Origin of the sequence: Myxococcus hansupus, assembly GCF_000280925.3 — a bacterium.
Taxonomy (GTDB): domain Bacteria; phylum Myxococcota; class Myxococcia; order Myxococcales; family Myxococcaceae; genus Myxococcus; species Myxococcus hansupus.
In genome coordinates, this window is record NZ_CP012109.1 from 6,376,887 (window position 1) to 6,838,259 (window position 461,373).

Annotated in this window: 355 protein-coding genes and 15 pseudogenes (1 of these 370 cut by a window edge); 198 read left to right on the plus strand and 172 right to left on the minus strand. The window is 68.0% G+C overall.

The features are described 5' to 3' along the window. The first annotated feature begins 748 nt into the window (after window positions 1-748). A complete protein-coding gene (locus A176_RS40175; RefSeq protein WP_226993980.1) occupies window positions 749-1,168 on the plus strand; it encodes a hypothetical protein in 420 nt (139 codons plus the stop codon). 693 nt (window positions 1,169-1,861) lie between these two features. Here the strand turns inward: A176_RS40175 and A176_RS24785 are convergent. The 8 genes from A176_RS24785 to A176_RS24820 form a co-directional block, all read right to left on the minus strand. Next, window positions 1,862-2,389 (minus strand): integrase core domain-containing protein, encoded by a 528-nt coding sequence (locus A176_RS24785; protein WP_044891135.1) that lies wholly within the window; start codon window positions 2,387-2,389, stop codon window positions 1,862-1,864. An 821-nt stretch (window positions 2,390-3,210) separates the two neighbouring features. Next, on the minus strand, window positions 3,211-3,981 hold the full coding sequence (locus A176_RS24790; protein WP_044891136.1) for an HNH endonuclease: 771 nt from the start codon (window positions 3,979-3,981) through the stop codon (window positions 3,211-3,213). Next, on the minus strand, window positions 3,978-4,694 hold the full coding sequence (locus A176_RS24795) for an HNH endonuclease family protein (protein ID WP_144429601.1): 717 nt from the start codon (window positions 4,692-4,694) through the stop codon (window positions 3,978-3,980). Before A176_RS24795 ends, A176_RS24790 begins: the two co-directional genes overlap by 4 nt. Window positions 4,695-4,697: 3 nt before the next feature. Further along, entirely contained in the window at window positions 4,698-5,933 is a 1,236-nt protein-coding gene (locus tag A176_RS24800; RefSeq protein ID WP_002634543.1) for an AAA family ATPase, read from the minus strand. Beyond that, a complete protein-coding gene (locus tag A176_RS24805) occupies window positions 5,933-9,871 on the minus strand; it encodes an Eco57I restriction-modification methylase domain-containing protein (protein WP_002634542.1) in 3,939 nt (1,312 codons plus the stop codon). The genes A176_RS24800 and A176_RS24805 overlap by 1 nt, the downstream gene beginning before the upstream one ends. A 3-nt stretch (window positions 9,872-9,874) precedes the next feature. Further along, window positions 9,875-12,685, minus strand: a complete 2,811-nt coding sequence (locus A176_RS24810; protein ID WP_002634541.1) for a helicase-related protein — start codon at window positions 12,683-12,685, stop codon at window positions 9,875-9,877. Continuing rightward, entirely contained in the window at window positions 12,682-17,976 is a 5,295-nt protein-coding gene (locus A176_RS24815) for a DEAD/DEAH box helicase (RefSeq protein ID WP_002634540.1), read from the minus strand. The genes A176_RS24810 and A176_RS24815 overlap by 4 nt, the downstream gene beginning before the upstream one ends. Next, a complete protein-coding gene (locus A176_RS24820) occupies window positions 17,973-18,179 on the minus strand; it encodes a helix-turn-helix domain-containing protein (protein WP_002634539.1) in 207 nt (68 codons plus the stop codon). The genes A176_RS24815 and A176_RS24820 overlap by 4 nt, the downstream gene beginning before the upstream one ends. 1,470 nt (window positions 18,180-19,649) lie before the next feature. On the opposite strand from A176_RS24820, the gene A176_RS38805 reads away from it, so the two are divergent. Then, complete coding sequence (locus A176_RS38805; protein ID WP_144429602.1) at window positions 19,650-20,294, plus strand: hypothetical protein; 645 nt, start codon at window positions 19,650-19,652, stop codon at window positions 20,292-20,294. A gap of 337 nt (window positions 20,295-20,631) precedes the next feature. On the opposite strand, the gene A176_RS40180 is transcribed toward A176_RS38805, so the two are convergent. After that, a complete protein-coding gene (locus A176_RS40180; RefSeq protein WP_226993981.1) occupies window positions 20,632-20,850 on the minus strand; it encodes a hypothetical protein in 219 nt (72 codons plus the stop codon). Between the two features lie 66 nt (window positions 20,851-20,916). On the opposite strand from A176_RS40180, the gene A176_RS40185 reads away from it, so the two are divergent. Continuing rightward, window positions 20,917-22,617 carry a hypothetical protein gene (locus A176_RS40185; RefSeq protein ID WP_226993982.1) on the plus strand — a complete coding sequence of 567 codons (1,701 nt, stop codon included), beginning with the start codon at window positions 20,917-20,919 and terminating at the stop codon, window positions 22,615-22,617. A 350-nt stretch (window positions 22,618-22,967) separates the two neighbouring features. On the opposite strand, the pseudogene A176_RS24835 reads toward A176_RS40185, so the two are convergent. The 3 genes and pseudogenes from A176_RS24835 to A176_RS24845 all read right to left on the minus strand — a co-directional run. Then, window positions 22,968-23,177 (minus strand): annotated as a pseudogene (locus tag A176_RS24835) (hypothetical protein); the annotation flags it as partial. Between the two features lie 356 nt (window positions 23,178-23,533). Continuing rightward, complete coding sequence (locus A176_RS24840) at window positions 23,534-25,021, minus strand: RES family NAD+ phosphorylase (RefSeq protein ID WP_044891140.1); 1,488 nt, start codon at window positions 25,019-25,021, stop codon at window positions 23,534-23,536. A 290-nt stretch (window positions 25,022-25,311) separates the two neighbouring features. Further along, window positions 25,312-25,932, minus strand: a pseudogene (locus A176_RS24845) (hypothetical protein); the annotation flags it as partial. A 115-nt stretch (window positions 25,933-26,047) separates the two neighbouring features. Between A176_RS24845 and A176_RS24850 the strand changes: the two are divergent. After that, window positions 26,048-26,707, plus strand: a complete 660-nt coding sequence (locus A176_RS24850; protein WP_021781643.1) for a hypothetical protein — start codon at window positions 26,048-26,050, stop codon at window positions 26,705-26,707. Between the two features lie 355 nt (window positions 26,708-27,062). On the opposite strand, the gene A176_RS24855 is transcribed toward A176_RS24850, so the two are convergent. After that, complete coding sequence (locus A176_RS24855; protein ID WP_044891142.1) at window positions 27,063-27,647, minus strand: hypothetical protein; 585 nt, start codon at window positions 27,645-27,647, stop codon at window positions 27,063-27,065. A gap of 132 nt (window positions 27,648-27,779) precedes the next feature. On the opposite strand from A176_RS24855, the gene A176_RS24860 reads away from it, so the two are divergent. Further along, complete coding sequence (locus A176_RS24860) at window positions 27,780-28,196, plus strand: hypothetical protein (RefSeq protein WP_275472525.1); 417 nt, start codon at window positions 27,780-27,782, stop codon at window positions 28,194-28,196. A gap of 328 nt (window positions 28,197-28,524) precedes the next feature. On the opposite strand, the gene pru (A176_RS24865) is transcribed toward A176_RS24860, so the two are convergent. Next, window positions 28,525-29,064, minus strand: a complete 540-nt coding sequence (gene pru, locus A176_RS24865) for a fruiting body development fimbrial-like coat protein PRU (protein ID WP_002634531.1) — start codon at window positions 29,062-29,064, stop codon at window positions 28,525-28,527. Between the two features lie 567 nt (window positions 29,065-29,631). Between pru (A176_RS24865) and A176_RS24870 the strand changes: the two genes are divergently transcribed. Beyond that, window positions 29,632-30,135, plus strand: coding sequence for a hypothetical protein (locus tag A176_RS24870; RefSeq protein ID WP_002634530.1), 504 nt, complete (start codon window positions 29,632-29,634; stop codon window positions 30,133-30,135). Between the two features lie 110 nt (window positions 30,136-30,245). Here A176_RS24870 and A176_RS24875 read toward each other — a convergent pair whose 3' ends face one another. Together A176_RS24875 and A176_RS24880 are read right to left on the minus strand one after the other, a co-directional pair. Further along, complete coding sequence (locus A176_RS24875) at window positions 30,246-30,527, minus strand: hypothetical protein (RefSeq protein ID WP_144429603.1); 282 nt, start codon at window positions 30,525-30,527, stop codon at window positions 30,246-30,248. Window positions 30,528-31,670: 1,143 nt separating this feature from the next. After that, window positions 31,671-32,276, minus strand: a complete 606-nt coding sequence (locus A176_RS24880; RefSeq protein ID WP_002634529.1) for a tyrosine-type recombinase/integrase — start codon at window positions 32,274-32,276, stop codon at window positions 31,671-31,673. Window positions 32,277-32,356: 80 nt separating this feature from the next. Here A176_RS24880 and A176_RS40805 point away from each other — a divergent pair, with 80 nt between their 5' ends. Beyond that, a complete protein-coding gene (locus A176_RS40805; RefSeq protein ID WP_002634528.1) occupies window positions 32,357-32,491 on the plus strand; it encodes a hypothetical protein in 135 nt (44 codons plus the stop codon). A gap of 324 nt (window positions 32,492-32,815) precedes the next feature. Here A176_RS40805 and A176_RS24885 read toward each other — a convergent pair whose 3' ends face one another. Further along, entirely contained in the window at window positions 32,816-33,721 is a 906-nt protein-coding gene (locus A176_RS24885; RefSeq protein ID WP_002634527.1) for a LysR family transcriptional regulator, read from the minus strand. A 139-nt stretch (window positions 33,722-33,860) separates the two neighbouring features. On the opposite strand from A176_RS24885, the gene A176_RS24890 reads away from it, so the two are divergent. The 7 genes and pseudogenes from A176_RS24890 to A176_RS38240 all read left to right on the plus strand — a co-directional run. Further along, on the plus strand, window positions 33,861-34,514 hold the full coding sequence (locus tag A176_RS24890) for a hydrolase (RefSeq protein WP_002634526.1): 654 nt from the start codon (window positions 33,861-33,863) through the stop codon (window positions 34,512-34,514). Window positions 34,515-35,033: 519 nt separating this feature from the next. Then, window positions 35,034-35,585, plus strand: a complete 552-nt coding sequence (locus A176_RS39235) for a hypothetical protein (protein ID WP_002634525.1) — start codon at window positions 35,034-35,036, stop codon at window positions 35,583-35,585. Between the two features lie 343 nt (window positions 35,586-35,928). Further along, entirely contained in the window at window positions 35,929-38,313 is a 2,385-nt protein-coding gene (locus A176_RS24900; protein WP_158513104.1) for an RCC1 domain-containing protein, read from the plus strand. 381 nt (window positions 38,314-38,694) lie between these two features. Next, window positions 38,695-39,561, plus strand: coding sequence for a hypothetical protein (locus tag A176_RS24905; protein WP_144429605.1), 867 nt, complete (start codon window positions 38,695-38,697; stop codon window positions 39,559-39,561). Between the two features lie 26 nt (window positions 39,562-39,587). Beyond that, window positions 39,588-39,854: pseudogene (locus A176_RS24910) on the plus strand (phage portal protein); the annotation flags it as partial. Window positions 39,855-39,905: 51 nt separating this feature from the next. Continuing rightward, window positions 39,906-41,095 (plus strand): IS3 family transposase gene (locus A176_RS24920; RefSeq protein ID WP_226993910.1). Its coding sequence is split into 2 segments (ribosomal slippage): window positions 39,906-40,188 and window positions 40,188-41,095, totalling 1,191 coding nucleotides; the frame shifts between segments, so codons are not numbered across the junction. After that, window positions 41,062-41,939 (plus strand): annotated as a pseudogene (locus A176_RS38240) (phage portal protein); the annotation flags it as partial. The gene A176_RS24920 and the pseudogene A176_RS38240, both read left to right, overlap by 34 nt. Before the next feature lie 1,940 nt (window positions 41,940-43,879). Here the strand turns inward: A176_RS38240 and A176_RS24935 are convergent. After that, window positions 43,880-44,545, minus strand: a complete 666-nt coding sequence (locus tag A176_RS24935) for a DMP19 family protein (protein ID WP_044890993.1) — start codon at window positions 44,543-44,545, stop codon at window positions 43,880-43,882. 419 nt (window positions 44,546-44,964) lie between these two features. Between A176_RS24935 and A176_RS41275 the strand changes: the two are divergent. From A176_RS41275 to A176_RS40190, 3 genes and pseudogenes are all read left to right on the plus strand, one after another. Next, window positions 44,965-45,060: pseudogene (locus A176_RS41275) on the plus strand (hypothetical protein); the annotation flags it as partial. Between the two features lie 3 nt (window positions 45,061-45,063). After that, window positions 45,064-46,350 (plus strand): WD40 repeat domain-containing protein, encoded by a 1,287-nt coding sequence (locus tag A176_RS24940; RefSeq protein ID WP_237076892.1) that lies wholly within the window; start codon window positions 45,064-45,066, stop codon window positions 46,348-46,350. A 167-nt stretch (window positions 46,351-46,517) separates the two neighbouring features. Continuing rightward, window positions 46,518-46,664, plus strand: a pseudogene (locus A176_RS40190) (IS3 family transposase); the annotation flags it as partial. Window positions 46,665-46,784: 120 nt separating this feature from the next. Here A176_RS40190 and A176_RS24950 read toward each other — a convergent pair. From A176_RS24950 to A176_RS24955, 3 genes and pseudogenes are all read right to left on the minus strand, one after another. After that, a pseudogene (locus tag A176_RS24950) lies at window positions 46,785-46,976 on the minus strand (hypothetical protein); the annotation flags it as partial. Window positions 46,977-47,248: 272 nt separating this feature from the next. Beyond that, window positions 47,249-48,121 (minus strand): IS630 family transposase, encoded by an 873-nt coding sequence (locus tag A176_RS38245; RefSeq protein ID WP_144429606.1) that lies wholly within the window; start codon window positions 48,119-48,121, stop codon window positions 47,249-47,251. Window positions 48,122-48,298: 177 nt separating this feature from the next. After that, window positions 48,299-48,496: a helix-turn-helix domain-containing protein gene (locus A176_RS24955; RefSeq protein WP_002640648.1), complete on the minus strand. Its 198-nt coding sequence runs from the start codon at window positions 48,494-48,496 to the stop codon at window positions 48,299-48,301. 259 nt (window positions 48,497-48,755) lie between these two features. Here A176_RS24955 and A176_RS24960 point away from each other — a divergent pair, with 259 nt between their 5' ends. Together A176_RS24960 and A176_RS40195 are read left to right on the plus strand one after the other, a co-directional pair. Then, window positions 48,756-49,349, plus strand: a complete 594-nt coding sequence (locus A176_RS24960) for a hypothetical protein (protein ID WP_002640649.1) — start codon at window positions 48,756-48,758, stop codon at window positions 49,347-49,349. 29 nt (window positions 49,350-49,378) lie between these two features. Beyond that, window positions 49,379-49,812 (plus strand): annotated as a pseudogene (locus tag A176_RS40195) (Mu transposase domain-containing protein); the annotation flags it as partial. A gap of 115 nt (window positions 49,813-49,927) precedes the next feature. On the opposite strand, the gene A176_RS24970 reads toward A176_RS40195, so the two are convergent. Then, entirely contained in the window at window positions 49,928-50,956 is a 1,029-nt protein-coding gene (locus A176_RS24970) for a recombinase family protein (RefSeq protein ID WP_002640650.1), read from the minus strand. Window positions 50,957-51,102: 146 nt separating this feature from the next. Between A176_RS24970 and A176_RS24975 the strand changes: the two genes are divergently transcribed. Further along, entirely contained in the window at window positions 51,103-51,540 is a 438-nt protein-coding gene (locus tag A176_RS24975; RefSeq protein WP_226993983.1) for a hypothetical protein, read from the plus strand. A gap of 487 nt (window positions 51,541-52,027) precedes the next feature. Here A176_RS24975 and A176_RS24980 read toward each other — a convergent pair whose 3' ends face one another. Together A176_RS24980 and A176_RS24985 are read right to left on the minus strand one after the other, a co-directional pair. Next, complete coding sequence (locus A176_RS24980) at window positions 52,028-52,558, minus strand: SMI1/KNR4 family protein (protein ID WP_044890991.1); 531 nt, start codon at window positions 52,556-52,558, stop codon at window positions 52,028-52,030. Window positions 52,559-52,896: 338 nt separating this feature from the next. After that, window positions 52,897-54,816, minus strand: coding sequence for a bifunctional metallophosphatase/5'-nucleotidase (locus A176_RS24985; protein WP_002640654.1), 1,920 nt, complete (start codon window positions 54,814-54,816; stop codon window positions 52,897-52,899). Between the two features lie 977 nt (window positions 54,817-55,793). Between A176_RS24985 and A176_RS41280 the strand changes: the two genes are divergently transcribed. The 4 genes and pseudogenes from A176_RS41280 (at window position 55,794) to A176_RS25005 (ending at window position 60,071) form a co-directional block, all read left to right on the plus strand. After that, complete coding sequence (locus A176_RS41280; RefSeq protein ID WP_002640656.1) at window positions 55,794-55,940, plus strand: helix-turn-helix domain-containing protein; 147 nt, start codon at window positions 55,794-55,796, stop codon at window positions 55,938-55,940. 204 nt (window positions 55,941-56,144) lie between these two features. After that, a pseudogene (locus tag A176_RS24995) lies at window positions 56,145-56,906 on the plus strand (threonine aldolase family protein). An 869-nt stretch (window positions 56,907-57,775) separates the two neighbouring features. Then, entirely contained in the window at window positions 57,776-58,882 is a 1,107-nt protein-coding gene (locus tag A176_RS25000; protein ID WP_226993984.1) for a serine hydrolase domain-containing protein, read from the plus strand. A gap of 223 nt (window positions 58,883-59,105) precedes the next feature. After that, the gene (locus A176_RS25005) at window positions 59,106-60,071 is read left to right on the plus strand and encodes an IS630 family transposase (protein ID WP_002640924.1); all 966 of its coding nucleotides are present in this window, start codon (window positions 59,106-59,108) and stop codon (window positions 60,069-60,071) included. A 27-nt stretch (window positions 60,072-60,098) separates the two neighbouring features. Here the strand turns inward: A176_RS25005 and A176_RS25010 are convergent, their stop codons facing one another. Further along, entirely contained in the window at window positions 60,099-60,446 is a 348-nt protein-coding gene (locus A176_RS25010) for an antibiotic biosynthesis monooxygenase (RefSeq protein WP_044890990.1), read from the minus strand. Window positions 60,447-60,577: 131 nt separating this feature from the next. Here A176_RS25010 and A176_RS38265 point away from each other — a divergent pair, with 131 nt between their 5' ends. Next, window positions 60,578-61,471: a LysR family transcriptional regulator gene (locus A176_RS38265; RefSeq protein ID WP_226993985.1), complete on the plus strand. Its 894-nt coding sequence runs from the start codon at window positions 60,578-60,580 to the stop codon at window positions 61,469-61,471. Window positions 61,472-61,888: 417 nt separating this feature from the next. On the opposite strand, the pseudogene A176_RS41285 reads toward A176_RS38265, so the two are convergent. The 3 genes and pseudogenes from A176_RS41285 to A176_RS25020 all read right to left on the minus strand — a co-directional run. After that, window positions 61,889-62,305: pseudogene (locus A176_RS41285) on the minus strand (PspA); the annotation flags it as partial. 213 nt (window positions 62,306-62,518) lie between these two features. After that, the gene (locus A176_RS25015; protein ID WP_044890989.1) at window positions 62,519-62,809 is read right to left on the minus strand and encodes a hypothetical protein; all 291 of its coding nucleotides are present in this window, start codon (window positions 62,807-62,809) and stop codon (window positions 62,519-62,521) included. A gap of 100 nt (window positions 62,810-62,909) precedes the next feature. Next, entirely contained in the window at window positions 62,910-63,464 is a 555-nt protein-coding gene (locus A176_RS25020; protein WP_044891007.1) for a dihydrofolate reductase family protein, read from the minus strand. Between the two features lie 1,191 nt (window positions 63,465-64,655). Between A176_RS25020 and A176_RS40200 the strand changes: the two genes are divergently transcribed. Beyond that, on the plus strand, window positions 64,656-64,820 hold the full coding sequence (locus tag A176_RS40200; protein ID WP_002633041.1) for an RNA polymerase sigma factor: 165 nt from the start codon (window positions 64,656-64,658) through the stop codon (window positions 64,818-64,820). Between the two features lie 864 nt (window positions 64,821-65,684). Here the strand turns inward: A176_RS40200 and A176_RS25025 are convergent. Next, window positions 65,685-66,002 (minus strand): hypothetical protein, encoded by a 318-nt coding sequence (locus A176_RS25025; protein ID WP_144429607.1) that lies wholly within the window; start codon window positions 66,000-66,002, stop codon window positions 65,685-65,687. Between the two features lie 582 nt (window positions 66,003-66,584). Between A176_RS25025 and A176_RS25030 the strand changes: the two genes are divergently transcribed. The 5 genes from A176_RS25030 (at window position 66,585) to A176_RS25050 (ending at window position 74,602) form a co-directional block, all read left to right on the plus strand. Beyond that, window positions 66,585-67,787 (plus strand): hypothetical protein, encoded by a 1,203-nt coding sequence (locus A176_RS25030; protein ID WP_002633042.1) that lies wholly within the window; start codon window positions 66,585-66,587, stop codon window positions 67,785-67,787. 248 nt (window positions 67,788-68,035) lie between these two features. Next, a complete protein-coding gene (locus A176_RS25035; RefSeq protein WP_002633043.1) occupies window positions 68,036-69,427 on the plus strand; it encodes a hypothetical protein in 1,392 nt (463 codons plus the stop codon). Between the two features lie 239 nt (window positions 69,428-69,666). After that, window positions 69,667-71,382, plus strand: coding sequence for a DUF1592 domain-containing protein (locus A176_RS25040; RefSeq protein WP_226993986.1), 1,716 nt, complete (start codon window positions 69,667-69,669; stop codon window positions 71,380-71,382). Then, a complete protein-coding gene (locus A176_RS25045; RefSeq protein ID WP_002633045.1) occupies window positions 71,379-72,803 on the plus strand; it encodes a DUF1552 domain-containing protein in 1,425 nt (474 codons plus the stop codon). Before A176_RS25040 ends, A176_RS25045 begins: the two co-directional genes overlap by 4 nt. 1,082 nt (window positions 72,804-73,885) lie before the next feature. After that, window positions 73,886-74,602 (plus strand): NADPH-dependent F420 reductase, encoded by a 717-nt coding sequence (locus tag A176_RS25050; RefSeq protein ID WP_226994419.1) that lies wholly within the window; start codon window positions 73,886-73,888, stop codon window positions 74,600-74,602. Window positions 74,603-75,040: 438 nt separating this feature from the next. Here A176_RS25050 and A176_RS25055 read toward each other — a convergent pair whose 3' ends face one another. The 3 genes from A176_RS25055 to A176_RS25065 all read right to left on the minus strand — a co-directional run bounded on the left by A176_RS25055 (window position 75,041) and on the right by A176_RS25065 (window position 80,364). Beyond that, on the minus strand, window positions 75,041-77,704 hold the full coding sequence (locus A176_RS25055) for a N,N-dimethylformamidase beta subunit family domain-containing protein (protein ID WP_082282826.1): 2,664 nt from the start codon (window positions 77,702-77,704) through the stop codon (window positions 75,041-75,043). Between the two features lie 449 nt (window positions 77,705-78,153). Continuing rightward, window positions 78,154-79,353: an MFS transporter gene (locus A176_RS25060; protein ID WP_044891005.1), complete on the minus strand. Its 1,200-nt coding sequence runs from the start codon at window positions 79,351-79,353 to the stop codon at window positions 78,154-78,156. A 162-nt stretch (window positions 79,354-79,515) separates the two neighbouring features. Continuing rightward, window positions 79,516-80,364 carry a hypothetical protein gene (locus tag A176_RS25065; RefSeq protein ID WP_002633049.1) on the minus strand — a complete coding sequence of 283 codons (849 nt, stop codon included), beginning with the start codon at window positions 80,362-80,364 and terminating at the stop codon, window positions 79,516-79,518. Window positions 80,365-80,703: 339 nt separating this feature from the next. On the opposite strand from A176_RS25065, the gene A176_RS25070 reads away from it, so the two are divergent. Together A176_RS25070 and A176_RS25075 are read left to right on the plus strand one after the other, a co-directional pair. Further along, the gene (locus tag A176_RS25070; RefSeq protein ID WP_144429609.1) at window positions 80,704-80,946 is read left to right on the plus strand and encodes a hypothetical protein; all 243 of its coding nucleotides are present in this window, start codon (window positions 80,704-80,706) and stop codon (window positions 80,944-80,946) included. A 255-nt stretch (window positions 80,947-81,201) separates the two neighbouring features. Continuing rightward, window positions 81,202-81,609: a hypothetical protein gene (locus A176_RS25075; protein ID WP_002633051.1), complete on the plus strand. Its 408-nt coding sequence runs from the start codon at window positions 81,202-81,204 to the stop codon at window positions 81,607-81,609. Between the two features lie 81 nt (window positions 81,610-81,690). Here A176_RS25075 and A176_RS25080 read toward each other — a convergent pair whose 3' ends face one another. After that, window positions 81,691-82,878, minus strand: a complete 1,188-nt coding sequence (locus A176_RS25080) for an MFS transporter (protein WP_002633052.1) — start codon at window positions 82,876-82,878, stop codon at window positions 81,691-81,693. Window positions 82,879-82,998: 120 nt separating this feature from the next. Here A176_RS25080 and A176_RS25085 point away from each other — a divergent pair, with 120 nt between their 5' ends. The 4 genes from A176_RS25085 to A176_RS25100 all read left to right on the plus strand — a co-directional run bounded on the left by A176_RS25085 (window position 82,999) and on the right by A176_RS25100 (window position 87,212). Continuing rightward, a complete protein-coding gene (locus A176_RS25085) occupies window positions 82,999-83,907 on the plus strand; it encodes a LysR family transcriptional regulator (RefSeq protein ID WP_002633053.1) in 909 nt (302 codons plus the stop codon). Window positions 83,908-84,019: 112 nt separating this feature from the next. Further along, window positions 84,020-84,532, plus strand: a complete 513-nt coding sequence (locus A176_RS25090; RefSeq protein ID WP_144429610.1) for a hypothetical protein — start codon at window positions 84,020-84,022, stop codon at window positions 84,530-84,532. Between the two features lie 486 nt (window positions 84,533-85,018). After that, window positions 85,019-86,068 (plus strand): GlxA family transcriptional regulator, encoded by a 1,050-nt coding sequence (locus A176_RS25095; protein ID WP_002633055.1) that lies wholly within the window; start codon window positions 85,019-85,021, stop codon window positions 86,066-86,068. A 13-nt stretch (window positions 86,069-86,081) separates the two neighbouring features. After that, complete coding sequence (locus A176_RS25100; RefSeq protein WP_021781593.1) at window positions 86,082-87,212, plus strand: DJ-1/PfpI family protein; 1,131 nt, start codon at window positions 86,082-86,084, stop codon at window positions 87,210-87,212. Window positions 87,213-87,264: 52 nt separating this feature from the next. On the opposite strand, the gene A176_RS25105 is transcribed toward A176_RS25100, so the two are convergent. After that, window positions 87,265-88,374 carry a serine hydrolase domain-containing protein gene (locus A176_RS25105; protein ID WP_044890985.1) on the minus strand — a complete coding sequence of 370 codons (1,110 nt, stop codon included), beginning with the start codon at window positions 88,372-88,374 and terminating at the stop codon, window positions 87,265-87,267. Between the two features lie 268 nt (window positions 88,375-88,642). Continuing rightward, window positions 88,643-89,005 carry a winged helix-turn-helix transcriptional regulator gene (locus A176_RS25110; protein ID WP_021781592.1) on the minus strand — a complete coding sequence of 121 codons (363 nt, stop codon included), beginning with the start codon at window positions 89,003-89,005 and terminating at the stop codon, window positions 88,643-88,645. A 64-nt stretch (window positions 89,006-89,069) separates the two neighbouring features. On the opposite strand from A176_RS25110, the gene A176_RS25115 reads away from it, so the two are divergent. From A176_RS25115 to A176_RS25125, 3 genes are all read left to right on the plus strand, one after another. Then, window positions 89,070-89,414, plus strand: a complete 345-nt coding sequence (locus A176_RS25115) for a nuclear transport factor 2 family protein (RefSeq protein WP_044891002.1) — start codon at window positions 89,070-89,072, stop codon at window positions 89,412-89,414. After that, on the plus strand, window positions 89,411-90,190 hold the full coding sequence (locus A176_RS25120; RefSeq protein ID WP_002633061.1) for an SDR family oxidoreductase: 780 nt from the start codon (window positions 89,411-89,413) through the stop codon (window positions 90,188-90,190). The genes A176_RS25115 and A176_RS25120 overlap by 4 nt, the downstream gene beginning before the upstream one ends. Before the next feature lie 109 nt (window positions 90,191-90,299). Then, window positions 90,300-97,493 carry an RHS repeat-associated core domain-containing protein gene (locus A176_RS25125; protein WP_002633062.1) on the plus strand — a complete coding sequence of 2,398 codons (7,194 nt, stop codon included), beginning with the start codon at window positions 90,300-90,302 and terminating at the stop codon, window positions 97,491-97,493. 64 nt (window positions 97,494-97,557) lie between these two features. Here A176_RS25125 and A176_RS25130 read toward each other — a convergent pair whose 3' ends face one another. The 6 genes from A176_RS25130 to A176_RS25155 form a co-directional block, all read right to left on the minus strand. Then, on the minus strand, window positions 97,558-98,547 hold the full coding sequence (locus tag A176_RS25130) for a hypothetical protein (RefSeq protein ID WP_002633063.1): 990 nt from the start codon (window positions 98,545-98,547) through the stop codon (window positions 97,558-97,560). 156 nt (window positions 98,548-98,703) lie between these two features. Continuing rightward, complete coding sequence (locus A176_RS25135) at window positions 98,704-100,299, minus strand: caspase family protein (RefSeq protein WP_002633064.1); 1,596 nt, start codon at window positions 100,297-100,299, stop codon at window positions 98,704-98,706. Next, the gene (locus tag A176_RS25140) at window positions 100,296-101,066 is read right to left on the minus strand and encodes a hypothetical protein (RefSeq protein WP_002633065.1); all 771 of its coding nucleotides are present in this window, start codon (window positions 101,064-101,066) and stop codon (window positions 100,296-100,298) included. The genes A176_RS25135 and A176_RS25140 overlap by 4 nt, the downstream gene beginning before the upstream one ends. Then, window positions 101,063-101,614, minus strand: coding sequence for an RNA polymerase sigma factor (locus A176_RS25145; RefSeq protein ID WP_002633066.1), 552 nt, complete (start codon window positions 101,612-101,614; stop codon window positions 101,063-101,065). The genes A176_RS25140 and A176_RS25145 overlap by 4 nt, the downstream gene beginning before the upstream one ends. A 273-nt stretch (window positions 101,615-101,887) precedes the next feature. After that, window positions 101,888-102,904, minus strand: coding sequence for an alcohol dehydrogenase (locus A176_RS25150; protein ID WP_002633067.1), 1,017 nt, complete (start codon window positions 102,902-102,904; stop codon window positions 101,888-101,890). 145 nt (window positions 102,905-103,049) lie between these two features. After that, the gene (locus A176_RS25155; RefSeq protein ID WP_044890982.1) at window positions 103,050-103,877 is read right to left on the minus strand and encodes an NAD-dependent epimerase/dehydratase family protein; all 828 of its coding nucleotides are present in this window, start codon (window positions 103,875-103,877) and stop codon (window positions 103,050-103,052) included. Between the two features lie 160 nt (window positions 103,878-104,037). On the opposite strand from A176_RS25155, the gene A176_RS25160 reads away from it, so the two are divergent. Beyond that, window positions 104,038-104,760 carry a helix-turn-helix domain-containing protein gene (locus A176_RS25160; protein WP_021781589.1) on the plus strand — a complete coding sequence of 241 codons (723 nt, stop codon included), beginning with the start codon at window positions 104,038-104,040 and terminating at the stop codon, window positions 104,758-104,760. 119 nt (window positions 104,761-104,879) lie between these two features. Continuing rightward, window positions 104,880-105,791 carry a hypothetical protein gene (locus A176_RS25165; protein WP_002633070.1) on the plus strand — a complete coding sequence of 304 codons (912 nt, stop codon included), beginning with the start codon at window positions 104,880-104,882 and terminating at the stop codon, window positions 105,789-105,791. An 82-nt stretch (window positions 105,792-105,873) separates the two neighbouring features. Here A176_RS25165 and A176_RS25170 read toward each other — a convergent pair whose 3' ends face one another. From A176_RS25170 to A176_RS25195, 6 genes are all read right to left on the minus strand, one after another. After that, complete coding sequence (locus A176_RS25170) at window positions 105,874-106,944, minus strand: cytochrome-c peroxidase (protein ID WP_002633071.1); 1,071 nt, start codon at window positions 106,942-106,944, stop codon at window positions 105,874-105,876. Beyond that, window positions 106,941-107,390 carry a hypothetical protein gene (locus A176_RS39140; protein WP_158513106.1) on the minus strand — a complete coding sequence of 150 codons (450 nt, stop codon included), beginning with the start codon at window positions 107,388-107,390 and terminating at the stop codon, window positions 106,941-106,943. The genes A176_RS25170 and A176_RS39140 overlap by 4 nt, the downstream gene beginning before the upstream one ends. Window positions 107,391-107,725: 335 nt before the next feature. Further along, window positions 107,726-108,199: a DUF3592 domain-containing protein gene (locus tag A176_RS25180; RefSeq protein WP_002633073.1), complete on the minus strand. Its 474-nt coding sequence runs from the start codon at window positions 108,197-108,199 to the stop codon at window positions 107,726-107,728. Window positions 108,200-108,374: 175 nt separating this feature from the next. Beyond that, complete coding sequence (locus tag A176_RS25185) at window positions 108,375-108,959, minus strand: tudor domain-containing protein (protein ID WP_044890980.1); 585 nt, start codon at window positions 108,957-108,959, stop codon at window positions 108,375-108,377. A gap of 318 nt (window positions 108,960-109,277) precedes the next feature. Further along, window positions 109,278-109,817, minus strand: a complete 540-nt coding sequence (gene pru / locus A176_RS25190; protein ID WP_002633075.1) for a fruiting body development fimbrial-like coat protein PRU — start codon at window positions 109,815-109,817, stop codon at window positions 109,278-109,280. Between the two features lie 546 nt (window positions 109,818-110,363). Then, window positions 110,364-111,806, minus strand: a complete 1,443-nt coding sequence (locus tag A176_RS25195) for an Ig-like domain-containing protein (protein WP_002633076.1) — start codon at window positions 111,804-111,806, stop codon at window positions 110,364-110,366. A gap of 371 nt (window positions 111,807-112,177) precedes the next feature. Here A176_RS25195 and A176_RS25200 point away from each other — a divergent pair, with 371 nt between their 5' ends. Both A176_RS25200 and A176_RS25205 read left to right on the plus strand, forming a co-directional pair. After that, entirely contained in the window at window positions 112,178-112,573 is a 396-nt protein-coding gene (locus A176_RS25200; RefSeq protein WP_044890979.1) for a hypothetical protein, read from the plus strand. 152 nt (window positions 112,574-112,725) lie between these two features. After that, on the plus strand, window positions 112,726-113,151 hold the full coding sequence (locus A176_RS25205; RefSeq protein ID WP_021781587.1) for a hypothetical protein: 426 nt from the start codon (window positions 112,726-112,728) through the stop codon (window positions 113,149-113,151). A 109-nt stretch (window positions 113,152-113,260) separates the two neighbouring features. On the opposite strand, the gene A176_RS25210 is transcribed toward A176_RS25205, so the two are convergent. The 3 genes from A176_RS25210 to A176_RS25220 all read right to left on the minus strand — a co-directional run bounded on the left by A176_RS25210 (window position 113,261) and on the right by A176_RS25220 (window position 116,725). Then, complete coding sequence (locus A176_RS25210) at window positions 113,261-114,139, minus strand: hypothetical protein (protein ID WP_226993987.1); 879 nt, start codon at window positions 114,137-114,139, stop codon at window positions 113,261-113,263. Window positions 114,140-114,429: 290 nt separating this feature from the next. Then, entirely contained in the window at window positions 114,430-115,593 is a 1,164-nt protein-coding gene (locus A176_RS25215) for a methyltransferase domain-containing protein (RefSeq protein WP_002633080.1), read from the minus strand. Between the two features lie 232 nt (window positions 115,594-115,825). Next, entirely contained in the window at window positions 115,826-116,725 is a 900-nt protein-coding gene (locus tag A176_RS25220; RefSeq protein ID WP_002633081.1) for a LysR family transcriptional regulator, read from the minus strand. A 74-nt stretch (window positions 116,726-116,799) separates the two neighbouring features. Here A176_RS25220 and A176_RS25225 point away from each other — a divergent pair, with 74 nt between their 5' ends. The 6 genes from A176_RS25225 (at window position 116,800) to A176_RS39145 (ending at window position 121,265) form a co-directional block, all read left to right on the plus strand. Further along, on the plus strand, window positions 116,800-117,711 hold the full coding sequence (locus tag A176_RS25225; RefSeq protein WP_002633082.1) for an SDR family oxidoreductase: 912 nt from the start codon (window positions 116,800-116,802) through the stop codon (window positions 117,709-117,711). Window positions 117,712-117,716: 5 nt separating this feature from the next. Further along, window positions 117,717-118,082 (plus strand): hypothetical protein, encoded by a 366-nt coding sequence (locus tag A176_RS25230; RefSeq protein ID WP_002633083.1) that lies wholly within the window; start codon window positions 117,717-117,719, stop codon window positions 118,080-118,082. Between the two features lie 129 nt (window positions 118,083-118,211). Next, window positions 118,212-118,745 carry a hypothetical protein gene (locus A176_RS25235; protein WP_002633084.1) on the plus strand — a complete coding sequence of 178 codons (534 nt, stop codon included), beginning with the start codon at window positions 118,212-118,214 and terminating at the stop codon, window positions 118,743-118,745. 9 nt (window positions 118,746-118,754) lie between these two features. Further along, window positions 118,755-119,771: a hypothetical protein gene (locus A176_RS25240; protein WP_002633085.1), complete on the plus strand. Its 1,017-nt coding sequence runs from the start codon at window positions 118,755-118,757 to the stop codon at window positions 119,769-119,771. 1 nt (window position 119,772) lies between these two features. After that, the gene (locus A176_RS25245) at window positions 119,773-121,086 is read left to right on the plus strand and encodes a Dyp-type peroxidase (RefSeq protein ID WP_002633086.1); all 1,314 of its coding nucleotides are present in this window, start codon (window positions 119,773-119,775) and stop codon (window positions 121,084-121,086) included. 2 nt (window positions 121,087-121,088) lie between these two features. Continuing rightward, complete coding sequence (locus tag A176_RS39145) at window positions 121,089-121,265, plus strand: hypothetical protein (protein ID WP_158513107.1); 177 nt, start codon at window positions 121,089-121,091, stop codon at window positions 121,263-121,265. Between the two features lie 62 nt (window positions 121,266-121,327). Here A176_RS39145 and A176_RS25250 read toward each other — a convergent pair whose 3' ends face one another. Continuing rightward, window positions 121,328-122,200, minus strand: a complete 873-nt coding sequence (locus A176_RS25250) for an aldo/keto reductase family oxidoreductase (RefSeq protein WP_002633088.1) — start codon at window positions 122,198-122,200, stop codon at window positions 121,328-121,330. A 104-nt stretch (window positions 122,201-122,304) separates the two neighbouring features. Between A176_RS25250 and A176_RS25255 the strand changes: the two genes are divergently transcribed. Continuing rightward, window positions 122,305-123,252: a LysR family transcriptional regulator gene (locus A176_RS25255; RefSeq protein ID WP_002633089.1), complete on the plus strand. Its 948-nt coding sequence runs from the start codon at window positions 122,305-122,307 to the stop codon at window positions 123,250-123,252. A gap of 52 nt (window positions 123,253-123,304) precedes the next feature. On the opposite strand, the gene A176_RS25260 is transcribed toward A176_RS25255, so the two are convergent. After that, window positions 123,305-123,847 carry a hypothetical protein gene (locus tag A176_RS25260; RefSeq protein ID WP_002633090.1) on the minus strand — a complete coding sequence of 181 codons (543 nt, stop codon included), beginning with the start codon at window positions 123,845-123,847 and terminating at the stop codon, window positions 123,305-123,307. A 171-nt stretch (window positions 123,848-124,018) separates the two neighbouring features. Between A176_RS25260 and A176_RS25265 the strand changes: the two genes are divergently transcribed. Both A176_RS25265 and A176_RS25270 read left to right on the plus strand, forming a co-directional pair. Next, entirely contained in the window at window positions 124,019-126,880 is a 2,862-nt protein-coding gene (locus A176_RS25265; RefSeq protein WP_002633091.1) for a glycoside hydrolase family 38 N-terminal domain-containing protein, read from the plus strand. Between the two features lie 89 nt (window positions 126,881-126,969). Next, entirely contained in the window at window positions 126,970-128,013 is a 1,044-nt protein-coding gene (locus tag A176_RS25270; RefSeq protein ID WP_002633092.1) for a DUF3592 domain-containing protein, read from the plus strand. 12 nt (window positions 128,014-128,025) lie between these two features. Here A176_RS25270 and A176_RS25275 read toward each other — a convergent pair whose 3' ends face one another. After that, complete coding sequence (locus A176_RS25275) at window positions 128,026-128,493, minus strand: GNAT family N-acetyltransferase (protein ID WP_002633093.1); 468 nt, start codon at window positions 128,491-128,493, stop codon at window positions 128,026-128,028. A 170-nt stretch (window positions 128,494-128,663) separates the two neighbouring features. On the opposite strand from A176_RS25275, the gene A176_RS25280 reads away from it, so the two are divergent. Together A176_RS25280 and A176_RS25285 are read left to right on the plus strand one after the other, a co-directional pair. Next, entirely contained in the window at window positions 128,664-129,245 is a 582-nt protein-coding gene (locus A176_RS25280; protein WP_002633094.1) for a TetR/AcrR family transcriptional regulator, read from the plus strand. An 83-nt stretch (window positions 129,246-129,328) separates the two neighbouring features. Then, window positions 129,329-130,180 carry an alpha/beta fold hydrolase gene (locus A176_RS25285; RefSeq protein ID WP_002633095.1) on the plus strand — a complete coding sequence of 284 codons (852 nt, stop codon included), beginning with the start codon at window positions 129,329-129,331 and terminating at the stop codon, window positions 130,178-130,180. On the opposite strand, the gene A176_RS25290 is transcribed toward A176_RS25285, so the two are convergent. Then, window positions 130,170-130,775 (minus strand): class I SAM-dependent methyltransferase, encoded by a 606-nt coding sequence (locus A176_RS25290; protein ID WP_002633096.1) that lies wholly within the window; start codon window positions 130,773-130,775, stop codon window positions 130,170-130,172. The two genes, A176_RS25285 and A176_RS25290, sit on opposite strands and share 11 nt — an antisense overlap. Window positions 130,776-131,015: 240 nt before the next feature. On the opposite strand from A176_RS25290, the gene A176_RS25295 reads away from it, so the two are divergent. Then, on the plus strand, window positions 131,016-132,482 hold the full coding sequence (locus A176_RS25295) for an NADase-type glycan-binding domain-containing protein (RefSeq protein WP_002633097.1): 1,467 nt from the start codon (window positions 131,016-131,018) through the stop codon (window positions 132,480-132,482). A 521-nt stretch (window positions 132,483-133,003) separates the two neighbouring features. On the opposite strand, the gene roxB is transcribed toward A176_RS25295, so the two are convergent. Next, window positions 133,004-135,067, minus strand: a complete 2,064-nt coding sequence (gene roxB, locus A176_RS25300; protein WP_044890996.1) for a rubber dioxygenase RoxB — start codon at window positions 135,065-135,067, stop codon at window positions 133,004-133,006. Between the two features lie 461 nt (window positions 135,068-135,528). Beyond that, window positions 135,529-136,434, minus strand: coding sequence for a helix-turn-helix domain-containing protein (locus tag A176_RS25305; protein WP_021781586.1), 906 nt, complete (start codon window positions 136,432-136,434; stop codon window positions 135,529-135,531). A 456-nt stretch (window positions 136,435-136,890) separates the two neighbouring features. Here A176_RS25305 and A176_RS25310 point away from each other — a divergent pair, with 456 nt between their 5' ends. Next, window positions 136,891-138,525, plus strand: a complete 1,635-nt coding sequence (locus A176_RS25310) for an acyl-CoA synthetase (RefSeq protein ID WP_002633102.1) — start codon at window positions 136,891-136,893, stop codon at window positions 138,523-138,525. 30 nt (window positions 138,526-138,555) lie between these two features. Then, a complete protein-coding gene (locus A176_RS25315; protein WP_002633103.1) occupies window positions 138,556-139,335 on the plus strand; it encodes an enoyl-CoA hydratase/isomerase family protein in 780 nt (259 codons plus the stop codon). Between the two features lie 408 nt (window positions 139,336-139,743). Here the strand turns inward: A176_RS25315 and A176_RS25325 are convergent, their stop codons facing one another. After that, a complete protein-coding gene (locus tag A176_RS25325; protein ID WP_002633105.1) occupies window positions 139,744-140,484 on the minus strand; it encodes a helix-turn-helix domain-containing protein in 741 nt (246 codons plus the stop codon). A 109-nt stretch (window positions 140,485-140,593) separates the two neighbouring features. Between A176_RS25325 and A176_RS25330 the strand changes: the two genes are divergently transcribed. The 4 genes from A176_RS25330 to A176_RS25345 all read left to right on the plus strand — a co-directional run bounded on the left by A176_RS25330 (window position 140,594) and on the right by A176_RS25345 (window position 147,573). After that, a complete protein-coding gene (locus tag A176_RS25330; RefSeq protein ID WP_002633106.1) occupies window positions 140,594-142,450 on the plus strand; it encodes an AMP-dependent synthetase/ligase in 1,857 nt (618 codons plus the stop codon). Window positions 142,451-142,803: 353 nt separating this feature from the next. Then, window positions 142,804-144,339, plus strand: coding sequence for a carboxypeptidase regulatory-like domain-containing protein (locus A176_RS25335; protein ID WP_144429614.1), 1,536 nt, complete (start codon window positions 142,804-142,806; stop codon window positions 144,337-144,339). A gap of 188 nt (window positions 144,340-144,527) precedes the next feature. Beyond that, on the plus strand, window positions 144,528-145,040 hold the full coding sequence (locus A176_RS25340) for a hypothetical protein (protein WP_144429615.1): 513 nt from the start codon (window positions 144,528-144,530) through the stop codon (window positions 145,038-145,040). A 73-nt stretch (window positions 145,041-145,113) separates the two neighbouring features. After that, on the plus strand, window positions 145,114-147,573 hold the full coding sequence (locus A176_RS25345; protein WP_044890976.1) for an ABC transporter permease: 2,460 nt from the start codon (window positions 145,114-145,116) through the stop codon (window positions 147,571-147,573). 14 nt (window positions 147,574-147,587) lie between these two features. Here A176_RS25345 and A176_RS25350 read toward each other — a convergent pair whose 3' ends face one another. From A176_RS25350 to A176_RS25370, 5 genes are all read right to left on the minus strand, one after another. Continuing rightward, complete coding sequence (locus A176_RS25350) at window positions 147,588-148,049, minus strand: hypothetical protein (RefSeq protein ID WP_044890975.1); 462 nt, start codon at window positions 148,047-148,049, stop codon at window positions 147,588-147,590. Window positions 148,050-148,552: 503 nt separating this feature from the next. Further along, window positions 148,553-149,527, minus strand: a complete 975-nt coding sequence (locus A176_RS25355; protein ID WP_002633111.1) for a DUF6624 domain-containing protein — start codon at window positions 149,525-149,527, stop codon at window positions 148,553-148,555. A gap of 179 nt (window positions 149,528-149,706) precedes the next feature. After that, window positions 149,707-150,861, minus strand: a complete 1,155-nt coding sequence (locus A176_RS25360; protein ID WP_002633112.1) for an alkaline phosphatase PhoX — start codon at window positions 150,859-150,861, stop codon at window positions 149,707-149,709. A gap of 32 nt (window positions 150,862-150,893) precedes the next feature. Continuing rightward, window positions 150,894-151,289 (minus strand): GlcG/HbpS family heme-binding protein, encoded by a 396-nt coding sequence (locus A176_RS25365; protein ID WP_002633113.1) that lies wholly within the window; start codon window positions 151,287-151,289, stop codon window positions 150,894-150,896. A 192-nt stretch (window positions 151,290-151,481) separates the two neighbouring features. Further along, a complete protein-coding gene (locus tag A176_RS25370) occupies window positions 151,482-152,276 on the minus strand; it encodes an MBL fold metallo-hydrolase (protein WP_002633114.1) in 795 nt (264 codons plus the stop codon). A gap of 142 nt (window positions 152,277-152,418) precedes the next feature. On the opposite strand from A176_RS25370, the gene A176_RS25375 reads away from it, so the two are divergent. The 7 genes from A176_RS25375 to A176_RS25405 all read left to right on the plus strand — a co-directional run bounded on the left by A176_RS25375 (window position 152,419) and on the right by A176_RS25405 (window position 160,817). Next, entirely contained in the window at window positions 152,419-153,480 is a 1,062-nt protein-coding gene (locus A176_RS25375) for a helix-turn-helix domain-containing protein (RefSeq protein WP_002633115.1), read from the plus strand. Window positions 153,481-153,830: 350 nt separating this feature from the next. Continuing rightward, a complete protein-coding gene (locus A176_RS25380; RefSeq protein ID WP_044890974.1) occupies window positions 153,831-155,096 on the plus strand; it encodes a hypothetical protein in 1,266 nt (421 codons plus the stop codon). Between the two features lie 97 nt (window positions 155,097-155,193). Then, window positions 155,194-156,051, plus strand: a complete 858-nt coding sequence (locus tag A176_RS25385) for a hypothetical protein (protein WP_002633117.1) — start codon at window positions 155,194-155,196, stop codon at window positions 156,049-156,051. A 49-nt stretch (window positions 156,052-156,100) separates the two neighbouring features. Next, complete coding sequence (locus tag A176_RS25390; RefSeq protein WP_144429616.1) at window positions 156,101-156,385, plus strand: hypothetical protein; 285 nt, start codon at window positions 156,101-156,103, stop codon at window positions 156,383-156,385. After that, on the plus strand, window positions 156,382-157,536 hold the full coding sequence (locus A176_RS25395; RefSeq protein ID WP_002633119.1) for a cytochrome c3 family protein: 1,155 nt from the start codon (window positions 156,382-156,384) through the stop codon (window positions 157,534-157,536). The genes A176_RS25390 and A176_RS25395 overlap by 4 nt, the downstream gene beginning before the upstream one ends. Window positions 157,537-157,563: 27 nt before the next feature. Further along, on the plus strand, window positions 157,564-159,807 hold the full coding sequence (locus tag A176_RS25400; RefSeq protein ID WP_002633120.1) for an RCC1 domain-containing protein: 2,244 nt from the start codon (window positions 157,564-157,566) through the stop codon (window positions 159,805-159,807). Between the two features lie 62 nt (window positions 159,808-159,869). After that, on the plus strand, window positions 159,870-160,817 hold the full coding sequence (locus A176_RS25405) for a dockerin type I domain-containing protein (RefSeq protein ID WP_002633121.1): 948 nt from the start codon (window positions 159,870-159,872) through the stop codon (window positions 160,815-160,817). A gap of 57 nt (window positions 160,818-160,874) precedes the next feature. On the opposite strand, the gene A176_RS25410 is transcribed toward A176_RS25405, so the two are convergent. Next, complete coding sequence (locus tag A176_RS25410) at window positions 160,875-161,828, minus strand: VWA domain-containing protein (protein ID WP_002633122.1); 954 nt, start codon at window positions 161,826-161,828, stop codon at window positions 160,875-160,877. 221 nt (window positions 161,829-162,049) lie between these two features. Then, window positions 162,050-162,955 carry a LysR family transcriptional regulator gene (locus tag A176_RS25415; protein WP_002633123.1) on the minus strand — a complete coding sequence of 302 codons (906 nt, stop codon included), beginning with the start codon at window positions 162,953-162,955 and terminating at the stop codon, window positions 162,050-162,052. Window positions 162,956-163,032: 77 nt separating this feature from the next. Between A176_RS25415 and A176_RS25420 the strand changes: the two genes are divergently transcribed. Then, entirely contained in the window at window positions 163,033-165,267 is a 2,235-nt protein-coding gene (locus A176_RS25420; RefSeq protein ID WP_049872383.1) for a S9 family peptidase, read from the plus strand. Window positions 165,268-165,289: 22 nt separating this feature from the next. Here the strand turns inward: A176_RS25420 and A176_RS25425 are convergent, their stop codons facing one another. Next, on the minus strand, window positions 165,290-165,952 hold the full coding sequence (locus A176_RS25425; protein WP_002633125.1) for a glutathione S-transferase family protein: 663 nt from the start codon (window positions 165,950-165,952) through the stop codon (window positions 165,290-165,292). Between the two features lie 62 nt (window positions 165,953-166,014). Beyond that, complete coding sequence (locus A176_RS25430) at window positions 166,015-166,797, minus strand: alpha/beta hydrolase (RefSeq protein ID WP_002633126.1); 783 nt, start codon at window positions 166,795-166,797, stop codon at window positions 166,015-166,017. Between the two features lie 111 nt (window positions 166,798-166,908). Here A176_RS25430 and A176_RS25435 point away from each other — a divergent pair, with 111 nt between their 5' ends. The 18 genes from A176_RS25435 to A176_RS25520 all read left to right on the plus strand — a co-directional run bounded on the left by A176_RS25435 (window position 166,909) and on the right by A176_RS25520 (window position 195,498). After that, window positions 166,909-167,583, plus strand: a complete 675-nt coding sequence (locus tag A176_RS25435) for a response regulator transcription factor (protein ID WP_002633127.1) — start codon at window positions 166,909-166,911, stop codon at window positions 167,581-167,583. Between the two features lie 28 nt (window positions 167,584-167,611). Further along, the gene (locus A176_RS25440; RefSeq protein WP_002633128.1) at window positions 167,612-168,796 is read left to right on the plus strand and encodes a sensor histidine kinase; all 1,185 of its coding nucleotides are present in this window, start codon (window positions 167,612-167,614) and stop codon (window positions 168,794-168,796) included. Further along, entirely contained in the window at window positions 168,796-169,638 is an 843-nt protein-coding gene (locus A176_RS25445; protein WP_002633129.1) for a helix-turn-helix domain-containing protein, read from the plus strand. The genes A176_RS25440 and A176_RS25445 overlap by 1 nt, the downstream gene beginning before the upstream one ends. A gap of 9 nt (window positions 169,639-169,647) precedes the next feature. Next, window positions 169,648-170,046: an SRPBCC family protein gene (locus A176_RS25450; protein ID WP_002633130.1), complete on the plus strand. Its 399-nt coding sequence runs from the start codon at window positions 169,648-169,650 to the stop codon at window positions 170,044-170,046. A 67-nt stretch (window positions 170,047-170,113) separates the two neighbouring features. Further along, window positions 170,114-170,575 carry a helix-turn-helix transcriptional regulator gene (locus tag A176_RS25455; protein WP_002633131.1) on the plus strand — a complete coding sequence of 154 codons (462 nt, stop codon included), beginning with the start codon at window positions 170,114-170,116 and terminating at the stop codon, window positions 170,573-170,575. Beyond that, complete coding sequence (locus tag A176_RS25460) at window positions 170,572-170,973, plus strand: VOC family protein (RefSeq protein ID WP_002633132.1); 402 nt, start codon at window positions 170,572-170,574, stop codon at window positions 170,971-170,973. Before A176_RS25455 ends, A176_RS25460 begins: the two co-directional genes overlap by 4 nt. 153 nt (window positions 170,974-171,126) lie before the next feature. Then, window positions 171,127-171,342, plus strand: a complete 216-nt coding sequence (locus tag A176_RS25465) for a hypothetical protein (protein WP_002633133.1) — start codon at window positions 171,127-171,129, stop codon at window positions 171,340-171,342. A 24-nt stretch (window positions 171,343-171,366) separates the two neighbouring features. Next, on the plus strand, window positions 171,367-171,780 hold the full coding sequence (locus A176_RS25470) for a DUF1801 domain-containing protein (RefSeq protein WP_002633134.1): 414 nt from the start codon (window positions 171,367-171,369) through the stop codon (window positions 171,778-171,780). 106 nt (window positions 171,781-171,886) lie between these two features. Continuing rightward, entirely contained in the window at window positions 171,887-172,435 is a 549-nt protein-coding gene (locus A176_RS25475) for a DUF1801 domain-containing protein (RefSeq protein WP_002633135.1), read from the plus strand. A 513-nt stretch (window positions 172,436-172,948) separates the two neighbouring features. Further along, on the plus strand, window positions 172,949-173,593 hold the full coding sequence (locus A176_RS25480; RefSeq protein WP_002633137.1) for a hypothetical protein: 645 nt from the start codon (window positions 172,949-172,951) through the stop codon (window positions 173,591-173,593). A gap of 128 nt (window positions 173,594-173,721) precedes the next feature. Continuing rightward, the gene (locus A176_RS25485) at window positions 173,722-174,342 is read left to right on the plus strand and encodes a hypothetical protein (protein ID WP_002633138.1); all 621 of its coding nucleotides are present in this window, start codon (window positions 173,722-173,724) and stop codon (window positions 174,340-174,342) included. A 19-nt stretch (window positions 174,343-174,361) separates the two neighbouring features. Continuing rightward, window positions 174,362-175,090, plus strand: coding sequence for a hypothetical protein (locus tag A176_RS25490; RefSeq protein WP_002633139.1), 729 nt, complete (start codon window positions 174,362-174,364; stop codon window positions 175,088-175,090). A 32-nt stretch (window positions 175,091-175,122) separates the two neighbouring features. After that, complete coding sequence (locus tag A176_RS25495) at window positions 175,123-176,313, plus strand: hypothetical protein (RefSeq protein WP_002633140.1); 1,191 nt, start codon at window positions 175,123-175,125, stop codon at window positions 176,311-176,313. Continuing rightward, entirely contained in the window at window positions 176,310-179,936 is a 3,627-nt protein-coding gene (locus tag A176_RS25500) for a hypothetical protein (protein WP_002633141.1), read from the plus strand. Before A176_RS25495 ends, A176_RS25500 begins: the two co-directional genes overlap by 4 nt. Before the next feature lie 19 nt (window positions 179,937-179,955). Beyond that, complete coding sequence (locus A176_RS25505) at window positions 179,956-181,374, plus strand: hypothetical protein (protein ID WP_002633142.1); 1,419 nt, start codon at window positions 179,956-179,958, stop codon at window positions 181,372-181,374. Between the two features lie 170 nt (window positions 181,375-181,544). Next, the gene (locus A176_RS25510) at window positions 181,545-193,238 is read left to right on the plus strand and encodes a LysM peptidoglycan-binding domain-containing protein (protein WP_049872384.1); all 11,694 of its coding nucleotides are present in this window, start codon (window positions 181,545-181,547) and stop codon (window positions 193,236-193,238) included. A gap of 100 nt (window positions 193,239-193,338) precedes the next feature. Then, complete coding sequence (locus A176_RS37645) at window positions 193,339-195,192, plus strand: M57 family metalloprotease (protein WP_021781583.1); 1,854 nt, start codon at window positions 193,339-193,341, stop codon at window positions 195,190-195,192. 114 nt (window positions 195,193-195,306) lie between these two features. After that, window positions 195,307-195,498 (plus strand): hypothetical protein, encoded by a 192-nt coding sequence (locus A176_RS25520; protein ID WP_002633145.1) that lies wholly within the window; start codon window positions 195,307-195,309, stop codon window positions 195,496-195,498. A gap of 223 nt (window positions 195,499-195,721) precedes the next feature. Here A176_RS25520 and A176_RS25525 read toward each other — a convergent pair. Continuing rightward, window positions 195,722-196,528, minus strand: a pseudogene (locus tag A176_RS25525) (IS3 family transposase); the annotation flags it as partial. A gap of 60 nt (window positions 196,529-196,588) precedes the next feature. On the opposite strand from A176_RS25525, the gene A176_RS25535 reads away from it, so the two are divergent. Then, a protein-coding gene (locus A176_RS25535; protein WP_226993910.1) for an IS3 family transposase occupies window positions 196,589-197,778 on the plus strand; the annotation gives its coding sequence in 2 pieces (ribosomal slippage) (window positions 196,589-196,871 and window positions 196,871-197,778; 1,191 coding nt in all). Between the two features lie 32 nt (window positions 197,779-197,810). On the opposite strand, the pseudogene A176_RS25540 reads toward A176_RS25535, so the two are convergent. Continuing rightward, a pseudogene (locus A176_RS25540) lies at window positions 197,811-198,187 on the minus strand (transposase); the annotation flags it as partial. 461 nt (window positions 198,188-198,648) lie between these two features. Between A176_RS25540 and A176_RS25550 the strand changes: the two are divergent. The 7 genes from A176_RS25550 (at window position 198,649) to A176_RS38285 (ending at window position 207,737) form a co-directional block, all read left to right on the plus strand. Beyond that, on the plus strand, window positions 198,649-200,418 hold the full coding sequence (locus A176_RS25550) for a DUF262 domain-containing protein (protein ID WP_002639223.1): 1,770 nt from the start codon (window positions 198,649-198,651) through the stop codon (window positions 200,416-200,418). Window positions 200,419-200,569: 151 nt separating this feature from the next. Continuing rightward, the gene (locus A176_RS25555) at window positions 200,570-202,948 is read left to right on the plus strand and encodes an ATP-binding protein (protein WP_049872387.1); all 2,379 of its coding nucleotides are present in this window, start codon (window positions 200,570-200,572) and stop codon (window positions 202,946-202,948) included. Further along, window positions 202,948-204,633 carry a DEAD/DEAH box helicase family protein gene (locus A176_RS25560; RefSeq protein WP_002639226.1) on the plus strand — a complete coding sequence of 562 codons (1,686 nt, stop codon included), beginning with the start codon at window positions 202,948-202,950 and terminating at the stop codon, window positions 204,631-204,633. Before A176_RS25555 ends, A176_RS25560 begins: the two co-directional genes overlap by 1 nt. Further along, window positions 204,630-205,160 carry a hypothetical protein gene (locus A176_RS25565; protein ID WP_002639227.1) on the plus strand — a complete coding sequence of 177 codons (531 nt, stop codon included), beginning with the start codon at window positions 204,630-204,632 and terminating at the stop codon, window positions 205,158-205,160. Before A176_RS25560 ends, A176_RS25565 begins: the two co-directional genes overlap by 4 nt. 117 nt (window positions 205,161-205,277) lie before the next feature. Beyond that, window positions 205,278-205,691, plus strand: a complete 414-nt coding sequence (locus A176_RS40810; protein ID WP_044889431.1) for a very short patch repair endonuclease — start codon at window positions 205,278-205,280, stop codon at window positions 205,689-205,691. Beyond that, window positions 205,688-206,938, plus strand: coding sequence for a DNA cytosine methyltransferase (locus tag A176_RS25575; RefSeq protein ID WP_002639229.1), 1,251 nt, complete (start codon window positions 205,688-205,690; stop codon window positions 206,936-206,938). The genes A176_RS40810 and A176_RS25575 overlap by 4 nt, the downstream gene beginning before the upstream one ends. 244 nt (window positions 206,939-207,182) lie before the next feature. Beyond that, complete coding sequence (locus A176_RS38285; RefSeq protein ID WP_226994421.1) at window positions 207,183-207,737, plus strand: winged helix-turn-helix domain-containing protein; 555 nt, start codon at window positions 207,183-207,185, stop codon at window positions 207,735-207,737. Window positions 207,738-207,877: 140 nt separating this feature from the next. On the opposite strand, the pseudogene A176_RS25580 reads toward A176_RS38285, so the two are convergent. Further along, window positions 207,878-208,484: pseudogene (locus tag A176_RS25580) on the minus strand (IS3 family transposase); the annotation flags it as partial. On the opposite strand from A176_RS25580, the gene A176_RS38290 reads away from it, so the two are divergent. After that, window positions 208,438-208,731, plus strand: coding sequence for a LysR substrate-binding domain-containing protein (locus tag A176_RS38290; RefSeq protein WP_002639231.1), 294 nt, complete (start codon window positions 208,438-208,440; stop codon window positions 208,729-208,731). The pseudogene A176_RS25580 and the gene A176_RS38290 overlap by 47 nt on opposite strands. A gap of 62 nt (window positions 208,732-208,793) precedes the next feature. Here A176_RS38290 and A176_RS25590 read toward each other — a convergent pair whose 3' ends face one another. Together A176_RS25590 and A176_RS25595 are read right to left on the minus strand one after the other, a co-directional pair. Continuing rightward, window positions 208,794-209,816: a deoxyhypusine synthase family protein gene (locus tag A176_RS25590; RefSeq protein ID WP_002639232.1), complete on the minus strand. Its 1,023-nt coding sequence runs from the start codon at window positions 209,814-209,816 to the stop codon at window positions 208,794-208,796. 181 nt (window positions 209,817-209,997) lie between these two features. Next, a complete protein-coding gene (locus A176_RS25595; RefSeq protein WP_002639233.1) occupies window positions 209,998-210,522 on the minus strand; it encodes a TetR/AcrR family transcriptional regulator in 525 nt (174 codons plus the stop codon). 141 nt (window positions 210,523-210,663) lie between these two features. On the opposite strand from A176_RS25595, the gene A176_RS25600 reads away from it, so the two are divergent. From A176_RS25600 to A176_RS25625, 6 genes are all read left to right on the plus strand, one after another. Continuing rightward, window positions 210,664-212,559: an FAD-binding oxidoreductase gene (locus A176_RS25600; protein WP_002639234.1), complete on the plus strand. Its 1,896-nt coding sequence runs from the start codon at window positions 210,664-210,666 to the stop codon at window positions 212,557-212,559. Then, window positions 212,559-215,165 (plus strand): SDR family oxidoreductase, encoded by a 2,607-nt coding sequence (locus A176_RS25605; protein WP_002639235.1) that lies wholly within the window; start codon window positions 212,559-212,561, stop codon window positions 215,163-215,165. The genes A176_RS25600 and A176_RS25605 overlap by 1 nt, the downstream gene beginning before the upstream one ends. Then, the gene (locus A176_RS25610; RefSeq protein ID WP_002639236.1) at window positions 215,162-216,112 is read left to right on the plus strand and encodes an NAD-dependent epimerase/dehydratase family protein; all 951 of its coding nucleotides are present in this window, start codon (window positions 215,162-215,164) and stop codon (window positions 216,110-216,112) included. Before A176_RS25605 ends, A176_RS25610 begins: the two co-directional genes overlap by 4 nt. A 102-nt stretch (window positions 216,113-216,214) precedes the next feature. Further along, window positions 216,215-217,324 (plus strand): MbnP family protein, encoded by a 1,110-nt coding sequence (locus A176_RS25615; protein ID WP_002639237.1) that lies wholly within the window; start codon window positions 216,215-216,217, stop codon window positions 217,322-217,324. Continuing rightward, window positions 217,321-218,415: a cytochrome-c peroxidase gene (locus tag A176_RS25620; protein WP_002639238.1), complete on the plus strand. Its 1,095-nt coding sequence runs from the start codon at window positions 217,321-217,323 to the stop codon at window positions 218,413-218,415. The genes A176_RS25615 and A176_RS25620 overlap by 4 nt, the downstream gene beginning before the upstream one ends. Before the next feature lie 39 nt (window positions 218,416-218,454). Further along, entirely contained in the window at window positions 218,455-219,990 is a 1,536-nt protein-coding gene (locus A176_RS25625; RefSeq protein WP_002639239.1) for a hypothetical protein, read from the plus strand. Here the strand turns inward: A176_RS25625 and A176_RS25630 are convergent. The 3 genes from A176_RS25630 to A176_RS25640 all read right to left on the minus strand — a co-directional run bounded on the left by A176_RS25630 (window position 219,987) and on the right by A176_RS25640 (window position 221,464). Next, complete coding sequence (locus tag A176_RS25630; RefSeq protein ID WP_002639240.1) at window positions 219,987-220,475, minus strand: SRPBCC family protein; 489 nt, start codon at window positions 220,473-220,475, stop codon at window positions 219,987-219,989. The genes A176_RS25625 and A176_RS25630 overlap by 4 nt on opposite strands. Continuing rightward, entirely contained in the window at window positions 220,472-220,825 is a 354-nt protein-coding gene (locus A176_RS25635) for an ArsR/SmtB family transcription factor (RefSeq protein WP_002639241.1), read from the minus strand. The genes A176_RS25630 and A176_RS25635 overlap by 4 nt, the downstream gene beginning before the upstream one ends. Before the next feature lie 93 nt (window positions 220,826-220,918). Then, window positions 220,919-221,464, minus strand: coding sequence for an ester cyclase (locus A176_RS25640; RefSeq protein WP_002639242.1), 546 nt, complete (start codon window positions 221,462-221,464; stop codon window positions 220,919-220,921). 209 nt (window positions 221,465-221,673) lie between these two features. On the opposite strand from A176_RS25640, the gene A176_RS25645 reads away from it, so the two are divergent. After that, window positions 221,674-222,054, plus strand: coding sequence for a hypothetical protein (locus A176_RS25645; RefSeq protein WP_002639243.1), 381 nt, complete (start codon window positions 221,674-221,676; stop codon window positions 222,052-222,054). Window positions 222,055-222,067: 13 nt separating this feature from the next. On the opposite strand, the gene A176_RS25650 is transcribed toward A176_RS25645, so the two are convergent. Next, window positions 222,068-223,444: a carotenoid oxygenase family protein gene (locus tag A176_RS25650; RefSeq protein WP_002639244.1), complete on the minus strand. Its 1,377-nt coding sequence runs from the start codon at window positions 223,442-223,444 to the stop codon at window positions 222,068-222,070. 103 nt (window positions 223,445-223,547) lie between these two features. Between A176_RS25650 and A176_RS25655 the strand changes: the two genes are divergently transcribed. Next, window positions 223,548-224,201 (plus strand): TetR/AcrR family transcriptional regulator, encoded by a 654-nt coding sequence (locus A176_RS25655; RefSeq protein ID WP_002639245.1) that lies wholly within the window; start codon window positions 223,548-223,550, stop codon window positions 224,199-224,201. A 333-nt stretch (window positions 224,202-224,534) separates the two neighbouring features. Here the strand turns inward: A176_RS25655 and A176_RS25660 are convergent, their stop codons facing one another. Then, window positions 224,535-226,214: a serine hydrolase domain-containing protein gene (locus A176_RS25660; protein WP_002639246.1), complete on the minus strand. Its 1,680-nt coding sequence runs from the start codon at window positions 226,212-226,214 to the stop codon at window positions 224,535-224,537. Window positions 226,215-226,379: 165 nt separating this feature from the next. Then, complete coding sequence (locus A176_RS25665; protein ID WP_002639247.1) at window positions 226,380-227,642, minus strand: MFS transporter; 1,263 nt, start codon at window positions 227,640-227,642, stop codon at window positions 226,380-226,382. Window positions 227,643-227,750: 108 nt separating this feature from the next. On the opposite strand from A176_RS25665, the gene A176_RS25670 reads away from it, so the two are divergent. The 8 genes from A176_RS25670 to A176_RS25705 all read left to right on the plus strand — a co-directional run bounded on the left by A176_RS25670 (window position 227,751) and on the right by A176_RS25705 (window position 238,829). After that, complete coding sequence (locus A176_RS25670) at window positions 227,751-228,770, plus strand: LysR family transcriptional regulator (protein ID WP_082282832.1); 1,020 nt, start codon at window positions 227,751-227,753, stop codon at window positions 228,768-228,770. Further along, on the plus strand, window positions 228,770-229,396 hold the full coding sequence (locus A176_RS25675; RefSeq protein WP_002639249.1) for a DUF1877 family protein: 627 nt from the start codon (window positions 228,770-228,772) through the stop codon (window positions 229,394-229,396). The genes A176_RS25670 and A176_RS25675 overlap by 1 nt, the downstream gene beginning before the upstream one ends. 642 nt (window positions 229,397-230,038) lie before the next feature. Then, on the plus strand, window positions 230,039-231,604 hold the full coding sequence (locus A176_RS25680; RefSeq protein ID WP_002639250.1) for a pyridoxal phosphate-dependent decarboxylase family protein: 1,566 nt from the start codon (window positions 230,039-230,041) through the stop codon (window positions 231,602-231,604). Further along, window positions 231,601-233,385 (plus strand): IucA/IucC family protein, encoded by a 1,785-nt coding sequence (locus tag A176_RS25685; protein WP_002639251.1) that lies wholly within the window; start codon window positions 231,601-231,603, stop codon window positions 233,383-233,385. Before A176_RS25680 ends, A176_RS25685 begins: the two co-directional genes overlap by 4 nt. Next, window positions 233,382-233,969, plus strand: coding sequence for a GNAT family N-acetyltransferase (locus A176_RS25690; RefSeq protein WP_002639252.1), 588 nt, complete (start codon window positions 233,382-233,384; stop codon window positions 233,967-233,969). Before A176_RS25685 ends, A176_RS25690 begins: the two co-directional genes overlap by 4 nt. After that, on the plus strand, window positions 233,966-235,402 hold the full coding sequence (locus A176_RS25695; protein ID WP_002639253.1) for a lysine N(6)-hydroxylase/L-ornithine N(5)-oxygenase family protein: 1,437 nt from the start codon (window positions 233,966-233,968) through the stop codon (window positions 235,400-235,402). Before A176_RS25690 ends, A176_RS25695 begins: the two co-directional genes overlap by 4 nt. Beyond that, entirely contained in the window at window positions 235,399-236,952 is a 1,554-nt protein-coding gene (locus A176_RS25700; RefSeq protein WP_021781052.1) for an MFS transporter, read from the plus strand. Before A176_RS25695 ends, A176_RS25700 begins: the two co-directional genes overlap by 4 nt. After that, window positions 236,949-238,829 carry an IucA/IucC family protein gene (locus tag A176_RS25705; RefSeq protein ID WP_002639255.1) on the plus strand — a complete coding sequence of 627 codons (1,881 nt, stop codon included), beginning with the start codon at window positions 236,949-236,951 and terminating at the stop codon, window positions 238,827-238,829. Before A176_RS25700 ends, A176_RS25705 begins: the two co-directional genes overlap by 4 nt. A 54-nt stretch (window positions 238,830-238,883) precedes the next feature. On the opposite strand, the gene mxcH is transcribed toward A176_RS25705, so the two are convergent. The 10 genes and pseudogenes from mxcH to A176_RS25755 all read right to left on the minus strand — a co-directional run bounded on the left by mxcH (window position 238,884) and on the right by A176_RS25755 (window position 249,730). Continuing rightward, window positions 238,884-241,241, minus strand: coding sequence for a TonB-dependent siderophore myxochelin receptor MxcH (mxcH, locus tag A176_RS25710; RefSeq protein WP_002639256.1), 2,358 nt, complete (start codon window positions 241,239-241,241; stop codon window positions 238,884-238,886). 155 nt (window positions 241,242-241,396) lie between these two features. After that, window positions 241,397-242,862: pseudogene (locus tag A176_RS25715) on the minus strand (PepSY-associated TM helix domain-containing protein). Window positions 242,863-242,942: 80 nt separating this feature from the next. Continuing rightward, window positions 242,943-243,218, minus strand: coding sequence for a hypothetical protein (locus A176_RS25720; RefSeq protein WP_144429620.1), 276 nt, complete (start codon window positions 243,216-243,218; stop codon window positions 242,943-242,945). Beyond that, window positions 243,215-243,544, minus strand: coding sequence for a hypothetical protein (locus A176_RS25725; RefSeq protein ID WP_002639260.1), 330 nt, complete (start codon window positions 243,542-243,544; stop codon window positions 243,215-243,217). The genes A176_RS25720 and A176_RS25725 overlap by 4 nt, the downstream gene beginning before the upstream one ends. A 72-nt stretch (window positions 243,545-243,616) precedes the next feature. Next, a complete protein-coding gene (locus A176_RS25730) occupies window positions 243,617-244,852 on the minus strand; it encodes a hypothetical protein (protein WP_002639261.1) in 1,236 nt (411 codons plus the stop codon). Window positions 244,853-245,111: 259 nt separating this feature from the next. Further along, window positions 245,112-245,522: a hypothetical protein gene (locus A176_RS25735; RefSeq protein WP_044889428.1), complete on the minus strand. Its 411-nt coding sequence runs from the start codon at window positions 245,520-245,522 to the stop codon at window positions 245,112-245,114. Between the two features lie 69 nt (window positions 245,523-245,591). Continuing rightward, window positions 245,592-247,022 (minus strand): DHA2 family efflux MFS transporter permease subunit, encoded by a 1,431-nt coding sequence (locus A176_RS25740; RefSeq protein ID WP_002639263.1) that lies wholly within the window; start codon window positions 247,020-247,022, stop codon window positions 245,592-245,594. 89 nt (window positions 247,023-247,111) lie between these two features. Next, on the minus strand, window positions 247,112-247,909 hold the full coding sequence (locus A176_RS25745; RefSeq protein WP_002639264.1) for a hypothetical protein: 798 nt from the start codon (window positions 247,907-247,909) through the stop codon (window positions 247,112-247,114). Window positions 247,910-248,105: 196 nt separating this feature from the next. After that, the gene (locus A176_RS25750) at window positions 248,106-248,942 is read right to left on the minus strand and encodes an alpha/beta fold hydrolase (protein WP_002639265.1); all 837 of its coding nucleotides are present in this window, start codon (window positions 248,940-248,942) and stop codon (window positions 248,106-248,108) included. Between the two features lie 35 nt (window positions 248,943-248,977). Further along, a complete protein-coding gene (locus A176_RS25755; protein WP_021781051.1) occupies window positions 248,978-249,730 on the minus strand; it encodes a GntR family transcriptional regulator in 753 nt (250 codons plus the stop codon). A 150-nt stretch (window positions 249,731-249,880) separates the two neighbouring features. Here A176_RS25755 and A176_RS25760 point away from each other — a divergent pair, with 150 nt between their 5' ends. The 4 genes from A176_RS25760 to A176_RS25775 all read left to right on the plus strand — a co-directional run bounded on the left by A176_RS25760 (window position 249,881) and on the right by A176_RS25775 (window position 252,492). Then, on the plus strand, window positions 249,881-250,750 hold the full coding sequence (locus A176_RS25760) for a fumarylacetoacetate hydrolase family protein (RefSeq protein ID WP_002639267.1): 870 nt from the start codon (window positions 249,881-249,883) through the stop codon (window positions 250,748-250,750). A 36-nt stretch (window positions 250,751-250,786) separates the two neighbouring features. Beyond that, window positions 250,787-251,329 carry a VOC family protein gene (locus A176_RS25765; protein WP_044889426.1) on the plus strand — a complete coding sequence of 181 codons (543 nt, stop codon included), beginning with the start codon at window positions 250,787-250,789 and terminating at the stop codon, window positions 251,327-251,329. Further along, complete coding sequence (locus A176_RS25770) at window positions 251,326-251,973, plus strand: polysaccharide deacetylase family protein (protein ID WP_002639269.1); 648 nt, start codon at window positions 251,326-251,328, stop codon at window positions 251,971-251,973. Before A176_RS25765 ends, A176_RS25770 begins: the two co-directional genes overlap by 4 nt. A gap of 129 nt (window positions 251,974-252,102) precedes the next feature. Then, the gene (locus A176_RS25775; protein WP_002639270.1) at window positions 252,103-252,492 is read left to right on the plus strand and encodes a hypothetical protein; all 390 of its coding nucleotides are present in this window, start codon (window positions 252,103-252,105) and stop codon (window positions 252,490-252,492) included. A gap of 36 nt (window positions 252,493-252,528) precedes the next feature. Here the strand turns inward: A176_RS25775 and A176_RS40210 are convergent, their stop codons facing one another. The 3 genes from A176_RS40210 to A176_RS25790 are packed head-to-tail and all read right to left on the minus strand — an operon-like array spanning window position 252,529 to window position 255,133. Continuing rightward, the gene (locus tag A176_RS40210) at window positions 252,529-252,918 is read right to left on the minus strand and encodes a hypothetical protein (protein ID WP_021781050.1); all 390 of its coding nucleotides are present in this window, start codon (window positions 252,916-252,918) and stop codon (window positions 252,529-252,531) included. Then, on the minus strand, window positions 252,915-254,705 hold the full coding sequence (locus A176_RS25785; protein WP_082282833.1) for a serine hydrolase domain-containing protein: 1,791 nt from the start codon (window positions 254,703-254,705) through the stop codon (window positions 252,915-252,917). The genes A176_RS40210 and A176_RS25785 overlap by 4 nt, the downstream gene beginning before the upstream one ends. A gap of 32 nt (window positions 254,706-254,737) precedes the next feature. Next, the gene (locus tag A176_RS25790) at window positions 254,738-255,133 is read right to left on the minus strand and encodes a type II toxin-antitoxin system PemK/MazF family toxin (protein ID WP_044889425.1); all 396 of its coding nucleotides are present in this window, start codon (window positions 255,131-255,133) and stop codon (window positions 254,738-254,740) included. 155 nt (window positions 255,134-255,288) lie between these two features. On the opposite strand from A176_RS25790, the gene A176_RS25795 reads away from it, so the two are divergent. From A176_RS25795 to A176_RS25805, 3 genes are all read left to right on the plus strand, one after another. Next, window positions 255,289-255,873: a hypothetical protein gene (locus A176_RS25795; RefSeq protein ID WP_044889424.1), complete on the plus strand. Its 585-nt coding sequence runs from the start codon at window positions 255,289-255,291 to the stop codon at window positions 255,871-255,873. 2 nt (window positions 255,874-255,875) lie between these two features. After that, window positions 255,876-256,790 (plus strand): nucleotidyl transferase AbiEii/AbiGii toxin family protein, encoded by a 915-nt coding sequence (locus A176_RS25800; protein WP_002639276.1) that lies wholly within the window; start codon window positions 255,876-255,878, stop codon window positions 256,788-256,790. Between the two features lie 128 nt (window positions 256,791-256,918). Beyond that, a complete protein-coding gene (locus tag A176_RS25805) occupies window positions 256,919-259,357 on the plus strand; it encodes a WD40 repeat domain-containing protein (RefSeq protein WP_002639277.1) in 2,439 nt (812 codons plus the stop codon). On the opposite strand, the gene A176_RS25810 is transcribed toward A176_RS25805, so the two are convergent. From A176_RS25810 to A176_RS25825, 3 genes are all read right to left on the minus strand, one after another. Beyond that, window positions 259,354-259,680, minus strand: a complete 327-nt coding sequence (locus A176_RS25810) for a hypothetical protein (protein ID WP_002639278.1) — start codon at window positions 259,678-259,680, stop codon at window positions 259,354-259,356. The two genes, A176_RS25805 and A176_RS25810, sit on opposite strands and share 4 nt — an antisense overlap. 30 nt (window positions 259,681-259,710) lie before the next feature. After that, window positions 259,711-260,007 carry a hypothetical protein gene (locus tag A176_RS25815; RefSeq protein ID WP_002639279.1) on the minus strand — a complete coding sequence of 99 codons (297 nt, stop codon included), beginning with the start codon at window positions 260,005-260,007 and terminating at the stop codon, window positions 259,711-259,713. 970 nt (window positions 260,008-260,977) lie between these two features. Then, window positions 260,978-261,367 carry a DUF1801 domain-containing protein gene (locus A176_RS25825; protein WP_002639281.1) on the minus strand — a complete coding sequence of 130 codons (390 nt, stop codon included), beginning with the start codon at window positions 261,365-261,367 and terminating at the stop codon, window positions 260,978-260,980. Between the two features lie 69 nt (window positions 261,368-261,436). Here A176_RS25825 and A176_RS25830 point away from each other — a divergent pair, with 69 nt between their 5' ends. Continuing rightward, the gene (locus tag A176_RS25830; protein WP_002639282.1) at window positions 261,437-262,219 is read left to right on the plus strand and encodes an AAC(3) family N-acetyltransferase; all 783 of its coding nucleotides are present in this window, start codon (window positions 261,437-261,439) and stop codon (window positions 262,217-262,219) included. Here the strand turns inward: A176_RS25830 and A176_RS25835 are convergent. Next, window positions 262,216-262,917 carry a hypothetical protein gene (locus tag A176_RS25835; RefSeq protein ID WP_226993988.1) on the minus strand — a complete coding sequence of 234 codons (702 nt, stop codon included), beginning with the start codon at window positions 262,915-262,917 and terminating at the stop codon, window positions 262,216-262,218. The two genes, A176_RS25830 and A176_RS25835, sit on opposite strands and share 4 nt — an antisense overlap. 128 nt (window positions 262,918-263,045) lie before the next feature. Further along, the gene (locus A176_RS25840) at window positions 263,046-263,945 is read right to left on the minus strand and encodes a hypothetical protein (RefSeq protein ID WP_002639284.1); all 900 of its coding nucleotides are present in this window, start codon (window positions 263,943-263,945) and stop codon (window positions 263,046-263,048) included. Between the two features lie 123 nt (window positions 263,946-264,068). Between A176_RS25840 and A176_RS25845 the strand changes: the two genes are divergently transcribed. Then, on the plus strand, window positions 264,069-265,094 hold the full coding sequence (locus A176_RS25845; protein ID WP_002639285.1) for a hypothetical protein: 1,026 nt from the start codon (window positions 264,069-264,071) through the stop codon (window positions 265,092-265,094). An 86-nt stretch (window positions 265,095-265,180) separates the two neighbouring features. On the opposite strand, the gene A176_RS25850 is transcribed toward A176_RS25845, so the two are convergent. The 3 genes from A176_RS25850 to A176_RS25860 form a co-directional block, all read right to left on the minus strand. Next, window positions 265,181-266,338: a trypsin-like serine protease gene (locus A176_RS25850; RefSeq protein WP_021781047.1), complete on the minus strand. Its 1,158-nt coding sequence runs from the start codon at window positions 266,336-266,338 to the stop codon at window positions 265,181-265,183. Between the two features lie 469 nt (window positions 266,339-266,807). Further along, the gene (locus tag A176_RS25855; RefSeq protein ID WP_002639287.1) at window positions 266,808-267,551 is read right to left on the minus strand and encodes a LytR/AlgR family response regulator transcription factor; all 744 of its coding nucleotides are present in this window, start codon (window positions 267,549-267,551) and stop codon (window positions 266,808-266,810) included. Further along, the gene (locus A176_RS25860; RefSeq protein ID WP_002639288.1) at window positions 267,517-268,638 is read right to left on the minus strand and encodes a sensor histidine kinase; all 1,122 of its coding nucleotides are present in this window, start codon (window positions 268,636-268,638) and stop codon (window positions 267,517-267,519) included. The genes A176_RS25855 and A176_RS25860 overlap by 35 nt, the downstream gene beginning before the upstream one ends. A gap of 167 nt (window positions 268,639-268,805) precedes the next feature. On the opposite strand from A176_RS25860, the gene A176_RS25865 reads away from it, so the two are divergent. Next, the gene (locus A176_RS25865) at window positions 268,806-269,531 is read left to right on the plus strand and encodes a DUF2652 domain-containing protein (protein ID WP_002639289.1); all 726 of its coding nucleotides are present in this window, start codon (window positions 268,806-268,808) and stop codon (window positions 269,529-269,531) included. Between the two features lie 14 nt (window positions 269,532-269,545). On the opposite strand, the gene A176_RS25870 is transcribed toward A176_RS25865, so the two are convergent. From A176_RS25870 to A176_RS25910, 9 genes are all read right to left on the minus strand, one after another. Further along, window positions 269,546-270,082, minus strand: coding sequence for a DUF4334 domain-containing protein (locus A176_RS25870; RefSeq protein ID WP_002639290.1), 537 nt, complete (start codon window positions 270,080-270,082; stop codon window positions 269,546-269,548). Beyond that, the gene (locus tag A176_RS25875) at window positions 270,079-271,200 is read right to left on the minus strand and encodes an NAD(P)-dependent alcohol dehydrogenase (RefSeq protein ID WP_002639291.1); all 1,122 of its coding nucleotides are present in this window, start codon (window positions 271,198-271,200) and stop codon (window positions 270,079-270,081) included. Before A176_RS25875 ends, A176_RS25870 begins: the two co-directional genes overlap by 4 nt. A 69-nt stretch (window positions 271,201-271,269) precedes the next feature. Beyond that, the gene (locus tag A176_RS25880; protein WP_044889420.1) at window positions 271,270-271,809 is read right to left on the minus strand and encodes a DinB family protein; all 540 of its coding nucleotides are present in this window, start codon (window positions 271,807-271,809) and stop codon (window positions 271,270-271,272) included. A 121-nt stretch (window positions 271,810-271,930) separates the two neighbouring features. Further along, entirely contained in the window at window positions 271,931-272,212 is a 282-nt protein-coding gene (locus A176_RS25885) for a hypothetical protein (protein WP_002639293.1), read from the minus strand. Window positions 272,213-272,314: 102 nt separating this feature from the next. Next, complete coding sequence (locus A176_RS25890; protein WP_049872469.1) at window positions 272,315-273,013, minus strand: lysoplasmalogenase; 699 nt, start codon at window positions 273,011-273,013, stop codon at window positions 272,315-272,317. Between the two features lie 26 nt (window positions 273,014-273,039). Beyond that, window positions 273,040-273,501, minus strand: a complete 462-nt coding sequence (locus A176_RS40215) for a GFA family protein (protein ID WP_002639295.1) — start codon at window positions 273,499-273,501, stop codon at window positions 273,040-273,042. Window positions 273,502-273,592: 91 nt separating this feature from the next. After that, window positions 273,593-274,549 carry an alpha/beta fold hydrolase gene (locus tag A176_RS25900; protein WP_002639296.1) on the minus strand — a complete coding sequence of 319 codons (957 nt, stop codon included), beginning with the start codon at window positions 274,547-274,549 and terminating at the stop codon, window positions 273,593-273,595. Window positions 274,550-274,825: 276 nt separating this feature from the next. Beyond that, window positions 274,826-275,371, minus strand: a complete 546-nt coding sequence (locus A176_RS25905; RefSeq protein ID WP_044889418.1) for a hypothetical protein — start codon at window positions 275,369-275,371, stop codon at window positions 274,826-274,828. A 42-nt stretch (window positions 275,372-275,413) separates the two neighbouring features. Further along, window positions 275,414-276,361 (minus strand): hypothetical protein, encoded by a 948-nt coding sequence (locus A176_RS25910; RefSeq protein ID WP_002639298.1) that lies wholly within the window; start codon window positions 276,359-276,361, stop codon window positions 275,414-275,416. 370 nt (window positions 276,362-276,731) lie between these two features. Here A176_RS25910 and A176_RS25915 point away from each other — a divergent pair, with 370 nt between their 5' ends. Then, on the plus strand, window positions 276,732-278,453 hold the full coding sequence (locus A176_RS25915; RefSeq protein ID WP_002639300.1) for a HEAT repeat domain-containing protein: 1,722 nt from the start codon (window positions 276,732-276,734) through the stop codon (window positions 278,451-278,453). A gap of 123 nt (window positions 278,454-278,576) precedes the next feature. Continuing rightward, window positions 278,577-280,475 (plus strand): APC family permease, encoded by a 1,899-nt coding sequence (locus A176_RS25920; protein WP_002639301.1) that lies wholly within the window; start codon window positions 278,577-278,579, stop codon window positions 280,473-280,475. A 27-nt stretch (window positions 280,476-280,502) separates the two neighbouring features. On the opposite strand, the gene A176_RS39150 is transcribed toward A176_RS25920, so the two are convergent. Beyond that, window positions 280,503-281,552 carry a glycoside hydrolase 64/thaumatin family protein gene (locus tag A176_RS39150; RefSeq protein ID WP_002639302.1) on the minus strand — a complete coding sequence of 350 codons (1,050 nt, stop codon included), beginning with the start codon at window positions 281,550-281,552 and terminating at the stop codon, window positions 280,503-280,505. Between the two features lie 282 nt (window positions 281,553-281,834). On the opposite strand from A176_RS39150, the gene A176_RS25930 reads away from it, so the two are divergent. Next, window positions 281,835-282,065, plus strand: a complete 231-nt coding sequence (locus A176_RS25930) for a hypothetical protein (protein ID WP_002639303.1) — start codon at window positions 281,835-281,837, stop codon at window positions 282,063-282,065. Between the two features lie 9 nt (window positions 282,066-282,074). Here the strand turns inward: A176_RS25930 and A176_RS25935 are convergent, their stop codons facing one another. Together A176_RS25935 and A176_RS37650 are read right to left on the minus strand one after the other, a co-directional pair. Beyond that, window positions 282,075-282,704, minus strand: a complete 630-nt coding sequence (locus A176_RS25935) for a GNAT family N-acetyltransferase (RefSeq protein ID WP_044889497.1) — start codon at window positions 282,702-282,704, stop codon at window positions 282,075-282,077. 163 nt (window positions 282,705-282,867) lie between these two features. Next, a complete protein-coding gene (locus A176_RS37650; protein WP_002639305.1) occupies window positions 282,868-283,605 on the minus strand; it encodes a DUF1428 domain-containing protein in 738 nt (245 codons plus the stop codon). A gap of 68 nt (window positions 283,606-283,673) precedes the next feature. Here A176_RS37650 and A176_RS25950 point away from each other — a divergent pair, with 68 nt between their 5' ends. After that, window positions 283,674-284,114 (plus strand): MarR family winged helix-turn-helix transcriptional regulator, encoded by a 441-nt coding sequence (locus tag A176_RS25950; protein WP_002639306.1) that lies wholly within the window; start codon window positions 283,674-283,676, stop codon window positions 284,112-284,114. 35 nt (window positions 284,115-284,149) lie between these two features. Here A176_RS25950 and A176_RS25955 read toward each other — a convergent pair whose 3' ends face one another. Beyond that, entirely contained in the window at window positions 284,150-285,904 is a 1,755-nt protein-coding gene (locus tag A176_RS25955; RefSeq protein WP_044889417.1) for a M14 family metallopeptidase, read from the minus strand. Window positions 285,905-286,181: 277 nt separating this feature from the next. Beyond that, window positions 286,182-288,788 carry a right-handed parallel beta-helix repeat-containing protein gene (locus tag A176_RS25960; RefSeq protein ID WP_002639309.1) on the minus strand — a complete coding sequence of 869 codons (2,607 nt, stop codon included), beginning with the start codon at window positions 288,786-288,788 and terminating at the stop codon, window positions 286,182-286,184. A 277-nt stretch (window positions 288,789-289,065) separates the two neighbouring features. Here A176_RS25960 and A176_RS25965 point away from each other — a divergent pair, with 277 nt between their 5' ends. The 4 genes from A176_RS25965 to A176_RS25980 all read left to right on the plus strand — a co-directional run bounded on the left by A176_RS25965 (window position 289,066) and on the right by A176_RS25980 (window position 295,717). Beyond that, window positions 289,066-290,481, plus strand: a complete 1,416-nt coding sequence (locus A176_RS25965) for a right-handed parallel beta-helix repeat-containing protein (RefSeq protein WP_002639310.1) — start codon at window positions 289,066-289,068, stop codon at window positions 290,479-290,481. 440 nt (window positions 290,482-290,921) lie between these two features. Then, complete coding sequence (locus tag A176_RS25970) at window positions 290,922-292,802, plus strand: glycosyl hydrolase family 18 protein (RefSeq protein WP_002639311.1); 1,881 nt, start codon at window positions 290,922-290,924, stop codon at window positions 292,800-292,802. A gap of 303 nt (window positions 292,803-293,105) precedes the next feature. Continuing rightward, complete coding sequence (locus A176_RS25975) at window positions 293,106-295,067, plus strand: hypothetical protein (RefSeq protein ID WP_044889416.1); 1,962 nt, start codon at window positions 293,106-293,108, stop codon at window positions 295,065-295,067. 155 nt (window positions 295,068-295,222) lie between these two features. Then, the gene (locus A176_RS25980; RefSeq protein WP_002639313.1) at window positions 295,223-295,717 is read left to right on the plus strand and encodes a hypothetical protein; all 495 of its coding nucleotides are present in this window, start codon (window positions 295,223-295,225) and stop codon (window positions 295,715-295,717) included. A gap of 69 nt (window positions 295,718-295,786) precedes the next feature. Here the strand turns inward: A176_RS25980 and A176_RS25985 are convergent, their stop codons facing one another. The 4 genes from A176_RS25985 to A176_RS26000 all read right to left on the minus strand — a co-directional run bounded on the left by A176_RS25985 (window position 295,787) and on the right by A176_RS26000 (window position 300,025). Continuing rightward, window positions 295,787-296,335, minus strand: coding sequence for an SMI1/KNR4 family protein (locus tag A176_RS25985; protein WP_002639314.1), 549 nt, complete (start codon window positions 296,333-296,335; stop codon window positions 295,787-295,789). Between the two features lie 75 nt (window positions 296,336-296,410). Beyond that, on the minus strand, window positions 296,411-297,019 hold the full coding sequence (locus tag A176_RS25990) for a hypothetical protein (protein WP_002639315.1): 609 nt from the start codon (window positions 297,017-297,019) through the stop codon (window positions 296,411-296,413). Window positions 297,020-297,150: 131 nt separating this feature from the next. Next, window positions 297,151-298,572 carry a M16 family metallopeptidase gene (locus tag A176_RS25995; RefSeq protein ID WP_002639316.1) on the minus strand — a complete coding sequence of 474 codons (1,422 nt, stop codon included), beginning with the start codon at window positions 298,570-298,572 and terminating at the stop codon, window positions 297,151-297,153. A gap of 13 nt (window positions 298,573-298,585) precedes the next feature. Beyond that, complete coding sequence (locus A176_RS26000; RefSeq protein WP_002639317.1) at window positions 298,586-300,025, minus strand: M16 family metallopeptidase; 1,440 nt, start codon at window positions 300,023-300,025, stop codon at window positions 298,586-298,588. A gap of 301 nt (window positions 300,026-300,326) precedes the next feature. On the opposite strand from A176_RS26000, the gene A176_RS26005 reads away from it, so the two are divergent. Together A176_RS26005 and A176_RS26010 are read left to right on the plus strand one after the other, a co-directional pair. After that, window positions 300,327-300,545: a hypothetical protein gene (locus tag A176_RS26005; protein ID WP_002639318.1), complete on the plus strand. Its 219-nt coding sequence runs from the start codon at window positions 300,327-300,329 to the stop codon at window positions 300,543-300,545. Then, window positions 300,542-301,438 (plus strand): hypothetical protein, encoded by an 897-nt coding sequence (locus tag A176_RS26010; RefSeq protein WP_002639319.1) that lies wholly within the window; start codon window positions 300,542-300,544, stop codon window positions 301,436-301,438. The genes A176_RS26005 and A176_RS26010 overlap by 4 nt, the downstream gene beginning before the upstream one ends. Window positions 301,439-301,490: 52 nt before the next feature. Here the strand turns inward: A176_RS26010 and A176_RS26015 are convergent, their stop codons facing one another. After that, window positions 301,491-303,884 (minus strand): ribonuclease H-like domain-containing protein, encoded by a 2,394-nt coding sequence (locus A176_RS26015; protein WP_002639320.1) that lies wholly within the window; start codon window positions 303,882-303,884, stop codon window positions 301,491-301,493. A gap of 138 nt (window positions 303,885-304,022) precedes the next feature. On the opposite strand from A176_RS26015, the gene A176_RS26020 reads away from it, so the two are divergent. Continuing rightward, window positions 304,023-304,667: a helix-turn-helix transcriptional regulator gene (locus A176_RS26020; protein WP_044889495.1), complete on the plus strand. Its 645-nt coding sequence runs from the start codon at window positions 304,023-304,025 to the stop codon at window positions 304,665-304,667. 179 nt (window positions 304,668-304,846) lie between these two features. On the opposite strand, the gene A176_RS26025 is transcribed toward A176_RS26020, so the two are convergent. The 4 genes from A176_RS26025 to A176_RS26040 form a co-directional block, all read right to left on the minus strand. Further along, complete coding sequence (locus tag A176_RS26025; protein ID WP_002639322.1) at window positions 304,847-305,029, minus strand: hypothetical protein; 183 nt, start codon at window positions 305,027-305,029, stop codon at window positions 304,847-304,849. Window positions 305,030-305,112: 83 nt separating this feature from the next. Next, window positions 305,113-305,319 (minus strand): cold-shock protein, encoded by a 207-nt coding sequence (locus tag A176_RS26030; RefSeq protein ID WP_002639323.1) that lies wholly within the window; start codon window positions 305,317-305,319, stop codon window positions 305,113-305,115. A gap of 337 nt (window positions 305,320-305,656) precedes the next feature. Further along, on the minus strand, window positions 305,657-306,301 hold the full coding sequence (locus tag A176_RS26035; RefSeq protein ID WP_002639324.1) for a hypothetical protein: 645 nt from the start codon (window positions 306,299-306,301) through the stop codon (window positions 305,657-305,659). Between the two features lie 169 nt (window positions 306,302-306,470). Further along, entirely contained in the window at window positions 306,471-307,841 is a 1,371-nt protein-coding gene (locus A176_RS26040; RefSeq protein ID WP_002639325.1) for a metallopeptidase TldD-related protein, read from the minus strand. Between the two features lie 187 nt (window positions 307,842-308,028). Between A176_RS26040 and A176_RS26045 the strand changes: the two genes are divergently transcribed. Both A176_RS26045 and A176_RS26050 read left to right on the plus strand, forming a co-directional pair. Then, window positions 308,029-308,214 (plus strand): hypothetical protein, encoded by a 186-nt coding sequence (locus A176_RS26045; RefSeq protein WP_044889415.1) that lies wholly within the window; start codon window positions 308,029-308,031, stop codon window positions 308,212-308,214. Between the two features lie 383 nt (window positions 308,215-308,597). Next, a complete protein-coding gene (locus A176_RS26050) occupies window positions 308,598-309,875 on the plus strand; it encodes a TldD/PmbA family protein (protein WP_002639328.1) in 1,278 nt (425 codons plus the stop codon). Window positions 309,876-309,882: 7 nt separating this feature from the next. On the opposite strand, the gene A176_RS26055 is transcribed toward A176_RS26050, so the two are convergent. From A176_RS26055 to A176_RS38840, 5 genes are all read right to left on the minus strand, one after another. Then, on the minus strand, window positions 309,883-310,989 hold the full coding sequence (locus tag A176_RS26055) for a hypothetical protein (protein WP_144429622.1): 1,107 nt from the start codon (window positions 310,987-310,989) through the stop codon (window positions 309,883-309,885). Window positions 310,990-310,994: 5 nt separating this feature from the next. After that, window positions 310,995-312,896, minus strand: a complete 1,902-nt coding sequence (locus A176_RS26060) for a hypothetical protein (RefSeq protein WP_002639330.1) — start codon at window positions 312,894-312,896, stop codon at window positions 310,995-310,997. Between the two features lie 106 nt (window positions 312,897-313,002). Beyond that, window positions 313,003-313,965, minus strand: coding sequence for a c-type cytochrome (locus A176_RS26065; RefSeq protein WP_002639331.1), 963 nt, complete (start codon window positions 313,963-313,965; stop codon window positions 313,003-313,005). A gap of 10 nt (window positions 313,966-313,975) precedes the next feature. After that, window positions 313,976-314,983, minus strand: a complete 1,008-nt coding sequence (locus A176_RS26070) for an aromatic ring-hydroxylating oxygenase subunit alpha (RefSeq protein ID WP_021781045.1) — start codon at window positions 314,981-314,983, stop codon at window positions 313,976-313,978. A 2-nt stretch (window positions 314,984-314,985) separates the two neighbouring features. Then, entirely contained in the window at window positions 314,986-315,150 is a 165-nt protein-coding gene (locus A176_RS38840) for a Xan family putative trans-acting RiPP leader peptide (RefSeq protein ID WP_002639333.1), read from the minus strand. Window positions 315,151-315,351: 201 nt separating this feature from the next. Between A176_RS38840 and A176_RS26075 the strand changes: the two genes are divergently transcribed. Both A176_RS26075 and A176_RS26080 read left to right on the plus strand, forming a co-directional pair. Continuing rightward, window positions 315,352-317,307 carry a hypothetical protein gene (locus tag A176_RS26075; protein ID WP_002639334.1) on the plus strand — a complete coding sequence of 652 codons (1,956 nt, stop codon included), beginning with the start codon at window positions 315,352-315,354 and terminating at the stop codon, window positions 317,305-317,307. A gap of 32 nt (window positions 317,308-317,339) precedes the next feature. Then, window positions 317,340-335,783, plus strand: coding sequence for a non-ribosomal peptide synthetase (locus A176_RS26080; RefSeq protein WP_021781044.1), 18,444 nt, complete (start codon window positions 317,340-317,342; stop codon window positions 335,781-335,783). 24 nt (window positions 335,784-335,807) lie between these two features. Here the strand turns inward: A176_RS26080 and A176_RS26085 are convergent, their stop codons facing one another. From A176_RS26085 to A176_RS26095, 3 genes are read right to left on the minus strand one after another with little or no spacing between them, the layout of a single operon-like run. Further along, window positions 335,808-336,620: an outer membrane lipoprotein-sorting protein gene (locus A176_RS26085; RefSeq protein WP_002638228.1), complete on the minus strand. Its 813-nt coding sequence runs from the start codon at window positions 336,618-336,620 to the stop codon at window positions 335,808-335,810. After that, window positions 336,617-337,927 (minus strand): ABC transporter permease, encoded by a 1,311-nt coding sequence (locus A176_RS26090; RefSeq protein WP_002638229.1) that lies wholly within the window; start codon window positions 337,925-337,927, stop codon window positions 336,617-336,619. The genes A176_RS26085 and A176_RS26090 overlap by 4 nt, the downstream gene beginning before the upstream one ends. Window positions 337,928-337,931: 4 nt before the next feature. Continuing rightward, window positions 337,932-339,998, minus strand: a complete 2,067-nt coding sequence (locus A176_RS26095; protein WP_002638230.1) for an FtsX-like permease family protein — start codon at window positions 339,996-339,998, stop codon at window positions 337,932-337,934. Between the two features lie 163 nt (window positions 339,999-340,161). Here A176_RS26095 and A176_RS26100 point away from each other — a divergent pair, with 163 nt between their 5' ends. Continuing rightward, entirely contained in the window at window positions 340,162-341,694 is a 1,533-nt protein-coding gene (locus tag A176_RS26100; RefSeq protein WP_002638231.1) for a class I SAM-dependent methyltransferase, read from the plus strand. 165 nt (window positions 341,695-341,859) lie between these two features. On the opposite strand, the gene A176_RS26105 is transcribed toward A176_RS26100, so the two are convergent. From A176_RS26105 to A176_RS26115, 3 genes are read right to left on the minus strand one after another with little or no spacing between them, the layout of a single operon-like run. Next, complete coding sequence (locus A176_RS26105; RefSeq protein WP_002638232.1) at window positions 341,860-343,359, minus strand: class I SAM-dependent methyltransferase; 1,500 nt, start codon at window positions 343,357-343,359, stop codon at window positions 341,860-341,862. Between the two features lie 14 nt (window positions 343,360-343,373). Beyond that, a complete protein-coding gene (locus tag A176_RS26110) occupies window positions 343,374-344,396 on the minus strand; it encodes an ABC transporter permease (protein ID WP_002638233.1) in 1,023 nt (340 codons plus the stop codon). Next, window positions 344,396-345,346: an ABC transporter ATP-binding protein gene (locus A176_RS26115; RefSeq protein WP_002638234.1), complete on the minus strand. Its 951-nt coding sequence runs from the start codon at window positions 345,344-345,346 to the stop codon at window positions 344,396-344,398. Before A176_RS26115 ends, A176_RS26110 begins: the two co-directional genes overlap by 1 nt. Window positions 345,347-345,460: 114 nt before the next feature. Between A176_RS26115 and A176_RS26120 the strand changes: the two genes are divergently transcribed. The 10 genes and pseudogenes from A176_RS26120 (at window position 345,461) to A176_RS26160 (ending at window position 359,132) form a co-directional block, all read left to right on the plus strand. Beyond that, window positions 345,461-346,282, plus strand: coding sequence for a lysophospholipid acyltransferase family protein (locus tag A176_RS26120; protein ID WP_044889491.1), 822 nt, complete (start codon window positions 345,461-345,463; stop codon window positions 346,280-346,282). Further along, the gene (locus tag A176_RS26125; protein ID WP_002638236.1) at window positions 346,279-347,226 is read left to right on the plus strand and encodes an NAD-dependent epimerase/dehydratase family protein; all 948 of its coding nucleotides are present in this window, start codon (window positions 346,279-346,281) and stop codon (window positions 347,224-347,226) included. Before A176_RS26120 ends, A176_RS26125 begins: the two co-directional genes overlap by 4 nt. Window positions 347,227-347,263: 37 nt before the next feature. Further along, window positions 347,264-348,847, plus strand: a complete 1,584-nt coding sequence (locus A176_RS26130) for a bifunctional 3-(3-hydroxy-phenyl)propionate/3-hydroxycinnamic acid hydroxylase (protein ID WP_002638237.1) — start codon at window positions 347,264-347,266, stop codon at window positions 348,845-348,847. Between the two features lie 362 nt (window positions 348,848-349,209). Further along, entirely contained in the window at window positions 349,210-350,265 is a 1,056-nt protein-coding gene (locus A176_RS26135) for an endonuclease domain-containing protein (RefSeq protein WP_002638238.1), read from the plus strand. A 34-nt stretch (window positions 350,266-350,299) separates the two neighbouring features. After that, a complete protein-coding gene (locus tag A176_RS40220) occupies window positions 350,300-351,490 on the plus strand; it encodes a hypothetical protein (RefSeq protein WP_226993990.1) in 1,191 nt (396 codons plus the stop codon). A gap of 21 nt (window positions 351,491-351,511) precedes the next feature. After that, entirely contained in the window at window positions 351,512-355,309 is a 3,798-nt protein-coding gene (locus tag A176_RS40225) for a helicase HerA domain-containing protein (protein WP_002638240.1), read from the plus strand. A gap of 92 nt (window positions 355,310-355,401) precedes the next feature. Further along, window positions 355,402-355,560, plus strand: a pseudogene (locus tag A176_RS40630) (helix-turn-helix domain-containing protein); the annotation flags it as partial. Between the two features lie 709 nt (window positions 355,561-356,269). Beyond that, window positions 356,270-357,724 (plus strand): anthranilate synthase component I family protein, encoded by a 1,455-nt coding sequence (locus tag A176_RS26150; protein WP_044889414.1) that lies wholly within the window; start codon window positions 356,270-356,272, stop codon window positions 357,722-357,724. Continuing rightward, entirely contained in the window at window positions 357,721-358,290 is a 570-nt protein-coding gene (locus tag A176_RS26155) for an anthranilate synthase component II (RefSeq protein WP_002638243.1), read from the plus strand. The genes A176_RS26150 and A176_RS26155 overlap by 4 nt, the downstream gene beginning before the upstream one ends. Before the next feature lie 17 nt (window positions 358,291-358,307). After that, the gene (locus A176_RS26160; protein ID WP_002638244.1) at window positions 358,308-359,132 is read left to right on the plus strand and encodes an aminotransferase class IV; all 825 of its coding nucleotides are present in this window, start codon (window positions 358,308-358,310) and stop codon (window positions 359,130-359,132) included. A gap of 136 nt (window positions 359,133-359,268) precedes the next feature. Here the strand turns inward: A176_RS26160 and A176_RS26165 are convergent, their stop codons facing one another. Next, window positions 359,269-360,072 (minus strand): pseudouridine synthase, encoded by an 804-nt coding sequence (locus A176_RS26165; RefSeq protein ID WP_021781042.1) that lies wholly within the window; start codon window positions 360,070-360,072, stop codon window positions 359,269-359,271. A 177-nt stretch (window positions 360,073-360,249) separates the two neighbouring features. On the opposite strand from A176_RS26165, the gene A176_RS26170 reads away from it, so the two are divergent. Continuing rightward, a complete protein-coding gene (locus A176_RS26170; protein WP_002638246.1) occupies window positions 360,250-360,690 on the plus strand; it encodes a hypothetical protein in 441 nt (146 codons plus the stop codon). 110 nt (window positions 360,691-360,800) lie between these two features. After that, window positions 360,801-362,060, plus strand: coding sequence for a threonine/serine exporter family protein (locus A176_RS26175; RefSeq protein WP_002638247.1), 1,260 nt, complete (start codon window positions 360,801-360,803; stop codon window positions 362,058-362,060). 3 nt (window positions 362,061-362,063) lie between these two features. On the opposite strand, the gene A176_RS26180 is transcribed toward A176_RS26175, so the two are convergent. Further along, window positions 362,064-362,480 carry a hypothetical protein gene (locus A176_RS26180; RefSeq protein ID WP_002638248.1) on the minus strand — a complete coding sequence of 139 codons (417 nt, stop codon included), beginning with the start codon at window positions 362,478-362,480 and terminating at the stop codon, window positions 362,064-362,066. Window positions 362,481-362,601: 121 nt separating this feature from the next. Between A176_RS26180 and A176_RS26185 the strand changes: the two genes are divergently transcribed. After that, window positions 362,602-363,795, plus strand: coding sequence for an AI-2E family transporter (locus tag A176_RS26185; RefSeq protein WP_044889489.1), 1,194 nt, complete (start codon window positions 362,602-362,604; stop codon window positions 363,793-363,795). A 78-nt stretch (window positions 363,796-363,873) separates the two neighbouring features. Here the strand turns inward: A176_RS26185 and A176_RS26190 are convergent, their stop codons facing one another. After that, the gene (locus A176_RS26190) at window positions 363,874-365,601 is read right to left on the minus strand and encodes a lamin tail domain-containing protein (RefSeq protein WP_002638250.1); all 1,728 of its coding nucleotides are present in this window, start codon (window positions 365,599-365,601) and stop codon (window positions 363,874-363,876) included. Between the two features lie 158 nt (window positions 365,602-365,759). Further along, window positions 365,760-366,230, minus strand: coding sequence for a YqaA family protein (locus tag A176_RS26195; protein WP_044889488.1), 471 nt, complete (start codon window positions 366,228-366,230; stop codon window positions 365,760-365,762). Window positions 366,231-366,453: 223 nt separating this feature from the next. On the opposite strand from A176_RS26195, the gene A176_RS26200 reads away from it, so the two are divergent. Both A176_RS26200 and A176_RS26205 read left to right on the plus strand, forming a co-directional pair. After that, window positions 366,454-367,611 (plus strand): MBL fold hydrolase, encoded by a 1,158-nt coding sequence (locus A176_RS26200; RefSeq protein WP_002638252.1) that lies wholly within the window; start codon window positions 366,454-366,456, stop codon window positions 367,609-367,611. A gap of 37 nt (window positions 367,612-367,648) precedes the next feature. Continuing rightward, complete coding sequence (locus tag A176_RS26205) at window positions 367,649-368,818, plus strand: serine/threonine-protein kinase (protein WP_002638253.1); 1,170 nt, start codon at window positions 367,649-367,651, stop codon at window positions 368,816-368,818. Window positions 368,819-369,236: 418 nt separating this feature from the next. Here the strand turns inward: A176_RS26205 and A176_RS26210 are convergent, their stop codons facing one another. Next, window positions 369,237-370,607: an MFS transporter gene (locus A176_RS26210; RefSeq protein ID WP_002638254.1), complete on the minus strand. Its 1,371-nt coding sequence runs from the start codon at window positions 370,605-370,607 to the stop codon at window positions 369,237-369,239. Between the two features lie 70 nt (window positions 370,608-370,677). Between A176_RS26210 and A176_RS26215 the strand changes: the two genes are divergently transcribed. Further along, the gene (locus A176_RS26215) at window positions 370,678-371,613 is read left to right on the plus strand and encodes a LysR family transcriptional regulator (protein ID WP_002638255.1); all 936 of its coding nucleotides are present in this window, start codon (window positions 370,678-370,680) and stop codon (window positions 371,611-371,613) included. Between the two features lie 58 nt (window positions 371,614-371,671). Next, entirely contained in the window at window positions 371,672-372,592 is a 921-nt protein-coding gene (locus A176_RS40235; RefSeq protein ID WP_002638256.1) for a TfoX/Sxy family protein, read from the plus strand. On the opposite strand, the gene A176_RS26225 is transcribed toward A176_RS40235, so the two are convergent. Continuing rightward, window positions 372,579-374,228 (minus strand): AMP-binding protein, encoded by a 1,650-nt coding sequence (locus A176_RS26225; RefSeq protein ID WP_002638257.1) that lies wholly within the window; start codon window positions 374,226-374,228, stop codon window positions 372,579-372,581. The genes A176_RS40235 and A176_RS26225 overlap by 14 nt on opposite strands. Window positions 374,229-374,439: 211 nt before the next feature. On the opposite strand from A176_RS26225, the gene epsC reads away from it, so the two are divergent. Both epsC and cysK read left to right on the plus strand, forming a co-directional pair. Continuing rightward, window positions 374,440-375,285, plus strand: a complete 846-nt coding sequence (gene epsC / locus A176_RS26230; RefSeq protein ID WP_002638258.1) for a serine O-acetyltransferase EpsC — start codon at window positions 374,440-374,442, stop codon at window positions 375,283-375,285. A 22-nt stretch (window positions 375,286-375,307) separates the two neighbouring features. Continuing rightward, on the plus strand, window positions 375,308-376,228 hold the full coding sequence (gene cysK, locus A176_RS26235) for a cysteine synthase A (RefSeq protein WP_002638259.1): 921 nt from the start codon (window positions 375,308-375,310) through the stop codon (window positions 376,226-376,228). A gap of 8 nt (window positions 376,229-376,236) precedes the next feature. Here cysK and A176_RS26240 read toward each other — a convergent pair whose 3' ends face one another. After that, window positions 376,237-377,373, minus strand: a complete 1,137-nt coding sequence (locus A176_RS26240; protein ID WP_021781039.1) for an aminotransferase class V-fold PLP-dependent enzyme — start codon at window positions 377,371-377,373, stop codon at window positions 376,237-376,239. A 125-nt stretch (window positions 377,374-377,498) separates the two neighbouring features. Here A176_RS26240 and A176_RS26245 point away from each other — a divergent pair, with 125 nt between their 5' ends. The 3 genes from A176_RS26245 to A176_RS26255 all read left to right on the plus strand — a co-directional run bounded on the left by A176_RS26245 (window position 377,499) and on the right by A176_RS26255 (window position 381,558). After that, window positions 377,499-379,145, plus strand: a complete 1,647-nt coding sequence (locus tag A176_RS26245) for a c-type cytochrome (RefSeq protein ID WP_002638261.1) — start codon at window positions 377,499-377,501, stop codon at window positions 379,143-379,145. Window positions 379,146-379,384: 239 nt separating this feature from the next. Continuing rightward, window positions 379,385-380,674, plus strand: a complete 1,290-nt coding sequence (locus tag A176_RS26250) for a LamB/YcsF family protein (protein ID WP_002638262.1) — start codon at window positions 379,385-379,387, stop codon at window positions 380,672-380,674. Next, on the plus strand, window positions 380,671-381,558 hold the full coding sequence (locus tag A176_RS26255; protein WP_002638263.1) for a 5-oxoprolinase subunit C family protein: 888 nt from the start codon (window positions 380,671-380,673) through the stop codon (window positions 381,556-381,558). The genes A176_RS26250 and A176_RS26255 overlap by 4 nt, the downstream gene beginning before the upstream one ends. Here the strand turns inward: A176_RS26255 and A176_RS26260 are convergent. Further along, the gene (locus A176_RS26260) at window positions 381,546-382,154 is read right to left on the minus strand and encodes a Uma2 family endonuclease (RefSeq protein WP_044889486.1); all 609 of its coding nucleotides are present in this window, start codon (window positions 382,152-382,154) and stop codon (window positions 381,546-381,548) included. The genes A176_RS26255 and A176_RS26260 overlap by 13 nt on opposite strands. Window positions 382,155-382,508: 354 nt before the next feature. Between A176_RS26260 and A176_RS26265 the strand changes: the two genes are divergently transcribed. From A176_RS26265 to A176_RS26275, 3 genes are all read left to right on the plus strand, one after another. Beyond that, entirely contained in the window at window positions 382,509-383,663 is a 1,155-nt protein-coding gene (locus A176_RS26265; RefSeq protein WP_226993991.1) for a hypothetical protein, read from the plus strand. A 72-nt stretch (window positions 383,664-383,735) separates the two neighbouring features. Next, window positions 383,736-384,806, plus strand: coding sequence for a hypothetical protein (locus tag A176_RS26270; protein WP_002638266.1), 1,071 nt, complete (start codon window positions 383,736-383,738; stop codon window positions 384,804-384,806). Between the two features lie 86 nt (window positions 384,807-384,892). Further along, complete coding sequence (locus A176_RS26275; RefSeq protein ID WP_044889413.1) at window positions 384,893-386,260, plus strand: hypothetical protein; 1,368 nt, start codon at window positions 384,893-384,895, stop codon at window positions 386,258-386,260. A 15-nt stretch (window positions 386,261-386,275) separates the two neighbouring features. Here A176_RS26275 and A176_RS26280 read toward each other — a convergent pair whose 3' ends face one another. Both A176_RS26280 and A176_RS26285 read right to left on the minus strand, forming a co-directional pair. Then, on the minus strand, window positions 386,276-387,880 hold the full coding sequence (locus tag A176_RS26280; protein ID WP_002638268.1) for a sigma 54-interacting transcriptional regulator: 1,605 nt from the start codon (window positions 387,878-387,880) through the stop codon (window positions 386,276-386,278). A 193-nt stretch (window positions 387,881-388,073) separates the two neighbouring features. Further along, complete coding sequence (locus A176_RS26285; RefSeq protein ID WP_044889412.1) at window positions 388,074-389,558, minus strand: FG-GAP repeat domain-containing protein; 1,485 nt, start codon at window positions 389,556-389,558, stop codon at window positions 388,074-388,076. A 192-nt stretch (window positions 389,559-389,750) separates the two neighbouring features. Here A176_RS26285 and A176_RS41090 point away from each other — a divergent pair, with 192 nt between their 5' ends. The 5 genes from A176_RS41090 to A176_RS26310 all read left to right on the plus strand — a co-directional run bounded on the left by A176_RS41090 (window position 389,751) and on the right by A176_RS26310 (window position 393,810). Next, window positions 389,751-390,479 carry a CocE/NonD family hydrolase gene (locus A176_RS41090; RefSeq protein ID WP_338042791.1) on the plus strand — a complete coding sequence of 243 codons (729 nt, stop codon included), beginning with the start codon at window positions 389,751-389,753 and terminating at the stop codon, window positions 390,477-390,479. 153 nt (window positions 390,480-390,632) lie between these two features. Then, the gene (locus tag A176_RS26295) at window positions 390,633-391,187 is read left to right on the plus strand and encodes a peroxiredoxin (protein ID WP_002638271.1); all 555 of its coding nucleotides are present in this window, start codon (window positions 390,633-390,635) and stop codon (window positions 391,185-391,187) included. Window positions 391,188-391,193: 6 nt separating this feature from the next. Next, window positions 391,194-391,718 (plus strand): carboxymuconolactone decarboxylase family protein, encoded by a 525-nt coding sequence (locus tag A176_RS26300; protein WP_002638272.1) that lies wholly within the window; start codon window positions 391,194-391,196, stop codon window positions 391,716-391,718. Window positions 391,719-391,847: 129 nt separating this feature from the next. Next, on the plus strand, window positions 391,848-392,324 hold the full coding sequence (gene dps, locus A176_RS26305) for a DNA starvation/stationary phase protection protein Dps (protein WP_002638273.1): 477 nt from the start codon (window positions 391,848-391,850) through the stop codon (window positions 392,322-392,324). Window positions 392,325-392,520: 196 nt separating this feature from the next. Next, window positions 392,521-393,810, plus strand: coding sequence for a pyridoxal phosphate-dependent aminotransferase (locus A176_RS26310; protein ID WP_044889485.1), 1,290 nt, complete (start codon window positions 392,521-392,523; stop codon window positions 393,808-393,810). 64 nt (window positions 393,811-393,874) lie between these two features. On the opposite strand, the gene A176_RS26315 is transcribed toward A176_RS26310, so the two are convergent. After that, window positions 393,875-394,477 carry an SAM-dependent methyltransferase gene (locus A176_RS26315; RefSeq protein ID WP_002638275.1) on the minus strand — a complete coding sequence of 201 codons (603 nt, stop codon included), beginning with the start codon at window positions 394,475-394,477 and terminating at the stop codon, window positions 393,875-393,877. Further along, window positions 394,474-395,910: an APC family permease gene (locus tag A176_RS26320; protein WP_002638276.1), complete on the minus strand. Its 1,437-nt coding sequence runs from the start codon at window positions 395,908-395,910 to the stop codon at window positions 394,474-394,476. Before A176_RS26320 ends, A176_RS26315 begins: the two co-directional genes overlap by 4 nt. A gap of 210 nt (window positions 395,911-396,120) precedes the next feature. Here A176_RS26320 and A176_RS26325 point away from each other — a divergent pair, with 210 nt between their 5' ends. Beyond that, window positions 396,121-397,386, plus strand: a complete 1,266-nt coding sequence (locus A176_RS26325) for an MFS transporter (protein ID WP_002638277.1) — start codon at window positions 396,121-396,123, stop codon at window positions 397,384-397,386. Between the two features lie 10 nt (window positions 397,387-397,396). On the opposite strand, the gene A176_RS26330 is transcribed toward A176_RS26325, so the two are convergent. The 3 genes from A176_RS26330 to A176_RS26340 form a co-directional block, all read right to left on the minus strand. Beyond that, the gene (locus A176_RS26330) at window positions 397,397-398,059 is read right to left on the minus strand and encodes a DNA-3-methyladenine glycosylase family protein (protein WP_044889484.1); all 663 of its coding nucleotides are present in this window, start codon (window positions 398,057-398,059) and stop codon (window positions 397,397-397,399) included. Window positions 398,060-398,124: 65 nt separating this feature from the next. Continuing rightward, window positions 398,125-398,613 (minus strand): hemerythrin domain-containing protein, encoded by a 489-nt coding sequence (locus A176_RS26335; RefSeq protein WP_002638279.1) that lies wholly within the window; start codon window positions 398,611-398,613, stop codon window positions 398,125-398,127. A 56-nt stretch (window positions 398,614-398,669) separates the two neighbouring features. After that, window positions 398,670-400,184 (minus strand): FAD-dependent oxidoreductase, encoded by a 1,515-nt coding sequence (locus A176_RS26340; RefSeq protein WP_002638280.1) that lies wholly within the window; start codon window positions 400,182-400,184, stop codon window positions 398,670-398,672. 217 nt (window positions 400,185-400,401) lie between these two features. Between A176_RS26340 and A176_RS26345 the strand changes: the two genes are divergently transcribed. Genes A176_RS26345 through A176_RS26360 form a run of 4 tightly spaced genes read left to right on the plus strand, consistent with a single transcriptional unit; the run spans window position 400,402 to window position 403,961 of the window. Continuing rightward, window positions 400,402-400,593: a hypothetical protein gene (locus A176_RS26345; RefSeq protein ID WP_002638281.1), complete on the plus strand. Its 192-nt coding sequence runs from the start codon at window positions 400,402-400,404 to the stop codon at window positions 400,591-400,593. A 4-nt stretch (window positions 400,594-400,597) separates the two neighbouring features. Then, window positions 400,598-402,703, plus strand: a complete 2,106-nt coding sequence (locus A176_RS26350; protein WP_002638282.1) for a PAS domain-containing sensor histidine kinase — start codon at window positions 400,598-400,600, stop codon at window positions 402,701-402,703. Next, entirely contained in the window at window positions 402,700-403,110 is a 411-nt protein-coding gene (locus A176_RS26355) for a response regulator (protein WP_044889409.1), read from the plus strand. The genes A176_RS26350 and A176_RS26355 overlap by 4 nt, the downstream gene beginning before the upstream one ends. A gap of 8 nt (window positions 403,111-403,118) precedes the next feature. Continuing rightward, window positions 403,119-403,961 (plus strand): GvpL/GvpF family gas vesicle protein, encoded by an 843-nt coding sequence (locus A176_RS26360; protein WP_002638284.1) that lies wholly within the window; start codon window positions 403,119-403,121, stop codon window positions 403,959-403,961. A gap of 2 nt (window positions 403,962-403,963) precedes the next feature. On the opposite strand, the gene A176_RS26365 is transcribed toward A176_RS26360, so the two are convergent. The 5 genes from A176_RS26365 to A176_RS26385 all read right to left on the minus strand — a co-directional run bounded on the left by A176_RS26365 (window position 403,964) and on the right by A176_RS26385 (window position 410,005). After that, window positions 403,964-405,001, minus strand: a complete 1,038-nt coding sequence (locus A176_RS26365) for a DUF4340 domain-containing protein (protein ID WP_002638285.1) — start codon at window positions 404,999-405,001, stop codon at window positions 403,964-403,966. Then, window positions 404,998-406,866, minus strand: coding sequence for a motility-associated ABC transporter substrate-binding family protein (locus A176_RS26370; RefSeq protein WP_044889408.1), 1,869 nt, complete (start codon window positions 406,864-406,866; stop codon window positions 404,998-405,000). The genes A176_RS26365 and A176_RS26370 overlap by 4 nt, the downstream gene beginning before the upstream one ends. After that, window positions 406,863-407,585: an ABC transporter permease gene (locus A176_RS26375; protein ID WP_002638287.1), complete on the minus strand. Its 723-nt coding sequence runs from the start codon at window positions 407,583-407,585 to the stop codon at window positions 406,863-406,865. The genes A176_RS26370 and A176_RS26375 overlap by 4 nt, the downstream gene beginning before the upstream one ends. After that, the gene (locus tag A176_RS26380; protein WP_002638288.1) at window positions 407,582-408,511 is read right to left on the minus strand and encodes an ABC transporter ATP-binding protein; all 930 of its coding nucleotides are present in this window, start codon (window positions 408,509-408,511) and stop codon (window positions 407,582-407,584) included. The genes A176_RS26375 and A176_RS26380 overlap by 4 nt, the downstream gene beginning before the upstream one ends. Window positions 408,512-408,583: 72 nt before the next feature. Then, complete coding sequence (locus A176_RS26385; protein WP_002638289.1) at window positions 408,584-410,005, minus strand: TIGR01777 family oxidoreductase; 1,422 nt, start codon at window positions 410,003-410,005, stop codon at window positions 408,584-408,586. Window positions 410,006-410,036: 31 nt separating this feature from the next. Between A176_RS26385 and A176_RS26390 the strand changes: the two genes are divergently transcribed. From A176_RS26390 to A176_RS26415, 7 genes are all read left to right on the plus strand, one after another. Beyond that, window positions 410,037-410,999 carry an L-threonylcarbamoyladenylate synthase gene (locus tag A176_RS26390; RefSeq protein ID WP_044889483.1) on the plus strand — a complete coding sequence of 321 codons (963 nt, stop codon included), beginning with the start codon at window positions 410,037-410,039 and terminating at the stop codon, window positions 410,997-410,999. Window positions 411,000-411,047: 48 nt separating this feature from the next. Beyond that, window positions 411,048-411,764 (plus strand): SitI6 family double-CXXCG motif immunity protein, encoded by a 717-nt coding sequence (gene sitI6, locus A176_RS26395; protein ID WP_044889407.1) that lies wholly within the window; start codon window positions 411,048-411,050, stop codon window positions 411,762-411,764. A 69-nt stretch (window positions 411,765-411,833) separates the two neighbouring features. Then, window positions 411,834-411,980, plus strand: a complete 147-nt coding sequence (locus A176_RS40240; protein WP_002638291.1) for a hypothetical protein — start codon at window positions 411,834-411,836, stop codon at window positions 411,978-411,980. 76 nt (window positions 411,981-412,056) lie between these two features. Then, window positions 412,057-412,506: an SDR family oxidoreductase gene (locus A176_RS38310; protein ID WP_237076896.1), complete on the plus strand. Its 450-nt coding sequence runs from the start codon at window positions 412,057-412,059 to the stop codon at window positions 412,504-412,506. 56 nt (window positions 412,507-412,562) lie between these two features. After that, on the plus strand, window positions 412,563-413,141 hold the full coding sequence (locus A176_RS26405) for a hypothetical protein (protein WP_144429623.1): 579 nt from the start codon (window positions 412,563-412,565) through the stop codon (window positions 413,139-413,141). 43 nt (window positions 413,142-413,184) lie between these two features. Beyond that, a complete protein-coding gene (locus tag A176_RS26410; protein ID WP_226993993.1) occupies window positions 413,185-413,739 on the plus strand; it encodes a HEAT repeat domain-containing protein in 555 nt (184 codons plus the stop codon). A gap of 232 nt (window positions 413,740-413,971) precedes the next feature. After that, on the plus strand, window positions 413,972-414,382 hold the full coding sequence (locus A176_RS26415; protein ID WP_144429624.1) for a hypothetical protein: 411 nt from the start codon (window positions 413,972-413,974) through the stop codon (window positions 414,380-414,382). A 10-nt stretch (window positions 414,383-414,392) separates the two neighbouring features. Here A176_RS26415 and A176_RS26420 read toward each other — a convergent pair whose 3' ends face one another. Beyond that, window positions 414,393-417,938: a DEAD/DEAH box helicase gene (locus A176_RS26420; protein ID WP_002638293.1), complete on the minus strand. Its 3,546-nt coding sequence runs from the start codon at window positions 417,936-417,938 to the stop codon at window positions 414,393-414,395. Between the two features lie 250 nt (window positions 417,939-418,188). On the opposite strand from A176_RS26420, the gene A176_RS26425 reads away from it, so the two are divergent. Beyond that, window positions 418,189-419,217: a hypothetical protein gene (locus tag A176_RS26425; RefSeq protein WP_002638295.1), complete on the plus strand. Its 1,029-nt coding sequence runs from the start codon at window positions 418,189-418,191 to the stop codon at window positions 419,215-419,217. Here A176_RS26425 and hemH read toward each other — a convergent pair. The 6 genes from hemH to A176_RS26455 form a co-directional block, all read right to left on the minus strand. Continuing rightward, window positions 419,189-420,256: a ferrochelatase gene (hemH, locus tag A176_RS26430; RefSeq protein ID WP_002638296.1), complete on the minus strand. Its 1,068-nt coding sequence runs from the start codon at window positions 420,254-420,256 to the stop codon at window positions 419,189-419,191. The two genes, A176_RS26425 and hemH, sit on opposite strands and share 29 nt — an antisense overlap. Further along, window positions 420,256-420,642, minus strand: a complete 387-nt coding sequence (gene apaG / locus A176_RS26435) for a Co2+/Mg2+ efflux protein ApaG (protein ID WP_044889403.1) — start codon at window positions 420,640-420,642, stop codon at window positions 420,256-420,258. The genes hemH and apaG overlap by 1 nt, the downstream gene beginning before the upstream one ends. Window positions 420,643-420,717: 75 nt before the next feature. Further along, complete coding sequence (locus A176_RS26440; protein ID WP_002638298.1) at window positions 420,718-421,668, minus strand: TerC family protein; 951 nt, start codon at window positions 421,666-421,668, stop codon at window positions 420,718-420,720. A gap of 84 nt (window positions 421,669-421,752) precedes the next feature. Continuing rightward, window positions 421,753-423,894, minus strand: a complete 2,142-nt coding sequence (gene glgX / locus A176_RS26445) for a glycogen debranching protein GlgX (RefSeq protein ID WP_044889402.1) — start codon at window positions 423,892-423,894, stop codon at window positions 421,753-421,755. Beyond that, a complete protein-coding gene (gene treY / locus A176_RS26450; protein ID WP_002638300.1) occupies window positions 423,891-426,992 on the minus strand; it encodes a malto-oligosyltrehalose synthase in 3,102 nt (1,033 codons plus the stop codon). Before treY ends, glgX begins: the two co-directional genes overlap by 4 nt. A 164-nt stretch (window positions 426,993-427,156) precedes the next feature. Next, window positions 427,157-427,474, minus strand: a complete 318-nt coding sequence (locus tag A176_RS26455; RefSeq protein WP_002638301.1) for an SWIB/MDM2 domain-containing protein — start codon at window positions 427,472-427,474, stop codon at window positions 427,157-427,159. Between the two features lie 347 nt (window positions 427,475-427,821). Here A176_RS26455 and A176_RS26460 point away from each other — a divergent pair, with 347 nt between their 5' ends. From A176_RS26460 to A176_RS26480, 5 genes are all read left to right on the plus strand, one after another. Beyond that, entirely contained in the window at window positions 427,822-428,802 is a 981-nt protein-coding gene (locus tag A176_RS26460) for an NAD-dependent epimerase/dehydratase family protein (protein WP_002638302.1), read from the plus strand. 89 nt (window positions 428,803-428,891) lie between these two features. Next, window positions 428,892-429,557 (plus strand): HAD family hydrolase, encoded by a 666-nt coding sequence (locus tag A176_RS26465; RefSeq protein ID WP_002638303.1) that lies wholly within the window; start codon window positions 428,892-428,894, stop codon window positions 429,555-429,557. Window positions 429,558-429,569: 12 nt separating this feature from the next. Then, window positions 429,570-431,180: an NPN-dependent hydroxyacid isomerase, LarAH14/15/16 family gene (gene larAH / locus A176_RS26470; protein ID WP_002638304.1), complete on the plus strand. Its 1,611-nt coding sequence runs from the start codon at window positions 429,570-429,572 to the stop codon at window positions 431,178-431,180. 8 nt (window positions 431,181-431,188) lie between these two features. Continuing rightward, window positions 431,189-435,601 carry an AMP-binding protein gene (locus tag A176_RS26475; protein WP_002638305.1) on the plus strand — a complete coding sequence of 1,471 codons (4,413 nt, stop codon included), beginning with the start codon at window positions 431,189-431,191 and terminating at the stop codon, window positions 435,599-435,601. Further along, window positions 435,598-436,626 carry an NAD-dependent epimerase/dehydratase family protein gene (locus A176_RS26480; RefSeq protein ID WP_002638306.1) on the plus strand — a complete coding sequence of 343 codons (1,029 nt, stop codon included), beginning with the start codon at window positions 435,598-435,600 and terminating at the stop codon, window positions 436,624-436,626. The genes A176_RS26475 and A176_RS26480 overlap by 4 nt, the downstream gene beginning before the upstream one ends. A 39-nt stretch (window positions 436,627-436,665) precedes the next feature. Here the strand turns inward: A176_RS26480 and A176_RS39380 are convergent, their stop codons facing one another. Beyond that, the gene (locus A176_RS39380) at window positions 436,666-436,836 is read right to left on the minus strand and encodes a hypothetical protein (protein WP_002638307.1); all 171 of its coding nucleotides are present in this window, start codon (window positions 436,834-436,836) and stop codon (window positions 436,666-436,668) included. A gap of 2 nt (window positions 436,837-436,838) precedes the next feature. Beyond that, window positions 436,839-437,720, minus strand: a complete 882-nt coding sequence (locus A176_RS26485; protein WP_002638308.1) for a diguanylate cyclase — start codon at window positions 437,718-437,720, stop codon at window positions 436,839-436,841. Window positions 437,721-437,980: 260 nt separating this feature from the next. Between A176_RS26485 and glgC the strand changes: the two genes are divergently transcribed. Both glgC and A176_RS26495 read left to right on the plus strand, forming a co-directional pair. Continuing rightward, window positions 437,981-439,210 (plus strand): glucose-1-phosphate adenylyltransferase, encoded by a 1,230-nt coding sequence (gene glgC / locus A176_RS26490; protein ID WP_002638309.1) that lies wholly within the window; start codon window positions 437,981-437,983, stop codon window positions 439,208-439,210. 7 nt (window positions 439,211-439,217) lie between these two features. Beyond that, window positions 439,218-439,742 (plus strand): GNAT family N-acetyltransferase, encoded by a 525-nt coding sequence (locus A176_RS26495; protein WP_002638310.1) that lies wholly within the window; start codon window positions 439,218-439,220, stop codon window positions 439,740-439,742. On the opposite strand, the gene A176_RS26500 is transcribed toward A176_RS26495, so the two are convergent. The 4 genes from A176_RS26500 to add form a co-directional block, all read right to left on the minus strand. Next, entirely contained in the window at window positions 439,735-440,163 is a 429-nt protein-coding gene (locus tag A176_RS26500; protein ID WP_226993994.1) for a hypothetical protein, read from the minus strand. The two genes, A176_RS26495 and A176_RS26500, sit on opposite strands and share 8 nt — an antisense overlap. A gap of 145 nt (window positions 440,164-440,308) precedes the next feature. Continuing rightward, a complete protein-coding gene (locus A176_RS26505; protein ID WP_002638312.1) occupies window positions 440,309-441,733 on the minus strand; it encodes an RtcB family protein in 1,425 nt (474 codons plus the stop codon). A 157-nt stretch (window positions 441,734-441,890) separates the two neighbouring features. Further along, window positions 441,891-442,670: an SDR family oxidoreductase gene (locus A176_RS26510; RefSeq protein WP_002638313.1), complete on the minus strand. Its 780-nt coding sequence runs from the start codon at window positions 442,668-442,670 to the stop codon at window positions 441,891-441,893. An 81-nt stretch (window positions 442,671-442,751) separates the two neighbouring features. Beyond that, window positions 442,752-443,912: an adenosine deaminase gene (gene add / locus A176_RS26515; protein WP_002638314.1), complete on the minus strand. Its 1,161-nt coding sequence runs from the start codon at window positions 443,910-443,912 to the stop codon at window positions 442,752-442,754. Window positions 443,913-444,013: 101 nt separating this feature from the next. Here add and A176_RS26520 point away from each other — a divergent pair, with 101 nt between their 5' ends. After that, complete coding sequence (locus A176_RS26520) at window positions 444,014-445,039, plus strand: outer membrane protein assembly factor BamB family protein (protein WP_002638315.1); 1,026 nt, start codon at window positions 444,014-444,016, stop codon at window positions 445,037-445,039. 22 nt (window positions 445,040-445,061) lie between these two features. Here the strand turns inward: A176_RS26520 and A176_RS26525 are convergent, their stop codons facing one another. Both A176_RS26525 and A176_RS26530 read right to left on the minus strand, forming a co-directional pair. After that, window positions 445,062-445,523: a hypothetical protein gene (locus A176_RS26525; protein ID WP_044889400.1), complete on the minus strand. Its 462-nt coding sequence runs from the start codon at window positions 445,521-445,523 to the stop codon at window positions 445,062-445,064. Between the two features lie 75 nt (window positions 445,524-445,598). Beyond that, a complete protein-coding gene (locus A176_RS26530; RefSeq protein ID WP_002638317.1) occupies window positions 445,599-447,947 on the minus strand; it encodes an ATP-dependent helicase in 2,349 nt (782 codons plus the stop codon). 118 nt (window positions 447,948-448,065) lie between these two features. Between A176_RS26530 and A176_RS26535 the strand changes: the two genes are divergently transcribed. The 4 genes from A176_RS26535 (at window position 448,066) to A176_RS26550 (ending at window position 451,038) form a co-directional block, all read left to right on the plus strand. Beyond that, window positions 448,066-448,551 (plus strand): PaaI family thioesterase, encoded by a 486-nt coding sequence (locus A176_RS26535; protein ID WP_002638318.1) that lies wholly within the window; start codon window positions 448,066-448,068, stop codon window positions 448,549-448,551. Window positions 448,552-448,686: 135 nt separating this feature from the next. After that, window positions 448,687-449,322, plus strand: a complete 636-nt coding sequence (locus A176_RS26540; RefSeq protein WP_002638319.1) for an RNA polymerase sigma factor — start codon at window positions 448,687-448,689, stop codon at window positions 449,320-449,322. Next, entirely contained in the window at window positions 449,315-449,857 is a 543-nt protein-coding gene (locus tag A176_RS26545; protein ID WP_002638320.1) for a zf-HC2 domain-containing protein, read from the plus strand. The genes A176_RS26540 and A176_RS26545 overlap by 8 nt, the downstream gene beginning before the upstream one ends. A gap of 11 nt (window positions 449,858-449,868) precedes the next feature. Then, complete coding sequence (locus tag A176_RS26550; RefSeq protein ID WP_002638321.1) at window positions 449,869-451,038, plus strand: hypothetical protein; 1,170 nt, start codon at window positions 449,869-449,871, stop codon at window positions 451,036-451,038. Window positions 451,039-451,088: 50 nt separating this feature from the next. Here the strand turns inward: A176_RS26550 and A176_RS26555 are convergent, their stop codons facing one another. Together A176_RS26555 and A176_RS26560 are read right to left on the minus strand one after the other, a co-directional pair. Further along, window positions 451,089-452,273 carry a hypothetical protein gene (locus tag A176_RS26555; protein ID WP_002638322.1) on the minus strand — a complete coding sequence of 395 codons (1,185 nt, stop codon included), beginning with the start codon at window positions 452,271-452,273 and terminating at the stop codon, window positions 451,089-451,091. 48 nt (window positions 452,274-452,321) lie between these two features. Further along, window positions 452,322-452,990 carry an RNA polymerase sigma factor gene (locus A176_RS26560; protein WP_002638323.1) on the minus strand — a complete coding sequence of 223 codons (669 nt, stop codon included), beginning with the start codon at window positions 452,988-452,990 and terminating at the stop codon, window positions 452,322-452,324. A 432-nt stretch (window positions 452,991-453,422) separates the two neighbouring features. Here A176_RS26560 and A176_RS26565 point away from each other — a divergent pair, with 432 nt between their 5' ends. The 4 genes from A176_RS26565 to A176_RS26580 all read left to right on the plus strand — a co-directional run bounded on the left by A176_RS26565 (window position 453,423) and on the right by A176_RS26580 (window position 457,591). Next, window positions 453,423-454,130, plus strand: coding sequence for a metallophosphoesterase (locus tag A176_RS26565; RefSeq protein ID WP_002638324.1), 708 nt, complete (start codon window positions 453,423-453,425; stop codon window positions 454,128-454,130). A 289-nt stretch (window positions 454,131-454,419) separates the two neighbouring features. Continuing rightward, entirely contained in the window at window positions 454,420-456,189 is a 1,770-nt protein-coding gene (locus A176_RS26570; protein WP_002638325.1) for a vWA domain-containing protein, read from the plus strand. A gap of 30 nt (window positions 456,190-456,219) precedes the next feature. Further along, the gene (locus A176_RS26575; RefSeq protein WP_002638326.1) at window positions 456,220-457,209 is read left to right on the plus strand and encodes a hypothetical protein; all 990 of its coding nucleotides are present in this window, start codon (window positions 456,220-456,222) and stop codon (window positions 457,207-457,209) included. A gap of 10 nt (window positions 457,210-457,219) precedes the next feature. Next, window positions 457,220-457,591: a Mov34/MPN/PAD-1 family protein gene (locus tag A176_RS26580; protein WP_002638327.1), complete on the plus strand. Its 372-nt coding sequence runs from the start codon at window positions 457,220-457,222 to the stop codon at window positions 457,589-457,591. A 5-nt stretch (window positions 457,592-457,596) separates the two neighbouring features. Here A176_RS26580 and A176_RS26585 read toward each other — a convergent pair whose 3' ends face one another. The 3 genes from A176_RS26585 to A176_RS26595 all read right to left on the minus strand — a co-directional run. Continuing rightward, window positions 457,597-458,103: a DUF2267 domain-containing protein gene (locus tag A176_RS26585; protein WP_002638328.1), complete on the minus strand. Its 507-nt coding sequence runs from the start codon at window positions 458,101-458,103 to the stop codon at window positions 457,597-457,599. 107 nt (window positions 458,104-458,210) lie between these two features. Further along, window positions 458,211-460,556, minus strand: a complete 2,346-nt coding sequence (locus A176_RS26590; RefSeq protein ID WP_002638329.1) for a GMC oxidoreductase — start codon at window positions 460,554-460,556, stop codon at window positions 458,211-458,213. Between the two features lie 197 nt (window positions 460,557-460,753). After that, window positions 460,754-461,373, minus strand: partial view of an endonuclease V gene (locus A176_RS26595; protein ID WP_002638330.1) — the 3' portion only. It continues 82 nt past the right edge of the window; only the last 620 of its 702 coding nucleotides appear in the window; its start codon lies off the right edge, out of view; the stop codon is at window positions 460,754-460,756.

Genomic DNA, 461,373 nt, shown 5'->3' on the forward strand with positions numbered 1-461,373 from the left:
GCCGTGCCGCTGTCCTGTGAATTGAGATCCGCCGCCCCACACAGCCACCGCACGCACCACTCAGCGCCCGCTGGCGGGAGCGCGGCGAAGCCGTCCCGCCGCGTGTGGACGAATACCTCCACCGCCAGTTCCCGCCAGCCGTCGTCGTTCTGCTCCACGCCCCGCCGCATCCACATCCGCCTGGGTGGCCGACGCCGTCAGCAGTAGGCGTCGGGGTGCGGCCAGTTCGACACCGCCAGCGGAGGATTGTTGCGTCCATCCATCGTCCGCACTACGTTTGCTTTGGGCGGTCGCCTACCGCCTGACCCGCACTGGTCTCCCCCCACGGGACCTGAGAGCGAGGCAAAGGGGCCACCAGACCTCGGGCGGTTGTCGCGATTCCTAGCCAACAGGCTCAGGTGGGGGATGAGACCGCGTTGGCGTGGAGTCTGCGATGACCGACGAGAAGAAGTTCAAGGCCCGCGTGCGTGCGCGCATGGATCGAACGCGCGAGCGATTCATGACAGCGAAGCGCAATCTGGAGGCCGAAGACGCTGCACGTGGAGCAGGAGCAGATACCCATCCCCGTGGCGAAGTACCACTCGCCTACGTCGACCGGAAGCCAGAGGCTGTAGACGTTGAGGGGCAGCAACCTTCCCTGGGAGCCGCGGCCAGCGAGAAGTTGGAAGCCGCAGGCACCGCAGGTCAGGAACCTTCAGCGGCAGCGCCTACGTTGATGTCGGAAGCGCCCATCAGTCCGGAGGCCGGGGTGAGCTGGCTGTCAGAGTCCATCCGCGCCGAGAGGGAGTCGTTGGCGCGCATCATGGACCCAGAGTCCATCCGCGCCGAGAGGGAGTCGTTGGCGCGCATCATGGACCCAGAATCCATCCACGCCGAGAAGGAGTCGTTGGCGCGCAGCCTGGAGCCGGGGGCCATTCGAGCCACGAGGGAGCTGATGGAGCGCTTCCGGGACCCAGGTGGTGTTCGAGCCATGAAGGAGCTGGTGGAGAACGTCCGCGACCCGGGCGGCGTGCGCGCCGCGAAGGAGCTGGTGGAGAACGTCCGCGACCCGGGCGGCGTGCGCGCCGCAAAGGAGCTGATGGAGAACATCCGCGACCCGGGCGGCATGCGCGCCATGCGGGAGCTGATGAGGAGCATTCGCGCCCCCCTGGGAAAGCGCCGCTATTGATCGATCTCCGGTAGGGCAAACGGGGGAGACCAGTACCGATGTCTCCCCTGTGCCTGCCCGAGATTCGGGCGCCGAGTCATGCGGGGCGTCAAGGCCACGTTCGACAGTGCATCAAGGCGAGTGCGCGCGACGCGTACGGGACCGAGGCCATCGAGCGCCTGTAGCGGCGAAGGGAGAGGTGGAGCGCCGGGGGCGGCAGCGGGGCGTACCAATTTGCTGCTGCGCGCGGCCTGGCTCGACCCGGCCTGCGAAGGCCTGCCCTCGCAGGCCGTGGACCACTGCCGGGTGGGTCGCGATTGACCACGGGAGCTCGAGGCCGAGGCCCTCGCACATCCCAGGTCCCGCGCGCGCCTCGACGCGTAGCCCACGCGCGCCGCCCTGCACCCGATGTGAAGGAGGACGCCGAGAGGAGCAGAACCATGGACGAGAGGCCCCCCTGTGCCTACCCAAAATTCGGTCGCTGCGTCATGAGTGCGTCAAAGCTGCGTCAAAACGCGCGTCATGACGTGAGCGATGCGCATGACGAGCCGCTCGGTCCTCTCTTCCATTTCATGGAGGTCGGAATTACGCCCGGCTCAGACGCCTCAACACCTCTCTGCCCGCGTGTGGACACTCCCCTGCCGTCCAGCGAACGCAGGTGGGCTGATGCAGCATGCGCGGATCTGCGAGGGTGTTGGTAGAAGGACCGAGACGCTACGCAGCGCGGCGCTCGTACCGGTGGTGGAGCCCGAAGACTTCCCGTAGCTCTATCACCTTGGCTCCGTGATCCGGGCCCTGCACCTCACGCGTCTCGGGCGCATCTTTCCCGAGCGACAGGTGCGTCCGGCTCGCATTGTAGTAGCGCTGGTACTCACGCAGCAGGCACCGAGCGTGGGCTTCGTTCAGGACGACGACATGGTCCAGCAGCTCCCTACGTATCGAGCCGATGACTCTCTCCGCATAGGGATTCTGCCACGGACACCGTGCTGCACTCGGCACCTCGCGAATCCCCAAATGGGTAAGCGTGGCGCGAACGCCCTCGGAGTAGAGCTTGTCCCTATCTCGGTGCAAGTATCTCGGAGCACTGGTCCAGGGAAAGGCCTCTCGCAACTGCTGCTTCGTCCATTCTTCCGTCGGATGCGCTGTCACATTGAGGTTGAGGATTCGCCTGTCTCGGTGACGCACAACCACAAATCCCAACAGCACTCCAAACGTCGCAGTCGGAATGACAAAGAAGTCCATCCCCGCGGATTCCGCCAGATGCAAGCGCAAGAAGTTCCGCCATGTTGGTGACGATTTCGGCGCTCCCCTTCCCGGTCTGGGCATGTACCGAGCGACCGTTGTCTGACCAACCTCCATCCCCAGCTTTAGTAACTCCCCGTGAATGCGCGGGGCACCCCATGTCGGATTGGCTTCGGCCATGCGCCGAATCAACGCGCGCACCTCTGGAGTTGCCCGAGGCCGCCCCACCTGACTCCGGGACTTCCATCGCCAGAAGAGTCGAAAGCCCATCCGATGCCACTTCACCACTGTCGCAGGCTGCACCAAGCACAGTGGCCTCCGCCAGCCCTGCCAGAGGCGTTGGAGAAACACCCAGAAGAGGCGGTCGCCCCGCGCAAGCCGCGGTGATGCGCGCTTCTCACGAAAGACTGCGAGTTGCTGGCGAAGAGCCAAGTTCTCCAGCGCCAGCTCCGAACGGCTCGGAAGGGCCAAGCGTATCGTCTCGACCAGCGCCTTCACGAAGACCCGCATCTTGCCATTCTTGCCGACTGTAGTCGGCAGGCCAGAATTCTGCCATGCCCTGTCACGCGCCGCTTGGTGCCACAAAGGCAGCCACGCGCGCTCACCCACTTCCACCTATTCTGCCCCCAGCACACATTGGGGTCCTGCACTCTTCAGAACCCATTCGAAGTACCGTGCATGAAATAACGCGTTCGCTGACGCACGCGTAGCGTTGGACCCGAATTTCCGGTAGCCCCAGCAGAGTGTCTCGCCAGCGCGCTTCAGCGTGAGCGTCTCGGACTCGCCCTGGACGATGCGCGAATGGAGGGCAGCTACGGTGCTCATGGCCCAGATCCCAGAAAGACCCTCTGCCGGTGCCACGGCAGGTAGCTGCGATGCCCGTCCGCGAGGCCGTGTACCCCAAGCGGATGCTCGAGACCGAGGATCACGCGCGCTCTCTCATCGAGCGCAGCGCTAACGATTATCGCGCCGTCGTCCTGCACCGTGATGAAGCCTCGGTCGAACGCAGCGTCGAGGTGCGGTGCGAGGAGGAAGCCATTGTAGACGTCAAGTCGCTCGGCGTCGGACTCGCAGTCGGCCCACGGCTTGATGTGGCTCGCGCGCAGGAGCGAGTGGACCGCGAGGCCGGTGACGGCGCAGCAGCCCTCCCACAGGTTCAGGAGGCCGTCGCGGAACAGGCTCTGCCCGACACGCTGGACTACGAGACGTTCGGCCTCCGTCGTCTTCGGCAGCGCGGCGACCTGCTTCTCAAACGTGTGAAGGAGCTCGTTAGGCAGAGCCTTCGAGAACTGGAACGCTCGCCGCAGGAGCCGATGCAGCGCGGGCACGTCGGGCACGGTGCGCCCACCAGCGGCGCCCTTCGGCATAGGCGCGACCATCGGAGTGCCGTACTCGCCGAGGGCGCGAGAGACGTTGTGCTGTGAGAACGCGGAGAGAAAGACGGCGTCGCCGAAAGCATCAAGCCACACACGCAGCGAGCACTGAGTGCTGGCGAACACGAGCCAGCCGCCCTCCTGCGGAAGCTGCCGGTCGAAGCCGTTGTCCATCGCAGCCTTCTCGAGGCGGGTCTGCGTCAGCGGCGAGAGGGTCATCGACCAACCCCGAGTTGACCGTTCAAGTAGGCCAGCCTCGCGCTGATGAAATCGTCGCGGCGTGGCTGCGCGAGCAAGGCGGCGACGCGCTGCTGCTGCTGCGCCGGAGTAGTCGGTGGCACGCCCTCTTCAGCCTCGATGGCGGCAGCGCGGGCCTCGCGGAGCGCGGGTTGGTTGAGGTTCAAGGTGCTTCGAGCGACGGGCGGCCCGGGCTGATCCTCGAGGGCGAGTTCGAGCGCCTGCCGGAGCTGCGGTGGCACGGCCACATCGGCACGCACGTACATGCGACCGCCGCTCGTAAAGCCCAGGACGTCCTCATACTGGAAGCTCACTGGCCACGGCAGTTTCAGCTCGACGCTCTTCTTCCGATCGTCACAGGTGTCGACGGTCCGACATGAGAGGTGGAGATTGTTCCAGTCGAATACTTGGTGAAGGAACAGGCTGAGTGGGTTCCAGTGATCGATGGGTGGCGGCGGTTGGACCTCATCGATCGCCCTCTCGCAGTAGACGCAAAGGTAGCGCTGCTCCACGAAGAGCAGGTCGCGCAGATACCGCTTGTGCATGTCGTCAAATTTCGATCGCGCATGCTTGCTGGGGTCGGCTGCGGTGGCGGCGCTAACTTGGTACGCAGCGCCCCACACGGCGAGCGAAGCCTGCTGTTGACTGGGTGGTGAGACGTTCGTGGGCGGCGGCCCCTTGGTCAATCTGCGCATTGCTCACATCCGGTCTACGCGCGCCTTGCGACGAATGAGGTCGGGGTCGAGCGTGCCCCACAGCGTGAGCAACTCGGCGAACTGCCGCTTGGCTTCCTCGGCATTGCCTGCGTCGATCACGTCATCGAGTGAGGCTAGCTTCTTGGCACCTTCCTCGTCACGAGCATCGGTGTCGAAGTACTCGCGCATGATCGAGTTGCTGTCGCGCCCCTCGACGTGGATCGTGCCGGGCCATAGCTTCCCGTTGTGGATCAGCCGTACCTGCCGGTTGAGCGCGCTGCTCAGCACCTGCGGCGAGTGCGTGGTCACGACGAACTGAAGCCGCGGGAAGATCCTGCGGAGGCCGTCGAGCACGACGCGCTGCCAACGCGGGTGCAGGTGCAGGTCGATCTCGTCGATCAGCACCACGCCCTCGACGACGCTCGGCGCGTCGCTCCCATCTTGCTCGTTGAGCATCACCGCGCGGCGGGCGAGGTCGGTGACGAGCGAAAGGTAGACGTGGAAGCCGTCTGACAGCTCCTTCCACGTCGCAACTTCGCCCGTCTCGAAGCGCATGACGGGGCTGCGCTCCTTGGGATCATACCAAGCGCGCGTCACGCCGGGCGTCGCCTTGGCGACGGTGTCCATCACAGCGGTGGCCAAGAAGCGCTCGGGCTCGTTGTTCTGGCGGCGCACGGTGTCGGCGAGGATCTCCTCGAGGAGCCAGGTCAGGAGCGCCGAGTCGTCCTGCGCCGGGTCGAGCGCGGAGGAGTAGCCCTCCCAGCGATCGGGGCGCGTCGGCGCGGGCTTGGTCGAGGCCTTGCTTCGCCCCATTCGGTCCACGCCGTAGAACGCGAAGAGCGGCCAGCGCGCGCCAGGCACGCGCACCTTCTCGATGGCCTCGAGCACGGCGGCGTGATCGGAGGTCTTGCGGTTCGAGGCGGGGTTTGCGCTATTCGACCACTTGGCGGCCTCGTCGCCAACCTTCGCGGTCCATGCGAGGGTGCAAGGGCCTGCGGCCTCGCGACGACCACGCTCGTCGAGCGTGACCTTGCGCGCGTCGCGCTGGGCATCGAGCTTCAGTAGACGCGGTGAGCCCGCCTGAAACGATGTCAGCCCTGCGGCGAGCGCGTGCAGGATGGCCGTCTTGCCGCCACCGTTCTCGGCGAAGAGCAGAGTGAGGTCGTCTTCGAGCGCCAGCTCTAGGTGTTCGAAGCAGCGGAACTGGTCGAGAGTAAGCTGCTGAAAACGAAAGGTCATTAGGCCCTCCTCGGTGGGCCGAGCGGTGAGACGTATGGCTTGCCACTGGCCGCAGAAGCAGCGAGCGCGTCGTAGCGTTCAAGCACGACGCGCTTGGTACGGAACTCGCCGTAGGCCTTCTCGTCGTTCTTCTTCACAACCGGGAAAGTGCCCATGATGTAGTCCACGTCGTCGCGTGAGAGCCCGTAGAGGTGGAAGAAGGCGGCGTCGAGTTCGGCGCGCAGCAGGAAGCGACGTTCGGGGTCCCACACGTACGGCGGGCCTCCGTCGCCGACATCGAGAGCGAATGGCTCAAGATCCCAGGCGGTATAGGTGAGCTCGATGACGCGCGGGGTGATCCAGTCACGGATCGGCATCCAATCCCATGGAGCGTTGCGCAGGAAGAAATCGGGCGAGGGAACGGGAAACTGGCGCATATAGCCATGCGTAAGGTTGGTGCCGCCCACCTTCTGTCTCGCGGCGTAGTCGACGACGAACGAGACCAGCGTCGCGTACAGAACTGCTAGTTCCAGCGGCGGCCGGGACGCGGTCATGAGATGCATGGAATGAGCGACACCGACTGCGGGAAAGAGCGACATCAGCACAGTCCTTTGATCTGTGCTCCGACAGATGTTGCGCCAGCCAAGCAACCATCCTCGAGACCAGCGCTCCGCCAAACGGTCCCGAACATCAGACGAAGGAACCCAGTAATTCGGGAGCGTCAGCCGATTGGGATCAGCGTGCGCCGCATCGTCGAATTCCGGCAGCTTACCTTGATTGGCTTGCGCTTCCGACTGCCCTTCATACGTGCCGTAGCGATGGTCGAAATGGTGCACCATCTTCGCCTCGATGAGCGGCAGTGCGCGCTGGGGGTTGAGCACGAAGCAGTTGCCGTCGAGCTTCCAACCGGCCGCCTCAAGCTCGGTGCGCGTGCGGAACAGACCCGAGTCGTTGGCCATGTGGAGCATGGCCATGAAGCGCACGCCCCACGGGTTGCCGTCGGGGTCATCCTCGCGCCACAGAACGCCGACACGGCGATACATCGCGAGGTTGATGTCGGCGTCACGGCGCGAGCGAAACGTCGGGCAGGTTCGTGTGTTCGGGTTGAGCGCCTCGAAGTCGGCCGGCGTGAGCGAGAAGTGGCGCTCGGGGTCGTCCAGGGCTGTGACCTGTCGAGCGAAGAAGACGAGGTCGGCAGCAGCCTTGGTCTGCGCACGCGTGACCGTCAGGAGCGCGAAGCGAAAGGCGTGATGGACGCCAGGGAAGACGAACTCCTCGTTCTCGAAGCTGTAGAAGGTTGCTAGCTCGCGTCCAGTGACGAGCGTGCCGAAGTACTCCTTCGTTGTGTCGTCCGTCGCGATGCCCGTCGGCACGATGAAGCCAGCGCGGCCGCAAGGCCCAAGCACGCTGCGGTTGTGCTCGGCGAAGATGGCATAGGTATTCACGTCGCCCTTGCCGCACAGCGGATAGCGCCCTGACTGCCGGATCGTGTGGCTCTCGCCCTCGGCCCTGCGGCTCGCGGTGGTCCACTCCTCCCATAGCGCCGGGTTCGTCGCGGGCAGCCGCGCGATGAGCTTCTTGCGGGCCGACGCATTGGGCGCGTTCGCGATCTCTTCGTCGCGTGGCGCGAAGAACTCCTGCTCTTGCAGCTTCACGCGCTCCCACGGCGGATTGCCGAGCACGACATCGAAGCCACCCTTGGCGAACACCTGGGGGAACTGCAGGTGCCAATGGAAGAAGCGGTACTGCTCGGCAAGCTCGCTCGTTGTCGTCGTGGTGGTCTGCGACGCCGTGCCCACGTCGCGCAGCCTGTGCCACACACCGTTCGTGGGCGCTGCCTCGGCGAAGGGGCCGGGATGCTTCGGCCAGACGAAAGCGGAGCACCAGGCATCAGCGACCAGCTTCTGATGCCGGTACGCATCCGACGAGAGGATGCCGGTCCAGTGCTGCTCCTTGCCTTTGAGGCTCGCCGCATCCGTATCGCTCTCGGCGTCGAGGTCCGCCACGGCCTGCGTGACGGCCTTAGCTTCATCGACCGCGCGCGAGCTGAGGTTGAGGGTGCTCTGCTTGGCCTCGACCTTGTTCTTCTTCCTGAGCGCGCTCGCGGTCTTCTTGTCGTCGCCCTCGATCGGGTCCCACGCGGCGTCGGGGACGCCATTCGCCATGAGCGCGGGCGTGGTTCCGATCAGCGCGTTGCCGTGCTGGATGTGCGAGTCGAGAAAGGTGAGCGGCAAGCCAGGATCGACCGCCTCCATCCACAGGCTGACCTTGCAAAGCTCTATGGCCATCGGGTTCAGATCGACGCCGAAGATGCACTTGGCCACCACCTGCCGCAGCGCGCGCTGGTACTCCTCGGCGGATGGCGTGCCGCTCGCCGAGACGCGGGCTACGTGGGTGGCGAGCCTGCGCGCAGCGACCAACAAGAAGTGCCCCGAGCCACAAGCAGGATCGACGATCGCCAGATCGAGCAACGCCTTCGCCGTCGACGTCGGATGCTTGGCGATCGTGTCGGCGATGACGGGCTCGAGCGCGCTGTCGAGCAGCACCGAGACGAGGCTTTCAGGCGTGTAGTAGCTCCCTGAGGTCTTGCGATCGTTGCCGCGGTGGTCAACCAGCGAGAACGTCCTGCCGTCTTGGGTGATGTGCGGGTCGAGTTCGAGCAGCCCCTCGTAGACGTACCCCAGCTCGTCGGCGCCCATGTCGCGCCAGTTTACGCGCGAGAGGCCACTCGACTCACGCAGCCAGCAGAGCTTGAAGACCGCGCCGAGCAGCGCGCGGTTGTCGAGGCTCGCCCCGTCGAGGTTCGGGCACTGCGTAGGCGCGAACAGACCGCCGAGCGCGGGCAGGCCGAGCGCGGCTTCGCCGTTCGAGAGCCCACGGAAGACGACCTTCAACGCCTCCCAGAAGTCGCCGTGCCGGTCCTGCGCCGCGCGTCGCGAGGAGCGGTCGCGCAGGCGCTTCATGCTGTAGCCAAGGGCGTAGCGCGCCTTGGCGTCGTTCGTCGCGTTCTTGGGGTGCAGCAGCTCGCGCTCTTCGATGGCGAGCAAGAAGATGAGCCGGTACACGAGGCGCAGCAGCTCGCCGAAGTAGGCCTTCTTCGTCAGCGAGCCGTCGTGCAGTGCCTTGCGAAGCGCCTGATTCGACGGGTGCGAGAGGAAGCCCTGGCCGAGTGCCAGGATCGCATCTTCGAAGCCACCGCGCAGGCGCTCCCGGGCTCGGGTTCCCTCCGAACGCGCTGATGAGTGCCACGCTTCGAGCGCGCAGCTCGCGGGATCTCGGTCTGCGCGCCCGAAGCGCGAGCGGTGGAGCACCAACCACGCGGCGGCGAAGTCGGGATACAGGCGCTCGGTGAAGATGCGCGCGAGGTCGATCTCGATCCAAGCGGGGCGCGTGAGGCTCGCGTTGTCGCGGACAATCCGCAGCGTGAGCCCGTCGGAAGCGAGGCCCCACAGGGCGTCCTTCGAGAAGTTCAAGAACTCCTGGATCAGGCCAAAGGCGCTGCGCTTGCGGTGCTCGTCGCCGAGGCAGCGATGCGGAGTGTCGAGCCCACTCCCTGCGGGTGCGCACACCAGAGGGACGCGCCCTGTGCCATCGATGGAGGTGAGCGGCCAGCCTCGCCCGTCGAGCTCGAGCGATTGTTGTTGCTCCGCAAGGTCGCCATAGCCCAGCGCTTCACGGAGGAGCGAGAGGGTGAAGCGACGAGACAAGGCGTCGGGCTCTGCCTTGGCTTTGCGACCGGCCTCGAAGTCGGCCCAGTGTGCCTGGGCGATGCGCCAGGACCGCCCGATCTCGTCACGCAGCTCAATGCCCTTGGGAACGCCGTAGTCGGCCGGGTCTTGGAGGGGCGCCTTGAGCTGGGCGGCGCGCGACAACCAGTCCGCCGCGAGCAGGCCGCCCTCAATGGAGATGGCGTTGAAGGCAAGCTCCGCAGCCCGAGTAGTGGAGAGACGTCGTGCCATCGGTCAGCCAACCTTCGGGAGCAGGACGAAGACGCCGATCACGTCGGGTCTGGGCAGGGCCTCGACCTGCGCGCTACGCGCGCGGGTCTCAGCCTTTTCGTCATGGTAGGCGGCGGCGCGAACGCGCAGGTGGTCGTCCAAAAGGGCGTTAGCGCGCTCCTTCGCGAAGGCCTCCAGTTCGTTCGCCCGTTCACCGAGCAGCGCGAGCGCCTTTGCGGCCTCGCGCTCGCGCACATGAGGCGGAACGTCGGCCAACGGCGGCGCATTGAGCAGAGCCATGACCTCGGATCCCCGAAGAAGCTGACCGGACTGCCCCGCCCACGCGAGTCCAGTGGCCTCTTCGACGAGCAGCGTGCTGTCTCGGCGACCTCGGCGGATGACGAGCTGGTGGCGCAGCCGCAGCAGTGCCAGCGTCGTGCGCTTGGTCACCGCGTCCGACACCCAGCAGCCGACGCGACCGAGCACCGAGGGGGAGTTGGGGTCCGCAACGCTGTTCAAGCTGCGCTCGAGGAGCGTCTCGGCGAGCACCGCGACCAGCGGATGGCTCCGCTGCACCGCACGACACGGCGGCGGCGCTGGATACCGGAAGTCGATCCGCAAGGTCCCCGTCAGGCCCTCGGCATCGAGGCGCTCGCGTACCTCTTCCGGGAGCGACGCGGTGGGTGCCTTGAAGCCGTGCCGCATATCTTCGAGCCCGGCGCCGAAGCGCGTGAGCGCGCGGTCGGTGAAGCGCTTGACGGCGTCGCGCCCACCGATCGCAGCGAGGCTTTTGTTCCATTCAGGCAGGACGTCTTCGGGCCTCAGTCGGCGCTGCGCAAAGATGGTGCGGTTCGCCTTGGCCTTCTCTTCGGCCGTCGCCCAGCCCTCCTCGAAGAGCGCGAGCTGCTTCGTCGGCATGGGCGTTTGCGCATCCTTACGCCGCAGCAGCACGCCTTTGAGCAGCGCCTGTGTGAGCGAGTGGCCCTCGTCGGGAATTGGAACAGGCACGCCGAGCTCTTTGCGGATGCGCTCGGCCTTGCGAAGGATCACCTCGAGCACGGCACCGTCGACCGGGTTATTGCTGCCGTACATCAAGGTCGCGCGCACCGTGGGGCTGGTCTGACCAAAGCGATCGACGCGGCCTTCGCGCTGTTCGTGGCGCGTGGGGTTCCACGACAAGTCGTAGTGGATAACCGCATCGAAGTGGTCTTGCAGGTTGATCCCTTCAGACAAGCAGTCGGTGGCGACGAGCACGCGGTGCCCCTCGACATCGCCGAGCTTCGCGACACGCGCTTCTCGCTCCTCTGCCGGAAGCTCGCCCGTGATCACCTCGACGGTGGCATCAGGGAGGCGCCTTTTGAGGTGTTTGCCTAGGTAGTGCGCGGTCGTGATGTAGCGACAAAAGATGACGGGGTGGTAGGCGTGATCCTTATCGTTCAGTAGCTCGACGACGTGATCGGATACGACCTTGAGCTTCGGATCGCCCGCTTGACCGGCAAGCTTCTCCGCTTGCGCCGCGAGCGCTGTGAGCGCGGGATCATCGGTCGCGGCCGGCGGCTCGACGTCATCTTCGACCAGGCTGTCGGCGTCGCCATCGAAGAGGCGGTCGAGCAGCTCCCCTCGCTCGTCAGGCGACAGCTCCTCGCCCGCACGGGTACGGAGCGCGAGCACGGCGGCCATTGGGCTCGACGCCGCGCAGCGGAGGAGCGCGAGCGTGCCCCAGAAGTTCAGGCGCTGCGCGGCCGCGTTGTTCTCGTCGCCCGCGACGATCTCGGCGCAGTAGTCGAGCACGGCGTTGAAGAACGCCTCCCACTCACCCGTGAACTTGTAGGTGAGCTCGCGGGTCTCGCGCTTGGGGAAGAGTCCCGACTCCTGCCACTCGGCGATGTCGACGCGGCGCCGCTGCACGAAGTGGCTGCCGAGGCGCTCGCGCAGCCGTTCGCGTTCCTTCTTGTTCTCGGTCGCGGCTTGCAGTCCCTCGAAGCTGCGGTCGAGGAGGCCAAGCAGGCGGTAGAAGGCCGTGTCGTCACCGCTGTGCGGAGTGGCAGTGAGCAACACCAAGTGACGGTCGGCGTCGTCCGCGAGCCCGCGGAGCAGGTTGTACCGTTGATGGTGTCCCTGCCCATTGCCAACGCAGGCGTGCGCCTCATCAACGATCACAAAGTCCGGGCAATGGTGGAGGAAGTTCGCGCGTCGCTCTTGGCTCTTGATGTAGTCAAGGCTGACGACGGTGTGTGGGTGGACCTGGAAGAGGCTGACGCCGGGAGGAATGGCGCGCTCCAGCCGCTTGGCGCTCGAAGCGGTGACCGCGACGGCTTGCAGGTTGAAGTGCCCCTCGAGCTCGGTGACCCACTGCTCGACGAGGTGGGGCGGACACAAGACGACGCTGCGCTCGATGTCGCCGCGATCTAGCATCTCGCGGAGGATGAGCGCGGCCTCGATGGTCTTGCCGACGCCCACATCGTCGGCGATGAGCAGGCGTACCGGCTCCAGCTTAAGCGCCATCAACAGCGGCACGAGCTGATAGGCGCGCGGCTCGACGGAGATCTGACCGAAGCTGCGGAAGGGGCCAGCGCCTCGGCGCATCGAGAGGAGGAGTGCGTCGCGGAGCAGGAGTGCGGCATCGTGGCCACCAAGGTGGCGCTGGTCCGGCAAGGGGAAGCGCGCCTCGCGTACACCCTGCGGCTCGAGCGGCAAGTAGATGAGAGTCTGGTCCTCCTCGGAACCCGAGATCGGTCGCACGCGCAGGGTGTCGGCGGTGCTCCCCGCGAGCACCATCCACTCGCGGCCTCGAGCCGTTACGAGGGTTCCGGGGCTGAAGGCAACGTCGGTCATGCGGTTCTCCTTAGGACACTCACTAGACGTTCGAACGCCCCCGACCAGGTTGAGCGCGCGTCAAAGCGGATGACCTCGAAACCCAGGTCATCGAGCCGCGCGACCAAGTCGGGAGAGACCTCGCCGTGGAGAGCAACGACGTAGTGGCGACGCCAAACGAGCGGGAGCTTCACCCCACCGACAACGAGAGGCTCAGCGTCTGCGGGCGGCACGCCACACGCCGCTGCTTCGGTCGCCCAATCTCCGGTGGCGCCAGGCGAAGCGAACGAAGGAGGAGGTATCGTCGGCGCACTCTGAGCACGCGCCTTTGCCAGACGAAGCAGCAGCGCACGCGCGCCCTCGTCGCGCCGGTCGATCCTCTCGTGGTCCGGCTGGTTGTAGTAGGACATCAGGCAGCGGTAGCAGGCTGCGACGCACGCGGTCTCGGGCTGGTCGACGAGCTGCTCAGCATCACTGGGCAGCACGCCCTCATCGGGAACGTCGAAGTGCATCACCTGCAGCGCCCTGCGCGCGACTGTCGCTAAGCTTTCGGGCTCTGCGACGAGGCGAGCGAGGACGCCGGCACCGCCCTCGGTTGCCTCGTAGCAGAGGAAGGCGTTGCGCACGTCGCGCGTGGGCATGGGCTCAGCGAGGATCTCGCCCACTTCGAGCTGGAAGACGGCCTCGATGCCACGGAGCAGCGCGTGCTGCAGCGTGGCGATGCTCGTCTCATTCAGCGACGTGTCGAGTGGCGTGAAGAGCAGCGCGTTCTTGTGATCTTGCACGCTGGGCACAATCCATTGCCTCGGTGATGCGGTCGGGTCTTGGTTGTCGTCTTCGTCCTCGTTTTTCGCCCAGTAGCCCGAGACCGGATCAATCTTGAAGCCGAGAACTTCCTTGTCAGCGCGGCGGCGAAGTCCCTTGTTCAAACGCGTGATGGTCGCACCAGGCCCATAGGCAAGACGAGCTACATCGCCGCTCGCATCGACGACCGTCGCGTTGCGTACATCGAGCTCGTGATCGCGCTGCGCCCACTTGAAGGTGGTCTGGAGCTCGAAGCCTTGCCGCTGACGCTCCTCGTCGTTCGCCGTGATGCGCTCTGCCGGTTGGGTCGCGACGTTCTCGATGCGGTAAACGTGGTTCACGATGTCCGCGCTGCCGAGCGACGTTCCGCAGGCGTGGCACATCGATGCCTGGTCATCGAAGTGCCCCGCACCGCAGTGGGCGCAGATTCGAACCGACTTTGTCGGCAGCTGCGCGTCGGGCGTGGAGGCGTCACGCTGGCCGAGCGACAGCAAGGCGCGGACGACGCGGTAGGCGCGCCCCTCGTGGTAGACGAGGCTGCGCGGGCCGAACTCGGAGAGCGCGAGAAAGCGCGGGCGTTGGAGATAAGTCTGCTTGCCGCGCCCGTCTGTCGTCGCGGGTACGTAGGCCATCAGCGGCAGTCGCGGGAAGTTGTAGCCGGGTAAGAACCCTTCGGTGGCGAGGTAGCGGTAGGTGTAAAAGTCGCTCGACAGGCTGCGCGTCCCGCGCTGCAGCAGGTTGAGCTGATCGATGGCCTGCGCATGCCGTACCTGCGCGGCACGCTTCTCCTGATAGGGCGCTGCGTAGTCGTCCATCGTGCGTCGCGCGGCGTCGCGCTGCTCTTCGGCCGCCGCGAAGAGGTCGCGCCAACGGCCAAAGGCTTTGCTGAAGCGATCGACGGCGGTCGCCGTGATCGACGCAGCGTAGGACTCGCGGCCCGTGTACCAAGGGGCCATCTCGGGCGTGAGATCCTCGGCGACGAGGTCGAGCACACGCTCGATGCTCTCGACAGCGCGGACACGAACGCGATCTTCACGCATCGCGGCCAAGAGGTCGTCCCGCAGGGGCCTCTGCGGCTCCGCGAGCACGAGCAACTCGGCGATGCTCGCGTCGAGCGGCGCCTCGACGCACGAGAGCCAGACGGCCTGCAGGTGGCTGTCGACGAGGTCGCGGTTGGCGAGGTCGAGGAGCGGCGCCTTCACCGCGCCATGCACCATGGCCCGCGGGTCGCGGAAGAAATACTGGTCGTGCGGGCTCTGCGACGACGCGTAGGTCAACACCAGCGCAGCCTGCCCGCTTCGGCCCGCCCGACCGCTCCGCTGCGCGTAGTTGGCGGGCGTCGGCGGCACGTTGCGCATGTGCACGACGTTAAGCGCCGAGATATCGACGCCCAGCTCCATCGTAGGTGAGCAGAAGAGCACCGGGAGAAAGCGGTTCGCCTCCCCCAGTTCGTACAAGCGCGCCTCTTCTGCGTTGAGTTCTTCTCGTTCCTTCTCTCCATAGCGGAAGCGCTTCTCGCGCACCGCGCGCCGCTCACCATCAACCTGCGCCGTGTGCTCGCGCGCCTCGAAGCCAAAGAGCGGGTGCATCCGCGCGCTGAGCATCTCCGCGAGGTTGCCGTAGAGGTCGCGAAAGAAGGCGTTCTCCGTCGAAAAGCGCGGGCCGATATTGGGCTCGCCAAGGCGGAACAGCACCGCGGCGTCGTTCAGCCGCCAACCCGGCTGATCGAAGGGCGTATTCTCCTCGGACACCAGTCCGTGAGCAGAGGCCGCGCGAAGCAGATCGCTGATCAGCGCGTCGAGTTCCTTCGACTTGAGGTTGCGCGCCGCGCCGTTGCCGTTCCACAGCCGACTCTCGCGCAGCGTCCTGCCGAGCGCGCTCCGCGAGCCGCCACGAACGATGAGGTCCATGTCGCGCAGCGAGTTCTCTTTGCGCTTCGGGGCGGCGATCATCAGCCAACGCGCGCCCCGAGGCTTCTCGTCAGCGCCGAAGCCCCACGGAGTTCGAATGCGGCTGTGCGCCCGAGCGACCATCTGCTCGAGGACGGTCGCGTCGAGCACCTGGCTCTTGATCGCCATCCACTTCCGTAGGTGGTCGAGCAGCTCGCGATAAAGGTTGGCGCGCACGTCTGCCGTCGCGCTCTTCAGCAGCGGATGGGCGTTCGCGAACTCGTCTTGGTCGGCCGCGAGCGCGTCGAGGCCCTGGTACTCGACCCGCACAAGCCCGAGCTGCTCGAGGTTCGGGTTGGTGTATCGCCAACCTCGACGCTGATCGTACCAGACGCGGTAGGCGAGGACCTGCCGAAGCGTGCTCTCTGCTTCTTGGAGGTTGAAGCCCTTGAGTACGGGCTCCTGAAGCCACTCGGCGCGGACGTCTTGCGCCGTGCGATCGAAGCCAAGGGCGCGCTGCTGAGCTGCACCGACTTCATCGCTTCGCAGACCGCTGTTTCCTGCTGCACGGAGCGCCCCCAAGAAGCCCGCGCGAATCAGGCTGACGAAGAGGAAGTCGTTGAAGTGCCCGGCTTGAAGGGCGGCGTCTTGGCGGTTGTCGGTGAAGCCGAGAAGCTTGCGCGTGAAGACCTCGAGCCCGGACTGTGCGCCGTGCATCCACCGCAGGACGCTGGCGACGAGTACCGTAGTCGCCGAGCTGCGGCCTTCGGCAGAGAGAGAAGCGAGGCGCGTGCGATCTCGGGCGGCACCTCCCTGCGTGAACCCGCAGCGCAGGCAGAAGCGGAACTTGCCGGGGATGAACCAGACACGCGTGCCCGAGCCGATGCGACCATCGGGAGCCACGTGGAGCGTCGCGGGTCGCGCGCCGCGATAGTAGGGTTTGAGCCGCGCGTTGCCGCCCGCGTCGTACTCGATCCAGGTCTCGGGGAAGTCCTCGTCGCGGTCGTTGAACGCGAAGTCCGCGTCACCAAGCGGGTGAATCGTGATGAAGCCAAACTGCTCGACGTCGTCGCCACCGCCATCGGACGAGGGTGCGTCATCGCCTGCGCTCACCGGGGCGTCGTCGATGCTGCGCGGAAGTGATGTGCGCTGACCATTGTCATCGACAAGACGAACGGGGTGGTATTCGTGCCCGCATTCGCGGCAGAAGTGGATGGGGTAGAGCCGCTTCTCCGGCTGACTCGGTAAGAACTGCTGTCCGTCGACCGTAACCGTGCGCTGGCCTGCGGCTTCGAGCGTGGCATAGGCGTGACCTGCCCCGGAGATAAACTGGTGCAGCTTGAAGGCGAAGAAGCTGCGTGCACTCGACTGGTCGTCGCGGGTGCGGTCCTTCTCCGGCACGCTTGAGACGAGGAGCAGATCTCGAAGGGCCGCCCGACACGCGGCTTCGGCTCGACCAGACGCGGCGGCCAAAGAGGTGACCGCTTCGGTGACCGTCATCGGGCGCGCGCGAACCCATCGTTGATCGACGTCTGAGAACGTGACACCGAGCCGAGTCTCGACCCAGATCGAGAGAGGGTGCTTCGCCAGCTCGGCGTTGGTGATCGCAGGTGAGATGCCTGCGTCGATGACCGCGGCAAGGCCGGGCACCACGGAGTCCCCGCTCGCCGACGGGTCGGTAATGCGCTCGAGAGTCTCGACGATCACGTTGCTCTCGGAGATCGCAGCGGCGAACAGCTTCGACGCCACGCGGGCAACGACGCGGCTCTTGTCTTCGATTGAGCCTTCGCTTGCCATCGTCGCTGACGTCCCGATGCACTGGAGTTGCTCGGGGCGCAGTCGCTCTCGCACGCGGCGCACGAGCAACGCGACATCGGCACCTTGGCGACCGCGGTAGGTGTGAAGCTCATCGAGGACGAGGAAGCGCAGCCCGACGCAGTTGTCGATGACGCGACGATCGACCTCCTCCTGCCTCGTCATCAACAGCTCAAGCATCATGAAGTTGGTCAGCAGGATGTCGGGCGGGTTATCGGCGATTCGCTTGCGCTCCTCCGCGTCTTCCTGTCCCGTGTAGCGGGCGAATGTGATCGGAGGCGCTCCCGCGACATTGCCCACGAACTTGCCCAACTCCTCAAGCTGCGAGTTCGCGAGCGCGTTCATCGGGTAGATGATGATCGCGCGCGTCCGCGCCTGGCCGCGCTTTTTCTTCTCGGTGAGCACCCGATGCACGATCGGGATGAAGAAGCAGAGCGACTTGCCCGAGCCGGTGCCTGTGGTGACGACGTAGCTCTCTCCAGCCTCGGCGAGCGCCACGGCCTGCTCTTGGTGCTTGTAGAGCGAGAGGGGCGTGCCCTTGGTTTGGAAGATCTCCGCGCACACCGGATCGAGTGCGCCTTGTGCTACGAGGCTGCGGATGTCAATCGAACGCTTGTAGCTCGGGTTGATCTGGATCAGCGGCTCGGGCCAGTAGCGCTCCTGGGCGTAGATCGCTTCGACCTGCGCCTTGATGTCGGGCGCATGGATCGTCGTGAACGAAGTAGCGAAGTGCTTGTACTCGGCGATGACGAAGTCCCGCAACGCGAAGATGTCGAGGACCGGTCCCGTGGGCACGTTGCTCATCGGTCACTGCCTTCGGCGTCCTCGGACTCGGCGCCGCCCTCCTCGACCCATGCGTCGACCTGGGAGAGCTTGAACTTCCAGAGGCGGCCGATCTTGTGGGCTGGCAGCCCGCGGGACTCGATCCAGCGGTATACGGAGTCCCGCGCGACCCCGAGGTGCTTCGCGACGTCTTCGACCGACACCCAGGGTTCGGTGGTTGTCATCAGCAATACTCCGCTCGGCATGCGTGGTTCCTGCGCACGCGAGCAGGATGCACCAGGCGGACTGCACCTACAAGAGTCGAAGAGAGTCGGATACCGCCGAGTAGCCGCCCCGTCAGACCGAGGGGGCGGGGAGCCCGGCGTGCCTACCCAAAAGTTAGATCGCTGCGTCACGAGCGGCTCAAGGCGAGTGAGCATGGTGAGCACGAGGCCGGCGAGTTCCCGTAGCGGCGAAGCGGGTCGGACTCGCCGAGGCACCGCCCACGCCATCTCGCGCGCCCAAGAGGCTGCGCGCGCGTGACGAGGGGAGCGCCAAGTTGGGCCCGACGACCGCAAACCGCTCGGAGACGACCGCAGGCCCAGTCGGCCAGCATCGCGGTACTTTCAGCCAGCGGTTCGCCCTTCGCACTGCGCGCGCCCCGAAACTTTGCGCCCCTCACCCACATCCGCATCTATAAGGAGGAAGTTGACAACGACCTTCGCCATGACATCCGGGTACACACCAAGTGAAGTTTGCGGAGATTCACTCGGACCCCGATTGAAAAGCTCGCCCAGCCCCGTCTTTGAACCGCTGGATATTACTCGTTTTTCGGCCACTCAGCGAGTTTGAGTCCTCTGAGAGATAAGCCGAGAACGAGTTCGCGCAGGGCTTCAATCGGGGAGCTACTTAAAGGGCCCTACCAACCGGTAGGGCCCTTTTTGTTTAACAAGGGCCTCGCGATGACATCGCGGGGCCTTCGTGCTTAAGCCGCTGAATCCCAAGGGACTCTGGCTCGCGGTGATGAAGAGGGCGCTCTCGGCCCTCTACCCCGCAGAGCGAGATGCCCCCTCTTCTCCCCCACCGATTGAGCTCTCTGGACCGCTCTTTCACCCGTTTTGGGGAGAGAGAGGCCGAGAGCAGTTAACAGTTTTGTTAACCACTTCGGGCGACCGGTTCTGACAATCCAGGGCTTTCGATGTCGTACCTTCCAGAGTTACTTCGCTTCCCTGTCTCCAAGGCGGCTCGGAGCCATTCGGCGACGGATTGGCCCGTCGTGGCTGTTAACCGAGAGAGCGAAACGCGGCGGAGGCTTACCGGGTACTCTCGATTTCGTCGCGCGGCGCAGACTCTCCGAGACGACTCTCAGAACCTCTTGGCCAAGTCCTCGCCCCCTACCGCGCCTCGCGGCTCTTGCCCGCGCGCGTACTGGGCAAGTAGGGACGGCGCGGGAATACGCCCACGTATGCCCGCGGCTGTGATGAGCCGTCCAGGGGCCCACGCAAGTGTCCGCCCACGACGGCTGCGTTGATCCGCTGTGGCGAAGCTGCGCTTCCGCCCGCGAGGAGCCGCGCCTGAACGAGCATCAGCCGACTGGGTGGGCTCAGCGTGTGAGGGGCGCGCGTCCACTGCTGGTAGCGATCACGCGACGGTATACGTTCGCCTTTTCCATCCGCGGCACCTTGTCAGCCGCCCAACCAGACCGAAGACCCACGATGAACCTTACTGCTCCAGCCACCATCACCCCAGCCATTCTTTCCTTTTCAAAGGATCTCACCGGCAGGAACACTCAACCCGTCTACGTGCCCATCGTCCCGCCGGTGGATGCCAAGGAACTCGACTGCTATGTCAACGCAAAGAACGTGGCGGAGAAGTGTGGCGGGCAAGTTGTCTACGGTTGGCGGATATGGGAGTGGCCGGGAATCCTCCTGGAAGCCCAGGCTCATGCGGTCGTGCAGAAGCCTGATGGCTCATTGGTGGATGTCACTCCTCCGCATGACGGAAGCGACCAAGACCTCTTCTTGCCCGACCCGCGAATTGTCTACAACGGCAAACGAATCCCCACGCGACAGAAGGCCCTGGCCGCAAGCCGAACCGTGGACAAGTACATCGAAGCAGTCGCAGTAGTGGGTAAGCTTGAGGCCGCGAACTACGTCGACAACGGCGACGATGAGGCTGGGGTCTACCTCGATGAGCGAGCAGCACGAGAGCATCACAAGCTCACGGAGAAACGCATCGAGGCACTGATGCGCCTGGAAGGATTCAGCCAGCGCCGGCCTGCTCAAGTACCTGAAACTGGCCGATGCACTTGTGGGAGCGGCGACAAGGTCGAGGACTGTCACGGCCCCCGGCCGTTGTAGACGCCTAAGACAAGGTCAGGACAGAGGGCTGGCACGAAGAGGCGCTCCTCTTCGTGCCGAGGTTACATTCCTCTCCTACTCCTCCACGTGGACGACCTGCCCCCTGAATGAAGAAGTACCCCGTGGTGGTTGAGGACCTTCCCTCCGAAGGCATTCTTTCCTCGGAAGGAGCTCTTCACAATCCAGTAGGCATCGCGGGCAACAGGAGCCGACGTCGAGACATGCACGTAGGAGTCAGGGTCATTCATCGCCTTCTTGAGGTATCGCTCCACCTCCGGCACCGGGCCATCCCACGGTAGATCGTAGGCTTCGCCCCGCCCATCTCCACCATCAGCTTCTAGGCCTCGCGCCGGAGCTGCCCCAGCCCGGGCTGGATGCGCTTGCGTTGATGAGCGGCCTGGCCCGACAGGGTGCTCCACTCCTTCGACTTGGCGACCTTGAAACCCTCGAATGCCTTCAGGGTGGCGTCAGCAGCGTTCAGCTCCGTCTCCGCCTCTTCCCATTCCTTCGCCTTCGCATGGGTCAACGCCTGCGCCAACCCAGCGGGAACTTCCAAATCCCCCCATATTGCTCCAAATGCTGGGCTTCCAGACGAGTGCCGCGTGCTCTAGACTCCAGACATATGAACAAGCCCCCAAGCAAGCAGGACGACATCCTAGCGCTGACACAGAAAATAAACAACCTTGAGCATCTCCACCAAAAAGGCAGGCTCCACCCCTCAAACCACACAACCAACATCCAGCGAGACCTCCAGAACATCCGGCGTGATGGCAATGGATTGGTGATTCCAGAGTCCGTCTCGCCCGCGCTTAAAGCGACGGCGATTGCGGCGTCTTACGCGGAAGGCGTCGAGCCAGGAGCCCCCACCAAGCTAGCCGATCCAATCAAATCCCAACGCGAACTCTTTTCGATTTTTCAAGATCTTTTCGCATCCATCACAGGCAGAGACCACTCCCACTACTCATCCACAACACAAATAAACGATGACATCCTAAAACAACTCAAATCCAACTACAAAAAACTAGCCAAGAATTTCAACCACACCATTGAGCGCCTCGTAAAATTCTACAACACCGAAAAATCACACCTTCTCAGGGAAGCACAACAAATTGCAGGCCTAAAAATCGTACTAGGGGGACAGTCCCAGTTCCTTGGCAGTCAGCTAAGCGGCGTGCGCCAGATGATGCTCTATGCGGACACGATTCTAATTGCCGACCCCGTCTACCATTTCATTGAAGCAGACATCAGGGATGTGGCAATACCCACCCGCATTGCAACTACCCTCTTTCACTTACTAGCACTAAAGCCACTAGTAGACGCAGAACTTGCATATCCTGCGATCTTCGTCTTTCCGAGCTTCGAACGTGCATTGGAAGCCCGAGATGTCGTAACACAACAGGGAATATTCCAACTAGCCATAAAGCTCATACGCAATGCTACTGGCCTAGAAATCCACTCCATGCAGGAAGTGGCTGACTTTGCCGTCGAACGCGAAGCGGAGTTCATGACGGCAATAACGCGGAGCCAAATCTTCCTCCCTCCTGGATACACGCCACCTGAACCTATCGATGCATACAAAGCCTGCGGGATCTATCTTGACGAGATCGCAGGGACACGCCCAGAGCCTGCTATCGCGCTCATGAAATCATTGCCACCCGGCCATCTTGCGCTCCAGGGGATCCTTGAACGCGTCGGACCCCAATATCACTTACAAGAAAACGCCGAAGTGCTTTCAGCACAACCCATGGTTGTCCTTCCGGTCCACTGGCACTATATGGAGCGAATCTCGGAAGCTTCGGCCAACGAACTTGAGCGTAAAGGCATCCTACCCAAAGGCAGTCTTGGCACCTTCCGAGGACTCCAGGACCCTTCATTAACATGGCTCGGAAATGTCCCGATTGATGCACTAGTAAACCTCCGGCGAGACGAAGCGAACAAGGAATTTCGGAAGCGCATGGCCGAGCTCTCAAAGGAACTTGACTCGGCATCCATCCTGGATGCCCAAAAGGTCGCTCGTGAGGTTGCTCATGGACTCGCATCCCTCATAAATTCGCATCAAAAGGAAATTCGAGAACTCGAAGCAAAGTGGTTCCCGAAATACGCCAAAACATTCATGTTGAGCGGAGGAGCCGGACTGCTGACACTTGCAGCTCCATACCTACCTATCTTGGGTTCCATCGGTGCAGCGGGCTCCGCCATGGCCGCCGTGGGTGGAATTACAGCAGCCTACGCAAGAGACAAGATTGACGAGCGAGCCGAAAGGAAAAGGCTCAGCCGATCTCTAATAGGAGTCCTCGCATCCGCCAGACAATCCTCAAAGTAGTGCATGACAGGTGTTCTCTCCTCCCCAGGACTGATTGAAAACCTTGACCATGCATAGCATCCCTGCGCCCCTCTCAAATTCGGTCGCTGCGTCATCGGCGAGTCTGTCTATCTAAAACTCGAACACTGCGTCGTCGATGTACGTTGAGCCTCCACTGGACAGCTCTTCAGGGAAAGTGAGCAATGAGCCTCAGCTTCTATCACCACATCGTTGCAGGGCATGAGGACACTGTGGGCAGGAGAAGAATACAATAGCGGGTCGGGTCTACGCGTCATGGGAGCTCCCGCCGGCCCTCCTGAACTGCGCGCCAGCTTTCCGCAGCCTGGCGCGCGAGAAACTTTAGCCCCACGTCAGGGCCGGTACCGCTCCGCCTCCTTGAAGAACTGTGTGAGCGAGTACGCCAAGAGCGACTCGCGCGACTGCATGTACCGACGTGCGCGAAGGAAGGGCAGCCAGACGCGCGTTCCAACGCGCACCTGGGACTCCTCCATCTCCTGTCGCAGCACCCACGGACCTCCCAGTCGCCGCACCAGCACCGCTTCCAGGTAGGCTCCAGTGGCCCAGGGTAGGAGGAGTGCGGCGCGTTTGAAGGCACCACCGAGCCTCCTGGTCCATACCACTCAGGGGTTAGGCCCGGGCGGCCGGCAGCTCCTCGACGCCCCAGCGATGGCTCGCTACTGTCCCTCACGATGAGCGGCAGCGCCTTCATGCCGCGCAGGGAACGCCCAATGCCCAAGAGGGTCCAGAGCGAATTGAACGGCAGGGTGTTCGAGGCCTCCGACTTCCGCTGGGCACTGCTAACCCTCGGCCGAGCGCGGGTGCTGTCGCTGACGCCGCCAGCCTCGCGGACCTAGTAGGTGTCCGCACTACAGGTCGATGGCGACCGAAGTGGACGGGTTGTGTTAGGCAAGCCCCTTCAGAACGGGTCATTCGGCTCGTCGCCGCCAGCAGGGGAGATGGAATCCTGCCGTGGTGGGAGGACGAGACGCCTGACGGGATAAGCCTCAGAAGTAACCTGAATCGCCGTGATCCGGTGGACCTCCAAAGTAGCCGTGTCTAGGAGAAGTGCAGGTACGCGTTCGTCGGCCGGCATTCGGTCAGGTGGCCAGATTTCCCAGATGGACTCGAAGACCGACGGCTGCGTGGGGGGGGTCTTCGGTGGAGTCACGAGGATGACGTAGTCCGGTTCTGGCCCATCCTCCGAATGCCCCTGGAGCGACACATCGACCTCAGTGCCCTTTTGCAACTCCGAAGCCTGCACCCGTGCGGCTTTGTGAAACAGGACCATGTTGAGTTGCCCTGAGCTCGCTTGCGCCGACGGATAGATGATCCCGTCGATGGCAGGAGCATCCATGGAGGCAAGATAGTCCGCAATGACCTGCGTTGGCAGGTATTCGATAGCTTCGTCGTCAGGCATGATTGGCATCGAGATACGCTGACTCAGATGCTCCAGGAACATGGCGTGCTTGCGCTTGCCGATGAACTCGGGATCGAAGTAACTGCCCGTGACGTAGATGTCGCGAAGGACGGTCAAATCCAATAGCCGAAGGGGCCGAAGCAGAGAGAACCTACCGACAACAACTTGACTGCCTACCGGAGGCCGAACCTCGGCCAACGCGGTTTCCGGCGTGTTCGTCCCGTAGAACACAGAGATCCCCCGGGAGTTCATTCGCAAACCTGGTGCGATAGCGGATGGCGGAGGGCCCAGGTCCTTCTCTGGCTGGCGGAGGGCAGCCTCAAGCTTTTCGTCGGACTGGAAGACCCGCGCTCGAAAGAGCGCATCAATGGGTTTGCCAGGCCCAATTTCTACCAGGGCGGAACGTTCGCTGCGGTCGCGCAGCCCATCGATACCGTGGAACGTAGCCGCCAGGATTTTTTCGGCCGAACGGCTGAAGTACCGGGCCTCGGTCTTCAGACTCCTCTCGAAGTCGTCCCATTCCTCCTGGAGTTCTGCAGCGCTCAAGCGGGCGAGTTCGTAGTGTGCCTCGGAGTCGAACGGAGATTCCTCCCACCCTTCGTCCGAATCATGACTTGAGGTCCGTTCATTGAGAATGGCACGAACATCCTCGGCCGGCTCCGCCCCAATTCCCGCCACCTCCGCGATAACGTCCACCACGCGCTCCCCATGCCGGAACCATTCGTACTTGGATTCAGGGGCCCGCATCATCAGGTCTTCAAAGTCGTCCGGTTCTGTCGATGTGCGGCGAAAGTGACTCTCGAACGCCAAAGCGACGCGGTCGGCTAAACCTTCAATCGCCTCTGTGAGCCCTTCACGCTCACAGAAGGAGCAGGTCGCCATCTCCGCCCGGGCCTCGATGGCGGCATTGAGATACGACTCGCCAATGCAGTCCGAGCAGATGCGCTTCGTTCCTACGCTGTCGTCAGGTGTCTTGCCGTGGGTCATATTTTTTGGACCGAAAGCACCTTAGTGTGCCATGAACACTATGTCAAGAGAACCGTACCGCCCCCGGCCTCGACCTGAGTCTCCATCAGGCGACGTCAGGAAGTAACCTGACCCAGAGAGCCTCTGGTGACGGCCCATAGGTTCTGGTGCGGTCTGCCGTCGAACGACGCCATAACCTGCCGCATCCCGCATACCCTGCGAGTTCACCGGCCCCCCCTGACATGACGACTGCGGCGGTAGCGATCAGCATCACCTAGCAACCGCTGCAGTCGTGCATGCCTGCACCCCAGTCAGGGCCGGTATCGCTCCGCCTCCCTGAAAAACTGGGTGAGCGAGTACTCCAACAGCGACTCGCGCGACTGCATGTACCGGCGGGCGCGGAGGAAGGGCAGCCAGACGCGCTTGCCGACACGCACCTGGGACTCTTCCATCTTCTGCCGCAGCACCCACGTTCCTCCCAACCGCCGCACCAGCACGACCCCCAGATAGGCTCCAAGTGCCGGTATCGTGTGTCCGTCGAGGACGTCGCGCGTGTAGCGCTCGGGGAAGTGGGTCTTCCAGAAGTGGAAGTCGAGGTCCGTCAGCGACTCAGGCGTCTCCTTCATGATGGAGGGCACATCCGTGTGAAGCACAGCCACGAGGCCTTCGGACAAGTCTCCGTAGGATTCGAGGACGCGCTCCGGATTTGCCACGTCCGAAGGATGAGCGACAGGGAGCCACTCCTCCGGCACCGGCGGCCGGAAGGCGTTGAGTTCGGCAATCTTCCTTTGTCGCTCGCTGATGGCGAACTCGTCCGGCATCCTCATGAGGAACGGCGCCACGTCCGGGTGGAACCGCGGCTCAACGGGCACGAGCGCGGCGCTGCGCTCCCGCAGCGTGCTCAGCACCGTGTCGAAGTTGAGGTCCGGCCGTTGGACGACCAGAAGTACTCGTCCACCCTTGGCCCTCGTGCTGTGATGCATCACCATGGGCGATTGGGCGGTGACAACGCACTGGGCACGTATTCGGCCACGAATGCCTGAAGCCATGGACTTTCCGGACCACCGCTGGGCAGCCCGCCTTGGCCAGGTGGCTCCCGGGCTCTGGCAGTTGGAAACGCTCCAGAAGTACGGCTACTACCGTGCCCCCGAAGGGACCGCCGCCGTCGGGGGCCAAGCTCCCGACGGCTATCTGGTGGAATACGGAGGCGGCCCCTTCTCCGCGGCCTGGAACTACCTCGTCACCACAGAGCGCTCCGGCGCAAGCCGCTTCGCGCAAGCCGCGGGGCTGCTGGGTGAAGACGCATCCCTCCCGCCTGCGACTCAACACGCGGTGCTGTGCCTGCGCACCCCCATCCGTTTCGAGCGCCCTCTCGCGTCCTGGAATCTGAGCGAAAGCCATCTGGACTCAGCCCCCGCCGCCCGCGTCGCTGAGGCGCTCCTCACCGGAGCCCCCCCTCCTCGCCGGGGACGGACGGAATGCGTGGTGGGACTCTTCACTTTCGAGTTCGGCTGGGTCCACACAGGCGCCCTCACACTGTTCATCGACAATTCGATGGAACAAAGTTGGGCCGAACTCGAAATGACAGGCCGATTCAACGCACTCTCCGGGACAAAGGAGGTCGGACCGTTCGCGCACTCCATGTACATGGAGCGTCCCACCCCCGTCCCAACGCCCCTCGTCGCCTGGCCCTTCCCAACGAAGTAAGGGCTCGCGCAAGAAGAACCGTTCTTTCCCGAAGGAGAGATGGGGGGTGAACAGTCCAGCAGAAACCGGCGGGGCGGCGTGTACCGGCGGGTGAGGAAGGAGCCGCCAGGCGCGCTTGGCGACACGCGTCCTGGCGCCTTCAACGCCTGCCTCCGTTCCCTGCCCCGCCCAATCGCCGCACGAGCACGTCTCCCAGGTAGGCGCCGAGCGGAGGTGCGGTGTGTTCGTCGATGAGATCCCGCGTGTAGCTCTCGGGTAGTTCTCCCTTCAGAACAATAAGTGCACGACGAATTAGCTCTCGTGGGCATTGCCGAGTAGCGCCCTCACGCAACGCACTCCTGCAGTGAGGAGCGCGTCACCAATCCGACTCGGTCCGAGGCCGTGCGCCGCAGGAGACCAGAACGTCATACGTTTGGTCGACCAGCTCAAAACTATTTGTCCCCGCCATCAGCATGAGCCAAGGAGGCTCCGGAATCAGCGTGACCCCCTGGAGAACAGGAAGTGGGGCAACAAGCTCGAACCATGGTTCGTAAGGGGTCGGCAACCCGCCATCGCCACCTCCCAAGCTTCGAATCTGCTCATGCACCTCCAATGAACTGGGCGCGCCCTTTTGAAACTCGAAGCGATGCTTGAATCTGTTCCACTCCAGTAACTCAGGGGGGCCTGCAGTCCCCCCCAATGCCACCAGGGCACGGCACAAAAGCATGTAGTTCGGGTTCTGCTCGAGCGGTTTCGAAAGATCGAGCGAGTGCGTTTCGACCTCAAGGGCGTGCGCGCTCGGCACAAGGCGGATGGGCCACTTCTCCCTCACCTCGATGTGGAAACCCGCTGGATGCTGGATGAGCTCCACTCGAAGTTTCAGCCTCTCGCTCACCATGTCCCGCACGAGTTCCATTGGCGGCAAGCCGTCAAGGGAGACGTATTCGATGCATAAGCCCATTGACTAATCTCCATTTGTCGCGCCTAGGAACTACGATAGCGCGACAAACGCCAGGAGCGGCACACAGACACCAGTGGAGAGAAGGGCAATCATCCCACTCTTCGAGTGAGGGAGGAGATTGACGGCTACCTCATGGGCTTCGAGGAGGCGTTGGCCGAGGGGCGCGTGCGCGTCGACAACCCCACCGACTTCAACACCATGGTCCGCTTGAAGGAGTTCGTCCAAGGCGGCGCCGACTCCCGCCAGGAACTGCACGCCAGCTTCTCCCTGGAGGGCCTTCAGGCCCGGCACGCCCAGGCCCTGCGAGCTGCGCGCGAGACGACGACCGCCGTGCGCGGCGAGGTGGACGCGGAGGTGGTGACCAGTAGCGACGACGAGGTCCTCGACACGGCCTCCTCCGAGAGCCCCAACGACGACACCCTCGTGGACCCTCCCATTGCCGTCACGCCCCCCGCCGACCCGCTTGAGACACCTCTACAGGACTCACTTGGCGACGGCGAGCACCGTCTGACTGTGGAAGTTCACCGTCCAGTGGAGCCGAGGAGCTGACCACCCGGATGGGGCGGGACTCCTCGGGCCCCAGCGTCAACATGGACGGACAGAAAAACAGGTCCTGCGGCGGCGCGAGCGACATGCGCCCTTCTTCGTCCTGGACCTAGGAATGGACAGAGGCTTGGAAGCGTGTGGTTTCACTGCCCTTGTTCCTCACGTTCATCACCGCTCCACGAGCGCCGGAATCCAGTTCAAGCCGGCTCGGGCTGACATCGAGTTCGGCGTCGCTCGCGTTCCCCAGGACAATCCATTTCAAGGCAGCCGAAAACATCAGGCCACCAGCCCAAGACATAAGATGGTCACGAATGTTCTGTCGCCCTTCAAATCAGAACGTGATGGTGGCAACGACGATGTCGTTGTAGGTGCCAGAAGGGACGTTCTGACCGCGCGGAACCGTGCCATACACCAGCACGGGGACGGGCAGGCCCGTGCCGAGGAACGGGAGGCCCGTACCTGCGGTGTTGCCCCAAGCGACGATACGGGTGACGTCCTGGTACAGGCTGTACGCGAGGAAGTCTAAAGAGGCCGTGTTGCGCATCCGGCGCAGCGGCGCCGCGTCGGTCGAGCCGGCGGCCGGGTACACACCCTGGCCAAGGGTGATGACCGCGGGGCGGAGCAGGGTGCACTGCACGCTCAACGAGCCCGTGCCGAACAGGTCGATGCCCAGCGCGGAGTTGACGATGACGGGGTCGTACGTGCCGAAGTTCAACGTGCCTCCGCCAATGCCGGAGCCAATGCTGCAACCGCCATCGACGTTGGCGGTGACGTTCAGGTTGGCGGTGGCGGTGGCGGCCTCAGCGGGCGAGAAGGCGACGAGGGATGCGGCGGCGGTGACGGCGGCAATGGCAGTCTTGACAGCGTTCATTGACAGTTCTCAGTCCAGCGGCCGGTTGATTCCGGCGGCAGCGGCGCATTGCAACACGCTCGCCAGCCCTCGCTCAGTGATGCGCCCTCTCCCTTCGGCGCATGTCGTACGCATGCCTGCCGTGTGTTCCCAGGCAACGCGCGAAAGCGACTGCTTGCTTGTTTTTGGGGCGAAACGCACACATGTCCCTGAAGGGAGCCCTTCAGTGAGGGACGGACAGGCTCTGGGGGCCACGCGAATCCATTGGCACGCGGCTTCCAGGGGCGGCGCCTGCCCATCTGGGAGAATTCCGTTTCACTGACGAGGGAGAAGAATGCCCGCCGAGGGTCCCCTCGAGGGACCATGCGCAGCGGCGTCCAGCCGATGACACCGGTATGCCTTCGCTGGACGAACGTGCGCCGCCGAGCAGATTCCGGGCTGCGGGCCAGCGACCTCCCGAGACGCGGGGGGCCGACCGAGACGCCACCATCTTCACAACCTCCGAAATGCAAGACGGGCCGTCCTCGCAAGTCCGAGGAGCCCGCTCTCCCACGCCAGGAGCTCGACAAGGCCCTCGTCTTCGATGACGTGAAGACGCTGCCCGACGGCTCCACCATGACGAGCGATGCCCCGTACCGCGAGCTGGCCGAGCGATTTGGTGTCGCCACCTCCCTCGTCGCCAACTACTCGAAGGAGCACAACTGCCTGCGCCGCCGCGAAGAGGCCAAGACGCGCATCGCCACCAACGCGGACCAGAAGCGCATCGAACTGCGCGCCAACGCCATCGCCGTCTCGAAGGACGACGCGCTGGAGATGATTGACGGCTACCTCCTTGGCTTCGAGGAAACGCGGTCCGAAGGCCGTGTGCGCGTCGACAACCCCACCGACTTCAACCCCATGGTGAGGCTCAAGGATTTCGTGATGGGCGGCGCCGACTCCCGCCAAGCGCTTCACGCCACGCTCTCGGTGGATGGCCTCCGGGCTCGGCACACCCAGGCCCTGCGCGCTGCTCGTGAGACGACGCCCGCCGAGCGCGGCGAGGTGGACGCTGAGATGGTAAGCCGAGATAGGCGTAGAAAACAGCGGGCCTAACACCAGGCGAGCACGTCAATGCTGCTTCGCCAAGACGAAGCGCCTCCAACGCCTCAAGTCTCCCGTCCCTTGTGTCCTGCTTGCCCAGGGGAATCGGAAGAGGAGGAGCGTCATTCCATCCGCTTCTGAAGCGGATAGTTACACTCAACCCAGCGCAGCACGTCGAAACCAGCCATGTCTCCTGGAAGAGTCAGGTCGAGTCCTCCTCCCCAAATGCGCCAGTAATCGGGCACCTCCCGGCACTCATTCGGCAAGAGGCGACGCTGGAGGGCAACGAGTACACCGTCCTCGCGCATGAATCCCTGAGAGCCGCGCAGCCAGTGGCCGATCCCGGCTACATCGGACTCCAGGCAGTGCCCCCACTCAACCAACTTTTGCAGTGCGAATGGCATGGACTGGAGTTCCCGTAGCACATGTCGGCAGTCTGGATTCGCCTCATGCCAACCCAAGGCGGCTCGTACGACTCGGAGAGCGATGCATCCCCGCCGACCCCGCTTGAGACGAGCGCTCTGAAAGTGAACGCGGATACTTTCGCGATCATTTTCGCCGTTCACTTTCACCGCGCCAGGCCGCGCCTGGCCACTTTCCCCATGGAGCTCCACTTGGCGCGCGGAAGCACACGCTTGGCGCCACAGCCCCGTAGTTTCGCCAAGTTAGTGCGGCCAGCCACCAGGTCCTCGAGCACCGCGGTACGAGTTCGGGCCAGAACTCCTGCCTGGAAGCACACTCCGTCCAGCAGGCCGGACTCCTGCGCGCCGTTCACTTCCTCGGCCCGATGGCCCCCTCCCCACCGAAGCCCCGCTGGCCGCCACGTGGCCCACCTGGCGCAAGGCCCCGGTCCAGGCCCCGCGCGCCAATGCATCGGCTGCGTGGCGCCCCATTCGTGCGCGTGTCCCCCAGTTCTTCGGGCCGCAGGCCTTTGTCCTCCTCGTGAGCCCCACGACTCCGAGCCAAGCCCTCCGCGTCTCCACACTCCGCCCCGCGCGCACCTGGGCGCGCGTGCCGTTACCAGGGCCGAGCCGAATGGCCGAAAATGGGCAAGAGCGGCCATTCGGCGTCACGGCCCAACGCTGTTTTCGCGCGCTTACGAGGCCTCGTGAGGGGCCGAAGTGCCGAAGCCCATGGCCGCTTTCCGCAGGTTGGCGCCACCTGCCGCCCGTCACGCGGCCCAGCGCCTCCCCGCTCACCTTCCCTGCCTGTCCCCGCCGGGCGCAACCATGCCTACCGATGACGCCAGCACGCATACCCCGCCTACCCTTGACACCAGGGTGGGGGGTGCGTTTTTTCGTGCGGGCAGCGCCCCCAGGGCGTGTACCTGGGGCCCTTTTCGAGAGACTCAGGCCCGAAAAAGTGAACACCTCCCCCTGATCATTTGCACCCGGTAAGTGAACGCCTCGCGCTGTTCACTTTCGCCGGCTGCGCCTGGGGCGGCGCGCGCGGGCGCCGCGCACAAGCCCCACCTCCCCGCCTCCGCGCGGCCCCCCGGCCCCGCCAGGGGCGCTCGCGGGTGCTCAGCGCGGAGGCGGCATGCCCCATCAGCAGGGCAACTCTTGCGTCACGCTCACCAGCTCGTCGTCCGAGGCATGCGTGTAGATGACCGTGGAGTTGAGGCTGCGCTGGCGCGCGAAGGGCTGGGTGAGGCGGATGTCCTTCGTCCGCCGGGACGCCCCGGTGCATGCGGTGTGGCGGGTGCAGTGGAAATTCAGGTGCCGCTCCAGCCCCGCACGCTCCTGCCACACCGTGAAGCCGTGGCACACCTGCCGCGTGGCCAGGCGCATGCCCTTGCGACTCAGGAAGAGCGGCGCCGGGGGCCCCACGTCGTGTCCCTGCGCACGCTTCAGCCGAAGCAGCTTCGCGCGCACCGTGTCCGAGAGGACGCCTTCCTGGGGGGCCGGGTGCCGGCGGCTGCCCTTGAAGACAGTCAATGTCACGTGCCGGCGCGCGCGCCCACGCTCATTGAAGATGTCGCCGATGTTGAGGGCGACCAGCTCGTGCTCGCGCAGGCCCGACGCCAGCGCGAGGCCGTACAGGCAGTGGTCTCGGAATCCGTCCCGGTGTTGCCCCGTGACGCGCAGAAGGAGGTTCACCTCCTTCTCCGTGAGGGTACGCGGTGGGCGGGCGACAGCGGCATAGGCAGACATGGCGGCTCCTTCGTGAAGTGGACGCGGCCATACGCGCTCTGGTGCCGAGAGAAAGCAACGGAACATGCAGGGAGGAAGGCGTGACATTCGGCATCGTCAAGCGCACCGAGGACGACCTCACCCAGCGGCTGGCCACCGAGTCGGTCTTCATCAGCGGCCTCCGCCAGAGGTCGGGGAAGGGACTCGCGGGCCTCACCATCGAGGACTGCCCATGAACAAGCGTTGCAGCATTGATTGCGATGCGCGCCGCGAGTGCGCTCGCGAGCTTCGAGCCGCTGGGGTCTCGACGGTGCTCCTGCCCCGCGCCGACCGCCTCCGCTGCGCCCGGCGAGAGTTCGTGCAGACCGAGGAGAATCGCGAGGCCACGCGGCACCTGGTGCTCGCTCCCTTCTGGGACGCGAGGCGGCGCGCGCCGGTGCGGCCCCTTACGAGCGCGGGGACGAGCGTCCAGGAGGTGCTGGCTCAGCACCCGACGGCAAGGACGGCCGTGGGCGGCGCGCCCGTACCGATGCACGTGATGACGGCCTGGCGCACACTGGCTACGGGTGGGGGATTGGCGACCACGGCGACTGTTTCATCCGCTGGAGATAGTCGAGCAGTGCCTTCACCTTCGGCGAGAGATGACGACCGCTTGGATAGACGGCCTGGATGGGTACGGCCGGCACCTCCCAATCGGGAAGGACTTGCTCGAGGCGTCCGGCGCGGAGGTCGTCGACACAGAGGTGCGCGGGGAGCATCGCGACCCCGAGGCCACCTATGACTCCATCGTGGAGCATGTCCAGGTCGTTCACCGAAAGAGCCGACGTGACGTTGACCTCGCGCGTCTCGTCCCCCTGCGTGAGACGCCAGACCCTGGGGTGCGGCCCGACACGGAAAATCAGACAGTTGTGCTTCGCGAGACCGTCAGGTGAGCGCGGATGGCCGCGCTTCTTCAGGTACCGAGGGCTCGCGACCAGGAGGAACCGGATCATGCCCAGGTTGCGCGCGATGAGCGTCGAGTCAGAGAGGGCACCGGCGCGAATCGCGACGTCGAAGGACTCCTCAACCAGGTCGACGAACCGGTCGGTGCACACCACGTCGAGCTGGACTCCCCCGTGCCGTCCCAGAAAGTCCGCGAGGACTGGGCCAAGAAACTGCGAGCTCGCCGGCACCGTCACGCGCAGCAAGCCACGAGGCGTTTCCTGCAAGTCCGTGACTGCACGGTCGGCATCTTCGACATCCGCGAAGATGCGGACACACCGTTCGTAATAGAGGCGACCCGCGTCAGTGAGGCTCAGCGTCCTCGTCGTACGCTGAAGCAGCCGAATACCAAGACGCTTCTCAAGCTCGGACACTCGCTGACTGACAGTCGACTTTGGCATCTCGAGCACTCGAGCAGCGCCCGTGAAGCTGCCTGATTGAACCACCTTCGCGAACACATGCAGCGCGTTGAAATCTGGCGACATGCGGCGATTGTACGTCTACACGGACAATCCTTCCAGAAAGGCGGCCTAGTCCTGGTGACGTGGCGGGTGCACATACGCCCGTAGGTAGCGCTTAGCGCCACCGCCAAAGCATCAGCTCGCTCCCAACAGAAAGACCACCATGACCACCACGGCAGCCAAGACCGGTCTCGAGGCACTCCTGTCCCCCGAGAAGAGCGTCGTCGTACTCATCGACCACCAGCCGTATCAGTTCGCGAACCTGCACAGCCACGACCCGGCGCAGGTCGTCAACAACGTCGTGGGCCTCGCGAAGGCCGCGAAGGTGTTCAACGTGCCCACCATCCTCACCACAGTCATCGAGGAGCGGGGCGGGTACCTCATCAAAGGCCTGCAGGATGTCTTCCCGGACCAGAAGCCTATCAACCGCACCTTCATCAACACGTGGGAGGACCAACGCGTCGTCGACGCCGTGAAGAAGACCGGCCGAAAGCAGCTCGTCATCGCCGCGCTCTGGTCGGAGATTTGCTTGGCCATGCCGGTCATCCAGGCGCTCGGCGAGGGGTACGACGTTTTCGCGGTGACCGACGCCTCCGGCGGAGTGACCCTTGAGGCTCACGAGATGGCCGTTCGAAGGATGGTACAGGCAGGCGCGGTTCCCATCACGTGGATGGCTGTCCTGGGCGAGTGGCAGCGAGACTGGGCGCGCGAGAAGACGCTCGCTGGCGTGTCGGACGTCGTCAGCGAGCACGGCGGAGGCTCAGCTATCGCCCTCGCGTGGGAGATGCAGTTGCTGAGCACCGGTCGCCATAAGTAACGCCCCTTCGTCCGTGCGTCGTCGCAGCAACTTGCACTTCACCGCTTGTTGCTGCGCCGACGTCTTCGGCCAACCACGACACCAACTCTCGATGGCATGCGAGGTCATCACCGGTAATAACATCCTGGACGCTCACCATGAGAGCGCCGAGGCTATTCCCCTCAGCCACCATGGACATGCCGCCTGCGAGATGCACTGGCGGCCCGAGGCGCGCGGAGTCCTGGATGATGTCAGTCGCGCCCCCGCGACTTCTGTCGGCCTCGGCCAAAGGAAAACACCGTGACACTCGGCATCGTCAGGCGCATCGAGGACGACACGTGAGGCGCGCCGCAATGGAGGCCCCCCTCATGTCCACCGAGGAGCGCGTCGCTCGATTCGGGCGCCCCGCCCTCGTGGAGCAGTTCGACTCCCTGCCCCTGGAGGACTTCCAGCAGAAGCTCGAATGCCTTTTACGTCGACGAGTCCTACAGCGTCCTCCCCTACGAGCTCATCCTCCCGTGCACCACGGACGAGCTGTCCTTGGCGCAAGACGCGTCCGACGTGGCCGTGCCCCACGGGCGCTTGGTGGCGGGCTTCGATGTGGGCCTCACCCGAGACCGCTCCGAGCTGGCCGTCTTCGAAGAGGCGGAGGGCTGCTTCACTTGCCGCATGCTGCGCAGCTTTGAAGGCGTACCCTTCGCGGAGCAGGAGGCGCACCTCCGTCGTCTGCTGTCCGTGCTTCCCGTGGCTCGCCTCAGCGTCGACCGCAGCGGCATCGGCATGAACCTCGCCCGCGACTTCCCCCAGGTGGCGGAGGAGAACTTCACCAACGAGGCCAAGGAGCGCTGGGCGACTGACTTCAAGATTCTCCTCCAGCGCCGCGACGTCCCCCTGCCGCGCCAGCGTGAGCCTGTCGGGCAGATTCACTCCATCAAGCGCCGCGTGCTGCCCTCGGGGAAGGTGTCCTTCGACGCCGAGCGCACCAACCGCGGGCACGCGGACAAGTTCTGGGCCGTGGCGCTGGCGTGCCAGCGTGAGCGGGGACCGGAGCGACGAGGCACCGGGGAGATTGGGGTACGGGTGATTGGTTGACCGTTTGTGTGAGCGTCGCGTGGCGGAGCACTGTCGGTGGCCCGCCACGAAGTCATTCGTGGCGGCCCAGCCGACCGAACATCGCATTCACCGTCGGTAGGTAGCTCCGACATGTCATATCTTGCACCCGCCGCTGTGCGGGCATCCTCGACGGCTTGCCAGAGTCAATCCGCAAGAATGGAATGTCCGTCATCGACAAGCAAGGGAGGCAACAATGCGCCGTAAAGCAGGCCAGTGGCTCCGCTGTCTGGCGTTGTGTCTTGGGGTCGGACTGGCCGGATGCTCTTCCGAAGACCCCATCAAGCCGCCACCATCGCCACCACCACCACCGCCACCACCTGGGGTGGAGCTCCGACTGGAGGAGTCCTCACAATCCGCGCTGGAGATTCCCCCGGACGGGGCCGTCACCTTCCGGGTGAAGGTCTTCGCCGCCACGGAGCGCACGCAGACGTTCACCTGGGAGACCAGCGTCGGCACGCTTGAGGTGAGCACGCAAGGCACAGTGAGCGAAGCCGTCTGGGTCGGGCCCGAGTGCCTTCCTTCAGAAACGTTGCCCACCGTGAGGGTGACCATCGCCGACGACGTGGGCAACTCCATTTTCGAGTCCTTCCAGCCCCTGTTGGGAGGCCTGACGTGTGGCACACGGGGGCTCGTAATCGCGGCAGGGGTGGGGCGCCATGCGCTGGTGGTGACGGAGCAGCAGAAGGTCCAGGCATGGGGCAATAACGAATCGACCCAGCTCGGCAGAGGTGAACCCCAGTATCGCACGGTGAGCGGCCTCACGGGGGTGACCGCCGTGAAGTCGCGCCTCGCCCACGTCGCCGCGCTGAAGGAGGATGGCTCCATCTGGACCTGGGGCAGCAACGCCGCTAGCCAGCTCGGGGCCGATATATCGGCCGGCTCACGCGTCACGCCCATGCAGGTACCGGGGCTCACGGGCGCGACCGCCATTGCTGTGGGGGACTCCCACACCGTCGCGCTTCTGAAGGACGGTAGCGTCTGGACCTGGGGTGATAACCGCTCCGGCCAGTTGGGAGATGCTGGCCGGGAGTCGCAGAATCACATCCCCGCGCAGGTGCCGGGGCTCGCCAGCGTGGTCGCCATCGCTGCTGGAGGGAGCCGCACCGTGGCGGTGCGGCAGGACGGCACCGTGTGGACATGGGGAACCAAGCAGTCGAACCGGCAAGACTTCAACCCGACGCCCGTCCAGGTACCGGGCCTTACGGACGTCATCGCCGCGGACGCGAGCGACAACCACGTCGTGGTGTTGCGGACGGACGGCACCGTCTGGGGGTGGGGACGCGCCAATCTCCTGGGAGGTTCCACGCAGGACTGGCTCACGATGCCCGTGCAGGTGCCGGACCTCGCGGACTGCAAGGCCCTTTCCGCTGGCGATGAACACACCGTCGCACTTCGGGCGGACGGCACCGTCTGGGTGTGGGGCACCGACGACTTCGGCCAACTCGGAAATGGTGGAGTACCGTCGGACGCGAAGCCCGTGCAGGCACAGGGACTCATGGCCGTGAAGGCCGTGGCCGCGGGCAATGATTGGACCGTGGCGATAGGGGAGGATGGTTCCGTATGGGCCTGGGGCTCGAACTACTATGGCCAGTTGGGGGACGGGTCGCGGAGGAGTCGCAGCACGCCCGTGCGGTTGGCTGGCCTCACGGAGGGAAAGACGGTGTCCGTGGGCTCCTGGCACGCGGTGTTGCTGCGACAGGACGGCTCCCTCCGAACCTGGGGCTCCGGTTACTCTGACGTGCTTGGAGATGGCACGACGTATTCAAAGGATGCAGCGCCGGTGCAGGCGCCGGAGCTGAGTGGAGTAAAGGCCGTGGCGGCAGCGTACGAGCACTCCGTGGCCGTGCGAGGCGACGGCACCGTTTGGAGCTGGGGCCTCAATCAAGATGACCAGTTGGGCGATGGAACGTTTCGACCCAGCTCGGTGCCCGTGCAGGTGCTGGGAATCACGGGTGCGACCGCCGTTGCCGCGGGAGGTGACACCCTCCTAGCCTTCACAGTGGCATTGAGGGAGGACGGCACCGTCTGGAGCTGGGGCAACAACTATTTCGGAATGCTTGGGCACCCGGCGTGGCCAAGTACGACCCAGGGGGCCGTCCAAGTGCCGGGGCTCATGGACGTGACAGCTATCGCTGCCGGGAACCTACACGCCGTGGCGCTGCGCAAGAACGGCAGCGTCTGGAGCTGGGGCAGGAACTCCGCCGGACAGCTCGGGGACGGCACGAACATCCAGCGGGATTCCCCCGTTCCTCTGCGGGAGCTTGCGAACGTGAAAGCCATTACCGCGGGGAGAGATTTCGCCGTGGCGCTGCATGATGATGGCACCGTGTGGGCCTGGGGCGCCAACGACAGCGGGCAGCTCGGGGATGGAACATTCGCTACGCGACCACTCCCTCAGCAGGTGCAGGGCCTCACAGGCGTAGTCGCCGTGGATGCTGGCGACGACCACACGCTGGCGTTGCGGAATGACGGCACCGTCTGGGCCTGGGGCAACAACGACTTAGGTCAGCTCGGGGATGGCACTCGCACGACTCAACCTACGCCCGTGCAGATGCAGGGATTCCGCAAGGTCTCTGCAGTGGCAGCGGGCTTCATAAGCTCCGTGGTGCTGCTGGAGAACGGCACTGTTTGGGGCTGGGGCGCTTACGGCACCAGCGGTGTAGACCTAATTCCGAGGCCTCGGCAGGTGAGAGTCTCCAGCCACTGAGGTACGCATGAACGCGTCTTCCCTCTGGCTGTGGATCAACGAGAGGGAAGACGCGCATTCTAGAGCATCTGTCACGACTCCAGCAGCTTGCGCAGAGGACTGCGGGGTAGATCCGGTGCCGCGAGGCCGCGACACTCGGCGTATCCTTCGACGCCGAGCGCACCAACCGCGGGCACGCGGACAAGTTCTGGGCAGTCGCCCTTGCGTGCCAGCGCGAGCGGCGGCCCGAGCGACGAGGCAGCGGGGAAATTGGCGTGCGCGTCATCGGATAGTTCCTTCCCGAGACGACGTAGAAAATCGATAAGCGTTCACGGAATCAGGTGGCAGAAAGCATGAGCAGCAACTGCACTGGAGCAGCCTCCTGGCATCCCTTGACACCCCATGTTCAACGCATTCGCGGACGCGGGAACTATCCCAAGGTGCTATATTTTGAGGAGGAAAGGCGCCTCCGTCAGGCGTCCGGGGGCAATGAGAGTGCTTCAGCTTCAACGGTGCGCGGTACTGGTCTTCGTCTTCTTCGCGACGGTGGTGCAGGCGGAGGACGCGAAGGTGAAGCCCGTCCCAACGCCATTGGAGGTGGCAGCGCTCAAGCTGCTCGTCCCCGAGCCTGCACAGGGAAGCCCTACGCCACTCCAGCCCCTCTCCGCACATCAGCTCAAGTCCTGGGCCGTCCTCCCCGGCGCCTCCGTAGTCCTCCTTCGTTTCAGTCGCACGGAGGCGGCTGAAGCCCGGCTCGATGTGGCCCTGGTGCAGGGGCGTCCCGAAGACCTCAAAGTTCTCGCCAGAAACCGGGACATGGTGGCCTCGGCGCGGGACCTTCCGGTGCTGGACGACGGCCTCAGAGTTTTGCAGCCCTCGTCGGAGGCGCAGCTCGATTTGGCACCGTATCGAATCTCTCCAACCGAAACAGCGGTTGGCGTCCGTCTCACGACCACCAGTTCGTGCGCTGGGAGTTGCCCCGTGTGCTCCGAGACGCAGTGGCTCATCCTCCTCCGGATGGTAGGCGAGCGACTCACCCCCATCATGCTTGCCCCTATGCGTGACGTCTACGACACGCATAGTTGTGGAGAGCGCGACAGCCACAGCGACTCCGTCGAGCGGAGCTTGGACATCTCCCGCACTTCGACAGGCGGATTCCGCGACCTGCTCCTACGCTCAAGCCCCGTCCACCCCAAGCGGCCTCAGCTTCGCTTCCGCTGGACTGGAACGACCTACGTGCCGGACGAGCTGCGCCCTGATTTCCGGTAGCGCGTTCGGGAGCCCCGACAGCTTGCGGTGGCGAGGAGTCCGTGGCCTTCAGCGATGCGGGCGCCCTCCAGCCCCCATATGAGCCGGAAGCCCTCTGCCTCCTCGTCGAGCACTCCAACTCGCTGCGCCAGAACGTCGACGCCTGTGCGACGAACATCGACGGCTTCGGCTTCCGCTTCGAGCCCTCGATTGACTTCGACGCGGACGGGGCCCGGGAGAAGGTGGCCGACGCCATGGCTCCGGAGCGCCTGACCGCGCGCGACGTCGGCACGCTGCCTTCGGGTACGACCCTTGGGAGTAGCCCGGTTCCGTGGACACCCGAGATGTGATGGAAGGAGCACGGGATGTCCGCGACTGACGAGAAGCAGAGGAAGCCCCGTAGGCCACGCCGGGAGTTCACGGCGGAGTTCAAGGCCGGGGCGGTGAGGCTGGTGCTGGAGGAGGGGAAAACGATTCCCCAGGCCGCCCGAGACTTGGACCTGACGGAGTCAGCGCTGCGGCTGTGGGTCGAGCAGACGAAGACGGACCGGGGCGGGGGCAGGCCTGGAGCGCTGACGACGGTGGAGCGCGAGGAACTCTCTCGGCTGCGCAAGGAGAACCGGGAGCTGCGGATGGAGCGGGAGATACTAAAAAACGCGGCGGCCTTCTTCGCGAAGGAGATGAAGTGAAGTTCTCCTTCATCCACGCGAAGAAGGCCCTCTTTCCCGTCGCTGTCCTCTGTCGTCACCTGGGCGTCTCACGCAGTGGCTACTACGCCTGGGCGGCGCGGCCCGAGTGCGAGCGGAAGCAACGCGACCGGGCGCTTCATCTCGAAGTGGCAGCCGTCCACCAGGAGAGCCGGGGCACGTACGGCGCTCCGCGGGTGCATGCGGAACTCAAAGCGAGAGGCCAGCGGGTGGCGCGGAAGCGAGTGGCTCGCCTGATGCGCCAGGCGGGCCTGCGTGGCCGTGCACGGCGTCGCTTCGTACGGACCACCGACTCGGCCCACCACCACCCCGTGGCGCCGAACACCCTGGAGAGGAACTTCCAACCCGGTCAGCTCCACCGTACGTGGGTGGGTGACATCACCTATGTCTGGACCGACGAGGGCTGGCTGTACCTGGCGGTGCTGCTGGACCTCTTCAGCCGCAAGGTGGTGGGCTGGGCGATGGGCGAGAGAATCGACCGCGGCCTGGTGCTGCGCGCACTCGACATGGCGTTGCTCAGCCGTCCCGCCCCGCAACTTCACCACTCGGATAGGGGCAGCCAATACGCAAGCGAGGACTACCGCCGGCTGCTGGAGGAGCACGGCATCGGATGCAGCATGTCGCGCAAGGGTAACTGCTGGGACAACGCCGTGGCGGAAAGCTTCTTCTCCACCCTGAAGTTGGAGCTCGTCTACGTCACCCGCTTCAAGACGCGTGAGGCGGCGAAGCAGTCGCTGTTCGAGTACATTGAGGTGTTCTACAACCGGAAGCGGCGCCACTCAGCCCTGGGCTACGTCTGCCCTGCGGAGTACGAGCGGATGGCCGAAACCAAGAGGCTGGCAGCATAGTCAACCTGTCCACCGAACCGGAGCAGGCCCACCTGCGTCCCACGGACGAGGACGTCGTTGCGCACGAGGAGGAGGTGCGCCAGCACGCCCGAGTGGAGAAGGCCCGCCTGGAGTCCTTCTTCGACTTCTGCTGCTTCGACTCCAGTTTCGTCGAACTGCGACGCCGCGCCCGCCACGACCTCGAGGTGACGGGCAACGCGTACTGCGAGGTGCTGCGCGACGGTACGGCCGGCATCGCCCGCTTCGTCTACGTCCCCTCCTACACCGTGCGTCTCCTGCCCCTGGACAAGGAGGCCGTCGAGGTGCGCGAACGCGTGCGCATCTCCGCCGTCAGCTTCGACAGCGTCACCACCCGTCGGCGCCTTCGCCGGTACATCCAGGTGCAGAGCACCGAGCGGGTGTACTTCAAGTCCTTCGGGGACTCGCGCGTCATCTCCCGCCTCACCGGCCGCGCCTTCCCGGACGTCGCCGCCCTCAAGGCCGCCGACTCCTCGGATGGCCCCGCCACGGAGTCAACCGCAAGGTGCTCGCGGAAATGGGCGTGCGCTTCTGGCGCTTCCGCAGCCAGACGACGGCCACGAGAGGCCCGGAGCGCATGACGGAGATGGTCGAGCGACTGGTCCGCGTGGGCGTGCTGACGCCCGAGGAGGGCCGCCACCTGGCCGGCGACATCTTCCACCGGGAGTTCCGGAAGATTTCGGACGACTGGGTGAAGCGCCCCATCACCCTCACGCTGGCGGGCATCCAGACGGGCGTCGAAGACCTGAAGCCTCGGACGGACAAGGACTCGCTGGTCGTGGGTGAAACGAAGCGCCTCTTGGGGCTGAGTGAAGAGCTACGAGCGAGTACATCGACTGGGTGGTAGCCAATGCCCAGCGATTCGAGTCTGTCGCGCTGCGAGTGCAGGGCGAAACCGACGAGGCGAAGGCCGCCTCGCTCGTGGACGAGATGGTCCGCGAGGGCTTGGCGACACGGAAGTGAGCAGGGCGGGCACGGCATGCCATGCGGCTTGAGCCCCTTGGCCCGCCGGAGTCCTCTCTTCTGTCATGTTGTTTCACGCATGTTCGAGGGAGGCGACTCCCTCACGCGCGCTGGCCGTCATCGCGGAGCGACACTCCCCTCGCGCCGCGAGCAACCCACTCCCGCAGTCCTTCCTGCGCCGGGGCGTGAGCGCACGGCGAGTCATTCGCCGCCACCAGCCTCGGCGCCCAGCGCGTGCAGCGCCGCGGCTTCCACCCCTCGGTACTCCGCCTTCGCCCGGGCCAGCCGCGTCCGCGCATCGAAACTTCCGTCCAACCTCGCGTGCGCCCGCTGCAACTCCACCACAGCTTGTTTAGTTTGCGAGGTGTGCACCCCACCATGCCGGGCCGAATCTCTACTCGTAGAACCTCTCCAACTCACGCCCATCCCGATAAGACACAGCATCCAGCGACGAAGCCACGAAAGCGCAACATCACTGCCAACGCTCACACATCACGACAGGAACACACCCGTACCACTCCGACATTCGCAATCGTGTCTTGATTAACACATGTCGTTCCATGAGACTGAGGTGCGATGCCCACGTCCAACGCTGCGCCACTGCGTCGCTTTCACAGCTCTCTTGTCATCCTGCTGTTGTCCCCGGTTTCTGTCTCCGCGACGCCCACCGACTCGCCGGAGGTCCCCAGGGAGTCACTGGCAAGCCGGGCGAGCGGCCAAGTGAAGCCAAGTATCTCCGACTTCATTACGAAGCCAGTCCTTATCACGCCTGGGAACGAAGCCCTCCTTCCTAATGGCCTCATCACGTTCGAGTGGGAGCCCTCCGTAGATCCAAGGGGCTACTCCATCTTCTATTACTTACGAATTTTCCAGCATGGCTCGCTATTTCGCGCGCACCAGACAAACCAAACCGTCTTCTCTTTAAACGAAAGTGATGCGTTGGCACCGGGCGTCTACTCCTGGGGAGTCGGAGCCATGACTGGTGGGGGCATTTCCAACTCCGACGAGTCCCATTTCACCGTCGCAGGTGAATCCGCTGCCGATGGAGGCGTCACGGACGCTGGTGTCGACGAGGATGGTGGCTCAATTGGCGAAGAACCGTCAGATGCCGGCAGCCCAGATGCAGGCAGGCCAGTGATTGTCGGCCCGCGCCCCCCTCAATCCGGAGAGCGACCGGAGTCCTCCGGGTGCGCCTCCAGTCCCACCGCACGGACAAATTCTGGCGCGCCGCTGCTCCTCGCAGTCCTCGGACTCATTCTCGGAGGAGCCAATCGCCGCCACAGGACCACTTCATGTGTAACCCCCAAGACTCAGTCGCTCCGCCAATGAGAGAGCGAGGCACGCACGAGACTGTCGAACTCCCTGGCCGGCGCAACTGAGGGCAAATCCCCTCCGTCAGCGGGCCGCGGTTAACTCCGTCCGGCTGTAGGTGCCCGCCGGCTATCGTTTGGCCAGGGCGCAAACACGCGCCTGAAGCCCCCCACCCGCGCCAAGGGCCCTCCTACCCCAGGAGGGCACCCTTCCCCGCGCTGTGGCGTCAGGGTTGGCCCTTCGGTTCGACGGGGGCTAAACGACGAACCGTGATTCTCGAACATGGCCAGCGCCGCCACCTGCAACTGCGCCTGTCGAGCGTCTCGCGGGCCCGACTTCGCGCAGCCCAGCTTGGAGGCGCGGGCCTCCTCGCGGTGGCCTGCAGCGCGAAGTCTGTCTCAGAGACATTTACCAGGAAGGGCGTGACACTCCCGCCGGCAGGGGCGCGAGCTTGGCATCGGCACTTCCATCAGACAGGGGATAGCGGGCTCCCTAATCCACGCGGCTCAAACGCCCCGTCACGCGTGGCGTGTAATGCCTCACGACGAGCTTGCCGAGTGGTTCAGGATATTTCCAGAAGGCCTGATCCAACGCATACAGCCGGTCCCGCTCAGCGTCGGTCAGCATGGCCGGCAGGTCGGACAGTGAAACCATCTCTTCGGTCTCACCGTAGTGAGCGACGACGCCCAGCATGTCTTTCAGGCATTGCTGCACGCCATGGGCACCCACCCTGCCCAGCGCCTCGATGGCCAGCTCGCAAATCTCTTCGCCCCAGTTGCAGAAGAACTGCATGAAGCCGCCGTTGTTGATGTCGGCTTCCATGCGCCACAGCGCGACCAGGTCGCGCTCATCATCGGGCACGGCCGAAAAATCCCGGTGGGCCTGCTGCAACCGCGCCAGGGCATGCGCGTAGAGCGCGTCCTGTTCGATGGCCCAGACGCTGAGCATGCCATCGGTGGAGGGGGCCCATAGCTCCGGCCAGTTCACGCCACGACCGTCCTCGGTGAGGACCCAGCCGCGCCGCTGCTCGGGCGTGGCTTTGTCGACACGGATGTAGCCGCTGCTCGGCGTGGCCAGCACGTGGCCATCCGCCATGTGCAGAAGGATGTGCTTCTCGTCGAACCCCACGTCGACGATACGGTTGTCGTCCGGAGTCATGGGGTCATGGCCCAAGGTGGCGCTCCCTCCAGACAGGAGCCAACCAGATTTCCCCTCGGTGCGCATGTCCCATCGTCACCCAAAGCGGTCACAGCGACGTGCCCCTCGAGGACGTCGTCATCCAGGGTGCCGAGGTCGTCTGACGCGGAGACGAAACCTACCGGCTGGGAAGCCGCAGGTAGCGTCCCAACGCCAGCGACAGAATCCGGAAGCGTCCACTACGGGTCAATCGCTCCGCCGCCTCAGGGCCGGTACCGCTCCGCCTCCTTGAAGAACTGCGTGAGCGAGTACTCCACCAGCGACTCGCGTGATTGCGTGTACCGACGCGCGCGGGCTTCCAGTTTCGATCGCGCTGAGGTGACGGCGAGGGTAAAGGCAGGCGCACCATGAAGCAGGACAGGCACCTTCACAGGCCGAGCATGAAGCTCAAGGGCCACTCCACGCCCATCCTCGCCGCGGACTGGCTCGAGGACTCGTCCCGGCTTGTCTCGGGGGCGGCGAAGGACTCCACGGTCCGCGTGTGGGACGTCGCGGCCGAGCGGACCGCGTCGACGCTCACGGTTGCCGAGGGGCTCAACAAGGTCCGGCTATTCCCGGCGGGGGATCTGCTGGCCGCGACATTCGAGGACAAGGTCGCCCGGGTGTACGCGCTGGACTCCGGCAGGGTGGTGGAGAGCGCCCCCCTGACAGCGCGTCCCAGGGCGCTGGTGGTCTCTCCGGAGGGCGCCGTGTATTGGGCGGGATATGCCGCCAATGGCGACGTGGTCTGGTCGTGGACGCCGGGCTCGGCTCCGAAGCCGCTCCTGAAGGACATCCACACCTTCGAGCCCACCTGTGGCCTGTCGCTCTCCGACGACGGGACGAAGCTGTGGTGCTTCTTCGAGTGGGACCTCGTGGTGTTCGATACGCGGACAGGACAAGAGCTCTCGCGGTTCAAGGGAGAGCGGGACGTCGCCATCGGGCCGAGCTTCGTGCTGCCGACCGGGCCTCGCGTGGTGGGCGTGAAGTCACACCTCAACCGGGATGACGACCCGGTCCGGCCGCGCCTCTACAGGTGGGACCACGAAACCGGCGGGGCGGACTGGAATTCGGAGATCCTGGGGCTTGGCCACGGTCAAGAAACGTTGCTGGCGATGGCCCGGAGCACGCGCTGGCTCGCGGCCGTCGGCTCGGAGGGCGTGACACTCGTTTCGAGTCGTAGCGGGCGGGTGCTCGGGGTGCTGCCATGCGAGGTGCCCCCATGGGACGTCTCCTGCCTGAGCGTGTCTCCGAATGACCGCTTCGTCGCGGTGGGCACTTCGAGGGGCGACCTGGTTGTCTACGATCTCGGCGGCGCGGACCTCGAACGTGACCTGGCGGTGCCGGGCATTCCCAAGCGCTCACGCGGAGGCAGTCCGCTCCTGCTGCGGCTGCAGAAGCGGCCGGGATTGTGGCTCCGGGTGCATGCGAATGGCGATCTCGAGAAGGCCGAAGGCGATGCCCGCACCGACTCGGTCAACATGACCCCGGTCGCCCACGGAGGAAAGGCGGCCGTCCACCCTTCCTTCCTCGCCTGGGAGCTTCGCGGGCGCCTCTGGTCGTACGACCTCACGCAGCCTTTGCCTCCAAAGGGGGCCCGTGCCGTGCAGGTCTTCATCGGAACCGACCTGGTTGTCGAGGGCTGTATCGGCATCGAGGGCCCCGAGAACGTCCTCGGCTTCGACAGCGACCCCGACAGTATCGAGGAGCGGGTCGAAGGAGCGCTCAGCGCGCGGAAAATCCTCGATGGCATCAAGGACCTGCTGTCGTCGCTGCCGGGCGACTGACCTCTCCCCCTCCATGCGCAGGAAGGCGGCGCGTCGGTGAACGCGCTGCCCTTCCCTGGCTGTGAGCGCATCGACACCTTTCCGCCCAGCACCGTCACCATGGGCTTGCTCCGCGTCAGTGGACACCAACGAAGAGGCAGGGCCGGTGTCCGACATGGCGGAAGTGAAAAAGGTGCGGCGGCCTTCTTCGAGAAGGAGATGAAGTGAAGTTCCGCTTCATCCATGCGGAGAAGTCCTCCATGCCGGTGGCCTTCATGTGCCGCCAACTGGGCGTCTCGCGCTCTGGCGACTACGCCTGGGCGAACCGTCCAGCACGACCAGCGGGTGGCGTGTGCTAACGGGTGAGGCAGGCGCCGCATGGCGCAACCGCAGGCACCCATCCTTGCGCCTCCTGTCGCTACCTCAATACCCACAGCCCCACCCGGCCGAAGCAGTCAGGGCCGGTATCGCTCCGCCTCCTTGAAGAACTGCGTGAGCGAGTAGTCCAGCAGCGACTGGCGGGGCTGCATGTACCGACGCGCGCGGAGGCAGGGCAGCCAGATGCGATTGCCCACCCGCACCTGAGACTCCTCCACCTTCTGCCGCGGCACCCATGTCCCGCCCAACCGCCGCACCAGCATGTTCCCAGATAGGTGTCCCACCCCAAACCCGGTCGCTGCGTCATACGTGCGTCAAAGCCACATTCGGCAACTGCTTCAAGGCAAGTGAGCGAGGTGCACACAGGACCGGCAAGTTCCTGTGCCGCGCGTATGGAGACTACACATTGAGATTCAAACCCTCTCCCAAGGTGGATTGGGAATGAATGCCTTCGTCAGCGCATCCATGGCTACCCGAATCTTCGGAGCCAGGTCCCGGGTCGTAGGCCAGAGCGTATGGATAGGGAGATCATCGACTGCCCCTAATCCTTTGACCAGGAGAAGTTTGGTGGGTCGTATCCGAATTTCGCCCGAGCCTTTGGAATGGTGAACCGCCAGCAGATTCGGAGTCGCTGGTGGTTGGCCCACTGCCCCCACGCGTCTGTTTCCTGGTCGAGCCTGTCGAGGGTTGGGACGCGCCGTTTGCCCAGGCACTGACGGGAGAGCAGGGAAATCTCTATCTCAGCTTGATTGCGCCAACTGCCGTGCACGGGCGTGAAATGCACAGTGAAGCGCCGCCAGAGTCGACGACCTGCTCGTACCCCGAATCGTACCTCCAAGGCTCGGCAGGAATGAGTGCTGAGGTTGTCGAGCGCAAGGTGAATGGCTTCTGCGCTCGGGTAGTGATTGGCAACGTCCCGCAGCGCTTCAGCGAACGCCTCGCTCTTTTTGCTGGAATTAGCCTTCACGAAATGCCAGCCCTCCTTGGGCTCCACTGCACAGAAGAGATTGGCGGTGCCGCAACGAAAGCAGGTGTAGTCTTGGCGAGCTTCCCGTCCAGGGCAGGCAGGTGCAGCAGGACGCACCCACTCCAGCAGTTGCACAGGCCTCTCATCAAAGCAGACGACAGGTTGCGCCGGGCATAGCGGCCGCGCGTACAGCTCCAGTACGTCCTCCATGCGCTCGATGTACTGGGCGTCCAGCTTTGGCACGCACCACATTTTTTCCCGCCAAGGCTTCAAATCATGACGCAGGAGCAGTTCGCGCACGGTCTCCCGCCCTACCTTCGCAACGAAGCCCCTGCGCACCGCCTCCTCGGCAATGAGGCGTACCGTCCAGCGGGCACGGCCCTCCCGCGCGGGTAAAGCCCAACTGGCCCGCGACGTCCGCCGCGCTCGCCACCAGCCCTCGCGCAATGGCGGATTCCACGTGGTGCGCCAGCGCCAGCATGCGCGCGACGTGAGCTGGCCGGCGCACCACCTCTCGCTGTGAGGGGCGCGCCCCCTCCCGGAAGCGCACCTTCGCCCGACGCACGCGGTGGAACTGCGCGCTGACGAGGCCAGCCTCCGCCGGCCGAGACTCGGGGCTCGTGCTCACGCCGCCACCTCCTCGCGCTCCTCCACGCTCAAACGCAAAGTAGAGCGCACGCGCGGCGGCCGCCGGATGCCTCCCGCCCGGCGCAACAGGCGCTGCAGCGTGCGCTCATTCACCCCGACTGCCTGCGCTGCCGCCTCCTGCGTCTGCCCTGCGGCCACCGCGCGCTGCACCTCCAGCCAGTCCTCTCCACTCATCCTGCCAAGCTTGCCTCGACTCTCCACCGGGCCCCCCCTCTCGGGTGCGCCCTCCTTCCACGCACCCTGACTGGTGCGTTCACCGATTGAGACCGCCCAGCGATTCCGCGCCTTTCTCCACTGCGTTCCAATTGTTACAGTGCAGTAGCAGCGCGCTACGGGCGAAAGCCTTCCGATCGATACTCATGTTTCCGTGTTCTGGTGATCGCAAACATGCGCCTCTTGCGGTGCCTTCTCCGTGCTCCCTAGACTGCCGCGCATGACCTACATTTCATCCGGGCAGCTCCGCGCCGACGTCGAGCAGCTCCTAGGAGTAGCACTTGTTCGTGAACCAGACGCGGACGAAGAGGACTCGGAGGACGACGAAGCAGAGGAGGATGACGATGCGTTCACGCTCGACGGCTTCACTCCGGAGCTTCGCGCAGAGTTGGAAGCACTGAGCGACTTGGCCGAGAACTGGTCCCTGCCCCAGCTCTGCGTGCTGCAATGGGGCGATTTCTGTCCGAGCCCTTGGCAGAACGGCGCGGATCGCGACGAGGTACTGGAAGAGTGGCTCGACGGCGACGAGGCCGCGACCGACTTCGTCATGCGTGCGGTGAGCGTCGTCCACGGCGGCGGCGGGTTCTACGTCCTGGTGAACGAGGACGGGCGCATGGGCATCTTGTGCGAGGATCCGCACTCTTTCGATCGGCTCGACTGCACGCTCCCGCAGTTCCTGAAGACGCTCGTGTCCGCACATCACATGGTCAGCACGCGGGGGCTGGAGGCCGCGAAAGCCGAGCTAAGCAAGGTCGTCGGAACCCGCGCCACCCTTCTGCTGACTTTCGCGGGCCGGTTGGCGCCGAAAGGCTGATGATGTGCGGCGCGGGGGCGATGGGCTCGCGCGCCGCGAAATCGGCGTCGGCGGTGGGCCACGCGTAGCGCACGCCGCTGAAGGGCCTGCGCTTCGAGTCGCTGGAGGCCGCCCAGGCCTACCTCGACGCGTGGGAGGCGAAGTGGGCGGATACCCGAATCCACGGCACCACCAAGCGCCAGGTGGTCGCCATTTTCGGCGAGGAGTGCCATGGCTGCTGGCCCTGCTCGTGGAGCCATTCCGTGACGACGCCTACGGTGAGCGAGTGGTGCACCTGGACGGGCGCGTCGAGGTGGACGGCGCGTACTACTCGGTGCCCCCGGGACACATCGGCCGCAAGCTGAACCTGCAGTGGGACAGCCTCCACGTCCGCCCGCTGCGGGCCCTCTGGCGGCGCACGCTCCCGCCAGCTACCGATGTTCTCCTGTGGATTCAGTGGCGACGGCACCATCAAGCCTTCGCCATGCGCTGCCACTACCGAGCCTGCGGCGCCAGACACAAACTGCAACTGTATGACCAAGGGGGCCAGACATTTGGACTCCCATCTCCGAATGAAGCCTTCACGTCGGGACTCGCGCTCACGGCGCCACCTCCTCGCGCAGGGGCGTCGCGGATTCACCTGCATGGGCAAGGTGCACGTCCACGCTGTCCGTCTCCTCGTCCACCACGACTCGGCCGACGAGGGCCTGCAGCAGGCGCCCCCGGTTGGCGGCCGTGAGGGCGTCCCACACCGCGTCGAAGTCCGCCAAGGCCTGGGCCACCCACGCCGCCTCCAGCTTCTCCCCCTCCATGGCGTCCAGCGCGCGCTCCACCTCCGCCAGCCGCTTCTTCATGCCGGCGGACTCTTCTTCCGCAGCCGTCCGCTTCTGTTCCAGGAGGCGCCGGGAGGGGCCCTCCAGCTTCGAGAGGGAATCCACCCACTTCGCGGACTCCCCGGCGCTCCTGGCCAAGTCCTTCGGGAGCCGCACGCGCTCCGCGCGCAGGGCCTTGTGCTTCTCCTCCAGCCGCGACGTGAGGCGGGCATGCACCTGCGTTGCGAAGCCCCCACCCACCGAGACTTCCCGCAGCCGGGCGACGACGAAGTCCTCCAGGGCGGCAGCCGAAAGAGGCGAGGCCTGGCACCCTTCCTTCCCCTGCGTGTCCCGGGTGACGCAGCGGTAGTAGCGGTACTCGCGCGTACCCTTACGCGTGGAGCCGGGCGTCATGGCCTCGCCGCACATGCCGCAGCGCAGGAGGCCTCGCAGCACGTAGTCCGGGTTGCGCCAGTGGTACTGGATGCCCGGGCCGCGGCCCTCCAGGACGTCCTGCACCTGATGGAAGGTGGCCCTGTCTACAATCGCCGGGTGCTCGCCCGGGCGCATCTCGTCGCCATACGGCACGAAGCCCGCGTACAGGGAGCTGCGCAAGAGGCGCAGCACATCCTGCGTCGTCCATTTCCGGGCCGCGCGCGTGGCACCACGCTGGGCCTCGTACCGCTTCGTCTTCCGCCCCGTCTCGTTGAGGAGGCGCGACACCACCGAGGCCTGCTGGTGCTGGAGGTACAACTTGAAGGCCTCCCGCACCACCACCGCCTCGTACTCACTCACCACGAGGCGCTTGTCCTTCACCTCGTAACCCAGCGGCGCCCACCCTCCCCCTGCCTGGCGGCGCCACCCTGCAGCACCACCAACTCCTGCAGGCCATCCAGCCGGCGCTCGCGCCCCTCGCGCCCCTCTTCGACATCATCGGCGCGGTGCTGGCCCTCGTCGAAGTCGTGAAGGCCCTACCCGACGCGCTGGGGTCGCCGCCGGACCCAACAGCCATCGCCGCGGCCTTGCCGAATCTGGCCGAGAAGGTGTCCAAGCTGCTCCGCCTCGTCCCCCAGCGCTCGGTGCCACTCGCGGTGGTGGGCGTCATCGACATCGCCCTGGGCGAGTTGGGCCACACCCGTGGCCAGCTCCTCCACCTGCAACTGCGCCTGCCGAGCCACTCTCGGGCCCAACTTCGCGCAGCCCAGCTTGGAGACACGGGCCTCCTCGCGGTGGTCGGCTGCGCGGAGGCCAACGTCGCGCGGGAGGCCGCCAACGTCGGCAAGGCCCTGGCCGCCCTCTCCCAGCGCATGGCCCTCCTCAACGTCCTCCTGGGCCTGGGGGCGGCCCCCGGGTGCCGGACTTCTCCAGCCTTGCGGGGAGCCCGCTGGAAGAGGCCCTAGCTCCCCTCGACGCCATCGTCCGCGCGCTGCAGCAGGTGCGCGCGGCCATTCCCATTCCGCAGGGAGGACATCATGAGTCGAGTGCTCCAGAATCTCCTCGTTCCCTTCCGCAGGGACAGGAAGCGGGACTTCGCCTCCAGGACCGAAGCCGAGCTGCTCGCCTCGAAGGTGCGGCAGGTGCTGCTCACGGAGGGCGCCCCCCCTCTCCACCGACGAGCGACCCTGGCACACCAGCTTCGGCGCGGGCCACTCGCGCCTGCGCCACCAGCGCAACGACACCGTGCTGGCAGAGCTGGCACGAGTGAGCGTCCGCGGCGCCCTCGCACGCTGGCTGCCTGGCGTCCAACGGGTGCAGGTCCGCGTCGAGCAGGACGCCGCCACACTGACGCTTCGAGTGCGCGTGCACGAGGGTGACTCGGCAGCGGACGTGGAGGTGCCCCTTCGTGGCTGAGTGGCGGACCAGTCCCCCCACATGGGCAGACTTCGTTCAGGGCGAGGACTCCTTCGAATGTTGGATTGCGTATGCGAGCGCGTAACCCAAGAAAGAGTCGAGCCAATCGGTCACATTGTCGGCAACCTGTTCAAACTGGTATTCGTCGCGCCAGAAGAACCAAAACGCACTGTTTTCACGGCGTGTCTTGTTCGCAATAACGAATGAATACCCCACCGACGCCGCATCCGTCGTGCCCACGATGACGGCGACAGCATCGCCCGAGTGAAGGGGGGCCAGGAACGGGTATTTCTGCGGGCGGAACCTCGGCGACGACGTGAGCGTTCGCGTCAGCGATTTCGATTCGGCAACCAATGAGTGGAGGTCGAACGTAGCGGCGACGCCCCACGCATCGACGCGGCCGAAGCGAGACAAGAAATCGAAGAGTTCGCTGGGAAGCAAGGCGCCAAGGCTCGCTTCAATGGCCTCGATCTCATTCACGCCGAACGCAGGCCCCACCGTGAGAGGAGAAAGCCCCTTGCCGGAAGCGAGTTGATTAATGGCCTCTACCACATCAAGGATTCTCATTCGGCCAGACTACCATGCAGACATCGAGGCGAGCCTCGATTCACGCCAGTGCCTGGGACACCGGCGAGTCGCCCCGGTGGAGAACCTGTGCCTACCCAAAATTCGGTCGCTGCGTCATCAGTGCGTCAAAGAGCGCGTCATGACGTGCGCGATGCGCATGACGAGCCGCTGGGCCCTCTCTTCCATTTGGTGGAGGTCGGAATCACGCGCGGCTCAGACGCCTCAACACCTCTCTGCCCGTGTGTGGACACGCCCCTCCCCTCCTGCGAACGCAGGTAGGCCCGTGCAGCCTGCTCGGAGCTGCGAGGGGCAGGTAGACAGCATGGATGTCCGAGGGCTCAGGGCAGCCTGGTGATGCGATTGAGCGCGGGGGCGGGCAAGGGGCTCGCCTGGCTGCTGTGTGCCTTCAGGTATGCCTCCAGCGCGTCGCTGTCCACGGCGCCACCCAGCCGGTTCGTCCCCTCGACAAGCACCTGGACGCCATCCCCTCCATTCGCGAGGTAGCTGTTCGCGGTGACGCGGTAGTTCGCCGCCGGGTCCACCATCACGCCGTTGATCCGGATGGACGCCGGGTCGACGCGGTTTCCGACGGGCGCCGACGCGCTGAACGAATAGGTGAAGCCCGCCGACGGAATCAGCATGAGGGTGGCTCCCGACGGCCGCCACTGCTGCTCCAGCAGTTGCTCGATTTGCGCGCCCGTCAGAGTCAGGGTGACCAGGCTGTTGCCGAACGGCTGCGCGGTGAAGGCCTGGCCGTAGGTGACCTCGCCCTGGGCGAGGTCCGCGCGCACTCCGCCCGGGTTCATGAAGGCCACCTGCGCCCCACCCAGGTTCGCGGGCTTCGTCGCCTCCAGATGCGAGTCCGCGATGACGGAGCCCAGGGTGGACTGGCCCGCGGAGTTCGACTGGGTCCTGAGCGCCTGCGCCACCCAGCCGATGACCCGGTTGGCCATCGGCGCGGCGAGCCCCTGGTACTTCGCCACCAGCTCCTTCACCGCGCCGACCTCCGGCACGTCGCGAGTGACGATGACGTTGTTCGCGCGCGCCTCCACGACGTCGCCCGTCGCCTTGCTCAACGTCAGGTCGATGTCCGTGACGAGCTGCCCCATCGACGAGGCGCTCGTGACGACCTTGCCAGCGATGACGCAGTTGTAGGCCTGATGCGTGTGGCCGCTGACGATGACGTCCACCGCGTTATCGAGTCCCTTGGCCATGCCCACGATGGCGCCTGAGATGTGCCCGTCCGCCCCCGCGCCCTTGCAATCGTTCACCAGCGAGCCCGGGGTCGGAATTCCGCCCTGGTGCACCACCACGATGATGGCTTCGATGCCCTGCCGCCGCAGCTCCGGCACCAGCGCGTTCACCGTCTGCACTTCGTCCTTGAAGGTGAGCCCCGCCACGCCCGTGGGCGTGACGGCTTCCGGCGTGGCCTCCAACGTCATGCCGATGAAGGCCACCTTCACGCCCTCGAACTCGCGCACGTCGTAGCGGGGGAACAGCGTGCGGTCCACGCCCGTGGCCACGTTGGCCGCCAGGAACTTGAACTTCGCGCCCGGGAAGCCATCCCCGTCCTGGCAGCCATCCACCGGGTGGCAGCCGCCCGACTGCATGCGCAACAGCTCCGTGCTGCCCTCGTCGAACTCGTGGTTGCCCACCGCGACCAGGTCCAGGCCAATCAGGTTCATCGCCTCGACGGTGGGCTCGTCGTGGAAGAGCCCCGACAGCAACGGGGAGGCGCCAATGAGGTCTCCCGCCGCTACCACCACCGTGTTCGGATTGGTGGCCCGCAGGGCCGCGATGTGCCGGGCGAAGTACGTCACGCCGCCCGCGTTCACCCGCACCGGCCCACCGTCGGAGGCCACGCCCGCCAGAATCTGGCCCGCGGGCGCCTCGAGCTGCCCGTGGAAGTCATTGAACGCGAGCACCTGCACGCTCACCGTGGTGGGGCCCGAGTCGGGCGCCCCCGAGTCGGGAGTCCCCGAGTCAGGCGTCCCCGAGTCGGGCGTCCCCGCGTCCGTGCCGGAGTCCGGGGGCGGCACCTCGACAGAATGCTGCTCACAGCGATTGTCCTCGCAGACCCACTCCGTGTTCGAAGCCGGCGGTCCCTTGGCTTCACGGCAGTCGGCGGTGTCCTGGCACTCGTCACCTCCGCAGCCGCCCTGGGCGAAGAGGAACATGCCGGTGACGAACGCTCCGGCGAGCAGGAAGACGCTGGGACGCGCTTCCAGCGGTGACGAGCGCGGTGTGGCTTGTGGCATCGAAGGAACTCCAACGAACAGGGAGGGAGAACCTACTCGGGTTCGTCGACGATGGCGCGACTTCATGGCGGCACGGTGAAGCTCGCGCCCCGACTTCGTCTCGGCACGGGTCTGCGACTGCCGCCCGTACTCATGGCGCGGATGGCGGCGCCTCGTTGCCACACAGCAGCGACTCCGCGGGACATCCGGTGCGCCCCATCAGGACGGCCACCTGACCGTGCGCGCGACCGAAGCGCTCCGCCACTCCGCGCCAGGTGAAGCCAGCCTCGGGCGACCTCGCCGGGACAGACACGGGCCGAGCAGGGAGACGGTGCGCGCCGGCAAGTCCACATGGGCGTCGCGTCGACGCGCTTCTCCGATCAGGAGAGGAGAGCCCTCAGCCCCAGAGAGAAGGCCGAAGACGACGCGCGCCGCCTCCTGCGCCCCGGCAGCGTACGGTGGCGGGTGGCTCTCGCCAGATTGCAGCACCTCCAGCAGTTGAGGGAGGGCGCCTGTGGCTACCCGCAGCACGGGCGCAAAGGCTGGGGCACACCTACTCGGCAATGTCGGCCCGTCACGTCGCGGTCCAATCGGATGGCGCTTCGATGAAGGAGCACAGGGCACGGGTGACGCTGCAGCCCGAGCACAGTTGGGACGGGAAGCCCCTCGGCATAGCGGCTCCTCGGCGAGCCCCAAATGAGCGGGCGCCGATTCGAACGCCCCGGTACTTACGCGGTGTCGCAAGCGGGATAGCAGCCTGGAGTGGCGGCAGGGCGTTGCCGCGAATACTCCCTGAGTGAAATTCAGTATTCTCGACTCCTGAAATCCGGGTGGAGCATGTACCGCACAGAACGGAGGGAACTACCAGCAATGCGTCCTCTGTGGGCCACAGCGCGAGCGTGACTCCCGTGATGCAAGAATCCTCGGAAGTGAGGTTTCAATGACGTCCGCGGGCTCGCACGTGAGTCGGGTGGAGTTCTGGACGGACTCCGCTCTGGATGCAGTCGACGTACTTCATCCGCCTCGGCACGCCGCTGGTGGAGGTGGCAGCTCTCACTGGCTTCTCGGATCAAAGTCATCTCACGAGACACTTCAAGCGCATCACCAGCATCACACCAGGCGCATTCGCACAGAAGGTGCGCTGAACGGCTGGGCACCATCAAGGCCATCTTGCGGGCCCCGTCAGAACCCCATTTCACATTTTCCGACTGGCGGCGCGAGCACTCGCCCGCTCGCCCAGTTGCGCCCGCGAGACGTCGCGCGGCCATTCACAGGCAAGGTTCGTTCAAGACAATTTCTTCGTGGGACGGCAACTTCGACGCGTCACCTCAATGAGAGGGCCGTTGAACATGTCATCCCTCTCACGCCTTATCCCGCTCTCCAGTGATACCGAGAGCCAACCGACCGCGGCCATGCGCCAAGCCATCGCGAGTGCCGAGGTTGGAGATGAACAACATGGAAAAGACCCGACGGTGAACCTGATTCAGGAGCGCGTCGCCGAGCTTCTGGGCAAGGAGGCGGCTCTTTGACTCCCTACGGGGACGATGTGCAACTTCGTGGCCATCAAGCTCCACACGCATCCAGCGGATGTCGTCATCGCGGACAGCATGGCTCACATCATCCGCGCGGAGTCTGGTGGAGTCTCCTTGAGCTCCGGCCCGATGGTTGAAGGAGTCCCGACCGCGCGAGGCATCTTCACTGCCGACGAGCTGCGCCAAGCCTTGGCGCGATTGAAGACAGTTCCGCCGCCTTACGGCCCGAGTCCAAAGCTGGTGTGCATCGAACAGACACACAACTTTGGAGGCGGCACAGTCTGGTCGCTCGCAGCGTTGGCGGATGTCGCAGAGGTGGCACGAACTGAGGGCATCCGCCTGACGACACCTCCCCCTGAGACCAACATGGTGTTCTTCGATACGACGGGAGTCGGTCTGTCGAATGAGCAGTTCGCGAAGGCGCTCGCCGACCGCGGGGTTCATGTGGGCCTCATGCGAGGACAGATTCGCGCGGTGACGCACATCGACGTAAGCCCCGACGACATCGACATGACTCTCGAAGTAGCGGCCGTCATTGCAAACGCTTCGTATCGCGGCATGCCCTCAGCCGACACATAATCGCCGGGCCGCTCACGTGTCCAAGGAGCCCTTCTGGCTTGCCCATCCACCGTGGCCAATACGGAGGCAAGCAGGCTGAGCATGCGCCGACAATGGAAGCAGCAGAACGACTGCGGCATACAGCCCCATCCACGCCGAATCGTGTCGGTTCATCGATTACCCTCGCGCCTCGCCAAGTGAACTCCTGGCGAACCGGAGAAGCTCCGGCCGAGGGCGCTCCAAGGCGCCAGGCACAAACGCGCAATCTCACCCGCCCCAAGCAGCCATAAACCATCACGACGAGAACAAGAGATTTCTCACGATGGAACTGATGAGAGCCCTGCCCTCGCCCAACGTGCGCAGCCCTCTGTTGCCCGCGGCGCAGAGTGCAACCTCCTGGTCCAGACCTCTCAAGGGTGATACCGGGCGACCCGTAGCGCCTCGACGTCCCATGGAGGGCTGGCTGCTGTCCCCTGAGTGAGCGGCAGCACATCCATGCCGCGCGGGGAATGCCCAATGCCCCAAACGGTCCAGAGCGAGCTGAATGGGCCGGTGTTCGAGGCCACCGACTTCCGGTGGGCGCCGCTCATCCTCAGTCGGGAGCGGATGCTGACCGGAGCTGAAATGGCGGCACCCCGCACCAGGAGCAAGAGCAGGACGGTCTGGCCGCGTGGGCAGGAACCGAGGAGGGCTGGGGTAGATGCCCCCTTGAGCAATCGTCGGAAATCAAGTCGAGGTGACATCGAGAACTTCTCGTGTTCCAGGCTATGCGCATGAGCCGTGCTACCGCGAGGGGGGCCTCGCGTGTCTGGCTCCGGCCTGAGGGGCGTGCGAGAGTGCCCATCCCCTCTATGCGACTGATGAACAAACGCTCCGTAGCCCTTGCTGGAATGATGCTGGTGCTGGCCGCTTGCAAGACGACGGGCCCTGCACCCGCCCGCGATATCCCCACGGCAATGAACCAAGTCGCGACGACCCTGCTGCAGTCACGACTGCTGCACGCAACGTCGATCGCCGTGGTCTATCGCGGCGAGGAGTTCATCCTGCATCGGGGTGAGCTGGAGACCGGCAAGTCCAATCCGCCCGATGATTCGACCCTCTATGAGATAGGGTCGGTCAGCAAGACCTTCGCCGGCCTGCTGTTGGCCAACGCTGTCCTCGAAGGCAAGGCGAGCCTCGACGACCCGATACAAAAGTATCTGCCGTCCGCCTATCCGAACCTTCAGTCAGACGGCGGGCCGATCCGTCTGCGCCATCTGGTCACCCACACCAGCGGCATGCCGGGGATATTGCCACTGCAAGTGAATGAGGTGTTGAGGGACTTCACTGCGCATGCCACCCCGGCAAAGCTCAATGCCGCCTATGCGGACTACGGGCAGCCGCAGTTCTGGCAGGACCTGCACACCGTCAGCATCAAGGGCCCGCTCGGCAAGGACTACGCTTATTCGAGCGCCGGTACCGAGTTGGTCGCGCACACCCTCGAGAAGCTCCACGGGGCGCCCTACGATTCGTTGCTCGCGGAGTTCCTGGCGCGGGAAGCCGGTATGCACGACACGTGGCTGCGCCTGCGTGCCCAGGACGCCAACCGCTTGGCTCCCGGCTACCACAGCGACAACCCGGTCGGCACCACGCCGATGCCACTCCTGCCCTGGGGCGCGGCGGGAGCCTTGAAGGCGACGATGCCGGAGATGGTGAAGTACTTGCGCTTGCAGTTGAGCAACCATCCCGCGGTGACAGAGTCACACAAGCCGCTGGTGCGCTTCGCGGAGGACTTCAGCATTGGCTATTTCTGGAACATCGGCCAGAGCAGCCAGTTGGGCACCCACTACGTGCATCACGGCGGCGTGCCTCGCGCGCAATGCTATCTCTACCTCGTGCCGAAGTATCAGTTGGGGGTGTTCATCATCACCAACCAGAGCGGCGATGCGACCGCCAACGCCATGGAACGCGCGCTGGCACCCCTCTTTGACAGGGTCGAATCCATGCAGGGTCGCTAAACCACCGCTCGTGATTCTCGATCGCGGTTGGTGAGCGGGCGGGCGCGCGGGGCGCGAGGAAGAGGCAGGGGCGCATCCCGTTCGGCTCTGTGTGCGCAGAAGACCAGGAATCGGAAAGGCCCCGCCCAGGGATAAAGGTAGGCTGCGTCTGTCGCGGCTGCAGCGCCGCTCCCTCATTCGCTGGGGAGAAAGGAGCGGCTGCCCGCTCACCCTGCGACGGTGCATGGCGGTGGTGGGAGTGTCGCGCGGCAAATCGTGCAGCGAGGTCGCACGTGCGCTGGCGTGCGCCACCTCCACCGTCGTCTCCGCGGTCAATCGTTACCGGACGGGACGGCGTAAATCCCTGGTGGACCGCAGGGCAGCCAATGGCGAGGCGAAGGTGGATGAGCGCTTCCTCGCCATTCTCTCGCGTGTGCTGGCAGGTACTCCCGAAGAGGTGGGCTGGTGCCGCCCGACGTGGACGCGGGAGTTGCTCGCGCTGGAGATGGAGCGCCGGGGCTTGGCGCGGGTGTCGGTTGCCACCATGGGCCGTGCGCTTGCCACCCTCGGTGCGAGCCTGAAGGCGGCCAAACCCGTCGTGGGCTGCCCTTGGCCGGGCTGGAAGCGGCGCCGGCGCCTCTTCGAACTGCGGTGCCTGGAAGCCTATGCCCAGTGCGACGAGCCGGTCCTCTACGTGGACGAGGTGGACATCCACCTCAATCCGAAGGTGGGACGCGACTGGTGTCTGCCCGGCCAGCGCCGGGTGGTGCTCACGCCAGGCAACAACAAGAAGCGATACTTGGCTGGCGCCCTGGACTCGAAGACGGGCCGCCTCACCTGGGTGGAAGGCAAGTCGAAGGCCAGCTCCCTCTTCATCCAACTCCTTTGGCGCATCTGCGGTGAGTACCGTGGCGCGCCACGAATCCACCTCATCCTGGACAACGCCTCCATCCACAGCAGCAAGAAGACGAGGAAGGCGCTCGAGCAACTCGACGGTAGGATTGTCCTCCACTTCCTGCCGCCTTACTGCCCGGACGCCAATCGCATTGAGCGCGTCTGGCTGGACCTCCACTCCAACGTCACCCGCAACCATCACTGCCGCACCCTCCAGAAGCTGATGCGACGCGTCCAGGCATACCTGCTCGCTCGCAACGCCCAGCGGCGTGCCAGTCCTATCCTCCGCAAGGTCCATCTACGGCGCGCCGCCTGAACGCGTGCGAGATTCGTGATCGGCCGTTTAGGTGCGAGGAAGAATGAGGTCGCGCGCTCGGTAAACGTGGAACTCGTACCGCCCCACCTGTTCAAGACGCCGGAACTTCTCCGCGAAGGCGATGTCGGCGAAGAAGGATTCGACATCCCCGGGGCCAGAGATGGCCTCCACGTTCACCACCGTCTCGCCATCAATGCTGGTGGCGAGAGTGCTCCAAAGGAACTCCTTTCGCCGCGCGGCGACGTACTGGACGATGTCCCGAATGATTTCAAGCGCTTCCTCCTGCTTGCCTGCATGGGCATGGATGACGTTCACGACGAAGACAGTTCCCTCAGCGAGCGGGTGCAGCGAGCTGGGTGTAGATGCGGTGGACATGGGTGGCTCCTGTTCGAACGACGCCAAATGCGTCGCATCCCCTTGTGTAGCGGGCGTGAACCACGAGAGAACGGACATCAATTCGAAGGAGAATGGAAAACTTGTCCGCAATACACTCCAAGGCGAGGAACGTGACCGATGGCTTCGGCGGGCTGAGAGCCTTCGTCCAGGCCGCCGAGACGCTCAGTTTCGTTGAAGCGGGACGCAGACTCGGACTCTCTGCGTCAGCCATCGGCAAGAGCATCGCTCGCCTCGAAGAACAGTTCGACGTCCGCCTGTTCCACCGAACGACCCGCAGCGTTTCACTCACGGAGGACGGCGCGCGCTTCCTTTCACGGTGCACGCGGATTCTCGCCGAAGTCGAAGCGATGTCGCTCGACTTCTCACGCACGGACGCAGCCTTGCGCGGCCATCTGCGCGTTGCTCTCCCAACAGCAATCACGTTCTTTACTGCTCACCTGGCAGAGTTCTCGCGCCTTCATCCTCAGATTGAGTTGGACGTCGAGTTCGACGATCGACTTGTCAACCTTGTTGAGGACAGATTTGATGTAGCCATTCGTACCGGTGAGCCGGAAGACTCTCAGTTCCCGTCACGCCGTCTCGCGAGCTTTCGACATGTCATCGTGGGGGCACCTTCGTATCTCTCGAGTCGTCCGCCTCTTACCAATCCAGCGGCACTGAACGAACATCGACTCCTTCTCTACAAAAAGCCCCGCACCGGCAAAATCGAAGCGTGGCCAGTGGAGCGTGAACTTTCGCCGAAGCGAATTGGCCCTGCAGGAGGTGCAGTCGCCAACAGTATTGACGCACTGATCATCATGGCCCGTGAGGGGCGCGGCCTTGCTTGCGTCCCGGACTACTTCATTCCTCAAGAACTCCGGGACGGAATGCTCTCCGTCGTGCTTGAGTCCGCAGCAAGTCGAGACAACTCCTTTCACATCTTTTGGCCCTCGAAAGCCCAGCGCATGCCTCGGGTGCGAACCTTTATCGACTTCATGTCTCGCCGTATGCCTCGCGAACGATGAGTGTGCCCCATCTGATCCATCACCCATTGCAGTGCATCCACCGACCATCGCGACTTTTGATTGCACTTCCGTGAAACCAAGGCAGGAAAATCTCTCACCGCCCATTGTCGCCACGCATTTAGCGACTCGACGCAAGGCTCAGTCAGCCGGGAGTCCCCCCCCAGGGGGGTGCCCGGATGTCATCTCGGCGAGCTCGACCACCTTGCGCTTGAGGACCAGGCTTGATGCTGAGTTCCAGCATGAGCCAAGTGAAAGACTTGGGCGACGAGTGCGCTTGCGCTCCCCAGCATCCGTGCAGTGGCGGAGCAATTGGCAACGAAAGCCATCACCCAAGCGCCACCTGCAGACTGCCCCCTCGATGTGCTCGCCGACACGGCCCCCTCCGGAGAGGGCGCTTCGCGGCCCAACCTGAGGCTGGGTCACCTTGTCGAAAGGGCGCACCACCTTCGCGCCGTCGGAGACACGCGCCAACGTCAACGCCTTCGCTTTCTCGTCGACGGCCTTCACCTTCGCAGAGAAAGTGCCCCACCCCTGCTTGTAGCGCACCTCTTGCCCCTCCGCGTATGAGACAGGCAAATCTGGGCTGGGGCCTGCGGCGGCCGACACTGTGCATCCCGCCGCGCGCGGACGCCTGCGGATCTTCTGGGACGAGGGCCCGGCCCGCGTGGGCTTCAGCGCGGCCTCCCACCGTGCCCACTTCCGAACGGGCACCGAGGCCGTGCGCTCCGACGCGGGCGTGGGTGTGCGCTTCGGCGCAGACGCAGCAGGAGCGCGGCCAGGCTCAACGCCCAGGAACTGAGCAATCTTCTCCAACAGCTCCACCCGCCAGCCCATCGCATTCCCTACGCTCAGCGACGCCACCCCGCTGCTCGTGGACGAAGACCTCCACCGACAGCGCTCACCCGCCGTCGTCCTCCAGCTCCACATCCCGCGTCAGCCGCATCCGCAGGCCGTGCTCATCCACCAGCAGTAGGCGTCGCGAGCGCGTCCGGCGGCAATCCCCCAAGGGGGAGAGGTCAGAAGCAGGAGGCTCCATCCGGGATGGTTCTACGCCATGTACCGCCGCCACAGAACGCTCAGCGACTCCACGGGAGGGTCGACCTCTCGGCCTTGTTCATTCCTGATGACGTAGAAAATCTCTCCGTCGGGGCTGACCGTCTTGATCGCCCGTTTCCCCTTCATGACCCACATGCAGACCGCGCACAGGCCAGGCGCCGAGGCGGCCTGCCCAGCACCTGGTGAAGGGATGACTTCTTCCTTGAAGCCGAGCGCCCTTTCCTCCTCCGACGCTGTCGTCGGGTGGAGGCTGTCCGTCTCTGCCTCATCGTCGCGATGCATGTGTCCTCTCGCCCCAAGAGCGCCGAACTGTAACGGAAGGGAACCTCCTCGACTTCATCTCACAGGCAGCCGCCGGTGAAGCACTCGGGTCCTTCCAGGCTCATCCCGGTTTGCGACGGAAGTGGAGCGCCTGCACGCCGGACTTGAACCGCTGCGTCGAGAGGAACTCGAGATGCCGCGCACTCGACAGGCCATGAAACAACGTCGGCCCGCGGCCACTGATGATGGGATGAAGGACGATGCGGTACTCGTCGATGAGTCCCATCTCCTCGAGCGAAGCCGCGAGCTTGGGCGCTCCGACAAGGACACCCCGCTCGGTCTTCGCCTTCAGCGCAGAGATCGCCTCGCGGAGGTCCCCCTCCACTTTGATCGTGTTCTGCCACGGAAAGTCGCTCCGCGAGCTCGACACGACGTACTTCGCCTTCGCCTCGAGGTGCTGTGCCCACTCGCGCATCGCGCGCGGCGCCTTTTCGTCGCGTGCCACCGCGGGCCAGGCGCCCTCCATCAGTTCGTAGGTGTTGCGCCCGAAGAGCATCGCCCCGCTCTGGTCCATGAGCTGCCTCCAATAGTCGTGCAGCTCATCGTCCACGATTCCTTGGGTGTGATCGATGCACCCGTCCAAAGTGACATTGAGACCGAAAGTGAGGAGGCCCATGGCGTGGGATACTACGAACAGCGCGCCCAGCGCGCAGCAACCCGAACCATCGACGCGATGCGCCATCCCCGGTGGGTATCGGCGCGCAGAAACTCGCCGGCATCCAATCCAGCACCGGGCTGCTGCGCACTGCGCGCGGAAACCAGACCTGCACCCTCGCCCCTCCGTCCGGCCGCGGTGGACTCGACAGTGGCGGACGAAGCCAAACCGCCCGGCGATCAGGCACGACTGGCCCAACGGCCACCTGCGATCGTGGACGCGGTCCAGGCCCGCCGCCATGGACCACGAAGCCGCATGGGTAGAGCTTCATCCGTGCACCTGCGCGCGCATCGAAGAATGCGACACTCACCCACTTCAGCGTGTCGCCCGCGAGCCCACGCGCGTCGCCGCCCCGCACGCTGTGAAGCGGGTACCGAAAGGAGCAGCACCATGGACGGGAGGCCCCACCATGTCGTTTGCGAACCTTCAGTCGGTCCCCGATTGAAGGGGCCGGGCCCCCAAAGCCAGCACCAGAAGTGAAGGCGCCTTCAGCGACCTCGGCGCAACCGCCTCCTCCGCCGTTTCACTGGCGCGCCCTCGCCACACAAGGGCGGCCGGCGATCCCGGACAGAGCCCTCCGAGAATCCTCAAGAGCGCCAAGCCCCCGAAGAGTGCCCGTCCCCGCTCGACATCGTTGAACTGCAGCGGTCCGCTGGCGCGTAGCGCCGCCAACGCCTCTCAGGCGCAAGGAGCCCCGCGCCAAGCCACCACGAAGGATGGGCCTCCACCGAGAAGCCTCGCGCCCACAGGAGAGGGTGGACCGGCGCGAGCCACCGCACGGCGTTCGAGCGAAGCACCGCCTGCCACCTCCGCCGTTCTCGCAGCACGAGGAGAGGACATCCATCGCTTACGGCCGCTTGCTGAACCTCCTCACCTGCAGCGACGTCCGCCGACATGGGGCAGCACAACCAATCCAGAGAGCGCGAACTGCGCATTCAGCGCCTGTTGAACTGGAGCGCCGTGCGAGGCGGCGCGGTATGAGGCCAGCATCGCCATGGGGACGCGTGTGCCGCTTCGGTACAGAAAAGAGTCCCTTCGCAGCTCCAGGACCGCGACATGCAGCCCGTATCTTTTTTGCCCGGAATGTGTCCCTCGAGCATGAGAACTGAGTCACCAGGTCCACTGGGAGCGGCCGTCAGGGCATCCTGGCGCGTGTTTCTCGATACCTACGAGCCACTCCGCCCGGACCTCTACCGGTACTGCAGCCAACTGACACGCAGCCCCTGGGACGCAGAGGACATGACCCAGGAGACCATGGCGCGGGCGTTCGCGAGTCTCGGCATCATGGCCGAGCCACCGCGCAGCCTGCGTGCGTGACTCTTTCGGGTCGCGAGCAACCTGTGGCTCAACCGGATGCGGCAGACGCGCGAGGTCCCGGCTCCCGACAGTATCGAGGTCCCTGAGCCGGTCACGCCCACCGAGCCTCGCGCAACGCGTGAGGCCGCAGGAACGCTGCTCACGCTTGAGTCAAAGCGCCCAGGCTCTCGCCCCCACTTCCGCATCCCGGATTCTCAACTGGGCGAGGTGACACGGCTGCTCGATGCCGCGCCCGACAATACGCCCCATGAAATCGCAGATGCATACGTCAAGAAAGCAGGCGTATGCGCAAATCGAGCCGCCATGGAACGTGATTTCCATCGGCTGCGCTATACGCGAAAAAATCGCTCCTCGCCCCTGAGCGGCGGCTGGCGAACAATCGCCGATACTGCGGGCGGCATTTGGCTACGGCAGCCCAACCGAAGCCTGCGCGTCTCCATTTCATCGACGAGACTGCCGCGACCCTCACAATGACACGACGGATTTTGAAGGAGCCACCAACAGCGACCGCTTCGAAACCTACGTTCGCGAGGGACTTCTGCCCCTCCTCAAGTCGCACGGCCTGGCGGCCATGGACAACCTCAGCGTCCATCATCGGCCAGTGGTCGAAAACTCCTTCGCAGCCGCAAGGCGAGACTTCTCTTCCTGCATCCCAACAGCCCTGAACTCAACCCCATCGAGTCGTTCTGACTGAAAGTAAAGACGCGCATGAGAGCCCTCGGAGCCCGCACACAAGTAGCCCTCCATGCCGCGATGCGAGAGGCACTCGCAACCGAACGGAAACAGGACGCAGCGACTTGGCTCACCTACTGCGGTGCGGCCATCGTCCTCAACCGCCGTGATCACCGTTGTAGCGCCGCGAGTTCAAGCTGACCTGCGAGTGACGAAGTCCACCGACACGGTTCGAGGCTCCTCGTCCCCGTAGGAAATCGTGACGACAAGCTCACAGGGGCACTTTGGGTTCGTCCAGTCGCCACACCAGACCTGGAAATCAGTGGCCTCGTCGAAACTCACGAGGTCGTGACCGAGTGCCCTCAGCTCCGCGACCATTCGATAGCCCTCTGCATCGGGAGTTGCAGATGACTTGAGCCGCGCTGCCAGCACCTGCTCCAACTCGCGAGAAAGTCGCTTCTGGTCGCGCGCCTGAACAAAGCTCTCGTAGGAAAAACAGGGATCAAGCATGTAAAGACTCCAGCCAAACATTTCACGCGCGGATGTATCAGAGAAGTTGTCTCCTCGGCGGACAGGCCGAGATGACGACGCCGGCGAGCATTGGCAAGCCTCGGTATCGTACACAGATGCATTCAAGGCGCAGTTGGCGAAGCGGTTGCTGGGCCCGGACGCGAGAAGAGGCTCGACGAGCGCTGCTCGATGACATCGAGGTGTTCTACAACCGAAAGCGTCATCACTCATCTCTCTGCGACATCAGCCCTGTGGAATACGAACGGCTGAGGCGCGAAAGCAGGCAGCATCGTCAACCTGTCCACCGAAGAGGGTAAGGCGCAGTCGTCAGCTCGGCCTGTCCGCCGAGGCGACATCTTCCCGGATGCTGGGGGCGTATTCTCCGTCCTCGGCTGCTGCGTCATACGATTCCTCTGTCTCCATCTTCGCATCTGATAGAGGCCTCTACCGCCAGACGTCTGACTGCGGCGGCCTTCATGCAGGTGCAAGAGGCGGGATGTCCAATTCAGGCGGGACGGGGTAACCTGTCTCCCGGTCGTTTTTCAGAGCGCCCCGCCCCGTGGACACTCCGAGAAAGCATCCATGAACCGACATGCGTGGACCCGCCTGCTGTGGCTCTCCCTGCTGCTCTCCTCCAGCACCGCCTTCGCCGCCCTGCCGACCTACCAGACGCTGAACCTCGAGGGCTGGACGGTGAAGGTCGACACCCGCCTGTTGAACAACAACGGGGCGGCAACGGAGAGGGCCATCACCCTGCTGACGGCTCAATTGAAAGACGTCGTCCGGCGGGTTCCCGCGGGCCCCCTCGAGCAACTGCGCAAGGTGACACTGTGGATGTCCCCCCAGTACGCCGGCTTTCCCCCGAAGGCCGAATTCCACTACCACGCAGCGTGGTTGCGGAAACATGGCCGCAATCCAGCCATGGCGGAGAGCGTCGAGTTCACCAACATCCTCGCGTTCGAGGCGCAGACGCAGCAGAGTCCCCTGTTGATATTGCATGAGCTCGCCCACGCCTATCACCACCGTGTCCTCGGGGGTGGCAATACGGACATCCACGCGGCCTTCGTGCGGGCCACCGAGAGCAAGACCTATGAGCGTGTCGAGCGCCTCCACCGCCACGGCCATCCCACCTCCTTCGAGCGCGCCTATGCCCTGGAAAACGCGCACGAGTTCTTCGCCGAGATGACCGAGGCCTTCTTCGGGCGCAATGACCACTACCCCTTCACCGGCGAGGACCTGGCCCGGCACGACCCGGACACACTGGCCTTGCTCCAGAAGCTCTGGCAGAGCCCCCAGACGCCGGCGCCGCTGCCACAGCCCGTGCCCAAGGCGCCCGAGCCGGTGAGCTTCGACAGCCGCTGCTACTACCGGCTGACCACCCAGTGGCGAGGTGATGGCCTGTCCCTGGACATCATCAACGACGGAAAGAACGACACCCCCATCCTCGCCAAGACGGCCATGGTGCCGGGGCAGCGATGGAAACTCCTCCCAGAGGCCAACGGCGCGCATCGGCTGGTGACGCAGTGGCGCGGCAATGGGATGTCCCTGGCCAGCACCGCCGGCAACCAGCCGTTGCTCGTCGCCACGGCCGCCGCTCCGGAGCAACTGTGGCGGGTCACACCGGAGCTCGACGGCACCCTGCGACTGACGAGCCTGGCGCAGGACGCGGGAATGTCACTGGACATCCTCTACGACGGCAAGGCCAACGTCACCCCCATCCTCGCCCCACCCCGGCCCGTCGATGGACAATTCTGGAATGTAACGCTTGTGCCTCCCTGTCCTTAGCGTCCAACAAGAGCACCCGGGGAACGTCGCGCATGGGGTTCGCCCCCGGCGGCGGCATCCACGACATCATCATCTGGTTCCACACGCGCGGACCGCGATAAACTCCGGGCTGTTGGCCCCTCAATTGCCATAGGCTGAGGCCCCCCCCGCCTCGACACTGGAAGCCGAGCCCCCATGCGTTCCCGCCCCTTCGTCTCTGTCCTCCTGGCCGCTTCCACCGTGTCGATCCGTTCCAAGGAGGTGGCCCTGTGAGCCGCGTCGCGGGATGGGTGGTGCTGGTGCTGGCGCTGGTCGTGTCGTACCGCCCGGCCGAGGCCGCGCAGGCCAAGAAAGCGCAGGCGCAAAAGGCCCAGGTGCAGCAGACCCAAGTGGCCGTGCTGCGCCCCGAGGGCCGCCAGGCGGATGCGCTGCGCAGGGTGCTGACGCAGGAGCTGGGCAAGAAGGGACGCGGACGCGAGGTGCTGCCCGCGAAGAAGGTGGATGCCGAAGTGAAGCGCATCCGCGGCGGTCCGAAGACGGATGCGCAGCGGCAGGCGCTGGCGAAGAAGCTCGGCGCGGACGTGCTGATTGTCGCCTCGGTGAAGGGGACGAAGCGCTGGGACGTGGAGGTCCGCGCCTACTCCGGCAAGGACGGCACCCTGCTCGCCGAGGAGCGTTGGGACGTCCGCACCAATCGCGCCTTCCCCGACGTGCGGCGCGAGCTCGAGCCCAAGCTGGGCGCGGCCCTGAATGAGGGCTCGGAGCAGCGCCTCCCGCCTGCCGCCGTCACGCCTCCGACGCCCGTCTCCGAGCCAGAGGTCGCGCCCCCGGCCCCCATCGCGGAGGCACCACGCCCGGCGGCGGTGAAGCCTCAGCCTTCCAAGCCCACCGCGAAGAAGGAGGAGCCGCCGGTGAAGTCCGAACCGAAGGCAGCCAGCCTTCGCGACCTGGACGGCCCCATCCTGGAGGCGGTGCTGTCCGGACAGGCGCTGTTCCGCCGCTTCAACTTCACGGGCAACAACGCCGACACGCTGCCCGACTACAACCTCAACAGCGCCGCGGCGGCGAGCCTCTCGGTCGTCTACTTCCCGCTCTCCCACTTCACGGATGGGATGGTGCACAACCTGGGCATCGTGGCGCGGGGCTCACGCGCCATCGGGCTGTCCACGCGGCTCCCGAATGGCGACACGTACGGCACCACCGCGCAGCTCCTGGAGGGCGGTCTGCGCTTCCGCCTGCCGCTGCGGTGGATGGAGGTCTCGGTGGGCGCGCTGTACGGCACCCACACCTTCGCGGTGGACCTCCCGCCGGAGAGCACCTTCGCCCTGCCCGACGTGGACTACCGCTTCGCGCACGTGGAGCTCGGCCTGCGCAAGGCACTCACCGAGCGATGGGCCATCGCCGCGCGCGTGGGCTACCAGCACGTGATGAGCGCCGGCGAGCTGTCCTCGGACGACTACCTCCCCGAGCTGAGCGGCTTCGGACTCGATGGCGAACTCGCCGTGGAGTTCGCCCTGACGCGCATGCTGGGTCTGCGGCTGGGCGGAGAGATGCGGCGCTACGCCTTCACCGCTGACGCCGCGCAGGGAGCCCCGGTCTTCGCCGACGGCGCCAAGGACCTGTACTTCAGCGGCCAGCTCGGCGTGTTTCTGAGGCTGTAGCACCGGCATATCGAGGGGGGATGTCCCCCACGCCTGTGGCGCCTCCTCCACACTTTCCGCGAGGCCCGCTCGAAAAGTCGGGTCTGTTGAAACACGTATGCACGCGTGACAGGAGTTTTTCAGTATCCGTGTCATCGGGCCATTTGACCGATGCGCGTGCGCTTCGCGGTTACATTGACAGGAACGCGCAATCCATTCGATTGATATGTCTCCCAATGATGGAGGCGCTCGTGCCGAGGATGCGGTCACAACGGTTGTCACGAGAGCCAGCGGCGCGGGGACGGTGGTGGCGCCCGGTGGTGCTCGGGCTGGTCTTGAGCGGGGCTGCTGGCTGCGAAGGAATCATCTCCAACCCGGAGGGCCCCGGTGGAGGGCCCGGCCCCGGCACGCCCCCGCCCGGCGTCATCGAGAAGCCAGCCCCATCCGTGCGGATGGCGCGCCTGACGCACGTGCAGTGGACCCACAGCGTGCAGGAGCTGCTCAGGCTGGACGCGCCGCCCACCACGCAGGCGGGCACCTTCCGCGCGGACCCCGCCCTGGGCGGCTTTCTCTTCGACAACAATGCGCGCGCCCTCTCCGTCGACGAGGCCCTCTGGGGCGCCTACCAGCGCGCCGCCGCCGAGCTCGCCGGCCAGGTGACGACGGACGCGACGAAGCTCTCGCGCCTGCTGCCTCCATCGGCCGCCACCAGCGAGGAGCGCGCCCGCGCCTTCGTGGAGTCCTTCGGCCTGCGCGCGCACCGGCGCCCGCTGACGACCGATGAGGTGGAGGGCTACCTCGAGCTGTACCGCAAGGGCCCCCAGGCCTACGCGGACATGTCGGCCTTCGAGGGTGGCATCCGGCTGGTGATCGAAGCCTTCCTCCAGTCGCCCCACTTCCTCTACCGCGTGGAGCGCAGCACGGTGGCCGTGCAGGACCGGGTCCCGCTCGACGACTACGAGGTGGCTTCGCGGCTGAGCTACGGCCTCTGGAGCACCATGCCGGACGACGCCCTGTTCGCCGCTGCGGACGAGGGCGCCCTGCACTCCCGCGAGGGCGTCGCCACCCAGGCGCGGCGCATGCTCCAGGACGCGCGCTCGAACAAGGTGGTGGAGGCCTTCCACCGCACCCTCTTCGACGTGCCCCGCTATGCCGCCATCCGGCCCTCCCTCACACGCTACCCTCAGGTGTCCGAGCGCCTCGGGGAGTACGCGGCCCGGGAGACGACCCTCTTCGTCCAGGACATCGTCTTCTCCCGCAAGGGCGGCTACCGCGACCTGCTCACCTCGCCGACCACCTTCGTCAACGACGAGCTGGCGCGCGTCTACGGGCTGAGTGGCGCGTTCACCGCCGACTTCGTCCCCGTGACGCTGGACTCGCGCGAGCGCAAGGGCGTGCTCACCCAGGTGGGCTTCCTGGCCTCACACGCGACGTCGGTGGACCCGGACCCCATCCACCGCGGCGTCTTCGTGTCCGAGCGCATCATCTGCCGGAAGATTGGCGCGCCGCCGGCCAACATCCCACCGCTTCCCGCCCCCCAGGGCCGCACCAATCGCGAGGTCGTCGCCTCGCACACCGAAGCGCCAGGGACCGCGTGCGCCAGTTGCCACACGAACCTCATCAACCCGCTCGGCTTCCCCTTCGAGAACTACGACGCCATCGGCGGCTACCGCACCACGGACAACGGGCATCCGGTGGACTCCAGCGCGTCTCCCAACATCTTCGGACAGACGGTGCAGGTGCGCGATGCGCTCGACCTGGCGGACGCACTCGCGGCCCAGGAGGTCGTGCATACGTGCTACGCGCAGCACTGGGTGGAGTACCTCCATGGGCGCCCGTTCGCCCACGAGGACATGCCGCTGGTGGAGCGGCTCGGGAAGCTGTCGCAGGCGGGCAACCTGTCCATCGTCGACCTCGTCGTGGAAGTCGTCACCAGTGAAGGCTTCGTGAATCGCCACCCGGAGGAGCTGCCATGAAGCTGAGTCGCCGGATGGTGTTGAAGGGCCTGGGCGGGACGATGCTGAGCCTGCCGTTTCTCGAGGGGCTGATGCCGAGGACCGCCCGCGCGGCGGACTCGGGGGCGCGGCCGTACGCCATCTTCTTCCGGCAGGCCAACGGCGTCGCCTCGGCCCAGACGACGTCGGAGCTCGGCGCGGAGCCGGAGCGCTTCTGGCCGCGCAGCCTGGGTGCGCTCACCGCGGAGAGCATCGCCGGGCGGGCCGTGGGCGTGCTCAATGACCACCGCGCGCACCTGCTGGTGGTGCGCAACATCAACATGCGGGACTACAACTACGGGGACGGCCACGCCCGCGGCGCCATGCAGGGGCTGACCGCGCGGGGCCCCGTGGTGGAGGGCGCAGGCGGCGGCTCCGAGTCCGGAGGCGAGTCCATCGACCACCGCATCGGCCGCGAGCTCAATCCGCAGCAACGGGACTCGCTCGTCTTCTACGCGGGCCGGCGTGGCGGCTGGCTTGGAGGGCCCTGCCTCTCCTACCGGAGCAGCAACGTGCGCCGGGCCGCGCTGCATGACCCGTGGAATGCGTACCAGACGATGATTGGCGGCCCGGGCGGCCTGACGCCCGAGGCTCGCGAGCAGCTCCTCGTCCGGCAGCGCAGCGTGAACGACCTGGTGAAGGCCCAGCTCCAGGCGCTCCAGCGGCGGCCCGAGCTGAGCACGTCCGACCACGAGCGCCTGGACCTGCACCTGTCCAACGTCCGGGACCTGGAGGTCGCCCTGAGTTGCCGCATGCGCGCGGACCAGGAGCGCATCCTCCAGCAGGAGGCGCCCGGCTATGACAGCACGGACGGCACCGAGGTGCTCGCCACCGCCAGGCTGCACATGGACATCGCCGTGATGGCGATGGCGTGCGGCACCAACCGCGCGGCCGTCATCCAGGTGGGCAACGGCAACGATGGTGACACGCGCTACCGCCACCCGGACACGGGGCAGTTGATGGAGAACTTCCATTACGTGTCCCACCGCCGCTCGTCGCACGACTCCAGCGGCGGCATCATCACCGGTTCGGACCTGCTGCACCACCACGTGGACGCGCAGTTCGCGAGCGCCTTCAAGCACCTCCTGGACCGGCTGGTGGCCTACCAGATGCCGGACGGGAAGCGCCTCATCGAGCACGGCGTGGCGGTCTGGTACAACGACCTGGGCAACGGCCCGGCCCACTCGGCGCGCAATGTGCCCTTCGTCCTGGCGGGGAGCTGCAATGGCTTCCTCAAGCAGGGCGTCTACGTCGAGGCGGCGGGCGGCGGCAATCCCAACCACAACCGGATGCTGAACACGATTGGCACCGCCGTGGGGCTGAGGAACGCGGCCGGCGGGAACCTGGACGACTTCGGCGACCCGTCGCTGCCCCGGGGCGTGCTCTCCGAGCTCATCGCCTGAGTGGACGGTTGCGACTTGCTCCAGTGTTCAGCACTGGAGCAGGTCGTTCAGGCAGCGTGACCACCCTGCCCGTGGAGCGAAGGACTCTCACGCCTGATCAGGCGAGCGTGTGACCGAACACTGCTGACACGCCCTGTCAGCACACGTCGGGCACAACCTTGGGATGCACAAACCCAGGCGACGCACGATGAGCCCCTTCACCATTTCCGATTCCGAGCTCGCCGGCCCTCGGGCGCGGCTGAAGGCAACGCGCTTCCCCGCGGCGGTCGAAGGCGTCAGGGGAGGGGTCGGCGGGGCGGGGCGTGGATGTGCCGCGATGCGCGCGAAAGGTCGTCACGGGAGCGACAGCGCGAAGAGACAGCACGACGCAGCGGACGCGGAGGTGCATCTCACTCAGGCGAACACAGCCAGTCCGCGACCGCGCATCATTGGTCCCAGGCAAGACATGAATTGGGACTGGTGACATTGACACAGCCATGTTCATCCACTTGCCTGATGGCGGGCGGCGCCATATCAGCCACGTGGGGGCAGCGCGATGCGTCGTCGACGGGAATCCACCCTCCCACCGCGACGCTATGACACGAAGGGGTGCCAGCAAGTGGCGGACAGCAGAACCCTTCCCCATCTGGAGAAACAGGCAGTCCGGACCCGCCATCCCAATCGCGCCCCGCATCTGCAATGCCAGCATCCTCCCAGCCTCCATCAGCGTTGGACTCCGACACGGATGCACAGGACTGAAGAAGCAGCAGCGCTGAACCAGGCAGCAAGTAACGCAACATCGGCATCCCCCCTGTCGGGCAACGCCAGTCCGGCCGAATCGAAGGCAATGGACTGAACCCCCTCGAAACAGAGCACGCTCTTCACATCCGGGCCACTCAGACCTTGAACCAGGTCACCTCGGATGCCGAAGCGCAAGCGTCCCACATCCGACTGGTTGCCCACGACCCGACACGCCACCCCACAGGGCGGTTGCGGGGTGCCCCACCCTGCCCGCGGCTCCAGCCGACTCGCGACAGGTATCCGACCGGCGCTGCGAAACGCCAGAAAAGGTCGGACATCCGACTGGCGCACGAAGGTGGGCCCTGGCACGGGAGGATGTGGACATGAAGATTGGAATCATTGGCGCGGGTCTGATTGGGGGGACCCTGACGCGTAGGTGGACCAAGCTCGGGCACGAGGTGTTCATCGCGAACTCACGGGGCCCGGAGACGTTGCGCGAGTTGGAGAAGGAGACGGGCGCGAAGGCCGTCACCGCGAAGGAGGCCGCGCGGGCCGGAGAGGTCGTCGTCGTCACCATCACGCAGAAGGCGATCCCCGACCTGCCGAAGGACCTCTTCGCGGGTGTGCCCAAAGACGTCGTCGTCATCGACACGGGTAATTACTATCCCGTGCGTGACGGCAACATCGCAGCGCTCGAGAAGGGGCAGATTGAGAGCGAATGGGTGGCGGAGCATCTTGGACGCCCCGTCATCAAGGCCTTCAACAACATCTACTTCCAGAGCCTTCTGGATAAGGGCGTCCCCAAGGGAACTGCGGGACGCATCGCACTGCCGATCGCCGGCGAGCCCGACGCGAAGGCGAAGGTGCTCAAGCTCGTTGAAGAACTGGGCTTCGACGCCATCGACGCAGGGAGTCTCGCGGATTCCTGGCGCCAGCAACCGGGCACCCCCGTCTATACCCACGACTTCGACGCATCCGGCGTGAAGAAGGCGCTCGCGGAGGCAGACCGCGCGAGCCTGCCGAAATACCGCGATGCCGCGAACACCTGGCTGAAGAACTTTCTGGCGTCCCAGGGCTGAGCGCTCAGACCAGCCACTCGAACGCATCGGAATCGAACACGGCGCCGCGAGCGGCCTCAGCCACTCGCGTCCGTGGTTCTGAGCCGAAAGGGCGCGGGCGCCATAGGTTCTGCCCCTGAAGCCTTCTTGCGCTTCGCAGCGGACCTGCCAGAAGCGGCCGTCGCGCGCCCGCTGGCACAACAGGACACAGGCCCCGGGTCACCGCGTCGAACGAAGCTCACCTCGGCCTCAAATTCGTTCGGACGAGGTGCATCGATGACCACGGCCTTGAAGGAGCCCCACGGCGGTGTGCGCCGTGCCCAGCCAGTCGCACGATGGAACCGTGTCATGCCGACCTCCGAGGGCTGCTGTGGCGCTTGCGATGTCTCCAGCCGGGTGTGTCGCCCCCGTGAAGAAGCGGAGGGGGCGCATGTCCGTTCTTCGCGGGTGACGTTTCATTCACGGGGTGACGACGCGGATGACCTGGTTGAAGGCGTCGCTGACGTAGAGGAGTCCCCCCGCGTCGAAGGCAAGCCCTACGGGGGCGCTGAGGTCCGCCGCGTCCGCACGGCCCAGCGCCGTGCCGACACGGCCCGAGCCCGCAAAGGTGAAAACCCGCGTGGCCGCCGCGTTCTCGCCTGGAATGATCTTGCGCAACCGCAGGTTCGCCGTATCCGCGAGCAACAGCTCGCCCTGCGGGCCCATCACCATGCCGAGCTGGGCCCGGAAGCGGGCGTCGCTGCCCGGACCATCCTGGAAGCCGAACGGCGTGCCCGCGCCCGTGCCCGCGAGCGTCACCACGGCACGCGATCCCTGCAGCGACACACGGCGCAAGCGCTGACTCACCGTGTCCAGCACGTAGAGCGTCCCCACACCGCCGAGCGCGAGCGCGGATGGCGCCGCGAAGCTGGCATCTCGCCCCCGCACCGCGTCCGCCGTGCCCAGGGTGCCCGTGCCCGCGAGCGTGACGACCTCGCGCGTGCCCGCGCGCACCATGCGGATCCGGTGGTTGTCCTGGTCCGCCACGTAGACATTCCCCGCCGCGTCCACTGCGAGCGCCATGGGGCGGCTGAAACGCGCCCGCGCCGGGCCTCCATCCGCGAACCCCGCGACAAAGCCCTGTCCGGCCCAGGTACGCACCTGCCACCCCTCCTCGCCCCGGTCGAGCCGGCGGATGACGTGGTTGCCCGAGTCCGCCACGTAGAGCTCTCCGGTCGGTCCCGCCACGACCGCCGTTGGGCTGCGAAGCAGCGCCTGACTGCCCGCGCCATCGCGGTGGCCGAGCTCCCCGCTACCCGCAATCGTGCTCACCGTTCGACCCGCGCCCTCCTGCTGGATGAGGCGGATGCGGTTGTTGCGTGTGTCCGCCACCACCACCTCCCCCGCGTGCGTCACCGCCAACCCGGTGGGTGACTGGAACATCGCGGTGTCCGCCGGTCCGTCCTGCCAACCCGACGCGCCCACCCGCCCCGCATAGGCCTCCACCGAGGCCGCCCACTGCCCCACCGGCGCGGGCTGCGTGGGCACGGGCCCCTCGAGCGGCGCGGCCTCGTCCCGCGGAGGCCGGTTCATCAAGGCGCGATCCAGTACGTTGCGCGTCATACGCTCCACGCGCGCGTCCCTCTCGCCCGGCGCCTTGTCCGTCAGCCCCAGCGCCCACCAGATGGTGCCCGCGGTGAACACCAGCCGGCCCGACGGCAGCGTCCGGTCGACAGCCGTAGAATAGGAAGGGAGCCCCTCCCCGCTCACCACGGGGCTCTTGAAGCTGACGCGGCTGCCTTGCGGATACCCAGGCTCATCCGGAAACGCGCGGTCATACTCGAAGCCCACGAGGCCCGGCAGGACATCGCCCTGCTTCATCCCCGTCCCGTTGAAGAGCCAGTGCGAGTCGTCACTCACGGCCAGCGGGTAGCCGAAGAACATCCAGCCCTCGTACATGGAGCCGAAAAGATTGTTCTCCGTGCGCGCATCGGGAGGATCCCGGTAACGGGTCGTCGAGTAGGGGATGGGGTCCTTTTCGGGCTCGCTCTTGTAGCAGGCGATGGTACGCAGCGCGGCGCCCTGCGACTCTGGCAGTACGCGGATGCGCCAGTAGGAGCCATTGGCGCCGAAGTAGACGAGGCTCAGGCGGCCCTGGGCCAGCGCGGCGTCCACCTGGTCGCGCTCCTGGATGGGCCAGTACTCATCCTGCCCACCGTGCACGAAGACGGTGACGTCCTTCAGCAGGTCGGGAAAGCGCACGAAGTCGAGCTGGGTGGCGTACGTGACGTCGTAACCGTGGCGCTCCATGAAGCGCACGAGAGGCTGGTCCAGGTAGAATGTCTTCCCCGTGCCATCCATCGCCGCGTAGGGTCGGTTGAAGGACACCTCCCAGGCGCGGCCGCTCGGCATCCGCCGCGAGTCGTCGGAATAAAGGCTCTCACCCCCATAAGTGTTGTACGCCTGATATGTCGTGAAGTTCGGCGTGAAGAGGAAGTCGGCCTTGCGCCGGTCCCTCACCACGAAAGGTGTGAAGCGCATGCGCTTGTCCTGGCGCCACACCTTCACCACATACAGGCCCGACAGCCACGAGCCGTCCGTGGGGATGGGGACGGTGAAGGCGTCCTGCCAGTTGCACTCGACGCGCGAGGTGACGGCGTCGCGAGCGCACGCCGGCTGGCGGCGCACCTGCCAGGGCCCGCCGCTCCACACCTTGCGCGCGCCCGCGCCGCCGTACTCGCCCATGCGGAAGACCTCCGCGGTGATGGGGGCGCGGTCGAGGTTGGTGGAGACCTTCACCTTGAGCACCTCTCCCGCAGCCAGGGACTCGGGGCTGGCATAGACCTCCAGTTCGCCGTTCGCTGACTTCCCGCCGGATTCCCAGTCCGGGTCCCCCTGCCGCTGGTTCTCCAGGGTGATGGGGTTCGGAGAAGCGGGGGGCGCGACATCCGGGCCAGGGACTTCCGGCCCGGCGTCCCCCAGAGAGGGAGGGGGCGCGTTGGGCCCGTCGGGGTTCTGGACGACGCTGCCCGCGTCTCGCCCGGCGCCCGACGGTGCTCCCTTGTCTCGGCAACCCGTCAGGACGGCGAGCATGCCCAGGGTAAGCGCCCGGTGGCTCCACTGAAGCCTGAACCCACGTGCCATCGCCCCCCCAGTAAGGGCCGTGTACTGGTGCGCCCCTCGGACATCAATCGGCTTGGGATGCAGCGCCCCGGCGATGGAGGCAACCGTCGCTCGAAGCCGGGCAGCGGGCCCTCCGGCCTTGACGGGGCACCCCGTCTGTCCAGTTCATGGAAGAGGATGGCGCGGGGGCAGGCCGTACCAGCGTTGCCGCCCCTCGGCAGGGCGACGGACAACGTCCACCTCCCACGCCTGACTGCTGCCAGCGATAGAAGCGGCCGGTGAGCGTCTTCCAACGACCCAAATGCTCCCTCGATGTGCCTAACCCCCCGCTCCTTGAACCTGTCCCCACCCCAGCGGTCCTCCTCTCGCTTACCAGGCGGGTGCGTGCCTCGCTTCCAGCGGTGTTCTGCGTGGCCCTGCTCCTGCTAGCGGCTCCGGCATCGGCAGACACGGTTGACGGCCCTGCCGCGCTACCGAGCCTGGAGGGACTTGGACGATTCACCCGACGGCGCGCGGGGCTGGAAACGGGTGGCGCACCAGAAGAGCGCTGCACCGGCGATGCTGAGCGCCACCGCGACCCACGCCGGCGCGAGGTAGCCGTACCCCGCCGAGAGCACCACGCTTCCCAGCCACGCTCCGGCGGCGTTGGCCATGTTCAACGCGGAGTGCGACATCGACGCGGCCAGCGAGGGCGCGTCCGGCGACGCCTCCATCAGCCGCACCTGCACGGCGGGCCCCAAGAGTGACGCCGTGAACCCGATGAGGAACACCAACGGCACCGCCGCCCACAGCGACGTCGCCAGCAGCGCGAACAGGAGCATCACCAGCGTCACGCCGCCAAACCCGCTCCACATCGCGAGCGTCACCGAACGGTCCGTGAGCTTTCCGCCCCAGAGCGTGCCCACCGTCATGCCCGTGCCGAACAGCGCGAGGACCAGCGGCAGCGCGGATTCGGGCAGGCCCGCCACGCGCGTCATCGTGGGCGCGATGTAGCTGTAGACCGCGAAGAGCCCACCAAACCCCACCGCGCCCACCACCACCGTCCACCACACCTGGGGCCGCTTCAGGGCGCCCAGTTCCTGGCGCACGCTGGAGCCGCCCAACGACGCCACGTGCGGCACCCAGCGCCAGAGGGCGATGAGCGTCGCCACGCCGATGGCGCCCACCAGCAAGTACGTGCTGCGCCAGCCCAGTTGCTGGCCCAGGAAGGTGGCCACCGGAACGCCGATGATGTTCGCCACGGTGAGCCCCGCCATGAGCAGCGCCACCGCGCGCCCCTTCCTCCCCGGGCCCAAGAGCGCGGCGCCCACCACGGAGCCCACGCCGAAGTACGCGCCGTGCGGCAGCCCCGCGATGAACCGAGCCAGGATGAGCGTGTCGATGGTGGGCGCGAGCGCGGACGCCGCGTTGCCCACGGTGAATGCCACCATCAAGAGCAGCAGAAGCGCCCGGCGGGACATGCGCGCGGTCGCGATCGCCACCAGGGGCGCCCCCACCACGACGCCCAGCGCGTAGGCAGCGATGACGTAACCGGCCTTGGGAATCGTCGTATTCAGCCCGCTGGCAATGAGCGGGAGGATGCCCATGGAGGCGAACTCGGTCGTACCGATGCCAAAGCCGCCCATGGACAGGGCCAGGAGGGCCCACGCGGCTGCGTCCTGATTCTTCACGGTGTCTCCGCTCGAAGGGATGCCGACCGTGTCTTCATCCCAGCGCCCCTGCACGAGCCGGCACATGTCTAACGAGAACGTCTGATTCGGCAACATGAACTGCCGAATCAGGAGTGACCGCCTGGAGCTTCGCCCACTGGAGACGCCCGCATCCCGAAGAACTCAGAAGAGGCTGATTTTCTTGTACAGACTGTAGCCCGTGGCTCGTTTCATCCACATGAACCGGCGGCCCTCAGTGACCGCGTCCGCGGTGAACTGGAGCGTGTGGTCCGTCCCCTTCTCCAGGCACTCGACCAACCAACCGTCTCCGTAGACTTTGCAGTCCAGCGCCTCGACCGACGGGCTTCGGACCGCCCAGTCACTGGCCTGCGCCAGCTCTTCCCACTCCATGCTCTCCCTGCGAGCCAGCAGCTCCGCATCGCCGATTCCCGCCAGCCGGACGGTCTCCTGAATGGAGGGCTTCAGGTGCGCCGTGAAATCCTTGAACTTCTTCGCCTGGAGCAACTGCTGCAACTCGACGATCTTTGCGTGGACCAACGGCTTCTCCGCGTCGCTCCAGACAATCTTCTGGCCTGTCCGCCAGAGGGGCGGTTTCAGGCCCTTGGGCGCATTGAAGACAAGCGGGGTGTTCGCCTGGATGTTCCCTACGGCGGAGTAGGTCTCGTTCATCATCAGGTCCTTCCCCACCTTCACCGTGAGCTTTTCCAACTTGCCCAGGACCGTCCCTGCCTCGCCGTCGACTTCCATCCGGAGGGTGTTCTTCCCAGGCACCACGAAGTGCTGGATGGGGAAGCCTCGCTGAACTTCGGACTCCATCTCCTCATCTGGGCTGCTCTCCGGATGACGGAAGACGAGGACGTCATTCACGAACAACCTGGGTCGAGCTTGCGGTTTGTAGGCGAGGTCCACGACGTACTGTTCAGGAATCTTGCCCGCGGGCTTTGACTTGAGCCTCACGCTGACCTGCGCATGCGCCGACTCCACGAATGCGAGACTCAGCATCAGAAGCATGTAGCTCGAATTCCTCAATAGCCACTGACCTGCACTCACGAACAACCTCCACGACCACTCCAACCACTGGAGTCGAAGGGTCCGACGATAGCAGGCTCAAGCCGGGCCAGAGACCTATTCCCTCCGTGCCGCTCCACCCTTCGGTCGCTGCGTCGTAGGCGTGCCCGTGCCTGTCGGAGTCGACACTGAGCCACCTGCGACACGGCACGCAATCGACAACCTCCCGAGCATCGTCCGAGCTACGCTGGCACGATGGGCTGCACCCACCTCGCTTGTTACGCTCCGATTCCGCGCGGGCATCGTGTCCGGCTCATCGACTTGGAACGTGCGGGCGGCTTCTTGCGCGCCGCCGTTCGCGTCACAGTCGCGATCGACCTCACCACCGGCACGTACTACGTCCCCTATGCGCTGGTTCCCGACCTCCGAGATTGCGCCTCGCCAGACATGATCGACGCGGTGATCAACTCGGGAAAATGGCGCATCACCTCCACCTACGAAGGGGAAGTGGTCGCCTCAGCGGTGTCCCTCAAGGAGTCGGGCGAGTTCAACGACGCCTGGACCCGGTTGTTTGTCACCCCCTGAGCTGAACCAAGGGCCCTCCTCTCGGGAAGAGCCCATTTTTCACGGGCCTCGCGATGAAACTCGCGAGGCCTTCGTGCTTCAAGCGGACACGGACACAGCCAGCCTGCATCTGGGACGAACTCGCGAACCAATCTCGCAACGCCAGTCCGTGATACGGCAGCAAGACGGCGCCAATCACAGGCAGCGCGATATCGCGGACGAGTACACGTCGATACATGTCCCCCGTCCGAGGAGCGCGCCCGCCACGACCAGCAGTTGGAGCGTCTCATCCGACCGAGCCGCATCCGCGAGTGGCTCGGCCTCGCGCTCGTCGCGCTCATCGGCTTGCTCCTGAGCTACGCCCTCTACCGCGATCATCAAGTGGCACGCGCCGCGGAAGAAGGCACCCCGACGACAGCCCAGGTGGAGCGGATGGAGCCGGGGCGCTGCCTCGTCGGTACGAAGACCGAGCGCTGCTTGACGTTGACGCTCAAGCTCTATCCCGCCGTGGGGGCGCCGTACTCGGCGTCGCTCACCCAGAGCATCCCGCTCGAATGGATGTCACGGGTGCAGCCGGGTTCGTGGCTCACGGTGGCGGTGGCGCCCACAGCGCCGCAGCAGGCGACGTTCGACGTGCGCACCATGTACGTCGCGCCACCTGCGCCGCCCGCTTCGGCGCAGTGAGGGACACCTGTCTCTCAGGAAACCGACGCGGGTTCGCGCGGTGCGGTTGGCCCTCGCGTGAAGGGTGCCGGGGATGAAGCGTCAACAACGCGCTGGGAGTGTCGAGACCACACGGGCCTCGCGGCGCACCAGCAACAAGACCAGGATGAGACCCGCTCCAGCCATCGCCGCTCCGGACAAAGCCACGGCCGGATAGCTGAAGTTGAGACCGATGACGGCCCCACCGAGGGCCGCACCAACCGCGTTGCCCAGATTGAAGGCCCCGATGTTCATGGCCGAAGCCAGGTTCGGCGCGTCGCTGGCGGCGGTCATCACCCGCATCTGCAGCGGCGGCACCAGGGCGAAGCTCGCCACGCCCCAAAGGAAAACCACCACGGCGACGGGCGCCTGCCACGGCATGACCACGGCGAACAGGACCAGCAGTGTGGCGAGAGCGGCCAGGGTGACAATCAAGGTGCGGTCCACCGACTTGTCGGCGAAGCGCCCCCCCAGCCAGTTGCCGAGGGTCAGCCCCAATCCATAGGTCACCAGCATGGCGGTGACGAAGCCGGTCGAGGCCAAGGTCTGCTCCTTCAGAATCGGAGCGATGTAGGTGAAGACGGTGAACATGGCGCTGGAGCCAATGACGGTCAGCGCCAGGGCGGCCAGGACGGGGCCGCGTCTCAGCACCGCCAACTCGGCCTTCATGGCGCCGCTGTCCGCGGAGGGCGCGACCCGGCCGTGTGGCAAGGTCATGCGAAGCGCGACCATCGCCACGGCTCCCAGCCCCGCGATGCCCCAGAAGGAAGCGCGCCAGCCGAGACGCTCGCCCGCCCAGGAGGCCAGGGGAACGCCGGTGATGTTGGCGACCGTCAGCCCCATGAACATGGCCGCGACAGCGCCCGCCCGCCTGTTCGGCGCGACCACGCTGGCCGCGACGATGGCGCCCACGCCGAAGAAGGCACCGTGGTTGAACGACGTCACCACCCGGGCCGCCATCAAGGTCCAATACTCCGGCGCGAGCGCCGACAGCAGATTGCCCAAGGTGAAAATACCCATCAGGCCGACCAGCAGGGTCCGGCGCGGCACACGGCCAGTCGCCAGGGTCATCACTGGTGCACCGACCAACACCCCGAAGGCATAGGCGCTGACCAGCAGTCCCGCCGCCGGGATGGAGACGCCGAGGTCGCTGGCGATTACAGGCAGCAAGCCCATGGGCGCAAACTCCGTGACGCCGATGCCGAAGGCGCCGACCGCCAGGGCGAGCAGAGGAGGGTTGGGCTTCATCATCAGGAACCTTTCTCGGCCCCCGCGGCGACTGTGCGCGACGGGGTGCGTTGTTCTGAGCGCGCAAAGATGGCTGGGCGGTCGCGTGGGCGTTAGAGCCCTCCAAAGCCAAGGATTCTTGAGATGAACGCAAAGGTGCAGCCGGGCGGCGCGGACCGGGCGAGGGAGATGGCCGTCTTTTCGGCCGTGGCGGCGACCGGCAGCTTCTCCGCGGCCGGTCGTGACCTGGACCTGACCCCCTCGGCCGTCAGCCGGACCATCGACCGCATCGAGGCGCGCCTGGGGGTACGACTGATGCTGCGCACGACCCGGGCCCTCACCCTGACGCCCGAGGGGCAAGCCTATCTGGGCGCGGCGCGGCGAATCCTGGCGGAGCTGGACGACGCGGAGCAGGCCATCGCCGATCGCGGCGCGCCGCGCGGACGGCTGAGGGTGAGCGCCGCCCTCTCGCATGGGCGCCTCTGCGTGGTCCCCCTGCTGGGCGACTTCACGGCGCGATACCCTCACATCCTGGTCGACATCAATCTGACCGACAGGGTGGTCGACATCGCAGCGGGTGAGGCGGACGTCGGTATTCGCTTCGGCCCGCTGCCTGACAGCGGTTTGACGGCGCGCAAGATTGGCGAGATGCCGCGAATGATTGTGGCTTCGCCTGACTATCTGGCCCGGCGAGGGACACCTAGGGTTCCCGAGGACCTGCACCACCACAACTGCTTGAACTTCAATTTTCGCCGGGCCGCACCGGTGTGGCCCTTCGTGCGCGACGGGCGCGAATACAGTTTGTCGGTGAAGGGCTGCATCGAAGCCAATAACGGAGAGACCCTGGGCCAGTTGGCCGCGGCCGGCGTGGGGGTGACGCGGGTCGGCGCATTCAGCGTCGAGGAAGAGCTGCGCTCGGGCCGGCTGGTTCCTCTGCTGGAGCGATACAATCCAGGCGACGTGGAGAACGTTCACGCCGTCTTTGTCGGTGGCGCGTCCCTGCCCGCGCGGGTCAGGGTGTTCGTCGACTATCTGGCCGACGCCTTGCAATGAGGCACAGCCCTGGCCCCTTCCTCATGCGTCCCCCGCGGAAGCGAAGGCGCTGACGGACCCGCGGGACGGCTCCGGCGGTTCGTTGGGACTTCGAGGTAGTGTCGACGGGAACATGACGCCCACTCCCTCCAGCACGCCCCCTGCCCCCACCGCTGCGCCTCCGTGGACGCGAGGCAAAGCCGTGGTCGCGTCGGGGGTCCTCTTCGCCGTCTCCTGCGCGCTGCCCGCCGTCGTCGCGTACAACACCGGGACCCGAGAGCTGGAGTCGATGTGGGGCCTGTCCATGCTCACCGACGGCTGGATGGGCCCGGTCGCGAATCTGTGGGGATGGTTCGCCAATCCCCTGTTGCTGTTGAGCCTGCCGCTGCTCGCGAAGGGCCGCTACCGGTGGGCCTTCTGGTTGGGAATCGCGGCGGTCATCGTCGGGCTGTCCACCTTCTCCTGGTACACGAACCCCATCCCCGTGAACGAAGGCGGGAGCCGCAGCCGCCGACTCGAGCTGTCCTACCCCACCCTCGGCTTCTTCTGCTGGATGGGCAGCCTGGTGATGGTTCCCGCGAGCGCCGCCCTCCTCGCGAGGAAGGACGCGAAAGTGAAGGCCGCCGCCGCGTCCGTGGTCACCTGACCGGCTTTCGAGGGAAGCAGGTCACCACATGAGCAGCAGTTCGTGAACGCCGAGCAGGTTCTCATCCGGATGCCCTCCCCGGCGCGGATGCGCTGACCGCCCACGCTGACGTCCACCGTGGAGACGCGCTGCCGGGCGGCCTTGACGAGGCGCAGAAGCCAGTACAGCGCGAGGAACACAGAGGCCGCGTCCGAAGGACTCAGCCGTCCCGTCGCCACCTGCTCCGTGTGGAGTAGCACCATTCCTCACGGGGAGATTGGTTTGCGCGCAGTCATTGACTGCCATGGATTGCCCGCCCCAGCGAGCGCCAGATTCACGGGCCAACGCACTCCACGGTCCGGAGCGCCACGGAGCCGAGGCGGTGACGCCTCTCCGACCAACCCGTCACGCGCGAATGGGGGCTCACCTGCCCAGGCTCTCGACGTTGGCAGAAATCGTGGGCCCGGTGTCATTGTCTCCAACGCCGCGAGGTCGCATGGTGTCACCATGTCCACGCGCCCCTTGCGGCCCAAGGCCGCGCGCACCACCGCGCTGCCACCGAAGACCCGTCGGGTGGCCATGCTGGCCTACCCGGACGTCCAGATGCTGGACGTCATGGGGCCCCTGGAGGTCTTCTCGCGCGCGTCGCGCTGGCTCAAGGACAGCGGCCTGCGCGACGACCATGCCTACCAGGTCGAGATCATCGGGCTGAAGCGCGGAGCTTTCCCCGCGTCCTCGGGGCTGAGGCTGCACGCGGACCGTCGCTTCGACGAAGTGCGCCGCGGCATCGACACCCTGCTCATCGCGGGAGGACGGGGCGCGGAGCGCTACTGCGCGCATCCACCGCTCCTACGGTGGATCCGCCGGCAGGCGGGGTTCGTGCGACGGCTCGCTTCCATCTGCACCGGGACCTTCTTCCTCGCCGAAGCGGGGCTGCTCGAGGGCCGCCGCGCCACCACCCACTGGGCCTCGTGCGACGCGCTCGCCCGCAGGCACCCCGGCATCCAGGTGGAAGCCGACCGCATCTTCGTCCAGGACGGAGGGCTCTACACCTCCGCGGGCGTCACCGCGGGCATGGACCTGGCCCTCGCGCTCGTGGAGGAGGACCACGGCCGCGAGGCGGCGCTGGAGACGGCCCGGGCCCTGGTGATGTTCCTGCGCCGCCCCGGGGGCCAGGCCCAGTTCAGCGCGCAGCTCTCCGTGCAGCTCGCGAAGCAGGAGCCGCTGCGTGAGCTACAGGCGTACATCCAGGACCACCCGCGTGCGGACCTCTCGGTGCCCACCCTCGCCCGGCGCGTGGCGATGAGCCCGCGCAACTTCGCCCGGGTCTTCACGCGCGAGGTGGGGATGACCCCGGCGCGCTTCGTGACCTCCACCCGCGTGGAGACCGCGCGCCGTCTGCTCGAGGAGTCCTCGGAGGACCTTGAGACCGTGTGCGCGATGAGCGGGCTCGGCACTCCGGAGGCCATGCGCCGCGCCTTCCTTCACAAGGTGGGCATCCCACCCGGCCAGTACCGCGAGCGCTTCACCCGTCACGCCATTGCCGCAACCTCCTGAAATGGAGCCTCGAATGAAACCGAACCGTCGCTTCCACCGCGCTGCCCTCCTCCTGCTCGCCCTTCTCCTGAACGCAGGCGCGGCCTCCGCCGTGGAGCCCGCGAAGCACTACGTCTGCCCGCCCTGTGCGCAGCCCTGTGACGCGCAGGTGCACGACAAGCCGGGCACGTGCCCGCACTGCGGAATGAAGCTGGTCGAGCAGCAGAAGGCGACGGCGCCCGCCCTGCCGCGCAGGAAGGTCGCCATCCTCATCTACAACGGCGTGGAGATCATCGACTACACAGGCCCCTACGAGATGTTCGGCGGTGCGAGCTACGACGTGTTCACCGTCGCAGAGACGCTCGCGCCGGTGACCACCGCGATGGGGATGACCGTCGTCCCCAAGCATGCGTTCGCCGATGCCCCCCAGGCCGACATCGTCGTGGTGCCCGGAGGCGGGGTGACCGAGGCGCAGCACAGCAAGCCGACGCTCACGTGGGTGAAGCAGCAGAGCACCCGCGTGCAGCAACTGATGTCCGTCTGCAACGGCGCCTTCATCCTGGCGAATGCGGGCCTGCTCGACGGGCTGAACGCGACGACCACCTACATCAACCTCGAGAAGCTCCAGGCCGCCTTCCCGAAGGTCAAGGTCGTGGACGACCAGCGCGTCGTGGACAACGGGCGCATCATCACCACCGCGGGGCTCGCCGCGGGCATCGACGGAGCGTTGCATGTGATTGCCAAGCTGGATGGCCAGGGGCTCGCGCAGCAGGTGGCGCTCGCGGGCGAGTATGACTGGCGTCCCCGAGCGAGCTTCGTGCGCGCAGCGCTCGCCGACCGGCTCATCCCCAAGATCGACCTGAGCGCGCTCGGCGACTGGGACATGGCGAACACCGAGGGGAGCACTGACCGCTGGGAGCAGGTCATCACGGGACGCTCCACCCTCGACGCAGCGAGGTTGATGGCGCAACTGGACCAGGGGCTCGTGGCAGGAAAGTGGATGCGCCTCGCGCCTGCCCCCGCGAGCGCGGCCTCGCCGCTGCGCAGCGATTGGCGCTTCAACGGGCGCAAGGGCGAGCCCTGGACCGGCGTGCTGACGATTCACCCGCAGCCGGGCGCCGCGGGCCAGTACACGGTGAAGCTGCTCATCGCGCGCGCAAGGTAGGCGCTCGACCGAGGACGCGGGGATGTTCCCCGCGCCGCGGGCCGCCGCATCGTCATTCGCCTGTCGCGGGCCGCTCGAACCCGAGCACCGCAGGCAGCACATACCGCCCGAACATCTCCAGCGGCAGCGCCGAACCCGCGCCGTTGTAGTGGCTGGCCGTGAAGGCCGCGGTGAGGCCCAGCGAGGGCGCGACGAAGACGTACTGGCCCCCGTTCCCCCGCGCGAAGGTCACCTCCACCGGCGTGCCCTGGATGACGAAGCGGGTGCTCCACCAGAGCAGGCCGTAGCCCGCGTCACCGAGCGGCCCCAGCGGCTCGACGGACTCGGACACCCACGCCTCGGAAACGAGGCGTTCGCCTTGCCAGGCCCCACCGTCGAGGATGACTTGCCCCAGCTTGAGGAAGTCGCGCGGACGCAGGTGCAGGTGCCCGCCTGTGTCCGTGCCCTTCCGGCCCGCGGGCTTCCAGGTGAAGTCCTGGACCTTCATCGGCGCGAACAACCACTCGCGGGAGAGGTCCGTGATGGATTGGCCGCTGACGTGCTCCAAGACCGCACCCAGCAGCACCACGCCGCCCGTGCAGTAGCGCGTCACCATGCCCGGCTCATCGCGCATGGGAACATCCACGATGAAGCGGGCCCAGTCGCGGGTGTCATACATCCGCTCTTCGTTCCCGGGAGAACCCCCGTCCCAGTCGTCACACGAAAGCCCGGAGCGCATCTGGAGCAGGTGCCGCAGGGTGATGCGCTCCTTGCGCGGCTCCGCGTTCCGGACCGGAGCCAGGTGCGGCAGGAGCGACAGCACGGGCGCATCCAGGTCCGGCAGCAATCCTCGCTCATGCGCCATGCCCACCAGCAGTGACGTGACGCTCTTGGTGGCGGACCGCAGGTCGTGCGCGTCCCCTCGCTTGAAGCCATTCCAGTACCGCTCGTAGAGAAGCCTTCCGTCCCGTGCGACGAGCACGGCGTCTGGCAACGCCATGGTGCCCTGCTCCACGTCGCGCTCAAGCGCGTCGAACCAGGGGCGCTGGACACCCGCGTCCTCGAAGGAGGCCACGGCCCAGCCATCGTCGAGCAAATCCGGAGGTGAGCCCGGGCCCGTGGGCAACCGATTCCCTCCACACCCCGCCAGACACAGCCACAACAACACCACTCGATAAAACATACTGAACCGCCATCGAACCGGCCCTGGAAGCTCGGCACCCTATACCGATGCGACGAGCGGGGCGAGACGACGCTGCCGCACTGCGCGGCATGCTCACAGGAACGGGGACTCGGTGTTCCGGAGGGCCACGAGGCGCACGGCCCATTCCGCATGGCCCGACGGCGCCTTCCGCTCCGCCTCCAGCCGCTTCGCACAGTCAGCGTCCCCCCGGGCTCGCTGGACACGTCTCCGCCAGACTGATTCAGGACGATGGCAACCAAGCTCGACGTCACGCGCCTGTCGGCCGTCGCTGGCGCTTCGGCGTTGGCCGCTTCTCCGCCCACGTCAGGAGTTCATCGAGCGCCGGGCAAAGCGACTGCCCCCACTCGGTCAGGTGGTACTCGACCTTGGGCGGTACCTGCGCGTGAACGATGCGCGCGACGATGCCGTCTTGCTCGAGCTGCCGAAGCTGCTGGATGAGCATCTTCTGCGAGACGGATGGAATCAGACGCTCCAGCTCGGAGAATCGGAGCAGCTTCCCACCGAACAGGTGGAAGAGGATGACCAGCTTCCAGCGGCCCTCCAGCATCTGGATGGCCTCCTCGATGCCGCTGGCCGCCGTCGCTGGCGTATGGTGGTCATGCTTACCCAAAAGTATGTACCCCACTTTTCTGTGTGTTCTTGCGGGGCAAAACCGTACTCACTACATGGTGGGCATGCAAACAACGCCCACCCCGCTCCCCGGACTGCCCGCGCCCATCGCGGGCTACTTCGAACACCAGACAACCAGCCCCGCTGCCGTGGCGCGGTGTTTCACAGACGACGCCCTCGTCGTGGATGAGCGCCAGGCGCATCGCGGACGCGCCGCCATCGAAGTGTGGAACGCAGCCACGAGCAGCACGTACAAGCTCTCGACGGAGCTGCTCGCGGCGGAGGTCGACGGACCTCGCACCACGGTGCGAGCGAAGGTGACGGGCAGCTTCCCAGGCAGCCCCATTGAACTCCGCTTCCGCTTCACCCTCACGGAGGGACTCATCACCCGGCTGGAGATTGCACCATGAGTTTCGATCTCGACCTGAATCACCGCCGCGCGCTCGTCACAGGAGGCACGAAGGGGGTCGGCGCCGCGGTCGTCACGGCCCTCGTCGAGGCCGGCGTCAAGGTTGTCACAACTGCACGCACCGTCCCCAGCGACACGCCTGGCGTGCACTACGTCGCAGCCGACGTCACGACCGTTGAAGGCTGCGCGCAGGTGGCGCGCGACGCGCTCGCGCATCTCGGCGGCATCGACATTCTCGTGCATGTGCTCGGCGGCTCGACGGCCCCCGGAGGTGGCTTCGCCGCACTCGACGAAGACGCGTGGCAAAAGGAACTCAACCTGAACCTGATGCCCGCGGTTCGGCTCGACCGAGCGCTCGTGCCGTCGATGCTGGCGCAACGCACGGGCGTCATCGTGCACGTCACGTCCATCCAGCGCGAGTTGCCCCTGCCAGAATCAACGACGGCGTATGCCGCGGCCAAGGCGGCGCTGTCGACCTACAGCAAGGCTTTGTCAAAAGAGGTTGCGCCCAAGGGCGTGCGAGTCGTCCGCGTCTCGCCCGGCTGGGTGGAAACAGAAGCCTCGGTGCACCTGGCCGAGCGCATCGCCAAGCAGGCTGGCACCGACTACGAAGGTGGCAAACAGCTCATCATGAATTCGCTGGGCGGCATCCCGCTCGGCCGCCCCGCCAAGCCTCGCGAAGTCGCCGACCTCATCGCGTTCGTCGTGTCTCCGAGGGCGGGCTCCATCACTGGCACGGAGTACGTCATCGATGGCGGCACAGTGCCAACGGTGTGAGGGCAGCGCCCACGGGGACTTCAATTTAATCAGATTTTACTGTATTCAGCCCTCTTGGGGTCGCCGGTCCACGGCGAACAAGCAGTACGGTACCTGAGGGGGTACACACATGAAGCCGATGTCCTCGAGCCCTTGGCTGGGATTGGCCATGGGGCTGGTCCTGGGACTGTGGTCGAGTCCGGGCGTGGCGCAGTTGGCGCCCACCGGTGGCCACTATGGAGGTCGCGCCTCCGACACGGGCACCTCGCCCGGTGCGGTCAACGCCTCCGGCGGCTACTCCGCCTCCATTCCGCTGGAGTTGCCAACCTCACGAGGCGGACTGCCCGTGCCCATCTCCATCAACTCCGGCACGCGGGGCGTGGGCGCGGTGGGCCTGGGCTGGGACATCCCGCTCTCCTACATCCGCCGGGACATGACGTTCGCCCACCGCAAGCCACAGGTGGGCAGCAGCACCAACATCGCCCCCGCCGGGCGTGAGCAGGTCACCCTCTTCCTCCAGGGCCAGGTGATGGACCTGGTGCCCCGGCAGGTGTCCGCGGGGTCGCCGCAAGCCGTGCACTGGGTGCCGCGCTACAACGCACCCGACCTCCTCCTCCAGGAACAGGGCGGCACCTGGGTGATGCACGACGGCGACGGGCGGACCTGGACCTTCACCGCGATGAGCGGGCTCGAGGGGACGAACCTCTGGCTGCTGACGTCCATCACCGGCCCGGACAACACCGCCGTCAACCTCACCTACGACATCTCCCACACGCCCGTTCCTGGTGGGAGCCTGGGGTTGACCATCGACCTGCGGCAGCTCCTCTACAACAAGCACCCGTCCGCCCCCTGCTTCAAGAACGAGGTCACCCTCCACTACGGCCCCCTGGGGCCCCCCTTGTCGCTGTCCCTCTTGGGCGACCACGTGCTGACGCGCGCGAGGACCCTGAACACCCTGGACGTCTCCAGCCGCGCCACCTGCGCCAGCGCCACCGAGACGCTGCGCACCTATGCCTTCACGTATGGGATTGACGCGGACACACAGCAGCCCCGCCTGAGCTCCGTGACGATGCGGGGACGCCAGGGCACGCCGGAGCAGGCCATCCCGCTGCCCATCGCGTCGTACACCTATGGCAGCGCCACCACGGGCGGCCGGCTCACCTACGCGAAGACGGCCTCCATCCCCATGCCCACCAGCGCGGATGCCACCCGGCTCTCCAGCACGGGGCGCGATGACACCTTCAGCCCGCCTGGCTCGGAAATCGGAGCCACCACCCGGCAGAGCCTCACCGACGTCACGGGAGATGGCCTGCCCGACCTCGTCAACACCCAGGGCGGCAAGCTCTGGGTCTCCCTCAACCGACCCAACGCCACGGGCGCCACCACCCTGGGCACCCTCAACGCCCAACTCCAGGACAGCACCTTCACCTCCGGCCCCTTCGAAAGCCGCGCCGCCACCGCGGTGCGGTTCCCCAACGACATCGGCACCACCAGCAAGGACCGCGTGTGGCGCCAGGCCATGGACGTCAACGGCGACGGCCGCATCGACCTGGTCGACGCCGCGGAGACCCCGGGCCGGTGGGTCATCTACCTCAACACGCCGGGCACGGGCCCCTCGGGCGTGAAGTGGGTGCGCCGCTCATACTCCACCGCGGCGGTGAGCACCCTGCTCACCCACCTGGGACACACCCTGCCCGGCGGCCGGCTGCCCCTGTCCAGCCGCTTCAGTGGCCGCGACCGCACGGTGCGCCAGTGCTGGAGGTGGAATGACCAGACGCTCCAGTGGTCCCCCCACACGGGCTCCTCCTGCGGTCCGGTCCCTCTGGGCACGGTGATGTCCGCGGACCCCGAGAAGACGTTCACCGAGTGGGAGGTGACGGACATCAACGGGGACGGCTTCCCGGACCTCGTCCTCAACTCCTCGCCCGTGGAGACCGTGGTGCCCGTGCCGGAATACGCGGGCAGCTTCGGCGGCCAGGTCGTCTACGGCGACGTCGCCTTCAGGGTGCGCCCTCGTGACGACAGCGGAAACGAGGTGCTGGCCGTCTACAACCTCCGGGGCCTGTTCATCGACGAAGGGACCGACCCCTTCTCCTCCCCCGTCACCCTCAAGAAGAGCGCCTGCGGCGTCGCACTGTGGGCCACGAACAACGACTCGCAGCGGGTGCTCTGCGACCTGAAGGACGTCAACGGCGATGGCCTGCTCGACAGGGTGGAGGGCGCCACGGTGACGCTGGGCACCGGCAGCGGTTTCTCCAGTGCCACGCTGACCCTGCCCGCTCCGGGCTACCTCTCCGTCCAGGAGAATGCCCAGGCGCGAACCTGTCGCGAGCCGAACCCGGCGCCTCCGTCCACCACCCCCTACGCGTCTCGGATGAGCACCGGGCTCCGCGACCTGACTGGCGACGGCATCCCGGACTACGTCTCGAATGCCACCGCGCCCTGGACCGTGGCGGTGGGCACCGGCGTGGGCTTCGCCCCCCCTGTCTCCATCGAGGTGGCGGGCTCCAGCTTCACGCTCTCCAGCCAGACGGAGCGCTGCGACGGGTTGACGTCCCTCACCGTGGGAGGGCTGTACGACCTCAACGGCGACGGCAAACCGGAGGTGGTGCGACTCAACGGCGCGCAGTTGGACGTCTACGAGCTCTCCGGCGGGACGCGCCCCGGAAAGCCCGAGGCCGGGCGCATCATCCAGGTGGACAACGGCTACGGCGCGCTCACCACCGTGGGCTACCGCTCCGCCAAGGAGGACGGCACCACGAAGCACCAGGTGCCCTTCCCGGAGATTGTCGTCGCCTCCGTGATGACGGTGGGCAGCCAGGGACTGGGCGGCACGCTGGCGGAGACGCGCTACGCCTACGGCGGCGCCGAGCTCGTCTACGACTCCTCGCTCCACGCCTTCACCCTGCCCGGCTACCAGCGCTCGGTGGCCATGAGCACCGTCACCGTCCACGGCAAGAGCGAGGGCCACGCCACCATCACCGACACGTACCCGCTGCCCGCCTTCGACAACACGTCCAAGCCCGTGCGCTTCGCGCGATACCTCCAGTCGGGCCGGGTGCGCGACGTCACCACCGTCACCAGCCCGGGCGTGGACCCCTGGGCGCTCCTGGCCACCGACCTCACCACTTATGCCCGCCGCCTGAAGGCGACGCGCACGGAGTGGGGGACCAAGCTCTTCGAGGAGCTCGCGCCCACCGGCACCACCAACACGACCCTGGACTGCGTGGAGATGGCCTTCCCGCACGACTTCGCGGCCTCGTTCCTCCAGTCCGCCGGGTCCAATTCCGCCTATGACACCTGCCGCGCGCGGGGCTTCCAGTACACGCGCCGCATCGACGCCTGGCGCGGCACCCCGCCGCCGTCCACCGCCCACGTGGCCACGCGCTCGGAGGTGACGTCCGTGGACGACCTGGGCCGGGTCCTCAACGTCAAGCACGCCAATGACATCCACCGCGCGGACGACGACCTCTGTGAAGAGACGCTGTACGCCACTCCCACGGGCACGGGCATGGTCGCCCGGGTGCTGCTGGCACCCATGAGCCGGCGCGTCTGGACGTGCGACAAGGCGCCCTTCGTGACCTATGCCTCGGAGTCCTGGACGTATGACGGGCTGGCGGCGGGCAGCGTCTCCGTGGGCCGCGCCACCACGCACCGCAGGGATCGGCGTGACGCCTCGGGCACGGTCCTCGGGACGGTGCTCGAGTTCACCGCCGGCTACGACTCCGCCGGAAACCTCGCCTCCGTCCACCGCGTGCGCCAGGACGGCGCCGCGCGCACCGTGAAGCTCTTCTATGACGACTTCGGCATGGGGCTGACGGAGCTGCGCGTGGAATCCCCCGGCCTGCCGACGCTCTCCACCACCTATGAGCGCGATCCGCTCACCTCCGAGACGATGGCCGTGACGGACCCCAACCAGACGCGCCACGACGTCGAGGTGGACGGCTACGGGCGCCCGGTGCGCGACCTGATGACGATTCCGGGCGAGCCGCAAGGCGTGCTGTCCACCCGGGCCTACCTGGGCTTCACCGGCGAGGACCCGCTGGGCCGCCGCGTGGTGGAGAAGCACCTGAGCGACCCCGTCAAACCGGGCCTGGAGGTCGAAGTCGCCGGCAGCGTGCAGACCACGTTCCTGGATGAGCTGGCGCGTCCGCGCCGCACCGAATCCCCGCTGGGCAGCGACTACGGCACCGAGGTGATGATTTCCGGCGCGCGGACCTACGATGGCCTGGGGCGCGTGGTGTTCGAGGCGGACCCCTACCCCGCCTCCCAGAACGCGAGCACCGCCTACGGCACCAGCTACTTCTTCAACCAGGACGGCACCCCGTCGTGCTCCATCCGGGGCAACGGCCCCCAGGCCTACACCACCGTCCCGGACGCCGCCACCGAGCGCCTCCCCCACTGCTACTCGCGCACCTTCGCGAACCACCAGGAGCAGGTGAGCTTCCGCGACGCGGACTCCTACTCCACCACGTCCCCCCATCTGAACGTGGTGCGCACCGCCACCATGACGGGCGCGGGTCGCCTGCTGTCGCGCACCACGACTCAGTCCGGCACCCCGCTGGAGCACGCCACCTTCACCTTCGACAAGCTGGGGCACATGACGGGCATGACCCGCTTCCAGGACCCGGTGAACCTCACCGGGCCGGTGACGTGGTCGTGGACCTACGACTCCTTCGGCCAGCAGCTCACGTGGCAGGAGCCCGACACCTCCGTCAGGACGTTGAACTACAGCACCTGGGGTGAGCTGACGGAGGTCGCCTGGACCGAGTCCGTGGTGTCTCCCTCGGGCCCGCGCAGCCGGGTGACGCGGTACGACGCGCTGGGCCGGGTCACCCACACCGAGGACCGCATCCTGGGGGTGGCGGTGCCGGACACCGTCTACGACTACTTCCACGACGTCGGCACCAGTCCCACGCCGCTCGTCACCCCGACGAACGTGTTGGGCCGGCTGGCGCGCACGCAGTCCTCGCTGGGCCAGGTCTTCTACAGCTACGACGCCCTCGGCCGTCCGAACGCGTATGTCTACACGGACGCAGCGGGCACGCCCTACGTGGAGCGGACCACCCTGCGCGCCGACGGCGCATTGGACACGCTCACGCGCTACCTGCCGGACACCGACTACGCCGAGGAGAAGGTCTGGTACGCCTACGACACGGCCCAGCGCCTCACGTACGTCAAATACGAGGACGCCAAGAACAGCAAGGAGCTCTACCTCGCCACGTCCATCAATGCCTTCGGCCAGGTCCTCGGGGCCATCCACGGGGGCGTGGCGGAGTTCGTGGGCGACTACGCCAACAAGGGCCGCCGGCTGTCGCGCGGCACGACGGTCGCCACCAGCCTCGGCTCCCGCGCGCACCACATCACCCAGCGCGACCTGACAGGCCGGGAGCAGGGACGCACGGAGGTCATCAACGGCACCCCGAACGAAGTGAGGACGACGCTCACCTACGACGCGCTGGGCCGGCTCGCGACCTCCAAGGCGCGGCTGCCGAACACCACGCCCCTGACGGACTGGAGCTACACCTACGACGCCCTGGGCAACCTGCTCACGCAGACCGACGCGCTGGGCACCGCTGACGCCGCGATGAGCTACGCCACCGGGGACCGGGACCGGCTCTGCCGCGTCGGCTATGGCAACGGGGGCCTGGGCGGCACCGCGTGCAACGTCACCCATGACAGCCTTGGCAACATCCACCGCCAGCCCACGCGCACGGGGATACGGCGGCTCGACTATTTCCCTTCGGGCAACGTGCGCACCGTCACCGACACGAACGTGTCGGCCCACTTCCGCTACGGAGCCCTGAACGTGCTGCGGGAGCTGGACCTGCGCACGCCCGACAAGGACGCCCGGCGCACCTGGGGGTTCGGCGACCTGCTGGAGCTCAAGGAGCAGGCCGTCAACGGCACGCCCACCCAAGTCCTCACGCGCCACATCCCCGGGCCCGGTGGCGTCATCGCCACCCGCCGCGGACCGAAGGAAGATTGGGTCTTCCCCTTCGGGGAGCTCCGCGGCGCGCGCTACACCGTGGACGCCAAGGGGAGGTTCCTCCAGGACGTGGAGTACGCGCCCTTCGGTGAGGCGAAGTCCAGCGGCTCCCAGGGGTATCCAGGAACGAGGAACTACTCCAGCGACCAATGGAACAGCGGCGAGTCGCTGGAGGGGCTGGGCCTGGTCCACCTGGGCGCGCGCCTCTATGACCCCGCCATCGGCCGGTTCCTCAGCCGCGACCCGCTCGTCATCCCGCGCACCGCGGCCACCACGAACCCCTACGGGTTCGCGATGAACGACCCGGTGAACAGGTCGGATCCCTCAGGCCTGGACTCGGGGTGCCTCGGCGGCGAATGCCAGGGACCCGGGGGCGGCTTCCCCGGCCAGCCCGGCGGCGGGGGCGGCCCCAGCGCCATCAACGACCCGAGCCTGTACTTCCCGAACACGGGCGCCTCCGGCGGCTCCGCGACCCCCGCGGCGTCCATCCGCGCCGTCTCCTCCGTCGCGTCCTTCACCCAGGCGCCCACGGGCCCCCAGACGCAGGCCGGGGGATTCCTGAAGGTGTCCACCCAGCTCGTCACGGGCATCTGGATGGGCTCCTCGTTCGACTTCGACTCGCTCGCGGCGCGCGGGTTCACGGTCGCGCAGGTGGCGGACCAGCTCAGCAACTCGACGGAGGGCGCCGTGCAGGTCTCCGCCATGGAGAACGCGAACTACGACCGCTGGTCGAGCTTCTGGCAGGGGTTCGGCGATTCCATCATCTTCTGGTGCCCGGGCTGCACGCAGCAGATGCGCAAGTCCTGGAACATCACCTCCGGCGGCGACAGCTACTACTACGCGGTGGGCTCCCTCACCGGCATCGTCGGGATGATCGTCGCCCCGCAGCCGACCTCCATCGTCGGGCCGCCCAAGGCCGACATCGTCGCGGATTTCAACCAGTACATGCGCATCAAGGGCGCCGACAAGGTCAACCCGTTGAACTGCCCGTCGAACTGCAGGCAAACGGCGGCCGCGGTCGACCACACCGTCGCGGGAAACCCAACCATCGCGGGCTGGTCCAAGTCGGGGTCGCTCACGGTCCTCGAGGCGGAGTTTGGCAGCGCCTTCGAAAGCATCGCGGGGAGAAAGGCCATCCAGCAGCAGTTGGAGAGCTGGGGCAGGGGCAGTCGCGGAATCGTGGTCGGGAGGTTCAAGGGCACCGAGGGAGAAGGGCATGCCTTCAATGTCATCAACTTCCAGGGCAGGGCCTTCTTCTTCGACGGCCGGACTCCTTTTCGAATGGATATGGGTTGGAAGCGCTTCGACTACTTCTTTCTGATGCGAACGAATTGAGCGCGGGGAGCCGCCCGGGTTTCGTGACCGGGCGGCTCTGTCTGCCCTTCTCGCGGCCATTACATCAGGGGGCGGTCACCGGGCAGGGCCACCAGGAGGGCGGCGCGCCCCGGTCATCCCAGGTGCCGTCCCAGTAGTCACGCAACGTATACGCCACCGTGTTCGCGGTGGAGCAGAAGCGCTCCGGATGCGGATTCACATACAGCACCTGCTCGAGGCGCGACACGGAATACACATACGTGCCGCAGCGCTGGGTGCTCCCCGGCGGAGGCGGGCCCTGGGTCGAGGCGCGCACCGTGTCCATGAGCGCCGGGAAGTTGGGCTGCGAACAAGCGAGTTCCTGGAGGAAGCCGCGCGACTCCAGGATGATGTTCAGGTCCACCTTGCGCGTCGTCAGGAAGCACTCCTCGGAGGTCTCCGTGTAGCGCACCGTCAGCACGGAGTACCCCTGGGGAATCTCCGGGCAGTTCGGGAACATCTTGTTGAAGATCGGGTGGAGCGCGCCCTCGCGATACATGATGCTGGAGTTCTCCGTCGCGTCTTCGGCGTAGCCCTCCTGAAACCCGACGACGATGTCCGTGCTGGAAATGTCCTCGTTCGAGACCCGGTCGAACTTCTTGTTGCCGTTGCCATCCACGTAGGCCAGCACCTGGGCGACACCCAGCCAGGAGCCCTCCTCCCCCATCAGGGCCCCAGGCTCCGGCAGGCGACGGAGGGGCATGCTGAAGGTGTTGGGGAAGCGGCCATTCACCTGGACCTCCACGCCAGGGTGGTGGAACGACGACTTGGGACTCAGCCGCTGGCAATTGGCGAGGCCTCCCGGGGACGTTCCCGCGAGGAGGCAGTCCACGACGACCTTGGGCCAGGTGGTCCAGAGGAGCGCGGCTCGCAGCCGGTCGGCATTGCCCTGCTCGAATGAAGCGGTATGTTGGAGCGTGCCCTCGAGCGTGAGCATGGGCTCGTCCTCGGCTTCATCCCCCAGGACCCCGCCACACCCCGCCAGCGCCAACGTCAGCAGTCCCCACTTCCAGAAACCACGTCCCATCGTCGTCATGTCGGCTCTCCTCTCGGTCCACGGGAGCAATCCCATGTCACGTGACAGGCATCAGCCGGGAGACACGCACGCCTCGCTTCGGAAGCGCGCGGGCCGCTTGGTCGATGCGAGCAAGGAGACGCGCGACCCGCGCGCCGTGGGACACGCCTTCAGACGTCACAGTCCCCAGGTGCAACCCAACATCAACTGTGGTGCGAATTGCGTCCTGAGCTTTTCGTCCTCGCGCATCAACGCGACATGGCCGCCCAGCCGGGCGAAGAGGCCCGTGCTCGCGCTCACCGGCACCTCGGCGGAGAGCGTGGCGAGGAGGGCGGCTCCGGCGCCCGTGCGTGTCCGCGACGCGGGCAAACCCAGCTCGCGGCGCCGCTCCGCATCCGGGCTCGTCGCGCGCTGGGCCAGCCCCAACACGCCAACGCCCGCGTGGGCGCCCATCCAGACGCGCCCCACCGAGCCTGCCAGGCCCAGGCCACTCCACAGCCCCAGCTCCACTTGCGAAAGCTTCTGCGCGGGCGTGGCGCCCCGGGTGGCGCCCAACGTGAGGCCCCCGAGGAAGGACACCCCCAATCCTCCGGTGCCCTCGCGCACGAGCAGCACGCCCACTTGCGGTCCCCAGCCCCCCAGTTGTGTCGAGGAGCGCCCCGCTCCCAGCGCTGCTTGAAGGCGCCAGGTGCTGGCCTCCAGGAGCGCGCCCTTCTGCTGGTGCAGGGCCAACGTGCGCACCTCCAGCGACTCGGGCTTCAAGCGCTGCGTCTCGCCCCAGGGCAGGTACACCTTGCCATAGAGAACCTGGGAGCCGCGCCGCACCTGCACGCGGTAGCGTCCCGAGGGGAGCGCGACGCTCACCGGGTCCTCGGCCCGAGGCGCCACCTCCGCCATCACCTGTAGCGTGCGCTCGTCCACGAGCACCACGCTGTCTCCCACCGCGGCGGGGAGCTCGAGCCGCGCATGGGACCGCGAAAGCGTGGTGAGGAACAGGTCCCCTTCTCCCGCGAGCTGACTGGACAGCTCCGGGTGCTGCACCGCCGCCGTGGAGGCATGCGAGCCCGCGAGCGTGCGGTGATAGACGTGGGCATACGCCTCCGTGAGCGAGACGCGGCCATCACCGTCCACATCCGCCGCGCCCCGCAGGCCCGAAATCAGGTGGTGCGTGAAGAACGAGCTCCGGAGGCTGTCCGACTCCTGCGCCACCTCGTGCGCCCCCGCGGAGGCGATGAACACGCGGCCCTCTGGCCCCACCTGCCGGAGGAACGAGACATCGAAGGCGGGCGCGGACTTGAACCCCTTGGACCGGCCACGCACGAGCGCGCCGCTGTGACAGGCATCCAGCATGGCGACGGTGACGGTGGCCGGGACTTCGGCCAGCAGCCGCCGCAGCTCCGCCAGCGGGAGTGCCTCGCCCCCCACGCGCAGCGAGGCCTCGTCTCCGTGCCCCGAGAAGAAGAAGAACAGCAACGTGCGCTCTCCGGCGCGCCGGGCCTCCTCGATGCGGCCTCGCATCCGCGCCAGGCCCAGCCGGAGATTCGAAACCGACTCGCCGCGCAGGAGCAGGCGGCGGTCCTCGGGCACGCCGCCAAGCTGGCCGAAGACCGCGTCCATGCGCTCGGCATCCTGCTGGGCCCAGCGCAGGGGCTCATCCGAGTCCAGGCCCAGGTTGTGTCCCACGCTGATGGAGAAACGGCTCTCCGCGCTCGCGACCGAGACGGAGAGCAGGACGAGCAGCGCGCCGAGCACGCGCGCGTCTCGAGCGCTCACGGCAGCTCCTTGGGCAGCGCACGCAAGGCATGGCGGGTGCCGGGCAGCGGCGTGAGTGTCGGTGGGAAGTCCCCCTCCCGCGCCGCCTGCTCCAGCCAGCGTTGGATGGCCTCGGGCGAAGGTGCCTCGCCGGCGTCGTCCGCGAGCACCATCACCAGCGCCTCCTGCTCGGGCGCATCGTCCAGCTCCAGACTCCCGGGCAACACCCACCGCCCCGGCCCCAGGGTCAGCGCCCCGCCCGTGGAGGGAAAACCCTGGAGTGGCGTGACGCGGCCGCGCTCACTCAGCGCCAGTACGTAGAGCACGCCGCCCTTCGCGTCCTCCACCTCCACACGGACGCGGTCGCCGGAGCGCAGCACCACGCCAGGTCCCTGCTCGAAGACGACCTCGCCTCGCTTGACGAGCACCCGCGCGGTGAGGCCACCGCGCACACGCACCGTCTCCACCGTCTCGAACGTGATGAACCGTGGCAGCACCACCGCGAGCACCACGCCCAACAGCAGCACGGGCTGGCTCCAACGCCAGAGCCCGCGCCAGCGGCTCGGAGGGGGAGTCTCCAGCCGCGCCCGCAGCGGACCGAAGGGACGCACCAGGGTGAATGCGGCCTTCTCGGCGCGTCGCTCGCGGAGGTACGCCGCCAGCGCGGGCGAAACACGGACCGCCTCCTCTACGCGCTCGGCTTCTTCCGCGGAGAGGTCGTCGCACAGGTAGCGCTCCAACAGAAGGTCCGGCACGCCCGGGAAGCGAGGAATGGAGGAGGGGCTCATGCGGAGGCCGTTCCCTTTCGCGGCGCGGGACGGGGGGCGACGTCCAGGAGCCGCCGCGCGGTGTCGAAGAAGGTCTGCAACTTGCGCTGCACCGTCTTGCGGGAGACGTCGAGCAGCGTGGCGATCTGCTCCTGCTCCAGCTCATCGATGAAGCGGTGGGCCACGACGCGCTGGACGTCCTCCGGGCAATGAGCGAGGACGCGCCTCACCAGGTCCGCCTCCACCAGCAACCGCTCCAGCGCGGCCTCTGGGGAAGCGCTGGCCTCCGGAGGCGGCGCCAGTCGCGTCAGCGCGAAGGTGGCCTCGGTGCGCCGACGGCGCAGCACCGAGAAGCACTGTCGGTCCGTCACGGTGAGCAGCCATGACAGCGGTGAGCCCGCGGCGCGAAGCGGCTTCAGATTCGCGTGGACGCGCAGGAACACCTCCTGCGTCGAATCCCAGGCCAGCGCCTCGTCGCCGAGCAGCCGCAGACAACGCCGATGCACGGCCTCGCCGTAGCGACGGTAGTAGCCCTCGGTCTGCTCGACCTCGCTCTCCGGCTTGCTCACGGACGGACCTCACCCCTGGGTCGATACCCGCCCCATCGCCAGTCTCGCCCGGTACGGGCGACGGGGGAGGCTCGCTCCCCGAAGCGAGACGCATGACCCTCATTCCGTGGGACATTTCCCGGGCCCTTTACTCAAGGCTTGACGGGAAGCCGTCGAAGCGTTCCCGGCATCCGAGCAGGCCAGGGGCACCAGCCTGAGGGCTACCTTCCGGGCACATACCGCATCGCCACCGCCCCCGAGCCGAACTGCAGCCGGCGCACCTGCGTGTAGGGCTCATCGCATCTTGAGCACCACCCGGAAACGGGCGTGGTTGCCCATCATTCGCTCGAAGGCCTCGCCAGCGCGCGCCAGGGGAAACACCTCGTTCTGCGAGCGCACCCCCGTGAGCACGCTGAAGTCCAGGGTGTCCTGCGAGTCCTGGGGAATGCCGCTGGGCCACCCCTGGATGCGCTGACGCTTCATGATGAGCTGCAGGCTGGTGACGGGAATCGGCTCCGTACCCGCGCCCAGCAAGAGCAGAACGCCGTCGCGACCCAGGCCGCCAATCATGGCCGCCGCCAGGCTGCTGCTCGACGCGGTCATCATGATGACGCGCGCCCCACCCAGCGCTTGGAGCGCCTTGCCCACGTCGCCCTTCTCCGTGTCGATGTACTCATGGGCGCCCAACTCCTCCGCCAGCTTCCGCTTGTCTGCCCCACGCGAAATGGCCACGGTGCGGTAGCCCAGCTTGCGCGCGAACTGAATGGCCAGATGCCCCAGGCCGCCAATGCCTTGCACCGCGACCAGCGAGCCCGGCTTCGCGCCCATGTTCCGCAGCGAGTTGAACGTCGTCACGCCCGCGCACAAGAGCGGCGCGGCGTCCTCGGACTTCATCCCGTCCGGGACGCGGGCCAGGGCCTCCTGGGGCGCGAGCATGTACTCGGCGTAGCCCCCGTCGTAGCTGATGCCGCAGATCTGCTGGAAGTCGCAGGTCACGAAGTCACCCACGCGGCACGCGGGGCACTGGCCGCAGTGGCCCCCGTGCCAACCCACGCCCACGTGCTGGCCCGCCTTCCACGCCGTCACCCCGGGCCCCGCCTTGTCGATGCGGCCCACCACTTCATGGCCGGGCACCCGCGGGTACTGCACGGGCATCCACCCCTCCTTCGTAATCGCATCACTGTGGCAGACGCCGCACGCGTCCACCGCGATGAGCACCTGTCCAGGGCCAGGCTCGGGGACGTCGCGCTCCACGACTTCGAGAGGGCCCTTCGCCTGCTTCACCTGCACCGCTTTCATCTTCCTGGCCATCGTGCATTCCCCCGTGGGTGTGACGAACGCGGGTGAATATGGGCAGGCCCCGAAGTGAAGACGACAGGGCAACCCGCGTTGAGGAGGCGGCCGTACGGGCGGCTGCCTCCATGTCGGTGCCAGGATTCCGCGAGCCAGGTCTCTTCTATGCGCCCGCCGCGAGCGCGTCGGCGAGGCGGGGGAACTTGGGCTTGAAGCCGAGGTCTTCCCGGATGCGGCGGCCATCCAGGAGCGCGTCGAAAGCGCGGGCGAACTCAGCGTTCGAGCCATCAGGCGGCTGCGCGCCCACCGACGCGAAGAGCGTGGCGAGGTCGGGAGCCTCGTCGTCGACGACGTTGTAGATGCGATGCGCGGGCGAAGGTGCCTCGAGCAGACGCGTGACGGCCTGAGCGACGTCGGCGTGGTGGCCAATCGACATGCGGTGGGCCGCCGGAAAGCCTCGCATCATCGGGACCACCTCTGGGATGTGAGGGTCGCCGTCGCCGTACACGAACGGCAGGCGAAGCACGCGCACGTCGAGGTCTTCGACGCCAAGGAGGAAGCGCTCGGCGGCAAGCTTGCTCACCGGATATGCCGCCGTCGGCGCGCAGGGGGCATCCTCGCTGGCGAGGCGGCCACCATTCGAGCCGTAGACCAAGCCGGTGCTCGTGAAGATGAAGCGTTTCACGGAAGCAGCACGCGCGGCGCTCGCGAGGTGCTGCGTGCCGACGTCATTGACCGCGTGCGCTTGCTCGGGGGTCGCGCCGCGGAAGAATGCGGCGCAGTGGACCACGGCATCGACGCCGCGCACCGCGGACGAAAGCGAGTCCACATCGAGCAGATCGCCCTGGGCGAGCTCGACCCGGGCTTCGTCGAGGGCGGTAGCCCGAGTCAGGTCGCGCACGAGGGCACGTATTTGATGGCCACTTTCGGCGAGTCGCCTGGTGAGTCGGCTTCCCACTTTTCCGGTCGCTCCGGTGACAAGGATTTTCATGTGCGGACCGTAACCATCCGTGACGTGTCGAAGATTGGAGAAAACGGACACGTGTGCACCGGCGCTTGCGCCACCGCCGCGCGCGCGCCAAAGTCAGCTCATGCATTCGGGTCCCGTTCACCACAGGCACATTGCGCCGAGCGCATCGGTCGCGTCCGCCGTGGCCGCGCTGTTCGTGGACGAGCGCGACCACGACCTGCCCGGCGTTTTGATTCCGCGCCCGGAAGTCCATCTCGTCGTTCGGTTCGGGCCGTCGGCACGACGGGGGCTGGACGCACACGCCTTCGGTGGAAGGCAGCGGGTGCATCGAAAGCTCATTCGCAGCGGGCAACGGACCGTGACGGCACGCCTTCACCTGGGTTCGCATGAGGCGGTGCTCGGCGTGCCGGTCTCCGAGATTGCCGGGGGCCCCGTCGCGCTCGGGGAGCTGTGGGGCGATGCCGCGACCCAGCGGCTCTTCGATCGACTCGGCGACACCCGCGACACGGCCGATGCGGCTGCAATCCTGGAGAGCGCGATCGCTGAGCGCCTCGCACTCGCGGACGGACGCCGCTCCCCCGCGCAACTCGCCCTCGTCGCAGCGGCGAGGCTGACGAGCGCCCATGTGAACGCCGTCGCTGTCGACATCGGCGTGAGCGAGCGCCATCTCCGTCGCGTGTTCCGGGAAACCATCGGAGTGAGCCCAAAGGCCTTCGCCAGGCTTGCCCGCTTCCATCACGCGCTACGCGCCGCGACGGAGGACGAACACGCCCCCTGGGCGAGCATCGCCGCCGAAGCCGGCTACTACGACCAGGCGCATCTGATCTCCGAGTTCCGCGCGTTCACCGGAATGACGCCGCAGGGATTTCTCGGCGAGCTCCGCGCGGCGCCGCTGCTCGGCTGACGCCGGGCTCGCCAGCCCCTCCGCGCCGGGGCCTCCCATCCGGCGCCCAAGCCCGAGGCCATGTCTCTGGATGACGACGAGGCGCCCATCCCGCGCGGCCGTTGAGTTATAGCGGCCGCATGACGTCCTCTCCTCCCCCGCCCCCGGGTGCGGTCGCCTTCGTGGACCGCTGGCGCGAGCTGTTCGATGCATGTGACTGGTCCGGTCTGCGGGCACACGAGCATCCCGACTTTCCCGAGGACGGCCCTCCCCGTCAGAACGACAGCTTCATCCGAGGACTCGGAACGAACGGTTTTCAGGTCAAGAGCGCGACGCTGAAGCCCTTCGTGCAGCCCCGGTGGTCCATCTTCCGCACGCAGCGACTGCACCCGCAGCCGACGTATTGGTGTGACCTGGTGCTGAAAGACGCGAAGGGCCACGAGACCGAGGCCTTCATCGCCCTGGCGCCCTGGGAGGGCACCGAGGGGACCTTCCGCGCCTCGTACTACGTCCAGCTTCCCCCGAAGAAGAAGATTGCCCCGCTGGACCTGGGCAAGGAGCGCCAGCGCGTCGCGAAGTTCCTCGCCAAGGCCGTGAAGGACTTCGCCCGGGTCCAGGATGAACGGCCGCTCCAGTGGCTGGAGCTCCAGTACTCCACCGACAACGGGACGCTGAACGTGAGCTTCGACCTCGACCCGGCGGCCGAGCCGGGACGAGGCAACGCGATGACCCATTTCGGCTTCGCGGAGCTCCTCGTCCCACGCTGGGCCGACGTGAAGGAGCACAGGCCGTCCCTGGTGAGCTTCGATGGCGCGAAACTCGCGGCCCGCGAGGATGGAACCTGGGGCACGCCCGAGGCGCACGCGCGCCTCGAGGAGCACTTGGGGAAGATGCTCGTCGCGACGCTGCTCGACATGCGGGACAGCGGCCAGTTCATGGCCCTGCGCGCCTCGCCCACCGCGGAGCTGGGGGTCGAGGAGTACGAAGGCCACTTCGGCTGGCCCGACTACGAGGAGCGCGGGCGAGAGAACAGGATTGCGTCGTCCCCATAGCGCCGCGCATGGAGACACGGCGTGGCCCAGGCGGGCTGGGCCACGCCCCCTTCCATGCGTCGAATTCACGGAGGCGCCAACGTCACCTTCCGCCAGGCGGCAGCCCGCTTGGAACACGTTCCGGGACCGTTCGGTCGAAGGTGCCGTCGGAGAGTGCCTCGAAGAATGCGCGCAGGTCGTCCCCACCTCCGAGCGGTGGCTCGACGTCCCCTTCGAGGAGCGGGTCGGTGACTTCAAGGTTGTGATAGAAGTCGATCGACGCATCGAGCGTCTTCACGGAACCGTTGTGCATATACGGCGCGGTGAGCGTAATCATGCGCAACGTTGGCGTCCGGAACTCCCTCGTTCCCGGTCCGAGGTCCGGCTCGTCGGACACAACCGGCAGTCGGTGCAGCTTGAAGTCCGACAGCATCGGCCCCGAATGGCAGCGCGCGCAGCCTTGCGCGACAAAGCCATGCATGCCACGAATCTGGGCGGGGGTCATCGCCTTGTCATCACCCGCCAGATAGCGATCGAACGAGGTGGGGGTCGGAACCAGCGTTCGCTCGAATGCTGCAATCGCCTTGGCGAGCGTCGTGTCGCTGATGCCTTGATTGCCGAACGCCGCGTCGAACAGCTCGACGTACTCCGGAATCTCCGAGAGTCGCCTCACGAGTTCGTCGAGGATTTTGTCTTCGGCGAAAGCCGAGCCCCGCATCTCAAGCGCGTTCTTGAGCGGTCCGAGTGCCTGCGATTCGAGCGAAACCGTCCGGTGATCCCAGAACATCGGCGCCGCTTCGGGCGCGACCATTCCTTCCGTGGTCAGTCCGTTGAAGGCGGTGAAGAGCACCGACAGCGAATTGCGGCCAACGCGCGCGCCGGGCCCTTCAGCGCGGGCTGGCCCTACACCCCGACCGCCCACGCCGACCGAAACAGCGAGCCCGTCGCTGTATCCAAAATCAGGATGGTGACAGGTCGCGCATGCGACGTCGCGATTGCCCGAGAGAATCGGGTCCCAGAACAAGGCCCTCCCGAGCTCGACAGCCTCCGGGCGGGTCGGATTGTCGGCGGGGGCGGGGACGAGAGTTGGGAGCGAAGAGAGCGTCTCGTTCTGCGCGGGCGTCAAGGTGCAGCCGACGAGCAGCGCGGCGAACAACGCAGGTCGAAACGTCATAGCTTCACCCCGAGCCATGCGGTCGCATACCCTCGATTGGGGAGGGACTCCGAGCCGGTGTAGACCTTGTAGAACGATGCTGGCAGGACGATGTGGTCCCAGCCCACGCCGACATCCAGACGGTGACTGATTCGAACTCCAATGGCGATGTCGGCGGTCAGCTCCGCGCCGAAATCGGTGGCGCTCACCGTTCGTTGGGGCAACACGAGACTGACGCGCTCGACGTGCCCCGTCGCTCCACCCCCGAGCTGAAGCCATGGGGACACCGGTGAGTTCGGCCATGGCGAGGCACGAATTCCTCCGCCGACCTTCGTGAGATATCGCTGCGCGCCATCGAAGAAGACCGCGCCGACCTCTCCCTGGGCGACCAGTTGGAAATGGCGTCCGAGTTGCCATCCCACCGTGACGCCCACGAGCGGTCCGGGGATTTCGTAGATCAGGAACATCGGGAAGACGACCCCGCCACGCAACGTCACCTCGGGGGAGCGCTTCCCATCATCGGTGGGTCCAGGCGCTGCGTGCGCGCGACCGGCCCCCAAGAGGACCATTCCCACCGTGACGGCCACGAGGAACCCACCAAGCTTCGTCTTGTACGCAAACGCCATGAGCCATGGGCTCTCATGCGGCGCGGCGCATGGCCATCCATCTCCGACCAACCGTTCTCCGCTTCGAACGAGCGGGGGGCGCGTTCGGACGAACCGTCGGCCGTGCCACCCCGCGGTTCGCCAGGCTCGGACGGAGCGAGCCTTCGCGAGGGGCTCCAACGCCCCCGGGGCCGGCCTCAGGATGACGAGGGAGACGCCCCAGAGTCATCCTGAGACGCTTCCGGCGCCGCCTTCGCGAAGAGCACCAGCCCTCCGAGGAGGATGTGGAAGAGCGCGATGGCGCTGATGAACAGGGCCAGTCCCGGTGTCGTCACGCCCTGCCCCTCCGGGAAGCTGCGGCGCGGGTCGCTGTGGCCATGGACCACCTGGATGCGGTCCCCCACGCGCAACTGTTTCCACAGCGTCGAGGAGATGTTCCGCCGGTGTTCCAGCCGCTGGGTGCCGTCCACGGGGGTGAAGGCGTAGATGAGCACGTACTCGCTGTCATCCGTGCCCGCGAGGAACATCTTCTTCACCACCGTGCCTTCCGCGACCCGCCCCTCACGGACGATGCGCACGTCCCGCTGGTAGCTCCCCCAGACCGCCACGGTCATGAAGACCCCCACCACCACGAACACCCCACCCAAGACACGTGCCGCGATGTGGGACATGCCGTGCAGCCTCCCGTGCCACACGCTCTAAGCAGGGGGAGGCCGACCCGAAACAGCGTTTGCGTGAAGTGGGGCGGCCGTCACCGAATATCGCCGGGACATCGTCGCGCAACCCCGTGCAAGCACTGGAAGCCAGCGCCCGCGGGATGAAGCCGGCGATGCCGTGAAATGAGGTTCAGTCGCAGGCGCGGCGGCACTCGCCCACACACTTCGCCTTGTTCTTGGCGCCCTTGCAGTTGCTGTTGCACGCGCGCTTGCATTGGGTGACCGCTTCGGAAACTCCGCTCTCGGAGCCACCACCTTCGTCGCTGTCAGACTCCGTCATCGGCTTCAGGTCGGCGCAGACCGCCCAGTCCACGTCTTTGTCGTCGAACTGGATGTGGGCGAGCTTGCCGTACACCTCATCGACCGTGCCATTCGTGAACGTGCGGGCGGTGCTCCATCGGGCCTGAACGCGGTCCCCCACGGCGGCGGAACAGGTATCGTCCTTGGGCGGGTGGGACACAGCGCCCTGCGGCTCGACGTCCTTGAGCAGCGCCCAGCCGATGTTGGTGTCGGCGAAGCGCAGTTTGGCCAGCTTGCCGTAGACCTCGAGCACCGTGGCCTTCTGCTTCTTGCGCTTGCCCAGCGGCGCCTTCACCTTCGCGCCTTCGGAAAACTTCTCGCCCGCGAGGTCCTCAGCCGTGAGCTCGGGCTGACCCTTCGAGCACGAGAGGAGAGACAGCAGACACAACGCCACCATGGATTTGAAGAGATTCACGAAAACGAACCCTACGTCAGCCTTTCAATGTCTCGCCACACATTCGTAGGGTGGGTCAAGACTCGGCTGCGGCATGGCGCCAAGGGCTGCCCTCTTCACGCCGATTCGCATCGGCGTCGCGCGGGTCTGGTGGGTTCGGTGTCCTATGGAGCCGAGGAGCTGACCACCCGAGCGGGATGGAACTCCCCGGACTCCATCGTCAACAGGGACGGGAAGAAGACCAGGTTCTGCGTCGCTGCGAGCCACATTCGCCCATCGCCGGGGCCTGGAAGCCAGTCCAGAACTCAAGACGGAGACGAATGCGCTATCACATCCAAATCAGAACGTGATGGTGGCGACCACCGTGTCGTTGTAGGTGCCGGAGGGGACGTTCTGGCCACGCGGAACCGTGCCGTAGACCAGCACGGGGACGGGAAGACCCGTGCCGAGGAACGGGAGGCCCGTGCCCGCAGTGTTGCCCCACACGATGAGGCGGGTCACGTCCTGGTACAGGTTGTAGGAGAGGAAGTCCGCCGACGCCGTGTTGCGCATCCGGCGCAGCGGCGCCGCCGCGGTCGAGCCCGTGGCCGGGAACAGGCCCTGGCCCAGGGTGATGACCGCAGTGCCGAGCAGGGTGCACTGCACGCTCAGCGTGCCCGTGCCGAACAGGTCGATGCCCAGCGCGGAGTTCACGATGATGGGGTCGTACGTGCCGAAGTTCAGCGTGCCGCCGCCAATGCCGGAGCCAATGCTGCAGGAGCCACCGACGTTGGCGGTGACGTTCAGGTTGGCCGTGGCGGTGGCGGCCTCGGCGGGCGAGAAGGCGACGAGGGAAGCGGCGGCGGTGACAGCGGCAACGGCGGTCTTGATTGCGTTCATTGCTAATTCTCAGTCGAGCGGCCGGTTGATTCCGGCTGCGGCAGGGCATTGCAACGCGCTCGCCAGCCCCGGAGCAGCCCTTCCCGTCCCTCCCCGTGGTGCATGTCGCACGCAGGCCTGCCGCACAACTCCAGGCAGCACGCGCAAGAAAACCACTGCCTATTTCATGGAAAAAACATGCACACACCCCCTGAAGGGGGACGCGAACAGGCACCAGAGGCGACACAAATCCGTTGGCACGCCAATTCCAAGGGCGGCGCCTGCCCACCAAGGAGAACTCCCCTTCCGTGACGTGGGAGAAGAATTCCCAGTGAGGGTATTCCTCGCGATTCCACGCACAGCGACATCGAACCGATAACACATACATGCCCCAAGGGATGAACGCGGACCGCCAGGGTGTCGATGTGTCTCGGAACAGGAACCAGGGCACGGCGGACGCAATCCACGCGGAGGCGTCCGGCGTGTCCGGACGTTGTGCAGCAGCAGCTCAGCCCAGGCGACGCCATGGGCGAGCTGCTGCTTCCAGAAAGCGCCTCCTGCCGCGGGTTACGGCGCAGGCATCCAGGTCAACCCCAGGTTCCTGGCGCTGCCCGCGTTCACGACCTGGATATCCCCGCCGTCGGCCAGATTGGCGCTCCGGACCGCGGTCCCCAGCCAGTCCGCCCAGTACAGCCGCCCAGCCGTGACATCGATGGCAATTCCATGCACCGTGTTCTGGTTGGACACCAAGGGAATGATGTTGGAGCCGTCCAGATTGCCCACATAGATGCTGTTGCCCCGGGTCGAGTAGTACAGCTTCCCGCCGCTCGAATCGACCGCCAGCCCCACGCCCAGCCCACCCAGGTTTGAAGCGACGGTCTCCGACTCGGAGCCGTCCAGATTGAACCGCACCAGTCGGGTGTTGTTATAGGTGATGACGTAGACCTTTCCGTTCGGCACATCGACGGCGAGGGCAGACGGGCTGTTGATGCCGCCCACAACCTGCGTGGGATTGCCGCCATCCAGCTCGACGCGCATGACCCGGCTTCCGTTGAAGTCGGACCAGTACAGCATGCGGTTCGTCGAATCGATCGTCAGCCCGCTGGGGAAGCCCCCGTTCGCCACGATGGTGACCGGGTTCGCCCCATCACTGTCCGCTCGAACAATCGCGCTGTCGCGCGAGTAGAAGAGGGTACGGGTCACCGGGTCGGCCGCGATAGAAGACGCCCCGCTGATGCCGGTCGCGAGCTCAATGGCGTTCGTGCCAATCACGTCGGCCCGCCACAGCGAGCCGGAGGCCGTCATCCAGTAGAGGCTCGCAGGAGCGGTGACGTCGACCCTGAAGGTGGTGGAGGTGGTGTCGGAGCCGTCACTCACCGAAAGGGTGATGGTGGCGGAGCCGCTGGCGCTCGCCACGGGGACGACAGCGAGGGTGCGGCTGGAGCCGGAGCCGCCCAGGACGAGATGACCGGGGTCGTTGGGCACCAGGTCGGTGTTCGAGGACGTGGCGCTGACCGAGAGGCTGTCGGCGTCGGTCTCCACGTCGCCCACGGTGAAGGCCAGGTCGCCCGTCTTGCCGCCCGCGGGGAGGGTCTGGTCGGCCACCGGAGAAATGGTGGGAACGTCGTTCACCGAGGTGACGGTGATGGTCACCGTGGCTTGGGCGCGCTGCCCCCGGCTGTCCGTGGCGCGAAAGATGAACGCATCTGCACCATGGTAGTTGGCGCTGGGGGTGTAGGTGATGGCGCCATCGGCGCCGAGCTCACTCAACGTGCCGTGGTCCGGTGCGTCCACGATGGTGAAGGTGAGCGCCCCGTTGCCACTGGCCTGCAGGCGTACCTCGACGGGCGTGTCTTCCGCCGTCTCGACCGCGACGTCGCGGGCGACCGGCGGAACGCTGGGGGGCGGAGGCGGGTCGTTGTCGCCACAGGCGCCCAGGGTGCTGGCGACCAGCACCATCACCAACGCGGCGGCTGGCGCGGTGAGCCATCGTGAAAGCAAGTATGACATGAACCTTCCTCGCGGGTAGCCCGACATGGGCACTCTCGACATGGAGCGCCAGTTCGTGGGCTCGGCGCAACCGTCAAAATGAAAGAAGGAGCACCTCCAAACCAAGCAGGTCACTTCAGGCGCCCCATCTCCCAATCGAAGTACACGAGGCGCTTGTCGTCATCAGCGACCCAGGTGTTTTTTTTGCCGCCCTCTTCCAGCGATACATCGCTCTCGATGTCGAGGTTCCGTAACGAAGGGACGGCGCATCAGGCCGCAAGCTTTATTTCTGGTTTTATATGGTTGATCAGATACTTCCTGTTGATCTAGATTTTCTCGGCCGGCATTGCCGTTTCACTTTACTGCCGGCTCAGAAAACAAGAGGGGACAGCATGAGGAAGTTCGTGAAGCCGGTTGCGCTTGTGTGCTCAGTCTTGGGGTTGATTGGTACCGCGCACGCCGGAGCCAAGTTCAGTTTCGATGTCTCGGTCAACACGGCAAGCCGAATGGCTACCGGTAACATGGGGGATGCTCGCAACAGTGCGGACGTTCTCCAATTCATTGGATGTTACACGTTTGCACGCCGCGCGAGCGCGACCTACATGGTCTGTGAGGCGCGGGACCCCTGGGGGACCCATGGGACCTGCTCGACCATGGATGCCAACCTGATTGCAGCGGTCCAAGGTATTGGCCCGGCCTCCAATATCCTCTTCAAGTGGGATGCGACAGGGGAGTGCACGGACGTCGAGGTGCGCAACGCATCCCTCTACACGCCCATGATGCCCTAGTCGTTGGTGCTTTCTTCAGCAGAGCGGTCCTCCTCACGGCAGGCCGCTCTGTCTGTTGATGTGTATTCGGAGCCCCCCCGGTGGCAACGCCCTCTCGAAACCGTTTCCTCATTCCTTTACTGACCGGAATGCTCGGTTATGGCGTGGCATGGATGATGGTGAGGCCCCACCCAGGGAACGATGCGCTCACAGAGGCTTTCGCTCGTCAGGAGTCGAAGCTGGAGGCGCTCACGGGGCAGCTCGCGCGTGTCGAGGCGATGATGGCGGAAATCCAGACCCGAGCTCCGGGTCCGAATCCGGCCCCGACTTCGGCCGTGCACGCACCTGACCTCAGTCCAGGCATCGCGCTGAAGGACCCTGCCCCCGAATCCGCGAGCGGAGCGGCGTTGGCGCAGGGGCAACGGCTCATCCGAGATGCGGCCGCCGCTCGCCGCTGGGGGCCTCACGAAGTGGCGGAGCTTCGACGGTTGATGCGGGAAATGACGGGCCAGCAGCAGTTCGAAGTCATGAGGCAACTGTCCGTCGCGATCAACAGCGGCGCCATTCAGACCTCCGCGTCAGCCATCCTCCGCGAATAGCCGCGCCGCCCTTCCTCGAATCCCTGTCCACGTGGTCGGCGACGCGCTCGCGTTCGTCGGAGTCCTCTTGCTGAAGCCAGGGGTCGCCCGACTCTCGGACGAACACCCACTACAGGAACTCGTCCCCTCCCCCAGCCTCCGGCGCCTGTGCGGAGAGGAGAACATCCCCGGGCCGCTGCTCCACGCGGAGGCCCAGGCCCAGGGCCGTCAACGCCTCGAGCGCGGAGAGAGCGTCCATGACGGGCTGGACATCGGCGACCCGGGCAGGCACGGCGATGCGCTCGAGACCTGAGCCCACCCGCTCCATCAACGTGTGCGGGGGAAGCGCCTCGATGTATCGGCCGTAGAGATAGGCGGGCGCAATCAGGTCGGTGACATCCGCGGGCGAGGCGGCGGCGACCAATGCATCGAAGCGAGCCCCCACCTCCTCCGATGAAGCGTCCTGACGCCACAGCCCGAGCAGGGCGCGCAGGAAGTCCAGCAACGGTTGCGCCCGAGACGCCCCCAGTCGAGCCGCGGCGACCTCCAGCGCCTGCCCGGCGCGTACGGGGTCCGGCTCGACGAAGAACAGCGGCAGCACCTCCTCGATGCCTGGAGTGTAGAGAGGCTCGGCGAGTCGCTCCGGCGCTCCCGCGAAGGCACGCAACGCCTCGGGTTCAAGCGGCTCGCCCGCGAGCCAGCGGCACCACAGCGCCTCGAGCGAGCCCGCGGCAAGCGACGCGCGGCGAAGCAGATGGGTTCGCACCTGCTCCACGCCTCCGAACAACAGGACGGTCACCAGGTCCTCGGCGGAAGGCCCCTCGGGGAACTCGAGCGCATCCGCCCCCGACCAGCGAGCGTACCGCTTGCGCTGCAGGTCGCGCTGAACCTCTCGGGCCACCTCGCTCCATGCGGACCAGGGCACGCCGAGCGCCGCGTAGTCCGCCCGGAGGCCCTCATCCGCCGGGGCTGAGACCTCGTTGGGTCGCTTCTTGAAGTCGGCCCGCACGCGCTTGAGCTCCTTCGCCAGCGCGGGCAGCTCCTCCGCCGGACAGCCGCCTCTCAGGAGCCGAAGGCGGGAGACGGGAACACCGGGCAACTTGAGCAGCCAGGCTTTGAACGCCGACCAGGCGGGGGTGGAGAGGTGTCGGGATTCCAGGGTCTGTCCTCGCTCAGGCGCCAGGTTTGCTCCGTCATGATAGCCGCAGCTCGAGCCAGAGCGGCCCGGCGAAGCGCGGAAAGAGCGCCGACACTTCCCGAGGCGAGCCCCCGGGCCGCGCCTGGTTGGCCAGGAAGGCGCTAGGGTCGAGCGTCCGGGCGCCGAGCCCGAACCACCAGCATTGGACTTCCCACCGTGAAGGGGCGGCCATCCAGGTCGCCCCACACGTCGGCCACCCGCAGTCCCGCCTGTTCAATCAGCCCGAGCAGTTCGTGCGCGGAGAACAGGCGGTAGTTGATGTGCTGTTCGTAAAGCGTCCCCGTCCGTGAATTCCGCCCCCAGTAGCTGCGGTGGTTGCGGCTGGTTCGCGGCTCGAAGACGTTCTCCTCCCACCAGAGGAGGGATTCCGTCTCGCCCCATTGGCGGGGCGGCTGGTGGATGGCGTGGTCCCGGTTGTCGGCCTCGATGAGGAGTTGGCCGCCGGGCGCCAAGGCGTCGTGAATCGAGCGCAGCGCCGTCAGGTGCTCCGCGTCGCTCTCCAGGACGCCGAAGGACGTGTAGAGGACCATGACGGCATCTTGCTGCGGGGCCGAGATTGAACGCATGTCCGCGTTCAACCAGGTAACGGCAACGCCCGCTCGGGCAGCGCGCTCACGGGCCATTCCCAGGCGTTCAGAGGACAGGTCCAAGCCGGTGACCTGAAAACCAAGCCGAGCCAGCTCGATTGAATGGCGCCCATGGCCACAGCACACATCGAGGATGCTCGCACCTGGCTTCAGGTCAAGCAGCCGCAAGGTGCGTTCGACCTCCTCCGACGCAACCGCATCGAGCGGCTGGTACCAGACATCATCGGTGATGGAAAAAGCGTCGCGGTACCACGGAGCGGGTTCAGGAGCCCCCCTCACATGGTCTCGAATGTGCGGCAGCAGCTCCCCTCTCAACGCGTCACGCTGGGCGGCGGAGAGGTAACGCGCGCCCCGCACCCAACCGACACACGTCGTCGCACCGCAACGGCAATGGAAAGGAGTCGCCAACTCCCATTCCGAGGTCAAATAATTGAAGGTGACCTCCTGACCGGGCTCCAAATCGAAACGTGCGATGAGCTGGAGTTGCTCCGCGTGGGTCCCAGGAGCGAGCAGCGCGGTCGGTGCACAGGCGTGGTTGATGAAACGCCAGTCTGCGTCCGGCGCCGACAGGTGTTGTTCCCTGCCCACCTGAAGCGTCATCTGGCTGGGGGTGCGAACGAGGGCCCCTTCGACGACGAGCAGCACTTCTCCCGCGGCGACGGCGCGCGTCGTTACCATGCAGGCGCCAGAGTGGCCGGACGCGGGGGTGAGTAGCGGAATCACAGAAGTCTGGGTTGAGGACATGGAAAGGGCAGTCGCCTCGCGGAATGCGTCCCTCAGGCCTACCCTAAACTCGGTCGCGACGTCCCAGGTGCGCCAAAGCAAACTCACGGCACAGAGGGCGGCAGGCGCTCACATGGCGGATGCCACCTCCACGTACCTCAGAGCCCTTTTGGGCAGATGCGCCTTCTCACCGAGGCACGAGCTCACCGACAGTGGGCGCGAGCACTCCCATCAACCAGTTCATCACCACCCGCACGCGGCGCGGGACCGAGCGCCCGTGCGTGTGCAGGAGCGCGATGGGCGCGGGCCGCGCGACAAACTCCGGGAGAATCTCGACCAGCTTGTTGTCATGTCGCTCGAGGCCATGACGGGGAACCTGCACGATGCCCAGCCCCGCGATGCAGGCCGCCTCATACGCCTCGAAGTTGTCGACGGTGACCATGCTCCGCATCGGCAGCTCCCGATAGGTCTCTCCATCGAGGTACTCGAAGTTGGGGACGGGGTCCGCCGCGTAGTGGACGACCACGTGGGAGCTCAGCTCTTCCAGCGTTCGCGGCGTCCCGTACTGGCGCAGGTAGGACGGGCTCGCGCAGTTCATCATCTTGGATTCGCCGATGCGCCGGCCAACAAGGCCCGTCTCGGAGACAGCGCCGATGCGCAGCACCAGGTCGAAACCTTCACGCAGCGCCGCGGCGATTCGGTCGCTCGCGCAGATCTCCACCTGGAGCTGTGGGTGCCGGGCCAGCAGCTCAGGCAGCCGGGGGATGACGAACTTGAGCGCGACGACCACCGGCAGCTCCATGCGCACCCGTCCGCGCAGCACGCGGCTGGCATGAAAGAGCGCCCCGATTTCGTCGGCCTCCGCGAGGAACCCGGGGGCGCGCTTGAGCAGCACCTCCCCCTCGGGCGTGAGCCGCACGACGCGGGTCGAGCGCTGGAGAAGCTGTGTTCCCAGTTCGGCCTCCAGACTCTGGACTCTCGCCGACGCACGCGCTTTGGGAATGCCCAACTGACGTGCCGCCTCGGTGAAGCTCCGCAGCTCGGCAACGCGGGCGAAGACCTTCAGTGAGTCGAGGTCGATGCTCATTGTCACAATCTTCCAGACAGTGTGTCTGGACGCACGTCCTTTTTCGCTCACGGGGTGGGCGCTACATACCAGACATGCACTGGAAGACCTCCGACATCCCCTCTCAGCAAGGCCGCCTCGCTGTCGTCACCGGTACCGGAGGGCTCGGGCTCGAAGACGCGCTCGCCCTGGCACGAGCCGGTGGCGAGGTCATCATCGCCGGACGCAACCCGCGGAAGGGTACCGACGCCGTCGCCCAGGTGCTCGCCGAGGTGCCGACCGCGAGCGTGAGGTTCGAGCAGGTCGACCTCGCGAGCCTCGCATCGGTGGAGGACTTCGCCACGCGGCTACGGAGCCAGACGGACAAGGTCGACCTACTCATCAACAACGCCGCGGTGATGACGCCGCCGAAGCGCGAGCAAACGTCCGATGGCTTCGAGTTGCAGTTCGGAACGAACTACCTTGGCCACTTCGCGCTGACGGCGCGCCTGCTGCCGCTGCTGCGCAAGAGCCGTCATGCGCGCGTCGTCTCCTTGTCGAGCGTCGCCGCGCGCGATGGAAAAATGGACTTCGACGACCTGCAGTCGCAGCGCGGCTACACGCCGATGAAGGCCTACGGCCAGTCGAAGCTCGCGTGCCTGTTGTTCGCCTTCGAGCTGCAGCGCCGCGCCGAAGCGAATCAGTGGGGAATCACCAGCATCGCAGCCCACCCAGGCATCTCGCGCACCGACCTTCTGCACAACGCCCCGGGCCGCTGGAGTGCCGCTGGCATCTCGCGCTCGCTCTTCTGGTTTCTGTTCCAACCCGCTTCGCAGGGCGCACTGCCGACGCTCTACGCCGCGACGTCTCCCGACGCGAAGGGCGGCGGCTACTATGGGCCCGACACGCTGAATGAGATGCGTGGCTTCCCAGCGCCCTCGAAGGTTCCTCCCCGCGCCAGGGAGGAGGCAGCCGCCCAACGTCTGTGGCGTGAGTCGGAACAGCTCACGCGCGTCTCCTTCGGGTAGAATCCATGCACAAGCACCTCATCTACGCCGCATTCGGATGGTTGACCTTCGCCGGCACGATGCACTTCTTCGTCGACGTCGTGTCTCAACATCTGCGTGGCGTCCGAGCCCCCAGCACAGCGACGACGCTGTACTACGGGCTGCACTCCAGCTTCGCGCTGGGCCAGGTGGTGCTGGGAGCGCTCGGTCTCTTCCTGGCACGCCATGCGCCGGAACTCCTGCGCGAAGCTCCGGCCATCGCCATCTCCGTCACGGCGAGCATCGCCTGGTTGGTCGTCGCGGTGCTCTTCATCGAATACTGGCAGCCCAAGGCGAACGCGGCGCTCATTCTCGTCCTGATGCTGGCCGTCGCCTTCACCCGGAAGGCTTGAAAAGCAGCGGCGCCGCGCCTCCCTGCATCCAGGGACGGGGCAGCGGGGGCTCGTCCGCCGGCGCCTCCGTGATTGCAACAACGGGCCCCCACGCCAAGCTTGAAGTGAGCGGAGACAAGGAGTTCAGCGATGGAAATCAAGCCCCAGGCCACGGCCATTCCCAAGTCGACTGAGCACCTCGAGCGAGGGAAGTACGGACCGATATTCCCGAAGACGCCCGCCTGTTACGGCTTCACGATTGTCGCCAACATCAAGCAAGGACACTCGGACGCCATGCGCGCCTATGGCCCGAGGATCGCGGAAGCGCTCAAGACGAACCCCGGCCTTCTCGCGCCGCTCAAGCTCCACTACCTCCGCTGGGTGCTCTTCGACGACGACACCCGCTTCATGTATCAGGGCATCTTCGACACCGATTTCGACAAGTACACCGAAGACGCGGTCGTTCTCTTCACCCAGTCCGGAATCAACACCGCCTTCGAGCACCTGGAGGGGTTTCCCATGGACTGGAAGACGAACACGCCCGCGTTCATCAAGTTCATCCGAGACCACCAGTGCAACAGCTTTCTCGAGTACGGCGAGTACCCGTACTTCACGGGCGATGAAATCAAGAAGGCGCTGAAGATCAAGGCCGCGCTCGCCGAGATGCTCGAGCAGATGCAGTAGAGGCGCGTCATGAGCAACCCGTCCGGGCGAACGTACAACCAGCGCCACGCGCCGAGGCGATACACGCGGGGGCACCGGCGGGTCAGCGTCTACACGTCCTGGAGCTATCCGGGCGAAGTCAATCGCAACCCCGCCGAGCTGGACAATCGGTTTTCGACGATGACCGAGGTTCGCCGCGTCCTCTGGCCCGACTATGAAACCCCGCAGTGGGCAGACCCGCTGAGGTTCCAGCAAGGCGTCGCGGGCTCGATGGAACTCTTCTTCTGGGCGTGGGTGAAGTTCCAGCAGGTCATCGAGGAGGTCACCGGGCACCAGGTCCCCATGTTCCAGCGGGTCGACCAGGCGGGTTTCTCCCTGCCGCTCGACGAGCGGGTCCTCTCCGATGTGGATACGCTGCTCGTCTTCGGCCTGGACCACAACGTCACGGGACAGGTCGCATCGCCGGAGGAGATAGAAGCCGTCCGCGCCTTCCTGGAGCGTGAAGGCACCTGCCTGGTGATAGGCCCACACCATGACGTGGGGCACTCGCCAGACCTGGCGGAGCGCGCCCTTGAGTACGTCCACCATGGCGACGCGCTGGTGCCTCGTCAGCAACGCTTCGGCGGCTACACGCGCTCGTTGATGAAGGGACTGGGAATCCCGGTCGAGAACCGGTGGGGACTCCGCCCGGCCGTCGTCGAAGGGACGAACCGAAGCGCACCGTTGACGGTGATGGAAGACCTGGATACGCGCGGCTGGCTCTCCGGGGTGCGGAACTTCAACTTCCACATGCACCTGCCGCACTATGCGGTCACGCCAGAGGACTCCCCGTCGGCGCGTGTCCTGGCGAAGCAGCCCATTGACCTGGCCCGGCCCCATCCCTTCACGAACGCGGGGAACACCGAGTTCAACGCGCTGGTCTGGATGCCGCCGCATGGCGGCAGGGCCGGCGATGTGCTGGTCGCTGACTCCACCATCTTCAGCACGCTGTTCGGAGCAGATGAGAGCCTCCTGCGCTTCTGGAAGAACCTCGCCACGGTCCACTGAGATGCTCGAACTGGATGACATCCAAAGCGGCGTGCTGCGGCCCCGCCCTTCTCCGTACGTCGCGACCTACATCCTCCTCCGCATCGACGACGCGAGGGCGGGACGGGAGTTGATGAGGCGCCTCTGCTCGGCGGTGAACACGACCGCCCAGCCGGACAATCCGGACGCGGACTGCTGGCTCAGCGTCGCGCTCACCTACTCCGGACTCGAGGCGCTGGGCGTGCCGCGAGACTCCCTGGCCAGCTTCGCGTGGGAGTTTCAGCAAGGAATGGTCGCTCGGGCCAAGGCGCTGGGAGATGACGGAGAGAGCAGTCCCGAACACTGGGAAGCTCCGCTGGGAACGCGCGATGTCCATGTCGTGCTGACAGCGCTGTCGCCGGGGCAGGCCCAACTCGAGGCCGCGCTGGAGCGCGCGCGACAGGCACTGCACGAGCTTGGCGGTGTCACGGCGATCTGGCGCCAGGACTGCCACGCCCTGAGCACCGGCAAGGAGCCGTTTGGATTCAAGGACGGCATCAGTCATCCGGCCGTCGAAGGGAGCGGCATTCCCGGAAGCAATCCTCACGAGGCGCCGCTCAAGGCCGGTGAGTTCGTTCTCGGCTACCCCGATGAGACGGGCAGCCTCCCTCCGATGCCCTGGCCTGACGCCCTGGGGCGAAATGGAACGTACATCGCCTTCCGCAAGCTTCATCAGCGGGTGGCCGCGTTCAGGCAGTACTTGAAGGCCACCGCGACCTCCCAGACGGACGAGGAGCTCCTGGCGGCCAAGATGATGGGGCGGTGGCGAAGCGGCGCGCCGCTGGCGCTGTGCCCCCACCACGATGCTCCGGACCTGGGTGCCGACTCGGCGCGGAACAACGCCTTCCTCTATTCAGATGACCCGACGGGCTACAAGACGCCTCCCGCGTCGCATGTCCGGCGAGCGAACCCTCGGGACGCTGCCGTCGCGGGCGTGGTCAGACTCCACCGGATGATTCGGCGCGGAACGGCCTATGGGCCCGAGCTGCCCGAGGGCGCCCTCGAGGATGACGGTGCCGAGCGAGGGCTGATGTTCGCCTTCATCGGCACGCACCTGGGACGGCAGTTCGAGTTCGTGCAGTCCGAATGGGTCAACGGAGGTGACTTCCTCGGGCTGGGCGATGCGAAGGACCCGCTGGCCGGCGCGAACGACGGAAAGGGCGTGTTCTCCATCCCGAAGCGGCCCATCCCCAGGCGCCTGAAAGGCCTCCCGCGGTTCGTGGTCACCCGTGGCGGCGAGTACGGCTTCATGCCCGGGCTCAGGGCCCTGCGGTGGCTCGCGGACCTGCGGACCTGAGCATGGAACGCTTCGAAGAGGCCCCCGGCGGTGTGTGGAGGGTCTACGCCCGAAACGGATTGGGCGACCGCGACGAAGCCGCGCGCATCAACGGCTCGGTGGGCTGGACGGCCGCCATCGCCGCCCGCCCGCTTCAAGTCGACATGGACCGGGTTCGCATCGCGGAGTGGCTGTGCTGATGGGCGTTCATGAGCACGCCACACTGCGGACGAGCGCTGGCCTGGACGAAAGACGGCGGCTTTCAGGCTCGCTCGGCAAGCCCGTTCAGCGTGGCCAAATCCTCAGTGCTCAAGACGATTGAGGCGCTCGCGAGATTCTCCCGGAGGTGCGCGATGGAGGACGTGCCAGGAATCAGCAGCACATTGGGAGAGCGCCGCAAGAGCCACGCGAGCGCCACCTGCATCGGCGTAGCGCCAAGCCGGGCGGCCACCGTGTCGAGCGCGCTGGACTGGAGCGGTGAGAACCCGCCGAGCGGGAAGAACGGCACATACGCGATGCGGAGCGCGGCGAGCTGGTCGATGATGGCGTCGTCGCCGCGGTGTGCCAAGTTGTACTGGTTCTGCACGCAGACAATCTCCGTGAGCTTGCGTCCCTCGGCTATCTGCGCGGCCGTGACGTTGCTCAGGCCGATGTGCCGGACCAGCCCGCGGCGCTGAAGCTCGACGAGCGCGGTCAGCGGCGCTTCAATGGAGCCCTCGGCGGGCCCCGCCGCGCTGAACATCGCGCGAAGGTTCACGACGTCGAGCACGTCCAGGCCGAGGTTGCGCAGGTTGTCGTGAACCGCGCGCTCGATGTCGGCGGCGGAGAAAGCGGGCTCCCAGGACCCCGACGGGCCGCGCACGGCGCCGACCTTCGTGGCGATGACCAGCCCCTCGCGATACGGATGCAGCGCCTCGCGGATGATTTCGTTCGTGACATGAGGACCGTAGATGTCGCTGGTGTCCACATGGTTGACGCCCTGAGCGACGGCCTCTCGCAGCACCGCGACCGCGGCCTTGCGATCCTTGGGAGGGCCGAAGACGCCGGGGCCCGCGAGCTGCATGGCGCCGTAGCCAAGACGGCGAACGGAGTGAGCGCCGAGACGGTAGCTGTCTGCGATGTGGGAATCGGTCATGACGTGCTCCTTGAGCAGTGAACTTCGTCACGAACCCTACGAAAAACCCACTGAGCGACAGCTCACGATAATCTGCACGGGCTGTGCGGTAATCTGCACAGCCCATGGATGACCTCGCAGACCTCACCGCCTTCTTGACGGTCGCCCGTGAAGGCGGCTTTCGCAGGGCCGCCCGTGTGGCGGGGACCAGCGCGTCGCGGATGGGCGACGCGGTTCGTCGACTGGAAGCCCGACTTGGCGTTCGGCTGCTCCATCGCACCACCCGCAGCGTCACGCCCACCGATGCGGGAGCACGCCTGCTCGAGCGCATCACCCCGGCGCTCGGTGAAGTGCGCGCCGCGCTGGACGTGGTCAATGACTTCCGCGACCGCCCCGCGGGCAGGCTGAGACTCAACGTGCCAACCGCCGCTGCACGGCTCGTCCTTCCGCACATCGTGCCGCCCTTCCTCGCGAAGTACCCCGACATCTGCCTCGAGGTGACCGCCGAGGAGCGCATCGTCGACGTGGTCGCCGAAGGCTTCGACGCTGGCGTCCGCTATGAGGAATGGCTCGAAAAGGACATGGTGGCGGTGCCCATCGGCCCGCGCGTGCAGCGATTCGCCGCGGCCGCGGCCCCCGAATATCTTTCACGCCGTGGCCGTCCCACACATCCCCATGAACTGCTCGAACACGCGTGCTTGCGATGGCGCTTCTCGAACGGGCCGCTGCTCCCATGGGAGTTCGCACGAAACGGAAAGACCGTCAAAGTCGAGCCGAAGGGCCCGCTGGTCGCAGGCTTCGGCGGCACCACGGAGCTCGCGGTGGATGCCGCCGTGGCCGGATGCGGCATCATCTATCTGTTCGAGGACTGGCTGCGCCCCCACATCGACCGGGGAGCCTTGGTTCCCGTGCTCCAACCGTGGTGGCTGAGCTTTTCCGGACCCTTCCTCTACTACCCCAGCCGTCGACACCTGCCGGCGCCGCTGCGGGCCTTCGTGGACTTCGTGAAGTCAGCGCCCCCAGCTACGACGACCACCGCACCAGGGCCCAGCAGAACACGGCCAGGTTCATGACGCTCAACGCGCCGCAGAGAAGCCTCTCGCGTCGCTCTGCGCGGGTCCGTCACTATCGTGAAGAAGACCTGTGCGGCACCTCGGCGGGCGGCGCATCCAGGGGAGCGTCGTTGCAGAGGATGCAGCCGAGCGCGTGCAAATAGACCTGATGCACCTCGCAGCGCCCGCACGCCGGAGGGTCTTCTGGAATCCAGGCGCTCTCCTCCACACAGATGTCCTGCCGGGGAAGGGACGCCACCCGTTCCCTGAACTGCGTCAACACGGGAAAGAGCGAGGACTCCAGCGGCTGGAAGGGCAGCCGTTCCCAACCTTCTCGCGCGAGAGCCGCGTCGATGAGTTGGAGCAGAAAGTTCCGCTGCGCCTCGAAGGACTCCAGCGTCCACCCGAGCTCCGAGACATCGAAGCCCACGACGCCAAGGCCAGAGCGCTCCGCGTCGTGCTCCACCAACCACTGGGCGAGCCGTAGCTCCCACGGCGTCCTCGCGTGGCGGCTCGCCGCGAGGGAGAGCACGTCGAAGAACACTGCGGTGAGCCCGTTGCTCATCCGCAGGTCCGGTGCCCCGGGTTCGAGCCGGCTCGTGACGACGTTGCCCATCACGCCATCATAGCGTCCGGAAGGACGCGCGCGCGTCCTGGCGGGACGCCACGCTCCTCCCAGGGGCCTCGCCCGCGGGAAACCCTCCAAGACGTGAAGCCCTGGCGCTGGCGTTGCAGGGCCCCTGGCCGCGCCACGACTCACATTCCCACGCAGCACACCGGAGCCCCTGTGAACAGTGAGCAGACCCTGGCCCAATCGCTGGGCATTCCCGAAGAAGCCACGCAAGTCGTCGTCTGTGAAATGGCCGGTCACTTCGACTGGGATTGGCAGGTCCCCTTCCTCAATTACTACCAGACTGGCGGCGGCAACCACCCGCCGGTGCAGAACAGCCTGGAGTCCGCGCTCAACTACATGCAGGACAACAGCCCGGCCTATCGCTACAGCATCTGCGAGATGTCCTATCTGGAGAAGTTCGTCTCGGGGGACTCGAGCCGGCTCGCGCAACTCAAGGCACAGGGCGACCAGCTCTCGTTCTCCGGTGCCGGCATCACCTCGGCAGAGAACCTGGTGACCCACGGTGAGGCCTTCATCCGGAACTACCTGTTGGGCCGGCGCTTCGTGGAGCAGACCTTCGGCCCGAGGAAGATCCAGCACCTGTGGATTCCCGACGACTTCGGCAGCGACTCGCAGCTTCCCATCGCCGTCAAGGCCATGGGCTACGACGGTGCCGCGTTCTGGCGCATTCCCGGGGACGGCGCCAAAATCCCCAGCAAGGACGCCAACGAGCTCGCCCCGGCCTCGCTGCTGCACAAGCAGTCCGTTGACTTCACCTGGACCGCGCGCGACGGCTCGGCCATGACCGCGCATTGGCTCTATGCGGGCTACTGCCAGGGCAACAGCAAAGACGGGGCGCCCGTCACCCAGTCGACGCTGAACGGCTACGCCAACGGGCCCACTGCGGGCAAGGGCCGTCCTTTCGAGTTTCCAACCCGCTACCAGTTCGTCCCCATTGATTGCGACTTCGAGGCGCCCTACCCAAACCTCAGCAGCGCCATCCAGACCTGGAACGAAAAGAACCGCGCGAGCGGCAAATGGATGCTCCAGGCGAGCTATCAGACCTACGTCGCCCTGCGCGACGAGGCCTTGAAGCGCAACGGCCAGCGCCTGACCGAGCACAAGCGCTTCGTGCCCAACCCCTATTGGACCGGGTGTTATGCCAGCCACCCCGGGCTCAAGCAGGGGCACTTCAGCGCCACCCGCGCGCTCCTGGCCGCCGAGCCGCTCGTCCTCATCCTCGGAAAGCTCCAGGCCACCGTGGGGCGGGAGGCCTTGACGAATGGACAGACCAGCGACACGGCGCCCTACGCCCAGGGCGGCCTCGGCTTCTGGGAGGGCGTGGCCAGCACCCTGCGCCGGCGCCTCGATGAGGCCTGGCGGCTGCTGACCTGTTCGACCCACCACGACTTCGTTCCGGGGACCGCGCCGGACCCCGTGTACCGCTCCGAGCAACGCCCCCAGCTCGCCATCGCCCAGGCGGCCGCGCGCGAGGTCCTCGACTCCTCGCTGCGCTCGGTCGCGCAAGCCATCGCCACCCGACCCCAGGAAGGTGAGCAGGCCTTCTGCGTCTACAATCCCGTCGCGCTCCAGCGCAGCGCCCCCGTCGAGCTCGAGCTCGCCCCCTGGCTGACCCTGACCGCCGCCCGCACGTCCTCGCAGTCGGGACTGGCGTTCCAGCGTGTCGACGCGACGCACTGGCTCGTGCAGGTCCCCGACGCGCCCAGCCTCGGCTACACCAGCCTCTACGTCACGACCGCCCCGTTCGAGCCGTCAAAGGACTTGCTGCCAGACCTGTCCCCGTGGACGACAGGGCAGGATGTGGTCCTCTCCACCCGTCAGGTCAGGGTGACCCTCAACGGAGAGACCGGTGACATCAAGTCCCTCCATGACCTGGGGACGCGTCCGACGACGAACCTGTTGCCCAACGCCGGCAACCAGCTCGTCTTCTATAACGACCAGGGCGGTCTCTATGTCTTCGGCATGGAGGCCTACGGCGCTGACAGCATCGGACTCACCTTCGCACCCCTCGAGCCCACCAGCACCTCCACCCGCCTCCAGGTGCTGGAGCAGGGAGCCCTGCGCCAGCGCGTGCGCGCCATCACCACCTACGCGCTTCCGCTCGGCAGCGGCTCCACCGCCGTCACCGTGGTGCGCGAGTACGAGCTGCTCGAAGGGGAGCCGGTGCTGCGCATGCGCACCATCGGCGCGGCCCCGAGCTTCACCTCCGTCATGGCGCGTTTCGGGCTGGGCGAGGCCATCCAGTCACTCGAGCACGGCACCGCGCTCTACTGGGATGACAATCGCCCGAGGCTCTACTTCAAGGCGTCCAAGTACAACCCGGCCTCCACCCAGATGACCTTCGAGGCCACCCATGGCTTCGTCCAGGCCCGCGGCCACGACGGCGGCAGGGCGCTCGGCTTCCTCCACGCGGCCACCCCCGCCTGGGCCATCGAGAACCCGGCCTCCATGCTCGGAGGAGACGCCCAGCCCGCGGGCAACGACTCCACCCACGTCGTCGCATGCCTGATGCGCAACACCCCGGCAACGGGCGGCAATGGCGCGTCGGGCAGTGACGCGGCCTCCCATTGCGTCGAGTATGCCGTGGTCGTTCCCAGTGGCCTGACGGCCCCCTCCACCGGTGGCCCCCAGCGCAACGCCGCGCTCTACAACGGGCCCCTTATCGCCCAGGCCGTGCCCGTGGACCCCGCGGGGACCTCGCCGGAGAGCCTGAGCCTCGTGTCCACCGAGGGGAGCATCCTGGTCACCGCCGTCAAGCCCGGAACGAACGCCCCGGAGCAGGCGGTCCTGCGCGTCCTTCAACTGGGCGCTCCCGACAACGGCACCTTGCCCCAGGTCCAGGTCACCCTGGGCTCCGAGCTGGCTTCGGCCTACCAGCAAGGTGGCCCGGTCGTGGCGGGGCTCCAATCCGCGCTGGAGAAGGAGCTTGATACGCCGCCCACCGTCACGGTCGACGGAGCGACAGTGAGCTGGACGCCGGACTGCGCCGTGTCGACCCTGGTCCTGTCGACCTAGGGTTCGGATTTGTCAAACAAGGCGGCTTCATTCATGCCGGAGCCGCCTTGTAGACTGAGGCCATGTCTTCTCGCGTGGTATCGACCGCCATGTGGCTCCTGGTCCTGTTGCCGATTACAGGCGGCACGTTGGCCGGGGACTTCCTCGCCGTTTCCACCGTGTTCCTTCAGGCGGGGTCAGCGACCTGGCCGACCGTGCAGGGCACCATCACCCGAAGCGAAGTGGAAACAGTCCGCTCGAACAAGAGCATCAGCTATCGCCCGCTGGTGGCCTACACCTATTCCGTCGATGGGCAGACCTATGAGGGGAACAAGCACCGCATCTCCTCTTGGAGCGGCGGGGAGCTCGAGGCCGCGGAGGCGATGGTGGCCCGCTACCCCATCGGGGCCAGCATCCCCGTGTACTACCGCCCCAGCCAGCCCTCCACGGCGACGTTGCTGCCGGGCCTGGGGAACGCAGAGCTGTTCCTGCTCATGATTCTGCTGCCCTTCAATCTGGCGGCGCTCGCGTTGTGCGTCATCGTGGCGCGAATCTGGCAACCGGAGCGGCCACTCGTGGCCCCCTTCTTCCGGGAGGACGGCAGCGAGTGCGTGACGCTTGATGTCCTGGGAACCGATGCCTGGGTGGCCATGGCCTTGGGGGGCGCCGCCTTCTTGGGCCCCGTGGTGGGAGGACTCAGCGGGGCCTACAACGCACCGCTGTTCGTGGGCGTGGGCGCATGGGCGGTCGTCATCGCCTGCGGCGTGCTCGCCGGCAGGCTGGCGAACTCACGGCTGAAGTCCGGGCACCACGACTTGCGCATCGACCATCCGTCGCGAAGTCTCTCCCTTCCGCCCATCGCCGGGCGGAGACGCCGGTTCGACGTACGGTGGAGCGACGTGCGGTCGCTCCGCGTCGGAGAGCCGGTTCGCGGGAACCAGCGGGGAAGCGAAACCCACTACCCACTCATGCTCGAATACATCACCGCCGACGGTGAACCGCACGAGGAGACCATCGCCAGGTGCACCCGCCAGGGACAAGCAGAAGCGATGGAACAGTGGCTGCGAACGCGCCTCAAGCTGGGTGAGGAGACGCCAGAGGCACGACGCCCCGCTCGCGCCCCTGCCAAGACGACTGGCAGCTCACGCGCTTGACGCGCACCGGCGTCACGGATTCGCGTCCTGCGTCGCCTCCAGCCGCATGAGGACCTCCGCAACGCCATCCGGGTGCTGCGGCTCCTCTTTGAGCATCGTTCGGAAGCCACACTTCTCGAGGACCCGGATCGACGCGAGGTTGTGAAGAGCGACCCACGCATGAAGCGGCCGGACGGGTTCGAGCGCGAGAAACGCGGAGAGGGCCCGAGTGGCGATGCCTTGGCCCCAATGCTCACGCCCTATCCAGTAGCCGACGAGGCGCATGGACTCCTGTTCCCAACTGCCGATGTTCCCGACGACGACACCGTTCATCACGATGGTCCGGCTGACGTTTTCGGGGCGGAGCACCGTGGTGCGCCAGTGCGTCATGAACGCGTCGCGCTCCCGCGATGAGAACGCGGCCATGCGCAGCGCTTCAGGGTCGCGCTGGTGTTCGAAGAAGATGGGCAAGTCCTCTTCGGTGACGTTGCGGAGAATCATTCAGAGTGTGTCCTCATCGAAGAGGCCCGCAAGCGGACCGTCGATGCCGCGCATCATGGGTGCGTCTCGGCGGACTGAACAGCCCCCGACACCGGACAGCCGGCCCAACGCCCGGTGAGCGCCGTGCTGGACGCGTCCCGCTTCACCGAGACGTGATAGGTACGGTGGCCGTGCCCCGGCCCAAGCTGCACAGCGACGAAGCCATCCTCGACGCCGCCATGGGCGTGCTGCTGCGGAGCGGTCCGGCGGGCTTCACCCTGAACGACGTGGCCGTCGCGCTGGGGATGTCCCGCGCCGCGCTCATCCAGCGATTCAAGAACAAGGACACCCTGTACCTCCGCCTGATGGAGCGCTCCGGCGTGCAGCGGCGTGACTACCTCGCGACCTTCCCCGTGGAGGTCGGCCCGCGAGGCGTCTGGCGCTTCATCACGGACATCGTCGCGGGAATGGGCACGGGCGAAGGGCTCGAGAGCTACCTGCTCCTCGCCTGGGAGGACCTGCGGGATGTCGCGTTGAGGCAGATGGCGCTCGAGCGGAACCTCATGGTCCGGGACGCCATCACCGCGAGGTTGCCTCGCGACCTGGCCTCTCGGGAGGAAGTGGCCGCCGTCCTCCAGGACGTCATCGCCGGTGCGACGATGCAGTGGCTGGTGGAGCGGAAGCCCTCACTCACCCGCTACGTGCTGGAGCGCGTGCGCAGGGTGCTCGGCCTCCTGTTCCCCCAGGAGCCCTTCGAGCTTCCGAAGTCCTGAGCCCGCGCCTCTCGCGGCCACGGAGCCTTCTCGGGGTTGTTTATAACCAACGCGTTGGTTATATATTTCCTCAAGGAGTTCCCATGACCGAGCGCATGATTGAAACCCGCGGCATCCGGCTGTGCACCGAGTCCTTCGGTTCTCCGAACGACCCGCCCCTCCTCCTCGTCATGGGGGCCGTCTCGTCGATGAAGTGGTGGCCCGACCCGCTGGTCGAGCGGCTCGTCGGCGCGGGGCGGTTCGTCATCCGCTACGACCACCGGGATACCGGGCGCTCGACGACGCAGCCACCGGGGCCGCCTCGCTACACCGTGGATGACCTGGCGGACGACCTCATCGCCGTGATGGACGGCTACGACCTGCCGCGGGCCCATGTAGTGGGGATGTCGTTGGGCGGCATGTTGTCGCAGATTGTCGCGCTGAAGGCGCCGGAGCGGGTGCGCTCACTCACACTCATCGCGGCGCAGTTCCTCGGTGACATGGGCTTCGAGCCTCCACCGCTCTCCCCGGCGCTGCTCGCGCACTTCGCGACGATGGCCACTCTGGACTGGAGCCACGAAGCGGCGGTGCTCGACTTCATGGTGGAGGCGGGGCGGCTCAACTCCAGCGAGCGCAGACCCTATGACGCGGCCCTCGCGCGCCGCGTGGCGGCGGGGGAGTTCAAACGCTCGCTCGACATCCAGAGCATGATGAACCACTCGTCCCTCACGGGAGGAGAGCGCTGGTACAACCGCACCCACGAGCTTCGGGCGCCCCTGCTCGTCATCCACGGGGCGTTGGACCCCGTCGTGCCCCATGTTCACGGCGAAGCCCTGAGTCGGGCCGTGGCGGGTGCGCGGCTGGTGACGCTCGAGAACGCTGGGCACGAATTGCACGGGGCGGACTGGCCCGTCATCGCCGAGGCCATCGTCGCCCATACGCGGCTCACACGCTGAGCGGGGAGCGCGCGCCACTTCCGCCCAGCTTGCGCGACAAGAAGTAGACGCTCCCCCCTGGGTCCGTGTGCGTCGTTTCCAGCGTGAGCCCGTTCGCGCGCAGCAGGGCGCGATACCCGTCGACACTGTACGAGTGATAACGGAATGGCACGCCATCCATCGGCGCGCCGTCGATGGAGCCGTGAACGTCCCCCGAGGTGAAGAGGAACGCCGCGCCAGGTTTCAACGCCCTCGCGATGTTGGCGATCGCCTGTTCCTGTTCTTCGTGGCGCAGGTGGAACAGGACGCCCCAGGCAAGCGCGGCGTCGAACGCCTCGGCCTGAAGCTCACACGACTGGATGGGCGCACAGCGCACCGGCACGTGAGGGAAGTTCGCTTGAAATCGCGCCAGCAACACACGGGAGCTGTCCACGCCGAGCACGTGGCAGCCGTGCTCCAGCAGCACCCGCGTCAGCGGCAGCCCCGTGCCGCAGCCCACGTCCAGCACCTGGGCGCCGGCCGGAAGCGAGGTCGCGAGCGCGCTCACCTCAGGAACACCCATGGGGCCTGTGCGCTGGGACGCATACCAGTCCGCGATCACATCGTACTCGTGCATTCACCACCTCCATCACTCCGACGTGACGAGCACCCCACGCGTCATGGACGATGCCCATTCGAGGGGCGTGGGCCCATCGGCTTTTGACTTACCAGACTCCATCAAGACCTCCTGCACCGTACGCGCTCGGTGAGAGCCCACCTGGGAGGGGCACGGAGCAGCACTCGCGGGACCTTCCCGGCTGGCGCGGCAGGCCGCTCTGCTGCCATCCTTCGCAGCCTCCTCGAAGGGACGCACTCCATGATGCTGCTGTCGCTGCTGCTCGCCGCCGCGCCTCCCCTGCTCCTCGAGCCCGACGCAGGGACCGCGAACAGGCTGCACCCTCGCCGCGTCACAGCGTCCTCATTCCTGGAGAACGGCTGGAACACGCACGAGCAGAACTACCTGCCCCTCTACATCGCGGACGAGGACCCGGCCACCGCCTGGGTGGAGGGCGTGAAGGGGCGAGGAGAAGGCGAGTCGCTGGAGTGGTGGGGCCCCACGCTGACGAAGGCGAAGCGCTACCGCCTCTTCCTGCGCAACGGCTACCAGAAGTCCGCGAAGCTCTTCCGAGCCAACGCGCGCCCGCGAAAGGTCCGGTTCGAACCGATGGTGCAGGGCGAGACGGGCGCCCAGACGACGGGCACGCCGCTGGAGGTGGAGTTGAAGGACGTGCAGGGCTGGCAGGAGGTGCGGCTCCCCGTCCCCGCGAAGGTCGAGGGCGTGCGGCTCACACTCGTGACGACGTACCCCGGCTCCAAATACGAGGACACGTGCCTGAGCGACCTGCGCGTCTACGTGGAGGGAGACGACCCGTACCGGCCGGAAGCAGAGGCCGCCGCCTTCGAGAAGGTCCGCGCCTTCGCGTTCGAGCGCAAGCAAGCCGCCGCGCGCACGGACACCGGGTCGAAGGTGGCCTGGGCGCCACGCTTCGAGGAGGAGTTCCTGTGGTCGCAGAGCCGCGACTGGGCACGGGAGACGCCGGTGCAGGTGTTCGCCAGATTCCCAGATGAAGAGACCCACCGTGCGGCGCTCGCCGTGGCACGGGAGACGGCGGCCTTGTTCCACAAGGTGGACCTCCAGGCGGACGCGTCCGAGGCCCGAAAGTCGTGGACACGGGTGTCCTCCATCGATGACGGAGCCCAACAGGCCCTGGCAAGGACCGCGCTCTCCACCGTGAACGACGAGGGCCTCATCGAGGCCGCCGGGCTGTTCCATCTGGGCGACGCCAGCTTCACGGAAGATGACAGCGCCCAGGAGCGGATGCAGGAGTCGCTCGAGGAGGCACGCGCGAACGAAGCGCACGCCACCAGGTCCTGCATCGAGGCGTGTGCGAAGCGCAATGACGGCGAAGCCTACGGCTGTCAGAGCGAGTGCGAGTACGACCCCAGCGTCACCGCGACACAGAAAGCCGTCGCGGAGTCCCAACAGCAGTTCAAGAGCGGAGAGTTCGTCCAAGGCTCCACGACGGAGCCCACGGCCGTGCTGCGAGGACTGACGCGGGAGTCCGGCAATCGCGAAGTCCATCGCACCTTCCGGCAGTCCCTGGTCCGCTACACGGGCAAGAAAGCGAGCGCCGTGCTCGTGTCCGAGGACGGTGGCGGCATTCTGAGCGTCCACGTGCTCGAATGGGCGAAGGTGGGCGGCAAGGAGCGCATCGCGTCCATCACCTCCTTCCGCGTCGTTCTCGGCTCGCTGCGGGTGGTGCGCTACCGCCCCGCGGCCTAACGCGTGAGCTTCGCCCCTTCCCTGGCCCCATGCGAAGGGGTTCATCTCCCCAGGCGGTCCGATGCGTTCTCAGCGGCGCCTCCCTGGGGACATGTCTTCTGGCGCTACGGCAGATAGCTCAGGACCTTCCCCCCTGCCGCACCGAGGACACATCCCACGCGCCCACCGTGGTGTCCCCATTGGTGCCCTGCTGCGGATGGGTGCAGGTCGAGGGCGTGTCCGGCCGGTTCTGCCCGTGGGCGAAGCCCAGGGCATGACCGAACTCGTGCACGGCGAGGGAACGGATGCAGTCATCTCGCTTGGACTGGCAGGAGGGACTCCAGTTGGGAAGGTGAAGTTGAGAACCATGCCCCCCGACCGACCGCGCAACTGCGTGCCCAGCCCCCGGGTGTGAGGGCCCTCGTCGTAGACGCGGATGCGGATTCGACACGAAGCGCTTCGCGCATATCAGACAGGCTTCACACCCAGGGGCACCCTTCCGGTCGCGTCCCTCCACCTGAGCCGAGGCCCCACCGGCCTGCTCAGAGTGTCTTGAGGTACTCGATGATGGCCAGACGCTCCGGGTCGGTGAGCACGGCGTTGAACTCGTGTCCGCCGTTGTCCTGGCCGAAGGCGTTGCTGTTGAAGATCTTCCGGTCCTCGATTTGCTGCCGCGTGCGGGTGGGCGGGAAGAGGATGTTCCAGGACACAATCAGGTTGCTGAAAAGCACGTTCATCAGCTCCTGCGCCAGCGGGGTACGGAACTCGTCACCTGGCTGGCAGTTGATGTACGGCGACACCGTGGGATTCAACGGCGTGCGCCACCGGCAGGGGATGGTGTCGTACTTCCACCCGAGCTTCGTGGCGTCATAAGCGCGCTGCAGGTCCGTATCGAACCCCATCACGACCAGCGGCTGGTCCCACCGCGGCGGCGTGGAGACGCGACGCCAGATGGGCTTGCGGTCCGACGGCTTGAGCACCTCCCACACGTTGGGAACCGAGCCATTGTGGAGGTACGGCGCGGTGGCCCAGACCCCGTACAGCGGCGGCGCCAGATAGCCGAGCTCGCGGTCGCCGCGAATGTGCGGCTGGTTCTGCGGACCGCAGTCCTGGTCCGTCCCCGCCGTCGTCGGATAGCCGAAGAAGTTCTTGGCGCCCGCGGACTGCACCGCGGCGTTGTTGGTGTTCACCCGGACCGGATCGGTGCCGATGATGCGCAACGGGACGATGTAGCTCGCCATGCCCTCCAAGGCCGGGGTCGCGAGGAAGGAAGGGTCCCGGACGTAGCGGGCCGAGTAGGCCCCATGGCAGCTCGCGCACGAGCCATTCCCCTGCGGCCGAGGCACGACGTTGTTGCGCTCCGGCGCCCACATGTCGAGCGAGTGGAAGAGCACCGCTCCCTGCTCGGCCAGCGTCCGATTGATGGGCAGCGGATAGGGCGGCGACTTGAGGGTCTCGACCCAGGTGTTGAGCGGCGGGCCATTCTCACGCATCCAGTCCTGCCCCGCCTCGCTCAACGGCCCACCCGCACTTCCAAACAGACCAATGAACGGCGTGTAGAACACCATGTCCACACGCGGCGCATCCATCGGGAAGACGCCGTCGACGAACTTCACCGGCCGGTGCCCCATGTTCCACCAGGCGGGCGTGTCCATGCCGGCGGTCGACCCGGAGTTGATGAGGCCAATCACCTCGGAAGGCGTCAGCAGGTTCTCGTCCGGGAACAAGAAGGCCAGGTTGATGTCGCTGGCGTTGTTGGTGCCTCGGGTGCGGTTGAGGTTCAGGAACGTGGCCAACGACGCCGGGTAGCCCAGAGGCAACAAGTCACTCAGGAACAGGTCCAGGTCCGCCAGGCTGCTTCCCCCGCCCACCTGCACCCCGAGCCCCGGGCCATCCGAGGGCTTCCCCACCACGCCACTGTGGCAGGCGTGGCACGTAACACCGATGCGGCCACTCCAGCTTCCATCTGGATTGCGCAACTGCGTGAGCATCTCCGGAAGCTGTCCGCTTCCGCCGTTGGAGAAGTTCGGAAACTGTCCGGGCAACGGATACGGATTGCGCGCCGGACTCAATCCCGAGCCATAGCGCTGGGCCACCAGCGTGTCGAAGTTGTCGGGACGAAAGGGAAAGCCCCAGACGCGCCACAGTTCGTTGTATTGCGCCGCGGAGAAGGTGGCGATGCCAAACGCCGCCTCGGGCACCGTGTAGTCCGTGCCGGTGAACAGCGCGCCCGCGCCAGGATGGCCGTTGGTCAGCAGCCCCTCGCCGTGCGTGTAGCGCGCACGCAGCTCGCCACACGTCTTCGCGGCGCCGACCTCCTTCACCGCCACCGGGTCGACATGGCAGTTCTTCCAATACGCGTTGAAGTGTACCGCCTTGCCATTGCTGATGCCGGGTTGCACCAGGGTCCGTGGGTCCACGGGCAAGACAGCGCTGTCTGGCTTGCCATAACAGAAGTCCCACTGCACCGAGCCACCCCGGCTGCTCCCCAGCAAATCATTCGCGGCACCGACACCGGGCACCGCCAGCATCGCCATCACCGACACCCCGCGAACCAGTCGCATGGGGGCCCTGCGTCCTACGAACGACATTCTCTCGACGGACATGAGCTCCTCCTGCTTCGCGGCGTGCTCCCGCTTCGCCACCACGGCGGCGGAACCCGCTGCGAGCTTCTTGGACGGCGAGGCGGAAGGGCGCGCGGAGGGTTCATCGTCGAGCGCCTCGCAGAGCGCGTCCGCAAAGCCATCCCCGGTGCCAAGGTCGCAGGACCTGGCCCGGTGGAACACGAGACTGGCCGCCCCACGCGAAGACGGGACGGGCGGGACGCTCGGTCATGGGTGTGGCTTTGCGGCGCATCATTGTCGAAACGATGGGCCACTATTGGCACTCCGTCAATAAGGGATAACCGGAGCCTCCGGGAACCCCATGGCCAGGGTCGCGCCACTGAACAGACCTGGGCCATGCCGCATCGCGACACCCGCCACCCAACGCACATGGCGCGACAGACGGCTGTCTTCAGCCGAGCGGCCGCCGTGACAGCCAACCTCGCCTCGTTCGAGCGCCGCCGTCAGGTCGGCCGGTGGCGGCCGCCACGCAACGCTGCCGGGGTCGTGCCGTAGCGCGCACCGAAGCAGCGGGTGAGATGGCTCTGGTCCGCGAAGCCCGTGGCCATCGCGATGCTCAAGATGGAGCCGTCGGTGGACACCAGGAGCTCGCGGGCACGCTCCAGGCGCCGCTCTCGCAGCCAGGCATGCGGAGCAAGGCCGAAGGTCGCCCGGAAGGTGCGCGAGAAATGGTGCTCACCCAAGCGCACCAGCGCCGCGAGGTGCTCGACGCGCACCGGCCGGTCGAGCCGCGCCTCGACGTAATCCAGCAGCGCCCGCCGCTCCTCGGGACTGAAGGTCCGGTCGTGTCCGGTGCGCTCGACGTCGACATAGTTGCGCAGCAGGTGGAGCGCGATGCGCTCGCCGGCGGCCCGGGCCCCCCGCTGTGCCCCGAGCAGGTCGGGCGTGGCGACCTCGCGGTGCAAATCGCATCCCAGTTGGACCAACGAGGGGTCGGGCGCATACGGAACGGCGCGCGGACGAAGGCGCACCAGGCCCCCCATCGATTCACGGACGACGTCCTCGAGGTAGCCGGGGTGCACCGCGATGTTGAGCACCTCGACCGCCCCTGACCAGCTCCAGCGCAGCGACATCGCCATCGGGTTGACCAGCACGTCGCCAGGGCCCAGGTCCATCACCTCGACCGAGTCGTTCATGATTCGACGAATCGACGCATGCCCGTCCAGGCAGAGGAGGATGTGAAAGGTGTCGAGCACCACGCCGGTCATCTGGTGGTGGGCGTCGAACCGGAAGCCGTGCACGCCAACCTGCGTCGCGGTCGCGGAGGTGCCCTCCAGCCACGCGGAGTAGTTGGCCGTGCTCCGCACCAGGTCATCGAGTCGAACGCTCGTGTGCGCTGCGGGGGCCATGTAACGAAGGCTAGCGCCGAAGCGCATCGCGGGAAACCGCAACCGTGCACCGAGGCATGCTTGCTCGAAGGGACTGCCGCGCAGCGGACGATGGGCTGTATCGAAACACGCATCTTGGGAGCCGCGCTCCTCGGATGTCTCGGGTTAGCCCGCGTGCATTGAAGAAGCCGACAGCCAAAGCCCCTCCACCGGGTGCGCCCCTCTGAAGCGCCTCACCTTTCGGCGCGCCCCGTGGCCTTGCTTTCGCGGAATTCCCCCGCGAGGCCTGAGACATTCTCTGTTTCAACCTCGCCGGTGGCCGCCGTCCCACAGGCGCCTGAGTGAACCCGTGGCGCTGCCGCGACGCGTCGTCCGAATCATTCCATTCGCGCCTCCGAGGCATTCAAGACCACCCCGGCTCGCGCCGGTACGGTGCTCAGCAGTTCGGCACTGGCCTCTGACTTCCATCGCAAGCCCATGGCATCCATCTACGACCTTGGCCTCGAGAAGAACGACGCGAACTTCGTCCAGTTGACGCCGATGACGTTCCTGGCGCGCGCGGCAACCGTGCACCCCGAGCGCGTGGCCATCATCCACGGCGCGCTTCGGCAGACCTGGCGCGAGACGTACGCGCGCTGTCGGCGGTTGGCGAGCGCGCTGCGGAAGCGAGGCATCGGCCGGGGCGACACCGTGGCGGCGCTCATGCCCAACGTGCCGGCGCTCATCGAGGCGCACTTCGGCGTGCCGATGAGCGGCGCGGTGCTGAACGCCCTCAACACCCGCTTCGACGCCCAGAGCATCGCCTTCATGCTGGCGCATGGCGAAGCCAAGGCGCTGCTCGTCGACCGCGAGCTGGCCGCGGTGGCGAGCGCGGCCGTCGACCGGCTCGGACGCGACATCCTCGTCATCGACGTGGACGCGCCCGAGCTCGACCTGCCCCCCGCGCCGGGGCTCGGATACGAGACCCTCCTCGCCGAGGGCGACCCCGCGTTCGTCTACGCCGGCCCGGACGACGAGTGGGACGCCATCTGCCTCAACTACACCTCGGGCACGACGGGCGACCCGAAGGGCGTCGTCTACCACCACCGGGGCGCGTTCCTGAACGCCACCTCCAACATCCTCGAGTGGGACCTGCCCAAGCACCCCGTGTACTTGTGGACGCTGCCGCTCTTCCACTGCAACGGGTGGTGCTTCGCGTGGACCGTCGCCGCGCGCGCGGGGACCAACGTGTGCCTGCGCAAGGTCGACGCGCCCACGTGTTTCGACCTCATCCGCGAACACCGCGTCACCCACTACTGCGGCGCGCCCATCGTGCACTCGATGCTCATCGCCGCCGCCGCCGCGCACGGCCAGGGCGTCTCCCACCGGGTGTCCGGCATGGTCGCGGGCGCCGCGCCGCCCGCCGCGATGATTGAAGCCATGGAGCAGCTCGGCATCGACCTCACGCACGTCTACGGCCTCACCGAGGTCTACGGCCCGGCGGCGGTCTGCGAGAAGCATGAAAGTTGGGACGCGTTGCCAATCTCCGAGCGGGCGCGCCTCAACGCCCGACAAGGCGCGCGCTACCACCTCCAGGAAGCCATCACCGTGCTCGACCCGGCCACGATGCAGCCGGTGCCCGCCGACGGAGAGACGATGGGCGAGGTGATGTTCCGCGGAAACATCACCATGAAGGGCTACCTCAAGAACCCCACGGCCACCCGCGCGGCATTCTCGGGCGGCTGGTTCCACACCGGCGACCTCGGCGTGCTGTCGCCGGATGGGTACGTGAAAATCAAGGACCGGAGCAAGGACATCATCATCTCCGGCGGCGAGAACATCTCGAGCATCGAAGTCGAAGACGTCCTCTACCGGCACCCCGCCGTCGTCGGCGCCGCGGTGGTCGCGCAGCCCGACCCGAAGTGGGGCGAGACGCCCTGCGCGTTCATCGAGCTTCGCCCCGGAGCCCAGGCCACCGCCGAGGACATCATCGCCTTCTGCAAGGAACGGCTGTCCGGATTCAAGGTGCCGCGCGCGGTCGTCTTCGGCCCGCTGCCCCGGACCTCGACCGGGAAGATTCAGAAGTTCGAGCTGCGCGCCCGCGCAGGCTCGTCACGCGCCATCGACGGCTGAAGCCAGCACAACCCAGGGAAGGAGCACCGCATGTCGGAGTTTGGCCTTATCGAAATCACCGAGAAGGACGATGTCTTCACCATTGAAATCGCGGGCCTCAACGGAAAGACCCATGCCGGCCTTGCCCGGGTCTTCCGCCGGGCACACGAATCCGATGCCCGGGTCGTGGTCGTCACCGGAAAGGACAAGTCCTTCCTCGCGCCCGAGAAGTACGAGTTCGAGTGGGTGAAGAAGCTCGGCATCTACAAGGACATGCTGCAAATCTTCAAGGAGGCCGAGGACATCGTCCGCGATCAGATCAACTGCGAGAAGGTCACCATCGCCAAGGTGTACGCGCCGGGCGCGCACAGCATGGGCGCGTCCATCGCGCTGGCCTGTGACTTCGTCTACGCGAGCGAGGACGCCACCTTCAGCGACCCGCACCTCTCCGGCTTCGGCGTCCCCCCGGGCGACGGCGGCGCGCTGCTGTGGCCCACCCGGATTGGTCTGAGCCGGGCCCGTGAGTTTCTGATGACTGACCGCGCCTGCACGGCGAAGGAGGCCTACGAAATCGGCCTCATCAACAAGGTCGCGCCCGTGGACCAGCTCGACGCCGAGGTCGACGCGCTCATCAAGAAACTCCTGTCGTACGACCCGCTCGGTCTGAAGATGACGAAGAAGTGGCTCAACCAGTACCTGCAGCAGAACATGAACATCGTCGGCATGGGCTCGCTCTTCGCCGAAGGCATGGTGCTCGCGAGCGGCAACTTCGCGCAGAAGACCGAGGCTTACGGCAAGCAGCTCGAGGCTGAAGGCAAGCGCAAGGGTTGAGCACCGACGAGGGCTGAAGTCGACAGTTCGAGCGACGCCCTTCCCCTCAGGCGAGCCAACTCAATTCCCGTTTTCTCCGTGCTAGGGTGCTCTGGCGTTACAGACACCCCTCGGAGGAAACATGAAGCTGGCGCACATGAAGAAGTTGGCTCCAGGACTCGCACTGCTCGTCGGCATCATGGCGGGCTCGGCCTTGTCCATGGTTCCGGGCTCCACGGCGGAGGCTCCTGACGCGCAGGTAGACCAGGCCAGGATGATCTGTTCGCGCAGTTGCAAGCCGTGCTCCACCCAGTTCGACTGTGGTGACAGAGAAGGCTCCTGCGGAGTCTGGCGCTGTATGCAGTAGCCGAGAACGCCAGAAGGACGCCTCAACGGAGCCTCCGAGTCGAAGCACTCGGAGGCTTCTTGTTATCGACTCACCTCGGCGCCTCGCGATTCGAAGACGGCGCCCGTGAGGCCCTGGGTGAAGACCTTCGAGGGCGGCATGCCGAACATTCCTCGAAACAGCCGGGAGAAATGCGCCGAATCGTAGAAGCCCGCGGCGTGCGCGACCTCGGTGAGGCTTCGGCCCTTGAGCGCGAGCGAGGTGGCCGCTTCCATCCGATACCAGGCGCGAAACGCACCGATCGGGACACCGACCTGCTCCTTGAACCGGTGTTCGACCAGGGACGTGGAGGCCCCCACCTGTTGTGACAGCGTCACCGCATCCGCGGGCGCGGCGTCAGGCGTGGAGAGCAGCTCGGCGACGCGTGCGATGCGTGCGTCGACCGACAGTGGACTGGGGCCTAGATTCAACGCGTTCTGGAACAGCTCGGACCAGGGCTCCGGCTTTCGCGCGGCCAGGGCGGTTTCGACGGCGGCGCGCAACACGCTGGCGTCGACCTGGTGGCGAAGCCCCGCGCCCGGCTCCAGGAACAGCATCGCGGCGCGCCCGCCACGGAAGTCGAGCGAGTGCCACTGCCACCCACGCACGAAGGTGGCCTCATGGTGCTCGACGCGGCCGTCGTCGTCGATGAGGTCGAACGCATCATCCAGCCCCACGAGCACGGCGTTGGCGGCGAACCGGTGCCGCGGCAACTCGTGGAAGCTGCCGACGTACAGCGCTCTTCCCCCGCCCAGCAACAGGTGGCTCTGCATCTGCAGAATCATACAAGCGTCGTCGTGGTGCCGCACGTAGCTTGCTGCGTTGAGCCTCGCCGCTCCCCTGCTCCCTGCCCCGCCCGTACCGATGACGCTCACTTCGAACAGAGGAGGCCTCATGGCCGATGACCCTTCGTCCCTGCCCCAGATGATTCTCGACCGGGCGCGCACGTCGCCGCAGCGCGTCGCATTCCGCGTGCGACGAGACGCGGCCTATGTCGACATTCCCTGGTCCGAGGCGCTCCCGCGGATTCAAGCCATTGCGGCGGGGCTGTTGAGCGCCGGCCCGGTGGATGATGGCGCGTGCATCACCATCGTCGGCAACACCACGATGGCGTCGTGTCTCGTCGACTTCGCGGCCCTGAGCGTCGGACTCAAGACGGTCCCCGTCTACGCGAGCCTGCTGCCGGAAGAAGTCGGCTACATGCACGTGGACACGGCGGCACAGCTCGTCGTCGTGGATGACGCGAGTCAACTCGACAAGGTGCGGGCCTTTCGAAAGGGCTTCACGTTCTTCGACCGGCCATATTCCCCCGCCGAGCTCAGCGCCCGAGCGAAGGTGGTGGTCATCCACCCAGCGGGACTGGCTCCCGCGGACGATTGGGAGAGCCTGGAGAGCGTCGAGGCCAGGGGCCGCGCCCAACAAGCGACACTGGAGAGCGAGGTGCGCCGGCGGGTCTCCCTGATTCGGCGCGAGCACGTCGCGACCTTCACCTACACCTCCGGCACCACCGGCGCACCGAAGGCGGTGATTCAAACCCACGACAACATGCTGGCGATGCTCGAGGACGTCGCCGACGCGGGGCTGATGGATGACGCCGTGCTCGAACACGGCTTGTTTCTCTTCCTGCCCGCCGCGCACTCCTTCGGACGCATGGTGGAGTTCGCCGGGCCGTTCTTCGGCGCGCCCCTGGTCATGTCCTCGGTGCCCACGCTGGCGGCGGACCTCCTCGTCGCGCGGCCAGGGTTCTTCCCGGCGGCGCCGCGTGTCTTCGAGAAGATGATGGCGAAAATCACCAGCGCCATCGAAAACGAACACGGGCTGAAACGGTGGCTGCTGGACTGGGCCCTGGGTGTGGGCCGACAAGTCGCGGCCCGTGGCGCTGCCGGCGAGTCACTGCCGCTGTTGCTGGCGGCTCAGCGTGGACTGGCGGACCGCCTCGTGCTGGCGAAGCTGCGCTCACGACTCGGCCTGGACAACGCATCGGTGCTCCTTTCGGGAGCCGCTGCGCTCCGTGAAGATGTCCAGATGTTCTTCCTCGCCTTGGGGCTGACCGTACTGGAAGCCTACGGACTGACGGAGACGTGCCCAGGGTTGACGGTCAACCGCAGGGACAACGTGCGGACCGGGACGGTGGGCAGACCGTTCAAGCGATGCGAGCTCAAGTTGGGACCCGACGGTGAACTGCTCGCTCGCGGGCCGAACATCACCCAGGGCTACCTGAATCGCCCAGAGGCCACGGCGGAGGCATTCGATGCGGACGGCTGGTTCCGAACGGGGGATCTCGCCTCCATTGATTCGGAGGGGTTCGTTCGGATTGCCGGGCGGAAGAAGGAGCTGCTCAAGACGAGCGGTGGAAAGTACATCGCGCCGCTGAAGATCGAGGCACAGCTCAAGCGACACCCGCTCGTCCAGGAAGCCGTCGTCGTTGGCGAGGGACGGAACTACTGCACGGCCTTGTTCGCGCTCGATGCGGAGATACTCGTCGAGGTGGCACGGCGCGAGGGCATTCCGGCGGACCCAGCCCACCCGCGAATCAACACGGTCCTGCAGACGCTGGTCGCGGAGACGAATACGGGTCTGGCGTCCTTCGAGCGCATCAAGACGTTTCGGGTGTCGCCCGGTCCCTTCACCGTGGATGGGGGCGAGCTCACGGCGTCACTGAAGGTCAAGCGCCACGCGGTCGTTCGGAAGCATGCGGCGTTGATCGAGTCGATGTATGAGGCCGTGGATTCGCCGTCCTTGAACGGCTGAACGCCCACGTCGCACGAGGTCCATTGCATTCGAGTCGAGGCGATGGCCACCTGGGTGTCCATTGCCCCTCGGATGCCCCCGAGTGAGCACCAGCACCGCCGAAAAACAAACAGTCTGGCACCCGCATGCCTCGCGGCACGAAAAGGCATACACGAGGATTCCCCTTACACAAACCCCGCACATTGACGCCCGACAAACGGACAATCCATACTACCAGTCAAATCCATCAACACGGCCGACCCTGAACCCGTTGCAGGTGTCTGCCCTCGGACTGGTACCCAAGCACTCTCGCAGTCCTCGTCCGATGTCGAAGCACCGCGAGGCACCCCCGCCTCGCGGCCTTGGAGGCGTGTATGCAAATGCTGTCACTGAAGGCAGTTTTCAGGAAACTCCCTGCCCTGGTCTTCGCCCTGTGCATGGGCCTGGGCTCGACCGTCGCGGCGCAGACCTACGAGCGCTTCGCGGGGCGGCTGTCCGACAAGGCCACCGGCGCGGCGCTGGTGAGCACGGTCACCGTCAATGGTTACAGGAAGGCCACGGCGACGAACGGTTCGTTCGAAATCTATGTCCCCACCGCCTCACGCTACGTGTTCGACGTGAGCATGAACGGCTACGTCCCCACGTCCATCATCCACCACAGGTCTCCACCCGCCGACCTGGACGTGAAGCTGACGCGGGCGGAAGTCCACACCATCAACCCCACGCAGAACATCGACGTCACCGACAACCGGGGGACCCGCATCACCATCCCCGCGGGCTCGCTCGTGGACTCCGCCGGCCGCCCCGCTCCGTCCTCGGTCCAGCTCCAGCTCTACACCTATGACCTGCGCAACGAGCAGATGGTGGGCGACATGAGCGCGATCGATGTGAATGGGCGGCCCGTCGCCTTGATCAGCCTGGGCGCATTCTCCGCGGAGTTCCGCGACACCAATGGGACGCTCTACAACCTGGCCAACGGCCGCGCCGCCACCATCCGCATGAACACGGACCCGGCCAGCACGTTCAGCGGCGCCATTCCCCTGTGGTGGTATGACCAGAGCCGGGGACTGTGGGTCGAAGAAGGAATGGGCTACGTGGAGAATGGCGTGGCCACGGGTCAGGTGCGCCACTTCACGGTGTGGAACTTCGACCTCAAGATGGACACTCCCGCCTGCGTCAAGTTGGAGTTCAATCCCCTCTACTTCTACACCACGTTGGCAGGCAAAGCCTCGGTTCGCCTGGATGTCGTCAGCCAGGGCGTGAGCAGCAGCAACGTGAGCGTCGACAACCCCGGGCCGCACGCGATCTACAACCTGCCGCCCAACACCAATGTCGGAGTCGTGGTCAACAACGTCCCGCACGGCATCGTGAACACAGGTGCTCCGTGGGGTGGAATTGGCATTCCCCCGCATCCCTATGACGTCTGCAACGGCAAGCTGCTCAACATCACCGGACCGACGGCGCAGTTCGGCATGTTGAAAGGACGGGTGCTGCGTCAGCACCGCACGAACCACGGTGGCGTCGCGGTGACGGTCAACCGGGGGAACACCCCCTTGGGGTCGGCGGTGACGGACGCCGGAGGCTTCTTCTCGGTGCAGGTGCCCGCGGGCAGCGGGACGACCATCACCGCGGCCAGGCTGGGATACCTCTCCGCCCAGCGCGCCAACTTCAACGTCGCCGCGGGCGGAACGTTGGAGCTGCCTGACGTGACGCTCCCCGCCGGCAACACGGACGGGGACAACGACATTGACTGGAATGACATCAACGCCATCGGCTCCGCCGTGACGACGCCCCCCACCGCGGTGGGCCCCAACGACCCGCGTGACGTCAACGGCAATGGCGTCATCGACTGGGACGACTCCGCCAAGGCCACCGCCAACGGTGGGATGGTGGGCCCGCGCCCCTGGTAGTCGCCGCGCTCGGCAGTTCACGCGTGGCCAGAGCCGCCAGCTCTGGCCACGCCGTCCTGGAATCATCAGCCATTGAGGGAACGATGCCGCTATCTCGCACGGGAGCACGAAGATACCTGGGAGTGTGGAGTGCATTGTGGTTGCTGGCCTGTGGTCGTCCCGAGGCCCAAGAGGACGCAACGCTCGATTTGGCTGCGCTGGTTCAGGGCGCGTTTGGCGGCGACCTGGGACAGGTGGTGGGCATGCCCGTCGCGACAGGCAGGACGTGTGGGAAGACCAGCGACTACCAACCGAGCTGCGCCGTTGGCCCCGCCGCCCCGGATGTCGCCTACCTCTGGCGAGCGCCCAGCTCCGACCGGTACACCTTCTCCACCGTCAACTCCAACTTCGACACGGTGCTCGAGGTTCGCCCCTACAACAACACCACGCAGTCGCTGGGCTGCAACGACGACATCGGCCCCGGCCAACAGCAATCCTCGTTGGAGATCGACCTCACCAGCGGGCAGGTGGTGCAGGTCATCGTGGACAGCTACGGGAGCAAGTGCGGCGACTATCAGCTCAACATCTTCAATAGCGGCGGCAACTGCCCCGTGTGCCACACCGGCCTGACAGGTGATCCCGCCAACGCCGGGAAAGCACCGGGCGCCTCGCCACGCTCGGGGAGCTGCCCCCGCGAGGCCCCAGCGATGCCGCGTCGCTGACCGCCACGCAATCGTCCGCGAACTCGCACGTAGCCGTCCTGGAAGCCGTGGACCGGCACCGGGAGACAGCGTGATGGAGACCGTTCTGGGCGGATTGCGTCAGAGCCTGCGTTCACTGGGCCGCAGTCCCGGCTTCACCTTGGCGTGCGTGCTGATGCTGGCGGTGGGCATCGGCGCGAGCACGGCGCTCTTCAGCGTGGTGGAGGGCGTCTTGCTGCGCCCCTTGCCCTATCCGAGCTCCGAGCGCCTCGTGGAGCTCTCCCAGCGCGCGGCGGACGGGCATCCCATGCGGTTCTCGGATCCCAACTTCGAGGATGTGCGGACGCGCGCGCGCACCGTCACGGCGCTGGCCCAGGTGTCGGGAGCGGCGAGCGTCGCCGTCACCGGTGCCGACGAGCCGGCCTTCGCCACGCTGGCGCTCGCCTCGCGCGACTTCTTCCCCGCCTTCGCGGTGCAGCCCGTCCAAGGCCGCCTCTTCGCCCCAGAGGAACAGCAGGCGGGAGGGGTTCCCGTGGTGGTGGTGAGCCACGCCTTCTGGCAGCGCTACCTGGGCGCACGGCCGCTGCCCCTGCCGGACACCCTCACCTTCGAGGGTCGCGTCTACACCGTGGTGGGCGTGATGCCCGCGTCCTTCGACTACCCGGTGGGCACGCAGTTGTGGACTCCGCGAGAGCTGGAGGCCCCCCTGCCCAGCCGCACCGCGCACAACTGGCGGGTGGTGGGGAGGCTCGTGGACGGCGTCGACCTCCAGGCCGCGCGAGCGGAACTGACCCACATCGCCCGTGAACTCGAGGCCCAGTACGGCCAGGACACGCGGATGCATGACATCGCCGTGGAATCCCTGCAGGAGAGCCTGGTCGGCCGGGTGCGGCCCACGCTCTACCTGCTGTCGGGGGCCGCGGCGTTCCTGCTGCTGGTGGCCGGCGCCAACGTCACGAACCTGCTGCTCGCCCGCGCGGCCACCCGGGCCCGGGAGCTCGCCATCCATGTGGCGCTGGGCGCGGGCCCCGGCGCCTTGATACGGCGATTCCTCCAGGAGTCGCTCCTGCTGTCACTGATGGGAGGCGCGCTGGGGGCCGTGCTCGCCACCTGGGGCGTGGGCGCGCTGCTCGCGGCCGAGCCGGGCCACCTGCCACGCGTCGACGAGGTGGGGGTGAACGCCGCGGTGCTCCTCTTCACCCTCGGACTCTCGCTGCTGCTCGCGCTGGGACTGGGGTTGCTGACGGCGCTGCGAGCGGCACGGCAGCCTCCAGGGGTCGTGCTGGCGCGCGCTGGGAGCACGAGCAGCGGAGGCGGGGGCGCCGAGCGCACGCGCCGGGCCCTCGTCGTGGGCCAGCTCGCGCTCGCGCTGGTCCTCCTGGTGGGCGCGGCGCTGCTCGGGCGCAGCCTGATGGGACTGCTCTCGCTGGACCCGGGGTATCGCACCGAGAATGTCGCGGTGCTCAGCATCGTGCTCCCGCCCGCCGAGGACGCGGAGCAGGGGCAGCGCAACGTGGGATTGCAAGAGCAGCTCCTGTCGCGACTGGTGGCGCTGCCCGGCGTGCGCGCCGCGGGTGCCGTGAGCAGCTTCCCACTGGAGGGCAGCCCCGCCGGAGACGGCACCTTCATCGTGCTCAACCGCCCCGACGAGGTGGGTGACTTCGAGGACTTCGGGAGGCTGGTGCGCGAGCCCGAGCGCACCGGCTCCGCCGAGTACCGCGTGGCCAGCGAGGGGTACTTCGCGGCGCTCGGCATCCCGCTCCTGCGCGGCCGGCTGTTCGACGCGCGTGACACCGTGGACGCGCCGCACGTGGCCGTCATCAGCGAGTCGCTCGCGAAGGCCCGCTGGCCCCACGAAGAGCCGTTGGGCAAGCTCATCCAGTTCGGAAACATGGACGGGGATTTGCGGCCCTTCACCATTGTCGGCGTGGTGGGGGACGTGCGGGAGCAAGGGCTGGATGACGCGCCCAGGCCCATGTTCTATGGCGGCTCCCGCCAGCGTCCGCGGGCCGCCTCCCGCCTGCACCTCGCCGTGCACGGCCCCATGGGCTCGGCGGCCCTGGTCACCGCGGCGCGGCCCGTGCTGCGAGAGCTGGCCCCCGAGCTGCCCTCGCGACTGTCCACGGTGGAGGCGCTGCTCGCGGGTTCACTCGCCCCCAGGCGCTTCAGCCTCCTGCTGCTGGGCGCGTTTGGCGCGATGGCGCTGCTGCTCTCGGTGGCGGGCCTCGCGGCCGTCGTGTCCTACGCGGTGGCGCAGCGCACGCGGGAGTTCGGCATCCGCTTCGCGCTGGGCGCGACGTCGGAAGACGTGCTGGGGTTGGTACTGAAGCAGGCGGCACGGCTCGCGGGATTGGGAATCGCGCTCGGCGTGCTCGGGGCCGTGGGGCTCAGCCAGGTGCTCACGGGGCTTGTGTATGGCGTGAGCACCACGGACCCACTCGTCTTCGCCGCCGTGGCGCTCCTCCTGCTGGGCGTGGCGCTGCTCGCGAGCTGGCTGCCGGCCCGGCGCGCCTCACGCGTGGACCCGATGACGGTCCTTCGTTCGGAGGCATGAGGCACCGCACGGGCTCACGGCGATACGTCGCCTCCATTCTCAGCGTCCGGGTCCACTCCGCACCCGACGCTCTCGAACGAGAGGATGCGCTCGTCCATGACCACCGGTGGCCCTCCATCGGTCCCGCAGTACGCCACCCGCGACACGAGATGCGTGTAGGTCCACAAAGGCATACTCCCGTGAATCGTAATGTCGCCACAGGGCACGGGTCCGCTGCATTCCTTCGTGAACTCGCTCAAGTCCACCAGCGGCCCGCCCTCGCGTCGCTGTGCCAGAAGGGTGCACTGATAGCATCCCCCCAGCACGGTTTGACACCGCGTCCGGAAGTTGAAGTAGGCGGGGTTCTCTTCACAGTTGGCCGAGAGCTCCGCCACTTGGGGCGTGTCCGGCCCGATGACACCGACGCCGAGGCCACTGTCAGGCTCTGGCTCGTGTTCAGCGCCCACACCGGCATCGTCAATGTCAGTGCCTGGCACCCCATCGGCTTCCACCACCTCTGTACCGCCGCAAGCCGAGAGAAGGAAAAACAGCGAACAGAGTGTGCGAGACAATGCTTGCATGGTCGAGTGCCGTGACGCGGGAACACCGGAGGGGAGTCCCCGGTGCCGAACATCCGGAAGCGCACGCTGCACCACCCCCGACGCTTTGCCGGTCCGGATATTCAAAAGGATTTACGCCCGAGGCAGCCCTGCCCGCCCTCCAAGGTTGACGCGCCCCCAAGCGGGTGCTGGCGGCGCGAGGCGAAACGCTGGAAGCCCCCCCATGACACCGTGCGGCCTCTCCGTTCTGGCGGGTGACGCCGGCCGTGCGGCGCCGTCACGAAGCCGTGGGCGAAGGACGAGACGTCGTCGTCGTGCATGGCGGCCCAGGACGCCCCGGGCACGGCGGATGGCACGTCCTGGATGACAGAGTTCGCGCTGGCGTGGGAAGCCCGTGGGGTGTGACAACGGGTCGACAACACCCCATCAGGCGCCCTGACTCAGGGCTGCGGCCGGGCGGCCCGCATCTGCTCCACGACCGCGAGGTACTCTTCCAGGGAATCGAGTCCCACGGCCGCGCGCCGCGCGTTCACCTTCTCAGGGTCCTCCAGCGCCTTGGGGACCATCTTTCCATCCACCTCCTCCAACTGCGTGGCGTAGCGCTGCGGCTTGCCGGTGTTCACCAGCACCCGGTCGGTGAGGTACGCGAGCTCCTTCGCCGAGCCCTCTCCTCGCGCCACGGCCTGCTCCAGCATCGGCAGGACGCCGAGCTGGAAGGCGACGTCCTGGTCCGCGTGCTGCACCAACAGCCACGCGGCGAAGGTCGCGCGCTTGCCCACCAAGTCACGTCCCGGCCAGCCCTGCTTCGCGATGACCTCCTTGAGCCAGGAGGTGTTGCGCGCGTCGATTTCCGCCATCCGTGCCTTGGCGGCCTCATCCGTGAAGTTCGAGGCGACGAGGGCCCTGCGCACTTCCTGGTCCTCTTCCATGCGCTTGAGCAGCTCGTCGCGCAGCGCGGGGTCCGCCGCCTCGTACTGCTTCGCCTCGGCCGCGACGACGCGCTGCTCCAGCGCCGCGTAGCCCGGCAGGCTCCGGACGCTGGCCAGGTCCTCGTCCTGCTGGAGGTGCTTCGTGTCGAAGAAGCCCTCGTCCACGGCGCGATCCAACCAAGTCAGCGCCTCTTCGTTCTCAGCCACCAGGGCCGCCGCGCAGGCCGCGTTGTAGGCCATGTTCTGACCCCGCACCCCGCCGGCCCAGGCGCTCCGGTACAGGGGAAGGGCGCCCGCGTTGTCCCCCTTCATGCTCAGCCCGTACGCCTCGGCGGCGGCCTTCTTGGCCTCGGGCGTCGCGACGGGCTTGGACGACTCGGGCTTCGCGGCCGTGGCACCCCGAGGAGCAGCGGGCTCCGGGGCGCCACCACCGTGGGCACATGCAACCAGGTTCAGCGCGGCGAGGAGGACGACGATGCGACGCATGATGCTCCAGGGGTGTGGGGATGATTGCGGGCGCTCCCAGCACATCCTGGGAGGTCCTGAGAACGCAGTGTAGGCAATTCTCGAATCCCAGGTCGCCCTGGAGTAGCGGGAGAGGCGGCGCCCCAGGGGGCAGCGCGCTTGCTCCGCGCCCACGCCGGCCTCACAGGACGCGGCCGGCGTCAACGGAACGGGCCACGCACCTCGAAGGTGACGCCATTGCCGTCCGCCCCGCGCTGCGAGCTGAAGTACAGCCGCCGGCCGTCTGGACTGAAGGCGGGGCCGGTGAGCTCCGAGCCCGCGTGTCCCTCCAGTTGGAGAAACGCCGCGACGGTGCGCTCGCGCCCCGGGGCGATGAGACACACCTGGAGGTCATTGCCGTCCTCGGCCACGTAGAGGTCGCCCGAACGGGATACGGTGACGTTGTCCACGCCGCGCAGCGGTGCGTCCGGGTAGAGGGCATGGTCGTAGATGATTTCCACCCGGCCGGTGGCGGGGGTGTGCGCCCAGACGCGATTGTCGCCCTTCGTCGTGAAGTAGATGACGCCGCCGTCGTACCAGCAGCCCTCGCCGCCATCGAACGCGGTGGTCAGAAAACGGGCGAGCTGCAGGTACACGGGGAGCGAGGCGGAGACCCGCACCCAACTGAAAGTCGCGGAGCCCCCCAGCGCGTCGCCGTTCAGCTTCGCGGCCTCCAGGGTGCCCGATGCCAACGAAGGCCATTGCGCGGGCGTGAAGCGATAGAGCCGTCCCTGGGGCCGGTCCTCCGTCAGGTACAGGCGCTGGCCCACCGGGTCCACGGCGACGGCCTCGTGGGCGAAGGTGCCCAGCGCCGCGCGCCGCTGACCTTGTGAGGGGCGCAGGGGATTGCATTCCCAGACGGTGCCCCCGTCCCACTCCTCACACGACAGCCAGGAGCCCCAGGGCGTGGGCCCTCCGGCGCAGTTGACCTGGGTGCCCTCGAGGATGCGGTAGGCGCTCGTCACGGTCCCGCCTCCGTCGAAGCGAATCGAGGAGGCGCCTCCCACCAGCGGCAGCTCGCAGTTGGAGGTGTAGACCCAGCCGCCATCGTCGGTGGGAAAGCAGACGCCGCCATCTGGCGCGGCATGCCACGTGTAGTGAGTGCCAGCAACGCGCTGTCCGGAGCGAGCGATGATGCGCGAGCTGAAGCCCGCGGGCAGCCGAAGCCCCTGCGCATCCGGAGCGCCGGAGATGGCACCGTAGGGCCCCGGCCCTGGCCGCGCGGGAGCGGCATACGCCGAACGCCAGAAACCCGACCCCAGGGCCAGCACGCCGCTGCCCATCGCCGTGAGTCGAAGGAAACGCCTGCGCTGCATGGGCATGCCTCCGTTCGCCAGAAGACCCGGAATCAGAAAGCGGACGCCCCCGCGACGGCGACACCATGGTCCTGGTCACCGGAGCCCCCGCTGACGCCGACAGCGCCCACGACCTTGCCGTTCTTCCGCAGCGGGACGCCTCCCGCGAAAATCATCACCTTGCCCTCGTTGGATGCGTGAATGCCATAGAACGGGCCCCCCGGCTGGGCACTCTTCGCCAGGTCCTGCGTGGTGATGTCGAAAGCGCGAGCGGTGAAGGCCTTCTTGATGGAGATGTCGACGCTGCCCAACCACGCCCCATCCATGCGCACGTGCGCAACCAGGTTTCCGCCCTCGTCGGCGACGGCGATGTTCATGGGCTGGCCCAACTCCTGGGCCTTCTTCTCGGCTGCGGCGATGATGCGACGCGCGTCTTCCAAACGGACCATGGGCGACTCCTGCGGGGGTTGGCGGCGCGCACAACGCCCCCGCGGACAAAGGAAGACAAGGCCGGGCTCGCCCGCGCCTTTGCGAATGTCCTGGAGACAATGAGGCGGTGGACGATTGTTCCGCCGGGCAACGGTTGTCCCGGCCCCCGTGCCGACCCAAACCTGGACACTCCGTCAGGACACGTGCCTGCGTCAGCCGCCGTGAGGACAGGTGTAGCGCTCGCCATCCTCAGGGACGAGCAGCTTGTGCTCCAACCCGGCCTGTCGCGCCGCCGCGCGGAGGCTCTTCCGGGTGCAGGGACAGTGGTCCAACGCCTCCAGGTGATTGGCGAGGACGCGGCCCGTCGTGAGGCGGGCCAGCTCCAGGGCGTCGTCTCCGTCCATCAGGATGTCCCCGCCCGCGTCGAAGCGCGCGCCCCCCGCGGGCACGATGGCGATGTCCGGGCGCCGCTCCGTGATGCAGGCGCGGACCGCATCGGTGAGCAGCGTATCGCCCGCGAGGTAGACGCTGGGTTCACCGGGCAGCTCGATGAAGTAGCCCACGCCATGCTCCATCAAGCCCCCGACCCATCCCCGGCCATGAACACAAGGGATGGCGGAGATGTGCCCATGAAAGAAGGGGGCGCGCTCCAGCGAGCTCACGGGTTGAGCACGCATGCCGCGCTCGCGCAGATACGACGCGTCATGCGGCGTGCAGAACACAGGGATGTCGCGCTCACGCAGGAAGCGCGCTCCAGCACGGTCCAGGTGGTCGAAGTGGCCCCGCTGGCAATGGGTGATGAGGGCATGTGTCACCGAGGCCAGCACCTCGCTGCTCCTCGGCGGCAGGTCCACGAGCGGATTGCGACGCCGCGTCCGGGTGAACCACTTCAGCGTGGGCAGCGCCGCGCGCGCAGCCAGCATGGGGTCGACGAGCAGACTCACGGGGCGACCGCCGCTTTCGAAGTCGAGCACCACGGTGGCGTTGCGCAACTGAGTGACATGCATGGGTGTCCTCTCCTCTCCAGGTGGAGTTGCCATGCACTTGTGCGCCAGGCGGCCGGCGGCCACAATGGCAGGAAGTGACAATGAACTTGCACTTCCAGCCAGGCGCGTCCACGGGCCTTCCCACGCATGAAGGGGCCTGGCCGTGAAGCGTCCTTCCCGTCCAGGGTCGCTGCGGTTGGGACTGCTGCTCTACCCGGGGTGCATGCCCGCCGGGCTGCTCGCCACCGCGGACCTGGTACGGGCCGTGAATCGACGCGCGGGTCGCGCGGTGTTCGAGCTCGCCTGGCTCGGGCTGAACCGCAAACCCATCGTCACCGAAGACGGGCTGACGCTGCGCCCACGCCACGTCCTGGGAGAGTTCCCCTGTGACGTGTGCCTCCTGCCCGGGTTCTGGGCCGAAAAGGAGGCGGACGTCGAGACCATGCTCGGGCGCCAGGCAGAGCTCATCGAAGCGCTGCGTCAGGCGCCGACGGGGCAGGCGCTTTGGAGCTACTGCGTCGGGGTCGCGCTCGCCGCCGCGGCCGGCGCGCTGGACGGGAAGGCCGCCACCGGAACCTGGTGGTTCCAGCACCTCCTCCAGCGCCGCTTCGCCCGTGTTCGCTGGCGATTCCCGGAGCCGCTGGTGGCGGACCGAGGGGCGGTGACCGCCTCGGGCGCCCAGGGGTACCTGCCCCTCATGACGCAGCAACTGGGACAGTGGGTCAGTCCCGAAGTGATGCGCGACGTCGAGCAGGTGTTGATGCTCCCGCGTCCTCCAACGGCACATCCCGCGTTTCGTCCGGTGGAGCTGATGGAGCTGCACTCCACGGCCTTGCGCCGGCTGCTCGTCTACGCCCAGTCCGTTCCCGCCTCCGAATTGAGCCTGACCCGCGCCGCCGAGCACTGCGCCGTGTCGCCACGCACGCTGTGCCGTCAAATCGAAGCCCACACCGGGCGCTCAGCGGGCGCATGGCTGCGTCTGGTCAAACTGCGCCAGGTGAGCGACGCCTTGACGACCTCGCTGGCGCCCTTGAAGGTCATCGGCGAACAACTGGGCTATCTCAACGAGAGCAGCCTGCACCGCGCGTTCAAGCAGACCACGGGCATGACACCCGTTCACTACCGGCAAGCCTTCGGGAACGTGAAGTCACCGCAACCACCGCGGCGCCCCGTTCATCCACTGCGCAACAAACACGTCTCGGTTTCGACAACCGAAACGCCGTAGTGGCAATCCCTGACACGGACTGCCTGCCCTTCCGTGACAGCGAACTTTTCTCGGACAGAACAACACTCAGGGTGAACCTTGACATCCCGTTGGTGACTGCCGCTTAATGCGCGCCGACCCGAACCTCAGTCATTTCTGGGCTGGCTCAGTTCACATGAATGACAGATTTGCGGCCACCATCGCGCCTCCTGGCGCCGGTGTACGCGTCGTCAACATGGGCCGCTGGGGATTGGGGCGCTTCAACGCCTACGGCAACACACGTACCGATAGGCCTTGCCATTGCCGCACCCCGTAACGGCTGTCGCAGTCCAGGCTCACATCCCCACTGACGGAAGAAGGAAGGCAAATCCATGCAGAATTCAAAGCTGTCGACCTGTGCCATGCTCGCACTGCTCACGGGCACCGTGAATCAGGCGGTCGCCGCACCCATGCACCCGACAGCGGTGGCACCGCCGGGTAGCTATTCGGCGCAGGTCCTGAACGACTTCGCGCTGCTGGCGGACTCGGACAATCCGAACCTCGTCTACTTCGTGCCGAAGCTCGGCAACCTGGCGGTGCAGTCTCCCCAGAGCCCGGCGCCCATTCCGCGCTTCCAGATCAACTCCTACTACCCGCCGAGCGGCGTGCTCCAGGGCATGGAGCTGACGAACCTGGGTGGCACCCTCTCGCCCACGGCGGACCTCGCCGCCCTGCAGCGTCTCCAGACGGAGGCGGCGCGGCAGGGCCTGCAGATCGCCCCCGCCCCGGTGAAGAGCGCTCGCACCACGTTCAACCTCTTCGCCCAACAGTCGTTGACCGGCCGCGTCGATACCCAGTGCGAGGTCGAGGAGTTCATCATCACCTTCCCCAACGGCAATCAGGTCACCCAGCGGGTCCCCAAGTGCAGGGTCCGTGACCTGGAGGGGAACTTCGTCGACTCGAACGTCGTGTACAAGTTCACGAGCAACCCCGCGCCCGCCAACAGCACGGCCAACCAGAACGTCTCCTTCCAGGCCATGCTGCTGCCGGATTGGACCCAGTCGCTCAAGGACACCATGCTGTTTGGTGACAACTTTGACGCCTCGCTGTCCGCCACCACGGAGTGGTTGATCTCCGCCAACACCCTCACCCGCCAGGCGCGTCTGACCATCAACTGGCAGTCCCTCTTCGAGCAGGCGAGCGCCTACACCGCGTTCCACCTCAACTCGTGTGTCGAAATTGAAATCAGCGCCTTCTTCGAGCGGATCGCCACGTGCCAGGGCGGCACGACGCCTTGTGGCATCTTCATCGAGTACCGGCAGACCAACGGCACCTGGACCGACCGGGCGCCGTCGGACGCGAACTTCAACGCCATCGTGGAGGCCCTGAAGGACTCGCTGCAGGAGGAGCTGTTCACGAAGATCCAGGCCGTCAATGGCCCGGTCTCCACCCAGCCGGCGGCCATCTTCACCCTGCGCGCCAACTACGAGAAGATCGTGACGACGCGCAACGAGGTCATGTCCATCGCGTACAACCAGGGCCCCGCCCCCTTCAATGCCAACACGACGCTGAACATCGACTGCGTCACGGGCGGCTTCGGGTACCCCGTCGTGTACGACATGAACAACCCGGCCTGCCGCGCGCGCGTGGGCCAGTGACACGCTGAGCGTCTGACTGGTTCCGCAGGGGAGGCGCCGCGGCACGGGCGCCTCCCCTCACGCCGTCCCCTACCCTGCCCACGAGTCCCTCTCTCTTATGTCCGCCTATCGAATCCTTGCCTCGGTCATGGTGTGTCTCTGCTTCGTCGTTGCGTTCGCCTCGCAGCCGGCGTCCGCAGCCACCCCCGGGCTCACGCTGGACTACGCACGCACCCTCGAGGAATCGGGCATGGTGTTCGTGCCCTATGAAGGGCAGAACCGGGGCCCGGTCTATTACACCCAGTACACGCAGGTTCCGACGGGAACGTCGACCGTTGGCACCCTGCGGCGCATCATCGTCAACCTGCGGCCCTCGGCCCACCTCCAGGGCCTCTACATCCCCTTCGTGAACCAGCACGGCATCATCGACGTCAGCGCGAGCCCCCTCCCCGCGCATGGCGAATGCCAAGCGTCCCAGGGCATCAAGGACCTCCTGTCCTTCATGCCAGCCAACTACAAACCCACCATCCTCACCGCGGGATACCCGGTGGTGTGCGCCCTGAGCCTCTACTTCACCGCCGACTATGAAACGACCGTGAGGGACTTCATTTCCACGCGGCCGGTCATGACCTTGGACGCCACGGTTCCGCTGTGTGAGCCCACCAGCCCTCGGATGAGTGTGAATGCCATCAACGAGGCGCTTCGGACCGCGGGCGTGCTCCAGGTCTCCCAGGCGGGCGTCTGGACGGGCAACTACTGGGACCTCCTCTTCGAGTCCGTCATGCTCACGCAGACCCAGCCGCAGCTCTTCGCCACCCAGGACCCTCGGGAAGGCTGGCAACTCTACATGCAGCTCTTCCAGTTGGATGGCGCGGCGGAGACCGCGACGATGAGCGCCGCCAACGCCCAGCAGAGCCTCTTCGTGTGCATCCCCAAGCCCCTGCACATCCGGTTCGGCCAGGTTGCGGTGCCTTGAGCGCGGGCACTCCGGAATGATTCACTGGACCCGAGGGTGGCCTCTCATCGTGGCGCTTGTCATGGCGGGCTGCCAGGACGCGCGGCCCCCGGACGACACGCGGGCGAAGGCGCTGCGAACCTGCGTCCTGGCCGAGCTGCCACCGCCGTCCACACCCGATGCGGCGTGGACGGTGACGGGGCATGCCCTCGTGGAAGCCTACCAACGCTGTCTGAAGGCCCCGGACGCCGCGAGCGCCGAGGCCTTCCACGCGCTGTGCCGAGACCTGGCGCGGCCCATGGGCGACGACCCGTCGCGGGTCCTCATCACCGATGCTCCGGGAGGCGAGCCTTGAAGCACGTCGTGCTCACGCTGCTGCTGCTCCTGGGACTGCCGGCCCATGCCCTGGGCGAGAAGGCCGAGGAGTGCACGGGCTGCCACACCTCGAAGCGCACCGTGGCGCAGCAGCGCTTCGGCAACGGGCTGGGCCGTTGGACCGACGCGCAGTGCTTCGGCTGTCACGCGGAGCTGAACGACGTCGCGGTGAAGCGGCACCAGCGCATCCAGGACCCGCGCTACGTCGCCGTTCCGGTGCGCGAGGAGCGGCTGAAGAGCATGGCGACGGTGTCGCCCCTGTCGTACATGAGCGCGCCGGAGAGCGTGGAGCCGGAGGGCGCGGTGCCGCGCATCTCGCTGGAACGGCTGGGCGACTTCCTCAAGCGCCCGAGCACCCTCTCCGTCGTCGAGGGCGGCCGGGCCCCCCGGATGATGGCGTATCCCGACCTGCGGCCCCGCGAGCTCGCGGAGATTGCCCGCATGCTGGGCGTCAAGACGGTGGCCCGGGCCGCGAAGGCCGTGCCCCTGAACACCGCGGAGCGCCAGCAGGCGGACGCGCTGTGGGCGTCGCGTTGCAAGAGCTGCCACGCCGGGGAGCAGCGGCTCTCCGGGCGAAGCGCCGTGACGCTCGGGCTCTTCACCCCCGAATGGATTCACGCGTACGCGAACAACCGGGTCACCTCGCCTCGGCCGGAAACGCGCACCATGCCCGAGGTGCCGCTCAACCTCGACGAGGCCCGGCTGCTGCACCGCCTGTTCGGAGCGATGCGCACCGAGGAGCAGAAGTCACTGGATGCGCGCGTCGCGGCGCTGGAGCTCGAGGCCACGCCGATGCCCGCCCAGTTGCCGCCTGGCTTCGTGAACTTCCTCTGGGGGCCCTTCTTCCGGACCGCCACCTGCGTGCACTGCCACGCCACCAGTCCCCGCGCCGCCCGGGCCTTCACCGCCAACGAGGCCGGCATGAAGCAGTACCTGCGCGACCGCTCGGGGCGTGAGCTCTGGATGCGACTGGCGACGCGCCACGAGGAGGACCGTCACGGGCTCGTCGCGGCACTCCCGGGCATGCCCATGGCGGGCGCGCCGATTCCCCAGGAGACGCTGGGGCTCATCGGGCGATGGGTCCTGGAGCGCTGTCCGGACCCGCAGGGAAAGACGTGGTGCCGGCCGTAACAACCCACCTTCGGAAGGAGCTTCACGATGGGCCCGAGCAGCGATGGTGCGAGGAGATGGTCCTGGCTGGGCGGCCTGCTGGCCCTGGTGAGCGTCACCACCGCCTGCGGCGTGGACGCGGTCCAGGAGCGCGACTCCGCAACGGAGACGGTGCGACAGCGCGCTGGAGCGCGCCTGCCTCCCGTGCGGCTGGCGGTCGGGCAGTATCACTCCCTGGCGGTGCATTCGGAGGGGACCGTCTTCGCCTGGGGCTTCAACCGCCTGGGCCAGTTGGGTGACGGCACCACCCAGGACAAGGCCGCGCCCGTCCAGGTGGCCGGGGTGGCGTCGGCGGTGTCCGTGGCGGCCGGAGACCAGTACTCGCTGGCCCTGGACGAGAATGGCGACGTCTGGGCCTGGGGCGACAACGCGAGCGGCCAGCTCGGCGATGGAACGCTCACGCCCCGCGCCCAGCCCCGGCGCGTGAGCGGGCTGACGCAGGGCGTGTCCCTGGCCTCGGGGTTCGCGCACGCCGTCGCGCTGCGCGCGGATGGCACCGTCTGGGCCTGGGGCGACAACCGCAGCAACCAGCTTGGCAGCGCGACGCTCACCCGCAGCCCCGTCCCCATTCCCGTGCCCGGTCTCTCCGACATCGTCGCGGTCGTCGCCGGTGGCTCCTCGTCGCTGGCGCTGCGCGCGGACGGCACCGTCTGGGCCTGGGGCGACAACCGGTACGGGCAGCTCGGGGACGGCACCACGGTGCGCCGGGCCGCGCCGGTGCGGGTCGCAAACCTGGATGCGGTCACCCACATTTCCGCGGGCGCGTACCACGCGCTGGCGCTGCGCGCGGACGGAACGGCGTGGGCCTGGGGCTACAACGCCTTCGGGCAGCTCGGCGATGGGACGACCGTCCAGCGGACGTTGCCCGTCCTCATTGGCCTCACCGAGACGCGAACCGTCGTCGCGGGCAACTATCACTCGCTGGCCGTGCGCACCGACGGCGCGGTATGGGCGTGGGGAGACAACCGCTACCGGCAACTCGGCACGGGCAACCTCACCAGCAGCGCGGTGCCGCTCCACGCGGGGATGACAGGCGGCGTCACCCTGGTGGCCGGCTTCCGCCACTCGGTGGCGCTGGGTGCGGACGGAACGGCCTGGTCCTGGGGAGACAACGTCTTCGGCCAGTTGGGTGACACCACCTTCCAGCCGAGGATGGCGCCCGTGCAGGTCACCGGGCTCGCCCTGGGCCGCGCGGACGCGACGTCCGGCCAGCTCCACACCGTCATGCTGGGGGCGAATGGACGGCTGTGGGCGTGGGGCGACAACAACCAGGGCCAGTTGGGCAACGGCACCCAGCAGAACAGCTCCCTGCCGCTCCCGGTGAACCTGACGGGCATCACCTCCGTGTCCTCGGGGCACCGGCACACCGCGGCGCTCCGCCTGGACGGCACCGTGTGGTCCTGGGGAACGAACCAGTATGGCCAGTTGGGCGACGGCACGCGCACCGACCGCTCCACGCCCGTCCAGGTGCCAGGCCTCACTGGCGTCACCTCCATCGCCACGGGGGACTACCACTCCCTCGCGCTGCGCTCGAACGGCACCGTCTGGGGCTGGGGCTTCAACCGCTACGGACAACTTGGGGACGGGACGACGGTAGACCGGACGCAGCCCGTCCAGGTGTCGGGGCTCACCAACATCGTGTCCATCGCCGCGGGAGGCGGCCACTCGCTCGCGCTGCGTTCGGACGGGACGGTCTGGGCCTTCGGCTACAACTTCGACGGCCAGTTGGGGAACGGAACGCGGACGTGGACCATCCTCCCCGTCCAGGCCGTGGGCCTGGGGAACGTGGTCTCCCTGGCCGCGGGGAAGATGTATTCGCTGGCGCTGCGCGCGGACGGCACCGTCTGGGCCTGGGGCTACAACGCATCGGGGCAGTTGGGCGTCGGCACGACGCAGGGCAGCGCGGTTCCGCTCCAGGTCTCGGGGTTGAGCGCCATCACCTCCATCACCGCGGGCACCTACCACTCGCTGGCGCTGCGCTCGGACGGCTGGGTCTGGGCCTGGGGCTTCAACTTCGAAGGACAACTGGGCAATGGCACCAGCGACAATCGCCTCACCCCTGGCCTGGTCGTCAGCATGTCCAACGCGACGGCCATCTTCGCGGGAGACCTGCACTCGCTCGCGGTGAGAGCGGACGGCACGCTCTGGGCCTGGGGACTCAACAGCCACGGCCAACTGGGAACGGGTGACACCGTCGAGGCCTGGTTCCCGGTCCAGGTCCAGGGTCTGTAGCCCCGCGCCCACTTCGCGCCCTGGCACCCGCGGGGCCTTCACTTCCGACAAGGAGCGTCACCATGTTGCAAAGCTTCGCCTCCAAGCTGGGCCCTCGCGCGCTCGCGAAGACGGGCCTCGCGTTGACACTGCTGTCCGGCACCGCGGCACGGGCCTTCACGGAAGAGCACGTCATCGTGCTCATCGACCGAAGCGCCACCATGCTGACGACGCGCGTCTCGGGACTGACGCGCTTCGAGGAGGCGGTGTCCCTCGCGGCCAACTATGTGCGCCTGCCCAATGCCCTTCCTCGCAAGTACGCCGTCTGGACCTTCGAGGGCACGGGCTACATCCAGGAGCAGGGGTTCGATGACGAGGATGCGACGCGCCTGACCTTGAGCCGGCTGACGGTGGGGCGCGGCGCGACCCCGCTGGCGCACGCCGTCTGTGATGCCGCCGACGAGCTGCTCCGGTTCGAGCCCGGCGTCGACGCGCGCAAGGTCGTCTATCTCATCTCGGATGGCGAGGAGAACAGCTCGCCCACGACGTCCCTCTGCTACGGGCCGCGCAGCACCACGCGCTACCCGCAGCTCGAGGAAGACTCTTGGCAGTGGAAGGTCCGGAACATGCTCAAGACGGGGGACCCGCTGCGCGACAGCCAGACGGACTACCAGCTCGTGCTCGACGCGAACGTCTTCTACAACTACCTGACGCTGGCCCCTCAGAAGTCGACGCCGCCCCTGCCGCCCTTCCTGGCATTGTTGCAAGGGCTGTCCCGGGAGTCGGGCGGTGTCTACACCGTCGTCGACGACAGCCGCCCCGTTCCCTACCCGGGCGACACCAACCAGAATGGCTGTGTCGACATGACCGACTTCTACTTCGTCGTGGGGTACTACGGCATGAGCGTCCCGCCCGCGCCGCCCCAGGCGGACATCAACCAGGACGGCCGGGTGGACATCACCGACTACAACATCGTCCTGAACAACCTTGGTAGCGGGTGCGGTCCCGTGGGCAAGCTCGACAAGGAGTGACGGACACGACGGCCCGGCGCGAATGCTTGCACCGGGCCGGGCGTTTTCAGAACAGCGTTACTCGTCCCCGAGCGTCGCGGTGCACCGGCCACCCATGCCCCAGTTGGCCATGAGGACGGAGTAGTCGGAGTAGTCCACCACCTGGTCACGGTTCACGTCGGCCCTCGGGTCCCCGGGAGGCACCCGCAGACCAAAGTTCACGAGGAGGATGTCGTAATCCCTCATGTCAACACACCCATCCCCGTTGACGTCTCCATGAACGGGCCGGGGTGCGCTGTCGCCCACCACGCGCATCCGGCCGCCAGACTCCACCGCGAGCATTCGAAGGTACGCGACGAAAGGGTCCTCCGGAGGGAGCGCGTGACCGGCCGGAACCAGGGACCTCCCGTTCTCGGAGACCTCATGGATGAGGGAGTCCGACGCTTCGCTCGCCGAGAGCCCCGTCACGAAGCTGCCGAAGAAGGTGACGTCTGAGACAATCGTGAATGGAACCGGGTTGGGGTTCTGGGCATTGCCAGTCCGAAGCTTGTTGCGGACCTTCCACTGCCAGGACTGGGCCGCCATCGTGGCGCTGTCGGGTCCCTGGCACTGCGTCCCCGGGGGGCTGCTGTTCTCCATGCCATCCGAGCTGAGCTGAATCCGCTTCCTCGCCAGGACATGGGTGCGGAAGCCAATCAACGTATCCACGGCGTCACATGCCGCGTAGGCCAACGGCGTGACGCCGATTCCCACCTGGATGGAATTGAGGGCATTCAACACCTGCTGGGTGTCGACCGTGAAGTCGAGGTGCTTGCGATAGGTGGTCCCCTCGAAAGACCAGACAGAGGTGTACCGAGTCACGGAGGGGCTGGCGAACTCCACGTCATCCCTCGCCATGAGGAGCCCCGCCTGGAAGCGGGTGCTTCCATCCGTCCGCGTCCCAGCCATGGAGCCACTGCGGTCAATGAGGATGATGACATGCTCCTCCATGAAGACAGGCTGGGCCTTCGCGGCCTCGGGAAAAAACAGCATGACCAGACCCACTGCCGCGAACAGACGCACCCATCCGCTACACGTCATCATGTGTCCACCCTTTCAAAATCGCGCTTTGCTGGATGCCCGCCTTCCCCGGCGCGTAAACGCCTCCGTCCGGAGAACGCAACCACCCCCGGGCATCGACAAACATGCTATCACTTTCCTCATCAACGCGTAATAGACGGCACCCCGCAAACGTTGACGTGCTACAGCGCCGCTCAGTCAGCGGCGCTTCTACCCGAGCGCGAGACGGCGTCGTGCGCGAGGACCCGGAAGTGCTGCGCCGCGGGTGACGGGCGCGGTCCGGGAAAGGCCACCACCAGCTCCGCGTGACCGGGCGCGCCGCTCAGCGGGCGGAACACGACGCCCTTGGGGCACAGTGCCTGGGAAGACGCAGGCGCAATGGTGAGGCCCAGCCCCGCCTCCACCATGCCAACGACAGAAGGCCATGAGCTGGCTTCCTGGAGGATGTTCGGGGAGAACCCCGCCGCCAGACACATGCTCGTCACGAGGTCATGCAGGCCCGGCGCGGAGTGGCGAGGAAAGAGCACAAAGGGTTCGCTCGCCAGCGAGGACAGCGCGACGACCTGCTGACGGGCACGCGGGTGCCGTGCTGGCAAGGCGAGCACGAAGCGCTCCCGGAGCAGCCGTTCGACGATGAGCCCTTCGTGGCGAAACGGCGCCCGGACAATGGCGATGTCCAGCTCGCCAGCGGAGAGCGCGGCGCCCACATTCAACGTTTCGCTGTCATCCAGCTCCAGCTTCACCTTTGGAAACTTCGTGCGGAAACGCAGCACGATGTCCGGCAGGACGCCGAACGCGGATGACGCGGAGAAGCCGACTCGCAGGCTGCCCGTCTCCCCACTCGCCGCCTGCTGCACCGCATGGATGACGTCCGCGCGCCGGGCCAGCAAGGCGCGCGCCTCCTCCAGCAACCGTGCTCCCGCGGCGGTAAGGGCGACGCGGCGGCTCGTGCGGGTGAGCAGCTCGACGCCCAGCTCGGACTCCAGCCGGCGAATCTGCTGGCTGAAGGGCGGCTGAGCCATGCCGATGCGCGCGGCGGCGCGCCCGAAGTGCAGCTCCTCCGCCACCGCGATGAAGAGCTGGAGCTGACGGAATTCCATATTGAGACGATATCCGTCTCGATGCGCCTCGAAAGATATATTGGTGGTGAAGGATGCGGCTTCCTACCATCCGGTGCATGCGACTCCGATTCGTCCCCCTTGGACTGGTGCTCACAGCGCTTTCGGGGGCTCCGGCCCTGGCGCTCGAAGACGCCCCACCCGCCTCGGGAGCCACACCTGATGCCGGCACTCAAGCGAAGCTGGACCTGGCGCACCGGTTCACCCGGCGGGTGGAGCTGCTGCGGGACAGCCTCGTCACGCCCAAGTGGATGCGAGCAGGCGACCGGCTGGTCTTCTGGTCCCGCGAGGGCAAGGACGGCGGAACCTGGGTGCTGGCGCACGCGAAGACCAGCGAGCTGAAGCCGCTCCTCTCCGGCGAGCACCTGCGGCAGCAGCTCTCGTCGTTGATGGGCAAGCCCGTCACGGCGCCCCGGTTCTTCGACGTCGCGTTCACTCCCGATGAACAGGGCATTGTGTTCCAACTGGAGGGCAAGACGTTCGGACTGGGCCTCACCGGTGGCCGCGTCACGTTGCTCCCGCCGGAGGACCGAACCGCGCTCACGCTGTCCCCGGCTCACTTCTTCGCACCGCGAGGAGGCGCGCTCGCCCTCCAGCGACCGGGGGGCTTCGCGGTGCAGGATGCGGCGGGGGCGACCGTGGTCGAGCGCACGGGCGAGCAGCACCTCGACTGGCGGATTCCAGAGCGCCCCTGGTCACCGGACGGCCGCTTCCTGACGGTGTGGCGGGAAGACTCGCGCGCCGTCCACCAGGTGCCCGTCGTGGACTACACCAGCGCACTGGAGAAGGTGACGATGATGCCGTACGCGAAGGCGGGGACGCCGCTGCCGCGTTCGGAGCTTCACGTCGTGGAGGTCGCGACGGGCCGCGTGACACGCATTCCTCCCGTCGAAGGCGAGACGTATGACTGGTTCGCCGGCTGGAACCCCGAGGGCACCGAGGCGCTGTGCCTCCACCTCTCCCGCAACGCCAAGCGGCTGGACCTGACGGCCGTGGACCCCACGTCTGGCAAACGCCGGCACGTGCTGCGCGAGGAGCGTCCGGAGACCTTCGTCACCGGCCTCGACTTCGCGGTGGGCGGCTGGGCGAAACAGGTGACGGCGCTGCCAGAAGGGCGCGGCTACCTCTGGATGTCCGAGCGCGACGGCTGGCGCCACGTGTATGCCTATGACCGGTCGGGGAAGCACGTGCGGCAGCTCACGCGAGGTGCCTTTCCCGTGCATGAAGTGGTGGGAATCGCCCCCACGGGCGACGCGCTCTATGTGCTGGCCTCCGCCGACAGCGGCGCGCCGTACGAGCACCTCTTCTACCGAGGCAGCCTGAAGGGCGGCGCCTTGACGCGGCTGTCGTCAGGCTCGGGAATGCACCGCATCACGCCGTCCCCCTCGGGCCGGTACTACGTGGACACCTGGTCCTCGCGGACACAACCGCGGCTGCGGGAGCTGGTGCCCGTGACGGGGGGCCCACGCGTGCGACTCACCACCTCGGACGCGAGTGAAGTCGAGTCGCTGGGTGACACACGGCCAGAGGCACTCCTCGTCAAGGCGGCGGATGGCACCACGCCCCTCCACGGCGTGCTCTACAAGCCACGCGACTTCGACGCCGCGAAGCGCTACCCCGTGCTCGCCTATATCTACGCGGGCCCCTTCACCACCATGGTTCCCTGGAGCTACGTCGGGAATCACATGTCGTTGACCGCCAGCGGACTGGCGCAGCTCGGCTTCGTCGTGGTGATGCTGGACCCTCGAGGAACGACAGGGCGGAGCAAGGCTTTCCAGGACGCGAACTACGGCCGCGTGGGACAGACGGAGATTCCCGACTACGTCGCGGCGCTGAAGCAGGCCGCCGCCACGCGCCCGTGGATGGACCTGGAGCGGGTCGGCATTCACGGGGCCTCCTGGGGCGGATACTTCGCGCTGCGCGGCATGCTGACGGCGCCGGACTTCTTCAAGGCGGGATATGCCGTGGCCTCGGGCGCACTGGAGGAGGAGGCCATCATCAACGAGCCCTATCTCGACCTCCCCAGCGCGAATCCCCAAGGCTACGCGGTGGGCGACAACCTCGCGCTCGCCGGCAAGCTGAAGGGGCACCTGAAGCTGATGCACGGCACGAGCGACGTGAATGCCACGCTCTCCGTGACGATGCGGATGGCGGATGCGCTCATCCGGGCCAACAAGCGCTTCGAGCTGCTCATCATGCCCGGACAGCCCCACTCCCCTATGGGCCCCGCCAGCCGCTACTTCCAGGACGACGTGGGCCTGTTCTTCCTCCGGACCCTGGGCTCACCCCAGTGAGGACCGCTCCCGGCCCGGTGACTCAATCCCGGTCCGGAGCGCCCAACGGGAAGAGCGGCCGGAACTGCCGCGCTTCATCCACCGCTCGGGCGAAGGACGGACGCGCGAGCAATCGCGTGCGGTAGGCGCGCAGGACGGGGTAGGACTCGGAGATTCGGTGCGTCCAGTCCGCGTAGAACAGCGAGGGCGCGGCCGCGCAGTCCGCCAGTGAGAAGTCCGCGCCAGCGGCGGCCCACGTCCTTCCCGCGAGCTGCCCTTCCAGCCAGGCGTAGGCCACCTCCAGCTTCTTCTCGGCCAGCGCCTTTCCTTCCTGGCGCTTCACCGCATCACCCGTCAGCGCGCCGTCCACCGCGTGCTGCGCCGCATTCATGACATGCAGGTCGAAGAAGCGGTCGAGGAAGCGCACGTCCAACGCGGCCATCGGGTCCTCCGGAAGCAGGCGCACCGGGCCGGGATGCACGAGCTGCAGGTACTCGATGATGATGCTCGTCTCCGCGATGTCGCGCTCGCCATCCACCAGCAGCGGGAACTTGCGCAGCGGCCAACGCCGCATCCACTCGGCCGCGTGCAGTGGTGTGTCCGGCCCGATGCAGCGGAACTCAAAGGGCGTGGCATTCTCATACAACGCGATGAGCACCTTCTGCGTGTATGAAGAGAAGGGATGACCGTAGACCACGAGCGGCATCGGCTGACTCCTGGCGGATTGCGACGGGCCTGAACCCTACCCTACTCCTCGCCCCCGGAAGGTCATCTCGCATTGGCGGCACGTGGGAGCCACCGGCGCACCTCGTCCAGATACGCTTGAGGGAGCGCGTGCCCGCTGTCGAACGTCTGGTGACGCTTCCGACGAGACGGCGCTGCATCGAACAGCGCACGGCTGTCCGCGACAGGCGCGAAGTCATCCCGGTTCGCCGTCAGGAGCAACCAATCCTGGTGAATCCGCCCCATGTGCCGGGAGGGGGCCACCTCCTCCATCGACGGATCGATGTGCGGCGGAACCATCGTGACGAGGTGCGTGATGCGCGGCTCACGGGCCGCCAGCAGGAGTCCCACCTGCGCGCCCATGCTGTACCCGGCGACGAGCACCCGGGGTGGCGTGCCTTTCGCGAGCACGGCCTCCAGCAGCGCCTGGGCATCCCGCACGGTGTCCGCGATCATCGCCACGTAGCGCGCGGGCTCGCCTTGATGGGCCCGCTTCGCGAGTGCGCCCGGCCGCGCCTCGGGCGTCGCCCGCTCTCCGTGACGGCGAGCATCGAGGAGATAGACGCGATAACCGGCCCGCAGCAGCTCGTCCTTCAGGATTCCACCGTGCGTCGGCCCCGCGTCAGACAGCCAGTCCTCCTTGCGGCGCGTGAGCCCGTGCAGCAAAAGGGCGACGGGTGGATTGGCGATGCGCCCCTCCGGCTCCAGCACGCGCGTGGGGATGCGCTCTCCATCCGCGCCGCGTACGTCCAAGGAACTCGCGGTGTCGTCGGCACGGGCAAGGGAAGTCGACAGGAGCAGCAGGCACAGCGGCAGCAAACGGGTCATCACGGTCCTCCCAGCAGTGAAAACCCCTTCACCCTGCCGGCGCCCGCGTCAGCCACGCGTCAACCCGCGCTTGACCTTGGATTGACGTAGCGGCTGCTAACCTGCCGCCCCATGCGAGTGCTCGTCGTCGAGGACAACCTGGACCTCCAGGCCAACATCGCGCGGTTCCTGGGGACGGACTTCCAACTCGACTTCGCGGCCACCGGCCCCCAGGGACTCACGCTCGCCCTGGGGCAGGAGTACGACGTCATCGTGTTGGACGTGATGCTGCCGGGCATGAGCGGCATCGAGGTGTGTCAGCGCTACCGGCAGCTCGCGCCCCGACTTGTACCCATCCTCATGCTGACCGCGCGGGATACGCTCGACGACAAGGAAGAGGGCTTTCGCGCGGGCGCGGATGACTACCTCGTCAAGCCGTTCTCCTTGAGGGAGTTGCGGCTGCGGCTCGAGGCCCTGTCGCGGCGCCCCGTCCCTCCCAGCGGACAGCGGCTGAAGGCAGGGACGCTCACGCTGGAGCCCGGCACGGGCCAGGTCCGGCGTGGCGAGCGCGCCGTCCGACTCAACAAGACCGAGGCAATCCTCCTCAGACTGCTGATGGAGGCCGCGCCCGAGCCCGTCTCGGCGGCCACAATGGCCCACCACCTCTGGGGCGATGACGCGCCGGAGTCCAGCGCCTTGCGCACCCACGTCTATGCCCTGCGCGGAGCACTCGCCTCGTTGGGAATGGGCGACGCCATCACCACCCACCGCAACAAGGGATACAGCCTGGATGCACGCGAGGAATAGGTCGATCCGAGGACTCCTCCTGGGCGCCATGTCGGCGTCCGCGGCGCTCGCGCTCGTCCTGATGGGAGCGTTCTTCACCCTCTTCAGCTACGACCTGGAGGACACCCTCTTCGCCCGGCTCGTCGCCACCGCCGCGGACGGGCGTAGCGCCGCGCTGGAAACGACGGCGTACGAGGGACACGCGAACCTGCCGCCCTGGCTCGGCAATGCGCTGCCCATCGACACGCCTCGTGGCGAATACGAAGTCTTCACCCAGGGCCACGGCCACTTTCACGTCGCGGTGCGGCCGGACGCGGCAGCGGGCGCCACGCGATACGTGGTCCTCGACGCGACGGCGCTGACGAGCACCAGCCGCCATCTGCGCCGAACGTCCGGACTGCTGCTCGCGAGCGCGCTGCTCGCCCTGCTGGGCGCCGCGGGGCTGTCCCTCGTCGTCGCCAGAAGGCTGAGCCGTCCCCTGGAGCAGCTCGTGGGACGAGTCCAGTCGGGCACTCCGCCCCAGGCAGACAACCTGGAGGTCACCGAGGTGCGAGCGCTGGCCGAGGCCCTGCGAGTCCGGGATGCCCGCATCCACGACCTGCTGGAACGGGAGCGAGCCTTCAACCGGGACGCGAGCCATGAGCTGCGCACGCCCCTGGCCGTGGCGCAGGGCGCGGTGGAGATACTGGAGTTGGACCCACCGGCGGACGCGGAGACCTTTGGCCGTCTGCGACAGGCCGTGCATCACATGGGGCTGCTGACGGAGGGCATCCTCTGGCTGGCCCGGCCCGGCAACGCCGACGAGTCGTGCGAGCTGGTGGGCATCTCCCGGGAAATGGCCGCGCTGTCCATGCGCCATGACGCCCACCGAGAGGTGGCGTTCGTCATCGAGGCGAAGCAAGAGGTCCTCGTGCCCCTTCCCGGATCCGTGGCGCGGGTGATGTTGGGTAACCTCATCAAGAACGCGCTCGCCTACACGCCACGGGGACGCATCGTCGTCCACGTCTCGCCCGAGGCGTGGAGCATCTCCGACACCGGCGTGGGCTTCGGCCAGGCCGAGCCCGGGACCACCGGCCTGGGTATCGGGTTGTCGCTCGTGGAGAGACTGGCGCACCGGTTCCACTGGGACGTGAGCATCAGCGCGGTGGAGCCCCATGGGACGCAGGTGCGGCTGACGCCCCGTGGCGCAAGATTCTCCAAGTCTTCGGTCCCCACGCCTGCTAGCCAGACTTGATGCGCACCACCCTCCTGCATCGTTCGCGCGCCGTCTCCGTCCTGGACTACCGGTGCGACGCGAAGCCGGGCGAAAGCGCATTCGAGGAGCGGCACGGGGTCTCCTCGGTGTCGTATGTCCGGCGGGGGAGCTTCGGGTACCACGCTCGTGGCGCTTCGTATGAGCTCGTAGCGGGAGCGACCCTGGTCGGCCATGCGGGAGATGAATTCCACTGCACGCACGAGCACCATCTGGCGGGTGATGAGTGCCTGTCGCTCCAGTTCTCCGAAGCGCTCGTGGAGGAACTGGGCGGCGGATTGAACACGTGGCGAGTGGGGGCCCTGCCACCGCTCCCGTCCCTGATGATGCTCGGTGAGCTCGCACAACAGACGGCCGAGGGCCACACCCAGCTTGGCCTGGATGAAGTGGCGCTGGCGTTCGCGGCGCGGTTCGTCCGCACCGTCTCGGGTCGACGTGAGGCACCGTTGCGAATGACCACGCGGAATCGACGACAGGCCGTTGAAGCCGCGCTCTTCCTGGAGGAACGCGCGGACGCGCCGCTGTCGCTCGAGGAGCTCGCGGCGATGACGGGCCTGAGCCCGTTCCACTTCCTCCGTGTCTTCCGCCGCGTGCTGGGTGTCACGCCTCACCAGTACCTGGTTCACTTGCGCCTGCGACGGGCCGCGCGCCTGCTATCGACGGATGCGCCCATCACGCGCATCGCGTACGACGTGGGCTTTGGGGACCTCTCCAACTTCGTGCGCACGTTCCGCCGCGCGGCGGGCGTCTCGCCTCGCGCGTTCCGGAAGGCCTCGCGCGGAGACCGCAAGATTCTCCAAGAGAAGATGGTGCACACGGCCTAGGAAGTCGTCATGTCATCCCTCTGCAAGGACATCACGACGCGCGCCACACCCGAAGCGGTGTGGGACGCAATCCGAGACATTGGCGCCCTCCACACCCGGTTGGTTCCGGGCTTCGTCGTCGACACCCGACTCGAAGCCGGAGCCCGCGTCGTCACTTTTGGCAACGGGATGGTCGTCCGCGAGCCCATCGTCACGGTCGACGACGAACGACGGCGCCTCGTGTGGGGAGCGGAAGGCGGGCCGCTGACGCACTACAACGGCGCGGTCCAGGTCTTCGCGGAGGGCACGGGGAGCCGCGTCGTCTGGACCGCCGATTTCCTGCCCCACGACGCCAGCGCCATCGTCGGGCCCATGATTGAAGCGGGCATGGTGGCCATGAAGAAGGCGCTCGACGCAGCGGCGGCCTGAGCCGACGCCCCTCGGGCTCGCTGGTTTGTGCTTCGCGTTCATGGGGGGCCGGCATACCCTGCCCCTCATGTCTCCCTCAGAGGCCCTGGCGCGAGAACTCGCCGAGCTTGCGAGCCTGCGGCGCGCCCGTGACCTGATGGACCGCGAGTTCGAGAGCAACCTCGACGTCGAGGCGATTGCCCGCGCGGCCTTCATGTCACCCGCTCACTTCTCGCGGCGATTTCGCCAGGAGTATGGGGAGAGCCCGTACTCGTACTTGATGACACGTCGTGTCGAGCGGGCGATGGCCCTGCTGCGCCGTGGCGACATGAACGTCACCGAGGTGTGCATGGCCGTGGGCTGGTCCTCGCTGGGCTCGTTCAGCGCGAGCTTCACCCGGCTGGTGGGCGTGCCTCCCTCCACCTACCGCACCCTGGACCACACGGAGGACCGTGTGCTGCCCGCTTGCATCCAGAAGGAGCGGACCCGCCCTCATCGAGCAGGATTGGAGAAGCAATCCCCAGCGCGGAGCGCCACAGTGAAGCCATGACACTCAAGCTCTCTGTCGCGCACCTCACCGTGGACAACCCCGAACTCGCCCTGACCTTCTACCGGGACGCCCTGGGCCTGAACCTCGTGGGCGATGTCTCCAACGGCCCCTTCCGCTGGCTCACGCTCGTCTCCCCCGACCAGCCGGAGGTCCAGATTGTCCTCAGCCAGCCCCATGCCGGCCGGACGCAGGAGGACGGCGACACGGTGGCACGCCTGCTGGCCAAGGGGTCGCTGGGCGGCGCCATCTTCAGCAGCAGCGACCTCAATGCGACCTTCGAGAAGCTGCGCGCCGCCCGTGCGGACATCGTGCAGGAGCCCACCGACCAGCCGTGGGGTGTCCGCGACTGCGCCGTGCGTGATCCCGCCGGCAACATGATTCGCATCAGCCAGGCGTGACCGGGCGCCCGCCTGCGCGGGCCCGTCACCAAGCCGGTCCAATCCCCCCAAGCACCCGACCGCTCGATGCCCGCTCCGTGTCAACGGACGCGGGCCCCGCGACGCGTGTGCCCTGAAGCGCACCCACTTGTCTGTCTTTAACGGAGATCGCAATTGAACTGGACCAACGGGATTCGGCAGTTCCACCGCTGGGTGTCCATCGTCTTCACCCTCACCGTCATCGCCAACTTCGTCGCGATGGCTCAGCCGGAACCTCCCACCTGGGTGGCCTTCCTGCCGCTGCTCCCGCTCGCGCTGCTGCTGTTCACCGGCCTGTACTTGTTCGCGCTACCTTATACCGCCAAGTGGCGCGGCGCGCGGCGTAGCTGACACCTCCCATCGAAAGGCAGGAAGATGAAGGCCCCCTCTGAAGAAACCGGCAAGCCGGCCTCCGAGCTCATCGACGAGAGAATCGCCGAGCTGGGCGACTGGCGCGGCAAGACGCTCGCCAGGATGCGCGCCCTCATCAAGGAGGCGGTCCCCGACGTCGTGGAGGAGTGGAAGTGGCGGGGGACCCCGGTGTGGTCCAAGGACGGGGGCATCTGCACGGGCGAGTCCTACAAGTCAGCCGTGAAGCTGACCTTCCACAAGGGCGCATCCTTGAAGGACCCCACCCAGCTCTTCAACTCGAGCCTCGAGGGAAACGTGCGGCGCGCCATCGACATTCACGAAGGCGAGGAGATTGACGCGAAGGCATTCAAGGCGCTCGTGCGCGAGGCGGTCGCGCTCAACTCCCCGAGTGGAAAGAAGGCCACGAAGCGCAAGTGAGCGCGGAGACCGTGAAGGTTGCGCTCGGCGGATCAGGGTGGGCCGATTATCCTTGAGCCGCTGGGCCCCTCGGGGTCGAGGTCACCGCAATCCTGGAGTGAACGCAATGGCCGGCAAGACAGCCAAGAAGTCCGCGACCGTGGCCAAGAAGACCGTGGCCAAGAAGACCACGACGGCGAAGAAGGCCGTGGCGGCCAAGAAGACCGTGGCCAAGAAGACCACGACGGCGAAGAAGGCCACCGCGAAGAATGCGCCGCCGAAGCTTCTCTCCGGCGGCAATCCGCAAATCGCGAAGGGCTACGGCGACGCCCCCATCCAGGCCTACATCGCGGCCATGCCGGGTTGGAAGCGCGCCGTCGGGAGTCGGCTCGACGCGATCATTGAACGCACCGTCCCTGGCGTGGTCAAGGCCGTCAAATGGAACTCGCCCATGTATGGCGTCGAGGGACAGGGGTGGTTCCTCGGCATCCATTGCTTCGCGAAGTACATCAAGGTGGCGTTCTTCCGCGGCAAACAATTGAAGCCGCTCCCGCCCAGTGACTCCAAGTCCCAGGACACGCGCTACCTCGACATCCGCGAGGACGAGACTTTCGACGAGGCGCAGTTCGTCGACTGGGTGAAGCAAGCGAGCAAGTTGCCCGGCGAGCGGATGTAGCAGCAAAGCCCCACACTGCGAGTGACAATGCTTTTTCACTGCGCAGTCAGTCATTCGCAAGGCCACGGACCTGACACCTCCAGGCCCCCCGTGGGGGAAGTGAGCCGCCACTTCAGTCACGCCTCCCTGCTGGTCGATTCGAGCATCCGGACGCCTCGAAATCGTCTGTTGCAAGGTGCTCCCATCGCAGCAGGTCATGACGCGCGCTGGCGACCGCGACGAAATCCCAGACGGGCGCACGACGTATTGGGTTGTCATTGAGCAGTCAGAATCCTGTCTGACTGTTCAAATCCTCTCTGGCGCCATCGTGCGTCACGTCCGGACGCGCCTGCGTGGCACGTGGACGCATCCACCCCCTTTCTTCTAGCGTCCTCACACGGGGCGTGGCCGAAAGGGATTGTGGCGCGGTGCTTGCTCCAGGTCCGTTCCAACAACGCAGCCCGGGTTGCACCCACGGATAGCGCGGCCCCTATCCGCTCACCTGAGCTGCGTTCTCGCCTTGAAAGGAAGCCCATGCTCGCCAAGCCCAAACTTGTCATTGATGTGAAGTCCAGCATCACCATCAACGCCGCGCCGGTGAACATCTCCACCAACGAGAGCACGGGCATCAACCAGACGCTCGACGGCTACATGATCCTCACCATCCAGAACCTGTCGTCCAGCAAGGCGACGGTCCTGTACTCGTCGGGTGGGAGCACGCCGCAGCAGGTCGAAATCGAGGGGGGCGACAACGCGCCGCAAATCATCATCAACAACTGGGGCGCGAACAACCTGAGCGTCACCAACCTGAGCAACCGCGACGAGACGGAGGTCGCCGTGGGTCTCTATGGGTTGGGCACTCCCACCGAGTCGCTGCCCGCCGGGGAGTCCGTCGAACTGAAGCAGTACACGTCCGCGGGAGCGAAGACGCCGGCGAAGTTCGCCGCCCTGCAGCTCGCCGCCGGAGCCTCGTCGGAGACGACGCTCTTCTTCGTCTTCTCCGTGGGCAAACCCGTCGCCTACGCCCTCAACGTCAACGACCCGGACTACTTCCCCGGCTACATCACCAGCGCCAGCAACCAGACGCGCATCACCAACAACTGGCAGGGCCGGGACCTCTTCGTCATCAACGTCTCCACGCACGTCGAACCGGGCCGCGTCCGCTTCGATCCCCTCTGAGTCGCTTGTCCCGGCAGGTCCCCGGCCGCGGCGCGCCTCCCAGCCGCCGCGGACGGCACGGGTCTGCCTTTCCCATCCCATGGCCCGCGCCTCACCCGCGCCGGGCCCGAGTGAAGCGGAGGCACCGCGTGGCCACCATCCCCCTGACCATCAACGACCCGCCGGTCACCGTTGACGTCAACGGCAGCGCCTTCATCAACCAGACGCTGTCGGGCTACATGATTCTCACGGTGCAGAACCTGTCCCCCAGCAGGGCGCAGGTGCTGTACTCGTCCGGCGGTTCGACGCCGCAGCCCATCGACATCCCAGGCGGCGAGAACGCGCCCTACATCGTCATCCAGGATTGGAGGGCCGACAACCTCACCGTCATCAACGTCAGCCCCCAGGACGGGACGCAGGTGAAGGTGGGCATCTACGGGCTGGGCACGCCCACCACCGAGCTGTACCCGGGCGTCACCACCACGCTCGACCAATACCAATCCGCGGGCACGAAGACGCAGAGCCAGTTCATGGCGTTGCAGCTCGCCGCCCCGGGCTCCAGCCAGACCGCGCTCTTCTTCGTCTTCTCCGTGGGCAAACCCGTCGCCTACGCCCTCAACGTCAACGACCCGAGCGGCTTCCCTCCGGGCTACATCACCACGCCCAACAACCAGACGCGCATCGTCAACAACTGGCAGGGACGCAACCTCTTCGTCATCAACACGTCGACGGACACCGGGCCTCGAGAGGTTCGGCTCGACTCGCTGTAGTCCCACGGAGGCTTCCCGGATGGACTACGGCCGCGCGTACGTCTACAACCTGCTCACCTTCCCGCTCGAGCTCACGCTCAACGGCGGCGCCAGGCGCGTCATCCCTCCCCTGTCGGATGGAGAGCCCTTCACGCCCCGCCTCCTCACCGCGCCGCGCTCCTTCGAGCCGAGCCAGCCCGCGGACCTCTTCGGCCGGCAGAACGTGCTGCGGTACGGCCCCGTGGGGGGCGCCGCCGCCTCCGTCACCCTCACGGTGGACCCGGAGGTTTGGCCGGTGAACGAGCCCGTGCAGGTGTACCTGCTGGCCAACCTGACCGTGCTCCGCGTGGGCATGGACGGCCAGCGCGCCACGCCCACCCCCGCGTTCTCCGAGGGCACCGCGACGACGAAGACGCAGCGGGCCTTCTTCTTCAACATGACGGGCCAGAGCCTGCGCCTCGTGCTCAACGACGGCACGCCGGTGACGCTGCCCGCCATCTCAGGCGCAGAGCCCTTCACCCCGCCGCTGACGCCCTTCCCTCGCGTCGACGTCACCCAGCCCTCGCAGCAGGCGGTCTTCGGCGTCACCAACTCCGTCCAGTACTGGCTCGCGGGCTCCTCGCTCGCGGCGGCGAAGCGCAGGGTGACGCTCCAGGTGAAGACGTCCGACTGGGCGCTCGCCAATGACGTGCAGGTTTACCTCTTCCAGCGCTCGGCCGTGGTGCGGCTGGGCGGCAAGGCCACCTACGCGACCACCACCGTGGGCTGAGCCGCTTCCACTCCCCCAGGGAAAGCACGGACATGCCCTACTATTTCTCCGACAACGCGCAGAACGTGGAGCCGTTCGTCTACTTCGCGAACCAGCCCACGGCCACGCCGTTCGCGTTCGAAGTGCTGCTGCCCCAGGTCTTCGTGACGCCCCCCACCGGGCCCATCACCGAAGGCCCATTCACGCTGGAGGCGCGCACGCCCGCGTCCATCCCGCTGCCGTTCCGGGTGGCCTTCGCCTCCACCAGCGCGGTGTGGACCTTCAACGACAAGGCGGCCCGCGCGGGGCTCCAGCAGTCCTTCATCGCCTTCCTCATCAAGCTGGAGGCGGCGGGGCTGGTGCCTGGTGGACTGCAGACGGTGCGGCTCGCCCTGGCGCAGCGGCTGCCGCTCACCTTCACCGAGACGCTCTTCTACCGCTACGGCTTCGACGGCGCGGCGGGATACGCGGACCTGACGCCCGGCATGCGGCTGCGCGCGGACTTCCAGGGCTACCAGCTCGCGGACCCCACGGGCGCTGGCACCAACCAGTACCTCAACGGCTACACCGGCAGCGAGTCCGTGACGTTCGACCTGGTGGGCCTCCCGGACGCGCAGGGCTTCGCCACGGTGGTGCTGGACGCCTTCCTCGGCCGCATCGGCACCACGGTGGTGGCGCCGAACCAGGGCGGTGGCGGCGGAATGATTGACCTCCAGACGGGCTTCCGGCGCCGCTACCTGCGCGCCCTGTACCCCACGACGATGGAGTCCGCGGACAAGAAGGGCTTCGTCGGCACGCAGAAGAACGTGACGCTGGTGGCCGCGGACTCGCTCGCCGTCATCGAGGCCGCGACGCGGAGCTACCGCGAGACCAACGGCAACACCGGCGGCAACGGCGTCTCCACCTACCTGCGCGGCCGCACCGTGCTGGTGCCGCAAGTGCAGGTCTACGTGAGAGGCGCGCCCACGTACGTGCCGCTGGGCACCACGCTGCGCCACCTGTTGGACACGTCCACCTTCATCCCGCCGCTGGCCCAGCAGGTGCCCAACCTGAACTGCCAGCGCTGGCTGATGGACTACAACCCCTATTCGGACACGGCGCTCCAGCTCGTCTTCCCCGGCTTCACGCCGCTGAACGTGTGGGGGTCGAACTACCGCGTCTACTGGAACGGCGCGGACGTGCTCGACCTGCCGCTGGCCAAGGGCGACGCGCTCACCTTCTCCGTCCCGGACATCCTCTCATGAGCGCGCCCACCTTCCTCGCGGTGCAGGCGGGCTCACCGCTGTATTTCCTGGAGGTGGGCCCCGCGCTCGGGGACTACCGCATCGGCTACGTCGCGGACGTGGACGTCACCCCGCCGGAGACGGTGACGCTCGCCGAGACGTGGAAGGAGTACCCCGGCGTCTACCTGCTGCTGGGCGCCGCGCCCACGGACACCGCGCGGTTCATCGCGGACCTGCGCGGGCTGCTCGCCACGCAGCCCCTGGCGCTCACCCGACTGCTCCTGCTCGATGACCCCAACGCGCCGCCCAACCAGTGGCGCTTCGACCGGCTCGCCGTGCGTCAGACGGGCGCGGAGGCTGAAACAGCCGCACTCGCGCCCTTCCCGCTGCGCAACCTGTCCCTCTTCATCCAGGCGGGTCTGCCCTTCGGCCTGAACGATGCCGAGGATGGCCTGCGCGTGGACAATGCCGCGGGCCAGTGCTTCTTCACCACCGACGACGGCCAGCAAACGCTGACAGGCGTTGGCGCCACGGTGGAGCTGCCCTTCACGGGCCCCAGCGCGGGCTGCTTCCGCTTCACGCTCACGCTGCGGGACACCACGGGGCTGGACGCACTGGACGCGGGCCTGCGCTTCTTCACCGACGCCGCCTTTCCCGGGCTGCTCCAGTCACTGCGCTACCCGCTGTTCGCCGTGGGCGCGGGTGGGCTCGCGCTGGACACGTCGGTGGACCCACTGCATCCCCTGCTGCCGGAACGCACGTCCTTTGGCCTGCTGTCGCCGGGCACGGAGACGGGCCCTGCCCTGGAGTCGTACTTCCGCACCCACCTGGGCCACCCCATCGCGCTCAAGCCGACGCGCGCGGCGGGTGCCTCGGCCGACCCGCGCTTCGTCCTGGGCGTGCGCAAACAGTCCGCCGAGCCGCAACAGTCCGACCCGTACTACCTGACACCGCTCGGTGCCTTCGAGGTGGTGCTCCCCACGGGCGCCAACGCCGAGCGCGGCGCCTCGGGAGAAACGGCGGGACGGATGATGTGCGGCACCGCGGGCGTGGAGTACCTCGGACTGCCCGCGACCGCCGGCAGCCTGCTGCACTTCTTCCCCGACCACCCCGCGTACATGCCGCCGGACGCGGCGGCGGCCGTGACCACGCAGGCCCAGGCGAATACGCGTCGAGCGCGGCCCCGCTCCGCGCTGGCCTCGGCCCGGGAGGCGCCACTGACGACCGTGGCGACCACGTCGTGGGCGTACGTGACGCCGCCGCCCGGCGGGGGTCAGGTGGGCTACTTCGCACAGCCCGGCGACGCGAGCCTCTTCCAGCCCGACCCCGCCCTCTACCTCGGGTACATGGAGGTCCCCGCCGGCACGCTGCCCCCCATCGCGACAACGCCGCCCCCGCGAAGCGCACGGCCCACGTTCCGCCAGAAAGTCGCGGGCGACGCACCCGTGCCCACCGCCTTCCCGCTGGCGCCCTACGCGGGAGTCATCACGGAGGACCTCGCGCCCTTCCGGCTCATGGAGAATGGCGCCATCAGCCCCGCGCGCCGTGACGCGGTGCTGCGCCTCACGCTGCCCGCGCAGGAGACGCGCCGCGCGCAGCGGGCCTTCGCCCTGGCGGACGACGACAAGCTCGGGACGACGCCGCAGGGCCTGCTCGCCCGCTTCGACAGCACCCTCCAGGACTGGAAGGCGCTGACGCTGGCGCAGACGGATGGGGGCACCCAGCAGCTCCAGTGGACGCAGCTCACGGGACCGCTGCGCGCGGCGCTCCAGACGAACCAGCTCTTTCTCGTCATCAGCGACGCGTACGGCTTTCTCTCCAGCGGCTCCATCAACTACGAGCTGACGCCCACCTCCTTCGTCCGGCTGGGCACCGAGGGCATGGTGCCCCCGGACGTGCTCGCGAAGGTGAAGCCGCTGGAGGGCCGGCGGCTCCCCGACCTCACCTCCTACGAGGCCGCGCTCCAGGCGGTGCTCTCCCCCACGGAGTACACGCAGTACCGTGACGTCTTCCTGCGCTTCGGTGCCTTCTCGCAACTGCGCATCCGCGAGTGGACCTTCGACCTGTCCCCCTATGAGTGGGCGTCGCGCCAGACGCTGGTCGTCTTCAAGTTCTTCGGCGAGAAGCTCAGCACCCTCGCCGCGGACCCCGCGCGCTGGACGGCCGCCGCGGACTTCAACCGGGACGTGAACACCACGCGGGAGCAGCTCGTCACCTTCCTCGCGGACGCCGCGTCCCGAGACGACCCGGACTTCGAGTCCTTCAACCGGCTGGCGGAGGACCCGAGCTGGAACGGCATCCTCTTCCTCAACGTCCGCGTGCCGCTGGCCAGCCTTCCGCCGCAGCTCGTCGGGCTCGCCGCCGGCATCGACCCGGAGGCCTTCAACGCCCACCACGTGGGCATCAACGTCAACCCGCTGGCGAAGGACCTGTCGAACCTCGCCATCCAGGACAGCTCGCTCTTCGGCCTCATCGCCTACGAGAGCCCGGGTGACTTGTTCTTCGAGGACCGGCCCTACGAATACAAGGTCTCCTCGCTGAAGACGCTGTTCCGCAACTCGCTCATCCAGCGCTTCTCCAGTCAGGTGCTGCTGATGGTGAACCAGCTCTTCGGAGAGCCGGGCACCCTGGTGGGCAGCACGCACGGCAACAACCTGCTGCTCGACGGCACCTACCAGCGACAGGGCGAACAGGACTCGTATGTCTTCCTGCGCCAGGGTGAAGACATCTTCACGATGAAGAGCGGTGTCTTCGACAACATCGAGGTCCAGCAAACACAGTTCGTCACCGTCAACCCGCCCACGAACGGCGCCGCCATCGCGCCCATCCAGGCGCGCTTCCAGCTCTGGGGCACGCTGCGCTTCAAGGCCCTGGCCGGCTTCGACGCGTTCTCCTTCGGGCCCACGCGCGGCGTCGACGGCGAGCTGCTCGTGGACGGGGGCCTGCGCTTCGCCAACCTCGCGCTGGACCTCACCTTCAATCCGCAGGTGCTCACCGACAAGGTGTTCACCTTCAACGCGGGGCAGCTCTCCTTCGACCTGTCGCGCAGCCGCGCGCGGGAGACGAGCCTCTTCCAGCGCTTCCCCGTCACCCTGGCGGGCCTCATCCAGGCGGCCGAGGGCACCACGCCGCAGTCACTCGGCTTCACCTCGGTGGACGCGCCGCTCGGTCAATCCGCGGTGAAGTACCCCTGGTTCGGCCTCCAGTTCCTCATCGACCTGGGCACGCCGGGTGCGCTCGCGGCCCGCATGGACTTCCGCGCCATGCTGCTCGTCGCGTGGGCCCCCAACCCGCGCGGCCTGAGCTTCTTCCTGGGGCTTTCCCTGCCAGGCATGACGGGCGGCAAGCGGGAAATCACGCTCCAGGGCGCGCTGAAGGTCGCCGTGGGCGGCTTCGAGTTCACCGTCTCACCCGAGTCGGAGTTCATGCTCCGCTTCAACAACATCGCCCTGAAGTTCTTCCTCCTGCGTTTTCCGCCCTCGGGGCAGACGACCGCCTACCTCTTCGGCAATCCCAACCGGGAGAACACCGACAAGGCCTTGGGCTGGTACGCCGCGTACGCCAAGCCCGGCTTCACCCCGCCCCGTCCCACCAACCCGCCGCCGCCGGCCCTGCCGCCTTCCACGCGGGAAGGCGCGGAGTGATTTCACCGGGAGCCCCTGCATGCCCACGCTGACCATCACCGTCTGGAACATCCAGGACTACGGCGTCTTCAGATACACGACGCGGGGCAGCTATACCGCCGTCCACAACTTCATCGCCTGGGTGCTGCTGCGACAACAGGCAGACATCTTCATGATGGTGGAGATGCAGCAAACGGGCACGCTGCGGCTGCCCAATCTGCGCGCCGCCCTCGCCACGCGGATGCCCGGCGCCAACTGGTTCTACGACTGGGTGAAGGGCGCCATCGACCCAGCCACGGCGCCCGGCCCCAACACGGGCGTCACCACCTTCGGCCAGCTCGGCTTCACGCAAAGCGCCAAGCGCGAGGGCTACGCGCTCTTCTTTCGCAACAACCCCGCCAAGTTCAGCATGACGCAGGCGGCCCCCGTGGGCGCGGCGGGCATCGCCAACACCTTGTCCGCCGGCGTCCAGCCCGCGCCCGTGCCGCTCGGCGTCCCCACGTACGCGCTCTCCGTGGTGCTGGAGGGCCGTCCTCCCGCGGCGATGCCGACGAGCCCCTGGGCCTACACCGCCCCGAACTTCAACCCGGCCGTCGCGCCGCCCGTGGCGTGGAACAACCTCAACTTCCCCACGCCCGTCTCCCCCAATCTCATCCGCGCATCGTCACGCCGCCCCGCATACTGCGTCATCCGGCTCAACATCGGCGGCGGCGCCGGCCCCGCGGCCACGCTCATGCCGCTGATGGTCTACCACGCGCCCAGCAACGGCACGACAGACAACGCGCCGCCCGCTGGCACTCAGGCCGCGAGCTTCGCCCGTGCGCTCTACCAGGTGAGAGACCCCGCCGCGGGTTGGGCCTGGGTGAACAACACCCACGCGCTGGCGTGTGGCGACTTCAACGTGAACGGTAATTCCGCGGGCCTGCCCTTCGCCCGCCAGCTCAGCTACACCTCGTACCTGTCGCCCTTCGCCAACTCGGGCGCGGGAATGACCCAGAGCGCCATTCCCATGGGCCAGGGTGCGCTCGCCAACAACACCGCGCTCTCCTTGACGCAATGGATTGGCGGTCCGCCCAAACCCAACGGCGCGTCCTGGACGTACGCCACCGCCGAGTTCGACAACATCTTCACGCGAGGCATCCCCGGCGCAGACATCCGAGTGCCTCCGCGCGGCGTCATCTACGACCTCATCACCGCCGTGCGTCCGGGTGGAAGCCTCACCGGCGTGCCCGTCACCAACTTCCTGCCGCTGGTGAACGCGCGCATCGCCAACAAAGCCATGGTGAATGGCCGCCCCGTGTACCTCACGGGCGCGCCCGTGTACCCGCAGATCACCAACTGGGCCAACTTCTACAACGGGCTCACCGCGGGTCAGTTCCCCAACAACCGGTCCGCCGCCGAGTTCATCACGCTCTTCGTCAGCGACCACCTGCCCGTCACCTTCCGCTTCGACTACTGACCGCCGCGCCGCTCGCGGCGACGTGCCCTGGTGTCTCCCATGGACCTGAAGCGCCTGGAAGAAATCCTCGCAGCGCACACCACCGGTGGCGTGCTGACGCTGCCCCCGACGCCCTGGAGTCCTCCGACGTCCAGACGCTGCTGGAGCAGGACTACGCGGGCCAGGACCTCGTGCTCGCCATCGCCGAGCAGACCGCGCAGGGTGATGTCATCCAGATGAAGGGGACGCTGCCCGCGGGCACCTTCCCGCTCTTCGTCGACCCCACCGTCGCGGTGGACGCCACCGCGTACTTCTATCTCGTGGGCGGCGTGGCGCAGCTCCTCCTGGAGGCGGTGCTGCCCGCGAACTACCGCTTCTCCCAGAGCTTCCCCGCGGTGGCGGACACCGTCGTGGACGCGCTGGAGGTGTCCTCCGCGTCGCTGCGGCTGCGCTCGCGGGCGCCCACCGTGGAGGGGCTCGCGCCCGACGTGCCACGAGGACTGAGCTTCGCGGGCACGCTCTTGAAGACGGGCCCCCTGGAGCCCGTGCTGCCGCTCCTGGGCACGTCCACGGTGCTGCCGCTGTCCGGCGGAATCACGCTCCTGGACACCGGCCTCCTGGGGACGGTGCCCCTGTTCGCGCTCACGGCGCCCACGTCGGGTGGGACGCTGCTCGGCCCCTATCCCATCGACCCACGTGTCGCCGTCACCACGCGCTACAACGACGACCCGAACTCCCCCGAGTCCGTGACGCCCTTCGCTGGGAGCGTGATGCTCACCGCGGAGCTGACCTCGGACGAGCTGAGCGTCCCGCTCGACATGGTGCTGTTCAAGGAGTCCGCGGGCCTCTACGAGTTCAACCTCGCCGGCGAGAAGGTGCTGCTGCCCGACGGACTGTCGGACCTGACGCAGCTCGTGGGCGGCGTGGACCTGGACGCGCTCATCCCCGCCGGATACCCGCTGGGCGACGCCTTCTATCTCACCCGGCTCAACTTCGTGGTGGAGGCGGACACCACCACGCTGAGCACCTTCGGCATCGGCGTCCAGTTGGAGACGGACTGGACCCTCATTCCCGGCGCGGTGTCGGTGGACGCAGTGGCGCTGGACTACACGGTGCTCAAGCCCCTGGCCCCCTCACTGGCCAACATGCACCTGACGGTCAGCGGCGTGTTCGGCGTCGGCGGCGTCGACCTCCAGGTCTCCCTGGCCATCCCCGAACTCGACTTCACGGCGTCCCTGGATGAGGAGACGCCCATCGACGCCAACGCCGTCCTCCAGAAGTTCCTCGGACCCAGCGTCTCGCTGCCCGAGGGCGTGGACCTCCAGGTGTACGTGATGGACGTCCAGGCCAATCCTCGCTCGCAGGAGTACAGCGTCAGCGCGAGGGTGGGCGAGACGGAAATCTGGAGCGTGGACCTGGGCGTCACCACCCTGACGCTCAAGAGCATCTCCCTGCAGGTTCAGTACGCGCCCAATGGACTGGAAGGGCGCGTGGTGGGCGTCATCGCCCTCTTCGAGAAGTCCTTCGAGGTCTCCGCCGCCAAGCTCACGCCGCCCGCGGGCTGGGAGTTCGCCGCGCGGCTCCAGGCCGGGCAGTCGCTCAGCCTCACCGAGCTCATCAGCACTTTCCTTCCCCAAGGCGTGGAGCTGCCCGACGACGTCCCCGACCTCGCGGTGGGTGACATCGCCCTTACGTACGCGACAGTCCCCCCCACCTTCTCGCTGCAGGGTGGCACGGCGGAGCCGTGGGTGTTGGAGCTGGGCGGCAACACCTACGCGCTGACCGCCTTCGCGAGCTTCAAGCGCAGCGAGCCCTCCAGCGGCCCCACCTACGCGGGGTCGCTGTCCGGCACGTTGCAGGTCAACAACCTCACGCTGGGCGTCACCTACGACTTCACGCCCACCAACAAGACGCTCACCTTCCGCATGGCCTACCGCCAGGCCACGCTCACCGGCGTGCTCACGCGCGGGCTCAACGCGGACACGGTGCTCAAGGTGAACCTGGGCAACGTGAGCGTCGGAGAGATTCTCGAGTACCTCATCAGCCTCGCCTCGCCCGGCACCGCCTTCACCCTGCCGGCCCCCTTCAACGTCCTCAACCGCATCAGCCTGGACGGCCTGTCGCTGATCATCAACTTCACGAAGCGCGAGGTGGGCATCCAGTACCCCATCAACCTCGACCTCGGCTTCATGCGCATCGAGTCGCTGTCGCTCACCTACCTGACGCGCAACGGCAGCGGCACGGTGGACCTGGGCATCGTCGGCGCGTTTGGAGACCAGACGTACCCGCCCGGCCAGCCCATGCGCTGGGACACGCTCAACCAGCCGCCCCCCGTGGTGCCCGGCCAGGGCGACTCGTTCTTCGACCTCTACTACCTGGGCATGGGCCAGCGCGTGGCGCTGGAGAACACGTACAGCATCCAGAACGTGCAGCAGGCCATCATCGCCCTGCAGAACACCGTGCTGCCGGTGAAGGACCCGACGCGCAACCCGCTGGCGCAGATGCCGGGCCTGCGCTTCAGCGCCGACAGCAACTGGCTGTTCGGCGTGCAGTTCCAGCTCATGAACATGCTCTCGCTGAGCGCCGTGTTCAACGACCCGGACCTGTACGGCCTGCGCATTGGACTGGACGGCGAGAAGGCGGGCGTCTTCGCGGGGCTCGCCTTCGAAATCCTCTACCGCAAGGTGACCGAGGACATCGGCGTCTACCACTTCGAGTTGAAGCTGCCGGACGCCATGCGGCAGCTCGAGTTCGGCACGGTGTCGGTGACGCTGCCGGTGGTCGTCATCGACATCTACACCAACGGCAACTTCCGCCTGGACTTCGGCTTCCCCGTGCGGCGCGACTTCAGCCGCTCGTTCTCGCTGCAGGTGTTTCCCTTCGTGGGCTATGGCGGCTTCTACTTCGCGCTGCTGGACGGCAACACCAGCGAGCGCGTGCCGCGCATCACCAACGGCACCTTCAAGCCCGTCATCGAGTTCGGCCTGGGGCTCGCCGTCGGCCTGGGCAAGACGGTGGACAAGGGCGTGCTCAAGGCGGGTCTCACCCTCACGTTGGAGGCCATCCTCGAAGGCGTCCTGGCGTGGTTCAACCCGGACAACAAGGCGCTGCCCAGCGAGCGCTACTACTTCATCCAGGGCACCGCCGCGCTCATCGGCCGGCTCTATGGCGAGGTGGATTTCGGCATCATCGGCGCGAGCGTCAACGTCACCGCCTCCGCCAGCGTCACGCTCACCCTCCAGGCGCACGAGCCCGCCATCGTCAAGCTGGCCATCAGCGTATCCGTGTCGGCGAGCGTGAAGATTTTCTTCATCCGCATCTCGTTCAGCTTCCGGATGAGCCTGGACATGTCCTTCACCATCGGCTCGCGGACGGCGACGCCGTGGCAGGTGGCCAGCGGCAACCAGCCCAAGGCGCTCCACGGCACCCGCGCCCGGCTGCGAGACCTCTCCGCCCCCGCGGCCTTCCGCGCGAGCCACGTGGCCCGCCGGCAGGAGCTGCTGCGCGCGCAGGCGCAGGCAACCTGGACGCCCGTCAACGTCTTCGGCGGCGCCGTGCACAACCTCCTCACGTGGGTCCTGCCGGGATTCACCGTGGCGGGCACCACGGCGGCCGACACCGAGGTGCGGCTCGTGCTGTCGCTCTTCGTGCCCAACAACATCGCCGAGGGCGCGCACGCGGGCCCGGCGAAGCTGAAGGCCGCGAGTCCAGATGGACAGACGCCCTTCAACCTCCTGTTGGAGGCGCTGCTCGCGTGGGCGCTTCAATCCACGCTGGGCAGACTGGACGGCGACGTCACCGCCGAGCAACTCCAGGAGCTGCTCGCGGACCTCAGCCGCCCGGAGACCGCGGCCACGGCGTTCAGCTACGAGAACCTCAGCGCGTTCCTCGCGCTCAACTTCACCTTCTGGCTGAGCGGACAGGACGCGGCGGGCGGCGCGGGTGAGCGCAACGCCACCGTCTTCCCCGTCGCTCCTCCGCTCTCCTTCCGCACCACGACGGGCGTCAGCCGGGACTTCAACGCCTTCAATCCCGTGGGTGAGGCGTACGTGCAACGTCTGGCCGAGTTCTTCCGCCAGATGCAGGTGGACGTGGAGGCGGACGTCGCTCCGGACCCGTTCGCCGGCCCGTCCGCGCGCAAGGCCCCCAAGCGCTTCCGGGCGTCTGCCGGGGCCTCCATGGAGTCCTTCGCCACCGTCATCTTCCGCGACGCGCTCCAGCTCCTGACGAAGTCCGCGGTGCAGGGCGCGGTGTCGGTGATGGAGCGATACCCCTACACCTTCCAGTCCACCGACACGCTGGGCGACGTGGCCTTGGACCATGGATTGCTCCCGGGCGAAGTCGCGCGCGCCAATCCCTCGGCGGCCCTGTCCCCCAAGGCGGACATCTCCTTGGAGGACCTCACCTGGCAGGCGAAGGACGGCCAGAGTCTGAGCGCCCTCGCGCACCAGTTCGACCTGGGTGGCACGGACACGCTGGTGGAACAGCCGAAGAACCGCATCGCCACGTCGCTGCTGCGCACGGGTGCCACGCTCGCCGTCTACAACCAGGAGACGGACGGCACGAAGTCCATCGCCTACACCAGCCAGCCGGGGGACAGCCTCGACTTCATCGCGGCCTTCTTCCTCATGCGCAACGCCCCCGAGGCGGGCCCTGGGCTCACGTACCTGACCTGGTACGAGCAGACCCTGGCCGGCCTCAACCCCACGGTGGACTTCGCGCTGCCGCTGCCCGTGGGCACGCAGCTCACCATCCCCGTGGGCACCGTCACGGACCAGGGCATCGCCCCCACCGAGGCGACGCGCACCTATGCCACGCGCAAGGCGGACACGGTGACGACGCTCGCCGCAGCCTTCGACGCGGTGCAGGTGGAGAGCACCGTGCTCACGCCCTTCAAGGACGCGCTGAAGACGCTCAACCCGGGCATCGACTGGGACACGCTGCGACCCGGCACCGCGCTGAAGGTCCCCGCCCTGGCACGCACCCTTCAGGCCACCGACAGCTTCGAGCGCATTGGTGACCTGTTCGGCCTCACGGTCGCGCAGGTCGGTCAGGCCAACACGGACGACGCGGGGGTGCTCGCGCCGCTGGCCCTCTGGCACATCCCGCCCTTCTCACCGGACCTGACGGACGGCCCGACGTTGGAGGCGCTCGCCGCGAGCCTGGACCTCACGCTGGAGACGCTGGCGGACCGGCTCGCTGGCGTGGAAGGGCTCTTCCCCGGAGGCACCACGCTCACGCTGCCGAACCTGCCCGAGTTCCCGGTGAGAGGGCTCCTGGCGGCGGTGCGCACCAGCGACGAGGCGAACAGCGCCGCAGCGCAGATGTCCCGCTTCCTGCTCCACGGCTTGCGTCCGCTGACGCCCGACGCGCCGCAGGTCCTGCGCATGTCGCTGGACGCCGTGCGCGAGGGCGCCGCGGCCGACAGTGAGACCCAGGCGCTCTACGCGCTGACCGGACAGCAGTTCTCCGCCCCCATCGCGCCCACCGACGACCTGGACATCACCCTGAGCAACACGGGGGACGCAAGCTGGCTGCGCTTCGCCACCCTCGCCACGACGGTGGGTGGAGACACGCTGGCCGGGCTCGCCACGAAGTACGGCGTGCAGGAGAGCGTCCTCACGGAGCTCAACCCAGGCGTGACGTGGGCGCCGCTCGCGGTGGGCACCGTCCTCAACGTTCCGGGAGGCGAGGACCTCGTCGTCTCGCTCACGGCGGAACAACTCCAGGCCAACGCGCCCAGCAAGACGTTCTCACCGCAGATGCGGGAGAACCCCACCGCGCTCGCCGTGCGTCAGGACATGCCGGTGCAGTACGCGCTGTCCACGGGGTTGGTGTGGCAGGCCGCTGCCGCCGTGCCCTTCGCATGCACCGGGACGGCCCCCGAGCAGCAGGCTGGCCAGCCGGGGCTCTGGTACTTCCCGGACACGCTGCTGGCGAAGGCGGCGTCGTCGAAGGACGGCAGCACGCCGTACCAGCTCATGGTCGCCGTGGACCAGACAGGCCGGCAGCCCGAGCCGCGCGAAGTCTCCTGTTATGACTGGGCCTGCGCCGTCGAAGTCTCCGTGCGCCGCATCCCCTCGGACACGGGCACGGCCTTCCTGCCCAACAGCTACCTCATGCTCGGCACGGACGAGGGCGGCCGCGAGCTGCTGCTGTCCGCCTGGCAGTTCCTCGACCCCGCGCGGCAGCCCGATGGCGCGGACCTCTTCTTCCTCTACTCGCCCACGCCGGGCACGCCGCAGGGCCTCGCCTCGGACGCGGTGGACGGCGGTCTCACGTCGATGCTGAAGACGAACCTCAGCACGGTGACGCACAGTGGGCCGCAGCAGCAGCGACTCACCTCCACGGCCCAGCCGCAGTCCGGCGACTACTTCGCCAACCTGCTCGCCGCTCGCGACTTCATCCGCCTCGTCTGGGAAATCAGCGCCGTGGGCACGGGCGGCTTCTACCTCAACTACTACACGGCCGAGGGCCATGGGCTCCCGGAGAACCTCTTCACCGAAGGCAACCTGGCGACGCTGCTGCTCGTCGTGGTGCCGCGCGCGCAGTCACGGAGCGCGTCTCCGGACCGCCGGCTGTATCCCTTCAACAACTGCGCGCTGCTGAACGAGAACATCGACCCGTCCCGCATGACGCTGTTCACCTGGGCGGCGGACCTCTCGGAAACGGCGGCCTCGGCCACCCTGCCGCCTGGCGCCGTGGGCTTCCGCGCATCCCGCTCGAATCCCGAGCAGGAAACGCCCTCGCCCGAACAACACACGCGCAACCTCTACAGCCTGCTGTCCTTCCAGGCGCAGCAGAACACCTTCTTCCGCAAGGGCAACCCGGGCCTGCCGCCCGGCCCGGTGGAAGAGGCGCCGGACGCCATCGAGGCGCTGCGCGGTCCTTCCAAGGCCGTCACCAACCCAGACGTCTGGCAGTTCCAGCAGGTGCTGCCCGCGTCGAAGCTGGGCCTCTCCAACCCGGTGCCCGCCTCGCCCGCGCTGCCCCGCCGCGAGGACAATCCGTACGCGGGCATCCGCTACGACACGGCGACGTCGACGCTCTCCAACCTGACGCTGTCGTTCGACTTCCAGGACGTCTACGGCAACCGTGTCCCGGCCACCCCGGCACTGCCCGATTTGGCGCTGCCCGTGGGCTACACGGACCGCATCGTCGGCTTGTCCTCGTGGCCCGGCGTCAGCGCCAGCTACCTCTTCACGAAGGGCACGGGCACGCAGCCCACCCTGGACGTGAGCGCCGAGCTGGACCTGCTCAAGTACGTGCCCTTCCCGGGCAACGGGCTGGTCAACGCGGTGCTCAGCGCGAGCACGCACGCCACCCGCTTCAAGCAGGCGTACTACCAGGTCTTCTCCGACGACGCGGCCTTCCGCCTGCGAACCTCGGTGGACCAGCAGTCGCTGCGCCCGGAGAGCAGCGGCTACGCGGTGGACCGGGCGCTGCTGCGCCGCTTCGTCGCCGCCAACTACGTCTTCCTCTCCACGGCGATGTGGCAGCAGGCCTACGAGCACACCGTGAAGCCGGGCCAGGACCTCTCGGGCATCATGGTGGCCTTCGCCACGGACGCGGGCGCGCTGGGCGAGCTCAACGCCCAGTCCTCGGCGGTCGACCTCTTCTCCAGCGACGTCGCCATCCCTCGCTTCCAGGTGGTGCCCGCGAGCTTCACGCTGCGGCAGCTCGCCGACGCGAGCGGCGTGGACGCCACCGCGCTGGTCAAGAACAACGCCTCCGCGCCCCTCCAAGCCGGCACGGACCTGACGACGCAGCCACGCTCGTTCACGGTGGCTTCCGAGGTCCTCACGCTGGAGCAGCTCGCCCAGACCCTGAAGGCCATGCCGGGGCGCATCGGTGACGCCAACGCCTCCGATACGACGGTGCTCGCGCCCGGCAAGGTCTTCACCTTCCAGGGAACGTCCCTCACCACCGCCCCGGGCGAGTCGCTGCTCGACCTGGTGGCCCGCTTCGAGGCCGAGAACCTCCAGCCGACCGTGGCGGAGCTGGCCGTGGCCAATCAGGCACTGCCCGGCATGTTCCTCGAGGGCGCCGTGCTGAAGGTGGCGGACTACGTGGTGCAGACAGCGGACACCTTCGCGCAGCTCGCGGCGCGGGAAGGCTTCGGCTCCCTGGACACACTCGCCTCGCTCAACACCCTGGCGCCGCCCGACGTCTTCGTCACGGGCACGCCTTTGGCGCTGGGGAGCACCCAGCTCACCCCTGGCCCCCTGGACACGCTCGTCTCACTGGCCGTGGCGAACGGCATCACGCTGGCGCAGCTCATCGCCGGCAACGGCACGTCCCTGCTTCGCGAAGGCGCGGGCGTGCTCATCCCGGACCAGGTCGTCTGGAGTGAGCAGCTCCGGGCCTCGCTCCACGTGCCCTTCCAGGCGCCCGCCTCCGTGTCGCTCGACACCGCGGCGAGCCGCTTCGGCCTCGCGGCGCTCGCGTTCGCGGAGCCCAACCGCGCGCTGTCCGTCTTCACCGTGGGACGCGCCATCACCCTCTCCGGCAAGACGCTGACGACCGTGGCGGGCGAGTCGATGGACGACGTGCTCGCTCGCTTCCAGGCCCAGGGCGTGAGCGCCACGCTGGACGACCTCGTGGGCGCCATCGCCAGCACGGACGAGATGTTCCTCACGGACGCGCTCTTCACCGGGCCGCTGGTGCCCGGCAGTGACCGGAGCCTGGAGGCACTCTCCACGGATTACAACGTGGGCTGGGACGCGCTCGCGCAGGTGAACCAGGCGCTGCGCGGCTTCCTGCGGGTCGGCGCGGAGGTCTCCCTCGAGGACGCGGCGGGCCAGCAGCAGACGCTCACCGTCACCGAGGACGACACCTTCAACACGCTCGTCGTCCGCTTCGCCCGCGACTTCGGCGTGGTGACCTCCGTGCCGGAGCTCACCGCGGCCAACAAGGCCACGCCGCGCCTGCTGAGCCAGGACGCCCGCTTCCTCCTCCCGCCCCGGAGCGTCCGCTTCGCCGTCGAAGGCGTGACGCCGAACTATCCCTCCACCCTCTTCCCCATCAGCGTGGAGCTGGAGCAGACCCGTGACGCGCAACGCGTTGACCCGGCCTTCGCGGGCGTGCCGGGCGTGGGCTCGGATACCAGCGCCCTCGCGCCCCGCGCCTTGCCCAACGTGAATGCCGACCTGGCGCTCACGGACTTCGCGATCGCCTTCGAAGCAGCCTTCCCGGCCACGCTGAAGGTCGCGACGGGCAACCGTCCCGCGGCGGAGCTGGGTGGCACGGCGCAACCTCCGACCGTGTGGGCGGTGCGCTTCGACGCGGATGGCATCTCGCGCTTCGTCGTCGAGCGCGAGAAGCCGGACTTCTATGCACTGGCTCCGTTGTCGACGGAGCTGGTGTCGCGGTCCCGCGTGCGCATCCAGGCGTACGTGCCCGGCAAGGGGCTCGTGCCCGACGCGACGAACCAGGACTTCCAAGCCGTGGACATGGACGCCTGGATGCAGGAGTTCCTCGCCGCCTCGGACGTCTTCTTCTCCGCTCCGTTCGCGGTGCCCGCGTGGCTCATCGAGGAGGACCATGCCTCCTTCGAGCAGGCCGTGAAGGCGAAGGACGACGTGGCGACGCTCCTGGCCGGACAGGTGGGCGCGGTGGTGGACGGCTCGGGAGGCAACACCGCCGAGGCCGCCGAGGCGCTACGTCAGCAGATGCTCATCCGCCTCTCCAGCGCGTACGAGGTCAGCTCCGTCATCCAGTATCCGGTGGCGGTCGGCTCGCCGTACTCGGACGGGGCCACCGCGCCCAGGCTTTCCGGCAAGCCCACGCTGAACCTGCGCGCCACGGGCGCGACGGACACGCTCGTCACGCTGGCGGCGGCGTACCAGGTGAGCCAGCTCAGCGTCACGCAGATGCTCGCGACCTCGCCGGACCTCTTGAACACGGGGGGCATCGTCACCTTCGAAACGCAGACGCGTGAGCTTCAGCCGGGCGACACGCTGTTGAAGTTGAGTGAGGCCTTCGGCACCACGCTGGAGGGGCTCGCCTACGGCCTGTCGGTGCCGGCGGGTGACGGCCTGTTCAAGCCGGGCGCGGTCCTCAACCTCGTCAGCGTGGCCAGGAGCGTCACGAACGGAGGGACGTTCGATGACCTGGCCACCTTCTTCAACGCCACGGTCGAGCGCGTCGCAGACAACGTCCGTGACCTGCCGGGCCTGCTGCGCACGAACGCCGTCGTCACCTACCAGGGTGAAAGCGTGACGGTGCAGGCGGACCAGACGTTGGCGGACGTCGCGGCCGAGTTCACGGGGGCCCCGAGCCCCGCGCAGCTCGCCGCCTCGGCGGGTGTGCGCAACGACCCGAACCTCCTGGTGCCCGCCAAGGTCGCGCGCCTGCTGGCGGCGCTGCCGGACGCGACGCTGAGCACGTCGAAGGTGCCCCTGAAGAACGGTGGTTCCACGGCCAACTTCCTGCTGACGGTGAAGTCGCCAGCGGAGACGCGGCGGCTGTTCCTCGAGCTCGACTACGTGCTGAACGAGCTGGAGCACGAAGTGGGACAGCAGGGCACGGTGGAGGGCTACCAGTCCTCCTCGTGGCTCACCTTCGTTCTGCCCCTGGGCGAGGAGGGCCGTGAGCCCGCCAACGTGGACACGGAGATTGGCCAGGTGGTGGTGCCGGTGCCGCTGCGCGCCTATCCGACGCCGCCCTCGCTCAAGGGCCAGAGCGCCGTCACCAGCGCACCCGAGGCGTCCAACCTGTCCGAGACACTGGCGTGGGACTACGCGTTCGACTTCGAGAGCCAGACGTCCGACCAGGACGCACTTCGTGTCGAGGTGCTCTTCAACGAAGCAGGCGGCGCGCGGGCCCTGCCGAAGGCGGAGACCGAGGACCTCTTCCAGAGTCTGGCGCAGTTCATCAGCGTGTACCCGCAGGTGAAGGAAGACCTTGCCTTGCTGTTGACGCTGAAGCCGGGTGAGCAGAACCCCAAGGCGCTCGGGGCGGTGCGGACCATGGCGGAGCTGATGGCTCGGGTGGGCCGGCACACGTCACCGCGAGCGCTGACGAAGACCGCCGCACCGGCGGGGCTTCGCTTCGAGTACGGAGTGGTCGACACACGCACGGCGGACGTGCCGCCGAAGCTGGAAACACTGACGCTCACGGCGCTGGCGGTGCCACAGGGGTACGAGGGCCAGTGGCCGGCGCTCTTCGTGTCGGTGCTTGGCGCGGGCTACGTGCCCATGGAGCTGACCTTCCACGACGATGACAAGGCCATCTACCGCTACCCGCCCGAGACGCCCTCGGGCCGGCCGCTCACACTTCGCTTCGCCTACCCACTGCTGAACCTGAACACTGAGGAGAACGGCACGGCGGGCGTGTCGCTGCGGCGCAACGAGAACCTGCTGGTGGACCGGGCCACGAACAGGGACTTCATCTACCAGACGCCCCAAACCCGCTTCTCCAACCTCGCCGTTCCGCTGAATGCCTTCACGAGCGCCTTCAACATCAACCTCGCGGGAGACCTGGAGTCGTCGCTCGACGCGCTCTTCGCCACGCTGCTGGGAGACAATCCTGACGGGCGCACGGTGAAGACAGCCTGCTACTACGGCTTCCAGCTCGCGCAGCCCGCCACGAACACCAGCGCCCAGCTCCGCGTCCAGGCGCCGGCCAGGGCCGGGAAGCGGTTGGCGGAGGCGGACCAGTGGCTCGTCAGTCAGCTCCCCGTCTTCCTGCGCCCCAACACGGTCTTCACCCCCAGCTACGTCCAGGAGTTGGTAGCGGCCATCGCGTCCTGGCGGGCGAACAACCCCGCCTCGGAACAAGGAGGCATGTTTGTCTTCGAGGTGTCGGTCTTCTCGGCGCTCGACCTGACCACCCCACAACCCCTGCTCCAGCTCACGCGGCTGGTCTATCTGGGCCTGGAGTAACAAAGACGACGCATCTGCCCTTGGCGAGGCTTCCGGCAGTGCTGCGTGCATTTCGATGTCAGTCCCCGTTGCTAATGTTTTGCTCCCCCAAGGAGCTTTGATGCTCATCCGAAACGTCGCACTGGCAATAGGCTGCGCCGCTTTGCAGTTTGGCTGTTCGAATCTCTCGAATGAGACGAACGAGATTGTCAGCAACCTGGTTCAAGCAGGGTTTCCCGAAGACGACATCATGGTCGTCGGCGAGAAGGTCTACGTTGGACGAGACGCGCATGTGAGCCTGGACGCGTCCCGCGAGATGCTCGCGCCGGACGCGTCCACGAAAGAGCACTACCGGACCGCCAATCAGGTCAACCCGACGCTACAGGTCATCTGCATCGACGGCGCCGCGATGACGGGCGCGTTCAGCACGGGCCTCGACCAGGCCATCCAGAGCTACAATGGGCTGAGCCTCAATTTCACGCTGCGCCGGACGCCCAGCACCTGGTGCGACTTCACCATCCGTGCGGAGATGGCTCCGGGCATGGTTGGCGGCGAGGCCGGCTTCCCCTCCGGCGGCATGCCGTATCACACCATCCGGATCGGCAGCGGGCTGGCCCCCTACAGCCTCGGCGTCATCAAGCACGTGATTGTGCATGAAATCGGTCACACCCTGGGCCTCCGCCACACGGACTACTACAACCGCAGCATCAGTTGCGGCGTGGGGGGCAACGAGGGTGACGCCAGTGTCGGTGCCATCCATATTCCAGGCACACCCACAGAGGCGGTGGTCGGCAACTCCATCATGAACTCCTGTTTCCGCACGTCCGAGACAGGTGACTTCAGGCCCAGTGACGCCACCGCGCTCAGGGCGATGTTCCCGCCCCAGGCGTTCACGGAGTGGCTTTGGGCTCCGCAGTTCACCCCGCCCTTCCACCTGTCGGCGGACGAGCCGTCGGTCCGCGACATGGGGGCTCGCTTCGTCGACCTCAATGGGGATGGCAGGGCCGACTTCGTCTATCACCGCGATTTGGATGGAACGGTTGCGCAGAAGGGGGCCTACCTGAACACCGGGACGGGCTGGCAGTGGGCGCCACAGTTCACGCCTCCCGTCCCCATTACCGCGGACAACGCAGTCATGGGAGACAGGGGGGCTCGCTTCGCCGATCTCAACGGAGACGGCAGGGCCGACCTCGCCTACCACCGATACATCGATGGGACGACCTCGCAGATGGGTGCCTACCTGAACACCGGAAACGGCTGGGCGCCGGCTCCGCAGTTCACGCCCCCCTTCCACATCGTCGCGGACGGCGTGGGCTGGCTGGGCGCGGCGTTCGCCGACCTGAACGGCGATGGCCGTGACGACTTTGTCCATCACCGGTGGATGAACGCGACCTACCAGCAGGCTGGGGCCTATCTGAACACCGGAAACGGATGGGAGTGGGCGCCCCAGTTCACCCCGCCCTTCCACCTGTCCGCAGACGACCACGTCGTGGGCGACATGGGGGCGCGACTCGTCGACCTCAACGGCGATGGCAGGGCCGACTTCGTCTACCACCGCCAGCTTCAGGGCTCGAATCCTCAGAAGGGGGCCTACCTGAACACCGGAAGCGGCTGGGCGTCCGAGCCGTTGTTCACGCCGCCCGAACCCATCGTGAGCGACCAGGCCGCCTGGGGTGACATGGGGGCCCGCTTCGCCGACCTCGACGGCGATGGACGGGCTGACTTCGTCTACCACCGCTATCTCGACAGTGGGTTCCGGCGGAAGGGGGCCTACTTGAACACCCTCTACGGGTGGCGATGGTCTCCGGATTACACGCCGCCCTTCCACATCGCCGCGGAGAATGTGGGCTGGCTGGGCGCTGCGTTCGCCGACCTGGATGGTGACGGCCGCGACGAACTGGCCCACTTCCGGTGGCTGAACGGGGCCTATCAACAGACCGGGGCCTACGTTCTGACTCGACTTTCGCCATTTTGAGGGCGAGCGAGTCGGCAGAGCGAGGGCATGAAGGGCAGAGTGTAGAAACGGCCATCGAGGGAAGCTGAAGAGAGGTCTGCCAAGACTTTCCTCCAGCCCACAGCACCGACACCGATGGCCGCCTCTCATTTTTACTCATCGCTGGACGTTCTGCATCTGGTTCGGCCGGCCTTCTCCCGGCCGAGATTCCTGCGCTTCGTCGTTCTGTTCGCCGACTGGGTGCGCTGCACGGGCGTCCACGCCGTCACCGAGGCGCTCGTACGCAGTGGCGTGTCCGGCGTGCGCCACCACGCGGCCTTCCACTGATTCTTCTCTCGTGCCCGCTGGTCCGTGGATGAGTTGGGCCATCGGGTGCTGCTGCACCTGTGCACGCACCTGAACGGCCCGCTGCGCCTGGTGCTGGACGACACGTTGTGTACGCATAAGGGGCCGGAGGTGTTCGGACTGGGAACACACCTGGATGCGGTGCGCTCCGCTCGCAAGGTGCGTACCTTCGCCTGGGCCTGCTCCGGTTCGGTGGACAGGTTGACTATGCTGCCAGCCTCTTGGTTTCGGCCATCCGCTCGTACTCCGCAGGGCAGACGTAGCCCAGGGCTGAGTGGCGCCGCTTCCGGTTGTAGAACACCTCAATGTACTCGAACAGCGACTGCTTCGCCGCCTCACGCGTCTTGAAGCGGGTGACGTAGACGAGCTCCAACTTCAGGGTGGAGAAGAAGCTTTCCGCCACGGCGTTGTCCCAGCAGTTACCCTTGCGCGACATGCTGCATCCGATGCCGTGCTCCTCCAGCAGCCGGCGGTAGTCCTCGCTTGCGTATTGGCTGCCCCTATCCGAGTGGTGAAGTTGCGGGGCGGGACGGCTGAGCAACGCCATGTCGAGTGCGCGCAGCACCAGGCCGCGGTCGATTCTCTCGCCCATCGCCCAGCCCACCACCTTGCGGCTGAAGAGGTCCAGCAGCACCGCCAGGTACAGCCAGCCCTCGTCGGTCCAGACATAGGTGATGTCACCCACCCACGTACGGTGGAGCTGACCGGGTTGGAAGTTCCTCTCCAGGGTGTTCGGCGCCACGGGGTGGTGGTGGGCCGAGTCGGTGGTCCGTACGAAGCGACGCCGTGCACGGCCACGCAGGCCCGCCTGGCGCATCAGGCGAGCCACTCGCTTCCGCGCCACCCGCTGGCCTCTCGCTTTGAGTTCCGCATGCACCCGCGGAGCGCCGTACGTGCCCCGGCTCTCCTGGTGGACGGCTGCCACTTCGAGATGAAGCGCCCGGTCGCGTTGCTTCCGCTCGCACTCGGGCCGCGCCGCCCAGGCGTAGTAGCCACTGCGTGAGACGCCCAGGTGACGACTGGGAGTAGCCCGGTTCCGTGGACACCCGAGATGTGATGGAAGGAGCACGGGATGTCCGCGACTGACGAGAAGCAGAGGAAGCCCCGTAGGCCACGCCGGGAGTTCACGGCGGAGTTCAAGGCCGGGGCGGTGAGGCTGGTGCTGGAGGAGGGGAAAACGATTCCCCAGGCCGCCCGAGACTTGGACCTGACGGAGTCAGCGCTGCGGCTGTGGGTCGAGCAGACGAAGACGGACCGGGGCGGGGGCAGGCCTGGAGCGCTGACGACGGTGGAGCGCGAGGAACTCTCTCGGCTGCGCAAGGAGAACCGGGAGCTGCGGATGGAGCGGGAGATACTAAAAAACGCGGCGGCCTTCTTCGCGAAGGAGATGAAGTGAAGTTCTCCTTCATCCACGCGAAGAAGGCCCTCTTTCCCGTCGCTGTCCTCTGTCGTCACCTGGGCGTCTCACGCAGTGGCTACTACGCCTGGGCGGCGCGGCCCGAGTGCGAGCGGAAGCAACGCGACCGGGCGCTTCATCTCGAAGTGGCAGCCGTCCACCAGGAGAGCCGGGGCACGTACGGCGCTCCGCGGGTGCATGCGGAACTCAAAGCGAGAGGCCAGCGGGTGGCGCGGAAGCGAGTGGCTCGCCTGATGCGCCAGGCGGGCCTGCGTGGCCGTGCACGGCGTCGCTTCGTACGGACCACCGACTCGGCCCACCACCACCCCGTGGCGCCGAACACCCTGGAGAGGAACTTCCAACCCGGTCAGCTCCACCGTACGTGGGTGGGTGACATCACCTATGTCTGGACCGACGAGGGCTGGCTGTACCTGGCGGTGCTGCTGGACCTCTTCAGCCGCAAGGTGGTGGGCTGGGCGATGGGCGAGAGAATCGACCGCGGCCTGGTGCTGCGCGCACTCGACATGGCGTTGCTCAGCCGTCCCGCCCCGCAACTTCACCACTCGGATAGGGGCAGCCAATACGCAAGCGAGGACTACCGCCGGCTGCTGGAGGAGCACGGCATCGGATGCAGCATGTCGCGCAAGGGTAACTGCTGGGACAACGCCGTGGCGGAAAGCTTCTTCTCCACCCTGAAGTTGGAGCTCGTCTACGTCACCCGCTTCAAGACGCGTGAGGCGGCGAAGCAGTCGCTGTTCGAGTACATTGAGGTGTTCTACAACCGGAAGCGGCGCCACTCAGCCCTGGGCTACGTCTGCCCTGCGGAGTACGAGCGGATGGCCGAAACCAAGAGGCTGGCAGCATAGTCAACCTGTCCACCGAACCGGAGCAGGCCCAGACAGAGGACAGCGACGGGAAAGAGGGCCTTCTTCGCGTGGATGAAGGAGAACTTCACTTCATCTCCTTCGCGAAGAAGGCCGCCGCGTTTTTTAGTATCTCCCGCTCCATCCGCAGCTCCCGGTTCTCCTTGCGCAGCCGAGAGAGTTCCTCGCGCTCCACCGTCGTCAGCGCTCCAGGCCTGCCCCCGCCCCGGTCCGTCTTCGTCTGCTCGACCCACAGCCGCAGCGCTGACTCCGTCAGGTCCAAGTCTCGGGCGGCCTGGGGAATCGTTTTCCCCTCCTCCAGCACCAGCCTCACCGCCCCGGCCTTGAACTCCGCCGTGAACTCCCGGCGTGGCCTACGGGGCTTCCTCTGCTTCTCGTCAGTCGCGGACATCCCGTGCTCCTTCCATCACATCTCGGGTGTCCACGGAACCGGGCTACTCCCAGCCTTCGGCCACGTCTGGGTAGCGTTGGCGGTATTACTCGCTGCTGGTGCTCTGGTTTCTGCGCCTCGACACCGACATGGCGCACCTCGGCTTGCCGCAGCGCCCCTGGTATCGCACTAAGGACACCGTCAGCTTCGCAGACATTCTCCGCTTGGCTCAGGACACCCTTGTCGGCGTGGATTGGACACGCCCAGCATGCACCCTCTATCGCGTCCTGGCCAATGCTGCCTCGCCACTGGCCCGCGTTGCCTGAGCTGCGGGGCAGAATGGCGAAAGTCGAGTCTGAGCGCCCAACGTGGCGGAGCGTCACAGACGCGCAATTAGAGGGGACATAGACTTAGCCCGCTACCACGGATTACGTTGTGCATGCCGTTTACCGCCGCAGGTGTACGGCATCCTTGGAGAACTGATGCCCTTTCAGTCGCCGATTACCGTGCAGAAAGCGTTGGAGAACATTCACGAGCGCAGGTATCTGCTCCCCTCGATCCAGCGCGAGTTCGTGTGGTCCACAGACCAGATCGAACGCCTATTCGATTCGCTTTTGCGCGGCTATCCCATTGGGTCGTTCTTGTTCTGGGAAGTGAAGCGTGAGCATGCAAAGGACTATCAGTTTTACGAGTTCATCCGCACATTCCATGCCCGCGACAGCCGGCACAACCCCAAAGCCGATCTGACGGGCTCCGAGGGGCTCACCGCCATTCTGGACGGGCAGCAGAGGCTCACGGCCCTCTACATTGGGCTGCGAGGCACCTACGCCTCTAAGATGTTGCATAAGCGCTGGAGTGCGGACGAATCGTTCCCAACCCGCCGCCTCTACCTGAATTTACTCACACCCTTGGACACCTTCGACAAACGCTACGACTTTCGTTTCCTCACCGAGGCGGCCTCGCAGGCTCCCGAGTTCGGTGCCCACTGGTTTCCCGTCCACAAAGTTTTAGACTTCACGGGGCCGAAGGACATCCACAGCTACCTCGTGAAGAATCACCTGATGGAGACCGACTTCCCCGGCACGTGCCTCTTCGAGTTGCATGAGGCGGTCACCAAGAAGTTGCTGATCACCGCGTTCAATGAGGAGGAGCAGGATCTCGACAAGGTGCTCGACATCTTCATCCGAGTGAATAGCGGAGGGACGCCTTTAAGCTACTCCGACCTCCTGCTCTCAATCGCGACCGCCCAGTGGAAGACGAGAGACGCCCGAGAGAACATCCACGCCTTAGTCGACGAACTCAATCGAATCGGTCAGGGCTTCGCCTTCGACAAGGACTTTGTCTTGAAGGCGTGCTTGGTCCTCGCTGGCATCCAGGACATCCGATTCAAAGTCGCCAACTTCAACGGCAAGAATATGGAAATCATCGAGGCTCAGTGGCCTCGAATCGCTAAGGCGCTCCGCTTGGCCGTGTCACTCGTCGCGAGCTTTGGATTCAATCACTTCACGCTCACCTCAAACAACGCCGTGATTCCCATCGCGCTGTACCTACTAAAGCGGGACCTCCCGACGAACTTTATCGAAGCGCAAGCGCATCACGCCGACCGCCAACTCATCCGGCACTGGCTCATTGTCGGGCTGACCAAGGGTCTGTTCGGGGCGCAGGGCGACATGGTTTTGAACGTGCTCAGGTCGGCCATCGAGGAATCGCAGGAGCTTTTCCCCGTTGAAGGGATCTCCTCGCGCCTGCTTCGCATCAACCGTTCGCCTCGCTTCGAGCGGGAGGAGATAGAAGAGTTGCTCGCGGGCAAGTACGGGCAGCGCCAAACTTTTTCCACACTCGCCTTGCTCTACCCGAGCCTCGACCTTCGAAACCTGTTCCATCAGGACCACATTCACGCTCAGTCGCTCTTCACAAAGAAAAAGCTCGTGGCGAATGGCGTACCGGAAGAAAGCGTCGGCGTCTTTCGTGAACTCGCCGACCTCGTGCCGAACCTACAGCTTCTCGAAGGTGTTCCGAACGAAGAGAAGTCGTCACAGCTTTTCGAGAACTGGATCGAAAAGAAGTGCCCCGACGAGGACGAGCGGCGGCGATTCCGACAGCTTCACTTCATTCCAGATGAACCCCTTAGTCTAGCCGGGTTCGAGGTCTTTTTCCGCGAGCGACGCAATATGATGATGGATCGACTTTCGGAGATTCTCGCCCCGAGCGACCGGCACTCCGGGGCACGGAACATCGCCGGTCATAGATGAGCAGCGAACCCGTTCGCCCAAGCGGCATCTCCTACTTCGCGACTCTCAAGGTAAGTAACACTCAGGCGAGGTCGCACGCGAATCATCAACGAAGTTTCCCCGCCTTGGGCCGGCCGGCAGCCGGTACCCGAGCCCCTCTACGAGGTCCCCTATGAAGATTGCTGCGGCCGCCGCACCATCCGATTTCAACCTCCAGCCGGACCCAAGGATCCTCCCCATGCTTGGGGAAATCAACTTGGCCCAATGGAAGTGCCTCGCCGAGCTCATCGACAACTCGGTGGATGGCTTTCTCTCTGTTCTCCGTGCAGGGGGACAGCTCGCGGCGCCGGAAATCCACATTCAAGTACCAATGAGCGGTAACCCAAACGCGATGGTGTCCGTAATCGACAATGGGCCTGGAATGTCGGCCGAGGTGCTCGAACGGGCGGTGAGCGCCGGCTGGTCGGGGAACGACCCCATCAGCGCACTCGGACTCTTCGGGATGGGCTTCAACATCGCCACTGCTCGTCTGGGGACCGTGACCACCGTCTGGACGACGCGGGCGGGCGATAAGGAATGGATTGGGCTCAAGATTGACTTCGACGCACTGCGCGCGCAGCGGCAGTTCAAGACGCCGCGACTCACCGACGTCAAGCACGACGAGGGCCAGCATGGGACGAAGGTAATCATCGAGAAGCTCAAACCGGAGCAGCGGGACTGGTTCGCGCGCGCGGCAAACCGGACCAAGACGCAGGATCAGCTCGGCCGCGTGTACGCCGCGATGTTGCGGCCCGGCGGCGTTCCGCTTAGCTTCAAGCTCACGTTCTGCGGCAAAAGCGTCGAAGGGCGGCGCCACTGCGTGTGGAGCGGCCCAGGCGGCGCCACTCGAACGGTGACCACAGCGCGTCACGGAGTGGTCGACGCCTTTCAGTCCGTCGACCGCCAGCTTCCACCGCGTCCGTTCTGCATGTCCTGCTGGCAGTGGATTGGGACAGGAGAAGACGCCTGCCCCTCGTGCGGGAAGTCCGACGATGTCATCCAGCGCCAGCGCTCCATACGTGGATGGTTGGGCATCCAGCGATATCTGAGCGAGACGGACTACGGCATCGACTTCCTCCGGCACGGACGAAAGATCGAAACCGCTAACAAGGAACTCTTCATGTGGGGCGACGGCGAGGCGCCCGAGCCCGAGTACCCGATCGACGACCCCCGCAACCGTGGCCGCATCGTCGGTGAGATTCACCTCGACCACTGTCGGGTGAGCTACACGAAGGATCGCTTCGAGAGGACGGATCCGGCGTGGGAGGACATGGTGCGCCTCGTGCGCGGAGAAGGTCCCTTGCGCCCGGACAAGGCCTCCGATCTCGGCTATCTTCCGAACGAAACTCCGCTCTTCAAGCTCTTCCAGGTGTTTCGACGTTCGACCCCCAAACCGAAGAACGCGGGCGCATGGGCCCGGCTGCTCGTCGTTCCGAACAATGAGTTGGCCGAGGAAATGGCCAAGAAATTCCATGCGGGGACGGCAGAGTACCAGACCGACGACAAGTGGTTCCAATTGGTCGAAGAGGAAGACCGAAAGCTCCTTCTCGGCGGCTCTTCGGGGAGCCCTCCAGGTACGCCGCCGCCGACGCCCGGTGCGGACGACGTCCTGCCTGGCTTCGGTGGCGACGGAAACAGCGGGCCTGCGAACGCGGTGCCCGCTCCACCGGCCCCGCCCTCCCCACCCGCGCAGGCGACCCCCATTCCATCGCTCAGCCGACAATACGTGAGCCACCTGACCGAGCTGAAGTGGACGCTGAAGGCATTCCAGGTGGCCGAGGAGCATCCCCTCGTAGAGGGGAGCCTACCCTGGCGCCTCCGCGCGACGCCGCACAGCGCCCACGAATTCTACGTGAACGTCGGCCACCCCATCTTCGCCTCAGCAACTATGACGCCGCTCGACGGCCTCCTGGCGGAGCTCGCGTGGACCGCGATGGATTTCATGCGTAGTCGCCAGGAAATCCTTACATTCGGCGCCATCCTCGCGGACCTCCGCGCCCGCTACGCCAGTGGTTACGCGCTCGACCCCGCCACGCTGTCCAACGAGGCGCGCCAGTCCCTCGCGGACATCGCCTCGGCGGTCGGGCGAAACATCGAACCGAGCGACGCGCCAACGCTCTTCAAGAGTCTGCCGCTCGACGATCAGAAGCAGATTTTCCAAAAGATGGCCGCACGCGGCGCAGCCAACCCGCAGAGCATCGTGTCCACGGGCAGATTCTTGGAATACGCGCCCCCCACGGTCGTTGCGGGCTTCTATCGCGACCATCCCGAGCTATTCCTCGACGGTCGATGCTGGGAGGAGCCCTACAGCGAACTCAACTACGAAGTGCCCGAGGCGACGGAGACTGCCCGTGCTCGCGTCTTCCGTCATTTCGAGGCACTCCTGTCGGACGCAGTCTGGCTTGCGGACCAGGACCCCGCCGACCTCGGTGGCGTTAGTCGCGCAAAGCTGCTCCGGGCCCTCTACGCGCTGGAGCTCCTCTCGCCGGTCGACGGAACGGAGGCGAGCTGATGCGGGCAGCGCGACCATTTCTTGACGAGCGCAGGTTACTTCGCGGCCCGTGGCAGGCTTTCGAGCGAGACGTGGCCCGGCTCCTGGTCGCAAACGGCTTCGAGGACGTACGCCTCGTCGCCGGGTCCGGTGACAGGGGGGCCGATGTCATCGGAGTGAAGGCGGGCGCCGTCTGGGTGTTCCAGTGCAAGCACACCACGACGGGTCCAGCGCCGCGCTCGGCGGTCGAAGAAGTCGTCGCGGCAGGACAGTTCTACAAGGCCGACAGGCTAGTAATCGCGCTGTCCCGGCCCGCGGGTGATGCAATCCTGGAGGACCAGCGCAAGTACGCTCGCCTTGGACTGAAGGTTGAGATCGCTGCTCCTCGCCATCTCATCGGGATGGCGAATCAGTCGCCGCTCTATCCTCCAAGTCGCCGGAACCTCCGCGACTACCAGGAGGATGCCTCGCAGCGGTTTCGGCAAGCGCTGCTCGACACGGGGCGCGGACAGATCGTCCTTGCAACGGGCCTCGGAAAGACAGTGGTCATGGCCGACACGGTCGCCGACTTGCTCAGCGATGGTCTCGTCAAGGAAGGGCGCGTCCTGGTCTTGGGGCACACCCGCGCCCTCGTGGACCAACTTCAGCGGGCCTTCTGGCACCAACTCCCCAACTGGGTTCACACCCATCGGTTGACGGACGGCGAGTTTCCATCCTACTGGGACGGCATCACCTTCGCCACGGTACAGAGCGTGATGAGCCAAATCGACCGACTCCCCGAGTTCGGGCTCGTGCTTGTGGACGAGGCGCACCATCTCGGCGCGGAGACGTTCCGAGAGACAATCGCGGAGCTGAAGGCGCCAATGCTTGCCGGAGTGACGGCCACGCCGTGGCGTGGCGATGGGTTCGACCTCGATAGCATCTTGGGCCCACCGCTCGTGAAGCTGGGGATCGCCGAGGCGCTAAGCCACGGCTTCCTCTCCGAGGTCGACTACCGGCTCATGGCCGACAACCTGGATTGGAAGACGGTGCAGACACTATCCAGGAACCGGTACTCACTGACCGAGCTCAATCGGAAGCTCATCCTTCCGACGCGAGATGAGGAAGCGGCGCGAATCATCCGATCCACGTTCTTCGAGGAACGGCGACGCTCCGGCATCGTGTTTAGCCCGACCATCCTGCACGCGAACGCCTTCGCCGGGATTCTTCGTCACTGTGGCTTCCGAGCGGAGGCGATCTCCTCGGAGCTCGACGCGCGCGAGCGTGACGCGCTCCTCTCGCGATTCAAGGCGGGCCAACTGGATTTCGTGACCACCGTTGACATGTTCAACGAGGGCGTCGACGTACCCGATGTGGACACCCTCGTGTTCATGCGAGTGACGCACAGCCGGCGCATCTTCGTCCAGCAACTCGGTCGAGGGCTCCGGCTCAGCCCCAACAAGGACAAGGTCCTGGTCTTGGACTTCGTTACCGACTTGCGCCGAGTAGCCGAGGTCATGGACCTCGACCGGGCTGCACGCGGCAACGACGTTGAACGGCTCGGAATGGGTCCGCGCCTCATCCAGTTCCGCGACGTCTCGGCGGGCAGCTTCATGCGCGAGTGGATGCTTGACCAGGCGTCTCTCTTCCTCAGAGAAGAGAGCGCCGCCCTAGAGCTCCCCGAACTCGACTTCCCGATGCCGCATCCGCACGGGGGCGTGCAGTGAGTGTCCCAGAGGCGATTCGCGAAGAGGTGACGAAGCGCCTGTGGGCGCACGCCGACGAGATTGGCTTCCTGACGCTCTCACCCACGAGCAAGTCACGCCACTATGACAACTGGACGGGAGATCCGAGCGTAGGGGGCGTCCTGACCCGCTTCCTCGACCCGGGGCAAGTCAGGCTCTACATCAAGGACGCAGTGATGAAGCGGTACGCCCGGGCGCGCCGCGAGGATCCCCGGATGGCGTTGTCCCCCTTGGGCATCCCACTCAACTTCCAGGTCCTCCGCACGTACATCAAGCCGCATGGCCTGCTGCTGGCAGACGGAAAAGTCGTCTGCTGGGGAAGGGCAAACAGTTGGAAGCTGGTTCTACTAGCAGTTCACGAAAGGGCGTTCGAGGGTCGCGGCGCGGTGGCGTACGGGGCCGTCCTCACCCAGGCCGCCGGGCACTTCTCGGACAAAGAGGACCGCGCCGTGGTCGAAGACGCCGCGACCAAGTTGGGCATCCAGCAGCTTCGGTGGGTGCTGACCTAAGGGACTGCTCACAATTTACTTAGCCCTGAGAGGCGTTCCCACCCCGGAAAATCGGCCTCCGGGCACAGAAATCGGCCAAGTAATTTATGAGCGTGACCTAACTTTCTGGAGGCCAAGTTGGATTCGCTCACGCCCGCGCAGCGCAGCGAACGAATGAGGCGTGTGCGAAGCAAGCACAGCCGCCCCGAAATAGCCGTCCGGAGGATGGCCTACGCCTTGGGTCACCGGTTCCGGCTTCACGTCTCGGGGGTCTTTGGTCACCCGGATCTGGTATTCAGTGGGAAGCGAAAGGTGGTCTTCGTCCACGGCTGCTTCTGGCACCGCCACAGGGGATGCTCTCGCACCCGAACGCCGAAGAGCCGAGTGGCGTTTTGGGAGGCGAAGTTCGAGGCGAACGTGGCAAGAGACCGCGACGTGCGCCGACGGTTGCGCAGGGAGGGGTGGGACGTGTTGGTGGTGTGGGAGTGCGAAACCGAGAAGCCGGAGCGACTGCGGCGCACGCTGGGCGCTTTTTTAGGAGAGAAGCGGTGAATTCAGTCGAATTGTTCGCGGGCGCCGGCGGACTCGCCTTGGGTGTGGCGCGAGCCGGTTTTACCCACAAGGCGGTCGTTGAGATCGACCGGCGCGCTTGCGACACCATCCGCGAGAACATTCGTCGTCAGGTCGCGTACGTGAAGGACTGGCCGCTCTTCGAGGCGGACATCCGGCAGTTCAACTATGCCGAGGTGAAGGGGGACGTCGATCTCCTGTCCGCCGGTGTACCCTGCCAGCCGTTCTCGTTCGGAGGTTCTCATCGCGGTCATTTCGACGAGCGAAACCTGTTCCCGGAGACTGCGGAGGCCATCGCCCGCCTCCGGCCTAAAGCGGTGCTCATCGAGAACGTCAAGGGACTCCTGCGCTCCACGTTCAGGCCCTACTTTGAGTACGTGCTCGCAATGCTCACCCTGCCGGAGGTTCGGCGTGGCGAGGACGAGCCCTGGACGGAGCACTTCGAGCGGCTCCAGCGCGATAGGGGCCGCAGCGACGTCGGAACCCGCTACGTGGTTCATTACCATCAAGTGAACGCCGCCGACTTTGGCATCCCGCAGTGGCGCGATCGGGTCATCATCGTGGCGTTCCGCGCGGACCTTGGCGTGAACTGGTCCCCTCCTCCGGCCACCCATAGCCTCGACGCGCTGCTCTGGTCACAGTGGTGGACTAAGGAATACTGGGACCGACATGGGCTTCCGCAGCGCGTTCGTCCGGGGGCGATGTCGCTGCGGTACCAGCAGGCGTTCACGCGGTTAAAGTCCTGCGCGAGCCTTGCGACCCGGCTCACCCCCTGGGCCACCGTCCGCGACGCACTCCACGGTCTTCCTAAACTGCGCCAGGGGCAGACCTCTGCCGACGTGGAAAACCACTTCCTCAACCCTGGCGCCCGCGCGTACGAGCGGCACGTAGGAAGTTCGCCGGACGAACCGGCGAAGACGCTCAAGGCAGGGAGCCACGGTGTCCCGGGGGGGGAAAACACCTTGGCACTTGGCGGCGGACGGGTGCGGTACTTCTCGGTGCGAGAGTGCGCGAGGCTGCAGACCTTCCCCGACAACTACGTCTTCCCGGGCGCGTGGACGCGTGCGATGCGTCAGCTCGGGAATGCCGTTCCAGTGGCTCTGGCCGAGACCTTTGCCCTCCGAATCGCCGAGTCCCTCCGTGAGGCCCAGTCACCCGGGAGCGCCGCGAAGGCCCCCACGCACGGCCATGGCGCTCGAGTCCCAGACTGTCAAGCTGTCGAAGGATGAAGGTTGACGCGCCGTGGGCGCTCGGTTCGACTACCGATGCAAGTGAGGGTTGATGCCGGGCAAATACTGTCGTACGGCGCAGGTGGGGGTCACGGCCTCAAACGAGTGTCCGACCTGTGGCTCCCTCAAAGCGGCCCAGCGACTCTAAACCGCCTCGACGAATCCCCTAGACCTCGGAACGGTTGTTCCAATGAAGGGGGTGGTGGTGATGGGGCAACAGCCATTCAGGCTGACGCCCGAGCAGATGGAGGAGCGGCGACTGTTCGCCGCTTCACGGCTGAAATCGGGTTGGCGCCCAGTAGACGTAGCGGACGAGTGTGGCGTCACCCGAGGAGCCGTGTCGCAGTGGTGCAAAGCCCTCGCACAAGGCGGCGTCAGGAAGCTGCGGCACAAGCCGCATCAGAGACGTCCCTCCCGGCTGAGCCCCTCGCAGTGGAAGCAAGTGGCCCGAGTCCTCAAGGCCGGCGCCGTCAGGGCCGGCTTTCCCACGGAGCGGTGGACCCTTCCACGCATCGCACGTCTCATCGAGCAACGCTGGGGCGTGCGGTACCACCCACGCTCCTTGTCGAGGCCACTGCATCGGCTCGGGTTCTCCGCGCACCGCCCTCGTTCTCAGGCCCGCGAGCGGAATGATGCGCTCATCGAAGCGTGGATAAGAAGAGACTGGCCTCGAATAGAAAGGGGGTTCGAAGAAGCGGGAGGACAATTGCCTTCTTGGATGAGACGGGTCACACGTTTCGGGCCCGCCTGGGCACCACCTGGGCGCCGGTGGGACAAGTCCGAGTCCTCAAGCGTCTGAGCAGGCGCTGAGAGGTATCCAGCGTCGTGCTGCTGACGGCCCCGTGGGGGCGTGAACGCCCAAGGTGTTCGCTCGCCACTTCGTCGGCGCTGTCCACGACAAGGAAGTCTGAGCCTCACCCGCTTCGGTGGACGGGTTGACTACGCTGCCTGCTTTCGCACCTCAGCCGTTCGCTCGTATCCCACAGGGCTGACGTAGCCAAGTGAGGAGTGACGGCGCTTCCGATTGTAGAACACCTCAATGTAATCGAACATCACCCGTCGAGCCTCTTCGCGCGTCTGGAAGCTGCGCGTGTGGACAATCTCCATCTTCAAGCTGCTGAAGAAGCTCTCGACGACGGCGTTGTCCCAGCAATTGCCCTTGCGGCTCATCGAGCAGGTGACGCCGTGCGCTGCCAGCCTCTCCCGATAGTCCTCGCTGGCGTATTGGCAGCCCCTGTCGGAGTGATGAATCGAAGGCGCTCCGCGCCCGGCGAGCGCCATGTTGAGGGCACCCAGCACGAGGTGTCGGTCGATTCGCCCGCCCATGCTCCAGCCCACGACACGCCGGCTGAAGAGGTCGAGCACGACAGCCAGGTAGAGCCAGCCCTCCGCCGTCCAGATGTAGGTGATGTCGCTCACCCAGGTGCGATTGGGGCCGCGGGGAAGGAAGTCCCGAGCCGCCACGTTGGGGGGCAATCGGATGGGCGTGGCCGCTGTCGGTGGTCCGCACGAAGGGGCGCCTTCGGCGGGCCGCCAGGCCCTCTTGCCGCCTGAGACTCGACAGTGGCGAGGCCATCCGGGACGCGGCCATCGCGGGCCTGGGCATCGCGTATCTGCCCGGCTTTCTCGTCGATGAAGACCTCGCGCGTGGGAGGCTCCGGGCCCTGCTGCCTTCCTGCGAGCAGGAGAAGGTCCCCATCCTGGCCATCTACCCGAGCAAACGGTACCTGCCGGCCAAGGTGCGGCGCTTCATCGACCTCATGGTCGAACAATGGCGCGCGACGTTGCGTTGAGGCCCCACCCCAACCAACAGGTGAAGCGGGGCGTGGACTTCCGCCCCGCGCCACCGTGACGACTAACCCCGGTGCTTCGCGATGATGGCCTTCGCCGCCTCGGGCTGGCGCTGGCACTCCAGCAGGGCGCTGAGAATCAGCGGCGCGACGATGGTGGCATCCGACTCGATGACGAACATCGGCGTCGTCTCGGTCAGCTTGTCCCAGGTGATCTTCTCGTTCGGCGTGGCGCCGGAGTACGAGCCGTAGGAGGTCGTCGAGTCGCTGATCTGGCAGAAGTAGGCCCACGGCTTCACGGGCTTCTGCAGGTCGTACTTGATGGAGGGCACCACGCAGATGGGGAAGTCACCGGCGATGCCGCCGCCAATCTGGAAGAAGCCCACGCCGCTGCCCGCGGAGAGCTCCTCGTAGCGGTCGTAGAAGTCGGCCATGTACTCGATGCCCGACTTGACGATGCTCGCGTTGCACTCGCCCGCCTTCACGTAGGACGCGAAGATGTTGCCGAACGTCGAGTCCTCGTACCCGGGGACGACGATGGGGAGCTTGCGGCGCGCGGCCTCCAGCAACCAGCAGGCCTCCGGGTCGCCCTCGAAATCGGCGGGGTCGAGCGCCAGGATGCACTCGTAGAAGTACTCGTGCCAGAAGCGGCGCTCACCCTTCTCCGTCGCGTTCTTCCACATCGGGACGATGATCTTCTCGACGGCGCGGAACGCCTCGTCCTCGGGGATGCTGGTGTCCGTCACCCGGCGCATCCGCTGCTCGAGAATCTTCGTGTCGTCCTGCTTGCTGAAGTAGCGGTACTCCGGAAAGTCCTTGTACGCCGCGTGGGCGACGAGCCGGAACAGCGACTCCTCCAGGTTGGCGCCCGTCACGGACAGGCCGTGAATCAGCCCCGCCCGAATCGCGGGCGCCAGGGTGATGCCGAGCTGCGCTGACGACATCGCGCCCGCGACGCTCCAGAACATCCGGCCGCCGCCCGAAACATGCTCCCAGTAGGACAGGAGCGAGTCGCGCGTCGCGCGGGCGTTGAAGTTCTTGTAGTTCGCGAGAACGAACTCGAGGACAGGCAGGGAGGAAGCAGACATGTGGGCCTCTAGCGACAACGTGGTCGAAGCTCAGGAGGCACCGGTCGAGCAGCACCACCCGAGGACACCCTACGGTCGCGACGAATCGTCGTGCCGCCATCGGAGCGTCAAGTGGCTGGGGGGCTAGCTAGCACACTCCGGTACCGGCAGCCATGGCCTTCCGGGCCCCCGCCCCCACCCGTCAGATGCGCTCCACCACCCGCAGGGCAAAGCGGACGAATTGCGCATCGAGCGGTTCGTTGAGCATGAGGCGTTGCCAGACAAGCCCCGACAGGACGTTGACCACGAGCTCGCGGTCGGAGGGGCGCCGGTCCTCAAGGCAGGCCCTGAGTTCGTCGCCCCGTGGACGGACGAGCTGAGCGACGAGCCGCCGGTGGAGGTCCTCGTCGAACTGCGCCTCGGCCATCAACGCCCGCAGCACGGGGGCCGCCTCGGAAGCCCCTCGGCAAAATTCCACCAGGGTCGAGGACAGCGAAGGCTTGCGCCGACTCAGCCGGGGAGCCTGCTGGACCCATTCCGAGAACGCATCCAGCACCAGCGCCCCCTTGCCCGGCCACCAACGGTACAGGGTCTGCTTCCCCGCCCCCGCGCGCTTCGCGACGTCGGCCGTGGTGACCGCGGCGTAGCCCTTCTCCAGGACAAGCTCTTGGGCCGCCGTGAGAATGGCGCGGCGAACTTTCTCATCCCGCGGCCGCCCGACACGCATGCGGCCTACTTACGAGACAGCGCGTCTCGAAACAACGGCATTTCGAGACTTCGGGTTCCGAAAGTGCGAAAGGAGCTGCGCACCCGCGTAACCCATGCGCGTTGACGGGGTTGACAGCCCTGTGTACCACTGCCCGGAATCATGGCAGATCATTCAGGTAAGCCGCGCCATCAGGGTCATGAGGCGCGGAACGAAGCGGGCGAGCGCTCTGGCAGCAAGTACCCCGAGGTACCGACCGGAGACACGCGCTTCACCCCGCCGGCGCCCGCGGCGCCGACCGAGGCGGAATCACTCGAGGGCTGGGGTTTCGAGGACACGCGCTTCGTGGTGAAGCCCGACGGCAGCACGGTGCTGACGGGCACCCGCTACAACATCAGCAACGTCGCGCTGCCCGACCTGATGCCTTGGTTCGCCGGCAAGCTGGCCTCGCCGCTCGGCTACGACAACCGCAACGAGCCACACTACCCGCCAGAGATTCCCGCCGCCCGCAAGAACGACAAGCTCCTCGCGGCGCTGCGCGAGTTCCTCGCCGAAGACCAGCTCACCGACGACCCGAAGCAGCGCCTGCGCCGGGGCCACGGCCACACCGGTGGGGAAATCTGGGCCATCCGCTACCGCAAGGTGGACCGCGTCCCCGACCTCGTCGTCTTCCCGCGCAGCCACGATGAGGTGGTGCGGCTGGTGGAGGTCGCCACGAAGCACGGCGCCTGCATCATCCCCTTCGGCGGCGGCACCAACGTCACCGAGGCCCTGCGCATCCCGCTGTCGGAGGAGCGGCTGGTCATCGCCGTCGACATGCGGCAGATGAACCGCATCCTGTGGATTGACACCGTCAACCGCATGGCTTGCATTGAAGCGGGCGCCACCGGCCGCCACTTGATGAGTGAGCTGGCGAAGTATGGCTTCACCATGGGCCACGAGCCCGACAGCCTGGAGTTCTCGACGCTCGGCGGGTGGATTGCCACCAACGCCAGCGGCATGAAGAAGAACCGCTACGGCAACATCGAGGACCTGGTCCTCGACATGCAGGTCATCACGCCGCAGGGCATCGTCGAGCGCCCGCAGCAGGCGCCCCGTGAGAGCGTGGGCGTCAACCCGCGCCAGTACATGTTCGGCAGCGAGGGCAACTTCGGCATCATCACCACGGCGGTGGTGAAGCTCTTCCCGCTGCCCGAGGTCCAGCGCTACGGCTCGGTCATCTTCCCCGACCTGAAGACGGGCCTGTCCTTCCTCTACGCGCTGCAGAAGTCGGGCGCGGTGCCCGCCAGCGTCCGGGTGATGGACAACACCCAGTTCCACTTCGGTCAGGCGCTCAAGCCCGCCAAGCACGGGCTGGCCGCGAAGCTGAAGAGCGAAATCGAGAAGGCCGTGGTGACGAAGCTCAAGGGCTTCGACCCCTACAAGCTCGCGGTCGCCACCATCGTCTTCGAGGGCTCGAAGGAGGAAGTCGAGTTCCAGGAGAAGACGCTGTACCGCATCGCCGGGGAGCACGGCGGCATGAAGGGCGGCGGCGCCAACGGTGAGCGCGGCTACCAGCTCACCTTCGGCATCGCGTACATCCGCGACCTCACCTTCGAGCACTGGGCCATCGCCGAGAGCTTCGAGACGAGCGTGCCGTGGAGCCGCGCCATGGACCTCTACGAGCGCGTGCAGCGCCGCGTGGAGAAGGAACACGCCGCCATGGGCCTGCCGGGCAAGGTGTTCTTCACCGGCCGCCTCACCCAGGTCTACCAGACGGGTGTCGTCATCTATTTCTACCTGGGCTTCTACGCGAAGGGCGTGGCCGACCCGGTGGCCGCCTACGCGGCGCTCGAGCACGCGGCGCGGGAAGAGATTCTCGCGGCGGGCGGCTCGCTCTCCCACCACCACGGCATTGGCAAGATTCGCCGCGGATTCCTGTCCGACGTGTACTCGGAAGGCGCGCTGGAGCTGAACCGCAAGGTGAAGGCCGCCATCGACCCCGACAACCTCTTCGCCGCGTCGAACAGCGGCGTCAATGGTCCCGTGGCGCTCACCCGGGATGAGGAGGCGCACTGATGCTTCGCCATGTGCTTCTGACCGGTGTGACTGGCTTCGTTGGCAAGGTGGTGCTGGAGCACCTGCTCTCGCAGGGCGTCGAGCACGTCACCGTGTTGGTGCGTGAGTCGAAGGACCGGCAGGGCCGCGTGCAGTCGGCCGCCGAGCGCTTCGCCAAGGTCGCGCAAGCCCCGTGCTTCTCGCGGCTGCCGTCCGACTGGACGGAGCGCATCACGGTGATGAGCTGTGATTTGGAGCAGCCCGGGTGCGGCCTGTCGCCCAGCGACGCGGATTCGGTGCGCCACCACGTCACGCACGTCGTCCACTGCGCGGCCAGCGTGGAGTTCGACCTGCCGCTGGCGAAGGCGACCTCCGCCAACATCCGGAGCGCGCTCTCCGTGCTGGAGCTGGCGCGCACGTGCTCGAAGCTGGTGGGCATGGTCGACGTGTCCACGGCCTACGTCACCGTGTGGCGTCCCGGCCCCATTGAAGAGCGGCTGGCGCACCTGCCCAAGCCCGCCGCGGAGCTCTACGAGGCGTTCCAGGTGGCGGAGGGCGACGGCCAGGAGTGGATGACGCTCACCGGCCACCCCAACACGTACACGCTCACCAAGAGCGTCGCCGAGCACCTCATCTCCGAGCGCCGCGGCGAAGTGCCCGTCGTCATCGTGCGGCCCAGCATCGTGTCGGCCGCGCACCGCACGCCCTTCCCGGCATGGCTGGACAGCCCGGCCGCGCTCGCGGGCTGCCTGCTGTACAGCGGCCTGGGTGTTGTGCGCGCCTTCAACGCCGACCCGTCGGTGCGGCTGGACGTGGTGCCGGTGGACGTGGTGGCCAGCGAGGTCGTGCGCTCGGTGTTCGGCCCCATGCCGAAGGTGGGCCAGCCCGTTCCCATCGTCCACGCGACCATGGGTATCCAGCGCGCGCTGCGCATCGACATGGCCGCGGCGTCGACCATCGAGTGGTTCAAGCACCGCCCTGGCGTCGTCAAGTCGCCCGACATGTTCGTCGGCCGGAAGGACCACGGCTTCGACGATGTCGACCTGGTGCGCCGCAAGCTGCCCGTGCAGTTGCAGAAGGCGACGCTCGCGTTCTTCGGCCAGAAGAAGGCGCACCGCCGCCTCACGCGCGCCGACGAGAAGGTGCAGTACCTCAACGCGGGCTTCTCGTACTTCACGCACCACACCTTCGACTTCGTGCGCGCCACGCCGCTCGAGGTGCCCGGCTTCGAGCCGCGCGAGTACGTGCGCGTGGTCAATGAAGGCATGTACCGCCACCTGCTCTCGCGCGACGAGACGCAGGTCTCGTTCGCGGGGCCGAAGCACGACGACGCCCGGGGCGACGAGGCGTGGATCATGGAGCGACAGACGAGCAACGCCACGCTCAAGGTGTTCGGCTACGCGCTGCGCAAGACGTTCCGCCACTGCATGAGCGACGTGACGTTCGACCGGCCGTCGTTCGAGCGCGCCATGGCCCAGGTGCCTCCGGGCACGCTGGTGGTGCTGGCCCCCACGCACCGCAGCTACTTCGACTTCCTGCTGACCAGCTACCTGTGCTTCCAGCACCCGGAGCTGGGCATCTCCATGCCGCACATCGCCGCCGCGGAGGAGTTCGGCCGCATTCCGGTGGTGGGGTCGATTCTCAAGGAGTCCCAGGCCTTCTTCATCAAGCGCGGCGTGGGCAAGGAGGTGCCGGAGCTCGGCGACGAGCTGCGGCGGCTCACCGAGAAGAACGCCTCGCTGATGTTCTTCATCGAGGGACAGCGCAGCCGCGCCCGGCTGATGCTGCCCCCCAAGCGCGGGCTGCTGCGCGCGCTGCAGAACACGGGACGTCAGTTCGTCGTGCTCCCCGTCGCCATCTCGTACGACCGGCTGCCCGAGGAGTCCTCGCTCGCGAAGGAGCTGTCCGGCGCGCCGCGTCCCAAGATGACGCTCACCGGCGTGTTGTCCTGGCTCTCCAAGCTGACGCGGGGCCAGGTGCAGCTCGGCCGCGTGCACATGGCGTGTGGCGCGCCCCAGCACCTCGACGCGAACACCGACGTGCGCGCCCTCAGCCACACGGTCATGGCCGAGCTTCAGCGCCACACCAGCGTGAGCAGCTTCCACCTGCGCGCGTTCCTCTCCGAGCACGCGATTCCCGGCGTCGACGAGACGTGGCTGCGCGAGGCCATCGAGCGCCGGGGAGGCCGGGTGCTGGCCAGCGACCTGCCGGTGCCGTCCCCGCTGCCCGCCCCGCTGGCGCACTCGCTGCAGAACCAATGGCAGCACTGGTTCGCGGGTGACGTCCTGGCGCGCCAGCCGGGCAACCCCGCGCTGGAGGACCACCTGTCGCGCTACCGCTGGTGCACCACCCCGCTCGCCGAGCTGAGCGACGCGCGCGTCGACGCGGTGGTGAAGGCCCTCTTCGAGTCCGTCGTTCGCGACTACCAGGAGGCCACCAAGGTGCGCGCGCCCAGCGAGCTGAAGGACGTGGCCGTGACGCACCGTCCGCACCTGGACGGCGTGCTGCAGGCCCTGGTCTCTCGCGACATCGTGAAGCTCGCGGACAATGGCCTCGAATGGGGCCCGAACGCGGCGCAACTGGCGCAGTTCCATGAGGCATGCGCCTGGCGCGGAGTCGAATCATGAAGACGCTCGTGACGGGGGCCAGCGGGTTCCTCGGCCGCAACCTCCTCGATGTCCTGGGCGACGACGCGGTGGCGCTGGTGCGCTCTCCGCTGGCATCGAAGCACGCCCAGGTGATGGGCTCACCGCTCGACCCCGACGCGTGGATTTCCCAAGCGCAAGGCGTGAAGGTGCTGGTTCACGCGGCGGGCATGGTCCACCACAGCCGGCGGCACGCCGACGAGATGGTGCGCTTCAACATCGACAGCTCGCTGGCCATGGTGCGCGCGGCGAAGGCGCTCGACGCGCGGCTGGTGCTGGTGTCGACGTCCGGCACCGTGGGCTGCTTTCCGTACGCCACCATCGAAGCCGACGAGCACTCGCGCTACGCCGAGCCGCTGGTGGGCCGCTGGCCGTACTACCTGTCCAAGATTCGCGCCGAGGAGCAGTCCCGGAAGCTGGCGAAGCAGTTGGGCGTGTCCATGACGGTCGTGCGGCCTCCCGTGCTGCTGGGCCCCGGCGACACCCTGGGGCGGTCCACGACCAACGTGGCGCGCGTGCTCAACGGGCGGCTGCCCTTCATCCCCGCCGGGGGCATCGCCTTCACGGACGTGCGTGACGTGGCCCAGGCGCTCGCGCGGCTGTCGCAGAAGGAGACCTGGCGCGACACGTACCACCTGCCGGGCACCACCCTGCCGCTGCGCACCTTCTTCGAGCGCGTGGGCGAAGTGGCCGGCATCAAGGTGGACCGGCCCGACGTGCCCACGTTCGTCGTCAGCGGGCTCGCCAGGCTGGGCTCGCGCGTCCCCGTCAAGCAACTGCCCGACCCCGTCGTGCTCGAGATGTCGACGTGCCACTGGGGCTTCAAGTCCCTGTGGAGCCACGACGAGCTCGGCTACGCGCCGCGCAGCCACCGGCAGACGCTGAGCGACACGGTGGCGTGGCTGCGGGAGTCCGCGCTCCGCAACTGACGCGCCGCCCCGTGCCCCCGCCGGGGGGACGGCGTGGCATGGTGTCGCGCGGCAGAATGCCGCACCTGGAAGGGACGCGAGTTCTGGCAAGAGGGCAGCACCATGCCCCAGAACTCCGTCCCCTCCCCGCTCTCCCGCGCGGCCTGCGCGCTCCTGCTGGCCTCGCTCTCCCTGGGCGTCCTGAACGCGTGCGGCGACAGCGGCCCGGCCGACTCGCCCTCGCTGTCCGCCGAGGAGCGCCAGCAGTTGGAACAGCGGATTGCCGACCTGGAGGCGGACGTCGCCCAGCTCCAGGCCCAGGTGGCCCAGCAGCAGCAGGACCAGGGCCGCACGGCCCAGGAGAACGCGGCGCTCACCGCGCAGGTCGACACGCTGCGGACGCAACTCGCCGAGGCCCGTGAGCTGTTGGACTCGCAGGACTGGGACGGCGTCCTGGTGCGGCTCGACGAGGCCCGGGGCGAAGTAGAGCGACTCAAGGCGCTGCTCCTGGCCACGGAGGGCCGTCTGTCGCTCGTGGCGGCGCTCACGTTTGGCGACGCGCCCTTCGCATTGGACCAGCCCTTCACGACGGCCCGCGGCGACACCGTCCAGTTCAGCGAGCTGCGCTACTGGCTCACCAACGTGAAGCTGCGCAAGCAGGACGGGACGACGGTGGCGCTCGCCAACAGCTACCACCTGATGGACGTGCTGAAGGAGCAGGCGGTGGAGGGCACCGCGTCCCCCACCGTCCTTCCCGCTCGCCGGCGCGAACAGGTCGACGTGACGGCCGTGCCCGCGGGGACGTACACGGGCATCGAGTTCAGCGTCGGCGTGGACCCGGCCTACAACGACGACATGAGCCGGCAGTCCGGGGAGCTGCACGTCCTGACGAACATGGCGTCCATCAGTTGGATGTGGTTCACCAGCTACATCTTCACCAAGACGAAGGGCCAGTACGTCACGACGGACGGCGGCACCGCGCCCTTCGCGTGGGAGACGGGGACCAACGCGGACTACCGCACGGTGAGCCAGACGTTCGCGGCGCCCGTCACCGTGAACGCGCAGAAGCAGCTCACGGTTCGCCTGCGCGCGGACGTGGCGACCCTGTTCTCCACGCTCAGCCCCCGCGTGACGCCCACCATCAATGCGAGCGACGCGACGTCTCGGAGCACGCTGGCCAATGCCTTCCAGGCCATGTTCTCGCTGGGGGCGGTGGAGAACCCGGACCGATGAGGCGCGGGGCGGGCAGCCTCTGCCTGGGGCTGCTGTGGATGGCTTGCGGTGGGACGCCGGGAGGCACGCACCCCAACGCTCCGGAAGAGGCGGCGCCGCGCGTGTTGCCCGTGGGGTTCTCCTTCCTGCCAGCACCGGAGGACAACCCACTCACGCCCGAGGGCGTCGCCCTGGGGCGCTGGCTGTTCCACTCGCCGCGCCTGTCCGGCAACGGGCAGGTGTCCTGCGCGACATGCCACGACCAGGCCCATGCCTTCTCCGTCCCCGAGGCCCTCACCACGCGAGGTGTCTCGGGACGGCCGCTGGCACGGCACGCCCCCACCCTCATCAACCTCGCCTGGGCGGAGGGCCTCTTCTGGGATGGCGGCGCTCGGAATCTGGAGTCGCTGTCGCTCGCCCCCCTCACCCATCCGGATGAAATGGGACAGAGCGACCTGGCGGGGATGATGGAAGCGCTGGCCCAGGACGCCTCCGTGGCCCGCCAGTTCGAAGCCGCCTTCGGCGACGGGCCCCCCACGCTGGGACACCTGCTCCGCGCCCTGGCCCAGTACCAACGCACCCTGGTGTCCGCGCGCTCGCGCTACGACGCGTGGCGACGGGGCGAAACGGGAGCGCTGCTGACGGCACAGGAGCGTCAGGGTCTGGACCTCGTGCGCACGCGCTGCGCGCCCTGTCATGACGGAGAGCTCTTCACGGACAACGCCTTCCACAACAACGGACTGGACGCGCACTTCGGCGAGGGCGAGGACGAATCCCGAGGCCGAGGGCGCGTGACGCTGCGGGAGGAAGATGCGGGCCGCTACAAGACGCCCACCTTGCGCAACGTCGCGGTGAGCGCGCCGTACATGCATGACGGGCGCTTCGCGACGCTGGAGGACACCCTGCGGCATTACCGGCAGGGCGTGGTGCCCTCGCCGACGCTGGACACCGCGCTGCTCCGGGACGGCGAGGCCCCAGGCATTCCCCTGAACGACGCGGAGGTGAGCGCGGTGCTCGCGTTCCTCCACACGCTGACGGACGCGTCATTCCTCTCGGAGGTGTCACTCGGGCCGCCCTCAATCACCGAGGACGCCACGCGCGCCGTGGACTAACCTGGGCCTTTACCAGCCCACCCACGGATTCGCTCGGACATGAAGCCCACGCCCGGAGACATCTTTGCCGTCCATCACCCTCGGCTCGACGCCTACACCGCGGTCCAGGTGACGGGACTGAACGTCAGTGGGAAGAGAGAAAGCGCCTCCGTGCTGGCCCTGGATTGGGTGGGCCCCGCGCTCCCCGATGCCGCGGAGGTGGCGGCCATGAAGCCCGCCCACTTCAACTTCTACTTCTGGAAGGACCACCGCATCCACGTCTGGACGTCCGCGGAGGTACCGCGCGGCTACATCCATGTCGGCCACCGGGAGCCGCTCGTCGTCGAAGAGGTCAACAGCTACGCCAACTGGCCCTCCGGCGGCGCGGTCTACAGCCAGCGCCGCTGGGAAGCCCGCCCCAAGGCGGAGCGGGACCTCTTCAAGCAACTGCAGGCCGAGCCGGACAAGAGCGTGTTGTTCAAGATCGGCGACAGGGAGGTGAACCGCTCGACGCAGCGGCTCGACACCGACCGGCTCGCCGCCGTGCCCGACCTGTCGGTGTTCGAGCAGCTCCCCCTCCTGACGACCGTCAACGCGGACGCGCCCATCCCCGGCCTCTTCGACTTCATCCGCGGCCGCCCCTTCGTCGATGAATCGTCGGTGACGAACCATGGCGAGCGCGTCGTCGACCTGCGCGGCGCCCAGTTGACCCGGCTCGTGCTCGACGCGACAGGGCTCCAAGAGCTCCACTTGAATGACGGCTTGGATTTCCTGTCCCTGGTCGGGCAGGTCAGCCCGGAGCTGAAGATTCACGGGGAAGCCGATGGGCACTGGCTGACCTTGAGCACCAGCACCTCGGCGGCCTCCTGCTCCGGGCTGGACGCGCTCGACAGCCTGTACGTGACCTCCGCACGCGACGTGGATGCCGCGAGCATCGTGCAGCGATTCCCCCACCTGACCGAGCTCCGCCTCTGGGGCGCCCCAGGCTCCCTCAGGAACGCCGCTGCGCTGGCGGCGCTCTCCGGCCTGAAGATGCTGACACTGAAGGACATGTTCGGCATGTCGCCCGACGACTTCCCCGGCGCGGAGCACTTCCCGAAGCTGGGCAAGCTCTGGCTGACGAGCATCCCGGCCGAGGTCGCCGCGAAGGTGAAGAAGGACTACAAGGCCGCGACGCGCGACGGGTTGGACCTGTCCGTGACGCAGCCACGCAAGGCGGAGTGGCTGGCGGAGAACCTGGACAATCCCTTCCGCACCTGGGACGGCGCCGAGAACATCACCTCGGCCCAGGCCAAGAAGGCCGCCGCGCTGTACCGACAGGCGCGGTCCGCCTCGCTCAAAGCCGCCTCCGAAGAAGCCGGCGCCGCGCTCGTGGCGGCCCTCACCCCCGTCGTCACCGCCTACGCCGAGGGCTTCAACACGCTGGACAAGCGCCGTGCGTTCATCTTCACGGAGGAGCGGGAGCACATCTACGTCGCGCTGGTGGGCATCTTCGACGCAGTGGAAGAGAAGCTCCGCGCCACCGAGGGGGCTCCCGCGCCCTCCCTGGACCGAGAGGCGCTGGTCACCGTGTTCGATTCGATTCGGGACTTCTAGCTCCCGGCCCCACCGAACCGCGCGTCGAGCTTCGTGAGCTGGCTCGTGAAGCCCTCCTGCTGCATCTTCGAGAACTCCTCGCTGTGCATCGCGTCCAGCGTGACCACCATGCGGACGCGGTCGCCGCTCGGGAGGAAGTCCACGGCGATGTCGCTCTCGTAGGTCGCCACGCCGGGAAGGAAGTCGATGACGTTCCTGAGGACGAGCCGTGAGTGCGGCGCCACCTCGGTGAAGCGGGATTGGGTCGCGTGGGAGGTCGGCTGGCCCATCTGCTTCATCGCGGCGATCATCTCCGGCGAATCAGCGACCATGTCGTAACGAAGGGCGCCGCCGACACGGGCATCCAGCTCCTGAACATCGGCGCGGAAACCCTGCGGCCCCCACCACGACTCGAAGCCCTCCTTCGTGGTCCAGAGCGCCCAGAGGTCCTGGATGCTCGCACGGTAGCTGCGCTCGATGACGACCTTCGCCTTGTCATTGCTCATTTTCGCTGGCTCCTGGCTTCGCGTTGGCGAGTCTGTTGCTGCTTCTTCTCCAGGGCGGCCCCGAAACGGTCGAGCCGCGCCTCCCACAATTCCCGGTAGCCGGTGAGCCACCCGTCGAGCTCCCGGAACGGCTCCGGCCTCAAGGCATAGAGACGGCGCTGCCCCTCCGGCCGCATCGAGACGAAGCCCGACTCCGAGAGGATGCGCAGATGCCGCGAGACACCGGACTGGTGGACTCCGGCCTTCTCGACGACGTCGCCGACCTGCTGCTCGCCATGCCGTAGGGCCTCCACGATGCGACGGCGCGTTGGGTCGGCGAGCACTTGGAAGACGTCAAGTTGCATGAGCATGTATATACGCACCCATGCATATATCCGTCAAGACCGAGCCCGGCGGGCTTGCTTGCCCTCCAGGGGTCGGCGCAGGTCAGGGCTGGCCGATGCTCAGTCGGCGAGCACGGGCGGACGGGTCTCGGTCAGCTCAGGCGCGGGCTTGCCACCCGACATGGCGAGCAGCCCCTTGAAGCACCGGAGGGCCAGAAGCCAGTTCTTCGGCGACTGCATGTCGAGCCCGCCGAGGAGCTGCTTGAGCATGCTCAAGGTGTCGAAGTAGACGCGCTCGCAGACGAGCGTCTCTCGCTCGTCGAAGATGAAGTACGCCGACATGCGCACCCGGAACCGGCTGCCCGTCGGAGGAATGGGCCCCAGCGGGCCCGTGTGGGTCCCCATCAACCAGAACTCGACGATGACGGCGTCGTCGCTATGCCGGAACGAGATGATTTCGTGGTGCTGGTCCGGAAACGCGACGCGCGTCTCCCGGTAGTAGTCGCGGACCGCGCGGTCACCGTCATGCACCACCATGGTGGGGACCAGCTCGTAATGCGGATGGGGGAAGGTCGACAGGACGTCGTCCCAGTTCTGCCTCACCTCATCGCGGAAGTGGTCCAACACCAGCTTCTGACGCGCCTTGCGTCGGGCCTCTGTCGTCACGCATGCCTCCGCCGCAGCCACCTGCAGTGGAGGCCGACTCAATTCCACGGCGCAGACATCGTCAAGGACAAGCGGGAAAACCAGATAACCGGCCCGCATGCGAGGCATTCACGAACCGCTGTCCGTCAATGACCTCGAAGGTCATTGAAACAGCCTCGCGTCTTCGTGTCTGAGATAGGCCCACCCTCACCGCTCAGGACGCGCTCCCATTGAGATTCATCGTCCCCACCGCCCTCGTCCTCGTCGGGGTCATCCACCTCTTGCCGCTCACCGGCGTCCTGGGGCGTGGCCACCTCGAGTCGCTCTATGGAACGGACATCTCCGACCCCAACCTGCTTCTCCTGATGCGGCACCGGGCCGTCCTGTTCGGACTGCTGGGTGCGTTCCTCGTCTGCGCCGCGTTCACCCCCACGCTCCACACGGCAGCGCTCATCCTGGCGTCAGGGTCCGTGGTGTCGTTCCTGGGGCTTGCCCAGTCCCTGGGGGCCCACACGCCCCAGGTGCGCCGGGTGGCGACAGTGGACCTGGTCGCGCTCGCGCTCCTCGTGGCCGCGGCCGTGGCGCACATGTGGGCACGCCGAAGCCACTGACGTCCGCGCGGCCTCAGCGCTCCGCCGAGAAGCCACCATGAAACGTCGTTGGAATGGCGTGGTCGAAGTGGACCGTCGCCAGCGGCCCGTCCGCCAGGTGCTGACCATCGAGCACGGCCACGTAGGAGTGCTCGGTCTTCGCGTCATAGACGAGGTCGAGCACGAAGACGTCGTCCTCCCCCTCGCCTCTGGGAACGAGCACCGGCTCGCTCGGGAAATGACCGTCCGGCAGCGCCCACTCTGAACCGCTCCCGCGCTCGACGCCGATGCGCGTCACGCCCGAGTGGACCCGCGCCGCGTCCCGCCGCTCGGTCTGAGCGAACAGCGTGTCGTAACGCGCCCCATGACGCAGCGGGTGCACCTGCGGGAACTCCGTGGGGACATCGAAGAGTCGCGTCTCCCGCGTGGCGCCGGACTTCAAGTCGAGGTGCAGCCGCGTCAGCATGGGGAGCGCCCCGGTCGACTCGAGTTCACCGATTTCTCCGAGCGAGAACTCCGGGTAGCGGCAAAAGTCCACGCAGGGCCCAGCCGCGTCCTCGAAGGCGTTCGAGAAGTGCCAGACCCAGAACGGGTCGAGTTCGAAGGTCCGCGGTGAATGCACGGCGTCGAGCGGGACGACGATGAGCTGGGCTCCGAGCTCGGGCTTCCATTGGAAGAGCTGCGTGAGCTCTCCCAGGCACAGCGCCGCTCGAAAGACGTTCAGCCGCACGGGCCCCACGAACAAGAGGAGGTGGCGGTCGGTCGCCATGAAGTCATGCACCATGCTCTGCCACGGCGCCTCCACGGTACCGAGCTTCGACGGCACCCCTTCGTCCGGGAGGGCGTACAGGTCGATGTTCATCTTCCGGCCGTAGCGCACCCCGAAGTTGAACGTCGTCCGGAGCGAAGCCACGCGGTGCGGATGCGCGGAGAAGGCCTCGGACACAATGCCCAGGTCCGTGGCCGCGAGGGTGTCCAACGTCGCCGGGTCGAGCTCCTGCAAGGGCCCTCCCTCCATCAGCGCGAAGAGCCGCTCCTGCCAGAGGAACACCGACGTGTTGCCCGTCGTCTTCGAGCCGCGCCGCATCGCCACGCGCATCTTGTCCAGCCACGATGCAGAGGACGTGTAGAGCCAGCGTCCCGCCGCCTGCTCCTCATGGTAGCCCGCGCTCTCCACGATGCGGCTCGCGCCCTGCGCGCCGCGCCCGTCGAAGCGCACCGCCGTCACGGCGCCGTCGGCCTCGAAGGGATGCGACAGCCGCGTCCCAAACCGCTCGAACAGGCCCGGGCCCGCACGGAACAACGTCCCCCGCAGCGCCTCCGGGAGCCGCCCCTCCACCCGCAGTGGCTCGAAACCATGCGGGCGGGAGAGGGACTGCAACAAGGGACTCACCGCATTCGAGCTGGCCATCCACTGCTCCTGAAGGAAGGTGCACCGCCGCCGTCCTCACATAAGTAAGTGAATCTTACTTACTTTGCAACGGGGCACCGTTCCCACTACCCTGCCTCCTCGGATGGCCACGAAGACGCGCGCACGCCCGTACCACCATGGAGACCTCAAGCACGCCCTGCTGGAGGCGAGCATCGAGCTCATCCGTGAAGCGGGCGTCGACGCGCTCACCGTGGCCGAAGTCGGGCGCCGGGTGGGCGTGTCCTCGGCCGCACCCTACAAGCACTTCGCGGACCGGCAGGCGCTGCTTCGCGCGCTCGCGGAAGAGGGAGACCGGCGAATGGCCGCGGAGATGATCGCCGCAGTGGGGGATGTCACGGACCCTCGCGAAGCCTTCCGGCTCTCCGGGGTCGCCTTCATCCGCTGGGCCGCCGAGAACCCCGCGCTCTATCGCATCGCGACGGATCCCGCGTACATCGACTATGCGGGGACGCCTCCGGGCGTCGAGGCGCCCAAGCCGCTCAAAGGGTCCCTGGACACGTTCTGGCCCGAGCTGGCGGAGCTGGTCCGCTCGGGGAGCGCGCTTCCCACCGAGCATCCGCTGATGGTTCAACTGAAGGGCCGCGCCCTCGCGCAGGGACTGGCGAGCATGTTCGTCAGCGGCGCCTTCGCCTCGCTTGGAATCAGCACCTCGGACGCGGAGCGGCTCGCCCGCGCCGTCACCGGCGAGGATGTCCCAGCGCTCTCCCGCCGGGCCAAGACGTCTCGCCCGCGGTAGGGCCCGAGCAACGCAGGGCCCTCCGCCGCCTCACCGTCTACTTCTTGGGAGGATTGTTGCCCCGGCCGCCGCCCGACGGGTTTCCCGTCGTGCTGGGCGCATTCGGCGGACGGCCATTACCACCGCCGCCTCCGCCGCCGCCCTTCCCGCCAGAGCCTCCTCCGGCTTGTCCACCGCCGCCGCCGGCGCCCTTTCCACCACCCGGGTTACCACTGCCGCCACTGTTGCCCATCAGTGCCTCCTTCGTGAGGAAACGCCCAGAACAGACAACAAACACCGACCCGAAGTGAATCCCACACACATCCCGAGCGTGCGGCGCCAAACGTTTCACATTCATTGGGGGCGCAACGACACCTCCACTCGCTCCGCGCGCAGGCGCCGCAACCGGCGGTTGCTGAAGGTCAAACCCTCCAGCCCACCCGATGCGGCCCGCGTGAAGGTGACCGTTCCCAGCGAACCCACGAAGCGGTCCCCTCCAATCGCATCCAGTACGACTTCGTCGCGGCGGGGCCACCGGATGGCCAGCTTTCCATCCACGATTCGCACCGTGTACGTCATGTCGACCTCGTCGCTTCGATAGCGTCCGGTGTACGCGGCCAGCGCCGAGGCCGTGGGCAGGGGCTCACTCACCTGGATGAAGCCCCGCGACGTCGGCCAGGCATCCTGGATGCTCAACGCACGCGGCGCATTGGCCGCCGGTGGAGAGAATCGCCACACATGCAGCGACTCCCCCGGACGGAACGCGCCGTCCCCCATGTGGATGAAGTCCTTGGGCATGCCCACCTGGCGCAGCGCCCCCGCCTTGACCTCCAGCCGGACCACCTCATCCGTCAACGGGCTCCAATACGTGCCCGCCAGCGCGTCCAGCGCCGCCGCCGGCAATGCGACCGCGGGCGGCAGTGCGTCCTTCATGACGTCACCCAGGTACACCTCGGCCACCTTTCGCACGAGTTCGGTGGGGTCAATCGGCGCACCGTTGCACAGCGCGGCGACCGCGAACCGCTGGTCTGGAAAGAGCATCGCCTCCGAGCGGTACCCGCCCTCCATGCCGTCGTGGCGCACCACGCGCAGGCCTCGGTAGGTCCCCACGAACACGCCGCTGCCGTACCCCGTGACAGTGCCGTCCTTCAACGTGCCGGAGGTCCGCACCAAGGCGATCAGCGCCTTGCCGCCGACCCGCGCATCCAGCAGGTTCTGATTCCACTTCAGCAGGTCGACGACCGTCGAGTGCAGGCTGGTCGAACCGTAGTGGTCCACATGGGCACCGCTGATGCGCCACCCACCGTCAGGGCGCGGGCCATAGCCCGAGACGCGCCGGGGCACGACCTCGGTATGGTCCCCCAGGAAGAAGGTGTCCGTCATGCCCAGCGGCTTGAACATGCGCTCCGCGGCGAACTCACGGAGCGGCTTGCCAGACACGCGCCGCACGATGATCGCCAGCAGGGAGTACGGCGCATTGCCGTAGAGGACCTCCGCGCCCGGCTCGAAGTTCGACCCGCGCTGACGGGTCAACGCCCAGAGGATGTCCTCCTCGGTGTACTGGTCATCGCCGCGCCAGCCCGCCAGGTTCAACAACTGCCCCTGCTCACGCAGGCCGCTGGTGTGGTGCATCAGATGCGAGAGGGTGATGGTCTTTCCACCCGCGGGCATCTCCGGGACGTACTTGCGGATGTCGTCGTCCAGCGACAGCTTGCCATCCTGCTCCAGCAGCCGAATCGCGAACGCGGTGAACTGCTTCGTGATGGAGGCGACGGGGAAGATGGATTGCGGCGTGATGGGCACGTCGTGCTCCAGGTTCGACATGCCGTAGCCCCGCACGTAATCGACCGCGCCGTCACGCGAGATTCCGACGGCACAGCCGGGCGTGCCCTTGCCCTTCCAGGGCGCGAACAGCGCGTCGACGCGCGCGTGACGCGAGGCCTGCGAAGCACGAGGCGACTGAGCGCCGGCGCCTCGTGGAATCCACGGGACGGCGAAGGCGAGCAGCAGGAGAAGCGAACGAGACAATCGCATGGGCAGAGGGCTCCTTGCGCGGACAGGCCCGACCGCCGGGCCGCACCGCGTGGGCCCGAGGATTCCCGGCCCTCGCGCCAGCCGCCGGGCCCCTCTGCGAAAGCCCCCTGCCCTTCGGTGAGCCGCGCGTTTCCGGCGGCGAACGGAGCCCCCATCCCGCCGCGCTCAGTCGGCGCGGCGCGTCCGCGGGAACAGGCGGACCACCAAGGCCGCCAGGGCCGAGCCCGTCGCCAGCGCCGTCACCGCCCCCCAGCCCCACTCCGCCAGCACGAAGCTGCCGCTCGCGGCGCCCAGGGCCATCCCGATGAACATGCAGACGAACAACACCGCGTTGAGCCGGCTGCGCGCCGCCGGGTCAATGCCGAAGATGAGCGTCTGGTGCGCCACGAGCGACACCTGGACGCCCAGGTCGAAGCCCAGCGCGCTGCCTGCAAGCAGCCACAGCCGCGCGTTCGGCTCCAGCCACGGCAACGCGAACATCGCCGCGAACGAGACCGCCGCCAGCCCCGCGCCCAGACGCGCCACGCCCTCCGAACCGAAGCGATCCGAGAAACGGCCCGCCACCGGAGCCCCCAATGCCCCCGCCGCGCCCGCCAGACCGAACGCCCCCGCGGCGGCACTGCCCAGGTGGAATGGCGCGCCATGCAGCATCACCGCGAGGGTGGACCAGAAAGCGCTGAAGCCAATCGAGAGCAGGCCTTGCGCCAACGCCGCCCGGCGCAGCGTCCCGTGCTGACGCCACAAGGTGGCGAGCGAGCCCAGCAAGGCGCCGTACGACAACGTGCTGGCGGGCCGGAAGCGCGGCAGCCCTCGCCACGCGGCCAGTCCCATCAAGGCCACGCTGCCCGCGGCCAACATGAACATGGCCCGCCACCCGAAGCGCTCGGCGACCACGCCGCTGACCACCCGGGACAACAGGATGCCGAGCAGCAAGCCCGTCATCACCGTCCCCACCACCTTGCCGCGCTCGCGCTCTGGCGCCAGCGTCGCCGCGGCCGGGACGATGTCCTGCGCCACCGTCGCCGTCAGGCCCACGGCGAGGCTCATGGCCAGGAGCAGCCCCAGGCCAGGGCTCATGCCGCCCACGAGCAGCGCCCCGCTCAGCAAGGCGGCCTTGATGACGATGATGCGACGCCGGTCGAAGCGGTCCCCCAGGGGCGCCAGCAGCAGGATGCCCAGCGCGTACCCCAACTGCGTGAGCGTCGGAATCAGCCCCACCGCGGCATCCGAGGCGCCGATGCTGGCCCCCATCACGCCAAGCATCGGCTGGCTGTAGTAGAGCGCCGCGACCGGGATGCCGGCACTGACGGCCAGCAGCAGCCGCAGGCCCCACGACAATGGAGCGCCGCTCAGCGCGGGCCGAGGCGCGGCGCTCCCTGGAACGACACCGTTCCCAGCGCTTTCATGTACGGCACGAATGAAGGACATGGCACTCACCTCGAAGCTGCGGGTCGGGGTGAATGTGTTCGAGAGGCATGGCCCCTGGTAGTAGCGCCGTCTGAACAGCGGATATACGCTGGGCGTATAAAGGTGCCCATGCCCCCACCTCCCAAGCCCATGCGGCGGCGTGAGTCCCGCGCCCCAGCCCCCGCGGGGGCAGCCGACCGGCTCGAGCTGATGCAGACCTTCGTTCGCATCGTGGACGCCGGGAGCCTGTCGTCCGCGGCGGCACAACTGGGGACCACCCAGCCCACGGTGAGCCGCAGACTCCAGGCGCTGGAGCGCTCGCTCGGGCTTCGGCTGATTCAACGCTCCACCCACGCCATGAAGCTCACGGACGACGGCGCGCGCTGCTACGAGCGCGCGAAGGCGCTGCTGGCCAGTTGGGCGATGCTCGAAGCCGACCTGCGAGGCGCCAGCGACGAACCGGAGGGCACGCTGCGCGTCGTGGTCCCCCATGCCTTCGGCCAGCAGCTCCTGGTGGAGCCCCTGACCGAGTACCTGCGCCGTTACCCACGGGTCTCCGTCGAATGGCTGCTGCACGACCGGGCGGTGGACTTCATCGCGGACGGTATCGACTGCGCGCTTCACGTCGGCGAGGTGCAAGACCCCAGCGTGGTGGCCATCCGCGTGGCCGAGGTGCCTCGCATCGTCGTGGCCGCGCCATCCGTGTTGAACGGAGCCCCCGCGCCGAGCCACCCCGACGAGCTCGCACGCCTGCCCTGGCTGTCGCTTCGCACGTTCTACCGCAAGGAGCTTTCACTGACGCACGTGGAGACCGGCGAGGTCCAACCCATCACCTTCCACCCACGCATGAGCACGGACAGCCTCTACGCCCTCCGGAGCGCGGCGCTGAAGGGGCTCGGCGTCTGCGTGGGTTCGGCGTGGGTGCTCCACGAAGACATTCTCCAGGGACGACTGCTGCACCTGGTGCCTCCGTGGCGGGCCGCGTCCCTGCCCATGTACCTGCTCTACCCGGCTGCCCGGTTCCACCCCGCGCGACTGCGCAAGTTCGTGGACCTGATGCGAGCGCTGATTCCAGCCGCCCTCGCGGTGGCCACACGCCCAGCCCGAACAGCACGGGGCCGTCCGGCGAGTTCAACAGAGGAGACGTGATGGGCGTCGAAACGAGCTATCAGGCCATCCCCGAGGGGACAGCGCTCCTCGAGCGCGCCATTCAGGACCCGGACCTGGGTGAGCTGCTCGGACTGCTGAACTCCAGTCTCCACGGGTCTTGGTACGAGAGCGCGCGGCGCGGAGGACCGCCCTTGAACGAAACGGAGGAGACGCTCCAACACATGGCCCTGAGTCTCGAGCACGCGCACCCGGGCCTGAAGCAGCGTTTCTACACACTCGACCGACGCTGGGACATGCTCCACTTCCTGCTCAGCGCGGAGCGCCGGGGAGAGCCGTCCCTGCCACTCGACGACCTCTTCACCGTCGCCGTGCGTGGCGGGGCGCTGCTCGCGCCGCACATCCGCGGGGGGCAGGGGCATCCCATCCGCATCGTGTCCGCGGCCCAGACGCAGGCCCTGGCGGCACGGCTCGCGGAAGTGTCCCAGAATGACTTGCGTCGGCACTACGTACCGGAGCGCATGGAGGAAGCGGCCGTCTACAAATGGTTCGCGGCACACGTCAGCGATTCGACGTGGCCCGTCCTCTGGGACGCTTTCGAAGGGCTCCGCGACTTCTACCGTGAGGTCGCGGCACACGGCGAAGCCGTGCTGGTCATCCAAAGCTGACGCAACACCCGGGGCATCGGGTCCTCACCCACACCCGGGTGAGTATCTCCGCACCCATGCGCCCTTTGATGCTCCAATCACACACGAGAATCGTACTCACATCCTGCGTGTCTCGGTGTGTCCTGGCACATGAAACTCTTTCACTCTGTTTGTAGCGGCGCGATTGAGTCACGAACGCGAAAATCCTGTTCACAAGGAAGTGGCGGGCCGCATGTCTTTCGGCTATACCGCGACTTTGAATTTGCAAGTCATTCTCGAAACTGCCTCCGTCGCCTGCGACACTCCGACGCGAGAACCCCATCCCCCACCACACGCCAGCCCCTGGTGTGTCGGCAACCCCGCTCTGAACACAGTCTCCGCCTGACTGTGTTTTCGCCCTTGAGGACTGGTCCGTAATTCCCGCCGCGAGACATGGGCGGCATTCATATCCGTGTGCCTACCCCCGGGGTTACCGCATGTCGGTCCTCGTGATGGCGAGGTCTTGCCTCGTCATCCCGTGGATCACGCCATGTCAGGCCCAGGTCGTAGTTTGCCCGCGCCATTGAGAAGCGACCGCAGCGTGACTGCCCTCGCCAGGGCGGACGTGTGCCCGCATATTGACATCGATTCGCATTATCCAAGTCACCTTCGGAGGTAGTCAACATGCAAGCAGAGACAGAACCCTTGAAGCGGGGGCCTGAGCTGGCGCCCCAATGGCCTCGCCGGCCGTCGTCGGTCCTCGCGGGCTCGCGAGAGGGTCTCGCCGCCGTCACCGCCGCGCTCACGGGCGCGGTGGGCAGTGCATTGGCTGTCGCGCGGTGGCCCTCCGGGCCCATGCGCGCGGGGACGCCGGCGGACGTGCTCGCCGCGGCCCGGACGGCGCTGGGCATGGAAGGCATTCCCACGGAGGGCATGGGTGCCGAGGCCGCGCTGGCTCGCATTGGCAAGGTGTTGGTGGAGTACGGACTCCATCTGTCCCACCCCCACGCGGTGGCGCACCTTCAGCCACCTCCGCTGGCCGTCGCCGTGGCGGCGGATGCCCTGGCGAGCGCGAGCAACGCCTCGCTGGACACCTATGACTCCGGGCCCTCGGCCATCGCCGTGGAGCGGTGGCTCATTGGGGGCCTGATTGAGTTGGCGGGGCTGGGCGCCCAGGCGGATGGGGTCCTCACGCCCGGTGGCTCGATGTCCAACCTGATGGGGCTGCTGCTCGCGCGCGACGCGGCCGCCCTGCGCCGGGGTATCGACGCCCGCCGCCAGGGCGTGAGCGCGCTGCCCGGCCCGGTGGTGCTGTGCTCCGAGCTGGCCCACTTCTCCATCCAGCGGGCCTGCGCGGCCCTGGGCTTGGGCGAGGACGCCGTGCGGCTGGTGCCCACCGACGCGCGTCGGCGGATGCGTCCGGACGCGCTGGCCGCCATCCTGCGGGAGCTGCCGCCGGAGCACACGCCGCTGGCCATCGTCGCCACGGCGGGGACGACGGACTTCGGCAGCATCGACCCCCTGCCCCAAATCGCGGCCATCGCGGCCGAGCACGGAGTCTGGCTGCACGTAGACGCGGCCTACGGCTTCGGCGCGCTGTTCTCCGAGCGGCTCGCGGGCAAGCTCCACGGCCTGTCGCTCGCGGACTCCGTCACCCTGGACCTGCACAAGCTGGGCTGGCAGCCCGCCGCCACCAGCGTGTTGCTGGTCTCCAACGCCAGCAACTTCTCCGCCCTGGAGCGAGAGGTCGCCTACCTCAACCCGGTGGACGACGCGGACGCCGGCTATGAGGGCCTGCTGGGCCGCAGCCTCCAGACGACCCGCCGCCCGGACGCGGTGAAGGTCGCCGCCACGCTGCTGGCGCATGGACGCCGGGGCCTGGGCGACATGGTGGACACCTGCCACGACCTCGCCAAGCACGCCGAGCAGCGCATCAACGCCGAGCCCGAGCTGGAGCTGGTGGCGCCCGCGGAGCTGACCACTGTCGTCTTCCGTTACCGCTGCTCCGAGGAGCCCGAGCGCGAGGATGAAATCAACGGCGCCATGCGACGCCGGCTGATGGAGACCGGCACCGCGCTGATTGGCCGCACGTCCGTCCGCACGGAGGGCCCGGGTTCGCCCGAGCGCGTCTGCCTCAAGTTCACCCTGCTCAACCCGACGACGACGCCCGAGGACCTGGACGCGCTCGTGGACGCCGTGCTCGCGGCTGGACGCGCCTGCACGCCTCGCCTCCAGAAGGGGGCCGCATGAACGCCGCGATTCCCTTGGATGTCCCCGCGGGAACGGACCCGCTGAACGACGCGGACGCGCGCCGCGCCGCGGAGCATGCCCACCTGGAGGCCCTGCTGCGCTGCTGGCTCACGGAGACGCACACGCCGGTCCACCCGGGCCCGCTGCGCATCACGCTGCCCAGCTCCGGGCTCACCCTGAGCACCGAGGTCACCCACTGCTCGCCCTCGGGTTGGCACCGCTTCGGACCGGTGTACCTCGAAGGGACCAATGGCGCGTCGTCCCTCGCGGACCCCGTGCTGGCCGTGGCCCTGGTCGCCCACGACGCCGAGCGGCGCGGAGGGGCCCGCAAGGGCGGCATTCCCTCGGGCCAGTCCGCCGACCTCGTGGAGCGCACCGCGGAGTCGGTGCGGCGCACCGCGGACTTCGTGGCGCACCGCCGCGCGCACCCCATGCCTCCGCCTCCGGTGGATGGCTTCCTCGCCGCGGAGCAGGCGCTGCTGCTCGGCCACCTGCACCACCCCGCCCCCAAGAGCCGGGACGGAATCTCCGCCACGGACTCGTCGGACTTCTCGCCGGAGCAGCGCGGCGCCTTCCGCCTTCACTGGTTCGCGGCCGACCCTTCCATCGTGTCGCATGACGCGGTGGCCGGCTCGCCGTCGCTGGCGGGACGGGACACGGTGGCCCTGCTGGCGGACCTCGCGGAGGTGTCACGCACCGACGGCCGGGTGTTGGTGCCGGCGCATCCCTGGCAAGCCCGGGACGTCCTGCGCCGGCCGCGCATCGCCGCGCTCATCGAAGCGGGCCTGCTGACGCCGCTGGGTGAGCAGGGGCCGCGCTGGTGGGCCACATCGAGCGTGCGCACCGTCTACCAGCCGGACGCCTCGGTGATGCTGAAGCTGTCCTTGGGCCTGCGGCTCACCAACTCCCGCCGCGAGTCCACGCGCACGGAGCTGCGCCGCGGACTGGAAATCCACCGCCTGCTGGACGCGGGTTACGCGCGGTCCACCATCGCCGCCCATCCCCGGTTCTCCATCGTGAGGGACCCGGCGTGGCTGGCGGTGGACGAGCCCGCGCGGGCTGGCGGCCCGGAGGTGACGGGCCTGGACGTCGCGGTGCGCGAGGTGCCCTCGCACATCGCCGACCTGCGCTGCCTCGTGGGCCTGGTCGCGCCGCGGCCGGGCATGGGGCGGAGCCTGCTGGGCACGCTGGTGGCGGGCCATGGCGCGGGCGCCGCGGCGAAGTGGGTGGCGGACTACACGGACCTCGTGCTGGTGCCCATGCTGCACCTGTACGCGGCCACCGGTATCGGCCTGGAGTCGCACCAGCAGAACACCCTGGTCCAGCTCGACCGGGAGGGCCGCGTCATCGGCTCGGCGTTCCGCGACAACCAGGGCTACTACCTGGCCACGTCGCACCTCCCCAAGCTGCTGGGGCTGCTCGGCGTGGAGGCCTCCACGCTGGCCGTGGTCGACGACGCCATCGTCGATGAGCGGCTCTCCTACTACCTGCTGCGCAACCAGGCGCTCGCCGTCATCGGATGCCTGGGCGTGGAAGGCCTGGGCGATGAGCGTCAGCTCCTGGGCGTGATGGCGGACCGGCTGCGCGCGGCGCTGCCCTCGCTGGCCCAGGCGGGCCCGGACGGTGACCGGCTGGCGCGCCGGTGGCTGGAGGCGGACACGCTGCCCTGCAAGAGCAACCTCCTCACGCGGCTGCATGGCATCGACGAGGTGCTCGCGCCGCTGGACGCGCAGTCCGTGTACCTCGACGCGCCCAACCCCCTGCGCGAGGCGACGCGATGACCGCCGCGCTGAGCGAGGCCCTCGCGAGCGCCCAGGTGCCCGCGCCGCCGGTGCCGCACGTCAACGAGCCGTGGTCCATCCGGCCCGCGAGCGTCTCCGAGGACCTGGAGCGGCTCGTGCGGTGGATGGAGGCGCCCCATGTCGCCGCGTTCTGGAAGCAAGCCTGGCCCGAGGACCGCTGGCGGGCCGAGCTGGAGCGACAGCTCTCCGGGGACCACTCCCTGCCGTGCATGCTCGAGTTCGAGGGCGTCCCGGTGGCGTACCTCGAGGTGTACCGGGTGATGAGGGACAGGCTGGCGGGGCACTACGCGGAGCGGCCGCATGACCTGGGCGTCCACGTGGCCATTGGCGAGCTGGGCAGCACGGGCCGGGGCCTGGGCCGCACGCTGCTGCGCGAGGTGGCGCAGGGGCTGCTCGCCGCGGACCCGCACTGCACCCGGGTGATGGCCGAGCCCGATTCGCGCAACGCCCCTTCCCTGCGCGCCTTCACCGCCGCCGGCTTCCACGTCGTCGGCCCCATCACCTTCCCAGACAAGGCAGCGACGCTGCTCGTCTACCCCCGCTCCGAGGCAGACCTTCCATGAACACCGTCACACCTGATGCATCCCCCGCCACCACCGCGCACGACCTGGTGGCCATCGGCTGCGGGCCATTCAACCTCGGCCTGGCGGCGCTCGCCTCCTCCGTGAAGGGGCTGGACTTCGTCGCGCTCGAGGCCCAGTCCGAGCTGCGCTGGCACCCGGGCCTGATGTTCGACGAGGCCCTGCTCCAGCTCAGCTTCCTCGCGGACCTGGTCACCCTCATCGACCCCACGCATCCGCTGTCCTTCCTCGCGTACCTGCGCGAGAAGGACCGGCTCTACCCCTTCTACATCCGCGAGCGCTTCCACCCGACGCGCCGCGAGTACGAGGACTACCTGCGCTGGGCGGTGACCAAGCTCCCGTCGGTGCGCTTCTCGCATCGCGTGGAGTCCATGGATTGGGACGCGGCGCAGCAGCGCTTCGTGCTGCAAGTCGTACGGGGTGACGGACACCGCTTCACGATGACGGCGAAGGACGTGGTCATCGGCATCGGCACGGAGCCCGCGCTGCCGAAGTCGCTGGCCTCGCTGCCCTCCGACAAGCTTGTCCACACCGGGCACTACCTGCACCGGCAGAAGGACGTGGAGTCCGCGCGGCACGTGACGGTGGTGGGCTCCGGCCAGTCCGGCGCCGAGGTGGCCCTGCACCTGCTCCAGCGCAACCTGGACGGCGGCGCGGCGGTGAGTTGGCTCACGCGCACCGTATCCTTCGCGCCGCTGGACTACACCAAGCTGACGCTGGAGATGACCACGCCGGCCTACGTCCGCTACTTCCACCCGCTGCCCCAGCAGACCAAGGACCGGCTCGTCGCGGACCAGTGGCGTCACTACAAGGGCATCTCCACGGAGACGCTGGAGGCCCTTCACGACTTGCTGTACCGGCGCGAGCTGGAGCAGGACCTGGCCGACGTGGAGCTGCGCAGCGGCGTCGCCGTGGAGGAGTCCTCCGTGACGGCCTCGGGTGAGGTCCACCTGCGCTGCCGGCACCTGGACACGGGCGAGACGTTTGAGCACACGACGGCGCTGGTCATCGCCGCCACCGGCTACAAGCAGCGCTCCCCCGTCTTCCTCAAGTCCATGGACGGACTGATGCGCTGGGACGAGCAGGGCCGCTACCGCATCGGGCTCGACTACTCGGTGGAGCTGGCGCCCGAGGTGAGCGGACGCATCTTCGTCACCCACGCCGACATCCACAGCCACGGCGTCGCCGCTCCGGACCTGGGCATCTCCGCGTTCCGCAACGCCACCATCCTCAACACCGTCCTGGGACGCGACGTCTTCACGCTGCCCCAGCGCACGGCCTTCTCGCGCTTCGGCGTGCCGGAGAACACCACGCGGCCTCGCGCCACCGCGCAGGAGTCCCAGACGGCCGACATGCCCCTGGTTCCCGACAGCGTGGCGAGGCCGCGTGCGACCCGCATCTCGGAGGCATCATGAGCGCAGACGATACGGCCGCGCGTGAGGCTGCGCGCCGTACCGCCCGGTGGACGTTCGCGCTGGTGAGCGCGGGCGGCGTGGTGATGACCCTGGACGTGACGGTCGTCAACGTCGCGCTGGCCGCCATCGCCGCGGACCTGCAGGCGGGGTTGTCCCAGGTGCAGTGGACGGTGTCCGCGTACTCGCTGGCGTTCGGAGCCTTGCTCCTCACCGCCGGCGCGCTGTCCGACCGCATTGGCCGGCGCAGCGTCTTCGTGGCGGGCATCACCCTCTTCACGCTCGCGTCGGCGCTGTGCGGACTGGCCCCCAATGCCAGCACGCTCGTCGCCGCGCGGGTCGCCCAGGGACTGGGCGGCTCCATGGTGTTCGCACCCGCCATCGCCCTGCTCGCGGCGGTGTACGAGGGCGCCGCCCGTCAGCGTGCCATCGCCACCTATGCGGCCATCGCCTCCGCCGCGGGCGCGCTGGGCCCCGTGGTGGGCGGCGTGCTCGTGGAGCTGGTCGGCTGGCGGTGGATCTTCCTCGTCAACATCCCCATCGGCGTGGGCGTCGTCCTGGGAGCCATGACGAGGATGCCCTCGCTCACGCCCGCGAACGCGTCCCGCAAGCTCGACGTGTTGGGCGCGCTCCTCGCCATCGGCGTGCTGCTGTCGCTGCACTACCCGCTGATGATGGGACCGGAGACGGGCTGGGGCTCCCTCCAGGTGCTCGGGCCCGCGTGTGTGGGCGTGGGCCTCCTCTTCGCCCTCATCGCCAGTCAGCGGCGGCCCGGCAGCATGCTCGACATGGAGCTGCTCCGAATCCCCGCGCTCTCCGGCACGGCGGCGCTGGGGTTCCTGGCGCGCATGTCCAGCCTGGGCGTGCTCGTCTTCACCACCCTGTGGCTCCAGCTCGCGGCGGGAGGCTCTCCGATGCAGGTCGGGCTGCGGCTGCTTCCGCTGACGGGCAGCTTGCTCGTCGTGGGCATGCTCATGGCGCGGCTCCAGGCGCGCTTCCAGGCCGCTCCGCTGGTGGCCAGCGGCTTCGCCCTTCAAGGGGCGGGGCTGGCGATGCTGGCGCTCAGCGCGGCCGCGCCGCAGGTGCCCGGGGCGAACTTCCTCGGGCTGGTGCTGATGGGCACGGGCGGAGCCATCATCTTCCCGCCGCTCATGGGCATGGCGGTGGGCGTCGTCCCACCCGAACGCGCGGGCATGGCGTCGGGCCTGACGAACGCCTGCTATCCCCTGGGCACCGCCACCGGCGTGGCCGTCTTCGGGGCCGTGTTCTCCTCGCGGCTCGGCACCCAGTTCGCCACCGCGCAGCTTGCGCCGGACGTGGCCCGTCACACGCGCGCCGCCGTGGAGACCGGGCAGTTCAGCGCCGTCGAATCCGCGTTGCTGCCGCTCGCCCAGACGGCCTTCGCCAACGCCTACATGGCGGTGTGCCTGGCCGCGGCGGCGGTGTGTCTGGGGGGCGCGATGCTCGCCCTCCGTGTCCTTTCCAAACCGGCGCCCCGGGCCTCCCGTCCGGCCGTCCGTGAGTCCTCCCTGTCCTTGAAGGAGTCCCCGTGAATCCCCGCAGCGAAGCCGTGAACCTCGACCCCTCCGTCACCCGTCTTCCCACCGCGTCGAACGCGCCCACCGAGGGCGGTGACCACCCGGTGCCCGTCCTCGACGAGGTGGGCCCCGCAGCCTGGCGCGAGGCCAACCGCCAACTGCTGGCCAAGGCCCTGGGTGAGTGGTGCTTCGAGGAGATGCTCAAGCTCATCCCCCATGGCGAGGGGAAGTACCGCGTCGACCTGGGCAGCGGCACCTCGTACGTGTTCGCCGCGCGGCCGGGCGCCTTCGGATGGATGAAGGTGGACCCCGCCTCCATCACCCGCAGCGCCACCGGCATGCTGGGCAACAGCATCGCGGAGCCCGCCTGGGACGCGCTGCAGTTCCTGACGGACGCCGCGCCCAGCCTGGGCACCGACGCGTCCACCCTGGCCACGTACTTCAACGAGCTGTCCTCCACGCTGGCGGTGGACGCCGCGCGCATCGCCCACGGCGGTCACACCGCCGCGGAGCTGCGTGAAGTGGGCCACACGGAGCTGGAGTGCCACATGACGGGGCACAACTGGCTGGTGGCGAACAAGGGCCGGGTGGGCTTCTCCGCCTCCGACGTGCGCCGCTATGCGCCCGAGGCGCGCCAGCCGGTGCGGCTGCAGTGGGTGGCCGTGCACCGCGGGCTGGCCGAGTTCCGCGGCACCTCCGAGCTGTCCGAGCGCGAAATCCTCGCCCGCGAGCTGGACGAGGCGACGCGCACCCGGTTCACCCGCGTCCTCACCCACGCGGGCCTCAAGCCGGACGCCTTCGTGTGGATGCCCGTGCACCCGTGGCAGTGGGAGCACGCGGTGCAGGTGCTGCACGCGGCGGACGTGGCGCAGCGGCGCATCGTCCCGCTGGGCGAAAGCCCGGACGTGTACCTGCCGGGCCAGTCCATCCGGACCATGGCCAACGTCACCACGCCGGGCCGCTATGACGTCAAGCTGCCGCTGCGCATCCTCAATACGCTCGTGTGGCGCGGGATTCCGCCGCACTGCACCCTGGGCGCCCCCGTCGTCACCCAGTGGCTCCAGTGCCTGCTGGACAGCGACCCCTTCCTCACCCAGGAGTGCCGCACGGTGTTCCTGGGCGAGGTGGCGTCGGTGACGGTGCGGCACCCGTACCTCACCAAGGTGCCGGAGGTGCCCTACCAGCACCTGGAGACGCTGGGCTGCATCTGGCGTGAGCCGGTGGCCGCGCGTCAGGACGCGTCCGAGCGGGTGCGCACGTTCGCCTCGCTGCTGCACGTGGACAGCCAGGGCACGGCGTTCGTCGCGGAGCTCATCCGCGCGTCGGGCCTGAGCACGGAGGCGTGGCTGCAGCACCTGTTCGACACGCTGCTCATCCCCATCATGCACGTGCTCTACCGGTACGGCATCACCTTCAACCCACACGGGCAGAACACGCTGCTGGGCTTCGACGGAAACGACGTCCCGCGCCGCCTGTACCTCAAGGACTTCGTCGACGACGTGTGCGTGTCCTTCACCGACGTCCCGGAGCGGGGACCGGAGCCGGACGGGCATGACCACGTGCTGCCGCGCAAGCACCCCTCCGTCATCCGCCAGCACGTGGTGGACCAGATTTTCGTGGGCCACTTCCGCTACATGGCGCCCATGCTGGAGGAGCAGCTCGGCCTGAAGGAGCGGGACTTCTGGAAGCAGGTCCGGAAGACCATCCTGGCCTTCCACCAGCGCAACCCGGAGCTGCGGGAGCGCTTCTCCGAGTACGACCTGCTGGTGCCCGAGATTCCGCGCTACGCGCTCAACCGGGACCGCATCGTGGTGACGCGATACACCGACCGGGCCCTGCGCCACGCGCTGTACCCGAACGGGACGCTGCCCAACCCGCTCGCGCACGACTGAGCCGCGCGGCCCCTCCCCCGTGCCCGCGTGGACGGGGGAGGCGCTGGCACCGCATCAGAAGTCCGCGGTCAGCTTGACGGACAGCGCGCGGCCCGGGCGCTGGACACCGAAGAAGTCGTAGGTCCGGGCGTTGGTGAGGTTGAACACCTCCAGCGTTCCACCCAGCGACGGCGTTCCCTGCCGGACGTAGGAGAGCGCCAGCGTGTGGACGAGCTGGGCGTCAACGGTCTGTTTGAACTCGCGCAGGCCCTGGCTCTCCCACCCGCGGAAGAAGCCGTGCACGTAGCGCGAGGTGAAGACGAGCGCGGCGGTGTCGCTGGGTTGAAGGAGCGCGCGGCGTTGCAACCGGGCGGAGGCGTTGGCGAAGAGCCAGGGGCGGTTGGGGATGCGGTCGCCCTTGAAAGCATCGAAGGCGCCTCCCCCACCCGCGTTGCGGAAGTCCTGCCACGTCGCGTTGGCGTCCAGCGCCAGCCAGTCGCCCGGGACGGTCCACCCCGCGGACGCCTCGACACCCACCGAGCGCGCCGCGAAGACGTTCTGGTAGCTCAGCGTGGTGTCGTTGCCCAGGAGCACGATGAGCTGGTCGGCCAGACGCGCGAAGCCGCCCACGCTTCCCCGGAAACTCCCCGCGCTCGTGCGCCAGTCCTCCAGGGAGAACTCCAGGTTCGCGTTGTGGCTCACCTCGGGCCGTAGCCCCAGGTTCGACAGCACCAGCACGCCGTCACCGAACAGCTCGTCGGGTCCAGGCAGGCGCGTGGCGAATTCGTAGGAGGCCTTCGCCAACACGCCGTAGGGGAGGAACAGGCGCAAGCTGTCGCCCACGCCCACGCGCTCGTTGGACTGGTCCCGGCGCTGGAACACCTGCCCGGGAAGGACCTCCTCCGAGTTCGAGCGCATGACGTAGCCCTTCACGAAGGCCACGTTCTTGAGCCGGCCGTCGCTCACCGCCAGTTCGTGCTCGAGTCCGCCCACCATCGTGAGCAAATCCCGCTGCGCGCTGAGCGGGTCGCGCTGGTCCGTGCCCTGCTTCAGTCGGTCCTGCCCCTGCCGCGTCACGAAGGTGGGGGCCAGCGAGAGCCGGACGTGCTGGGCCGAGGACACCTCGTAGTCCGCGTGCACGCGGGCCAGGGCGCTGTGCTGCCACAGCACCTGGTCGGAGGCCGTGACGCCCAGCTCGCCTGGCTGGCGGCGCTCCACGCCCGGGTTGCCGTACCAGTCGTAGACGACGCTCGCCAGGTCCTGGAAGTTCGTGTCGCGCCGGCTGTAGCCACCCACCGCGTCCAGACGAAGCTTCCCGGAGAGCATCCCGCCCTGCCCCCACGTCGCCAGCACCCCGTAGCTCGATTCGCCGGAGAGGGCCTCGCCGTAGGGCACCGTCATCACGACGTTGTGCTGCAGCTCCTTCTGGGAGCGCGTGCCGAACACGCGCAGGCTGAGCCGCTCCGCGTAGGGCTGGTCGACCACGCCGACTTCCAACCCGGCGCCGCCCGCGATGAACCCATCGTGGAAGCGGGGAACGCGCACGTTCTGCAGCCGGCCTCGGTCGTCGGCGACCTGAACGTCCACCCGATAGTCGTTCTGCGCCAGGTCCCCGAAGGCGTGGCCCTTCACGAAGAGCCCGCTGTCGCCCACCTTGTACTGTCCCGCGACGGAGCCCCGGTACGTGCCGAAGGAGCCCGCCTGCAACGAGACGGAGCCCCCGGTCGGCTCGTCACCATCCGACGAGACGAGGTTGACCGCACCGCCCAGCGCGTCCGCGCCGAGGCGCACGGGCACCACGCCCCGGTACACCTCCACGCGCTTGAGCAGGTTGACCGGCACGTTGGCCAATCCCTGCCCGAAGCCCGCAAGGTCCAACGGCACGCCGTCCAGGAAGAAGCGGACCTGCTCTCCGGAGAAGCCATTGAGCGAGAAGCGGCTGGCGGAGCCGAGACCACCGTTGCGCTGCACGCTGACACCGCTGTTGCGGCTGAGCACCTCACCCAGGTCCGCCGTCTGCTGGCGGGCCTGCGTCAGCTCCACCACCTTGACCGCTTCCGCGGACAGCGTGCGCTCTTCGCCCTTGGTGAGCTGCCGGCCCGTCACCTCGATGGTGGTCTCCAGGCTGACGCTCTCGCTGAGCACCGCCTCCACCTCGGTGCGCTGCCCCGCCGACACCTGGACGCGGTAGGCCTGCGGCTCGCAGCCGGGGACGTAGGCATGCAGCTCGTAGGTGCCCGGCGCCAGCCCCGGCACCCGGAAGCGCCGCTGCTTGTCCACACGCGGTGACTTCGTGCCGCCATCCGGCGCGAGCAACAGGACCTCGGCCTGCTTCAGGTCGCCGCCCTCACAGGCGGACAGCTTTCCCGCGATGTCGCCCACCGCCGGGGCGGGGACGGGCGGGGACTCCTGCGCCGCCGCGGGCGCCGCCACGCTCAGAACCAGGGCGCTCCATCCGGCATGGAAACGAGGAAGGAGACGCGCACGGCGGGCGGAGCCCCGCGCGAGAGCCGGGTGTTCAACGAGGAGAGACATGATGCCTTGAATGCGTGCGAATGAAGTGAGGTGCGCGCCGGACCGGTGGACATTCACCGGCCCTCATGCGCCGGAATCGGAAGCGGCACCCGGGTGGCCCGGGGGTCGCGCGGCGAGATGCGCCCCACGGCCCAGGCGGACAGAAGAAACAACGCGCCCAGGATGGCGAGCCCCAGGTCGGCGAAGAACACGTAGGGCGAGCCCGCCGGGTCGAACACGCGCCGCGCGTTCCGCCAGGCGTCCAGCCACGGCAACAGGACCAGGATGGCGCCGGAGAGCGCGAGCAGGTGCTGCGCCCAGCCTCGGGCGCGCGGGTACACGAGCCCGCCCAGCACGCTGGCGCACCAGCTCCCGTAGAAGATGCCGTGCTCCCACAGCACCCTGCGCGGCAGCGTGTCCGGCAGCAGTTGGTTGGCCAGGAAGATGGCGGCGATCGCCAGGGCGGCGCCACCGCAGCCGCCCGCCGTGACACGCGCGAGGATGACGTCCACGCGGCGCATGCTGCGGGCGCGCCGCTCCAGCCACACGAGGTTCCCCGTCACGACACACAGCGCGCTGAAGATGCCCAGCAGCGCATAGGCGAGCCGCAGCCCCATGCCCGCGTAGAGCCCGGAGTGGAGCACGTACGCCGCCTCGAGCAGCTTCGCAGTGGCGGCGGGTCCGCCCGCGTCGCGCACGTGCACCACTTCACCCGCGCGGGACACGCGCACGGTGGTGAACTCATGCAGCCCCTGGCGCGCGTACCCACGGACGTCGACGTACGCCGCCGTGTCCCCCAGGTTGCGCATGGCCAGGCGGTAATGCCGGACGCCCGGGAGCGCCTCGCGGGCCTGCGCCACCACGGTGGCCACCCGCGGCGCCTCGGCGGACTCCCCCGTGGCCTTGCTGCCCCGTGGATAGCCCAGCGTCTTCAGGCCCGCTTCCAGGTCGCCGTCGAAGGCCGTGCGCACCATCACCGGCTGGAGGACCGCCGCGTTGATGCAGATGATGGCCGCGGTCCAGGCCATGATGGCCTGGAAGGGCAGACCCACGCTGCCGAGCACCTTGTGCAGGTCCCCCCACATCGTGCGCAGCGCCTCGCGGGGGCGGAAGCGCACCAGCTCCTTGCGGAAGCGGTTCACCTGGATGACGAGCCCGGTGCCCACCACCAGCAGCAACACGATGGCCACCAGACCGGCCATCAACATCCCCCCGGCAGCGGGTAGAGGAAGTGAATCAGGAACAGGAAGTAGCCCAGGTCGCTGCGCTCCGGCGCCTGCTCACCGGTGGCGGGGTGCAGCCACACAGAGTTGCGCTCCCCGGCCTTGTCCTTCCACTCGAGCCGAAGCCAGGGCGAATAGGGCGCGGGCAGGTCCACGTCCAGGTGCGCCGGAGCGTCCTTGCCCACCCGCGCGTCCAGCCACGATTGCAGCGTGGCCAGGGCCTGCGTCTCGTCGGCGGCCACCGGCGCCCTCAAGCGCGGCTCCTGCCAGGGCATCAGCTCATGGCGGAACAAGGCGGCGACGCCGAGCAGGAACATGCCCACCAGCAACACCGACGCCACCGCGCCGGCCCACGCATGCGCTTCCCAGAGGAGACGGTACGTGTCCGACTTGAGCTTCACGTGAACGCCCTCCAGAGGACCAGCAGCGCGGCCACGCTCGTGACGCCGATTCCGGCCCACGCACGGGACTCGGTCCGGGCCAGGAGGACAGCACACGGCGCGGCGGCCATCAGCGGGATGACGGCGATGCACGCCACCAAGTAGCGCACGTCCGAAGACGCGGGCACCAGCTTGGGCAGGGCCATTGAAACCAGCAGCGCCGCCAACGGAGCGCCCAGCACGGCCGCCAGCAGCCAGGTCACCCCAGGGCGGCGGCGCGGCCCCGCACTCACGATGCGCGCTCCAACACCCCCAGCATCAGGCCCACCGGAAGCAAGAGCGCCATGGCCCAGAGCGGCTTGCGCGCCAGCGGTGACAGCACGGCCAGCACGGTGCCCGCCGCCATCACGTACGCCAGGGCCGACCCGACGGCGGCCCCCAGCGACACGGACCCCTGGAGCGCCGTCACGAGGCCGGAGGCCACGAGCACGGCGCCCAGGCCCATCACGGCCCCGTAGGCACGCGCGAAGGACGGCCATCGCCCCATGTGGCGACACCACCACGCGCCGTAGAGGCACACCACGCCGAGCCAGAGGAGCGACGGAGCCAGGACGTCCATGCGGGAAACCTCATCAACTGCGAAGCCGCGCGGCCAGGAGCACCGCGCGGCGGAATCGTCTGACGCAGCGACTCAGCGGATGCGAGCGACGTCCAGGAGGAAGCCCGGGAACGTCGCGCCCGCAGTCGGCGTGCTCGGGGACAGGTCCACCATCGAGGTCGTCGAGTAGTCGGCCGCGGCCTGGCTCACGAAGAAGCTGGAGCCGGACGACAGGGTGAACCCGCTGTACGCGCCGGGCTCGCCGCCCACGCGCGTGGCGGGGCTGCTGCCGTCGAGCGGCGCCCGCCACCAGCTCCAGCCCCTGCTGTACCACTCGCTGTAGGTGGTGCCCGGCGCCGACGGGGTGACGGTGGTATCCGCCACCTGCATCCACGCGGTGCCGTCATCCGTCACGGCCATCACGGAGCCCACGTGGCTCGCGCCCAGCGTGGAGGAGATGCTGCCCACGAAGTCCGCGTCGTAGGTCTGCTGCCCCTCGGAGATGCGCAGGTAGCAGTCCTGCTGGCCGGCTTCGCCGTTGCCATTGACCGCGAACCCCAGGCCGTTGATGACGCCGCTGAAGAAGTAGAGCGTATTTCCCTGACGGGCCGTCTTCGACATGTCGCGGCAGCGCGACTCCTCGTGCCAGGTCATCTCGTCCGTCGCGGTGTCGATGCGAACCAGCACCGTGCCCGGCCGGACCGCGTCGTACGTCGTCGTCGACCAGCCCAGCGAGAAGAACGCCTCGCCGTCGCGGCTGGCCCACTGGCTGAGGCCCGTGACGAGCCCCTGCCGGATGTACTCCGCCGGCAGCGTCAGCGTCTTCTCGATGGCCATCTCCGCCGGGTTCCAGACGATGACGATGCCCTGGGACGCGTCCTTGTAATAGGCCTTCGTCTCGCTCACGAAGTGCACGGCCTGGGGGCCCATCGCGCGGACGCCCAGGTTCTGGAACGACAGGCTCGCGCCAGGAACCAGCGCGCCATCCCGCACGTCGTAGCGGGTGATGGTGGGCGACTCACCCGCCCCGATGGCGAAGAAGCCCACACCGCGGCCGGCGTAGAGCCGGGGGCGGCCCGCGATCTCCAGCGAGCGCGAGTAGTCCAACGTCCGCGTCTGCCCCAGCGAGTCAACCAGCGTGAAGTAGTTCACCCGGTTGGAGTTCGTCTCCACCGCGGAGTGAATCAGGTACAGCTCGCCCTCTTCCACGGGCCCAGGCCCGGGGCCCGGCGTCGGGTCCTCGTCGCACGCAGCCAGGAACAACGCGGCGCAGGCCACGAGCCCCCGCGAGAAGCTGCCCTTGCCGAACTTCGGTGCTCCGCCACGCATCACGCTCTCCTCGCGCCGGCCATGTCCGTGAGTGCTGTCAGGGCGACTTCCGGCCAATCCCTGCCCTGAAATTGACACTCACTCTCAAAATCGATGTGGCGCATGGAGTATCCCCCGCTGCCCCGGGTGTCAAGCAACGCAGCGAGTAGGATGGCGGGCTGCGAACGCCCTGGCTGGGATTCCCTAGAATCCACCGCCGCCGGGTGTCACAGGGGTGTCGCGACGTGAAGCATTGGCGAGTGGCCGTCGCCGAGGAGGACTATGCGTCCTCCTCCTCTTCTTCGTCAGAGACGGGGTAGGCGGAGACGGCGAACCCGAGTCCCCGTTCCGCGAACCACGCGAGATCTCCAGGTGACAGCTCGACGCCATTCGTGAACTGGCGCTCGCTTCCAACGAACACCGAGATGTCCACGAGGCAGAAGACGGCCTGCCGGCGAAGCCCGTCCAGCATGGGCGTGAGCGCCTCCAGTTCCTGGCGCGCCATGGACAGCGCCTCCGCGCTCGTCTCCGCGTCGGCAAGGGTCATACTGAACCCTGAATCCTCAAGTACCTGGGACCGCTCCTTCTCGCCTCGCCGCCAGACCACATCCGTGTCGATGTTCGGGAAGCCTTGAAGAAAGGACTCCACATCGAACACCGGAGAGAAGGCTCTCAGCACCACAACGCTCATGCTTGCTCCCGCCAAAGGGGCGTCTTCCGGCTCGGCATCTTGCCATGAGCCTGGGTTCAGCGAACCGCGCTACCCAGACGTCGTGCCCTGTGCCTCCTGACTTCGGTGTTTGCGCACCGACAGGCTGAGCGGAACGGCCACCAGCGCGATGACCGTGGCCACCAGGTACACGTCATTGATGCCAATCACGAACGACAGCAATTGAACGCGGCCCGGGTCCGTCACGCCCTGCTGGACGAGCACCTCGGCCTCCCACGCCGAGAAGGTGGAGAGCAGCGACGTGAAGATGGCGATGGAGAACGCGCCGAACACGTTGCGCAGCCAGTTGCTGATGGCGGAGGCATGGCCACTGAGCTCGCGCGACAACTGCTCCATGCCCGCGTTGCTCGCCGGCATCATCGACAGGGAGATGCCCACGTTGCGGAACATCATCCACAACAGCACGTAGGTGTGGGAAATCTCCGGCGTCAGACGGCTCAAGGCGTAGGTGCCGCCGGCGATCATCAGGACGCCGACCGTCATCAGCGTGCGCGGGCCCAGGGGCGTGTACAAGCGGCCGACCAGCGGCATCAGGAGCGCCATCACCAGGGACGCCGGCAGCAGAATCAATCCCGTTTCGAGCGGCGTCGTGCCCTGGACTTGCTGCAGGAACAGCGGGATGAGGAAGGCGCCTGAGTACAGGCTGATGGTGATGATGCTCGCGATGATGAGCGTCACGACGTAACGCCCGTTCGCGAGCACCCGCAGGTCGAGCAGCGGCGCGTGGGTCCTCAACTGCCGGAGGACGAAGAAGACCAGCGACACCGTGCCCACGACGAACAGCGACAGCGTCTTCGCGTCGGCCCAGCCCCACTGCCGCCCCTGACTCAAGGCGAGCAGGAGGGACAACGTGCCCGTGATGACGGTGAGCAGCCCCGGCAGGTCGAACGCCTTCGGCACCTGCAAGCGGTAGTAGGGCACGGTCCGCACGGCCAGCGCGATGGCGACGAGGCCCAGCGGCACGTTGATGAAGAACAGCCAGCGCCAGCTTCCCAGCGTAATCAACCCACCCGCCAGGGTCGGCCCGAACGCGGGGGCCAGCATCGACGCCAGACTCCAGAGGCTCGCGGCCAACGCCTGCCGTTCCCTGGGCAGGAGCTGGTAGATGAGCGTCATCGTCACCGGCATGATGGCGCCGCAGAACGCGCCTTGCAGGAACCGGGCGGCCACGAGCGACCGGACATCCCAGGCCACACCGCACAGCATGGACGCCACGACGAAGCCCGCCAGGCTGGCCACGTACAGCCATTTGAAGCTGAAGCGGCCTCCCAGGTAGCCCGTGAGGGGCGCGCTCGTGCCCATGGCGAGCATGAACCCCGTCAACGTCCACTGCAGCGTGGCGAGGTCCGAGTCGAAGTGCCGCTGCAGCTCGGGGATGGCGAGGGTGATGGTGCTGGAGCTCAGCACGGACATGAACGACCCGGCGAACAGGCTGAACATGAACGGCCAGAACCGAGGCACGCTCGGCGCTTCCGATGGGTCCGTGGGCTGAGACACGACTCCGCCCTCTCCCACGGGAGGGAGCGGAGGTCAAAGGCGCCGTGAGGGCGCTAGCTGAGAACCGTGCGCAGGTTCATGGGGCCCGCGGGGACGCCCACGTCCTTGCCGGCCGGGTCATCCTGGGGCGTCTGCCACGCGTTGGCCTGCGTCACCGTCTTCCCGGTGGCCTCGTTGGTGATGGACATGTTGCCGCTGTGGCCCGCGGGGCTGATCTGACTGGTGTTGTAGCCGCTCCAGCCCGTGCCGGCGTTGCCGAACGTCGCCTCACCCCAGGTCTGACCGGAGTTCGCCCCGGGCTTCGCCGAGCCATCCTTCGACGCGCACCACGCCACGCTGCTGTTGCTGTCGAACGCCACCACCTGCGACTGGCCCGGCTGCAACGTGAAGGTCTTCGGCGTGCTCTTGTCGAAGTTCTGACCGTCGTTCGGGCCGCCCTTCTCGCCCACCTTGTTCCAGAGCGTGATGGTCTGCGGCGCGTTCGTGTCGTTGGTGAACGTGTTCGTGAACTTGAACTGGCCCTTCTGGCCCGGCTCGATGAGCTGCATGTTGCTGTTGTAGGGCGAGCCGGTGTTGTTGACGCTCAGCCACGGCTCGTTCACGTTGTAATTCGCCCCAGCGGACGGCGCGCCGAAGCCAGGGCCCGCCTCGCTGACAGACGAAGACGCCGCCGCGCGGCCAGCACCACGAGGAGGGCTGGCTTCGAAGGTGTCCGCCATCAACTTCTGCCACAGCGGCTGCGGCGCGGGCGCGCTCTTCCCGGCAGGCGCTTGAGCCTGAGCGGCGTTGAGGGGGGCGTTTCTCAACGAGGACGGAGAGCAGCACGAGCGGTTGAGGAGCGAGATGGACATGGCGGACTCCTGGGGACCGAAAAGGGGGCGTGCCCTGTCCCAAAGCAGGCGGCATGCCACCCGCCCTCACCTCTCCGCTGGTACACCCCTGCCTGGAAAATCCGTCACTTGGCGAGCGCGCGCCCGTGAGCGCGCAGCCCGGCCACGATGACGGCGGGCATCAACTGGTGACTCAGGTCACCACCCGCCGCGCGGCTCAGGCCGAAGCGTCCGCCACGAAGGCCGCCAGCGCATCCTCGAACGCCGTCGCCGCTTCCACGAACGGCAGATGCCCCACGCCCGGGAGCCACGTTCCCCGCTGCGAGCGCGCGCACGGCAACACCACCTCCGTGCTCATGGCCGGCAGCACCACCTGGTCGAGCTCACCGTGGAGCGTCGCCACGGGCCGGGTGCAGCGCTCCAGCTCCACCGAGTAATCCTCGGCCCGCGAGAGCAGCGCGCGCCGGACGTTCGGCGGTACACGCAACATGGCCTGGACGCCCGCATCGACCCGCGACGGGTCCAACGGACGCGCGGAGCACGCCTCGACGAAGGACCGCGCCGTGGATTCATAGACCGCCGGGTCCTCCGACATCAGGCCCCGAGCGTTGGACATCATCCCCGGTCCGAACAACGCCCGCGCGGGCTTGCCCGTCTTGAGCGCCGCCGCCACGAAGAAGAGTCCCCCCAGCCCCGCGTCGCCCCGCTGCCGGAGGTAGTCGCCAACCACGACCCCACCGTACGACCACGCCACGACGACGGGCCGCACCAGCCCCAACTGCCCGATGACCGCCTCCAGGTCCCCAGCGAAGTGGCTCCCCTCCAAATAGGGCGTGTCACCTTCGGGCTTGTCTGAATCACCATGCCCGCGAAGGTCGATGGCCACGAGGCGATGGCGCTGGGCCAGACGCCCGGTCAGGACGCCCTCCCAGCTCTGCCGGCTCTGCGCGAGGCCATGGACGAAGAGCACGGAGGGAGCATCCGACGGTGGCCCCGACTCACTCACCGCGAGCCGGACACCCCCAGAGCCTTCGACAAAACGCGTGCGCACCATGATGGCTCAGCCAGTACGCGCATGCAGGCGGAGCGTCAATCCTTGGAGCGAGGACTCCGGACTTTTGTCGGCAAAGCAGCCTCAGGCGTGGGCGCCACCGTGTGCAGTCCCGGATGGCCCGCGAGGACACGCTCGGTGGTCCTGGCGATGTGCTCGGTCAGGAGCGCGCAGGCCCGCTCCGCGTCGCGCTCCAAGGCGACCTTCACCAGCGCCGCGTGCTCGTCCTCCACGTTCCGCCCGGCCTTGCCGTACGCCTGCGAAAGCCGACGATAGCGCTCGCTCTGGTCGAACAAGGTCGCATGGAACTTGAGGAGCCAGGGAGAACCACACGCGCTCAGCAAGGTCGCGTGAAAGCGCGCATGCTCCAGCTCCCAGGTGTCATCGAGCGTCCCACTGCCCGACGCTGGAGCCCGCCGCTGAAGCCGGTGGAGGGCCGCCGTCACCTCGCCCTCCCAGGCGATGTCCCCCTGCGCGATGGCGCCGCGCAGCGCGAGCGTCTCGATTTGCTGCCGCGTCCGCGTCAGGTCCAACAGGTCGGCCCGGGAGATGGGCGCGACCCGGAAACCGCGCTGGTCCACGATGGTGACGAGCCCCTCGGAGGCCAACCGGCAGCACGCCTCACGCAGCGGCGTCCGCCCCACGCCATAGCGCGGCGCCAGGTGTTCGAGCCGCAGCTTCTCCCCAGGCGGCAACACGCCACGAAGGATGTCACCGCGCAGCCGGTCCACGACCGCGGATGCCAGCGTGGGCTCGGACGCCGGGCCAGGAATGCGGGCTGGAGCAACCATCGAGTTCCTCACGAATTCGCGACCTATACGACACCGTGCAGAATTGACACAAGGCGTCGAACTGAATGCAAACTCAATTTTGTCGACATTCGGTTGAGCTCGCGAGTCACTCCCGCTACCTTGGCGCGCGGACGACGGAGACCAGCGACCATGCGGATTGCTTCGATTTCGGTGAAGGGTGAGCCTGCGCTCGGTGTGCGCACGCCGGGTGGGATGATCAACGTGACGGCGCTCGACCCGTCGCTCGGAAGCTCGCTCCGTGCCCTGCTCGAGCGTGGCCCTGACGCACTGAAGGCGCTCGCCGCACGGGTGGCGGAGGCGTCCGGACAGCAGGTCGTCGCGGACACGGAGTTCCGCTACCGGCCGCTCGTCCCGGAGCCGGGCAAGTTCCTCTGCCTGGGGTTGAACTACGTCGCCCATGCGTCGGAGGCCACCTACGAGACGCCGAAGCACCCGGTGGTCTTCACGCGGCTGCCGTCGAGCCTCATCGCCCATGGGGAGCCGCTGGTGGTGCCCACGTGTTCGGAGCAGCTCGACTACGAAGCCGAGCTCGCCGTGGTGGTGGGCCGCACGGGGCGCAACATCCCGAAGGAACGCGCGCTGGAATGGGTCGCCGGCTACACACTTTTCAACGACGGCTCGATTCGCGACTACCAGAAGCGCACCCACCAGTGGACGCTTGGAAAGAACTTCGATGGCACCGGGCCGCTGGGCCCGGAGCTGGTCACGCCGGATGAGCTGCCCGAGGGCGCGCGCGGTCTGCGCATCCAGATGCGCGTCGGCGGCGAGGTCCTCCAGGACGCGACCACCTCCGACATGATTTTCGACGTCGCCACCGTCATCGCGGACCTCTCCGTGGCCATGACGCTTCAACCGGGAGATGTCATCGCCATGGGCACCCCCAGCGGTGTGGGTGCCGCGCGGAAGCCGCCGCGGTTCCTCCGCGACGGGGACCTGTGCGAGGTTTCCGTCGAAGGCGTGGGCGTCTTGCGCAATCCTGTCGCCCGGGCCGCGGAGTGAGCTCGAGTCGTTGAGGACGTAACCCCTGGAGGAAGAATGTCCACGCAAGCGAAACTGCCAAGCAGGCTTCACCACACGGCCTACGTGACCAAGGACCTCGAAGCGACGCGGAAGTTCTACGAGGACTTGATTGGCCTGCCCCTCGTCGCGACGTGGTGCGAATCGGACGAGCTGTTCGGCGCCGTCCGGACGTACTGCCACACCTTCTTCGAGCTCGCCGATGGGAGCGCGCTCGCGTTCTTCCAGTTCGAGAAGCAGGAAGACCAGGCGCTCTTCGGGCCGCAGATGCCGGAATCGCCGTTCCATCACATCGCGCTGAATGTCGACCAGGACGCGCAGCACGGCATCGAGCAGCGCCTGCGAGGCGCCGGCTACACGGAGCCCGACATGTACGTGCTCGAGCATGGCTACTGCCGCTCGCTCTACGTGAAGGACCCGAACGGGATGATTGTCGAGTTCACGCACGACAGCCCCCAGGCCGTGGGCAACGACCACGTCCAGGCTCGCCGCGCCAGGGCGCACAAGGAGCTGGCCCGCTGGCTCTCCGGAGACCGCACATCCAACAACGTGTTCCGGTGAGCCTCCTCACGCTGTCGTTCGACAACGGGCCGGATCCCCACGTCACGCCCAGGGTGCTGGACATCCTGGCGTCGCACCGCATCACCGCGCAGTTCTTCGTGCTGGGAAAGCACCTCGTCACGGACGAGGGCAAGCGGCTGGTTGCCCGCGCCCGGGATGAGGGGCATGTCGTTGGGAATCACTCCTTCACGCATGCCATCCCGCTCGGGGAGGACACGCGTCCGGACGCGGTGGAGGCGGAGATCGCCGCGACGGATGCGCTGGTCGCGCCGCTGGTGCCCACGCCGAAGTGGTTCCGCCCCTTCGGGGGTGGCGGCAAGCTGGGGCCCCATCTCCTGAGCCCGCGCGCCGTCGAGCATCTGCGGCAGCACCAGTACACGTGCGTGCTCTGGAACAGCGTTCCAGGGGACTGGTTGGATCCCAAGGGCTGGCCGGAGAAGGCGCTCGCGGATTGCGCGGCACAGGCCCACACGCTGATGGTGCTGCACGACATCCCAGATGCCTGCCTCGAAGGGCTCGACGGATTCCTCCACCGGGCCAAGGCGCTGGGGATGCGCTTCACCACGCGGTCCCCGCCGGAATGCCTGCCCATCGTCGATGGCCACATCGCCAGAGACATCACGGGCCTTGTCGCGGGCACATGAAGCCCACAGGTGGTGGGACGCCCGGCAGGACCGGGCGTCAGCCGCCCCCTTTGTAATCCCATACGGGACCTGAGCCGCCATCCGCGCCTCATCGCGCCGTTGGCCGCAGGCGCAGTGTATCCTCGGGGCATGCTGAGCCCCGACGACTACACCCAAGCTGCCCTGGATGCCCAATACCATCTCCAGGTGGAGATTGACCGCGTGGTGCTTCCCTCAGCGGTAAGAGGCGAGGCCCTCGTTGAAGGCCGCGTCGCACGTGTCTTCCGAGGGGAGCCGACGCTGCGAGATTCACCCATCGCCTTCAAGGTGAACAGTATCCGCAAGGGTGCCAGCATTCCTCCCAGTGGGATTCGCTGGCAGATTGCCGAAGAGCTGGAGCGGGCCGTGGCGATGGAGGCCTATCTCAACCGGAGCGACTCCGGCGAGTACGTGGTCGCCAGTTCGCAATGCTTCCTGCTCGACGCCGTGACGGACACCCCGACGCGGCTCATCACCCAGAAGGACCTGCGGTTACGATAAGACGAAGGCCCCAGGTGACGAACTCGGGCCCGGCGCCTATCGCGGTGGTGCCGACCAGCCCGGCCCGACGGAAAACTCATAGTCGAGGCGCACCAGTTGCCCCTCTTCCACCACGAACTCCGTGCATCGCTCGAACGTCGTGCAGATTCGATAACGCCCAGGCTCCAGCGCGACCTCGTAGAAGCCCTCACGGGTTGACGTCACCGACCCCACGTCCGTCTCTCCGGGGAGAGCGAGAAGCGAAAAGGTCATCGACATCGGTCCGGTATCGCACTTCCCGGTACACACATCATCGGCATAGGTCGTCAGACCAAAGACGCCCTGGGAGATGGACAGGGAGTCCAAGGGATTGGAATCACCACACGCCATGCCCCCGATGGCCAGCACCGGGAGGACCGCCAGAAGCAATGAAAGACGCTGGGTCATGGCGTCACTCTATCGTCCGAGACCGCGCTGAGGATGAACCGTGGCAGGAGGTCCTCCCGGAACTTCCGCCACAAGGCCACGTGGTTGTAGTTGGCGGCGGTGAACATCACGACGAGGTCCAGTTCGGGGACAACCATGACGAGCTGCCCTCCGTTCCCGCTGGCTTCGTACTGGGCGTACACCTTGTCGCCAACGCGCAGCTCATGGCGCCACCAAGTGTAGCCATACGTACGGCCATCCCCCATGGTCGCCTGGTTCGCCGTGGAGCGCTCCACCCAGCCCTGGCTCACCACCCGCCGGCCATTCCACACGCCCCTGGCCAGGTAGAGCTGCCCCAGCTTCAGGGCATCCCGGGGACGCATGTAGATGCCGCCGCCCAGGTACTGCTCTCCGGACGGCATCAGGTTGATGTGATGACCGCGCATCTGGAGCGGCGTGGCCACGTACTTCTCGAAGAACTCCGGAATCCACATCCGGGTCGCGTTGCGCAGCACACCACCCAGCAGGTTGATGTTCGCGGAGCAGTACACCGCGCCTAATCCGGGCGCGCGCGTCATCGGCAAATCCAGCGTGTACTTGTACCAGTCGGGAACGTCGTCCTCGAGCCGGTCCTCGTTACCAGGGGAGTCCGGGTCGTCGTCGTCGCAGGCCAGTCCCGGCGACATGGTCATCAGGTGCGCGACCGTGAGCTTGCGCTTGCGCGCGTCGAGGTTCGCGATCCGCCCCTTGTACTCGGGGAACATCGAGACGACGGGCGTGTCCACGGTGAAGGCCGCCCCCTGGTCCAGCGCGATGCCTATCAACAGGGAGGCATACGACTTCGCGGCCGAGCGCAGGTCATGGGGCCGCTCCTTGTCGAACCCCTGGTAGTACTCCTCGACCACCAGCTTTCCGTGCCGCGCGATGAGCAACCCCTGGATGGCGGGCGCGGGCTCCGGCCCCGGCTCCTGGTCGAGGATGCGCTGCACCAACTGGCGGATGGGCTTCGCATCCAGCCCTACCTCCGCCAGGGAGGCCGTGCTCCAACCGTCGTCCTCCTGGATGGGCCGCTGGTAGACGTAGGCGCCCGTCGCGGGCGTACGCGAATAGAGGCCCACGGCCTGATTCCTGTCCCGGCGGGTGAAATCGAACGTCATCCCCAGCGAGGGATGGCGCAGCGACAGCAGGCCCTCGCGCGCGTCGAACGTGCCTTCAATGTTCACCTTCCCAGACGTGGACGTCAGGCGAACCGCGTTGCCCTGGAGCGACACCTGGAACGTCAGGCGGCTGCCGAAGCTCCGCTCGGGGTTCCGGATGAACGCACTCACGGCGCCGTCCGGCTGCTTCTGGACCACCAGGTACAGCGAATACCGGTCCACCAGCGGCGCCACCTGTCCCCGCCAGACATCCGCGCCGAGCGGCCGCAACACCACCGGGGTCGCGAACTTCATGCCGCTCATCCACAGGCGAGGCTGAATCCAATGGCCGGTGATGGCCTGACCGTCCCCTGCCCAGGCGCCGCGAAGCTCACCCTGCCCACCAGGAAGCACGACGGAGACCTGCTTCCCGCTCACCCGTGCGGGCACCTCGAAACCACTGATGCGCGCGCGCCACGTGCCCTCGCCGCGAACCAGCGTCAATTCACCTTGGACCTGTGGCCCGAGCACCTGCTCACTGCCCCACGTCCCCACCAGTTGCTCCGCGGGGGACCCAGGTGCGGCCGCCGCACCGACGAGCCAGGGCACGAGCCCCAAGACGACCCAGAGCCCCACACGCTGCCCACCCACCCCGCGACGATGCATGTCCATGGACGCCGGACACTAGCGCAAGGCCCCCGGGCCTATCGGCGGAAGAAGGACACCTGCTGGAAGCGCAAGCCAGCGAGAATCTGCTCCACCCGCGCATCGGAGAGTCGGCCGATGCGCTCACCCAACCGCGTCTTCTCCACCGAGGAGATCTGCGACACGACGACGACGCTCTGCCTGGGAAGGTCCGCCTCGCCCGCGTCGAGCAGCACGTTGCCGGGTTCTCCCGCGCGGTGCAGGTTCGACGTCAGCGCGCACACCACCACGGTGGTGATGCGCGAATGGTTGAAGACATCGTCCTGAACCACCACGTGAGGATGCGAGTAGCCGGGCGCGGGGCCTCGCGAGTCATCCGGGGCCAGCCAGAACACATCGCCCCGGTGGATCGGCTCGGGTGCCGTGCCCGAAGGTGCATCTGCGTCCGTCGTCATATCGCGCTCGCGTAGGGGCTCCAGCGGGGCATCCGTTCCCACCCTGCCATGCACCCTGGCCGGAGTCATCCCCGCGTCAGAACGGAAGAACATGCTCCGTGAGTGGGAACCGGGCCCAGAAGCCCTCCCGTCCACAGTCCCGAGGACCGTCGGTCATGCACTTGGAAACGCATCTCACCCTCGCCCTGTCCCCTGGAATGGAGTCCCTGCTCCGTGGCTGGGCGGCCGGGCGCGGCGTGAAGATGCTGTGCATCGAGCTGGCGAGCGGCGTGGCCCCACGGCAGGTCATGCTGACGCTCCACGGCGACTCCAGCGTCGACGAAGCCCGGCGGCGCGCCGAGGCGCTGACGCATGAGGTGCAAGGCCTCTGCGATGCGAAGACCTGCCGCATCAAGGTCGAGTCGCGCTGGTCCGAAACGCGGACAGAGACAATGACGCCCGCCTACCTGGAGCACCACGTCCGCGTGGCCACGCGTGACCTGGTGGCCTTGGAGCGGCTCGCCGCCGCGCAGGCGGCCCACCTGTCTCGCAACGCCTACAAGACCTTTCCCGATGGCATCCAGGAGCGCTTCCTCACCCAGCGCTTCGGCCCCTCGGACAGCCAGCGCATGGCGGCGGAGTTCCAAACGCTCCTCTCCGCGCTGGAGCGCGAGGGATTCCCCGTGACGAAGGTCGAGCGCGAGTGCGTGCTCTTCGACGACAACCTCGCCCTCGATGAGGGCTGGCTGAAGGAGACATAACGATGAACCCACCCAAGATGCCCGTTGATTGGCGAAAACACTTTCCCAAGGGATACGAGCCCGACAGCACCCGGACGGACGTGTTCGACCCGGCGTTGCGGCACCACGGCCGCGCGTTCATCAAGGGCCCGCCGCGTTTCGAGGCTCCGGAAGAGGAAGCCCGATTCAAAACCGCACGCGCCCGGGTCCTCCGGAAGTGCCTCGCCGCCATTGGACATGCGCCCGTGGGAGACCGGCTCGTCGCGCGAGGCAGCGCGGTGCTCGAGGTCTGGTACCGCGAGCGCGCCCGGCCCGCGAAGGACCTCGACGTCGTCGTCACCCCCGCGAGCGTGCTCCCGGCGTCGGAGGAGGGCCTGCGACTGCTGAGCGACCTCACCCTGGCCATCACGGACGTGTTGCGGCTGGAAGGCACCAACCTGGACCCGGCGACCATTCCCGTCGATGACATCTGGACGTATGAGCGCGCCGAAGGCCGGCGACTCACGTTTCCATGGTTCTGGGAAGGCCGTGTCCGGGACACGGTCCAGGTCGACATCGTCTTCAACGAACCGCTGCTGACCGCGCCCCTCGCGCTCACCGTGGAGGGCGTACCGGTCCGGGTCGCATCGAAGGAGGAGTCCCTCGCCTGGAAGCTGCTCTGGCTCGCGGACGACAGCTATCCCCAGGGCAAGGACCTCTACGACGCCGTCCTCCTCGCGGAGAACGCGCCGCTGCCGCCAGGACTGCTCCAGCGCGTCTTCGAGGCGAAGGACGGCGCCTGCTGGCGCGACGCGTTCAACCAGGGCGAGCTCCACTCCCACACCGAGGTGGACTGGCCGAACTTCGCGCTCGAACACCCCACGCTGGCGCAGGGAGACGTCACGTCCTACTGGGCGCGGCTGAAAGCGGCGCTCCTGCGCCACGCCGACGTCACGTGAGCGTCGCCGCGGGCCGCGCCACGCGGAATCCATCGACCCGGCGCCAGTTCCCTGGTTGGATTCACGCGTGGTGCCACGCCTGAGCCGGGGGACAGGAAGGATGCGTTCCCGGAAACGTCCAGCCGACCATGACCGACTCGACCCTGAACCTCGCTGATTTCTCCACCCTCGAGCAGCTCGTAAAGGACCAGGGCCTGGACGCCCTCCAGGCCGCGCTCGACACGCAGGGGGCGGGCCTCCAGGAGGACGCCAGAACGGCTCGCATCATCCAGCGAGCCCTCACGCTCGACGCGGAGTTCCTGCGCGCGCATCCAGAGTCGCTCTTCCAGTGCCTCTACAACCGCCTGCGCTGGTTCGACGCACCCGACGCGGCGGAGCACTTCGTCCCCGGTGAGACAGGCCCCTGGAGCAACCCACAGGCCCCGGTGTGGCGGCTCGCGAACCAGTGGCGCGCGCAGTGGGAGGCGCGGGGCGACGTGGCCTGGGTGGAGTCGCTGCGTCCCATCCCGGGTCCCCTGGAGGGCAACGACCAGTCCTTCCCACACGGCGCCCAGGTGCTCTGCGCCGCGTACAGCCCCTCCGGCGCGTTGCTGGCGACAGGGACATGGGAGGACGGACGCAACGTGCACGTCTGGGACGTGGCCACCGGGAAGTGCATCCAGACGATGGAGGGCCATGAAGGCGAGGTGCGCGGCATCGCCTGGAGTCCGGATGGTACGCGGCTGGCTTCCAGCTCCCGCGACCACGACGCGTGCATCTGGGATGTCGAAACAGGCGCCCTCCTGCACGCGATGACGGGCCAGGAGGGACAGGTGACCTCGGTGGCCTTCAGCCCCGACGGTCAGTGGCTCGCCGCGGCGAATCTTGGATGGCGCGTCCGGCTGTTCAACGTGGCCACGGGCCAGGAGGTCCGCACCCTCGCAGGGCATGAGCAGTCGGTGCTGAGCGTGGACTTCCACCCCTCGGGCCGCTGGCTGGCCTCGGGAGCTTCCGACGACACCGCACGCGTCTGGGACCTGCAGACCGGCGCGCAGGTCGCACGCATTCCCACCCCGACCAGCGTGTCCTCGGTGGCCTTCAGCCCGAATGGCGAGTGGCTCGCGCTGAATGGCCTGGACGGCATCATCCGGGTGGAGACGCGGACCTGGAAACCCGTGCCCGGCGGGTGCGGACACGCGCCCTACTCCGACATCGCATGGATTGGCGATTCGAAGCTGGGCGCCCTCACCTTCAATCGCACGGAGGTCCTCGACGCCCGAAGCGGCGAAGTCCTGGCGACCCGGCCGTACCTGAGTGATGGCTTCCAGCGAAGCGCGGCCTTTCACCCCGATGGGAAGCGCTTTGCCCTCACGGCGGCGGACGGACGGCTGCTCGTGGGCGACGTGGATGGAGCCCCCGCGCCCACGCTGCTGGCCGAACAGGACCGGGTGCAGCACCTGTGGGGGCACTCAGAAGGCGTGCGGGGTATCGCACGGCAAAAGCAGTCCATCTGGAGCATCGACGCGGAGGGGCGCGCGGACAGCCTGCCGCCCGACTACCGAGAAGCCCCCATGCAGCCATGGCGGGTCAGCCGAGATGGCACCCTCCTGGCGTGCCCCCTGATGTACCTGGGCGAGCGCCCCTTCCGGCCGGCCATCCAGCTCATCGATGCACGCAGCCAGCAGCCCGTGCGCGCGCTGTCGGCCCCAGCCAAGGACATTCCGGCCCAGGACCCGGGCGGCATCACGACCACGGTGCCCATGGCCTTCTCTCCCGATGGCCAGCTCCTCGCCGCGTCCCTCCTGAAGGGCGCGGTGCATGTCTGGCGTGTCGTCGACGGCGTCCTGCTGCACACGCTTCGAGGCCCCCGGGAGCCCGCGACCCTGGTGGACTTCACGCCCGACGGCGCCTACGTCGTTTCGAGCTACGAGAGCAGCTCGCGCTTGATGCTGCACGACGTGCGAAGTGGCGCCGTGGCCATCGATACCCAGGCGGTGGTCGACCCCTCGCTGGCCTATGCCGCTGCGAAACAGGCGCCCCGCGTCGCGGTGGGGCTGGAGTCCGGCGACGTCCTGCTCTTCGACCTGCCCACGGGAGGACAACGGACGCTGCACGTCTCGAAGTCGCCCGTCATCGGGCTGGGCCTTTCACCGGACGGTGACATCGTCGCCGCCTGCTGCCAGGACGCCCGGGGGCGCGTCTTCGATGCGCGCACCGGGAGTCTCCTGCATGACCTCCCCCACACCTCCCTGGCCTTCGCGGTGGCGGTGGGCGACGATCTCATCGTCACCCAGGCCAACGACATGCGCTCGCGAATCTTCGACCTCCAGACGGGCGCGCCGCACATCACGCTGAACGGCTGCACGGCGCCCGCGGAGGTCTTGGAGCGGCGATACTGGGAGACGCTGGGAGACCTTCCCGTCGCGTTCCACCGGAGAAAGGAGCGCACTCCCTTCGTCCATTTCCCCGACACGATGGAAGAGACGCTCATCCTTCGTGACGGGCTGGTCCTGGCCCGTGGGCGCACCGAGCGGGACTTGCTGTACGTCCTGAAGCTCCATGACCCAAGCGCCAGGAGCGCGGGCTAGCAGTCCCGCCAGCTCGAGTTCTTGAAGGCCATTCCCTTGCTCGCGCACCGGTACTTCCCGTAGTTGGTACAGTTCCCGTACTCGATGTTCGGGTAGGGCCCTCGCAAGACGTTGTCGCTGCAGCGGAAGAAGCAACATGCCCGGAGCGCGCCCACCGTCCCATCCCCGTCGACGGAGCCCTCCGGCTCCAGGTATTGCTCGGGGATGGGATTGGCGGCAGGCGTTTCCCCGGCCATGCCCTCCTCGTCCATGGGCCCACCACACCCCACGCCCCACAAGGCCCCCAGCAACAACGGCAGCGCGACTTTGATTTGATTCTTCATGGATTCATCCCCCTCAAGAATTCAAGACAATCAGCACTTCCGCCAGGCGTTGGCCTGATACGTCTGATTGCGCTGACCGCAGTAGTACCGGCCGAACTTCCCGCAGATGTCGTAGCTCACGTTGGGGAACGGGCCGTGCCAGGTCCCGCTGCATTTGACGTTGCAGCAGATGGCGGCGCCTTCGACATCATCCTGCGGAGGCGCCTCCTGCGAGGTTCCGCCCTCTTCGGGGAGCGTCGCGGGCTCTGCTTCGCCGGAGGGACCACAGCCCACCGACAGCACCACGCCCGCCGCAAGCGCGCACAAATACCCACTGACCGTTTTCATGAAACCCTCCAGGCCTATTCCAGACAAGGAAGCCGCGATTCCCCGGCTTCCTGAGGATTAGGTCTCATTTCGACGTCAGGAGTTCCAGTGTCTGCCCCTGAGCTTTGCTCAAACAAAACAATACCAAGACATTCCGTGCAGAACCGGCCAGTGAACTCCGACTTCCCGGCGGACACGGTGCACAGCGTCACCTTCTCGCTCTCAAAGCCTCAACGCCTGGAGGCAAAGCGCTTCAGATTCCCAAGGAACAAGAATGGGTGCCCCGCATGGCCGTTTCCCCAGACATGCGTCAAGGCACGGCACGCCCCTGGACAACCCCTCCACGACGCCATGGTCGAACATCCTGACTGCTGAGCCATTCCGGTCGAAGACCCTGGACGACTGCTCCCAGACGATGGCGCCCACCGACGCGTGCTCACCCCGCGCCAGCAACGACGCCGCGGCCTCGAACCAACTGGCCACGTGCCAGAAATGGTCGACGCACCGCTCCGTCCAGGACCTGCCGCCGACCGTGATTTCCAATCCCAGTTGGAAATGACAGCAGTTGAAGCTCAACGACTGGAGCCACAGCTCCACCAGGTCCCGCTCCTTCCCCATGAGCCAGGCACCGTCCACGACGCGTCCAACGCCTTCGGTCCCGTCAACGTGCTGGCTCAGCTCGCGCAGGCCCGGAGGGACAGGGATGCGCCGCCTGGCGCCATATCGCCGCGCCTCTGGCGGGCCAAGCGGCTCATGTTCGAACAGGCGGAGACCCACGAGCAGGTTCGCGGAAATCGATTCGAAAGGCCGCATGGCATGAGAGCCCACCACCGCAGTTCTCAGCCTGCAAGCCATCCGAACACCCGCACCTCGCGCACAGGCGGCTTCGTCCCAGGCCCACCGCCCGGGTGAGCACCGGGCGCCCGTGATTGGCGCGCAGCCCGGCAGTGCGCATCCTCGGCGCCACCGGGGCCTTTCGCTCGACAGTCCTCTACGCGGAGGTCGCCTCCATCCAGTGGACGACCACCTGGACCAGCGCCGCCTGCTTCGCCGTCACGTCCTTCATGTCTCGAAGCGTGACGACCGCCCGGTCCTCCGCCGCCCAGGTCAACAACCCGCTGCGGTCCTCGAAGGAGAAGCCGCCGGCGCTCTTCACCTTCGCACCTCGGTGGAAGATGAGCTGGACGCAGTCCCGAGGCTTCAGCTTGAAGGTCACCCGGTCATCGCCCTTGAAGCAGAAGCTCGGAGCATTCCATTTGATGCGCTCGGAGATGCCGGAATGGGCCGCGAGAATGGCGCTCCTCAGGCTTTCGACTTCGTCCTTCCGGGAGTGTTCGAGCTCCCTCAGGAATCGCTCGACTGCATCTGACCGGTTCGTCATGCGCCTCTTCTAACACCCCTTCCCGCGTGAGCGTTTGCGAGGAGCGCACGGCCGCGCGATAACCGCCCCATGAGCGAAGTCACCGTGTCGAGGATGGTGGAGCAACTCCGAAGCCTCGGCGTGCGCGAAGGCGGCGTCCTCGTGGTGCACACCTCCTTCAAGGCGGTGCGGCCGGTCGAAGGCGGTACCCTCGGGCTGATTCGCGCCCTGCGCGAAGCGCTCGGTGGCGAGGGCACCCTGGTCATGCCCACCATGACCGACGGAGAGAGCGTGTTCGACCCCAAGCGCACGCCCACCGAGGGCATGGGCATCACCGCGGAGACGTTCTGGCGACAGCCCGGCGTCGTGCGGAGCACGCATCCCGGCGGATCCTTCGCCGCCGCGGGTCCACAGGCAGAGGTCATCTGCCAGCCACAGCCCCTGTCTCCGCCGCACGGCCCTGAAAGCCCGGTGGGCCATGCCCATGCGCTGGGCGGGCAGGTGCTGCTGCTCGGCGTGACGCAGGGCGAGAACACCACGCTCCACCTCGCGGAGGCCCTGGCGCAGGTTCCCTACTCCGTCACCCACCCCTCCGTCGTCGAGGTGGACGGCGTCGTGCAGACCGTGGACATCGCCGAGACGGACCACTGCTGCCGGAACTTCCAGCTCGCGGGCGGGTGGCTCGCCGCACAGGGGCTCGCACGTGAAGGCAAGGTGGGCCATGCGGACGCATGGCTGTGCGATGCACGCGACCTCGTGCGCGTCGCGGTGGAGCGACTCCGCGCGGAGCCGCTCGTCTTTCTTTGCCCGCCCAGCGCGGCCTGCGAGGAATGCGACCTGGCGCGGGCGAGCGCCGAGACACCCGCGCGTTAGTTGAACGTCGCGCCAAAGCGCAGGATGTCCAGATTCACATCCACGATGAACTGGTCCTTCCAGCCATCGCCCTGCTGCCTCGCGAAGAAGAACCCGGGGTCCACCCGGTTGCGCTGCTGGTTCAAGCTATAGCCCACGCCAACGCCCAATACGGGTGCGAGGAAGGACCGCGAGCCCGAAGCCGTCTTGCGATACCCGACGTCGAAGCCCGCGGAGACCTGCCCGCCGGTCTCCGTTCGCCTACCACCTGGAGCCCCTGGGAGCTCCGTCCCGCCCGCAGCGTGGTGTGTCACCATGCCGCTGAGCTTGGGCTGCAGGAAGAAGCCGCCCCCCCTCGCCCCGGGCACCGGCGTCCATGCCAGCCCGACGGTGGCCCGAAGGGCCTTCATGGTGCCGCAGCGATCCTTCTCGCCCCAATGCGAATGGTGGCACCGGACGTGAGAGAACATGGGCCTCAGTTCGAAGACGCCATCCGTCGCCTCCGACAAGCGCACGTTCATGCCCATCGGCACCGTCACCGAAGGCGGCAACCCCAGCACCGGCATCACCAGGAGCAGTGAGTAGTCCATGAGCGAAGCCGTCCACAGAGCGAACCGGGCACGCTCCGCGCCAGACGCGCGTGGCGCCACGGGCGCATCCACGCTTCGCGCATGGCTTGCCGACGCAATGAGCAACACCGCCACCATGATTCGAGTCATGCGCCGGCCGGTCTGCACATGCCGTACCCATGGGCAAACACTCTCAGGAATTATCGGTGCGCCCGGATTTCACGCAACCGCACGACAGGCATGTCATGCAGGGCGCCCCGAGGAGCAGGACACGAATGTCAGGCAGCGCGCCGCCGGGGCACCTCGACAGGTTCGAGCTGGTGCGCCACGACGCCCGGGGCCAGCTCGAATGGCTGGGGCCCCGCCGGGGTCAGCACCGGGCCCAGCACATGCGCGCCAGGGTCCGCCGGATTGAACTTCACCTGGAGCAATTGGCCGGGCTCCAGCAGCCGGAAGCCCTGCTCCTGCCGGCGTGCCAACGCCAGATGTTCCCGACGTTGCTTCCGGGAGGTAAAGGGGGCGTGGTCGCTGGGGGTCATCCTGGCGAGGGGCGGCTGGCACTTCACCGCGAACACATGGGCGCGCCCGCCCGCCTCGTAGCGATAATGAGCGAAGGTGGCGTCCCCATGCCCGACAAGCCCACCGAACCGGGCGACCGCCTGCGTCCAAGCATCGGCCTTGGGTGCGTCGCCGGACTCCAGGAGGTGACCGCGCCGGAGGTAGCGCAGCCTCGGCTCCCAGTCCTCGATGTCGCGCAGCACCGCTTCCGCCCCCGCGGTGAGCAGCCGGGGCACGGCGGGCCGCGTCCCCACGTACCGGAGCGGCCGGGTCATCATTTCACTCAGCGGTGCGTCGAGAATCTCGTGCCGCGACGGCGCCGCGACGGCGTAGCGCACCCGGAAGGGGCACGGCATCTCCAGCCCGTCGTACCACTCGGGAGGATGTCCGCCCCCCAGGGCGCGATGAAGCTCGTCCCAAGGGGTGTCGTAGAAGAAGCAGTGCTCCTCCTCGCCCACACAGTAGCCGTAGAGAAACAACGTCTCATCGGCGTAGCCCGACACGCCATACAGCAGCGCATCACCTGTCGCCGTGGGGCCCTCGAGCGGCCCGGCCAGGTGGTGGGGAAGCCTCGGATGCCAGGTGCGAAGGTCCGACAAGATGGTACGTGCGTCAGGCATGGACAGCCTCTTCGATGACATTCTTGTAAACACGTGATTCTGCCGATTTCGAGGATGAACCGCGAGTCAGGAGCCTGGTGTATGGGTGACCTGTCCCTCGCAGTCCCCCCAGAGGAGTCCTCGATGCGTCGTCTCGTTTCCGCCCTTCTCTCCACCAGCATGCTGATTGGCTGTGGGCCCGCTGAATCCGAAACGCCCTCCCCTTCCCTGGAGCAGCAGCAGGCGCCGCTCACCACCTCGGACGTGGACGTTGCGCCCGAGTGTCAGGGCATCCTCACGTTCCTGAACACCGCGTCCGCCGCGACGCTCGGCTCGTACGTCCCCAACAACGTCGTCAACAACCTCGTGGCCGCCCGCTCGGCGTCGGCCTTCACGACGATGGCGCAGGTCGCCTCGGTCAGCACCGTCGGCGCGACGCGCCTGACGCAGCTTGAAGGCGGCGCTCGCGCCCAGGGCTTCATCACCAGCAGTTGCCTGGGCATCCTGGACGAAGTCGCCCTCTCCGTGGATGACGGGGCCGCCCTGGTCACCCTCGTCAACACCGTGGGGGCGAGCTCCCTGCACGCCATCCTGCCCAATGCCTGGACGGGCGCGTACAACCTCCTCAACACGCGCCCCTTCACGTCCGCCCAGGCCATCTCCGCGACGTCCGGCATCGGCTCGGCGAGCCTGCGGAGCCTGCGCAACGCGGCCAACATGGGGTACGCGCTGTCGGAGCTCTTCGCCGTCGTCAACGCGCAGCCTGAATCGAACTGGACCTCGCGGCTGAGCCAGAACTTCAGCGCCGAGTCCATCCTGGGGGGCGCGCATGGCAGCAGCGGCGTGCTCACGGGCGGAACGTGCTTCGGTATCGACCCGAGCCTCTACCCCACCACCGGCACGTGGACCACCCGGTCCCACCTGGCCACGGGCGCCGAGGTCGTCAACCAGGTGCGGAGCACCGTCGGCTACGCCGAGCGCAACGGCACCATCTCCCCGAACGTCGTCACCGCGGGCATCGCGGAGCTCCAGGCGAACACCGCGAATCGCACGTTCAAGGGCTGCGATGTCTACTACCGCAAGGGCCCGTGGGCGGGCATCGTCATCAACTTCTACATCGACACGGCGTCGGACTACCGCGTCCTGTCGGTGCAGCACTGGGTGGAGTAGGCCCTGGATGAGCCCTCCATAAGACAAAGCCCCCTGTCTCCCGAAGGGTGACAGGGGGCGAGGGACTCATCCGACAGGCCCGCTGGCTACTGCGAGACCGCCTTCACGGTGAGGCCCGTGAAGCGCGCGTACGCGTGCACGGACACGTACCAGGTTCCGGCCGTGGGGTTGGTGAAGGTGCAGGTCTCGGCGTTGCCTCCCTGGTAGGGACGGCAGTCGTACGAGGACGTCGTCGGCCGCGAGGTCCGCTTCACATAGAGGTCCGCGTCACCCGTACCACCGGTCGTCGTCACGGTGAGCGAGGTCGCGCCCGCCGGGACGGTGATGGTGTAGTTGGTCCACGTGCCGGCGTTGCCCGTCACGTTGGCCTGCTCCAGCAGGACGGTCGCCGGCGGCGGCCCCGCCGGGGGCGGCAGTGGCGCCGGCAGGGTCCCCACGTGGCTGACAATCCAGGACTCGAACTCCGACACCCGCGCGTACATGCCCGGGTAGCGCGCGTCGGCGCAGCCGTAACCCCAGCTCACGACACCCGCGAGCTTGACGGCGCCGTTGTGGACGACGGAGAGCGGACCACCGCTGTCGCCCTGGCACGCGTCCTTGCCAGGCGAGGCGGCGCCAAGCTGGTCAGCGCCAATCGTCTCACGGGGATACTGGCCCTGTGCGTACGCGTTGGTGACCAGGTTGACATCGACCGTCTGCAAGATTCTGGGCGACGACGAGGTGGAGGTCGTCCCCCAGCCCGTCACCTTCGCGACGACGCCCGCGCTCGTGGCGCCACTCGAGGCATCCGCCGCGGAGACGATGCCGATGCGCTGGACGGTCGTGCCATTCAGGGTCAGCGGCGAAGACAGACGCAGCAGGGCGATGTCCTTTCCCTGGTTCGCGTCCACATAACCCGGATAGAGGATGACCCGCGAAACACCGCGCGACTGGACAGCCACCTGCCGGTCGGCGCTTCCCGCCAGGACGCGGCTCGGCGCGCCGTCCACCACGCAGTGCGCCGCGGTGAGAATCCAGTCCGGGGTCAGGATGGAGCCACCACAGAAGTGGAACGTGCCGCTCTGGAGCGTCACCTGCCAGGGGTTCTGCTCGATGGTGGTGTTGGAGCCACCAATAATGTCCTGCTCGACAGTGGCCGGCGTCACGTCCTTGTCCTGCGGCTCGACGACTTCCGGACCGCAACCGACCAGCAACGACATCGCACCGACTGTCGACCAACGGCGCATCAACCGCACTGAACGCATGGGGACCTCAATCTGGGGAGAGACGTGAAACGGTCATCCAATGAAACACCGGCTCACGGAAAAACCGTAACACGCATTTTCCCCTCAACACCAGCCCGCCCCATGACAATCAGAGCAACGTGATGACTCCTGACCACACTCCGTGCGACCTGCCTGTTTCATTACACCTGCGTCGCACTCCGAGCCGTGCATGCGTCCATGTCTTGTCATTGCGCGCAGGGCGCCAAGGCGACACATTCCTTGGCCCCCAACAAGGACGCCCGGTGTCACGTCGGCTGCACCCCGGGCAGAAGCGACCCTGGATGATGACAATCATCACGTGGCGCCCCTGGGTCGTGCGCGGGGCGCGACAGAGAATGGCACGCCAATCCCTGGCACCCCAGGACCTGCTCGAGCGCCCGTCAGGCGACGCCTACCGGGCACCATCCGACACCCGTCCCCCCCTGAAGTGGGTCCCGCCGTGCCGCGGTCAACCGAACCGCTCGCGCAGCGCCGAGGCATGGCCGCGGCTGAGCGGGAGGGGCTCCGGAACGCCGCGAACGATGACCTCGCCACCACCGCCCAGCCCCCGGTCCACGCGTTCGACATAGGTGAGGTTCACCAGGGCGGAGCGGTGGATGCGCGCGAAGGTGCGCGCCGGAAGCCGCTGCTCCCACTCCTTCAAGGGCCGGGGCGAGAGTGTGCGCACGCCATCCGCCGTGACGACCTCCGCGTAATCCCCTGCGCCACACAGACAGACAATCTGGTCCACCCGAACGAAGCGGGAGCGCGCGCCGTTCTCCAGGAAGAGCATGTCCCCTTCGACGAGTTTCTGTCGGACCGGCCCCTGCGTGGGCTCGGGCGTTCCCTGCTCCCGGACCGTGAGCCTCGCCAGCGTGCGCGCGAGCCGCTCTGGATGCACCGGCTTCAACAGGTAGTCCAGCGCGTTGACCTCGAAGGCGCGCAGCGCATGGGCGTCGTAGGCCGTCACGAAGACGACATCGAAAGGGCACTCGCGGAGCTGGGCCAACAGCTCGAAGCCCCCCTCCCCTGGCATCTGCACGTCCAGGAACAGGAGCGAGGGGCGCAGGGCTTCGATTTGCGCGAGCGCGGCGGCCACGCCATCCGCCTCGCCCACGACCTGCACCTGGGGATGGGGCGCCAACAGCTCGCGCAGCTCCACCCGGGCCAGCCTTTCGTCATCGACCAGCAAGGCGCGCAGCGGCGACGTCATGGGAATCCTCGGTGATGATGGGCGTCCAGGCTTCGGCGGGAATGTCGATGGTGATGTGGACCCAGCCGTCCTTCTCCTCGAACTTCAGGTCCGCCCGTTCCGCGTAGAGGTGCGCCAGCCGCTCGCGCACATTGCGCAGCCCCGTGCCCGTCCCCTGCGGCTCCGGCGTCCGCGACGGCGGTGCCCAGCGCCCCGAGTTGGCGACATGAATGCGGAGGACGTCCTGTTCGCGGCGCACGTCGACTTGGACTCGCACCGGCAGCGGCCCCGAGGCCAGCCCATGCTTCACCGCGTTGTCCACCAGGGGCTGGATGAGGAACGCCGGGACGGTGAGCCGCTCGGTGCCCGGCATCACCGTCAGGGACACCTCCAGCTTCTCCTCGAAGCGCACCGACTCGATGGCGAGGTAGCTGCGCACCATCGAAAGCTCCTCCTCCAGCGGCACGCGGGGCGCGTCCCCCTTTTGAAGCGAGAAGCGCAGGAAGTCCGCCATCTCCGTCACCATGCGGCGCGCCCGGACGGGGTCCTCGCCAATCAGGGCCCGGACGGAGGTGAGCGCGTTGAAGAGGAAGTGCGGGTGCATCTGGTGCCGCAAGGAGGCCAGCCGCGCCTCCTGCGCGAGCGTGTCCGCCCGGAGCGCCCGCTCCCGCTCCCGCTGCCAGGCCCGGGCGTGTTTGATGCCAAAGTACAGGCCGCTCCACCCCAGCAGCGTCACGGCGTAGTCGAGCGCGTAGCGGGGGAAGCTCCGGCGATGGTCCATCCAGTGGTACGTCCCCGCATAGAACCAGCTCGCCCAGACCTCCGCGATGGCCATCCAGAGCCCCCCGAAGAGGGCGCTCATGAGCAGCGAGCCCATGGCCTGGCGGCGGAAGGAGCCCGGAAAGAAGGGCCGGTAGCACAGCCGCATCACACTGGTGAGGCACAGCCCGTACAGGGCGCGCGAGCCCTTGGCCAGAACGAGCCGCAGCTCCCCGTCCCCCGCGGAGGCAATGGGCATGAAGGTGACGATGAGCAGGAGCGCATAGAGCCCCCAGCCGCCCAGTTGCAGCGCCCAGAAGGAGGGAGCGGGAGCCCGCCGGTGAATCATGTCGTGGAGCCTACCACCCGGTTTCATGCCTTCAGCCCCTGGCCCGGCGCGCGCATTCGCCCGAGCCAGCCAGCCCTGAAACGTCCCTGGGGCGCGCATCTGCCAGGGGGCGGTGGCGTCGGTGAACCCCTCCGTCCCGCCGGTGAGCGTGTTACGGTGGCGGCCGCATGGCGATCCAGAAGGCCCTTCTGCTCATCGCGGATATCGGCGGATACACCCGCTTCATGAGCCATCACCGCTTCAGCCTGGCGCACGCACAGGAGACGGTGGCGCAGTTGCTCGAGGCCGTCATTGACGCCGCGGGCCCGCTCAAGCTCGCCAAGCTGGAAGGCGACGCCGCGTTCTTCTATGCCGTGGGGGAGGACTTCCCCACCCTGGCCCAGCAGGTCTCGAACATCCGCCGCGCGTTCCTCTCCCGGCGCGAGCAGTTCGACGTGGACCGGATGTGCAAGTGTGACGGCTGCATGCAGGCCAGCGCGCTGACGCTCAAGTTCGTGGCCCACACGGGGGAAGTCGCCTTCCAACGGGTGAAGCACCTCACGGAGCTGGCGGGCGTGGACGTCATCCTCGTGCACCGGATGCTGAAGAACGACGTCCCCGTCACCGAGTACGTGCTGATGACCGACGTGGTGCACCAACGGCTCGCGCCGGAGCTGCGCCAGCGCACGCTGGGGCTCGAACATGACTTCGAGGGCATGGGACGGACGGCCACGCACTACCTGGACCTCAACGCCTTCCCCCTGGCGCCGCTCGAGGCCGTGCGGCCCAACCTGCTCCGCAAGCTCTGGTCCAAAGTGACGCTGGAGTGGCGCTCCCTGAAGTACGTGCTGGGCCTCAAGGAAGCGTGCGAGGACTTCCGCAACGTCGAAATCGTGGACGCCCCGAAGCCGTAGCCCCGGTCCGCGCCTCAGGGGGCGGCCGGCCTCCGGGCCAGGACCGGGGCCTGCGTGTCACGACGGAGCACGAAGAAGTACGGCGCCGCCATGCCCCGCGCGTCCATCACCCCCAGCACCGTGGCGTCGTCCCCCTTGCGGAAGACGTCGAGCGTGGGCCAGTCGTCGTAAATCATCGTCGCGCTCACCTTGCCGCGGTACTCCGTCATGCGCAGACGCGCCTTGTAGTCCGAGGTCTCCACGTCCGCCCGGTACGCGCCCGCGGGGCCCCGCAGGGCTGGCGAGGGCCACTTGCGAGGGTTCACCGGGAACACCGACGCACGGTCCTCGGTGAAGAAGAGCAGCGGGTGCACGCGCTCCGCGTCGAGGAACTGCTTTCCGTACCAGCCGGTCGCGCCGAGCATGCCGTCCATCGGATGCCCTGTCTGAAGCTCGGCGCCCTTCCACGTCCCGCGCATGAAGGCGAGGTCCACCGTGGGCAGACTGTCGAACAACGCCAGCGCGTCTTCGACACGGATGCGCCCCGACTCCATCACCTCATCCCAGGTCATGATTCAACGCCTCCATTCATGCACAACACGGGTTTGATGACCGCGCGCGACTCCATGTCGCGCACCGCTTCGTTGATGGCCTCGAAGGCGTAGGGACGGCTCAGCTTCTCCACGGGGAACCGCCCTTCGGCGTGCAGCGCAATCATCCTGGGGATGAAGGTCTTCGGGTCGGCGTCGCCTTCCAGGATGCCCATGAGCCGCTTCCCGGAGAGCACCCCCAGCATCGACAAGGACACCTCCGTCCCCTCGCGCTCTGGCAGCCCCAGGAGCCCACAGGTCCCCAGGGGCCGCGTCACGTCGAACGCCTGACGAAGCACCGTGGGCGAGCCCACGCACTCCAACGCGTAGTCCACGCCGCCCCGGGTGCGCTTGAGCAGGGTTTGAATGAGGCCGGGCTCGCTCGCGAGGAAGGTGTCCGTGGCGCCCAGCTCGCGCGCGAGCTCCAGCCGTGCCTCGCTGAGGTCCACCGCGACGATGCGCGCCGCCCCCGCGACCCGCGCCGCCATGATGGCCGCCAGCCCCACCGCGCCCGCGCCAAAGACCGCGAGCTGCTGGCCGGATTGAACCTTGAAGGCCTCCAGCACCGCGCCCGCCCCCGTCTGGAACCCGCAGCCCAGCGGCGCGAAGAGGGCCAGCGGCGCCGCGGCGTCCACCTTCACCGCGTTGTGCTGGTGCGCGAGGACGTGCGTGGCGAAGGAGGACTGGTGGAAGAAGCTCGAGCGCACCGGCTCCCCACGCCAGCGCATGGGCAAAGAGCCATCGGGCCGGGCCCCCGACAGGTTCGCCACGGCCCCGCGCTGGCAATAGGCTGGATGCCCCCGCTCGCAGGGGCTGCAGGCCCGGCAGGCGAAATAACTGAGGACCACGGCGTCCCCCGGCGCGAAGTCCGTCACGCCCTCGCCCACCGACTCCACCCACCCGGCCCCTTCGTGCCCGAGCACGGCGGGGAACGGGAAGCGGGCGGCGCCCGCGCGGTACGTCAAGTCCGTGTGGCAGATGCCGCTCGCCGCCACCCGGACCCGCAGCTCACCGGCCCTCGGGGGTTCGAGTTCCACCTCGTCGATGACGAAAGGACCCTTCGCGGATTGCAGCAGCGCGGCACGCACGGGGAGACCCATGGCCCCATACTATTGGCGCATCGCCAATAAAGTCTCCCTTTCAGCCTCGCGGGCGCGCGATGACAGGAATCACACACCCGTCCCACGTGTAGGTGCCACGGCCAGGACGAAGCGCGCGTAGCCGATTTCCGAGGCGTTCTTCATCAGCTCCAGGTTGACCCAGGCGACGATGTCGCCAAACGGCTTGCCCTGCAGGGGCCAGCGCGTCCGCTCCGTTGAACGGAGGTCCTCGTCACCGAGCCGCTCCACCTCGGCGCGCCAGTCGGCGTGGCAGCGCGCAACCCAGGCCCGGACTTCGTCGGCGGTGCCGGGCCAGCGCACCTGTTCGCGCGTCAGGCTCGCATCTCCAAACGAGTGGTTGTGCACCATGGACCACCAGAAGCCGAGGTGCCAGGTCAGCCACGCGACGCTTGCGGGCCCCAGGTCGTACCCCTCGTGCTCGGGCCACTCCGCGCGCCACAGTCCGTCCTCTCCCGGGTGGACGTGCAGCCCGACGCGCCCCGGCCGGCGCAGGCAGTCCTCGGTGGTCAAGCCGTCCAAGTGGTAACTCGTGAGCGCCCACGCGATGTCGAGCTGTCCGAGGAGGGTCTCTTTGAGAGGGTTCGCCATGGCGTCAGGATAGGCTGTCGCCCACGGACCGTCGCCCTGAGATTGCGCCACGGGAACACGGCGCGGACATGGGAGGAACAGGGCGGGTCACGGTCCTGACCCGCTCCCGTTCAACGCGCCATCACAGACAACGGCTGTGGCAATACGGCTGCCCGCTGGGCTGCGTACAGCACCGCTGACCCGAGTTCGCGCACGCACCGTTGACACACGCCGGACGACAGAGCCCGTCCATGCCGCCAGGGAAGAAGGCACAGACTTCATTGCTCGGGCAGTCCCACGTGCCGTACTCACAGGCCAACCCCTGGCTGCTGCTCTCCAGCGCGTCCGGGGCCTCCGCCACCTCCGTACCGCAGGCCGTGAGTCCCAACGCGCACAACGCCACCATCGACATGATTCGAATCATGGGAACCTCCAGCGGTTCAAACAGAGAGCGCGGGAGTATACGGAGCGCTCAGGCTCCCCCCGAAATCCAATGTTTCGATTTGTTTCTCCGCGCTGGCAAACTTCACGAGCGCTGTAGCGCGACGGATTGAGACGCCGTGCGGTCAACAGTTCCCGCCGCATGAACCGAGGCGGCGATGCAAAACTGCGCGCTCCAGTACAGCAGCATGACGGCGTAGTTCGACCCCGGCAGCGGGCTCACGAAGAGCCGGATGGCCAACACGCCATCACTGACGGCGAACATCAACGCCCCCGCGAGCGCGAAGCGCTGGGCCCGCCGCCCCAACGCCGGGCTCCCCCACAGGGCCGACGCGCGCCACGTCATCGTGCAGATGACGATGACATAGGCAATCACCGGGAGCGTCAGGTCCCCCAGGAAGGGCCTCAGCAGCACGCTGGCTCCCACGGCCAGGAGTCCGAAGGGGAGCGCCCGTCCCCAGCACGGCCGACGCGTCTGGGAGACGTACGCGACGGCGTAACTCACGTGGGCCAGCAGGAACGCGCCCAGGCCCGGAAGGAACAGCCCCGGCCCCAAATCCAGCAGGACGTCCCCCAGCAGCGACAGCGCCAGTCCCGCGAAAATCCACCGCGCGTAACGTCCCTTCGCGGGCCACTGCCACGCGAGCAGGCAGAGCATGGGCAAAGCCTTGGTGACCACCCGGACGTCCTGGCCGGCCCCATCCAACGCCAGCAGGTAGCCCACCGCCGCCGCGACCCCGACCCCCGCGAGAAGCTTCGTTCCACCGCCAGACGCGCCGCGCATGGGCGACACCATACTCCGCCCCGCGCTCAGGACGGCCGTTCAACGAACGCCACGTTGGCGATCCAGTTGCGCTTCCGGCGCGCGAGCCGCGTCGCCACGTCTTCACCGTCGAAGGTGCCCGAGCCGCGGCGAATCCGCGAAGGGTCGACTCCGTCGAAGGCATTCACGTTCACCACCGCGTAGAGGCGGTCATCGATGCGGCTCGTCACCACGGGTACGACGCCGCACCGGGAGCAGGTGTGGAACTCCGCCGTCCGGGTTTCGAAGGCATACCGGGAGACGAGCGCCGGGTCCTGGACCACGACCTCGAGGGCCCCCGCGGGATACGCCGTCCACACGCCCCCATGCTCGAGGCAGAACGAGCAGCCACACGCCCGAGCGGGAATCTCTTCAGGGCTGGGCTCCCACACGAGCGTGAACGCCAGATTCCCGCAGTGGCACTTCCCCGAAATCACCATGGGCGCAGCCTCCGGTCCGAAGGCGCTCACCTATAGCGCATCTCCACCGCGCCTCCACCGGATGCAAGACTTTGCGGCACAGTGGAGACGCGCCAGGAGCAGCACAGCCTTCCGACGGACGTCAGGCAGGCAACGCCTTCAGGAAGGACAGCAGCGCGGCGTTCACCTCGGCGGCGCGCTCCTGCTGAATCCAGTGTCCCGCGCCCGGCAGGACGCGCAGGTCCCGCAGGTTCGGCACCAGGGTCTTCATCGCATCCACGGGAGCGAAGGCGCGCGTAGGGTCCTTCTCTCCGATGAGGAAGAGCGCGGGCTGCTGGATGACGGCCGTCGCCAGCTCGGGAAGCTCGTGCCAGTCACGGTCCATGTTGCGGTAACGGTTGAGGCTGCCCCGAAACCCGCTTCGGGAGAATTCGTTCGCGAAGTACGCGAGGTCCTCCTCCGTGAGCCAGGACGGCAACGTCGTGGGCACCTCCAGGCCCGTGAGGTACCCGTCTCCCTTCTTCTTCCCCTGCACGGCGGGATTCGCCGAGTCGAAGCCAGGAGTGCCCGCGAAAATCGCCCGGACCGTCCTGGCGACGTCGGCTTCGAACTCCGCCTCGGCGACACCGGGCGTCTGGAAGTAGAGGATGTAGAACCACTTCTCGCCAAACACGTGCTGGAAGATTTGCGTGGGCGGCCTGGGAGCACGCCCCAGGTGAGGGACGCTCATGCCCACCACCGCGCGGAAGCGGTCGGGGCGGAGGACGGCGCAGGTCCAGGCCATGGCCGAACCCCAATCGTGGCCGACGACCACCGCGGTCTGCTCGCCAAGCGCGTCGAGCACGCCCACCGCGTCGTCGACCAGGTGCTTCATGCTGTACGCCTCGAGGGCCTCCGGCTTGTCACTGCGGCCATAGCCACGAATGTCCGGCGCCACCGCGTGGTAGCCCGCCTCCGCGAGCGCCTGGAGCTGATGGCGCCACGAGTACCAGGACTCTGGCCAGCCATGCAGCAGCAGCACGAGGGGGCCCTTCCCCGCCTCCGCGAGGTGGAGGTCGATGCCATTCGTCTTGACGGTGCGGTGGGTGATGTCTGCCATCGGAGTTCTCCCAGCAAGGAAACGGGTCGAGGAACCGAGACACGCGACAGCCCGTCATCGCGCGGGCATCACGAACACAGACACGGCGCCCCAGGTTCGCCACGGACAGGCCCCGCGGGCGTCGCATGAACAGCGCCGCGGCTTCGTCGAAGGTGAAGGAGGACATGCAGGGCGACGGAGAGCCGACTGTCGCGCCTCATGCCACGTCATATGTGGCATGGGCGACTGACAGTCAAGCGGACCTTGGCCAATGGGGCGCCCCCGAGAGAAGCAGGCTCAGTAGTTGACGATGCCGTTGGGGAGCAGCAGGCGGTGGCTTCCCATGTCCACGAAGGAGCGCGCCACGTCCAACTGCACCACCGCGCGGCCACGCAGCTCCAGCTCGTGCACGGGCGCCTCGAAGGTCACCGGGGCGACGCTCGCGTCGATGTAGCCAGAGCGCTCCGCCTGGGAGTAGCCGCCGAGCCCTTCCGTCTGGAACGTCACGCGGACGCTCTCCACGCCTTCCGGCACGTAGAAGTAGGCCACCAGGGGGGCGTGGTCGGCGCCCGCCACGTCCACGCGCTCTTGCGTCAGCTCCACCTTGAGCGGAGCCCCCTCCGCGGAGACGCGCACGGAGCCGATGGGGAGCTCCAGCTTCTCATAGCCCTCCACCGAGGCGCCGCGGAGCCGCAGCTCGAAGCGCTGGCCATCCGCGGTCTGGACCGGCCCGGTGGGCGCGGGTGGCGTGTCCTGGACGGAGTCGAGCCGGTCACTGTCTCCACCGCAGGCCGTCAGGGCGAGGGCCGCGCAAACGCACGTCGACATCATGAACTTTTTCATGGCGAATCGTTCCTTGGAATGGAAAGGGTGTCTGTGAATGAATCAGCGAACGCTGACGTCCGAGCAGGTCTGGCCGGAGTTGGAGGTCGGGTCGACGGCGATCGCCTGCGCGGCCTGCGGCGTCGCGGGGCCCGGGATGAAGTTGGCGGGCAGCGGATACGAATCACAGCCATTGTTGAAGGTGTCCACGGGGTCGATGAGCGAGGAGATGAGAGAGCAGTCCGTGGTGTTCAGCGCGGCCACCGCGTCCGTCAGGAGCGACGACGGCGTCGGCGTGGCACCGAACAGGCGCTGGTTGCAGATACCCACCAGCGTCTGACGCGCCAGCAGGAAGCGGAGCCGGTCCAGTTGGCTGCGCATCCCACCCGCCGGGTACATGGCCGGGCTGCCCCACAGGATGCCCTCCGCGGAGGGAAGCGTGACGATGGTGCCGATGGCGCCCAGGTTGATGGGGCCCAGCGCCAGGCACTGCGTGACCGTCAAGATGCGGGTGCTGAAGAAGCCCAGCGTCCGGGTCGCGGCGATGCACTCCACCGGAGGAGGCTGCTCCCGCTCACACGTCAGGCGCGCCGAGCACATCGCCGAGCCCAGATCGAACGTCACCCGGAACGTGTTGTCGATGTGCGTGTCCGCCAGCCCGTCCTTCGCCGCGATGGCGACACACTCCTCGTAGTTGCCAATCTGGAGCGCGAAGTTCGACGTCAGCGAGCCATTGACCGGGATGCTGACCGGCGGCGGCGGCGAGAACGTGAAGCCCTCGCTGGTCAGCACATCGTCCGTCGCCGTCAGCAGGACGGACGGCAACGTGGGGTGAACGTTGGTGACCTTGAAGCTGTAGTTCGCAGTGAATGGATAGGACCTGGCCACGTCCACGGACTTGTCATTCACCTTCTTTTCGCAAATCAGGTCATGGGCGTTCGCCACACCGCTGCCGCCCATCACCACCGCACACACCGCCGCGACCCACTCGCGCTTCTTCAGCATCCGCATTGTCTCGACCTCGTTCAGGAGCCAGCAGGACTCGGTCGCGGCGTTTTCACTGTTTGTGCCACCAGGGGGAACAAGCAGGGCGACAGGCCCGTGACACATGAACTCCCCAGGGGAGGTAGGTTTCACGCCCCCGCGAGCGTCGTGGGGAAAACCACGACCTACTGTGGGGCACCGCCCGGCGCGCCCGGAGCAACACGGCGGGCGCGCTGGGAGGGCAAATGAGATACCCGAGACCTCCGCGCACCCAGGTGACCGGGACAAACGCTTCTCATGGCCTTTCAGTTACCCGCCGTGGTGAAGTCCCAGGCATCCGACAGCAGACTGCCCTGGCGGGCCGGAAGCGCCCCTGGGGGCGCGGGGGGACACGAAAATGAACCTGAGCATCCTTGGCGCCCTGACGGTGCTCGCGATGGGCACCGCCCCCAGGTCCCCCACCCCGACGCCGCTTCCAGCGCTCCTGGAGCGAATGCCTTACGTGGTGACGGATGCCAAAGGACTCTCTCTTTCAGAGGAGTCGCTTGCCCAGGAGATCCAGGCCCACGGCGCCGCGGCGATTCCCCATCTGCTGCCGCTGCTCAACAGCGACTCGGAGCCCCTGCGCGACTTCGCGGGCTACGTCTTCCGGGACCTCGACGGCCTCACCGAGGAGCACCTCGACCCGCTCATCCAAGCCCGAAGGAAGGGGGATGAATGGATTGCTCCCGCGATCGCCCGTGTTGGAACGCCGCGCGCCATCGCCTTCCTGGTCGAGGACTTGTTGGAGACGCCGCTCCGGAACACGCAGGTGATCGACGCGCTGGTCCTGGCCCATGGCAAAGCCGCCGTGCACCTCGCCGAGACGTTCCGCCGGCCCCAGCCCCTCGCCGCGCGGTTCGCGGATGCCACGTGTCAGGTGTTCGAGGGGATGGGTCCGCACGCGCAACCCGCGGTCCGCGTGTTGACCTCCGTGGCGACCGGCCACGACGCACCTCCCGAGAACCGGGCCCGGGCAATTGAGCTGCTCGGGTGCATTGGCGACGCCGCGACCCCGGCCGTTCCCACGCTCATGACGCTGCGGGAGCATGAGGCCCTGCGCGGCTCCGTGGACACCACGCTCGTCCGGTTGCACGCGCCCGCCGAGGTCCACCTCCTCATCGCGAAGCTGCGCACGAAGCCCACGGCGCGAATCCTGAAGGACCTCTCACGCCATTTCGACAAGGGACGGGCCGCCGGCGACGCGGTGACGGAGGTGCTCGCCCACGAGGACCCCATCCTCCGTTTCGAGGCGGCGCAGACGCTCGGCGCGCTCCAGCACCGGAAGGCGACAGCCCCGCTCGTGGCCCTGCTGGAGAGTCCCCTGGACTGGCGGGTCAGCCTGGCCGCCGCGGAGACGCTCGGAAGACTCCATGCGGCGGAGGCGCTCGAGCCCCTGCGCGAGATTGCCGCCACGCATTGGGCGCCCCCGGTGCGAGCCAGCGCCTCCAAGGCGGCCACGGCCATTGCACGCAAGGACATCAAGCCCTTCGTGGGACAGCATCGGCTCGAGTATTACTGGCTCCCCGCCATGCAATCCCGGTCGCGTGAGCCGCTCGCACCGGAGCTCGTTCCCTGCCCCGAGGCGCTCATGGCCCATGCCCGCCCGCCAGAGGCCCGCGACGCCGCGGCCGACACCTCCCGGTTGAAGCCTCGTGTGGCGAACCCCAGTTGCCGCGTGCCGGTCGCGAACGGTTACTTGCAGGCCAACGACCGCGCGGAGTGGGGCGGCGAGCTGGTCCATGTCCAGGAAGCCTCGCCGCCGCGAACGTTGATTCCCCACAACACCGTCGGCGTCCACATGCTCGGGCAGTACCCCATCGCCGTGACGAGGCATGGCACGACCTTCGAGAGCGCCGGGATGCTCTACCGACTCACGCCCCGTGGCGACGCCTTCGTCGCGGAGCCCTGGCAAGCCCTCCCGGGCGCGCCGCTGCGGTCCGGGATGCTGCCGGATGGACGGCTCTTCGTGGCGTGTCGCGACGGCGACGTCGTCATCGCCCCCTCGGGCAGCATCCAGCTCGCGACGCCCCAGAACATCCAGTCTCCGCCCAGCGGGGGGACGACCGAGGAGCCGTGAAGGTGGCCCCCGGGCCGTGAGGGGCGACTCGCCGTCCTGGATGGGAGGCAGGGCCCACGCTGGCACCAGCGCACGGTCCGCCGCCTGGCCGCGCGACCTTCCGCCCGGTACTACCTTTCAGGCATGTCCTTGCGGCAGTTGCTGCTCGGCAGGCCCATTCCGAACGAGCAGGCGGAAGAGGAAAAGCTGGGTCCGGCGACTGGCATCCCCGTGCTCGGGCTCGATGCGCTGGCCTCCGCCGCGTACGGGCCCGAGGCCGCGCTCACGGTCCTGATGGTCCTGGGCAGCGCGGGGCCGCGGTACATCGGGTTCATCACTGGCGTCATCGTGGCGCTGCTGCTCGTGGTTCAGTTCTCCTACCGGCAGACGCTCGCCGCCTATCCCGACGGGGGCGGTTCGTTCTCCGTGGCGCGGGCGAACCTGGGGTTGAGACCCGCGCTGCTGGCGGCCGCCTCGCTGGCCCTGGACTACGTGCTCAACGTCGCGGTGGCGATCTCCGCCGGCGTGGGGGCGCTCGTCTCGGCGGTCCCCAGCCTCTTTCCCCATACCCTGTCGCTGTGCCTGGCCTTGCTGGGCCTGCTCACCGTGGTGAACCTGCGCGGCATTCGCACGGCGGGCGCGGCCTTCCTCCCCCCCACCTACCTCTTCGTCGGCTGCCTGGGCATCACCGTGCTCATTGGCGCCTGGAAGGTGCTGTCCTCGGGAGGCCATCCCCTCCCCGTCGCGCCGCCGCCCCTGCTCCCCGCGAGCACCGCGACAGCGAGCGCCTGGCTGCTCTTGCGCGCCTTCGCCAGTGGCTGCACCGCCATGACGGGCATCGAGGCCGTCAGCAACGGCGTCCCCCTCTTCCACGAGCCCCGGGTCCGCAAGGCCCAGCGGACCCTGATGGGCATCGTGGGGCTGCTCGTCCTGTTGCTCAGCGGCATGGCGTGGATGTGCCATGCGTATGGGATTGGCGCGACGACGCCGGGCCAGCCCGGGTACCAGAGCGTGCTGTCGCAGGTGGTCGCGGCGGTCACCGGGCGCGGCGCTTTCTATTACGTGACGCTGGCGGCGGTCGTGTGCGCCCTGTGCCTGTCCGCCAACACCAGCTTCGCGGACTTCCCTCGCCTGTGCAGGGCGCTGGCGCTCGACAGCAACCTGCCCGCGGCCTTCGCCCACGTGGGCCGGAGGCTCGTCTACTCCACCGGCATCATCACCCTGGCCCTGCTCGCCGCGGTCCTGCTCATCCTCTTCCGAGGCGTGACGGACCACCTCATTCCGTTGTTCGCGGTGGGGGCCTTGTCGGCCTTCACCCTGTCGCAGCTCGGCATGGTGATGCACTGGCGTCGCATGGGTGGACACGCCACGCGGCACTTTCAGTGGGTGAACGGCGTGGGCGCGGCCTGCACCGCGGTGGCCCTGGCCGTGGTGGCCACGGCCAAGTTCTCCGAAGGGGCGTGGCTGACCGTCGTCTTCATTCCGCTGGGGTATTCACTGCTCAAGTCGTGCCGACGCCACTTCGAGCGCGTCCGGGCCGCCACGGAGTCCCATCACCCGATTTGTGTGAAGCGGCTCGCCGCGCCCATCGTGGTGGTGCCCCTGCGGCGACTGGACCATGTGACGCAGAAGGGACTTCACCTGGCGCTGTCCATGTCCCCTGACGTCTACGCCGTCCAGGTCCGCGGCCAACCGGACGCGCCGGACCGGTTGGAGCAGCGCTGGGAGTGGCAGGTGGCCGCGCCGCTCCGGGCCGCGGGGCGCCCCGTGCCCCGGCTGGACGTGCTCGTGCCGTCCTACCGGCAGTTGGTGGATCCGCTGCTTGGCTATGTCCGGGGGCTCGCGGACGCGCATCCGCACCGGTTCATCGCGGTGCTCGTGCCCGAGCTCGTCGAGCGCCGCTGGCACCACTTCATCATCCCGAGCCACACCGCCACGCTCTTGAAGATGATGCTCCTGTTTCGCGGCGGGCCTCACGTCGTCGTCATCAACGCGCCGTGGTACCTGAACGCGCAACACCGCTGGCGAGCACCCCGGCAGTAAACCCGTGGCGCCCGCCGCGAGTGCCACTCAGACGAGGTTCTTCATGCTCACGACGAGGTTCTTGTCGCTGCTGCCCAGCGTGCTCGCGTCGTCGGTGGGGATGACGTAGCCCTCATCGGCGCCCACGTGCTTCCGGTAGAAGTCCACCACGTTGGAGTCCAGCACGTTGGAGGTGGTGCTCTTCTTGATGCCATACACGGAGCCATCCGCGTTGCGCGCCTTGATGGCGTCCGGCGCCGCGGACAGCAGGTCGTCGTGCGTCCCCGACACCCGGCCGCCCTCCTCGGGCTGCATCGTCATGGAGGCGTTGTGCCCCTCGATGTAGCTCACGTCGTAGTACGTCTTGCCGAAGCCACCGTCGAACTTGACCTCGCCCAGCGTGGCCGCGCTGCCATCCCCCGACGTGCTCCGGAAGTTGCCGGACCAGTTCTCCGGGAAGGGGACGGTCTGCGTCTTGCCCGGCTCCAGGGTGATGGAGTCGAGCTCCTTCTCCCCTGCGTTGGGCGTGAACTTGATGGTCATCGGCGTGGTGCCGTCGTTCTTGAAGGTGATGGTGTTGCCGTTCTTCGGCACACCCTGCGAGTCCCCGACGCTCGCGACAGGCTTGTTCTGCGGTGCGGCCGAAGCAGCGGCGGGTGCGGAGGGCGCGGTCGGCGCGGCGGCGGCGACGGGCGCAACCGGCGCGGCCGGTGCGGCAGCGGTGGCCGGTGCAGCCGCCGGAGCGGAGTCGAACCGGTCCACACCCCGTCCCAGGGACGCGGCGTTGAGGCCCTTCACATCGGCCGCGGGCGAGGCACCGCCCTGTGGACGCTGAGCGCCCTCGGCGCCCAGGACGCGCGTGACGTCGGTCAGCAGTTGGGCCAGCCGGGCGAAGTTCTGCGCCAGCGCCTCCACGCCGTTCCCCTTCGCGGCCCCCTGCGGCCCATCGAAGCCATCCATCTGCAGCAGTTGGCGCAGCGGCTCGAGCTGCCGGGAGCCCGTGGCGGACGGCCCGCCATTCGCGGGGCGCTCGACTCCGGAGGCGCGCTGAAAGGAAGGGCTGGAAACGCACGAACGGGAAACGGGGGAGAGCGCCATGAGTGAGGTCCTCGGCTCAGGGTGGATGCCGACACGTAAAGCAGGCGTCGTGCCAGCCCTCACCTCACCCCCACCCGTCCGACAACCTGCTGAAATCCCTCAACCCAGCCGCTGCTGGAGGAGACCGCGGCACGGGCCTTGGTGGCCGAGGACTGGTGACTGCGCTCCCTGCTGATGTTCGCAGTCACCACCCTCGCGCCTCGTGCATGGCCCTCATGGACCGTGGAATCCCAGCCAGAACTCGCGGTTGAATGCTCGCGGCCACTCACGGAGGACCACCGCATGCGCATCCTCGCCGCCACGCTCCTCGTCACCCTCTGCGGCTGCAGCTACATCCAGGTCGGCACACCCGGGGGCCCCATCGACTTGAGCTCACCGCGGGGCACGACCGTGGGCGTCTGGGTCTCCCCACCTCGGGACGTGACGCTGGAGGAGACGCCGGAAGGCGACACCCCGCCGCCAGAGAGCCCGGAGAAGGCCGCCACGGCCACCGCCGAGAAGACGGAGCCCTGAGGCGGGGGCCTACAACAGCTTCTGCCCCAGCACGTCGAACGCCTCCAGCTCGCTGGTGGCAGCGGGACTGGCCGGGTAGTCCTCCGCCAGCAACGTCCAGACCATCGTGTCGCGCAGCACGCCGTCGGGCGCCATCAGCCGCTTGCGCAGGGTGCCCTCGTGCGTGAAGCCGAGCTTCCGAGCCACGGCGGCACTTCGGACGTTGCGCGGATCACAGTGAATCTCGACGCGGCGAATGCCCTCGAGTTCAAAGGCCACGCGCGTGAGCGCCGCGCAGACCTCCGTGGCCAGCCCCTTGCCGATGTGGTCGGCGGCGATCCAATACCCCAGCTCCCGAGCACCCTCTCCTACACGTGGGTGCAAGCCCGAGCCGCCCAGGACTTCCGTCCCGCTGCGGTCGAAGACGGCGTAGGTGAAGTCCTGCCCCAGGTCGAAGAGGCCACGAAAGCGCCGCAAGGTAACGGCTTGCTCCCCCACGCTCATCGGGTATTGCGCCGCCCACGGCATCCACGGGCGAAGGTGCTCCAGGCTGGCCTCGATGGCACGGAGCGCACGCACGGCGTCACCGGGTGACCAGCAACGAATCAAGGTACGTGACGTCTGGAGGGTGTAGGCGGGGCCGGCTGGGGTCGAAGTCATGGCAAACCCGATGAAGGACTGGCAATGCGCGCGGACTTGCCGGAGGACTCGCGAAGCCTCCCCCTCTTCCTGCCATACCATTCGACCTCAGGCGACAGGCGGTGTCCAGGACGCCACCCGTCTTCCCATGGCCTTGTCATCTTCTCGGAATAGACGCTCCTGTCTATCCTTTGGCGCCCGTCGCGAACGTCTCGTCCAGCAGCGGCACGAACCCGCCAAACGCCCGGCGGCTCTCGTCATAAGGCACGGCGTCGGAGTGCATGCGCGGGTCGGACATGGCCTTCCCCCACCCCGCGTCACGAGCCTCCTTCGAAGGCCACTCCACCCAGGCGAAGACGACCTGCTCGTCGCCGGTGGCCTTCACCGCGCCCTTGAAGTCCGTGACCACGCCATCCGGAATGGCATCTCCCCATGCGTCACCGACACGCAGCGCGCCATGCGCTTGCAGCACCGCGGCGAACCGGGACGCGATGGCCTGGTAGGCCTCCTTGTTCCCGTTCGGAACAGGGACGAGGGAACCATCGACATAGCCGGCCTTTCCCTCTCCTTGCGCATGGAAGCTGGGGACGAAGCCACCGTAAATCATCCGCTTCCCATCGAACGGAATCTGCTCGCCCAGCGCCTGCATCCGAGGGTCGCTGAACGCCTTCTCGTTCGCCTCGTCGCGAGTCGCCTTGTCGGGGTACTCAACCCAGGAGAAGACAATGGCCTCGTCGGGCTGCGCCTTCACCGCGCGCCGGAGGTCCGTGATTTTGCCCTCGGGGACGTCCTCACCCCAGTTCTCCACGTAGCGCGTCGCGCCAAACTCCTTGTACAGCGGCGCGGCGGCGACAACGACCTTCAGGTAGGCATCCTTGTTCGCCGCGGGCACCGCACACACGAATCCGTCGATATAGGCCATGGCATCTCTCCAGGAAGGCGTCCCTGCTTTGACACGAAAGGTTGATATCAACACAATGACCCGCGTCAATGTCCAGAGCCGTCCCCTACGCAACGACGCTGCATGTCCGTGACCACTGCCTGTGCCTGGCGGTCCAGCAGGCCGCGCGTGCCCTGGCCCGGCGCTTCGATGAGGCCCTGCGCCCCGTGGGCCTCACGCACGGGCAGTTCTCCCTGCTGATGTCGCTCAACCGCCCCCAGCCGCCGTCCATCGGGCCTGTCGCCGAACTCCTGGCCATGGACCGGACGACGCTGACCGCCAACCTGAAGCCGCTCGAAAAACGCGGCCTGCTGAAGACCCTGGTCGACCCCGCGGACCGCCGAGGACGGCTGCTGGTGCTGACGGACGCCGGACTCCAGTTGCTCGGCGCCGCGCTGCCCCACTGGGAGCGAATGAACGAGGAGACCCAGCGGCTGCTGGCCGAGACCGACGTCGACACGCTACGGGCCGGCCTGCGGGCCCTGGCGTAGCGGTCCGCGCCAGGGGCGTGTCCCGCGCGCCGGCCTCAGTCCACCTGCCGCAGGACGGGATGAACGCGGTAGCGCGAATCGAGGTAGGGCGTCTGCTCGAAGAACCAACGCAGGCGCGCGGCGCCGTCCCGCGCAAAGGCGGGGTCCGCATTCACCTTCGCCTCGAAGGCTTCGCGCACGGCGGCGTTCTCCGCGAGCATCCGGTCCGCCATGGGCGCCAGGGCGTAGTCATCCAAGAAGTTGTCCTCGGTGAGGATGTGCGGAAAGAAGCCCCAGGCGAGCAGCGAATCATCACTCTCGGGCTCCAGCAGCGCGGCGGCCAGCAAGCGCAGCGGCTGGTCTGATGGGACACGCACCGTTCCGGCTGGCACGGTCTGCTGCCGCCGTTCATGTTGGAACTTCGCCTGCAGCCGCACCCGGCCCTCGCTCACGGGGCCCAGCCTCGGCTCGAACAGCCGCACCGTGTCCAGCGTCAGCGTCACGGGACTGTCGAGCGTCTCGAACCGGATGCCGTGCAGCGCGAGGCGCTCGATGGCCTCGGTCTCCCACGCCGGTACGAACCAGGCCTTCGGGATGTCCACCGAGAGGCTCTCCCGATGGCCAATGATGGGCCTGCGCGTGGTGACGGGCTTGCCGGTCCATCGGACCTCCTCGCGACCCGAGGCCGGAGACCGATAGCGCTCATGGCGGATGCCCATGAAGTCGATGGAGCCGATGGGCTTCGTCAACCGCTCCCACTTCACCATCAACCGCTCAGGCCGGGCCGCACGGTCCGCGGCCTTGGCTCGAGCGATGTCGGCCGCGTCGGTACCGACCACACGCAACGCGGCCTCCATCAAGACATAGGCCCCCAGGACGCGCTGCTTGTACGGCTTGAGCGAATGGTTCTCGACCAGCACCGTCGGGATGCCGGTGAAATCGCCATAGCCCGTGGAGTAGCGCGGCCCTTCGGGTGAGAAGCGCAGGCCGGACGAAGGGTCGTCCCCGTCAATCAAGCTGGGATAGACGCCGGGCACGTGCCCCTGCGAGCTCAGCGACGCATCGACCGACGACTTGAACCGACCCTCCAGCCAGTCGGTGATGGCGCTGGAGCGCGCATAGGTTCCCCACCCCGCGAAGGTGTAGGTCACGTCGTACTGCATGTCGGGACCGTCGCTGACGTGGAAGTCGACATAGAGCGCCGGGTCCAACTCACGCAGCAGTCCGATGATGGCGCGCGTCTCGGGGGCATCGGCCTTCGCGTAGTCGCGGTTGAGGTTGATGTTCTGGGCGGTGCCACGCCAGCCCTTCTCTCGTGGCCCGCGTTGCTGCCCCCGCGACCAGACGCTCGAGCGTTCATGGCCGTCGACATTCAGGATGGGCACGAACACCCAATCGACGCGGTCGAGAAGCGTCTCCTTGCCGCCGTGCGCGATGTCACGCAGCAACATCAACCCGGCGTCCTTGCCATCAATCTCGCCTGAATGGATGCCGGCCTGGGCCAGCACGACCGGCTTTCCTGCGCCGCCCTTGCTCGCCCGGACATAGAGCAGGTCGCGGCCCTCGGGCGTCCTCCCGAAGGTCCGCAAGGTCAACAGCGGCGACGAAGCGACCAGCTTCTCGAGCCAGGCGCGCGTCTCTTCATAGGAAGGCGTGGTTTCGAAACCCGCACGCTCAGCAGGCGTGCGCCACGGATGGGACGGCGCGGCGACCAGCGCCTCGCTCTTCCCCGACCATGCGCGCGCGGGTGGCAGTGGGGCCAATGATTGAGCCCCCGCCGGAACGGTGGACAGCAGACAGCCGACGGTCATCGCGAGGAGCGCGGACTTTCGTGTCCTTCGCGGAGACGCGTTCGAGGCGAGAGGACTCCTGACATTCTCGTGGGGCATCGTGGCGCAACTCCACCACGAGAAACTATTGCAACCCAGTAACACAACGTGCGAGTCGGCGGGCGCGCATGCCGAGGACACGCGCGCCGGACCGCACCTGGTAGCGCGGACCGTCCGCCGCGTTCCGCACCGTCTCCTCGAAGGCGGCCCGATTGGCCTGCGTGCGCGCCAGTGTCACGCCACCACCGGCGCGAGCGCCCTACCGCACCACCTGCGACTGGGTGGCGCTCACGCCGTCCCCCCACACGCGCACCTCCAAGGCCCCGGCCTGCTCCGCGCGGAAGTAGAACACGCTCTCCTGCTGGGGCCCCTCCAGGGAGACCACGTTACCGTCGCCCAACAAGGGCAGCGACTGCGTACACGCCGCATCCCGGAAGAAGGACACATTCCCAACCGCGCCCTGGGCCTCCACCACCAGCGAGGTCGACGCCAGCGCGGCCAGATTGCCCACCGGGTCCTGACTCTGCACCACCAGCGCCTCGGAGCATGCGCCAGCCGCCAGCTCGCGCGCGGGCGTCAGGAAGGCCACCTGCTCTGCCGCGCCAGCGACCACGTCCACGTCGAAGGTGCTGCCCGGAACCGTGGCCCGGTCATACCCCGCGCCACTGATGCGATTGCGGCTGATGAGGTTGGCGCCCCCCAGGTCCGAGATGGCCGCCTGGTACGGATAGCCATTCACCACCGCGTCATGGTGCAGCGTGTTCTCCACCACGACCAACTCCGTGGAGTGCGCGAGCGGACCGCCGCCCGCCGCCGCCTGTGACAGGTCGATGCCAATGTCATTCGCCTCCACGGTGTTGTTTCGAATGACGATGCCCTGACACAGCGGCACGCCCACGTGCGGCCCGCCCACGACCAGGATGCCCGAGGCCACGAAGCCAGCGCCCGTGTAGGCGTGCCCCACCACCCGGTTCGACACCGCGCGCCCCGTGGCGCCCGAGCTGAAGAGGATGCCCACCCTCGCGATGTGCGCGCTGGGCCCCCCGCCCTCCACCGCATTGTCGTCCACCGCCATCACCACCTGCCCCGACCCCACGATGCCCGCCTTCTGATAGCCGGAGACGTGGTTGCGGAGGACCTCCACCGCCCGCACCTCCGCCGCGTCCACGGCGTTGCGCACCTCGATGGCCACGCCCTCCTGGCAGGCGCCCTGCTCCGCGTTCTGGCGCAAGTCCCACACCCGGCTGTCGGTGATGGAGCCACTCGCCCCCGTGAACCGGATGCCGCTCAACGCGTCCTCTCCACCGTCACAGGCGGATTCCGCCAGGCCGCGCGCGTCCACCGTCACGTCGTGGACGTGCGCCGTGGTCCCCCGGTTGCGGAGCACCGCGCCCAGGAAGCGGCCCCCTTCCGGGTCCACCGCCGTCACCACGTGCCCCGCACCGTCGTAGGTGTAGCCGTCCGGGACATGCACCGTGCCCTCCGTCATGCAGTCCGCCGTCAGGACGACCCGGTCGCGCTCCATCCGCGCCGAGCAGGGCGCGAACGCGCCGCACCCACGGCCCTCCCAGCGAATCACGTAGGTGTGCGTCGCGCTCATCCCGGAGGCGTTGGTGACGGTGAGCCGCACGGTGGGCTCCCGGTCCGAGGGCACGCACGAGGGCTCAGACCAGCGCACCTCGCCCAGCGAGCCCGTTTGACTGGGAGGCCCCAACAGGCCCGTGTTCGTCGTCCACGCGAAGGTGAGGGCCTCCCCCAGCGGGTCCTCCACCACCGCCTGGAGCCGCACAACGTCCGCGCCCACCGCCGCGTCTTGAGACTGGGCCGTGGAGACGATGACCGGCGGCAGCCGCCGCACCACACACAGGTCCAGGGATTCCTCCCGCGCTCCACCCCAGTCGTCCCGGACGGAGACGCGGAGCCGGCAGGCCCCGCACGCCCCTTCCGGAGGCGAAGCCGGCGTGAAGCGCGGCGAGGCGGCCCCCGCGTCGTCGAAGGTGCCATCACAGCTCGCCGTCCAGACATAGGTGAGCGTGTCACCGTCATCGTCCCAGCCCTGCGCCTGGAGCTGGACGGAGTCCCCGAACGGAACTTCACGCGACGGCTGCGCCGCCAGCTCCACCAGCAGCGGCGAGCGATTGAAGCGGCTCTCCGCCTCCACGCCGAAACCGTGGTCCCGGGCCACCCGCAGCGCGAAGTCGAGCACGGCGCTCGCACCCGCGGCGTTCGTCACCTGCAGCGTCAGCGACACGGGCCCCGACACCCCGGGCGCCGTCCACACGGGCGCGGCCTGCGTGGCATCGCTGAAGCTTCCATCCGAGGCGCGCCAGGCGAACGCGAGTGCGCCTCCAGGGGCCGCGTCCTCCGCGACGGCCCGGAGTGACACCTGACCTCCAGGCGGCACCTCCGCGAGCGACGCCAGCACCGCGTCGATGAAGGGCGCCCGATTCACGGGAGGCGGCGCCGAAGCCACCGGCCGAGGCACCAGGACCGCCAGGGCCGTCCGATGGGCCTTCAGCGCCACGCCCGGAACGACCAGCCGCGCGACGACCTCGCGCCCCTCCCCCACCACCGTGGCGCTCACCTGGGCGCCCTCCCCCGAGCCCACCCCACGCACCAACCCCTGCCACAGCCCCTCACCGCCGCCGAGCGTGGCGCCGGCCTCCGCCCCATTCGAGGGCGTGAGGGCGGCGCGGACCTCCACGACGGGCGTGGCCGCCAAGGAGCGCGGCAACACCACCCACACCCGCGCCGCCGAGGACGGCTCCAACACGACGGGCGGGGACTCCTCCAGGCTGCATCCCACCGCGGCCAGCAGGATGAGTCCCACCAGACGAAACCAGCGCGGCGTGTCCAGGGACTTCATCGCGGCATCTCCCCACGGTCTTCCAGCCTGCGAACCGTCGCAGTGCAATCACATCCGTCACGCTCAAACCATCATACACGGTCCGGAGCACGAATGACTGTCCACATCCAGAGGCAACACCGTCCGTGGAGTCCATGTCGCCCTGCACGGACTCACATTATCCAGCCCCTTCCAACGTATCACCGCGCAGTGGAAGGAACACCGCATGGGCAGAAAGAATGGGATGTATTTCAGAACCATCCTCGCGGGGGCGCTCGCCGCTCCCACGGGAGGATGCATGGACGCGTCGCTCGCCCCAGACAGCGACACCGCAGAGATTCACGCCCATGAAACAGGCGGCGCGGCGCCCACCCTTCATGAAGTCTTCCAGGCGCCCACCTGCGGCTTCATCCCCTGCCGCGTGTCCGAGGCAGGCGACGTCTTGACGCTGATGGAAGACTGCGTCACCCCCACCACGCTCTACATCCCGGACGGCTACACGCTCGACGGTGCGGGCCATGCCATCACCGCCATGGGCGGACCGGGGGCACGCTTCGTGGGGCCCATTGCCCGCAACTGCGGTCCCCGCGCGTCCTACAGGGACCTGACGCTGGTGATGCTGGAGTTCGCGGAAGCCTGCAACACCGGCGACGACGTGCTCACCGGCATCCTGTACGACAACGCCTCGGGCAGCATCAGCGGCACGCAGCTCTTCAACATCCGCCACGGCACGGGCGACCGCGCCTGCCAGGAAGGCATGGGCATCGTGGCGCGCGGCACGGACTCCGCGACGGAGCCGTACACCGTCGACATCCAGGACAGCGTCCTTTCGGGCTACCAGAAGGCGGGCATCGTCGTCACGGGCGCCGTCGTGGCGAACGTCACCGACAACCGCATCATCGGCGCGGGCCCCCTTGGCAGCATCGTGCAGGCGGGCATCCAACTGGGCCTGGGCGCCACGGGGACCTTGGAGGGCAACGCCATCTTCGGAAACACATACACGGGCTCCGGCGTGGCGGCGGGCATCCTGGTCCATGGCGGTGCGTTGCATGGGGGGCCGCTTTCATCGGGTATCACCATCCGCGACAACACCCTGTTCAACAATGATATCGGCGTCTATCTGGCGCAGGGCACCGCGGGCGGGAGCCCACCGCAAGCGGCCACGCGAATCACCGTCGTGGACAACCTGATTCATTACGACGTGGTCACCAACGGTTTTGTGTACCAGGCCGCCATCTCCGACCTGGGCACCGGCAACATCATCCACTCCAATACCATCACCGGGGCCGGGTATGACCCGGAGACGCTCCCCGGCGCCACCTTCTCCGTGGACGTGGTCGCGGGAGCCGCCTCGACGCTGGTCTTCTTCACCCCCTCACGACGGGTCGCCGTGGGAGCCTGCTCCGGCCCCCTCATCCTCCAGGCCCAGGACGCGGACGGCAACCTGTCCCGGCCCGCCGAAACGGGCCTCACGCTCACCGCGCTGGGCCCCGCCGCGGCCGGCATCCAGTTCTTCGCCAACGCCAACTGCGAGGGCCCCACCGTGACGGAACTCGACATCGCGAACGCCCAGGCCCAAGGCACGTTCTCCTTCCGCGCGGCGAGGACCGGCAGCGTCTCCGTGTTCGCCTGGAACGAGGACCTGGCGGGCGCCCAGTCCCAGGTGGTGACCGCCGGACTGGCGGACGGCCCGCACACCGCGCCGCCGCGCTGAGCCCCACCCGGCCGCGCCAGACATTGGCCCGGGACCACCCCTGTGGTGGTCCCGGGCTTCTTTTTCCCATCAGCGTGGACACGCAATAGACATACAATCACAACACGGCATCACTCAATCCCATCCGAACAATGTCACGACCTCCTCACGAGGCAAGACCCACGCGTTGAAGGGCGGGGGGACTGCCAGGATTCCATCGCTGTCTGCATCCCGAGAGACCACATTGAGACATTGCTTCGACGCACCGCGCCTTGGGGATTCATTGCATCCAGACTGTTGAATTGAAAGTGATTGAAGTGACCTCCAGGAGGGCTTTGCCATGCAGGGCTCCTCCCCCAGGTTGCTCTTGGCCCGTCAATCTCAATCAGGCGGCGGGGCGCTTTGACACGACCCTGTTTGTCTTCCTGATGAATGACGGCGGGCCTCAACAGGAGAAGCGAATGAACCGGTTGGTCGTAGGATTGGTTTCATGGATGGCCATGGTCATGGCCACGGGTGGAAACGCAGCACGGGCGGAGCAGACCGAGGCACCGCCCGAGCTCGTTCCGGTCATGACGAGTTGGATCTACCGCGATGTCATGGAAGCCCCCTGGCAGGATTACTCATGGGCCCAGCGCTCGCTCACGAACACCTCCCCGGTGGCCGCGGGTCGCTATTCCATCTCCACGACGATGCGCGCCTGGGAGGGGCTGTATTTCAATACGCCCCCGCTGAGCGCGAATCCCGGCGCGATGCTCACGGTGCGCGTGCATGGCGGGAGCGCGGGAACCAACGCGGTGTTGCTCGCGAGGGCGGTGGTGAACGGCAACTTCACCCCCGGCACCGAATTGGGGCCGTATTGCACGGGAGGACGCATCCGCGCCAACGCGTGGGTGACGTGTGACGTGCCCGTGTCCTTGCTGGCGCCCCAGGGGGCGGCGCTGACGGGCCTCGTCCTCCAGGAAGGGCGCGGGGTGAACCTGTCCACGCTCTACTTCGATGAGCTGGGCGTGCGCGGGCTGACCGCGCCGCCGCCGCCAGTGGAGGTGGCCATCCAGCCGACCTCCGTCACCGTGCCCGCCGGAGGAACACAGACCTTCACCGCCACCGTGACAGGCAGCACGAACACCGCCGTGACGTGGTCCGTCCAGGAAGGCTCCGTGGGAGGCGTCATCAGCGCGGCCGGCGTGTACACCGCGCCCGCGACCGCGGGCACCTATCACGTGACGGCGACGAGCCAGGCGGCCCCGTCGAAGTCCGCGGTGGCCACCGTCAACGTGACCCGCGCGCCGCCGCCCCTGGGCAGCAAGTGGGTGTCCGGCTACTACACCGGCTGGAACGCGGAGATGTACCCGCCAGAGAAGGTGGACTTCTCCGCGCTGACGCACATCCTCGTCGGCCGCGTCACGCCCAACCCCGACGGCACGGTGAACACGCAGTTCGACAACTCGAACGGCCCCGCCATTGCCCGCACGCTGTCGAGGCGGGCCCATGAAGCGGGCCGCAAGGCCATCATCATGGTGGGCGGCGCGGGTGAACACGATGGCTGGGTGGGCGCCGCGTCCAACGCGAACCGGGCGCGCTTCGTCCAGAACCTCCTCAACGCCATGGACAGCTTTGGCTATGACGGCCTGGACATCGACTGGGAGCCGGTGGAGCCCGCGGACAAGCCGTTCCTGCTGGCCCTGATTCAGGAGCTGCGCGCGGCCCGCCCGCAGATGCTGCTCACCATGCCCATTGGCTGGGTGAACAGCAATTTCCCCGGGGACGCGGACCCGTGGTTCGTCAACCTGGCGCCCTCCTTGGACCAGATGAACGTGATGAGCTACGAGATGACGGGGCCCTGGGGTGGATGGCTGTCCTGGTACACGTCCGCGCTGAAGGGTGAGTCGGGCCTCCACCCCACGTCCGTGTCCTTCAGCCTCAATGCCTGGGTGAACGCGGGCATTCCCAAGGCGAAGCTGGGAATGGGCATTCCCTTCTATGGCATGGCCTGGCGAAACATCACCGGTCCCTATCAGCCGTACACGGACTGGTCCGACTACGTGGGCAGCGACAACTCCTTTACCTACAAGAAGATTCTCGAGCTGTCGGCGACGGGCACCTATCGCTGGGACGACGCGGCGCAGGCCAGCTATGTCACCTTCGACGTTCCCGTGGAGGACGGCACCGTGCGGTGGATTTCGTATGACTCGCCTCAGGCCATCGCCGCCAAGGGCGCCTTCACCCATGACAACGGATTCGGTGGCACCATCATCTGGACCCTCAACCAGGGGTGCACGGATCCAGCCACGGGGGCCAATCCGTTGCTCGACGCGGTGAAGGGCGCCTTTCTCCCCTAAAGGCGTCCCGGGTGACCTTGCATGAGGTCCCGCGGTCCGTCACTGAGAAGCCGCGGGGAGTGCCTTCTCGAGGTGCCATTGGCCAATCACCATGGCACCTGCCTTCCAGGGCCGGCGGGGCGCACTCGCCTGCCCCCGTGGTGGAGGCACTTTTCCCTCCCTTGACATCCCACACCTCGGCACCCGGATTGCTCAAGGTGGCTCACGCTGGATGACGGGCTGCCCACGGCAGGCATCCCGGGGTCCACGGTGGGTCGTCGCGGAAGACGGGGGTCGATGGTGATGCGTCACGATTGGAAGGCAATGGCAGGCGTGGTGGGGCTGTGGGTGCTCTCGGGGTGTGGCGCGCAGTTGCCAACCGAGGAGACCGACACGGCACAGGCGAGCGAGAGCGCGAGCGCGTCGGCCATGGATGCGGACCTGCCCAAGGTTCCCACGGAGCAGGATGTCGCATGGGAGCTGGACCTCTACCCCACCGCCGGCGTGGGCGGCATCTCTCCCCTGAGCCTGGTGAAGTTCTGGACGTACGAGCGCTTCATCATCAACGGAGACCAGGGCATCTGGACCCGTCCAGAGCTGAAGCGAACGCTGCTCGCGAAGGCGGAGGTGGACGAGTGCTTCTCGGCCATTGGCGGCCCCATCAATCAGCCGCCGTGCCTGCTTGGCACGAAGCCCAAGCGCAACCAGGCGTACGTCTGGGGGTTGGCCAAGGCGGACAGGTCCCTGTACTTCGGCACGGTGGCCAACACGCTGTGCCTGGTGCAGCAGGGCTTCCTCGGCTTCGCCACGCCCCAGGAGAACCCCTTCTGGGTCTGCGAGTTCGGCGCCAGCCAGTCCGGCACCGGTGATTACCGCCCGCCGGACCTGCAACGGTACAAGCTCGACACGCGGGAGCTCGCGTCGCTCAACGGCGAGCTGCCCATCTGGGCGGACATGCTGCGGCGCACCACCGTGGGCCTGCGCTCCGCGGGCGCGCAGGACGGCGTCGTCTTCCTGGCCGGTCCCAGCCTCATCCGGGGCATCAACCTGTTCGCGTTCGACGCCAGGGACGGAGGCTTCCTCGGCGCGAAGAACCTCCCCCAGTTCAACAACATCCGTGAATGGGTGAACGTCCGCGGGGCGCTCTACACGGGCGTGGCGTACAGCGTGGTGCAGGGCAATTCGCCGGGCGGTGCCGTCCTGCGGTGGCGCGGCCGGAAGTCCACCAACCACGAGGTCCTCTTCAACTTCGACGTCGTGGGCAAGACGGACGCGGAGGTGGCCAACCTGGTGGAGCACGCCGGCCGCATCTACGTGACGACGTGGCCCACCTTCAACACCGGCGCCCCGCTGTCACCGCAGACGGCCCGGTTCACCGGCGTGTGGCGCAGCCCCCGGCTGGAGCAGAACGGCCTGAATCACAGGGACGCCGACGACTGGGACAAGGTCTGGGACATCCGCGACTACGAGCCGGACCTGCTGGCCGCGGCCGTCACGGGAGGCGGCGCGGTGGCCTCGTTCGATGGCCGGCTCTACTGGGGAACGATGCACGTTCCCTTCCTCGCCACGTCGGTGGCCGTGGGCGCGCACGCCGAGGGGGTGCTCAACCTCGACGCGGACGGCAATGGCAGCCTTGGCTGGCTCGAGCTGCTGAACACCGCGCTGGGCACCCACCGCTCCACGTCCGTCTTCCAGAGCGATGAGCTGGGCAACCGGAACGAGTCGGTGCGCGTGATTTATGGCGAGAAGTACCTGCCCATCTACTCGCCCCGCGCGAAGGGCTACACCATCGGGTTCGACGCCGCGCACCGCAACCGGCTGGAGAAGCCCGACCCCCGGTGGGGCTCCTCGGGCCTGGGGAACTTCTTCAACGCCTATACCTGGTCGCTGGAGGTCTTCGACAACGACTTGTACCTGGGCACCTTCGACTGGAGCCAGCTTGCGCGCGTGGGGCTGCAAGAGGCCATTGAAGGCATGCCACTGCCTCCCATGACGCCTCCCTCCGTGGCGGCCGACATCACCTCCGTCGAGGACGCGCGGCGCGCCCACCACGACTACCTCCGGCTGCTCAACATCGCGCTGCCGAAGCAAGGCGCGGACCTCTTCCGCTTCGAGCACCGCAACAAGAGCGCGGTGGCGGAGTCCTTGAGGGGCCTGGGCAATGACACGAATTACGGGGTCCGTACCCTCGTGGGCGACAACAAAGCGCTCTACGTGGGCACCGCGAACCCGATGAATCTCCATCCGGACGGCGGCTGGGAGTTGATCCAGTTGAAGAAGGACTGAGGCGGCCAAACCCCCGGCCGAGGGCCAGGCCCCCAGGGTCTGGTCTTCGGCCGGGGCGCCAGGGATGGAGAATTCCTATCGGATTGCAGTCAAATCTCCGTGTCAGCCCATTCGGGGTGGCTTCGCAAACACGGAGGAGGGACTAAATAGGAACCATGACCCTCTCCTCCCTGGCTTCCGTTGCTGCCCTGAGTCTGTCTGTCCTTGCCCCCATGTCCGCCCTGGCGTCCGAGAGCAAGGTCGACAATCAGTTCGTGGACGTCTCCGCCTACCTGACGTCGGAAGCGGACATCGAGGCGTGGTACCAGCTCACGCGCAACCTCAAGCAGAACTTCGACGAAATCTGTGGCGACACGTTCTGCGAGGGCGAGTACAGCAACATCGAGTCGCTGCGCTTCCGCTGTTCGGTGAATGCCCAGACGGGCCGGATTGGCCAGTGCGTCTGGGTCTTCGCAGCCAGCAATGAGGAAGTCGACCCGACGACGGGCGCGGTGACGGTGGATGCGCGGACCTGGAGCTGCCAGGCGCCGCTGGCTCCGAACACCCCGATGCGGAAGTTCCTGACGGCGCTCGCCGGCAACGCGCCGCTCTACGCGACGCTGCCTCGCACCCAGACCACCATCTACGACGGCCTGGTCACCTGCCTCTGATTCACCCCCGTGCGTCTGGCGCTGGAGCGAGCGGAGGGCTCCAGCGCCAGGAGCGGCGACGACAGGCCGCTACTGCTCCGCGAAGTTCTCGATGAGATCGTCGATGACCTCGACGATGTGCTCCGAGAACGCCTGGAAGCGATTGGCGTTCTCCGTGCCCAGGAGCTTGGGAAGCCCGAAGACCTCGTCGTGGTAGTAGCCCACGACGCCCATCTCGCCTTCCGGGGTGACGTCACGCGGGTTGAAGCACCAGAAGTTGTCCACCGCGTCGTCGTCCGCGCGCTGGAAGAACAGCGCCTCATTGATGGCCTCTTCCACCTCGGACTCTTCCCCGTCCACCGCGTCCGACGGGTCCGGCGCCGCCGCGCGCAGGAAGCCCGGCTCCTCCATGCCGATGAGCTCCCGCCCGCCGTGCAGCACCTTGAAGACGCCATGGGTGCTGATGAAGTGCACGTAGCTGGGAGGCAGCTTCAGCTTGAACTTCGTCTCGAGCTTCGCCACCTCGGCGGCCGTCACGGGCGCGGAGAACTCCACCGACAGGTCCTCGACTTCCTCCGCCAAGGCCTTGAGCCGCTCGATGGCTGCCGCCACCGCGCTCTCGTTCGACGTCTTCGACATGCTTGCTCCAACCACGGACCAGGAGGAGCCCTGGTGCGCGCACGCTAACGAAACCATGCGCCACGCCAAAGCCCTTCAGCGAAGCAGTCCTTGCCCGCGAAGAAGGCGCTTCGCGACTTCTCGGTAGGACCCGCCGCCATCCGTCAGCACGTCCGGGACCAGCAGCTTCGACAGCGCCGCCACCGTGGCGCTGGGGTGTCCCTGGAAGTGATGCGCCGCCTGCACGGCATCCAACGCGTCGAAGCGGTCATCCGCTACGACGATTCTCGCCTTCAGAGAATCCGCGTAGGTTGAGTAGTCGTTGTAGTAGGTCCACGCCACGTCCTGCACGGTGATGGGGCCCAGCGACACCAGCTCGCCATGGAAGAGCAGGTTCCGCGCGGAGAGCGCGCCCCCCGTGAAGAGCAGCGCGTAGTCGAACCCCTCGTGGATGATGTTGCCCTCCACCTCCAGGTCCCCCGCGACGAGCAGGCGGGACTGGTCCTCCAGGACGAGGTTGCCCTTCACCACCACGCGGGACGCATCGAGGACGCGGTCGTCTCCCTCGGAGAGCTTCAGGTCTCCGGGAATCACCTCCGGGGCCCCCGAGGTCGTCAGTTTCGCCTTGAGCGCGGCCCGCTGCGCGGCGGTGCCGCAGTGCGGGTGGAGCGAGCCTTCATCGAGCAGTTTCTGAAGCAGGGACATGGCCGTGCATCAAGGCATGGCGCACCTGGGCGCTCAATCCTCCAGACAGCGGCTTGTGCCCATGCACATGCAGGAGCTGCAACCCACGAAGGAAGGCGGAGGCCCAGGATGGCCTCCGCCTCCTCCCCGCATCACTTCAGCGCGGGGGACACGACCTTCAACTGCGGCGAGACCGCCTTCTGGTCGCCCACGACGATGAAGGTCATCGCCTCACGGGTCAGCATCTTCGCGGCCAGCTTCTGCACGTCGGCCGGCGTGACGGCCATCACCGACTGCACGTAGTTCTGCAGGTAGGAGTCCGGCAGGCCGTGCAGGTCCACGAAGCGGAGCTGGTTGATGATGCCGCTGCGCGACGAGTTCTGGAGCAGGAAGGAGCCCGCCAGGTAGCTCTGGACGGCGCTCAGCTCCTCGGCGGGAGGCGGCGTCTTGCGCAGCGTGGCCACCTCGCTGAGGATTTCCTTCAGCGACTCACCCGTGACGGCCGTCGTCACGTCCGCGTTCTGCACCCAGTAGGCGTCTTCCAGGTGCGTGGACACCTCGCTGTACGGCGAATACGTGTAGCCCTTCGCCTCGCGGATGTTGGCGGTGATGCGCGAGCTGAAGTAGCCGCCGAGCAGCGTGTTGAGCACCGTCTGCTTGACGTAGTCCTGGCTGGAGGGCGGCAGGGCCTTCACCGCGACGCGCACCGTGGACTGCACCGAACCGGGGCGGTCGATGAACTGCAGCGCCTTCGCCACCTTCTGCTTGGGCAGGTTCTGCAGCCGCGCCGGGCCGGCCTTCCAGCCGGTGAACGCGTCCCGGATGGCCTTCTCCACCTGCGCCGGCTCGAACCGGCCGACGACGTAGAGCCGCGCCCGGGCCGCGCCCACGTTCGCGTCGTAGTGCGCGCGCACGGCCTCCGCCGTGTAGCCCTTGAGCTGCGCCTCCGGCGGGAAGTAGCGGCCATACGGGTGGTCACCGTAGAGCGACTGGAGCAGCCGCTCGTCGGCGAGGATGCCCGGCTGGCTCTTGTAGATGGCCATCTCCCGCACCAGGTCGCCCTTGACGCGGTCGACCTCCGCGGACGGGAAGGCGGGGTTCTGGATGACGTCCGCGATGAGGGCCACCGCGTCCGGCGCCGACTCGGAGAGGACCTCCAGACCGACGAAGGTCTGGTCCATCGTCGTGCCGATGTTGAGCGAGCCACCCAGGCTGGCGGCGGACTGGGCAATCTGCTCGGCGGAGCGGGTGGTGGTGCCTTCCGACAGCAGCTTGCCGGTCAGGTCCCCCAGCCACGTCTCCGTGGCCTTCTCATGGATGTTGCCCGTGTCGACGACGAGCTGGAGGGCGACCTTCGGCATGTCGCCATAGGGCAGCAGCGAGACTTCCAGCCCGTTGTCGAGCTTGAACTCCGTGCGGACGGGGACCTTGAAGGGCTTGGGCGCCGCGGCGGCCGGCGGCGGCTGCCGGGCGGGCGCCGGAGCAGGAGCAGACGCGAAGGCGGGGGCGGACAGCATCCCGAGCACCATCAGCGCGGGCGCGACAAGGCGGGTGCGAATCGTGTGCGTGGTCATTGGGTGCATGTCCTCAGGGGGCCTGCGTCTTGGAGGCGGTCGCCGCGGCGGGCGTCACCGTCAACACCGTGCGGTTCTCTTTGCGGAGGTACTCCCGGGCCGTCTTCTGGATGAGCTCCGGCGTCACCTTCATCAGCTCGGACTCCAGCCGGTTGATGCGCGCCGGGTCGTCGAAGAAGAGCGCGAAGGAGGCCAGCAGGTCCGCGCGGCCGAAGCCGAGGAAGCCCTCCAACTGCCCGTACAGGCGCGAGCGCGCCTTCACCCGCGCGCGCTCCAGGGTCGCCGCGTCGATGGGCTGGCTCTGAAGCTGCGCCACCACGCCATCGAACTCCTTCAGGATGGCATCCGTCGTGGTGTCCGTGTCGTGGAACAGGTAGGCCGTCCACTGCATGGGGCCGTTGTAGTTCCAGTGGTTGCCCAGTTGGTTCACCCCGCCCGCGATGTCGCCCGTCAGGCCCTTCTTCTGCACGAGCTGCTGGTAGAGGGCGCTGTCGTTGCCGCGCAGCAGCACCTCGTCGACCAGCGCCATGGCGAAGTACTCGGGCGTGCCCACGTCGGGCATGTGGTAGCCCACGGCGAGCGCCGGGCGCTGGGCCAGCTTGTCCTGCTTGTCGTGCCGCTTCTCCTTCGTCTGGCGGGGCTCGGAGATGTCCGGCTTCGACGGCTGCGCCACCGTGGGCAGCGGGCCGAAGTACTTCTGGATCCAGCCCTTCGCCTGCTCCGGCTCGAAGTCACCGACGACGACCAGCGCGGCGTTGCTGGGGGCGTAGTACGTCTTGAAGAAGTTGCGCACGTCCTCCAGCGACGCGGCCTCCAGGTCCTTCAGGTCGCCGTAGAAGTTGTGGGCGTTGTACCAGTTGCTGTTGGCCACCTGCGGCATGTCCAGCCACGGGAAGCCGCCATAGGGCTGGTTGAGGACGTTGACCTTCACCTCGTTGGTCACCACGCCCTGCTGGTTCTTCAGGTTCTCCTCCGTCACATCCAGGCCGCGCATGCGGTCGGCTTCCGCCCAGAGGATGGGCTCCAGCGCGTTGGAGGGGACGACCTCGAAGTAGTTGGTGAAGTCGAAGCGCGTGGAGCCGTTGAGCACGCCGCCGTTCTTCTGGATGAGGCGGATGAACTCCATCTTCCCGAGGTTCGTCGAGCCCTGGAACATCATGTGCTCGAACAGGTGCGCGAACCCGGTGCGGTCCTTCGGCTCGATGCGGAAGCCGATGTTGTAATAGACGGCGACCACGGCCTTGGGCGCCGAGCTGTCGCGGGAGAGGACCACCTTCAGCCCGTTGTCGAGCTTGTAGTAGTCCACGGGCACCTGGAGCTTCGACTGCGGCTCCGCGGGAGCCTCCACCTTCGCCGTCTCCACGGCGGGCGGCGTCTCCGGCTTCTGGGCTTCCTGCGTGGTCGCGCAGCCGGTGAACGCGGCCAGTGCTACCGCTCCGAATACTTTTCTCATCGGACCTCCCCTGGATGACGTGACGACTCGTCGAATGACGGAGCCACTACGGCGCCTTGCCCTCCCCGATTGCCAAAGTTTCGGAGGGCCGGCAACCTGCTTGGTCGCCGCGAAATGGCTTTGCGCCGTGAGTCGTTCAACTCCAGGCTCTCCGGGTAAACCCAGACAGCTTGGGGCCAATCTACAAGGGGGCCCTCGTCTACCGGGCGGTTTCTGCCTACGCTGCAGGTATCCACCAGGAGGTGGCGCGATTCTTCCTTCGTCCTCCCAGACCTCCCCCGCCGGTTGGCACGACACCCTCGTGCGACACCTGGAACCGCTCCTCGGCGGCTTCACCGCGAAGATGGCCATCCAGACCGCCGCGCTGCGGACCCTGAAGCGGCCCCCTGAACAGCTCAAGCGGGAAGACCTTCCGCAGTTGCTCGAAGGCCTCAAGCCCATGCTGAACACTTTCATCGGGGCCCTCCACGCGAAGGTCATCCTCGCGGAGATTTCCGCCTCCCTGGAGAAGTTGCGATGACCGCTTCCTCGTCGAATCGGACCGCGGGCAGCATCGTCCCCTGGTTCGCGGCCGTGCTGGTGCTCCAGCTCGCGCACGCGTTCGCGGCCGCCGCCGCGTTGGGCGAGCCCCCCCGGCTCCAGCTCGTGCATGACGTCGCCGGATGGAGCAGCGGCCTGCTGGCCGTGTTCGGCACCTTCGCCGCGGCGCGCTCGTTCGAGTCCGGTGACTATCTGCGCAAGGTGTGGGGCGGGCTCGCCGCGGGCGCGTTCCTGTCGCTGGTCAGCACCGCGCTGCGCAGCTACTGGCTGCACGCCGTCCCGGACGTGCCCTTCACGCAGTCACCGCTGCTGCCCTACCGCATGGTCGTCGTGGTGCTGGCGAACGTGGCCACGACGTACGCGCTCATCCTGCTGGCGATGACGTACCGTCAGTCCGGCCTCCAGCCGCCCTCCACCGCGCGAAGCAACGCGCTGTGGGCCGTCACGGCCGTGGCCGCGCTGGCCGTGGGCCTGCCCGTGCTCGCCACCGAGGTCCGGCACCTGGGCGGCTCCAGCATCGCCACCATGTCCGCCGTCATCAGCCTCGCCTCGACGCTGGCCGACATGACGACCATCCTGCTGGTGGCCCCCATCCTGAGCGTGGCGTACATGCTGCGCGGCGGCAAGCTGGCCTGGGTGTGGTGGGCCATGGGCATCTCCGGTGCCATGTGGCTCTTCTACGACGCCCGCGTGTGGATGGCATCGCTGCTGCCCGGCGACGCGGCGCAGAACCAGGAGCTGCTGCGCACGCTGCGCACCTCCGGGCTCGTGCTGCTGGGGCTCGCGGGCTGGCTGCAGCGCTCCGCCCTGGCGCCGCAGTCCATGCCGCCGCCGGCCCATGCGGCCGTGGAGCCCTCCACCGGCACGCCGTGAGCCGTGCCCCGCCGCTCCGGTGCGCCACGGACGCGCCGGAGCAGCGGGTCCTCTACGCTGAAGGCTCCGGCTCCTCGGGCGCCGTGAGCACCGTGAGGATGGGCTTCGCGTCCGCCAGCGAGGGCGTGAAGAGCGAGGGCTGGCCCGGGTCGTCGAACACGGTCCTGAAGTCTCCCGGCGCCAGCGCGCGTACCAGTCTGGCGGCGAACGTCTCCCGCAGCAGGCGCACGTAGTATTCGACGTCGTAGTCGCGCGGCCAGGACGCGGCCGCGTCGTCCGCCTCCGGCATGGGCAGCAGCCCCGCCCGGCTTCCCGTCGCGCGGTAGACGCGGACCTGCTCCCCCATGGGCCAGTCCTGCTGCCCGTTCGCCAGCATCGCCTCGTAGGGCAGCTCGCGGCGGCGCGAGCGGATGGCGAGGTACTGCGCGCGCGTCTTCGTCAGGCGGACCTGGGCGCAGACCTCCGGCGTGGGCACCTGCCGGCGGCGCAGCGCCATCACCGTGGAGACGTACACGTCGCGGATGCCCTGGACGTCGCCCGCGAGCAGGCAGCTCAACGCGCGCCGCAGGAAGGCCTCGCCAAAGGGCTCCGCGCGGCTGGAGCGGAAGGCCACGCCGCGCAGCACCAGCGGACCGGCATAGGGCTGGAGGGCGTAATTCTTCGGTTCGTGCGACAGCATCGCGGCGTAGCGCCCGTCGAACTCCAGCCGCACCCGGGGCGGCAGGAGCGCGGCGACCTCCGAGACGACGCGGCGCTCGTCCACCTCTTCCCAGCCTTCCGGCACGGAGAAGTACACACCGTCCGTGTCCGCCTCCAGCAGCGTGACGCCCCGGCGCGCGAGCTCCCGGCACAGCAGGCCCAGCACCGCGCGGCCCTGACGCGTCACCTCGTTGGCCGCGTGCACGTCCGAGAAGCGCGTGAGCCCCACCGCGCCCAGATAGCCATAGGCGGAGTTCACGACGAGTTTCATCGCCGCGGACAGGGCCTCGTTCGTGAAGCGCTCGGGTGAGCCCGCGGCCGCCGCGCGCGCCCGCCCCTTCGCCGCCAGCCGCTGGTCCACCAGCCGGTCCACCAGCGCGAGCAGCACGCCCAGCCGGTCCCGCTTCGGGCCGATGCGATACTGACGCATCAGCGAGGGATACAGGCTGGCGACGTCCGCCTTCACGATGCGCCGCGCCACGCCGGAGGCGAACAGGTGCAGCGCCGCGCCGCTGTGCGAGGTGCCGTCCCCTTCTTCGTGCGCGGGCAACGCGGCACCCTGGCGCAGGTACGCCCGGACGAGCAGCGGGTCCAACACGCCGGTGGCGGCCCCCGCGTCCGCGAGCCGTTCGTAGCGGCGCGGCGCCATCCGCGCGAGCGCGAAGGCCGCCCCGCCGAGGAGCCTCGCGAGCCCCGCCGCCTCCGTCACGTCGTCCTTGGCGTAGCGCCGCACCCGCGCGGGGTCCGTGCGGAACACCTCGTACACGCGGGCCCCGGGGATGTGCTCACGCTCCGGCCCCGCCAGTCCCAGGTGTCTGGCGACGGCCTTGAGGCCATGGCCCGGCAAGTCGCGCGTGGAGAAGTCGTGCCGCAGCACCGCGTCCAGCGTGTCGATGAGCTCGCGGCCTGGCACCGTGTAGCGGGCGCGGCGCATCGCATCCGGAGGCGCGCCGGGCACGGGCCGTCCCAACGCGGCGCCTCGCGCGGAGGGCCGGTGGCGCAGGCCGGGTGCGCCTCCGCGGCCCAGGGCCAGCGACACGCCCAGGTGTTTGGCGCGCCGGGCGAGGAACGGCAGGTCGAAGCCGTGCAGGTTGTGGTTCTCGATGACGTCGGGGTCCCACGCCCGCACCCGCTCCACCAGGTGGTACAGCAGGTCCGCCTCCGCCGAGTCATCATCCCCCTGCGCCTCGAGCGTCTCCGTCTCCCCGTCCGGGCTGCGCAGCGCCACCAGGAAGACGCGGTGGTGCGCCGGGTCCAGACCGGTGGTCTCCAGGTCGAACTGCATGCGGCGCAGCTCGTCGAAGGCGAGGTCGCGGAAGTACGTGCGGCCCGACGTCACGAGGTACTGCTCCTCGGGAGGAAGCATGAGCGACGCGTTCGCACCCAGCTCCTTCATGTGCCCCACGGGACGGCCCAGCCGGCGCGAGGCGCCCTCCAGCACCGCGCTGGCCAGCGCCCTGCCGTCATCCCCGCGGACCAGGTAGCGCAGCGCCCCAGGCCCTTCGAGTTCCTGCCACGTCACCTGGTAGCGCGAGGCCCCTTCCGACTCCGGCCGCAGCCGCGAGCCCAGGTGCGCCAGGTCCTCCAGCGACGCGAGCAACAGCCACGGGCGGAACCGCACGTCCTCGCGCACGAGCTCACCCGTCTTCGGGATGCGACGCCACACGTAGGCGCGGCCGTCGGGCTCCGCCCACACGGAGACGATGCCCGGCGTGGCGTCCCAGCCCCAGAGCCACTCGTCCTCCATGGAGACCCTCCGGGCGTGCGTACCGCGAACGCGCGCGATGCAAGCCGCTCGCGGCATGGGATGCAAGGCGCGTTGCTCGGGAGGCATCAGGTCATTTTGGGGGTGGGGGGTGACAGTGGTATGTCAGGTTTCCTCACCATGCAGCGCACCGAGCGTCTCTTCGCCCTCGCGGAATACCTCCGGGGCCGCCGCACCGGCGTCACCGCGGAGGTGCTCGCCGAGCGGTTCGCCGTCACCGTGCGGACCATCTACCGCGACCTGGATTCCCTGCGGGCCACGTCACTGCCCGTCTCGGCGGAGCGCGGACGCGGAGGCGGCTATGCGTTGGACCGGAGCTACACGCTGCCGCCGGTGAACTTCACCGCACGCGAGGCGGCGCTCATCGTCGCGCTGGGGCGCTTCGCCATCGACATGCGGCTGCTGCCCTTCACGGGCACGTTGGAGTCCGCGTTGGACAAGGTGCGCGCCGCGCTGTCCACGTCCGCCCAGCGGGAGCTGCTCACGCGGCTTCGGGAGCTGACGTTCATTGGCGTGCCGGCGCTGCCGAGCAAGAAGTCCGTCCGGGAGGCGCTGGAGCGCGCGTGGTTCGAGCAGCAGCCGCTGCGCATCACCTACGTCGACAGCAACTACATCGAGACGGTGCGGGACGTGCGCGTCATGTCGGTCATCATGAACCGGCACGAGACGCGCGTGGACGGCGAGGACGTCACGACCGGGGAACGGCGCCACTTCCGGCTGGACCACATCACCCGCGCGGAAGTCGTCCGCACCCTGGAACCTTGAGGATGAAGGGGGGGCGCTCGCGCGTGCCTCCCGGCGTCTGAATCCAGGGTGGGTTTCACCTGGAGCGCTCGGGGGAGACAGATACTGCGTCCTCCCGGGGGGCGTCGGTGCCTTCCCGGAAGGGGTGCCCCGGGCGCCCCACTGTGCGTGGCGAGCCCTGGGCTGCACTTCGCGGGAGTTCAGTACTCCAGCGGCGGCTGCGGACCAGGGACGATGTCCGCGATGTCGGGATCGACATCTCCGGGCTGGCGCGGTCCGCGCTCAGACTTCACCTTCTTGCGCTCCTCCCGCTTGGCGTCCTTCTCCTGCTGGTGCTGCTTGCGCGCCTGCTCCTTCTGACGCTTCGTGGATCTTCCTTGCATTGCGCCTCCTTAAGAGGAGAGGAAAACAAAAGCCCGGCCTCGCACGCGAGGAGGCCGGGCTGGTGCGTGCTGGAGCTGAGCTCTCAGCCAACGACGCGGACGTTCTCGGCCTGGAGGCCCTTGGGGCCCTTCCGAGTCTCGAACTCCACCTTCTGGCCCTCTGCCAGCGTGCGGAATCCATCGGTCTGGATTGCGGTGTGGTGGCAGAACACGTCAGGTCCCCCGTCGTCCTGGGCGATGAAACCGAAGCCCTTCGCGTCGTTGAACCACTTCACGGAGCCAGTTGCCATATTCTCTTCTTCTTTCTGCGTGCGGCGCGAGGCCGCTGACTGCCCCAAACACGGGACAGGTAGCCTCTAGCCTGTCGAGGGGCCCATGTCGAATGTGGAAAGTCCCCAATCTCCACCGGCTGTTCGCCGCGTGAAGGAAACGCGATGTCTAATCGAAGAATTCCGGCCCCTTGGCGCCTCGACTGCGCCTCGGGACACCGCCGGATTCCCACCCAATGTGGGTGCGTCCAGCGGCTTCGGGGAGGGTCCTGAAGGGCAATATCCTGGACGGAGCCGCGTCGCTTTCCTCGCCGGAGGGGCGGGGAGCAGGCCCCAAGGGGGCCTCCTGGCGGGTCGTCTAGAGGCTCGGGGGCGTGCGCGGCAGTTCCGTTCCGAACACCACCTGGAGCAGGTCCATCAGCCCGGGCCAGGCTTCCGCGGCCAGCCAGAGGCCCTCCTCCTGATGGTCCGCCGTCATGGCCAGGGAAGCCGAGTCGAAGAGCCGAGCGGGTAGCAGGCCCTCCTCGGGCAGGGGGCCTTCCACCTGGAGCACCTGGCCGTCCCAACGGAGGCCAGGAGGGAGCAGGCGTTCGGCCAGCACGCGCATCGCCGCCCGGCCCGCCCCCGCGCGCAGCACGCCCATCATCAATGACGAGGCCGTCCGGGATTCCTCCAGCTCCACCACGCCCGGCGTCCTCAGCCACAGCCGGTAGCGCCCCGACGCGAGCTCCACGCGCTCCAGCGCCGTCTCCACGCGCAGCTTCCAGCCATGGACCGAGAAGCGCACGTCGTAGACTTCCGGGCGCGCGGACCATTGCCGCAGTTCGAAATTCTTCAACCGGCCCAGCAACTGGCGAACCACCGTCTCCACGCGCGCATGCGACAGGCGCACGCGCTTGCGGCCCACGTCCACCGCCATGTCATTGGAGAGGGCGGACGGCAGCCGTTTGGCCCATTCCCGCGCGCCCTCCAACATCTTCGCCGCCAGCGACTGACCCGACATCCATGTCCTCCCGTGACGCCGTACCCTGGGCCTCTCGGGCTCCACTCCACCCGCCCGGCGCCGCGCGCGCAGCATGCACCGGATTCAAGGCCCACGCGCGTCCTGCTCGCAGGGGAAGCGGTCTGGCGTCGACCAACACGCCCCCCGTGGCCCCTCGGGGGCGTTGACGTCACCTGCCCGCCTGCTCTCCCGGACGGGTCGCCAGCAGCGGAGGGAAGACGAGCGTCGGGGTGCCACAGCCCTCGGCGGTGGGGAAGAAGGTCAGGTCCGAGCCCACGCCGCGCAAGGCCCGAAAGGTCTCCAACACCGGGAGCTCCAGCTCCACCGGCGCCACCCGTCGCACGCGGTGGCCGTCGCGCACCTCCCAGCCCCCCGCCACCAACGTGATGACACCGGGCCGAGACATGGTCGTGAAGGTCTCCACGCGCGCCACGAGTTCGGTGTGGTGCGCGGGCAATGCGAGGGCCGCGGCCGGCACGAGGAAGGGATTCACGGCCTCTGGGGTGGGCACGCCTGACGCCGAGCGAAACCCACGTCCGTTGAGCGGTGCACCGAGCCGGGCCGCCGTGTCCGCCGCGTGGAGGAAGCTTTGCAATCGCCCCTCCTCCACCAGGGGCAGCGCTGCCGTGGGAACCCCTTCGTCGTCCACGTCCACGCGGCGGGTGCCGGCGGAAGCGTTCGGGTCGTCCACGACGGTCAGCAGTGAGGGGAACACCTTGCGCCCCGCGGCCCGGGCCAGCGCGGGCGTGGCTGCGGCGATGTCGCCTCGCAACAGCCAGATGAGGCCCGCGACGAGGGGCGCGGCGACCGCCGGTCTCAGGACCAGGGGGAGACTTGGGTCCACCGGTTCCACGGGCCCTGACAGCGCGTCGACCGCCTCCGCGAGACGAAGCCGCAGTGGATTGAAGACCGTGTCGTCCGTGCCCGGCGGGAGCGACACCGCGTCCACCACCGCGCCGCGGGGCGTCTCGCACCGCACGAAGAGATCCTCTCGCCACTCCGTGCGAGCGCGGCGCATGCCGTTGGCGCGGACCGCGGCCCGCCAGGTCGAGGACTGGGTGAGGACAGCGGCCTGAACCACGATGCCCTTGGGAATGACGGACTGGATGACGTGTGCCATCCGGCGTCGGGCCGCTTCCGGTTGAAGCGCGGCTGGGCCCGTGGGCGGCTCCACGTCTTCAGTGGGCAGGGAGGGAAGGACCAGGGCGCGGCCGGGCGTCGCGAGCCGCGTGGCCTGTTCGAGCAGCCGTGAGAGGCCGCCCACGTCATCCATGGGGACCGTCAACACGCCCTGGCCGGTGCTCGCGCCAACGCGTGCCGTGGCTTCCGCGGACTCACCCTGATTCAGGGTGGAGACTCCGGTGCTGGCATCATGTTCGAGCGACAGCCTGCGCTCCGCGCCGAGGAACAGCTCCGCGTGGAATGAAGCGTCTTCAGGCGTGAAGGCGTCCAGCGCATCGCGGGCGGACGCAAGCCAGGCGATGAGCTCCAACCCCGCGCACAGGCGCCGCGCGCCGTCATCCATGGAACCGCCTTGCATCCGCTGCTGCCTCCCGACATGCGTCACGGCGGCTCACGCGATGAACTCCAGCCCGTACAGGCGCGCCGTCACCCGCTGAAACATCCTGCCTTTGCTGCCGCGTGTCGACGTTCGCCAAGCCTGCTCCTGCTCGCGAGCTGAACGCCAGCCAGTGTAGGCGCAGCGCGCCGTCACCCATGGAACCGCCTTGCATCCGCTGCTGCCTCCCGACATTCGCCACGGCGGCTCACGCGATGAACGCCAGCCCGTGCAGGCGCAGCGCGCCGTCACCCATGGAACCGCCATGTATCCGCTGCGGCCTCCCGACATGCGTCACGGCGGCTCACGCGATGAACTCCAGCCCGTACAGGCGCAGCGCGCCGCCATCATCTGAAACATCCTGCCTTTGCTGCCGCGTGCCGACGTTCGCCAAGCCTGCTCCTGCTCGCGAACTGAACGCCAGCCCGCGCACAGGCAGCCTGCTCCGTCGTCCCATGAAACAACACCCTGCCTCTGCCGCCGCCTCTCGGAGTGCGCCGGGATTGCTCGCGAGGTGTGCTTCAGCCTTGCGCACCGCCATCCCATGAGCCGCCCTGCCTCCGCTGCCGCCACCCGAGGATACCGGTCTTGGTTCATGCGTGGGGTGCCCCGTCTCGCCCTCCGTGCGTGGGACACCGCACGCGCTGACGTATGCTTCCCAGCGAGGCACCTCGGGTGGCCTCCTCTCACACGGTACGGTCGAACACCCGCAGTCACTGACGGTCGGAGGACACACGCGTGGACGGGTTCGTGGAGCGACGCGAAGTCACCGAGGTCCTCCACCAGCGCTCGGGGCCCCGTGTCATCGCACCCGTCCTCGAACGGGGATGGTCCATGGGCGAGGCCAGCCCGGAAGGCATGTCCTGGAAGTGGTCCCCCGTGGCGGGTCCCACGTGGCGGCGCGGCATCCTCCCCAGCGAGCTGGACGCTCCGGCCCAACGCCTGCTCGACACCGGAAGCACGCTGCCCAGTGACGTGGAGCCCACCCTCGCGCTCGTCCGCGCGCTGGTGGAGACGGCGCGGACCGCGGGCGCCGCGCACCTGGACGTGCTGCTGCGCGAGGTGGACCGGCGCACCCTGGTGGCCAACGCCGAGCATGTCCGGGAGAACGCGCAACGGTACGCCGTGCTCGAAGTGAAGGCCTTCCACGACACTGGCGCGGGCGTCGCCGAGCTGTGGCGCTGCGCCGCCTGGCCCGACGGGGCGAAGCTGCGCGCCGCGCTGCCGGAGCTGGAAGCCCTCGTCGAAGGCATGGTGCGCGAGCTGCGTGACACCTCGCCCATCTTCCCCTGCCCTCGCGGCGTGCTGCCCGTCGTCTTTCCTCCGGGCGCCGCGTCGGGCTGCTTCTTCCACGAAGTCTGCGGCCATCCCCTGGAAGGCGACGTCGTCGCACGGGGAGGCTCCTACCTCGCCCGGCGGCTGGGGCAGGCCGTGGCCGGTGAGCACGTCACCGTCTCCGATGACCCCACGGACGGACACGGCGCGCTCGGCTTCACCTGGGACGACGAGGGCCACGCCGCCCAACCCGTGAAACTCCTCAGCGAAGGCCGCGTGGACGCACCGCTGCTGGACGCACGCAGCGCGGTGGCGCTGGGCCGCACGCCCAATGGACACGGACGGCGCGTCAGCTACCGGCACCCGCCCCTCCCTCGCATGGCGCACACGCGCGTGGAGCCGCACGCGGGACACCTCGATGCGTTGATGGCCGACATCCCCCACGGCCTGCTGGTGCAACACCTGCTGCCCAGGCAGATGGACCTGCTGTCGGGGGACTTCAGCTTCTACATCGTGGAGGCCCGCGAGATTCGGGATGGGCGCCCGGGCCGCCGCGTGGGCCCCGGCATCCTCCGAGGCAACGGGCTGGACGCGCTGGCCGCCATCGACGCGGTGGGCGCGGATGCGAAGAACCTCTTCGCCACGCGCGGCTGCCGGAAGCTGGACCACGGCCCGCTGCCCGTGTCCTTCGGGCAGCCCACGGTGCGCTTCCGTGGACTGCTCGTGGGCCCCGGGCAGTGAGGCGACGCTACTCCTCCGGGAACGGCGGCACGCAGCGCCAGCTCTCGTCCATGGGCGGGAGCCCCGGGTCCTCGAGCGGGTCCGGCGGCGGCGGCGCCATGTTGGGGAACGCGAAGACGCGCTGCACGGACACGCCCGGATGCGGCTCCACGATGGCCGGCGGAATCGGCAGCGGCCGAGGACCGAAGGGCCCCGGCTCCTCGCCCTCTTCCGGCTCGTAGACGTCCGTGAAGCTCACCGTCACGGGCTCCGTGTGCCCCGGCGGCAGCACGAGCGCGAAGTACCCCAGGAAGCTCACCGGGCCCGGCATCGCGAAGAAGCCCATGGGCGACTGGCCGGGGAAGCCCTCCGGCGGCGCCCACATCAGCGGAATCACCTGGCCCGCGCTCGACTCGGCGGCCACGCTGTCCTGCGGGATGAGGAAGTAGTCGTAATAGAAGCTGGGCGCGTGCACCCAGAAGAGCACCACGCCGCCCGTCTTCGCCGGGTCGAGCAGGTCCGCGACCGTCGTCTCGGTGCCCTCCATCGTCAGGTACTGGGCCACCGCGTCCAGCCCGCCCGTGTTGCCCACCATCAGCGCCGTCTGGGAGCTGCACTCCGTGACGTTCACCTGGATGGGCCGCAGGGTCCGCGTGGGGAAGTAGTCCGCGGGCGGCAGCGGGAACGGCGCGCCGGGGATGAGCGTCACGCCCTCCGCGGGAGGAATGGCCTGCGCGATGTACGGCAGGCCGTCACTCACGGCCACGCCGTTGACCTGCCAGTGGCCGGTGAACGCGGACGGGCCACTGGAGACGTCCGGCAGGCCGGGCGCACTCAAGCGCACCTGCGCGCCGGGGATGGCGGAGAACACGAGGTACGGAATCCCATCGAACAGGGCGGGCGGCGGCGCCATGTCCTCCTGTCCCGGCTCCGTCGGGAAGGTGAGCATGTGGATGAAGAACGCCTCCGGGTCATAGAGCAACCCGGACACGGTGCCCTGCCGCTCGGGCAGGTCCGCGATGGGCGCATCCGACCCCGTGTCCACGGGAGGCGGCGCGTCGCTGGCGCAGCCGCCCAGGGCGGACGCGAGCAGGAAGCCAGCGGCGAGGGAACGGGCCTTCACGAAGTCACGCATGGGGTTCACCGGGGGGGCAGCACATGCTCGGTCGGCGGCGTCGCCAGGTGGCAGGCGTTGGCGCAGTTCCCGTAGATGTTCGGCGGGGACGTGAGGTTCTGGAACTCGAGGTACTTGTACTCGTTGCCGTGCGTGCCCGGGTGGCAGCCCGCGCAGGCGATGAGGCTGGGGCGCAGGGCGCTCTCTCGCGTCAGGTGGCACACCGTGCAGTCACCCTTGTTCTGGGCGTACTTGCGCGAGTTGATGTGGATGCGGTGCATGAAGTCCGAGGAGTGACCCACGGTTTCATCGAAGTGGCACACCTTGCACGTCTCCACGTGGTCCACCGAGACGCCGTGGTGCACGTTGCTCAGCGAGTTCGCCCCGTTGTGGCACACCTGGCAGTTGCCGATGCGGCCGGGGTACGTGGTGGGCGTCTCCTGCCCGACCTGGAAGAAGAAGGGGTCCAGGCGGTTGAGCCGCTCGCCCAGGTAGTTGCGGTGCCCCTTGAGGAGGATGGCGTAGGTGCCCGGCTTGGCGTCCGCGGGCAGCGGCACGGTGTAGCGCGTCGTGGGCCGGTGCTCATGGCCGCCCGGGCGGAAGGCCGCGGCCGGGTGAATGTAGTACGCGGGCTCGGACGCGTTCGGGAAGGAGAAGTACGGCGTCGTGTACGAGCCGTTCACCACGGTGAGGTCCTGGAGCGGGCCCACCACCTTGTAGCCGGACTCGGTGGCGCTGCCGTCCCGCCAGTTCACCAGCATGTAGCTGTTGAAGTAGGACAGGCCGTTGGAGTCCTCGCCCATGAACTCCCGGAAGGAGGGCATGGAGTCGCGCGGATGCAGCGCGTGCCCGTCGCCATCCTGAAGGGACACGACGAAGTCGATGTTCTCTCCCGCCTGGTGGAAGCGGCCATTCTGCGGACGCGCCAGCTTCAGCGTCTGGTTGAGGCCGAAGCCGCACGCCGTCGGCACGTCGGTGGGCAGCCCATCCGGCCCCACCTCGAAGCAGGTCGCGGGGCGATCCGATTCAGGGACGAAGGTGATGGGGAAGTGGAAGGGCTTGCCGGGCAGCAGGCTCCAGGTGACGCGGATGACGCCCTCACCCGTCAACTGCGGCATCGCGAAGGACTTGAAGGGGTTGGTCGAGTTGGCGAAGGACACCTTCACCGACGTGACGTAGTCGATGGACTCGCGCGTCATCGCGACCCTGGGCACCGGGTCGTCCGGGAAGAGCGGCGGCGCGAGTCCCGAGACATTGAAGCTGACCCGGGTCCGGCCCGCGGAGCTGCTCTCCGACAGGAAGTCGGTGCGCAGGTACGTCTCCGTGGCGCGCACGTTGCCGTCGGTGTCGAGCACCTCCAGCAGGAACGTGTCGTTGTTCGAGATCATCCACGCCGCGTTCTCGTAGAGCGTCTCGCGCTGGAACACGCCGGGCTCCAGCAGGACCCAGTCATCCAGGCCCGTGGTCAGCCCCGACCAGTCCAGGTCCTTGAAGTCCGACTGCAGGCGGGCCCAGGCGGCGGGCGTGCGGCGGTCGTTGTAGTCCGCGTGGACGTTCTGCACGGTGTCCATGACGGAGAACTCGCGCAGGAAGTAGAGCTGGCCCGGGCTCACCGTCAGCCGCGCCGTCGGAGGCCGCGTCGCCGCGGGCAGCGGGAAGCCGTCATTGAGGAAGAGGCACTCGTCCGGGTACTGCGGCAGGTCGAGCCCGCCCTTGGTCACCGGCTCTCCGCTGGGGAGAATCGCGCAGCCCTTGAACGCCATCAGCGACAGCGAGATGGCTCCGGAGGCGGAGCTCGCATACGGGTCGAACGCCGTCGCGCCGCGGCCGCGCGTCCCTTCCGTGTCGGAAATGTCGAAGAGGTTGCATCCCGAGGAGAGGACCAGCACCGAAAGTGCCAGGGCCAGCGTCTTGAAGGGGCGGATCATGAGGACTCGGGCCCAGGGCCCCCCTGGGGGTCGGGGAGGGCATCAGGCGGGTAAGAATCTGAGAATCTTATCGCTCAACCCGGAGAGACGCCAACAACCGGCGGCGTCATTCGCCCGGGTGAGCCGCCGTCCCGGACGGGGCCGGCACGCTCTGGAGGTGCCGGTACACGGCGCGCAGGTCGTCCTCGTGCATCCGGGCGAAGAAGCCCCAGGGCATCACGAGCTTGTTGACCTGCCCCTCCCGGCTGGGGGCTGGCGCCACGTCCTTCCAGGCCGTGAAGCGCGCCACGAAGGCGTCTTCCCCGAGCCCGCGCAGCACGTCGCCGTGCGGCAACAGTCCGGGCACCGTCTCCGGCCCATACGGCGTCGGCACGGGGACGCCCCCCTCGAAGGGCTGGGCGTCCGGCCCCATTCCGCCGTGGCAGAGGGCACATTGGCCAATGGTGGCCAGGTACTGCCCCTGTGCGCTCGCGTCTGGAGCCGGGACCGGACCTTCGAGGGGTTGGGCCAGCTCCTGGATGTCCGCGTACACCGCCTCGGGAATCTCCGTGCGCGGCGTGGCGCGCGCGACGGCGGGCACCTGGCGCAGGTGGGCCACCACGGCGTGCGCATCCTCGTCGGAGAGCGAGCGCCACACGAGATAGGGCATCGACGGGAACAGCGTCCGGCCGTCGCGCCCCTTCCCTTCGCGCAAGGCGCGCAGCAGCTCCTCGTCCGTCCAGCGGCCGATGCCGTGCTCCGCATCCGAGGTGATGTTGGGCGCGCAGACGCGGCCGGGGAAACCCCACTCGGGGCCCTGGCAGGCCCCCGCCAGCGGCGCGCCTTGGACGGGGCCGCCGTACCGGGTGGTGTCCCGCTCCGAGTGGCAGGCGCCACACGCCAGCACCGCCTCCACCAGATAGCGCCCTCGCTCCAGCTTCGCCGCGTTGGCGTCCACCGGCGCAGGCCTCGCAGCGGCCGGCGGGGTGGCGGGCTCGCGCTTCGAGTCCGGCTCACACCGAGGACACGCGACGCCAGCCAACATCAGTGCTCCGGCCGCGATGCGGACCTTCCATCCCCCTGGATGCATGCGGCGTCCCTCACTCCATGACAGGTCCGGCCAACGGCTGCCCCCTGCGGAGGGCGGCCACGGCGCGGCGGTATTCAATGGGCAGGAGGTCTGCCTTCACGTGGACTTCACCCGCGAAATCCAGCGGGTGTGCCTTGGGAGACTGCGCCTCCGCGACGCGACGGTCCTGCTCCAGGATGGCGAGCTCCGACTTCACGAACATGTCCGCGAAGTTGCGAATCTTCGGGTGATACGACGCGAAGTAGAAACACCGCATCTTCACTTCCGACACGGGCGAGGCCACCGCGTAGACGGCGTGCGTGTAGAACAGCGTCGGCTTGAAGTGCAGCCGCGCCGTGAACGGGAAGGTCACCTCGTAGGTCAGCGTCGTGCGATCCACCCGGGGCGGAACGCCGTCGATGCTCGGCGACAAGGCGGGGTACCGAATCTGCGCGCGCAGGCCTCCGGGCAGCGGTTCGACGGCATACGCCGGGACCTCCGTCTGCGCGGGATTGCCGAAGGTGCCGTCATGCACCCACGACAGGTGGGCGACGTCGAGGACGATTTCCAGCATGCGCCCGGCGGAGACATCCCAGTCCAGCAGCGGCAGCGGCACCACGGCCTGGCTGCCATCCTCCAGCTCTGGCCATTCGGGAAGAGGCGCGGCGGGCTCGGGGGCGAGACATACCCAGACAAGGCCGTAGCGCTCGATACATCGGTACGACGCGAGCCGGGCTCTGTCTGGAATGGGGGCGGCGGGCTGCGAGGGAACACGGACACAGCGTCCATCCCGCCCGTACGTCCAGCCGTGAAACGCGCACCGGAGCCCGTCCGCCACGGGCGTTCCACCACACAGGTCCGCGCCACGGTGGGCACAGTAACGCTGAGTCGCGGCGACCCCAGACTCCGAGCGCCAGACGACCAGGTCTGTCTCCAGGAGCCGCGCCGGGAGCGGACGCTCCCCGAGCTCGCTGGAGAATGCGACGGGGTGCCAGAAGGCCGCGAAGGCCTCATGGTACGGGCGAACGTCGCGGTCCATGCTCACGCGAGTGCGAGCGGGGCGATCTTGCTCTCGATTTCCTCCAGGAGGAAATCGATCTCCTCGATTTCGTCGAGCTTCTCCGCGGGAGCAGCAGCATCCGGCGCGGTGGAAGCAACCGACGACTCATCCGCGGCAACGCGCGACAGCGATTCTTCCGACGCCATGAATCCTCCGTTCGAGAAGCGCGCAGATGCTCGGAGAACCCAGGGTCGCGTGTCAACCCATGGGACGCATGTCATGTCTCCGTGAAACATGCATAACGCGATGCAACGCGCAGCGGGAGTGTGGCTGGGGCATTCGACAGGTAACACGGAGGCGCCGATGACGCGCTCCCGTGGGGGTACGCTAGAGTCCGGCAACACTCCATGCCCGCCCCTTTCATCCGTCTCCTGGCCCTCCTGAGTCTCCTTTCCGGAGGACTGGCCTTCGCGGAGCCATGGAAGAAGGCACAGCCCGGCACCAGCACGGAGCAGCAGGTCCGCGGCCTCTTCGGAGCACCGACCCGTGAGCAGTCCGCTCCCGGTGAGCTCGTGCTCATCTACGAAGGGGAGGAGGCGCTTTCGGGCACACGGCGCGCGCACTTCCACCTGGAGACGAAATCCAGACGCCTGCGCCGCATCGACGTGTTTCCTGGCACGGTGCCCACTCGAGACACCGTGGAGCGGATGTTCGGACCTGGATGCTCACATTCGGGTTCCCGCAAGGCGTCCTGTTACGAAGTGAAGCTTTCGTCACGCAACGAGCCCTACTTCCATTACGTCGCGCGGGGGCTCGCGGTGTTCTTCAGCGACGGCGACGTGCAATCGCTTGCGTACCTGCCTCGCGGGCGCGGACGTCAGGCACGCAGCGCCGACATCGCGCCTCCCGAGGTCGAGAACGAGCCCGAGCCAGCGACCGTACCGGAGAACCCGGACGGCCGCGTGGACTCGAACGTCCCCGGGCCCGCCCCGGTGGAGGTCGCGACCGTCGATGACGCCCCCACCCCGCCGCAGCCTGCCGAGACGTCCTCCGAGCCGGAGACAAACGACTCGCCGTTCGCCGAGCTGCGTCCAGCGACCATCGCCGGCGAAGACACCGTGCAGACGGGCCCTGCGTCGGGGACGGTGACGACCGGTCCTCCGCCGCTCAACGAGCCCAAGGACACGCCCCAGCCGGAGACGTTCCGCACCGCGCGCCCGGACGTGCTCACCCTGGGCGGTTACTACTTCCAGCGCGCGGACGTGCTGTTGACCCGGCGCGCCTCCGACTCGGCCACGGTGGCGCAGCCTGTGTTTCCGGCGCTCGTCGACGTCTACCTCGACTTCCGGCCGCAGGAGAACCTGCGCACCTACGTCGTGGGCCGGCTCATCTACGACCCGCTGGACCCGAACTTCTCCACCCCCAAGACGAACCTCGACAAGCTGTGGCTGTACTTCGGATTGTTCGAACAGGTGTTCGTCACCGCGGGACGGCAGCACGTGAAGTGGGGCAGCTCGCGCATCTGGAACCCCACCGACTTCCTGCGCGCCCCCAATCCAGACCCGCTGGGCGTCTTCGACCTGCGCACGGGTGTGGACATGGTGAAGGTCAACATCCCCTTCGAATCGCTCGCGGCGAACCTGTGGGTGGTGGGCACCGCGAACCTGGAGGACACGCCCGAAGGAGGCCTGCCACAAATCCGCTACGGCGGCGCGGTCCGGGCGGAGGTCGCGCTGGGGACGAGCGAGCTCATCGCCACCGCGGCCTTCCTGGAGCGCCGCCGCCCCCGCTACGGCCTGGACTACTCGCTGGGCGTCGGCGTGTTCGACCTCAACGCCGAGGTGGCGCTGGTGCAGGACTCCGACCTGCGGCTCTGGACCCGTGGCGACGAGGGCTTCGTCGTGCGGCCTCGGACGGGCTTCCAGGTCCAGGCCAGTGGCGGCATCGCCGCGCAGCTCCGCGTCGCCGACACCTACCGCACGGTGCTCCGGCTGGAGGGCTTCTACAACCAGCTCGGCTCCGACGACCGGGGCCTCCTCACCTGGCTGCAGACGACCGGTGACTACCGCCCGCTGTTCTTCGGGCGCATGTACGGCCTGGCCCAACTGTCCGTCACCGCGCGCAGCAACTACGAGCCGACCGTGTCCCTCACGGCGCTCGGCAACGTGAGCGACGCCTCGTACCTGGGCCGGCTCGACCTCAGCTTCAGCAAGGACAACGTGGCCGTGGCTGGCTTCGTGGAAGCCCCCTTCGGCGCGAGCGGCAGCGAGTTCCGCTTTCAGCCCGACCTGAGCGTGGCGGAGCTGCCCCGCGAGGACATGGGCCTGTTCCGCGTGGGCCTGAACCTCCGCCTGCGTCTGTGACCTCTTCTTTCCTTCGTACCGGCACCTCGTCCATGACCGCACCCTTCCTCTCCGCGACCACCCTGCCCGAGGCCTTCTCCCAGGTGGTGGCCCGCTTCCCCGACAAGGTTGCCATCGAGTTCGGAGACGACCGGCTCACCTACCGGCAGCTCGACGCGCGCGCCAACCAGCTCGCGTGGCGACTCCGCGAGCACGGCGTCGACACCGACACCTGCGTGGCGCTCTGCCTGGAGCGCTCGCTGGAGGTCGTCATCGCCATGCTCGCCATCCTCAAGGCGGGCGGCGCCTACGTGCCCCTGGACCCCGCGTATCCCCGCGAGCGGCTCGTCTCGATGGTGGCCGACACCCGCGCGAAGGTGCTCGTCACCACCCAGGCGCACCTGCCCAGGCTGCCCACGGAAGGCCTGACACCGCTGCTGCTGGACGAAGTGACGTTCTCCGAGGAAGCCCCCCAGGTGCCTGCGTCCCGGGCGTTGCCAGACACGCTCGCGTACGTGTGTTTCACCTCTGGCTCCACGGGCAAGCCCAAGGGCGTGGGAACCCCCCACCAGGGCGTGCTGCGCACGTTGCTGGGGGTCGACTACGCGGACTTCGGCCCTGACGAAACCCTGCTGCTCCTCGCGCCGCTCTCCTTCGACGCCTCCACGTTCGAGATCTGGGGCGCGCTGCTCCATGGCGCGCGGTTGGTGGTGATGCCGCCTCGGGCGCCGTCGCTCGAGGAGCTGGGCCGCGCCGTGCGTGACTCGGGCGTCACCACGCTGTGGCTGACGACGGGGCTCTTCACCCAGGTGGTGGAGCACGACCTGGACGTCCTGCGGCCCTTGAAGCAGGTGCTCACGGGCGGCGACGTCGCGTCCGCGCCGCACTTCCGCCGCGTGCTGGAAACGTTGGGCATTCGTGTCGTCCACGCCTACGGGCCCACCGAAAGCACCGTCTTCGCCACTTGCCATCCGATGCGGGACGCCAGCCAGGCGGGCACCTCGGTGCCCATTGGCGGGCCCATTGGCGACACGCGCTTGTACCTGCTCGACGCGGAGGGCCGGCCCACCGCGAAGGGTGAGCCGGGCGAGCTGTACATCGGAGGTGTGGGGCTCGCGCGTGGCTACCTGGAGCAGCCCGGGATGACCGCCGAGCGTTTCGTTCCGGACGCCCTCAGTGGGATTCCGGGCGCGCGGCTGTATCGAACCGGCGACCTGGTGCGCTGGCGCGAAGAGGGCGTGCTGGAGTTCGTCGGCCGGTTGGACGCGCAGGTGAAGGTCCGCGGCTTCCGCATCGAGCTCCCCGAAGTGGAGACCGCGATTCACCTCCACCCGTCCGTGGCCGAGGCCGCCGTCGTGGCCCATGAGGACACGCCCGGTGAGAAGCGGCTGGTGGCGTACGTGGTGCCCGCCACGGGCCAGGTGATTGAACCGGGCGTACTGCGCGACGCGCTGGGGGAGCAGCTCCCCGAGTACATGGTGCCCTCGGTCATCGTGGTGCTGGAGGCCCTGCCACTCACGCCGCAGTCCAAGGTGGACCGCAAGGCGCTCGCGGCCCTGAAGCCTCCCATTCAGGACGCGGCGCTCGCCCCCGGGCAGAGGCCGCGCGGCGAGATGGAGGAGTTGCTCGCCCAGCTCTTCTGCCAGGTGCTCGACCTGGAGGTGATTGCGCGCGACGCGGACTTCTTCACCCTGGGAGGCCACTCCCTGAGCGCCTCGCGCCTGGTGGCCCGTGTCCGGCAGACCTTCGGCGTGAACCTGCCCCTGGCGGCCATGTTCGCGTCGCCGACCGTGATGGACCTGGCGGTCGAAGTGTCCAAGCACACCCGAGCGGACACCGCGCCTCCGCCTGGCCTGGTTCGCCGCCCCGAGGGGTCCGCCGCCCAGGTGACTCCGTCGCAGGAGCGCATGTGGTTCCTGCATCAGCTCCAACCGGAGCTGCGGGCCTACGTCCACCCGGAGGCCGTGGAGCTCCGAGGCGAGCTCGATGTCCCGGCCCTGGAGCGTTCGCTGCGGGAGATGCTGGAGCGTCACCCCGTGCTGCGCATCCCGCTGGTCTCCCAGGAGGGACGCCCTGTCCCAGGCGAGCGTCTCGACGTGCCCGCGTCCGTGTTGCACGTGGAGGACCTCTCCGCGTCCGCTGACGTGAAGGCCTTGGCGTGGCGCCGCATGGAGGAGGTGGTTTCGAGCCCCTTCTCCATCGAGCAGGGGCCCCTGTACCGCTTCGTCCTCTTCCGCCTGGACGCCCGGCATCACGTGCTGCTGCTGGTGATTCATCACATCGTGATGGATGGCGCGACGCTGGGCATCCTCTTCGAGGAGCTGGGAGTGATGTATCAGGCCTTCCGCGCCCAGCAGACGCCCGCGCTCGCGGCCCCGGAATGGGACGCGTCGGACGTCGCGGCCTGGCAGCGCGGCCCCGAGATGAAGGCCCGCGAGGAGGCGGACCTCGCCTATTGGAAGCAGCAGCTCGCCGGAGCGCCCTCTCGGCTCGTGTTGCCCACGGACAAACCACGTCCCGCCGTCCTGAGCGACCGAGGCGCCGTGACGCGCAGGGAACGGCTCTCCCGAGAGCTTACGCGCGCACTGGACGCCACGTGCCGACGTCACCATGTGACGCCCTTCATGGCGCTGTACGCCGCCTTCGCCGTTCTCCTCCAGCGCTACTCGGGCCAAGACGCGTTCTGTGTCGGCACGCCTGTCTCGGGCCGCACCGACCCCGCCATGGAACAGGTCGCGGGTCTCTTCATCAACACCGTGGTCTTGCGCACGCGCGTGGACACGCGCGCGTCCTTCGCCGAGCTGATCGAGCAGGCTCGCGCCACTGCGTTGGAGGCTTTCACGCATCAGCAGGCCCCGTTCGACCGCGTCGTCGACGCGCTGCAAGTCGAACGGCACATCGGCGAGACGCCCTTGTTCCAGGTCCTGTTCGACATGCACCGGTGGGAGCACCCGCTGTCGTCCGCGTTCTCAGGAATGGACGCGGAGGACCTGCACCTCGCTCCAGCGGCCAGCGCCTTCGACCTCGCCCTGTTCGTCTACAAGGCGGGCGAGCACTACGACTTCTTCTTCCGCTACCGCACGGACCTGTTCGACGACGCCACGGTCGAGCGGATGCGGCTTCACTTCCTCCAGCTCCTCACCGACGCGCTGCATGCGCCCGAGACGCGCGTATCCCAGCTCTCGCTGCTGACGCGCGCAGAGCGGCAACACCTGGTGCGCGGGCGCCCCGCGTCGACGCGCCCCTTCGACGGGGACACCACCCTCGCATCCCGCATCCTGGATTCGGCGGCACGGACACCGGACGCTGTTGCCCTTGTCACTTCCGAGGGCTCACTCTCGTTTTCACAGCTCACGGCTCGGGCTTCGCGCCTTGCTTCGCATCTCGCCGCGCTGGGGGCGCGTCCTGAGTCTGTCGTCGGCGTCTGCCTCGAGCGCTCCGCGGACTGTGTCGTCGCGCTCCTCGCCGTTCACCTCTCGGGCGCGGCGTGCCTCCCGCTGGAGCCCGCGCACCCGGCGGCTCGACGGGCGCTCATCCTTCGTCAGTCGGGCGCTCTGTTTGTTCTCTCTCGGCCTTCGCTCTTCGACGACGAAGGCCCGGGCGTTCCCATCGTCGAGCTTCAGGACGCTTCACACCCTGACGCCGCGCTGGCGACGCCCACGGGGGCTGGACCCGAGAACCTCGCCTACGTCCTCTACACCTCGGGCTCCACGGGCGCGCCCAAGGGGGTCGAACTCACGCAGCGAAACATCGTCCATGGGCTCGACGCCTTCGACGCGCTCTATGACACGTCGCCAGGGGACTGCTGGGCAGCCACCAGCAGCATCTCCTTCGACATGCACATGATGGAGCTGCTGTTCAGTCTGGCGCACGGTGCTCGCACGGTGCTGCGTCAGGTGGGGCCCCTGGGGCTGGGACGGGACATCGTCCAACACGGCATCACCCACATGGTCATCACGCCGTCCTCGCTGGCCGCCGCCTTCGAGGAACCCGGCGCACCCGAGGCCCTTCGACAACTGTCCGTTGTCGTCACCGGTGGCGAGGCACTGCCTGACAGCCTCGTGCAACAACTGGCGCTGACGAAGACGCGCCTCATCAACAGCTACGGTCCCACCGAGACGACCTTGGGCGTCACGGCGAAGCGATGCACCGTGGATGCACACGTCAACCTGGGACAGCCCATGGAGCGGTGTCTGCTCTATGTGCTCGATGACACGCTCCAGCCCACGCCCATCGGCGTCCCGGGTGAGCTGTACATCGGCGGAGAGGGCTTGGGCCGGGGCTACCGTGGCCGCTCCGACCTCACCGCAGAGCGCTTCATTCCCCATCCATTCAGCGACGTTCCGGGTGCGCGCCTCTACCGCACTGGCGACAAGGCTCGCTGGAATCCTGACGGCACGCTCTCCTACCTGGGACGCACCGACTTCCAGCTCAAGGTGCGTGGCGTCCGCGTCGAGCTTGAGGAAATCGAAGCCGCGCTCCTCCGTCTTCCCGGCATCCGTCAGGCTGCCGTTGTTGCCCACTCCTCCGCTTCTCGCGAGGTGACGCTCGTCACCTACCTCGTCGCGGCTCCGGGCGCCGACGTCTCTTCTCTCCGCCGGGCACTCGCGTCTTCTCTTCCCGACGCCATGGTGCCTTCGCACCTCCTCCTTCTTGAGGCGCTCCCCGCCAACTCCAGCGGCAAGGTCGACCGCGCTGCCCTTGCTTCGCTGCCGCTTCCGCAAGTCGCTGACGCTGACTCGCACCAGCCCCCTCGTGGGCCTGTCGAAGAGTTGCTCGCGCTTCTCTTCGCCCAGGTGCTGGGACTCGACAGAGTCTCCCGCCACTCGGACTTCTTCTCTCTCGGCGGCCACTCCCTCACCGCCACTCGCCTCGTCTCCCGGCTTCGCCAATCCTTCGGCGTCGAGCTTCCTCTCGCCTCCTTCTTCTCCTCCCCCTCCGTCGAGGCCCTCGCGCGCGTCATCTCTTCTCACCAGCTCGCGCGCGTCCCTCCATTGCCGGAGCCCGCCCGCGGCGGTGGACAAGAATCTGGGTTGCCCACAGCGACCCAAGAGCGGTTCTGGTTCCTCCACCAGCTCCAGCCAGAGCTGCGCGCCTACCACATCCCCGAGGCCGTCGAGCTTCGCGGGCCGCTCCACCTCCACGCCCTCGACTCGGCGCTCCGTGCGCTTCTCGAGCGACACGCCTCCCTCCGTTCCGTCTTCGCCTCCGAGGAAGGCAGGCCCTCTCTTCGCCTCGCGCGAATTCCTTCCACCGTCCTCCAGGTCGAGGACGTCCAGCCCCATTCTGGAGAAGCCTCAGACTTCCCCCATGCGCGGCTGCTGGAGGAATCCTCCCGCCCCTTCTCCTTCGAACACGGACCGCTCTACCGCTTCCACCTCTTCCGCCTCGACGCCGAGCACCACGTCCTCCTGCTCGTCTTCCACCACATCCTCGTCGACGGCCTCTCGCTCGACATCCTCAAGCGAGAGCTGGCGCTCGCATACAACACCCTTCGCCAACACCAGCCCCTCTCGCTGCCACCCGTGGCGCATACCGCGTCGGACATTGCCTCATGGCAACGCACGCCCCAGGTGCAGGCACATGAAGACGCGCACCTCGACTACTGGAAGCAGCAACTCGCGGGCGCGCCGGCATTGCTCACGCTGCCCACGGATGGGTCTCGCCCCGCGGTCCTGAGCGACCGAGGTGCCTTCAGCCAACGGCATCGGCTCTCCGAGGCGCTCTCGCGCGCCTTGGATGCCGTATGCAAGCAGCACCACGTCACGCCGTTCATGGCGCTGTACGCCGCCTTCGCCGTCCTGCTCCAGCGTTACTCGGGGCAGGAGGAACTCTGTGTCGGCACGCCCGTCGCGGGCCGGACGCATCCCGCCACCGAGAACGTCGTTGGCCTCTTCATCAACACCGTCGTCCTGCGGACTCGCGTCGACACTCGCGCGTCCTTCGCCGACCTCCTCGCGCAGGTCCGCACCACCGCCCTGGACGCGTTCTCACATCAGGCAGCCCCCTTTGACCGCGTCGTCGATGCACTGCGGGTCGAGCGCAGCCTCAATCACACCCCGCTCGTCCAGGTTCTGTTCGACCTGAACCGGGCTGAGCAGGCATTGGGCTCTGGCTTCTCCGAACTCGCGGCTCGGCCGATTCTCGTCGACAACCGCACCAGCCAGTTCGACTTCAGCCTCACCGCCGTCGAAGCGGCGGGCGGCTACGCGTTCTACCTCCGATACAACACCGAGCTGTTCGAACAGGCCACGGCCGAGCGAATGCTGGCCCATTACCTGCGACTGCTCGAGCACTCACTGGCGCAGCCCGGCCTCCCTGTCGCGGCGCACTCCCTGTTGAGCACCGATGAGCGACAGCAGGTGCTCCTCGACTTCAACGCCGCCCGGCGCCCCTTCGACAGCGACGCGACTCTTGCTTCCCTCCTCCTGGCCTCGGCGGCTCGGACGCCGGACGCTGTTGCCCTTGTCACTTCCGAGGGCTCACTCTCGTTTTCACAGCTCACGGCTCGGGCTTCGCGCCTTGCTTCGCATCTCGCCGCGCTGGGGGCTCGTCCTGAGGCTGTCGTTGGCGTCTGCCTTGAACGCTCTGCGGATTGCGTCGTCGCGCTCCTCGCCGTCCACCTCTCGGGTGCGGCGTGTCTTCCGCTGGAGCCCGCGCACCCGGCGGCTCGACGCTCGCTCATCCTTCGCCAGTCCGGCGCCCTCTTCGTTCTTTCACGTCCTTCACTCTTTGACGGCGAAGGCCCGGGCATCCCCATCGTCGAGCCCCAGGACTCGGAACGTCCTGGCGCGGCCCTGGCAACGCCCGTCCGTGCCCGGCCGGAGAACCTCGCCTACGTCCTCTACACCTCCGGCTCCACCGGTGCTCCCAAGGGCGTTGAACTTACTCAGCGCAACCTCGTCCACGCTTTCGAGGCCTTTGACGCCCTCTACGCAACGGCGCCAGGAGACTGCTGGGCGGCCTCCAGCAGCATCTCCTTCGATATGCACTTGGAGGAGTTGCTCTTCAGCCTGACGCGTGGCGCTCGCGTGGTGCTTCGGCAGGTGGGGCCGCTTGGGCTGGGACGCGACATCGCCCAACACGGCATTACCCACATCGTCATCACGCCGTCCTCGCTGGCTGCGGCCTTCGAGGAAGCCGGCGCCCCTGAAGCCCTTCGGCAACTGTCCGTTGTCGTCACTGGCGGAGAGGCACTGCCAGACAGCCTCGTGCGACAACTGGCGTTCACGTCGACTCGCATCGTCAACGCCTATGGGCCCACCGAGACGAGCGTCAGCATCGCCCTCGACGTGTGCGTGCCCCATCGCCCGGTGAGCCTGGGCCGTCCGATGGATCGCTGCCCGATCTACGTCTTGGACGCGTCGCTGCAACCCGTCCCCGTGGGTGTCCCAGGCGAACTCTATGCGGGCGGAGAGGGCCTGGGCCGAGGCTACCGTGACCGCTCCGACCTCACCGCCGAGCGCTTCATCCCCCATCCCTTCAGCGACGTCCCGGGTGCGCGCCTCTACCGCACTGGCGACAAGGCTCGCTGGAATCCTGACGGCACGCTCTCCTATCTGGGACGCACTGACTTTCAGCTCAAGGTGCGCGGCGTCCGCGTCGAGCTTGAGGAAATCGAAGCCGCGCTCCTTCGGCTCCCTGGTGTCCGTCAGGCCGCCGTTGTTGCCCACTCCTCCGCTTCTCGCGAAGTGACGCTCGTCGCCTATCTTGTCGCGGGCCCGGGCATCGACGTCTCTTCTCTCCGCCGGGCACTCGCGTCTTCTCTTCCCGACGCTATGGTGCCTTCGCACCTCCTCCTTCTTGAGGCGCTCCCTGCCAACTCCAGCGGCAAGGTCGACCGCGCTGCCCTCTCTTCACTGCCGCTTCCTCAAGTCGCTGATGCTGACGTGCACCAACCTCCTCGTGGGCCTGTCGAAGAGTTGCTCGCGCTTCTCTTCGCCCAGGTGCTGGGACTCGACAAAGTCTCTCGTCACGCGGACTTCTTCTCCCTTGGCGGCCACTCCCTCACTGCCACTCGCCTCGTCTCCCGGCTTCGACAGTCCTTCGGCGTCGAGCTTCCTCTCGCCTCCTTCTTCTCCTCCCCCTCCGTCGAGGCCCTCGCTCGCGTCATCTCCTCTCACCAACTCGCGCGCGTCCCTCCTCTCCCTTCTCCCTCCCCTCGCCCCTCCGCTGAGCCGCTCCTCCCTTCCTTCTCCCAGGAGCGACTCTGGTTCCTCCACCAGCTCCAGCCAGAGCTGCGCGCCTACCACATCCCCGAGGCCGTCGAGCTTCGCGGCACGCTCCACCTCCACGCCCTCGACTCCGCACTCCGACTCCTTCTCGAGCGACACTCCTCCCTCCGCTCCGTCTTCGTCTCCGAGGAAGGCAGGCCCTCTCTTCGCCTCGCCCTAACTCCTCCCCTCGTCCTTCACGTCGAGGACGTCCCGGACTTCCCTTGGGACAGAATGCGCTCGGAGGCCTCTCGCTCTTTCTCTCTCGAGCACGGGCCTCTCTACCGCTTCCACCTCTTCCGTCTCGGCGACGAGCACCATGTCCTCCTGCTCGTCTTCCACCACATCCTCGTCGACGGGCGCTCGTTCGATATCCTTCTCCACGAGCTTGCCCTCGCGTACTCCGCGCTTTCGCAGCAGCGGACGCCTTCACTTCCTGCGTTCTCGCTCAACGCCGCGGACATCGCCGCGTGGCAACGCACGCCAGAGGTTCGGTCCCACGAAGACGCGCACCTCGACTACTGGAGACACCAGCTCCGTGGTGCGCCAGCCACGCTGACGCTCCCGCTCGATAGACCTCGCCCTCGCGTGAGCGCTCACAGCGGCGCCATCTGTGGCCCGCGCAGGCTGTCACCTGCCCTCACTCAAGGCCTCGCATCGGTCTGCATCCAGCACCAGGTGACGCCGTTCATGGCGCTCTACGCCGCCTTCGCCGTCCTGCTCCAGCGTTACTCGGGGCAGGAGGAACTCTGTGTTGGCACTCCGGTTTCGGGCCGGACGCACCCCGCCACGGACGATGTCGTCGGCCTCTTCATCAACACCGTCGTCCTGCGCACCCGCGTCGACATTGGCGCGTCCTTCGCCGACCTCCTCGCGCAGGTCCGCACTACCGCCCTGGATGCGTTCTCGCACCAGGCTGCCCCCTTCGAACGTGTCGTCGAAGCCTTGCAGGTCGAACGCAGCCTCAATCAGACGCCGCTCTTCCAGGTTCTGTTCGATCTAAACCGGGCTGAGCAGACGTTGGGCGCTGGCTTCTCCGAACTCGCGGCTCGGCCGGTTCTCGTCGACAACCGCACCAGCCAGTTCGACCTCAGTGTGAGCGTCTCCGAAAGCGCTGAAGGGTTTGAACTCTTCCTTCAGTACGACACCGAGCTGTTCGAACAGGCCACGGCCGAGCGAATGCTGGCCCAATACCTGCGACTGCTCGAGCACTCACTGGCGCAGCCCGGCCTCCCTGTCGCGGCGCACTCCCTGTTGAGCGCCGATGAGCGCCAGCAGGTGCTCCTCGACTTCAACGCCGCACGGCGCCCCTTCGACAGCGACGCGACGCTTGCTTCCCTCTTCCTGGCCTCGGCGGCTCGGACGCCGGACGCTGTTGCCCTTGTCACATCCGACGGCTCGCTCTCCTTCTCCCAGCTCTCGGCTCGGGCTTCGCTCCTTGCTTCGCATCTCGCCGCGCTGGGGGCTCGTCCTGAGTCTGTCGTTGGCGTCTGCCTTGAACGCTCCGCGGACTGTGTCGTCGCGCTCCTCGCCGTCCACCTCTCGGGCGCGGCGTGTCTCCCGCTGGAGCCCGCGCATCCGGCGGCTCGACGCTCGCTCATCATTCGCCAGTCCGGCGCCCTCTTCGTTCTTTCACGTCCTTCGCTCTTTGACGGCGAAGGCGCGGGCATCCCCATCGTCGAGCCCCAGGACTCGGAACGTCCTGGCGCGGCCCTGGCAACGCCCGTCCGTGCCCGACCGGAGAACCTCGCCTACGTCCTCTACACCTCCGGCTCCACCGGTGCTCCCAAGGGCGTTGAACTCACTCAGCGCAACCTCGTCCATGCGCTTGATGCGTATGACGCTCACTACCGTCCTGCTCCGGGAGACTGCTGGGCGGCCTCCAGCAGCATCTCCTTCGACATGCACTTGGAGGAGTTGCTCTTCAGCCTGACACGTGGCGCTCGCGTGGTGCTCCGTCAGGTGGGGCCACTGGGACTGGGACGAGACATCGCTCATCACGGCATCACGCACATCGTCATCACGCCCACTTCGCTGGCGACCGCGATTGACGAGCCAGGTGCCCTCGATTCGATTCGACGGTTGTCCGTCCTGGTCGTGGGCGGTGAAGCCCTACCCGACAGCCTCGTGCAACAACTGGCGCTGACGAAGACACTCCTCGTCAACAGCTACGGGCCCACCGAAACGACCATGGGTGTCACAGCGACGCTCTGTTCCGTGGGCACACCGGTGAATCTGGGTCCGCCCATGGAGCGGTGTCTGCTCTATGTGCTCGACGACGTGCTTCAGCCCACGCCCATCGGCGTCCCGGGTGAGCTGTACATCGGCGGAGAGGGCCTGGGCCGAGGCTACCGTGGCCGCTCCGACCTCACCGCCGAGCGCTTCATCCCCCACCCCTTCAGTGACGTCCCGGGTGCGCGCCTCTACCGAACCGGCGACAAGGCTCGCTGGAATCCTGACGGCACGCTCTCCTACCTGGGACGCACCGACTTCCAACTCAAGGTGCGTGGTGTCCGCGTCGAGCTTGAGGAAATCGAAGCCGCGCTCCTCCGTCTCCCAGGTGTCCGTCAGGCCGCCGTTGTTGCCCACTCCGCCGCGTCTCGCGAGGTGACGCTCGTCGCTTACCTCGTCGCGGCTCCGGGCGCTGACGTCCCCTCTCTTCGCCGGGCACTCGCGGCTTCTCTTCCCGACGCCATGGTGCCCTCGCACCTCCTCCTTCTTGAGGCGCTCCCTGCCAACTCCAGCGGCAAGGTCGACCGCGCTGCGCTTGTCGCGCTGCCGCTTCCGCAAGTCGCTGACGCTGACTCGCACCAGCCTCCTCGTGGGCCTGTCGAAGAGTTGCTCGCGCTTCTCTTCGCCCAGGTGCTGGGACTCGACAGAGTCTCCCGCCACTCGGACTTCTTCTCTCTCGGCGGCCACTCCCTCACTGCCACTCGCCTCGTCTCCCGGCTTCGCCAGTCCTTTGGCGTCGAGCTTCCTCTCGCTTCCTTCTTCTCCTCCCCCTCCGTCGAGGCCCTCGCTCGCGTCATCTCTTCTCACCAGCTCGCGCGCGTCCCTCCTCTCCCTTCTCCCTCGCCTCGCCCCTCCGCTGAGCCGCTCCTCCCTTCCTTCTCCCAGGAGCGCCTCTGGTTCCTCCACCAGCTCCAGCCTGAGCTGCGCGCCTACCACATCCCCGAGGCCGTCGAGCTTCGCGGCACGCTCCACCTCCACGCCCTCGACTCCGCACTCCGCCTCCTTCTCGAGCGACACGCCTCCCTCCGCTCCGTCTTCGTCTCCGAGGAAGGCAGGCCCTCTCTTCGCCTCGCCCCAACTCCTCCCCTCGTCCTTCACGTCGAGGACGTCCTGGACTTCCCTTGGGACAGAATGCGCTCGGAGGCCTCCCGCTCCTTCTCGCTCGAACACGGGCCTCTCTACCGCTTCCACCTCTTCCGTCTCGGCGACGAGCATCACGTCCTCCTGCTCGTCTTCCACCACATCCTCGTCGACGGACTGTCTCTCGATGTCCTCAAGCGGGAACTGTGGCTCGCGTACGACGCTCTTCGTCAGAACCAACGGCCCGCGCTTCCTCCCGTAGCGCACTCCGCCGCGGACATTGCCTCCTGGCAGCGCACGTCCCAGGTGCGGGCGCATGAAGAGGCCCATCTCGATTACTGGCAGCGGCAGCTCGCAGGTGCGCCCACGCTGCTCACGCTTCCATGGGACAAGCCTCGGCCCACGGTCCTGGGCGACCGAGGTGGCGTCAGCCAGCGCCGGCATCTCTCCGAGGAGCTGACTCGCGCGCTGGACACGGCTTGCAAGCGTCACCAGGTGACGCCGTTCATGGCGCTCTACGCCGCCTTCGCCGTGCTGCTCCAGCGCTACTCGGGGCAGGACGAACTCTGCATCGGCACCCCGGTCTCCGGCCGCACGCATCCCGCCACGGATGATGTCGTCGGTCTCTTCATCAACACCGTCGTCCTGCGCGGACGCATGACCCACGGGCTGAGTTTCACCGGGCTGCTCGCGCAAGCGCGCACCACCGTCCTGGAAGCCATCTCCCATCAGGCGGCGCCATTCGAGCGCGTGGTTCAGGCGCTCCAGGTGGAGCGCGGCCTGGGGCACTCGCCGCTGGTGCAGGCCCTGTTCGAGATGAACCGGGCGGATGATGTCCAGGGTGAGGTCCTCCCAGGATTGCACTCGCAATCCCTGTCGCTCGACACGGGAACGAGCCAGTTCGAACTCACCTTGTTCGCGACCGAGGACTCCGGCGGGCTCGGGTTCAACATCGGGTACAACACCGACCTGTTCGAAGCCGCGACCATCGAACGGATGCTGGGCCATTACCTCCAGCTCCTCGAAGGCGCGCTCCATTCGCCCGAGACGGCGGTCTCCCGCCTCTCGATGCTGACAGCCGCCGAGCGCGAGGCAGCACTCCAGGAGGCCCGGTTCCTCGACGTGCCGCCGCCCACGGACTGCACGCATGACGCCTTCGCCGAACAGGCACGGCGTGTCCCCGAGCGCGTGGCGCTGTCCTTCCCAGGTGGCGCCTGGACCTATGGCGACCTCTCGGCCTGGACGAACCGAGCCGCGCGGCTGCTGGTGGCCCAGGGCGTCGCGCGGGAGTCGCTGGTGGCCGTGGTCGGGCCCCGTGACGAGGCGCTCGTTCGCGCCGTCCTCGCCGTACACACGGCGGGCGGCGCACACCTCCCGCTGGATGTCCGGCTTCCGCCCGCGCGCATTGCCCAACTGCTACGTGAGAGCCAGGCGCCGTTCGTCCTGACGACAGGTGGGCTCGCGCAGCAGGTCGAGGAGGCACTCGCGCTGGTGCCCGCCGAAGCGCGGCCTCAGCGGCTCTCGTTGGATGGCTGCGAAGCGGAGCGCGCCGAGCCACTTGAAACTCGCGCAACGCCGGACTCACTCGCCTACGTGCTCTTCACCTCGGGCTCCACGGGCGTTCCCAAAGGCGTCATGGTCCACCACGAGGGCCTGCACAATCACATCGCCGGAATGTGCGAGGGGCTCGGGGTGCGCGAAGACGACGTCATCGCGCAGACGGCCGCGTTGAGCTTCGACATCTCCGTGTGGCAGATGCTCGGCGCGTTCACGCGAGGCGCCACCACGCATCTGATTCCCGACGACGTCGCCCGGGAGCCCCAGCAGCTCGCGGCGGAGCTGGAAGCGTCCGGCGCGACCGTCGTGGAGCTGGTGCCGTCGGTGCTCCAAGCGCTGCTGGAGGACACCACCCAGGCCCCGCCCAGGTTCGCCAGGCTGCGGTGCATGGCCACCATTGGCGAGGCCTTGCCCCCCGCCGTCTGCCGGAGCTGGTTCGAGCGCTATCCGGGCGTGCCGCTCGTCAATGCCTACGGGCCCGCGGAGTGCTCCGACACGGCCACGCTGCACCTGCTCCGTGAAGCGCCCGAAGGCAGCAGTACGCCCATTGGACGCCCCAAGCGCGGCATGGAGGTTCACGTGCTCGACGACGCCATGCTGCCCGTGCCTCCCGGCGTGGTGGGCGAAATCTACATCGGCGGTCTCGGCGTCGGCCGGGGTTACCGGCACCGCCCCGAGCTGACGGCGGAGCGCTTCGTCCCGAACCCCTTCTCACGAGAGCCCGGGGCGCGGCTGTACCGGACAGGAGATCTGGGGCGCCGGAGGGCGGGCGGCGTGCTCGAGTTCGTCACGCGAGCGGACTTCCAGGTCAAGGTGCGCGGCATGCGCATCGAGCTGGCGGAGATTGAAGCCACGCTGGCCGCGCTGCCGTCCGTGCGTGCCTGCGTCGTCACCCCGCGTGAGCGGCGCCCGGGGGACAAGGAGCTGGTCGCGTGGGTCGTCACCAGCGCGCCGGAGGTCCAGGCCTCCGAGCTGCGCGAGCAGTTGGGACAACACCTGCCCGCGTACATGGTGCCCAGCCGCGTGGTGCTGTTGCCCACGCTCCCGCTCAACGCCAACGGGAAGGTGGACCGCAAGGCCCTGGACCTGCGCGACCTGCCAGTCACGCCCGCTGACGAGGTGGAAGGCGAGCCGCCGCGCGGCCCGACCGAGGTGCTGATTGCCCGGCTGTTCCGCCAGGCGCTGGACGTGGAGCAGGTCTCCCGCGACGACGACTTCTTCTCGCGTGGCGGACACTCCTTGAGCGCCACGCGGCTGGTGGCGCGCTTCCGGCAAGAGCTGGGCGTGCGGCTGGCCCTGAGCGCGTTCTTCGCGAACCCCACGGTGGCCGGGCTCGCGCTCGCCATCTCCCACGCGCCTCCCGCCGAGGAGCGCGCCGCTGACGTGGCGCCTCCCCGGCCCGAGGCGCTGCCGGCCTCCATTGTCCAGGAACGCCTCTGGTACGCCTTCCAGCTCCCGGAGGCCCCGCCCTACATCATCACCCTGGGACTGGTGTTCGAAGGCCCGCTGCGCGTCGACGCGTTGGAGGCGGCGCTTACCGCGGTGGTGGAGCGCAACGAGACGCTCCGCACGGTGTTCGTCCAGGAGCGCGGCTCGCTCTTCGTCCGGGTGTGCCCCACGGCCCAGCCCATCCTGTCGTCGCGGGACGTGTCGCACCTGCCGCCCGGCGAGGCCGAGGGGGCGGCGCGCGAGGCGCTGAACCGGCATGACCATCTGCGCTTCGACGTCGCCCAGGGGCCGCTGTACCGCTTCGAGCTGCTCCGGATGAACGCGGACGGCACGCGGCACGTGCTCATCATCGCGGTCAGCCATCTCGTCACCGACGGTCTGGGGCTCCGCGCGTTCATGGGTGAGCTGGGCAGCGCCTACCGCGCGGCCCTCACCGGTGTGAGTCCGCTGCTGTCTCCGGCGCCGCTCCAGTACATCGATGTCGCCCTGTCTCAGCGCGGTGAGGAGGCACGGAAGCGGGAAGACGACGGCCTTGCCTCCTGGCGGCTCGCGCTCGCGAACGCGCCGCCCGTGTTGGACCTGCCGTTGGACTTCCCTCGGCGCGCGCCCGCCCTCAACGCCAACATGCACCCGGTGCGCGTCTCCGTGCCCGCGAGCGAAGCCGAGGCCCTCAAGGACGTGGCGCGGCAAGCAGGCGTCTCGCGCTTCGCCTCCGTGCTGGCTCTCATGCAAACCTGGTTGCACCGCATGAGTGGCCAGGGGCACGTGGTGGTGGCCTCCCCATTCTCGGGCCGGACGCTGCCGCAGACAGAGCAGATGGTCGGGTACTTCGCCAACGTCCTGCCGCTGTGCACGGACGTGTCGGGCAACCCGTCGTTCCGCCAGCTCCTGCAACGCACGCAGTCCGTGGTGGCCCATGCCGCCGCGCACCAGGATGTGCCCTTCAAGCGCATCTCGGATGCCCTCCTCCCGGAGGGCCCTCGCACGGCTCCGCCACTCGCACAGGCGCTGCTGATGATGGAGACCGCGGGCATGGCCTCGCTGGAGGGGCTCCAGGTCTCGGAGCTGGACGTGCCCGGCGTCATCCCCGCCTACGACGTGGTGGTCAGCCTGGTCGAGGACGCCCACGGCGCCCTGGAGGGACTGGTCGCCATCGACAGCGCTCTGCTCACACCCGCGTCCGGGGAGCGCATGGCGCGCGCCTTCGAACAGCTCGTCAGCGCCGCGGTCCGCGCACCCGACGCGCCGCTGTCCCGGCTCGCCATGCTGTCCAGCCAGCAGCGCGCCGAGGTGCTCGCGGCGCTGGACGGAGGCCCCCAGGCCATTCCCCCCGGCGCTTGCATCCACACCCTCTTCGAGGCCCAGGTGCGGCGCACGCCCAGGGCCCCCGCGGTGGCGCACGGCGCGACGACCTGGGGCTACGCGGAGCTCAACGCCCGCGCCAACCTGCTGGCACGGCGGCTCGTGGAGCAGGGGCTGCGTCCCGAGGAGCGCGTGGGCATCATCATGGAGCCCTCAGCGCAGGCCATGGCGGTGATGCTGGGCATCCTCAAGGCCGGCGGGGCGTATGTGCCACTGGACGCCACCTGGCCCGAGGCGCGCAAACGCACCGTGGTGGAGCGCACGGGCCTGAAGCGGCTCTGGGTGGACGAAGCCGTGCTGGCCGAGCACCAGGGGCTCGTGCCGAACGTGGAGGTGCCGCCGCAACCCGAGGCCGTCCCGGAGGACCTCGAGCCAGGGCCGCGCGCCGTCTTCGACGCGCAGCTCGCGTACATCGTCTTCACCTCCGGCTCCACGGGTGAGCCCAAGGGCGTGATGGTGGAGCACCGCTCCGTGGTGAACCACAACCTGGCCATCGCCGAGCGCTTCGGCTTGCGGCCCGGAGACCGGATGCTCCAGTTCGCGCCGCTGACCTTCGACGCCGCGGCCGAGGACCTCTATCCGCCGCTCGCGACGGGTGGCACCGTCGTGCTGCGAAGCGGGCTCGTGCCCGCCCACGCGATGACGCCGCTCCTCGAAGCGCTGGACATCAGCATCATCAGTCTGCCCCCCACGTACATCGAGGAGTGGATTCGGCAGATGGAGACGATGGGGCAACGGCTCCCCGCGCGGCTGCGGCTGCTGGCGCCCGGAGGCGACGTGCTCAAGCGGGAGACGTATGAAGCCTGGGTGCGCGTGGGCGGCGCGCATGCGCCCTGGGTCAACGTCTACGGCCCCACCGAGTGCACGATTACCTCCGCCACCTGCGACATCCCCGGCGCCGAGGGCCTGGGCAGCGCCGCCACCTTCCCCATTGGCCGGCCCATTCCCCAGGTGCGCTTCTACCTGCTGGATGAGCACCTGGCGCCCGTCGCGCCGGGACTGACTGGCAACGTCTACATCGGCGGCGTCGCGCTCTCGCGCGGCTATCTGGAGGCGCCCGCCGCGACGGCCGAGCGCTTCATTCCGGACCCGTTCGCCGCGTCGCCCGGCGCGCGCATGTACCAGACGGGGGATTTGGCCCGGCTGCAGCCAGACGGGCGGCTGCGCTTCCTCGGCCGCGCGGACCATCAAGTGAAGATTCGCGGGTTCCGCATCGAGCTCGCTGAAATCGAGGCCTGTCTGCGGCGGTATGCGCGCGTGGAGGAGGCCGTCGTCGTCGCGCACGGCACCGCCGCGGGCGTCCAGTCCCTCTGCGCCTACGTGCAGGGCCCCGTCTCCGAGGTGACGCCGCAAGCACTCCGGGAACACGTCGTGGCGCGGCTTCCGGGCTACATGGTGCCCGCGTCCTTCATCGTGATGGACGCGCTGCCACTCAACGCCAACGGCAAGGTGGACCGCCACGCGCTGCCATCCCCCGAAGCGGCCTCCGAGCCCGCGCCCATCGCCTCCGCGACGCCGGACGTGGAGACGCCACGGATGGAGACGCCCTTCCGCTCGACGCTGGAGATGACGCTCCACCGGCTGTGGCAGGAGGTGCTGGAGCGGCCCTCCGTCACGGTGGACGACGACTTCTTCACCTCGGGAGGCGACTCCATCCTCGCCATGCGACTGCTGGCGCGGCTGGAGGATGCCTTCGGCGTGCCGCTGCCCCTGGCCCTGTTGTTCCAGAGCTCGGTGCTCAAGGACTCCGTGGACGCCATCCAGGAGTTCCTGAGCGAGGAGGCGACGCCTGGCAGCATCGTCCGGCTGGCCAGCCGGGGCCTTCCGGACACGGCCGTGCCGCTCTTCCTGTTCCACGGCGGAGACGGCGAGGTCTACCACTACCGGGAGCTGGTGCCCCAGTTGGAGCCCCACTTCCAGTGCTACGGCGTGCAGGCGCCGGAGACGCTGGCACCCGACCGGCCGCTGCCCGACTTCGACGCGCGCGTGGCCGCCTACACCCGGGACGTGCGCGCCATCCAGCCCCAGGGCCCGTACCGGCTGCTCGGCTTCTCCTTCGGAGGCTACCCCGCCATGGGCGTGGCCGCGGCGCTGGAAGCCCAAGGTGAGCAGGTTGAACTGCTCGCCGTGGTGGACACGCTCACGTCGGAAATCATCCGCGCGACGATGCCCGCGCAGCACCTGGAGCCCGTGCTGGCCATCTCCGAGGTGTTCGGCGTGTTCGACGCGCAGCTTCCTGACGAGCTGGCCCCACTGTCCCTCGAAGCGCAGTGGGAGCGGGTGGCCGAGCGCGCCCGCGCGACGGGGCTCGCGTCGCCGCATTTCTCCGGCAAGGACCTGGCCCGCGTCGGCCGCGTCCTCGCCGAGGTGCTCACCCCGCAGGCCGCGGCATGGACGGTCCAGGCGCCCCGGACCGTCCGCCCGCTGCTCATCCGCAGCGCCGCGACGCTGGCCGAGTTCGGCAACGAGACGTTCGGCTGGGAGCAGCACCTGCCCCGCGAGCAGCTCGACCTGGTGACGCTGCCGGGCGCCCACGCCACGTTGATTCGGCCCCCCGTGGTGGAGGAGCTGGCGCGGCGGCTGATTGCCCTGCTCCCGAAGTAGAGAGACGCGGGCGGGGTGCGCGGCCTAGCGCACCCGCCCTTCCAGCCATGTCTTCGTGAACATGTTGGGGCTCAGCGCGCCCAGCACGACGTCGTCGTAGCGCACCGTGAACTGCGAGCCCGTCGACTCCTCGACCTCGAGCACTTCCTTGTAGGGATAGACGACCTTCGCGGCCAAGGGGTCCTTGATGGCCTGGTAGCTGCGAATCACGTCGGAGCGCAGCACCCGCCCGGACGGCGCGTAGCCAATGCGCTTCACGATGTTGAAGTTCGGGTCCACCCAGAGCCGGAGCTGCTCGAAGGACACGAGCCGCCCGCTCTTCACGGTGAGGTGGAGCTTGCGGAAGGAGGTGCCGCTGACGACCTCCATGCCTTCGTCCTTCACGTCGTAGTTCTCCGCCAACTGCGAGCGGTCGAAGTCCTCTTCACAGGAGACGGTGTTGACGATGTTGCCTCGCTGGGTGGTGCGCTGCCACTGCCCGGTGGAGGCCTCGTACTCCCAGAGGTTGCGGCCGATGCGCAGGTACCCGCCGCCCGCGAGGTGGCGGGGCTTGGTGACGTAGATGAGCAAGTCCCGCGAGGAGTCGCGCCGGTAGACCTCCAGCTCCATCAGGTGCTCGGTGCCATCCTTGCGCAGCTCGCGCAGACGCACCGTGCCCCGGTAGTCGCTCTGGAAGGACATGCGCGCGTCGATTTGCTTCAGCACCTCCACGGCCGAGGGCTGGGGCGCCGCGGTCGGCGGGGACGCTTTCTCCGCGGCAGAGGCCACCATCGGCGCGGACAGCAGCAGGGAGAACGCGGCGGCGAACCCGTGGAGGGATGCGGAGAAGTGGCTCACAAGGACTCCATGGCGGACCGGGGTGACAACGAGGCGGCACGGAAGGCGGGCAGGACGGCCGCGACACCCGCGGCGCCCGTGACGAGCACCACCGCGAGCACGACCGCGCCGGGCCCCGCCTCCAACGGCAGCGTGGAACTGAAGAACAGATTCACCAGCGGCGCGGGCAGCGCCACATGGCCTCGGAGCAGGCCGCAGAAGGCCCATGCCAGCGAGGCGCCGCTCACCGAGCCCACGAAGCCGAGCAGCAACCCTTCCAACAGGAAGAGCCCGACGACGGAAACGCGCTGCATGCCCATGGCACGCAGGGCGCCAATCTCGCGCGTCCGCTCGCGCACGGCCACGCTCAGCGCCATGAAGAGGCCCACGACGATGACACCCAGCACCACCATCCCCAGCAGCACCGACAAGGCGGCCAGGCCGTTCGTCACGAAGGACAGGAACGCGGACTCGTCCTGCCACGTGCTGACGTCCAGCCGCTGGCCCCGCCAACCCTCGCGCAGCATGGGCCCCAGCTTGTCACCGTAGGCCTCGTTCAGCGCGGGGAGCACCTCGAAGCCCGAGGCGCGCAGGGCGTCGCGCCACGTGCCGCCCAGCGCGTCCGGGTCATCGGGCCGCGCCTCCACGGAACACACGAGCTGCAACACTCCCGCGGAGCCCGGGCGGTACCCCTCCAGCTCCCGCAGCGTGTCGTTGGAGACGAGGATGCCGGAGGAGCCGCCCAGCAGTCCGGCGTTCTCCAGGATGGCGACGACCTCCACGTCCACGGCGTTGCGCCGCAGCGAGCCCGCGGGCTGGGCGAAGAGCGTGGCGATGTCCCCACGTCCGACCTGGAGCCGCTCGGCCACCGTGGAGGAGAGGACCACCGTGCGGGCCTTCGCCAGCGCATCCAGGCTGCCTTCCTTCATGCGGAAGCCGCCGTGCGCGCCGCGCTCTCCCGCCACATCCACCGAGACGAGGTACGACTCGAAGCGGCGGCGCCCCACGCCCACGGTGGCGCGTCCGCGGCCGCGCTCGCGCAGCGCGCAGCCTTCGGGCACCAGCGGCGTCACCACCTCACGCACCCGGACCGCGTCCCCCATCACCGGGGCGATGCTGTCGGGGTGGACCTTGAAGTAGCCGCCGACGTTGAGCTCTCCACTCAGGAAGGTGGCGATGGCTTCCCGGTGCGAGGCCGCGACGCCCGCGGTCAGCGCCACCGACAGCACCAGCACGCCGCTGGCGCCCGCGACGATGGCGAGCAGCAGCAGCGCCCGCTCCCGGTGAGCGAACATGTTGCGCAGGGCCAGCAGGAACAGGGTGGGCATGGCGTCAGTCCTCCCGCTTCCGCATGGCCTCGATGGGGAGCACCGCGCTGCCACGCCACGCGGGCACCAGCGAGGCTGCCACCACCACCGCGCCCACCACCGCCACCACCACCAACCCGGCCGTGGCGGACAGTTGAGGCATCAGCACATTTCCACCCATGAAGACCTGGAGCGACTCGTCTCGGACCGGGATGCCCTGGCCCACCACCAGCCGCAGCAGCGCGACGCCGAGCCCCACCCCCAGGCCCGCGCCCAGCACGCCCAAGAGCAGGCCCTCGCACAGCAGCACCGTGAACACCTCCCGGCGCTGCATGCCCACCGCTCGCAGCGTCCCCACCTCGCCCACCCGCTCCCGCGCCAGCAGCAGCAGCGTGCTCCCGGAGACCATCACCACGAACAGCGACATCAGCGCGGCCAGCGCCAGCAGCACCACCTGGGTGATGCCCACCACGCCCGCGAGCAGGCCTCCCGCCTCGGACCAGTCCACCGTCGCCAGCGGTGCGCCGGTCTCCTTCGCCAGCGCGTCGATGCGCTCCGCGACGGCGTCCGCGTCCGCGCCCGTCTCGAGCACCAGCGCCGCCTGAAGGATGCCGCCGCCTCGCAGCGTTTCGGGGGTGAAGTGCTCGGGAAAGGCCTCGTGCCGAGCGAAGACCGGAGGCGCCGCCCCCGAGCCCTCCTGAGCGCCAGCCTCTGGCACCTCGATGATGGCCGCGGGCTGCAGCGCGAGGTCCGTGGGCGCCATGGGCTGGGCCAGGCCGAGCGCCTCGACATCCTTCCGGACCTCATCGTCCTCCGCCTGCGTCCTCCGGTTGGCGAGGAAGCGCGCGGTGACCAGGTCCAGGAGCCCGAGCGAATTCACGCGGCTGAGGTCCCCGCCCAGGCCCTTGAAGCGGAACGTCCCCCACACCCGCACCGGCACGCCCGTGACACCCAGCGAGCCATTGGGGCTCATCAGGACCAACGTGTCCCCGGGCCGCACGCGGTACAGCGGCAGGTGCGGCGCCAGCACCTCCTGGAACTGCTGGTAGCGCGCATCGAAGTTGGCGTCGTCCAGCGTGAGGAACTCGCGCAGCAGCGGCTCCACCTCGCCCGGATGGCCCAGCAGCGTGCCCAGGGCCTGGGCCACGGCCTGGGAGCGCTCCGCGTCCAGACGCGCCAGCAGGTCCGGCAGCTCGACGAGGCAGCGCTCCGCCACGGTGCGCAGGGATTCGTCCTGCGCGAAGGTGGCCCCGCGCGAGCGCTCGCGATGCAGCGTGTCCAGCAGCGCCGCCACGGGGAGCTTGAAGTGCTGCTCGTAGAGGCCCTGCCCCAACATCAAGCCCCGCTGACCTGGCGGCGGCAGGCTGCCACTGACGAGCTCGAAGCGGGGAAAAGCGCGGGGAAACAGCGCCAGGTCCGAGGCCAGGAACTCCACGTCGATGGAGGCCCCCTCGCCCACCTGCCTCGCCACGCGGTTCTCCAGGTACTCCAGCGTCTCCAGCGGCTCGGTCCGGAAGCGCTCCCAGAACGCCGGCTCCGCCACCGCCTCCAACGCCTGCCGGTCCTCCCGCGCCTCTTCCTCTTTCAGGAACGCGAAGGCCTCCGCCCGCCGGCCGTCATCACGCACCACGTCACGCAAGGTGCGCTCCAGGTCCGCGCCCAACACCGCCAGCCGGGCCTCGCGCGCCGCGGTGGCGGGCTCGCGCGCCACCGCGCGAATGGAAGACAGCTTCTCGTCCAGGTAGTTGCCGCGAAACACCCAGGCCCCGCCCACCTCGAGCGGCACCACCTCGCGCACGCCGTCCACGGCGCGCACCCGGGCCTCCACCTGGGCGAAGTCGGGAATGGGCTGGAGCTCGGGTGCTCCCCCGGAGTCCTGCACCACCACCGGTGTCCCCGTGGAGGTGGCGTTGTAGAGCTGGAGGTCGCCCGTTCCACTCTCGATGAGACTGCGACGCGTCCCGTCAGAGATGCCGCCCACCAGCGCGACGCCCAGTGTGAGCAGGAGCGCACTGCCCGCGGCCAGCAGCCCCACCACCCAACTCCGCGGCCGGGCCAGCACACCGTGGAAGGCGAAAGACACCAGCGCCACCGACGACTCCTCGTGATGCGGGCGCCCCACAGGCCGTGGACCCGGTGCCCGCAGGCACAATCAACCGGACAGCAGGGAGCAGGACGATAAAGAACCCTTCCAGGTGAGGCAAGCCGCCCCACCCCGTTGCGCCCACGGACGCGAAGGGTTGAAGCTGCCGTGCATGACGTCGAGCCCGAGAGCCCCCCTGGCGCAATCACTCCACTTCTGGGCCCGCAACGCCTCCAATGAGTCCGCGCTCCTTCAAGCCTCGCTCCGGCTGGGCCTGTTCGACGCACTCCCCGTGGAAGGCAGCGATACACCCAAGCCCCTCGATGTGTTGACGCAGGCGCTCGCCGTCTCGACGCGAGGGCTCCGGGCCCTGCTGGAGATGCTCACGAGCATGGGCTTCGTGCACATGGATGACGCACGGCGCTTCGCCTTGTCCGCGCAGACCGCCGGCATTCTCCGGAGCGAGCCTTTCCAGCAAAGGCTCTCGGCGGAGCTGCCCTGGTGGGAGCCGCACGGGCTGTTGGATACAGCCGTGAAACAGGGAGGCCCTGTCGCGCACGCCGGGCGGGACTGGGATGTGCTGGGCCACCTCCAGGCGCTCTTCCTGGACGCGCCGGCGACCACCGATTCGCCCGAGGCGGAGGACTTCTTCGACCGCTTCGCTCGCAGCGCGCCCCGTCACCAGGTGCTCGTCACCGCGGGCCGGATGGGCGTGCTGGAGCAACTGGCCTCGGCGCCCCGCACCGTGGAGGCGCTGGGCACACTCACGCAGACGAGCCCCCAGGGACTGCGCGTGCTGCTCGACGTCCTGGCTCGGATGGAGCTGGTGCGGGAAGACGGCGGCGCGTGGTCGCTGACTCCGCCAGCGCGACAGCTTTTGGACGGCAAGGCCCTGGCGTACCTGGTGCGCTCGCTGACTGTCTCGGCGCGCTACTGGGAGGCGCTGGGACGCCTGGAGGAGACGGTGCGCCATGAGCGCTTCATCCTGGACCTGAAGAATCCCGAGGTGAGCCAGAGCTTCTACGCGGACAACTCGAACCAGCTCACGGCGGTGTTCGCCTCGCACTTCCAGCTCAGCCGCCGCGCCGCTACGACGCTGGCGCAGACACGTCCCTTGGACGGCGCCCAGGTTCTCGACATCGGGACGGGCTCGGGCGTGTGGGGCTCGGCCTTCGCCAGGGCCACGCCCACCACCCATGTCACCTACTTCGACCAGGCTGTCGTGCTCGAACAGGTGCAGCGCAACGTCCAGGCGCTGAAGGTGTCGGACCGGGCGCGGCTGTGGCCGGGCAACCTCTTCACCCATGACTTCGGGGAGGCGGACTTCGACGTCATCATCCTCCCCCAGGTCCTCAATGTGCTGCTCCCGGACATGCTGCCTGGCCTCTTCGCCCGCGTGGCGAAGGCGCTCCGGCCCGGCGGCGTGCTGCTCATCGCGGAGTATGTGCTCAACGAGCGCCGCGACGGGCCGCTGGACCACCTCTACTTCGGGCTGCGGCGCTTCATGACGAACGAGGGCGACCTGCTGTCCGCGTCCGAGTACGCACAACTGCTGTCGGCCGTGGGCCTGACGCAGTCGGTCTGCATCCCCCTGCCGACGCAGGAGCTCATCTTCGCCGCCCGCCCGGGCGTGACGCTCCCGAGCCAGCTCGCGTCCACGGAGTCCGAGGCCCGCCCGGCCAGCACGGAGGCCCGCGGCGCCTGAGCCACGCCGGGGCCGTGCCCAGGCCAGCGCGGCCCCGGAACGCTCGCGCTTTGAAGCCGCGCGTCGACCTCCGCGCGAGTCACCCCGAGGAGGCGGCGTCGGCCCACGCGACATCGCCACGGTGCGCGATGACGACACGCGGGATGGCGGGGCCCCCCGCGCGAGTCACCCCGAGGAGGCGGCGTCGGCCCACGCGACATCGCCACGGTGAGCGATGACGACCTGCTGGATGGGCATGTCGAAGCCGCGCGCTTCGGTGAGGCCCACCGGCGCCAACAGCGCGCGGAACTCCGGGAGCGACAGGACGTCGCCCTCGTTCGTCACATACCGGCGCAGCGAGAAATAGAGCGCGTCCAACGGACCGTCACGGCGGTCCGTCAGCAGATAGCCGGAGATGAGCAGCAAGCCCCCGGGCTTCAACGCACGCGCCAGCCTGGCGAAGAAACCAGGCAGCTCCGCCGGAGGCAGCGCGGGGATGATTTGCGGCAGCAGGATGACGTCGAAGCAGGACTCGCCGTAGTCCACCGACAGGCAGTCCCCCGCCCACAGCCGCGAGCGCGCCTCCAGCTTCAGCTTCGCCAGATGCGGGCGCACCGCGTCCAGCACGTGCGGCGAGTCCAGGTAGGTGACATGCGAGGACGGGTCCGCCAGCCCGAAGGCCGCGCCCCACACGCCCGAGCCAGTGCCCACGTCCAGCACCCGCGCCTCCGCCAGCGGACGCATCTTGCGCACCAACGCAGCCGCCTGCCGGCTCAACCGCAGGTGCGAGGCGAAGATGCTGGAGATGCGCGAGGCGTTCTCCTGGTAGATGCGCCGCGCCGTCTCGGGCTCCCGCAGGTCCAACCGGAAGCGCTGCTCGCGCACCGCCTCGTCCAGGTGACCCAGCGCCTCCCAGTAGGCCAGGGTCGCGGGCAGCGCCCGCTGGAAGTACGGAAGGCTCTGCGCGTCCAGCGCGCGCCCAGCGGCCTCCGTCAGCCCCCAGCCGCCCTCCCGCTCCTGGGCAATCCCCATCGCCGCCAGGGTGCCGAGCAGCACCGCCAGCGCCTCCGGCACCGCGTCCACCTCCCGCGCGAGCACGTCCAGCGGCGAGGCCCCTTGGACGAGCCGAGCCAGCACGCCCAGCTCCGCGCTCGCCACCAGCGCCAGCGTGCGCGCGGGGTTGCGCGCGAACCGGTCGTGGAAGTCCCGGGCCTCCGCGTTCGGGAACGACGGCGGTGGCGCCAGGAACAGCGCGCGGTAGGCGCCGAGCAAGTCCCACTCCACCCCATCCCACGTCACGGGCGCGCCGCCGCGCACGGCCTGGGGCAGCAGCGCCAGGACATGCCACCAGCGCCGCGCCTCCCTCAGCCCGGCGACGAAGGCCGCGTCTCGAAGGAAGGCCGCGGTCGCCGGGGGCAACACGTACCCTCGGCCGTCCTCCAAGTGGATGAAGCCCAGGGCCACCAGGGGCTCCACGACGGCGCGCACGCCCCGCGAAGCCCCACCCACCTGCTTCACCAGCGCGGCCAGCGAAGCCGGCTCGGCGGTGCCTGCTTCCGGCAGGTGCTCGAAGAGACCGAGCGACACGGCGGCCTGGAGCGCCGCGGCCTCATTGCTGGCGTCGCGCGCGTGGAAGTTGAGCTGCTGCACGAAGGCGGGAGACGGCGCGGGAGTGGATTCGGACACGAAGCAGCGCTCCTTTACGTCCAGCGGAACAAGCGAAGGGCCAGCACCAGCGGCAGCACGGTCCACGCGGCCAGCACCGCCATGGGCGTGGCCAGCGACAGGAGTCCCGCGCCATCCAACATGACGGCTCGCAGGGAGTCGTTGACAGCCGTCAGCGGCAGCAAGGCGATGACGGGCTGCAGCCATGACGGGAAGTTGTCCGACGCGAAGAAGACGCCAGACAGGAACATCATCGGCATGGACACGAGGTTGACGAGTCCCCCCATGGACTCCTCGCTCCGCGCCCGGATGGACACCAGCACCCCCAGCGCGGCGAAGCACAGCGAGCCCACCAGCCCCACCAGGGTCAACGTGGCGTAGCTGCCGAACATGGGCACGCCGAAGAGCCACCGGGCGAAGGCGCAGAAGAACAGGACCTCCACCAGCGCGAACACCGACCGCGCCAGCATGAAGGACAGGAAGAAGTGGGAGCGGCGCATGGGCGTCGCGGACAGCCGCTTCAGCAGCCGGCCTCCGCGCATGCTCACCAGCGAGCCCGCCACCACCCACAAGCTGTTGGACATCAACGACAGCCCGAGCAACCCGGGGATGAGGAAGTCGATGTAGCGGTTCCCGGGCTCGGACACGGGCGTGGACTTCAAGGACGCGTCCGCATCCGGCGGAGCCGCCGCCAACGCCCGCGCCACCAACAACCGCGCGGTGCGGCCATCCTGCTGGCTGGGGTCCACCAGGGCCTCGGGCGTCTCTCCGGGCAGCAGCACCAACGCGAGCTGTCCGCGCGCCAGCCGCCTGCGCGCCGCCGCCTCGCTTTCGATTCCGGCCGACAGCTCCGGGACGTCCTTCAGCTTCTCCACCAGGGCCTGCGCCCCCGGCCCCTCCGCCACGGCGACCCGCACCGGGCCCAGCGTGTCATTGCGGAACGCGAGCCCCAGCATCACCGAGGTGACCAGGGGGAAGAGGAACGTCCAGAACAGCACCTCCGGCTGGCGCAGCAGCATGCGCAGCCGCATCAGCATCAACTGCCCCAGCGCGTTCATCAGGCCGCCTTCTCTTCCGCGGACTCGCGCAGCGAGCGGCCCGTCATGTCGATGAAGACGTCATCCAGCGTGGGGCGCCGGGTGGACAGGTGCCGCAGTTCACCGCCGCCCGCCGCCACCTCGCGCAGCACCTCTGGGAGCGCCAGGTGCAGCGCCTTCACCCGCACGGTGATGCGGCCCGAGTGGCGCTGCACCGCCACCACCGAGGCCAGCGGGCGCAGCCGCTCCAGGTCGGGCGAGGGCTCCGCCTCCAGCTCGATGACCTGCTCCGCCCCCAGCGAGGTGATGATGTCCCGCGGCGTCCCGCGCGCAATCACCCGGCCCCGGTCGATGATGACCAGCCGGTCGCACAGCACCTCGGCCTCGTCCATGTAATGCGTGGTCAACACCACCGTGCGCCCGCGCGCCTTGAGCTGCGTCACCACGTCCCACAGCGAGCGGCGCGACTGGGGGTCCAGGCCGGTGGTCGGCTCGTCCAGGAAGAGCACGTCCGGGTCCCCCGCCAGCGCGAGCGCCAGGGCCAGCCGCTGCTTCTGCCCTCCGGACAGCTTGCCCACCCGCGCCTCGCGCTTCTCCCCCAGTTGCACCATCCCGATGAGCGTCTCCACCGGCAGGGGCCGGGGATAGAAGGAGGCGAACAGCTTCACCATCTCCTCCACCTTGAGCTGGTCCACCAGCCGCGTCTCCTGGAGCGTCATGCCAATGCGCTGCCGCAGCACCGCGGCGTCCGTCGCCCAGCGCAGCCCCAGGAGGCGGACGTCGCCCGAGGTCGCCGGTTGCAGACCTTCGAGGATTTCCACGGTGGTCGTCTTGCCCGCGCCGTTGGGGCCGAGCAGGCCCACGCACTCGCCTCGGCGGATGTCCAGGTCAATGCCGTCCACGGCGGTGACGTCGCCGAAGCGTTTGACCAATCCCTTCACCTCGATGGCGAGTTCGTCCGGGTGTGTCATGCAGAGGGCCCTGGGGGAGCGCGCGCGAGTATGGCCCAACACCCGGAGGGAGCCCAACGAACCCCGTGTGGAAACCCGAGGGGCGAAACGCGCCGGAATGCTACGGTGCCAGACGTGGCCCTGACCGACTCATTGGATGCCCGGGTGGACCGGCTGGAATTGCCGTTCAACGAATTCGGCGTTGACCCGTACGGCATCTCCAAGTCCCATGTGAAACACGCGCTGCGCGTCTTTGGCGCCATCTACCGCTACTACTTCCGGGTGCGCTGTTACGGCGCGGAGAACATCCCCCCCAGGGGCCGCGCAATGCTGGTGGGCAACCACTCCGGCGGCGTGGCGGTGGACGGCGCCATGGTGCTCACCTCCACCATGCTGGAGATGGACCCACCCCGCCTGGCGCAGGGCATGGTGGAACGCTTCCTCCACAACTTCCCCGTCTCCTCCCTGTGGGCCAGCCGCACCGGCCAGTTCATTGGCCTGCCCGAGCACGCCAAGCGGCTGCTGGAGGATGACCGGCTGCTCATGATTTTCCCCGAGGGCGCCCGCGGGACGGCCAAGCTCTACAACGAGCGCTACTCGTTGGTGGACTTCGGCACAGGCTTCGTCCGCCTCGCGCTCCAGACGCGCTCCCCCATCATCCCCTTCGCCTTCCTGGGCGGCGGGTCGGCCGTCCCCACGGTGTTCAACGCGTACACCCTGGGCAAGCTGCTCGGCGTGCCCTACGTGCCGCTGACGCCGTACCTGCTGCCGCTGCCCATGCCGGTGCAACTGGACATCCATTACGGAGAGCCCCTCGTCTTCCACGGCACCGGGGACGAGGAGGACCACGTCATCGAGGGCTATGTGGAGAAGGTGAAGCAGCGCATCGCGGGCCTCATCGAACAGGGCCGCGCGCAGCGGCACAGCCGCCGGCTCGGAAGGAAGCTGCTGCCATGAGGGTGCTGATTCCTGGCATCTCCGGAGGCATTGCCCGCCAGCTCGCGCTGCACCTGCACGCGCGCGGACATCAGGTGGCGGGCATCGACACCCGGCCCTGGCCGGAGGCGGGCGAGGCCGGCATCCAGGTGTACCGCGGCGATGTGCGCAAGCGCGCCGCGGAGGATGTGTTCCGGCGCTGGCGGCCCGAGGCCGTGGTGCACATGGCCACCGTCACCGCCTTCACCGTGCCGGGCAAGGAGCGCGGGCGCATCAACCTGGACGGCACCAAGGCGGTGTTCGACCACTGCGCGGCCCACGGGGTGAAGCAGGTCCTCTTCGTGGGGCGGCACACCTTCTACGGCGCGGCGCCGGACTCGCCGCTGTACCACTCCGAGGACGAGCCCCCCCGCGCGCTGGAGGCCATCCCCGAGCTGGCGGACCTGGTGGCCGCCGACCTGTATGCGGCCACCGCGCTGTGGCGGCTGCCGAAGATGACGACGGCGGTCCTCCGCCTGCCCTACACGCTGGGCGCTCCGGGCACGGGCACGCTGTCATCCTTCCTCAAGGGCCGGCGCGTGCCCCTGGTGCTCGGGTATGACCCGCTGTTCCATGTCCTCCAGGAGGACGACGTCGTCACGGCGTTGACACTCGCGCTGGAGAAGCAGGTCCGGGGCATCTTCAATCTGGCGGGCCCCCCGCCGATTCCGCTGTCCGTCATCGTCCGGGAGACAGGCCGCACGGGAGTGCCATTGCCCGCGCCGCTCTTGTCCCTGCTGCTGGGCCGGGCGGGCTTCCCGCGCCTGTCCGTGGGCGCGCTGGACCACCTGCGCTTCCCCATCGTCGTGGACAACCGCCGGTTCCTGGACGCCACGGGCTTCGAATATCGCCACAGCGTGGCGGATACCCTGCGCATCTTCCGGGAATCCGCACCCATCCTCCCTGCGGGCGGCGCGGAACGTTAGACTCCCCTCCAGCGGGCCTGCTTCCGGGGGGAAGTCCATGTCAGCGGACGTCGAGGAGGTGGATGTCGTCATCGTGGGAGGCGGGCCGGTGGGCGTCCTCACCGCCAACCTCCTGGGACTGCAGGGCGTGCGGGTGCTCGTCCTCGAACGGGAGCACGCGCCCCACGGCCAACCCCGCGCCTTCTCCTGTGACGACGAGGCGCTGCGCATCTACCAGGCGGCCGGCCTCCTCGACGCGATGAAGCCCGGCCTGCGCCAGGGCCGGCACGTCACCTTCACCGGCGTGGGGGGCCAGCCCATCGCGCAGGTGCGACTGGGCGAGGTGGACTCCGGCTTCGGCTACACGCCCATGTGGTTCTTCTACCCGCCGCTGCTGGAGCGGGCGCTGCGCGAGGGGCTCTCGCGCTTCCCCGCCGCCGAGCTGCGCACGGGCACCGACGTGGAAGCGCTCGAGCAGGACGGCGCGGGCGTCACCGTGCGCTACCGCGAGCCCACCACGGGCGCGCGGCGCGCGGTGCACTGCCGCTACCTGGTGGCCTGCGACGGCGGGCGGAGCACCGTTCGCGCGTTGCTGAGCGTCCCCCTGGAGGAGCAGGGCGCGCAGGAGCCCTGGATTGCCATCTCCGGCACCGTGGCCGAGGAGGACGCCCCTTCCGAGTGCCACGTCGTCTGCGACCCGGAGCGGCCCGCCTTCCTCGGACGCGGGCCCGTGGGCCAGTTCCGCTGGGAGTTCCGCCTGCGCACCGGAGAGACGGGCGAGGAGATGATGCAGCCGGGCACCATCCGCCGCCTGATTGGCCCGTATGTGAATCCGGACCGGGTGAAGGTGGAGCGCGCGCAGCTCTACAGCGTCCGTTCCGAGGTGGCGCGGCACTGGCGGGTGGGCCGCACCTTCCTCGCCGGAGACGCGGCCCACCTGATGCCGCCCTTCCTGGGCCAGGGCCTGGTGTCGGGCCTGCGTGACGCGGCGAACCTCGCGTGGAAGGTGGCGTGGGTGCTCCAGGGGCGCGCCCCGGAGGCGCTGCTGGACACGTACACCGTCGAGCGCCGGCCCCACGTCCGCGCGCTGCTCGACGCCACGGCCCGCCTGGGCTCGGTGTTCAACGCGCGCAGCAAACCCATGGCCTGGGTGCGAGACACGGTGCTCCGGGGCCTCCAGGCGATTCCTTCCGCGCGCCGTTTCGTGGAGGGCTTCCCGCTCAAACCAGCGCCCTCCATCGAAGAGGGGTGGGTGCTGGGCGGCCGCCGCTCGGGCCGCAACGCCGCCGAGGGCAGCTACCTTCCGCAGCCCCGCGTCCGGTTCGCCTCCGGTGAGGAGCGCCTCCTGGATGACAGCCTGGGTCCGGGCTTCGCGGTGCTGAGCCGAGGCTGCCGAATGGGCAGCGAGGTGGGACGCGAGCTGGCGGACGCGCTGGGCGGGCGCGCCATCACCGTGCGCTCCGCGGGCGTGCCGGGCCTGGACGAAGACGGCGTGGAGGACCACACCGGCAGGCTGTCGGAGTGGTTCCGCCAGAATGGCGCGGACATCGCCGTGGTGAGGCCCGATCGCTTCGTCTTCGGCGCGGTGCCCCTCGCGCGCCTGCCAGAGCTGCGCACCGCCCTGGGCGTCGAGGACCCGTGAGTCAACGTGTCACTGTCTGGTGTTGCCACGACTGGGGCTTGGAAGACCTCGCGATGTAATGACTGACTCAGCGAGCCGCCCCAGCACAATGAATTGCATCTGTCCATACCCCCTCGGGGGGTTGCATTGAAGTCCGTGAGAAGCGCAGTCTTCCAACCCATCGCGCAGGGCCAACACCACGCGACCTTGGGGGAAATCGTTTGCAGCCATCACTGGATGCAGCGCTTCTCGACGCATTGGACCGACATGCACAGAGGCGCGCGCAAGGCATTGCGACACTGAGCACACTCGTCGGTCCGCCCGAGCAAGCGCTGACCGTCTGGACCGCCTGGATTCAACGGCGAGGCACGAGCGTCGTCATCGTGGATGGCGATGACGTGCGGAGCGTCGTCACCGCCTGGGCCTCGGCGTTGGTCCGGGAGAGGAACCTGATGGAGGACGCGGAGACCTTCGTCATCCGGGTCCAGCCCGCGGGCCTGAGACGGCCGCCGCGGTTCCAAGGCAAGACAGCCCGTGAGCGCCAGGTGCTGATGGAAGGGCTGACGCCGCCCCATGGCCACAAGGCCACCTGGGAGCTGTGTCAGGCCCTCCTGGAGGCCCCCGTGGCACCGGTGCCCGGGATGTTGCCGGAGGCCGTCCAACAGGCCATTGCCCGCGCGCCGCTGCTGGCGCTCCAGGCGTTGCTCGCGCTGGCCCCCGAGGGCACCACACCGGCGCTCCGCGTCAGGGCGGGGCCCTCCGACTTCCGGGCGGTCCGGACGGCCGCGGCCCTGTGTGCCGCGGCGCCCGCGCTCACGACGGGCTGCGTGCTCGCCCCCGAAACCCTCGCCGAGCATCTGCAACGGGAGGAGTCCCACGCCCTCGCCATGCTGAGGGAAGGGCGGCTGGACCTGGCACAGGCAGGGGTGGAGCTACCCGGCTCCGCCAGTACGTCCGTGTCCACCACGCGCGCGCGGCTCCGGCAGGAAGGCGCCTCCGAGCAGGTCGTCCAGCTCTACGACTCGGCGGTCCAGACCATGGCCTCCGTCTACGCGGACGCGGATGGTCAGGCGCGCAGCAAGGCGGAAGAGTTCCTGCACGCCCGGCTCCAGGAGCACGCGGGCACCCGGGGGCTCTTCGTCCTCAACGGCAAGGTGGACCCGGGCCGGGGTGCCCGGTCCATGGAAGTGGACCTGCTCTGCACCGAGCTGCGTCTGGCGGTGGAAATCGACGGGTATTTCCACTTCCGCAATCCAGACGGCTTCCGAAGGGACCGTCGCAAGGACGTCGCACTCCAGTGCGCGGGCTTCTGGGTGGTCCGTTTCCTCGCGGACGACGTGGTGGCCCGGCTGGAAGAGATTCTCGAAACCCTCGACACGTTGATTGCCACCCGCAGGGGTGCGCTCACCGGGAAGGACACACCGAATGGGAAGCGCTGACCACCGCCTTTCAGGCATTGCCTTGGCATGGCTGATGACTCGCTCCGAGCGCCGTGGCACGCGCAAGGAATTGGAAGCCGCGCTCCGGCCCTTCGTGGAGCACCAGCTCAGCCGCTCGGAGTGGAAGCTCCGGTTCGAATCGCTGCTGGAGGCGCTGCTGGAGCAGGGCAAGGTCGCGTCCCGCGCACGCAGCGCCCTGGAGCTGACGCCCGCCGGGCGGACGCAGGTGCTGCGATTCCTCAAGCTCGAGCAGCCGCCGCGCGGCCTCACCTGGAGGAAGCTGAAGGCCACCTACCTGGTGGCGTACAGCCTGGGCCTCCCGCCCACGAAGGCCGTGCTGGGCCGCATGAAGGATGCGGACGGGGTGCGGGCCGCCGCGCTCCAGCGGGCGCATGCGCTGGACGTTGAAGAAGGTCTCACCCTGGCGCAGACGCGGGACCGCCTGTTGTGGCGCCAGCTCGGGGTGGAGACGGACCGTCTCTTCACGCTGAGCGCCGTGCAGGCCCACCTGCTCGGCAAGCTGCTGGGCGCGGACACGAAGGACCCGGGCCAGGCCGTGGAGCAGCTCGCGGCCCGCGCGGCCGGAGCCACCCGCGCGGACGCGGAGGCCCTGCGGCTGTCCCTGCAACGGCAGTGGGCACTCGCCGAGGACGCCGAGGTGGAAACCAGCGAGCCGGCTCACACACCCGCGGGGCCAGTGACGAAGAGCGCCGCGCCCAAGGCCACGCGGGAGCCCGAGGCAACGTCCCGAGCGCCGAGCGCCGCATCCAAGGCCACACGGGAGCCCGAGGCAACGTCCCGAGCGCCGAGCGCCGCATCCAAGGCCACACGGGAGCCCGAGGCGTCGGCGCCCTCCGTCCCCGTGCGGACGACGCCTGTCATCACCATCACTCCCACGGTTCCGGACGCCGTGTCCGAGGAGCCCGAGGCCGAGGCCCCTCCTCAATTCTCTCCGGAGTCCTTCGCCGAGCAGGTGCTCACGGTGGCCCGGGCATTGCCCACGGGACGCTTCGGCCTGAACAAGGTCTTCATCTCGCATGTCTGGAAGGCCCTCCAACCCGAGTGGAGCGACCGCGAGGCCTTCGACACCGCGCTGCTGGAGGCCAACCGCACCCGACGCTTGTCGCTGACCCGGGCCGACCTCGTGTCCGCCATGGACCCCAAGGACGTCGCCGAATCCGAGGTCCGCTCGTTCGGCGCCAGCTTCCACTTCGTCGTCGTCTAGCCCGTCTTCCAGGAGCGTCCCGTGGCCAACGACCCTCGACTCGATATCTTCCTCAACGACACCCGCGAGGTCTTCAGCAGCGTCGAACAGGGCCAGCACATCTGGCAGGCAGACCCGTTCGACGTGGAGGCCCTCAACGCCCCGGCACGCCGCGCCTTCAAGCGGCTGCTCGACCGGGCCACGTCCGATTCACCTCCGGATTCGGGCAAGCTGTTGCTCCTCCTCGGCGAGTCCGGCAGTGGCAAGACGCACCTGGTCCGCTCGTTCCGCAACACCACGCACGGCGAGCGCAAGGGCTTCGTCGGCTACATGCCGATGACCGTCGATGCGGCGCAGTACGACCGCTACATCCTGTCCAACCTCATCGACTCGCTGGACAAGCCCTTCGACCTGGCTGGCGAAGATGACGACACCGGCCTGATGCACCTGTCGGACGCACTGATGGCTCAGTGCAACAGCGCCTTCGCCCCGCTCATCCCGGACGAGAAGGTCCTCGAGGACGAGGAACTCCACGGCACCATCCGGGCCGTCGCGGACGAGCTGCTCGGAGACCCGCGCTTCCAACAGGTGGAGGTGGACCTGCTCAGAGCCCTCATCTACCTGCAGCGCCGCGACCCGCGCCTCAACCGCCGAATCTTCCACTGGCTGCGCTGCGAGGAGCTGTCCCAGGCGGACCGGAATGTCATTGGCAACCTGATTCCCCGCACCGCCGACGATGCACCCGCGCGCATGGTGGAGCATCTGGGACGGCTGATGGGCGCGCTGGAGCAGGCGCTCGTGCTCTGCGTGGACCAGGTGGAGGACGTCAGCGACTTCGAGCAGCGCCCGCAGATGGAAGGCTCGTTCCGCCGCGCGATGAACAGCCTCGCGGCCATCGCCAGCCGCGTGCCTCGCTCCATCGTGGTGTTCTGCTGCCTCTCCGACTACTGGGCGAAGATGGGGCCCCTCCTCACCCGGTCGATTGTGGACCGCATCGAGAACGACCCCGAGCCGGTGGTGCTGGAGCAAACGGTGACGGCCGACACGGCCCGAGACCTCGCGGCTCGGCGGCTGCAGTCGCTCTTCGAACAGCGCGGCGCCACCGTCAGCCGGACGGACCCGACGTGGCCCTTTTCGGCGAAAGGCTTCGAGGTGCTCGGCGGACACCGTGCCCGCGACGTCCTGAACGAATGCCGCCGCTACCGCGACCGCGCCATCCAGGACCAGAAGCTCCCCTCGGAGTTTCCGCTCAAGCGCCCGAACTCCGCCGCAAAGAAGCCCCCGGAAGCGCCCCCACCGAACACGCCGAACATGGACCAGCTCTGGACGGACTTCCGCGCCGCGTTCAAGGCGGACCTGCCCGAGGAGGACTCCGACATCGCGGCCCTGCTCGCCTGGGCCATCGAAGCGGGCAGCAACGAGCTGGGCGGCACGCCCCGCTTCGACGTGAAGCCCAAGGACAACGAGATGCTGGACGTCCAGGTCCACCCCGAGGGCGGCAAGCTCCTCGTCGCGCTGTGTGACCGCAACCCGCGCGGCGGTGGACTCGGCCGCCAGATGACAGATGCGCTCAAGAAGGCCGTGGGGAAGACGCCCGTCCTCGTTCGGACGTCCGAGTTCCCCTCCTCCACGGGCACCATCGTCGCCGACCAGATTGGCGTCCTGCTCCGCAAGGGCGGCCGCCGGGTCATCGTGGGCGACACGGAGCTGCGTGATCTCGTGGCCCTGCGCAGCTTCGAAGAGAAGCACGCGGGCGAGGCAGCGCTCATCGAGTGGAGCCGCACCGCCAAGCCCATCACCCGGCTGAAGTCCGTGAACGACATCCTCGGACTGGAACAACTCGACGCCCCTCCGCCTCCGTCCAGCCCGAAAGCCAACAAGCCCGCGAGCAAGGTCGATGCAGCGACCGCGCTCGGTCAGGTCGGCGCCCGCGGCACGGCGTCGGCCTCCACCGCGAAGGGACAGGCGGCGATGCCCGAAGGACCGACCACCCTTCCCTACGGCGGTGTCCAGGTCCCCGACGAGTTCCAAGCCGGCGCCAATCCCGGGGCACCCGCGAACACCCGGGCGACAATGACGGACGAGGTGGACAGCTCGTCACACCGGAAACCCTCGAAACGAAACGGAAGTGCTTCAGCGAATGCCGAGTCTGAAGCGCTGGACGAGGCGAGCCCGTCCTCACTCCGGGAACCCACGAAGAGAAACGAACGCGCTTCGGCCCATGCCGAGCCCGAGGACCTGGACGAGGCAGGCACGTCTTCCAACCACAAGCCCGCGAAGAACAACGAACGCGCTTCAGCGCAGGCCCCTACGGAAATGACGGACGAGGCAGCCGCCTCGCCACGCCGAGGACCCACGAAGGGGACCACTGGACATGCGTCAGCGGACGACGTCGCTGAGGACCCGCTGGAGAACATGACGTCCGCTGCACCGTTCTTGACGGCGGGGCGGACGACCACTCCCGCCAAGGGCACACCAAACCCCATGGGCGCTGTCGGAACAAGGCCCACGGCCCCTCCCTCGGCACCAGCGCCCTCCGAGTCACGCACGGGCCCGCTGCGCATCGGCGCCTCGGAGGGCGTCTTCTCCCAGCCGGTGATGCTGGACCCCTCCGCCGAGCTGACGCGGCACAGCGCCTTCCTCGGAGGCACCGGCAGCGGCAAGACGACGCTGGCGCTCAACATCCTGGAGCAACTCCTCCTTCGAGGCATCCCCGCCATCCTCATCGACCGGAAGGGCGACCTCGCCGCGTATGCCCGCGAACGCGACTGGGAAGAGCCCCTGTCGGACCCCACGCTGCTCGAACGCCGCCGCCTGCTGCGTGAACGCGTCGAAATCGCGCTCTACACACCGGGCCGGTCGGATGGGCGACCGCTCGCCATCCCCGTCATCCCGAGAGGCCTCGAGGAACTCGCCCCCGATGACCGAGAGCAAGGTGTCCAGCAGGCATCCGACGCCATCTCGGGCATGCTCGAGTACAAGACCAGCAACAGCGACAGGGCCACTCGAGCCCTGCTGACCCAGGCCCTGCGACTGCTCGTTCAACGTCCACTGGGCAGAGAACTCACATTGGAGATGGTGCAACAATTCGTCGCCGACCAGGACGAATCCCTGCGACAGGAAACGGGTGGCCTCCCCCCAAGAACCTTCGCCAAGCTTGCCCAGGACCTGGAAGTCCTTCGCCTCAACATCCGCCCCTTGCTGGCGGCGGGAGGCGAACGTCTCGACGTGGATGAACTGCTCGGACGCGGCGCGGCCAGTACGCCCGGAAAGACCCGGCTGAGCATCATCAGCACCAAGTTCCTGGGCGACCGGTCGCGCGTCCTCTTCTGGGTCTCCCAGCTCCTGCTCGAAACCAATCGCTGGGCCAGCCAGCACCCCGCCTCCCAACTCCAGGCGGTGCTCCTGTTCGATGAAGCAGACATGTATCTGCCCGCGACCAGCAAGCCCGCCACCAAACAACCCATGGAGGACCTGCTCAAGCGCGCACGCTCCGCGGGCATCGGTGTGATGCTGGCCACCCAGAGCCCGGGCGACCTGGATTACAAGTGCCGCGAGAACGTGCGGAATTGGTTCGTCGGCCGGGTGAAGGAAGACAGTGCCCTGCGGAAACTCAAGCCCATGTTCACCGAGGCGCGGGTCGACGCGGAGGCCAAGCTCCCCAATCAGAAGGCCGGGCAGTTCCATGCACTGCGCGACGGCCACGTCCAGCAACTCAAGGCCGACCGGTCGGTCATGCGCACCGACCAACTCCCCGAGGACGAAATCCTCAAGGAGGCGCGCCGCTCGCTGGAACGCGGTGGCGCGACGGACACCCCCAAGGCCAGCGGCACACGCTGACGCCCCGGCCATGTCAGCCCCTCCCTGTAGACCTGCCTGCGTGGAAGGAACGTTCCTTCCACGCGGCAGCCGCCACGAAGGGGGACGGGTCCATGTACACGCGGGAGCACATCCGAGCCTTTGGGCTTCGCGACGCGGCGGAGCTGCTGTCTCAGCGGGGCTATGACAACGTCCGAGCCGAGGAACTGGCCCGGGCGGCGCGCATCTCCATCGGTACGATGTATCGCCGATACGGCAGCAAGCAGGGCTTCGCCCAGGCCGTGAGGAACCTCACGGAACGGGAGCTGTCGTACGTGGGGGGCGTCGCGTACATGATGGCGGATGGCAACCGCCGCCAGCCGGGCTTCCGCGAGGTCTTCCTCTCCTTCTGGTGGGAGCTGGCGTCATGGGCGCTGCAACAACCCCACCTGTTTGGATTCACTTTCCTGCACCCGTTTCCAACGGATGGCAGCGGCACGCCCGAGCCGCGCGGGGGCCCCACGCGCGAACAGGTGCTCACGGTCCTGACGCAGGGTGAACGAGAGGGCGCCTTCGCACGGGGGCGGACTCGCATCCACGAGGGCCTCGTCTGGGGCATGCTGGGAGAGCTCGGGCGCCGGGCGGGCCAGGGCGAGAACGTGCCCGACGAGGAAATCCAGGCCTCGGCGGAGGCGCTCTGGAGGGCACTCAGCGTGGAGGCGTCCTCGGGCCCTCGCGGTCACGGCAATCCGCCCCCCGGAAACGCCAACGATGGCGGCGACGATGGCGGCGACGAGCAGCCCGGCCCGCCAGCCGACGATGAAGCCCCTTTGGCCTCCTTTGAAAGCACGGACGCGACAGGGGCGGCCCTCCCTCCGTCCACACCCAGGCAAGCGACTCGGGTTGTCCCCGCCTCAAGCGTCCCGCATGACGTGCGCGGCGCCAGGCGGACGGAGGGTTCTGGAAAAGCGAGGCGCGGTTCCTGGTATCAAGCGCCTTCACATGCACCGGCCACCTTCCGCCACCTGCTTTCCGGACCGGGCGTCCTTCGAGGCCCTCGTGGCCCAGGGCTACAATCAGGTCCCCGTGGCATGGCGGTTTCCACTCGGGCGCCTGCGCCCCGTGGACCTGCTGCGTGCCCTTCCCGAGGGAGACCGGTTCCTGCTGGAGAGCACCCGTGTCAGCGCGGAGGGGCGTTACTCCTTTGTCGGCGCGCGGCCCTTCCTCCGCTTCACCGCCAAGGAGGGGCAAGGCTTCATCGACGACGTGCTCCAGCCGGAAGCACCGCTGGAGGTGCTGCGGAGTCTGCTGCGCCGGTGGCGCGGTGTGCGCCCTCCGGGGATGCCCCTGTTCTGCGGCGGCGCGGTGGGCTTCTTCGGCTACGAAGCCGCCCACTGCTTCGAAGCGCTGCCGCGCCACCCGCGCGACGACCTGCGACTGCCCGACATCGCACTGTCGTTCATCGACACCTTCATGGCCGTGGACCATCACGAGGGCCAGTTGCTCCTGGTGGCCACGGGTTCGGATTGGGAGGACTGCGAGCGCAGGCTCGAAGGCCTGGAGAACCGTGTTCGCTCGGCAGTCCCGACGCCGGCCCTTTCGCCTCCGGCGGCGGATGCGCCCGGCGCGGCGTACCGCTCCAATTTCTCCCAGGACGCCTACCTGGGCGCGGTGGAGCGGGTGCGCGAGTACGTCCGCGCCGGTGACACGTATCAAGTCAATCTGTCGCAGCGGCTGGAGGTGGACTTTCCCGGGGAGCCGCTCGCGCTCTACGAGACGCTGTCCGCCATCAACCCCGTCCACTTCGCGAGCTATCTCGAAGGCAACGGCTACCACGTGGTCAGCGCGTCGCCAGAGCGACTGGTGCGCGTGGAGCAGGGCCGAGCCACCACGCGGCCCATCGCGGGGACGCGCCGTCGAGGAACACCGGAGGAAGAGGCCCGGTTCGTTCACGAGCTGCGCACCAACGACAAGGAGCGCGCCGAGCACGCGATGCTGGTGGACCTGGAGCGCAACGACCTGGGCCGAGTCTGCGACTACGGCTCGGTCGAGGTCACCCGGCTGATGGACATCGTCGAGTACGCCCATGTCATCCACATCGAGTCGGAGGTGGTGGGGCGGCTCGCGCCGGAGGTGGAGCCCCTGGACGTGGTGGGCGCGCTCTTTCCCGGAGGCACCATCACCGGCGTGCCGAAGATTCGCACCATGCAGATCATCACCGAGTTGGAGCCGCATGCCCGGGGCCTCTACACGGGCTCGCTCGGGTATCTGTCCTTCACCGGGGACCTGGACCTGAACATCGTCATCCGCACGCTGGTGGTGAAGGACGGCCAGGCCTATGCCCAAGTGGGGGGCGGCATCGTCCACGACTCGCAGCCGCGCCAGGAGTACAAAGAGACGCTCAACAAGGCGCGCTCACAGCTCCTCGCCTTGGCCGCCGTGGGGAGGACGGAATGATTCTCCTCGTCGACAACTTCGACTCCTTCACGTTCAACCTCGTGCAGGCCCTGGGAGCCCAGGGCGCGGAGTTGAAGGTCGTGCGCAACGACGCCATCACCGTGGCCCAGGTGGAGGCGCTCCGGCCCGACCACATCCTCATCTCACCCGGGCCGTGCACGCCCAACGAGGCGGGCGTGTCCATGGAGCTCATCCGCGTCTTCGGCGGGCGCATCCCCCTGCTCGGCGTGTGTCTGGGCCACCAGTGCCTGGGGCAGGTGTTCGGCGCGAAGGTGGTCCGCGCCCCGGTGCCCGTGCACGGCAAGACGGCGGCCATCGATCACGCGGGACAAGGCGTGTTCCGCGGGCTTCCCACACCGTTCACCGCCGCTCGCTACCATTCGCTCGTGGTGGAGCGGGAGTCACTGCCCGACTGCCTGGAGGTGACGGCCTGGCAGGATGACCTCGTCATGGGGCTGCGACACCGCGACCTGCCCCGGCTGGAGGGGGTGCAGTTCCATCCCGAGTCGTTCCTCACGCCTGAAGGTCCCCGGCTGCTCGCCAACTTCCTGGAGCCCGCGCGTTGAGCGCGAAGGAGACACGAATGTTCTCCACGGTCGCGGTGGATGGAGCGGTGCGGAGCTGGGAAGACCTGCGGTTGCAGGACTTCGCCCAGGGGTTCTTCTTCGGCGCGGGCTTCTTCACCACCTTCCGCATCGAAGCCGGGGCGCCCTGGTTCCTCGCCCGGCATCTGTGGCGACTGCGGTCGAGCCTCGCGGCCTATCCCCATGCGGTGCGTCCCCCGCCCCATGAGTTCCTCGCGGAAGACGCTGTCCGCGAGACGCTCCAGCGGTGCTTGCGCGCGGACGCCGCGCTCGGGCCGGACTTTCACGGTGTGGGTAAGTTGTCGGTGAGTGACGGCCATGTGCTGCTCACCTTTCGCGAGCACGCGCCCGAGTCGGAGCGACTGCGGCATGAGGGACGCGCCTTGGACACCTGGGAGCCGGGGGCCTACCGCGGTGGCGAATCCACGCTGAACCACAAGGGCCTCGCCTACTTTCGCCAGTACGCGCGGATGGAGCGGCTGCCCTTGCTCGGAAACGAAGCGGGCGAGGTCTGTGAGCTGCCCACGGCCAACGTCTTCTGCGTGCTCGGCGAAACGCTCGTCACTCCGCCGCTGTCCTCGCCGTGCCTCCCGGGCATCATCCGCGAGGTGCTGCTGGAAGCCGGGCAGGTAGGGACGTTGCCTGTCGTGGAGCGCGCCCTCCCCTTTGAACAGCTCACGGCGGTGAGCGCCTGTGTCTTCACCAACGCCGCGATGCTCGCCACGGGCGTGCCGCGACTGCTGGGCCGCGCGCTGCCCGGCAGCCTGGCGCTGGCCCAGGAGGTTCGCGCACGGGTCGAGGCCGTGGCAGCGCGCGAACGCTGAACGCTCGAAGGTTCGCGGCTGGAGCCTGCTTCGCACGCCGCGCGTGGGACGTCCCCTGGGATGAAGCGGCACAGCCCGCGCGGGAATCACATCGCGCTGGCGGGCCAGGGAGCAGGCCCTGCCCCGTGAGTGGCCCTCAGGCAGGCGTGAAGGCCAACCCTTGCGACACCTCGTCGTCCTCCAACAACCGCCAGGTGCCCTCGGGCACGTCCAGCGTCACGCCGCCTACCGCCTCGCGATGCAGCGTCCGCACCGGATGGCCCACCGCCGCCAGCATCCGCTTCACCTGGTGGTGACGTCCCTCCGTGAGGGTGAGTTCCACGATGTCCGGTGCACGCAACCGGGCACTGGCCGGCCGCGTCGGACCGTCTTCCAAGACCAGGCCCTCTCGCAGGCTCCGCAGCGCGTCCTCGCCCGGTGAGCCCTCGACACCCGCGACGTACCGCTTGGCGAGGTGCCGCTCGGGTGACGTCCCATGCCGCACCAACCGTTCATCGTTGGTGAAGAGCAGCAGCCCCGTGGTGTCCCGGTCCAGACGGCCCACCGCGAGCCACTCGAAGCTTCCCAGCGAGGCAGGGAGTTTCGCATAGAGGTGTTCGAAGACGGTGCCCACACCCTCCGGGTCCGAGCCGTGAACCACCAGCCCCGCGGGCTTGTGGAACATCAGCGCGTGGAGCGGGGCCGACAGTTGCACCACCCGTCCATCCACCCGCACCTCGACGCCAGGACGCACGGGAGCGAAGGGCTCACGCTCCACCTGCCCGTCCAACGACACCCGTCCCTCCTGGATGGCGACTTCAGCCTTCGCGCGAGGCATCACCCCCGCCTTGCCCAAGGCTCTCGTGAGCCAGTCCGGCCTGTCGGAGGAGGACCGCACGTCCTCCGGGCCCCTCCGCCTCGCCGCCTCCAGCCACCTGGGTGTCCGCTGCCTGCGCGCCATCCGCCCATCTCCTTGCCTCGGCCCCGGGCCGAGGACGTCTCCCTCCGCCGCCGCCTGGCTGGCCGGTGGAGGGAGCCCCGCGTCCGCCCATTGACGGCGCGTACCTACCTTCTGGGCAACGGGGCGCGGGCACAAGTGCGGCGTGCGGCCCCGCCGACCGTCACTGAAGGAGACGACATGGCCACTGGCACGGACTTCAACCTCCCGCCCGAGCGCGGCGAAACGTCACGCTCGGACCGGGCGCCCGGGGACGACACGAGCGTGCCTTCCTCGCTGTCGACCCGACGAGGCGGACGCAGGCCGCCACGCGCCGCCCGTGGCACGGCCAAGGACCAGCTCTACCAACAGGTGGACAGTCATCGAGGGAGCCTGGCCCGAGGCATCCAAAGCCTGGCGTCCACCCTGGAGAGCGCCTCGCGCACGGAGGAGGTCGGCGTGGCAAGGCCGCTGCTCACCCGCACCGCGGGCATGTTGCGGCGCACCTCGGAGCGGCTGGAGAACGAAACCACCTCGGAGCTGGCCGCGGACGTCGAGGACCGGGCACGGGAGCGCCCCGGGCTCGTCCTCGCGGGCTGCCTGGCGGCGGGGTTCGCGCTCGGCCGGCTGCTCAAGCGCTGAGCCCCGGAAACCCAGGGCCTTTCACGGCGCCGTAACACTGTCGCGGCGGCAACGGCGCGCGGGGAGGGCCTCTTCGCCCCCAGCGTTTGACTCGGCCCAAAGCCTCTGCCATGTGCGCCGCCGTGGCCGTCCCTCCCGAGCACCTCGCCGCCGCCAGTCACCCACCGCCGCCGGGCCCCGCCGTCGCCTTCACCCTCCGGCTGGGTGAGGCGCTGCACCGCTACGGCACGCCCGCGCACCGCCTGGAGCGGCTGATGCAGCGGGTGTCGGAGCGCTTTGGCCTGGAGGGGCGCTTCTTCTCCACGCCCACGTCCATCTTCTCGTCCTTCGGCCCGCCGGAGGCGCTGCGCACCTCGCTCATCCGCGTGGAGCCCGGTGACATGGACCTGGAGCGACTGACGCTGCTCGACACGCTGGCGGATGAAGTCATCCACGGGAATGTGCCTCCCGCGGAGGGCACCCAGCGCGTGGACGCCATCCTCGCGCAGGCCGAGCGCTTTGGCCCCGCGCTCCAATTGTTGTGCTGGACGCTCGCGGGCGGCGCCGCGGGCAGGCTCTTCGGCGGAGGGCTCAAGGAGATGGCGGTGGCGGCCCTCAGCAGCCTGCTCATCGGCATCCTGGCCGTCGTCACACGCCAGCAGCCCACCACGGCCCGCGTGCTGGAGCCCGTGGCGGCCATCCTGTCCTCCGCCGTCGCCGCGTTGGCCGCGAGCCTGTGGGGCCCCCTGTCCTCCCAGGTGGCCACGCTGGCGGGCCTCATCGTCCTGCTGCCCGGCCTGTCGCTCACGGTGGCCATCAACGAGCTGGCCACGCGCAACCTCATCTCCGGCACCTCGCGGCTCACCGCGGCCGCGCTCGTCTTCCTTCAGCTCGGCTTCGGGGTGGCGCTGGGCAGCCGGCTGTCCGGCGTGTTGCCGACGCCGCCCGTGGCGCCCCTCCCGCCCGCGCTGCCGGATTGGACGCAGGTGCCCATGCTGCTGGTGGCCATCTTCGCGGTGTGCGTGCTCTTCCGGGCCCGCCCCCGGGATTGGGGCTGGATTGCCGGGGCCTGCACCTTCGGTTTCGCCGGGGCCCGCCTGGGCGCGCTGCTGCTGGGGGCGCAGTTGGGCGCCTTCGTGGGCGCGCTGCTGCTGGCCATGGGCAGCAACGCGCTGGCGCGGCTGCGCAACCAGCCGTCCATCACCACCCTGGTCCCCGGGTTGATGCTGCTGGTGCCCGGCAGCGTCGGCTTCCGCAGCCTGTCCTCGCTGCTGGAGCGGGACGTGGTGGCCGGCGTGGACACGGCCTTCTCCATGCTGATGGTGGCGGTGGCGCTGGTGGCGGGCCTCCTGTCCGCCAACGCCCTGGTCCCCACGCGCAAGGTGCTCTGACGCTCAGCTCAGGCGGGTGACGTACACGGCCACCAACGCCAGCAGGAAGTACGGCACCAGGCCGCCGGCGCCCGCGTACTCCTTGGCCATCCGCTGACCGAAGAAGAGCGCCACCAGCGACACCGCGGAGAGCAGCGCGCCAAAGAAGGCCAGCGTCGCGCTACCCGTCACCAGCAGCGCCACCAGGCCCGCCGCGCTGAGCGCGCCCGCGGCCAGCTCCAGCAGCGTGATGGCAGCCAGCATGGGCGGCACCACGCCGCGCAGCGGGCTCTTGGCGAAGTGGCCCGTGAGCCACCCCAGGTTGCCCTTCCAGTCGATGACCTTGTCGAGCCCGGACTGGAGGAAGAGGATGGCCAGGAAGCTGGCGCAGAGCGCCTGGAGCAACCAGACGGTGAATTGGGTGGATTCGAAGGGCGGCATGGCGCGGCCACTCTAGCCGCCCTCCGGCCGGGCCCAAGCCTTCTTGGTGGGACAGCAGGCAACCAGGCAGAGGCGCCGCCCGTCCCTGGCCATCCTCGAAGGCAGCCCTACCTTGACGGGCATGGCAACCGAGCAGACCGCCCGGCGGGTGTTCACCGGACTCATCCTCCTCTCCATCGTCCTGCTGGCGCTGGTCGTCCAGCCGTTTGCCAAGGCCTTCTTCCTGGCGGCCGTCCTCGCGGGGACCTTCTACGGCATCTACTCCTCTCTGAAGCGGAAGCTGCGCGGGCGCTCCAGCCTGGCGGCGGGCATCATCGTCTCGGGCGTCGTGCTGGCCCTGCTGCTGCCCCTGGGCGGACTGACGGCCTTCGTCGTCTCCGAGGTGTCGGACGGCGTGAAGTTCGTCTCCGACACGGTGCAGCGCGAGGGCGTCGAAGGGCTGATTGGCAAGCTCCCCGGACCGGTGCGCGGGCCGGTGGAGGGGCTGCTGGAGCGCGTCCCGCTGGAGCAGGCCGAGCTCGACGAAACCCTCCAGCAGCAGGTCAGCTCCCAGGGCGGCACCGCGGCGCGGGCGGTGACGGGCGTGGTGGCCGCGACGGGCTCCATCGCCTTCCAGGCGGTGATGATGCTCATCGCCCTCTTCTTCCTGCTGACGGAGGGCGCGCGCCTGGTGTCGTGGGTGGAGAGCGTGTCCCCGCTGCGGCGGGGGCAGACGGCCGAAATCCTGCGGGAGTTCCGCAGCGTCTCCGTGGCGGTGCTGGTGTCGTCGGTGGCCACCGCGGGCGTGCAGGCGGCGGCGGCGCTCGTCGGGTTCCTCATCGCGAGGGTGCCCGCCTCGCTCTTCTTCGCGGGCGTCGCCTTCTTCCTGGCGCTCATCCCCGCGGTGGGCGCGGCCATCGTGGTGCTGGTCGCCGCGGCGCTGATGTTCTTCAGCGGCCACCCCTGGGCGGCGCTGTTCCTCGCCATCTGGGGCACCGTCGTGGTGGGGCTGGTGGACAACATCGTCAAGCCGCTGCTCGCCAAGCGGGGCATGCACCAGCATGGGGCCATCGTCTTCTTCGCGCTGCTCGGAGGCCTGGCGGCGTTCGGCACCGTGGGCCTGCTGCTGGGGCCCCTCATCGTCGCCTTCTTCCTGGCGCTGGTGCGCATCTACGAGCGCGACTACGGCCGGCCCACGCCGCGCCCCGGAGACCCGGCCACGCCAGGAGGGGCTGCTCCAGGCGGCACGGAGAGCCTCATCATCCGGCCCTCCGTGCTCTCGGCGGAGACGCGCGAGCGAGTCCCCGTAACGCCCACGCCGCCCGACAGCCATTGAGCGAGCGCGGCCTGAAAACGAGACGGCCCTGCCTCCCAGCCGTGGGAAGCAGGGCCGCCGCGCGTCACGACCTCGGACTCAGAGCGACGCGCCGCTGACGCGCCGGCCCGGCGAGGCCTTCAGGCTGGACAAGGTGGTGTGCAGCACGAAGGGGGCGCCCTCGCCCAGGTCCGGGTTGCGGTTGGCGGACACGCCGTCCGTGCCACTCAAGCTGGCGGAGAACACCGCGGAGTCCACCACCGTGCCCGTGTTCGACTTCACCGTGACGGTGTCGCCGCTGTTGCCCAGGTGCAGGGTCCCCGTGGACGCGGCCACCGCGCCCGGCGTGCCGGCCGGAATGCCCGCCGCGCCGCCGAACACCACGATGACACCGCCCGCCGCCAGCGACGTCCCGCTGGGGAAGGTGTGACGGACGCTGGTCGCGTCGGACACCGTCCACCCGCTCAGGTTCACCGCCGCGGTGCCGGTGTTCACCAGCTCCACGAACTCGCCCGTGACGTCCGAGCCCGGCTCGTTGAGGAGGACCTCGTTGATGACGACCTTGCCCGTGCCAACCGGCGCGGTGGTGATGGTGAAGGCGGCGTCGCTGACGTCGTTGAGGCTGGCGTTGGACGCGTTGCTGACGCGCACCCGCGCGGTGGTGGAGGCGCTGGCCGGCACCGTCCAAGCGTAGCTGCCCGCGGAGGCGGCCGTGCTGGCGGCCAGGGTCGTCCAGGTGCTGCCGTTCAGCGTGTACTCCACGCGCACGTTCGTGACGCCGGAGGACTCCCAGGTGATGTCGCGCACGCTGCCGGCGGCCCAGCTCTCGCCACCGTTGGGCGAGGTCACCGTGACGAAGGGACCGCCGGTGGCGCCGTCGCCCGGGATGAGGAAGTCCTTGATGACGGCCATGTGCTGCATGCCGGAGGCGCCACTGTCGCCAGAGAGCGCGGGAGCGATGTCGGCCAGCGGCGTGTACACGCGCGTGTCCACCACCAGGCCGTTGGCGAAGGAGCTGCCGCCAATGACGACGGCCGTCTGGTGCGCGTAGAGGTCGTTGTCCACCAGCACGTAGTCGTAGGGGCGGTTGCGGCCGGCGTTGGTGTTGCCGTTGCCGTTCTTGTCCACCGGGTGCGGCGCGGCGGTGCGCACCACCTGGGACAGCGTACCAATGGCGGACTCGGTGCGGCTGCCGGTGTTCAGGTCGCCACCAATCACCAGGTAGTCGCCTTCGGGGATGTTGGCGCGGATGCGGCTGACCAGGCTGATGGCCTCCGAGTTGCGGTTGCCGCTGCTGGTGGTGAGGAAGTGCACGCTCACCGCCCAGAGGTCCTTGGGCCCCGGCACGTCGATGCGCGCCCAGGCGAAGTCCCGGTTGGAGACGTACGGGTCATCCCACTCGCCCGAGGCGATGATGGGGTAGCGGCTGATGATGCCGTTGGGAATCTGCGCCCCGCCCTCCCGGTAGTAGTGGAACTGCGGACCGAACGCCGTGTCCACGAAGGCCCGGATGTCCGCCGCCGAGTTCGAGCGGTAGTTGAACTCCTGAATCATCACCACGTCGGCGTCCGTGCCCTGGAAGATGCGGATGCCGTGCCCCGGGTCATAGTCCTGCCCGTTGCCGCTGGACGTGTTGGCCGCCAGCAGCCGGAGCCGGACGTCCCCCAGCGCGTCCTGCCGCTGCCCCACCGCGGCCTCGTCGAGCCCCGGGGCCTCCTGCGACAGGTCCTCGCCACCACACGCCGCGAGGACGGCCAGGAGCAGCGCGGCGGCATGACGCCGCCAGTTCGACTTCACGAGCCTTGATGGAATTGCGTTGTCTCGCACGATGTCCGGTCCTGCTCCCGGCAAGGAGCTGTTGAGAGGTCGGATGAGCCATCCGCACGCTACCCGATTCACCGGGAATGCGTCGTTCACCCGTCTCCGTTATCGACCGGAGGACTGCAACGTTGCGTGAAACATAGGTGAAACGTCAGACTGGAGTGCTACAGCGCCGCGGCGGCTGACAGCGCCACGGCGAGGTAACGCAAGCCTTTACCCAGCGTGACAAAGAAGACGAAAGGCAGCGGGCGCACGCCCAGCATGCCTCCGGCGATGACGAAGGCGTCCCCCACCACGGGCAGCCACGACATCACCAGCGCTGGAGCGCCCCACCTTCGCGTCCACGCCTCGATGCGCTGCATGCGAGGGCCTTCCTTCATGCGCCGCCGCGCGTACCAGCGCCCCAGCGGTCCACCACCGCCAATGGCCACCCACCGCCCCAGCACGTAGAGCGACAGGGCCCCCAGCACGTTGCCCGTGGTCGCCACCACGATGGCCGTCACCGGCGGCGTCCCTCCGTAGACAAGCGCGGCGAGCAGCGCCTCCGAAGGCACCGGCACCACCGAGCCCGCGAGCATCGCGATGAGGAAGAGCCCCGGGAGCCCCCAGGTGGCGAGTACGGATGGGTCGGGCATGGACGCGCGCGCGGGTGACGCGCCGGAGACTGCCACGTCACCCGCGCCCATGCACGGCACGCCAGCGTCGGAGCGCAGATTGTGCGCTCCACCCCGCACCCGCGCAGAAGCTGCGCGAAGGGGCCCCTCGCGGAAGTCCCTTGGCCCTGGGGACAAGGCTCCGGCGCGGGGATTGCTACGCAGTCGTGGCATCCACGCCAGAGAGGGAAGGAACGCCGCGCCCATGAGCAGCACCGTTGCCCCAGTCCCGAGCCCCAGCCAGGGCTCCGACCTCCGCCTCGTGCCGGTGGAGATTGCCCCCGAGACCTTCTGGGTGGGCAAGCGCGAGCCCGGCAACATCTTCTACGCCAACCCCTACCTGCTGCGCTTCCGCGGCACGGACAAGAAGACGCAGCGGCCCACGGAGTTCAATCTGCTCGTCGACCCTGGCTCGAGCAGCGACTTCTCCACCATCCACACCAAGGTGACGTCGCTCATTGGTGGCATGGAGCGGCTGTCCGCCATGTTCATCAACCACCAGGACCCGGACGTGGGCTCGTCGGCGAGCATCATCTCCGCGCGCTACGCGCCCCGGGCGGGCCTGCTCTGTTCGGAGGACACCTGGCGGCTCATCGTCCACCAGAACCTGCCGCGCCACCGCTTCATCCCCACGGAGAAGTTCGCGCAGGGGCTCAGCGTGCCCACGGGCCACCGGCTGCTTCCGGTGCCCTCGCCCTTCTGCCACTTCCGCGGCGCGGTGATGCTGTACGACCCGCAGACGCGGGTGCTCTTCACCGGCGATTTGTTCGGGGGCCTCACGGACTCCAACGCCAAGGGCCTGTGGGCGGACGAGTCCGACTGGGCTGGCATCCGCGCGTTCCACCAAATCTACATGCCGGTGAACGCGGCGCTGCAGCGCACGGTGGCGGCCATCCGCAAGCTGGAGCCCGGGGTGGACATCATCGCGCCGCAGCATGGCCGCCTCATCCGGGGCGCGCTGGTGCAGCAGTTCCTGGAGCGCATGGAGAAGCTCCAGGTGGGCCTGGACATCATGGACGAGGCCCAGGACCGCACGCACCTCCAGGCCTGGAGCTCCGTGCTGGACAGGGTGTTGTCGCTGGCGCGGGGCTACCTGGGTGACTCGGTGGAGGCCAAGCTGGCGACGAGCCGCGAGCTGTCGGACACGGCGCAGTACGACGGCACCCGGCTCGTCGTGACGCGGATGGGGAAATGGACGGTGGAGCACGTGGTGGACCTGCTGTGCCACGGCGAGCCGCCGGAGATTGCCGGCCCCATCATCGTCGAGGCCACCAGCGCCGCGGCCGAGTACAACCTGCCCACGCCGCATCTGGACATCGAAGGCGTGGGGGCACGGTCCCACATCTCGCTGCTGGACCCCTGAACCCCACGCCGCGACGAAGCCGACGAGGGAGGCCGAGTTGCACTCGACCGACGATGAAGACGGCGTGGCGTACCTGGGGGGCGCCACGCAGGAGGCGCCCGAGCCTCGGGTGACGCCGCGCCCGGCAGTCCCGAGGCCCCTGGCCCCCGGCCCCAGCCTCCCCCACCCCACGCCGCCGGAGTCCGTGCTCCGGCCCGTCACGCCGCCGCCCGCCCTCTCGCTGGCGGAGACGCTGCGGCCCGTGACGCCCATGTCGCCCCACGGCACGTTGCTCCAGGGCATCCCCGTGCCCGCGGCGCCGCCCAGCGTCATGCGCGGGCTGGTGCCCGGCCAGTCGGTGGCGGGGCGCTACCGCGTGGAGCGTTGGCTCGGCGCCGGGGGCAGCTCCACCGTCTATGAAGCGACAGACCTCCAGCAGGACGCGCGCGTGGCCCTCAAGGTCCTCGCGGTGCCCCACGCGGAGGCCGCGCTGGTGGCGCGCTTCCGCCAGGAGGTGGAGCACGCCCGGGCCCTGGAGCACGTCAACATCCTGCGCGTCTTCGACGTGGGCGTGGATGGCGAGCGGCACTTCCTCACCGTGGAGCTGCTGGACGGCGCCGACCTGCGGCAGCGGCTGCTGGAGCGCCGACCCACGCGGGCCGAGGCCCTGCGCTGGCTCACCCACGCCGCCGTCGCCCTGGAGCACGCACACGGCCGCGGGGTGCTTCACCGCGACGTGAAGCCCGCGAACCTCTTCGTCACCCGCACCGGGGTGCTGAAGCTGATGGACTTCGGGCTCGCCAAGAGCACCCACGTCATGGGGACGACGGCCCAGGGCGCGGTGCTCGGCACGCCGGAGTACATGGCCCCGGAGCAGGTCATGGGGAGCCCGGCGGTGTCACCCGCCACAGACCTGTACGCGCTGGGGGTGGTGGCCTACGAGCTGTTCACCGGACAGATTCCCTTCCGCCATGCCGACCCGGTGCCGCTGATGTTCCTGCACGTGCAGGAGCGACCGGCGCCACCGCGCACGCTCCGGCCGGACCTGCCCGAGCCCTTCGAGCGCGTCGTGCTGAAGCTGCTCGAGAAGCGCCCCGAGGACCGCTACCGGGGCGCCGCCGAGCTGCGCTCCGCCCTGGCGAAGCTGTGGCCCCTGGCGCTGACGGAGGTCGCCCCCGCATCGCCGCCCGGGGTCCGGAGCCCCAGCGCTCCCGGTGGGCGGAGCTGAACGCCTCGGCGGCGTCCCGCCCCGGCGCTCGCCTCCGCACGTGTTCCCCCGCGCGGCAGATGACCGCGTGACGTCGGGCCCGCCGCCAGGCTCATGATTCAAGACCCAGGGCATGGACGCCGCGCGGCAGGTCACTGCACCACGCCGGGCCGACCACCACGCCCATGCTTCAAGGCCCCAGGGCATGGACGCCGCGCGGCAGGTCACTGCATCGCGCCGGGCCCACCACCACGCCCATGCCTCAAGTCCCCAGAACATGGACACGGCGCGGCAGGCCACTGCATCACGCCGGGCCTACCACCACGCCCTTGCTTCACGTTCCCAGAGCATGGACGCGACGAGGCATGTCACCGGCCCAGGGCTTCAGGGCCTCAGGGCATGGACGCCGCGCGGCCGTCATGGCAACCCTGCGGGGAGTTCAGTCCCCCGTGGATGCCTCCGCGCGCCCAGGGGCGGCCCAGGCCAGCCCGAGCGCCGCGATGGCCGTGAGCCCAGCGGCGATGGCGAACTGGAGGGCGAAGTGGCCGCTCGCCAGCGCGAGCGCGGCGACCATCAACGAGCCTCCCAGCAACCGCGTGGCGTAGACGGTGCTGGTGACGATGCCGCGATGATGCCAGGGCGCCCTCGATTGAGGCCCCAGCAGGGACGTGCTCGCGGCGGGCCCCAACCCCATTCCCAGGACGGCCAACCCCGCGAGCGCCGCCGGTACACCCCAGCCCCGAGCCGCCGCCAGCGCCAGCCACGCGGCGCCCACGGACGCCACGGCGAACCCCACGCCCGCGCTCAACCGCATCCCTCCGCGCACCAGCAGCTTCACGCCGAAGGTCGAGCCCACGGACCAGCCCAGCAGCATGGGCAGCAGCGCGAGCCCCGCCGCCAGGGGCGTGTGTCCGCCCTGCTCCGTCATCCACAGCGGAACCCAGGCGGCCATGCTGTACAGGAGCGCGCCGCTGGCCATGCCTCCCGCGATGCCGCTGAGCACGGCGGGGTCCTTGAGCAGCGCGCCCGGTAGCAGCGGCGACACGGCCTTCCGCTGGTGGCGCACCAACACGAAGCCCACGCCCACTGCGGCCACGGCGCACAGCCAGCGGAGGCTGGCGGCCCCGGGCTCCAGTGAGAACAGCAACAGCGCCGCGGAGGCGCCCGCGAGCACCGGCCCCCAGCGGTCCACCTGGACGTCCCGTCGGCGCGGCGGGTCCCGATACGAGAAGTGCAGCAGCGCCGCGGCGAACAGGCCCACGGGGACGTTGACCAGGAACACCCAGCGCCAGGAGGCGTGCATCACCAGCCAACCGCCGATGAGCGGGCCCACGACGTTGCCCGCGCCCCAGGCACCGGTGAAGAGGCCCTGAACGGCGGCGCGCTCGCGCAGGGTGTAGAGGTCGGCGGAGATGACGAGCGTCGTGGGCTGCAACGCGCCCGCGCCCAGGCCCTGGAGCACGCGGAAGGCGATGAGCCCGGGCACCGACTGCGCCAGACCGCACAGCGCCGAGCCCACCAGGAACAAGCCCATGCCCGCGAAGAACACCGGCTTGCGCCCCAGCCGGTCCGCGAGCTTGCCGGAGATGAGCACGCCCACGGTGGACGCGAAGAGGAAGGCGGAGAACACCCACGAGTACAGGTGCTGACCTCCGAGTTCCCGGGTGATGGTGGGCATGGCGCTCGTGACGACAGTGCCCTCGAAGGCGCTGACCACCAGGGCCAGCAGCACCGCGCCCGTCGCCATCCGCCGCGCCGTGCCCGGACGCGCGCTGACCAGGGGCTCCGCTGTGATGCCGCTTCCGTCCATCGCCTATCTGTACGCCTCGAGCCCCCATGCGGAAATCGCATCTTCCGCATAGGCTTGTTGCGGAATCCGCATGACCTCCGAACAGCTCAGAGCCTTTCTCGAAGTCGCCCGAGCAGGACGCCTCGCCACCGCCGCGAAAGGACTGGGACTGTCCCAGTCCGGACTGTCGCGGCAGCTCCAATCCTTGGAGGCCGCGCTGGGAACACGCCTGCTCATCCGCACACCGAGCGGCGCGGTGCTGACGGACGCGGGCGAGCGATTCCTTCCCCATGCGCAGCGCGCCGTGGATGCGCTGACGGCGGGGACCTCGGAGCTGGAGCGGCTGTCGGGCACGCCGCACGGCGTGGTGGCGCTCGGCACGCTGCACACCGTGGGGGCGTACCTGCTCCCTGACATCATCCCGGCCTTCGCCCAACGATATCCGGAGGTCCGGCCGAGGCTGAGCGAGGGCCTGGCGCCGGCGTTGGAGGAAGCCGTGGCGCGCGGCGCGCTGGACCTCGCCATCGTGTCGCTGCCGGTGCGGCGCGCGGACCTGGTGACGCAGAAGCTGTGGGAGGAATCCCTGGTCCTCGCCGTACCCCAGGGCCACCGGCTGACCCGGCTGGGCAAGGCGGTGAGCTTGGACGAAGCCGTGGAGGAGCCCTGGGTCGTCATTCCCGGCATGAGCGGCACCCGGGCCTTGGAGGCCGCCTGCGAGGCGCGCGGCGTGACGCCTCGGGTGGCGGTGGAGACGGACAACGCGGAGGCCATGCGCCGCATGGTGGAGCGCGGCCTGGGCGTGGCGATGGTTCCTCAGTTGATGGCCAGGGACCATCACGCGCAGGGCTTCGACGTGGTGCCGCTGGCGCGAGGTGGCATGAAGCGACAGGTGGCCCTGCTCCACCGGGGCGAGGGCTACCTCACGGCCGCGGCGCGGGCCCTCAAGTCCTTCATCGTGGAGAGCGTGCGCGCCATGCCCGAGCCCTGGGGTGCACGGAAGGCTTCCCCTGGCGCTCGGGTGCGCTAGCGTGCCGCGCGCGGTGGCTCCGCCCTTCTGCGGGCCACCGAGACTCGGAGAAACCACCATGGCCCGGATGGACAGCTTCGTTGAGTACACGCTGGAGCTGCTGGAGAAGGTCGGGCCGGTGCAGGCGCGCTCGATGTTCGGCGGCTGGGGCGTGTACCTGGGCGGCAGGATGTTCGGGCTCATCGGGGGCGGCCAGCTTTTCCTGAAGGTGGATGACGTCACGAAGCCGGACTTCCAGGCCGCCGGGTGCAGGCCTTTCGTCTACGACGGTGGCGAGAAGCCCGTGGAGATGGGTTACTGGACGCCGCCCGCGGACGCGTCAGATGACGCCTACGCACTGCTCCCATGGGCCCGGCGCGCCGTCGACGCGGCCAACCGTGCGGCGCTGAAGAAGGCGGCGAAGAAGCCTCGGGGGAAGGCCGCCGCGAAGACGTCCGAAAGTCAGGCGCGGACAGACGCCGCGAGTTTGTCCTCGAAGCAGGACGAGACTGCCGCGACAAGTGCGCGTGCCATGGCGGCGAGCAGCAATGCCGCCTCCCCTGCGAAGCGCCACACAGCGGCAACCGGGAGCGCACAGCCCATCGCAGTGAAGCCTCGCGTCAAGGGCGCGGCCTCGAAACAGGTCACTCCGGCGAAGCCTCGCGCCAGCAAGCAGGCCCCTTCAGCCAAGCCTCGCACCACGGCCCCAGCCAGCAAGGAGGACCCGCTAGCGAAGCCTTACGCCAAGGCTGCTCCCAGCAAGCAGACCGCGCCAACGAAGCCTCGCGCCAAGGCTGCTCCCAGCAAGCAGACCGCGCCAACGAAGCCTCGCGCCAAGGCTGCTCCCAGCAAGCAGACCGCGCCAACGAAGCCTCGCACCAAGGATGTTCCCAGCAAGCAAGCCGCGCCGGCCAAGCCCCGCGCCAAGGCCGCGCCCAGGAAGCAAGCCGCGCCAGCGAAGCCCCGCGCCAAGCGGGCCACCCGCGTCAGGCCGTCTTGATCGCCGCGGCGTCCTCGAGCCCCAGCTCCACGACGGACGCCTCGCGCATCTTGAACTTCTGCACCTTGCCCGTCACCGTCATCGGGAACGCGTCCACGAACTTCCAGTAGCGGGGAATCTTGAAGGACGCGATGCGCCCGGTGCAGAAGGCCGTCAGCGCATCGGGCGTCAGCGTCACGCCGGGCTTCCCGCGCACCCAGGCCATCACCTCCTCGCCGTACTTCTTGCTCGGCACGCCGATGACCTGCGTCTCGCTCACGCCCGGGTGCGTGTGGAGGAACTCCTCGACCTCACGCGGGGAGATGTTCTCGCCGCCCCGGATGATGGTGTCCTTGATGCGGCCCACCACCTTCACGTAGCCCTCCGCGTCCATCACCGCCAGGTCCCCCGTGTGCATCCACCCCGCGGCGTCCACGGCCGCGGCGGTGGCCTCGGGGTTGGCCCAGTACCCGAGCATCACGCTGTACCCGCGCGTACACAGCTCACCCGGCGCGCCCCGGGGCACCACCTCGCCCGTGCCCGCGTCGACGATCTTCACCTCCAGGTGCGGATGCACGCGCCCCACGGTGGACACCCGCTTGTCCAACGGCTCATCGAGCGCGCTCTGCGTGGACACCGGCGACGTCTCCGTCATCCCGTAGCAGATGGTCACCTCGCGCATGTGCATGCGCGACTGCACCTGCTTCATCACCTCCACCGGGCACGGCGAGCCCGCCATGACGCCGGTGCGCAGCGTCGACAAATCGAACTCATCGAAGCGCGGGTGCTCCAGCTCCGCGATGAACATGGTGGGCACGCCGTACAGCGACGTGCAGCGCTCGGCCTGCACCGTTTGAAGCACCAGCAGCGGGTCGAACGCCTCGGCCGGAATCACCATGGTGGCGCCGTGACTGGTGCAGGCCAGGTTGCCAATCACCATGCCGAAGCAGTGATAGAAGGGCACAGGGATGCACACCCGGTCCTCCGGCCCGTAGCGCAGGGCCTCGCCAATGAAGAACCCGTTGTTCAGCACGTTGTGGTGCGACAGCGTGGCGCCCTTCGGCGAGCCCGTCGTCCCCGACGTGTATTGGATGTTGATGGCGTCATCGAACTGCAGCGACGCCTCGCGAGCGGCCAGCGCGTCCTCGGAGACATCCCTCGCCCCCTCGAGCAACCGCTGCCAGTCGTCCTCCATCACCAGCGCCTGGCGCAGACCCGGACAGCGCGGCCGGACCTCTTGCACCATGCTCCGGTAGTCCGTCTGCCGAAAGCCCCGCGACAGCACGAGCACCTTCGCGCCGGACTGGTTGAGCGCGTACTCCAGCTCCGTGGTCCGGTAGGCCGGGTTGATGTTGACCAGGATGGCCCCGATGCGCGCCGTGGCGTACTGGATGGCCACCCACTCGAAGCGGTTGGGGGACCAGAGCCCCACCCGGTCCCCCTTCTCCACGCCCAGCGCCATCAGGCCGCGCGCCACCTCGGACGTGAGCGCCCAGAGCTGCCGGTACGTGGCCCGGTACCCCTGGGACGCCACCACCAGGGCTTCCCGGTCGCCGTGCCGCTCGACGGTCCGCCGGAGGTTCAGGCCAATCGTCTCCCCCAACAGCGGGGTGGTGCTGGTGCCGTGAGCGTAGGAAGGGACCGGGGCTTGGGACATGGCCTCATCGTCCCGCTGGCGGTTGCACGCGGCAAGCGCCCCCGAGCCCCACCCTCCGGCCGGGGCCCGGATTGCCCGGCGGGAGGACAGCGCCTCGCACTGGCGGCGTGGGTGCGAAACCTAGAGGGCCCACCAGCAACAAACAGTCACCGCAGGAATCGACCATTCCGGCGTGCAGCCGGACCACGCACTGCGTTAGAAACTGAGATTCATGGACGACTCCAACGCCAGGCTGGTCGCGGCCCTGCTGGAAGCCCGGCAGCGCCACTGCTTCCCTGCCGACGTCAGGCGCGCCGCCCCCGAGTTCGTGGGGCAGGTCCTGGGCCTGCTCTTCCCTCACTTCGCGGACCGGCTGGAATGTACCGCCGCCGCCGTCCGCCGGGACGTCACCACCGTCGAGGCCAGCCTCCACCGCATCCGCGATGCCCTGGCCCCGCTCTACCCCGGCATCGAACGAGACCTCCCTGCCCGCTTCATGGAGCGCCTGCCCGGCCTCTATGACTGGCTGCGTCAGGACGCGGACGCCATTTTCGAGGCGGACCCGGCCGCTCGCACGGTGGACGAGGTCATCCTCACGTACCCGGGCTTCTACGCCATCGCCATCTACCGGGTGGCCAACGCGCTGCACGCGCTGGGCTTCCCGCTGCTGCCCCGCCTGCTCACCGAGTACGCGCATCAGCGGACCGGCGTGGACATCCACCCGGGGGCCACCATTGGCCGGCGATTCGTCATCGACCACGGCACGGGTGTCGTCATCGGCGAGACGACGCTCATTGGCGACAACGTCAAGCTGTACCAGGGCGTCACCCTGGGCGCGCTGGTGGTGGAGAAGGGGCTGACGGACAAGAAGCGTCACCCCACCATCGAGGACGACGTGGTGGTGTACGCGAACGCCACCATCCTCGGCGGCGAAACCGTGGTGGGCCGCGGCAGCATCATCGCCGGCAACGCCTGGCTCACGCAGAGCATCCCTTCTCAATCCGTGGTGACCCGCCGCAGCGAAGTGCGTCAGCGCGGCGCGGACGGTTCGCTGGACGCACTCGAGTTTCACATCTGACCCACCCAACGAGGCCCCCCACATGAAGGCGAACAGCATCCTGGAGACCATCGGCAACACGCCGCACGTGCGCATCAACCGGCTGTTTCCGGCCCGCGTGACGGTGCACGTGAAGCTGGAGCGCGCCAACCCGGGCGGCAGCATCAAGGACCGCATCGCGCTGTCCATGATTGAGGACGCGGAGAAGCGCGGCCTGCTCAAGAAGGACAGCGTCATCATCGAGCCCACCAGCGGCAACACCGGCATCGGCCTGGCCATGGTCGCCGCGGTGAAGGGCTACAAGCTGGTGCTCGTCATGCCGGAGTCGATGAGCATCGAGCGCCGCCGCCTGATGGCCGCCTACGGCGCCACCTTCGAGCTGACCCCGCGCGCCCAGGGCATGAAGGGCGCCATCGCCCGCGCCAACGAGCTGGTGGCGCAGGTCCCCAACGCGTGGATGCCGCAGCAGTTCGAGAACGAGGCCAACATCGAGGTCCACCGCCGCACCACGGTGCAGGAAATCCTGAAGGACTTCCCGGAGGGGCTCGACTACCTCATCACCGGCGTGGGCACCGGCGGCCACATCACCGCGTGCGCCGAGGAGCTGAAGAAGGTCTGGCCGAAGCTCAAGGTCTTCGCCGTGGAGCCCACCAAGTCGCCCGTCATCAGCGGCGGCCAGCCGGGCCCGCACCCCATCCAGGGCATTGGCGCCGGCTTCATCCCCAAGAACCTGCACAAGGACGCGCTCGACGGCGCGATTCAGGTCGCCGAGGAGGACGCCTTCGAGTTCACCCGCCGCGCCGCGCGGGAAGAAGGCATCTTCGTGGGCATCTCCTCCGGCGCCGCGCTGTCCGCGGTGAACCAGAAGCTGGGCGAGATGAACGACGGCAGCCGCGTGCTCGTCTTCAACTACGACACGGGCGAGCGCTACCTCTCCATCGAGTCGCTGTTCCCCGCCCAGTAGCAGGGGCCTCAGCCGCGGTGCGTCCGCACCAGCTCCACCAGCCGGTCCATCTCCTCGGGCAGGTTGTAGAAGTGGGGTGAGAGGCGGACGCGCCCGCGGCGCACCGAGAGCGCGACGTCACGCCCGGCGAGCCACGCTCCGAGCGATTTGGCGTCGCCCTCCGGTGGCAGGAAGGTGAGGATGCCCGCGCGGTGTTCCGGCGTGGGCCCCACGTCGCAGCCCAGCCCGCGCAGCCCGGCCTCCAGTTGGACGAGCAGCTCGCGGATGCGCGCGGAGATGGCGTCCATGCCCACCTCGTGCAACAGCTCCAGCGCGGCGCCCAGCGCGTAGATGCCGGTGTACGCGGCGCTGCCCTCCTCCAGCTTCCCCGCGTCCGGGCGCAGCTCGAAGTGGCTGCGGTTGAAGTTCCACGCGTCCGTGGTGCTGCGCCAGCCCACGAGCACGGGGCGCAGCCGGGGCAACACGTCCTTGGCCACGTAGACGAAGCCGATGCCGGCGATGCCCAGCATCCACTTGTGGCTGTCCGCGCTCAGGAAGTGGATGCGGCTCTTCTTCACGTCCACGGGGATGCACCCCACGCTCTGGATGCCATCCACGCAGAAGAGGACGCCCGCCCGCTCACACAGGGCGCCCACCGCGTCCAGGTCCGTGCGGTAGCCGGTGGCGAACTGCACCGAGGACACCGCGACGAGCTTCGTGCGCGGCGTGAGGGACGCGGCCACCGCCTCCGGCGTGACGCCGCCCTCGGGCGTCTCCACCTCACGCACCACCACGCCCCGGTCCTTGAGGTGCAGCCAGGGATAGACGTTGGAGGGGTACTCCAGCGAGGAGGCCACGACGACCTCGTCTCCGGGCTTCCAGTCCAGGCCCTCCGCCACCAGGCCCAGGCCATGGCTGGTGTTGCGCACGAAGGCCACTTCACCGGGCTCCGCGTTGATGAGGCGGGCGGCCAGGCCGCGCACGCGCTCGCAGTGGGCCTCCCAGCCGCGCTCGTGCTTGATGCCGTGGTGGACGATGTCCTCCATCCAGCCGCGCACGGCCTCGGCGGCGCGCAGGCTGGTGGGGGCCACCCCCGCGTGGTTCAGGTAGAGCTGCTCCCGCAGCACGGGGAACAGGTCGCGATAGGACTCGAGCGGGCGCGTCATGGTGCCCAGGAGTGTAGCCACGCTGCCGCGCCGCGGCGGAACTCACGTGGCGTGGGATGTCCTGGGCGAACGGCGGTGAGGGTTTTCCGTCCTCGGCGCGGATGCGATATGCGTCAGGGCCGCCCATGCGCCGAACCATCCTGGACGCCGTGAGGAGCACGTGGTTCGCGGGAGCCGCCCTGCTGGCGGGCTGCGCGGGCACCGTCAACGCCCCCTACCCGCCCATCCGCGCGGACCTGTCTCCCGCCGCGCTGGAGCGAGGCGCCGCCATCTTCCACGCGAGCTGTGAGTCCTGCCACCGGGGCGGTGACGCGGAGACGGCCGCCGGGGCGCCGCTGCGCGAGCTGCCCTCCTACATGGGGCGCTTCCACGCGGCGAACCTCACGGCGCACGCGGAGGCCGGCATCGGCGCCATGAAGGACGAGGAGCTGGCCCGGGCCATCCGCTACAGCGTGAGCCGAGACGGGCGGCTGATGGTGATGCCCAGCTACGGCATGGGCGACGCCGACCTCGCGGCGGTGCTGGGCTTCATGCGCTCCGGACATCCGCTCTTCACGCCGACGGCCGAGCCCGCGCCGCCGTCGAAGTTCAGCTTCTTCGGCGGCATTGGCTTCCGCTTCATCACCGGCAACGAGCCGGTGGAGCGGCCCGCTTCGGGCATCCCCGTGCCGCCCAAGTCCGCGAGCCGGGAGTACGGCCACTACATGGCGCATGACGTCTACGACTGCGCATCCTGCCACACGGATGGCTTCAGCCCCCGGAAGACGGAGGGAGACGACGTGTTCGCCGGGGGCATGGCGTTCGTCGACCCGGAGGGCCGGAAGGTCCACTCCAGCAACATCACGTTCCATGAGACGGGGCTGGCGAACTGGACGTTGGAGGACTTCACCCGCGCGGTGCGCGACGGACTCGCGCCAGATGGCTCCGTGCTGCGCTCGCCGATGCCTCGCTTCCGCGGCATGGACGATGTGGAGGCCCAGGCGCTCTATGACTACTTGCGCTCGGTGCCCACGAAGAAGAACGCCGTGAAGGACGCGAGGCCCCGCCTCACCGCGACGTCCGTGCGGCCTCAGTGGGTGACGCAGGAAGCTGGCGAGGACGCTGCGGAGACCGTGCAGCAGGAGGGCACGGCGACCGGCGAGGATGCCCAAGCGGCTCTCGCTCCGGGCGACCCCACTACGAGCAGCCCCCCGACATCGACTGTCGCCATTCCGAGCCCGAGCGCGCAGCCGGACAGCCAGGCGTCGAGCGCCATTTCCCATCCGCCAGCCCCAGACACCGCGCGGCCATCCGCGACACCCGCCAGACCGAATCCCAGCGCTCCGGCCTCGTCAGCGACTTCCCAGGCGGGAGGTGCTCCCTCGGCTTCGGAGCAGCCCGTGAGCCCCACACCGGCTCCGCGGCAAAGCGCCCACGCCTCGGCGACGCCCTCGCCATCGGACACGACCCACGCGGCGGGCCCCAAGCCCGTGACGCGCAAACCCGCGCCCAAGCCGCGCCCCCAGACGCCCGCGGTGGATGCCGCCGCCCTCTTCACGAAGTTCGGCTGCGCGAGCTGCCACGCGCCGGGCGCTCGCTATCACGACCGGCTCGCGAAGGTGGCCACGCGCAGCGAAGCCGACCTGGTCCGCTGGGTGCGCAACCCCGAGCAGTTCCTCCCCGGCACGCCCATGCCCACCTACGCGGAGCTCATCGACGAGAAGACGGCGCGCGCCCTCGTGCGATGGGTGAAGGCCGGCGGCCCGAACACGCTGACCTCCCAGGGCCGCTGAGCCCTGCGTGAAAACGTCCTGGAAATGACCAGAGAAAAGGTCCGTGGACGTATCCAGGGTGGAAGTTCCCGAACAGTGCCTCGTCGAGGCCCCGTCCGGGCGCGTACCACCCCGGTGCCAACCGGCCCCAGCCCCGGGGTGGTGCGTGAGACTTCCCTCGCCAGCGTCCGCTGGAGCGCCAGCGCCTCCGGCTTCTGGGATGGCTGCACCCGAAGCGCCGCTCGCGTACCGTGCGCCGCATGACGGAGTGCCTCCTCAACGTCGACCTGGGCGAACTGCCTGGAGAAGACGCGCAGCTCTATGCACTGGCGCACATCGCCAACATCGCCTGCGGCGGACACGCGGGAGATGACGCCTCCATGCGCCATGCCCTGGCGTTGTGCGAGCGGCACGGCGCCCAGGCAGGCGCGCACCCGTCCTACGAAGACCGGGAAGGGTTCGGCCGTCGCGCGCTCGACGTGACGCCGGAGCAGCTCCGGAATCAAATCAAGGCACAGTGCGCACGGCTCGCCGCGCTGGCCTCCGAGCGCAGGCTGCCCGTGCGCTACGCCAAGCCCCACGGCGCGCTGTACCACGCGGCCAATGCCTCACCGGCCCTGGCCCTCGCGGTGGTGGATGGCGTGGTGTCCGCGCTGGGAACGGGCGTCACCCTCATCGGCCCGGGCACGGGAGCCCTGCACGACGCGGCCCGGACGGCGGGGCTCGCGTATGCACGCGAGGGCTTCGCGGACCGGGGAACGCGGCCGGATGGCTCGCTCATTCCACGCGGCCAACCCGGCGCGGTGCTGACCGACCACGCGCTGGCGCGAGACAACACCGTCCGGCTCGCCACGAGCGGCGGCGTGGACACCGTCTGCGTGCACGGTGACACGCCGGGTGCGGTGGCGTTGGCGCGCGAGGTCCGTGCCACCCTGGACGCACTCGCCCTGCCCGCCGAGCCGCTCGGCGACGGTGCCCTGCGGCTGGTGCTCCCCGAGGGAATCGAGCGACGCGCGGCGCGCGATGCGCTCAGTGCCCTGCCTCACGTGCTGGACGCCGTCATCACCGAGGAACACGCCTGCGTGTACTTCCGCCCGGAGGCGCCACCCGAAGAGCCGAGACTCGCGCTGGCGCGGCTGCTGCGCCTTCCCGCGCCCCTCGCCGAGCGCCCGCTCATGACCATCCGCGTGCGCTACGACGGACAGGACCTGCACACGGTCGCGGCACGCGCGGGGCTCACGGAGGACGAGGTCGCCCGGTGCCACACCGCCCGCGAGTACACCGTGCGCTGCGTGGGCTTCCTGCCGGGGTTCGCCTATCTGGGCGAGGTGGACCCGCGCATCAGCGTGCCCCGGCTCTCCACGCCGCGCACCCGGGTCCCCGCCCTGGCGGTGGGAATCGCCGGAGGACGCACCGGCGTCTATCCCTTCGCCTCTCCGGGAGGCTGGAACCTCATCGGCACCGCGCTGGACTTCACCGCCTTCACGCCCGAACACGGCGCGGCGTTGCAGCTCGGGGACCGCGTGCGCTTCGAACGGGTGGACGGATGACGGGCTCGCTCGACATCATCAGCGTGGGCGCGCCGGTGACGGTGCAGGACGCGGGACGCCCAGGACAGATGCACCACGGCGTGCCGCCTGGAGGGCCGCTGGTGCCGGAGTTGTTGGCCCTGGCGAATCGCGCCGTCGGCAACCCCCATGGCACGGCAGCCCTGGAGGCCTTCGGCCGCTTGGAGTTGCGCGCCAGGGGACGACCACTTCGCGTCTCCGTGGACGGCCGCGTGTACACCCTGACGGACGGAGAGAGTCTCCCCGTCTCCGCCCCCGAGACGCGCAGCGTGCGCTACGTCGCGGTGGAGGGCGGCCTCGCGGTCCCCGAGGTGCTGGGAGGCCGCGGCACGCTCCTGGTCGCGAAGCTGGGCGGACATGCGGGCCGACTCCTGCGCGCGGGGGACGCGCTTCCGCTCGGCGCCGCGAACACACACGGGACGGCCCCGACACTCGACGACAGGGTCGACGCGGTGGCGCCCATCCGCGTCACGCTGGGACCGGACACGCATCGCTTCGAACCCGCCACCGTGGCCACGTTGCTGTCAGGCGCCTTCACCGTCTCCGCGTCGAGCGACCGAGTGGGAATGCGGCTCGAAGGCCCTGCGCTCACTCACGGAGATGAAGGCGCGGGCACGTCCCGCCCCATGGTGCGGGGCGCCATCCAGGTCACCTTGTCGGGCACGCCCATCGTGCTGGGCCCGGACCATCCGACCACCGGGGGCTATCCTCTCATCGCCACCGTCATCCGCGCCGACTGGGGCAGCTTGTGCGCACGGCGTCCCGGTGCACCGGTCCGGTTCCAGGAAGTCAGCCTCGACGAGGCACGGCACGCGTGGCGAGCGTTCGCGATGCGCATGGGCCTCGACAACCGTCACTCTCCATAGAGCACGCCGTCTTCGCCCAACTCACGCACCTCGAGTTCTGGCGGCCACAACACCGCGAGGTCCAGCTCCAGCTCCTCGAATGGCGCAACTCGGACACGCGCGGTCCCGGAGAATTGGCCCAGCGGAACCCAGTCTCCATTCCGCCGAGCGAAGGCCTCCAGCGTCCGCGCGGCAGGGTCCACCAGCCACACGTGCCCGACGCCTTCGCGCGCGTAGATTTCCCGCTTGCGGTTCCGGTCCAGGTTCCGCGTCGACGGCGACAGCACCTCACAGACCCAGTCGGGAGCCAGCGTGAAGAACGGCTCACGCCGTAGCACGGGCATGCGCTCGCGACGCCATCCGGAGATATCCGGGACCAGGACGTCCTGAGCGAAATGCAGCTCGGGTTCGAGGACAATCCACCAACCACCGGGCGCACGCTGACCTACCTGGAAATAGGAGAGCAGCAGTCCCGTAAGAACAGAGTGCGCCACCGCGTGAGGAATCGCTGGACGCGGCTGCGCGATGAGTTCTCCATCAACGATCTGCCCGACCATGTTCTCGGGCAACGCCATCAGGTCCTCGTAGGTCGCGGGCCGCTTCGTCTCATTCCCCATCTCGGAACTCCCCAGGCCAACCGCCTCCCACCACGCCATCATCCGTCCTGCCTCCCCCAAGTGGAACCCCACCTGAAACAGCCTGTCCACCCATTCCTACCTCACAGGTCCGACATGCCCTGGGGGGCAGGGCCCAGAACTTTTCCGGTTTTCCATCGATAATAGGGAAATGAAGACGCCCCCCATCGGTCCCCTGCCCCATGCCCCCACCACGGAGACCGAGGGGGCCTCGCGTCCTCCTCGCAACGAGCTGAAGACCTCAGCGCACGTCTCCGTCCCCCAGCCCGAGCCCCTGGCCTCATTCCCCCGCTGGAGACACCGTCAGCCGTCGAGGCCTGCTTCCCATGGCAGCGCGTGGCGCCCGGAAGCTATCCCTCCACCGAGGACGTCCGGGCCATCTGCGCCATGCAGGACCTGGTGGTGCGCAACCACGCGGTGACGCAGAGCTACTCGGACCTGTCCAACGCGGTGGGACATCTGCTCGGCGTGGAGAACGCGAACTGGTCCACCTTCGCGACCTGGGCGTCGAAGCAGGCCGGCGTGAGCATCCGCGGCGAGGACATGCCCAGGTTCTTCACCGACGTGCTCAAGGGGCTCGACAGCGTCATGGGCCCGCTGTCCAAGGTGGACGACCTGCTGCGCAAACTGGGTGTCCCCGCGCTGCCACTGGGCGACATCGGCTCCGCGGGCAATGACGCGCTCAAGCACGTCAGCCTGGCCATCTCCGAGGGCAACAAGCTCGTGTTCGAGGAAGTCGGCCAGGCGCTGTCACGCTTCGTGGACACCTTCCAGGGCGACGCCCAATACGACGCGGCGAAGGTGGCGCGGTACCTGAGCGAGTTCCCCGTGGACAAGCCCGTGCTGCGAGAGGCCTTTGGCCACTACGCCCAGGCCATGTTCGAACAGGACGCCAACACGAAGGCCGAGCTGATGCTGATGGCCAACAACAAGGTCGGCCTGCACGAGCAACGTCGGCTTCAGCCGCAAATCGAGAAGGCGCTCAACGCGCCCATGAAGCAGACCTTCCACAACATCCTCCGGCAGACCACCGAAGCGAACATCAACGCGCTCCCCTTCCCCGCCAACGTCGCGGGCAAGGCGGCCCTCAAGTCGGGCGTGGTGGACGCTGCGCTGTTCCCCGTCGTGGACGCCATGGCCCGTGCGTTCCGCCGCTTCTCCACCGAGCACATGATGAAGCTCGCGGTGCCTGGAAGCGCGCTCAAGCTGGGCCAGGACTTGCCACCGCCTCCGGGCATGGAGACGACGCTCTTCCCGCCGCACCTGCGCACCATCGAGAACCCCGAGCTGCGCGCCCTGCTGGCGGAGTTCGACAAGAGCCCCGACAGCCTCAAGGGCACCGGCGCGGAGGACTGGAGCAAGCTGGACCAGCGGATGAACTACATCATCGACCTCTTCCGAACGCGGCAGTCGGACCCGGCGCTGTTCGACCCGCCCTTCGGCCGCGCGGGGACCTACCCCGTGACGACGCCCACGCCCCGCGTGGCGTGACGCGCTCGCGCGGGGCTGGCCGTGGACCTGCGGGCGTCGGTAGGCTCGGCGCGCTTTCGACAAGGACTCCGCATGCCCGTCTCGGCACCTCCGCTGATCTCCGTCGCGCTGCTCACGTTCCTGCTCATGCCCGGGTCCGCGGTGGCCGCCGCGCCCGCGCAGAAGCAGCAGGTCCAGGAGAAGGCCTGGGCCATCATCCTGGCGAGCAAGCCGCAGCGAGCCGAGGCGGAAGCCCAGCTCGCGGCGATGCAGAAGGACAGAGCCTTCACCTGGGCCAGACCCGCGGAGGGCTACCCACAGGTCATCGAATCCTCATCCCTGCCGGGCCTCACGCCGGGGCTGCAAGTCCTCCTGCTCGGCGTTTGCGGCACGAAGCAGGAGGCCCAAGCCGCGCGAGCCCGCGTCCTCCCCATGGTGGACCAGGCCTACGTCAAGCAGCTCACCGGCCCCGCGGCGCTGGCGTGCCCCCAGCCCATCCCGGTCACCTCGTGGCTGCCCGGGAACGCCAACCTGCTGGCCACCGTGCCCTTCGAGAAGGAGAAGTCGCTGGTGCTCACCGTCCACCGCGTCCGCCAGCGCAAGGTGATGGAGTGTGAGACGAGCGACCTGCGCGTCCGCCTGTCACACGGGAAGGACCTGCTCGCGGAGCAATTCTTCGAAGGAACCTGCCAGGGCGCATGCACCGCGAGCGAGAAGAAGGAAGGACAACGGCAGCTCGACGCGATTCGCAAGCGCATCGCCAGCGGCGACGGTGACGAGTCGGAGCTCGACGCCAACTTCGTCGACTGTCAGTCCCTCACGCCCGCGCTCAAGTCGGCGCTCGGCACCCCGGGCCGGCCGCTGCTCTTCATCGAGACGAAGAGCCTGGGAGGTCACGACGTGGTCATGGGCAACCTCACCTCCGTCACCGTGGGCTGTGGCCAGCTCCAGGTGATGGACTCGCTGAACGAGGGCTTGAACCTGGACGTCCTGGGACTCTCCTTCGACGGCGTGGAGGCGCGCCCCCTGGGCCAGGGCAGCGAAGCCTGGAAGCAACTTGAGTTGCTGCCCAAACAAGCCCCCGGAAGCACGCCCGCGGCGCGCAAGCCGGTGGCCACGGGCACGTGGAACGGCTGCGCCTGGGACATCGAAATCAAGACCTGAGCCGGCAGTCCTCCCGGGCCGGGGGCGTTTCACGCTCCGTCGCAGTAGACGCAACTTTTTCCGATTCCAGCCGATACTCAGGGGACATGTCGCCCCCCAGAATCCCGTCCCGCCGCGCCCCGGCCCGTCCCACCGAGCCCCGTGAGCCGCCGCGTCCCGCGCGCAACGAGGTGAAGCCCCAGGCTCAGACCCGGACGCCCCGGCCCGGCATGTCCGGGGTGTCGCAGTTCGAGTCCCCGGCCTCGCGGCAGCCCCTGGTGGCGCTGAACAGTCCCGCGACGGTGGCCCAGGGCTCGCGGGTCACCCCGGGCAGCTATCCGACCGCCGCGCAGGTGCGGGACATCGCCGCCATGCAGGACCCGGTGGCGCGCAACCACGCGGTGACGCAGGGCTACTCGGACCTGTCCAACGCCATGGGGCAGCTCCTCGGCACGGAGAACGCCAACTGGTCCACCTTCGCGACCTGGGCGTCGAAGCAGGCCGGCGTGAGCATCCGCGGCGAGGACATGCCCAAGTTCTTCACGGAGGCGCTCAAGCAGGCCGACAACGTGATGGGGCCGCTGTCCCAGGTGGACGACCTGCTGCGCAAGCTGGGCCTGCCCGCGCTGCCGCTGGGGGACATCGCCGCGGCGGGCAACCAGGCGCTCCAGAACGTGAGCCAGTCCATCGCGGACGGCAACAAGGTGGTGTTCGAGGAGGTGGGCCAGGAGTTCGCCCGCTTCGTGGAGACGTTCCAGGGCGACACCCAGTATGACGCGGCGAAAGTCGCGCAGTACCTGAACGGCTTCCCGGCGGACAAGCCGGTGTTGAAGGAAGCCTTCGGCCACTACGCCCAGGCCATGTTCGAGAAGGACCCGAACAAGAAGGCCGAGCTGATGCTGCTGGCCAACGACAAGGTGGGCCTGCACGAGCAGACGCGGCTGCAGCCCTACGTCGAGAAGGCGCTCAATGCGCCGGTGAAGGAGACCTTCCGCGGCATCCTCAAGCAGACCATCGAGGCGCACATCAACGCGCTCCCCTTCCCCGCCAACCTCGCGGGCAAGGCGGCGCTCAAGACGGGCCTGGTGGACGCGGCGTTGAACCCCGTCGTGGATGGCGCCGCGAGCGTCTTCCGGCGCCTCGCCACCGAGCACATGATGAAGCTGGCCGTGCCGGGTGAGGTGCTGAAGCTGGGGAACGATTTGCCGCCGCCGGCGGGGATGGAGTCGACGATCTTCCCGCCGCACCTGCGCTCCATCGAGAACCCGGAGCTGCGCACGCTCCTGGACCAGCTCGACAAGAGCCCCGACAGCCTCAAGGGCACCGGCGCGAAGGACTGGAGCAAGCTGGACCAGCGGATGAACTACATCGTCGACCTCTTCCGTTCGCGGCAGTCGGACCCGGCGCTGTTCGACCCGCCGTTCGGTCAGCGGGGCACCTACCCCGTGGCCCCGCAGGCCCCGCGCGTCAGCTAGCGCCGGGCCCCTGGCTCACGCCTCGTCGACGACGAACTGCTCCAGCCGGGCGATGCCCAGCTTCTTCATCCGGCTCTGGAGCGTGGACGGCTTGAGCCCCAGCAGTGCCGCCGCGCCGCCCTCGCCGTAGACGCGGCCCCGGGTGAGCGTGAGCACGCGCAGGATGTGCTCCCGCTGCACCGCCGCCAGCGTGAGCACCGGCGCCAGCTTCGGCTCACCGGCGGCGGGAGCCACGGAGGCCACGGGCTCCACGGATGGAGTGGCCGCCACGGCGCCACGCGTGGGCATGTCGAAGGCCTCCGGCCCCAGCTCATTGCCCCGCGTGAGGATGGTGGCCCGCTCCAGCGCGTTGGCCAGCTCGCGCAGGTTGCCCGGCCACTCGTACGTCTCCAATCGCGCCAGCCCCGCGGGCGTCACGCGCATGCCCCTGCGTCCCGTCCGCCGCGACTGCTCCTCCAGGAGGAAGTCGCAAAGCTGGGGCAGGTCCTCGCGCCGCTCGCGCAGCGGCGGCAGGCGCAGCGGGAACACACTCAACCGGTAGTAGAGGTCCTCGCGGAAGCGCTTCTGCGCGATGGCCTGCTGCAGGTCCACATGCGTGGCCGCCAGGATGCGCACGTCCGCGCGCACCGTCTTGTCGCTGCCCACCGGCTCGAACGTCTTCTCCTGGAGCGCGCGCAGCAGCTTGGCCTGGAGGTCGAAGGGCAGCTCGCCCACTTCATCCAGGAGCAGCGTGCCCCCATGCGCCATCTGGAAGCGCCCGGCCCGGTCCTTCGTCGCGCCGGTGAACGCACCCTTCACGTGACCGAACAGCTCGCTCTCCAGGAGCCCCGCCGGAATGGCCGCGCAGTTGAGCGTGACGAAGGGCTGGTCCGCGCGGGAGCTCCAGCGGTGGATGGCCCGCGACAGACGCTCCTTGCCCGTGCCCGTCTCGCCGGTAATCAGCACCGGCGTGTCCGTCTCCGCCACCTGCCGGGCCCGCCGCGCCAGGTCGCGCATCACCGGGCTCCGCGACGTCTCGAGGATGCCCTCCGAGTCGCCCCCGAGCTGCGCCTCCAGCAGCTTCGCGTGCTCGTGGTCCTGCCGGTGAAGCCGCTCGAAGGTCACGCGCTGCTCGGCGGACTGGAGCGCCGTGGCCAACATCTGCCCGTACACCTCCACCAGGTCCACCACCGGCTGCGGGTACGTCTCGCATTCGGCGCGGTCCAGGGACAACACGCCGTAGCAGCGCTCGCCCGCGCACAGCGGAACCACCATGCACGAGTGCCCCGGCGGCAGGTCCAGCACGCCGTCAAACGGGTCGCCGTCGCCGTGCGCGTGGTCCTCTTCCGTGAAGGCCTTGGCCCGCCGCGTCTCCAGCGCATGGCGCAGCGAGGGGAACTCCGACAGCTTCAGCGAGTGCTGCCGCACCTTCGCGTTCGCCAACGGGCCTCGCGCGGCCACCGACACCAACCGGCCCTCCTTGAGGAGGAACACCGTGGCCAGATCGAAGCGCACCACCCGCGTCAGCCAGTCGAGCCCCCGGCGGAGCAGGTCACCCACGGAGTCCTCCGCCGTGGCCAGCTCGATGAGGTCCTGAGCGTCCTTCGCGCCGTTGATGGTGCCTGTGAGGTCGTCCTGCATGCCTACGAAATAATAGGGTTCCACCGAAATTGCAGTGCTGCCGCCACCGAGATTTCGGGGCCCACCTCCCGCTCACCTCCAACCCACCGGAATCACAGGGATTCATGCCCCAGGCCCGCCGGAAGCCCACGGGCCCAGGGCTGCCCGCCCGCCCCCCTTCGGGGACGGGTGGGCGCCGGACCGAGGGTGCCGCTCAGTAGTTCGCCGACGGGTTCGACACGCGGTACATGCGCATGTCGTTGACGTTGCAGAAGCGACGGCGGGCGATGAGGAACTCAGGCTGTCCCGCGACCGCGCGAACCAACTGGTAGCTGGTGTTGGTGCCACCGTGACTGACGAGCGGCCAATTCCCGATGGCCGCGGACGCGGGGCTGCTGTTGAGGTTCGACCAGTTCCAGTTGAACTGGGTGCCGGACCAATCCACGGTGGTGGCCCAGCTCGCGGACGCGCCCGTGTCGATGAAGAACCACTCGTCCTTGTTGTCCACGTGGTCGATGTTTCCCGCCAGGAAGACGACGCCGCCACCGAGCGGGTAGCCCACGCCCGCGAGGTTGTTGGCGCCACCGGTGGACCAGTTCCAGACGAAGTCGTTGTTCACGTAGCGGAAGGTGGTCGCCCAGTTCGCGAACCCCACGAGCTCATCCTGACCATCCCCATTGGTGTCGCCGCCGTTGCGGAGCTTTCCACGGTACAGATAGAGGCCGTGCGACGTGTTGCCCCACGTGCTCCACACCTGGTCCCAACCGCCAGCGGCATTGAGCCGGAAGAGCGACAGCCACCCGTTCGGATTCACCGCGAGGAGTTCGTCCTTGTTGACCGGCGACGTCCCGCTGTTGCCCACGACGTCGAAGTTGCCGACGACCGGATACCCACCGCCAGAGAGGTGCGAGGAGAGCGGGTCCTGCGCGCTGCCATTGTTGCTCCAGCCCCAATTCCACGTGCCATTGTCGAAGTGGAACATCGTCACCCAGGAGGACAGGCCCAGCACCTCGTCCCTGCCGTCACCGTCGAAGTCACCCACGACGAGGTTGTTCCGGTACGCGTGGATGCCGTCGCCCGCGGACGTCGAGCCGTAGTTGCTCCAGCCCCACTGCCAGTCACCGTTGACGTAGTGAAACATCGTCATCCAGCCGTTATCGGCCACGCCCAGGATGTCCTCGGCGCCGTCACCGTCGAAGTCACCGACATATTGCCGCGTGTAGCCCGCGATGCCCGCCGTCCCCGCGCCCGTCCAGACGTTCGTCCAGCCCGGGCTCTCCCCACCGACGCGCACCAGGACACGGCTCTCGTCGACGACGGTGTTCAATGAATTCACGATGGTGAACTTCACTTCGACCACCTGACCGGGTGTGGCCCCCGGGGGGATCTTGCCGTGAAGATAGACATTGGACGACTGAGGCATGATGAACTGAGCCTCTCCCGCCACCGTGCCATTCCAGGAGGCATACAGGTTCTGGAGGGCAAAGGGCCCGGACTGCGTCACGTTCATGATGTAGTAGCCCGGGGTCAAGCCTCCGGAATACGTGCCCGTCAGGTTCGAAAATGTCTGACCGGGGACCGCCAGCGCCTCACGGCAGAACGTCACCATGTCCGCCCAAGAGACGCTGGGAAGCGACAGGACGAGTGCGCACAAAAGCCCGGAAAGCCGCGTCACCGCAGCCAGGAAATGCCTTGTCATGGAGGAGCCTCGAGAAGAAGGACCCCGCACCGTTCGTGCGGAAAGGTCACTGATTTCTATAGCCGGTGGGTGTGACATCACACGCAGCGCACTTGTAATCCTCCTGCTGAAGCATCGTGACAGCCCAGTCACGACACGCAGCCGCGCTGGATTGCCCCGAATCAGCCCGCACGCCATCCCCTCACAGGCGGAGTGCATGCACTGGCTGAGAGTCATTGCCGCGACGGTCGCCGTGTCGTGGCCTCAGACACGCCACGAGGCTTCGATACGCCGGGAGGCGCCATCGACACGGCCGGCCCCAAGGACCTTGGCGACCTGACACACGTCATCGATTGGGTCGTCGCCAACACCCCCGCGGCCCCGGCTCGCATCAGCGCCGCGGGCGTTACGTACGGCGCGGGCCTGTCTTTGATTGGACGCAGTGACAGCGGTGCACTGGCTGAGCAACGAAGCCCCTCGCGGACGGCTGTCGCTCGTCCTCGACACCGTGGCCCGGCGCTGCGCGGACAAGGCCGCCCGCTTCACGACGCTGAAGTTCTCGTCGCCCGCCGCCGCCCCGGCCTTCGTGTCCCTGCCGTTGAAGCAGGCCGCGCTCCATGGCGCGTGTGGCGCCACACCGGTGAGCCGCCGGGGTGGCCGGAGCCCTGGTTCCCCAGCGTCCGTGCCAGCCCCGGCGGGAGGCTGGAGGCACCCCGCCCTTGTGCTTCAGCGGAACGCATGCCCATGTCCCGTGTTGTAGGTGGACGGAGCACGCGTTCGCGGCTGCACAATCGAACGTCCGCCTATCCTCACCGAGTGCAACCTCACGAGGGTTCTCGTATTTTGCGCCGCCCGCGCCCGCCAGGCGCGCAAGCGACCCGTCGCACCGAGTTTTCCGATCCACCGAAATTGCAGTGGCGAGCCCCACCGAGATTTCGTTAGACACCGGCCCAGTGGCACCGACCCAGCGGGGGTGAATTCCAAACCCCCGGAATCATTGATTCGAAGCCCTGGCACGGCGACTGCTAAGCCGTAGGACAGAACGCATTCACCGGGGTCGGCGCACCGCCGGGCCCCCCATCCCAAGGAGCCGTAATGCTGACCGTTGGCGACAAGATCCCGAACTTCAAGGTGAAGGCCACCGTGTCCCTGGAGAAGGGCAAGGAGTTCCAGGACATCACGAACGAGACCTTCAAGGGCAAGTGGCTGGTCCTGTTCGCGTGGCCGAAGGACTTCACCTTCATCTGCCCCACGGAGATCGCGGAGTTCGGCAAGAAGAACAAGGACTTCGCTGACCGTGACGCGCAGGTCCTCGGCCTGAGCACCGACAGCGAGTTCGTGCACCACGCGTGGCGCACGCACCACCCGGACCTGAAGAACCTGCCCTTCCCCATGCTGGCGGACCTGAAGCACGAGCTCTGCAACGCGCTGGGCATCCTCCACAAGGAGGAGGGCGTGGCCCTCCGCGCGACGTTCATCGCGGACCCCGAGGGCATCATCCGCCACGTGACGGTCAACGACCTGTCCGTGGGCCGCAACGTCTCCGAGACGGTGCGCACGCTGGACGCGCTCCAGACGGACGAGCTGTGCCCCTGCAACTGGACCAAGGGTGAGGAGACCCTGACCCAGAAGCTGTCGAAGGCGGGGTAATCCACCATGGCCTCGCTCGAAGTCGTCCGCTCTGAACTGGCGGACTCCCACAAGGACACCCGCCTCAACCTCCAGGCCGTCCTGGAAGGTGGCAGCCTCACCGCGGAGCAGCGTTGGGGTGTGGCCGTGGCATGCGCCTTCACCGCTCGGAACGAGCGGCTGAAGGAGGCCATGCTGAACGAGGCGAAGAAGGCCCTCGCGAATCCCGAGCCTGTCATCGAGGACGCGCGTGCGGCGGCGTCGCTGATGGCGATGAACAACGTGTACTACCGCTTCCGGCACATGATCGGGAAGGAGTCGTACTCGACCAAGCGCGCCGGACTGCGGATGAACCGGCTCGCGCAGGTGCTGACGAACAAGGTGGACTTCGAGCTGGTCTGCCTCGCCGTCAGCGCCATCAACGGCTGCGAGATGTGCATGCAGTCCCATGAGAAGGTCGTCCTCGAGGGCGGCCTCTCCGAGGACCAGGTGCACGACGCGATTCGCATCGCGTCGGTCATCAACGCGGCGGCGGTGGGGCTGGAGTCTTAAGCCGCTCTGTCGCGAGGCATCGCCGAAGTTTCAAGCGCCCTCCGGTGGAAACACCGGAGGGCGCTCCCTTTTTGGCCGTCGCGCATCCAACCTGCCACACACGACACGCAGACCTGAAAGGAAGACATCATGTACCGCAGCCCCAGCCCCCTGCCCGAGAAGGCCCGCGCCGCCATCGCCGACTCCCTCAACGAGCGGCTCGCCGACGGGCTCGACCTGCACTCGCAAATCAAGGTCGCGCACTGGAACATCAAGGGCCCGCAGTTCGCCTCGCTCCACCCGCTGTTCGAGACGTTCGCGGTGAGCCTGGCCACGCACAACGACTCCATCGCCGAGCGCGCGGTGACGCTGGGTGGCAAGGCCTACGGCACCACCCGCCACGTGGGCAAGACGAGCCGCCTGCCGGAGTATCCGCAGGACACCACGCGCGACATGGAGCACGTGAAGCTGCTCGCCGAGCGCATCGAGGTCTACCTGGACGGCCTGCGCAAGAGCCGCGCCCTCTTCACCGAGAACGGGGACTCCGACTCCGAGGGCCTCGCCACGGACATCATCACCGAGTTCGAGAAGCACGCGTGGTTCCTGCGCGCTTCGCTCGAGGGCTGAGCCGACGGACTCGGACGGGCCCGCCGGGGTTGTGCACCTCGCTGCACGCACACCCCCGGCCCCTGTTCCGGCCGCGCCTCGTGTTCCCGCGAGGTTGCGCCAGGCATGACGGTTGCTCACCACGGTGCCCATCGTGCGCTGAGCGCGCCACGCGCAGGCAGCGCGCCCGCGCCGGACTTCCGCTAGGGTGGATGTCGTGAGCGACGACGTCTCCCTTCCGGCATTCCGCGCCGTGCCCCGCACCGGCGTCATCTTCGTCACCGCCGAGGCCACCCGCCGCGGCTACCGCTCCAGCGACCCGGAGTGGTGCAATCTGGGCCAGGGCCAGCCAGAGACGGGGGACCTGCCCGGCGCCCCACCCCGGCTGAACCAGGTCACCATCGACGTGGCGGACATGGAGTACGCGCCCGTCGCCGGACTCTGGGAGGTGCGCGAGTCCATCGCCAGCCTCTACAACCGGCTCTACCGGCGGGGCATGCCCAGCCAGTACAGCGCGGAGAACGTGTGCCTCTCCGGTGGAGGCCGCGCCGCGCTCACCCGCGCCGCCGCGAGCCTGGGCGCCATCAACCTGGGCCACTTCCTGCCGGACTACACGGCGTATGAAGAGCTGCTGGACGTCTTCAAGGCGTTCACCGCCATCCCCATCCTCCTGGAGGGCGAGCGCGGCTACGCCTTCACCGCCGAGGACCTGCGGCGCGAGGTCCAGGGGCGCGGCCTGTCCGCGCTGCTGTTCTCCAATCCGTGCAATCCCACCGGCAAGCTGGTGCACGGCGAGGAGATGGCGCGCTGGGTGAGCGTGGCCCGCGAGCACGAGTGCACGCTGCTGGTCGACGAGTTCTATTCGCACTACATCTGGACGGGCCGCCCCGGTCACCTGCCGGTGGAGAGCGCCGCGCGCTACGTGGAGGACGTGAACAAGGACCCGGTGGTCGTGTTCGACGGCTTCACCAAGAACTGGCGCTATCCGGGTTGGCGCATGACGTGGACGTTGGGCCCGCGACAGGTCATCGAGGCGGTCTCCAGCGCGGGCAGCTTCCTGGACGGAGGCGGCAGCCGGCCGCTCCAGCGCGCCGCGATACCCCTCCTGCAGGAGGAGCCGGTGGTGCAGGAGACCATGGCCATCCACAACACCTTCCGGGAGAAGCGCGACCGCTTCCACTCCCGGCTGGAGCGCATCGGCATCCGCACGGACCGCGCGCCGGACGGAACCTTCTACGTCTGGGGCAACGTGTCCGGACTGCCCGCGCCGCTCAACGACGGCATGGGCTTCTTCCGCGCCGCGTTGGACCAGAAAATCATCGCCGTGCCGGGTGAGTTCTTCGACGTGAACCCGGGCAAGCGCCGCGCGCGGCCCTCGCGCTTCCGCGGCTACGTGCGCCTGTCCTTCGGCCCCTCCATGGAGACGCTGGACAAGGCCCTGTCGCGGTTGGAGGCCATGGTGCTCCACTACTCGCGCACGCCGGGCAAGCCGCAGCCCGCGCCCTGAGCCGCGACGGCCCCGGCGCCCTGACACGGTGGGCGCCGGGACGAGCCACGCGCGGCCGGAGTGACTACCGCGGCGCCCCGCGCGTGCCCCGTTCGGGGACGACCCAGAGGTAGAGGGTGCGCCCCTCGCTCTGCACCGTCTTGGCGGGCTCCCAGTCGCCCATGTCGAAGCTGTGCGACACGATGCGCGTGCCGGGCTTCAGCTCCGAGAGCAGCTTGGACTTGAGCCGCTCGTTGACGGACGGCAGCAGGTAGAGCGTCACCACCGACGCGTCGCCAATGTTCGCGTCGAAGAGGTCGCCCTGGCGGAACTCCACCTTGTTCTTCACGCCCGCCTGGTTCGCGTTTTCGTTGGCCTCGGAGACGCGCTCCGGGTTGATGTCCACGCCCACCGCGCGCTTGGCGCCGTGCTTCTGGACCGCGGAGATGACGATGCGTCCATCCCCGCTGCCCAGATCATAGACAGTGTCCCCGGGCTTCACGCCGGCCAGCGCCAGCATGTCCTCCACGGCCGTCTCGGGCGTGGGGACGTAGGGAACGTCGGGTGCCTGGGCGGCGCTGCCAGAGGGGCCGCGGACCTGCACCGTCACCTGCTGCTGCGCCGTCGAACTCCCGGCGCCCGCCACCGTCCCCATCGTGAGCGCGAGAACCACCATCTGTCGCTTCATGTCGCCTCCTTTGTTCGTTGCAGTCTGGGAGTGGTTGAAGTGCCAGGGGGTTGAGACGTGGCGCCCCGCGACCCACCGCGCGTGCGCGCCATCTCCACGGCGAAGAGCACGCCGCCCGAGGCCAGCACGGCGAGCCCCGCCAGGGCCCCCAGCCCGGTGAAGGCCAGGCTGGAGTAGAGGACGTAGGCGCACACACCGATGAAGAGCAGCGGCGTCACGGGATACAGCGGCACCCGGAACGGCCGGGGCGCGTCCGGCTCGCGCACGCGCAGCACCATCAGCGCCACGCCGGTGAGCAGGAAGAAGAACCAGAAGACGGGCGCGGTATACTCCACCATCGTCTCGAAGCCCTGGCGCGTCAGCGTCCCCAGGCCCACGAGCGCCAGCGAGATGGCCCCCTGCACCAGCAGCGCGCGCGAGGGTCCGTTGGACTTCTCGTGCCATTGCCCCAGGCCATTGAAGAGCACGCTGTCCCGCCCGAAGGCGTAGTGGGTGCGCGCCCCGGTCAGCACCGTGGCGTTGGCGGAGGTCAGCGCGGAGATGGCGATGATGACGCTGATGACCACCGCGCCGGCGTTCCCCACCGACCGCTGGAGCAGGTCCGCCGCCACCGCCTCCGAGCTCGCCATGCCCGCGAGTCCCAAGCCGCGCAGATAGGCCACGTTGACGAGCAGGTAGAGCGCCGTCACCAGGCCGATGCTCGCCAGCAGGGACCAGGCGATGGTGCGCCGGGAGCCTCGGACCTCCGACGACAGATAAGCCACCTCGTTCCAGCCGCCGTACGTCAGCAGCACGAACACCATGGCCAGCCCCCACGCGGTCCCCGACGACGCGGTCGCCGCGGGCGCGGCCTCCACGGGGGACGGCGCGGGCGCGAGGAGCAGCCCCACGACGATGACGGCCCCCACCCCGAGCACCTCCAGGGCCGTGAGCAGGTTCTGCGTCCGCGTGCCCTGCCGGAGCCCTGCGATGTTCACCGCCGTCAGCACCACCACCAGCACCGCCGCGTAGAGCGCGGACGAGTACGGCCCCAGCGGCAGCAACTGCGTGGTGTAGTCACCGAACACGAAGGCCAGCAGCGCGATGGAACCCGTGGGGATGACGGTCAACCGCGCCCACGCGAAGAGGAACGCGGGGCCCTTGCCCAGCGCGCGGTAGAGGTAGTGATAGTCACCGCCCGGATGCGGCCACGCGCTGGCGAGCTCCGCGTAACACAGCGCGCCCACGAAGGAGGCCAGACCGCCCAGGAGCCACGTCAGCAGCATCGCCTCCGCGCTGGAGGACTGCGCCGCCACCAACGAGGGCGCCTTGAAGATTCCCGCGCCCAGGACGATGCCCACGGTGAGGGCCATCACATCGAGCACGCGCAACGAAGGCCTGGGCGCCGCTTCGTCGCTCGAAACGGCCTTCAATCCTGCTTGCTGCTCATGCATGGTATCGTGCTCCACGCGCCCCGGCCGCCGACCGCAACCGAAGCAAGATGAGGCCGGGTCCCGGCCTGGGGGAGGACGAGCGTAGGGAGTGCCTGCCCTCCGTCCATGGGACGCGGGGCTCCCCTGCACAGCCGTGGACACGGCACCACGGACATCCAGACAGGCGGACACTTCAACGCTCGGGTCGCCCTGGCCCTATGCTGGACGCCGATGAGACTTCCCTCGTCCCGGCTCGCGCTGCTGGGTGTGCTCTACTTCGTGCAGGGCCTGCCCTTCGGGTTCCAGTCCACGGCCCTGCCCGTCTACCTGCGCTCGCAGGGCGTATCGCTGACCACCATCGGACTGCTCGGTGCCCTGTGGCTGCCCTGGGCCCTCAAGGCGCTGTGGGCGCCCTTGGTGGACCGCTACGGCTCGGAGCGCGTGGGCCGGCGTAAGTCGTGGATTCTTCCCATGCAAGCGGGGCTCACCCTGACATGCGCCGCCGCGGCCTTCGTGTCCTCACACGACTCGCTGCCCTGGCTGCTGGGCCTCATCTTCCTGATGAACCTGTTCGCCGCCACGCAGGACATCGCGGTGGACGGCTTCGCGGTGGACACGCTGCGCCCCAACGAGCTGGGCCTGGGCAACACCGCGCAGGTGGTGGGCTACAAGCTGGGAATGCTGACGGGCGGTGGATTGCTGGTGTGGGCCAGCGACCGCATTGGCTGGCAGGGCCTCTTCGTCGCCATGGCGCTGCTGTGTCTGGCCGCCTTCATCCTGACGCTCTTCGCCCGCGAGGCGCCCCCCGCCTCACGCGAGTCCGCGGTCTCCGAGCACGGCAGGATGGAGCCGGATTGGCGCGAGCTGTTCCAGCGCCTCAAGCAGGCACTGCTGTTGCCGGGCGCGGGCTGGCTGCTGCTCTTCATCGCCACGTACAAGCTGGGCGAGAGCATGTCCGACGTGCTCTTCAAACCCTTCCTCGTCGATTCAGGCATCACGCCCGCGCAGATTGGTTTGTGGGTGGGCACCTGGGGCACCGCGGCGTCCATCGTGGGCTCGCTGGCGGGAGGACTGCTCGCGTCACGCATGCCCTTGTTGAGCGCGGTGGGCATCACCGCCACCCTGCGCGTGGTGCCCCTGGTGGGACGGTGGCTGCTGGCCACCAGCGGCGTCACGGACAGCAGCGTCATCGCCGTCACCATGGCCGAGGAGTTCTTCGGAGGCGCGCTCACCACGGTGATGTTCGCCTTCATGATGTCGCGGGTGGACCGGCGCATCGGCGCCACCCACTACACGCTGCTCGCCAGTCTGGAGGTCTGGGGCAAGGCGCCCGCGGGCCCTCTCGCGGGCTGGCTCGCGGACCCTCGACACGGGCTCGGCCTGGGCTACGCGAGCGTCTTCCTGCTCGGCATCGTCCTGTCGGTGGCCTTCCTGGGGTTGCTGGTGCCCATGCGCCGCCAGCAGCCCGCGGCGCGCTCGGCGTTGGACACCGCCTGAGCGCGTGGCCTCAGCCTTCCGCGGGCAGCTCAGAGGCGCGCCAGAGGTACCAGCTCGCCACCGAGCGCCACGGGCGCCAGCGCTCGCCGTACGCGAGCAGGGCCTTGGGCTTCGGCATCTCCGGCAGGCCATAGGCTTTCATGAAGCCCTTGCGCACGCCGAAGTCGTCCACGGGCAACACGTCCGGACGTTCGAGCTGGAACATGAGCAGCATCTCCACCGTCCACTGGCCAATGCCGCGTACCTGGGTGAAGTGCTCGATGAGCTCCGCGTCGTCCATGCGCCGGACCTTGGCCAGCGTGGGCACGGTGCCCTCGTGCGTCTTGCGCGCCAGGTCCAGGAGCGCGGCCAGCTTGTTGGCGGACAGGCCCGCTTCCCGAAGCGACGTCTCCGGCACGGCCAGCAGCGCCTCGGGGGTGAACTTCTTCCCGGAGCCCACGCGCTCACACACGCGGCCGAAGATGGTCGCGGCGGCCTTGCCGTGGAGCTGCTGGTAGACGATGGACTCCGCCAACGCGCCAAAGGGGCTGTGCAGCGGGCGAACCTGGAGCTTGAAGGCCCCCACCCGCTTCATCAACGCGCCCATCGTCGGGTCCGCGCGAGCCAGGGACCGGCGAACCGCGGGTGTGTAGTAGCTGGGGTAGCGAATCTCGTCGGGAGGGGGACGCGGCATGGGCGGCGCCATGATGCCGCCGCCCCGCCCTCCGCGCGCAACCCGATTCTTGCGGCGCCGTCCGCTTAGATGGGCGCGGCGTGGTCCGTTTCCGAAGGCACCTGGTTGCGGGGCTCGCCCTCCATCAACTCCTCGAACTCCTGTTGCATCTGGACGCCCAGGTCCACGAGCTGCTCCGCGGACAGCATCTTCCGCACCTTCTTGAAGAGCTCGCCCTCTTCCTCCTCGACGTGGTGTTCGATCTGCTCCTGGAGCACCTGCATCTTCGCGTCGAACTCCTCGTCGGAGGGCTCCAGCTCCAGCAGGTCGGCGATGAGCCGCTTGGCGGACAGGTGCTCCTCCGCGGCCTCACGGAGCAGGTCCTCCGTGTCCACGGCCTTCGCCGCGGGATAGAAGTACTGCTCCTCGATGGCGGCGTGCGCGCTCAGCCGGTCCGAAATCATCTCGAACAGCTCCTGGCGCTTCACCTCCGCCCCCTCCGAGAGCTTCTCGTACTTCTTGAAGAGCTTCTTCACTTCGTCGTGCTGTTGCTTCAAGAGTTCGATTGCGTTCATGGCGCACCCTCTCCCTGTGTTGAAAGACGTCGGACGACGTGACGGCGGCCCACCGCTCAGGTGGGCAATTTCTTCGTGGGAAGGTCCTTCACGGCGGGCCCGTTGAGCACCTTGCCCGTGGGGCTGAAGCGGCCACCGTGACAAGGACAGTCCCAGGAGCGCTCCGCGCCGTTCCAGTGAACGTGGCAGCCCAGGTGTGTACACACCGGAGACACCGCGTGCGCGGTGCCATCCTCGGCGCGGTAGACAGCGACCTTCTGGCCTTCCACCTCCAGGACCTTGCCCTCCCCGGGCGCGACGTCCGCCAGCCCGTGTCCGTCCGGACGTGACAAGCGGTCCGCGACGAAACGAAAGGCGACCTCCGCGTTCTCCTGGATGAAGTCCTTCGCGCCCGCGTGGGGCTTCACCCGGGTCGCCGCGTAGAGCGCCGCGTAGGGGTTCTGCTTGTCCAGGATGGCGTCGGAGAGAATCATCCCCGCCAGCGTGCCGAACGTCATGCCGGTGCCGGAGAAGCCGGTGGCCACGTACACGTGGCGGCTGGCCGTGTTCCGGCCGATGTAGGCCAGCCCGTCCGCGGGCTCGATGACCTGACCGGACCAACGGTGCGTGATTTCCGTCAGCGGGAAGCGCCGCAGCGCGTACGCCTCCAGCGCGGCGTAGCGCTGGGCGGTGTCCACGTCCGTGCCGACCTTGTGGTCCTCGCCGCCCACGATGATGAACGCGCGCCCGTTCACCTGCTGCGTGCGGATGTAGTGATAGGGCTCCTGGCTGTCGTAGTACTGCCCCGGCTCCAGCGGCCCGTTGAGCGGGCCCGCCACCGCGTAGCTGCGGTAGGGATACAGCTTGGTGTGCATGGCCACGCGGTTGAGGGGCGTCGTCGTGGCCTCCACCACGGCCGCGGCGGTGACGGTGCCCCGGTCGGTGACGACGCGGCAGGGCGCGCCGTCGTGGATCTCCGTCACCCGCGTGTTCTCGAACACGTGACTGCCGTCACCCGGAAGCTGGTCCGCCAGCGCGAGCAGGTACTTCCGGGGATGGAAGAGCGCCTGGTCCTCCACGCGCAGCGCGCCCTTCACGGGGAACGGCAGGGGCACCTCGCGGGTGAAGGAGGCCAGCAAGCCGGCCTCGCGCGCGGCGGCGAGCTCATCGTGAAGGTCCGCCAGCTCGCGCTCCGTCTCCGCGTAGCGGTACATGGGCACGCGCTGGAAGTCGCAGTCGATGCCGAGCGTCTCCACCCAGGTGGCGATCTGCTCGATGGCGGCGCGGCTGGAGGACGCCGCGAGCTGCGCGCCCTTCTCTCCGAAGTCCCGCCGCAAGGTGGCGTAGGGCGTGTCCAGCATCTCCGTGAGGTGCGCGGTCGTCTGTCCCGTCTGCCCCGACAGGATGCGGTGCATCTCCAGCACCGCCACGCGTTTGCCAGCGCGTTTCAACAGCCACGCCGTGGTCAGCCCCGCCATGCCCCCACCGATGACGGCCACGTCCACCGTCACATCGCCCGGCAGCGCCGGGAAGTCGCGGGGCGGCGCCGTCACCGTCCAGAGCGACCTGTGCGCCCGTTGCTCTTCATCCATGGACAAAAGACTAGGAACGGGCATCCGGGCCGATAAGCCACGGGTGGCGTCCGCGCGGATGGCTGCCTACCCTGCTTCAAAGCACCGCGAATGTGCAGGAGCGAACAGAGTGCCGCTTGGGTTGTTCGCAAATCACGGTGCGGGCAACCCTGTTCTGGGGTGGCTCGCCCTCGCGCGTTACAAAAACCCGGAGTCCCGAGACCGAGGAGCCTCGACGATGCCCGTGGAAAGATTGGCAGGGAGCGCCAGCCTCGTCGACGTCTTGGACCGGGTGCTGGACCGGGGCCTGCGCTGGGACGTCAGCGCGCGCGAGCGGAGCTTCCGGAACTGGCCCTCCGCGTCCCTCTGTCCCATCGTGGTGGCGTCCGTGGAGCTCCGGACCCTCCCTCCCCATGCCCGCGGAGCCTGACGCAGTGGCCTCTCCCGTCGCACTGCCCACTCCCACGTCCGCGCCGGACCTCGAGGCGCGGCTCGCCCTGGCCGAGCAACTGCTCGCCTGCGACGAACCCCGTCAGTGCGCGGAGCACGTGGTGGCGTGGCTGTCCCGGCAGGGCCTCACGGACGTGGCCGCCTGCGTCGTCCGCGCGCCCGCCCTGGGACGGCTGGAGTGCCTCGCGGCCCGGGGCCTCTCCGACGCCGAGCGCGCCGCGCTGGCGTCCCCGGCGGAGGTCCTGGAGTCCCCCCTGGCCGAGGTCCTGCGGGAAGGAACGCCCCGCTTCTTCGCGCCCCCCCGCACGCCGCTGCCCGGTGGCGGCTGCCTCGTGGTGCCGCTGGGCCGTGCCGGCGCGCCCGGGGTGGGCCTGCTGCTGCTCTCCGCGGACAGCGCCGTGCCGCATCCCGACGTGGCGTGGGTGAGCACGCACTTCGGCCCCCGGCTGGCGTCCCTGCTGCCCGTGGCGCCCCGGGCGTGGGCGGGGGGCGAGCTGCTCCGCCGCATCATCGACACCGTGACGGACCCCGTGATGCTCACGGACCTGGAGGGACGGCCGCACATCGTCAACACCCGCGCCGAGGTGCTGCTCGTCGCCGGCGCGGACGCGAGCGACGGCCGGCGCCGCGCGACGGAGCTCAACCAGCAGGTGTTCTCCGCCGCGCTGGCCAGCTTCGCCAGTGGTGGCGCCTCAGGCGTGCGCCGCCGGGAGGTGCCCCTGGTGGACCCGGTCGAGGGAATCGACCTGCTCTTCGAGGTGGTCAGCACCCCCGTCGTGGAGCCCGATGGCCGCGAAGTGCTGGTCAGCGTGCTGCGCAACGTGACGGACCTGGGCCGCGCCACGCAGGCGCTGGGTGAGAGCTACCGCCGCCTGCGCGCCACCGAGCGGGAGGCCCGCAGCGAGCGGCACCGCCTGGACCGGGTGCTCGACTCGGTGCCGGACCCCATCATCCTGTCGGACCCTGCGGGCGGCATGGTGATGATGAATGGACCGGCGGAGAAGCTCTTCGCCACCCACCCGGACAGCGGCGAGGCCGCGCTGCGCCGGCTGCGCTCCAACAACGCGGGCTTCTCCTCGTTCCTGGCCAACCTGCTGGACGCGGGCGGCAAGCCGCGCTGGCGAGGGCAGCTCCCCCTGGTGGACCCCGCCACGGGCGCCACGCTGCCCATGGAGGCAGTGGCCAGCAGGGTCCTGGGCGATTCAGGTGAACTGACGGGCATCGTCACCCTCTTCCATGACCGCAGCGAGGCGCTGGAGAAGGCGCGGCTCCTGGAGCGGGTGAAGGAAGGCTCCGTCCACCTGGAGGCGCGCGTGCAGGCCGCCACCGCGGAGCTGGCCGAACAGAACGAGATGCTGCGCCGACAGGCCATCCAGGTGGAGCAGGCCAGCGCGGCCAAGTCCCAGTTCCTGGCCAACATGTCCCATGAGTTCCGCACGCCGCTCAACGCCATCCTCGGCTACACGAACATGCTGCTGCAGGGCGTGTCGGGCGAGCTGAGCCCCTCGCAGAAGCGGAACCTCTCGCGCATCGACTCCAACGGCAGACACCTGCTGGAGGTCATCAACGAGATTCTGGACATCACCCGCATCGAAGCGGGGCGCATGCCGCTGAATCTCTCCGACTTCGGGCTCCCGGAGCTGCTGCAGGAGGTGGTGGCGGAGATGGACCCCATCATCGCGCGCAGCAAGCTGAAGGTGGCCACGCACCTGGGCCCTCGGGTTCCCGCCGTGTACAGCGACCGGCAGAAGGTGAAGCAAATCGTCCTCAACCTCCTGTCCAACGCGCTGAAGTTCACCCATGAAGGCTCCGTGGAAGTGCTCGCGGAGTACGTCCCGGCGACCTCCACCATCACCATCTCCGTGACGGACACCGGGATTGGTATCGACCCGGCGAACCAGGAAAAAATCTTCGAGGACTTCCAGCAGGTAGACAGCTCCCCCACCCGCGCCTATGGAGGCACGGGGCTGGGTCTCTCCATCTGCCGTCGCCTGGCCGAGATGCTGGGGGGTCGCGTCACCCTCCAGAGCGTCCAGAACGAAGGCTCGACCTTCACCCTGCACTTCCCCCGACGCGCGAGGCGCGCATGACGAACCCAACCGAGACACCGAAGCCCCTCGTGCTCGTGGTCGACGACTACCAGGATGCCCGGGAGATGTACGCCGAGTACCTCGAGTTCTCCGGCTTCCGCGTGGCCGAAGCGAAGAACGGGCAGGAGGCCCTGGACAAGGCCTTCGAGCTGCACCCCGACATCATCCTCATGGACCTGTCGCTGCCCATCATCGACGGCTGGGAGGCGACGCGGCGGCTGAAGAACGATGACCGCACGCGCACCATCCCCGTGGTGGCCCTCACCGGCCACGCGATGACGGGACAGTCCGACGAAGCCAAGGGCGCGGGCTGCGACTCCTTCGTCACCAAGCCCTGCTTGCCGGACGCGCTGGTGGACGAGGTCCGCCGCGTGCTTGCCCTCCACGGAGGCACACCGTCGAGGTGAAGCGCACCATGCCCCGGACGACACGACCCCGGAAGGGGGCGGCTCGAAGCGCCAGGCGCACCTCCGCGGAGCGGGCACCTTCGCAGTCCCTCCAGCCTCCGTCAGAAACGCCACACCTGCCCCCCGAGGGGCCCCGCTACCTCTACGGCATCGTCCGCGACGCGGGGGACCTGGACTTCGGGCACCTGGGCGTCGGCGCCCCCGCCACCGCCGTGTACGCGGTGAAGGCCGCGGGGCTCGCGGCCCTGGTGTCCCTGGCGCCAGGATGGGTGGTGGACCCCACGCGGGCGCACCTGCTCGGGCACCAGCGCGTCACCGAGGCCATCCTGCGGGAGCACACCCTGCTCCCGGTGGCCTTCGGCACCGTGCTGGCCTCCGAGTCCCGGGTCCATGAGCTGCTGAGCACCGCCCACCAGGAGCTGACCCAGGTCCTGGACGCCCTGGAGGGCAAGGTGGAGCTGGGCCTCAAGGTGCTCTTCCACCGGGAGCACCTCGTCCAGCGGCTGGTGCTGGAGGATGCCCGGCTGGCCCGCGACCCGAACGAACCCGAGGCCGAACACGAGCGCAGGTTGGATGCCGCCGTGGAGGACCGCGCGCGGCGTGACATGCGGGCGCTGATGGACGGCCTGAGTCCCCGCGCCACGGCCACGCACGAGCACCCGCCCGTGGGCGAGCGGATGCTCCTCAACGCGGCGTTCCTCGTCGAGCGCGCGGGCCTGGATTCCTTCGAGGAGAAGGTCCGCTCCCTGGCCGCGCGCTCGGACACCTATGCGTTCCGCTTCACCGGCCCCTGGGCGCCGTACAGCTTCGTGGACGTGCGCCTGGGCCTGGGTGACGCGGCGGGGACCTGAGGCTACTTCCCCGACGCGGCCGACACGGGCGCCGTCACCCGCGCCGCTTCTTCCGCGAGCGCATCCACGCCCGCGTGCAGCTTGGCCCACCCGGTGGTGTGCTCGGTCCGGACGAAGAAGCCCTCCTCGCCCTTCGCCACCGTCACCTGCCCCACGGGCGCGCCCGCGCGGCGGTACTCCACCCGGAAGGACTCCCGAGGCTCGCCACCGGCCGGAAGCTCGTCGCGGCCGAGGAAGTCGATGGGAATCAGCCGCCACACGCGGTCATGCCAGTTGCGCGCGAACTCGTCTGGACGCTCCGGCGCCTCTTCCGGCGCCAGCGACACCGGCCCCGGCGCCTTGCCCGTGGCGCTGAAGGTGCGCGCGCCGCCACTCGCGGTGATGACCACCGAGTCGAAGTCGCCCAGGTCGAAGGTGTGCAGCCGGCGGTCCACCAGGCGGCTGTTGGCGTTCTCCAGGTCCGGCAGCAGCGCCGGGCCCAGCAGGTACACGCGGCCATCGTCCTCGCTGCGCAGGTACGGCGTCCCCCAGCCGCCCGAGGGCGAGGCCAGGGTGAACACGCGCGTCTTGCCGCCCACCGTCACCGTCAGCTTGCGCTGCGACGTGGTGAGGCCGACCTCCTCCAGCTTCTTCGCGTCCAGCTCGCCCAGCGCCCGCGTCGCGCGCAGGGGGGCGAAGCGGGAGAACAGCTTGTCCGCGACGTCGTTGCCGCGCAGCTCACGCGGCGGCAGCGGCTCGGAGGCGGCGGCCGCTCCCGCATCCGCGGTCCCCGCGTCCGTGTCCTGCGCGCCCCCCGAGCCCGTCTTCCAGGCCTTCTGCCCCAGACGCACCCAGAGCCGATCTCTCGTGCTCGCGTCCCGGAAGACATCCACGAAGCGGCTGTCGTCCTCGTAGCGAATGCTGTCCAGGGCGCGCACCGGCGCGTCCACCACCGTCACCTCGCCTGGGCCCGCGGAGGGCTCGCGCTGCCAGACGACGAAGGCGGCCACCAGCGCCACCCCCGCCAGGGCCCCTTGAAGGGCCAGGTCCCGAACCTTCATCGCTCACCTCCCGCCACCGCGGTGCGCGGCGCTCGGCGTCCTCGCCGGCGCGTCATCACGAAGCCCACCGCCAGCACCAGCGCGGGGCCCAGGAACACGGTCGCGTAGAACCAGACGGCGTCCTGCTCACGCGTGTGCTGGATGGGCGTGTCCTCCTCCGACGACACCGCGCCGGAGATGGCCTCCTCGCCCGTGAGCCAGCGCAGCGTGTCCACCGCCAGGTAGGCGTTGCCCATGTTGCCCATGAGCAAGTCGCTCACCGCGTCCGCGTCCGCCATCACCACCACGCGCATCGACTCCTGGCCCGGGGGCGAGGGCTTCTCCACCGCGATGACCAGGGGCCAGGGCCGCCGCGACTCGTTCGCGTCCAACGTGAAGTTGCCGTTGGTGTCCGCGAACGTGGCGCCATGCGCGCGCACGGAGACGTTGTGCACCAGCCCGCCCGGTGGCGGCTGAATCTGGTCCAGCGCGCCCGCGCCCGTGAAGACGGCCGGGGCCTGTCCGGCCAGCGAGGACAGCGACGTGACGGACGGGTGCGAGGAGAACGTCGCCGTCCCCAGGTTCCCCCGGTCGCTCTGCTGCCGCGTGGTGCGGAAGTACACCTGGTCATTGGCCAGCGGCGTCTTGAGGAACTTCAGTCCCAGGGGATCCAGCAGCGGCTGGAAGTCCGGGCCTTCGGGCTCCAGCGCCAGCCACAGCCGACCGCCCCGGTTGACGTACTCATTCAGCGCGTTCAGCTCCTCGGTGAGGAACGCCTGCGTCGCGCCCGCCACCACCACCACGGAAGCGTCACGCGGCACCTCGGTGCCCAACCCCTCCGAGACACCGAGCGGCCGCACCTCGACGTTCTGCGCGCGCAGCAACTCCTTGAGCTTCTCCACGGACGGACGGGTCGTCTCGCCCGGCACCGCGCGCGACTCGGCGCGCTCTCCGTGGCCGGAGGTGAAGTAGACGACGCGGCGGGGACGCGCGACCGTCAGCAGGCGGCGCTGAATCTCCTGGTCCAGCCGCTGGAGCTGACCACGGGCGCGCTCGATTTCCAGGCCGACCGTGAAGGGCTCCTTCCGGTCACCACGAGCCAGGACGACGGTGCCGTTGCTGTGGACGCCCAGGCTCCGCGCGCGGGACGGCTCCACCGCCTGGTCCAGGCGCTGCACGTTGAGGAGCTCGGGGCTCTCCACCGCGAGGTCCCGGAAGTACTGCCCCACCGCTTCACCGACCTCGTTCGCCGGAGGGAAGAAGAGCGTCACATTCAGCGGCTCGTTGAGGCCGCGAATCACCTTGCGCGTGGCATCCCCGGGCTTCGCGGTGCGGAAGTAGGACAGGTCCCACGTCACGTCGGCCTGCGTGGCCACGAACATGGACGCGAAGGCGAAGATGAGCACGAAGGCCAACCCCAACCCCGAGTACAGCGCGCTGCGCACGCGTCCCGTCTCCAGCACCGGCGCGCGCGACATCGCCGCGGCGGCCACCTCCACCATCGCCAGCGGCAGCAGGCTGCACGCCATCAGCGCGGGGAACAGCGCCGCCAACGACACCGCGAGCCGTGGCGACTTCTGCGACAGCGGCCCGCCGAAGAGGCCCGTGCCCACGTCGGACTGGAGGAAATAGAGCACCAGCGCCGCCAGGCCCACGCCGTACAGACCCAGCGCCCACGCCTCCACCGCGCGCCGGTCCGCGCTGGCCGCGCGCAGCCGGAGGAAGCGCCAGAGCAGCGCGCCCACCGACACCGCCACGCCCAGACCGGACAGGACGGTGCGACTCGTGCCCATGCCGAAGATGCGCTCGCCCATGAAGATGGCCAGCAGGCCCGAGACGAAGGCCAGCGTCACGGGAAGTCCCCCGCTCACAGGACGCGTGCTCATCGCCACCTCCGCGCCTCGAGCACCCGCGTGGCCGCGAACAGCGCCACGTAGGTCACCACGAGGTAGTAGACGACGTCACGCACGTGGATGAGCCCCGCCTGGAACGGCGGGAAGTGCTGATTCCACAGGGACATCGCGCTGAAGACATCCGCCAGCGGCTGCTCGGTGATGCGCGCCAGCAGCCAGCACAAGATGAGCGCCACCAACATCACCGCCGACGTAATCGCCGCGAGCAACTGGTTGCGCGCCAGCGCCGAGCCGAACGTGCCCACCGCCAGTGACGCGCTGCCCAGCAGCAGCAAGCCGAAGTACCCCCCCGCGACATGGCCGAAGGACACCTTGCCATTCACGAGCACGAGCAGCGGCATGTACACGGTGCACGCCACATACAGCGCCAGGAAGGCCAGCCCCGCGAGGAACTTGCCCAGGACGATGTCCCGGTCCCTCAGCGGTGACGAGTACAGCAGGGGCAGCGTGCCCGTCTGCCGCTCCTCGGCCAGGAGGCGCATGGAGATGAACACCGAGGCGACGATGGTGAAGCCGCTCGAATAGTAGAAGAACTGGGACAGCACCTCGGCGGAGCGCTTGCTGGCGCCGCCCAGGGCGTACGCGTTGAAGAACAAGCCGTTCAACGCGAGGATGACGGCGATGATGACGTAGCCGCTGAGCGTGCGCAGATACGCGGACAGCTCGCGGCGGGCGATGAGCAGCGCTTTCACGCGCGCACCTCCTGGCCGTGGGTCAGCCGTAGGAAGATGGATTCGAGCTGTCCCGCGCCCTGGTCCAGGCGCAACAGCTCCAGGCCCGCGCCCACCACCGCCTGCGCCACGCGAGGACGTTGGTCCGGAGGGGCCCGAACCGTCAGCGCCACCACGCCGTCCGAAGCACGGTCCACCTGCACCGCGCCGAAGCCTTGGAGCACTTCCACCGCGCGAGCCCGGTCGCCGCGCACCTCGAGCTCGATGGAGCCCCCGCCGCCCATCTTCGCCGCGAGCTCGTCCTCGGTGCCCTGCGCCACCAACATCCCCTTGTGGATGATGAGCAGCCGGTCACACGTCTGGGAGATTTCCGGGAGGATGTGGCTGGAGACGAGCACGGTGTGCGCGCCCTTCAACCCGCGGATGACGTCGCGCATCTCGACAATCTGCCGGGGGTCGAGCCCGCTGGTGGGCTCGTCGAGGATGAGCAGCGCCGGCTTGTGCACCAGCGCCTGCGCCACGCCGACCCGCTGACGGTAGCCGTGGCTGAGGGTGGAGATGAGCTCGCCGTGAACATCGCGCAGGCCCGTCTTCTCCTCGGCCTCACCCACGCGGCTGGCGGTGTCTCGAGAGGTGACGCCTCGCAACTGCGCGACGTAGGCCAGGTACTCGCCCACCGTCATCTCGTCGTACAGCGGCGGCACGTCGGGCAGGTAGCCGATGCGCTGGCGCACCTCGTGGGCATTGCTCACCACGTCGTGGCCATCGATGACGACGCGGCCGGAGGTCGGGAGCAACACGCACCCGAGCACCTTCAACGTCGTCGACTTCCCGGCGCCGTTGAGGCCCAGGAAGCCAATCACTTCTCCCTGGCTGATGGTGAAGGCCAGGTCCCGGATCGCCGCGTGCTCACCGTAGTATTTGGTCAGCCCTTCGACCTGAATCATCAGGTGTCCTCTCCCCTTCGAATGCGTCGTTCCTTCTGGCGCAGCGGAGGGGATTGTCAAGCGCCGGACTCGCTAAGAATGGCGGTATTCAGGGCCCTCCGTCGTGCGACCCAGCGTGAACCGCAGCGCGCCTTCCAGGTCAGGGAGGAGGAAGGCGAACCCCAGCCGCTGGGCCGCCTGCGGCGCAATCCGAGCGCCGTCCAGCAGCGCCTCCTGGCCCATCTCACCGAAGAGCGTGCGCACCACGCCAGCGGGCAGCGGGAAGACAGCCGGCCGCCGGAGCACTCGCCCCAATGTCCGGGCGAAGTCCCCTTGTTTCACGGCTCCCGGCGCCACCGCGTTGAGCGCCCCTCGCGCCGCCTCGGTGAACACGGAGAAGTGGATGAGGCCGAGCACGTCCTCCAGGGACACCCAGCTCATCCACTGCTGCCCCGAGCCGATGGGACCTCCGCCTCCGGCCAGGAACGCGGGCACCATCTTCGCCAAGGCGCCCTCGCGCGCATCCAGCACGGGGCCGATGCGCAGGTGGACCACGCGGATGCCAGCGGCCTCGGCGGGCGCGGCGGCGGCCTCCCATTCGCGCGCGACCTGGGAGAGGAAGCCCTTCCCGTCCGTGCTGCTCTCCTCGGTGATGAGCTCGTCGCCGCGGTCGCCGTAGATGCTGCTTCCGCCCGCGGACACGAGCACCTTGGGCTTTCGCTTCATCCGGGCCAGGGCCTCGGCCAGGGTGCGTGTGCCCTCGGTGCGGCTCTTGAGGATGGCGTTCTTGTACTCGGGGGTCCAACGCTGGCCGGCCACGTTGACGCCGGCCAGATGCACCACGGCGTCGACGCCTTCGAGTGAATCGATGTCCACCTCGCCCTTGTCGGGCGACCAGGCGACTTCGTTCCGGGAGGGGTCCGCCTTCCCGCGAACCAGGCGCTTCACGGTGTGCCCTCCCGTGGTGAGGAAGGGCACCAGGGACGAGCCCACCAGCCCCGAGGCCCCGGTGACGGCGATGGTGAGCGGCCCTTGGTCCGCGAAGGCGGCGTGACGCTTGAGGTCCTCGCGGGTGATGCGGTGCCGGTACGCGAACATCCGCTCCAGGGTGCGGCGCGCGAAGCCGCCTCCGAAGAGGCTGCCCAGCGGGCCCACGGGGAGGACGTACTCCACATCGTCCTCCAGGATGGAGGTGGACGTGGCGGGCTCAGGCCACATCCGATGGGAGTGAACCCACTTCGCGAAGGGGCCGGACACCTGCGTGTCCTGGAACATCGCGCCTTCGACGTAGGCGGTGTGCTCGGCCACCATTCGCTGGGGGATGGGGCCCACGCGCATCCGGACGACGACGCGGGCGCCGGTGCGGATGCCGTCTCCGGTGCGCTCCACGACCTCTGTTCGTTCCCAGGGAGGTGCCAGGCGCTCGAACGCCCCTTCCCGGGCATGCCAGGCGAAGAGTTCGGTGGCGGAAACCGGCATCCTGCTGCGTGCATCGAAGACGTGCGACTTGCCCATGTTCCCTCCTGGGGCGACAGTGCGGCCGCGCATGATTGCTCCAGAGTCCCTTGAACGCGCGGTGGAATTGCTGCGGCACGGCGGTGTCGTCGCCCTGCCGACGGAAACCGTCTACGGCCTGTCCGCCAACGCGGAGGACGAGCTGGCCGTGCGCCGCGTCTTCGCCATCAAGGGCCGTCCCGCCACCCACCCGCTCATCGTCCACATCGCGGGCGTGGAGCACCTGGGGGCCTGGGCCCGCGAGGTTCCGGAAGCGGCGCGGAAGCTCGCCGAGGCCTTCTGGCCCGGACCGTTGACGCTGGTGCTACCGCGCACGGCTCGCGCAACGGATGCGATTACGGGAGGACAGGACACGGTGGCCCTGCGCGTGCCGAACCATCCGGTGGCGCTGGAGGTGCTGCGGAAGTTGGGCGGAGGTCTCGCCGCGCCGAGCGCGAACCGGTTCGGCAAGGTGAGCCCCACCACGGCCGAGCACGTGCGCGAGGACCTGGGCAGCGATGTGGACTTCATCCTGGATGGAGGTCCGTGCACGGTGGGCGTGGAGTCGACCATCGTGGACCTGAGCTCCGAGGCGCCCGCGATTCTGCGCCCAGGTGGACTGGCGGCGGAGGACGTGGAGCGGGTGCTGGGGCGCAAGGTGCCCGTGCGCACGTCGGCCACGGTGCGCGTATCGGGTTCGCTGGAGTCGCACTATGCGCCGCGAGCGGGCGTGGTGCTGACAGAGCCCGGGCAAGCCGTGGCGCGCGTTCAGGAACTGCGTGAACAGGGATTGCGCGTGGGTGTGCTCGGGCCCGCGAGCCTTGCATTGCCGCCCGATGTGCCCCGCTTTGACGTGCCGACTGTGCCCGCAGAGGCAGCGCGCGTGCTGTATGCCCGGCTGCGTGAGGCGGATGCCCAGGGGCACGACGTCCTGGTGGCGTGCCTGCCCGCGGAGAGCGGGTTGGGAATCGCGGTCCGGGACCGCCTGTCCCGCGCTGCGGCTCCGCGCGGGTAAGAAGCCCGATCTTGGCGCCATAGGTCTGCGCCCACGGAGAATGAGCCCGTGAAGTTCTATGTCGTCGAAGAAGACAGAACCGCGGGCTTCACCGGAAACTTGACCGTCCGCTTCCCGTGGGGATTTCCGGGTGTGACCGCTTGCGAGACTTGCGGTGCAGCCGGCGGATGGGCGGGCCTCCAGTATCCTTGTGTCGACCTCTCGGAGTTTCCAGAGCGAACAGCCCTTGAGAATCCAGGGCGGCAGGTCAGCTTCGAAGAATTCCGCAGGTTGCGAGACCTAGTCAGTCCTTTCGCTCCCCCTGGGGCTCGATTGGAGCCCGGAGCGGATTTCGGGCCTCCGACTGGTACGGGCACAGGCACCTTCGGCGATTTCTTCCTGCAGAACCCCTGGTCCCTCTACATCCGGCGCGAAGCACTGGAACGTCTTCAAGGTGAAGGCCTTCGAGGACTATCGGGCTGTCCGGTGAACGTGAAGTTTCGCGGGAAGTCGCCGCCATACTTGCTCGCCATGCAGTTGAAGTTCCAAGGCCGGCTTCGCGGGGAGCATGTGAGTGCGCAAGAGAACGCCCCGTGTCCCAAGTGCGGTTCATCCCGGCACACGATGCCTCAGTTGCCAAGCTTCGACGTCCGCACCATGTCAGACGCACCCGACCTTTTCAGACTCTCGGACTGGCCCACCCTCATCATGGCGAGCCAACGCATGGTGACCGTGGTGCGGCAACTCGCGATGACAGGTGTTCGTTTCGTAGAACCTACGACGTAAGCTTCGATGATGGAGCGCACACGTGAACCTGCGGTGGGATGCCCCATTCTCTCGGGTGACCCAACACCCATGAGTTCTCCGAAGGCTTCCGCGTACATGGCCGCCAGCCTCTATGGATTCATCGCCGGCACCGAAAGTGGGTTCGAACTCCAGTCGACTGTCGAGCGCGCGGGCAAGGCCTACGGATTCGAAGGCTTCGACGAGGGGAGTATCTGAGAAGGCTGCGTTCGCGACACTCCAGAATCGCATTGCTGTAGTGACACGCGGCGCGTCCGGCATCGGACTTGAACTGATGCTTCAACTGGTACGCAGAGGTGCACATGTCGCGGCTTGCGATGTCGACCGCAAGAGCCTGGAAGCGGCAGTTCGACGGGCACGGAAGCTCAACCCGGACGTATCCGTGACTGCGCATCTGCACGACGTGTCCGAGGAGAAGTCGGTTGCGCGGCTCGTGAAGAAAGTCACCAAAGGGCACGGAACGGATGCCATCCACCTGCTGTTCAACAACGCGGGCGTCGTGGGCGGCGGCTCGTTTGTCGTCGGACCGCGCGACGAGTGGGAACAGACGTTCGCGGTGTCCTGGTTCGGCACCTTCGCCAACTATCAGCCCCTGTCAGCCAAGGAGGCGGCAGAAGCGATCCTCGGCGCGGTAAGCACTGGCGACTGGCGGGGCGTTATCGGCCAGGACGCGGAAGCGATCGATGCGCGCGGTCGACCAGAGCCGTGGTCGGTCTACGATTGAGGGGTGACCTGGCCCCATTCACGTCGGGCAAGCCCGCTTCGCGTTATACTTCGCCCATGAGCCGCTCGACGGACGCAGCCTCGCCACTGACGACGCGCTGTCTTGAATGGAGTCGTTGGCTCGGCTGGACCAGCGTCGCGGTCGCAATGAGCATTGGGATCTTGGCGGTGACCAGCGGCCGAATGGACTACACGATGACCGGCGGATACGACGATTGTTTTGGCATCGGGTCCTCGGCTTCAGATGTCCTCCTTGGCATGACGCAGATCCTGGCCGTCGCCTTGTGTGGCAGAAAAGGCCCCAAAGCACTCTGGACTGGCGTCGTCACCACCCACTTCGTTCAGCATGTCCCCGCAGCCGCGATGATGGCATGGGCCGTCGTGGATATCCCTATTCCGATAGGTAGACCATACAATGCAGCAGTCTTCTGGTGGACGGCGAGGGCTCTCGTTGCAGCATGCGCCATCATTTGGCTCGGCGTGAAACGAGAGGGTCCAAGCGCCCGTGCCATGAGCGCATCGGCGATCATCAGCCTCGCGATCCTATGGCTCCTAAGCCTGCGATGGAATGACTTTCACATCAACCCCATCCTTCCCTGGAAGACCCTTCACCAGTTCTTCTCACTCAACCTGTGAAGCCGTCAGGGCCAGCACCACCATGACGTGGATGGGGCCAAGAATGAGCACTGACAAGCAAGCGCTTCTCTCCGATGAGCAACGCGAAGCCGCCCTGCAAGCCCTCGTTGGTTCCAACCCGACCGCCATCATCCAAGCCGCGAACCTTCTCTCAGGTGACTCGACGACCACGCCCAGGTTGCTGGAGCTGCTTGAGGTCGAAAGTCGCCCCGCTTCGAGGCAGGGAATCCTCTTCGCGCTCTCCTGGCACGGCGATGTCAGCTTGTGGGGGCTGATGCTGCGAATCCTCGCCGATGTCCAGGAAGCCCCTGTGGTCCGAGGACAGGCAGCAGAGGGAGTTGCATACCTGTTCTACAAGGTTCAGCCCGAAACGGAGGAATTCGAACTCGCTGCGCGGACCCTCTTGAAGGCCCTGGAGGATCCATCCCTTGAAGTCCGCTATGGGGTGATATTCGCGCTAGGCGCATCACGGCACCTCTCATTCCTCCCAGTCCTTGAAGCCTTGATTGAAGATCCAACTCCAGTTCCCGGCTGGAACGACACCATTGGCAGAAAAGCCGCCGATGCAATCGAAAGCCTGACCTGGGGAAGAGAGTGACAACCCTCTGAATCAAGGCCCCCTCGTCCCCGGGGCAGGAATTCAGTACGTTTCCCAAATGGAGCCCGCTTCGACTACGAACGCCCCGCTGGCGAAATTCCGCTCAGAATGGCTTCCGATTTTCGGATGGACCGTAACCGCGGTCCTCACAGTTGCGCTCATCGAGTCTTTGGTCAACCGCGCGACAGGGTGGGAGATGGGTTACACCCTATCCGGTGGTCAAGGGGACTGCATGGGCTTCGGCAGCGGAGCCGCGGATATCGCCGTAGGCATTGCACAACTCGTGGCTGTCTATATTTGCAGAAGAACAGGGCCGAAGGCCTTCTGGACTGGTATCGTGACCACCGAGTTCATCCGATACGTCCCCGCCGCCGCACTCATCATGTGGCTCGGCGTTTCAGAGCCCTCCGAAGTGGGCTACTTGCTTCGCTCCGCATTCTTCTGGTGGCCCCTGAGAGGGGCGTTCGCAACCGTCGCATTCGCCTGGCTCTGCTTGAAAGCAGAACGACGGCGTTCGATTGCCGCGTCGGGAGTCACAAGCATCATCATCCTCGGAGCGCTCAGCTTGCTGTTTGCGAAGCACTACTTCGATGGCGCGCTCCCTGCGAGAACCGAGAACCTGTGGGGAAGGATTCATCGGTGACCGCCTCAGCTCAGTGCCGAGTCCGAGGCGCCTCTTCCTCCCCAGGAGGCGCCAGCCGCTGAGAAAGCAGGCCCAGCAAATCCTGCGTCGACAGCCGTCCCGCCGCGTCCTTCCCTTCCAGCACCCCCGCCACCAGCGCGCGCTTGTGCTCGTGCAGGGACAGCATCTGCTCCTCGATGGTCCCCCGCGTCACCAATCGGTACACCGTCACGGGCCGCTCCTGGCCAATCCGGTGCGCGCGGTCGGAGGCCTGGTCCTCCACGGCGGGGTTCCACCACGGGTCCAGGTGAATCACCGTGGTCGCCGCCGTGAGATTCAGCCCGAAGCCTCCGGCCTTGAGCGAAATCAGGAACAGCGGAACGTCGCCCTCTTGAAACGCCCGCACGCGCTCAGCCCGAGCCCCCGCGGGCGTCTGCCCATCCAGGTACTCGTAATCAATCCCCTCCGCGTCCAACACCTCGCGCACCAGCGCCAGGTGTGACGTGAACTGGCTGAACACGAGCGCACGGTGCCCCTCCGCGCGCAGTTCCCGCACCAACTCCATGAAGCGTTCGAGCTTGGCCGACTCCAACTTCGACCCCGCGTCATACAGCCGCGGATGTGACGCCAGGAGCCGCAGCCGCGTGAGCGCCGCCAGGATTTCGATGCGCCGCTCCTGCTCCTTCATCACCGGCTTGCGCGTCTCCAGGTCGGACAGCGCGGCCAGGCGCGCGTCCTCGTAGAGCGCCCACTCCTCTGACGACAGGACGATGGGCACCCGGATGTCCGTCCGAGGCGGAAGCTGCGCCTCCACCTGCGCCTTCGTCCTTCGCAACAGGAAGGGCTGAAGCACCCGCGCCAACGCCGGCGCCGCCGTCGGGTCCACACCGCGCTCAATCGGCGCGGCGAAGCGAGAACGGAATGCCTCCCAGCTCCCGAGCAGCCCCGGGAAGACCACGGCGAACAAGCTCCACAGCTCGCCCAGATGGTTCTCCAGTGGCGTGCCCGACAGTGCGAACTTGAAGTCCCCCTGGAGCGCCCGGGCCGCCCGGAAGCGATGCGTCGTCGCGTTCTTCAACGTCTGCGCCTCGTCGAAGACAATCGTCGCGAAGCGCAGCTTCGACAGCCGCTCGATGTCCCGCGTGAGCAGGCCATAGCTCAGCACCAGTACGTCCTTGGGCCCCAGCTTCTCCAACGTCTGCCCCCGGTCCGACACCTCCGAGAACGACGTCATCCGCAGCGACGGAGCGAAGCGCTTCGCCTCCTCCATCCAGTTGAAGGCCACGGACGTCGGCGCCAGCACCAGCGCGGGCCCCAACTTGGCCCGGTCCAGGAGCATCGTCAGCGCCTGCACCGTCTTGCCCAGACCCATGTCGTCCGCGAGCACCCCACCCGCGCCCCACGACGCCAGCCGCGTCAGCCAGCGGAAGCCCTCCAACTGGTAGTCCCGCAGCGACGTCTTCAACGCGGCGGGCACCCGAGGCTTCAGCTCCTTCGCCGCGAAGATGCGCTCCACCAGCGACTGCCACGTATTGTCCGCCTCGACGTCCGCGCCCGCGTCCTGGAGCGCCTTCATCGCCTCCACCGCGGACGGCCCCAGCTCCAGCCCATGCCGAGTGGCATGCGCATGGTCCGCGAGCCGCTCCAGGTGTTCCCGCAGTGCCCCCTCAATCTCCACGTACGACGTCGCGTCCACCTGGACGTAGCGCTCCTTGCGCCGAGCCGCATCGAGCAGTCGCGCCAGCTCCACCCGCTCCCCCTCCACCGCGAGCCCGCCCAACACGCCGAACCAGTCCCGCTTCCGCTCCAGGATGACCTTCAGCGCCTGCGGAGAGGGCGCCTGGAACAGCCGCACCGGCGCGCCCACCCACTCCAGCTCCGGCCGGGGCTCCACCTCCGTACACGCGGAGAGCACCGCGAGCCCGCCCTGGGCACTGGTGAAGCGGAACGTGAAGGGCAGCTCCTCCGGCTCCGCGGTATCCAGCGGCAACCGCGCCTGGAGCAACTCCGCCGTCGCCCGTTCCTGAACGAAGTCACGAACCGCGTGCACCGCGCCCGTGCCGCGCCGGACATGGACATCCCGCGCCCCCTCGCCCGGAATGAACGTAGGACTGTCCGCCAGTGGTCTCGCGCGCAGCTCCACGCGGACCGCGCCACTCGCGTGGGCCTCCATGCGCACCACGGAGGTGTAGCGCAGCGGCACCGACTCCCCCATGACACTGCGAGGCAGCGCCACGGGCACGCGCAGCGACAGCTTCGACAACTGGTCCAACAGCGCGACGTGACTCTCCGGAGGAAACGCATTGCCATGGCGGTTCAGCGCCGACAGCAGCGCGCGGACCTCCGGGCCCGCGTCCAGCACCGTGAGCACCCGCTGGCTGTCATCCCAGACGTAGAGCCCCTCCTCCGGCGGCGCCCGGCGCACCCGCTCCAGCATCGCCGAGGGCAACATCGCCCCGTCCACACCCGCGCTCACGATGACCACCCCATCCCGGTCCTCGGCGACGAGCCCGACCTTGGCGCGCTCGATGCGCACCAGCAGGTCCGGGTTCTCGTCCAGGTGGATGCGGGGGTGGCCCACCAGTTCGAAGAGCAGCGCGCGAGACGCGGGGGCCTCCGACTCCGGCAGCAACGCCGCCAGCCGCGCGTCCGACGCCGAGAGCTGCGAGCCATGGTCCTGCAACAGCTTGCGCCGGCTCACCTTCGCGCCCGTGCTGCGCTGCCCCTTCTTGTTGCGCTTGTGCACATACGGCGCGAGCTCCACGCCGTACCCGTTGATGACATCCAACCGCCACGACACCTCGCCACCACCGGGTCCACCGGGACTGTCGTCGACAGCCCGCTCCAGCGCCCGCAGCGCACGCTCCCAGCCGGGACGGACCAGCTCTTCCAGCTCCTCGCCAAACGTCTCCGTCCAGGACTGGCGAAGCCACAGCAGCGCCGTGTCGATGACGGCCAGCAGGTGGACACAGAACGTCGCGCCACACGTGCAGTCTCCCGTCACCTCCGTGGGGGAGAAAATCAGCCGGGCTTCCGGAAGGATGAAGCCCGCATGCGCGCCCACCGGCAGCTCGGAGATGCGCGTCTCCCGCAGACGGAAGCCCGGGAGCGGCGCGTCGTACTGCATCAGGTCCGGCACCAGCGCGTGCATCGGCCGGGGGGCGACGGCGGCCGGGACACGCGCACGCAGCGCCAGCAGCAACCCGTGGACGCGGTGCGCCCGGACATCCTCGGGCGGAGCCAGCCGCTCACCGAGCGAGGCCCGTGACACCTCCGCCCCCAACCGCTCCGCCTCCACGAACCGCCAGGCGAGCGTGGGCAACAGCTCCTTCATCCGCGGCGACGGCATCGCCTCCGTCATCCAGCGCGCCAGCGAATCCGTGCTCAACAACTCCACCAACCGGCGGCGGGCCAGCACGGGCCGCGCCTGCGGGAGGTAGGCGGCTTCGACCAGCGGCATCAGCACCGCCAGGCTCAACCGCGACAGGTGCTCGAGCCCCTGCGCCCGCAGCCACGCCAGCGCGTCACTGGCCGTATCGAACAAGGGAGTCACGGACGTATCGAGCGGCGCGGACATGCCCCCGCTTCTTCGCAAAGCAGCCACGAAACGCAAGCAGGGCCGTGGCACACGCACAGAGCGGACGGCCGGCCGCATGTCGTCACTTTCCGTGTATCCGGCCGAGCCCCCGCGACCAGAGATTGCCAGTCACGTCAAGACGCAGGTCGACATCGACCTCGCGCCATTCGCCTCGCGGCGGCCGGGTGACGTACTTGAATGACCTCGCTCGCTTCGATATCCCGCCAGGGCTGCCAAGGAGCGTCCCCGCGTGAAGCGAAGCGTGTTTGGCCTGGTCGTTGCCCTGTCACTGACCGCCTGTAAGGAAGAGCCTCGAGGGCAGATGGAGCCCATTCCCCGCCCGCCGGGGATGAAGGACGCTCCTCCGCCCGCGGAAGCGCCCGCTGCGGCCGCCGCCGCGGAGCCGCCCGTGGACCCGTCGAAGGTCGTCCTCCGGTGGAAGCTCGCGAAGGGCGCGTCCACGGCCTACCGGCTCGACCTCGAGCGCACCAGTGCCGCCCCCGCCTCCAGCGCCGAGCCAGAGACGCCCGCGAAGGGCGCCAAGGGCAAGGGCAAGGCCGCCGCGAAGCCCGCCCCCGCCGCGCCGCCCGTCGCCCCCCTGCCCGACGCCGTCACCTACGCGTTGGAGCTCACCGACTCGGGGGACTACCGCCTCCGCGTCACGCCCGTGGGCAGCGACGCGAATGTCGACGTCGGCACGCTGAGCGAGCGCGGCTTCGTGCTCGACGGCCTGCAGGGCGCCACGCGGAACATCGCCACGCTGGTGCTGGAGCTCCCGCGGGACCCCGTGGGCCCCAATGACACCTGGTCGCTCGGCACCCAGTTGATTCTCACCGATGAGCTGGGCACGCAGTTCCAGCCCGGCCAGCCCGAGCGCCGCAACCGCGTGAAGCTCGTCAGCCTGACGCCTGTCGAAGGCGGCGAGCAGGTCGCCACGCTGGAGTACGACATCTCCGAGACGCTGGCCGGCAAGGTCCGCGCGAAGGACGCGCCGCCCACCTCCCCCGCGCGCGCCGCCGAGGAAGACGCGGAGGCCGCGTCGGAGAACCCGAAGAGCAAGCCCCCGTCGGACGCCGACGCCAGCGCCGAGGTCACCATCACCGGCCGCGGCGAGTTCCTGGTGAAGGCCGGACAGTGGCGCTCCTGGGAAGGCACCCTCACCACGGTGACGAAGGGCCGCTTCCCCACCGCCGCGCTCCAGGTCCCCACCGGCGGCCTGAAGCTGCGCCTCTCCTCGGCGAAGGCCGCGCCTACGCCAACGGCCCAGCCGGAGCAGTAGGCGGCCCGTCCGACTCGCGCACCAACTGCACCACGGCGTCCACCCAGGTCGGGTGGGCGTTGAGGGAGGGGACGAGCGTCAGGGACTCCCCTCCCGCCTCCAGGAACTGTTCCCGCGCGCGGAGGCCAATCTCCTCCAGCGTCTCCAGGCAGTCCGCCACGAAGGCCGGGCACATCACCGCCAGGCGCTTCACGCCCTTCTGCGCCAGCTCTGGAAGCACCACGTCCGTGTACGGCTTCACCCACGGCGTGCGGCCCAGCCGCGACTGGAAGGACACGCTCCACCCGTCCGCCGGCAGCCCCAACCGCTGGGCCAGCCCCCGCGCCGTCGCGTAGCTCTGCGCGCGGTAGCAGTGCCGGTTCGCGTCCGTCATGGCGTCACAGCAGGAGGAGCTGGCCAGGCAATGCGCCCCGGTGGGGTCGCTCTTGCGCATGTGCCGCTCTGGCAGGCCGTGGAAGCTGAAGAGGACGTAGTCGGCGCGCGAGTCCTCAATCACGGGCCGCGCCACGGTGGTGAAGGCGTCGAGGAAGCCCGGGTGCTCGTAGAAGGCCGGCACCGCGCGGACGAAGGGCACGTCCCACCCCTGCGTCAGCACCTCGTAGGTGCGCGCCAGCGAGGACGCCGTGGAGGACGTGGCCTCCTGCGGATACAGCGGCAGCACGGTGAACTCGGACACGCCTCGCGCCTGCAGGGACGCCACCGCGTCCGGGATGGACGGCGAGCCGTAGCGCATGCCCAGCGCCACCTCGTACTGCCCCGCCAGCCGCTGCGCCACCTGGTCCGCCAGGGCCTGGCTGTACACGAGCAGCGGCGAGCCCTCCTTCATCCAAATCTTCCGGTACGCCTCCGCGCTCTTCGCCGGGCGCACCGGGAGGATGACGAAGTTGAGCAGCGCCCAACGGGCCACCGGATGGATGTCGATGACGCGCGGGTCATTGAGGAACTCGCGCAGGTAGCGGCGCACCGGTGCCGCCTCCGGCGCATCCGGCGTGCCCAGGTTGATGAGCAGCAGCCCTCGCTTCGAAGTCGGCGTAGGCATCAGTGCAGGGAGTTGGGGAGGGTGAGCGCGAACTCGGCGATGCGCGCGTCGAAGCGCGTGCCGTCCGGCCGCACCATGTCATAGCTGCCGCGCATCGTGCCGAAGGGCGTGCGCAGCATGGCCCAGCTCGTGTACTCGAACCGCTCCCCGGGCCCCAGGTGGGGCTGACGGCCCACCACGCCCTCGCCCCGGACCTCCTCCACCTTGCCCGTGGCATCGGTGATGACCCAGTGGCGGGCCTTGAGCTGCGCCGGCACGTCGCCCTCGTTGACGATCTCCACCGTGTACATGAAGGCGAACTGCCCGGACTCCGGAGCGCTGCGCTCCGGCCAGTAGGCGGGCTTCACGGTGATGCGGATGCCGTCGGTCGTCGCACTGGAGGACATGCCCCCAGATTTGGCGGCAACCGCACCCACTTGCAAGGAAAACACCGGGTTGGACGACACCCGGCGCCCTCCGGCTCACGTCTTGGCGCTCTCCCGGTCCTGTCCGGGCTCCGGCTGCTTGGGCCACACCAGCGAGGCGACGATGGCGGCCACCAGCACGCCGCCAATCACGCCCAGGGAGATGCCAATGGGAAGGTGGATGTCGAAGAAGGTGATGAGCATCTTCACGCCCACGAAGCCCAGAATCGCGCTCAGGCCCAGCTTCAGGAAGTGGAACTTGTCCATCAGGCTGGCCACGACGAAGAACAGCGAGCGCAGGCCCAGAATCGCGCACACGTTGGACGTGTAGATGATGAAGGCGTCCTGGCTGATGCCCAGCACGGCGGGGATGGAGTCCAGCGCGAAGAGCAGGTCGGTGGCCTCCACCACCACCAGCACGATGAACAGCGGCGTGAACTTGCGCCGGCCATCCTCCTGCACGGTGAAGCGGCTGCCCTCACCCATGCGCGCCACGGGGAGCACCCGCCGCGCGAACTTCACGATGCCCTTCTGCTCCGGGTCCATCTCCTCGTCCTTCGACACCAGCATCTTCACGGCCGTGAAGACGAGGAACGCGCCGAAGATGTAGATGAGCCAGTGGAACTGCTTCACCAGCGCCGTGCCGGCGATGATGAGGCCCGCGCGCATGACGAACGCGCCCATGATGCCCCAGAAGAGCACCCGGTGCTGGTGCTCCGGCGCCACCCGGAAGTAGCTGAACACCATCAGGAAGACGAAGAGGTTGTCGACGGAGAGCGCGTACTCCACCACGTACGCCGTCAGCCACTGGAGGCCCACCGTGGGGCCCTGGAAGTGCCAGATGCCCGCGCAGAAAATCAGGCTGAGGGTAATCCACACCAACGTCCAGAGGCCGGCCTCCTTCGGCGTCACCGCGGCGCTTTTGCGACGGAACAAACCGAGGTCCAGCGCGAGCATCGCGAGGACGAAGACGTTGAAACCGACCCAAAGCGCGACTTGGTTATTCACGTAGCAATCCTGTTGCAGGGTACGACGGGGCGCACCCTACCGGCGGGCCGCCCGGGCGTCGACCCCTTGCGTTGAAACGAGGGGCTACTCCGTCGCCGGGCGGCGCAGCACCACCAGGGAGCGGCCCACCACCTGGACGTTTCCCCCCGCCGGCGTGTGCGTGCGTGGCGACTCACCACACACCGCCGTGTCCACGACCAGCTCCCAGTCCGCCCCCCACTCGAAGGCGGGCAGCATGAAGGTGATGGGCTCGTGGTGGGCGTTCATCAGCACCAGCACCGTGTCCCCGACAATCCGGTTCCCCTCGTCGTCCGGCGCCGCGATGGCGTCTCCGCCCAGCAGGAACGACAGGGAACGCACGTAGGGCTTCTCCCAGTCGTCCTTGCGCATCTCCTTGCCGTCGGGCCGGAACCACGCCAGGTCCTTCAGCTCGCTGTCCCACATATGGGCGCCGCGGAAGAAGCGCCGCTTGTGCAACACCGGCTGCTCACGCCGCAGCTTCGTCAGGGCGCAGGTGAAGTCCAGCAGCTCCCGCTGCGTGTCGTTCAGCTCCCAGTCCACCCACGACAGCGCGTTGTCCTGGCAGTAGGCGTTGTTGTTGCCCTTCTGGGTGCGGCCCATCTCGTCGCCGGCCACCAGCATGGGGACGCCCTGGGACAGGAAGAGCGTGGCCAGGAAGTTGCGCTTCTGCTGCTCGCGCAGGGTGTTGATTTTCGCGTCCGTCGTCTCGCCCTCCACGCCGCAGTTCCAGGAGTGGTTGTCGTTGGCGCCGTCCCGGTTCTCCTCGCCGTTCGCCTCGTTGTGCTTGTCGTTGTACGTGACGAGGTCGTGCAGCGTGAAGCCGTCGTGCGCGGTGACGAAGTTCACGCTCGCGGCGGGCTTGCGCCCCGACAGCGCGAACAGGTCCGAGCTGCCCGTGAGGCGATAGCCAATCTCCGCGGCCTGCCGGTCGTCTCCCTTCCAGTAGCGGCGGATGGTGTCGCGGTACTTGCCGTTCCACTCGCTCCACAGCACCGGGAAGTTGCCCACCTGGTAGCCGAAGTCGCCCACGTCCCAGGGCTCGGAGATGAGCTTCACCCGGCTGAGCACCGGGTCCTGGTGGATGATTTGGAAGAAGGCCGCGCGGGTGTCGTAGCCGTGCCGGTCACGCCCCAGGGTGGTGGCCAGGTCGAAGCGGAACCCGTCCACGTGCATCTCCTCCACCCAGTAGCGCAGGGAGTCGGCGATGAGCTTCAGCGCGTACGGGTGCGTGGCGTTCCACGAGTTCCCGCACCCGGTGACGTCCATGAAGTAGCGCGGGTCCTTCTCCGTGAGCCGGTAGTAGGCCGCGTTGTCCAGGCCCTTGAAGGACAGCGTGGGGCCCAACTGGTTGCCTTCACAGGTGTGGTTGTAGACGACATCGAGCAGCACCTCGATGCCGGCGCGGTGAAGCTCCTTCACCATGCGCTTGAACTCGTCCACCTGCCCGCCCAGCGACCCCGAGCCGCTGTAGCGCGCGTCCGGCGCGAAGAACCCCAGCGTGTTGTAGCCCCAGTAATTGACCTTCTCGCGCTGGATGAGGAAGGGCTCGTCGACGATGTGCTGGATGGGCAGCAGCTCCACCGCGGTGACGCCCACCTTCTTCAGGTGCTCGATGCTCGCCGGGTGGGACAGGCCCGCGTAGGTGCCCCTCAGGGCCTCCGGGACGCGCGGGTGCAGCTTGGTGAAGCCCTTGACGTGGACTTCGTAGATGACGGTGTCGTGCCAGGGCACGTCGGGCGGCGCATCCCCTTCCCAGTCGAAGGTGTCCTCGCCCAGCACCACGCCCTTGGGCACGGCCGCGGCGTCGTCGCGCGCGTCGAAGGTGAGGTCATCCTCCTTCGCCCCCGGCGTGTAGGCGTAGATGGGCGCCTGGTAGTCCACCTGGCCGTGGATGGCCCGGGCATACGGGTCCACCAGCAGCTTGTGGGGGTTGAAGCGCAGCCCCTTCTTCGGCTCGTAGGGGCCGTGGACGCGCAGCCCGTAGAGGGCTCCGGCCCGCAGGCCGGGCACGTAGCCGTGCCACACCTGATGGGTGGTCTCCAGCAGGGGGAAGCGGCGTGTCTCCTTCGCGGGGTCCTCCGGGTCGAAGAGACAGACCTCGACCTTCTTCGCGTGCTCGCTGAACACGGCGAAGTTGACTCCGTGCCCATCGAACGTGGCGCCCAGGGGATACGGCTTCCCTGGAAGCACCTCGGCCCTCCTCATCCGGCGCTCCTCTCCAGCAACACCACCGGAAACTCCGCCAGGAGCGGCCCGAGTGGCAGCACCGCGCCGCCCGGTCCACGCTCAGGCCGAACCTGACGTCCGGTGAACACATCGCGGAACATCATGCCCGCATATGCCTCCGGAAGGTCCAGGAACGTGCTGCCGTACGCACCGGCCAGCCCTTCGGGGGCCTCCAGGGCGGACTGGGTGTAACGCGGCGCGCAGGCCACCACCACCACGTCCCCCAGCTCCCGCGAGAAGGCGACGGCCGCCCGCGCCCGGGGGCCCGTCAGCTCGAGCGCCCGGTAGCCCCCGCTCCGGAAGAGGGCCGCCTGGCGCTGGCGCAGCCGCAGGGACTCCGCCAGGACGTAGAGCTTCACGCGGCCGTCATCCAGGTCCGTCGCCAGCCGGCCGCTGAGCGCGGCCCGGTCCTGGGAGGCCTCGGCATCCAGGGCCTCCAGCAGTTGGGCGCGCTGGACGAAGTCCACCGGCCGCCGGTTGTCCGGGTCCACCAGTGACAGGTCCCACAGTTCGCTGCCCTGGTAGGTGTCCACCACCCCAGGCGAGGCCATCTTCAAGAGGAGCTGGCTCAGCGCGTTGTACTGGCCCGCCCGCTCGATGGAGCGCTTGAAGTCACGCACATCCTCCAGGAAGCCGCCAGACACCTTCGGGTCGAAGCATCCGTCCACGAAGCGCGCCACCGCGTCGTCATAGGCGCTGTCCGGGTTGGTCCACGAGGTGCGGACCTTGGCCTCCTTGATGGCCTTGCCCATGTACTCACGCACCCGGCGCTGGAAGTCCTCCAGCTCCTGGGCGGAGTGGGATTTCCCCATGGGCCAGGCCCCCACCACCGTCTGGAAGAAGAGGTAGGCGTCGTTGGCCGTGGGCGCGGGCCCCGAGGGCAGCAGCGACACCGCCGGCTCCGTCTGCCGGGCCCACTTCTTCACGCGCTTGCGCCACTCCTCCGGCACTTCCGTCAGCACGTTGATGCGCGCGCGCACGTCCTCGCTGCGCTTGGTGTCATGCGTGCTGGAGGTGAGCTGGCTGGCCGGCCACCGCTCCGCGCGCTCCTGGTTGCGCAGGTGGAAGGTGTTGGCGTGGACGCCGAAACGCTCCGGCTCGCCGCCCACCTCGTTGAGGCTCACCAACCGGTTGTAGATGTAGAAGACGGTGTCCTCCAGGCCCTTGGCCATGACGGGCCCCGTCACCTGCTGCAGCTTCATGGCGAAGCGCAGCATGTCGGCGCGCTCCCGCGCGTCCGCGTGCTCCGGATAGCGGCGCAGGAGGACGTCGCGCAGGAACTCGAAGATGGACGCGTTGGTGGTGGCGTTGCGCTCCTTGGCGCGCTGGATGGTCCACTCGATGTACTGCACGTCGCGCGCGTCCAGCTCCGGACGCCAGCCGTCCACGTACGTGCGATAGACGGGGAACAGGGCGATGAACTCCACCAGCGCCCGCCGCAGCGAGTTGAGGGTGAAGTCGCGCGTGCGCCGGTTCATCTCCGAGATGCGGTTGAGCTCGTGCGCCAGCACGTTGATTTCGCTGGCCATGGACACGCGCATGATGAGCAGCTTCTTCTGGTAGACGAGCTCGGCGAACTCCGCGTGCCCGCCGACGAAGCGCTCGTAGGTCTCCGTCAGCGCCTTCTCCGCGTCCGGCTGCACGAAGAGGCCGCTCACCGCGTTGGCGAAGCGGTAGCCGGTGGTGCCGTGCACGGCCCAGGACTCGGGCATGCGCTCACGCCCGCCCTGAATCTTCTCCACCACCACGAACATCGCCTTGCGCAGCGGGCTGTCGGGATGCTGCGTCACCTCCGCGCGCCAGCGCTCGCGCAGCGAGGCCTCCACCGCGGGCCAGCGCGTGTCGTCCTCCGCGTGGGACTGGAGGAACAGGGCATGGGCCCGCTCCACGAAAAAGCCCTCCTGCAGGTCCAGGAAGTACGCGGTCGGGTCGAAGAGCCCGTCGGGATGGTCGATGCGCAGCCCCGTGACGAGCCCCTCGCGCAACCACCGGAAGATGAGCCCGTGCGCCTCCTTGAAGACGTCCGGGTCCTCCTCGCGCAGGGCGGCCAGGCCGTTGATGTCGAAGAAGCGCCGGTAGTTGATCTCCTCGCCCGCCACCCGCCAGTGCGCCAGCCGGTAGCTGCACTGCGCCAACACCGCGTCGAGCAGGTCGAACGAGCGGGGGTTGCCCGGCTCGCCGTTGAAGACGCGGAGGTTGTCCTCGATGTAGGCCAGCACCTCCTCGCTCTCCGCCGCCACCGCGGCCAGCCGGCGCTTGATGACCTCCTTCTCCCGGTGACGCTCCACCACGCGGGCCCGCTCCACCTCCGTGCGCGCCGGCAGGTGGTCAATGGCGGTGAGGATGGACAGCAGCTCCACCATGCTGGGGTGCTCGCCGCCCAGCCGCGACTCCAGCCGCTCCAGCCCGTGCTGGAGGATGCGGGAGTACTGCCGCGGCGCCACCGGCAGCGTGTGCTCGTAGTAGTGGAGGAAGAAGGCGCCCTCGCGGAAGGCGAGCTTCAGCTCCCCCTTCTCCAGGACGATGCCGTACTGGTCCCCCAGAATCGGGAGCAGCACCTGGTTGCGCAGCTCCTCCTTCACCGGCGACCAGTCGATGTCGAAGAACTTCGCGTAGACGGAGGACGGCCCGTTCTCCAGCACGTCGAACCAGAGCCGGTTGTCCCGTTCGATGCCCATGTGATTGGGCACCACGTCCAACACCTGCCCCATGCCCCGCTCCCGCAGCGCCGCGCACAGCGCCGCGTGCGACGCCTCCGTGCCCACCTCGGGATTCAACTGTTGGTGGTCCACGCAATCGTAGCCATGCGTGCTGCCCGGCGTGGCCTTCAGATAGGGCGAGGCATAGAGGTCGCTCACCCCCAGGCGGGCCAGGTACGGCACCATGTGCCGGGCGTCGTCGAAGGTGAAGCCCTTGTGGAACTGCACCCGGTACGTGGACAAGGGGGTGTGCGGCCGCGTCTCCAGGTCCTCCTGGACACGGGTGTAGAGCCCTTCCGCCAGCGACTCCGACGTCATCGTGGCGCCACCCGCCCCGTTCGAAACGGAGCCCTCTTCTTCCAAGGCGTCGAGCAACATGGGGAGCAGAGGTAGGCCGCCCGCGCTCACACCGCCAGCACGCAGTGGGCCGTCCGCCCTCTATCCAACGCTCCGTCCCAGCGCCCAACCCCTGGAAATGCAAGGGGCCCGCCGCGTAGCGCGGCGAGCCCCAAGTACGGCCACCGGGAGACCCCGGCCAGTCCTCAGCTCAGCTGCTTGTTCACCAGCGCCGTCATCTCGAACATGGTGACGTTCTTCTTGCCACCGAAGATGGGCTTGAGCTTGTCGTCGGCGTTGATCTGCCGCTTGTTCTTCGCGTCCTGCAGGCCCTGCTTCTTGATGTAGGCCCAGAGCTTCTTGACAACCTCGGTGCGCGGAAGCGGCTTGGTGCCGACGATCTCAGCGAGCGCGGCGGAAGGCGTCATTTCCTTCATGAACGACGCGTTCGGCGTGCGCTTCTTCGCGGCGGGGGCCTTCTTCGCAGCGGGAGCCTTCTTCGCAGCAGCTTTCTTGGCGGCCATTCGTCTTGAGTCTCCTCCCCTCCGAAGGGGACGTTGTACGGCGTTGCTTATGTGAAGCGACAGCCGATGCGGCGTAGAAGTAGCACGCCCAAGCCCGAAAAACAGCCCTCTCCTGCGATTTTCCCTCTGAGCGCCCCGCCATGAACGCCGCTGGAGCCCGAAAATCAGGCTCCAGCGCGCACGGCGTGATCCACGCCATTCCCCTTCGGAGCCCCGCTGGGGCCCGAAAATCAGGCGCCTGCGCGTCAACGTCCCTCGGAAGACGCCTTGCCGGAGCGTCGGGTGGCCCAAACCCGCGCTGGATTCTCCTTGCGGACCGGGTGTGTTTTTTTGGATGAAATGCCGCCATGAGAGTCCTCATCACCGGTGCTGGCGGGTTCCTGGGGACGTGGCTGGCCAAGGCCCTGGCGGCGCGCGGCGACACAGTCACATGCCTGTTGCGCCCTCACGGGGACGCCTCCGGGCTCGCCGGGGTGGCGTACACACGAGCGGAGGGGGACGTCACCCTCCCCGCCACGCTGGCGGCCGCGGTGGCCGGTCAGGACGTCGTGTTCCACCTCGCGGGCGTACGCCGCGGCGCGACACGCGACGACTTCATGCGCGTCAACGCGGAGGGCACCCGGAACCTCTGCGACGCCATGGTGGCCGCGGGCCACCGTCCCCGGCTGGTCCATGCGGGCTCGCTGGCCGCCAGCGGGCCCTCCACCCCCACCCGGCCCCATGTGGAGGAAGACCCCTTCCACCCCTATGAGTGGTACGGGGAGAGCAAGGCCGAGGCGGAGCGCATCGTCTTCTCCTACGCGGATCGGCTGCCGGTGACGGTGTGCCGTCCGCCTCGCATCATGGGCCCCTGGGACAAGGAGAACCTCGCGTTCTTCAAGCTGGCACAGCGCGGCATCCGGCTGGAGCTGACCGGCGGCCCCCGGCCCTTGACACTGGTGGACGTGGAGGACGTGGTGGCGTTGATGCTCATCCAGGCCACCCACCCGGCCGCGCTGGGCGAGGCCTTCTTCTGCGCGGGCCCCAGCGCCCCCCTGTCACTGGAGACCATCCAGGAGGTGGGGGCCCAGGCGCTGGGGCTGAACCCTCGCACGGTGCGCCTGCGTCCAGGCGTACTCAAGGGCCTGGCCGCGGCGGCGGACGGCGTGTCCCGGTTGACGGGGCGCAAGCTGGCCCTGAACCGGAAGCTGGCGCGGCAGCTCCTGGCGCCCGCTTGGACCTGCTCCGGGGCCAAGGCCGAACGGCTGCTGGGCTTTCAGCCCCGGCATGACCCGGTGGAGTCCATCCGCCGCAGCGCGCTGTGGTACCGGGAACAGGGGTGGCTGTAGCCCCTTCTCCCTGAGCCGCCGGGAGGCCCTCCGCCGTCCCGGCATCGTTGACCTCACCCCCCTCAGAGTGTCAGGAAGCCCGCAGCCCCATGTCCGCGAAAGCTGCCTTCTTCGATGTCGACGGGACGCTCGTGAAGACGAACGTCGTTCACGTCTACGCGTACTACGCGATGAACCGAGGCTCCGTCCTGGGAATGGCCGGACGGACCCTGAGCACCGCGCTCAGCGTGCCCCTGTTCGGCGTCATGGACGCGTTGGACCGCAAGACGTTCAACGAGTTCTTCTACCGGTACTACGCCGGCCTCAGCGAGGACCGCCTGGTCACCATCGCCGAGGACATGTTCGAGGACGTGCTCCAGCCCGCCCTCTTCGCGCAGACGCAGGACCTCATCGACCAGGCCCGCCGCAGCGGCTGCAAGATTGTGCTCGTCACGGGCGCGCTGGACTTCACCATGCGCCCGCTGGCCCGGCACCTGGGCGCCGACGACCTCATCGCCAACAAGATGCAGTTCGTGGGCGGCAAGGCGACGGGCAAGGTGATTCCGCCCATCATCGAAGGCGCGAACAAGGCCAACGCCATCCGCGCCTACTGCACCAAGGAAGGCCTGTCGCTGGACAAGTGCCACGGCTACTCCGACAGCGCCTCTGACTACGCCATGCTCGCGGTGGTGGGACGCCCCACCGCGGTGAACCCGGACCTGCGGCTGCGCTCCATCGCGCGCGCCTACAACTGGCCCATCCTCGACCTCAAGTAAGAGCCCATCTCCATGCGCCCGTTCAAGACGCTCCAGAAGCTGTACGACGAGGAAAGCCAGGTCGTCATCACCGAGAAGGGCAGCCCGCCGCGCGTGCTGTTCCACGGTGAGAACTTCCTGCAGGAAGACCTTCCGGTGGGCACGCGCGTCATCTTCCCGCGCCCGCCCCTGGCCGGCGTGCCCAACGTCAAGGCCGCCATCCGCTACGCCATCAACAACCCGGAGGGCATGGAGCCGCTGCACGCGCTGCTCAAGCCGGGCATGCGGCTGACGTGCGTCATCGACGACATCAGCGTGCCGCTGCCGCCCATGGTGACGCCGGACGTGCGGCAGACCATCCTGGAAATCGTCCTGGAGCTGGCCGCTGACAGCGGCGTGGACGACATCCACCTGGTCATCGCCAACGCCCTCCACCGCCGGATGACGGAAGGCGAGATGAAGCGCATGGTGGGCGAGAAGATCTTCGACGCCTACTACCCGGACCGCTACTACAACCACGACGCGGAGGACCCGGACGGGATGGTCGCGCTGGAGCGCACGTCCCACGGCGAGGAGGTGTCGGTGAACCGCCGCGTGGCGGAGAGCGACCTCATCGTCTATGTGAATGTGAACTTCGTGCCCATGAACGGCGGGCACAAGTCCATGGGCACCGGCGTGTCCAACTACGCGTCGCTGCGCCACCACCACAACCCGAAGACCATCCGCGACTCCGACAGCTACATGGAGCCGAAGACGAGCGCGCTCTACAAGAGCAACGAGCGCATCGGGCGCAACATCGACAAGCACCTGAAGGTCTTCCACATCGAGACGGCGCTGAACAACCGCATGTTCGGCGGCCCCACCGACTTCCTGGCGAAGAAGGAAGAGGACTACACGGAGGCGGACCGGCTGAAGTTCCAGGCCATGCGCTTCGCGCTGTCCAAGGTGCCGCGCGCGGCGGCGCGCAAGGTGCTCAACTCCATCCCCGCGCCCTATGACGTGACGGGCGTCTACGCCGGGGCCACGGAGCCCACGCACGCGAAGACGCTGGAGACGAGCTACAAGCAGTACGTGGTGCCGGTGGAGGGACAGAGCGACATCGTCATCTTCCCCATCCCGTTCATCTCCCCGTACAGCGTCAACTCCATCCTCAACCCGCTGCTCGTGCAGGTGATGGGGCTGGGCTACTTCTACAACCTGAACCGCGGCGTGCCGCTGGTGAAGAAGGGGGGCGTGCTCATCCTCCTGCACCCGGCCTACGACGAGTTCGACCCGGAGCACCACCCCAGCTACATCGAGTTCTTCCACCGGCTGCTGCCGGAGACGCGCGACTCCATGAAGCTGGAGCACAAGTACGAGCGCGAGTTCGCGGAGAACCCCAGCTACGTGCACCTGTACCGCAAGGGCAACGCCTACCACGGCGTCCACCCCTTCTACATGTGGTACTGGGGCGAGAACGGCCGCCAGCACGTGGGCAAGGTCATCGTCGCGGGCGCGGAGAACAACCACGTCCCCGCCCTGATGGGCTGGGAGCGCACCGACACGCTCACCGAGGCCATTGAAGAGGCCCGCGGGTTCATGGGCCGCTCGGCCACCATCAGCCTGCTGCGCATCGCGCCCACGGTGATGGTGGACGTGAAGTGAGGACGCCCATGTCTCCGCTCTCCGAGCTGAACGTCACCCAGACCTTCACCGGCAAGCGCCTGCTCTTCGCGGGCGCCACCGGCTTCGTGGGCAAGGTGACGCTGTCCATGCTGTTGACCCGCTACGGGAACGACCTGGACAAGGTCTACGTGCTGGTCCGCAAGGGCAACACCGCCTCCGCCGAGCGCCGCTTCTTCGACAAGGTGGCCGTCAGCGAGCCCTTCCAGCCGCTGCGCGACAGCCTGGGGGACGAAGGCGCGCTGGCGTTCATCCGCCAGAAGGTGGAGGTGCTGGACGGCGACATCACCGACCCGTGGATGGGCCTGGAAGAGGCCCAGGTGGCGGAGCTCACCGGCAAGGTGCACGCGTTCATCAACTGCGCGGGCCTGGTGTCCTTCAATCCGTCGCTGGAGGTGGGCCTCAACGTCAACACCCACGGCCTGAAGTTCGCCGCGGAGCTGGCGCTGCGCTGGTCCGTGCCGCTGATTCACATGTCCACGGCCTTCGTGGCCGGCAACCGCAGCGGGCTCGTCTTCGAGGACGAGGAGGTTCGCGGCTACTTCCCCAAGCGGGACGAGATGGACGGGCGCGACTTCAGCCTGGAGCAGGAGCTCCAGGACTCGGCGCGCATCGTCGCGCGGCTGCGAGAGCAGGCCGATGACCGCGCCCTCACGTCCACCTTCCGCAAGAAGGCGTTGGACCGCCTGGTGGAAGAGGGCCGCGACACCAACGACGAGAAGACGCTGCGCCTGGCCGTCGGCCGTGAGCGCAAGCTGTGGCTCAGCGGCGAGCTGGTGCGCGCCGGCATGGAGCGCGCCGCCCACTGGGGCTGGCCCAACACGTACACGTACACCAAGTCCCTGGGTGAGCAGGTGCTCGCGGCCACGCCGGGCCTGCGCTACTCCATCGTCCGGCCCTCCATCGTGGAGAGCGCGCGGCACTTCCCCTTCCCGGGATGGAACGAGGGCTTCACCACCTCCGCTCCGCTCGCCTTCGCGGGCATCAAGGGCCCGGGCGGCATCCCCGCGGGTGAGAGCACCATCCTGGACATCATCCCGGTGGACCAGGTGGCGGGCGCCACCATTGGCATCACCGCGCACGCCATGGACGTGGAGGAGCGGCGCATCTACCAGCTCGCGTCCGGCGACGAGAATCCGTTCTACGCCGGCCGCTCGGTGGAGCTGGTGGGCCTGTACCGGCGCCGCTACTACCGCAACCGCGAGTCCGGCAACGCGCTGATGAACAAGCTGCGCTCGCGCATCGAGCCGCAGCCGGTCAGCAAGCAGGAGTTCGAGCTGTTCAGCGCGCCCATGCTGTTGCGCGGCGCGCGCTTCTTGAAGAAGGCCATCGACGAGGTGCGGCCCGCGTGGGGCGCGCCCGCCGTCCAGGCCATGCTGGACAAGGCCAAGGTGTCGCTGGACGAGGTGGACGACAACGCCCAGGGCATCATCGCCCTGACGGAGCTGTTCCTCCCCTTCCTCTACGAGAACCGCTACGTCTTCCGCTGCGACAACACGCGCTCCGTCTACGCGCGCATGGCGCACGCGGACCGGCTGAAGGTGCCCTGGGACCCGGAGCACATCGACTGGCGCGAGTACTTCCTGGGGACCCACCTCCCCGGCCTGGAGAAGTGGGTCTTCCCGGGCATGGAGTCGGAGCGCGAGAAGCGCACCGTCATCCCCGCGCACCGCGACCTGCTGGAGCTGATGGAAGCCACGGTGCATGCGTACCGGCACCGCGTGGCCTTCCGCATGGTGGCGGGCGAGAAGGAAGAGCGCTTCACCTACGGCGAGGTGCACCGCTACGCCTCACGCGTGGGCAGCTTCCTGCTGGCCGCGGGCATCAAGCACGGGGACCGCGTGCTGCTGGTGTCGGAGAACCGGCCTGAGTGGGGCATCAGCTATTTCGGCATCCTGCGCGCGGGCGCCACCGTCGTGCCGGTGGACCCGGGCCTCAGCGAGGCGGAGCTGGTCAACATCGCCCGCCGGGCGGAGGCGCGCGCGTGCCTCGTCTCCGAGGACGCGGCCCGGGACTTCCCCGGCCTCTTCGCCGCGCTGGGTGACGGCGTCACCGTGGCCAGCCTCGCGGAGGCGATGACGGGCGACCCGGCGCACCCGGACCGCATCGGGCCGGTGCGCAAGTCCGCCGCCGCGGACGACCTGGCCAGCATCATCTTCACCTCCGGCACCACGGGCACGCCCAAGGGCGTGATGCTCACCCACCGCAACTTCGCCGCGCTGGTGGCGAAGCTGGCGGGGACCTTCGACATCGGCGTGGGCGACGGCGTGCTGTCCGTGCTGCCGCTGCACCACACCTTCGAGTTCGCCGCCGGCTTCCTCACCCCGTTCTGGCGCGGGGCGGAAATCACGTACATCGACGAGCTCACGTCGGACCGGCTGGGCGAGGTGTTCGAGACGGGCCGCATCACCGCCATGGTGGGCGTGCCGGCGCTGTGGCAGCTCCTGCACCGCAAAATCACGCAGGAGTTCGCCAGCCGCCCGCCCTTCGTGGAACAGGCGCTCAAGGCGCTGCTGGCCACCCACGGCGAGCTGCGCAACCGCAACAACATCAACCTGGGCAAGCTGCTGTTCTGGCCGGTGCACCGCAAGTTCGGCGGGCGCATCAAGGTCATCGTGTCGGGCGGGTCCGCGCTGCCGGACGACGTGCACAAGGCCTTCCACGAGCTGGGCTTCAACATCACGGAGGGCTACGGCCTGACGGAGGCCGCGCCGGTGCTGGCGGTGACGAAGCCCGGCAACAAGCGTCAGCCCGGCACGGTGGGCCGCGCGCTGCCCGGCATCGAGCTGCGCATCCTCAACCCGGACAACGACGGCCTGGGCGAGGTGTTGGCCAAGGGCCCCAACGTCATGCCCGGCTACTTCGGCGACCGCGAGGCCACCGAGGCGGTGCTCAAGGACGGCTGGCTGCACACGGGCGATTTGGGACGTCTGGACGCGGAGGGCCAGTTGTATCTGATGGGCCGCGCGAAGGACGTCATCATCGACCACAATGGGAAGAACATCTACCCGGACGAGCTGGAGGAGCTGTACCAGGACCACCCGCACATCCAGGAGCTGTCCATCGTCGGCCTGCCGGACGAGGCGGGCGGCGAGAAGGTGGCGTGCCTGTGCGTGCCCGACTACGGCAACCGCCCGCGCGAGGAGGTCCGCCGCGAGTTGGAGGAGCACTTCCGCAAGGTGGGCGCGGGCATGCCCTTCTACCGGCGCGTGAAGGTGCTGCGCCTGTGGGACGGCGAGCTGCCCCGCACCGCCAAGCGCAGCGTGAAGCGCAAGCAGGTGGTGGAGGAGCTCAAGCGCCAGGAGCGCATGGCGGCCAGCGCCAGCAAGGCGCGCGAGAAGGTGGCGAACCCGGGCATGGGTGGGGTGGGCGAATGGCTCTTCCCGCTCATCGCGGAGGTCAGCCACCGGCCGGTGGCCGACGTGCGCCCGGACGCGCTGCTCAGCGGTGACCTCGGCTTCGACTCGCTGATGCTCACCGAGCTGTCCTCCGCGCTGGAGGCCGCGGGCGTGCCCCTGCCCGCGGTGGAGGACCTGACGCAGGTGCAGACGGTGGAGGACCTGCGCAAGGTGGTGGCCTCCTCCGGCAAGCGCCCCACCGCGGAGACGCGCGCGAAGGAGATCTCCAAGGAGAACGAGCGCGCCGAAGAGGTGGAGATTCCCGTTCCCGAAGTCGTGGCGGACGTGGGCCGGCAGCTCCTGTCCTTCGGGCAGAAGGTGCTCTACGGCGGCGTGTTCGACGTGAAGGTGACGGGCAAGCCCTTCATCCCCAAGAATCGCAACTTCCTCGTCATCGCCAACCACTCCAGCCACCTGGACGCGGGCCTGGTTCGCGTGGCGCTGGAGGAGCAAGGCGAGCGGCTGGTGTCGCTGGCGGCGCGTGACTACTTCTTCGACACGCCGCTCAAGCGCGCGTGGTTCGAGAACTTCACCAACCTGATTCCCATTGAGCGGCAGGGCTCGCTGCGCGAGTCGCTGCGCATGGCGGGTGAGGCGCTGCGGCAGGGCTACAACGTCCTCATCTTCCCGGAGGGCACGCGCTCCACCACCGGCGAGCTGATGGAGTTCAAGTCCACGCTGGGCTACCTGGCGCTCACCTTCCACGCGGACGTGCTGCCGCTCTACATCGGCGGCGCCTTCGACGCGCTCCCCAAGGGCAGCGTGCTGCCGAGGACGAAGACGCCTCTGCGGGTGAACATCGGCCCGGTGCTGGGCCATGCGGACCTGCGCACGCGGGTGCAGGGCATGGCGCGCTCGGAGGGCTACCGCTACGTCACCCGCATCGCGGAGGACGCCATGCGGGCGCTGCGCGACGGCAAGGTGCTCAACCTGGAGCGGGTGGACCTGCCTCCGCCCGGCGCCGGCACCCGCAGGTCCAAGGCCACGGAAGGGAAGGACTCGTGAAGCTGCTGGTAACGGGAGGCACGGGCTTTCTGGGCACGCACCTGGTGCCCAGGCTGGTGGCGGCGGGCCACGAGGTGCGGCTCATCGGCCGCTCGCAGCCGTCGGGCGCGCCGTACGCCGGGACGGAGTACGTGCCCGGTGACTTGAAGAACCGGGACGCGGTCCGCCGCGCGCTGGAAGGCGTGGACGCCGTCTACCACCTGGCGGGGCTCGTCTCCTTCCAGCCGAAGGACGCGCGGAAGATGTTCGAGCTGCACGTGGACAGCACGCGCGAGCTGCTGAGCGACGTGCGCGAGGCCGGCGTGAAGCGCGTGGTGCTGGCCTCCACCTCCGGCACCATCGCCGTGTCGAAGGAGGAGCGCGTCCTCGACGAGAGCGCCGACTACCCGATTACGGTGGTGGGCCGGTGGCCCTACTACCTGTCCAAAATCTACGAGGAGAAGCTGGCCCTCGCGTACTGCCGCAAGCACGCCATCCCCCTGGTGGTGCTCAACCCCAGCCTGCTGATGGGGCCCGGGGATGACCGGCTGTCCTCCACGTGGACGGTGGTGAAGTTCCTCAACCGCGAGATTCCGGCCATGCCGGGCGGCGGCATCTCCTTCGTGGACGCGCGCGACGCGGCGGACGCCTTCGTCCAGGCGCTCACCCGGGGCGAGCTGTACGGCCGGCACCTCATGGGCGTGAATCTGTCCATGACGGACTTCTTCCAGCGGCTGGAGCGCCTGTCCGGCGTGCCCGCGCCGAAGCTGAAGCTGCCGTCCCAGCTCAACGTGCTCGGTGGGAAGCTGCTGGAGCGCTGGGCCAAGGTGCGCGGCACCACGCCCACGCTGGACCCGCAGGAAATCGACATCGGTGAGCACTGGTTCTGGTTGAACGCGTCCAAGGCGGAGGCCGAGCTCGGCTTCCGCGCGCGCGACATCACGGAGACGCTCTCCGAGACGGTGCAGCACATCTACGGGAAGATGCCGCCCACGTGCCTGCCGGGCACCAAGGGCCGGCTGGCCGAGCTGCGCGAGAACACCTGAGTCACCCGGGGGCGGGCGTCCTGAGTCCGGACGCCTCGCCTACCGGTGCCGCGCGCCCACCGTGCGCTGGGCGTTGTCCACCAGCCGCGCGGCCCACGGCTCGGAGCGGTGGCTCCACACCCAGGCCGCGCCCAGGAAGGCGCAGCCGAGGAGCACCAGCACCAGCCGCGCGAGGAAGGAGGGCCCCGCGTCACCCGCGCTCGCGGCCATGGCTAGCCCACCACGCGGTTACGGCCCGACTTCTTCGCCTTGTACAGGTTGGCGTCCGCCACCTTGATGAAGTGCGTCGGCTCCAGCATGTCCGCCATCTGCTCGGCCACGCCGATGGAGATGGTGACCGGGATTTCCTTGTCGTCGTAGACGAAGGACTTCCCTTCGATGAGCCGGCGAATCTTCTCCGCGAACAGGCGCGCCTTGTCCGGCCCGTCCTCGGGAAGGACGATGGCGAACTCCTCGCCGCCGTAGCGGGCGAAGCACTGCTCCCGGCGCACCAGACGCTTGATGGACTGGGCCAGCTCACGCAGCACGTAGTCCCCGGCGAGGTGGCCGTGGACGTCGTTGATCTGCTTGAAGTGGTCGATGTCGAAAATCATCAGCGTCAACGAGCGCTGATACCGCGTCGACCGGCCCATCTCCTTCTCGAGGTACTCCAGGAAGTACCTCTTGTTGTTGATGCCGGTGAGGCCGTCCGCGATGGTCAGCGTGTAGATGGTCTCGTGGTACTGGGTCTCGATGTTGTCGCCATCGAGGAATTTGAAGATGGAGCCTCCCACCTTGACCAGGTCCCCGCTGCGCAGCGGCGAGGCCTGAAGCACTTCCTGGTCATTGAGGAAGGTACCGTTGGTGGAGCCCAGGTCCTCGACGAGCATCTTCCCCCCACGCCCCAGAATCCGGGCGTGGCGGCGGGACACGTTGTCCAGGTCCACAACGATGTGGTTGTGCTGATCACGTCCGATGGTGAGCTCGGCATCCTCGATGAGGTACTTCTTGCCGAGCTCCGGTCCGTGAATCTGCACGAGGCAACACTCCGTGCTGCGGTGGGCATGCACGTTGAGCGTTGAAATCTTGGTGACGCGGGTTTCGTCGCCGGCCATCGGATTCGAGGCTATCACGACAGCCTCGGCAGACGCCAAGCAACGCAGCAGGGGCCGGTTCTTCGGCCCTTGGCGGCGTTTCTCCCACATGGCGACCGGGTGGACCGGGGCGCGGGGTGGAAGCCCACCGCCCCGGGGCGTCTGACGTCCAGCGCCGGTCATGACGCCCCACCGGGGCGGTTGGGCACTCAACGGTGGACAGCAGGCGGGCACACGTGCCCTTGCCGGCCCTCCGGGGACGGCTAACGTCCGGAACACCTATGTCCAAAGTCCTGGCGATGATTCTGGCTGGCGGCGCGGGAACGCGTTTGGAGCCCCTGACGCGCGAACGCGCGAAGCCCGCTGTTCCCTTCGGCGGCCGCTACCGCATCATCGATTTCGTCCTGTCGAACTTCGCCAACTCCGGCGTGTACCGGATGAAGGTGCTGACGCAGTACAAGAGCGACTCGCTCAACAACCACCTGTCCCGCGCGTGGCGGATGACGGCGTTCCTGGGCCACTACGTGGAGCCCGTGCCCGCGCAGATGCGCACGGGACTGGACTGGTACAAGGGCAGCGCGGACGCCATCTACCAGAACCTCAACATCATCACCGACGAGGAGCCCGACTACATCTTCGTCTTCGGCGCGGACCACGTGTACCGGATGGACACGCGGCAGATGTTGGACTTCCACTGCACGAAGAAGGCGGCGTGCACGGTGGCCGCGATTCCCGTCCCGATTGAGCAGGGGCGCGAGTTCGGCATCATCGACGTGGGCCCGGACGGCCGGATGCGGCAGTTCCTGGAGAAGCCCAAGGACCCGCCGCCCATGCCGGGCAACCCGAAGATGTGCCTGGCCTCCATGGGCAACTACCTCTTCTCCACCGACGTGCTGGTGCAGGAGGTGGTGCGTGACGCGGCGAACGAGACGAGCGCGCACGACTTCGGCAAGTCCATCATCAGCGAGCTCTACAAGCGCGCGCCGGTGTACGTGTACGACTTCGCCCAGAACGAGGTGCCGGGCCAGGAAGCCAAGGAGCGCGGCTACTGGCGCGACGTGGGGAACATCGACGTCTACTACCAGTCCAACATGGACCTGGTGGACGTGGACCCGACGTTCAACCTCTACAACGACCGCTGGCCCATCCACACCCAGCCCAACAACTACCCGCCGGCGAAGTTCGTCTTCGCGGACGAGCAGAACAGCCGCGTGGGCCACGCCATGGACACGCTGGTGGCGGAGGGCTGCATCATCTCCGGCGGCAGCGTGCGCCGCTCGGTGCTGTCTCCCAAGGTGCGCGTCAATTCGTACTCGGAGGTGGAGGACTCGCTCCTCTTCGAGAACGTCACCATTGGCCGGCGCTGCCGCATCCGCCGGGCCATCATCGACAAGAACGTGGAGATTCCGCCGGGGATGACCATCGGATTCGACCCCGTGGAGGACAAGCGACGCTTCCACGTGACGTCCGGGGGCGTGGTGGTGATTCCCAAGGGCATGAAGGTGACCTGAGTTCACCATGGGCACGGACGGACTCCACCTGCGGCCCGCGAGGGAGTCCGACCGGCGCACGCTGTGGCGCATCCACACCCAAGCCGTGGAGGCGCTGTGCCCGCGCGCCTACGCCCCTCACGAGGTGAGGACGTGGGTGCGTTTGTTGAAACCGGAGGGCTATTTGCGTCCGGACCGTCCGCGCACGGTGCTGGTGGCGGAGCGAGGCCGCCGCGCCGTGGGCTTTGGGCAGGTGGACGCGGGCGTGGGGGAGTTGGAGGCGCTCTACGTGACGCCCGACGAGACGGGCCTCGGCGTGGGCGCCACCCTGCTGTCCGCGCTGGAGGCCGCCGTCTGGCGAGGCCGCGCGGCCTTGCTCGGACTGGATGCCAGCCTGAACGCGGAGCACTTCTACCAGCGGCACGGGTACGCCACCGTGCACGCGGCGCTGCGCCCGCTCACGCTCGAGGTGAAGCTGGCGTGTGTGCGGATGCAGAAACAGCGGCCGGCCGCGCCCCCAAGGCCGCGGCCGGACCTCGCCGGGACTAGGTGAAGGCGGCCTTCACCTCGGGCTTGTTGAGCACCACCAGCGCCCAGATGCCCACGGGGATGGCCAGACACACGCAGGGGCCACAGCACGGGATGACCGCGATGATGGCGGCGGCCATCGACAAGCCGTAGCTCTGCAGGTTCTTCATCTTCAGCGCGCCGAAGAAGACCAGGCCGTGCAGCAGGAGCGTGGGCAGCGTGAAGAGCAGCTTGCCTCCCGTGGTCGTCATCCCCGCGAGCAACTGCCGGGCCCCCTCGGGCAGGTCGGGGTTGTCGAGCGCCTCCGCGACGGCGGGGTCCGTTCCGCCAAACGACTGGAGCACGCTGATGAGCCCCAGCAGCAGGGCAATGGCGGACAGGACCATCAGCAGGATGGCCGGCAGCATGACGGCTTCCTTCGCGCCCGCGCCGCCGGGAGAGTTCATGCTTCCGTAGGTGTTCTCCATGGTCCCCAGTACCCCTCTGTGCCGCGTGAATGGTGTGCGGACCCTGGAGCCCGCGCGCGGACATTCCACTCGGAGTCCCGTGAGCACGCCAGGGGTAAATGACACCCCCTGGCCCCCTCCCCTCTCACGCCTTGAAGGTCAGGAGGGGAGACAGCCGGGCCACCTCCCGGACGATGCCGGCCTCCACCTGCGCGTCCACCACCGGGCGGATGGGTTTGTAGGCCGCCGGCGCCTCCTCGACGCGGCGCTCCGCGCGCAGCGTGACGCAGTCCACGCCCGTCAGGCCCAGGGCGGAATCACGGTGGTCCGCGCCCCCACGAGACAACGAGAAGCGCGAGCGTGCGCGGCCGGCCCCGTGGGATGCGGACTCCAACGCCCGGGCATCGCCGCACCCCACCATGAGGAAGGACGTGGCTCCCATGGAGCCGGGGATGATGACGGGCTGCTCCACGCCGGCGGGACAGGCCCCCTTGCGCGCCAGCCAGCCCCCTTCATGAGGCAACGTCAGGTTGTGAGGCACGTCGTAGACGAGCGGCGCCTCCACGTCCCCGAAGAGCTCGCGGAGCGTCTGGCGCAGCAGCTCCGCCAGGAGCAGCCGGTTGAGGAAGGCGTAGTTGGCGGCGGTGGCCTCCGCCTCCAGGTACTCCGACACGAGCCGCTCGTCCGCCAACGGCAGGATGCCGCTGTCCGGCAGCGGTGTGCCCTGGGGCCACGCCTTGCGTGCCCGCTCCTGCCAGGCCACGCCCACGTGCTTGCCCACGTCCCGGCTGCCGGAGTGAATCATGAACGCGAGCTGCCCTTCGCGAACACCCCACCGCCAGGCACGGCCCCGGTCCTCCACCGCCTCCACGCGCTGCACCTCCACGAAGTGGTTGCCGCCGCCAATGGTGGCCAGCCCCGCGTCCCGCACCACGCCCTCGCGCGTGAAGGACTCGGGCGCCCAGGACGGATGGCCCTTCAGCCCGCCGCCCAGGTGGATGCGCGCCACCTCCGCGTCGAGCTGCGAAAGGTCGGCCTGTCCCGCGCATCCGAGCGGGCGCTCCAGCGTCTCCAGCAGCCAGCCCTGGACGCCGTCGCGCAGCAGCGCCTCGGCGGCCCGGGAGCCCATGGCCACGTCGCGCGTGCCGAAGAAGTAGTGGCCTTTCATCCGCTCGACGAACGCGTCGCGCTTCGCCTGGAAGGCCTCCACGGAGAGGTCCGCGACGTGCAGCCGCATGCCGCAGTTGATGTCGGTGCCGATGGCGCCGGGGACCACGAGCCCCCGCGTGTGAAGCACCGAGCCAATGGCCACCCCCGAGTCACCCGGATGAAAGTCCGGGGTGGCACGCACGCGGAGCACTTCTCCGCCTGCGGGGTGCCGCAACGCGGCCAGGTGGGCGAGTTGCCGGAAGGCCTTGCCCTCAACGGGCAGGTCCGGCGGGAGAAGCACCTCGGCGGGCGGCGAATGCGCGTTGCCGTGGAGGCGCACGGAGTACAGGCGGCCGTCATAGGCCACCTCGAGCCCCTCGCGGGCGAGCGCCCGGAGAAGCCGGTTCAATTTCGGCTGCATGACCCAGCTCAGGAATGCCCAGGGCCCGATGACGGGCACGCTGGGGGACGTGACGGAGAGATGAGGGACCTTGGGTCAGCAGCCGCGGTCGCCAGGCGGCGCGAAGCCGTCTTCACCGTGCACGCACGGGCACTGGGGTTGTTCCTGACGGCAGTCGCTACACGACGGTGGACAGGCCGCCATCCACGTTGATGGCCGCGCCGCTGATGTAGCCCCCGCGCGGGGACAGCAGGAAGGCCACGGTGTCCGCGAACTCCTCCGCCTTCCCCACCCGGCCCAGCGGGATGCCCGCGTGACGGGCCATCTCCTGCTGGAAGGACTCCACGGGCTTGCCCACTTCCTGGGCGCGGCGCACCCACTGGCCGCTTTCGATGATGCCCACCAGCACCGCGTTCACCCGGATGCCATGCGGGCCCAGCTCCTTGGACAGCGCCTTCGTCAGCGCCAGCCCCGCCGCGCGCGACACCGAGGACGGCGTCGAGTTGGCCCCTGGCGTCTTCGCCGCGATGGCCAACACGTTGACGATGGCGGCGCTCCCCGATTCCTTCAGGAACGGGAGCGCCTGCCGGGAGGCACGAATCGCCGCGAAGACCTTGAGCTGGAGGTCGGCTTCCCACTCCGCGTCACTCACGGAGGCGAAGGGCCGGGCCGCGGCGGCGCCCGCGTTGTTCACCAGCGCGTCGATGCGCCCGAAGCGCGCGTGCGCGGCGTCGACGAAGTGCTCCACCTCCCAGGCGCGTGACACGTCGGCCTGGACCGTCAAGACGTCACCGCCCTCCGCGCGGAGGGCCGCGGCCGTGGCCTCCAGACGCTCGGCGCCGCGGGCACACAGGGCCACCTTCGCGCCCTCCCGAATGAGCCTTCGGGCCACCGCCGCCCCCAGCCCCTCCGAGCCCCCCGTCACCAGCACCACCTTGCCACCCAGCTCCAGGTCCACGTGCCACCTCCTCGCGGCCAGCGCCGGCCCCCACGAGGCGACTGCACCTCGTGTGGAGCCGGAACGCGGGACGTCACATCATCACGCCGGCTGCTTCACGAACTGCCGCTTCTGGTCGAAGGCGGCCAGCGTCTGGGCAATCTCCTCGTTCACCGCGCGCAGCATGTCCTGCTTCTCGCGGAACGGCAGGAAGGCGCTCTTGAAGCCCGAGACGAGGATGGTGGTCAGGTCTTCCAGCGACAAGCCCAGTTCGGAGTGCGCCGTCCACAGCTCCTTCGTCACCGTGGTGTCGGTGATGAGGCGGTTGTCCGTGTTGATGGTCACCCGCAGGCCGTAGTCGAAGTAGAACTTCAGCGGGTGCGCCGCGAGGCTGGACACCGCGCCCGTCTGCACGTTGGAGGTGGGGCACACCTCCAGCGGAATCCGGTGGTCGTTGACGTAGTTGAGCAGGTCCCCGTCCTCACGCAGCCGCGTGCCGTGGCCGATGCGGTGCGCGCCCAGGTTGTGGATGGCCTGGGAGATGGACTCCGGCCCGTAGGCCTCGCCCGCGTGCGCGGTGCAGTTCACGTTGTTCTTGAGGATGAGCTGGAAGGCGTCGCGGTGGTCCTTCGCCGGGAAGCTCGCCTCCGCGCCGGCCAGGTCGAAGCCGATGACGCCGCGGTTCTTGTACGCCACCGCCAGTTCCGCCAGCCGCATGGAGGTCTGCGGGTTGATGTGGCGGATGCCGCAGACGATGACGCCGCACTTGATGCCCGTCTCGCGCTTCGCGGTGCGCAGGCCCTCGAGCACCGAGTCGATGACCGTGGTCATCTTCAGGCCCTTCTGCAGGTGCAGCGCGGGCGAGTAGCGGACCTCCAGCCAGCGCACGTTCTCCGCGGCGGCGTCCACGGCCAGCTCATAGGCGGCGCGATAGAGCGCATCGGCCGTCTGGAGCACGGAGAGCGTCACGTCGAAGGCGACGAGGTACTCCTCCAGGCTCTTGCACACCTCGCCCATGTGGATGGCCTTGGCCAGCCCGTCCTCGGTGTCGGCGAGCAGCTTCACCTTCTGCTGCTCGGCCAGCTCGAGGATGGTCTTCAGGCGCATCGAACCGTCCAGGTGGCAGTGGAGGTCCGTCTTGGGCAGCGCACGCAGCAACTCTTCCGTCACCGCCAGCGTGGGCGGCGGCATGAAGTCCGTCCGCCGGGCGGACGAAGGAATGCCGGTGGCGCTGGGAATCTCGTCATCACGAATGGTAGGCATGGTCCAAGTTCCTTCCTTGCGTCATCCTCCAAACCATGTCGTCCCGCGCCTGTCCATGCACGCCCTTGCTCCCCGCCCTGGCGCTGACATTGGTGGCCGCCATGGGCTGCCGGGAACCCGCGAAGAGCGACTTCCGCTACTCCACGGATGCCTCGTCCCGGGCGGGACTGGTGGCCCTGGCGGACGGCGTCCTCACGGCCAATGAGGCCGGCACCGTCGTCCGGCTGGACCGGAGCGGGCGCGTCCGATGGCGCGCCGCGCTGGACAGGGACGTGGCCACCCGGCCGGCCCTGCTCGGAAGCAGCGTCATCGCGGGAACCGTGGCCGGAGGACTGGTCCGGTTGTCGCTCGAGGACGGCGCGGAGCTGTGGCGGCTGACCGGCGAGCCCCCCGTCCTTACCGCACCCGTGGTGGACGCGGAGGGGAAATCCATCTTCCTCGTGGCCCCGGATGGCGCCGTCCGCTCCCTCGTCGCGGAGACGGGAAAAACGGACTGGGAGCGCCCCCCGCCCGGAAAGCCGGAGCCGACGGCCGCGTCCCGGGGCTACCCCACCCCGGTGGTCGATGGCGGACTGCTGGTGGTCGCCCTGGGGGATGCGGGGCTGATGGCCCTGGCCGCCCAGGACGGGGCGAAGCGCTGGCAGCAGGACGTGCGGGACGTGGTGGGGATGACGCTGTCGCGCGACACGCTCTACGTGAGCACCGGCCAGGGCCGCGTCGTGGCGCTGAACGTCACGGATGGGGCCGTCCGCTGGGAACAGACTCCCGCCGAGCGCATGACGGGCCCGCCCTCGCTGGCCCTGGGAGTCCTGTGGGTGGGTGCGAGCGGGCCTTCCCCCGAGTTGGTCGGGCTGGCGCCAGCGGATGGGAAGGACGTCGTCCGGGTGCCCCTGCCCGACCCGCTCCTGACGGGCGTCGCGGCCGTCGGGGACGACTTGCTGATGGTCCCCACCAGCGGGCGGCAGGGCCGGCTCCTCGCGCTGAGGGCCTCGACGTGGGAGCAGGCCTTCTCGGTGCGGGCGGATACCTCCTTGAGGACCCAGCCCGTGGTGATGGACGACCAGGTCATCGTGCTGGGGCTCGACGGACGGGTGCTGTCGTGGCGCGTGCGGCCCGGCGGGCCCTGAGCCGTCTTCGCGCGCGGCGGGGTCAGAGCCGCCGCAACGAGGAGAGCGACAGCTCCACCCGGGAGGACAGGGCCCCGTAGTCGCGTTCGGGCGCGGCGAAGACCACGAGCACGAAGTCGTCCTTTCCCGGCACGAAGTACACCAGGGTCCGCACGCCGTCCGCCCGGGAGAACTCGTAGCGAGCCACCGGCCCCGCGGGGAGCGTCCCCTCCGAGCCCTGAAGCAGGCTTCCGGGAGGCTGAAGCCCCGCCGCCGCGAGCACGACTTCCGCGCCCGCATCGAGCGCGGGAGGAACGCCCCGCACCGAGCGCAGCTCCAGCCCACCCTCGAAGAGCGCGCGCGCCGGAGGCCCGGCTTCCTCCGAGCGGAAGCCCATGCCAGGCGGCGGCGCGTACTGCACGCCCAGCTCCCGCGACGAGAAACCGCGCGAGCAGCCGAGGACGCACCACAGCAGGAGGCACCAGGTCAGCGAGGCGAGTCTCACGCCTCCGACTCTGCCACTGGCGCCCGCGGGCTGTCAGGCCCGCGCCGCGGCCGTGTGTTCGGATATCCCCTTCGCTCAGCCCGGCGTCAGGAAGCGGGCGATGATGCGCTTGAGGCCCACGGCGCCGCCGAACTCCACCGTCACCTTCGCATTCGGGCCGTTGCCGTCCGCGGACACCACGCGGCCCACGCCGAACTGCTCGTGACGCACGCGCATGCCGCGCACGTCCCCGCCCACGCCGTCCATGTCCGGCGCCTGCGAATAGGAACGGTCGATGCGAGGCCCCTCATCGTCGTCCCACGTCCGCTTGCGCTGCGTCGAGGGCACCATGGGCCGGGGCGGCTCGGGCAGCTCATGCTCGCTGATGCCGAACAATTGCGGGGGAACGTCGGCCAGGAAGCGGCTGGGCGCGTTGTAGCGGAGCTCACCGAACAGCGAGCGGCACTGCGCCAGACTCACGAAGAGCCGTTTGCGCGCGCGGGTGAAGCCCACGTAGCAGAGGCGCCGCTCCTCGGCCATCTCCTCCGAGGGCTCCCGCTCCGACGGCATGTCGTCGCCCAGGAACACGGACTCCGACTTGACCGCGCGCGAGTGCGGGAAGACGTTCTCCTCCATGCCCGTGAGGAACACGGCGTCGAACTCCAGGCCCTTGGCCGCGTGCAGCGTCATCAGCGCCACCCGACCATCGCCCACCTCCGCGTCCGCCTCGCCCACCAGCGAAATCTGCTCCAGGAACGCCTGAAGCGCGGGCACGTCCGCCGTCAGCGGCGCCGCGTCCACCTCGGGCGGCACCTCGGCGGGGGGATTCGCCGCGGCCGCCACCGCCGCGGCGGCGCGGTTCAGGTCGAACTCCTGCGCCGCGCCCAGGAACTCGCGGAGGTTCTCCGCGCGCGTCTGCGCCTCGTCGCTGCCTTCGGCCAGCAGCGTCTCCACCAGCTTCGTCTCGCGAAGCATCTGGTCCACCGCGCCCGCGGCGTCCTCGTTCGTCTGGGCGAAGGACGTCAGGGACTCCAGCAGGTTGCGGAAGCCCTTGAGGCGCTTCACCGCGGCGCTGTTCAACGCGGGAATCTGCTCCGGCTGGGACAGCGTCTCGTAGAGGCTCACGCCCCGCGTGTTGGCGAAGTCCGTCAACCGCTCCACCGTGGTGTCGCCAATGCCACGCGCCGGGATGTTGATGATGCGCAGCAGGTCCGCGTCCGAGCGCGGATTCACCATCAACCGGAGGTACGCGGAGGCATCCCGCACTTCCGCCCGGTCATAGAAGCTGCGCCCGCTCACCAGCGTGTACGGGACGCGCGCCAGCCGCAGGGCCTCTTCCAGCACGCGGCTCTGGGCGTTCGCCCGATAGAAAACCGCCATGCTGGAGAGCTTGATGAAGCCCTCCCGCTGGAGCGCCAGAATCTGCCGGGCCACTTCCTGGGCCTCGGCCCGCTCGTCGCGGTTGAGCAGCAGGTTGAGCGTCTGGCCTCGCGGACGCTCGGACCACAGCTTCTTCTCCATGCGCCGCGAGTTCTTCCGGATGACCTCGTGCGCGGCGTCGAGGATGTTCTGGTCGGAGCGGTAGTTCTGCTCCAACTTCACCACCTTCGCGCCCGGGTACTGCCGAGGGAAGCCGAGGATGTTGTCCACGTCCGCGCCACGCCACCGGTAGATGGACTGGTCGTCGTCCCCCACCACCACCAGGTTCGCGGACGGCGGCGGCGCCAACTGCTTGAGCAGCGCGTACTGCACCGGGTTGGTGTCCTGGAACTCATCCACCAGCACGTGGTGGAAGCGGCGCCGGTAGTTGTCCAGCACGTCCGGCCGCTTGCGGAACAAACTCACCAGCAGCAGCAGCAGGTCTCCGAAGTCCACCGCGTTGGCCGCGCGCAACCGCTCCTGGTAGGCCGCGTACACCTTGCGCACCAGCAGGCCGCGCTCGTCGCCGGGCGCCACCTCCATCTGCTCCGGCAGACGGGCCGCGTTCTTCTCCTGGTCGATGCGGTGGAGGATTTCGCGGGGCTGCATGGACTCGATGCCCGCCTCACGCATGGCGCGCTTCACCACGTTGAGCTGGTCCGAATCGTCGTAGATGACGAACGAACGGGTGAGCCCCACGTGCTCCGCCTCGCGCCGGAGAATCTGCGCCGCGGCGGAGTGGAACGTGCTCACCACCAGCTCGTTCGCCTGGGGGCCCAGCAACTGCGCCAGGCGCTCGCGCATCTCCCGCGCCGCCTTGTTCGTGAAGGTGACGGCCAGGATGCGCCACGGGAAGACGTCGTGGACCTTCACCAGGTACGCCACCCGGCGGGTGATGACGCGCGTCTTGCCGCTGCCCGCGCCGGACAGCACGAGCAGGGGGCCATGACCGTGCAGCACGGCCTCCCGCTGGGGCGCGTTGAGGTCTTCGAGGAGGGCGGATTCGTGTGGGTTCGCGGGCGACATTCGGAAAGGAGCCGATGCTTCTAACGTCTTTCCCCCGGCAATGGGCGTCCTTCTGGTGCCCCTGCCTGGCCGCCCGTCCCCTCAGGCATGCCGTGCGCTTATATAATGGGGCGCCTCCATGTCCGACTCCCCGTCCGGCGCCCCTTCGAGGCCCTCCCAGGCCGACCTGGACCGCTACGCAGAGCAGTTCTCACAGAGCCTCACCCTGCGCCTCTTCGGCGCGCACCTCAGCTTCCCGGAGGGCCGCAAGGTGGTCGTCAGCATTCCAGAGCTGCGCCCCGAACACCGGGGCGGCGCGGGCAGCGCCAGCACCGTCAACGGCGGCATCCTCGCGGCCCTGTTCGACTACGCCATTGGCTGCACCGGCGCCCTGGTCGACCCAGGCCGGCGCTGCGCCACGGTGCAGCTCTCCATGAGCTTCGAGCGCGCCGTCACGGGCGGCAGCATCCGCGTGGAGTCCGAAATCGACAGTCAGAGCGTCTCCATGCTCTTCGCCACCGCCCGCCTGTACGACGATGCGGGCCGTGTGTGCGCCCGCTGCCAGGGCGTGGTGAAGCTCTCCAACGCCCGCTGGGCCTCTGGAGACAGCCCCGCCGTCAACTGACCCTTGCCTACTCCGCCCCACATCCTCCTGGCTTCCGACGATATGTCCGGCCCGAACGTACGTTCTGGGGTCACCGGGGAGCCGGCGCGCTCCCCAGAAGCCTTTGAGCGACGGGAAGACGGCATGAGTGCAGCCGTGCAGGGCCTGCGGATGACGACGCTGCGACTGTCCAAGGAAGCCGATGAACCCGCTGAAGCGACCGCCCCAGGAGGCGAAGAAGCCCTCCTGTCGCGGCGCGCGCTGGCGGGTGACCGGGCGGCCTGGGACGCGCTGGTGGCGCGCCATCACCGGCGGGTCGTGGTCTCGCTGCTCGCCCGCGGCGTCCGGGTGGACCGGGCGCAGGAGCTGGCGCAGGAGACCTGGGCACGGCTCATCCAGCAGCAGCAGCGCGGACTGCTGACGGAGCTGCGCCTGCCCAACCTCGCCCTCACCCAGGCGGCCTTCCTGGCCGCGGACGACGCACGGCGGACCCGCCGCGAGTCCATCTCCGGCGCGGTGGACGAGCTGCCCGAGCGGCACCACCCGGTGGACCCCTCCGTCTCCGCGGAGCGGCGCCTGCTCTCCGAGGAACAGCTTTCAAGGGCCCACGCCGCGCTGGCGCAGGTGTCCCCCAGCGCGCGAAACGTCTTCCTCCTGGCCTGTGACGGGCAGGAGCTTCCCCATGCTGAAGTCGCCTCACGCGTTGGCCTGTCGGTCCAGCGCGTGCGGCAGATCCTGTGCGAGGTCCGCAAGAAGCTGCGCACCGCGCTCGAGGAGGAAACCCATGCTTAAGCCCCATCTCACCCGCGACGCCGCGGAGCAGTACATCCTGGGGGCGCTGGCACCCGAGAAGGCCGCGAGCCTCGAGGCGCACACGCTGGAATGCGAGCCCTGCGCGCGGCTGCTCCAGGAAGAAGCCCTGCTGTCGGAGCAGCTTCAAGAAGTGGCCAGCACCTTCCCGCGGGAGGCGCCGGTCATCCGCCCCGCCCGCTGGGACACGCGGCGCGTGGCGGTGGGCGCGGCCCTGGCCACCGCCGCCTCGCTGGCCCTGGTGCTGCTGTCGGGTGACCAGCGGTCCACGTCGCTTGGCGCCCTCGCGCCGGAAGCCCCTCCGTCCCTGGCGGGATTGGAGGCGGAGGCCCGGGAGCCGCAGGCCATCGTCGTGGCCTGCCCGGACCTGGCCACGCAGGCGTCATGCACTCAATCGGCCGAGGAGCGAGGGCTCCTCGTCCAGTATCCATGGGGCACGGGTGAAGTTCCGCGTTACGAAGCCCGCACGGGCCTCCCCAAGGACGCGCTGAGCGCGCGCCGCCCCGTGTCGCTGTGAGGACTCCCGTCATGGACTTCCGGAAGAGACTCGCTGCCCTCCTGCTCGCGCTGGCCTCCACCGGGGCCGGCGCGCAGCCGTTGGACAGTGCCCAGAAGCTGCCCATGGGCTGGTATGTGACGGAGAGCGCCCCCAAGCGCTACGAAGCGGGCGTGGACACCGCCGACACGTGCGAGGGCACCCGCAGCGCCTACCTCCGCTCGCTGTCGCCGGACGAGAACGGCTACGGCACCTTCATGCAGGCCTTTGGCGCGCAGGACTTTCGCGGCAAGCGACTGCGCTTCTCCGCCTCGCTCCGCATCAAGGACGTGGAAGGCTGGGCGGGCCTGTGGATGCGCGTGGAGGGCCCCGACCCGAAGCAGCCCCTGGCCTTCGACAACATGCAGTCGCGCGCCCTGGTGGGCACCGCGGGCTGCAAGCGCTACGAGGTGGTGCTGGACGTCCCGAAGGAGGCCACCACCATCATGGCCGGCCTCATCATGAGCGGCACCGGCCGGGCCTGGCTGGACGGCGTGCGCTTCGACGTCGTGGACGCGTCCGTTCCCGTCACGGACCTGCTGGCCTCACGGCCGGTGGTGGCGGCCAACGGCCCCGCGGGGCTGGAAGACGGCCCCGCCTCCGGTTCGAAGAACGACACCCTGCCGCTGGGCCGCGTCGGAGACGTCTGGTTCAACCAGGGCCGCATCGCCGCGGACAAGCCTTACACGCGGAACAAGGACGGCGTCTGGGTGAGCATCCTCGGCGAAGAGGTCTACGAGCACGGCATCGCGGTGACGGGCACCCTGGGGCAGCGCGCGCTGGACCTGAAGCTGAGGGCCGGCGGGCGCTATACCCGCATCGAGGGCACCTGGGGCAAGGAGACCGTCGACATCCAGATGTCCCCCGAGAAGCTCAGCATGCGCTGGGGCAAGCTCACGCGCGAGCTGGCGCGGGACTCGAGCGCCCAGGTGAACGGCACGTGCAACCGCTACCAGCGCACGGAAGGCGCCCGCGTGGTGGACCAGTTGGACGTCTGCGGCGCGGCGCTGGGGACTCGGCCGCCCAGCGCGCAGCTCGTGATGTCCTTCCTGGCGAACGGCTTCAGCCCCACCCTGCCGACCCGGGGACTTGCGGCGCCGCAGCCGCCCGTTCGCAGCCGCGAGGCGCTGGACACCGAGCGGACCGCCAACGGCCCGCAGTGAGCGCGCGGGGCCCGTGACAACGGGCCCGGACCTGGACACGGCGCCTTCCGTCAGAAGGCGAAGTCGCGCTCCAGCGTTTCGCTCCCCGCCTGCACGGACAGGTGGGCAGAGCGCGCGCCCGTGGAGGACGCGGTCGTCAAATCAAAAGCCAGGCCCTCCGGCCCCTGGGCCGGTTTGAGCGAGGGACGCCCAGGGCTGAGAAACACCGCCGCCGTCACCGTCCGCCCCGAAAGGGGCTGCACCAGCAGCCGCACGCGCTGACGCTCCCGCACCAGCACCACGCGGAAATCCCGGCGCTCCTCCAGCACTTCGCGCTGCTCGGGAAGGCGCGCGGCCGAGCCGCGGTGTGACACGGGCGCGCGCGACGTGCGCGCGGAGCGCGTCACCGCGCCCTCCTCCATGTCCAGGGCCTCGTCGATGGCCTCCTCGCCCTCGTCGAGCGCCAGCACGGCCTGGGCACATTCGCCACAGCGCGCCGTGTGCGCATCCAGACGGGTTCGCTCGTCCTCGGACAGCAGCCCCATGTCGAGGCGCCAGAGGTCATCCGCGGTGAGGTGCCGGCGCGGGGGGACGTCCACGGGGGCGGCGTCCGCCATGTCCGCGCGGCAGTCCTGGCAATTCTGAAGGTGGGCGGTCAGCGTCTGGGCGGTGGACGTCCAGGTGGCCACCAGGTCATCGCAGCCGGCGCGCGCGGAAAACCACCAGGCGGCGTCCTGCTCTGCGGGCTCGAGGAGGTCGCGCTCCTGCCGGCGCTGCGGATTGAGGGGGATGAACCAACGCGCCCGAGGACGAAGCGCGGAGTCGATACTCTGGAGCGCGGCGAGAAATTGGTCTCGAACCTGCGCGGCCTCGCCGTCGAGGGCTCCGTGAAATCCCTCCCAGACGGCCAGGGCGTGTGCGGCGGAGGCGGCCCGGTCGCGAGCCGAAAGTCCCTCCAGCGCGGAGGCACGCCACATGTCGGATTCGTCGCCCCCGTCCAGCGCCACCTCCACGGATTCCTCCGCGGCCCGCAGGAGCTGCGGCTGAAGTGACTGTGGCTTCTGCGCCTTCAACCACGCTTCGACTTGAGGTCGACCCAAGCCCCGAAGGGCACCATCCACACCTTCGGTCTCCACCCGGGAGCGGCGGCGAAGCAGGTCGCCAGCAGCCTCGAGAACTTCACCGGTGGAAGCCGTGCCCGACAGAAGCTGAGAGCGGCGGGCGGAATAGCGGGACAGCGTATCTCCAACAATCATGGGTTCATTCCTCCTGGGTACCCCGGGTGTGGCGGGGGAGGAGGCGGCTCACGCTTCCTCCCCATGCGACTCGCGCTGAAGATCCAGCAGGTAGAGCTTGAGGTAGGCCTGCGCACGGCTGACGCGCTTGTAGCTGTTCACCACGGTGATGTTCAGGCGCCGGGCACATTCTTCGTGATCCTCGACGTCTTCGTGGTGGTACAGGTCCCAAGCCGAGGCTTCCTTCGGGTGCTCCTGCTGGAGGCGGGCATAGGCCGCCCAATACAGTTCCTGGGCTTCGGCGCGCTCTTCACGCCGCTTCCCGAACTCGACGGCGCGAGCCACCTGGGAGGGTGGCTCCTCCATGGCGTCATCGGGATCCGACGGGGGCGCCGCGAGCTCCTCGCGGTGCTTCCGGTAGAAGTCGATGGCCACGTGCTTGACGATGCGCAGGAAGAACGTCTTGGGAGACGCGCTCCGCCCCGGCATCTGCTCCGACACGCCGCGGAACTGGTCCAGACCCCGGTCGATGAACTTCCCGACCGCGTCCTGGAAGAGCTCGTCCGCGTCCGCTGGGGACCCACGGCCGTAGCTCGCCTGAATCTTGCTGATGACGTACCGGGACGGACGGGCCCACCGCTGCACCAGCGCCCCAAGCGGCCCTCCAACGGGCTCGCCAGTGGCGCGGCGGCGGACCACCTCCGCGAACAATTCGTCATCCGTGAGCTGCTCGTACACCGGAAGGACCTGGGGGCTGCGCCGGGGGAGTCACCCCGGGATGTTGGGTTTCGGGGATGTGGCGCGGCAAGGTACCACGTTGGCATCCGCAGGCAGCCTCCGAGACAAGCAGGGGGCGCCAACCCAGCGAAATCACCGGACAAATTGGCACCCAGGGCGTTGGACGAAAGCCGCGCGGGATTCCTGACGAAAATAGAGACGGGGCTCCGGCCGAAATCGGCCCCGAAAATCCACCTGTCAGGAACAGCGAGGCCCCGCGTCTTCAGCCCCATCGCTTTCGAGCGCCCGGCCGATGCAGCCCTACAAGCCGTGGTTCGACTCCACACACATGCTCACGCATGTGACCGACGGTCGGTCCGTCACTGATCTCGTTAATCAGCCAACCGGCTTCTTCACTCGGGCGCTCAACTTTTCTTTCAGAGGATTCGCGTCATGTCCCGCCGCACCATCGTCATTGGAGACCTGCACGGCTGCCACGATGAAGCCGTGGAGCTGCTCGACAAGGTGGGAGCGACCTCCAGCGACCGGATCATCTTCGCGGGTGACCTGGTGGACCGCGGCCCCAAGCGGCGCGAGTGCGTGGAGCTGGCCATGCGGCACGAGGCCATCCTCGGCAACCACGAGGAGACGCACCTCCAGCAGCGCCACCGCGCGGACGAGCGGATGCTCCCCGACCACCTCGAAACGCGCCGGGTGCTCGAACCCGAGCACTACGCGTGGATGGCCGGGCTGCCCCACTACCTGCGGCTGCCAGAGCACAACGCCGTCGTCGTGCACGCGGGCATGCTGCCCAACGTTCCCGTCGAGAAACAGGACCCGTACCACCTGCTCCATGCCCAGTGCATCCGGCCCCCGGCGACCAAGAGCTACTGGCCGTCCAAGGCACCCGAGGGCTGGACCTTCTGGACACACCACTGGAAGGGCCCGGAGCGGGTCATCTTCGGCCACACCGTCTTCGATGCGCCGCTCGTCACCGAGTACGCGGTGGGCATCGACACCGGCTGCGTGTACGGCCACTCCCTGACCGCCGTCGTACTCCCCACCTGGGAGTTCGTCTCGGTGCCAGCACGGAGTGCGTACCGGGGTGGCAAGAGCGTGGCCCGGATTCCGGTCCACGGCGACGTGTCCGTCTTCTCGTAATCGATTTCGCGCCCGGCCGACGGGGCCCAACACGCATACAGCTGTCGCGGGTTCGAATCCCGCCGGAGCCATTCACGGCTCCGTAGCTCAGCGGTAGAGCACTGGGACCGTTAATCCAAGAAGCGGCCTCGTCACTCGGGCGCCCCCTTTCCTCCCCATCCTCACTTCGCACGGGCGGCCTTCGCCAAGGCGCAAGGCCCTCGTGCGTCCACGCTCGGTGCACTCCGCTCGCCTCGTCGCGAGTGGGCCGCCCCGCGCCTGACCCGCGGCATGTCCCAAGGGGGACATCATGACGACCCAGACGCAGAACCCGAACGCGCGGCTGCCCGAGGCGCAGCGCGGTCCTGCCGAGCGACTGCTGGACCTGGTGCTCGGCGGCTCCGCCCACCTCTGGCACAACCGGCCCGGCCTGGACATGAATGGCACCTGGCACGCGGCGGCGCACGCCACGCCGTTCCAGCGCGAGCGTGGGCGTCCGGTGAAGCCGGGCCTCTTCGTTCCCGCCGCCGTGAAGCTCTATGGCCAGTTGCTGGCCATCTACAAGCTCAACGCGGAGCTGATGGCGCACTTCGCGTCCTACGCGCTGACGCAGACGGACTGGCGTGACCTGAAGGTCGCGACGTGCGCGCTCATGCTGGTGCAGGAGCACGCGGGCCAGCCCGTGCGCGACGACCAGGGCGGCGTGGCCTTCCACGACGACGACTGGCGGGCGATTGGCGAGGCGATGGTGCTCCACTACGAGCGCAAGTCGACGCGCATGCTCACGCCCAAGGCGGTGCTGCGCGTGGCGGAGCTGCTGGAGCACCCGGACATCGCTCGGCTCAACCGCGAGGCGGGCTTTGGTGACCCGGCGTCCCGCAAGGCGCCGCTGGGCCGCTGGAAGCGCGTGGCGTCGAAGTGGCTGGCGGCGCGCGAGGCCAACCTGCCCATGCTCCAGGGTCTGGTGAAGGCGGGCTACAAGGAGACGCTGAAGAAGCTGGCGCGCAAGGCAGGCTACAAGCCGCGCACGCAGGGCTTCTTCGAGGTGCTCGGCTGGAAGCAGAAGCAGTCCGCGCAGGGCCACCGCGAGGTGGGTCTGAACGGGCTGACGCTGGTCAAGCGCGAGCGCTTCGACGGCCTGTCGGAGGCGGACATCTGCGAGTGGATCTCCCTGGAGCGTCTCTCCTACAAGGAGGTCGTGGGACGGCTGCCGAAGAACGTGGGTCTCACGCCGGCCATCATGGCGGCGCTGCTGCCTTCGCTGTCGGACCGTGACCTTCGCCTGATGACGCCCACGCTCGAGGAGCTGGGACTCCTGACGGACGCGGACATCCGCGCGCGGTGGGAGAAGGCCGTGCAGACCTCCACGGACCAGCGGGCGCTGAACATCGCGAAGAACGTCCGCAGCGAGGCGCTGCGGCGCAAGCTGGAGGAGGCCAGCGACAACGCGGCACGACAGGCGGTGGCGGAGGCGACTGCGGAGACCGACGTGCGGGTGATGTTCCTCATCGACAAGTCGGGCTCCATGGAGGGGGCCATCGAGAGTTCGAAGGAGGCGCTGTCGCGCATCCTCGCGGGCTTCCCGATGGACAAGCTGCACATCGCCGCGTTCGACACCCTGGGCACGGTGCTCCGTCCGAAGGCCGCCTCCCGTCTCGCCGTCCAGCACATGCTGGCGGGACTGAAGGCGTCCGGTGGAACGGCGCATACGGCCGGCGTGTATGCGCTGCACCGTGCCGGCTTTCGCGTGCCGGAGGACGCGAAGCTGGTGGTCATCGTGGTGGGAGACGAGGCCGGAGAGGCAGGCGACCAGTTCGCCCGGGCATTCCGTGACCTCCGCATCCCAGTGTCCGCCATGGCCATGCTGGTGTCAGTGGCACACGTGCGGGGCTCGACGGTGCGCACCTGCGCCGCGCAGCTCCAAGTGCCTTTCAGCGAGGTGAACGTGGAGCAGTTCGATGACCCGTACCAGGTTCCCCGGGTGCTCAAGGCGCTGATGGATGCGCCGACGCTGCCGGGAGCCCACCAGTCCGGCTGGGTGGAGCGGGTGATGCGTACGCCGCTGCTGAAGGTGGCGTGACACCCACGCAGGAGAGGAAGAGGAGGCGCCGTGGACTACCGGAAGTTTCTCGGACAGGTGGAGTCGGTGGTGCTGCCGTATCTGGGCGGCGGCACCGTGGACTCGGCCTCACGGCGCCTCCGTGTCACCACGCCGGTCTCCCCGGGGTGGTGGCGCTTCGACGTGAAGGGACGTGAGGCCACGCCCCGTGAGCCCGCCGAGCCTCCGTGCATGGACACACTGCCGCGCGTGCGGGGCCATGCCTGGGGGCGCAGGTTGGTGCGCGAAGGCGCCGTGGCGGAGCCCCTGGAGTTGATGCCGGAAGAGGAGCCGCCGCGCCTCGCGCCCGTGAGCGCGCGCCGGTGGCATGACGGTTCCCTGCTCTTCGACAGCGTGGACTTCGAGGGCGAAGCAGAGGGCTCGGCGCGCATCGCATTGGAGGAGGACCAGCCCCTCGGGCAGGTCCCAGGCGTGAGCGCCCCGCTGCGGGCCGCGTTTGGCTACGCCCTGCTGGAGCGCGTTTCGCGCGACCTGGACATCCGCTTCGTGCCAGCCGAGGTCCGAAGCCGGATACTCGCGGTGGCGGAGAACGGCCGCGCCGCCGCGGAGGACTGTCTGCGCCGGCTGAGCCATGAACGCGAAGCCCGGACGGCATGGTTGCGCCAGCAGCAAGAGGCGGCGGAGCGGCGCGCTCGGGCCGAGAACCTCGTCGAGGAAGCCCAACGGCGCGTCGCGCACCTGGAGAGGCGCGTGGGACGAGGTCCTCCGAACGAGGACGGCATGCATCGAGCCCAACGGGCCCTGCACAAGGCGGGCGCGCGTCCACTCGACATGAGGCGGCTCGCGGGCCAGCGCCTGGAGGTGACGTATGCCTTCATGGGGGAGCGCTTCGTCTCCATCGTCGCGGCGGATTCGCTCCAGGTCCTGGACGCGGGCATCTGCCTGGCCGGTGCTGACGAAACAGTCACGTTGGAGAGCCTGCCGTCCGTCATCCGAGAAGCCATTGAAACCGACGTGCTGGTCGTGACCCGGCACACCTGAGGAGAAGGTCATGTCCCCCCACGAGGTCTGCATGCTCATTGGTCATGACGGCGAGGTGCTGTGGTGCGATGAGTCCAACAGCCCGGCGCGGATGCCAGACTCGCGAAGCCGCTGGCAGGCCATCTGGCGGCTGCGCGAGGTGCTCGAGGAAGTCGCGCACAGCCACCCCGACGGTCCACTCGGCTTCTCCACCGAGGACGAGAGCACCATGTCGGCGCTCACCTCCGCGCTCGGCAAGCCGCTGCGTTTCTCCGTCGTGGCGCCGGAGGGCATGGTGTCACGACAAGGAGACCGGGACGTGCTGGTGGTGGAAGAGCCCTGGTGGGCGGAGGCGCTGCGCAGCGCCTCCGGCATCCGCCACACGCCCAGTGGCCTTGCCTGAGCCGCTTACACCGTCCGCGTCCAGAGGTCGCGAATGTCCGGAGGGAGTTGGCCCATGACGTCCTCCACCTCCCCTTCGGTAATCTGGTCGCGGACCGCGTCCATCACCGCCCGCACCACGGGCTCCACGGCGGCCGGCTGAAGGCTCAAGTCCTCGCCCACGCGGCGCAGCAGGTGCTCTCGGTGGAACTTGGGCGGCAGCTCGTCCTCGTGCTTCTCGCAACGGTGCAACAGCAGCGTCAGCTTGCGGGGAAGCTGGTCCTCCAGGTCGCTTGCCTCCTCGCTGAGAATCCGCTGTTCCAGTGCGCAGAGGACGGATACGGCGGCCTTCTCCGCCACCGCGGGGGACATGCCGCCCCGCTCGCACAGATGCTGGAGGAAGGCCGCGTACGTCTGGCTCGTGCGCGACTCGTGGCGCAACCTCCGGCGAACCTCGATGGGCGTATCCCGGCGGCTGGCTTGACGCTCGCCGCCCTGCGGAGCGCCCTTTCCTTGCTCACGGTCATTGGGCATGGGGGCTGTCCTTCCTGAAGAAAGTCGTGTGGGCCTCACGGTGCCCACGGCGTCAGAAAGGAGCACGACGCAGCGGAACGGGAGCCGTGCCGCCGCCTCCCCGCTCGCTACGCCGCCTTGCTGCGCACGTAGGTCTCGAAGAGCGCACCAAAGAAGAAGCGCCCGAAGCGGGCGAGCGCCGCCAGGCGCTGCAACGTGCCCTGGGCATGAAGCACCCGCAGCGTGGACAGTTGCACGGCGAAGTCCTTGGCGTTCAGCCGCAGGTAGCCCCGGGCGATGCAAGCGCCCGAGTCATCCTCGCCGCGGAAGACGGACACCAGCAGCCGCGTGGTGTCCACCCAAAGGTCCGGGCCGTCGTCGTCATGGACGTCCTTGTAGCCGTCGATGAAGAAGCGCTCTCCGGATTCGGAGACCAGGGGCAGTTGATAGCGCATCCGCCGGCCACCGGGACGCGCCCCGTCGTGTGTCATCAGGTGCAGCACGCCGCGCTCCACCGTCAACGGCCGCGAGGACAGCACGGGCGCCACCACGCAGCCCGACAACTGCATGGGGTGCAGGGGATGCGAGAGCGTCTCCTCCAAATCCCGGGACGCCACCGTGACGATGAAGCGGAGGGGTGAGGTGTCCCGGCGCGCGGGGTCCCCTGCCTGGAGGAAATCCTCGTCGGCCGTCTCGGCGATGTACCCATACATCGTCTCGGTGAACTGCACGGCCAGGGGCTGCACGGGCCGAGGCGCCGGCGCTTCCGGGACCGGCGCGTAGTCCACAATCCAGCCCTGCCGCTTCGCCATCAGCGCCACGGTGCGCTCCGCCACTGCGGAGATGGTGAGCAATGGGTTGATGCCCAGCGGCCTTGGAATCACCGAACCGTCACTGACGTAGAGCCCTTCGTGGACCTCCGCCCCCTCCGGTCCGGCGAAGACGCGGCCCTCGTGGTCCACCACACCCTCTTCCGCCCGATCCCCCATGGCACACCCGCCCAGCGGGTGGGTGCAGAGGAGCTCATGGCCCGTCAGCTTGTTCCAGAGCGGGTTGCGAACGAAGGTCCCTCCGAGCGCCTCCGTGGCGCGCCGCAGACGCTCGTCCACCCGCGTGAAGACGGCTTGCTGACCCGCGCCCGGCCAATAGACGCGCACCCTGTCTCCAGACAGCCGCAGCTCTCCGGCGCCGTCATCATGGGACATCACGAGGAACGTCTGTGTGTTGCGCATTGCACCGTGGTACGGCCCGCGCACGGCGCTGTCCGCCATGCGCGCCAGTTCCTCCACGCGGTCCAGGACACCCCGGTCCGTATCCTCTCCGGCGACAGCGGAGGCCGCTGCGAGCAGCGCCGTCACGGGGCGCGCGAGGGCCGCGGGGATGGCGCCGTTCTCGATGATCATCCCGTCTTCCTGACGGAGCGTGGCCCGGTCATCGATGATGCCGCTGATGGTGGGCCCCACGGGCGGCTGTCCAGCCGTGGGCGGCCCGCCCAGCCCCACGCCATGTACCGGGACGTCCGTGTTGTAGCCGAAGGCCATCACGTCCCCGTTGTTGCTGAAGCGCTGTCCCAGGCGGCTCGACAAGGACAGCCCCAGCGCCTTCGAGCGCAGCAGGATTTCCGCCGTCCCCATCGTCCCCGCCGCGAGGATGATTCGGTCCGCGGTCACCCACAGGTCCGGCGCATCGAAGCGCTCGCGGCCAGCGTTCATCGGCCGGTAGTACACGCGCCACCGGGCGCCATCGCGCGCCAGGTAGCGCACGCCCACTTCCGTGAAGAGCTTCGCCCCGTGCCGGTGCGCGTCCGGCAGGTAGTTCATCAACACGGAGTTCTTCGCGCCGAAGTTGCAGCCCGTCATGCAGTCACCGCACAACGTGCACGCGGACTGACGCACGCCCGCGGCGTTGACGCCCTCCTCGAAGGTAACTGTCAGCGGAGGCCGGCGAAGCGTGCCGCCCAGCTTCTCCGCGGAGCGTGCCAGCGCGTCCAACGTGGCCAGGGGAGGCCCGGACGCGGGATAGGGCAAGGGCCGCAGCATGTGCTCGGCCCAGGCGAAGCCATCTTCCAGCAGGCCGTCCACGTCGGCGCGGAACGCCTCGGGCCAGCGAGCGTCCAGGAACACGCGGGGGTCCGGGCGCATGGCCACGTTGGCATTGATGAGCGACGTGCCGCCCAACCCGCAGCCCGTGACGACGGAGACGTCCCCACCCCGGTGGAGCTCGAACAGCGCCGTGGGACTGCCCACGGACGCGGCGGCTTCGGGGTCGAAGTGCACCTGGAACTCGGACATGAACTCGGTGTCCGTGCGCGGATAGTCACCGGGTAGCAGCTCCCGGCCCCGCTCCAGCACGCAGACCTGCTGACCCGCGCGCGCCAGGCGGCTGGCGGAGATGGCCCCGCCATATCCCGACCCCACCACCACCACGGCGTAATGCGACGCCAGCTCACTCCAAGGGGATGACAACCTCCGCATTGGCGCTCCCAATGACTGCTCCCACCCTGGCCCCAGCCCACTCCACGGCTCGGGTGCTACCGCCAGGACGTCCTGGCGGGAAAGGACGACCAGGCAGGCAGTCGCCCGAGCCGCCGCTCCTGGAGGCTCCCCGCTGCTGAAGCCCTCTGTTGGACATAGAGGCGGTTGGGACAGCGGTCAAAATCAGGGGCAACCGGTTATTCGACCTCCGCGGCCTCGCCACCCGCGCGACGGAGCGCGTTGACGAGCCGGTGCGCGTGCCGGGTGGTCTCCGGTTCTCGGAACTTCGGGCTCACCGCGAGCACCAGCTCCACCGCCGTGGGCAGATCCATCAGGTGGCCCGGGGAAACGTACACGGGCTGCACACCCTTGCGCGTGCGCACCGCCATGCCCACGACTTCGCCCCGGTGCATGAGGGGTGTGGTGGAGCCGCGTGCCTCGCCCAGTGGCCCATGCGTTCCCACGAGCAGGGACTTCCCGCAGCCAATGGACGGAATGCCGAGCAGCAAGCCCCCATGACACGCAATCCCCATGCGCCGGGGATGCGCGGTGCCATGACCATCGAAGATGACCACGTCGGGGCGCACGGAGAGCCGCGCCCAGGCGACTTCCAGAATGGGCAGCTCGCGGAAGGACAGCAGGCCCGGAACGTAGGGGAAGCGCAGCGTCACCGCCGCGCCAGACTGCGCCACCGGCTGGAGCGAGGCCAGGTCCAGCACCACGAAGCCTCCGAAGCCCGTGTCCTTCCATTTCTCCGTGGAGATGTCGGCGCCCGCGATGCGTTCGACCTTCAAGCCGGGAGGCGGCCGCAACACCA

What these genes read in the sequence shown, in the direction of transcription:
- A176_RS26065 (WP_002639331.1), bottom strand. Translation starts at nt 313,965, where the DNA reads ATGCATCCAGGGGGATGGAAGGTCCGCATCGCGGCCGGAGCACTGATG.
- A176_RS25625 (WP_002639239.1), top strand. Translation starts at nt 218,455, where the DNA reads ATGAAGCCCACGCCCGGAGACATCTTTGCCGTCCATCACCCTCGGCTC.
- A176_RS25105 (WP_044890985.1), bottom strand. Translation starts at nt 88,374, where the DNA reads ATGTTTTATCGAGTGGTGTTGTTGTGGCTGTGTCTGGCGGGGTGTGGA.
- A176_RS26155 (WP_002638243.1), top strand. Translation starts at nt 357,721, where the DNA reads ATGATTCTCCTCGTCGACAACTTCGACTCCTTCACGTTCAACCTCGTG.
- A176_RS25045 (WP_002633045.1), top strand. Translation starts at nt 71,379, where the DNA reads ATGAAGCTGAGTCGCCGGATGGTGTTGAAGGGCCTGGGCGGGACGATG.
- A176_RS25455 (WP_002633131.1), top strand. Translation starts at nt 170,114, where the DNA reads ATGTCTCCCTCAGAGGCCCTGGCGCGAGAACTCGCCGAGCTTGCGAGC.
- A176_RS26365 (WP_002638285.1), bottom strand. Translation starts at nt 405,001, where the DNA reads ATGAAGGTTCGGGACCTGGCCCTTCAAGGGGCCCTGGCGGGGGTGGCG.
- A176_RS25295 (WP_002633097.1), top strand. Translation starts at nt 131,016, where the DNA reads ATGATGCTGCTGTCGCTGCTGCTCGCCGCCGCGCCTCCCCTGCTCCTC.
- A176_RS25935 (WP_044889497.1), bottom strand. Translation starts at nt 282,704, where the DNA reads ATGACTTCGACCCCAGCCGGCCCCGCCTACACCCTCCAGACGTCACGT.
- A176_RS26055 (WP_144429622.1), bottom strand. Translation starts at nt 310,989, where the DNA reads ATGCGTGACTTCGTGAAGGCCCGTTCCCTCGCCGCTGGCTTCCTGCTC.
- A176_RS25605 (WP_002639235.1), top strand. Translation starts at nt 212,559, where the DNA reads ATGCTTCGCCATGTGCTTCTGACCGGTGTGACTGGCTTCGTTGGCAAG.
- A176_RS25325 (WP_002633105.1), bottom strand. Translation starts at nt 140,484, where the DNA reads ATGATTCTGCAGATGCAGAGCCACCTGTTGCTGGGCGGGGGAAGAGCG.
- A176_RS39145 (WP_158513107.1), top strand. Translation starts at nt 121,089, where the DNA reads ATGGAACGCTTCGAAGAGGCCCCCGGCGGTGTGTGGAGGGTCTACGCC.
- A176_RS24955 (WP_002640648.1), bottom strand. Translation starts at nt 48,496, where the DNA reads ATGAGTGGAGAGGACTGGCTGGAGGTGCAGCGCGCGGTGGCCGCAGGG.
- A176_RS25285 (WP_002633095.1), top strand. Translation starts at nt 129,329, where the DNA reads ATGACCGAGCGCATGATTGAAACCCGCGGCATCCGGCTGTGCACCGAG.
- A176_RS25400 (WP_002633120.1), top strand. Translation starts at nt 157,564, where the DNA reads ATGGGCCCGAGCAGCGATGGTGCGAGGAGATGGTCCTGGCTGGGCGGC.
- add (WP_002638314.1), bottom strand. Translation starts at nt 443,912, where the DNA reads ATGCCTACCATTCGTGATGACGAGATTCCCAGCGCCACCGGCATTCCT.
- A176_RS37650 (WP_002639305.1), bottom strand. Translation starts at nt 283,605, where the DNA reads ATGGCCTATATCGACGGATTCGTGTGTGCGGTGCCCGCGGCGAACAAG.
- A176_RS25000 (WP_226993984.1), top strand. Translation starts at nt 57,776, where the DNA reads ATGATGCTGGTGCTGGCCGCTTGCAAGACGACGGGCCCTGCACCCGCC.
- apaG (WP_044889403.1), bottom strand. Translation starts at nt 420,642, where the DNA reads ATGTCCTCCAGTGCGACGACCGACGGCATCCGCATCACCGTGAAGCCC.
- A176_RS25180 (WP_002633073.1), bottom strand. Translation starts at nt 108,199, where the DNA reads ATGTCCCACATCGCGGCACGTGTCTTGGGTGGGGTGTTCGTGGTGGTG.
- glgC (WP_002638309.1), top strand. Translation starts at nt 437,981, where the DNA reads ATGTCCAAAGTCCTGGCGATGATTCTGGCTGGCGGCGCGGGAACGCGT.
- A176_RS25965 (WP_002639310.1), top strand. Translation starts at nt 289,066, where the DNA reads ATGGACGCGTCGCTCGCCCCAGACAGCGACACCGCAGAGATTCACGCC.
- A176_RS25360 (WP_002633112.1), bottom strand. Translation starts at nt 150,861, where the DNA reads ATGCAGCGCAGGCGTTTCCTTCGACTCACGGCGATGGGCAGCGGCGTG.
- treY (WP_002638300.1), bottom strand. Translation starts at nt 426,992, where the DNA reads ATGTTGCTCGACGCCTTGGAAGAAGAGGGCTCCGTTTCGAACGGGGCG.
- A176_RS25225 (WP_002633082.1), top strand. Translation starts at nt 116,800, where the DNA reads ATGCACTGGAAGACCTCCGACATCCCCTCTCAGCAAGGCCGCCTCGCT.
- A176_RS26500 (WP_226993994.1), bottom strand. Translation starts at nt 440,163, where the DNA reads ATGAACTCTCCCGGCGGCGCGGGCGCGAAGGAAGCCGTCATGCTGCCG.
- A176_RS26060 (WP_002639330.1), bottom strand. Translation starts at nt 312,896, where the DNA reads ATGATCCGCCCCTTCAAGACGCTGGCCCTGGCACTTTCGGTGCTGGTC.
- A176_RS25600 (WP_002639234.1), top strand. Translation starts at nt 210,664, where the DNA reads ATGGCAGATCATTCAGGTAAGCCGCGCCATCAGGGTCATGAGGCGCGG.
- A176_RS24815 (WP_002634540.1), bottom strand. Translation starts at nt 17,976, where the DNA reads ATGAGCAACGTGCCCACGGGACCGGTCCTCGACATCTTCGCGTTGCGG.
- A176_RS26025 (WP_002639322.1), bottom strand. Translation starts at nt 305,029, where the DNA reads ATGCAAGGAAGATCCACGAAGCGTCAGAAGGAGCAGGCGCGCAAGCAG.
- A176_RS26415 (WP_144429624.1), top strand. Translation starts at nt 413,972, where the DNA reads ATGGGCTTCGGCAGCGGAGCCGCGGATATCGCCGTAGGCATTGCACAA.
- A176_RS25835 (WP_226993988.1), bottom strand. Translation starts at nt 262,917, where the DNA reads ATGACTCGAATCATGGTGGCGGTGTTGCTCATTGCGTCGGCAAGCCAT.
- A176_RS25550 (WP_002639223.1), top strand. Translation starts at nt 198,649, where the DNA reads ATGCCCTTTCAGTCGCCGATTACCGTGCAGAAAGCGTTGGAGAACATT.
- A176_RS25980 (WP_002639313.1), top strand. Translation starts at nt 295,223, where the DNA reads ATGACCCTCTCCTCCCTGGCTTCCGTTGCTGCCCTGAGTCTGTCTGTC.
- A176_RS25905 (WP_044889418.1), bottom strand. Translation starts at nt 275,371, where the DNA reads ATGAAAAAGTTCATGATGTCGACGTGCGTTTGCGCGGCCCTCGCCCTG.
- A176_RS38805 (WP_144429602.1), top strand. Translation starts at nt 19,650, where the DNA reads ATGAACCTTACTGCTCCAGCCACCATCACCCCAGCCATTCTTTCCTTT.
- A176_RS40220 (WP_226993990.1), top strand. Translation starts at nt 350,300, where the DNA reads ATGACTCGCTCCGAGCGCCGTGGCACGCGCAAGGAATTGGAAGCCGCG.
- A176_RS26090 (WP_002638229.1), bottom strand. Translation starts at nt 337,927, where the DNA reads ATGCCCACCCTGTTCCTGCTGGCCCTGCGCAACATGTTCGCTCACCGG.
- A176_RS26080 (WP_021781044.1), top strand. Translation starts at nt 317,340, where the DNA reads ATGACCGCACCCTTCCTCTCCGCGACCACCCTGCCCGAGGCCTTCTCC.
- A176_RS26485 (WP_002638308.1), bottom strand. Translation starts at nt 437,720, where the DNA reads ATGGCCGGCGACGAAACCCGCGTCACCAAGATTTCAACGCTCAACGTG.
- A176_RS38285 (WP_226994421.1), top strand. Translation starts at nt 207,183, where the DNA reads ATGGAGGAGCGGCGACTGTTCGCCGCTTCACGGCTGAAATCGGGTTGG.
- A176_RS24855 (WP_044891142.1), bottom strand. Translation starts at nt 27,647, where the DNA reads ATGGGCTTATGCATCGAATACGTCTCCCTTGACGGCTTGCCGCCAATG.
- A176_RS26210 (WP_002638254.1), bottom strand. Translation starts at nt 370,607, where the DNA reads ATGGACGGAAGCGGCATCACAGCGGAGCCCCTGGTCAGCGCGCGTCCG.
- A176_RS26535 (WP_002638318.1), top strand. Translation starts at nt 448,066, where the DNA reads ATGTCCGACTCCCCGTCCGGCGCCCCTTCGAGGCCCTCCCAGGCCGAC.
- A176_RS26020 (WP_044889495.1), top strand. Translation starts at nt 304,023, where the DNA reads ATGCAGCGCACCGAGCGTCTCTTCGCCCTCGCGGAATACCTCCGGGGC.
- A176_RS25865 (WP_002639289.1), top strand. Translation starts at nt 268,806, where the DNA reads ATGGCGATCCAGAAGGCCCTTCTGCTCATCGCGGATATCGGCGGATAC.
- A176_RS25125 (WP_002633062.1), top strand. Translation starts at nt 90,300, where the DNA reads ATGAAGCCGATGTCCTCGAGCCCTTGGCTGGGATTGGCCATGGGGCTG.
- A176_RS24885 (WP_002634527.1), bottom strand. Translation starts at nt 33,721, where the DNA reads ATGTCGCCAGATTTCAACGCGCTGCATGTGTTCGCGAAGGTGGTTCAA.
- A176_RS26410 (WP_226993993.1), top strand. Translation starts at nt 413,185, where the DNA reads ATGAGCACTGACAAGCAAGCGCTTCTCTCCGATGAGCAACGCGAAGCC.
- A176_RS25290 (WP_002633096.1), bottom strand. Translation starts at nt 130,775, where the DNA reads ATGCACGAGTACGATGTGATCGCGGACTGGTATGCGTCCCAGCGCACA.
- A176_RS24785 (WP_044891135.1), bottom strand. Translation starts at nt 2,389, where the DNA reads ATGGACTTCTTTGTCATTCCGACTGCGACGTTTGGAGTGCTGTTGGGA.
- A176_RS25815 (WP_002639279.1), bottom strand. Translation starts at nt 260,007, where the DNA reads ATGAAAACGGTCAGTGGGTATTTGTGCGCGCTTGCGGCGGGCGTGGTG.
- A176_RS25855 (WP_002639287.1), bottom strand. Translation starts at nt 267,551, where the DNA reads ATGACGTCGCCGCTGCGCGCCTTGCTGGTCGATGACGAAAGGCTGGCC.
- A176_RS25270 (WP_002633092.1), top strand. Translation starts at nt 126,970, where the DNA reads ATGTGGCTCCTGGTCCTGTTGCCGATTACAGGCGGCACGTTGGCCGGG.
- A176_RS26260 (WP_044889486.1), bottom strand. Translation starts at nt 382,154, where the DNA reads ATGGGGAATGAGACGAAGCGGCCCGCGACCTACGAGGACCTGATGGCG.
- A176_RS25020 (WP_044891007.1), bottom strand. Translation starts at nt 63,464, where the DNA reads ATGGGCCTCCTCACTTTCGGTCTCAATGTCACTTTGGACGGGTGCATC.
- A176_RS26070 (WP_021781045.1), bottom strand. Translation starts at nt 314,983, where the DNA reads ATGGACCGCGACGTTCGCCCGTACCATGAGGCCTTCGCGGCCTTCTGG.
- epsC (WP_002638258.1), top strand. Translation starts at nt 374,440, where the DNA reads ATGGACGACTCCAACGCCAGGCTGGTCGCGGCCCTGCTGGAAGCCCGG.
- A176_RS25960 (WP_002639309.1), bottom strand. Translation starts at nt 288,788, where the DNA reads ATGAAGTCCCTGGACACGCCGCGCTGGTTTCGTCTGGTGGGACTCATC.
- A176_RS25085 (WP_002633053.1), top strand. Translation starts at nt 82,999, where the DNA reads ATGAACGCAAAGGTGCAGCCGGGCGGCGCGGACCGGGCGAGGGAGATG.
- A176_RS24890 (WP_002634526.1), top strand. Translation starts at nt 33,861, where the DNA reads ATGACCACCACGGCAGCCAAGACCGGTCTCGAGGCACTCCTGTCCCCC.
- A176_RS26170 (WP_002638246.1), top strand. Translation starts at nt 360,250, where the DNA reads ATGGCCACTGGCACGGACTTCAACCTCCCGCCCGAGCGCGGCGAAACG.
- A176_RS24850 (WP_021781643.1), top strand. Translation starts at nt 26,048, where the DNA reads ATGGACTTTCCGGACCACCGCTGGGCAGCCCGCCTTGGCCAGGTGGCT.
- A176_RS25985 (WP_002639314.1), bottom strand. Translation starts at nt 296,335, where the DNA reads ATGTCGAAGACGTCGAACGAGAGCGCGGTGGCGGCAGCCATCGAGCGG.
- A176_RS26325 (WP_002638277.1), top strand. Translation starts at nt 396,121, where the DNA reads ATGAGACTTCCCTCGTCCCGGCTCGCGCTGCTGGGTGTGCTCTACTTC.
- A176_RS25430 (WP_002633126.1), bottom strand. Translation starts at nt 166,797, where the DNA reads ATGACCCGTTTGCTGCCGCTGTGCCTGCTGCTCCTGTCGACTTCCCTT.
- A176_RS26225 (WP_002638257.1), bottom strand. Translation starts at nt 374,228, where the DNA reads ATGTCCCAAGCCCCGGTCCCTTCCTACGCTCACGGCACCAGCACCACC.
- A176_RS25435 (WP_002633127.1), top strand. Translation starts at nt 166,909, where the DNA reads ATGCGAGTGCTCGTCGTCGAGGACAACCTGGACCTCCAGGCCAACATC.
- A176_RS25405 (WP_002633121.1), top strand. Translation starts at nt 159,870, where the DNA reads ATGTTGCAAAGCTTCGCCTCCAAGCTGGGCCCTCGCGCGCTCGCGAAG.
- A176_RS25235 (WP_002633084.1), top strand. Translation starts at nt 118,212, where the DNA reads ATGGAAATCAAGCCCCAGGCCACGGCCATTCCCAAGTCGACTGAGCAC.
- A176_RS25590 (WP_002639232.1), bottom strand. Translation starts at nt 209,816, where the DNA reads ATGTCTGCTTCCTCCCTGCCTGTCCTCGAGTTCGTTCTCGCGAACTAC.
- A176_RS25910 (WP_002639298.1), bottom strand. Translation starts at nt 276,361, where the DNA reads ATGCGGATGCTGAAGAAGCGCGAGTGGGTCGCGGCGGTGTGTGCGGTG.
- A176_RS26465 (WP_002638303.1), top strand. Translation starts at nt 428,892, where the DNA reads ATGTCCGCGAAAGCTGCCTTCTTCGATGTCGACGGGACGCTCGTGAAG.
- A176_RS24840 (WP_044891140.1), bottom strand. Translation starts at nt 25,021, where the DNA reads ATGACCCACGGCAAGACACCTGACGACAGCGTAGGAACGAAGCGCATC.
- A176_RS25480 (WP_002633137.1), top strand. Translation starts at nt 172,949, where the DNA reads ATGCTCGCCAAGCCCAAACTTGTCATTGATGTGAAGTCCAGCATCACC.
- A176_RS25795 (WP_044889424.1), top strand. Translation starts at nt 255,289, where the DNA reads ATGCACTTGGAAACGCATCTCACCCTCGCCCTGTCCCCTGGAATGGAG.
- A176_RS25635 (WP_002639241.1), bottom strand. Translation starts at nt 220,825, where the DNA reads ATGCTCATGCAACTTGACGTCTTCCAAGTGCTCGCCGACCCAACGCGC.
- A176_RS25310 (WP_002633102.1), top strand. Translation starts at nt 136,891, where the DNA reads ATGGCATCCATCTACGACCTTGGCCTCGAGAAGAACGACGCGAACTTC.
- A176_RS25890 (WP_049872469.1), bottom strand. Translation starts at nt 273,013, where the DNA reads ATGCGCGGCGCGTCTGGCGGTGGAACGAAGCTTCTCGCGGGGGTCGGG.
- A176_RS26585 (WP_002638328.1), bottom strand. Translation starts at nt 458,103, where the DNA reads ATGCCCAATGACCGTGAGCAAGGAAAGGGCGCTCCGCAGGGCGGCGAG.
- A176_RS25150 (WP_002633067.1), bottom strand. Translation starts at nt 102,904, where the DNA reads ATGGCCAGGAAGATGAAAGCGGTGCAGGTGAAGCAGGCGAAGGGCCCT.
- A176_RS25365 (WP_002633113.1), bottom strand. Translation starts at nt 151,289, where the DNA reads ATGGTCCGTTTGGAAGACGCGCGTCGCATCATCGCCGCAGCCGAGAAG.
- A176_RS25845 (WP_002639285.1), top strand. Translation starts at nt 264,069, where the DNA reads ATGCGTCGTCTCGTTTCCGCCCTTCTCTCCACCAGCATGCTGATTGGC.
- A176_RS26130 (WP_002638237.1), top strand. Translation starts at nt 347,264, where the DNA reads ATGTCAGCGGACGTCGAGGAGGTGGATGTCGTCATCGTGGGAGGCGGG.
- A176_RS25610 (WP_002639236.1), top strand. Translation starts at nt 215,162, where the DNA reads ATGAAGACGCTCGTGACGGGGGCCAGCGGGTTCCTCGGCCGCAACCTC.
- A176_RS25915 (WP_002639300.1), top strand. Translation starts at nt 276,732, where the DNA reads ATGAACCTGAGCATCCTTGGCGCCCTGACGGTGCTCGCGATGGGCACC.
- A176_RS25765 (WP_044889426.1), top strand. Translation starts at nt 250,787, where the DNA reads ATGTCCACGCAAGCGAAACTGCCAAGCAGGCTTCACCACACGGCCTAC.
- A176_RS25010 (WP_044890990.1), bottom strand. Translation starts at nt 60,446, where the DNA reads ATGTCCACCGCATCTACACCCAGCTCGCTGCACCCGCTCGCTGAGGGA.
- A176_RS26165 (WP_021781042.1), bottom strand. Translation starts at nt 360,072, where the DNA reads ATGGCGCGCAGGCAGCGGACACCCAGGTGGCTGGAGGCGGCGAGGCGG.
- hemH (WP_002638296.1), bottom strand. Translation starts at nt 420,256, where the DNA reads ATGCCTACGCCGACTTCGAAGCGAGGGCTGCTGCTCATCAACCTGGGC.
- A176_RS25995 (WP_002639316.1), bottom strand. Translation starts at nt 298,572, where the DNA reads ATGACCACGCACACGATTCGCACCCGCCTTGTCGCGCCCGCGCTGATG.
- A176_RS25155 (WP_044890982.1), bottom strand. Translation starts at nt 103,877, where the DNA reads ATGAAAATCCTTGTCACCGGAGCGACCGGAAAAGTGGGAAGCCGACTC.
- A176_RS26100 (WP_002638231.1), top strand. Translation starts at nt 340,162, where the DNA reads ATGACGTCGAGCCCGAGAGCCCCCCTGGCGCAATCACTCCACTTCTGG.
- A176_RS25220 (WP_002633081.1), bottom strand. Translation starts at nt 116,725, where the DNA reads ATGAGCATCGACCTCGACTCACTGAAGGTCTTCGCCCGCGTTGCCGAG.
- A176_RS26340 (WP_002638280.1), bottom strand. Translation starts at nt 400,184, where the DNA reads ATGGATGAAGAGCAACGGGCGCACAGGTCGCTCTGGACGGTGACGGCG.
- A176_RS25790 (WP_044889425.1), bottom strand. Translation starts at nt 255,133, where the DNA reads ATGACGACGGACGCAGATGCACCTTCGGGCACGGCACCCGAGCCGATC.
- A176_RS37645 (WP_021781583.1), top strand. Translation starts at nt 193,339, where the DNA reads ATGCTCATCCGAAACGTCGCACTGGCAATAGGCTGCGCCGCTTTGCAG.
- A176_RS24880 (WP_002634529.1), bottom strand. Translation starts at nt 32,276, where the DNA reads ATGTCTGCCTATGCCGCTGTCGCCCGCCCACCGCGTACCCTCACGGAG.
- A176_RS25385 (WP_002633117.1), top strand. Translation starts at nt 155,194, where the DNA reads ATGTCCGCCTATCGAATCCTTGCCTCGGTCATGGTGTGTCTCTGCTTC.
- A176_RS25165 (WP_002633070.1), top strand. Translation starts at nt 104,880, where the DNA reads ATGACGTCCTCTCCTCCCCCGCCCCCGGGTGCGGTCGCCTTCGTGGAC.
- A176_RS25255 (WP_002633089.1), top strand. Translation starts at nt 122,305, where the DNA reads ATGGATGACCTCGCAGACCTCACCGCCTTCTTGACGGTCGCCCGTGAA.
- A176_RS40185 (WP_226993982.1), top strand. Translation starts at nt 20,917, where the DNA reads ATGAACAAGCCCCCAAGCAAGCAGGACGACATCCTAGCGCTGACACAG.
- A176_RS25990 (WP_002639315.1), bottom strand. Translation starts at nt 297,019, where the DNA reads ATGTCCCTGCTTCAGAAACTGCTCGATGAAGGCTCGCTCCACCCGCAC.
- A176_RS25785 (WP_082282833.1), bottom strand. Translation starts at nt 254,705, where the DNA reads ATGGACATGCATCGTCGCGGGGTGGGTGGGCAGCGTGTGGGGCTCTGG.
- A176_RS25920 (WP_002639301.1), top strand. Translation starts at nt 278,577, where the DNA reads ATGTCCTTGCGGCAGTTGCTGCTCGGCAGGCCCATTCCGAACGAGCAG.
- A176_RS26000 (WP_002639317.1), bottom strand. Translation starts at nt 300,025, where the DNA reads ATGAGAAAAGTATTCGGAGCGGTAGCACTGGCCGCGTTCACCGGCTGC.
- A176_RS26115 (WP_002638234.1), bottom strand. Translation starts at nt 345,346, where the DNA reads ATGACACACCCGGACGAACTCGCCATCGAGGTGAAGGGATTGGTCAAA.
- A176_RS26420 (WP_002638293.1), bottom strand. Translation starts at nt 417,938, where the DNA reads ATGTCCGCGCCGCTCGATACGTCCGTGACTCCCTTGTTCGATACGGCC.
- A176_RS25750 (WP_002639265.1), bottom strand. Translation starts at nt 248,942, where the DNA reads ATGGTGCGCACGCGTTTTGTCGAAGGCTCTGGGGGTGTCCGGCTCGCG.
- A176_RS26240 (WP_021781039.1), bottom strand. Translation starts at nt 377,373, where the DNA reads ATGACGCGCCCGCTCGAGTCCTATCGCGACCTGTTCCCCGTGCTGCGG.
- A176_RS25095 (WP_002633055.1), top strand. Translation starts at nt 85,019, where the DNA reads ATGTCCACGCGCCCCTTGCGGCCCAAGGCCGCGCGCACCACCGCGCTG.
- A176_RS26545 (WP_002638320.1), top strand. Translation starts at nt 449,315, where the DNA reads ATGCTTAAGCCCCATCTCACCCGCGACGCCGCGGAGCAGTACATCCTG.
- A176_RS26385 (WP_002638289.1), bottom strand. Translation starts at nt 410,005, where the DNA reads ATGGGCAAGTCGCACGTCTTCGATGCACGCAGCAGGATGCCGGTTTCC.
- A176_RS26180 (WP_002638248.1), bottom strand. Translation starts at nt 362,480, where the DNA reads ATGCCGCCCTTCGAATCCACCCAATTCACCGTCTGGTTGCTCCAGGCG.
- A176_RS25615 (WP_002639237.1), top strand. Translation starts at nt 216,215, where the DNA reads ATGCCCCAGAACTCCGTCCCCTCCCCGCTCTCCCGCGCGGCCTGCGCG.
- A176_RS26175 (WP_002638247.1), top strand. Translation starts at nt 360,801, where the DNA reads ATGTGCGCCGCCGTGGCCGTCCCTCCCGAGCACCTCGCCGCCGCCAGT.
- A176_RS26475 (WP_002638305.1), top strand. Translation starts at nt 431,189, where the DNA reads ATGTCTCCGCTCTCCGAGCTGAACGTCACCCAGACCTTCACCGGCAAG.
- A176_RS25825 (WP_002639281.1), bottom strand. Translation starts at nt 261,367, where the DNA reads ATGACGAACCGGTCAGATGCAGTCGAGCGATTCCTGAGGGAGCTCGAA.
- A176_RS26285 (WP_044889412.1), bottom strand. Translation starts at nt 389,558, where the DNA reads ATGACAAGGCATTTCCTGGCTGCGGTGACGCGGCTTTCCGGGCTTTTG.
- A176_RS26580 (WP_002638327.1), top strand. Translation starts at nt 457,220, where the DNA reads ATGTCCCCCCACGAGGTCTGCATGCTCATTGGTCATGACGGCGAGGTG.
- A176_RS26530 (WP_002638317.1), bottom strand. Translation starts at nt 447,947, where the DNA reads ATGTCGCCCGCGAACCCACACGAATCCGCCCTCCTCGAAGACCTCAAC.
- A176_RS25760 (WP_002639267.1), top strand. Translation starts at nt 249,881, where the DNA reads ATGCGGATTGCTTCGATTTCGGTGAAGGGTGAGCCTGCGCTCGGTGTG.
- A176_RS25930 (WP_002639303.1), top strand. Translation starts at nt 281,835, where the DNA reads ATGCGCATCCTCGCCGCCACGCTCCTCGTCACCCTCTGCGGCTGCAGC.
- A176_RS25725 (WP_002639260.1), bottom strand. Translation starts at nt 243,544, where the DNA reads ATGGACGTCCTGGCTCCGTCGCTCCTCTGGCTCGGCGTGGTGTGCCTC.
- A176_RS24820 (WP_002634539.1), bottom strand. Translation starts at nt 18,179, where the DNA reads ATGACAACCACCGAACCCTGGGTGTCGGTCGAAGACGTCGCGAAGCAC.
- A176_RS26255 (WP_002638263.1), top strand. Translation starts at nt 380,671, where the DNA reads ATGACGGGCTCGCTCGACATCATCAGCGTGGGCGCGCCGGTGACGGTG.
- A176_RS25875 (WP_002639291.1), bottom strand. Translation starts at nt 271,200, where the DNA reads ATGGGTCTCCCCGTGCGTGCCGCGCTGCTGCAATCCGCGAAGGGTCCT.
- A176_RS25800 (WP_002639276.1), top strand. Translation starts at nt 255,876, where the DNA reads ATGAACCCACCCAAGATGCCCGTTGATTGGCGAAAACACTTTCCCAAG.
- A176_RS26455 (WP_002638301.1), bottom strand. Translation starts at nt 427,474, where the DNA reads ATGGCCGCCAAGAAAGCTGCTGCGAAGAAGGCTCCCGCTGCGAAGAAG.
- A176_RS26355 (WP_044889409.1), top strand. Translation starts at nt 402,700, where the DNA reads ATGACGAACCCAACCGAGACACCGAAGCCCCTCGTGCTCGTGGTCGAC.
- A176_RS24795 (WP_144429601.1), bottom strand. Translation starts at nt 4,694, where the DNA reads ATGCGCAGATTGACCAAGGGGCCGCCGCCCACGAACGTCTCACCACCC.
- A176_RS25500 (WP_002633141.1), top strand. Translation starts at nt 176,310, where the DNA reads ATGAGCGCGCCCACCTTCCTCGCGGTGCAGGCGGGCTCACCGCTGTAT.
- A176_RS26040 (WP_002639325.1), bottom strand. Translation starts at nt 307,841, where the DNA reads ATGCAAGGCGGTTCCATGGATGACGGCGCGCGGCGCCTGTGCGCGGGG.
- A176_RS26075 (WP_002639334.1), top strand. Translation starts at nt 315,352, where the DNA reads ATGCCCGCCCCTTTCATCCGTCTCCTGGCCCTCCTGAGTCTCCTTTCC.
- A176_RS24805 (WP_002634542.1), bottom strand. Translation starts at nt 9,871, where the DNA reads ATGGCACGACGTCTCTCCACTACTCGGGCTGCGGAGCTTGCCTTCAAC.
- A176_RS26185 (WP_044889489.1), top strand. Translation starts at nt 362,602, where the DNA reads ATGGCAACCGAGCAGACCGCCCGGCGGGTGTTCACCGGACTCATCCTC.
- A176_RS25840 (WP_002639284.1), bottom strand. Translation starts at nt 263,945, where the DNA reads ATGCCTGACGCACGTACCATCTTGTCGGACCTTCGCACCTGGCATCCG.
- A176_RS26195 (WP_044889488.1), bottom strand. Translation starts at nt 366,230, where the DNA reads ATGCCCGACCCATCCGTACTCGCCACCTGGGGGCTCCCGGGGCTCTTC.
- A176_RS26555 (WP_002638322.1), bottom strand. Translation starts at nt 452,273, where the DNA reads ATGATTGTTGGAGATACGCTGTCCCGCTATTCCGCCCGCCGCTCTCAG.
- pru (WP_002634531.1), bottom strand. Translation starts at nt 29,064, where the DNA reads ATGAACGCTGTCAAGACTGCCATTGCCGCCGTCACCGCCGCCGCATCC.
- A176_RS26565 (WP_002638324.1), top strand. Translation starts at nt 453,423, where the DNA reads ATGTCCCGCCGCACCATCGTCATTGGAGACCTGCACGGCTGCCACGAT.
- A176_RS25560 (WP_002639226.1), top strand. Translation starts at nt 202,948, where the DNA reads ATGCGGGCAGCGCGACCATTTCTTGACGAGCGCAGGTTACTTCGCGGC.
- A176_RS25885 (WP_002639293.1), bottom strand. Translation starts at nt 272,212, where the DNA reads ATGATTCGAATCATGTCGATGGTGGCGTTGTGCGCGTTGGGACTCACG.
- A176_RS24985 (WP_002640654.1), bottom strand. Translation starts at nt 54,816, where the DNA reads ATGCCACAAGCCACACCGCGCTCGTCACCGCTGGAAGCGCGTCCCAGC.
- A176_RS25555 (WP_049872387.1), top strand. Translation starts at nt 200,570, where the DNA reads ATGAAGATTGCTGCGGCCGCCGCACCATCCGATTTCAACCTCCAGCCG.
- A176_RS25805 (WP_002639277.1), top strand. Translation starts at nt 256,919, where the DNA reads ATGACCGACTCGACCCTGAACCTCGCTGATTTCTCCACCCTCGAGCAG.
- A176_RS24905 (WP_144429605.1), top strand. Translation starts at nt 38,695, where the DNA reads ATGTTCAACGCATTCGCGGACGCGGGAACTATCCCAAGGTGCTATATT.
- A176_RS25950 (WP_002639306.1), top strand. Translation starts at nt 283,674, where the DNA reads ATGTCCAGAGCCGTCCCCTACGCAACGACGCTGCATGTCCGTGACCAC.
- A176_RS25655 (WP_002639245.1), top strand. Translation starts at nt 223,548, where the DNA reads ATGGCCACGAAGACGCGCGCACGCCCGTACCACCATGGAGACCTCAAG.
- A176_RS24980 (WP_044890991.1), bottom strand. Translation starts at nt 52,558, where the DNA reads ATGAGAATCCTTGATGTGGTAGAGGCCATTAATCAACTCGCTTCCGGC.
- A176_RS38310 (WP_237076896.1), top strand. Translation starts at nt 412,057, where the DNA reads ATGCTTCAACTGGTACGCAGAGGTGCACATGTCGCGGCTTGCGATGTC.
- A176_RS25415 (WP_002633123.1), bottom strand. Translation starts at nt 162,955, where the DNA reads ATGGAATTCCGTCAGCTCCAGCTCTTCATCGCGGTGGCGGAGGAGCTG.
- A176_RS26125 (WP_002638236.1), top strand. Translation starts at nt 346,279, where the DNA reads ATGAGGGTGCTGATTCCTGGCATCTCCGGAGGCATTGCCCGCCAGCTC.
- A176_RS26390 (WP_044889483.1), top strand. Translation starts at nt 410,037, where the DNA reads ATGATTGCTCCAGAGTCCCTTGAACGCGCGGTGGAATTGCTGCGGCAC.
- A176_RS25420 (WP_049872383.1), top strand. Translation starts at nt 163,033, where the DNA reads ATGCGACTCCGATTCGTCCCCCTTGGACTGGTGCTCACAGCGCTTTCG.
- A176_RS26150 (WP_044889414.1), top strand. Translation starts at nt 356,270, where the DNA reads ATGCACCGGCCACCTTCCGCCACCTGCTTTCCGGACCGGGCGTCCTTC.
- A176_RS25675 (WP_002639249.1), top strand. Translation starts at nt 228,770, where the DNA reads ATGGGCGTCGAAACGAGCTATCAGGCCATCCCCGAGGGGACAGCGCTC.
- A176_RS25595 (WP_002639233.1), bottom strand. Translation starts at nt 210,522, where the DNA reads ATGCGTGTCGGGCGGCCGCGGGATGAGAAAGTTCGCCGCGCCATTCTC.
- A176_RS25735 (WP_044889428.1), bottom strand. Translation starts at nt 245,522, where the DNA reads ATGAGCGTTGTGGTGCTGAGAGCCTTCTCTCCGGTGTTCGATGTGGAG.
- A176_RS26570 (WP_002638325.1), top strand. Translation starts at nt 454,420, where the DNA reads ATGACGACCCAGACGCAGAACCCGAACGCGCGGCTGCCCGAGGCGCAG.
- A176_RS25355 (WP_002633111.1), bottom strand. Translation starts at nt 149,527, where the DNA reads ATGCGTCGCATCGTCGTCCTCCTCGCCGCGCTGAACCTGGTTGCATGT.
- A176_RS24810 (WP_002634541.1), bottom strand. Translation starts at nt 12,685, where the DNA reads ATGACCGACGTTGCCTTCAGCCCCGGAACCCTCGTAACGGCTCGAGGC.
- A176_RS25345 (WP_044890976.1), top strand. Translation starts at nt 145,114, where the DNA reads ATGGAGACCGTTCTGGGCGGATTGCGTCAGAGCCTGCGTTCACTGGGC.
- A176_RS25670 (WP_082282832.1), top strand. Translation starts at nt 227,751, where the DNA reads ATGCCCCCACCTCCCAAGCCCATGCGGCGGCGTGAGTCCCGCGCCCCA.
- A176_RS26200 (WP_002638252.1), top strand. Translation starts at nt 366,454, where the DNA reads ATGAGCAGCACCGTTGCCCCAGTCCCGAGCCCCAGCCAGGGCTCCGAC.
- A176_RS24960 (WP_002640649.1), top strand. Translation starts at nt 48,756, where the DNA reads ATGACCTACATTTCATCCGGGCAGCTCCGCGCCGACGTCGAGCAGCTC.
- A176_RS25115 (WP_044891002.1), top strand. Translation starts at nt 89,070, where the DNA reads ATGCAAACAACGCCCACCCCGCTCCCCGGACTGCCCGCGCCCATCGCG.
- A176_RS25015 (WP_044890989.1), bottom strand. Translation starts at nt 62,809, where the DNA reads ATGCATCGCGACGATGAGGCAGAGACGGACAGCCTCCACCCGACGACA.
- A176_RS26030 (WP_002639323.1), bottom strand. Translation starts at nt 305,319, where the DNA reads ATGGCAACTGGCTCCGTGAAGTGGTTCAACGACGCGAAGGGCTTCGGT.
- A176_RS25660 (WP_002639246.1), bottom strand. Translation starts at nt 226,214, where the DNA reads ATGCGATTGTCTCGTTCGCTTCTCCTGCTGCTCGCCTTCGCCGTCCCG.
- A176_RS25065 (WP_002633049.1), bottom strand. Translation starts at nt 80,364, where the DNA reads ATGCTTCTGATGCTGAGTCTCGCATTCGTGGAGTCGGCGCATGCGCAG.
- A176_RS25870 (WP_002639290.1), bottom strand. Translation starts at nt 270,082, where the DNA reads ATGACCTGGGATGAGGTGATGGAGTCGGGGCGCATCCGTGTCGAAGAC.
- A176_RS41280 (WP_002640656.1), top strand. Translation starts at nt 55,794, where the DNA reads ATGCAGTCGACGTACTTCATCCGCCTCGGCACGCCGCTGGTGGAGGTG.
- A176_RS25315 (WP_002633103.1), top strand. Translation starts at nt 138,556, where the DNA reads ATGTCGGAGTTTGGCCTTATCGAAATCACCGAGAAGGACGATGTCTTC.
- A176_RS25410 (WP_002633122.1), bottom strand. Translation starts at nt 161,828, where the DNA reads ATGCTGTTTTTTCCCGAGGCCGCGAAGGCCCAGCCTGTCTTCATGGAG.
- A176_RS25690 (WP_002639252.1), top strand. Translation starts at nt 233,382, where the DNA reads ATGACCGCCGCGCTGAGCGAGGCCCTCGCGAGCGCCCAGGTGCCCGCG.
- A176_RS25120 (WP_002633061.1), top strand. Translation starts at nt 89,411, where the DNA reads ATGAGTTTCGATCTCGACCTGAATCACCGCCGCGCGCTCGTCACAGGA.
- A176_RS25275 (WP_002633093.1), bottom strand. Translation starts at nt 128,493, where the DNA reads ATGATTCTCCGCAACGTCACCGAAGAGGACTTGCCCATCTTCTTCGAA.
- A176_RS26010 (WP_002639319.1), top strand. Translation starts at nt 300,542, where the DNA reads ATGACCGCTTCCTCGTCGAATCGGACCGCGGGCAGCATCGTCCCCTGG.
- A176_RS38840 (WP_002639333.1), bottom strand. Translation starts at nt 315,150, where the DNA reads ATGGCGTCGGAAGAATCGCTGTCGCGCGTTGCCGCGGATGAGTCGTCG.
- A176_RS26360 (WP_002638284.1), top strand. Translation starts at nt 403,119, where the DNA reads ATGCCCCGGACGACACGACCCCGGAAGGGGGCGGCTCGAAGCGCCAGG.
- A176_RS25505 (WP_002633142.1), top strand. Translation starts at nt 179,956, where the DNA reads ATGCCCACGCTGACCATCACCGTCTGGAACATCCAGGACTACGGCGTC.
- A176_RS26270 (WP_002638266.1), top strand. Translation starts at nt 383,736, where the DNA reads ATGCCCGTCTCGGCACCTCCGCTGATCTCCGTCGCGCTGCTCACGTTC.
- A176_RS24800 (WP_002634543.1), bottom strand. Translation starts at nt 5,933, where the DNA reads ATGACCTTTCGTTTTCAGCAGCTTACTCTCGACCAGTTCCGCTGCTTC.
- A176_RS25195 (WP_002633076.1), bottom strand. Translation starts at nt 111,806, where the DNA reads ATGTCATACTTGCTTTCACGATGGCTCACCGCGCCAGCCGCCGCGTTG.
- A176_RS25470 (WP_002633134.1), top strand. Translation starts at nt 171,367, where the DNA reads ATGAAGGCCCCCTCTGAAGAAACCGGCAAGCCGGCCTCCGAGCTCATC.
- A176_RS25620 (WP_002639238.1), top strand. Translation starts at nt 217,321, where the DNA reads ATGAGGCGCGGGGCGGGCAGCCTCTGCCTGGGGCTGCTGTGGATGGCT.
- A176_RS25460 (WP_002633132.1), top strand. Translation starts at nt 170,572, where the DNA reads ATGACACTCAAGCTCTCTGTCGCGCACCTCACCGTGGACAACCCCGAA.
- A176_RS25425 (WP_002633125.1), bottom strand. Translation starts at nt 165,952, where the DNA reads ATGCCGCTCGTGGTCTACGGTCATCCCTTCTCTTCATACACGCAGAAG.
- A176_RS25650 (WP_002639244.1), bottom strand. Translation starts at nt 223,444, where the DNA reads ATGGCCAGCTCGAATGCGGTGAGTCCCTTGTTGCAGTCCCTCTCCCGC.
- A176_RS26215 (WP_002638255.1), top strand. Translation starts at nt 370,678, where the DNA reads ATGACCTCCGAACAGCTCAGAGCCTTTCTCGAAGTCGCCCGAGCAGGA.
- A176_RS25260 (WP_002633090.1), bottom strand. Translation starts at nt 123,847, where the DNA reads ATGGGCAACGTCGTCACGAGCCGGCTCGAACCCGGGGCACCGGACCTG.
- A176_RS26295 (WP_002638271.1), top strand. Translation starts at nt 390,633, where the DNA reads ATGCTGACCGTTGGCGACAAGATCCCGAACTTCAAGGTGAAGGCCACC.
- A176_RS26520 (WP_002638315.1), top strand. Translation starts at nt 444,014, where the DNA reads ATGGGCTGCCGGGAACCCGCGAAGAGCGACTTCCGCTACTCCACGGAT.
- A176_RS25490 (WP_002633139.1), top strand. Translation starts at nt 174,362, where the DNA reads ATGGACTACGGCCGCGCGTACGTCTACAACCTGCTCACCTTCCCGCTC.
- A176_RS26245 (WP_002638261.1), top strand. Translation starts at nt 377,499, where the DNA reads ATGCGCCGAACCATCCTGGACGCCGTGAGGAGCACGTGGTTCGCGGGA.
- A176_RS24860 (WP_275472525.1), top strand. Translation starts at nt 27,780, where the DNA reads ATGGGCTTCGAGGAGGCGTTGGCCGAGGGGCGCGTGCGCGTCGACAAC.
- A176_RS25700 (WP_021781052.1), top strand. Translation starts at nt 235,399, where the DNA reads ATGAGCGCAGACGATACGGCCGCGCGTGAGGCTGCGCGCCGTACCGCC.
- A176_RS26345 (WP_002638281.1), top strand. Translation starts at nt 400,402, where the DNA reads ATGCCCGTGGAAAGATTGGCAGGGAGCGCCAGCCTCGTCGACGTCTTG.
- A176_RS24935 (WP_044890993.1), bottom strand. Translation starts at nt 44,545, where the DNA reads ATGACTCCGGACGACAACCGTATCGTCGACGTGGGGTTCGACGAGAAG.
- A176_RS25380 (WP_044890974.1), top strand. Translation starts at nt 153,831, where the DNA reads ATGCAGAATTCAAAGCTGTCGACCTGTGCCATGCTCGCACTGCTCACG.
- pru (WP_002633075.1), bottom strand. Translation starts at nt 109,817, where the DNA reads ATGAACGCAATCAAGACCGCCGTTGCCGCTGTCACCGCCGCCGCTTCC.
- A176_RS25695 (WP_002639253.1), top strand. Translation starts at nt 233,966, where the DNA reads ATGAACACCGTCACACCTGATGCATCCCCCGCCACCACCGCGCACGAC.
- A176_RS39140 (WP_158513106.1), bottom strand. Translation starts at nt 107,390, where the DNA reads ATGTTCCTGATCTACGAAATCCCCGGACCGCTCGTGGGCGTCACGGTG.
- A176_RS25475 (WP_002633135.1), top strand. Translation starts at nt 171,887, where the DNA reads ATGGCCGGCAAGACAGCCAAGAAGTCCGCGACCGTGGCCAAGAAGACC.
- A176_RS25055 (WP_082282826.1), bottom strand. Translation starts at nt 77,704, where the DNA reads ATGGCACGTGGGTTCAGGCTTCAGTGGAGCCACCGGGCGCTTACCCTG.
- A176_RS25090 (WP_144429610.1), top strand. Translation starts at nt 84,020, where the DNA reads ATGACGCCCACTCCCTCCAGCACGCCCCCTGCCCCCACCGCTGCGCCT.
- A176_RS25970 (WP_002639311.1), top strand. Translation starts at nt 290,922, where the DNA reads ATGAACCGGTTGGTCGTAGGATTGGTTTCATGGATGGCCATGGTCATG.
- A176_RS26280 (WP_002638268.1), bottom strand. Translation starts at nt 387,880, where the DNA reads ATGCAGGACGACCTCACAGGCACCATCAACGGCGCGAAGGACGCTCAG.
- A176_RS25745 (WP_002639264.1), bottom strand. Translation starts at nt 247,909, where the DNA reads ATGTCCATCTCGCTCCTCAACCGCTCGTGCTGCTCTCCGTCCTCGTTG.
- A176_RS25495 (WP_002633140.1), top strand. Translation starts at nt 175,123, where the DNA reads ATGCCCTACTATTTCTCCGACAACGCGCAGAACGTGGAGCCGTTCGTC.
- A176_RS25025 (WP_144429607.1), bottom strand. Translation starts at nt 66,002, where the DNA reads ATGCTTGATCCCTGTTTTTCCTACGAGAGCTTTGTTCAGGCGCGCGAC.
- A176_RS26110 (WP_002638233.1), bottom strand. Translation starts at nt 344,396, where the DNA reads ATGAACGCGCTGGGGCAGTTGATGCTGATGCGGCTGCGCATGCTGCTG.
- A176_RS26250 (WP_002638262.1), top strand. Translation starts at nt 379,385, where the DNA reads ATGACGGAGTGCCTCCTCAACGTCGACCTGGGCGAACTGCCTGGAGAA.
- A176_RS25880 (WP_044889420.1), bottom strand. Translation starts at nt 271,809, where the DNA reads ATGGCGAACCCTCTCAAAGAGACCCTCCTCGGACAGCTCGACATCGCG.
- A176_RS25810 (WP_002639278.1), bottom strand. Translation starts at nt 259,680, where the DNA reads ATGAAGAATCAAATCAAAGTCGCGCTGCCGTTGTTGCTGGGGGCCTTG.
- A176_RS25775 (WP_002639270.1), top strand. Translation starts at nt 252,103, where the DNA reads ATGCTGAGCCCCGACGACTACACCCAAGCTGCCCTGGATGCCCAATAC.
- A176_RS25305 (WP_021781586.1), bottom strand. Translation starts at nt 136,434, where the DNA reads ATGGCCCCCGCAGCGCACACGAGCGTTCGACTCGATGACCTGGTGCGG.
- roxB (WP_044890996.1), bottom strand. Translation starts at nt 135,067, where the DNA reads ATGTCCGTCGAGAGAATGTCGTTCGTAGGACGCAGGGCCCCCATGCGA.
- A176_RS39380 (WP_002638307.1), bottom strand. Translation starts at nt 436,836, where the DNA reads ATGGCCGCGAGCGCGGGTGACGCGGGGCCCTCCTTCCTCGCGCGGCTG.
- A176_RS26320 (WP_002638276.1), bottom strand. Translation starts at nt 395,910, where the DNA reads ATGCATGAGCAGCAAGCAGGATTGAAGGCCGTTTCGAGCGACGAAGCG.
- A176_RS25685 (WP_002639251.1), top strand. Translation starts at nt 231,601, where the DNA reads ATGAACGCCGCGATTCCCTTGGATGTCCCCGCGGGAACGGACCCGCTG.
- A176_RS26590 (WP_002638329.1), bottom strand. Translation starts at nt 460,556, where the DNA reads ATGCGGAGGTTGTCATCCCCTTGGAGTGAGCTGGCGTCGCATTACGCC.
- glgX (WP_044889402.1), bottom strand. Translation starts at nt 423,894, where the DNA reads ATGAGGAGGGCCGAGGTGCTTCCAGGGAAGCCGTATCCCCTGGGCGCC.
- A176_RS25245 (WP_002633086.1), top strand. Translation starts at nt 119,773, where the DNA reads ATGCTCGAACTGGATGACATCCAAAGCGGCGTGCTGCGGCCCCGCCCT.
- A176_RS25755 (WP_021781051.1), bottom strand. Translation starts at nt 249,730, where the DNA reads ATGGTTGCTCCAGCCCGCATTCCTGGCCCGGCGTCCGAGCCCACGCTG.
- A176_RS25850 (WP_021781047.1), bottom strand. Translation starts at nt 266,338, where the DNA reads ATGCGTTCAGTGCGGTTGATGCGCCGTTGGTCGACAGTCGGTGCGATG.
- A176_RS26380 (WP_002638288.1), bottom strand. Translation starts at nt 408,511, where the DNA reads ATGATTCAGGTCGAAGGGCTGACCAAATACTACGGTGAGCACGCGGCG.
- A176_RS25200 (WP_044890979.1), top strand. Translation starts at nt 112,178, where the DNA reads ATGAGGAAGTTCGTGAAGCCGGTTGCGCTTGTGTGCTCAGTCTTGGGG.
- A176_RS25230 (WP_002633083.1), top strand. Translation starts at nt 117,717, where the DNA reads ATGCACAAGCACCTCATCTACGCCGCATTCGGATGGTTGACCTTCGCC.
- A176_RS26015 (WP_002639320.1), bottom strand. Translation starts at nt 303,884, where the DNA reads ATGGAGGACGAGTGGCTCTGGGGCTGGGACGCCACGCCGGGCATCGTC.
- A176_RS25215 (WP_002633080.1), bottom strand. Translation starts at nt 115,593, where the DNA reads ATGGTAACGACGCGCGCCGTCGCCGCGGGAGAAGTGCTGCTCGTCGTC.
- A176_RS25140 (WP_002633065.1), bottom strand. Translation starts at nt 101,066, where the DNA reads ATGAGCCCCTCCTCCATTCCTCGCTTCCCGGGCGTGCCGGACCTTCTG.
- A176_RS26460 (WP_002638302.1), top strand. Translation starts at nt 427,822, where the DNA reads ATGAGAGTCCTCATCACCGGTGCTGGCGGGTTCCTGGGGACGTGGCTG.
- A176_RS39150 (WP_002639302.1), bottom strand. Translation starts at nt 281,552, where the DNA reads ATGGCGCTCTCCCCCGTTTCCCGTTCGTGCGTTTCCAGCCCTTCCTTT.
- A176_RS25240 (WP_002633085.1), top strand. Translation starts at nt 118,755, where the DNA reads ATGAGCAACCCGTCCGGGCGAACGTACAACCAGCGCCACGCGCCGAGG.
- A176_RS26550 (WP_002638321.1), top strand. Translation starts at nt 449,869, where the DNA reads ATGGACTTCCGGAAGAGACTCGCTGCCCTCCTGCTCGCGCTGGCCTCC.
- A176_RS25900 (WP_002639296.1), bottom strand. Translation starts at nt 274,549, where the DNA reads ATGGCAGACATCACCCACCGCACCGTCAAGACGAATGGCATCGACCTC.
- A176_RS24790 (WP_044891136.1), bottom strand. Translation starts at nt 3,981, where the DNA reads ATGACCCTCTCGCCGCTGACGCAGACCCGCCTCGAGAAGGCTGCGATG.
- A176_RS25370 (WP_002633114.1), bottom strand. Translation starts at nt 152,276, where the DNA reads ATGCATGTCACTCAGTTGCGCAACGCCACCGTGGTGCTCGACTTCGAA.
- A176_RS26505 (WP_002638312.1), bottom strand. Translation starts at nt 441,733, where the DNA reads ATGCAGCCGAAATTGAACCGGCTTCTCCGGGCGCTCGCCCGCGAGGGG.
- A176_RS25030 (WP_002633042.1), top strand. Translation starts at nt 66,585, where the DNA reads ATGAACCGACATGCGTGGACCCGCCTGCTGTGGCTCTCCCTGCTGCTC.
- A176_RS26330 (WP_044889484.1), bottom strand. Translation starts at nt 398,059, where the DNA reads ATGCCGCGTCCCCCTCCCGACGAGATTCGCTACCCCAGCTACTACACA.
- A176_RS25205 (WP_021781587.1), top strand. Translation starts at nt 112,726, where the DNA reads ATGATGGTGAGGCCCCACCCAGGGAACGATGCGCTCACAGAGGCTTTC.
- A176_RS26370 (WP_044889408.1), bottom strand. Translation starts at nt 406,866, where the DNA reads ATGAGCACGCGTCCTGTGAGCGGGGGACTTCCCGTGACGCTGGCCTTC.
- A176_RS25335 (WP_144429614.1), top strand. Translation starts at nt 142,804, where the DNA reads ATGCAAATGCTGTCACTGAAGGCAGTTTTCAGGAAACTCCCTGCCCTG.
- A176_RS25170 (WP_002633071.1), bottom strand. Translation starts at nt 106,944, where the DNA reads ATGACGTTTCGACCTGCGTTGTTCGCCGCGCTGCTCGTCGGCTGCACC.
- A176_RS25860 (WP_002639288.1), bottom strand. Translation starts at nt 268,638, where the DNA reads ATGATTCACCGGCGGGCTCCCGCTCCCTCCTTCTGGGCGCTGCAACTG.
- A176_RS25975 (WP_044889416.1), top strand. Translation starts at nt 293,106, where the DNA reads ATGGCAGGCGTGGTGGGGCTGTGGGTGCTCTCGGGGTGTGGCGCGCAG.
- A176_RS40240 (WP_002638291.1), top strand. Translation starts at nt 411,834, where the DNA reads ATGAGTTCTCCGAAGGCTTCCGCGTACATGGCCGCCAGCCTCTATGGA.
- A176_RS25680 (WP_002639250.1), top strand. Translation starts at nt 230,039, where the DNA reads ATGCAAGCAGAGACAGAACCCTTGAAGCGGGGGCCTGAGCTGGCGCCC.
- A176_RS26315 (WP_002638275.1), bottom strand. Translation starts at nt 394,477, where the DNA reads ATGAAGCGACAGATGGTGGTTCTCGCGCTCACGATGGGGACGGTGGCG.
- A176_RS26300 (WP_002638272.1), top strand. Translation starts at nt 391,194, where the DNA reads ATGGCCTCGCTCGAAGTCGTCCGCTCTGAACTGGCGGACTCCCACAAG.
- A176_RS25955 (WP_044889417.1), bottom strand. Translation starts at nt 285,904, where the DNA reads ATGACCGTCGGCTGTCTGCTGTCCACCGTTCCGGCGGGGGCTCAATCA.
- A176_RS26160 (WP_002638244.1), top strand. Translation starts at nt 358,308, where the DNA reads ATGTTCTCCACGGTCGCGGTGGATGGAGCGGTGCGGAGCTGGGAAGAC.
- A176_RS25250 (WP_002633088.1), bottom strand. Translation starts at nt 122,200, where the DNA reads ATGACCGATTCCCACATCGCAGACAGCTACCGTCTCGGCGCTCACTCC.
- A176_RS26495 (WP_002638310.1), top strand. Translation starts at nt 439,218, where the DNA reads ATGGGCACGGACGGACTCCACCTGCGGCCCGCGAGGGAGTCCGACCGG.
- A176_RS26275 (WP_044889413.1), top strand. Translation starts at nt 384,893, where the DNA reads ATGTCGCCCCCCAGAATCCCGTCCCGCCGCGCCCCGGCCCGTCCCACC.
- A176_RS25445 (WP_002633129.1), top strand. Translation starts at nt 168,796, where the DNA reads ATGCGCACCACCCTCCTGCATCGTTCGCGCGCCGTCTCCGTCCTGGAC.
- A176_RS40210 (WP_021781050.1), bottom strand. Translation starts at nt 252,918, where the DNA reads ATGACCCAGCGTCTTTCATTGCTTCTGGCGGTCCTCCCGGTGCTGGCC.
- dps (WP_002638273.1), top strand. Translation starts at nt 391,848, where the DNA reads ATGTACCGCAGCCCCAGCCCCCTGCCCGAGAAGGCCCGCGCCGCCATC.
- A176_RS25450 (WP_002633130.1), top strand. Translation starts at nt 169,648, where the DNA reads ATGTCATCCCTCTGCAAGGACATCACGACGCGCGCCACACCCGAAGCG.
- A176_RS25730 (WP_002639261.1), bottom strand. Translation starts at nt 244,852, where the DNA reads ATGCGTGGCGGAGCACCGAAGTTCGGCAAGGGCAGCTTCTCGCGGGGG.
- A176_RS25005 (WP_002640924.1), top strand. Translation starts at nt 59,106, where the DNA reads ATGGCGGTGGTGGGAGTGTCGCGCGGCAAATCGTGCAGCGAGGTCGCA.
- A176_RS25040 (WP_226993986.1), top strand. Translation starts at nt 69,667, where the DNA reads ATGCGGTCACAACGGTTGTCACGAGAGCCAGCGGCGCGGGGACGGTGG.
- A176_RS26035 (WP_002639324.1), bottom strand. Translation starts at nt 306,301, where the DNA reads ATGTCGGGTCAGTCGCTGGCGGCGAAGATGTTGGAGGGCGCGCGGGAA.
- A176_RS40235 (WP_002638256.1), top strand. Translation starts at nt 371,672, where the DNA reads ATGGCCCGGATGGACAGCTTCGTTGAGTACACGCTGGAGCTGCTGGAG.
- A176_RS25665 (WP_002639247.1), bottom strand. Translation starts at nt 227,642, where the DNA reads ATGTCCTTCATTCGTGCCGTACATGAAAGCGCTGGGAACGGTGTCGTT.
- A176_RS25520 (WP_002633145.1), top strand. Translation starts at nt 195,307, where the DNA reads ATGGCCGCCTCTCATTTTTACTCATCGCTGGACGTTCTGCATCTGGTT.
- A176_RS26335 (WP_002638279.1), bottom strand. Translation starts at nt 398,613, where the DNA reads ATGAACGCAATCGAACTCTTGAAGCAACAGCACGACGAAGTGAAGAAG.
- larAH (WP_002638304.1), top strand. Translation starts at nt 429,570, where the DNA reads ATGCGCCCGTTCAAGACGCTCCAGAAGCTGTACGACGAGGAAAGCCAG.
- A176_RS25080 (WP_002633052.1), bottom strand. Translation starts at nt 82,878, where the DNA reads ATGATGAAGCCCAACCCTCCTCTGCTCGCCCTGGCGGTCGGCGCCTTC.
- A176_RS25630 (WP_002639240.1), bottom strand. Translation starts at nt 220,475, where the DNA reads ATGAGCAATGACAAGGCGAAGGTCGTCATCGAGCGCAGCTACCGTGCG.
- A176_RS25100 (WP_021781593.1), top strand. Translation starts at nt 86,082, where the DNA reads ATGAAACCGAACCGTCGCTTCCACCGCGCTGCCCTCCTCCTGCTCGCC.
- cysK (WP_002638259.1), top strand. Translation starts at nt 375,308, where the DNA reads ATGAAGGCGAACAGCATCCTGGAGACCATCGGCAACACGCCGCACGTG.
- A176_RS24875 (WP_144429603.1), bottom strand. Translation starts at nt 30,527, where the DNA reads ATGCCATTCGCACTGCAAAAGTTGGTTGAGTGGGGGCACTGCCTGGAG.
- A176_RS25830 (WP_002639282.1), top strand. Translation starts at nt 261,437, where the DNA reads ATGAGCGAAGTCACCGTGTCGAGGATGGTGGAGCAACTCCGAAGCCTC.
- A176_RS25440 (WP_002633128.1), top strand. Translation starts at nt 167,612, where the DNA reads ATGTCGGCGTCCGCGGCGCTCGCGCTCGTCCTGATGGGAGCGTTCTTC.
- A176_RS26405 (WP_144429623.1), top strand. Translation starts at nt 412,563, where the DNA reads ATGAGCCGCTCGACGGACGCAGCCTCGCCACTGACGACGCGCTGTCTT.
- A176_RS25130 (WP_002633063.1), bottom strand. Translation starts at nt 98,547, where the DNA reads ATGACGACGATGGGACGTGGTTTCTGGAAGTGGGGACTGCTGACGTTG.
- A176_RS25330 (WP_002633106.1), top strand. Translation starts at nt 140,594, where the DNA reads ATGGCCGATGACCCTTCGTCCCTGCCCCAGATGATTCTCGACCGGGCG.